At 63.3% G+C, this 393,264-nt stretch carries 361 protein-coding genes and 4 tRNA genes; 205 read left to right on the forward strand and 160 right to left on the reverse strand.

Translation table 11 applies throughout. The features are described 5' to 3' along the window. Nucleotides 1-73: 73 nt before the first annotated feature. Nucleotides 74-463 carry a hypothetical protein gene (locus tag C0456_RS00005; protein ID WP_291047176.1) on the forward strand — a complete coding sequence of 130 codons (390 nt, stop codon included), beginning with the start codon at nucleotides 74-76 and terminating at the stop codon, nucleotides 461-463. A gap of 308 nt (nucleotides 464-771) precedes the next feature. Further along, nucleotides 772-2,391: an AbgT family transporter gene (locus C0456_RS00010; protein ID WP_291047177.1), complete on the forward strand. Its 1,620-nt coding sequence runs from the start codon at nucleotides 772-774 to the stop codon at nucleotides 2,389-2,391. Between the two features lie 77 nt (nucleotides 2,392-2,468). Here the strand turns inward: C0456_RS00010 and C0456_RS00015 are convergent, their stop codons facing one another. After that, the gene (locus C0456_RS00015) at nucleotides 2,469-3,095 is read right to left on the reverse strand and encodes an ABC transporter substrate-binding protein (protein WP_291047179.1); all 627 of its coding nucleotides are present in this window, start codon (nucleotides 3,093-3,095) and stop codon (nucleotides 2,469-2,471) included. Between the two features lie 4 nt (nucleotides 3,096-3,099). Beyond that, nucleotides 3,100-3,912 (reverse strand): VacJ family lipoprotein, encoded by an 813-nt coding sequence (locus C0456_RS00020; RefSeq protein WP_291047180.1) that lies wholly within the window; start codon nucleotides 3,910-3,912, stop codon nucleotides 3,100-3,102. Nucleotides 3,913-4,225: 313 nt separating this feature from the next. Between C0456_RS00020 and C0456_RS00025 the strand changes: the two genes are divergently transcribed. Genes C0456_RS00025 through metH form a run of 5 tightly spaced genes read left to right on the forward strand, consistent with a single transcriptional unit; the run spans nucleotide 4,226 to nucleotide 10,240 of the window. Beyond that, the gene (locus C0456_RS00025; protein WP_291047181.1) at nucleotides 4,226-5,203 is read left to right on the forward strand and encodes a metalloregulator ArsR/SmtB family transcription factor; all 978 of its coding nucleotides are present in this window, start codon (nucleotides 4,226-4,228) and stop codon (nucleotides 5,201-5,203) included. After that, a complete protein-coding gene (gene metF / locus C0456_RS00030; RefSeq protein ID WP_291047183.1) occupies nucleotides 5,200-6,114 on the forward strand; it encodes a methylenetetrahydrofolate reductase [NAD(P)H] in 915 nt (304 codons plus the stop codon). Before C0456_RS00025 ends, metF begins: the two co-directional genes overlap by 4 nt. Nucleotides 6,115-6,117: 3 nt before the next feature. Continuing rightward, entirely contained in the window at nucleotides 6,118-7,176 is a 1,059-nt protein-coding gene (locus C0456_RS00035; RefSeq protein WP_291047184.1) for a homocysteine S-methyltransferase family protein, read from the forward strand. Beyond that, nucleotides 7,173-7,601, forward strand: coding sequence for a gamma-glutamylcyclotransferase (locus tag C0456_RS00040; protein WP_291047185.1), 429 nt, complete (start codon nucleotides 7,173-7,175; stop codon nucleotides 7,599-7,601). Before C0456_RS00035 ends, C0456_RS00040 begins: the two co-directional genes overlap by 4 nt. Beyond that, nucleotides 7,598-10,240, forward strand: coding sequence for a methionine synthase (gene metH, locus C0456_RS00045; RefSeq protein WP_291047186.1), 2,643 nt, complete (start codon nucleotides 7,598-7,600; stop codon nucleotides 10,238-10,240). The genes C0456_RS00040 and metH overlap by 4 nt, the downstream gene beginning before the upstream one ends. Here the strand turns inward: metH and C0456_RS00050 are convergent. Further along, nucleotides 10,237-11,973, reverse strand: coding sequence for an EAL domain-containing protein (locus tag C0456_RS00050; protein WP_291047187.1), 1,737 nt, complete (start codon nucleotides 11,971-11,973; stop codon nucleotides 10,237-10,239). The two genes, metH and C0456_RS00050, sit on opposite strands and share 4 nt — an antisense overlap. A 272-nt stretch (nucleotides 11,974-12,245) precedes the next feature. Here C0456_RS00050 and pyk point away from each other — a divergent pair, with 272 nt between their 5' ends. Continuing rightward, nucleotides 12,246-13,670: a pyruvate kinase gene (gene pyk / locus C0456_RS00055; protein ID WP_291047188.1), complete on the forward strand. Its 1,425-nt coding sequence runs from the start codon at nucleotides 12,246-12,248 to the stop codon at nucleotides 13,668-13,670. On the opposite strand, the gene C0456_RS00060 is transcribed toward pyk, so the two are convergent. Then, nucleotides 13,657-14,148, reverse strand: coding sequence for a TIGR02281 family clan AA aspartic protease (locus tag C0456_RS00060; protein WP_291047189.1), 492 nt, complete (start codon nucleotides 14,146-14,148; stop codon nucleotides 13,657-13,659). The two genes, pyk and C0456_RS00060, sit on opposite strands and share 14 nt — an antisense overlap. A 56-nt stretch (nucleotides 14,149-14,204) precedes the next feature. Further along, nucleotides 14,205-14,402, reverse strand: coding sequence for a DUF1289 domain-containing protein (locus C0456_RS00065; RefSeq protein WP_035602232.1), 198 nt, complete (start codon nucleotides 14,400-14,402; stop codon nucleotides 14,205-14,207). Between the two features lie 139 nt (nucleotides 14,403-14,541). On the opposite strand from C0456_RS00065, the gene C0456_RS00070 reads away from it, so the two are divergent. The 4 genes from C0456_RS00070 to C0456_RS00085 all read left to right on the forward strand — a co-directional run bounded on the left by C0456_RS00070 (nucleotide 14,542) and on the right by C0456_RS00085 (nucleotide 19,275). Then, on the forward strand, nucleotides 14,542-15,543 hold the full coding sequence (locus tag C0456_RS00070; RefSeq protein WP_291047190.1) for a nicotinate-nucleotide--dimethylbenzimidazole phosphoribosyltransferase: 1,002 nt from the start codon (nucleotides 14,542-14,544) through the stop codon (nucleotides 15,541-15,543). A gap of 122 nt (nucleotides 15,544-15,665) precedes the next feature. Next, nucleotides 15,666-16,859 (forward strand): acyl-CoA dehydrogenase family protein, encoded by a 1,194-nt coding sequence (locus C0456_RS00075; RefSeq protein WP_291047191.1) that lies wholly within the window; start codon nucleotides 15,666-15,668, stop codon nucleotides 16,857-16,859. Between the two features lie 29 nt (nucleotides 16,860-16,888). After that, a complete protein-coding gene (locus tag C0456_RS00080; protein ID WP_291047192.1) occupies nucleotides 16,889-18,043 on the forward strand; it encodes an acyl-CoA dehydrogenase family protein in 1,155 nt (384 codons plus the stop codon). A 227-nt stretch (nucleotides 18,044-18,270) separates the two neighbouring features. Continuing rightward, nucleotides 18,271-19,275: a glycosyltransferase family 2 protein gene (locus tag C0456_RS00085; protein ID WP_291047193.1), complete on the forward strand. Its 1,005-nt coding sequence runs from the start codon at nucleotides 18,271-18,273 to the stop codon at nucleotides 19,273-19,275. Between the two features lie 4 nt (nucleotides 19,276-19,279). Here C0456_RS00085 and rlmJ read toward each other — a convergent pair whose 3' ends face one another. Together rlmJ and C0456_RS00095 are read right to left on the reverse strand one after the other, a co-directional pair. Further along, the gene (gene rlmJ, locus C0456_RS00090; protein WP_291047194.1) at nucleotides 19,280-20,020 is read right to left on the reverse strand and encodes a 23S rRNA (adenine(2030)-N(6))-methyltransferase RlmJ; all 741 of its coding nucleotides are present in this window, start codon (nucleotides 20,018-20,020) and stop codon (nucleotides 19,280-19,282) included. Nucleotides 20,021-20,109: 89 nt separating this feature from the next. Beyond that, complete coding sequence (locus C0456_RS00095) at nucleotides 20,110-21,837, reverse strand: M28 family metallopeptidase (RefSeq protein WP_291047195.1); 1,728 nt, start codon at nucleotides 21,835-21,837, stop codon at nucleotides 20,110-20,112. A gap of 189 nt (nucleotides 21,838-22,026) precedes the next feature. On the opposite strand from C0456_RS00095, the gene C0456_RS00100 reads away from it, so the two are divergent. The 4 genes from C0456_RS00100 to clpX all read left to right on the forward strand — a co-directional run bounded on the left by C0456_RS00100 (nucleotide 22,027) and on the right by clpX (nucleotide 26,155). Beyond that, nucleotides 22,027-23,121, forward strand: a complete 1,095-nt coding sequence (locus C0456_RS00100) for an alpha/beta fold hydrolase (protein WP_291047196.1) — start codon at nucleotides 22,027-22,029, stop codon at nucleotides 23,119-23,121. Between the two features lie 9 nt (nucleotides 23,122-23,130). Continuing rightward, the gene (locus tag C0456_RS00105) at nucleotides 23,131-24,024 is read left to right on the forward strand and encodes an alpha/beta fold hydrolase (protein WP_291047197.1); all 894 of its coding nucleotides are present in this window, start codon (nucleotides 23,131-23,133) and stop codon (nucleotides 24,022-24,024) included. A gap of 118 nt (nucleotides 24,025-24,142) precedes the next feature. Next, nucleotides 24,143-24,766, forward strand: coding sequence for an ATP-dependent Clp protease proteolytic subunit (locus C0456_RS00110; protein ID WP_291047678.1), 624 nt, complete (start codon nucleotides 24,143-24,145; stop codon nucleotides 24,764-24,766). 126 nt (nucleotides 24,767-24,892) lie between these two features. Beyond that, nucleotides 24,893-26,155 carry an ATP-dependent Clp protease ATP-binding subunit ClpX gene (clpX, locus tag C0456_RS00115; RefSeq protein WP_291047198.1) on the forward strand — a complete coding sequence of 421 codons (1,263 nt, stop codon included), beginning with the start codon at nucleotides 24,893-24,895 and terminating at the stop codon, nucleotides 26,153-26,155. Nucleotides 26,156-26,222: 67 nt separating this feature from the next. On the opposite strand, the gene C0456_RS00120 is transcribed toward clpX, so the two are convergent. From C0456_RS00120 to C0456_RS00135, 4 genes are all read right to left on the reverse strand, one after another. Continuing rightward, a complete protein-coding gene (locus C0456_RS00120) occupies nucleotides 26,223-26,483 on the reverse strand; it encodes a hypothetical protein (protein ID WP_291047199.1) in 261 nt (86 codons plus the stop codon). Between the two features lie 56 nt (nucleotides 26,484-26,539). Then, nucleotides 26,540-27,487: a metallophosphoesterase gene (locus C0456_RS00125; RefSeq protein WP_291047201.1), complete on the reverse strand. Its 948-nt coding sequence runs from the start codon at nucleotides 27,485-27,487 to the stop codon at nucleotides 26,540-26,542. Nucleotides 27,488-27,576: 89 nt separating this feature from the next. Further along, nucleotides 27,577-28,980, reverse strand: a complete 1,404-nt coding sequence (gene glnA / locus C0456_RS00130; RefSeq protein ID WP_291047203.1) for a type I glutamate--ammonia ligase — start codon at nucleotides 28,978-28,980, stop codon at nucleotides 27,577-27,579. A gap of 82 nt (nucleotides 28,981-29,062) precedes the next feature. Continuing rightward, entirely contained in the window at nucleotides 29,063-29,401 is a 339-nt protein-coding gene (locus C0456_RS00135; protein WP_011647079.1) for a P-II family nitrogen regulator, read from the reverse strand. Between the two features lie 251 nt (nucleotides 29,402-29,652). Between C0456_RS00135 and C0456_RS00140 the strand changes: the two genes are divergently transcribed. From C0456_RS00140 to C0456_RS00150, 3 genes are read left to right on the forward strand one after another with little or no spacing between them, the layout of a single operon-like run. Continuing rightward, nucleotides 29,653-30,462 carry a Coq4 family protein gene (locus C0456_RS00140; RefSeq protein ID WP_291047206.1) on the forward strand — a complete coding sequence of 270 codons (810 nt, stop codon included), beginning with the start codon at nucleotides 29,653-29,655 and terminating at the stop codon, nucleotides 30,460-30,462. Next, entirely contained in the window at nucleotides 30,459-30,998 is a 540-nt protein-coding gene (locus C0456_RS00145; RefSeq protein ID WP_291047207.1) for a histidine phosphatase family protein, read from the forward strand. The genes C0456_RS00140 and C0456_RS00145 overlap by 4 nt, the downstream gene beginning before the upstream one ends. Next, nucleotides 30,995-32,449, forward strand: coding sequence for an NAD(P)H-hydrate dehydratase (locus C0456_RS00150; protein WP_291047208.1), 1,455 nt, complete (start codon nucleotides 30,995-30,997; stop codon nucleotides 32,447-32,449). The genes C0456_RS00145 and C0456_RS00150 overlap by 4 nt, the downstream gene beginning before the upstream one ends. A 7-nt stretch (nucleotides 32,450-32,456) precedes the next feature. Here C0456_RS00150 and C0456_RS00155 read toward each other — a convergent pair whose 3' ends face one another. From C0456_RS00155 to C0456_RS00165, 3 genes are all read right to left on the reverse strand, one after another. After that, a complete protein-coding gene (locus C0456_RS00155) occupies nucleotides 32,457-32,963 on the reverse strand; it encodes a GNAT family N-acetyltransferase (protein ID WP_291047209.1) in 507 nt (168 codons plus the stop codon). A gap of 97 nt (nucleotides 32,964-33,060) precedes the next feature. After that, a tRNA-Leu gene (locus C0456_RS00160) sits at nucleotides 33,061-33,145 on the reverse strand. 143 nt (nucleotides 33,146-33,288) lie between these two features. Next, nucleotides 33,289-35,019: a hypothetical protein gene (locus C0456_RS00165; RefSeq protein WP_291047210.1), complete on the reverse strand. Its 1,731-nt coding sequence runs from the start codon at nucleotides 35,017-35,019 to the stop codon at nucleotides 33,289-33,291. A 396-nt stretch (nucleotides 35,020-35,415) separates the two neighbouring features. On the opposite strand from C0456_RS00165, the gene C0456_RS00170 reads away from it, so the two are divergent. Both C0456_RS00170 and C0456_RS00175 read left to right on the forward strand, forming a co-directional pair. Then, nucleotides 35,416-36,804, forward strand: coding sequence for a glycosyltransferase family 87 protein (locus C0456_RS00170; protein ID WP_291047211.1), 1,389 nt, complete (start codon nucleotides 35,416-35,418; stop codon nucleotides 36,802-36,804). A 91-nt stretch (nucleotides 36,805-36,895) separates the two neighbouring features. Further along, on the forward strand, nucleotides 36,896-38,185 hold the full coding sequence (locus tag C0456_RS00175; protein WP_291047212.1) for a glycosyltransferase family 87 protein: 1,290 nt from the start codon (nucleotides 36,896-36,898) through the stop codon (nucleotides 38,183-38,185). Here the strand turns inward: C0456_RS00175 and C0456_RS00180 are convergent, their stop codons facing one another. From C0456_RS00180 to C0456_RS00210, 7 genes are all read right to left on the reverse strand, one after another. Next, entirely contained in the window at nucleotides 38,186-38,950 is a 765-nt protein-coding gene (locus C0456_RS00180; protein ID WP_291047213.1) for an SDR family NAD(P)-dependent oxidoreductase, read from the reverse strand. It abuts the gene before it with no gap. 4 nt (nucleotides 38,951-38,954) lie between these two features. Next, nucleotides 38,955-40,253, reverse strand: a complete 1,299-nt coding sequence (locus C0456_RS00185) for a class I adenylate-forming enzyme family protein (protein ID WP_291047215.1) — start codon at nucleotides 40,251-40,253, stop codon at nucleotides 38,955-38,957. Then, on the reverse strand, nucleotides 40,250-40,495 hold the full coding sequence (locus tag C0456_RS00190) for an acyl carrier protein (RefSeq protein ID WP_035599293.1): 246 nt from the start codon (nucleotides 40,493-40,495) through the stop codon (nucleotides 40,250-40,252). Before C0456_RS00190 ends, C0456_RS00185 begins: the two co-directional genes overlap by 4 nt. Further along, complete coding sequence (locus tag C0456_RS00195; protein ID WP_291047218.1) at nucleotides 40,492-41,580, reverse strand: hypothetical protein; 1,089 nt, start codon at nucleotides 41,578-41,580, stop codon at nucleotides 40,492-40,494. The genes C0456_RS00190 and C0456_RS00195 overlap by 4 nt, the downstream gene beginning before the upstream one ends. Nucleotide 41,581: 1 nt before the next feature. Beyond that, the gene (locus C0456_RS00200) at nucleotides 41,582-43,051 is read right to left on the reverse strand and encodes an MBOAT family O-acyltransferase (RefSeq protein ID WP_291047220.1); all 1,470 of its coding nucleotides are present in this window, start codon (nucleotides 43,049-43,051) and stop codon (nucleotides 41,582-41,584) included. Between the two features lie 150 nt (nucleotides 43,052-43,201). Next, a complete protein-coding gene (locus C0456_RS00205) occupies nucleotides 43,202-43,600 on the reverse strand; it encodes a GtrA family protein (protein ID WP_291047222.1) in 399 nt (132 codons plus the stop codon). Continuing rightward, nucleotides 43,597-45,072, reverse strand: coding sequence for a UbiA family prenyltransferase (locus C0456_RS00210; RefSeq protein WP_291047224.1), 1,476 nt, complete (start codon nucleotides 45,070-45,072; stop codon nucleotides 43,597-43,599). The genes C0456_RS00205 and C0456_RS00210 overlap by 4 nt, the downstream gene beginning before the upstream one ends. Nucleotides 45,073-45,598: 526 nt before the next feature. Here C0456_RS00210 and tig point away from each other — a divergent pair. Further along, nucleotides 45,599-46,936 (forward strand): trigger factor, encoded by a 1,338-nt coding sequence (tig, locus tag C0456_RS00215; RefSeq protein ID WP_291047225.1) that lies wholly within the window; start codon nucleotides 45,599-45,601, stop codon nucleotides 46,934-46,936. Between the two features lie 154 nt (nucleotides 46,937-47,090). Beyond that, a complete protein-coding gene (locus C0456_RS00220; RefSeq protein ID WP_291047226.1) occupies nucleotides 47,091-48,260 on the forward strand; it encodes a DUF2336 domain-containing protein in 1,170 nt (389 codons plus the stop codon). On the opposite strand, the gene C0456_RS00225 is transcribed toward C0456_RS00220, so the two are convergent. Beyond that, on the reverse strand, nucleotides 48,257-48,931 hold the full coding sequence (locus tag C0456_RS00225) for a hypothetical protein (RefSeq protein ID WP_291047228.1): 675 nt from the start codon (nucleotides 48,929-48,931) through the stop codon (nucleotides 48,257-48,259). The genes C0456_RS00220 and C0456_RS00225 overlap by 4 nt on opposite strands. 113 nt (nucleotides 48,932-49,044) lie before the next feature. Between C0456_RS00225 and C0456_RS00230 the strand changes: the two genes are divergently transcribed. Then, the gene (locus C0456_RS00230) at nucleotides 49,045-49,851 is read left to right on the forward strand and encodes an NUDIX hydrolase (protein ID WP_291047229.1); all 807 of its coding nucleotides are present in this window, start codon (nucleotides 49,045-49,047) and stop codon (nucleotides 49,849-49,851) included. A 3-nt stretch (nucleotides 49,852-49,854) separates the two neighbouring features. Here the strand turns inward: C0456_RS00230 and C0456_RS00235 are convergent, their stop codons facing one another. After that, a complete protein-coding gene (locus tag C0456_RS00235; RefSeq protein WP_291047231.1) occupies nucleotides 49,855-50,439 on the reverse strand; it encodes an Hpt domain-containing protein in 585 nt (194 codons plus the stop codon). A gap of 79 nt (nucleotides 50,440-50,518) precedes the next feature. Continuing rightward, entirely contained in the window at nucleotides 50,519-51,286 is a 768-nt protein-coding gene (locus tag C0456_RS00240) for an NAD kinase (RefSeq protein WP_291047233.1), read from the reverse strand. 200 nt (nucleotides 51,287-51,486) lie between these two features. Here C0456_RS00240 and C0456_RS00245 point away from each other — a divergent pair, with 200 nt between their 5' ends. Together C0456_RS00245 and hemA are read left to right on the forward strand one after the other, a co-directional pair. Further along, on the forward strand, nucleotides 51,487-52,278 hold the full coding sequence (locus tag C0456_RS00245) for a class II aldolase/adducin family protein (RefSeq protein ID WP_291047236.1): 792 nt from the start codon (nucleotides 51,487-51,489) through the stop codon (nucleotides 52,276-52,278). Between the two features lie 91 nt (nucleotides 52,279-52,369). Beyond that, entirely contained in the window at nucleotides 52,370-53,587 is a 1,218-nt protein-coding gene (hemA, locus tag C0456_RS00250; RefSeq protein ID WP_291047237.1) for a 5-aminolevulinate synthase, read from the forward strand. Between the two features lie 106 nt (nucleotides 53,588-53,693). Here hemA and C0456_RS00255 read toward each other — a convergent pair whose 3' ends face one another. Next, entirely contained in the window at nucleotides 53,694-54,092 is a 399-nt protein-coding gene (locus C0456_RS00255) for a MucR family transcriptional regulator (RefSeq protein ID WP_291047238.1), read from the reverse strand. Between the two features lie 221 nt (nucleotides 54,093-54,313). Here C0456_RS00255 and glyA point away from each other — a divergent pair, with 221 nt between their 5' ends. Genes glyA through nusB form a run of 7 tightly spaced genes read left to right on the forward strand, consistent with a single transcriptional unit; the run spans nucleotide 54,314 to nucleotide 59,422 of the window. Further along, nucleotides 54,314-55,621: a serine hydroxymethyltransferase gene (gene glyA, locus C0456_RS00260; RefSeq protein ID WP_291047239.1), complete on the forward strand. Its 1,308-nt coding sequence runs from the start codon at nucleotides 54,314-54,316 to the stop codon at nucleotides 55,619-55,621. A gap of 6 nt (nucleotides 55,622-55,627) precedes the next feature. Then, on the forward strand, nucleotides 55,628-56,110 hold the full coding sequence (gene nrdR, locus C0456_RS00265; protein ID WP_291047240.1) for a transcriptional regulator NrdR: 483 nt from the start codon (nucleotides 55,628-55,630) through the stop codon (nucleotides 56,108-56,110). Further along, nucleotides 56,107-56,760: a RibD family protein gene (locus tag C0456_RS00270; protein WP_291047241.1), complete on the forward strand. Its 654-nt coding sequence runs from the start codon at nucleotides 56,107-56,109 to the stop codon at nucleotides 56,758-56,760. Before nrdR ends, C0456_RS00270 begins: the two co-directional genes overlap by 4 nt. 18 nt (nucleotides 56,761-56,778) lie before the next feature. Continuing rightward, nucleotides 56,779-57,399: a riboflavin synthase gene (locus C0456_RS00275; RefSeq protein ID WP_291047242.1), complete on the forward strand. Its 621-nt coding sequence runs from the start codon at nucleotides 56,779-56,781 to the stop codon at nucleotides 57,397-57,399. A 3-nt stretch (nucleotides 57,400-57,402) separates the two neighbouring features. After that, the gene (gene ribB / locus C0456_RS00280; protein WP_291047244.1) at nucleotides 57,403-58,530 is read left to right on the forward strand and encodes a 3,4-dihydroxy-2-butanone-4-phosphate synthase; all 1,128 of its coding nucleotides are present in this window, start codon (nucleotides 57,403-57,405) and stop codon (nucleotides 58,528-58,530) included. After that, on the forward strand, nucleotides 58,530-58,958 hold the full coding sequence (gene ribH, locus C0456_RS00285; RefSeq protein WP_291047246.1) for a 6,7-dimethyl-8-ribityllumazine synthase: 429 nt from the start codon (nucleotides 58,530-58,532) through the stop codon (nucleotides 58,956-58,958). The genes ribB and ribH overlap by 1 nt, the downstream gene beginning before the upstream one ends. Continuing rightward, a complete protein-coding gene (gene nusB, locus C0456_RS00290) occupies nucleotides 58,958-59,422 on the forward strand; it encodes a transcription antitermination factor NusB (RefSeq protein WP_291047247.1) in 465 nt (154 codons plus the stop codon). The genes ribH and nusB overlap by 1 nt, the downstream gene beginning before the upstream one ends. 241 nt (nucleotides 59,423-59,663) lie before the next feature. Here nusB and C0456_RS00295 read toward each other — a convergent pair whose 3' ends face one another. Next, entirely contained in the window at nucleotides 59,664-60,833 is a 1,170-nt protein-coding gene (locus tag C0456_RS00295) for an epoxide hydrolase family protein (protein WP_291047249.1), read from the reverse strand. A gap of 340 nt (nucleotides 60,834-61,173) precedes the next feature. Beyond that, nucleotides 61,174-61,515, reverse strand: coding sequence for an iron-sulfur cluster insertion protein ErpA (erpA, locus tag C0456_RS00300; RefSeq protein WP_291047251.1), 342 nt, complete (start codon nucleotides 61,513-61,515; stop codon nucleotides 61,174-61,176). A 27-nt stretch (nucleotides 61,516-61,542) separates the two neighbouring features. On the opposite strand from erpA, the gene C0456_RS00305 reads away from it, so the two are divergent. From C0456_RS00305 to C0456_RS00330, 6 genes are all read left to right on the forward strand, one after another. Next, nucleotides 61,543-62,715, forward strand: coding sequence for a deoxyguanosinetriphosphate triphosphohydrolase (locus C0456_RS00305; RefSeq protein ID WP_291047253.1), 1,173 nt, complete (start codon nucleotides 61,543-61,545; stop codon nucleotides 62,713-62,715). A 115-nt stretch (nucleotides 62,716-62,830) separates the two neighbouring features. Then, complete coding sequence (locus C0456_RS00310; RefSeq protein ID WP_291047255.1) at nucleotides 62,831-63,649, forward strand: SPOR domain-containing protein; 819 nt, start codon at nucleotides 62,831-62,833, stop codon at nucleotides 63,647-63,649. 4 nt (nucleotides 63,650-63,653) lie between these two features. Next, the gene (gene nagZ, locus C0456_RS00315; protein ID WP_291047257.1) at nucleotides 63,654-64,688 is read left to right on the forward strand and encodes a beta-N-acetylhexosaminidase; all 1,035 of its coding nucleotides are present in this window, start codon (nucleotides 63,654-63,656) and stop codon (nucleotides 64,686-64,688) included. Then, nucleotides 64,685-65,518, forward strand: a complete 834-nt coding sequence (locus C0456_RS00320) for a ScpA family protein (protein ID WP_291047259.1) — start codon at nucleotides 64,685-64,687, stop codon at nucleotides 65,516-65,518. Before nagZ ends, C0456_RS00320 begins: the two co-directional genes overlap by 4 nt. Before the next feature lie 10 nt (nucleotides 65,519-65,528). After that, nucleotides 65,529-66,512 (forward strand): SMC-Scp complex subunit ScpB, encoded by a 984-nt coding sequence (gene scpB, locus C0456_RS00325; RefSeq protein WP_291047260.1) that lies wholly within the window; start codon nucleotides 65,529-65,531, stop codon nucleotides 66,510-66,512. 24 nt (nucleotides 66,513-66,536) lie between these two features. Then, nucleotides 66,537-67,241: a 4'-phosphopantetheinyl transferase superfamily protein gene (locus tag C0456_RS00330; protein ID WP_291047263.1), complete on the forward strand. Its 705-nt coding sequence runs from the start codon at nucleotides 66,537-66,539 to the stop codon at nucleotides 67,239-67,241. A 9-nt stretch (nucleotides 67,242-67,250) separates the two neighbouring features. Here C0456_RS00330 and C0456_RS00335 read toward each other — a convergent pair whose 3' ends face one another. From C0456_RS00335 to C0456_RS00350, 4 genes are all read right to left on the reverse strand, one after another. Beyond that, nucleotides 67,251-67,874, reverse strand: coding sequence for a DUF1287 domain-containing protein (locus C0456_RS00335; RefSeq protein ID WP_291047264.1), 624 nt, complete (start codon nucleotides 67,872-67,874; stop codon nucleotides 67,251-67,253). A gap of 49 nt (nucleotides 67,875-67,923) precedes the next feature. Beyond that, nucleotides 67,924-68,595, reverse strand: coding sequence for a nitroreductase (locus tag C0456_RS00340; protein WP_291047266.1), 672 nt, complete (start codon nucleotides 68,593-68,595; stop codon nucleotides 67,924-67,926). A gap of 63 nt (nucleotides 68,596-68,658) precedes the next feature. Next, nucleotides 68,659-69,990, reverse strand: a complete 1,332-nt coding sequence (locus tag C0456_RS00345) for a cytochrome P450 (RefSeq protein ID WP_291047267.1) — start codon at nucleotides 69,988-69,990, stop codon at nucleotides 68,659-68,661. Between the two features lie 111 nt (nucleotides 69,991-70,101). Next, nucleotides 70,102-70,590 carry a DUF2244 domain-containing protein gene (locus C0456_RS00350; protein WP_291047269.1) on the reverse strand — a complete coding sequence of 163 codons (489 nt, stop codon included), beginning with the start codon at nucleotides 70,588-70,590 and terminating at the stop codon, nucleotides 70,102-70,104. A gap of 57 nt (nucleotides 70,591-70,647) precedes the next feature. Between C0456_RS00350 and nth the strand changes: the two genes are divergently transcribed. The 3 genes from nth (at nucleotide 70,648) to C0456_RS00365 (ending at nucleotide 73,492) form a co-directional block, all read left to right on the forward strand. Further along, nucleotides 70,648-71,400 (forward strand): endonuclease III, encoded by a 753-nt coding sequence (gene nth / locus C0456_RS00355; RefSeq protein ID WP_291047270.1) that lies wholly within the window; start codon nucleotides 70,648-70,650, stop codon nucleotides 71,398-71,400. Between the two features lie 61 nt (nucleotides 71,401-71,461). Next, the gene (locus tag C0456_RS00360; RefSeq protein ID WP_291047272.1) at nucleotides 71,462-73,126 is read left to right on the forward strand and encodes a S41 family peptidase; all 1,665 of its coding nucleotides are present in this window, start codon (nucleotides 71,462-71,464) and stop codon (nucleotides 73,124-73,126) included. 12 nt (nucleotides 73,127-73,138) lie between these two features. Further along, nucleotides 73,139-73,492, forward strand: a complete 354-nt coding sequence (locus C0456_RS00365) for a hypothetical protein (RefSeq protein WP_291047274.1) — start codon at nucleotides 73,139-73,141, stop codon at nucleotides 73,490-73,492. Here the strand turns inward: C0456_RS00365 and C0456_RS00370 are convergent. Next, nucleotides 73,489-74,367: a hypothetical protein gene (locus C0456_RS00370; protein ID WP_291047276.1), complete on the reverse strand. Its 879-nt coding sequence runs from the start codon at nucleotides 74,365-74,367 to the stop codon at nucleotides 73,489-73,491. The genes C0456_RS00365 and C0456_RS00370 overlap by 4 nt on opposite strands. Nucleotides 74,368-74,513: 146 nt before the next feature. Here C0456_RS00370 and C0456_RS00375 point away from each other — a divergent pair, with 146 nt between their 5' ends. Next, a complete protein-coding gene (locus C0456_RS00375) occupies nucleotides 74,514-75,512 on the forward strand; it encodes an adenosine kinase (protein ID WP_291047277.1) in 999 nt (332 codons plus the stop codon). A 69-nt stretch (nucleotides 75,513-75,581) separates the two neighbouring features. Beyond that, a complete protein-coding gene (locus C0456_RS00380) occupies nucleotides 75,582-75,923 on the forward strand; it encodes a helix-turn-helix domain-containing protein (protein WP_291047278.1) in 342 nt (113 codons plus the stop codon). Nucleotides 75,924-75,941: 18 nt separating this feature from the next. Here the strand turns inward: C0456_RS00380 and C0456_RS00385 are convergent, their stop codons facing one another. The 3 genes from C0456_RS00385 to hslV all read right to left on the reverse strand — a co-directional run bounded on the left by C0456_RS00385 (nucleotide 75,942) and on the right by hslV (nucleotide 79,119). Continuing rightward, nucleotides 75,942-77,060: a hypothetical protein gene (locus tag C0456_RS00385; RefSeq protein WP_291047280.1), complete on the reverse strand. Its 1,119-nt coding sequence runs from the start codon at nucleotides 77,058-77,060 to the stop codon at nucleotides 75,942-75,944. An 85-nt stretch (nucleotides 77,061-77,145) separates the two neighbouring features. Beyond that, a complete protein-coding gene (gene hslU / locus C0456_RS00390) occupies nucleotides 77,146-78,450 on the reverse strand; it encodes an ATP-dependent protease ATPase subunit HslU (protein ID WP_291047281.1) in 1,305 nt (434 codons plus the stop codon). A gap of 111 nt (nucleotides 78,451-78,561) precedes the next feature. Then, complete coding sequence (hslV, locus tag C0456_RS00395; RefSeq protein WP_291047283.1) at nucleotides 78,562-79,119, reverse strand: ATP-dependent protease subunit HslV; 558 nt, start codon at nucleotides 79,117-79,119, stop codon at nucleotides 78,562-78,564. 132 nt (nucleotides 79,120-79,251) lie between these two features. On the opposite strand from hslV, the gene pstC reads away from it, so the two are divergent. Genes pstC through phoB form a run of 5 tightly spaced genes read left to right on the forward strand, consistent with a single transcriptional unit; the run spans nucleotide 79,252 to nucleotide 84,483 of the window. Continuing rightward, complete coding sequence (gene pstC / locus C0456_RS00400; RefSeq protein WP_291047285.1) at nucleotides 79,252-80,667, forward strand: phosphate ABC transporter permease subunit PstC; 1,416 nt, start codon at nucleotides 79,252-79,254, stop codon at nucleotides 80,665-80,667. Further along, nucleotides 80,660-82,237, forward strand: coding sequence for a phosphate ABC transporter permease PstA (gene pstA, locus C0456_RS00405; RefSeq protein ID WP_291047286.1), 1,578 nt, complete (start codon nucleotides 80,660-80,662; stop codon nucleotides 82,235-82,237). The genes pstC and pstA overlap by 8 nt, the downstream gene beginning before the upstream one ends. After that, a complete protein-coding gene (gene pstB / locus C0456_RS00410; protein WP_291047292.1) occupies nucleotides 82,237-83,064 on the forward strand; it encodes a phosphate ABC transporter ATP-binding protein PstB in 828 nt (275 codons plus the stop codon). Before pstA ends, pstB begins: the two co-directional genes overlap by 1 nt. A gap of 11 nt (nucleotides 83,065-83,075) precedes the next feature. Then, on the forward strand, nucleotides 83,076-83,762 hold the full coding sequence (phoU, locus tag C0456_RS00415; protein WP_291047294.1) for a phosphate signaling complex protein PhoU: 687 nt from the start codon (nucleotides 83,076-83,078) through the stop codon (nucleotides 83,760-83,762). 34 nt (nucleotides 83,763-83,796) lie between these two features. Continuing rightward, nucleotides 83,797-84,483, forward strand: a complete 687-nt coding sequence (gene phoB / locus C0456_RS00420) for a phosphate regulon transcriptional regulator PhoB (protein WP_162547682.1) — start codon at nucleotides 83,797-83,799, stop codon at nucleotides 84,481-84,483. 79 nt (nucleotides 84,484-84,562) lie between these two features. Here the strand turns inward: phoB and C0456_RS00425 are convergent, their stop codons facing one another. Beyond that, a complete protein-coding gene (locus C0456_RS00425) occupies nucleotides 84,563-86,791 on the reverse strand; it encodes a TonB-dependent receptor (protein ID WP_291047297.1) in 2,229 nt (742 codons plus the stop codon). Nucleotides 86,792-87,040: 249 nt separating this feature from the next. Between C0456_RS00425 and hisD the strand changes: the two genes are divergently transcribed. Both hisD and C0456_RS00435 read left to right on the forward strand, forming a co-directional pair. Next, the gene (gene hisD, locus C0456_RS00430) at nucleotides 87,041-88,339 is read left to right on the forward strand and encodes a histidinol dehydrogenase (protein ID WP_291047299.1); all 1,299 of its coding nucleotides are present in this window, start codon (nucleotides 87,041-87,043) and stop codon (nucleotides 88,337-88,339) included. A gap of 4 nt (nucleotides 88,340-88,343) precedes the next feature. Next, nucleotides 88,344-88,832, forward strand: a complete 489-nt coding sequence (locus tag C0456_RS00435) for a UPF0262 family protein (RefSeq protein WP_035599396.1) — start codon at nucleotides 88,344-88,346, stop codon at nucleotides 88,830-88,832. On the opposite strand, the gene C0456_RS00440 is transcribed toward C0456_RS00435, so the two are convergent. After that, entirely contained in the window at nucleotides 88,833-89,309 is a 477-nt protein-coding gene (locus tag C0456_RS00440; RefSeq protein WP_291047301.1) for a hypothetical protein, read from the reverse strand. 150 nt (nucleotides 89,310-89,459) lie between these two features. After that, complete coding sequence (locus C0456_RS00445; RefSeq protein ID WP_291047303.1) at nucleotides 89,460-90,452, reverse strand: NAD(P)H-binding protein; 993 nt, start codon at nucleotides 90,450-90,452, stop codon at nucleotides 89,460-89,462. 101 nt (nucleotides 90,453-90,553) lie between these two features. Between C0456_RS00445 and C0456_RS00450 the strand changes: the two genes are divergently transcribed. Continuing rightward, the gene (locus C0456_RS00450; protein WP_291047305.1) at nucleotides 90,554-91,456 is read left to right on the forward strand and encodes a LysR family transcriptional regulator; all 903 of its coding nucleotides are present in this window, start codon (nucleotides 90,554-90,556) and stop codon (nucleotides 91,454-91,456) included. 3 nt (nucleotides 91,457-91,459) lie between these two features. Here the strand turns inward: C0456_RS00450 and C0456_RS00455 are convergent, their stop codons facing one another. After that, nucleotides 91,460-92,350, reverse strand: a complete 891-nt coding sequence (locus C0456_RS00455; RefSeq protein WP_291047307.1) for a LytTR family DNA-binding domain-containing protein — start codon at nucleotides 92,348-92,350, stop codon at nucleotides 91,460-91,462. A gap of 111 nt (nucleotides 92,351-92,461) precedes the next feature. Here C0456_RS00455 and C0456_RS00460 point away from each other — a divergent pair, with 111 nt between their 5' ends. From C0456_RS00460 to C0456_RS00475, 4 genes are all read left to right on the forward strand, one after another. Next, nucleotides 92,462-93,634, forward strand: coding sequence for an acyltransferase (locus tag C0456_RS00460; protein ID WP_291047309.1), 1,173 nt, complete (start codon nucleotides 92,462-92,464; stop codon nucleotides 93,632-93,634). A 112-nt stretch (nucleotides 93,635-93,746) separates the two neighbouring features. Then, nucleotides 93,747-93,965, forward strand: a complete 219-nt coding sequence (infA, locus tag C0456_RS00465) for a translation initiation factor IF-1 (RefSeq protein ID WP_011646371.1) — start codon at nucleotides 93,747-93,749, stop codon at nucleotides 93,963-93,965. Between the two features lie 6 nt (nucleotides 93,966-93,971). Continuing rightward, nucleotides 93,972-94,547, forward strand: a complete 576-nt coding sequence (locus tag C0456_RS00470) for a nucleoside triphosphate pyrophosphatase (protein WP_291047311.1) — start codon at nucleotides 93,972-93,974, stop codon at nucleotides 94,545-94,547. 151 nt (nucleotides 94,548-94,698) lie between these two features. After that, the gene (locus C0456_RS00475) at nucleotides 94,699-95,376 is read left to right on the forward strand and encodes a hypothetical protein (RefSeq protein ID WP_291047313.1); all 678 of its coding nucleotides are present in this window, start codon (nucleotides 94,699-94,701) and stop codon (nucleotides 95,374-95,376) included. Between the two features lie 73 nt (nucleotides 95,377-95,449). Here C0456_RS00475 and C0456_RS00480 read toward each other — a convergent pair whose 3' ends face one another. Genes C0456_RS00480 through C0456_RS00490 form a run of 3 tightly spaced genes read right to left on the reverse strand, consistent with a single transcriptional unit; the run spans nucleotide 95,450 to nucleotide 96,759 of the window. Beyond that, on the reverse strand, nucleotides 95,450-95,797 hold the full coding sequence (locus C0456_RS00480; RefSeq protein ID WP_291047315.1) for a hypothetical protein: 348 nt from the start codon (nucleotides 95,795-95,797) through the stop codon (nucleotides 95,450-95,452). A 13-nt stretch (nucleotides 95,798-95,810) separates the two neighbouring features. Beyond that, entirely contained in the window at nucleotides 95,811-96,347 is a 537-nt protein-coding gene (locus C0456_RS00485) for an RNA polymerase sigma factor (RefSeq protein ID WP_291047317.1), read from the reverse strand. Nucleotides 96,348-96,378: 31 nt separating this feature from the next. Next, nucleotides 96,379-96,759 carry a DUF6249 domain-containing protein gene (locus C0456_RS00490; RefSeq protein ID WP_291047319.1) on the reverse strand — a complete coding sequence of 127 codons (381 nt, stop codon included), beginning with the start codon at nucleotides 96,757-96,759 and terminating at the stop codon, nucleotides 96,379-96,381. A gap of 318 nt (nucleotides 96,760-97,077) precedes the next feature. On the opposite strand from C0456_RS00490, the gene C0456_RS00495 reads away from it, so the two are divergent. From C0456_RS00495 to C0456_RS00525, 7 genes are all read left to right on the forward strand, one after another. Continuing rightward, on the forward strand, nucleotides 97,078-97,791 hold the full coding sequence (locus C0456_RS00495) for a protein tyrosine phosphatase (RefSeq protein ID WP_291047320.1): 714 nt from the start codon (nucleotides 97,078-97,080) through the stop codon (nucleotides 97,789-97,791). Nucleotides 97,792-97,855: 64 nt separating this feature from the next. Next, a complete protein-coding gene (locus tag C0456_RS00500) occupies nucleotides 97,856-98,173 on the forward strand; it encodes a hypothetical protein (RefSeq protein WP_291047321.1) in 318 nt (105 codons plus the stop codon). A 122-nt stretch (nucleotides 98,174-98,295) separates the two neighbouring features. Further along, nucleotides 98,296-98,571 (forward strand): hypothetical protein, encoded by a 276-nt coding sequence (locus tag C0456_RS00505; protein ID WP_291047325.1) that lies wholly within the window; start codon nucleotides 98,296-98,298, stop codon nucleotides 98,569-98,571. Nucleotides 98,572-98,678: 107 nt separating this feature from the next. Continuing rightward, nucleotides 98,679-99,065, forward strand: a complete 387-nt coding sequence (locus C0456_RS00510) for an MAPEG family protein (protein ID WP_291047327.1) — start codon at nucleotides 98,679-98,681, stop codon at nucleotides 99,063-99,065. A 117-nt stretch (nucleotides 99,066-99,182) separates the two neighbouring features. Then, the gene (locus C0456_RS00515; RefSeq protein ID WP_291047329.1) at nucleotides 99,183-100,529 is read left to right on the forward strand and encodes a TldD/PmbA family protein; all 1,347 of its coding nucleotides are present in this window, start codon (nucleotides 99,183-99,185) and stop codon (nucleotides 100,527-100,529) included. Beyond that, the gene (locus C0456_RS00520) at nucleotides 100,516-101,634 is read left to right on the forward strand and encodes an inositol monophosphatase family protein (protein ID WP_291047331.1); all 1,119 of its coding nucleotides are present in this window, start codon (nucleotides 100,516-100,518) and stop codon (nucleotides 101,632-101,634) included. The genes C0456_RS00515 and C0456_RS00520 overlap by 14 nt, the downstream gene beginning before the upstream one ends. Further along, nucleotides 101,615-103,411 carry an ABC transporter ATP-binding protein gene (locus C0456_RS00525; protein WP_291047332.1) on the forward strand — a complete coding sequence of 599 codons (1,797 nt, stop codon included), beginning with the start codon at nucleotides 101,615-101,617 and terminating at the stop codon, nucleotides 103,409-103,411. Before C0456_RS00520 ends, C0456_RS00525 begins: the two co-directional genes overlap by 20 nt. Here the strand turns inward: C0456_RS00525 and C0456_RS00530 are convergent. Genes C0456_RS00530 through ubiA form a run of 3 tightly spaced genes read right to left on the reverse strand, consistent with a single transcriptional unit; the run spans nucleotide 103,408 to nucleotide 106,064 of the window. After that, nucleotides 103,408-104,196: an enoyl-CoA hydratase/isomerase family protein gene (locus C0456_RS00530; RefSeq protein WP_291047334.1), complete on the reverse strand. Its 789-nt coding sequence runs from the start codon at nucleotides 104,194-104,196 to the stop codon at nucleotides 103,408-103,410. The two genes, C0456_RS00525 and C0456_RS00530, sit on opposite strands and share 4 nt — an antisense overlap. 6 nt (nucleotides 104,197-104,202) lie before the next feature. Beyond that, complete coding sequence (locus C0456_RS00535; RefSeq protein ID WP_291047336.1) at nucleotides 104,203-104,868, reverse strand: DsbA family oxidoreductase; 666 nt, start codon at nucleotides 104,866-104,868, stop codon at nucleotides 104,203-104,205. A 56-nt stretch (nucleotides 104,869-104,924) separates the two neighbouring features. Next, nucleotides 104,925-106,064: a 4-hydroxybenzoate octaprenyltransferase gene (gene ubiA, locus C0456_RS00540; RefSeq protein ID WP_291047338.1), complete on the reverse strand. Its 1,140-nt coding sequence runs from the start codon at nucleotides 106,062-106,064 to the stop codon at nucleotides 104,925-104,927. A 117-nt stretch (nucleotides 106,065-106,181) separates the two neighbouring features. Here ubiA and C0456_RS00545 point away from each other — a divergent pair, with 117 nt between their 5' ends. The 4 genes from C0456_RS00545 to C0456_RS00560 all read left to right on the forward strand — a co-directional run bounded on the left by C0456_RS00545 (nucleotide 106,182) and on the right by C0456_RS00560 (nucleotide 111,157). Next, complete coding sequence (locus tag C0456_RS00545; RefSeq protein ID WP_291047340.1) at nucleotides 106,182-106,961, forward strand: 16S rRNA (uracil(1498)-N(3))-methyltransferase; 780 nt, start codon at nucleotides 106,182-106,184, stop codon at nucleotides 106,959-106,961. Nucleotides 106,962-107,058: 97 nt separating this feature from the next. Further along, on the forward strand, nucleotides 107,059-108,435 hold the full coding sequence (locus tag C0456_RS00550) for a glutamate--cysteine ligase (protein ID WP_291047341.1): 1,377 nt from the start codon (nucleotides 107,059-107,061) through the stop codon (nucleotides 108,433-108,435). A gap of 39 nt (nucleotides 108,436-108,474) precedes the next feature. Further along, a complete protein-coding gene (locus C0456_RS00555; protein WP_291047343.1) occupies nucleotides 108,475-109,149 on the forward strand; it encodes an SOS response-associated peptidase in 675 nt (224 codons plus the stop codon). A 133-nt stretch (nucleotides 109,150-109,282) separates the two neighbouring features. Then, nucleotides 109,283-111,157 carry a peptide MFS transporter gene (locus tag C0456_RS00560; protein ID WP_291047345.1) on the forward strand — a complete coding sequence of 625 codons (1,875 nt, stop codon included), beginning with the start codon at nucleotides 109,283-109,285 and terminating at the stop codon, nucleotides 111,155-111,157. A 59-nt stretch (nucleotides 111,158-111,216) separates the two neighbouring features. Here C0456_RS00560 and C0456_RS00565 read toward each other — a convergent pair whose 3' ends face one another. Both C0456_RS00565 and C0456_RS00570 read right to left on the reverse strand, forming a co-directional pair. Next, entirely contained in the window at nucleotides 111,217-112,500 is a 1,284-nt protein-coding gene (locus tag C0456_RS00565) for a mechanosensitive ion channel family protein (protein WP_291047346.1), read from the reverse strand. A 102-nt stretch (nucleotides 112,501-112,602) separates the two neighbouring features. Further along, nucleotides 112,603-113,139 carry an rRNA large subunit pseudouridine synthase E gene (locus C0456_RS00570; protein ID WP_291047348.1) on the reverse strand — a complete coding sequence of 179 codons (537 nt, stop codon included), beginning with the start codon at nucleotides 113,137-113,139 and terminating at the stop codon, nucleotides 112,603-112,605. 199 nt (nucleotides 113,140-113,338) lie between these two features. On the opposite strand from C0456_RS00570, the gene panD reads away from it, so the two are divergent. Continuing rightward, nucleotides 113,339-113,695, forward strand: a complete 357-nt coding sequence (gene panD / locus C0456_RS00575; protein WP_291047350.1) for an aspartate 1-decarboxylase — start codon at nucleotides 113,339-113,341, stop codon at nucleotides 113,693-113,695. On the opposite strand, the gene C0456_RS00580 is transcribed toward panD, so the two are convergent. From C0456_RS00580 to lgt, 4 genes are all read right to left on the reverse strand, one after another. Then, a complete protein-coding gene (locus C0456_RS00580; RefSeq protein WP_291047352.1) occupies nucleotides 113,689-114,693 on the reverse strand; it encodes an LLM class flavin-dependent oxidoreductase in 1,005 nt (334 codons plus the stop codon). The two genes, panD and C0456_RS00580, sit on opposite strands and share 7 nt — an antisense overlap. 69 nt (nucleotides 114,694-114,762) lie before the next feature. Next, nucleotides 114,763-115,809, reverse strand: a complete 1,047-nt coding sequence (locus C0456_RS00585) for an SAM-dependent methyltransferase (protein ID WP_291047354.1) — start codon at nucleotides 115,807-115,809, stop codon at nucleotides 114,763-114,765. A gap of 25 nt (nucleotides 115,810-115,834) precedes the next feature. Continuing rightward, on the reverse strand, nucleotides 115,835-116,185 hold the full coding sequence (locus C0456_RS00590) for a DUF6713 family protein (RefSeq protein WP_291047356.1): 351 nt from the start codon (nucleotides 116,183-116,185) through the stop codon (nucleotides 115,835-115,837). A gap of 70 nt (nucleotides 116,186-116,255) precedes the next feature. Continuing rightward, a complete protein-coding gene (lgt, locus tag C0456_RS00595) occupies nucleotides 116,256-117,203 on the reverse strand; it encodes a prolipoprotein diacylglyceryl transferase (RefSeq protein WP_291047358.1) in 948 nt (315 codons plus the stop codon). Nucleotides 117,204-117,278: 75 nt separating this feature from the next. On the opposite strand from lgt, the gene C0456_RS00600 reads away from it, so the two are divergent. The 11 genes from C0456_RS00600 (at nucleotide 117,279) to phhA (ending at nucleotide 124,556) form a co-directional block, all read left to right on the forward strand. Then, nucleotides 117,279-117,533 (forward strand): accessory factor UbiK family protein, encoded by a 255-nt coding sequence (locus C0456_RS00600; protein ID WP_291047360.1) that lies wholly within the window; start codon nucleotides 117,279-117,281, stop codon nucleotides 117,531-117,533. 111 nt (nucleotides 117,534-117,644) lie between these two features. Further along, nucleotides 117,645-118,148: a YbjN domain-containing protein gene (locus C0456_RS00605; RefSeq protein ID WP_291047362.1), complete on the forward strand. Its 504-nt coding sequence runs from the start codon at nucleotides 117,645-117,647 to the stop codon at nucleotides 118,146-118,148. A 9-nt stretch (nucleotides 118,149-118,157) separates the two neighbouring features. Then, the gene (proC, locus tag C0456_RS00610) at nucleotides 118,158-118,964 is read left to right on the forward strand and encodes a pyrroline-5-carboxylate reductase (protein WP_291047364.1); all 807 of its coding nucleotides are present in this window, start codon (nucleotides 118,158-118,160) and stop codon (nucleotides 118,962-118,964) included. A gap of 20 nt (nucleotides 118,965-118,984) precedes the next feature. After that, complete coding sequence (locus C0456_RS00615; RefSeq protein WP_291047365.1) at nucleotides 118,985-119,608, forward strand: hypothetical protein; 624 nt, start codon at nucleotides 118,985-118,987, stop codon at nucleotides 119,606-119,608. Continuing rightward, complete coding sequence (locus C0456_RS00620; RefSeq protein WP_291047366.1) at nucleotides 119,605-120,696, forward strand: oxidoreductase family protein; 1,092 nt, start codon at nucleotides 119,605-119,607, stop codon at nucleotides 120,694-120,696. Before C0456_RS00615 ends, C0456_RS00620 begins: the two co-directional genes overlap by 4 nt. A gap of 269 nt (nucleotides 120,697-120,965) precedes the next feature. After that, entirely contained in the window at nucleotides 120,966-121,238 is a 273-nt protein-coding gene (locus C0456_RS00625; protein ID WP_035599569.1) for a DUF1153 domain-containing protein, read from the forward strand. Between the two features lie 96 nt (nucleotides 121,239-121,334). Beyond that, entirely contained in the window at nucleotides 121,335-122,003 is a 669-nt protein-coding gene (locus C0456_RS00630) for a hypothetical protein (RefSeq protein WP_291047367.1), read from the forward strand. Then, complete coding sequence (locus C0456_RS00635; protein WP_291047368.1) at nucleotides 122,000-122,956, forward strand: FliG C-terminal domain-containing protein; 957 nt, start codon at nucleotides 122,000-122,002, stop codon at nucleotides 122,954-122,956. The genes C0456_RS00630 and C0456_RS00635 overlap by 4 nt, the downstream gene beginning before the upstream one ends. Next, nucleotides 122,956-123,366: a hypothetical protein gene (locus C0456_RS00640; RefSeq protein WP_291047369.1), complete on the forward strand. Its 411-nt coding sequence runs from the start codon at nucleotides 122,956-122,958 to the stop codon at nucleotides 123,364-123,366. Before C0456_RS00635 ends, C0456_RS00640 begins: the two co-directional genes overlap by 1 nt. Beyond that, nucleotides 123,363-123,632, forward strand: coding sequence for a flagellar motor switch protein FliN (gene fliN, locus C0456_RS00645; RefSeq protein WP_291047370.1), 270 nt, complete (start codon nucleotides 123,363-123,365; stop codon nucleotides 123,630-123,632). The genes C0456_RS00640 and fliN overlap by 4 nt, the downstream gene beginning before the upstream one ends. 48 nt (nucleotides 123,633-123,680) lie before the next feature. After that, complete coding sequence (gene phhA, locus C0456_RS00650; protein ID WP_291047371.1) at nucleotides 123,681-124,556, forward strand: phenylalanine 4-monooxygenase; 876 nt, start codon at nucleotides 123,681-123,683, stop codon at nucleotides 124,554-124,556. Nucleotides 124,557-124,716: 160 nt separating this feature from the next. Here the strand turns inward: phhA and pth are convergent, their stop codons facing one another. The 3 genes from pth to C0456_RS00665 all read right to left on the reverse strand — a co-directional run bounded on the left by pth (nucleotide 124,717) and on the right by C0456_RS00665 (nucleotide 127,383). Further along, the gene (gene pth / locus C0456_RS00655; protein WP_291047372.1) at nucleotides 124,717-125,328 is read right to left on the reverse strand and encodes an aminoacyl-tRNA hydrolase; all 612 of its coding nucleotides are present in this window, start codon (nucleotides 125,326-125,328) and stop codon (nucleotides 124,717-124,719) included. Between the two features lie 83 nt (nucleotides 125,329-125,411). Further along, the gene (locus C0456_RS00660) at nucleotides 125,412-126,068 is read right to left on the reverse strand and encodes a 50S ribosomal protein L25/general stress protein Ctc (RefSeq protein ID WP_291047374.1); all 657 of its coding nucleotides are present in this window, start codon (nucleotides 126,066-126,068) and stop codon (nucleotides 125,412-125,414) included. 265 nt (nucleotides 126,069-126,333) lie between these two features. After that, the gene (locus tag C0456_RS00665) at nucleotides 126,334-127,383 is read right to left on the reverse strand and encodes a serine hydrolase (protein WP_291047375.1); all 1,050 of its coding nucleotides are present in this window, start codon (nucleotides 127,381-127,383) and stop codon (nucleotides 126,334-126,336) included. Nucleotides 127,384-127,580: 197 nt separating this feature from the next. Here C0456_RS00665 and C0456_RS00670 point away from each other — a divergent pair, with 197 nt between their 5' ends. The 3 genes from C0456_RS00670 to C0456_RS00680 all read left to right on the forward strand — a co-directional run bounded on the left by C0456_RS00670 (nucleotide 127,581) and on the right by C0456_RS00680 (nucleotide 133,261). Continuing rightward, nucleotides 127,581-127,874 (forward strand): DUF4212 domain-containing protein, encoded by a 294-nt coding sequence (locus tag C0456_RS00670; RefSeq protein WP_291047377.1) that lies wholly within the window; start codon nucleotides 127,581-127,583, stop codon nucleotides 127,872-127,874. 11 nt (nucleotides 127,875-127,885) lie between these two features. Then, nucleotides 127,886-129,667 carry a sodium:solute symporter family protein gene (locus C0456_RS00675; protein WP_291047379.1) on the forward strand — a complete coding sequence of 594 codons (1,782 nt, stop codon included), beginning with the start codon at nucleotides 127,886-127,888 and terminating at the stop codon, nucleotides 129,665-129,667. Between the two features lie 132 nt (nucleotides 129,668-129,799). Further along, nucleotides 129,800-133,261: a PAS domain-containing hybrid sensor histidine kinase/response regulator gene (locus tag C0456_RS00680; RefSeq protein WP_291047380.1), complete on the forward strand. Its 3,462-nt coding sequence runs from the start codon at nucleotides 129,800-129,802 to the stop codon at nucleotides 133,259-133,261. Here the strand turns inward: C0456_RS00680 and C0456_RS00685 are convergent. Further along, nucleotides 133,246-133,893, reverse strand: a complete 648-nt coding sequence (locus C0456_RS00685) for a response regulator transcription factor (RefSeq protein ID WP_291047381.1) — start codon at nucleotides 133,891-133,893, stop codon at nucleotides 133,246-133,248. The two genes, C0456_RS00680 and C0456_RS00685, sit on opposite strands and share 16 nt — an antisense overlap. A 216-nt stretch (nucleotides 133,894-134,109) precedes the next feature. Here C0456_RS00685 and C0456_RS00690 point away from each other — a divergent pair, with 216 nt between their 5' ends. From C0456_RS00690 to C0456_RS00700, 3 genes are all read left to right on the forward strand, one after another. Next, the gene (locus C0456_RS00690; RefSeq protein ID WP_291047382.1) at nucleotides 134,110-135,396 is read left to right on the forward strand and encodes a DcaP family trimeric outer membrane transporter; all 1,287 of its coding nucleotides are present in this window, start codon (nucleotides 134,110-134,112) and stop codon (nucleotides 135,394-135,396) included. Between the two features lie 38 nt (nucleotides 135,397-135,434). Further along, nucleotides 135,435-137,381, forward strand: coding sequence for an acetate--CoA ligase (acs, locus tag C0456_RS00695; protein WP_291047384.1), 1,947 nt, complete (start codon nucleotides 135,435-135,437; stop codon nucleotides 137,379-137,381). Between the two features lie 79 nt (nucleotides 137,382-137,460). Further along, nucleotides 137,461-138,438, forward strand: a complete 978-nt coding sequence (locus tag C0456_RS00700; protein ID WP_291047386.1) for a glycosyltransferase family 2 protein — start codon at nucleotides 137,461-137,463, stop codon at nucleotides 138,436-138,438. A gap of 4 nt (nucleotides 138,439-138,442) precedes the next feature. Here the strand turns inward: C0456_RS00700 and C0456_RS00705 are convergent, their stop codons facing one another. Together C0456_RS00705 and C0456_RS00710 are read right to left on the reverse strand one after the other, a co-directional pair. After that, nucleotides 138,443-140,074 (reverse strand): stimulus-sensing domain-containing protein, encoded by a 1,632-nt coding sequence (locus C0456_RS00705; protein ID WP_291047388.1) that lies wholly within the window; start codon nucleotides 140,072-140,074, stop codon nucleotides 138,443-138,445. After that, complete coding sequence (locus tag C0456_RS00710; protein WP_291047389.1) at nucleotides 140,074-140,538, reverse strand: peptidylprolyl isomerase; 465 nt, start codon at nucleotides 140,536-140,538, stop codon at nucleotides 140,074-140,076. The genes C0456_RS00705 and C0456_RS00710 overlap by 1 nt, the downstream gene beginning before the upstream one ends. 118 nt (nucleotides 140,539-140,656) lie before the next feature. Here C0456_RS00710 and C0456_RS00715 point away from each other — a divergent pair, with 118 nt between their 5' ends. Then, the gene (locus C0456_RS00715; protein ID WP_291047391.1) at nucleotides 140,657-141,133 is read left to right on the forward strand and encodes a DUF3995 domain-containing protein; all 477 of its coding nucleotides are present in this window, start codon (nucleotides 140,657-140,659) and stop codon (nucleotides 141,131-141,133) included. Here the strand turns inward: C0456_RS00715 and C0456_RS00720 are convergent. Both C0456_RS00720 and C0456_RS00725 read right to left on the reverse strand, forming a co-directional pair. Continuing rightward, a complete protein-coding gene (locus C0456_RS00720) occupies nucleotides 141,130-141,711 on the reverse strand; it encodes a hypothetical protein (RefSeq protein WP_291047392.1) in 582 nt (193 codons plus the stop codon). The genes C0456_RS00715 and C0456_RS00720 overlap by 4 nt on opposite strands. Next, nucleotides 141,683-142,375, reverse strand: coding sequence for a response regulator transcription factor (locus C0456_RS00725; protein ID WP_162545432.1), 693 nt, complete (start codon nucleotides 142,373-142,375; stop codon nucleotides 141,683-141,685). The genes C0456_RS00720 and C0456_RS00725 overlap by 29 nt, the downstream gene beginning before the upstream one ends. A gap of 453 nt (nucleotides 142,376-142,828) precedes the next feature. Here C0456_RS00725 and C0456_RS00730 point away from each other — a divergent pair, with 453 nt between their 5' ends. After that, nucleotides 142,829-143,227, forward strand: a complete 399-nt coding sequence (locus tag C0456_RS00730) for a hypothetical protein (RefSeq protein ID WP_291047394.1) — start codon at nucleotides 142,829-142,831, stop codon at nucleotides 143,225-143,227. 423 nt (nucleotides 143,228-143,650) lie between these two features. Here the strand turns inward: C0456_RS00730 and C0456_RS00735 are convergent, their stop codons facing one another. The 3 genes from C0456_RS00735 to C0456_RS00745 all read right to left on the reverse strand — a co-directional run bounded on the left by C0456_RS00735 (nucleotide 143,651) and on the right by C0456_RS00745 (nucleotide 146,570). Beyond that, nucleotides 143,651-144,142: a CinA family protein gene (locus C0456_RS00735; RefSeq protein WP_291047396.1), complete on the reverse strand. Its 492-nt coding sequence runs from the start codon at nucleotides 144,140-144,142 to the stop codon at nucleotides 143,651-143,653. Between the two features lie 21 nt (nucleotides 144,143-144,163). Then, nucleotides 144,164-144,949, reverse strand: a complete 786-nt coding sequence (locus tag C0456_RS00740; protein ID WP_291047398.1) for an enoyl-CoA hydratase-related protein — start codon at nucleotides 144,947-144,949, stop codon at nucleotides 144,164-144,166. Nucleotides 144,950-145,433: 484 nt separating this feature from the next. Continuing rightward, complete coding sequence (locus tag C0456_RS00745; protein ID WP_291047399.1) at nucleotides 145,434-146,570, reverse strand: bifunctional 2-C-methyl-D-erythritol 4-phosphate cytidylyltransferase/2-C-methyl-D-erythritol 2,4-cyclodiphosphate synthase; 1,137 nt, start codon at nucleotides 146,568-146,570, stop codon at nucleotides 145,434-145,436. A gap of 120 nt (nucleotides 146,571-146,690) precedes the next feature. Here C0456_RS00745 and C0456_RS00750 point away from each other — a divergent pair, with 120 nt between their 5' ends. The 9 genes from C0456_RS00750 to hflX all read left to right on the forward strand — a co-directional run bounded on the left by C0456_RS00750 (nucleotide 146,691) and on the right by hflX (nucleotide 158,375). Further along, a complete protein-coding gene (locus tag C0456_RS00750) occupies nucleotides 146,691-147,680 on the forward strand; it encodes a tRNA-dihydrouridine synthase family protein (protein ID WP_291047400.1) in 990 nt (329 codons plus the stop codon). Between the two features lie 2 nt (nucleotides 147,681-147,682). Continuing rightward, nucleotides 147,683-148,741 (forward strand): ATP-binding protein, encoded by a 1,059-nt coding sequence (locus tag C0456_RS00755; RefSeq protein ID WP_291047402.1) that lies wholly within the window; start codon nucleotides 147,683-147,685, stop codon nucleotides 148,739-148,741. A 6-nt stretch (nucleotides 148,742-148,747) separates the two neighbouring features. Then, nucleotides 148,748-150,121 carry a sigma-54 dependent transcriptional regulator gene (locus C0456_RS00760; protein WP_291047404.1) on the forward strand — a complete coding sequence of 458 codons (1,374 nt, stop codon included), beginning with the start codon at nucleotides 148,748-148,750 and terminating at the stop codon, nucleotides 150,119-150,121. A 106-nt stretch (nucleotides 150,122-150,227) separates the two neighbouring features. Next, entirely contained in the window at nucleotides 150,228-152,504 is a 2,277-nt protein-coding gene (locus tag C0456_RS00765; RefSeq protein WP_291047406.1) for an ATP-binding protein, read from the forward strand. 13 nt (nucleotides 152,505-152,517) lie between these two features. After that, nucleotides 152,518-153,903, forward strand: coding sequence for a sigma-54 dependent transcriptional regulator (locus C0456_RS00770; RefSeq protein WP_291047409.1), 1,386 nt, complete (start codon nucleotides 152,518-152,520; stop codon nucleotides 153,901-153,903). Between the two features lie 24 nt (nucleotides 153,904-153,927). Continuing rightward, entirely contained in the window at nucleotides 153,928-155,301 is a 1,374-nt protein-coding gene (gene trkA / locus C0456_RS00775; RefSeq protein ID WP_291047410.1) for a Trk system potassium transporter TrkA, read from the forward strand. Nucleotides 155,302-155,304: 3 nt separating this feature from the next. Continuing rightward, nucleotides 155,305-156,711, forward strand: coding sequence for a potassium transporter TrkG (locus C0456_RS00780; RefSeq protein ID WP_291047411.1), 1,407 nt, complete (start codon nucleotides 155,305-155,307; stop codon nucleotides 156,709-156,711). Nucleotides 156,712-156,791: 80 nt separating this feature from the next. Continuing rightward, nucleotides 156,792-157,040 (forward strand): RNA chaperone Hfq, encoded by a 249-nt coding sequence (gene hfq, locus C0456_RS00785; protein WP_035597036.1) that lies wholly within the window; start codon nucleotides 156,792-156,794, stop codon nucleotides 157,038-157,040. Between the two features lie 6 nt (nucleotides 157,041-157,046). Next, a complete protein-coding gene (hflX, locus tag C0456_RS00790; protein ID WP_291047412.1) occupies nucleotides 157,047-158,375 on the forward strand; it encodes a GTPase HflX in 1,329 nt (442 codons plus the stop codon). 200 nt (nucleotides 158,376-158,575) lie between these two features. On the opposite strand, the gene mazG is transcribed toward hflX, so the two are convergent. Then, nucleotides 158,576-159,403 carry a nucleoside triphosphate pyrophosphohydrolase gene (mazG, locus tag C0456_RS00795; RefSeq protein ID WP_291047414.1) on the reverse strand — a complete coding sequence of 276 codons (828 nt, stop codon included), beginning with the start codon at nucleotides 159,401-159,403 and terminating at the stop codon, nucleotides 158,576-158,578. Between the two features lie 155 nt (nucleotides 159,404-159,558). Between mazG and C0456_RS00800 the strand changes: the two genes are divergently transcribed. From C0456_RS00800 to maiA, 12 genes are all read left to right on the forward strand, one after another. Continuing rightward, complete coding sequence (locus tag C0456_RS00800; protein ID WP_291047416.1) at nucleotides 159,559-160,431, forward strand: 2-dehydro-3-deoxygalactonokinase; 873 nt, start codon at nucleotides 159,559-159,561, stop codon at nucleotides 160,429-160,431. A gap of 36 nt (nucleotides 160,432-160,467) precedes the next feature. After that, a complete protein-coding gene (locus C0456_RS00805; RefSeq protein ID WP_291047417.1) occupies nucleotides 160,468-161,346 on the forward strand; it encodes an SMP-30/gluconolactonase/LRE family protein in 879 nt (292 codons plus the stop codon). 142 nt (nucleotides 161,347-161,488) lie between these two features. Further along, nucleotides 161,489-161,707, forward strand: coding sequence for a preprotein translocase subunit SecE (gene secE / locus C0456_RS00810; protein ID WP_291047419.1), 219 nt, complete (start codon nucleotides 161,489-161,491; stop codon nucleotides 161,705-161,707). Nucleotides 161,708-161,751: 44 nt separating this feature from the next. Next, nucleotides 161,752-162,294, forward strand: coding sequence for a transcription termination/antitermination protein NusG (gene nusG, locus C0456_RS00815; RefSeq protein ID WP_291047420.1), 543 nt, complete (start codon nucleotides 161,752-161,754; stop codon nucleotides 162,292-162,294). A gap of 84 nt (nucleotides 162,295-162,378) precedes the next feature. Further along, a tRNA-His gene (locus C0456_RS00820) sits at nucleotides 162,379-162,455 on the forward strand. Between the two features lie 635 nt (nucleotides 162,456-163,090). Continuing rightward, on the forward strand, nucleotides 163,091-164,248 hold the full coding sequence (locus C0456_RS00825) for an outer membrane beta-barrel protein (RefSeq protein WP_291047421.1): 1,158 nt from the start codon (nucleotides 163,091-163,093) through the stop codon (nucleotides 164,246-164,248). A 112-nt stretch (nucleotides 164,249-164,360) separates the two neighbouring features. Beyond that, nucleotides 164,361-165,620 (forward strand): hydrolase, encoded by a 1,260-nt coding sequence (locus C0456_RS00830; protein ID WP_291047422.1) that lies wholly within the window; start codon nucleotides 164,361-164,363, stop codon nucleotides 165,618-165,620. Between the two features lie 2 nt (nucleotides 165,621-165,622). Continuing rightward, nucleotides 165,623-166,663 carry an arginine N-succinyltransferase gene (locus C0456_RS00835; RefSeq protein ID WP_291047423.1) on the forward strand — a complete coding sequence of 347 codons (1,041 nt, stop codon included), beginning with the start codon at nucleotides 165,623-165,625 and terminating at the stop codon, nucleotides 166,661-166,663. Further along, nucleotides 166,663-168,117: a succinylglutamate-semialdehyde dehydrogenase gene (gene astD, locus C0456_RS00840; RefSeq protein ID WP_291047425.1), complete on the forward strand. Its 1,455-nt coding sequence runs from the start codon at nucleotides 166,663-166,665 to the stop codon at nucleotides 168,115-168,117. The genes C0456_RS00835 and astD overlap by 1 nt, the downstream gene beginning before the upstream one ends. Before the next feature lie 15 nt (nucleotides 168,118-168,132). After that, nucleotides 168,133-168,966, forward strand: a complete 834-nt coding sequence (locus C0456_RS00845; RefSeq protein ID WP_291047427.1) for a class I SAM-dependent methyltransferase — start codon at nucleotides 168,133-168,135, stop codon at nucleotides 168,964-168,966. Beyond that, the gene (locus tag C0456_RS00850) at nucleotides 168,963-170,285 is read left to right on the forward strand and encodes an N-succinylarginine dihydrolase (RefSeq protein WP_291047428.1); all 1,323 of its coding nucleotides are present in this window, start codon (nucleotides 168,963-168,965) and stop codon (nucleotides 170,283-170,285) included. Before C0456_RS00845 ends, C0456_RS00850 begins: the two co-directional genes overlap by 4 nt. Beyond that, nucleotides 170,282-170,932, forward strand: a complete 651-nt coding sequence (gene maiA, locus C0456_RS00855; RefSeq protein WP_291047429.1) for a maleylacetoacetate isomerase — start codon at nucleotides 170,282-170,284, stop codon at nucleotides 170,930-170,932. Before C0456_RS00850 ends, maiA begins: the two co-directional genes overlap by 4 nt. A gap of 14 nt (nucleotides 170,933-170,946) precedes the next feature. Here maiA and C0456_RS00860 read toward each other — a convergent pair whose 3' ends face one another. Genes C0456_RS00860 through C0456_RS00870 form a run of 3 tightly spaced genes read right to left on the reverse strand, consistent with a single transcriptional unit; the run spans nucleotide 170,947 to nucleotide 173,064 of the window. Beyond that, nucleotides 170,947-171,675, reverse strand: coding sequence for a hypothetical protein (locus C0456_RS00860; protein WP_291047431.1), 729 nt, complete (start codon nucleotides 171,673-171,675; stop codon nucleotides 170,947-170,949). Between the two features lie 14 nt (nucleotides 171,676-171,689). Next, a complete protein-coding gene (locus tag C0456_RS00865; protein WP_291047432.1) occupies nucleotides 171,690-172,061 on the reverse strand; it encodes a DUF6285 domain-containing protein in 372 nt (123 codons plus the stop codon). Further along, nucleotides 172,054-173,064, reverse strand: coding sequence for a phosphotransferase family protein (locus C0456_RS00870; protein WP_291047680.1), 1,011 nt, complete (start codon nucleotides 173,062-173,064; stop codon nucleotides 172,054-172,056). The genes C0456_RS00865 and C0456_RS00870 overlap by 8 nt, the downstream gene beginning before the upstream one ends. 78 nt (nucleotides 173,065-173,142) lie before the next feature. Here C0456_RS00870 and C0456_RS00875 point away from each other — a divergent pair, with 78 nt between their 5' ends. Further along, a complete protein-coding gene (locus C0456_RS00875) occupies nucleotides 173,143-173,838 on the forward strand; it encodes a DUF502 domain-containing protein (RefSeq protein ID WP_291047433.1) in 696 nt (231 codons plus the stop codon). Between the two features lie 7 nt (nucleotides 173,839-173,845). On the opposite strand, the gene recG is transcribed toward C0456_RS00875, so the two are convergent. Further along, nucleotides 173,846-175,924 (reverse strand): ATP-dependent DNA helicase RecG, encoded by a 2,079-nt coding sequence (gene recG / locus C0456_RS00880; protein WP_291047435.1) that lies wholly within the window; start codon nucleotides 175,922-175,924, stop codon nucleotides 173,846-173,848. A 215-nt stretch (nucleotides 175,925-176,139) separates the two neighbouring features. Here recG and C0456_RS00885 point away from each other — a divergent pair, with 215 nt between their 5' ends. Both C0456_RS00885 and mfd read left to right on the forward strand, forming a co-directional pair. Next, nucleotides 176,140-176,403 (forward strand): succinate dehydrogenase assembly factor 2, encoded by a 264-nt coding sequence (locus tag C0456_RS00885; RefSeq protein ID WP_291047436.1) that lies wholly within the window; start codon nucleotides 176,140-176,142, stop codon nucleotides 176,401-176,403. A gap of 33 nt (nucleotides 176,404-176,436) precedes the next feature. Next, complete coding sequence (mfd, locus tag C0456_RS00890) at nucleotides 176,437-179,997, forward strand: transcription-repair coupling factor (RefSeq protein ID WP_291047438.1); 3,561 nt, start codon at nucleotides 176,437-176,439, stop codon at nucleotides 179,995-179,997. Nucleotides 179,998-180,118: 121 nt separating this feature from the next. Here mfd and C0456_RS00895 read toward each other — a convergent pair whose 3' ends face one another. Continuing rightward, nucleotides 180,119-181,384, reverse strand: a complete 1,266-nt coding sequence (locus C0456_RS00895; RefSeq protein ID WP_291047439.1) for a hypothetical protein — start codon at nucleotides 181,382-181,384, stop codon at nucleotides 180,119-180,121. A 140-nt stretch (nucleotides 181,385-181,524) separates the two neighbouring features. Between C0456_RS00895 and C0456_RS00900 the strand changes: the two genes are divergently transcribed. The 13 genes from C0456_RS00900 to lpdA all read left to right on the forward strand — a co-directional run bounded on the left by C0456_RS00900 (nucleotide 181,525) and on the right by lpdA (nucleotide 194,499). Further along, nucleotides 181,525-182,622, forward strand: coding sequence for a CaiB/BaiF CoA-transferase family protein (locus tag C0456_RS00900; RefSeq protein ID WP_291047440.1), 1,098 nt, complete (start codon nucleotides 181,525-181,527; stop codon nucleotides 182,620-182,622). Beyond that, entirely contained in the window at nucleotides 182,622-183,359 is a 738-nt protein-coding gene (locus C0456_RS00905) for a histidine phosphatase family protein (protein ID WP_291047442.1), read from the forward strand. The genes C0456_RS00900 and C0456_RS00905 overlap by 1 nt, the downstream gene beginning before the upstream one ends. A gap of 120 nt (nucleotides 183,360-183,479) precedes the next feature. Beyond that, nucleotides 183,480-184,097, forward strand: a complete 618-nt coding sequence (locus C0456_RS00910) for a DUF2272 domain-containing protein (RefSeq protein WP_291047444.1) — start codon at nucleotides 183,480-183,482, stop codon at nucleotides 184,095-184,097. A 348-nt stretch (nucleotides 184,098-184,445) separates the two neighbouring features. Continuing rightward, nucleotides 184,446-184,631 carry a 50S ribosomal protein L32 gene (rpmF, locus tag C0456_RS00915; protein WP_035595912.1) on the forward strand — a complete coding sequence of 62 codons (186 nt, stop codon included), beginning with the start codon at nucleotides 184,446-184,448 and terminating at the stop codon, nucleotides 184,629-184,631. A 111-nt stretch (nucleotides 184,632-184,742) separates the two neighbouring features. Beyond that, the gene (gene eno, locus C0456_RS00920) at nucleotides 184,743-186,023 is read left to right on the forward strand and encodes a phosphopyruvate hydratase (RefSeq protein ID WP_291047446.1); all 1,281 of its coding nucleotides are present in this window, start codon (nucleotides 184,743-184,745) and stop codon (nucleotides 186,021-186,023) included. A 124-nt stretch (nucleotides 186,024-186,147) separates the two neighbouring features. Next, nucleotides 186,148-188,019 carry a bifunctional diguanylate cyclase/phosphodiesterase gene (locus C0456_RS00925; RefSeq protein WP_291047448.1) on the forward strand — a complete coding sequence of 624 codons (1,872 nt, stop codon included), beginning with the start codon at nucleotides 186,148-186,150 and terminating at the stop codon, nucleotides 188,017-188,019. Between the two features lie 85 nt (nucleotides 188,020-188,104). Next, nucleotides 188,105-188,404 (forward strand): septum formation initiator family protein, encoded by a 300-nt coding sequence (locus C0456_RS00930; protein WP_291047450.1) that lies wholly within the window; start codon nucleotides 188,105-188,107, stop codon nucleotides 188,402-188,404. A gap of 66 nt (nucleotides 188,405-188,470) precedes the next feature. Then, complete coding sequence (gene pdhA / locus C0456_RS00935; RefSeq protein WP_291047452.1) at nucleotides 188,471-189,481, forward strand: pyruvate dehydrogenase (acetyl-transferring) E1 component subunit alpha; 1,011 nt, start codon at nucleotides 188,471-188,473, stop codon at nucleotides 189,479-189,481. Continuing rightward, entirely contained in the window at nucleotides 189,481-189,885 is a 405-nt protein-coding gene (locus tag C0456_RS00940; protein ID WP_291047453.1) for an MAPEG family protein, read from the forward strand. Before pdhA ends, C0456_RS00940 begins: the two co-directional genes overlap by 1 nt. Then, entirely contained in the window at nucleotides 189,885-191,297 is a 1,413-nt protein-coding gene (locus C0456_RS00945; protein ID WP_291047455.1) for a pyruvate dehydrogenase complex E1 component subunit beta, read from the forward strand. The genes C0456_RS00940 and C0456_RS00945 overlap by 1 nt, the downstream gene beginning before the upstream one ends. Continuing rightward, nucleotides 191,297-192,640, forward strand: coding sequence for a pyruvate dehydrogenase complex dihydrolipoamide acetyltransferase (locus tag C0456_RS00950; RefSeq protein ID WP_291047457.1), 1,344 nt, complete (start codon nucleotides 191,297-191,299; stop codon nucleotides 192,638-192,640). The genes C0456_RS00945 and C0456_RS00950 overlap by 1 nt, the downstream gene beginning before the upstream one ends. A gap of 40 nt (nucleotides 192,641-192,680) precedes the next feature. Further along, nucleotides 192,681-193,079 carry a hypothetical protein gene (locus tag C0456_RS00955; protein WP_291047458.1) on the forward strand — a complete coding sequence of 133 codons (399 nt, stop codon included), beginning with the start codon at nucleotides 192,681-192,683 and terminating at the stop codon, nucleotides 193,077-193,079. Between the two features lie 4 nt (nucleotides 193,080-193,083). Further along, a complete protein-coding gene (gene lpdA, locus C0456_RS00960) occupies nucleotides 193,084-194,499 on the forward strand; it encodes a dihydrolipoyl dehydrogenase (RefSeq protein ID WP_291047459.1) in 1,416 nt (471 codons plus the stop codon). Between the two features lie 193 nt (nucleotides 194,500-194,692). On the opposite strand, the gene C0456_RS00965 is transcribed toward lpdA, so the two are convergent. From C0456_RS00965 to purB, 4 genes are all read right to left on the reverse strand, one after another. After that, a complete protein-coding gene (locus C0456_RS00965; protein ID WP_291047460.1) occupies nucleotides 194,693-196,825 on the reverse strand; it encodes a TonB-dependent receptor in 2,133 nt (710 codons plus the stop codon). Nucleotides 196,826-197,032: 207 nt separating this feature from the next. Further along, entirely contained in the window at nucleotides 197,033-197,776 is a 744-nt protein-coding gene (locus C0456_RS00970) for a glucose 1-dehydrogenase (protein WP_035595934.1), read from the reverse strand. A 145-nt stretch (nucleotides 197,777-197,921) separates the two neighbouring features. Beyond that, on the reverse strand, nucleotides 197,922-199,193 hold the full coding sequence (locus C0456_RS00975; protein WP_291047461.1) for a dipeptidase: 1,272 nt from the start codon (nucleotides 199,191-199,193) through the stop codon (nucleotides 197,922-197,924). A 138-nt stretch (nucleotides 199,194-199,331) separates the two neighbouring features. Further along, nucleotides 199,332-200,630 carry an adenylosuccinate lyase gene (gene purB / locus C0456_RS00980; RefSeq protein ID WP_291047462.1) on the reverse strand — a complete coding sequence of 433 codons (1,299 nt, stop codon included), beginning with the start codon at nucleotides 200,628-200,630 and terminating at the stop codon, nucleotides 199,332-199,334. A 150-nt stretch (nucleotides 200,631-200,780) separates the two neighbouring features. On the opposite strand from purB, the gene recJ reads away from it, so the two are divergent. From recJ to C0456_RS01005, 5 genes are all read left to right on the forward strand, one after another. Further along, nucleotides 200,781-202,574: a single-stranded-DNA-specific exonuclease RecJ gene (gene recJ, locus C0456_RS00985; RefSeq protein ID WP_291047464.1), complete on the forward strand. Its 1,794-nt coding sequence runs from the start codon at nucleotides 200,781-200,783 to the stop codon at nucleotides 202,572-202,574. A gap of 78 nt (nucleotides 202,575-202,652) precedes the next feature. Further along, nucleotides 202,653-202,727: transfer RNA gene (locus tag C0456_RS00990), tRNA-Glu, on the forward strand. Between the two features lie 125 nt (nucleotides 202,728-202,852). Then, nucleotides 202,853-203,380: a cold shock protein gene (locus C0456_RS00995; protein WP_291047465.1), complete on the forward strand. Its 528-nt coding sequence runs from the start codon at nucleotides 202,853-202,855 to the stop codon at nucleotides 203,378-203,380. A 53-nt stretch (nucleotides 203,381-203,433) separates the two neighbouring features. Continuing rightward, nucleotides 203,434-203,886, forward strand: a complete 453-nt coding sequence (locus C0456_RS01000) for a DUF192 domain-containing protein (protein WP_367179186.1) — start codon at nucleotides 203,434-203,436, stop codon at nucleotides 203,884-203,886. Further along, nucleotides 203,879-204,313 (forward strand): PaaI family thioesterase, encoded by a 435-nt coding sequence (locus tag C0456_RS01005; RefSeq protein ID WP_291047467.1) that lies wholly within the window; start codon nucleotides 203,879-203,881, stop codon nucleotides 204,311-204,313. The genes C0456_RS01000 and C0456_RS01005 overlap by 8 nt, the downstream gene beginning before the upstream one ends. 16 nt (nucleotides 204,314-204,329) lie before the next feature. Here the strand turns inward: C0456_RS01005 and C0456_RS01010 are convergent, their stop codons facing one another. The 3 genes from C0456_RS01010 to groES all read right to left on the reverse strand — a co-directional run bounded on the left by C0456_RS01010 (nucleotide 204,330) and on the right by groES (nucleotide 208,068). Further along, complete coding sequence (locus tag C0456_RS01010) at nucleotides 204,330-205,940, reverse strand: acyl-CoA synthetase (protein WP_291047468.1); 1,611 nt, start codon at nucleotides 205,938-205,940, stop codon at nucleotides 204,330-204,332. 139 nt (nucleotides 205,941-206,079) lie between these two features. After that, nucleotides 206,080-207,720 carry a chaperonin GroEL gene (gene groL / locus C0456_RS01015; RefSeq protein WP_291047470.1) on the reverse strand — a complete coding sequence of 547 codons (1,641 nt, stop codon included), beginning with the start codon at nucleotides 207,718-207,720 and terminating at the stop codon, nucleotides 206,080-206,082. 57 nt (nucleotides 207,721-207,777) lie between these two features. Then, nucleotides 207,778-208,068, reverse strand: coding sequence for a co-chaperone GroES (gene groES / locus C0456_RS01020; protein ID WP_291047472.1), 291 nt, complete (start codon nucleotides 208,066-208,068; stop codon nucleotides 207,778-207,780). Between the two features lie 372 nt (nucleotides 208,069-208,440). On the opposite strand from groES, the gene C0456_RS01025 reads away from it, so the two are divergent. From C0456_RS01025 to C0456_RS01035, 3 genes are all read left to right on the forward strand, one after another. Further along, nucleotides 208,441-209,313 (forward strand): GGDEF domain-containing protein, encoded by an 873-nt coding sequence (locus tag C0456_RS01025; protein WP_291047473.1) that lies wholly within the window; start codon nucleotides 208,441-208,443, stop codon nucleotides 209,311-209,313. Nucleotides 209,314-209,384: 71 nt separating this feature from the next. Further along, nucleotides 209,385-210,587: a CaiB/BaiF CoA-transferase family protein gene (locus tag C0456_RS01030; RefSeq protein ID WP_291047475.1), complete on the forward strand. Its 1,203-nt coding sequence runs from the start codon at nucleotides 209,385-209,387 to the stop codon at nucleotides 210,585-210,587. Nucleotides 210,588-210,604: 17 nt separating this feature from the next. Continuing rightward, entirely contained in the window at nucleotides 210,605-211,072 is a 468-nt protein-coding gene (locus tag C0456_RS01035; protein WP_291047477.1) for a cupin domain-containing protein, read from the forward strand. Here the strand turns inward: C0456_RS01035 and C0456_RS01040 are convergent. Then, complete coding sequence (locus C0456_RS01040) at nucleotides 211,069-211,887, reverse strand: SDR family oxidoreductase (RefSeq protein WP_291047479.1); 819 nt, start codon at nucleotides 211,885-211,887, stop codon at nucleotides 211,069-211,071. The two genes, C0456_RS01035 and C0456_RS01040, sit on opposite strands and share 4 nt — an antisense overlap. A 196-nt stretch (nucleotides 211,888-212,083) precedes the next feature. Between C0456_RS01040 and rpsD the strand changes: the two genes are divergently transcribed. Both rpsD and C0456_RS01050 read left to right on the forward strand, forming a co-directional pair. Continuing rightward, entirely contained in the window at nucleotides 212,084-212,701 is a 618-nt protein-coding gene (gene rpsD, locus C0456_RS01045) for a 30S ribosomal protein S4 (protein ID WP_035595958.1), read from the forward strand. A 75-nt stretch (nucleotides 212,702-212,776) separates the two neighbouring features. Next, nucleotides 212,777-213,601: a polyphosphate kinase 2 family protein gene (locus tag C0456_RS01050; protein WP_291047482.1), complete on the forward strand. Its 825-nt coding sequence runs from the start codon at nucleotides 212,777-212,779 to the stop codon at nucleotides 213,599-213,601. Between the two features lie 14 nt (nucleotides 213,602-213,615). Here C0456_RS01050 and C0456_RS01055 read toward each other — a convergent pair whose 3' ends face one another. Beyond that, nucleotides 213,616-214,545: a DUF2807 domain-containing protein gene (locus C0456_RS01055; RefSeq protein ID WP_291047484.1), complete on the reverse strand. Its 930-nt coding sequence runs from the start codon at nucleotides 214,543-214,545 to the stop codon at nucleotides 213,616-213,618. A gap of 96 nt (nucleotides 214,546-214,641) precedes the next feature. Next, a complete protein-coding gene (locus C0456_RS01060; protein ID WP_291047486.1) occupies nucleotides 214,642-215,610 on the reverse strand; it encodes a GlxA family transcriptional regulator in 969 nt (322 codons plus the stop codon). 67 nt (nucleotides 215,611-215,677) lie between these two features. Between C0456_RS01060 and C0456_RS01065 the strand changes: the two genes are divergently transcribed. After that, nucleotides 215,678-216,382, forward strand: coding sequence for a DJ-1/PfpI family protein (locus C0456_RS01065; protein ID WP_291047489.1), 705 nt, complete (start codon nucleotides 215,678-215,680; stop codon nucleotides 216,380-216,382). Here C0456_RS01065 and rimO read toward each other — a convergent pair. The 4 genes from rimO to C0456_RS01085 all read right to left on the reverse strand — a co-directional run bounded on the left by rimO (nucleotide 216,379) and on the right by C0456_RS01085 (nucleotide 221,112). Then, a complete protein-coding gene (gene rimO, locus C0456_RS01070) occupies nucleotides 216,379-217,734 on the reverse strand; it encodes a 30S ribosomal protein S12 methylthiotransferase RimO (RefSeq protein ID WP_291047490.1) in 1,356 nt (451 codons plus the stop codon). The genes C0456_RS01065 and rimO overlap by 4 nt on opposite strands. 49 nt (nucleotides 217,735-217,783) lie before the next feature. Further along, on the reverse strand, nucleotides 217,784-218,119 hold the full coding sequence (grxD, locus tag C0456_RS01075) for a Grx4 family monothiol glutaredoxin (RefSeq protein WP_291047491.1): 336 nt from the start codon (nucleotides 218,117-218,119) through the stop codon (nucleotides 217,784-217,786). Between the two features lie 835 nt (nucleotides 218,120-218,954). Further along, on the reverse strand, nucleotides 218,955-220,802 hold the full coding sequence (locus tag C0456_RS01080) for a M2 family metallopeptidase (RefSeq protein ID WP_291047492.1): 1,848 nt from the start codon (nucleotides 220,800-220,802) through the stop codon (nucleotides 218,955-218,957). Nucleotides 220,803-220,881: 79 nt separating this feature from the next. Beyond that, on the reverse strand, nucleotides 220,882-221,112 hold the full coding sequence (locus tag C0456_RS01085) for a BolA family transcriptional regulator (protein ID WP_291047494.1): 231 nt from the start codon (nucleotides 221,110-221,112) through the stop codon (nucleotides 220,882-220,884). Nucleotides 221,113-221,177: 65 nt separating this feature from the next. Here C0456_RS01085 and C0456_RS01090 point away from each other — a divergent pair, with 65 nt between their 5' ends. The 3 genes from C0456_RS01090 to C0456_RS01100 all read left to right on the forward strand — a co-directional run bounded on the left by C0456_RS01090 (nucleotide 221,178) and on the right by C0456_RS01100 (nucleotide 223,617). Then, nucleotides 221,178-222,245 carry a M28 family peptidase gene (locus C0456_RS01090; RefSeq protein ID WP_291047495.1) on the forward strand — a complete coding sequence of 356 codons (1,068 nt, stop codon included), beginning with the start codon at nucleotides 221,178-221,180 and terminating at the stop codon, nucleotides 222,243-222,245. Further along, the gene (locus tag C0456_RS01095) at nucleotides 222,242-222,754 is read left to right on the forward strand and encodes a DUF1993 family protein (protein WP_291047496.1); all 513 of its coding nucleotides are present in this window, start codon (nucleotides 222,242-222,244) and stop codon (nucleotides 222,752-222,754) included. The genes C0456_RS01090 and C0456_RS01095 overlap by 4 nt, the downstream gene beginning before the upstream one ends. 257 nt (nucleotides 222,755-223,011) lie before the next feature. Beyond that, the gene (locus C0456_RS01100) at nucleotides 223,012-223,617 is read left to right on the forward strand and encodes a porin family protein (protein WP_291047497.1); all 606 of its coding nucleotides are present in this window, start codon (nucleotides 223,012-223,014) and stop codon (nucleotides 223,615-223,617) included. A 70-nt stretch (nucleotides 223,618-223,687) separates the two neighbouring features. On the opposite strand, the gene C0456_RS01105 is transcribed toward C0456_RS01100, so the two are convergent. Next, nucleotides 223,688-224,515: an aldo/keto reductase gene (locus tag C0456_RS01105; protein WP_291047499.1), complete on the reverse strand. Its 828-nt coding sequence runs from the start codon at nucleotides 224,513-224,515 to the stop codon at nucleotides 223,688-223,690. Nucleotides 224,516-224,529: 14 nt separating this feature from the next. Beyond that, nucleotides 224,530-226,791 carry a phosphoribosylformylglycinamidine synthase subunit PurL gene (gene purL / locus C0456_RS01110; RefSeq protein ID WP_291047501.1) on the reverse strand — a complete coding sequence of 754 codons (2,262 nt, stop codon included), beginning with the start codon at nucleotides 226,789-226,791 and terminating at the stop codon, nucleotides 224,530-224,532. 175 nt (nucleotides 226,792-226,966) lie between these two features. Here purL and C0456_RS01115 point away from each other — a divergent pair, with 175 nt between their 5' ends. Next, on the forward strand, nucleotides 226,967-228,097 hold the full coding sequence (locus tag C0456_RS01115) for an aromatic ring-hydroxylating dioxygenase subunit alpha (RefSeq protein WP_291047503.1): 1,131 nt from the start codon (nucleotides 226,967-226,969) through the stop codon (nucleotides 228,095-228,097). Between the two features lie 68 nt (nucleotides 228,098-228,165). Beyond that, the gene (locus tag C0456_RS01120; protein ID WP_291047505.1) at nucleotides 228,166-229,299 is read left to right on the forward strand and encodes an FAD-dependent oxidoreductase; all 1,134 of its coding nucleotides are present in this window, start codon (nucleotides 228,166-228,168) and stop codon (nucleotides 229,297-229,299) included. Nucleotides 229,300-229,302: 3 nt separating this feature from the next. On the opposite strand, the gene C0456_RS01125 is transcribed toward C0456_RS01120, so the two are convergent. Continuing rightward, on the reverse strand, nucleotides 229,303-230,145 hold the full coding sequence (locus C0456_RS01125) for a DUF3658 domain-containing protein (protein WP_291047507.1): 843 nt from the start codon (nucleotides 230,143-230,145) through the stop codon (nucleotides 229,303-229,305). Between the two features lie 163 nt (nucleotides 230,146-230,308). Between C0456_RS01125 and C0456_RS01130 the strand changes: the two genes are divergently transcribed. After that, a complete protein-coding gene (locus C0456_RS01130; RefSeq protein WP_291047509.1) occupies nucleotides 230,309-230,950 on the forward strand; it encodes a hypothetical protein in 642 nt (213 codons plus the stop codon). A gap of 34 nt (nucleotides 230,951-230,984) precedes the next feature. Here the strand turns inward: C0456_RS01130 and C0456_RS01135 are convergent, their stop codons facing one another. Next, nucleotides 230,985-231,986 carry an adenosine deaminase gene (locus tag C0456_RS01135; RefSeq protein ID WP_291047511.1) on the reverse strand — a complete coding sequence of 334 codons (1,002 nt, stop codon included), beginning with the start codon at nucleotides 231,984-231,986 and terminating at the stop codon, nucleotides 230,985-230,987. A 103-nt stretch (nucleotides 231,987-232,089) separates the two neighbouring features. Further along, a complete protein-coding gene (gene purQ, locus C0456_RS01140; RefSeq protein WP_291047512.1) occupies nucleotides 232,090-232,758 on the reverse strand; it encodes a phosphoribosylformylglycinamidine synthase subunit PurQ in 669 nt (222 codons plus the stop codon). Between the two features lie 161 nt (nucleotides 232,759-232,919). Between purQ and C0456_RS01145 the strand changes: the two genes are divergently transcribed. Continuing rightward, entirely contained in the window at nucleotides 232,920-233,072 is a 153-nt protein-coding gene (locus tag C0456_RS01145) for an entericidin A/B family lipoprotein (RefSeq protein ID WP_291047514.1), read from the forward strand. 41 nt (nucleotides 233,073-233,113) lie between these two features. On the opposite strand, the gene C0456_RS01150 is transcribed toward C0456_RS01145, so the two are convergent. After that, a complete protein-coding gene (locus C0456_RS01150) occupies nucleotides 233,114-233,455 on the reverse strand; it encodes a DMT family protein (protein ID WP_291047516.1) in 342 nt (113 codons plus the stop codon). Nucleotides 233,456-233,481: 26 nt separating this feature from the next. After that, a complete protein-coding gene (locus C0456_RS01155; protein ID WP_291047517.1) occupies nucleotides 233,482-234,258 on the reverse strand; it encodes an exodeoxyribonuclease III in 777 nt (258 codons plus the stop codon). Nucleotides 234,259-234,341: 83 nt separating this feature from the next. Between C0456_RS01155 and tatA the strand changes: the two genes are divergently transcribed. The 10 genes from tatA (at nucleotide 234,342) to secF (ending at nucleotide 243,176) form a co-directional block, all read left to right on the forward strand. Then, entirely contained in the window at nucleotides 234,342-234,554 is a 213-nt protein-coding gene (gene tatA, locus C0456_RS01160; protein WP_291047518.1) for a twin-arginine translocase TatA/TatE family subunit, read from the forward strand. Nucleotides 234,555-234,579: 25 nt separating this feature from the next. After that, the gene (tatB, locus tag C0456_RS01165) at nucleotides 234,580-234,960 is read left to right on the forward strand and encodes a Sec-independent protein translocase protein TatB (RefSeq protein WP_291047519.1); all 381 of its coding nucleotides are present in this window, start codon (nucleotides 234,580-234,582) and stop codon (nucleotides 234,958-234,960) included. Beyond that, complete coding sequence (gene tatC / locus C0456_RS01170; RefSeq protein ID WP_291047520.1) at nucleotides 234,957-235,787, forward strand: twin-arginine translocase subunit TatC; 831 nt, start codon at nucleotides 234,957-234,959, stop codon at nucleotides 235,785-235,787. The genes tatB and tatC overlap by 4 nt, the downstream gene beginning before the upstream one ends. A 99-nt stretch (nucleotides 235,788-235,886) precedes the next feature. Then, nucleotides 235,887-237,011 (forward strand): NYN domain-containing protein, encoded by a 1,125-nt coding sequence (locus tag C0456_RS01175; protein WP_291047521.1) that lies wholly within the window; start codon nucleotides 235,887-235,889, stop codon nucleotides 237,009-237,011. Between the two features lie 68 nt (nucleotides 237,012-237,079). Then, a complete protein-coding gene (serS, locus tag C0456_RS01180; protein WP_291047522.1) occupies nucleotides 237,080-238,504 on the forward strand; it encodes a serine--tRNA ligase in 1,425 nt (474 codons plus the stop codon). A gap of 126 nt (nucleotides 238,505-238,630) precedes the next feature. Then, the gene (gene surE / locus C0456_RS01185) at nucleotides 238,631-239,392 is read left to right on the forward strand and encodes a 5'/3'-nucleotidase SurE (RefSeq protein WP_291047523.1); all 762 of its coding nucleotides are present in this window, start codon (nucleotides 238,631-238,633) and stop codon (nucleotides 239,390-239,392) included. Further along, nucleotides 239,380-240,039, forward strand: coding sequence for a methyltransferase domain-containing protein (locus C0456_RS01190; protein WP_291047524.1), 660 nt, complete (start codon nucleotides 239,380-239,382; stop codon nucleotides 240,037-240,039). Before surE ends, C0456_RS01190 begins: the two co-directional genes overlap by 13 nt. Nucleotides 240,040-240,154: 115 nt before the next feature. Then, nucleotides 240,155-240,526: a preprotein translocase subunit YajC gene (gene yajC, locus C0456_RS01195; RefSeq protein ID WP_291047525.1), complete on the forward strand. Its 372-nt coding sequence runs from the start codon at nucleotides 240,155-240,157 to the stop codon at nucleotides 240,524-240,526. A gap of 36 nt (nucleotides 240,527-240,562) precedes the next feature. Then, complete coding sequence (gene secD, locus C0456_RS01200) at nucleotides 240,563-242,170, forward strand: protein translocase subunit SecD (protein WP_291047526.1); 1,608 nt, start codon at nucleotides 240,563-240,565, stop codon at nucleotides 242,168-242,170. Nucleotides 242,171-242,189: 19 nt separating this feature from the next. Then, a complete protein-coding gene (gene secF / locus C0456_RS01205; RefSeq protein ID WP_291047528.1) occupies nucleotides 242,190-243,176 on the forward strand; it encodes a protein translocase subunit SecF in 987 nt (328 codons plus the stop codon). 78 nt (nucleotides 243,177-243,254) lie between these two features. Here the strand turns inward: secF and ychF are convergent, their stop codons facing one another. Continuing rightward, the gene (gene ychF, locus C0456_RS01210) at nucleotides 243,255-244,352 is read right to left on the reverse strand and encodes a redox-regulated ATPase YchF (protein WP_291047530.1); all 1,098 of its coding nucleotides are present in this window, start codon (nucleotides 244,350-244,352) and stop codon (nucleotides 243,255-243,257) included. A gap of 150 nt (nucleotides 244,353-244,502) precedes the next feature. Between ychF and C0456_RS01215 the strand changes: the two genes are divergently transcribed. After that, nucleotides 244,503-245,438, forward strand: coding sequence for a hypothetical protein (locus C0456_RS01215; protein ID WP_291047531.1), 936 nt, complete (start codon nucleotides 244,503-244,505; stop codon nucleotides 245,436-245,438). A gap of 120 nt (nucleotides 245,439-245,558) precedes the next feature. On the opposite strand, the gene C0456_RS01220 is transcribed toward C0456_RS01215, so the two are convergent. The 8 genes from C0456_RS01220 to C0456_RS01255 form a co-directional block, all read right to left on the reverse strand. Continuing rightward, entirely contained in the window at nucleotides 245,559-246,128 is a 570-nt protein-coding gene (locus tag C0456_RS01220) for a hypothetical protein (protein WP_291047532.1), read from the reverse strand. Beyond that, entirely contained in the window at nucleotides 246,128-246,667 is a 540-nt protein-coding gene (locus C0456_RS01225; RefSeq protein ID WP_291047533.1) for a hypothetical protein, read from the reverse strand. Before C0456_RS01225 ends, C0456_RS01220 begins: the two co-directional genes overlap by 1 nt. Before the next feature lie 48 nt (nucleotides 246,668-246,715). Beyond that, nucleotides 246,716-246,952 (reverse strand): F0F1 ATP synthase subunit C, encoded by a 237-nt coding sequence (locus C0456_RS01230; protein WP_011646921.1) that lies wholly within the window; start codon nucleotides 246,950-246,952, stop codon nucleotides 246,716-246,718. A gap of 118 nt (nucleotides 246,953-247,070) precedes the next feature. Beyond that, a complete protein-coding gene (locus C0456_RS01235) occupies nucleotides 247,071-247,832 on the reverse strand; it encodes a F0F1 ATP synthase subunit A (protein WP_367179187.1) in 762 nt (253 codons plus the stop codon). A gap of 5 nt (nucleotides 247,833-247,837) precedes the next feature. Beyond that, a complete protein-coding gene (locus tag C0456_RS01240) occupies nucleotides 247,838-248,200 on the reverse strand; it encodes an AtpZ/AtpI family protein (RefSeq protein ID WP_291047535.1) in 363 nt (120 codons plus the stop codon). Nucleotides 248,201-248,349: 149 nt separating this feature from the next. Further along, nucleotides 248,350-251,811 carry a chromosome segregation protein SMC gene (gene smc, locus C0456_RS01245; RefSeq protein WP_291047536.1) on the reverse strand — a complete coding sequence of 1,154 codons (3,462 nt, stop codon included), beginning with the start codon at nucleotides 251,809-251,811 and terminating at the stop codon, nucleotides 248,350-248,352. A gap of 15 nt (nucleotides 251,812-251,826) precedes the next feature. Further along, a complete protein-coding gene (locus C0456_RS01250; RefSeq protein WP_291047539.1) occupies nucleotides 251,827-252,498 on the reverse strand; it encodes a thioredoxin domain-containing protein in 672 nt (223 codons plus the stop codon). A 71-nt stretch (nucleotides 252,499-252,569) separates the two neighbouring features. Next, nucleotides 252,570-253,106, reverse strand: a complete 537-nt coding sequence (locus C0456_RS01255) for a DUF721 domain-containing protein (RefSeq protein WP_291047540.1) — start codon at nucleotides 253,104-253,106, stop codon at nucleotides 252,570-252,572. A gap of 45 nt (nucleotides 253,107-253,151) precedes the next feature. On the opposite strand from C0456_RS01255, the gene mutY reads away from it, so the two are divergent. After that, entirely contained in the window at nucleotides 253,152-254,195 is a 1,044-nt protein-coding gene (mutY, locus tag C0456_RS01260; protein WP_291047541.1) for an A/G-specific adenine glycosylase, read from the forward strand. Here mutY and C0456_RS01265 read toward each other — a convergent pair. From C0456_RS01265 to C0456_RS01285, 5 genes are all read right to left on the reverse strand, one after another. Next, nucleotides 254,182-254,817, reverse strand: a complete 636-nt coding sequence (locus C0456_RS01265) for a DUF1294 domain-containing protein (RefSeq protein WP_291047542.1) — start codon at nucleotides 254,815-254,817, stop codon at nucleotides 254,182-254,184. The genes mutY and C0456_RS01265 overlap by 14 nt on opposite strands. After that, nucleotides 254,814-255,921 (reverse strand): peptide chain release factor 2 gene (prfB, locus tag C0456_RS01270; RefSeq protein ID WP_291047543.1). Its coding sequence is split into 2 segments (ribosomal slippage): nucleotides 254,814-255,851 and nucleotides 255,853-255,921, totalling 1,107 coding nucleotides; the frame shifts between segments, so codons are not numbered across the junction. The genes C0456_RS01265 and prfB overlap by 4 nt, the downstream gene beginning before the upstream one ends. Nucleotides 255,922-256,014: 93 nt before the next feature. Beyond that, nucleotides 256,015-258,615: a penicillin-binding protein 1A gene (locus C0456_RS01275; protein ID WP_291047544.1), complete on the reverse strand. Its 2,601-nt coding sequence runs from the start codon at nucleotides 258,613-258,615 to the stop codon at nucleotides 256,015-256,017. 118 nt (nucleotides 258,616-258,733) lie between these two features. Next, nucleotides 258,734-260,656: a tetratricopeptide repeat protein gene (locus C0456_RS01280; RefSeq protein ID WP_291047545.1), complete on the reverse strand. Its 1,923-nt coding sequence runs from the start codon at nucleotides 260,654-260,656 to the stop codon at nucleotides 258,734-258,736. A 135-nt stretch (nucleotides 260,657-260,791) separates the two neighbouring features. Next, a complete protein-coding gene (locus tag C0456_RS01285) occupies nucleotides 260,792-262,474 on the reverse strand; it encodes an electron transfer flavoprotein-ubiquinone oxidoreductase (RefSeq protein WP_291047546.1) in 1,683 nt (560 codons plus the stop codon). A 145-nt stretch (nucleotides 262,475-262,619) separates the two neighbouring features. Between C0456_RS01285 and C0456_RS01290 the strand changes: the two genes are divergently transcribed. Continuing rightward, complete coding sequence (locus C0456_RS01290) at nucleotides 262,620-263,363, forward strand: uracil-DNA glycosylase (RefSeq protein ID WP_291047548.1); 744 nt, start codon at nucleotides 262,620-262,622, stop codon at nucleotides 263,361-263,363. Here C0456_RS01290 and C0456_RS01295 read toward each other — a convergent pair. Then, nucleotides 263,360-263,836, reverse strand: coding sequence for a hemerythrin domain-containing protein (locus C0456_RS01295; protein WP_291047549.1), 477 nt, complete (start codon nucleotides 263,834-263,836; stop codon nucleotides 263,360-263,362). The genes C0456_RS01290 and C0456_RS01295 overlap by 4 nt on opposite strands. 86 nt (nucleotides 263,837-263,922) lie before the next feature. On the opposite strand from C0456_RS01295, the gene C0456_RS01300 reads away from it, so the two are divergent. Together C0456_RS01300 and C0456_RS01305 are read left to right on the forward strand one after the other, a co-directional pair. Beyond that, entirely contained in the window at nucleotides 263,923-264,555 is a 633-nt protein-coding gene (locus tag C0456_RS01300) for a glycosyltransferase (RefSeq protein ID WP_291047550.1), read from the forward strand. Next, on the forward strand, nucleotides 264,555-264,857 hold the full coding sequence (locus tag C0456_RS01305; RefSeq protein ID WP_291047551.1) for a hypothetical protein: 303 nt from the start codon (nucleotides 264,555-264,557) through the stop codon (nucleotides 264,855-264,857). The genes C0456_RS01300 and C0456_RS01305 overlap by 1 nt, the downstream gene beginning before the upstream one ends. On the opposite strand, the gene C0456_RS01310 is transcribed toward C0456_RS01305, so the two are convergent. Further along, complete coding sequence (locus C0456_RS01310) at nucleotides 264,854-265,399, reverse strand: hypothetical protein (protein WP_291047552.1); 546 nt, start codon at nucleotides 265,397-265,399, stop codon at nucleotides 264,854-264,856. The genes C0456_RS01305 and C0456_RS01310 overlap by 4 nt on opposite strands. Nucleotides 265,400-265,565: 166 nt before the next feature. Here C0456_RS01310 and C0456_RS01315 point away from each other — a divergent pair, with 166 nt between their 5' ends. Further along, nucleotides 265,566-266,699 (forward strand): PA0069 family radical SAM protein, encoded by a 1,134-nt coding sequence (locus C0456_RS01315; RefSeq protein WP_291047554.1) that lies wholly within the window; start codon nucleotides 265,566-265,568, stop codon nucleotides 266,697-266,699. Here C0456_RS01315 and C0456_RS01320 read toward each other — a convergent pair. Continuing rightward, nucleotides 266,696-268,330, reverse strand: a complete 1,635-nt coding sequence (locus tag C0456_RS01320; protein ID WP_291047556.1) for a Na/Pi symporter — start codon at nucleotides 268,328-268,330, stop codon at nucleotides 266,696-266,698. The genes C0456_RS01315 and C0456_RS01320 overlap by 4 nt on opposite strands. A 207-nt stretch (nucleotides 268,331-268,537) precedes the next feature. Here C0456_RS01320 and C0456_RS01325 point away from each other — a divergent pair, with 207 nt between their 5' ends. Next, nucleotides 268,538-269,620 (forward strand): site-specific DNA-methyltransferase, encoded by a 1,083-nt coding sequence (locus C0456_RS01325; protein WP_291047558.1) that lies wholly within the window; start codon nucleotides 268,538-268,540, stop codon nucleotides 269,618-269,620. A gap of 10 nt (nucleotides 269,621-269,630) precedes the next feature. On the opposite strand, the gene C0456_RS01330 is transcribed toward C0456_RS01325, so the two are convergent. The 3 genes from C0456_RS01330 to C0456_RS01340 form a co-directional block, all read right to left on the reverse strand. After that, a complete protein-coding gene (locus tag C0456_RS01330) occupies nucleotides 269,631-270,995 on the reverse strand; it encodes a VWA domain-containing protein (RefSeq protein WP_291047560.1) in 1,365 nt (454 codons plus the stop codon). Nucleotides 270,996-271,007: 12 nt separating this feature from the next. Further along, nucleotides 271,008-271,988, reverse strand: a complete 981-nt coding sequence (locus tag C0456_RS01335; RefSeq protein WP_367179188.1) for an AAA family ATPase — start codon at nucleotides 271,986-271,988, stop codon at nucleotides 271,008-271,010. A gap of 76 nt (nucleotides 271,989-272,064) precedes the next feature. Then, entirely contained in the window at nucleotides 272,065-272,856 is a 792-nt protein-coding gene (locus C0456_RS01340) for a TSUP family transporter (protein ID WP_291047564.1), read from the reverse strand. Between the two features lie 104 nt (nucleotides 272,857-272,960). Between C0456_RS01340 and C0456_RS01345 the strand changes: the two genes are divergently transcribed. The 6 genes from C0456_RS01345 (at nucleotide 272,961) to C0456_RS01370 (ending at nucleotide 280,263) form a co-directional block, all read left to right on the forward strand. Next, nucleotides 272,961-275,159 carry a primosomal protein N' gene (locus C0456_RS01345; protein ID WP_291047566.1) on the forward strand — a complete coding sequence of 733 codons (2,199 nt, stop codon included), beginning with the start codon at nucleotides 272,961-272,963 and terminating at the stop codon, nucleotides 275,157-275,159. A 208-nt stretch (nucleotides 275,160-275,367) separates the two neighbouring features. Beyond that, nucleotides 275,368-275,913: an ATP synthase F1 subunit delta gene (atpH, locus tag C0456_RS01350; RefSeq protein WP_291047568.1), complete on the forward strand. Its 546-nt coding sequence runs from the start codon at nucleotides 275,368-275,370 to the stop codon at nucleotides 275,911-275,913. Between the two features lie 8 nt (nucleotides 275,914-275,921). After that, a complete protein-coding gene (gene atpA, locus C0456_RS01355; protein WP_291047569.1) occupies nucleotides 275,922-277,457 on the forward strand; it encodes a F0F1 ATP synthase subunit alpha in 1,536 nt (511 codons plus the stop codon). Between the two features lie 35 nt (nucleotides 277,458-277,492). Further along, nucleotides 277,493-278,371 (forward strand): F0F1 ATP synthase subunit gamma, encoded by an 879-nt coding sequence (locus tag C0456_RS01360; RefSeq protein ID WP_291047570.1) that lies wholly within the window; start codon nucleotides 277,493-277,495, stop codon nucleotides 278,369-278,371. Nucleotides 278,372-278,416: 45 nt separating this feature from the next. Further along, entirely contained in the window at nucleotides 278,417-279,844 is a 1,428-nt protein-coding gene (gene atpD, locus C0456_RS01365; RefSeq protein ID WP_291047572.1) for a F0F1 ATP synthase subunit beta, read from the forward strand. Between the two features lie 11 nt (nucleotides 279,845-279,855). Then, nucleotides 279,856-280,263, forward strand: coding sequence for a F0F1 ATP synthase subunit epsilon (locus tag C0456_RS01370; RefSeq protein ID WP_291047574.1), 408 nt, complete (start codon nucleotides 279,856-279,858; stop codon nucleotides 280,261-280,263). A 69-nt stretch (nucleotides 280,264-280,332) separates the two neighbouring features. Here C0456_RS01370 and C0456_RS01375 read toward each other — a convergent pair whose 3' ends face one another. The 3 genes from C0456_RS01375 to C0456_RS01385 all read right to left on the reverse strand — a co-directional run bounded on the left by C0456_RS01375 (nucleotide 280,333) and on the right by C0456_RS01385 (nucleotide 282,834). Further along, nucleotides 280,333-281,118: a thioesterase family protein gene (locus tag C0456_RS01375; RefSeq protein WP_291047575.1), complete on the reverse strand. Its 786-nt coding sequence runs from the start codon at nucleotides 281,116-281,118 to the stop codon at nucleotides 280,333-280,335. 133 nt (nucleotides 281,119-281,251) lie between these two features. Continuing rightward, nucleotides 281,252-281,572 carry a 2Fe-2S iron-sulfur cluster-binding protein gene (locus C0456_RS01380; RefSeq protein ID WP_291047576.1) on the reverse strand — a complete coding sequence of 107 codons (321 nt, stop codon included), beginning with the start codon at nucleotides 281,570-281,572 and terminating at the stop codon, nucleotides 281,252-281,254. 17 nt (nucleotides 281,573-281,589) lie between these two features. Continuing rightward, entirely contained in the window at nucleotides 281,590-282,834 is a 1,245-nt protein-coding gene (locus C0456_RS01385) for an FAD-dependent oxidoreductase (protein ID WP_291047577.1), read from the reverse strand. Between the two features lie 155 nt (nucleotides 282,835-282,989). Between C0456_RS01385 and tsaE the strand changes: the two genes are divergently transcribed. The 6 genes from tsaE to trxA all read left to right on the forward strand — a co-directional run bounded on the left by tsaE (nucleotide 282,990) and on the right by trxA (nucleotide 292,179). Continuing rightward, nucleotides 282,990-283,445, forward strand: a complete 456-nt coding sequence (gene tsaE / locus C0456_RS01390) for a tRNA (adenosine(37)-N6)-threonylcarbamoyltransferase complex ATPase subunit type 1 TsaE (protein WP_291047579.1) — start codon at nucleotides 282,990-282,992, stop codon at nucleotides 283,443-283,445. Continuing rightward, the gene (locus tag C0456_RS01395; protein ID WP_291047581.1) at nucleotides 283,429-284,529 is read left to right on the forward strand and encodes a phosphotransferase; all 1,101 of its coding nucleotides are present in this window, start codon (nucleotides 283,429-283,431) and stop codon (nucleotides 284,527-284,529) included. Before tsaE ends, C0456_RS01395 begins: the two co-directional genes overlap by 17 nt. After that, nucleotides 284,526-285,251: a nucleotidyltransferase family protein gene (locus tag C0456_RS01400; protein ID WP_291047582.1), complete on the forward strand. Its 726-nt coding sequence runs from the start codon at nucleotides 284,526-284,528 to the stop codon at nucleotides 285,249-285,251. The genes C0456_RS01395 and C0456_RS01400 overlap by 4 nt, the downstream gene beginning before the upstream one ends. Beyond that, nucleotides 285,241-288,294, forward strand: coding sequence for a double-strand break repair protein AddB (addB, locus tag C0456_RS01405; protein WP_291047583.1), 3,054 nt, complete (start codon nucleotides 285,241-285,243; stop codon nucleotides 288,292-288,294). Before C0456_RS01400 ends, addB begins: the two co-directional genes overlap by 11 nt. Then, a complete protein-coding gene (addA, locus tag C0456_RS01410) occupies nucleotides 288,287-291,793 on the forward strand; it encodes a double-strand break repair helicase AddA (RefSeq protein WP_291047584.1) in 3,507 nt (1,168 codons plus the stop codon). Before addB ends, addA begins: the two co-directional genes overlap by 8 nt. A gap of 65 nt (nucleotides 291,794-291,858) precedes the next feature. Further along, nucleotides 291,859-292,179: a thioredoxin gene (gene trxA / locus C0456_RS01415; RefSeq protein WP_291047585.1), complete on the forward strand. Its 321-nt coding sequence runs from the start codon at nucleotides 291,859-291,861 to the stop codon at nucleotides 292,177-292,179. A gap of 24 nt (nucleotides 292,180-292,203) precedes the next feature. On the opposite strand, the gene C0456_RS01420 is transcribed toward trxA, so the two are convergent. After that, nucleotides 292,204-293,145, reverse strand: coding sequence for an ABC transporter ATP-binding protein (locus C0456_RS01420; RefSeq protein ID WP_291047586.1), 942 nt, complete (start codon nucleotides 293,143-293,145; stop codon nucleotides 292,204-292,206). Between the two features lie 118 nt (nucleotides 293,146-293,263). On the opposite strand from C0456_RS01420, the gene C0456_RS01425 reads away from it, so the two are divergent. From C0456_RS01425 to C0456_RS01440, 4 genes are all read left to right on the forward strand, one after another. After that, nucleotides 293,264-293,467 (forward strand): zinc-finger domain-containing protein, encoded by a 204-nt coding sequence (locus C0456_RS01425; protein ID WP_035596084.1) that lies wholly within the window; start codon nucleotides 293,264-293,266, stop codon nucleotides 293,465-293,467. Nucleotides 293,468-293,500: 33 nt separating this feature from the next. Further along, nucleotides 293,501-294,706: an FAD-dependent monooxygenase gene (locus tag C0456_RS01430; protein ID WP_291047589.1), complete on the forward strand. Its 1,206-nt coding sequence runs from the start codon at nucleotides 293,501-293,503 to the stop codon at nucleotides 294,704-294,706. A 72-nt stretch (nucleotides 294,707-294,778) separates the two neighbouring features. Further along, complete coding sequence (locus C0456_RS01435; RefSeq protein ID WP_291047591.1) at nucleotides 294,779-296,155, forward strand: L-serine ammonia-lyase; 1,377 nt, start codon at nucleotides 294,779-294,781, stop codon at nucleotides 296,153-296,155. An 87-nt stretch (nucleotides 296,156-296,242) separates the two neighbouring features. Further along, complete coding sequence (locus C0456_RS01440; RefSeq protein ID WP_291047593.1) at nucleotides 296,243-296,593, forward strand: helix-turn-helix transcriptional regulator; 351 nt, start codon at nucleotides 296,243-296,245, stop codon at nucleotides 296,591-296,593. 15 nt (nucleotides 296,594-296,608) lie between these two features. Here the strand turns inward: C0456_RS01440 and C0456_RS01445 are convergent, their stop codons facing one another. From C0456_RS01445 to C0456_RS01520, 16 genes are all read right to left on the reverse strand, one after another. Further along, complete coding sequence (locus C0456_RS01445; protein WP_291047594.1) at nucleotides 296,609-297,097, reverse strand: hypothetical protein; 489 nt, start codon at nucleotides 297,095-297,097, stop codon at nucleotides 296,609-296,611. Next, nucleotides 297,094-297,849 (reverse strand): type II secretion system protein N, encoded by a 756-nt coding sequence (gene gspN / locus C0456_RS01450; protein WP_291047595.1) that lies wholly within the window; start codon nucleotides 297,847-297,849, stop codon nucleotides 297,094-297,096. The genes C0456_RS01445 and gspN overlap by 4 nt, the downstream gene beginning before the upstream one ends. Next, nucleotides 297,849-298,337 (reverse strand): type II secretion system protein GspM, encoded by a 489-nt coding sequence (gspM, locus tag C0456_RS01455; protein ID WP_291047596.1) that lies wholly within the window; start codon nucleotides 298,335-298,337, stop codon nucleotides 297,849-297,851. The genes gspN and gspM overlap by 1 nt, the downstream gene beginning before the upstream one ends. Beyond that, nucleotides 298,334-299,437, reverse strand: a complete 1,104-nt coding sequence (gspL, locus tag C0456_RS01460; RefSeq protein WP_291047598.1) for a type II secretion system protein GspL — start codon at nucleotides 299,435-299,437, stop codon at nucleotides 298,334-298,336. The genes gspM and gspL overlap by 4 nt, the downstream gene beginning before the upstream one ends. Further along, on the reverse strand, nucleotides 299,437-300,408 hold the full coding sequence (gspK, locus tag C0456_RS01465; protein WP_291047599.1) for a type II secretion system minor pseudopilin GspK: 972 nt from the start codon (nucleotides 300,406-300,408) through the stop codon (nucleotides 299,437-299,439). Before gspK ends, gspL begins: the two co-directional genes overlap by 1 nt. Then, complete coding sequence (gene gspJ / locus C0456_RS01470) at nucleotides 300,405-301,025, reverse strand: type II secretion system minor pseudopilin GspJ (protein WP_291047601.1); 621 nt, start codon at nucleotides 301,023-301,025, stop codon at nucleotides 300,405-300,407. The genes gspK and gspJ overlap by 4 nt, the downstream gene beginning before the upstream one ends. Continuing rightward, nucleotides 301,022-301,393: a type II secretion system minor pseudopilin GspI gene (gene gspI / locus C0456_RS01475; RefSeq protein WP_291047602.1), complete on the reverse strand. Its 372-nt coding sequence runs from the start codon at nucleotides 301,391-301,393 to the stop codon at nucleotides 301,022-301,024. Before gspI ends, gspJ begins: the two co-directional genes overlap by 4 nt. Then, complete coding sequence (locus C0456_RS01480) at nucleotides 301,393-301,983, reverse strand: GspH/FimT family pseudopilin (RefSeq protein ID WP_291047603.1); 591 nt, start codon at nucleotides 301,981-301,983, stop codon at nucleotides 301,393-301,395. The genes gspI and C0456_RS01480 overlap by 1 nt, the downstream gene beginning before the upstream one ends. Beyond that, complete coding sequence (gene gspG, locus C0456_RS01485) at nucleotides 301,910-302,368, reverse strand: type II secretion system major pseudopilin GspG (protein WP_291047604.1); 459 nt, start codon at nucleotides 302,366-302,368, stop codon at nucleotides 301,910-301,912. Before gspG ends, C0456_RS01480 begins: the two co-directional genes overlap by 74 nt. Before the next feature lie 12 nt (nucleotides 302,369-302,380). After that, on the reverse strand, nucleotides 302,381-303,592 hold the full coding sequence (locus C0456_RS01490) for a type II secretion system F family protein (protein WP_291047605.1): 1,212 nt from the start codon (nucleotides 303,590-303,592) through the stop codon (nucleotides 302,381-302,383). After that, complete coding sequence (locus tag C0456_RS01495) at nucleotides 303,579-305,069, reverse strand: ATPase, T2SS/T4P/T4SS family (protein ID WP_291047606.1); 1,491 nt, start codon at nucleotides 305,067-305,069, stop codon at nucleotides 303,579-303,581. Before C0456_RS01495 ends, C0456_RS01490 begins: the two co-directional genes overlap by 14 nt. Before the next feature lie 7 nt (nucleotides 305,070-305,076). Further along, nucleotides 305,077-307,038 carry a type II secretion system secretin GspD gene (gene gspD / locus C0456_RS01500; protein ID WP_291047608.1) on the reverse strand — a complete coding sequence of 654 codons (1,962 nt, stop codon included), beginning with the start codon at nucleotides 307,036-307,038 and terminating at the stop codon, nucleotides 305,077-305,079. Then, nucleotides 307,035-307,916 carry a type II secretion system protein N gene (locus tag C0456_RS01505; RefSeq protein WP_291047610.1) on the reverse strand — a complete coding sequence of 294 codons (882 nt, stop codon included), beginning with the start codon at nucleotides 307,914-307,916 and terminating at the stop codon, nucleotides 307,035-307,037. The genes gspD and C0456_RS01505 overlap by 4 nt, the downstream gene beginning before the upstream one ends. Nucleotides 307,917-308,153: 237 nt before the next feature. Then, entirely contained in the window at nucleotides 308,154-310,805 is a 2,652-nt protein-coding gene (locus tag C0456_RS01510; RefSeq protein WP_291047611.1) for a TonB-dependent receptor, read from the reverse strand. Nucleotides 310,806-310,884: 79 nt separating this feature from the next. Continuing rightward, nucleotides 310,885-312,456, reverse strand: a complete 1,572-nt coding sequence (locus C0456_RS01515) for a hypothetical protein (RefSeq protein WP_291047612.1) — start codon at nucleotides 312,454-312,456, stop codon at nucleotides 310,885-310,887. Between the two features lie 185 nt (nucleotides 312,457-312,641). After that, nucleotides 312,642-313,490 carry a 2OG-Fe(II) oxygenase gene (locus C0456_RS01520; protein WP_291047613.1) on the reverse strand — a complete coding sequence of 283 codons (849 nt, stop codon included), beginning with the start codon at nucleotides 313,488-313,490 and terminating at the stop codon, nucleotides 312,642-312,644. Between the two features lie 178 nt (nucleotides 313,491-313,668). On the opposite strand from C0456_RS01520, the gene C0456_RS01525 reads away from it, so the two are divergent. After that, nucleotides 313,669-314,424, forward strand: a complete 756-nt coding sequence (locus C0456_RS01525; protein WP_291047614.1) for a CAP domain-containing protein — start codon at nucleotides 313,669-313,671, stop codon at nucleotides 314,422-314,424. 83 nt (nucleotides 314,425-314,507) lie between these two features. On the opposite strand, the gene C0456_RS01530 is transcribed toward C0456_RS01525, so the two are convergent. From C0456_RS01530 to C0456_RS01540, 3 genes are all read right to left on the reverse strand, one after another. Beyond that, a complete protein-coding gene (locus C0456_RS01530) occupies nucleotides 314,508-314,891 on the reverse strand; it encodes a helix-turn-helix transcriptional regulator (protein WP_051612387.1) in 384 nt (127 codons plus the stop codon). Between the two features lie 179 nt (nucleotides 314,892-315,070). Further along, nucleotides 315,071-319,183, reverse strand: a complete 4,113-nt coding sequence (locus C0456_RS01535) for a translocation/assembly module TamB domain-containing protein (RefSeq protein ID WP_291047618.1) — start codon at nucleotides 319,181-319,183, stop codon at nucleotides 315,071-315,073. Continuing rightward, on the reverse strand, nucleotides 319,183-321,003 hold the full coding sequence (locus C0456_RS01540) for an autotransporter assembly complex family protein (protein ID WP_291047620.1): 1,821 nt from the start codon (nucleotides 321,001-321,003) through the stop codon (nucleotides 319,183-319,185). Before C0456_RS01540 ends, C0456_RS01535 begins: the two co-directional genes overlap by 1 nt. Before the next feature lie 176 nt (nucleotides 321,004-321,179). Here C0456_RS01540 and C0456_RS01545 point away from each other — a divergent pair, with 176 nt between their 5' ends. Both C0456_RS01545 and queF read left to right on the forward strand, forming a co-directional pair. Then, nucleotides 321,180-322,196 carry a calcium/sodium antiporter gene (locus tag C0456_RS01545; protein ID WP_291047622.1) on the forward strand — a complete coding sequence of 339 codons (1,017 nt, stop codon included), beginning with the start codon at nucleotides 321,180-321,182 and terminating at the stop codon, nucleotides 322,194-322,196. After that, a complete protein-coding gene (queF, locus tag C0456_RS01550) occupies nucleotides 322,189-322,656 on the forward strand; it encodes a preQ(1) synthase (protein WP_291047624.1) in 468 nt (155 codons plus the stop codon). Before C0456_RS01545 ends, queF begins: the two co-directional genes overlap by 8 nt. Before the next feature lie 56 nt (nucleotides 322,657-322,712). Here queF and C0456_RS01555 read toward each other — a convergent pair whose 3' ends face one another. After that, nucleotides 322,713-323,351: a nitroreductase gene (locus tag C0456_RS01555; protein WP_291047626.1), complete on the reverse strand. Its 639-nt coding sequence runs from the start codon at nucleotides 323,349-323,351 to the stop codon at nucleotides 322,713-322,715. A 138-nt stretch (nucleotides 323,352-323,489) separates the two neighbouring features. On the opposite strand from C0456_RS01555, the gene C0456_RS01560 reads away from it, so the two are divergent. The 5 genes from C0456_RS01560 (at nucleotide 323,490) to C0456_RS01580 (ending at nucleotide 329,704) form a co-directional block, all read left to right on the forward strand. Next, nucleotides 323,490-324,191, forward strand: a complete 702-nt coding sequence (locus tag C0456_RS01560) for a TetR/AcrR family transcriptional regulator (RefSeq protein ID WP_291047628.1) — start codon at nucleotides 323,490-323,492, stop codon at nucleotides 324,189-324,191. After that, nucleotides 324,188-325,369: an efflux RND transporter periplasmic adaptor subunit gene (locus tag C0456_RS01565; RefSeq protein ID WP_291047630.1), complete on the forward strand. Its 1,182-nt coding sequence runs from the start codon at nucleotides 324,188-324,190 to the stop codon at nucleotides 325,367-325,369. Before C0456_RS01560 ends, C0456_RS01565 begins: the two co-directional genes overlap by 4 nt. Nucleotides 325,370-325,388: 19 nt before the next feature. Then, on the forward strand, nucleotides 325,389-328,517 hold the full coding sequence (locus C0456_RS01570; RefSeq protein WP_291047631.1) for an efflux RND transporter permease subunit: 3,129 nt from the start codon (nucleotides 325,389-325,391) through the stop codon (nucleotides 328,515-328,517). 71 nt (nucleotides 328,518-328,588) lie between these two features. Further along, on the forward strand, nucleotides 328,589-329,389 hold the full coding sequence (gene cysE, locus C0456_RS01575) for a serine O-acetyltransferase (protein ID WP_291047633.1): 801 nt from the start codon (nucleotides 328,589-328,591) through the stop codon (nucleotides 329,387-329,389). Nucleotides 329,390-329,491: 102 nt separating this feature from the next. Then, a complete protein-coding gene (locus tag C0456_RS01580) occupies nucleotides 329,492-329,704 on the forward strand; it encodes a DUF3126 family protein (RefSeq protein ID WP_291047634.1) in 213 nt (70 codons plus the stop codon). Between the two features lie 12 nt (nucleotides 329,705-329,716). On the opposite strand, the gene C0456_RS01585 is transcribed toward C0456_RS01580, so the two are convergent. The 3 genes from C0456_RS01585 to C0456_RS01595 form a co-directional block, all read right to left on the reverse strand. Further along, nucleotides 329,717-330,658, reverse strand: coding sequence for an L-threonylcarbamoyladenylate synthase (locus C0456_RS01585; RefSeq protein WP_291047635.1), 942 nt, complete (start codon nucleotides 330,656-330,658; stop codon nucleotides 329,717-329,719). Nucleotides 330,659-330,720: 62 nt separating this feature from the next. Further along, nucleotides 330,721-331,926, reverse strand: a complete 1,206-nt coding sequence (locus tag C0456_RS01590) for a cytochrome b/b6 domain-containing protein (RefSeq protein WP_291047636.1) — start codon at nucleotides 331,924-331,926, stop codon at nucleotides 330,721-330,723. A 6-nt stretch (nucleotides 331,927-331,932) separates the two neighbouring features. Beyond that, the gene (locus tag C0456_RS01595; RefSeq protein WP_291047638.1) at nucleotides 331,933-332,655 is read right to left on the reverse strand and encodes a YceI family protein; all 723 of its coding nucleotides are present in this window, start codon (nucleotides 332,653-332,655) and stop codon (nucleotides 331,933-331,935) included. 121 nt (nucleotides 332,656-332,776) lie between these two features. On the opposite strand from C0456_RS01595, the gene C0456_RS01600 reads away from it, so the two are divergent. From C0456_RS01600 to C0456_RS01660, 13 genes are all read left to right on the forward strand, one after another. Further along, complete coding sequence (locus tag C0456_RS01600; RefSeq protein WP_291047640.1) at nucleotides 332,777-334,546, forward strand: acyl-CoA dehydrogenase; 1,770 nt, start codon at nucleotides 332,777-332,779, stop codon at nucleotides 334,544-334,546. Between the two features lie 91 nt (nucleotides 334,547-334,637). After that, nucleotides 334,638-335,858 (forward strand): pseudouridine synthase, encoded by a 1,221-nt coding sequence (locus C0456_RS01605; protein ID WP_291047642.1) that lies wholly within the window; start codon nucleotides 334,638-334,640, stop codon nucleotides 335,856-335,858. A gap of 54 nt (nucleotides 335,859-335,912) precedes the next feature. Continuing rightward, complete coding sequence (locus C0456_RS01610) at nucleotides 335,913-336,977, forward strand: MBL fold metallo-hydrolase (protein WP_291047644.1); 1,065 nt, start codon at nucleotides 335,913-335,915, stop codon at nucleotides 336,975-336,977. 121 nt (nucleotides 336,978-337,098) lie between these two features. Continuing rightward, a complete protein-coding gene (gene lepB, locus C0456_RS01615; protein ID WP_291047646.1) occupies nucleotides 337,099-337,950 on the forward strand; it encodes a signal peptidase I in 852 nt (283 codons plus the stop codon). Between the two features lie 95 nt (nucleotides 337,951-338,045). Beyond that, the gene (locus C0456_RS01620; protein WP_291047647.1) at nucleotides 338,046-338,648 is read left to right on the forward strand and encodes a histidine phosphatase family protein; all 603 of its coding nucleotides are present in this window, start codon (nucleotides 338,046-338,048) and stop codon (nucleotides 338,646-338,648) included. A 71-nt stretch (nucleotides 338,649-338,719) separates the two neighbouring features. Beyond that, nucleotides 338,720-338,965 carry an exodeoxyribonuclease VII small subunit gene (locus C0456_RS01625; protein ID WP_035596185.1) on the forward strand — a complete coding sequence of 82 codons (246 nt, stop codon included), beginning with the start codon at nucleotides 338,720-338,722 and terminating at the stop codon, nucleotides 338,963-338,965. Between the two features lie 31 nt (nucleotides 338,966-338,996). Next, nucleotides 338,997-339,884: a polyprenyl synthetase family protein gene (locus tag C0456_RS01630; RefSeq protein ID WP_291047648.1), complete on the forward strand. Its 888-nt coding sequence runs from the start codon at nucleotides 338,997-338,999 to the stop codon at nucleotides 339,882-339,884. A 35-nt stretch (nucleotides 339,885-339,919) separates the two neighbouring features. Further along, nucleotides 339,920-341,842, forward strand: coding sequence for a 1-deoxy-D-xylulose-5-phosphate synthase (gene dxs / locus C0456_RS01635; protein WP_291047649.1), 1,923 nt, complete (start codon nucleotides 339,920-339,922; stop codon nucleotides 341,840-341,842). A 106-nt stretch (nucleotides 341,843-341,948) separates the two neighbouring features. Beyond that, nucleotides 341,949-342,593, forward strand: coding sequence for a hypothetical protein (locus C0456_RS01640; RefSeq protein WP_291047650.1), 645 nt, complete (start codon nucleotides 341,949-341,951; stop codon nucleotides 342,591-342,593). A 34-nt stretch (nucleotides 342,594-342,627) separates the two neighbouring features. Beyond that, nucleotides 342,628-343,209 carry a hypothetical protein gene (locus tag C0456_RS01645; RefSeq protein WP_291047651.1) on the forward strand — a complete coding sequence of 194 codons (582 nt, stop codon included), beginning with the start codon at nucleotides 342,628-342,630 and terminating at the stop codon, nucleotides 343,207-343,209. 216 nt (nucleotides 343,210-343,425) lie between these two features. Then, entirely contained in the window at nucleotides 343,426-345,141 is a 1,716-nt protein-coding gene (locus C0456_RS01650; RefSeq protein WP_291047652.1) for a class I adenylate-forming enzyme family protein, read from the forward strand. Nucleotides 345,142-345,145: 4 nt separating this feature from the next. Continuing rightward, complete coding sequence (locus tag C0456_RS01655) at nucleotides 345,146-346,168, forward strand: aldo/keto reductase (RefSeq protein WP_291047653.1); 1,023 nt, start codon at nucleotides 345,146-345,148, stop codon at nucleotides 346,166-346,168. Further along, nucleotides 346,158-346,814 carry a DUF938 domain-containing protein gene (locus C0456_RS01660; RefSeq protein ID WP_291047654.1) on the forward strand — a complete coding sequence of 219 codons (657 nt, stop codon included), beginning with the start codon at nucleotides 346,158-346,160 and terminating at the stop codon, nucleotides 346,812-346,814. The genes C0456_RS01655 and C0456_RS01660 overlap by 11 nt, the downstream gene beginning before the upstream one ends. Nucleotides 346,815-346,854: 40 nt before the next feature. Here C0456_RS01660 and metG read toward each other — a convergent pair whose 3' ends face one another. Together metG and C0456_RS01670 are read right to left on the reverse strand one after the other, a co-directional pair. Beyond that, nucleotides 346,855-348,594 carry a methionine--tRNA ligase gene (metG, locus tag C0456_RS01665; RefSeq protein ID WP_291047655.1) on the reverse strand — a complete coding sequence of 580 codons (1,740 nt, stop codon included), beginning with the start codon at nucleotides 348,592-348,594 and terminating at the stop codon, nucleotides 346,855-346,857. Between the two features lie 67 nt (nucleotides 348,595-348,661). Continuing rightward, complete coding sequence (locus C0456_RS01670; RefSeq protein ID WP_291047656.1) at nucleotides 348,662-349,807, reverse strand: DUF418 domain-containing protein; 1,146 nt, start codon at nucleotides 349,805-349,807, stop codon at nucleotides 348,662-348,664. A gap of 176 nt (nucleotides 349,808-349,983) precedes the next feature. Between C0456_RS01670 and C0456_RS01675 the strand changes: the two genes are divergently transcribed. From C0456_RS01675 to C0456_RS01705, 7 genes are all read left to right on the forward strand, one after another. Next, a tRNA-Thr gene (locus tag C0456_RS01675) sits at nucleotides 349,984-350,059 on the forward strand. A 53-nt stretch (nucleotides 350,060-350,112) separates the two neighbouring features. Continuing rightward, the gene (locus C0456_RS01680) at nucleotides 350,113-350,916 is read left to right on the forward strand and encodes a universal stress protein (protein ID WP_291047657.1); all 804 of its coding nucleotides are present in this window, start codon (nucleotides 350,113-350,115) and stop codon (nucleotides 350,914-350,916) included. A 201-nt stretch (nucleotides 350,917-351,117) separates the two neighbouring features. Then, a complete protein-coding gene (locus tag C0456_RS01685) occupies nucleotides 351,118-352,614 on the forward strand; it encodes a CoA-acylating methylmalonate-semialdehyde dehydrogenase (protein WP_291047659.1) in 1,497 nt (498 codons plus the stop codon). Between the two features lie 4 nt (nucleotides 352,615-352,618). After that, on the forward strand, nucleotides 352,619-353,395 hold the full coding sequence (locus tag C0456_RS01690; protein WP_291047660.1) for an enoyl-CoA hydratase-related protein: 777 nt from the start codon (nucleotides 352,619-352,621) through the stop codon (nucleotides 353,393-353,395). A 27-nt stretch (nucleotides 353,396-353,422) separates the two neighbouring features. Continuing rightward, the gene (gene mmsB / locus C0456_RS01695; protein ID WP_291047662.1) at nucleotides 353,423-354,313 is read left to right on the forward strand and encodes a 3-hydroxyisobutyrate dehydrogenase; all 891 of its coding nucleotides are present in this window, start codon (nucleotides 353,423-353,425) and stop codon (nucleotides 354,311-354,313) included. A 3-nt stretch (nucleotides 354,314-354,316) separates the two neighbouring features. Further along, complete coding sequence (locus C0456_RS01700) at nucleotides 354,317-355,117, forward strand: TIGR03084 family metal-binding protein (protein WP_291047664.1); 801 nt, start codon at nucleotides 354,317-354,319, stop codon at nucleotides 355,115-355,117. 26 nt (nucleotides 355,118-355,143) lie between these two features. Continuing rightward, nucleotides 355,144-355,941 carry a crotonase/enoyl-CoA hydratase family protein gene (locus C0456_RS01705; protein ID WP_291047665.1) on the forward strand — a complete coding sequence of 266 codons (798 nt, stop codon included), beginning with the start codon at nucleotides 355,144-355,146 and terminating at the stop codon, nucleotides 355,939-355,941. Between the two features lie 54 nt (nucleotides 355,942-355,995). Here C0456_RS01705 and C0456_RS01710 read toward each other — a convergent pair whose 3' ends face one another. From C0456_RS01710 to C0456_RS01790, 17 genes are all read right to left on the reverse strand, one after another. Continuing rightward, nucleotides 355,996-357,195 carry a CaiB/BaiF CoA-transferase family protein gene (locus C0456_RS01710; protein WP_291047666.1) on the reverse strand — a complete coding sequence of 400 codons (1,200 nt, stop codon included), beginning with the start codon at nucleotides 357,193-357,195 and terminating at the stop codon, nucleotides 355,996-355,998. 93 nt (nucleotides 357,196-357,288) lie between these two features. Beyond that, nucleotides 357,289-358,998 (reverse strand): hypothetical protein, encoded by a 1,710-nt coding sequence (locus C0456_RS01715; RefSeq protein ID WP_291047667.1) that lies wholly within the window; start codon nucleotides 358,996-358,998, stop codon nucleotides 357,289-357,291. Nucleotides 358,999-359,041: 43 nt separating this feature from the next. Continuing rightward, nucleotides 359,042-360,214: an OmpA family protein gene (locus tag C0456_RS01720; RefSeq protein WP_291047669.1), complete on the reverse strand. Its 1,173-nt coding sequence runs from the start codon at nucleotides 360,212-360,214 to the stop codon at nucleotides 359,042-359,044. Between the two features lie 716 nt (nucleotides 360,215-360,930). Next, a complete protein-coding gene (locus C0456_RS01725; protein ID WP_291047670.1) occupies nucleotides 360,931-366,999 on the reverse strand; it encodes a beta-ketoacyl synthase N-terminal-like domain-containing protein in 6,069 nt (2,022 codons plus the stop codon). After that, on the reverse strand, nucleotides 366,996-368,339 hold the full coding sequence (locus tag C0456_RS01730; RefSeq protein ID WP_291047671.1) for an SDR family NAD(P)-dependent oxidoreductase: 1,344 nt from the start codon (nucleotides 368,337-368,339) through the stop codon (nucleotides 366,996-366,998). The genes C0456_RS01725 and C0456_RS01730 overlap by 4 nt, the downstream gene beginning before the upstream one ends. A gap of 74 nt (nucleotides 368,340-368,413) precedes the next feature. After that, entirely contained in the window at nucleotides 368,414-372,340 is a 3,927-nt protein-coding gene (locus C0456_RS01735) for a beta-ketoacyl synthase N-terminal-like domain-containing protein (protein ID WP_291047672.1), read from the reverse strand. A 4-nt stretch (nucleotides 372,341-372,344) separates the two neighbouring features. Continuing rightward, nucleotides 372,345-373,883 (reverse strand): PfaD family polyunsaturated fatty acid/polyketide biosynthesis protein, encoded by a 1,539-nt coding sequence (locus tag C0456_RS01740; protein ID WP_291047673.1) that lies wholly within the window; start codon nucleotides 373,881-373,883, stop codon nucleotides 372,345-372,347. Between the two features lie 219 nt (nucleotides 373,884-374,102). Further along, a complete protein-coding gene (locus tag C0456_RS01745) occupies nucleotides 374,103-374,711 on the reverse strand; it encodes a histidine phosphatase family protein (RefSeq protein WP_291047674.1) in 609 nt (202 codons plus the stop codon). An 864-nt stretch (nucleotides 374,712-375,575) separates the two neighbouring features. Then, nucleotides 375,576-375,686, reverse strand: coding sequence for an IS66 family transposase (locus C0456_RS01750; RefSeq protein ID WP_009802130.1), 111 nt, complete (start codon nucleotides 375,684-375,686; stop codon nucleotides 375,576-375,578). An 18-nt stretch (nucleotides 375,687-375,704) separates the two neighbouring features. Continuing rightward, entirely contained in the window at nucleotides 375,705-375,842 is a 138-nt protein-coding gene (locus C0456_RS20845) for a transposase (protein WP_206740499.1), read from the reverse strand. A gap of 11 nt (nucleotides 375,843-375,853) precedes the next feature. Then, nucleotides 375,854-376,078, reverse strand: a complete 225-nt coding sequence (locus C0456_RS01755; protein ID WP_009802131.1) for an IS66 family transposase — start codon at nucleotides 376,076-376,078, stop codon at nucleotides 375,854-375,856. Between the two features lie 740 nt (nucleotides 376,079-376,818). Next, the gene (locus C0456_RS01760) at nucleotides 376,819-377,505 is read right to left on the reverse strand and encodes an OmpW family outer membrane protein (RefSeq protein ID WP_009802132.1); all 687 of its coding nucleotides are present in this window, start codon (nucleotides 377,503-377,505) and stop codon (nucleotides 376,819-376,821) included. A gap of 94 nt (nucleotides 377,506-377,599) precedes the next feature. After that, complete coding sequence (locus C0456_RS01765) at nucleotides 377,600-379,222, reverse strand: long-chain fatty acid--CoA ligase (protein ID WP_170175496.1); 1,623 nt, start codon at nucleotides 379,220-379,222, stop codon at nucleotides 377,600-377,602. Nucleotides 379,223-379,348: 126 nt separating this feature from the next. Further along, nucleotides 379,349-380,977 carry a choline dehydrogenase gene (locus C0456_RS01770; RefSeq protein WP_009802135.1) on the reverse strand — a complete coding sequence of 543 codons (1,629 nt, stop codon included), beginning with the start codon at nucleotides 380,975-380,977 and terminating at the stop codon, nucleotides 379,349-379,351. Between the two features lie 31 nt (nucleotides 380,978-381,008). Further along, nucleotides 381,009-382,454, reverse strand: coding sequence for an aldehyde dehydrogenase family protein (locus C0456_RS01775; RefSeq protein ID WP_040612565.1), 1,446 nt, complete (start codon nucleotides 382,452-382,454; stop codon nucleotides 381,009-381,011). 10 nt (nucleotides 382,455-382,464) lie between these two features. After that, entirely contained in the window at nucleotides 382,465-382,938 is a 474-nt protein-coding gene (locus C0456_RS20850) for a rubredoxin (RefSeq protein ID WP_040612567.1), read from the reverse strand. Between the two features lie 174 nt (nucleotides 382,939-383,112). Beyond that, a complete protein-coding gene (locus C0456_RS01790) occupies nucleotides 383,113-384,324 on the reverse strand; it encodes an alkane 1-monooxygenase (protein ID WP_009802138.1) in 1,212 nt (403 codons plus the stop codon). Between the two features lie 210 nt (nucleotides 384,325-384,534). On the opposite strand from C0456_RS01790, the gene C0456_RS01795 reads away from it, so the two are divergent. Beyond that, a complete protein-coding gene (locus C0456_RS01795; protein ID WP_009802139.1) occupies nucleotides 384,535-387,150 on the forward strand; it encodes a LuxR C-terminal-related transcriptional regulator in 2,616 nt (871 codons plus the stop codon). Nucleotides 387,151-387,180: 30 nt separating this feature from the next. Beyond that, nucleotides 387,181-388,362 (forward strand): FAD-dependent oxidoreductase, encoded by a 1,182-nt coding sequence (locus C0456_RS01800; RefSeq protein WP_009802140.1) that lies wholly within the window; start codon nucleotides 387,181-387,183, stop codon nucleotides 388,360-388,362. Nucleotides 388,363-388,879: 517 nt separating this feature from the next. Here C0456_RS01800 and C0456_RS01805 read toward each other — a convergent pair. The 5 genes from C0456_RS01805 to trbL all read right to left on the reverse strand — a co-directional run. Further along, a complete protein-coding gene (locus tag C0456_RS01805; protein ID WP_009802141.1) occupies nucleotides 388,880-389,140 on the reverse strand; it encodes a DUF2274 domain-containing protein in 261 nt (86 codons plus the stop codon). Nucleotides 389,141-389,143: 3 nt separating this feature from the next. Beyond that, complete coding sequence (locus tag C0456_RS01810) at nucleotides 389,144-390,322, reverse strand: TrbI/VirB10 family protein (RefSeq protein ID WP_112062329.1); 1,179 nt, start codon at nucleotides 390,320-390,322, stop codon at nucleotides 389,144-389,146. After that, nucleotides 390,319-391,356 carry a P-type conjugative transfer protein TrbG gene (trbG, locus tag C0456_RS01815; protein ID WP_112062328.1) on the reverse strand — a complete coding sequence of 346 codons (1,038 nt, stop codon included), beginning with the start codon at nucleotides 391,354-391,356 and terminating at the stop codon, nucleotides 390,319-390,321. Before trbG ends, C0456_RS01810 begins: the two co-directional genes overlap by 4 nt. Next, a complete protein-coding gene (gene trbF, locus C0456_RS01820) occupies nucleotides 391,353-392,036 on the reverse strand; it encodes a conjugal transfer protein TrbF (protein ID WP_112062327.1) in 684 nt (227 codons plus the stop codon). The genes trbG and trbF overlap by 4 nt, the downstream gene beginning before the upstream one ends. After that, a partial coding sequence (gene trbL / locus C0456_RS01825; protein WP_291047677.1) for a P-type conjugative transfer protein TrbL occupies nucleotides 392,036-393,264 on the reverse strand: 1,229 nt, incomplete at its 5' end. The genes trbF and trbL, both read right to left, overlap by 1 nt.

Genomic DNA, 393,264 nt, shown 5'->3' on the forward strand with positions numbered 1-393,264 from the left:
CAAACCTGCAGCACTTAGGCGATTTCCAGGAATTTCATCCACCCCCTCCGGGAACGGAGGTATACTCCTTCCCATGTCGCCCCAGATCGCCGCCCGCCTCTATGCCCATGTGCTGCCAGTCTTCTGGCCGTACCTCTGGCTGCAGCTGCGCTGGATCTTCAAACGTCAGGACAAGGAACTCAGGACCCTCCTGATCTCGGTTTCCAAATGGGGCCATGTCCATATCGTCCAGGTCGGCGACTACTGGCGGGCTTACAAGAAACCCAAGGCGGTCAAACCGAGCTGGGACGATCCCGTCTGGGAAAGTCACATCTCTCCAAACCTCGCTAGCATTTTCTCGGAAGACGCCAAAACTCCTCCAACGGACGAAACCTACCCGCCGCACGCTGTTCTCCTCCCCCGCCTGCGGGGGAGGTGCCCCGCAGGGGCGGAGGGGGGAGCCCCACACCCTGACACCTCCTAGCCTCACCGAGCCCCACCCCAACCCTCCCCGCAAGCGGGGAGGGGGCAAGTCGCGCCCAGGGGAAAAGTCGCCCTCCGCCGAAACTCAACCTCTCCCCCCACGCAACAGGTCCCCTCCCCATTCATGGGGAGGGATAGGGTGGGGCCCCTCTCCGCAAAAACGCTACACCGGCCGCGCCCCCGCGCGTTCCGGCCCTCCGCGCTGCCTCTCCCGAAATTTGGCCCGTTCCGCTGCAATTATGGCACAAAAACCCTTGCCTTCGGGCGCCTGATCCGCACAGTTCGCCCTGGGAAACTGGGAGAGTTCGAATGAGTGAGAGCAATACGGCGCCTGCGCAGAAAGGTTTTCTCGGATTTGTCGAGAGAACAGGCAACAAACTGCCAGACCCGGTTTTCCTCTTTTTCTATCTGATCGGCGGCCTGGTTCTTCTTTCGGTTGTTTGCGCCGCCATCGGCGTTTCGGCCCCGCACCCGACCCAGCTCAACCCGGATGGCTCCGAAGTCGTCGTGCGCGCCGACAGCCTCCTGTCGGCGGCGAATATCCAGCGGCTCTGGGTCGATATGCCCAAGACCTTCACCCACTTTCACCCCCTGGGCTATGTGCTGATCGTGATGCTGGGGGCTGGCGTGGCCGAGCGGTCCGGCCTCTTCGCCAGCGGGATGCGGGCGGCTGTCCGCGGCGCGCCGGCCTTCCTGCTGACGCCGGTGGTCGCGCTGATTGCCATGATCTCGAACCACGCTTCGGATGCGGGCTATGTCGTGCTGATCCCGCTCGCCGGCATTCTCTATGCTGCGGCCGGGCGCCATCCGATTGCCGGGATTGCGGCGGCCTTTGCGGGCGTTTCGGGCGGCTTTTCCGCCAATATCACCCCCGGCCAGCTCGACGCGCTCCTCTTCGGCATCACCCAGCAGGCTGTGGATAACTCCGGCCTCGTCGACAGCCTTCACGTCAACATCGCCGGCAACTGGTTCTTCATCGCGGTCCTGATGGTGATCTATCTGCCGCTGATCTGGTTCGTCACCGACAGGATCGTCGAGCCGCGCCTTGGCAAATGGGTGCCAACGGCCCAGCAGGCGAAGGATTTCGGCGATGAGGACAAACCGCTGGAGCCTGGCCAGAAGAAGGGCATCCTCTATGCCGGCCTGGCCAGCCTCGCGGTCATTCTGCTCTGGGTCTTCATGACCTTCGGCCCCGGCACGCCGCTGATCAATGAAGAGGCCTGCGCGCCTGGCACGATCGAAACGGGCGATTGCTCCGTCCACGCCACGCTGGCGCCGCTTTACCAGTCGCTGGTGGCGGCCTTCTTCCTGCTGTTCCTGTTTGCGGGCTGGGCCTATGGCGCGGCGGCCGGAACGGTGAAAAATCACCGCGATCTCGTCGCCATGATGGCCGAAGCGATGAAGGATATGGGCTACTATCTCGTCCTTGCCTTTGCGGCAGCGCATTTCGTCGCCATGTTCGGCTGGTCGAACCTTGGCTTCATCACCGCCGTTCACGGCGCCAACGCGATCGAATCGAGCGGCCTGCCGCTGCCGGTCGTGCTGGGTCTGATGGTGATCTTCACCGGCCTTTTGAACCTCTTCGTCGGCTCGGCCTCGGCCAAATGGGCGCTGATGGCGCCGGTTCTGGTGCCGATGCTGATGCTGCTGGGCGTCTCGCCGGAAGGCGCAACCGCCGCCTACCGCGTCGGGGATGGGGCCACCAACATCATCACCCCGCTGATGGTCTATTTCCCGCTGATCCTGATCTTCGCCCAGCGCTGGCAGAAGGATTTCGGCCTCGGCAGCCTCACGGCACTGATGCTGCCCTATTCGGTCTGGCTGCTCCTCACGGGCGTCATTCTCACGGTCGGCTGGTTCTATCTCGGCATCGACCTTGGCCCCGGCGCCCCGATCAATTTCACCATGCCGCCCGCCCCGGCGCCCTGAGGTCTGACGGTCTGCCCAAACAAGAAACGCCCTGACCGATGGTCAGGGCGTTTTGCGTTGGCCAGCGGCTGAAACGATCAGCTGCGCTTGCGTGTCTTGATGTCGGCGGTCATCGCGTTGATCTTGTTGATCAACACATCGGCCGAACCATTGTTCTGGTCGAGCAGGGCAATGAACTGGGCGCGCTGCTCAATGGCGAGCCAGATCAGGTTGCCGTCAAGGTTGAGGGCAACGTCGACAACCTGGTAATTGCCTTCCTTGCCCTGAACGCGCCAGCGCACGTCCATGTCCTTGCCATCCTGGCGCTTGATCACCGTGTTGACGATCGAATCGGTCGGCGAGCGGTCGACAGAATTGCGCACGGTCACAGCTTCGCCGCGATATGCGTCGAGTTCGTTCTCATACACCGCCATGGCGTAGGCGCGGAACGCCTTGCGATAGCGGGTGAGGTCAGCCTCGCTGAAGCGGCGGCTGTATTTGCCGATCACGAAGTTCGAGATCGCATCAAAATCGGCGAACTGGTCCATATACTCGCTGAACTTCTCCGTCCGTTCCTTGGCGGAAAGGGCGGGGTTGTTGAGCGTGGACAGAACTTCGTTGGCGTTCTTCTTGACGTAAGCCTCCGTCTTCGCGTCCGCGAAGGCGGGAAGGGCGCTTACCGACAGGGTTGCGGCCATAAGGACCGGAAGGATGAAACGCTTCACTGTGTTACTCCTCTTCAGGGGCGGCCCCGACATTTTCATCTCCGAACAGTTCGTCGTCGTAATCGTCGAATGCGTCGAAATCAGGGAGGTCATCATAGGCGGTGGCTTCGTTCACCCTCCCATTAAGAATCTCTGCCTGACGCGAAGATGAATAAATCCGTCTAAGGGCAATATAGGGTTCGGGTTGAGCATTCAGCGTGTTGATCTGGTCTTCCAGCCTCACGCGGGTATTGAGGGCGCCGACGATGCCGAGGCCGGCGCGGATGGCGAGGTCTGTGTCATCGTCATTGTCGAGCTGTACCCAGGTCAACGGGTCGATGGCGCGGTCCACACCAAAGCCGGTCAGGTCGCGCGGTGTGGTGGGGCCCAGCACCGGCAGAACGAGGTAAGGGCCGCTTTCCACCCCCCAGACGGCGAGCGTCTGGCCGAAATCCTCGTTGTGACGGTCGAGCCCCATATGTGTGGCGGCGTCCCACAGGCCGAGGAGGCCGATGGTGGTGTTGATTCCAAAGCGGGCGAAGGTCGTTCCGGCACGGTCTGGCTCGCCCTGAAGCACGTCATTGGCGAAGATGACCGGGCCGCGCAGGTTGCGCAGGAAGTCGGTCACCCGGTCGCGGGCAAATTCGGGGGTTACCGTCTTGTAGGCGGTTGCGGCCGGGTCCAGCGCGTATTTGTCGAGCCCGTTATTGAAGGCGAACATCTTGCGGTTAAAGCCCTCATACGGGTCCGCAATGTCATTGGCGCCGGCAGCGGGTGTCGAAGCGCAGGCGGCAAGTGCAACCGCAAGCAGTGCGGCACCGGGGAGGGCGGGTTTCATGCAGTCAATATTCCTGAAGTGACGACATACGGCGGACGGTGGCAGGCAATTGTGGCTTCTGGGAGGAGTAAGTCATCAGCTGTTGACCTGCCTATGCTGCGAAGTTCGGAATAAGTCAACAGGTGATGACTAAGATAGTGAATGAGCGTGGCAGAGAGATGGCATGTGGTTTTCCTGCTTCAACCTGACGCCCCGAAAAATGGCTGGGAACGTGTCTTTCATGCCATATTCATTACCAACTCTAACGAACCGGTTTAGATCAGGTTCCGAACATGGATTGCAAATCATATAAAAGTTCGTTTATATGATTTGCATGAGCGATGCTTTTGACGGACTTCTTGAGCGGCTGCGGGCTGCGGGCGAGCCAACGCGGCTGCGCCTGCTTGCCTTGCTGCGGTATCAGGATCTCTCGGTGGGGGAGCTTGTCCAGGTGCTGGAACAGAGCCAGCCCCGCCTGTCACACCATCTCAAGGCGCTGTCTGAAGCCGGCCTGGCCGAGCGCCTGCCGGAAGGGGCATTCGTGTTCTATCGCGCCGCGCGCAGTGGCCCTGGCAAGGAATTGCTGGACGCCCTGTTCAATGCTCTCGGCCCGGATGTTCCGGAGATCGAGGCAGACCTTGAGCGGCTGCGCATGGTTATGGCAGGCCGTGCAGCCTCGGCCGAGGCGTATTTCTCCAGCATTGCAGAGACCTGGGACGCGGTGCGCGGACTGCATTATCCCAATGAAGCCATCGAAACTGCCCTCCTGAACCTGGCCGGAGCCGGGCCCTTCAACCGGATGATCGATTTTGGAACCGGCACCGGCCGTATGCTGGCGCTGTTTGCGCCGCGGGCGGCAGAGGCCGAAGGCATCGATTTCAGCCACCGTATGCTGACGGTTGCGCGGGCCAATCTGGAAAGCGCCAATGCGCGCAATGCCCGTGTCCGTTTCGGCAATGTGACGGCTGTTCCGTTTGCCGATTCCAGCGCTGATCTGGTGATCATTCATCAGGTGCTGCATTTCCTCGACACGCCAGCCGATGCGATTGCCGAGGCGGGCAGGGTGCTTGTGCCCGGCGGCCGGCTGCTGGTGATCGATTTTGCCCCGCATGATCTTGAGTTTCTGCGTACTGAACATGGGCATCACCGCCTGGGCGTGCGCCATGATGCGCTGGCCAGCTGGGCCAGCAAAGCCGGCCTCAGCCTTGAGGCACCGCAAAGCTTTGCGCCGCCGGAAAACGGCACGCCGGGCCTTACTGTCAATATCTGGCGGGCAACCAAGCCTGCCTCAGTCCGGGAGAAAGCCGCGTGACCCGTCCGGCCATCCAATCACCAACCGCCGAAAATTCCGTACGCGTATCGTTCGAGTTTTTCCCCCCGAAAACAGAGGCGATGAATGCGCGTCTTTGGGAAACCATCAAGCGGCTGGAACCGATGGCGCCAGCCTTCGTTTCGGTGACCTATGGCGCGGGCGGATCAACCCGCGAACGCACGCATGACACGGTGCGCCGCATTGTTGCAGAGACGGCGCTGCGCCCGGCTGCGCACCTCACCTGCGTTTCGGCGACGAAAGAGGAAGTGCTCGCCGTTGCCGAGGAATACTGGCAGGCGGGCGTGAGGCATATCGTGGCCCTGCGCGGCGACCCCCCTGCAGGTATGGGCGCCAAATTCGAGGCGCATCCGGGCGGCTTTGCAGACTCGGTCGATCTTATCCGTGGGCTGAGGGAGCATCGCCCCGAGCTGGGCAAATGTTTCGAGATTTCGGTGTCCTGCTATCCGGAGCTTCATCCCGAAAGCCGGGGCTGGGACGCGGAAATCGCCTTCCTCAAGGCCAAGCAGGACGCGGGCGCAGACCGGGCGATCACGCAGTTCTTCTTCGAGCCGGAAGTCTATCTCGCTTTCCTGGAGAAGGCGCGGGCGGGCGGGGTGACCATGCCCATCGTGCCTGGCATCATGCTGCAGCCGAACTTCAATGGCCTCAAGCGCATTGCCGGCCTCTGCGGCGCGTCGATCCCCGCCTGGCTGCACACGCTCTATGAAGGGCTGGACGAGGACGAGGAAACCCGCGATCTCGTCACTGCGAATGTGGCCGCCGATCTCTGCCGCAAGCTGCAGGCGCAGGGCGTGGAGGACTTTCACTTCTACACGCTAAACCGCGCGGGGCTTGCCCTGTCGACCTGCCGCCTGCTCGGCCTCAATCCCCAATCTGCAAAGGCAGCCTGAGCCATGAACAGCAAAGACCGTTTCAAGGCGCTCGAGAAACTCGCCAATGAGCGCATCCTCGTGCTCGATGGCGCAATGGGCACGCAGATCCAGAACTTCAAGCTGACGGAAGAAGACTTCCGCGGCAGCCGGTTTATTGATTGGGCCATCCCGCTGAAAGGCAACAACGATCTGCTGAACCTCACGCGCCCGGATGTCATAGGCGAAATCCACCGCCGGTATATTGATGCGGGGGCGGACTTTGTGGAAACCAACACCTTCTCTGCCACCACCATCGCCATGGCGGACTACAAGATGGAGGCACTTGCCCCGGAGATCGCCCGTGAAGGCGCGCGGATTGCCAGGGAAGTTGCCGACAAGGCAGAGGCGGAGCTTGGCCGCCCTGTGGGCGTGATGGGCGCCATCGGGCCGACGAACAAGACCCTGTCGCTCAGCCCGAATGTCAACGATCCCGGCTACCGGGACGTGACGTTTGATGATGTGCGCGCCGCCTATTACGAGCAGGCCGAAGCGATGGCGCCATTCATCGATGTGTTCCTGATCGAGACGGTGTTTGACACCCTCAATGCCAAGGCGGCGATCAAGGCGCTGCTGGACCTGCGCCAGGACAAGGGCATCGACCTGCCGATCATCATTTCCGGCACGATCACGGATGCCTCTGGACGTACCCTCAGTGGGCAGACGGCTGAGGCCTTCTGGAACTCCGTGCGCCATGCCAGGCCCTGGGCCGTGGGCCTCAACTGCGCGCTGGGGGCAGACTTGATGCGCCAGCATATCGCCTCCATCTCCCGCGTCGCCGATACGCGCGTCATTGCCTATCCCAATGCCGGCCTGCCGAACGCCTTTGGGGAGTATGACGAGACGCCGGATCAGACAGCCGCGCATCTCAAGGAATGGGCAAACAGCGGCCTGGTAAACGTTTTGGGCGGGTGCTGCGGCACCTCGCCGGGGCATATCGCAGCGATTGCCAAAGCGGTGAAATCGTCTGCGCCGCGCCATGTGCCGGAATTGCCGCGCGCCATGCGCTTGTCAGGGCTTGAGCCGTTTACGGTGGCGTCGTGACGAAAGCGGATGTCAAGGCCGGAGACCTTTTCATCTTCTACGGCCTCCTGAAACAGGGCGCAGCGGGCGCGCCAAACCAGCTGGGACTGGATGTGGCCGGGGAGTTTCTCGGGCCATGCCGGTTTCGTGGCGCGATGCTCGATCTGGGCGGTTTTCCGGGCGTGGTGGCGGGCGAAACGCTTTGCCATGGCGTGCGCTGGCGCGTGAAGGATGCAGGCATCATTCCGGCCATGGACGAATTTGAAGATGTGACGGATGACCCCGCCACATCGCTTTACCTGCGCCGGCAGGTGCCTGTTCTCGACGAGGCAGGCGCGGAGACGGGCGAGCAGGCCTGGGTATACATCTATAATCAGAAGACGGACGGTTTCGCCACGCTCGCCGATGGCAACTGGCCGCTGGATCGCGGAAGGTCGCGCAAATGACACAGGCAAGAGCCACTTTCATCAACGTCGGGGAACGCACCAACGTGACCGGATCAGCCGTTTTCCGGAAGATGATCACCGAAGGGCGGTATGCCGATGCGGTCGAGGTTGCCCGCCAGCAGGTGGAGAGCGGCGCGCAGGTGATCGATGTGAACATGGACGAAGGCATGCTCGACGGTGTGCAGGCCATGACGACCTATCTGAACCTGATCGCGGCCGAGCCCGACATTGCCCGCGTGCCAGTGATGATCGACTCCTCCAAATGGGAGGTGATCGAGGCAGGCCTGAAATGCGTGCAGGGCAAGCCGATCGTCAACTCCATCTCGATGAAGGAAGGTGAAGAGAAATTCCGCGAGCAGGCGCGCGCCTGTCTTTCCTATGGCGCGGCTGTTGTGGTGATGGCGTTTGACGAGCAGGGGCAGGCCGATACGGCAGCCCGCAAGATAGAGATCTGCCAGCGGGCCTTCCGTATCCTGACCGAAGAAGTGGGGTTCCCGCCGGAAGACATCATCTTCGATCCCAACGTCTTCGCGGTGGCCACCGGTATCGAGGAGCACAACACATACGCGCTGGACTTCATTGAAGCCGCGCGCGTGATCCGCGAGACCTGCCCTGGCTGCCACATCTCCGGCGGCCTCTCCAACGTCTCCTTCTCCTTCCGGGGAAATGAGCCGGTGCGCCGGGCAATGCATTCGGTGTTTCTCTATTATGCCATCCCGGCGGGCATGGACATGGGCATCGTCAATGCCGGCCAGCTTGACATCTATGACGATATCGAGCCGGAGCTGCGCGAGGCTGTGGAGGATGTGATCCTCAACCGCCGCAGCGACGCGACCGACCGGCTGGTGGAACTCGCCGAGCGCTTCAAGGGCCAGAAGGGCAAGGTTCAGGTCAAGGATCTTGCCTGGCGTGAACTGCCGGTTGCCAAGCGTCTGGAGCATGCGCTGGTGCATGGCATCACCGAGTTTATTGATGTGGATACGGAAGAAGCCCGCCTCAGCGTGGCGCGTCCGTTGCATGTCATCGAAGGCCCGCTGATGGCAGGCATGAATGTGGTGGGGGATCTCTTCGGGTCCGGCAAGATGTTCCTGCCGCAGGTGGTGAAATCAGCTCGCGTGATGAAACAGGCGGTGGCCTGGCTTGAGCCCTTCATGGAAGCGGAAAAGCGAGAGCTGGGCCTGGAGCGCAAGTCCAACGGCAAGGTGATCCTGGCGACGGTGAAGGGCGATGTGCACGACATCGGCAAGAACATTGTCGGCGTGGTGCTAGCCTGCAACGGCTATGAGATCGTTGATCTGGGCGTGATGGTCCCCGCCGAGAAGATTCTCGATACCGCTGTGAAGGAAAAAGCCGACATTATCGGTCTCTCCGGCCTGATTACGCCGAGCCTTGACGAGATGGTCTATGTTGCGGCCGAGATGCAGCGCCGGGGCATGGTGCAGCCGCTGCTGATTGGCGGGGCCACCACCAGCGCGGCACATACGGCAGTGAAGATCGAGCCGGCGATCCGGTCTGCACCGGTCGTGCACGTCATTGATGCCAGCCGCGCCGTGGGCGTCGTCAGTACGCTGCTCAGCGACGATGACCGGCCGGTATTCCTGAGCGAAGTGCGTGCCCGGTATGAGCGGATGCGCGAGACCCGCAAGGATGGCCCGCCCAAGCCGCGTTTGCCGATTGCGGAGGCGCGCGCCGCGAGGCTTCAGTTCGACTGGGCAGGCTATACGCCGCCCAAACCCTCCTATGAGGGTGTACGGACTTTCGAAGACATCGATCTGGGCACGCTGGCGCGCTATATCGACTGGACACCGTATTTCTCGGCCTGGGATCTGGCGGGCCGCTATCCCGCAATCCTTGAAGACAAGATCGTTGGCGAGGCCGCGTCAAGCCTGTGGCGGGACACGCAGGCGATGATGCAACAGCTGGTCGGCGAAGGCTGGCTGAAGCCCAAAGCCGTGGTCGGCTTCTGGAAGGCCAATTCTTCCGGGGACGACGTGAAACTCGCCAGCGGCGAAACCTTCCTGACGCTCCGCCAGCAGATGATGAAGGACAATGGCCAGCCAAACTTTGCGCTGGCGGACTTTGTCGCCCCGCAGGGGGATGACTGGATCGGCGGCTTCTGTGTGACAGCAGGCCCGGAGGCTGAAGAGATCGCCAAGAAGTTCGCTGCGAAGGGGGACGACTATTCCTCCATCATGGTGAAGGCGCTGGCTGACCGGTTTGCCGAAGCGATGGCCGAATACATGCATGAGAAGGTCCGCAAGGAGCTTTGGGGCTATGCGCCGGATGAGGCGCTGTCGACCGACGAACTGATCGCCGAAAAATATCAGGGCATCCGCCCGGCGGCCGGCTATCCCTGCCAGCCCGACCATACCGAGAAGGGCACCCTGTTTAGCCTGCTTGAAGCCGGCAAGCGCATCGGCGTGGAGTTGACCTCCAGCTATGCGATGATGCCCGCTTCGAGCGTATCAGGACTTTATCTTTCGCATCCGAAGAGCGTGTATTTCGCCGTCGGACGGATCGACCGGGACCAGGTGGCGGACTACGCCGCCCGCAAGGGATGGGAAATGCGGATGGCCGAACGCTGGCTTGCGCCGATCCTCTCCTATGATCCGTTTGTGGTTGCTGAAGCGGTGGCCTAGCCCGCTGCGCTGAGGGCCTGGCTGCGGATTCCAAACAAGTCCGCCGCCGGCCTGCCGAACAGGAAGCCCTGGGCGAGATCGCAGTTCATGCCCCGGAGGCGTTCGAGTGTGGCGGCGTCTTCAACGCCTTCTGCGCAACACAGGATGTCCAGGGCCTGGCTGAGGCCGATGGCGGCCGATACGATCTTGTCAGAGCTTGACGAGTTCTGGGCCGACTGGATGAAGGATTTGTCGATCTTGAGTTTGGTGAGCGGCAATTCCTTCACCAGTGTCAGGGAGGAATAGCCGGTCCCGAAATCGTCAAGCGCGATGGACATACCCATATCGCTCAGATCACGGAGCACCGACACCGTGTGTGTCATGTCGCGGAACATGGCCGTTTCAGTGATCTCGATTTCCAACTGGCTGCACTGAACACCGATGCGGGACGCCAGCGCCGCCAGCCGGGCCGGGAAAAGGCGGTTGGCAAACTGGATCGGGGAGACATTGAGTGCGATCTTCAGGTGGGAAGGCATGTTCCTGCAGGCAAGCAGGGCCTGTTCGGCGACGCCCCAGAACATGTCGTCGATCAGGCCGAGGCGCTCAAGCAGCGGAATGAATTCACCAGGGCCGGGTATGAAGCCGATATCAGGCCCATGCCAGCGGGCCAGGACTTCAAATCCGGCCAACTGCCCGTTTGCGACCGAATAGAAAGGCTGAAATACCGGACATATCTGGTTTTCCGAAACGGCGGCCTGAAGGGACTCCGTGAGGCGGGCCTGTTTGGCCTCGGCAATATCGATGGTGGGATCAAACAGGCGCACGCCGCCATGATCGGCCTTGGCGCGCTGCATGGCTTTGTCGGCTGCGTGGAGCCATTCGGACCGTGTCGCTGCGTCACCAGGAAATTCGGCCGCGCCGATGGAGGCGCCGACACTGACAGCGCCGGGCTTGGACGGGAAGGGCACGCAGAGCGAGGCGTGCAGCCGGGTCAGAGCCTCTTCGGGGCTGCCTTCGAGGCGTGCCGCATCTATCAGTATGCCGAATTCGTCGCCGCCGAGCCTGGCTGCCAGTGCGCCGGGATGCCATTCCTGTATGCGACGCGCGGTGACCTTCAAAGCGTCGTCGCCGACTGCATGGCCGTATCTGTCGTTGAGATATTTGAACCGGTCGAGATCCACATAGACGAGCCAGCCGGGGGTGCGATCCTCAACGAAACGGTCTGCCCCTTCAATAAACAGTCTGCGGTTGTTCAATCCGGTCAAAGTATCCGTATCAGCGAGGCGCCGGGCTTCCTTTTCGGTTTCACAGCGGACGGCGACTTCGGAATTGAGTTCATCCACCAGCTGCATGTTCAGCTTGAGGAGTGCGCGGAGCACGGACAGTCCGTCCACGATACCTGCATAGCGGCCACGATGATCCACAAGGATGTAGCCGTCAGGCGCATTGGTCAGGTCGGTCGCTGCGAGCTGCTTGGCGATGTCGGCGACTTTCTGGTCTGTGCCGACGACAAAGCGGGGCGGTTCCATGAACTCCGCCAGCGGGCGCGCATCATAGAGCGCTCTGCCAAACTGGCTGGCGGCTTTGGAGACGATTTTCGAGCGCGTGAGCGCCCCGGCCGGGCGTCCGGTAGCATCGACAGCGGCGATCAGCCTGAGTTTCGGGTTGGCAACAAAGAAGTCTATTGCGTCGCGGCATAGTCCATCCGCGCGAAGCGCGGGAACATGCTGAACATCTAGCTCACCAAATTGCATGCCATATCCTCTGTTCTGTAGTGCGCGCTGCAGCGCGCCTTGGGGTGTGCATAGCGGGGAAAGGTAAATTTCCCGGTTTGCTAAGTGGCTGAAATGATGGGATTTTTCGTTCTAAAACCTGTCGTAATCTCTCCAGGAAAATGGCAACAAGTTGTAAGCCCCGCATCCTGTTGCAGGCGGGATGAGGTGCTTCGCCCGAGAAGGGTTTCGCGGATGCCGAGAGTCGTTGTAGCCAAACTGCTTGACGCGCCCGCAAACAAAGGAATTACCCGATGACGAAAACCCAGCTGCAGGGCGAGAACGCCAAGATCATCGCCACGCTGGGGCCGGGCAGCCGCTCGCTCAAGGAAGTGCGCGCGCTGGCGCAGGCAGGCGTCGATGTTTTCCGGCTGAACTTCAGCCACGGCGAACATGCTGCCCATCAGGAAGCGCTGAACGCCGTGCGTGCGGCCGAGGCCGCTGTCGGCTGGCCGCTGGCGACGCTGGCAGATTTGCAGGGGCCTAAAGTGCGCGTTGGCAAATTCGAAGGCGGCGCGCTGAAGCTCGGCTTCCGCAAGGAGTATCGTATCGTTGTGGGCGAAAGTGCAGCGGATGAGGAAACCATCCCCGTGCCCCATGCCGAGATTGTCGCCATCCTGGAGGAGGGCGACACGATCCTCGCCGATGATGGCAAGCTGATCTTCACGGTTGTGCAGGGCGGCAGCGAGCCCCGCGTGCGCGCCGAAGTACCCGGCAAGCTGGGCGACAAGAAGGGCTTCACCGTGCGCGGCAAGGCGCTGCCCGTACGTGCGCTGACGGAGAAGGACCGCGCGGACCTTCTATTCGCGCTGGAAATCGGGGTGGACATTGTTGCGCTCTCCTTCGTCCAGACGGTTGAAGACGTGCAGGAGGTGAAGGACATCATCGCGGGTCGCGCGCCGCTGGTGGCCAAGCTGGAGAAGCCCGCTGCCATCACCAATCTCGACGCCATCGTTGAGGCCGCAGACGCCGTCATGGTTGCGCGCGGTGACCTTGGGGTCGAGTTTGCCCCCGAGGAGGTGCCCGTCATCCAGCGGCGGATAGTGCGTGCCGCCCGTTCCAAGGGGCGCCCGGTCATCGTGGCCACCCAGATGCTCGAATCGATGATCGAGAATTCGGCGCCTACCCGCGCGGAGGCTTCCGATGTGGCCACCGCCATCTATCAGGGCGCAGATGCCGTGATGCTGTCAGCGGAGACCGCTGTCGGCCGGCATCCGGCTACGGCGGTGGCGATCATGTCCCGCATCATCCGCGCGACGGAAGAGGCAGAGGACTACCGCCGCTCGCTGGGCGAGTTCTGCGGAGACGCCCCGGTGCCCAACGCCATCGATGTCGTGGCCCAGACGGCGCTGGCCATGGGCGAGGCCGAAGGGGCCGCCGCCCTGGCCCTGCGCACGGGGGCATTCGAGCGGCTTGCCCGGTTTGCGCGGGTGCGCGGCAGCGTGCCGATCCTCTACGGGTCGCTGGACGATCAGCGCCTGCGGCAGGCCTGCCTGCTCTGGGGCGTCCATCCGCAGCGGCTGAACGCTGGCACTGAGAACTGGTACAGGGATCTGATGAAGGCTGTGGGGCTGGAAGGCCGCGTGGCCTATGCGCGCTGGGCAGGCGACGAGCAGCGCTTTGCCTGGGAGATCGGTATTGGCCGCGGCGCAGACGGCAAGCCGATTACTGGCGTATGATCAGCTGGCCCTTGCGGAACTCGTAGGAGTTGAGCTCGCTGAGGAAGGTCATGCCCAGCAGGGACTGTTCCAGTTCGCTGCGCAGGATCACGGCGTTGACGCGCGCCACTTCCACGCGGCCAATGCGGATACTGTCGAGGGTAACCGGCGCGCCATAGGTGACGCCGCCGGCTGTGCGGATTTCCGAATCATAGGTCAGCGTTTCCGGGTTCAACCCGAGGCGCTGAGCATCGCGGAAGGTGAGAGCAACGATGCTCGCGCCCGTATCCACCATGAATTTCACTTCGGTGCCCTGAACGTCGGCGCGGGTCCAATAATGGCCATCAGCCTCCCGTTCGATGAAGGCGGCGCGGGTGTGGATGGATGAGGTGGGCTCGGAAGCGGCGGCGACGACATTCCGGGCCTCGCGCTGGCGTTCCAGCGCCGCCTGATATTCGGCTTCGCGCAGCTTGGGCGCAAGATACAGACTGATGACCATTGCGATCGCAACCGCAGTGGCTATCAGGGCCAAGATCTTGCCTGCACTCATACCCGTCACCGTTTCCCGAGGGCTTTCAACCGTTCAATCCGTTCCGGCAGCTGGGCGATCACTGTGTCACGCTGTTCATTGCTGAAACGTGTCCAGGCGCCAATCTCCGGCAGGGTCCGTCCGCAGCCGAGGCAAAGCCCGGTCTGGCCATCTACAGCACAAACCTTGATGCACGGGCTCTTTATCGGCTCAATCTGTATCATTATACGAGTAACCCATACTGGCGGCGGGCTGCAGTGCAAGTTCTACAGAAGAGGATGAAATAATTCCTTGCCGGACGGCGTGTAGCTTATCTGCCATAATTAAGATTGCCGGGCATTCCGGTAACAGGAGATCTTTCCCTTGAGCGAGCCCACCCGGAGCAAGTCACCCCTGGACGATGTCCGCGACCTGATCCTGAAACCGGTCGAAACGGATCCTGACGCCGGCCGGAAGGTCCATCAGGCGCTTCTCGGCATGGGCCGCGAAGGGGATTTCGGCCGCCTGGGCGAAGCCGCCGAATGGCTGGCCACCTGGCAGCGCCGCTTTCCGCCGCGTATCGAGAAGCCGACACTGGCGATCTTTGCCGGGTCTCACGGCCTGGTCGACTCTGGCGTCTCGCTCTCGTCCAACGACGACACACGCGCCCATATCGAGGCGCTCAAGTCTGGCCGCGCGCCCCTTTCGGCCATTGCCGCGCAGGTTGGCGCCAATGTCCGCGTGTTTGAACTCGCCTTGGACAAGCCGACCCCCAGCATCGCCGAAACCGCCGCGATGACCGAGCGGGAATGCGCCGCCACGATCGCATTCGGCTTTGAAGCGGTTGAAGATAATCCCGACCTTTTGGCCATCGCCGTCTCCGGCGCCGGGGTTGGCACCGTGGCTGCGGCTGTGGCCTGCGCGCTTTATGGCGGATCGCCTGAATACTGGGTGCGCCCCAGCGCCCAGACCCCGCCGGGCCTGTCAAAGAAGAGAGTGGACCTCGTGAGCACCGCCCTGAAAGTGCATCGCGGCCACCTGTCAGACCCTCTCGAATCCCTGCGCTGCCTTGGTGGGCGGGAGATTGCCGCCTGCGTGGGCGCCATCATCGCAGCGCGCCATCAGGGCATTCCGGTGCTGCTGGACGGTTTTGCCACAACCATAGCCGCCGGCATCGTCCATGCCGTCTCCCCCCAGGCCGTCAGCCATTGTCTGGCCTCTCATATCACCCAGCGCCCCGCGCATGAGGCCGCGCTGGAGCGCATTGGTCTCAAACCGCTTGTGCAGCTCGAATTCCAGACCGGCAGCGGGCTCGGCTCGGCCACGGCCGTTGGGCTTCTCAAAACCGCTTGTGCGCCCTTCATTGCCAAGCCGGCGGAAGGGTGACGCAGGGAAAGCTGCGGCATTCTTTACGTTTACGTGCGCGTCACCTTGTCAGCGAATAGGAATGGCTGACATACAGAAATGAAGTGCCGGGACCAAACAGGCAGATCCAGGAGCGAACGTCCATGAACCTCGAATTTTCCCCCGAAGAGATCGCCTTCCGCGACGAAGTGCGGGCCTTCATCCGTGACAATTACCCCAAGGAGCTCGTCGGGCTCGGCAACCGGGAAGATCTGACGCGCGAACAATTCCTCGCCTGGCACAAGATCCTCGGCAAGAAGGGCTGGTCTGCGCCTGCCTGGCCGAAGAAGTATGGCGGCACCGGCTGGACCTCCACCCAGCGCTATATCTGGTCGGAAGAGAATGCCCGCGTTGATGCGCTGATGCCGCTTCCGTTTGGTATCTCGATGGTCGGCCCGGTGATCTACACCTTCGGCAATGAAGAGCAGAAAGCCAAACACCTTCCGGGCATTCTCGCCGGCGATGTCTGGTGGGCGCAGGGCTATTCCGAGCCGGGCGCAGGCTCTGACCTTGCGAGCCTCAAGACCACCGCCGTTCGTGATGGCGACCATTACGTGATCAACGGCCAGAAAACCTGGACAACGCTTGCTCAGCACGCGGACTGGGGCTTCTTCCTCTGCCGCACCGACCCGTCGGCCAAAGCCCAGGAGGGTATTTCCTTCATCCTCGTCGACATGAAAACGCCGGGCATCGAAGTGCGCCCGATCAAGCTGATCGACGGCACGCATGAAGTGAACGAAACCTGGCTCACGGATGTCCGCGTGCCGGTGGAAAACCTCGTCGGCAAGGAAAACGAAGGCTGGACCTACGCCAAGTTCCTGCTGGCGCATGAGCGGTCCGGTATCGCCGGCGTGGCCCGCTCCAAGCGCGGCGTCGAGCGCCTCCGCTCCATCGCCTCGCAGGAAACGCTCGATGGCACGCCGCTGATCAAGACGGACGAATTCGCCCGCAAGATCAGCCAGCTCGAAATCGACCTGACGGCGCTTGAATTCACCGAACTGCGCACGCTGGCGTCTGAAGCTGCCGGCAAGGGCCCTGGCCCGGAAAGCTCGATCCTCAAGATCAAGGGCACCGAAATCCAGCAGCGCCTGACCGAGCTGACGCTTGAAGCCGTTGGCAATTACGGCGCGCCCTATGCCCGTGGCATGGACCATTTCGGCTCGAACGAAATCGGTGTGGGCCCGGACTATTCCAACTTCAGCGCCGATGCCTACTTCAACATGCGCAAGACCTCGATCTATGGCGGATCGAACGAAATTCAGCGCAACATTATCAGCAAGATGATCCTCGGCCTCTAAGGCACCGGGGCAGGGAGGAGATTACATCAATGGATTTCAATTTCACCGAAGAACAGACCATGATCCGCGACAGCCTCGCCCGGCTGATCAAGGACCAGTATGATTTCGACACCCGCCGCAAGGTCGTCGCCTCGAAAGAGGGCTGGCGTCCGGAAATGTGGGCCCAGTTCGCTGAACTCGGCCTGCTGGCCGCGCCCTTCTCCGAAGAAGATGGCGGCCTCGGCGGCGGCCCGATCGACGCTATGGTCGTGATGGAAGAGTTCGGCAAAGGTCTCGTGGTCGAGCCGTTCCTGCAGACCGTCGTTCTGGCTGGCGGCTTCCTCAAGGCAGGCACTTCTGCTCAGAAGGAAGATCACCTTGCGGCGCTGATTTCCGGCGAGCGCGTGTTCGCTTTCGCCTATGCCGAGCCCAAGGGCCGCTACAACCTCGCAGACCTGGAAACCACCGCCACGAAAGACGGCAGCGGCTGGAAGATTTCGGGCCACAAGGCGGTCGTGATCGGCGCGCCCTGGGCGTCTCACCTGATCGTCACGGCACGGACTTCCGGTGGCCGCCGCGATGCCAAGGGTGTGGGCGTGTTCATCGTTGCGAAAGATGCCAAGGGCGTCACCACGCGCGACTATCCCACCGTTGATGGCCGCCGCGCCTCGGAAGTCTACTTCGAAAACGTCACCGTCGGCGCTGATGCCGTTATCGGCGACCCCTCCGACAGCCTCGGCCTGGTCGAGAAGGTGACCGATGAAGCCATCGCCGCGCTCTGCGCCGAGGCTTGCGGCGCCATGAAGGTCGCCAACGCCCAGACGGTGGAATATTCCAAAACCCGGAAACAGTTCGGCACGCCGATCGGCAAGTTCCAGGTTCTCCAGCACCGCATGGCCGACATGTTCATCGAGCATGAGCAGTCGGTGTCCATGACCTATATGGCCACGCTGAAGCTGGGCGAAGACGATGTGACCCGCAAGAAAGCCGCTTCGGCTGCCAAGGTTCGCATCGGCCAGGGCGGCCGCTTCATCGGCCAGCAGTCGATCCAGATCCATGGCGGCATGGGCATGACCGACGAGCTTGCCATCGGCCACTATTTCAAGCGTCTCACGATGATCGATTCCGAGTTCGGCAATGTCGATCACCATCTGAAACGCTATACGGAGCTGTCGGCAGCGGAAGTTGCTGTAGCGGCCGAATAAGTTTTCCGGGCCTTCGGGCTGGATCAGACACAGGCGGGGTGGTCCATTATGGGCCACCCCGCTTTGCATTCAGCGCGCCGGGCAGACGGCCCGAAAGTTGCATCCTCAGCATTCAACTCTGGCCGTATACCTTCGATCTGGCTGTTTTTGCGTCGATGTCTCTAACGGGATCGTGGTAAACACAGTCACTGCAAGGTCTTGTCCGGCCCAGCCAATGGAGAGCAGAATTGACCCTTCGCAGCCCGTCCGAACGCAGGAAAATCCTGGTCGCGATCCCGACCTACCGGCGGAACGAGATGCTGGAGCGCCTGCTCGACAGCCTTAACAAGCTTGTCCCGCCCGAGAATGCAGATGTCAGCGTGGCCGTCATCGACAATGACAAGTCCGGCGGCGCCCGCCCGGTGGTCGAGAAGTGGAAGGCCCTGTTCTCCATGCCGCTGCTCTACGAGATGGAGACGGCGCCAGGCGTGACCCATGTCCGCAATCACGCGCTCAAGATGGCCGCTGATTTCGATCTGCTGGCCTTCATTGATGACGATGAATTTGCCGCCCCGGAATGGCTGGCGGCCTTGGTTGCGCGGTATGACGAGACGAAGGCCGGCGCTGTCTTCGGGCCTGTCTGGTCGATCTATCCGGAGTCCGCGCCGCAATGGATGCGGGAATGGAATGTCCACGCCATCGAGATCACCGAGACGCGCGACCGGCCAGACCCCGGCGGCAGCGGCAACAGCCTGATGGACATGCATGTCGTGCGCAAGCTTGGGCTCTCCTTTGATGCGCGCCTTTCAAAGATGGGCGGCGAAGATACGCTGTTCTTCTACCAGATGCAGGATGAGGGCTATCGCCTCACCCAGACAAAAGATGCCTCCGTCTACGAACATGTTCCGGAAGACCGGGCGCGTGTCGGCTGGCTGTTCCGGCGCTGGTACCGTTATGGCATCACGGATGCGCTGATCACGTCTCGCCACAGCTCCATGCGGGTGGCGCGCCTCAAGGCGGCCTTGAACGGTGCGGCGCGTATCGCCGTGGGGGCGCTGTTGGTCATGGGCGCGGCGGTGGCAACGCTGGGCCGCAACAAGCGGGCGATCTACAGCCAGTTCTTCACCCTCTGCCGCGGGTTCGGCATGGTCACCTTTGCCTTGGGCGGCAGCTATGAGGAATATGGGAGCGCGCTTACCCGCCCCCAGCTCGACGCTGACATCGGCGCTGTGACAAGCGGCGCCCGCAGCTGAAGGCTCACCCCTGAGCCCAGTAATGCTCGAGGCTTGACGCAATCGCCTCGCATTTGGCGCGCGCTTCGGCGGGGGCCCCATAGGCAACCATGGCGGAGCCTTCGATGGAGCTTTCCGTGCCGGTCGCAACCGGCCAGCGGGCGCCAACGATCATCGCATCGCCCAGCGTCGCCAGATATTCGCCAAACTCCGCTTCGCGGCCATCCCGGAAAAGGGGCAGCCAGAGGATCAGCAGCGCGTCCGGCCACCGCTTCAGCGCCTTGGGCGTCCACAGCGCGAGGGCTTCAATATCGCGATGGGTTTCATAGCTGGGGTCGACCAGAACCACCATCCGCTCGCCCGCGCGCGGCGCCAGCCGCAGTGCGCCGGAATAGCCATCAGCCTTCTGTATACGGATGCGGTCATCGCCCTTCATCGCCTCGTTCAGGGCGGCGTTTTCCTGCGGGTGCAACTCGAACAGCACCATCCGCGCAGATTTCGGCAGCAGCGTCTGCGCCAGCGAGGGGGATCCCGGATAGTCCTTCACCCCGCGTGCATTGACCAGCTCCATCCACCCCGACAGCGGCTTGGGCGCCTTGCCCTTCATCAGCGCGATGACGCCGTCATCGGACTCGCCCCGCTTGCGCGCCTGCGCATTCGTGAGGTCATACCGTCCGCGTCCGGAATGGGTTTCTACATAGAAAATCGGGCGGGGCCCCGCTGCGGCGGCGCGCAGCAGGGTGTCGAGCACGGCGTGCTTGAACACGTCCGCACGATTTCCAGCGTGAAAGCCATGCTGATAGGAAAGCATCTCGCCGCTCTGTTCCTGAGTGTGTGGGGGCAGGGCCCGCCGGCTTATTCGCCGGCGAGACTTGCTTTGCGGACTGCTTCGAACTCATTGCCCGGATACCAGGTCGGCCAGGTGTCAGAGTTCGCGATACGCAGGCCAACTTCGTAAAGCGCCTGAACATCCTCCTGGAAGCCGGAAAGATCCCAGCTGTCGGAATACTCGTCCATCGGCTTGTGATAGCGCTCGGCGGTATAGGCCGCTGCTGCAGCCCGGCCAGCGGCCAGCCCGCCCTCGCGCTTGTCTTCGCCGCCATCGGCATACAGCATCGGCACGCCTTTCTTGGCGAGCGAGATGTGGTCGGAGCGATAGAAATAGCCCGCTTCCGGCCGGCCATCCGGCGTGATGATCCGGTCCTGCGCGACGAGCACATCCTTCAGGATGTCTTCAAGCTCGGATGCGCCAAAACCGATCACGGTCATGTCTTTCGTGCGGCCCATCGGCAGCGCGCCGTCAATGTTCACGCCGGCCACGACCTTGTTGAACGGCACCGTCGGGTTGTTGGCGAAATATTCTGATCCAAGCAGGCCCGACTCTTCCAGCGTCCAGAAGAGGAACATCGTGGAACGTTCCGGCGGCGCAGCCTTCATCGCTTCGGCGATCTCGAGAATGGCGGCGGTGCCCGTCGCATTGTCCACAGCGCCGTTATAGATCTGGTCGGCGTAGAAGTCCTCGCCCGGCGCGCCTTGTTTCATCCCAAGGTGATCCCAGTGCGCTGTATACAGAACATATTCGTCGGGCGTCTTGGTGCCCGGCAGTACGCCGATCACGTTGCGGCTGGTCAGCTTGTCGATCGACTGATGGATCTCGCCGCGCGCCTTCACGCCTTCCAGCGGCACCGGCTGGAAACCGCGTGTCTTGGCCGCCGTTTTCATGGCTTCAAAATCGAGGCCCGCCTTGGCGAACATCTCCACGGCCACATCCCGCTGGATCCAGCCTTCCATCATGGCGCGGTTTGCCCCGCCATCCGGGCGCACCAGATCGGACTGCGCGCCGCTCCAGGAATTGGCGACGACATCCCAGCCATAGGCGGCCGGTTCGGTTTCATGCACGACCAGGGCGGCGGTCGCCCCCTGCCGCGCGGCTTCCTCGAACTTGTAGGTCCAGCGGCCATAATAGGTCATGGCCTTGCCATTGAAGAGGTTCACGTCTCCCGTGGCAAAGCCAGGATCATTGACGAGGATCACAACCGTCTTGCCGGTATAATCCTGACCCGCATAGTCATCCCAGCCATATTCGGGAGCCACGGCGCCATAGCCGACGAACACTACATCGCTCGGCTCGAAGGAAATGTGGTCGGCATTCTGGCGCTTCGTCCAGACAACCGCCTGGTCCTTCAGGGCGAGAGACAGCTCATCCTGATCCGGCCAGGTCAGCACAAGGCTGGAACTGGCTGGGTCAATTGCCTGATTGACCATGTCGACCTGCTGGAACCAGCTGCCATTGTCGCCGCCCGGCTCAAGGCCGATGCGGGCGAGTTCGGCGGCGATCCAGGCGGCAGAGGCTTCGCCGGCCGGCGTGCCCGGCCCGCGGCCTTCGAACACGTCATCGGCCAGCGTCTTGACGCGCACGGCAATGTCTGCGGCGGTAATTTCCGGCACAGTGCCTTCCGGCAGGGGCAGGAGCAGCTCTTCGGCCGGCGGCTGGGGGCCTTCCGGTGCATTCGCCGGGGCAGAGGGCGAGCAGGCAGCCAGCGCCAGGGCCGCTGCCGTGAAGCTGAGATATTTCATTTTCATATGAACGGTTCCCCGTCAGGATTCTTGGATGCTCCGGTCTCGCATGCTGGGCGCCGCCGGGCAAGCAACACGGCGGACGCCCCGGCGCTGTTGTCCTGCCGGTGCTGCGTCCGCAAAAATGCCCTATATCCGTCAGGCGCTGTTCATCCGCCGCTGCGATGATGGCGCCGGTCTTGTTTGGAATAGATAATGACGATTGATGTTATGCCTTCTGTCTTTCGCCCCCTGGCGCGCGGTGTTTTCCGGCTCGCCGCGCTGCTGATCGCCTCGCTGTCTGTGGCCGTCGCGGCCTGCGCGACGCCGGTTACGCAGGGCGCGCTCAGCCCTTCAGGGCAGGTCATGCCTGCCTTCATTCCGGAAAGAAACCAGTTCATCACCCAGGACGGCGCCCGCCTCGGGCTCACCGTCTGGCCCGCCGAAGGCACCGATAATCCCGAATATGTCGTCGTCGGCGTTCACGGCATGAACGATTATGCCAACGCCTTCCACATGGCCGCGCCCTATTGGGCAAAGCATGGCGTCACCACCTATGCCTACGACCAGCGCGGCTTCGGCCGTTCGCCCAACAAGGGCATCTGGCCGGAGGAGGAGTTGCTGCGCGAAGACCTGCGTACGGCGGTCGATGTTGCCCGCGCCCGCCATCCCGGCGCCGTCATCACGGTCGTTGGCATCTCCATGGGCGGCTCCGTCACGCTGACCGCTTTCGGGTCGGACCGCCCGCCGAAAGCTGACCGTCTCATCGTGTCGGGCCCCGGCCTGCGCGGCTGGGGTGCTATCAACCCGCTCTACCGCGTCAGCCTGTGGGCATCGGCCCATGCCAATCCGGACTGGCTCGTCGTGCCGCCGGTGGGGCTCGTAAAGATCGAGCCCTCAGACAACAACGCCATGCTCCGCCGCACCTGGTCTGATCCGCACATGACCTACCGGACGCGTATCGATCAAGTCTACGGCCTCGTTGCCCTGATGGAAAACGCCAACAATGCCGTCGCCCGGCTGAAGCCGAACGTGCCGACGCTGATCTCCTATGGCGCGAAGGATATCGTCATTCCCGAGAACGGCGTGCGCCGCGCGGCGGCGATCCTGCCGTCCTTCGTGCGGACGGTCTATTATCCCAACGGATACCACATGCTGCTGCGCGATCTGCAGGCAGAGCGGGTGCATGCCGATTATCTGGCCTTCATGAAAGACCCTGCGGCTGGGCTGCCAAGCGGGGAGGGAGAGTGGCCTTTCCGCGAAGGCTGCAAGCACTGGGCGTCTGCCGATCGGCCCCCGGTGGCGTGCTGACGGGGATTGATGGCTGCCTTTCTTGACGATGAAGAGGCCATGATCGCGCAGGACGGCGCGCGGCTTGGCCTGTCTGTCTGGAAGGCTGAGGGCGCCGCCGCGCCCGCTCATGTGATCGTCGGCGTCCATGGCATGAACAATTACGCGGGTGAGTTTCGCCTGGCCGCGCCCGCCTGGGCCGCACAGGGCAGGGCGGTCTACGCGTATGACCAGCGCGGTTTTGGCCGGTCCGCAGGCCGGGGCCACTGGGCAGATGAGGAGCTGATGCGGGAAGACCTGCGCACGGCCGCCAGCCTCGCAAGGGCCCGCCATCCGGGTGTGCCGCTCACGGTCATCGGCATCTCCATGGGCGCCGCTGTTGCGATCACCGCCTTTGCATCAGATCGCCCGCCTGAGGCAGACCGGCTGATCCTCTCCGGCCCCGGCCTGCGCGGCTGGGGCGCTCTGGACGCGGCCTCTGCGGGCGCACTGAGGCTGCTGACGGCCCTCAGCCCCGGCCTGATCGTCAGCCCACCGGCCTTCGTGAAGCCGAAAATGTCTGACAATGCCGATTTCATCCGTCTCCAGAACGCCGATCCGCTGCACGCCCGTATCAACAGGGTCGACCAGATCGCCGGCGCCGTCACGGTAATGGAGCATGCCCATGAAGCCGCCAGCCTGTTGCCGGAGAGCTTGCCGGTGCTCGCTTCCTATGGCGCGCATGACCGCGTGGTGCCCCCTGCCGGCCTGCGCCGGACCCTGAAACGTTTCCCCCCGAACGTCCGAACAGTTTACTATCCCGACGGTTACCATGTCCTTCTGAGCGACCATCAGCGGGACAAGGTGATCGCTGACTATGCGTCATTCATGGACAATCCGGGCGCTGATTTGCCCAGTGGTTGCGGTGGCTGGCCGTTCCGTTAGGGATTCGGAGCTATTCCACAGCAGGCGCGGCCTTGCGGTCGCCGGTGAATGGACAAATATACAGGCATCTGCCAATCCTGCAGGTGGCGATTCAGCCCTGACCCACAAGGCCAATTTTATGTCGACATCTTATGAGACCGCTCTCAACCTCGTTCCAATGGTCGTCGAGCAGACGAGCCGGGGTGAGCGTGCGTTCGACATCTTCTCCCGTCTCCTCAAGGAGCGCATCATTTTCGTTACCGGCGGGATTGATGACGGTGTGGCATCCCTGATCACGGCGCAGCTCCTGTTCCTCGAATCCGAGAACCCGAAGCGCGAAATCGCCATGTATATCAACAGCCCCGGCGGTTACGTCTCCTCGGGTCTGGCGATTTACGACACCATGCAGTACGTCCGCTGCCCGATCTCCACCGTCTGCATTGGGCAGGCCGCCTCGATGGGCTCGCTCCTGCTTGCCGCCGGGGAAAAGGGCCTGCGGATCGCCCTGCCGAACGCCCGCGTGATGCTGCATCAGCCCTCGGGCGGCTATTCTGGTGTTGCCACCGATATTGAACGCCACGCTGAAGAAATAATCGAACTCAAGCGCCGCTTGAACGAGATTTACGTCCGCCATACCGGCCAGAACTACGAAACTGTTGAAAGAAAGCTCGATCGCGACACCTTCCTGACAGCTCAGGAAGCCATGGAATTCGGGATCGTTGATAAGGTTTATGAGCGCCGTACCGCTGACGAAGAAAAATAATAGCGTTTCTTTCAAGGTGCGGCCCGGCCCTTGCAGGGCAGGCGAACAGCTCTATTGTCTAAAGAAAGACCATGCTTGGTTGGGCTTTAAAGCCCACGTTAAGCCTTGTGTGGCAGTGAGGACCGCATGACCAAACCAAACGGCTCCGGCGATTCGAAGAACACGCTGTACTGTTCCTTCTGCGGCAAGAGCCAGCATGAGGTTAAGAAACTCATTGCCGGACCGACCGTGTTCATCTGCGATGAGTGCGTCGAACTCTGCATGGACATCATCCGCGAGGAAAATAAGACCTCCGCGATCAAGTCCCGCGATGGCGTGCCGACCCCGCAGGAGATCTGCGATGTTCTCGACGATTACGTGATCGGGCAGCGCTATGCCAAGCGCATCCTGTCCGTGGCCGTGCATAACCATTACAAGCGCCTGTCCCATTCCGGCAAAGCCGATGGGGTGGAGCTGTCGAAATCCAACATCCTGCTGATCGGTCCCACCGGTTGCGGCAAGACGCTGCTCGCGCAGACGCTCGCCCGCATCCTGGACGTGCCCTTCACCATGGCCGACGCCACCACGCTCACAGAGGCAGGCTATGTCGGCGAAGATGTGGAAAACATCGTTCTGAAGCTGCTTCAGGCGGCGGACTATAACGTTGAGCGCGCCCAGCGCGGCATCGTCTATATCGACGAGATCGACAAGATTTCCCGCAAGTCGGACAATCCCTCGATCACCCGCGACGTGTCGGGCGAGGGTGTCCAGCAGGCTCTGCTGAAGATCATGGAAGGCACTGTGGCGGCCGTTCCGCCTCAGGGGGGGCGGAAACATCCGCAACAGGAATTCCTGCAGGTTGATACAACCAACATCCTCTTCATCTGCGGCGGCGCTTTCGCCGGCCTCGAGAAGATCATCGCTGCGCGCGGTGAGAACGCCTCGATCGGCTTCGGCGCTACCATCAAGAGCGGTGAAGAACGCGGCGTCGGCGCAACGCTGCGCGAAGTGGAGCCGGAAGACCTCCAGAAGTTCGGCCTCATCCCGGAATTCATCGGCCGTCTGCCCGTCCTGGCAACGCTGGAAGATCTCGACGAGAAAGCTCTCATCCAGATCCTGACCCAGCCGAAGAACGCCCTGCTCAAGCAGTATCAGCGCCTCTTCGACATGGAGAGCGTCCAGCTCACCTTCACGCCGGAAGCGCTGGTCGCCGTTGCCCGCCGCGCCATCACCCGGAAAACCGGCGCCCGCGGCCTGCGCTCGATCATGGAATCCATCCTGCTGGACACGATGTTCGAACTGCCCAACCTGCGCGGCGTGGAAGAAGTCGTGATCAATGCTGAAGTGGTCGATGGCAATGCCGAGCCGCTCTACGTCCACGCTTCCAAGAGCCAGACCGAAGCAGGCTGACCCTTGGGCTGAACCTAATTACACAAGCGCCCGCCCGGTTTCTCCCGCGGCGGGCGTTTTCTTTGGCTCACCGCTCATGCGCGCCCGTCCGGTGCAGGATGCGCGCAAAGGCGGGCGGCATGAATTTTTCTGATTTTTCCATCCACCGGTCGAGGCGGGGATGACGCCGGCGGCGCTGGTGAAGCCATTTCCGGGCGGTCCCCGAGTTTGCCACGAGCAGGGCGAGGCCCATCAGGATGAGCACTGCCCCAACCGGCACCGGCGTCCAGAAGAGGGGCAAGCCCGCAACAATCAGCAGCACGCCCAGAAGCTTGTAAAAAAGCGTCATGGCTGTCTCCGTATTTCGGACTCTCTGCCAGTTGAACGATCAAGAAGCGGATCGGTTCAATTCTGTGCGGGCGTTTTATCAGTCTCCGGCAGATGCACGGTCAGGATGTCGATTCTGGGCGGCATCAGGAGGCGCATCGGTACGCCAACCATGCCGGTGCCGGTGGTGACGTAGACGAGGCGTTCTCCGGCCGCGCTCTGGAAGTGGTGCAGTTCCCGGTCAAACGGGCCGCGCACAGGAATGAAGCGCTTGTAGAGCCCCGGAATCCGCACCTGTCCGCCATGCGTGTGCCCCGCTAGCATCAGATCATACCCGAACGTCTCCGGCACGGAGAGCGCCGTGTCCGGATTGTGCGTCAGCAGAATGACCGGAACGCCCTCCGGCAGGCTGGCCTGAAAGCTGAAATCCTGCCGCCGTTCCCAGAGGTCTGACGCCCCCGCAACGATTATCCGGTGCCCGCCGATCTCCGTATCGAGCGCGCGGTTGTGCGGAACCTGCGCGCCTGCCGCCTGCAGCGCTTGCATCAGAGGCCCGCTGAGATTGGTTCCCGGAAATCCGACATCATGATTGCCCAGCACGGCAAAAAGCGGCGCCTCCAGCCTGCCCAGCGCGGCGAAGTGCTCGGGAATATCTTCCGTCTTCGGATGATAGGTCAGGTCGCCCGCCAGGAAAACAGTGTCCACGCCTTCCGCATTGATCCGGTCAACAATCCGCCCGATGGGCATGGCATGGGGGAAGAGGCCGATATGCGGATCCCCGAAGAGGGCGATGCGGATGGCCGGGGATGTCTCGCTGGCGCCCGGCAGGAGGATTGTTGCCTCATGTACGGTCAGAAGGCGGGGCTCGACAAAGCGCCCCCAGGCGAGCGGCAGGGACAGGACAAGGACAAGGCCGGCCGCAATCCGCAGCGCGCCGCGCCCGCGGAAAATCCCCCACAGGCAGAGCAGGGCAAGGGGCCAGAACAGGTGAGCGCCGTGCAGCAGCGCAAGTTTCAGGGAGGTCATGGGACAAGGCGTGCCATGCCATTGCGGCAAGGAAAAGGCCGGCACCCGAAGATGCCGGCCTTCTGCCCCATGAACCAGAACCCCGCGTTCTAGTTCTTGTAGTACATGTCGAACTCGACCGGGTGCGGATGGAGTTCGTAACGCATGTTCTCTTCCATCTTCAGTTCGATATAGGCATCGATCTGATCGTCGTCGAACACGCCGCCTTTCTTGAGGAAGGCGCGGTCAGCATCGAGCGCGGCCAGGGCTTCACGCAGCGAGCCACAGACCTGCGGGATCGACTTGGCTTCTGCCGGCGGCAGGTCGTAAAGGTCCTTGTCCATGGCGTCGCCCGGATGGATCTTGTTCTCGATGCCGTCGAGGCCGGCCATCAGCAGCGCTGCGAAGGCGAGGTAGGGGTTCGCCATCGGGTCGGGGAAGCGCGTTTCAATACGCTTTGCCTTCGGGTTGGAGCCGAACGGAATGCGGATCGACGCAGACCGGTTGCGCGACGAATAGGCCAGCATGACCGGTGCTTCATAACCCGGAACCAGACGCTTGTAGGAGTTGGTCGACGGGTTGGTGATCGCGTTCAGCGCCTTGGCGTGCTTGATGATGCCGCCGATATAGTAAAGGCACATGTCGGAGAGATCGGCATACTTGTCGCCGGCGAACAGCGGCTTGCCGCCTTTCCAGATCGACTGGTGAACGTGCATGCCCGAGCCGTTGTCCTTGAACATCGGTTTCGGCATGAAGGTCGCCGTCTTGCCGTAGGATGCCGCCACCTGGTGGATCACGTATTTGTAGAGCTGCATGCGGTCAGCCATGACCGTCAGTGTCGAGAATTTCAGGCCAAGCTCGTGCTGGGCCGGGGCCACTTCATGGTGGTGCTTCTCGGGCTGGAGGCCGATTTCACCCATGATCGACAGCATTTCGCCGCGCATGTCCTGCTCGGAGTCGATCGGCGGAACCGGGAAGTAGCCGCCCTTCGGGCCGGGGCGATGGCCCATATTGCCCATCGGGTATTCACGGCCGGTATTGGCCGGCAGTTCCGTGGAGTCGAAGCTGTAGCCGGTCTTGTGCGGGTCGGTGGACCAGCGCACGTCATCGAAGATGAAGAATTCGGCTTCCGGGCCAAAGAAGGCGGTGTCGCCCACGCCGGAGGCGGCAAGATAGGCTTCCGCCTTCTTGGCCGTGGTGCGCGGATCGCGGTTGTAAGCCTGGCCCGAGACGGGGTCGAGAACGTCGCAGAAAACCACGAGCGTGGTCTGCTGGAAGAACGGGTCGATGAACGCGCCGGTCGCGTCCGGTTTCAGAAGCATGTCGGACTCGTTGATGGCTTTCCAGCCAGCAATCGAGGAGCCGTCAAACATCTGGCCGTCTTCGAAGAAGCTGTCGTCCACCATGTCCTTGTGGAAGGTCACGTGCTGCAGCTTGCCGCGCGGGTCGGTGAAGCGCAGGTCCACATACTGGACGTCTTGGTCCTTCATAATCTTGAGGAGATCATCTGCCATTTTTTTTGCCTTCTAATGAGCGTTTCTTCGGTGCAGGTTTTGCGGGGCCGGAGTGTACCTGCCGGCCCTGCTGGGTCGATAATCAGAGCGCCGAGTCGCCTGTTTCGCCGGTCCGGATGCGCACGGCATCGATCACGTCGGAGACGAAGATCTTGCCATCGCCAATCTTGTCAGTGTGGGCAGCCTTCTTGATGGCTTCCACCGCGCCTTCGACCGCGCTGTCAGGCAGCACGACTTCGATTTTCAGCTTCGGAAGGAAGTCCACGACATATTCGGCGCCGCGATAGAGTTCGGTGTGGCCGCGTTGGCGGCCGAAGCCTTTCGCTTCGATGACGGTCATGCCCTGCAGGCCGATTTCCTGCAGCGCTTCTTTCACATCGTCGAGTTTGAACGGTTTGATGATCGCTTCGATTTTTTTCATTGCGTGGTTTCTCCCCAGCCGTCGGGTTTAGAGTCCATCCGTGCGTATGAGGTGTTCCCGCCTTAAGCGATAGGGGGGTGCCCGCATTTTGGTTACCTTCGATCCTGCGATTAAGTTTTGTGCATCGTTGATTAATGATTGGGCGGCCCAGTTTTCGCGGAAAAGCAGGAAAATGACGCTTGCGTCACTTTCTTGCGGCGTCAGATTGTGCTAACTCACCTCCAGCTTTGACATCATGAGGAATGCTCAACATGGTTGCCCAGGACCTTGAGATCGTTGTCCACCCTGACCGGAAACGCTCGAAGTTCCGTCCGCTCAAGGCATGGCGCCACATGCAGAAGCTGATCCAGAACAAGGAAGATACCGAGCAGGTCTTCCACATCATCGAAGCGCTGAATGGCCGCTCGTTCGAAAAGAACTTTGCCGCTTTTGTTGCCAGTCCGGAAGGCCGCCGCCTGCTGAAGGAGCGCACCTACCTGCCGCCGATTCTTGATGATCATTCCTGGATCAGGAAGCTCCCCGAAGGCACCGTTGGCCGCGCCTATGTCGAATTCATGGAGCGCGAGGGGCTGACGGCTCAGGGCCTCGTCGAGGAAAGCGCGAAACACCGCGCCGGTGTGCCGGACTATGACGACGACTATCTCTGGTTCGGCAATCGCCTGCGCGACACGCACGACCTGTTCCATGTTCTCAGCGGCTACAACCGCGACGCGCTGGGCGAAGCCTCGCTGCTGGCCTTCACCTACAGCCAGAACCCCGGCAATGGCGTTCTGTTCATCGCCTTCATGGGCTGCCGGACGATTGCGAAAAACGCCCCCAAGGCAGCCCGAATCATGGATTGCTTCTGGGAGGGCAAGCGCAATGGCGCGGCTGCTCAGAAGATCATGCGTCAGGATATCGTGGCCCTCATGAAGGAACCGCTCGAGGAAGCCCGTGCCCGCCTGGGCATCAAGCCGCCTGTGGCCTACCGGCATGCGCTCCAAGTGCTGACGGCCCATGGTTATACCGCCACCACCCAGCTTGAAGATGCCGGCAAGATCCGCGAGCAGGCTGCCGCGTGATCTTCCTGATCCGTCACGGTGAAGCCGCGGCCAGTTGGGGCGACCATCCCGATCCGGGCCTTAGCGATCTTGGCAAGGGGCAGGCCGAAGCGGCCGCCGAAATCCTGACGCGGCTTGGCGCCACCAGCGCGATTTCCAGTCCCATGCAGCGCTGCCGGGAAACAGCGCGCCCCTTCGAGGCGCTTGCCGGGCTGACGGCGAAAATCGTTCCGGAAGTCTCCGAAATCTCGACCCCGGCCGGCATTGAAGACCGCGTGGCCTGGCTGCGCGGCCTGATGGCGGGCACATGGACCGAGGCTGGCGCCGATCTGTCCGGCTGGCGGTCGAGAATGTCCGAAACTGTCACCAATCTGCCCGACGGTGTCGCGGTGTTTTCCCACTTTGTCGCCATCAATGCGCTGGTGGGCGCCCTTGAGGGCGATGACCGCGTCACTGTTTTCCGCCCCGGCCATTGTTCGGTCACCCGGCTGGAACGCCGCGGCGGCGTCCTGCGTGTTGCAGAATACGGGAGCGAATCCGCAACCCGCGTGCTATGAGCCCTCCCATGGGAAGGCCAATACTTACACCGCAGGAGATGCTTGCCGCCGAGCAAGCCGTGATCAACGCCGGAACCGGACGGTTCACCCTGATGCAGAGGGCCGGCGAGGCGGTTGCCGAGTTCGTCCATGCCCATTGGCCCGATGGCCATATTCAGGTGCTGTGCGGGCCCGGCGGCAATGGCGGCGACGGGTTCATCGCGGCGGCGAAACTCGCCAAATTCTGGCGCAAGGTGGATGTCTACTGCACCCATCCGGTGGGCGAGCTGACCGGAGATGCCGCCAAGGCTGCCAGCCAGTGGGAAGGCCCCGTCCACACCCTCGAAGACGCCCTCAGCGCAGAGCCCGACCTGATCGTGGACGCGCTCTATGGCGCGGGCCTGAAGCGCCCTCTCGAAGGCCCCGCTGCCATGCTCGCCTTGCGCGGCGGGCGGGTCATCTCGGTCGACGTTCCTTCCGGCGTCGACGGCTATACCGGCAAGCCACTCGGCCCAGCCTTCCAGGCTGAAGCGACCCTCACCTTCGCCGCCCTGCGCCCGGCGCATGTGCTGCTGCCCGGCTCTGCCCTCTCTGGCGTCGTCATGGTCGCGGATATCGGCGTGCCGGTGCAGACCAATCTTGCAGAAAACAGCCCCGTACTCTGGCACAGCCAGATGCCGCAGCCCGGCTTTGGCGTGCACAAATTCCAGCGCGGCCATCTCAAAGTGGTCAGCGGCGGCCCCTGGAACACCGGCGCGGCGCGCCTCACCGCCAGGGCTGGCCTGCGCGCCGGGGCAGGGCTGGTCACAATGCTCTCCCCGCCGGAAGCTGCGGGCGTTCATGCGGCACATCTCACCGCGATCATGCTCGCCCCGTTCCAGACCGCAGATGACCTCGCCGCCTATGCGGCGCGCGCCAGCGCCATGGTCATCGGCCCGGCCGCCGGGATCAACGAGGCTACCCGCGCCAATGTCGAAGCCTTGCTGAAGACCCCGGCGCGTCTCCTGCTGGACGCGGACGCCCTCACCGTGTTCGGTGAAGACCCAGATGCGCTGTTCAGGCAATTGCGGCCCACAGACATCCTCACCCCGCATGAGGGCGAGTTCTCGCGCCTGTTCGGAGATCTGCTCGCCACCAGCGACAACAAGGTGCAGGCCACCCGCGCCGCTGCCGCCAAAGCCGGCTGCGTGATCCTGCTGAAGGGGGCCGATACGGTCATCGCGCAGCCCGACGGGAACGCCCTCGTCAACACCCACGCCACCCGCTGGCTCGCGACGGCAGGCTCAGGCGACGTGCTGGCCGGCATCATCGCCGGGTTCATGGCGCAGGGGGTAGACACCTTCGTTGCCGCCGCCATTGGCAGCTGGCTTCACGGCGAGGCTGGCCGCCGCGTTGGCGCGGGCCTGATTGCAGAAGATATCGAAAAGCAGCTGCCCATCATCCTCAGCGCGCTGCACGGGGAATTCGGCTGAGCGCGGGTCAGATCGGCCGCGCCATCAGGCGTGCCCCCGGCCCGTATATAGCGAGAATGTAAGCCCGCTTGGCCTCGGTGACGCGCGCAAAGGGCACAAATCCAACCCTGTCCCAATAGGTGCCGGACTGGCCGACGGCCACCAGGCTTGCCGCATCAAAGCCCAGCGCGTGCGCCGTTTGATAGGCGTCCTCCAGCAAGGCTCTGGCAATCCCGCCGCCGCGCGCGTCCGGCAGAAGGGCGATATCATGGATGAAGAAACAGTCCGGCTCGGGCAGGTCTTCGGGAAATTTCTGATTGTTTACAGGCGCGTCGCCAAACTTCCATGGGAAAGCGACCACATAGCCCACCATACGCCCGTTCTGATAGGCGACCCGGAAAAACTCCCCAAAACGCGCGATGCGGTTGGCAAACACCTCCGGCGTTTCCCGCAAGTCCGGCGTGAAGGCCTCGGCCTGGATCTGCACGACCTCATCGATATGGGCCGCAGTCATGGGGACGATCTGGAGGGTCATTTGAAACGGGCAGGCTGAAGTCTGGGAGGGAAGAGGTCCATATGGCGTATCGGGCCAAAGGTGCCAGAGGGGCTCAGCAGTCAGCCCGGCTCAACAATGGTGCGGATGAAAGGACTCGAACCTTCACACCTTGCGGCGCTGGAACCTAAATCCAGTGCGTCTACCAATTCCGCCACATCCGCGTCCGAGCGCTTCCTACGCTACAGCGGCAAAGGCTGCAACCGGCCTTCTGAACTGCCGCAGCGGCGGGGAATGCCTGGCTATGGCGCCCGCGCGAGGCTCCGCCTTGCCATACCGTCAGGACAAGGAGGAAGCTTCCCCGCCATCACTCCTGACAGGCACAGATCGCGCCGCCAAACCGGTCCGGGCCATAGCCGGCGATCTCCTGCGGCTCGGCGCAGGTGATTGCTTCGGCGGGCTGATACCGGATGTCCAGACCCGCTTCCCGCATCAGGTAAATCCGCGACTGCACCATGTCCGGATAGACGCAGTAGGCTTCCCCGGCAGCCGTCATGGCAGTTATCTGGGCATTGGCTTCGGCGCCGCGCTTGGCGGTCAGCCAGAAGCCGGCGGCGCCTACGATCATGGCGTTCAGCAGCATGGCCGCTGCGATAGTGCCGCCGAGGATCTGTGCCGCGCGGTGGTTCGCTGCCAGCGCTGCCGCCGCAATACCCGCCGGCACGAACCAGAATTGCGGCACATAACGCGCCCACCAGTTCTGCGGCATCACGATCACCGAGAACATCATCACGGCACTGATCAGCAGTAGCCAGAGCGTTGCACGGCTGCGCCAGCGCGGCCGGATGATCAGTGCAGCAGCGCCGGCAATCGCCAGCAGAAAAATGCCGGAGAAAAAAGGCCCAAATCCGGAAAGACGAACATCCACGCCGCCGGCTGCGCGCAGCTCCTGCGGGGAGATGGAGAAGGGAAATTTCAGCTGCGGTATTGCCGCATAGCCCGAATGTGTTTCCGAGAAGAGAGAGTAGAAGAAACGTTCGGCTGCGGACATTCCTTCCAGAACTTCCGGCGTATTGTTGAGCGCAGGCACATCCCCGCTCATGATATCGACCGCGTTCTGCCCCATGATCGGGTGGAAGATGTGCCCGTGATCAAGGAAGTTCTGCATGTAGGGTGACCAGCCGAGCAGGACGACGGCTACAAAGGCAGGGGCAAACAGCGTTGCCGCAAGGCCAGCGGCGGGACGCAGGCCGCGCTGGAAGAAGATGCCCGCGCAGGCAAAAGCGCAGAAGATCACGAACACCGGAATGGCGGAGAATTTCAGGTTCAGGGCAAGCACCAGTGTGGCGAGCCCTGTGACCAGCGCCAGCTTGTCATCATACCGCGCCCACATCACCATCGACGCGGTGAAGATCAGGATGCAGAGGCCCAGAAGGCCGTCATTCATCGCGGTAAAAAGCTGTGAGAGGACGATGGGGTTGAGCGCGGCCACACCGGTGAGCAGGACGGCGAACAGCCAGGAGAACCCCGCCCGGAAAAGCGCGCCAGCCATCAGCGCGGCGCCCGCAAAGAGGACAAGCAGGTTGAGAACCTTGCCCATCGCCAGCGGCAGGCCCGCCGCCATCAGCAGCGCGGCGAAATCCCATCCCCCGCGCGGATAGTGGACGGCCCACAGGGTAATCGGATCACCGATCACAGGCGGCTCGGCATTGCCATGCACAGGGTTCCAGCCCTCTGCGAGGGCATAGATCGCCTGGAAATGATAATGTTGGCCATCAATCGACGTGTCGTGAACCAGCCCGGTAACGATCAGCGCCGCGATGATGAGGCCCAGCGTGGCAAGCGGCGCAAAGCGCCAGCGGCCGGAAAGGAAAAGCCGGGGCAGGAAGAGCCCTCCGGCAAGCGATGCGCCCAGAATGACCCAGGCTGCCGGCGCAGAGAGTGTGCCGCCTACGGTAAACCACAGGGTCGTCAGGATGAAAGCCAGCACCGGGAAGAACACCAGCGGCGTTCCGATTTCCCACAGAACGACCGATTGCGCCGCTCTTGGGTCGTCACTCGCATGATCAAACGGGCTGTGGAGTAAACGTGCGATCATGGCAGGGGCACACTGAATTGTTGAACCGGTGGGGGCTGCAGGCAGGAATGCAATTTGCGTGCAAGATCAGCGGGGTTTCCGCTGAAAAATTCCCGCCGCCGCGAATGATCAGCGAATGATATGGTTATCAAATCCGGCGTCTCCCCAGCTGGAGACTTGGCACGCGGGAGGAAGCGCCGTCAATCAGCCTGCCCCCTCAGGCGCGGCGCGTATCATCCTGTCCGCAAATGAGGCCTCTGATACGGCGCCGCCGCCGCAGATTTGTGCCGGATTTGCTTGGGATTCCTGCGTATGCGCGCGCAACCGCCGGGGGCCAGAAAATATCGCCGGAAGGGCATGTTCTTCTGGCATTCTGCTTGCTTTGCGATATTGGGATCAGACTGGACGGGGACACAAATGTCGAATTTGCGCTCAAAGGCTGTGGCAGGCCGTCTGTCTGCATTCGTGGCCGGTTCGCCGAGAACCAGCGTCGCGCTGGTGATGTACGCCCTTCTGGCTTGTGTGCTGCTGATCAGTATTGTGCTTGCCCTGACGGGCCAACAGTCTGCCGCATGGATTTTGCGCGGTATGGTGTCAGGTGAAATTCTGGACGCTGCGGACTCCTGGAATGTGATGATCGTGGCGCTCGAATGGCTGGACGCGCATCCGGCTGCGGACGGCAATCTCTATCGCGAAGTATTCTTCGAGCAGCAGAACAAGTTCCAGTATGCGCCCACCAGCCTGGTGCCACTCGATGCGCTGCGGATGATGGGGGTTAAGCTCACTCCGGTGCTGCTGAACGATTTGAACCGCGTGATCCTGATTGCCGGCGCTCTGGGCGTTGGCGTGCTGGGCTGGCTGGTGCCAGCGCGTCTGCTCAATGGCCCGCTTGATGCCGACACGCGCCGCGCGCGGCTGCTTCTCTCGGTTGCTGCGGCGGGCGCGGCGCTGCTCTTTTTCCCGTTCATCTATGGCTATCATATCGGCCAGCTGCAGGTCTGGATAAACGCCCTGTTCGTTGCGGCGTGTATCGCCTGGTTGAGTGGCCACCGCGCCACCACCGGCGTGCTGATCGGGCTCGTCTGCATGCTGAAGCCGCAGTTTGGCCTGTTCCTCATCTGGGGGGCGCTGCGGCGCGAGTGGCGCTTCACCGCAGCGCTGCTGGCCACCGGCACGCTCGGCCTCGCCCTGTCGGTCATGCTCTACGGTTTCGGCAACCATCTCGCTTATCTGGAAGTGCTCTCCTTCCTCTCCAGGCATGGCGAATCCTACTGGGCAAACCAGTCTGCCAACGGCCTGATGCAGCGCATCTTCGAAAATGGCGAAATTCATAATTTCGGCGTCGATGCATTTCCCCCATTCCATCCGGTCATTTACGCTGGCTCCATGCTCGTGACCGTTGCGTTCCTGGCTGGCATTTTCCGGCTGCGGCGTGGGGAAGGGGAGGTTGTAGCCTTCTACGACTTCATGCTCGCGGCGCTGGTGTTCACCGCCGCCTCGCCCATCGCCTGGGAACACCATTACGGTATTCTGGCGCCGATATTCGTCGTCATTGCCTCGGTGTGGGTGCTGGCGGCGCCGCGCAGCGGTCCTGTCTGGCTCGGCGTGGGGCTATGTCTGGCTTTCTTCATTGCGGCTCTTCCCCTCTGGGGCCTGCAATATGCGCCCGGCATACTGCATGTGTTGATGTCGCATCTCTATCTGGCGGCGCTGTTCGTGCTGGCCGCTCTCTGGGGGCTGGTGACAGGCCGCTGGGGCCGCCTGCCGCCGGGCGTCCCTTCGCGCGCAGCTGGGGAAGCGGCGTGATGCTTCTCTCCTTGCGCGCGTCCCGTGCAGCTTTTGGCGCCCAACCGGGCTACTGCCTTGCTGAACTGATGACCTTCCGGGTGGGGCACATATGCAATCGCTGATCGTAAACGGGCTGCATCTTGCCGGGGCGATCGCCGGCTTTCTGGTGATCTACCGGCTTGCCGGCTCGGCCCAGCTGTCGCGCTTTCTCTGGCCATTCACGCTCCTGGCGGGCGGCGCTATGGCAGCCTTCATCTTCCTGGTCACCCAGCCGACCCTGGAGTTCATCTTCTGGGACTTCCGCTACTGCTACTGGCTGGCTGGCAATCTCATCTGGCAGGGCCCGCCAGCGCTGATGAGCTCCTATGACGATGTGCTGTTCGTCAATATTCCCATCGTCGCCTATCTCTTCGCGCCGTTTGGGCTGCTCTCTCCCATGGCGGCGTCCGTTGTCTTCACGGTGCTCGGCCTCGCCGCTGCCTGGGCGATCTGGCGGTTGCTGGTGCAGATGTTCGCGCTCGATCAGCGGGAAAGCGCGCTGCTCTGCTTTGCCCTCTGTGTCTATGGCCCGCTCATCTATGTGCTGAAGGTCGGCAACACATCGCATTTCATGCTGCTGCTGTTGCTGGGCGGCCTGATGATGGCGCGTTCGGGAAAGGATGTTTCCGCTGGCCTCCTATTCGGAATTGCTGCGGTCATCAAGCCATCCCTGCTGCTGATCGGCGTGCTTTACTTCCTGCGGGGGCGTTGGCTGGTCGTCGCGGGCGGGGCGGCCGTTGTCACCGGTTCTGTGGTCTTGTCATTGCTGATCTTCGGCTGGGACATGCACGTCTACTGGTATGAAAAGACCATCCAGCCATTTACCTCCAACCCCGTGCTCGCCAGCGCCAACCAGGCGGTGAGCGGCATGGTCGCGCGGTTTCAGTCCGGCGGCACGGACTGGCAGGATTTCAGCCCCTACCTCCTGTCGCCCGTCAGCAGGCTGATCGTCCAGGCCCTGACCCTGACACTCCTTGCCGGCATGGTCTACGCCGTCTGGCGCTCAGGCCGGATGTTCCGCCTGTCCAATCAGGATGTGGAGCTGGAAGTCCTGATGATCCTTGCGCTTGGCCTGTCGGTATCGGCGCTGTCCTGGGCCCACTATCATATCTGGGCGCTGCCGGCGCTTGTGCTTCTGTGGGTGCGGTCGCGGCCCGGAGAGCCGCTCGCGCGCCTGCGCTGGCCTTTGATCGCAACCTATGCCCTGCTGGCCGGTACAGTCTTCGTCAGCCATTCGATGACGCTGGGCCGGTTCGGCTTTGCTTCCAACTTCATCGTCTCGCACTGGCTATGGGGCGCGCTCGCCACGCTGATCTTGCTCGGGATCGTCAGGGCCCAGCGTACGCTGCCCACCGGCTGATCAGCAGGAAACGCCGCCGTCCACCAGGATTGTCTGCCCGGTGATCATGCGCGCGCCATCCGACAGCAGGAAGCGCACCAGATTGGTCACGTCCTCGTCCTCGGCCAGCATGCCCAGCGGTGTGCGGTTGACGATCTGGTTCAGCTGAACCGGTGTGAGCACGGACGACATTTCCGTCAGCACATAGCCCGGCGCCACCGAGTTCACGGTAATCTTGCGGCGGCCCAGCTCCCGCGCCAGCGCGCGGGTAAGGCCATCCATGCCGGCTTTGGAGGCCGAATAGGCGCTCATGCCGTTATAGCCCCGGCTGCCGATGATGGAGGAGATGTTGATGATGCGCCCGCCCTTGTTGGCGCGCAGCATATATTCCGACGCTGCGCGAGCCGCCTGAATGGCGCCGAACAGGTTCACCTTGAGGATCTTTTCCGTCTCGCGGTTCGGGAAGGAGGCGAGAATACCCGTCTGCGCAACGCCGGCATTGTTCACGAGGCCCCACAGATTGTCCTTGCCCGCCCATTCGACGGCGGCATTGACGAACGCGTCCACCTGATCGGCCTCACCCACTTCGCAGCGGCTCCAGAAGAAGCGTGATCCGTATTCCGGATGCGCTGCCAGCGCTTCGATATTGGCAGACTTTGAACGCGAGCAGGTGGAGATGCGATACCCGTCGGCCAGCAGGCTTTCGATCATCGCCGCGCCGAGGCCCCGGCTGCCGCCGGTCACGATCACATGGCGTGAATTAATGGAGGGCGCGGAGCCAGTCATGTTTTTAGCCTTTCTTGCCGGATTCGCGCACGGCGATGGCATCCACCACCTTGAAGGCGCGCGGCACCTGATATTGAGCGAGGTTCTCGCGGCAGGCTGCCAGGATGGCGCTGCGCGTTGTGGCCGGATCAAGTCCCGGCTCGATCACCACATCGGCCGCCACCAGCTGGCCGCTGATCGGATTGGACACGCCATAGACATGCGCTTCCACCACGCCGGGCTGCTTCAGCAGAAACTGCTCCACCATCAGCGGATAGACCTTGGAGCCTGCCACATTGATCGTGCTGTCGTCCCGGCCCACGATGAAGGCGCGGTCACCGCGTATCTCCACGCGGTCGGCCGTCGCCAGCCAGCCATCGTCGAGGCGGGGCTGGGCCGTGTCGGAAACATAGCCGCCCATGGCGTTGGGCGTGCGGATATGCAGGAAGCCGTCGCGCACGCGCATCGTCACGCCCTGCGTTTCGGTGTCCAGCCATTCGGCAGGGAAACCTTCGCGCCCATCGTGTACGGAGAATACGACACCCGCCTCGGTCGAGGCATAGATATGCGTTACCCGCGCGTCAGGGAACGCCTTGCGGATCCGGTCGAGCGTCGACTGGTCCGCCGCCTCGCCGCCCAGGGTAATCTGGCGCAGGCTCAGATCGCCGGGGCGCACCACCATGAGGAAGGCGCGCCAGAAGGTCGGCGTGGCTGAAATCTGGGTAACGCCATTGGCCTTCGCCGCTTCAAGAAAGCCCGCGGGCGTGCGCTCGTCGGGCGCCACAACCACGCCGCGCCCAACCACGGCGGTCAGCTGCACCTGAACGCCGGCAAAGCCGGTTGGCTGATAGGTGAGAAGCCATTTGGCGCCGCGATTGCCCGGGTGCATGGCCGCTTTGGCGCGGCTCATCAGGGCGCTGAGGCTGTGGGAAGCGATCTTCGGCGCGCCGGTCGTGCCCGAGGTCATCATGAAGATGCGCGCCGTGGCGGCCTCGGCCGGCGTCTCACCGGTCAGTCTGTCTTCGGCCGACACGATCATCTGCACACCGAATTTCTTCACCACGGCATCGATATGTGCCTCGGGAAGGTTGGTGTGGGCGATGAAAAGGTCCGCGCCCGTGCGGCTGGCCGCATCGATGGCGCGGAGAATGTGGAACGGGTCGTCAGACCGCACCATCAAACGCGAAACGTCCGCTTCGCTCATCGCGGCCACCAGGGTCTCCGCCGCGCGGGCGAGATCCCCGCGGCTCAGCATGCCGCGAGCATTTGCGATCAGCGGGGCGGTGTCACTCGTGTCGAGTCCGAAGGCGCCGGCAGCAATCATTTTGCGTAGAGCTTTGCAAGTTCGCCGACGGTGCGGAATTCGATGAAGCCTTCTGCGAAGGGATCATGGCCGACCACATCTTCCAGCTCGCGCACCAGCATGGCGAGGTCGAGCGAGTCGATGCTGATCGCGCCGCCCAGCAGTTCTGTCTCGGGCTCGATGGTTGCGGCCTTCACGCCTTTGTCTTCCAGCATGCGCTGAACGATCGAGGTGATGTGTTCGAGAACCTGTGCTTCGGTCATGGGTGTGTCTCCTTGGAAGATTGTGAGGGTTGGCTGTCGCACATCGCGTCTTCGCCAAATTGGGTGAGAATGTCATCCGCCAGCATCTTGGAACGGATCGGGCGGCCGTTTTCGTTGAGGTGATAAACGGTGTCAAAGTGCAGCTTCTTGTCGAACCGGAAGCCGCTGGCCGGGCGCGGGATCAGAAATTCCGGCACGGCAGCCATCTCCGCATTCAGCCGGTCGATCTCCTTGCTGTGGCGGTCATAGAAATCGTCCAGCAGGGGTGTCCAGGAAATCATCACGCGCACGCCGCGTGCATTCATGTCGCGAACGAATTGCTGCATCATCGGAATGACTTCCTGATCCATCGGGATGTTGGAAATGTCCATCGCATCAATCGGCTCATGCGGCCAGTTAACGCCCAGATGGCCGGCGAGGTCGCCATTGCGTGTGAAGTTGCGCGCGCTCTCGATATCGAGAATATCAACCTCAGTCCACGGCGTATCTGGTTCAGCGCCCAGCATGTAGGTAAAGTTGTCATACGTCTCACCCATTATGCGCAGCACCTTTTGCTGGGCAATGAAGGGAAACCGGCTGACCGCCGAGAGCTTCTGATAGGGCGTCAGGAATTTGAATACGCGCGGATTTGCCTTGGAAACCGTCAGCAGGTCGGTATTCGTTCCGTTCACAGACTTGTAGTAGCTGTCATACTCCCAGGCGATGACAACGAGATCGCCCGGCTTGAGATAGGGTTTCACCTCCTCCAGCATGAAGCGCACGCCGAAATAGCCGTTCATGCCCATATTGATCACCGGGCAGTGGGTGGCCTCTTCGATGATCGTGCTGTCGGTGCCGTAGGAAACGTTGGAGCCGCCCACCAGCACGATCTTCTTGGGAACATCCACCTCCAGCAGATCGTGCTTCAGATTGGATGCCTGGGCATAGTCGCCATCATCGGGCACCAGAACCGCAATCGCCACAGTCGTTGCGAACGCGGCCGCGAGCAGGAGAACGACCGGCAGGAAAAATCCGATCACGCCGAAGCGGCTTGGCTTTGCCTCGCCGGCTTCCGTCTGCTGAGGGGAGGGGGGGGCGGTATCCATATCAGAACCTGAAGTAGATGAAGGCAATTTGGGAACCATAGAAGGCGCCGAGCAGAACCACGGCAAGCGTGCCCACATAGTAGAGGCTCCAGCGCATCCAGACCGGGCGGCTGTCTATGGCCTCGCGCATGTTGATCCGCCCCTGCAGCACTTCGGCGCCCATCACCACGGCAATGCCGATCAGCACCAGGAAGAACTCGTTGCGGTTTGCGCCGACAACCGACAGCATATTGTCCTTGAACTGGCCCCAGCCGGTGCCGAGGCTGCCCACCATGTGCAGGGCGTCCTCCATCGTGGCGGCCCGGAAGAAGATGTAGGCAAAGCACACCAGCGAGAAGGTCACGGTAATCTTCAGTGCCCGGTAGAGGTTTGGCCGGTCATTCAGCTTCACGGCGCGGGCAAAATTGTTCCAGCGCTTCTGAAGCAGCAGGGACACCACAATATATCCGCCATGCAGCGCGCCCCAGACCACATAGGTCCATGCCGCGCCATGCCACAGCCCGCTCACCACGAAGGTGATGAACATGCCGTAGAGCATCAAGGTGAAGAACTTGATCTTGAACGTCTTCTGGCGGGTGATTGGCGTAAAGATATAGTCCGTCAGCCATGAGGTCAGCGAGATGTGCCAGCGCTTCCAGAAGTCCTGGATGGAAGTGGCAAAATAGGGCCGGTTGAAGTTCTGCGTCAGCTTGTAGCCAAAGATCAGGGCAATGCCGAGGGCGATGTCGGTATAGCCGGAGAAGTCGCAGTAAAGCTGGAAGGCATAAAGCCAGGTCGCAAAGGCGATCTGCACGCCATTGGCCGCGTCGGGATTGTCATAGATGGCGTTGACGAAGGGCGCGATCCGGTCGGCCACGAACACCTTCTTGAATACGCCCCACAGGATCAGCTGCAGGCCCAGCATGGCCTGCGTCCGGTCAAAGGCCGGATGCGCATGGATCTGTGGCAGCAGGTTCTTTGCCCGCTCGATCGGGCCGGCCACCAGCTTGGGGAAGAAGGTCACATACAGCGCAAAGGCGCCGAACTCGCGCTCGGCCTTCTGCTGGCCGCGGAAGATGTCGACCAGGTAGGAGATGAGCTGGAAGGTATAGAAGGAGATACCGATCGGCAGCAGCCATTGCAGCTCGGGAACGGGATACTCGACATTCGCCAGGCCGAGGATCGAGCGCAGCGTCTCGTTCAGGAAGGGCGTATATTTGAAAACAACCAGGTTCGCCGTCAGCAGCACGACGCCCAGCGCCATGATCTTCTGCTTGGCTTTCTTGTCGGGCGCCGCCTCAATCCGTTGGCCAAGCCAGAAGGAAAGGCCCGTCGCCGCCAGGATCTGCACCAGGAAAATGGGCTCGGCGAGGCCGTAGAAGAAAAGGCTGGCCGCCAGCAGCCAGATCCATCGCGCCCGCACGGGCAGCAGGAAGTGAACAACCGTCACCGCCACCAGGAAAATCACAAACTGCGTCGAAATGAACGCCACAGCGGCCCACCCTTATTCTACAATCTTACGAGGGTAGCGCCGATGAGACGCCCCCAAGGTCCCTTGCAAGTCCAGTGCCGCAAAAGCGGGGTACTGACAATCATAATCCCGAGCCGGCCGCCGATGCGTTCGCGTCTGCCCAATTCCGTCTCAGCGGAAGGTGAACAGCTTGTGGCCGAAGAAGTTGACCACGGCGCCGATGCCGATGCCTGCCAGGTGCGACGCGCCGGGCGCATAATGCCGGTAGGCTTCCGGCCACCATGGCCCGCTGCTCAGGAAGAGCGCCGCCAGCACGGTCACCACGCCGGCAACAATGTTGACGCCGATAAAGTCGCGGATCTGCAGCCAGAGCGGCCGGGTCGATCCTTGAAACACCAGGCTGCGGTAAAGAATGAAGCCTGCCACCATGCCGATCACGGTCGCTGCCGTAACGGCGGCTGCGTAGCTCATGAACATCGACAGTGGAAACCGGACGATCCAGTTCAGCAGCGCGGCTGAGCCACCCGCCAGCAGAAACCGCACCCGTTCATCCCGCAGCAGTCCGATCAAAGCGGCACCCCGAACCAGGCCAGGAGGAAGCAGATGCCGGCCAGCGCCGCATAGGCAAGGCACACCCTGTCCTTGACCACGAACACCACCGGATCGTCATCGAGGTCGCCGCGCTGGCACACCACCCAGATACGGCTGGAGATGAGGAAGATCAGCGGCGGCAACGCCCACAGCCATTCGCCCACCTTGATGAAGCTTTGCTGGTGCGCGTCCTCGATGATGTAGAGGACCATGATGACCACGGCCGCCACAGAATTGGCAATGCCGGCCGCCAGCACCAGCGGCAGGTCGGACGCGCGATAGCCCCGCCCGTTTACCCAGTCGCCGCCCTTTTCGATAACGCGGGCAATCTCGGTGTGGCGCTTTGCAAAGGCCAGCGAGGTAAAGAAGAACATCGCGAAGACAAACAGCCAGGGCGAGGGCTCTGCGCCCACCGCAACCATGCCGACCACAAGCCGCAGGGTGAAGAGGCTGGCGAGGGTGAAGGCGTCATGGATCACCTTGCGCTTCAGCCACAAAGAATAGGTGAGGGTGACGACCACATAGATCAGCACCCATTGCAGCACCGCCAGCCCCGCCAACAGCGCGAGCCCAAGCCCGGCCACAAAGCAGATCAGCGCGCCGAAGATGCCGGCGGGCAGCGACAGGGCGCCGCTGGCAAACGGCCGGCGCCGTTTGGACCAGTGCTGCCGGTCGTCCTGCAGATCCCAGATGTCATTGAACACATAGGTCGCCGATGCGGTGAACGAGAGCGCGAAGAAGGCCAGAATCAGGGGAAGGATGGACGACGGCTCGATGATCTTGCCCGAAAGCACGGCTGGCACGATCACCAGGACGTTCTTTGCCCACTGGTGCGGGCGCAGGCATTTTATGAAAGCCTTCAGCACGGTGGGGCGCGGAAGCACCTGAACCACATTGGCGCTCTTGCGCGCCTTGCTGACGGTGCTGCGGGAGGCGCCCACCAGAATGGCGTTGCGCGCGCGTTTCCAGACTTCCAGATCCGCCCGGCTGTCGCCGGCATAATCGAAGCCTTCCGGAAAACGCTTCACCAGCGCTTCGGCCTTTGTCTTGCCCTTGAGGTTCACATTGGCTTCGGTTGCCAGAACTTCAGAGATGAACGGAAACCTTTCCAGGAAGAGTTTTGCCGTCTCGGCATGGGCGGCGGTTGCCAGAACAACCTTCCGGCCCTTGTCCGCCTCCTGCTGCGCCAGCGCTACCACCTCTTCATTGATGGGCAGGAGTTCCGGATTCAGCGGCACAGCAGCGGCAAGCCGCTCTTTCAGCGTCACCCGGCCTGCCATCACCCAGCCAACCAGCCTGAAGATCGCAAAGGGATTGCGGCGCACGAAGGCCAGTGCCTGCTCGATCAGGGAATCGGTGCGGATCAGCGTGCCATCCAGATCGAGAACCAGCGGAACGGGATCTGCCCTGTCCAGGGCGGCGGTGGTCACGGAGGTGCCGTTATCGATCATGGCTCTGCTATCTTCCTGAGCGTGTAGGTACTGGCGCCGCAACGGGGTGTGCCAGTGCCGGACGGCTGACCCCCAAGGTTGCATCAAACGCATAAAACAAGGTGAAGGCGGTCAGTTGCTTCAGGCAGCCGGCCGCGGCGGCCCAAGTGCCGGCCAATCTCCCGGCCGGGCGCGCAAGGCTGAATGGCCCATCTGAATGCATCGTCCACCCTCTCGGTATTCGCCCGCTGCCTCTTGGTCCCCGAAGGCAACGGTAATCCGCGACTGTTACAGCAATTAATGTGCCAGCCGGAGCAGGGGATTAAGCATTCGCCGCAGAAATCCGGTTCACCTGCTCCCGAATGCGGCAGCATCGGCCTTCGGGGCGCCTTCCCCGGCGTCATAATCAGGCACTGCATATCCGGTGAAGCTGGCGTGGACAGGGCCTTGTGCCTGTGACATAAGCCGCCGCTTCAGGCAGGATCAGCAGGCTCCGGGCGCGCATTCTGGCGTGCGCCGCGCCGCCCAATAGACGGAAGAATGTCCCATGGAAGTGACACAGACCAAGGCAGAAGGTCTTAGCCGCACCTTTGCGGTCAAGGTGCCGGTCAGCGAGCTGCAGGCGAAACTCGATGCCCGCATCGAGGAAGTGCGCCCGCAAATGCGCCTCAAGGGCTTCCGCCCTGGCAAGGTGCCCGCATCCCATGTGCGCCAGATGTATGGCCGCGACCTCATGGGCGAAGTGATCGACAAGCTGGTCAACGAAACCAACCAGAAGGCCCTCGAGGAAAATTCGCTGCGCCCCGCTGGCCAGCCGAATGTCGAGATGGAAGCTGACATCGAGAAAGTTGTCACCGGCCAGGCCGACCTGTCCTACAACATGCACGTTGACGTGATGCCGGAATTCACCCCGGTGGACGTCTCCACCCTCACCATCGAGCGGCCGGTTGCCGAGATCGCTGACGAGCAGATTGACGAAGCGCTCAAGCGCATCGCCGAGCAGAACACCAAGTTCGAAGCCCGCCCGGAAGGTGAAGTCTCCCAGGACGGCGACGCCGTGATCGTGGATTTCGTCGGCAAGATCGACGGCGTGGCCTTTGATGGCGGCACCGCTGAGCAGCAGGCCGTTGTTCTCGGCTCCAACCGCTTCATCCCCGGCTTCGAAGAGCAACTCTTCGGCGTCAAGGCCGGCGACGAGAAGGAGCTGAACGTCTCCTTCCCGGAAGACTACCCGTCCGCAGACCTCGCCGGCAAAGCGGCCGTGTTTGAAACCAAGGTCCACGAAGTCCGCGCCCCGCAGACTCCGGAAATCGACGACGAGTTCGCTAAAGGCCTCGGCCTTGAAAGCCTCGAACAGCTGCGCGGCCTGGTCAAAGACCAGCTGCAGAACGAGCACAACGCCGCCTCGCGCTCGAAGGCCAAGCGCAACCTGCTCGACAAGCTCGACGCCGCCCATGATTTCGACCTGCCGCCCGGCATGGTGAACATGGAATTCGACCAGATCTGGCAACAGCTGCAGCGTGAAATGGATGCTGGCCGCGTCTCCGACGAGGAGAAGGCGAAGCCGGAAGACGAGCTCAAGGCCGAATACCGCAAGATCGCCGAGCGCCGCGTGCGCCTTGGCCTCGTGCTGGCAGAAGTCGGCCGTCTGGCAGACGTGCGCATCTCCGAGGCGGAAGTGAACCAGGCCCTCATCCGCGAAGCCCGCCAGTATCCTGGCCAGGAGCGGGAAGTGGTCCAGTTCTTCCAGAAGAATCCCGGCGCCATGGCCCAGCTGCGCGCCCCGATCTATGAGGATAAGGTCGTCGACCACATTCTCGAGACGGCAAAAGTTGAGGATAAGACAGTCACCCGCGAGGAACTGTTCAAGGAAGACGAAGAGTAATCCTTTTCCTTACAAGGCATTCCAAGCCGGCCGGTCGAAAGACCGGCCGGTTTTGTTTTACGCGGGGTTCTTTCAGTCCGGTCATTTTGGTAAACGGCTGTTAACCGGCTTCGGAGAGGTTGCCGGTATATTTTGACCGGGATTCCATTAACCTATGAGCGTCCAGAGCCTCCGCCCTCAACTCACCCAGCAGGACATCCACCGGCTGATGAAAGGCGAGTCGCCCGAGCAGCGTGCCTCGGTCGCCCATCGGCTGTGCCGCCGCATTGGCCTGGACGTGCTCAGCGATACCGAGAAGCAGTACGCTCAGGAAATCATCAAGATCCTGGCCGCCGATGCCGCAGACCTTGTCCGCCGCACGCTGGCCATCACCCTGCGGTCCTCGCCGATCCTGCCGCGTGAGATCGCGCTGAAACTGGCGCGGGACATCGAAGCGGTCGCCATCCCGATCCTCGAAGAGTCGCCCGTCTTCACCGAGGAAGACCTCGTCGAACTCGTCCTGTCGGTCACCGCGGCCAAGCAGGCTGCCATTGCCGGGCGTGACGGGCTGTCGATCACGGTCTCCGAAGTCATCTCCGAACACGGCGCGGTCGAAGCGGTGCGTGCCCTCGCCGAAAACCAGACCGCCGAATGGAGCGACAAGGCCTATACCGACGCGCTGGCGCGCTTCGGGTCTGACGAAATCATTCAGGCGGGCCTGATCCGCCGCGACTTCATCCCCGTCCACATCGCCGAGAAGATGGTCTCGCTGGTCTCCGGCAGCCTGTTCGACATGCTGGTCAACCGCCACGAACTTCCCGCCCAGCTGGCCATCGATCTGGCTGCCAGCGCCCGCGAGCGTGCGACGATCGATCTGGTAGAGCAGGCGGGCCGCTCGCATGACCTGCCACGCTTCGTCTCGCAGCTGAACCTCAACGGCCGGCTCACCCATTCGCTGATCATGCGCGCCCTCTGCTGCGGCCAGATGCCGTTTGTGGAACATGCCCTGTCAGAGCTGTCGGGCGTCGCCCACCAGCGCGTCTGGCTGATGATCCATGATGCCGGCCCGCTTGGCCTTCAGGCCGTGTTCGATCATGCGGGGCTCCCGCGCAAGATGCTCGCGGCGTTCAAGGCGGCGGTCAATGTCTATCACGAAACGGAACATGACGGCGGCCCGAACGACCGCGCAAGGTTCCGTGCCCGGATGATCGAGCGCGTGCTCACTCAGTTCCAGGCAATCCCGAAGGATGACCTCGACTATCTGCTCGACAAGCTCGATTTCTATTCGGAAATGGCCGCGCGCGAAGAGGCTGGCGGCACAGGCACAGGCACAGACGGGGCTTAAGCGTCCGTCCTCGGAGCAATCGCCCCGGCAACCCCGGTCTCTTCCAGGAAGTCGCCATCCCGCCAGCTCGCATTGTCGGCCACCACCAGGATGCCGCATTCGCGCGCGATCATCACGATCTCCTGCAGGTCTTCGGAGGTTTCCAGCGCATCTGCGTCTACACGGATCGTATCGATCAGCAGGCGCAAGCCCTCGCTGAGCGCGCAATGCCAGGAGCGGCGCATGTCGATGCCGACGCGGAAGCCCGCCTTGCGCAGGCGCGCCACGCGGCTCGTGCTGTCGGCAGCGTCCGCCGCAAAGGTCGCATCTGAAAACATCAGGCAGAATTCCTGCTGGCACATCGTCGTGCGCCGCACCGCCGCGTCACAGGCGACCGCCGTATTTACATTCGCCAGCGCCGCCATCGGGGCAGGCACCAGGATCGGCCGCGCCATCGCGCCATCGGCGCAGGCGGCAGACGCCACACGCACCAGCCGGTCGGCCAGCCATTTGGCCGGGTCGGTTTCGGCCGCCACGGTGGCCGGTCCAAAGCTGACGCGTTCCTCAAACTCCACGGTCTCTTCGGCCGCCATGCCCAGGCTGTCGCCCGCCAGCAGATGCACGACCGGCAGGAAGCGGACGCGGTTCTGCTCAAGGCGGGGTGAGGCGGCATGGATATTGAGGGAAGTCACGCGGGCGTCTCCGAAACAGTTTATGGCTATTGCCTTCCCTAACGGAGCAAGCTGAACATCACGCGGAAGAGACCCGGCAAATTTGCCGGAAATTGGACACAAAGAGACACCAGATGACCGCCCAGACCCCGCCGGACGCCCGCCTGTCAGCGACAATTCTTCTTTTGCGAGAAGGTATTAGCACGCCAGAAGTGCTGATGGTGAAGCGCCATTACGAGATCGACTTTGCCGCCGGCGCGCTGGTCTTTCCGGGCGGAAAAGCTGCCGCCAGCGACACCGATCCAGGCTGGGACGCGTATACGGACGGCGATTACGGCCCGGTCCAGCAGGACGCCCGCATCGCCGCCATCCGCGAGGCCTATGAGGAATCCGGCATCCTTCTGGCGCGCCACCGCAAGGCGCGCGGGCCAGGGGCGCCGCTGGTGGGCGCTGACATCGCCGACACCCTCGCGCCCCACCGCGCCGCCGTAGACCGCGGCGAAATCCCGTTCCTCGATCTCGTGCGCGAACACGATCTCACCCTGGCGCTCGACCGGCTCATCCATTTCGGCCACTGGATCACGCCGGTGATGATGCCCAAACGCTTCGACACACATTTCTATGTCGCCCCGGCGCCCAGCGGCCAGATCGCCGCCCATGATGGCCGCGAGACAACCGATGCCGTCTGGCTGTCGGCGAGCGAGGCGCTGGAGCAGGAAAAGGCCGGGCAGGCGACCATCATCTTCCCCACACGGATGAACCTGGTGAAGCTCTCGCGCGCCGCGTCGCTGGAAGATGCCCGTCAGCGGTTTGCAGCAGAGCCCGTGATCACGGTGCTGCCGCGCCCCGGCAAGACGGAAACGGGCGCTCCCTGCCTCTTCATTCCCGAGGAGGCCGGCTACGGCCAGACCGTCGAGCTGCTCTCGAATGTGAAGGTTTAGGCTCTAGCCTGCATTGCCGGTCTTGAGGGCCACGCGGCGCTCAAGGGCTTCGCACACGGCATCGGCCACCGATTCTGAGCCCTCGCCCTGCGGGCCGGCGGCCACGGCGGCGCGGCACGCCTCGATGTGCAGGTTGATCAGCGCGCTGTTCTCGCCGGGGCGCGTGCCGCTCAGCAGTTCACACAGCGATCCGCACAGGCGCGAGACGGCGGGGTAGCCATAAGAGGTCGCCGCGCCGCGAATATTGTGGGCGCAGGTATACAGCGTGCGGTAGTCGTCGGCATCGGCTTCGGGCTTCTGGGCCACGCGCCAGGCATCGCGCATCTTTTCCAGATCGTTGCGCATCCAGCCTTCAAATTCTTCGGTCAGGGCGTCGAGGGCCTCTTCCGCCTGGCTCACCATCTCCTGCGGATCGGCCACGAATACCGGCTCCGGCGGGGCGATGTCTGCGGCGTGGGGCGCTTCGGGGGCCGGCGCCGGGGCAGAGGCCGGGCGGATCACGCGGGAAATGTCGGGCGCGGCAACGGCCTGCGCCGGTTTGCGGTTAAACTTGGCGGTATCCAGTTTCTTGAGGAACTTGCCCAGCATCACTCAACCCTCGTTTCTGAAGGACCGTGATTAACCAACAAAATTTAACATTAGCCTGACGCAAGGCGTTGAAATTGCCTCAGAAAGCAAACTGTTCCCGCAAAATGCGCTCGTCCAGCGCATGGCCGGGGTCAAACAGCACTTTCAGCGTCCTTGCCGGATCGGTTTCCACCGTCACCCTGGCAATATTGCGCACCTCCTCATTGTCGGCGGAGGCAGAGACCGGGCGGCGGTCCGGATGGATCACTTCGATGTCCACCTTGGCTTCGGCCTTCAGGAGTGCCCCGCGCCAGCGCCGGGGCCGGAAGGCGCTCACCGGCGTCAGCGCCAGCAGCTTTGCCCCGATCGGCAGGATCGGCCCATGCGCGGAAAGGTTATAGGCGGTCGATCCGGCCGGCGTCGCCACCATCAGCCCGTCACAGACGAGTTCTTCCATCCGCACCCGCCCGTCGACGACGATCTTCAACCGCGCCGATTGCGCCGTCTGGCGCAGCAGCGACACTTCATTGATCGCCATCGCCCGGTGGATCTTTCCGTCAAGATCAGTGGCCGCCATCCGCAGCGGGGAGAGCGTCGCCCGCTCGGCCGCCTCGATCCGCTCGATCAGGCCGTCCGCGCGGTAGTCATTCATCAGGAAGCCAACCGTGCCCAGATGCATCCCATAGACGGCCTTGCCATCATTGAAGCGCCGCCGCAGCGTATCCAGCATTGCGCCATCCCCGCCGAGGGCGACGATCACTTCGGCCTCTTCCTCGGAATAATGGCCGTATTTCTCGCGCAGAAGCGGCAGCACCTGCTGCGCCTCCGGCCGTTTTGAAGCATAAAAAGCGATACGCAGCGATGTCATGCGGCGGCATGTGGGAATGTTTTGCCCCACCCGTCAAGGCGGGCTGGCTATGTCCTGCGCAGGGCTTCCCTTGCGGCAAAACGTGACGCCGGCGTCATCTGAATCTGGCGCTGATGCCCAAACTCGTTTACTTTCGGCTCCGGAAACGCACACAATCGTCTATAAGCACGCAAAGACACGCATCCAGGGAGAAGACCACGATGGCCGATGGCGCAGGCAAGATTGATATCCGCAACTCCGTCAGTGAAGCCGAATGGAAGGCGCGCGTAGACCTCGCCGCGCTTTACCGTCTCACCGCGCTTTACGGCTGGGACGACATGATCTTCACCCACATTTCCCATCGCGTCCCCGGCCCGGAACACCATTTCCTGATCAATCCCTACGGCTATTTCTTCGAGGAAATCACGGCTTCCTCGCTGGTGAAGGTCGATCTGGACGGCAACATCGTTCAGGAAACCGACGCGATGATCAATCCGGCCGGCTTCACCATCCACTCGGCCATCCATGCCGCCCGTGAAGACGCGCATGTCGTCATGCACGTCCACACCGATCAGGGCGTCGCCGTGTCGGCTCAGAAGGAAGGTCTCCTCCCGCTCAGCCAGACCGCCATGGTGGTGCGCGAAGATGTCGCTTATCATGACTATGAAGGCATCGCCCTCGACCTGGACGAGCGCGAGCGCCTGGTGCGCGACCTTGGGCCGAAGAAGCATTCGATGATCCTGCGCAATCACGGCACGCTGACCTGCGGCGCCACCGCGGCCATCACCTTCACCCGCATGTTCTTCCTGGAACGCGCCTGCAACATGCAGATCATGGCGCTTTCGGCTGGCCGCAACGGCGTTCTGGAATGCGATGGCGGCCTCCAGCAGAAGGTCGCCGGGCAGGGCGGCATGACCGAGCACAGCACCGGCATGTCCACCCTTACGGAGAAACTCGTCTGGCCAGCCCTGCTGCGCAAGCTGGACCGGGATCTGCCCGGTTATGCCGCATAGGTATTTTCCCTGATTAGACTACATGGGTTGCCGGATTAAGCGTCCGGTTACGCAAGTTAAGCATGGTAAGTCGTAGAGAGTTCAGAGCGCCATGAAGCACCTCAAAGCCTTTGAAGACGCCCTTGGCGCCATCCACAGTGAAGGACGCTACCGGGTCTTCATCGACCTGCACCGTCACAAGGGCCGGTTCCCCAAGGCCACCGCGCGGTTCGAGGCGGGCGAGCGTGAGGTCACCATCTGGTGCTCGAACGACTATCTCGGCATGGGCCAGGATGACGATGTCATCAATTCGATGCACGAAGCCATCGACAGCTTCGGCGCCGGCTCGGGCGGCACGCGCAACATCTCCGGCACCACCCGCTTCCACGTCGATCTGGAGCGTGAGCTGGCAGACCTGCACGGCAAGGAAGCCGCGTTGCTGTTCACTTCGGGCTATGTCTCGAATGACGCGACCCTGTCGACGCTCGGCAAGATCCTGCCCAACCTGATCATCTATTCCGATCAGCTGAACCACGCCTCGATGATCGAGGGCATCCGCCGCTCGGGCGCCGAATACCGCGTGTTCCGCCACAATGATGTGGACCATCTGCGCGCCCTGCTCGAGAATGACGACGCCGGCCGTCCCAAGCTCATCGCCTTCGAGAGCGTCTATTCGATGGATGGGGATTTCGGCCGGATGCAGGAGATCTGCGACCTCGCCGAGGAATTCAACGCCCTGACCTATCTGGACGAAGTCCACGCCGTTGGCCTCTATGGCCAGCAGGGCGCCGGTGTCGCCGAAATGCTCGGCCTTGGCGACCGGATCGACATCATCGAAGGCACGCTGGCCAAGGGCTATGGCGTGATGGGCGGCTATATCGCCAGCCACGCCACCGTGATCGATGCCATTCGCTCGATGGCCTCCGGCTTCATCTTCAGCACCTCTACCTGCCCGGTGATGGCGGCCGGCGCCCTGGCCAGCATCCGCAAGCTGCGCACCGATGAGGGCCGCCGCCTGCGCGCCGTGCACCAGGCCAAGGCACTCGAACTGAAGCAGAAGTTCCGCGATGCGGGGCTGCCGGTCATGGACTCGCCCTCCCACATCGTCCCGCTGCTGGTCGGTGACCCGGAGCGCTGCAAGGCCCTCTCCGACACGCTGCTGTTCGACTTCGGCATCTACGTGCAGCCGATCAACTACCCCACCGTGCCGCGCGGCACCGAGCGCCTGCGCTTCACGCCGAGCCCGGTGCATGACGAAGTGATGATGGACGAGCTGGTCGCGGCTATCCTCGCCGTGTGGAAACAGCTGGGGCTCGACAAGGCCGCTTGAGTCCGCCGGCTGTCCGGATGTGTCCGAAACTGTCCGGATTTGTCCACGCACTGACCGGCAAATGTATCAGGATGGCCCGGTTCTGCCGGGCCATTTGCTTGTCAGGTCAGCGTTTTTTGCCGAGCCCAATCTGCTTGGCATGCTTCGACCGAAGCTTGGCATAATTGGGCGCCACCATCGGATAATCGACCGGCAGGCCCCATTTGGCGCGGTATTCTTCCGGGGTCATGTCATAGCGCGTGCGCAGATAGCGCTTCAGCATCTTCAGCTTCGCGCCGTCTTCCAGGCACACCAGATACTCGGCCGTCACCGACTTGTTGACCGGCACCGCCGGCTCCAGCTGTTCGGCCGGGGCAGGGGCGGGAGACGAAAGACTGGTAATCGTGGCGTGAATACTTCTGATCAGCTCGGGAAGCTGTGACGACTGCAGAGAATTATTCGCCACATACGATGAGACAATCTCAACCGTCATTTCCAAAGCGTCTATCTCTTCCGGATCCGTCATTCGCCCACCCCATCCATCCTGTAATCGTTGCAGCGATTCTCGCAATTCTTAGCTTGTCTAAGTATAATCGCGATAGTCCGTAAAGTATCGGGCTAAATTTTTCATCGCAGCGATGAGAATTCTTCTATTCCAGTGGAAACTCTTGAGAACTTCGAGTCGCAGTTGCCCCGGTCGGCTGCACGGCGTAAACAGCGCCCAGACCGTCATATAGGAGGCTCCCCATGGCAGATTCGGCGCATGTTCCTGAAACGCTGACCGGCGGGTTCTTCTCGGCCGGTCTGGCCGAGCGCGACCCCGAGCTGGCCGCCGCCATCAGCAAGGAAGCCACCCGCCAGCAGCACCAGATCGAGCTGATCGCCTCGGAGAACATCGTCTCCCGCGCCGTCCTCGAAGCCCAGGGCTCGATCCTCACCAACAAATATGCCGAGGGCTATCCCGGCAAGCGCTACTATGGCGGCTGCGAATTCGTCGACATCGCCGAGGAACTGGCGATCGAGCGCGCCAAGAAGCTGTTCAATTGCGGCTTTGCCAACGTCCAGCCCAATTCCGGCAGCCAGGCCAATCAGGGCGTCTTCCAGGCGGTCCTGAAGCCCGGCGACACCATCCTCGGCATGAGCCTCGCCGCTGGCGGCCACCTCACCCACGGCGCCAAGCCCAACCAGTCGGGCAAATGGTTCAACGCGGTCCAGTATGGCGTGCGCCCGGATGACCACCTGATCGACTTTGAAGAGGTCGAGCGCCTCGCCCGCGCGCACCGCCCGCAGATGATCATCGCCGGCGGCTCTGCCTATCCCCGCCAGATCGATTTCCAGCGCTTCCGTGAGATCGCCGATGATGTCGGCGCCATCTTCCTGGTCGACATGGCCCACTTCGCGGGCCTCGTCGCTGGCGGGGCCCACCCCAATCCGCTCGACCATTGCCACATTGCCACCACCACCACGCACAAGACCCTGCGTGGCCCGCGCGGCGGCATGATCCTGACGAATGACGAGGCGTTGGCGAAGAAGATCAACTCGGCCATCTTCCCCGGCATCCAGGGCGGCCCGCTGATGCACGTCATCGCTGGCAAGGCGGTCGCCTTCGGCGAGGCGCTGATGCCGGAATTCCAGGCCTATGCTGAACAGGTCGTCTCCAATGCCCGCGCCATGGCGGCTGCCTGCCGCACCGCTGGCCTCGATGTCGTCTCCGGCGGCACCGACACCCACCTCGCCCTGATCGACCTGCGCCCGAAAGGCGTCACCGGCAAGGATGCCGAAGCCGCCCTCGAGCGCGCCTTCATCACCTGCAACAAGAACGGCATCCCGTTCGATCCCGCCCCGCCGACCGTTACCTCCGGCATCCGGGTCGGCTCTCCGGCCGGCACCACGCGCGGCTTCCGCGAGGCCGAGTTCATCCAGATCGGCACCTGGATCGGCGAGATCGTCGAAGCCCTCGGAAATGGCAACAGCGAAGCTGTCGAAGCCCGGGTCCGTGAAGAGGTGAAGGCGCTGACCGCGCGCTTCCCCATCTATGAAGGTCTGGGGGGCTGAGCGGCTTTGCGGTGTCCATTCTGCGGTTCTGACAATACGTCCGTAAAAGACAGCCGCGCTGCTGAAGACGATACCGCTGTGCGCCGCCGCCGTGTCTGCGAAAGCTGCGGCGCCCGCTTCACCACCTTCGAACGCGTGCAGCTGCGCGAGATCATGGTGGTCAAGCGGGATGGCAAGCGCGTGCCGTTTGACCGGGAGCGGCTGGCCCGCTCCATCACCATCGCCCTGCGCAAACGCCCGGTGGACCGGGAGCAGATCGACCAGATGGTTTCCGGCATCCTGCGCAAGCTGGAGAGCACCGGCGAGCAGGAAGTCACCTCCAACGATGTCGGCGAACTGGCCATGGAAGCGCTCAAGCGCGTTGATCCGGTCGGCTATGTCCGCTTCGCCTCGGTTTACCGCGACTTCAAAGACCCCAGCGACTTCGCCCAGTTCATCGACAAGGCCGCCCTCGACGATGAAGACGAAGACGGCGCGCCCGGAAAATGAAATCCCTCCGCATCACCCTGAAGATTGCGTCCTCGCTGGATGGGCGCATCGCGCTGGCTGATGGCACCAGCCAGTGGATCACCTCCAGCGCCTCCCGCGCGCGCGGCCACCAGATGCGCGCCGAAAATGATGCCATCATGGTCGGCATCGGCACCGTCCTGGCCGACGATCCGCTGCTGACAGCGCGCACTGTGCCTCTGCCGGCGCGCCAGCCGGTGCGTATCGTGGCGGATTCCCGCGGCCGCCTGCCGGCCGCCTCGCGCCTCGCCCAATCGCTCGATCTTGGCCGCGTCGTCGCCGTCACCTCCGGTCAGGCCGCAGATGCCGTCCTTCCCCCCGGCATCGACATCTGGCGCTGCGGCAAGGGCGTGCGGATGGACGCGGTGGAATTTGTCCGCCGTGCCGAGGCTGAAGGCCTGCGCACCCTCCTCATCGAAGGGGGCAGCACGCTGGCGGCCACCTTCATCCGCGCCGGGCTGGTCGATGAGATCGCCTGGTTCCGCGCCCCCATCCTCATCGGCGGGGAAGGCCTTCCCGCCCTTGGCGCTCTCGGGCTCACCGATCTCAAATCTGCGACCCGCTGGCGCCCTGTCGCAACGGAACGGATTGGGGATGACGTTCTCGACACTTATGTTCGCTCTGAGCAATAGGCCCCAGGATAAGAAATCATGTTTACTGGCCTCGTCACCGATGTCGGCACTGTCCGCAAGGCAGAGCACCGTAACGGCCTCACCCGGTTTGAAGTCGAAAGCGGCTATCCGCTGGCTGAGATCGCCATGGGCGCCTCCATCCTGCATTCCGGCGTCTGCCTGACGGTGGTGGACAAGGGGCAGGGCGCGCGCGGCGCCTGGTTTGCGGTTGAGGCGGTGCCCGAAACCCTGTCGAAAACCATCCTCGGCGGCTGGCAGGAAGGCACCCGCGTCAATCTCGAACAGAGCCTCAAGCTCGGCGAGGAACTCGGCGGCCATTTCGTGTTCGGCCATGTGGACGGCGTCGGCGAGATCGTCTCGGTCGAGCCGGAAGGTCAGTCTTTCCGTGTCACCATCCGCCCGCCGGCCAGCATTGCGCGCTATTTCGCCACCAAGGGTTCTGCCGCCATCGATGGCGTGTCGCTCACCGTGGCCGCCGCCCTTCCGAATGGAGACTTTCAGGTCGCCATCATCCCGCACACCTGGGACGTCACCACCCTCAGCGCCCTCAAGCCCGGCACGAAGGTAAATCTCGAAATTGATATGCTTGCGCGCTATGTGGCCCGCATGATCGGCGCAGATGCGCCCCAAGGGAGCTGAATAATGAGCAGCGAGTTCACCGCCGCCATCTCCTCGATTGAGGAAATCATCGAAGACGCCCGCAATGGGCGCATGTTCATCCTGGTGGATGCCGAAGACCGCGAGAATGAGGGCGACCTCATCATTCCGGCCACCTTCGCCACGCCGGAGGCGGTCAACTTCATGGCCAAGCATGGCCGGGGCCTCATCTGTCTCGCCATGACGCAGGAGCGCGCCCACACGCTCAGCCTCGACATGATGACCCGCAACAACCGCGAAAGCATGGGCACGGCCTTCACCGTCTCCATCGAGGCGAAAGAGGGCGTCACCACCGGCATCTCCGCACATGACCGTGCCCGGACGATTGCCGTTGCCATTGATCCGACCAAGGATCATGACGACATCGTCACCCCCGGCCACATCTTCCCGCTGATCGCCAAGGAAGGCGGCACGCTCGTCCGCGCCGGCCACACGGAAGCCGCTGTCGACATCTCCCGCATGGCCGGCCTCTTTCCCGCCGGCGTCATCTGCGAGATCATGAATGATGACGGCACCATGGCCCGCCTGCCGGAGCTGATCGCCTTCGCCCAGCTGCACAATCTCAAGATCGGCACCATCGCCGACCTGATCGCCTGGCGCCGCCAGAACGACCGTTTCCTGGAGCGCCGCATCGAGGCCCCGCTGGAATCCGATTATGGCAGCGGCTTCCGCACGGTCTGTTTCCGCAACACGCTGGACAATTCCGAGCATATCGCCATCGTCCATGGCGACATCAAGCCGGATGCCACCACCCTCGTCCGCGTCCACCGCACGGACATCCTGGCCGACATTCTCGGCGAGAAGGGCCCCCGTTCGGGCCTTGTCTCCCGCGCCATGCGCCTGATCGCGAGCGATCCCAATCCGGGCGTCGTCGTCTTCGTCAACACAATGCAGCCGGGCTCGCTTGCAGAGCGTCTCGGCCTGAAATCCGCCGCCCCGCGTGATCCGTCCGCACCTCTCAGAGAGTACGGCATCGGGGCCCAGATCCTGCGCGAACTCGGCGTCCGGCGCATGGTTTACCTGTCCGATACGCAGCCCACCCGCCTAGCAGGGCTTGACGGATACGGTCTGACAATAGAGGGCTGGCGCCGCCTGAACGAGGAGAACACCTGATGGCCGACCGCGTCCTCATCGCGATTTCGCGCTATTACAAGCATATCAGTGACGAGCTGGAAGCCGGCGCGATGGAAGTGCTGGAAGCTGCCGGCGCGAAAGTCACCGTCATGGAAGTGCCTGGCGCTTTTGAAATCCCCGGCCTGATCGCCATGTCGGCCGATTCCGGCCGGTTTGACGGCGCCGTGGCGCTCGGCTGCGTCATTCGCGGCGAAACCAGCCATTATGACTATGTCTGCGGCGAGAGCGCGCGCGGCCTGATGGACCTCATCGTCCAGCGCCGCCAGGCCATCGGCTATGGCATCCTCACGGTCGAAAACGAAGCCCAGGCGCTCGCCCGGGCAGATCGCAAGCGCAAGAACAAGGGCGCGGAAGCGGCCAATGCCTGCCTTGCCATGATCAAGTTCCGCAAAGAGCTGATCGGCTGATGACCCAGAAATTGCCCTTCGATGTCACTCGCGCGCGCCGGGCCGGCGCGCGTCTTGCGGCGGTTCAGGCACTTTACGAAATGGAGCAGACGGAGAAATCCGCCCGCGCCACGATCCGCGACTTCATGGAAGACCGTCTGGGCATCGGCCCGGACGGCCTGCCCGTCGAAGAGGCAGACCCCGACCTTTTCAAATCCATCGTCAACGCCGTGGTCGAACATCAGGCGAAGATCGACACCGCCATTCTCGCGCGCCTTGCCGAGGGCTGGAAACTCACCCGCCTCGACGCCACCATGCGCGCACTGCTGCGCGCCGGCGCGGCCGAATTCATCGCCCACCCGGAACTCTCCGACGCAGTGATCCTCGACGAATACGTCTCCCTCGCCCACGACTTCTTCGAGGAGGGCGACGCGAAATTCGCCAACGCCGTCCTCCAGAACATGGGCCGGGATCTGCGCGCCTAAACCCCTCTCCCACTTGCGGGAGAGGAGGGGCCCATTGCAAAGCAATGGGAGGTGAGGGCCTCTACACCCCTCAGATAATCACCCAAAACCCTCCGCACACGTCACCCTCGACGGGCGCAGCCCGTCTGAGGGCCCATCGCCAGCCCCCTCCGCAGGTCCAATCGGTAAAGTCAGAAGCTGGGCGCTCAGATGGCCTTCGGCCATCGAGCGTGACGAAGGAAAGGTATGCGAGAGCACAAGTTCACCCCACATCCCGCGCCCACGCCCGCACATCCTCCACATACACCTCCGGCGCTTCCATCGCCGCGAAATGCCCGCCGTGCGGCATGTCCGTCCACCGAACAATATTATACGCCCGCTCGGCCCAGCTTCTCGGCGGGGCCACGATATAGCGCTCCCCCGGATAGCTCGCAAAGGCCGTCGGCGTTTCGCAGCGCTCGCCCTCGGGCAGGCCATTGCCGCCTTCCTGGAAGAGGGCATTGTAATACCATACGCTCGTCGCAATCGCGTCGTTCACAAGGTAAATCATCACATTCGTCAGCAGCTGGTCGCGCGTGTAAACCTCAAAGAGGCCGCGCTGGCTGAGGTCGCTCCAGCCGTGAAACTTCTCCAGAATCCACGCCGCCGTGCCCATCGGCGAATCCATCAGCGCCATCGCCAGCGTCTGCGGCTTGGTCGCCTGCTGCATCAGGTAGGCGCCCTCCATCTGCATCATCATCTGTGAATGCTGTAGCCACTGGGTTTCCTCCGCCGTCTGAGGAACCGCCGGGGTCGGCCGGAAGCCCATCATGTTGAGATGGATCGCCTTCGCGCCGCCCTTGCCATCCTGCGCGCCATGGTTCTTGCCAATCCAGGACGTGACCATCGAACCCCAATCCCCGCCCTGCGCGAGGTAGGTGGGATAGCCCAGCACCTCCCGCATCAGCTTGTCCCACATCGCCGCCGTCGCCCGCTGGCCGATTGGCGAGGCAGGCTTGCCGGAAAAGCCATAGCCGGGCAGGGACGGGATGATCAGGTCAAACGCGTCCTCCGCCTTCCCTCCGTGCTCGGAAGGGTAGGCGAGCGGCCCGATCGCCTGCCAGAACTCATAGATGCTGCCCGGCCAGCCATGGGTAATCAGCAGCGGGCGCTTGCCCTTCGCCTCGCCCACCACATGCACGAAATGGATCGGCAGCCCGTCCACCTCGGCGATGAATTGCGGCCACCGGTTCAGCTCCGCTTCGGCCGCCCGCCAGTCATACTGGTCCAGCCAGTAGCGCTGGATGTCCTGCATCACCGGCGTCGACATGCCATAGGCAAAGCCCTGCTCATTGGCCGGGGCAGGGAACCATTTATACCGCGCCACCCCCGCCCGTATCTCGGCGAGCTTTGCATCTGGAATATGGACTTTGAATGGTGTCGGCGCGGACATGGTGTTTCCCCTCATTTGGTTGGGGCGAGCCTAGCGCAGTCACTCACCGGGACTAAGCCATCCCCCAGCGGCAAGACCCTCACCTCCCACGCTCTTTGAGCGCGGGCCCCTCCTCTCCCACTTCGCGGGAGAGGGGGGGGGGCCCATTGCGAAGCAATGGGAGGTGAGGGCCGGGCCACGTCCAGGTTTGTCCGCAAGCTGACCCGATATGTCCGAAACTGTCCGGATTTGTCCAAAAACTGTCCAGCTTCTGACCGCGCCTGACACAGAAAAAACTCCAACCGCGTTGGAGTTTTTGCCCCCGCCGTTGGAGGTTCCGTTGGAGTTTTTTAGAGCTTTTTCAGACCGAAAAACTGGTCCCGCAGCCACAGGCGGCGGTCGCGTTCGGGTTCCTGATCTTGAACGCTGCGCCGATCAGCTCTGTGGAAAAGTCGATCTCCGAGCCCCGCAGGAATTCCAGGCTCATCTCGTCGATCAGCACCCTTGCCCCGTCGCGTTCGATCACCAGATCGTCAGTATTTGCAGCAGGCGCGAAGTCAAACTTGTAGGAGAAGCCGGAACATCCGCCCCCTTCCACAGACACGCGCAGGAAGGCCGCGCCGTCCTGTTTGGCGAGAATCGCGTTAATCCGCTTCGCAGCAGACGCAGTCAGTGTCACATCCGGGGCAACGGTCTCGGTCATGAGCCTAACATAAGGACGAATTCCTTGATGGAAAAGAGAGCCCCTTACGCAACACGTCACGAAGACAGCCGGGGCCGCTTCTTCGAGGAGGCGCCTTCCGCCACCCGCACCCCGTTCCAGCGGGACAGGGACCGGATTATCCACTCCACGGCCTTCCGCCGGCTGAAGCAGAAGACCCAGGTTTTCGTCGCCCATGAGGGCGATCATTTCCGCACGCGCCTGACCCACTCCCTTGAAGTGGCTCAGATTTCCCGGACAATCGCGCGTACGCTGGGGCTCGATGAAGACCTCGCCGAAACCCTCGCTCTCAGCCATGATCTCGGCCATCCGCCCTTCGGCCATGCGGGAGAAGACCAGCTCGACGCCTGCATGGAGCCCTATGAAGGCTTCGATCACAATGCCCAGTCCCTGCGCATCGTGACGCGTCTGGAGCGCCGCTATCCCCTGTTTAGTGGGCTCAATTTGACCTGGGAAACCCTCGAAGGCCTCGTCAAGCATAACGGTCCGCTGACAGGCCCGGACACCCCGGTCACGGCGCTTCCCATCGCCTTCCGCGACTTCGCCCCCCTCGAAGAGCTTGAACTCGACCAGTTTGCCGGCCCCGAAGCCCAGGTCGCCGCCCTGTCAGACGACATCGCCTACAATAACCACGACATCGACGACGGCATCGCTGCGGGTCTCTTCACTGTCGATGATCTCCTGCAACTCCCTGTAGTTGGAGACGTTTTTCGCGGTGTCCGCATGGAATACCGCGATCTGGACGACCGGATGGTGACCTATGAAGCCGTCCGCCGGCTCATCGGCCTGTGGATCAACGATCTTGTGGGCGAGACCCGCGCCCGCGTGAAACGGCTGAAGCCCCAGTCTGCTGCCGAAGTGCGGGCCCTGGGCGAGCCGCTGATCGGCTTCTCCGAGGCGCTCGAAGGCCCCCAGCGGGCCCTGCGGACGTTCCTCTATTCCCGCATGTACAAGCATTACCGTGTCAACCGGATGCGCTCGAAGGCCAAACGCGTGCTGGCGGACCTGTTCGAGGTGTTCCGGAACGAGCCGCAAACCCTGCCGCCGCCCTGGAATGGCCTTGCCATCAAGGAAGAAGGCGCCCGCCGCGCGCGCATCGTGTGTGACTACATGGCCGGAATGACCGACACCTACGCCCTGGAGGAGTATCGCCGCCTGTTTGATACGAGCGCGCTTACCTAGCGGGTTTGGGCAGCCGGAAAGGGCATTTCCACCGGGTTAGGGGGCTCTCTTCAACGCTCGTTAAGGAAGCTCCCTTAAAAATTAACCTACGCGAATGATTCCAAGGAGTTCTCCCATGAGCCGATCGGACATGGCAGGCCGTGAAAACCCGTTTGAAGACGACTATCGCGGCTTTGACGTGCGCGAGGACGAAGCCGCGCGTGGGCCCCTGATTCTGACGCTCGCAATCGGCGTGCTGCTGATCTTCGGCGGCGTGGTCTGGAACACCTACCGTCAGGGCGTGCGCCCCGCCACCGATGGCCTGCCCAGCGTGATTGCCGAGGCCCAGCCCTTCAAGCAGCTGCCCGCAGACCCCGGCGGCAAGCCTGTGAAGTACACCGACAAGCAGTTCTACGACGCCATGGACGCATCCCAGCGCTCCGAAGCCGATATGAAACTCGCCTCTGCCACCACGCCTGCGGCTGGCGCCCTTGCGGGCGGCCCACCGGCAGATCTGCGTCCGGTGCCTGCAGACACCCTGACAGAAGAGACTGTCACCACCGCGCCCGCCCCCCAGCCTCTGCCGGTCACGGATCTGCCTTTGCCCGGATCTGAGGCCAAGCAACCGATTTCCGCCGTTTCGATCAAGCCGCCAGAGCCCATCGCGCCGCTCTCCTCGCAGGCGCGCTTCACCTTCACCGAATCGGGCGCTTTCCTGGTTCAGATCGCCGCCCTGCGCTCGGAAGAAGCAGCCGAAACTGCATGGCGGCGCGTGACCTCCTCGGCGCCTGAGCTGTATCATGGTGCTTCAAAGCGCATTCAGCGGGCAGACCTCGGCTCTGAAGGCGTTTTCTACCGCCTCCGCGTTGGCGCCTTCGCCGAACGCTCGGAAGCGGTCGCCTTCTGCGAGGCGATCAAGGAAACCGGGGCGAACTGCATCGTGGTGACGGGATAAATCGGTGAAAGCCTGCATTCTCAGCGTATCGGGTCCGGAGCTGACCCCCGGCGAAGCTGCGCTCTTTGCGGCTGAGAACCCCTGGGGCGTGATCCTGATGGGCCGCTCCTGCGTGTCGCGAATGCAGGTGCGCAGGCTGGTGGCCGATATCTGGAATTCCACAGGCCGCGAAACGCTGATCTTCATCGACCAGGAAGGCGGCCGCGTTGCCCGCCTGAAGGCGCCCGAATGGCCGTTCTTTCCGCGCGGGGCCGATTATGCGGCGCTGTATCAGCAGGACCAGGCCCTCGGCCGCGAAGCCACCTGGCTCGGCCACCGGCTGATCGCTTCGGAACTGGCGGCCCTGTCGATCCATGCCGATTGCTCCCCGGTCGTCGACCTGCCGGTTCCCGGCGCGCATGATGTGATCGGCGACCGCGCCTTCGGCACTGAGCCTGAACAGGCCGCAGATCTCGCCCGCGCCGCCCTTGATGGCCTCACGGCTGGCGGCGTTGCCGGCGTCATCAAGCACATTCCCGGCCATGGCCGGTCCGTCGCCGACAGCCATCTGGAACTCCCCCGCGTCGCCGCCGGCCAGAACGAACTCGCCAAGGATTTCGACGCTTTCGCCCGCGTCGCCGATGCGCCAATGGCGATGACGGCGCATATCGCCTATGAAGCCTACGATCCCGGCAAGGCCGCTACCGTCTCGAAGATCATGATTCAGGACATCATCCGCGGCCGAATCGGCTTTGATGGCCTCCTGATGACGGATGATCTGGGGATGAAGGCATTGGGCGGGACCCTGACCGAGCGCGCAGACGCCTCCATCGCAGCGGGCTGCGATGTGCTGCTGCATTGTTCCGGCTTCCTGAAGGAGGCTGACGCCATACTCGCCGAGATGACCGAAGTGGCCAAAGCGGCGCCGCATCTTTCCGGTAAGGCCGCTATCCGCGCCGCAGCTGCGGACGCCATCGCCAGCAAGGCCCAGCCTTTCGAGCCCGCGCCTGCCTGGAAGCGGTTCCATGAGCTGATCCCCCCGCCGGGAGCCATGGCATGAGCAGCGACACGATCTCCATTGATGCCCTGTCTGCCGGGGCCGAAGACGCCGAAGGCGTCAACATCTTCAATGTCGAGATCGGCGGCTATGAAGGCCCGCTCCACCTGCTGCTGGAACTCGCCCGCCGCCAGAAGGTGAACCTGCTGCAGATTTCCATGCTGCGCCTCGCCGAGCAGTATCTCGCTTTTGTCGAGGATGCGCGCACCAAGCGGATCGACATTGCGGCAGACTATCTGCTGATGGCCTCCTGGCTTGCCTTCATGAAGTCGCGCCTGCTGCTGCCAAAGCCTGAAGCGCTCGAAGAAGACGAACCCACCGGCGAGGAAATGGCCGCGCGCCTTGCCTTCCGTCTGAAACGCCTCGACGCGATGCGTCAGGCTGTGCGCGAGCTTGAGGCTGGCCCGGTGCTCGACCGCGTCGTGTTCCTGCGTGGCGAAACCGAGCAGCCCAAGGTTGTGAAGCACACCGAATACACCGCCTCGCTCTATGATCTCTCCACGGCGCTCGGCACCATCCGGGACCGCCGCGAGAAGGAACGCCCCCACCGGATCGAGCAACAGCTGGTTCTGCCCCTGGAACAGGCGCGCACCACGCTGCGCGGCCTGCGCGAACAGCTCGACCAGTGGGCAAGCCTCGCCGACATCCGCACCGCGATGACCGACATCAACCCCGAAGTGCCCGAACGCTCCGTGACTGCCAGCGTCTTCTCTGCTGCGCTGGAGCTGACGCGCGACGGGGAAGTGGACCTGCGCCAGGACACCCATTTCGCGCCGATCTATATGCGCCGCGTCGCTGCCCGCCCGCCGGAGCTGGCCAAGGCGACAGCGTGAGGTGGCCGCGATGACCGATGACATCGTGCATAATCAAGGTATGGATGATCCGCAGGCAGAGTTTCCTGGCCTGACGACGCCTGCCTTTGAAGGCACCCGCGAAGAACGCCTCGCCGAAGGCGTGCGCCGGGCGGAAGCCGTGCTGTTTGCCGCTGGCCAGCCGCTCTCGGCAGAGCAGGTGGCGCAGGTGCTGCCGCAGGGCATTGAGGCCGGCGAGGTGCTGATGACGCTGCGCGGCATGTATGCCAAGCGCGGCGTGAACCTGGTCGAGGTGGCTGGCAAATGGCGCTTCCAGACGGCGCAGGATCTTTCCTGGCTGTTCGTGGAGGAACGCCAGGTTCAGAAAAAGCTCGGCCAGGCGGCGATGGAAACCCTTGCCATCATCGCCTATGGCCAGCCGGTCACCCGTGCTGAAATTGAAGCGGTCCGCGGTGTGGCCGTTGCCAAGACCGTGATCGACACGCTGCTGGAAACCGGCTGGGTACGCACGCGCGGGCGCCGCAAAACGCCTGGCCTGCCGATCTGCTATGGCACGACCGACAAGTTCCTTGAGCATTTCGGCCTTGAAAGCCTCGACACGCTGCCCGGCAAGGCAGACCTTGAAGCCGAAGGCCTGCTCTCGGACGTCATCCCCTCCGGCTTCCAGATGCCGGACGAAGAAGCGCTGACCGAAGATGATGTGCTCATCAATGATCTGGGTGAACTGGCAGACACCGAATCCTTCGTCACGGACTATGTGACGGAAGAGGATGAAGCGGACAGCAATGCTCCGCCAGCGGAGGGTGTTTCTTCCTCTGTGCCTGAGGCTTCCGAAGAAGACGAGTTTGAAGAAGATGGCGCCGTCAGCGTGTTCGCCTATACGCGCGCGCCAGAGCGCACGCAGGCAGAGGTCGATGAGTTCGACGGCGCAGACATCAAGGCGGCCGTGATGCGCCTGCGCAAGGAAACGCGCGTGCCGCAGCAGCCCATGGATACCTGGCGCGACGACGAGTAGCGCAGGCCTGAAAGGAACCTTTCTGTGACGGCCTGCGGTGACCTGCCTGTCGATGTGTGGACCTGGAATCTCGATATTGATGAGGCTTTGGCGGTCAGGCTTTCTGCCTGGCTGACCGAAGAGGAGCGCAAGCGCGCCAGCGCCTTTATTACGCCGCAGCTCCAGCGCCGCTGGATTGCCGCGCGGGCAGGCATGCGGGGCATTCTTGCGTCGGTGCTGGGCGTCTCGCCGCAGGCACCCGTCTTTGTGCTTGGTCCTCATGGCCGGCCTGAACTGGCGGGCGCAGATAGTCCGTTCTCGTTCAATCTCAGCCATAGCGACTCTCTCGCGGCCTTTGCTGTCAGCGAAGCCGTTGTCGGTGTCGATGTTGAGGAGATCAAGGCGCTGCCCGAGGGGGTCGCCGGCATGGTGTTCTCAAAGCCTGAAATCGCGGCGCTGGAGGCAGAGACAGGAGGCGCTCGCGCGCGGGCTTTCTATCGCTACTGGACGGCTAAGGAGGCGGTCCTCAAGGCGCTCGGCACCGGGCTTTCCGTCTCCGGACGAAGCTTCACCATCGACATCTCCCGGCCAGAAGTGCCGCGCCTGGTTTCGGCTGACTGGAAAGATGAGGACACCCAGGCCTGGCAACTTTCCGCCTTTCATCCGGCAGACGGGTTTGCAGGCGCGGTTGCCGTCAGAACGCAAAGGTCCCTGCGCCTTAACTTTAAGACCTGGACTTTCGGGGAATAGCGCTCCGGTTCAGGCGTCAGGGGGCGGAAACCGAAACCGCATCGGGCTGTCATAATCCGTGCGGATTTCTTCCTCGCGTGTGCCGCCGCCAATATTGTGAATATAGAGGGCGCGCTCCGTCAGCGGATCATACCCTGAGAAGATCGCGATATGGGGCAGGCGCCCGCCAAGGCGCATCGTCACCAGATCACCGGCCTGCCAGTCTTCCCGCCGCCCCGGCGCCTCGCGTTTCAGGCCCTGCCGCGTAAAATAGCGCTCAAGATTGGGCACGCGGCGATGGTCGATGTTCCGGTCGGCGCGGGAAAGGCCCCATGTCTTGGGATAGCTGGAAAAGTTCGCTTTCATGTCCAGATGGACCAGCTGCTGCAGGTCCATATCGAACGCGTCGCGATAGGCGCGGATGACAACATCCGTACACACGCCGGTCTCGCGGGACACGTCTCCGCCGGGATAATCCAGCGTCACATAGGCAGGGTCATATCCGGTCGTCACGCCGATCTGGGTGCGGGCGGCGCGCAGCAGTCTCGCCGTCCATTCGGGCGCCGTCCGGGGCGGCGCCGGTGTGGCAAAGCCCATCGAAGGCAGGAAGGGTAGGGCAAGGCCCGTGGCCAGAAGGGCGCGGCGCGTGATCATGATACGGATCAAACCGCGCCCTTGCGGCAGGATTTGGGCAGCCTTGAGGCTAGAAGCCGCGGAACTCGGCGATTTCCTCCAGCGGCGCGCGCTCGGCGCGCAGCGTGTTGGCCTTTTCGTTCGGGTCCGGCTTGCCGACGGCAACCCCGCACCAGACCATCTCCGTCGGGCCAAGACCGAAATGTTCCTTCAGCGTGGGCCGCAGGATGCCCCAGCATTCCTGGAAACAGGTGCCCCAGCCGCGTTCCTCGGCCAGCAGGGCGAGGGTCTGCAGATACATCCCCGCATGTCCCCACTGGCCATGGCCCATCCGCTCGTCGATGACGAGAAACACAGCCACCGGCGCGCCGAAGAAGCGGAAATTATTGGCAAACCAGCGCAGGCGCCCGGCCTTGTCCTCGCGCGGGATTTCAAGCGCTTCATACAGCATCTCGCCCACGCGGCGGCGGCGGGCTTCATGCGGCTCCCACAGGCCCTTGGGATAGATCGGCCGGTCGGTCGGCTCGCCCGCCGGATTGGCGGCGAGCTTCGCCTGCGCAATCTCGATCACCTTGTCCTTCTCCGCGCCGGTCACCACGATAACGCGCCAGGGCTGGGTATTGCCGCCCGAAGGCGCGCGCTGGCCGGTCGTCAGCCAGGCTTTGACTTCTTCCAGCGGCAGGGGATCGGGCAGAAACCCGCGCGTTGAAATCCGCTGCTCGACGGCTTGGGTAACGTCCATGAAAAAAACCTCCTGTCAGATCTGACAGGAGGTCTAATCAGGTGCCGTGGCGGTCGCCAAGCCTTACTTCGGGTGAAGCACGACCGGCATCCAGGTATAGCCCTTCACAAAGGCGTTCTGGTTGAGCGAGGGTTCGGCCAGCACTTCAACATGCTCGAACCGCTCCATGATCTCTTCCCAGAGGATGCGCAGCTGGAGTTCGGCCAGGCGGTTGCCGACGCAGCGATGGATGCCGAAGCCGAAGGAGATGTGGCGGCGGGCTTCGGGGCGATCCGCGATAAACTCGTTCGGCTTGTCCCAGAAACGCTCATCCCGGTTGGCCGAGGCATACCACATGGCAACCTGGTCGCCCTTCTTGATGGTCTTGCCGTGCATCTCGACGTCTTCCAGCGCGGTGCGGCGCATGTAGGCGAGCGGCGTCTGCCAGCGGATCGTCTCCGAAACCATGTTCGGAATGATCGACGGATCGGCCTTCAGCTTCTCATACTCTTTCGGGAACTTGTTGAGCGCATAGACCGACGCCGTCATCGAGTTGCGGGTCGTGTCGTTGCCGCCCACGATCAGCAGGATGACGTTGCCGAGCAGTTCCATCGGCGTCATGTCCTTGGTCTTCTCGCCATGGGCGAGCAGGCTCATCAGGTCGGCTTTCTGCGGCTGTTGCTGGCGCTCCTGGAAAATGCCCATGAACGTCATCAGACAGTTCATCATGGTCGCCTTCCACTCCTCCTCACCGCCGGGGCAGATGTCGGGATTGTGCATGCCGGTGGCCACATCCGACCAATGGGTCAGGTCACGGCGGCGCTCGAACGGATAGTCGAACAGCGTGGCCAGCATCATCGTCGTCAGCTCGACCGAAACCTTGTCCACCCAGTCGAAGGGCTCGTTGACGGGCAGGCTGTCGAGCAGGCCCTGCGTGCGCGAGCGGATCAGGGGTTCGTAGACTTTCAGCATGTCCGGCGCGACAGCCGGCTGCACGGTCTTGCGCTGTTCGGAATGGCGCGGCTCGTCCATGGCGATGAACATCGGCATTTCGAAATCGCTGATCGGCTCGCCCAGCGTGATGCCGCCATATTCCCAGCTGGAGGAGAAGCGTTTGTGATCGGTGTCGATCGCCATCACGTCTTCATAGCGGGTGATCGACCAGAACGGGCCGGGGAAGCTGTCCGGGCAGTAATGCACCGGGTCTTCATTGCGCAGGCGCTCAAACCGGTCCCAGTATTTGCCCTGGCGCCACAGCTCGCCATCGATCAGATCGAGGGTCGCCAGATCAATCTCCGAAGCAGGCGGGATCTCGGCGCCAAAGCGGTAATTGTGCGGGTGGAGCGGTTCGCGCTCCGTCACCTTCGGGCGCTGAAGCGCCGGGTGATTGACGAAAGAAACGGTGTCGGCGGCCATATTCAATCCTCCAGGAAACCCACCCTCTTGGCGGGGCGTATCGCGTCGCTGGGGAAGTTTTAACACAGGCTTTTTGAAAAAACCATGACGCTTGCGTCATTTTTTTGAGTTTCACGCAGTATGGCGCTCGGCGCGGGCGGCCAGCAGGGCCTGGCGGAGGGCTTTTGCGAAGGAACTCCGCTCTGGCGGGGTCAGGAAGCGGCCGATGATCCAGGCGGTTTTGCCATGCTCGATTCGCAGCCAGCTCGTTGGCCCGGCGGGTTCGTCCAGCTCCACCCTGGCAAAGGCGGAGGGCAGTTCGGCGTGCTTTTCCCGGCCTTTGGCGTCCTTGTGGTGCAGGTGGATGGCGCGCGCGGTGACCGTTACGCGGGTTTCTTCCCGCTGGCGCTTGTAGGAAATGTGGAAGGCCAGCCAGATCGCGGCAATGTCCAGCCCCATGAAGCCCAGGATTGGCCCGGCCCCTATCGACCAGAACATCAACCCGGTCATGAAAAAGGTGAAGGCGATGGCGGACATGGCAATGATAAAGCCCTGCCGGCTGAGCGACCGGTTGGGCGTCAGCACCGCGTCCATGTAAACCGTTTCTTCTGCGGGAAGCATAGGCGGAAGAGATAACACGCCCTTGCGCCGGGAAAAGGGCGCTCTATGCCTCACATCATGCCAGACGCTGCCAAACCCGCCAAAAAGACCGCCCGCGCGCGCCCGCGCTCGAAATTCACGCGTGCCCGGGCGGCCGAACTCTTCGCCGCCCTCGCCGCAAACCGGCCCGACCCGCGCACCGAGCTGGAATTCGTCAACCCGTTCACCCTGCTGGTCGCCGTCGCCCTCTCGGCGCAGGCGACCGATGTTGGCGTCAACAAGGCGACGCGCAAGCTGTTTGCCGTCGCCGATACCCCGGAGAAGATGCTCGCCCTGGGGGAGGAGGGCGTCGCCGGATACATCAAGACCATCGGCCTCTGGCGCAACAAGGCGAAAAACGTCATCGCGCTCAGCCGGAAAATCCTGGGCGAGTTCGGCGGCGAAGTGCCCCGCACACGCGAAGAACTGACGACGCTGCCCGGCGTTGGCCGCAAGACGGCGAATGTCGTGATGAATGAAGCCTTCGGCGAGCCCACCATCGCCGTCGACACGCACATATTCCGCGTTTCCAACAGGACTGGCCTCGCGCCGGGCAAGACCCCCGATCATGTCGAAGCGGGGCTGGAGCGGATCACGCCGCCCGAATTCAAGAAGGGCGCCCATCACTGGCTGATCCTGCACGGGCGCTATGTGTGCAAGGCGCGCACGCCTGAATGCTGGCAGTGCGTGATCGCCGATCTCTGTGCCTTCCAGCCCAAGACGCCCGACCCTGCCGCCCGCGCCGCCCTTGGGCCGAAAAAACCCCGAAAACCACCTTCGGGCGCAAATTGAATTGACCTTGGCGCCTGCCTCGGCAAACCTTTTCCTGAGGGAAACGAGAGGGAAGAATATCATGCGCAACACGCTCACCAGGGCCGGTTCCGTCAGGACCATTGCATTCGCCTTGCTGACGCTTGCCATGCCCGTCTGGCTGTCGGCTTGCGGCGGGGGCGGTGGCGGCACGGCCGGCGCGGTTTCTCCACCCCCACCGCCCCCTCCGGCATCCGGGCCCACCTGGACACAGGGCGTCTACCCGGCAGCCAGCACCTTCAAGAACCGCTGCGAGGTCCGCCGCATCGGCCAGGACATCGAAGGCAGAACCTTCCCGGATGTGCAGGGCACTGCGCTGGAGGAGCGTTTCTGGCTACGCTCCTGGACCAACGAGACCTATCTCTGGAACACGGAAGTCATCGACCGTAACCCGGCAAACTATTCCAACCGCCGGGATTATTTCGCCGTCCTGCGCACCTTCGCCACCACGCCGTCAGGCAAGGAGAAGGACGACTTCCACTTCAGTGAGCCTACGGAGGAATATCTCGCAGCCCGCAATGCCGCGCCAACGGCGACCTATGGCGCCAGCTATATTGCGTTCTCGACAACGCCTCCGCGCGATTTCCGCATCCGCTATACGGAACCCAACTCGCCTGCTTCCGCAGAGGTGGGCGGCCAGCCGAATTTCGAGCGCGGCTCGCGCATCCTGCAGATCAATGGCATTGATCTGGTAAACACGAATTCGCAGTCTGACATCAACCAGCTCAACGCCGCCCTGTTTCCCTCCACGCCGGGGCTCACAAACAGCTTCACGGTACAGGACCCGGACGGCGCAACACGCACCGTGTCGCTGACATCAGTGAACCTCTCGTCCAAACCCGTAAACCGTACCCGGATCATCAACACGCCCACCGGCGATGTTGGATACATCCTGTTCAATACGTTCAGCCCCTGGGCCAGTGAGCGCGAAATCTACGATGCCATGACGGCCATGGAGGCGGCCGGCGTCAGCGATCTGGTGCTGGACCTGCGCTATAATGGAGGCGGCCTCCTCGCCGTGGCGTCCCAGCTCAGCTACATGATCGCCGGCGATACGCGCACGCGCAATCAGGTGTTCGAGCAGCTCCGCTTCAACGCCGCTGCCGGAAACCGCAATCCCGTAACCGGAGCGGTCAACAATCCGATCCCGTTCTATTCCACAGGTGTCGGTTTCACCGTGCCCGAAGGCACCCCGCTGCCATCGCTCAACCTGCCGCGGGTTTTTGTCCTCTCCACAAGGTCCACCTGCAGCGCCAGCGAAGCCGTCGTGAACGGCCTGCGCGGCATTGGCGTCGAGGTCATTCTCATCGGCAACACCACCTGCGGAAAGCCTTTCGGCTTCTATCCCACCGACAATTGCGGCGAGACCTATTACACGATCCAGTTCCAAGGTGTGAACGGGCAGGGCTTCGGAGATTATGCCGACGGCTTCATCCCGAACAATTCGACCGCTTCCTTTGGCGTGCGCCTTCCGGGCTGCCAGGTCAGCGATGATTTCACGCGCGAACTGGGGGACGAAAACGAGCGCCTGCTGGCAGCCGCGCTGAGCTATCGCGGATCGCTGGCCTGCCCGACAGTTTCAGCTCAGGCGACCACGGCTGTGGCCAGCGCGAATGGCAGCCTCGGCTCCGGCGGCATCCCTCTGCGCCCGCCCGGCCCTTCAACGCTTGAGACCAATCGCGACATGACCATGCCCCCCGGCCGATAGGAGATCCGTGTCATGAAATACCGTATCCTGAGTGTTTCTTTCCTGGCCGGGATCGCGGCTTGCCAATCCTCGCCCGAGCCCGCGACGCTGACCGATGCATCCCCGGAAACCATGGCTGCGCTGACCGGCGTTCTCGCCGCCGCTGTCGACCGCGCCCAGATCCAGATCGGCCCCGGAGACCTGACCAGGGAGTCGGTGATTTCCGTCCTGCCGCCAAAACCGGGCCCTCTTGAAGGCAACAGCCCCGCCATGCCGACGATCTTCGACATCGTACTGATGGACGGGGATTGCTATGTCAGGGAACGCCAGAGCGGGGAAATGTTCCCGCTGACGGGCATTGCCTGCACGCCGGTAGAAGCGAACTAGGCCGCGCCAATCCGTCGGGCCACGGCCGCTGCCATCCGCTCGCCCAGTTCCGGCCCTTCCTTGGGATAGAGGTAGGGCTCGATCACTTCGAGTTCCATCAGCAGCAGTCCGCCATCCTCGCCGCGCAGCATGTCCACCCGGCCATAGAGCGGCGCCTCGTCCAGCGCGCCCAGAATGGCGCGCGCGGCGGCAAGGTCTTCTGCTGACGGATGGAGCACTTCCTCCCGCCCGCCATAGCTCGACTGGATGCGATAATCGCCCGGCTGCGCCCGTTTGATCAGGGCATGGCAGAATTCCCCGTCAATGAAGATGAAGGAGAGTTCGCCCTCTTTCTGGATCATCGGCAGGAAAGGCTGCGCCATCATCGGATGGGGCATGTCGGGAATGGCCTCGCCCCGGCTCAGCTTGTGCTGATCCTTGGCGCCCGCGCCCACCTGCCGCTTGAACACAACCGTATCGGCGCCCAGCGTCTCGAATGCCGCCTCCGCCTCGGCCGCGCCGCAGGTGCCGAGCCACAGGGTCGGGATCAGCCTGGCGCCCTTGGCTTCCAGATCGCGCAGATAGGTCTTGCGGGCGTTCCAGCGCACGACGTCTGCCGGATTATAGAGCCGCGTCTGCTTGCCGATAGCATCCAGCGTGGCAAGGAATTCCTCCAGCCGGTCCCAATAGTCCCAGGTCGTGCCAATCAGGGCAGCTTCGAACTGGCGCCAGTCCACCTTCGGATCGTCCCAGCACACATCCACCACTTCCAGGCCCCGCGCCCGGAAAGGAGGCCTCAGAGCGTCCATCATGAAATCATGCTCGAAAGCATCCGTGCGGCGGATCATTGAGCCCGGAATGGTGACGCGGCTGGCGAGATAGGCGACTTTTTTCATGGGGAGAGACAGTTCGTTGCGCTGGAGAAAGGGGCAGGCCCCGGCCTGCGCTGCGCTCTAGCGGCCTGCGGGTCTTGTGTCCACGCGCGGTGTCTGGCAAGGCGCGGAACGCCTGAGTTTTAATGAATTTCGAGGAGCCGCCCCCAGTGACCGCAGCAAAATTCGATGTCGTCGGCCTCGGTAATGCCATCGTGGATGTTCTCGCCCGCGCAGACGACGCCTTCCTCGCCCGCCATGGCATCCACAAGGATGTGATGCAGCTGATCGAGGAGCCGCGCGCCGAAGAGCTGACGGCGCTGGCGAAAGACGCGGTCATCACCTCTGGCGGCTCGGGCGCCAACACGATCGCCGGCCTCTCCAGCTTTGGTGGCAAGGCGGCCTATATCGGCAAGATCTCGAATGATGAACTCGGCCACCAGTTCATGCGCGAGATGATGAAGGCCGGCGTGCCCTTCCACACGCGCCCGCTGGAAGAAGGCCCCGCCACCGCCCGCTCGATCATCTTCGTCACCGAGGATGGCCACCGCTCGATGAACACCTTCCTCGGCGCTTCGGTCCTCTTCTCGAAGGAAGATGTCGATGCAGACCTCGTGCGCAGCGGGCAGATCCTTTACCTCGAAGGCTATCTGTTCGACCGCGACGAAGCCAAGGAAGCCTTCGTCTATGCCGCCGAGATCGCCAAGGCGGCCGGCCGCAAGGTTGCCGTCACCATGTCCGACCAGTTTTGCGTGGACCGTCACCGCGCCAGCTTCCGCCATCTGGTGAAGGGCTTCGCCGACATCGTCTTCGCCAACGAAGCTGAGCTTCTCTCACTTTACGAAACCGATGATTTCGATGCCGCCCTGAAGGCGCTGCACGCCGATTGCGCGGTTGCTGCCGTTACGCGCAGCGAGAAAGGCTCCATCGTGTTCGGCGATGGCGACCCGATCGTGATACCGGCCGAGCCGGTGGACGCTGTGGTCGACACGACCGGCGCGGGCGATCAGTACGCCGCCGGTTTCCTCTTCGGTCTGGCCCGCGGCCTGCCGCTCGCCACCTGCGCCCGCCTTGGCCATATCGCTGCGGCCGAAGTGATCGGCCATATCGGCCCGCGTCCGGCCGTCTCCTACAGCGATCTGGCCGAGGCCGCCGGAATTCGGGTTTAGGGTAGGGATTATTCCTGAACCCTCGCGTTTCTTTCTGGAACTTTCGTTTATGTGCGGTACAGTTACCGCATGAAATGGTCAGAACTGAACGATAACTGGTGCCCGGTCGCGCGGACCCTGTCCGTCGTCGGAGACCGTTGGACGCTGCTGATCCTGCGGGATTGCTTCCTTGGCAAGACGAAGTTCGAGGAGTTTGCCGCCTCCGGCGGCATGACCCGCCACATTCTGGCAGACCGGCTCAAACGCCTCGTTGAAGTCGGCATCCTGGAACGCCGGGCCTATTCTGTCTCGCCAAAGCGGTATGACTATGTGCTGACCGCCAAGGGCGAGGAGCTGCGCCCCGCCCTGACGATCATGAAGGAATGGGGCAAGAAACACCTGCCCATCCGCCGCGCCGCCCTGGAAGGCTGACGCGGCTTCAGCCCGTGCTCAAACCGGATAGCGCAGGATGGCGCCCACTGAGCGCCCGCCGGGCACTTCTCCGGCGCGCACCGCAAACACCTTCCCGCCATTGACGATCACCCGGCGCGCCACCTCGTCCACCAGCCGGTAATTGTCGGCCGTGTCTGCCTCGGCAAAGCTCACCTGGCCCTTGTCGTCGATCAGGCCGGGGCGGGTGTCGTTCATGTCCGCAAACAGCGTATCGACGGCACCATAGGTCGCCGCGCGAGCCACATCGGTCAGGTCGGTGGCCGTCCGCCCGCTTGAGGAATGCTGCTCGAACACCTGCGCCGCCCTGGAGAGGTCTTCAGCATACACACTATCCAGAACCGGAATGGAGAGCCTTGCCAGCTCGTTGTCCTTCACCGCGTCAGGGCTGACGCGGATCTGCTCGCTGGCCATCCGGTGATAGGTGTTCACATGCGGGTAGAGATGCGCAAGCGGGTCGACTGCGGCGACGATCAGCGGTGTCTCCCGCCCGGCCAGAATGGGCCGCAGCGCCGCATCGATCGCCCGCAGGTATGAGAGGTGACGGATACGCTGGCCTTCCTCGCCATGAATGCGGGTGAAGGCAGACTTGTCGTTGATCGTCGTCTTGCCCGCATGGCTCGCCGCATCCTTCGGCAAACCCGGCACCTTCACCTTCTTCGCCGGCATGTCGGAGAACACCTGCACCAGCCGCACGCCATTCTCCGAAAGCGCCAGAACAAAGGCTTCATGCGGAAACGTCACCGCGCGCATCAGCGGCAGCAGGTGAAACCGGTCGGCCACCTCCGTCGAGGCTTCCAGCTTGTTGGCCAGCCGGAAGCTGGTCACGCCGGACGGCGTCGCGAACACGGCCAGGCTGTTGGCCTGCACGCGCCAGAAATTATCGTCGTCGGCAAGGTCCAGCAGGCCGATCTCGGCGAGGCCTACTTCCCGCTTGTCGTGCCCGGCCGCCTTGGCCTGACCGGCCGCTTCACTGATCAGATGGCGGAATTTCAGCCGCGCCTCGCCGATCTTCTGCGTCAACGGTGTCGTCGGCACATAGATCGAGATGCAGATACCTTCGCGCGCGGCATTCAGCCGGGCAATATCCTGAGGGGTAGGGGTATCCACATACAGCATGACAGAGTCTCCAGTTGACCAAATTCAACATGATAGCAGTTCATGATCAAACTGGCGCCCCTCAATAAGGGAAAGTACGGAGCCCCTAGAGGATGAACTTGGAAAGGTCCGCATTACCGGCCAGGCCGCTGACCTTTTCGTCCACATAGCTTGCCGTGATCACAAAGGTCTCGCCGGATTTGTCCGGGGCCTCGAAGCTGATCTCGTCCAAGAGGCGCTCCAGGATCGTCTGGAGGCGGCGGGCACCGATATTCTCGATGGTCTTGTTCACCACTTCGGCAAGGTCGGCGATCCGGTCGATGGCGGCGTCCTCGAAGGTCAGCGTCACGTTTTCGGCGGCCATCAGCGCCTCATACTGGCGGATCAGGCTCGCCTGCGGCTCCACCAGGATGCGGCGCAGATCGTCCCGCGTCAGCGGCTCCAGTTCCACGCGGATCGGCAGGCGCCCCTGCAGTTCCGGCAGCAGGTCTGACGGTTTGGAAACATGAAACGCGCCCGAGGCGATGAATAGGATATGATCGGTCTTCACCGCGCCGCGCTTGGTCGAAACCGTCGTGCCCTCGATCAGGGGCAAGAGGTCGCGCTGCACGCCTTCGCGGCTGACATCGGCGCCGCCCCGGTCCTTGCGCGCGGCAATCTTGTCGATCTCGTCCAGGAACACGATCCCGTCTTCCTCGACGGCTGAAATCGCCTCGCGCACGATCTGGTCCTCGTCCACCAGCTTGTCGGCTTCCTCGGTCACCAGCGGCTTTGCCGCCTCGCGCACGGTTGTCCGTACACGTTTGGTGCGCCCGCCCATGGCCTTGCCCAGCATGTCGCCGAGATTGATCATGCTCATCGATCCGCCCTGGCCGGGCAGGTCCAGCATTTGCATCGGATTGTGGGTGTCGGCAAAGTCGATGTCGACTTCCTTGTCATCCAGTTCGCCCCCGCGCAGCTTGCGGCGGAACACTTCGCGGGTGGAGGCCTGCGCCTCGGCGCCGACGAGGGCGTCCAGCAGGCGCTCCTCGGCCTTGTCGCGCGCGGCCTGTTCCACACCGGCCCGTTTCTGCTCGCGGATCATCGAGACAGCCGCCTCGACCAGATCCCGCACGATCTGCTCCACATCCCGGCCAACATAGCCCACCTCGGTGAACTTGGTCGCCTCCACCTTCAGGAAGGGCGCATTGGCGAGGCGCGCCAGGCGACGGGAAACTTCCGTTTTCCCCACGCCCGTCGGCCCGATCATCAGGATGTTCTTCGGCGTTATCTCGCCGCGCAGGTTTTCCGGGGCCTGCTTGCGCCGCCACCGGTTGCGCAGGGCGATCGCCACGGCGCGCTTGGCGGCATTCTGGCCAACGATGTGGCGGTCAAGTTCGGCAACGATTTCGCGGGGCGTCAGGTGTTTCATGAAGTCCGTTTCGTCTGTCTCTGCCCGGCGCCTCCTGGGGGCGGCGCTGAGGAAGTTTCATTGGAGGAAAAACCGGTCTCGTTGGAGGAACCGTTGGAGTTTTCTGGCCGCCTAGACGTCCAGGGTCTCCACGCTGAAATGGCTGTTGGTGTAGACGCAGATGTCGGCGGCGATCTGCATGGCCTTGCGGCCGATCACTTCGGCCTCGTCTTCATAGTCATAGAGGCCGCGCGCCGCTGCCAGCGCATAGTTGCCGCCTGAGCCAATGGCCACGACATTGTGTTCCGGCTCCAGCACATCGCCCGCCCCGGTAATCACCAGCGTGCTGTGCCTGTCGGCCACGATCAGCAAGGCTTCCAGTTTCTGGAGGTACTTCTCCGTCCGCCAGTCCTTGGCCAGCTCCACAGCGGCCCGCTGCAACTGGTCGGGGAAGCGTTCCAGCTTCGCCTCCAGCCGCTCGAACAGGGTAAAAGCGTCGGCGGTTGCCCCGGCAAAACCGGCAAGAATCGCTCCGCCGGCAATCCGGCGCACCTTGCGCGCATTGCCCTTCATTATGGTCTGGCCCATCGACACCTGGCCGTCGCTGAGCATCACGAGTTTGCCATTCTTGCGCACGGCCAGCACTGTGGTGCCGTGCCAGATGGCCTTTGAATCCTGAGGGTTAGTCATCCAGAACACATGGCGTCTTTGAGGGGCGGGCGCAATAGAGGCTGACTGCGGCAGGAAATACAGAAGATTGTCACATAACTGTCGCGGCCTTCTTCTATTTGGGGCACCGGATCACCCCCCGGAAGGAAGTTCATGCTTCAGCAGCTCGGTCACTTGCCCATGGGCTGGCTACTGATCGCTCTGATTGCGGTCTTTGCGTCCGTAGCGTTTTTTGTTGGCCGTATCGGCGCCGAGCGCATTCTGCTGTCCGGCGCCCCGGCGCTGCATTCGCGGCCCAACTATCATGGTTATTTCGTGGCCATGTGGGCCATCATTCCGGCGGTGCTGGTGGCGCTGGTCTATGCCATCGGCGCAGAGCCCTTCGCCCGCGGCCAGCTGACGAGCGAGTTGCCGCCCGCCTTTGACCTGCTCTCCGCGCCGGAACTGCAAACCTATCTCGACTCGGTCTCCCTGGCCGCCCGGTCTTCCGACTATGCCGGAACCGATCTTGTCTTCACGGCGGTCACCAACCGGTATCTGGAGATCATCGGCGGCCTCAACATTGGCGCGCTGGCGCTGATGGGCGTGGGCGCCGTGCTGGGGCTTCTCTTCGCCCGCCGCCGCCTTGCCGCCAGTTTCCGGGCGCGTTCCCTGGTCGAGCGGGGCATGGAAGGCGTGCTGTTCCTCTGCGCCGTCGTCGCCATCGCCACCACGGCCGGCATTGTCATCTCGCTCCTTTATGAGAGCATCCAGTTCTTCAGCGTCATCCCGATCTGGGAGTTCCTCTTCGGTACACGCTGGAACGCGCAGACCGAAGCGGAGTTCGGCGCCCTGCCGCTGTTCTTCGGCACCTTCATGATCGCCCTGATCGCGATGTTCGTGGCCGCGCCCATCGGCCTCTTCTCCGCGATCTATCTCTCCGAATATGCCGGCCCCAAAGCCCGCGCCTGGATCAAGCCGATCCTCGAAATCCTCGCCGGCATCCCGACTGTGGTGTACGGCTTCTTCGCGCTGCTGGTTGTCGCCCCGGCCGTGCGATCCCTCGCGCTCTGGATCAACGAGACGCTGATCAATATCGGCCTCGCCAGCGAGCCGCTGCTGGCCGCCCAGCCCACCAGCGCGCTCGCCGCAGGCCTCGTCATGGGCATCATGGTCATCCCGTTCGTGTCCTCGCTGTCGGATGACGTGATCAACGCCGTGCCGCAAACCCTGCGCGACGGCGCCTATGCCCTGGGCGCCACCAAGTCCGAAACGGTCCGCAATGTGGTCGTCCCCGCCGCACTTCCGGGTATCATCGCCGCGCTGCTGCTGGCGGTCTCCCGCGCCATTGGCGAAACGATGATCGTCGTGATGGCTGCCGGCAAGAGCGCCCGCATCTCAATGGACCCGACCTCTGACCTCACCACCATCACCGTCCAGATCGTCTCCCTGATGACCGGCGAGACCGGCTTTGATGATCCCAAGACGCTGTCCGCCTTTGCGCTCGGCCTCGTCCTGTTCGCCGTCACGCTGCTCTTCAACGTGATCGCCCTGCGCGTCGTCCAGAAATACCGGGAAAAGTATGACTGATCCGGCCGCCTCCTCTTTCTCCACCCCTGAAGCGCTCAAGCGCCTCAAGCGCCGCCGGGCCGCCGATGTGCGCTTCCGCTATTACGGGCTCGGCGCCATCTTCCTGGCCCTGAGCGCGCTGGTGCTGCTGGTCCTGTCCATCGGCTCGCAGGCCGTCTCTGCGGCGACTTACCATGTCGTGCGCTATGACATCACGCTGGACCCGGCCGTCATCACGCCGCCGGGCGAAACCACACCGGAAGACATCGCCCGCAATGTGGACGGCTTCTGGGAGCTGGCCCGCGACAACCTCCTGGAAACCTTCCCCGAAGCAAACCGCGACCGCGCGAGCCGCATCGAAGTCTCCGAATTCATCACGCGCCTGGCTGTCCTGCCGACGGCCCGGAAGGTCGCGGCCCGGCCCGAGATGGTGGGCAACCCCATCACGCTGACCGCCCCGCTGAATGATGACCTCGACCTTTACCTGAAAGGCCAGGCCCTCCCGGAACGCCGCCTTCGCACGGGAACCATCACGGCTGTAACCGCACAGGAAGACGGCTTCGCCCTGCTCGAAGGGCAGGGGGCCTTCACCCCGATCCTCACGGCGCTGACAACGCTTCAGGCCGAGGGCGTCAGCATGGACGAGGGCTCGATCCTCATCACGGCTGGCGGCGCCACCGGCCGCCTGCACGGCATTCAGGCCGGCACCGCGCGCCTTGAACTCCTCACCGGCACGCTCGACGCTTTCCGCAACAGCACGGCCGCCGCCCGCCTCATCGCTCTGCCCGAAGCCCAGCGCGTCGTGTCTGACCAGCAGATCGCCTGGACGTTCGCCCTGAAAGAGATGGGCCGCATCTCCCGCGTGCCGCGCTGGACCCTGCTGACGAATTCGGACTCCACCTATCCAGAACTCGCCGGCGGCCTTGCCGCCCTGGTCGGGTCGCTGTTCACGATGCTGGTCACCGCCCTCGTCGCCATCCCGATCGGCATCCTGGCGGCTGTCTATCTGGAAGAGTTCGCCCCGAAAAACCGGCTGACCGATTTCATCGAGGTCAACATCAACAATCTGGCCGCCGTGCCGTCCATCGTGTTCGGCCTGCTCGGGGCGGCGGTGTATATCAACTTCCTCGGCATGCCGCGATCGGCCCCGCTGGTCGGCGGTCTTGTGCTGGCACTGATGACGTTTCCGGTGGTGATCATTGCTTCGCGCGCGGCGCTGAAGGCGGTGCCGCCTTCGGTGCGCTCGGGCGCCCTGGCGATTGGCGCCTCGCAGATGCAGACAGTGTTCCACCATGTCGTGCCGCTGGCCGCGCCCGGCATCCTCACTGGCGCCATCCTCGGGATGGCCCGCGCGCTGGGCGAAACCGCCCCGCTGCTGCTGATCGGCATGGTTGCCTTCGTCGGGGATGTGCCCACCAGCCCCACCGACGAATCCACCGTCATGCCGGTGCTGATCTTCACCTGGGCGAACAATGCCGAACGCGCCTGGGAGCCGATGACCTCGGCAATGATTGTTGTCCTCCTGGCCGTTCTTTTGCTCATGAACGGGTTGGTGGTATTCTTGAGACGAAAGTACGAGCGGAGATGGTAATGGATTCCGATCACACACCGCAGGCCGCCGGTTCCGTGCTGGCCCCCGCTGCCGATGCGCCTCCGGCCGCCGCGCCGCGCATCGATTGCCGCGACATCAAGGTATTCTACGGCGCCACCCAGGCCATCCATGGCGTGTCCATGTCCTTTCCGGACCGGGCCGTCACCGCGCTCATCGGCCCCTCGGGCTGCGGCAAGTCCACCTTCCTGCGCTGCCTCAACCGCATGAACGACACCATCGAGAACTGCCGCGTCGAAGGGCAGATCCTGATGGACGGGCAGGATATCAACGATCACTCCATCGATCCCGTGCTGCTGCGCTCGCGCGTCGGCATGGTGTTCCAGAAGCCCAACCCCTTCCCGAAGTCGATCTACGACAACATCGCCTACGGCCCCCGCATCCACGGCATCGCCACCAGCCGGGAAGACCTCGACGCCATCGTCGAGAAATCCCTCCGCCGCGCCGGCCTCTGGGAAGAGGTGAAGGACCGCCTCCAGGCGCCCGGCACCAGCCTGTCAGGCGGCCAGCAGCAGCGTCTCTGCATCGCGCGCGCAATTGCCGTGCGCCCCGAAGTCATCCTGATGGACGAGCCCTGCTCGGCGCTGGATCCTGTGGCCACCGCCCGCATCGAGGAACTGATCGACGAGCTGCGCAAGCGCTACTGCATCGTCATCGTCACCCACTCCATGCAGCAGGCCGCCCGCGTCAGCCAGCGCACCGCCTTCTTCCATCTCGGCAATCTGGTGGAAATGGGCGAGACAGAACAGATCTTCACAAATCCGCGCGAAAAGCGCACCGAAGACTACATCACCGGCCGCTTCGGCTGAGGGAGGAACATATGTCGGATCATATCGTCTCTGCCTATTCTGATGAGCTGGACAAGCTTTCGTCCGACATCATGCGGATGGGCGGCATCGTGGAAACGATGATCACCGACTCCTGCCGCGCGCTCAGCGCCAATGATTCCGTACTCGCCAAGGAAGTGATCGCCCGCGATCCCCAGGTCGATGCCATCGAGTCGGACGTGGAAAAGCAGATCGTCAGCCTCATCGCCCGGCGCCAGCCGATGGGCCATGACCTGCGGATGATCCTCTCTGCCCTGAAGATTTCCAACGAGCTGGAGCGGATCGGCGATCTCTCCAAGAACATCGCCAAGCGCGCCCTGCGCCTCGACGATCATGTCAGCATGGAGATGCGCAACGCCATCCTGCGCATGTCGCGCCCGGTCGCCCGCCAGCTCAACGAAGTGCTCGATGCCTATGCCTCCGGCAACGCCGTCCTGGCCAAGAATGTCTGGTCCAGCGATGACGATATCGACCAGCACTATAATGCGGTGTTCCGTGAAATGATCACCTACCTCATCGAAGACCCGCGCCGGATCACCGCCGGGGCACACATGCTCTTTATAGCGAAGAACCTGGAACGGATCGGCGATCACTGCACCAACGTGGCCGAATTCGTATACTACCAGGCCGTGGGGGAATACCTGTCAGTCATGGACCGGCCGAAGCTGGACCAGGTTTGACGAATTTCGCTCAAACAGAATACGGAGCCCAAAGATGAAACCCTACGTGCTTGTCGCAGAAGACGAAAGCGCAGTCTCTGAGCTTCTGCTCTACAATCTCCGGCGTGAAGATTATGAGGTCGCCATCGCGGCCGATGGCGAAGAAGCGCTGATGATGATCGATGAGCGGGCGCCAGACCTGCTCTTGCTGGACTGGATGCTGCCCAAGGTCAGCGGTATCGAAATCTGCCGCCGCGTCCGTGCCACCGGCGTCAATCCGAACCTGCCGATCATCATGCTCACCGCGCGCGGCGAGGAGAGCGACCGCATCCGCGGGCTTGATACGGGGGCAGATGATTACGTCACCAAGCCCTTCTCGACCACCGAGCTGATGGCCCGCGTCCGCGCCGTGCTGCGCCGCATCCGTCCCGGCCTCAAGGAAGACCGCATCACCGTCGGCGATATCGAGATCGACCGCGTCGCCCACCGCGTCTCCCGCAATGGCGAAGACATCCATCTCGGCCCCACGGAATTCCGCCTGCTGGACTATTTCATGCAGCATCCAGGCCGCGTCTTCTCGCGCGAGCAGCTGCTCGATACCGTCTGGGGCTCGGATGTCTATGTCGAGGCGCGCACGGTTGACGTGCATGTCGGCCGCCTGCGCAAGGCGCTGCGCCAGGGCGGGGGAGACGACCCCATCCGCACCGTCCGCTCCGCCGGCTACGCCCTGCGCGCAGACTGACGCCGCAAATCCGGCGCCAAAAAAACAAGCGGGGCGTTTCCGCCCCGCTTTTTCATTTTTGCCCGTGTGATCTGAAGCCTCAGAAGTTCAGGCGGATGCCCACAGCCATATAGCGGCCCGGATTGCCACGGGCGCCGTCTGCGCCCCGGTGCATGATGGCGCGCTCGTCGAACACATTCTCCACCTTGGTGTAGACCTCGACCACATCGCTGATGTCGTAGGAGGCCGACAGGTCCACCGTGAACAGACTTTCCGTGCGCAGATAGGTATCGTCGATGCCGATCCGGTTGCAGGTCGTCGTTGTGCAGGTCTCGTCGGTATAGTTCAGCGCCGCATAGATATCCCAGCCGCCCTGATGTTCCAGGCCGAATTGCAGCACGCCGGTATGCGGGGGCGTATAGTCCAGCGTATCGCCTGCCAGAACCCCGCCCGCCGCGTCGGCGGCGCGCGTGTATTCGCCATCGGTGTAGGTATAGGAAAGCCGCGCCGGAACCGAGAAGGTTTCCCCCTCGAACAGCGTGGCAAACGCGCCCAGCTCAAGGCCGTAGACTTCCTTCGCCCCGCTCTGCAGCGTCGAGCCGTCCACGATCCCGCCGGGGCAGGGGTTGGCCACCAGGCAGAGGCGCAGGGCGTTGTCATAGTCGCTGAGGAAGGCAATCGCATCGACGCCAACCGTGCCATTGCGATAGCGAACGCCCGCTTCCCAGTTGACGCTCTCTTCCCCTTTGGAGCCTTCCGTCGCGCTCGATCCGGGCGGGGCAAAGCCCTCATAGACGCCCGCCAGAACGGTCCAGTTCGCATCCACCGCATAGTTCACGCCGAGGCCAACGGAGGTCTTCGTCAGGCTGTTGCGCGGGGTAGGGTTGAGCACATTGCCCACCGTCTTGATGTCTTCATGCCGGACCACCGGCAGGAAGCTCCAATTGCCATACGAGATCCGGTCGCCCAGCCACACAGACCAGGCTTCCGCCTCGCCCTTGTTCCGGTTGGGCCCGGTCACGCCCTGAAACACCAGCGCGCCATTCACCTGCTGGTAAATCTCGTTGCCGGCATCGGCCACGTTGCGGGTCTCGTCCTCATGGCGGCGCACGCCAAAGATCAGGTTGTGGCTGAAGGCGCCGGTCTGGAACTCGCCCTCAAGCTGGGTCTGGATGCCCTGCGAGGTGAACTCCTGGAAGTTGTTGCCATAGCGCACGCCATTGGGATGGGTCGTGTTGGCGGTGCCATCGAGGATACCCTGCAGCAGCGCGGCATTCGCCCCGCCATTGTTGATCGTTTCGGTCACGCTGCCGATGTTCACGCCGTTGATCTGGTTGAGGCGGCGATAGTGGCGCTCGGTGTCGGTCCAGTAGGCGGTGGATTTCAGCGCCCATGCGTCGGTAAGGTCAAACTCGTGATGCAGGCTGAAGCCGGTGCGGCCCCGGTTCATCTGCTCCAGCTCGGAGAGACCGTAGCGGCGGTCGGGATTGGCTTTGAAGTCGGCGTCCGTCAGGCCCAGATACGACACGTCATGCGTCTCGTCGGCATACTGGCCCTTGAATTCCAGCCGCTGGCGCTCGCCTTCCCATTGCAGGCGCAGGATATATTCCTCGATCTCGTTCCCGGCCGAGCGGGCAGAGCGGTCGATCTTCTGGAAGCCGTCTGTCGTGCTCTGGAAGGTCTCCACCAGAAAGCCGACCTGGCCCACCTGATCGCCATACCAGGCATGGACGCGCCCGGTATTGTTCTCGCCAAACTCTGCGCGCACATAGCCCGACCGTTCCTCGGGAATGGCCGTCGCCAGCAGGTTCACCACGCCGGTCACCGTCTGCGGCCCATAGAGCAGCGTTTCGGGCCCCTTCAGCACTTCCACGCTGCGCATGCGCGAGATGTTGGGGAAGAAATAGGCAGAGGTGTTGGCATAAGGCGCCATCGCGGCAGGCACGCCATCTTCCAGCACCAGGATCCGGTCGCTGCGGCCCGAAGCGGACGCGCGGATGCCAATGCGCGGGAACGCGCCCAGCCCATCCTCATCGCGCACATACACGCCCGGAACCGCGCGCAGCACGGAGTTGACGTTGCTTGATTCGAACTTCTGCAGCTCCCGCTCGGTCAGCGTGTAGGCAGAACCATAGGTCGATTGCGGGTCTTCGATATTGCCGATCACGGTCACGGTATCGAGCACCTTCACCGCGCGGTCGGCCTCGCTGTCTTCCAGGGCTTCAGCCGCGGCCGGCAGGGCCAGCGCCATCAGCGCAGCGCCTGTCAGCAGGCCCGCGCGGCGGAGCTTGTGGGTCGTCGTCAGTCGGTTCTCGTCGGCAATGTGCACAGGCGGTGTCCCTTTGATTATAATCTTGCCCGCTCCTAAACGCGAATGATTGTGCAAATCAATCGCAATTGTGTCGCGGTGTCACACTTTGCCGCCGCACTGATGCAAGGACGCATCGCTCCCGCATACGGGCTCAGCCTCGGCGCGCACGGGCCTCCCTGCTGCATGCAGGCACCTTTCGCCGTCTTGCCAGCGGGAACCGCACGGTCCATGTAGCGGGGCTGTAAAAAACGCCGTGGAACCCCCGATATGGCCCGCCGACTGAACGCATCTGACCCCGGTTTCGAGGAGGCCCTGCGCCGTTTCCTCGACGAAGACCGTGGGCAGGGCGAAGACGTCGCCAGCGTCGTTGCCGCCATCATCAAGGATGTGCGCCAGCGGGGCGGGGCGGCTGTGGCTGACTACACCGCCAGGTTCGACCGGCTGCAGCTTGATCCCTCGACGCTCCAGTCAGACAACGTCAATCTCGACCTGATCGCCGCCGGATGCCCGGCAGACCTGCGCGAAGCCATCGATTTCGCGCATGACCGCATCGCCGCCTACCACACCGCCCAGCGTCCTGCAGACCATCGCTTCACCGACAGCGCCGGCGTCGAGCTCGGCTGGCGCTGGACTGCGCTGGAATCGGTCGGCGTCTACGTTCCCGGCGGCCGGGCGAGCTATCCCTCATCCGTGCTGATGAACATCGTGCCCGCGCGCATTGCGGGCGTGGAGCGCATCGTCATGGTCGCCCCTGCGCCGGATGGCGAACTTGCCCCGGCCGTCGCCTATGCCGCCCGCAAGGCCGGCGCGACCGAATTCTACCCCATCGGCGGGGCCCAGGCGGTTGCCGCGCTCGCCTATGGCGCCGGGCCCATCGCGCCTGTGGACAAGATCGTCGGCCCCGGCAATGCCTTCGTCGCCGAGGCCAAGCGCCAGGTGTTCGGCAAGGTCGGCATCGACACCATCGCCGGCCCCTCCGAAATCCTCGTGATCGCAGACGCCACCGCCAATCCGGACTGGGTCGCTGCGGATCTGCTCAGCCAGGCCGAGCATGATCCCTCCAGCCAGTCGATCCTCATCACGCTGGACGCCGCCCTCGGCGCGGCTGTTGAGAAGGCTGTGGAAAACCAGTTGAATTCCCTCTCCACGGGCGAGCGGGCCCGCGAGTCCTGGCTCGCCCATGGCGCCATCATCAACGCGCCGGACGCGGCCACTGCCGCCTTTGCGGCCAACATCATCGCCGCCGAACATGTCGAGCTCTGCATCGAAGACCCTGACGCCATGCTGCCGATGATCCGCCATGCGGGCGCGGTCTTCCTCGGCCACCACACGCCCGAGGCGCTGGGCGATTATGTGACCGGCTCCAACCATGTCCTGCCGACCAGCCGCGCCGCGCGCTTTTCTTCCGGCCTCGGCCTCTATGACTTTGTGAAGCGGATGAGCATCCAGCGCGCCGGCCCCAAGGGGCTAGCCGCGCTCGCCCCCGCCGCCCTGCGTCTGGCCGAGGCAGAGCGTCTGCCAGCGCATGGCCGGTCGGTCTCCATACGAACAAATCAGGGCGGCTGATCTCATGGGCGCCAACCGGCTCGTCGCCGTCCATATTGACGAAGACACCCTCGGCGCTTCGGGGCCGGACGCCGAGCATGAGCGCCGCGTCGCCATCTTCGACCTGATCGAGGAAAACACCTTCGGCGTGATCGGCGAGGATCGCGGCCCCTACGTCCTTGCCCTCAGCCAGCATGAGCGCCGCCTCGTCTTCGCCATCAAGACCGAGCCCGGCGAAGAGGTCCACACCTTCATCCTCTCCCTCTCGCCGTTTCGCGGCGTGATCCGGGACTATTTCACCATCTGCGACAGCTATTACGAAGCCATCCGCACCTCCACGCCCCACCAGATCGAAGCCATCGACATGGCCCGCCGCGGCATCCACAATGAAGGCTCCGAGCTTCTGAAGGAGCGCCTGGAAGGCAAGATCGACATCGACTTCCAGACCGCCCGCCGCCTCTTCACCCTCATCTGCGCCCTTCACGCCGGCCAGGGCCGCGCGCCTGGGGCCTGATCAAGGTTTCCAGGTAAAGAGCCTGAAGTCATTGGCTTCTTTTTTCAGGCTATTTACGTCACCAACAAAGGAGGGGTCCGCACTGAACAAGCACCTCTCCTGTTGAGGGCGGCAGTCAACTGTGCGCTGAAGCATTTCAGCATGTGTGGTCTTCAAGATTTGCACCGAGACTTCCCATTGCCTTCTGAGTGTCGAAAATATCGTAATCATCAGTGCGCAATATAAGGCGCAAATAAAGATCATTACACAGAACATAGACACATCACGATCCATCTTCAAAGTGAATGCCACTTTATTTGCCATTGGCAAAACAAATGAACCGAAGAATGAAATCGCGGTCAAAATGAAAAGCCATCGCCTGAGTGTGGTGTTTGACTTTTCCTTGACCAATAGACCTATGGCGTTCAGCCGCTTTCTGGCGGAACAGCTTGCCGCATTACAATAAGCGTAAAAAGCCGCCGTCCCACTTTTCGTCATCTCCGATCCCCACCCGTAGCGCACCCTTCTTCTTAAAATCCGTCACTGGGTAAATTCCGTCAAGCATAAGTGGATTCTTCTTCCTGGATGATAACTTCCTCCGGTGGGGAGTCTGTCCATCCGGTCCCCATTTAAGCTCATCTGCGCCCTTCACGCCGGCCAGGGCCGCGCGCCGGGGGCGTGATCTGCCGCTTCCGGAAAACACCCCATCGCGGCCAGCGTCCAGGTCAGTGCATCTTTGATGTCCGTATGCGGCTCATGTCCGAGAAAGGAAACCAGCCGCGTATTGTCCAGTTCCGCCGTCTCGTCCCACAGATACCGCATCTCCGCGAGTTCCCGGAAGATGCGCACAAAAGGCGACAGCAGGATGAGGGCAGGCCAGGGCATGCTGACGATCTTCCCATTCCCGCCATTGGCTGCGCGCACAGCTTCGGCAAAGGCTGCCCCGCGCGAGAAATAGTGCCCCCGGAAATGAAACCGGGCGAAAGGGGCGAGCTCTGCTTCCCGGTCCAGCAGCGCGGCGGCGGTCTCGCCATAGTCGGGCAGGTAGGCCCAGGCATGGCCCGCCTCACGGCGTCCCGGATAGGTGATCTTCGTCACCGGCCTGCCCGGCGTCACCATACCTTGCGAAAACCAGGAATTGCCGGCCGATGGCCCGAAGAAATCTCCCGCCCTCAGGATCAGGGACCGCGCGCCTTCCTGGGCGGCTGCCTCCAGACGCCGTTCCATCTGCACACGGATACGCCCCTTGCGGGTGTGGGGCTGCTGGGGCGCGTCCTCCGTCAGAAAGGGAAGGGCGCTGAGCCCGTAATTATAGATCGTGCCCGGAAGAAAGATGCGCGCGCCGGAAATCACCGCGGCAGCAATCGTGCTCTCCAGCATGGGTAGCACCAGTTTTGCCCAATCCTTGTAGCCTGGCGGGTTTACGCCATGCACGATCACACTGGCGCCCTGCGCAGCAGCGGCCACATCCCCGGCATTCATGGCGTCGCCAGCTATCCATTCTGCCTGCGGCAGGCGGGCCGGGTCGGGTTGCCGCGCCAGCGCCCGCACTTGCCAACCCCGGCGGATCAGCGCCCGCGCGATCTCGTATCCCGCCCCGCCCGTGACGCCCAGTACCAGCGCCTGCTTTGTGTCGATCATGGTCCCATCTCCTTCGCTCTTGGGTGAGGGAAGGATGGCGCGCGGCAGCGATAAACAAAATTGCGATAATCTGTGGATCAGATATAGAAAAACATATGAACATGCAGGCTGCCTCCTGGGATCATATCCGCTCTTTCCTGGCCGTGCTGGACCAGGGCAGCCTGTCGCGTGCCGCGCGCAGCCTCTCGCTCACCCAGCCTACGCTCTCCCGTCATATTGACCTGCTTGAGGAAGCGCTGGGCGGCCTGTTATTCACCCGCTCGCCGCGCGGTCTCCTCCCCACGGACAAGGCGCGGATGATTGAGCCCTATGCGCGAACGATTGGCGCTTCCGCCGCCGCCATGGTCCGGGCGGCGTCCGGGCCCACCGGGGATATGAGCGGCGCGGTGCGTATCTCCGCCAGCGAGGTGGTCGGCATAGAGTTGCTGCCGGGCATGCTGATGCCCCTGCGCGAAGCCCATCCCGGTCTCAGCTTTGAAATTCTGCCCACCAACCAGTCGAGCGATCTGCTGCGGCGGGATGCAGACATTGCCATCCGGATGGTCCGGCCCCAGCAGGGCGCGCTGCTGGCAAGAAAGCTCGGCGATGTCCAACTCGGCTTCTACGCGCGTCAGGACTACCTTGCCCGCCATGGCACCCCCAAGAGCCTCCGCGATCTGGCGGGGCAGGCCCTCATCGGCTTCGATCATGAAACGATCAGCGTGCAGGCCCTGCGCGGTATGGGGCTGACGCTGGATCGCACAGACTTCGCCTGGCGGACAGACAGTGATCTGGCGCAGACGAAGCTGGTGCTGGCAGGCGCGGGCATTGGCGTCTGTCAGGTGGGGCTCGCGCGGCGCGCCGGCAGTTTGGTGCGGCTCCTGCCCGATGAGTTCTCGTTTGCCCTGGAAACCTGGGTCACGATGCATGAGGAACTCAAAGGCGTAGCCCGCATGAAGGCCGCCTTCGACCATCTCGCCGAGGCAATGGGCGCGTATATCCAGGATCAGGAAAGCCCGGCCTGAAACTCAGCCCAGCCCGCTTCGGAATCTCCGGCTGCCGGTCAGCACGGCGCCGTTGGAGAGGGTCAGCTCGAAGTCTCCCGAACTGGTCGTGCGGGTTTCGCGGATGTGCTGCCGGTTGACGATGCGGGACCGGTGGATGCGCACGAAGTCCGGTTTTGTGTCCGGGCCTGTCCAGATCTGTCCGGAAGTGTCCGGATTTGTCCATGGGCTGTCACCGGCTGACAGGCGGCGTTCCCACTCTGCCAGCGTCGCGCGCAGCATGTGGCTCGCCCCCGCCGTGTGCAGCGTCACATAGTTTCCCGCCGCTTCCAGCCACAGGATCTCCCCCGGCAGCAGGAACAGCGTCCGCCCGCCCGCCTTCACCTCGATCCGCTCCGGGCCGCGGAAGGGCTCGGGCGAGGGGGCGGCCTCGCGCGCTGCCCACCAGGCATAGCCGCTATAGACGGCCGCAAAAATTCCATAAGTTATAAGGTCTTTGCGCCACTCATAGAGCAGCGTCAGCCACAGCCCGCTGCCGAAAAACTCATACGGCCAGCCCAGCAGGGCATACGCGCCCTCCCGCACCGGCACCATCATGCCGACATGCGCCAGCGAGAAAGGCACGCTCAGCCCCGCATGGATCAGCAGCGCCAGCGGCAGGCCCGGCCCGATCAGCGGCCAGCGCCGCACCGCCCACCCCACCAGCGGCGCCAGCAGCACCAGAATCCCGGCGCTGGAAACCTCCCAGATGAACGGCTCCACCGTGCGAACCGGCAGGCCAGAGCGCTGCATCTCGATCAGGTCGGAGGTGGCGTTCACCAGCACCACGGGTAGCGTCAGCAGGGCGATCGCCGCCCACGGCCCCAGCCGGAATCCGGCTTTGCCACTCGTCCCGGATTGCCCGCCAGTTGTCACAGATGCCTCTCCGCTCGTCCCACCGGGGCGCCTTTCACGGCATTTGCGTAGCGCTAGGGCAGGGCTGGCGCAAGAAGGCGCTCAGTTCACATCCCTCACGGAGCCTCCGGCATGATCCAGCGCCGATACGACCTCGACTGGCTGCGCATCGCGGCTTTCGCCATCCTGATCCTCTACCATTGCGGCATGTTCTATGTGAGCTGGGACTGGCATGTGAAATCCAGCCATGCCGGGCCCCTGATCGAGCCGCTGATGCAGCTGGCCAATCCCTGGCGGCTGACACTCCTCTTCCTCATCTCCGGCGCCGCCACCCGCTTCATGGCTGACAAGATGGCCGCCGGCAGCTTCCTGAGGGCGCGGATGGGCCGCCTCTGGCCACCGCTGATCCTGGCCGTGCTCGTCATCGTGCCCCCGCAAACTTACTATGAAGTGCTTGAACATGTTCAGGAAAACGGCCTGCCGAAGGATGTCTGGCTCAGCGATTTCTATCGCCGCTACATCACCGCCTCAGGCAACTGGTGCGACGCAGAAGGCTGCCTCTTCACGCCCACCTATAATCACATGTGGTTTGTGGCCTATCTCATCCTCTACACGCTGGCGCTGATCCCCCTCCTGCCGCTGCTGCGCCGCATTCCGGCAGGCGCCGTACGCTGGCTGATCACCGGGCCGGGTATCTTCCTCGCGCCCTGGGCCTTCCTCTTCGCCACCCGCGTCTTCCTCTTTCCGCTGTTCGGCGAAAGCCATGATTTCCGGGAGGACTGGTATCTCCACACCGTCTATTTCGGCGTCTTCCTGCTCGGCTTCGGCATTGCCAAGCATCAGCCCTTCTTTGACGCCGCCGCGGGTCTGCGCTGGCCGATGCTGGCCCTCGCCCTGGCGGCCTGGGCGGCCCTGCAGATCTATTACCGCCACTACGCCGCCAGTGACGCCCCGCCGCCCGAAGCGGTACGCGTCCTCGCCCGCGGCATGAGGGAGGCGCAGGCCTGGGCTGCCATTCTCAGCGTCACCGGCTTCTTCCACCACTACTTCCGCACGCTCGACACGCCCCTGCGCCGCACCCTCTCCCAGGCGATCTTCCCGTTTTACCTTATCCACCAGACGGTCACCGTTGTGACCGGCCATTATCTCGATCAGCTCGGCCTGCCGGTCTTTGTTGAGGCCCCCCTGCTGATCGGCGCCACCGCCCTTGGCTGCTGGCTGTTTTACGACCTTGGCCGGCGCATTCCGCCGCTGCGCATCTGGATCGGCCTGCCCAGCGGAAAAGGTACGTCCGGAGCGGCCTGAGACCCCCATGCCCTCTGGCGCTTGCTGGAATCTGCTGAAAGCTGTATGGCGCGCGGCTAGTGATGCGTGGAAAAAGCGGCGCCATCGCCGCAGCCTCAGATCTGGATAGAGAATGTCAAAAGAAGAACTGATTGAATTTGAAGGCACGGTCGTCGAACTGCTGCCCAACGCCACGTTCCGGGTGAAGCTCGAGAACGACCACGAAATCATCGCCCACACCGCCGGCAAGATGCGCAAGAACCGCATCCGCGTGCTCACCGGGGACAAGGTGATGGTGGAAATGACCCCCTACGACCTGACCAAGGGCCGTATCACCTACCGCTTCAAGTAAACCGCCATGCCGGGCCGTGCGCCGCTCATTCTCGCCAGCGCGAGCCCCCGGCGTCTCCAGCTCCTGGCCCAGATCGGCATTGTGCCGGATCGGGTCGCGCCAACCGACATCGACGAGACGCGCCGCAAGGACGAATCGCCCCGCGAGCTGGCCCTGCGGCTGGCGCGGGAGAAAGCGGCTGCGTGTGAGGCAGACGGGGCGTATGTCCTCGCCGCCGATACGGTCGTCGCCCTCGGCCAGCGCAACCTTGAGAAAGCCGCCGACGAGGCAGAGGCCGCCGCCTTCCTGCGCCTCCTCTCCGGCCGTGCGCATCAGTGCATCACTGGTGTCGCGGTGCGCGCGCCCGATGGCCAGGTCGCTTCGCGCGCCGTGCTGGCCCGGGTAAAGATGAAACGCCTCACCGAAGCAGAGATCGCCGCTTACGTGGCCGGCGGCGACTGGAAGGGCAAGGCGGGCGGTTATGGCATCCAGGGCCCCGCCGGCGCCTTCGTCACAGCCATCAATGGCAGCTACACCGCCATCGTCGGCCTGCCGCTTTATGAAACAAAATCCCTGCTCCAAGGCCTCGGCTACCGCGCCTGATCCTGCAGCCGCCGCGCCGCAGGCCGCCCTTTGCCCTGTTTTCGCCACAAGCCTGACAGCGGATTAATCCGCTTCTCCGGGAACCATTTCCGCCAAACGGGCTTTCTTTTTCATCTGATGAGCAATCCCGCTCTTGTCGATGGAGCCCGTGATGAAAACACTTCTCGCCAGCTGCGCCGCCGTTGCCCTGATGGCTTCGCCGGCTTTCGCCCAGTCCACCATTGATCCGCAGGTTCCGGATTCCATTCCGGCTGACCCCACGATGCCGGAAGCCTCCGACCCGATGTCCGAGTTCCAGCCGCAGACGGAAGCTCTGCCGCAGGAATTGCCCGCTGAGCCGGACATGGCTGAGCAGGAGCCGCCCATGATGCCGGACGCTGAGCCGACGATGCAGGCGGATGTTCCGCAGGAAGACGAAACCTATGCCGAGTTTGACAGCGAGCCGGTGGTTACCGCTCAGATGGGCGACGCTGATGTTTCGCTCGAGGCTTCGGTGAACGAGGCTGAGCTGCCGGAAGAATATTCGACCGACGATCTCAACGCCGTGATGCTCGCCAAGGTCAATGAAGTGGGCACGGAAATCGAGGCGCTCGACGCTGAAGCCGATGTCTGGGTGACCGCCGATGGCTCGGCTGTCGATCCCACCTACGCCCAGGAAGGCCAGGGCGACATGGATTTCACCGCTGAAGAAGACAGCTTTGTCACTCCGGAAGCCGATGTGTCGATGGAAACGGAAACCTACGAGTCCGAAACCTTCATGACCCCGGAAAACGATGTGACGATGGACGACGAAACTTCCATGGAAGATCCGGCCTCTACCGACTACTGATCGTCCCTGATGTTGGATTGAAGAAGGCCGGCTCGTCAGAGCCGGCCTTTTTTGTTCGCGGCCTCTTGAAGGCTCAGGTCCGCTCGGTCATCGACACCGCCGCCATCGACAGCGCCGCGCCCAGGATGATCGCCAGCCACATCGGGTTGCTGGCGGCGGCCTGGCTGATCTCCGTCCGCGCAAGGGCCAGGGCAGAGGTCACCGTATGGTCCACCCCCACAAAGGCAGAGAGCAACTCGGGCAGTTGCAGCAGGGCAATCACGGCGCCCGCAAATCCGAAGGCGCCAACGGTCAGCCGGCGGATCATTGCCTGGCGGCGGATGCCCTTCATGACGCCGGCAGTAAACGGCGCGGCTTCCAGCGCTGCGTCCTCGGCGGCAAACAGGCGGGTCAGATCGCCATAGTTTTCTTCGTCACGCATCGTCATCACTCCATTATGCCACATCGGCACTGGCAAGGCACGTCCGCAATTGGGCAACGCCTCGCAATACATGGGACTTAACTGTGCCAAGCGGCCAACCGGTGGCTTCGGCCGCTTCGCGGTGAGACAGCCCAGCGGCCACGCACAGAACCACGCACACCCTCTGGGCTTCGGTCAGACTGTCGAGGGCCCTGGCAAGATCCATCCGGTTTTCCGCTTCATTGGCCGACCGGTCGAACGGCCGGTCAAACGGAATGATCTCGGCGGTCTCGTCAAACTCGATCTCGATCTTCTGGCGGCGGCGCCATTGCAGGAACTCCCGCCAGCAGATGGTGCAGATCCAGGCGCTGAACGTGCCGCCGGCATAGCTGCCGATTTTCTGCCAGGCCGCCAGGAAGGTCATCTGGGCAATGTCGTCGCCCTGCGCCTCCGATCCTGTCAGGCGGCGGGCCATGCCGCGCACCCTTGCCTGATGGCGGCGGACAAGTTCGGCGAAAGCCGCTTCGCTGCCCTTGGCCGCCGCATGGGCGAGATCGGGGTCTGATCGCATATCCCGTCCTCCGGACGCCACCAGCCTGAGATTACTCAGCTGGTGTCTTGTCACGGCCAAATGCCCAGAGACCAATGTAAGCGATACCGATGAAGATGGGGAAGCAGGCAACACCCAGCATCGGGGTAAGGGCATCGGCTTCTTCAGAGCCAATCAGGCCGGCGAGCACCGCAAAAGCGGCTCCAAAGGCCAGGAACAGAACGCCCCGGCGAAGGTCAGCGCGCACCGGGTCGGTGAGGAGGGACATCTTCTCCATCATTTCCGGCGAGAGGACTTGGCCCTTGTCGATGGCCAGGCGCAGCGTCTCGTGAACGGTGTTGCGCTTGCGGGCGTTGAAATAGCTCACGATCCACACGATCAACGCGGGCGAGAGAAAGATGACTGAGGGGACGACAATGCTTTCCAGATCCATGGGAGGCTCCTGAGGGGCTTGGGTGCTATGGCGCCAGCGTGCTTGCCAGCGTTTCTGCCCGTAAGATGCCGTGCCTGCAGGGTTTGGATGCGGGCCGGTGAAAAAAAACTTCAGGCAGGGAAGAATGCCCCCCTCTCTTGCCCCACTGAGCGGCGCCCTTTAGATCGCGCGACAGGCGGACGGCTCATCCTGAGTGAAGTCGAAGGACGAGCCGGGGCTGGCGGCAGTGCGGCTTGGCCCCTCCTTCGACTTCGCTCAGGATGAGCGGCGGTTTTTTTTGGCAGGCGAACTGCCGGATGCCCTAAGCGCGGAACAGAGATGGTCAAGATTACCCCCAAAAGCCTGCGCAAGCCGCATGTCGCGCCAGACCTCGCCACCCGCGAGGGCCGTGCCCGTGCGGGGCGGGAGCTGTATCTGGGCGATCACGGCTTCCTGAGGCTCTGGTTCTCAAACCTTCACCAGATCTCGCCGGAGATGTGGCGGGCCAACCAGCCTTCGCCCAAACAGGTGCTCGCCCATGCGAAGGAGCGGGGCATCAAGACGATCCTCAACCTGCGCGGCCCCACCACCAAGGGCTTCTACCTCCTCGAAAGGGAAGCCTGCGAGGCGGCGGGGATCGACCTCATCGACTTCCAGATGTTCTCGCGCGAGCCGCCCACGGTGGAGAAGGTCTTCGCCGCGCGCGACCTCTTCGAGCGTATCCGCTATCCGGCCCTGATGCATTGCAAGTCCGGGGCAGACCGGGCCGGCATCATGGCGGTGCTGTACAAACTGCTGCGCGAGAAGGTGGCGTTCGAGGAGGCGATGGAACAGCTTTCCGGGCGCTATCTGCACATCCGCCACGGCAAGACCGGCGTGCTGGACGCCTTCTTCGAGGCGTATGCCGCCTTCAATGCCGGCCGGCCGCGCGAAGACTGGAAACCCTTCCTCGACTGGGTGGCAGAGGACTATGACCGGGCCGCGGTCAAGGCAGAATTCCTTCAGAAACTGGGCAAGGGCCCCAAGCTCGACGAGATCCTCCGCCGGGAATAGCGCTTTCCAGCGCCCCGGATTCATGCCAGCACATCGCATCAAGGGATCGAGGGAGACTTCCGACATGAAAGCGGGAATCGTTGCCGCCATTGCAGCGCTGGCGCTTACCGGCTGCGGCCTTGCCGGGCCAAGCGATCACAAGGTTCTGGTGGATGCCTGTGTGGCCGACGGGGAGTCCGAGGAGACCTGCGGCTGCATTACCACCGCGATGGAAAAGAATCTGTCGCCAGAACTGTTTAAGAAGACGGCTCAGGCCGTTGGCCGGGACAAGAAGGACATGATGACCTTCGTGGGCGAGCTGACCGTTCAGGAACAGCTGTCCTTCTCGGCGGTACTCGGCGACATGTTTGCCTGTTCCCTGACCGGGGAGCCGGCTCAATAAGGGCATTGCTGCGTGTCCGGCTTGCGTCCCTTGGCGGAGCAGCGGAGTGTGGCAGGCGCTGGTTAAGGTGACGCGACGGCGCGTTCAGCCTAGAATGGGACTGATACAGGAAGGGGATGTCCATGAAGTTCATCATTATCAACAGCTTCCGAACGATGGTGTATGTCGCATACATCTCCATCATCGTCGGCGGTATTGCCCTGGGCATTTACCAGAAGGGCGAATTTACCAACGAATTGCTGGGCCTGACGGGCGGTCTCGCCCAGCTGGCAGACTTTGCCGTCTTCGCCTTCGGCGGCTGGGTTGCCGCCAGCCTCATCTGCGGCCTGATCGTCACGCTGCTGGACATTCGCGACGACATCAACGACCGCCTGCCGGACGCCCGCCGCGATATGTAACGGCAGGGCTGGTCACACCCGGCCAGACTCGGATCATATGCCGTCAGGTGTCGCCACCTGGCGGCATTTTCGTAGAAGATACACCACAACCGGGAGGAATACGGGTCATGACCCCCATTGCTGCGGCTGCCGTCTATGCCGGCGTCAACATTCTCATTCTCTTGTTCCTGTCCTTCCGAGTGGTGGGCCGCCGCCGGGCGGCCCAGGTCTCCCTCGGCACGGGCGGGGACGCGGATCTGGAAGTCCGCGTGCGGGCCCATGGCAATGCGTCCGAATACATCCCGGCCACCATGCTGGGCCTGTTCATCGCCGCCAGCCTCGGCGCGCCGCTCTGGGCTGTTCATGCCATTGGCGGGGTGTTTACCGCCGGGCGGGTGCTTCACGGCATTGGCCTGTCGGGCAACATCATGGCGCCGCGGGCGCTCGGCATGGTGCTCACCTGGCTCGGCATGCTGGCGTCTGGCGTGGCCGCTATCTGGCTCGCCCTGTCCTGATTTTGTCCGGAAGTGTCCGGAACTGTCCGGATTTGTCCAGGAAGTGTCCGGCGCTGACCGCGTCCTGGCAGCATCGGGCCTGTTGCGCGCAGGCCCGGTGCGGTCCATTTACCGGAGATGGCTGATTCCGAAATTTCCCCCGAAAAAACCCTCTCCGACCTGCTCGACCAGTGCCGCAAGGCCGGGGCTGACGCGGCCGATGCCCGCCTCGGAATCGCCGATGGCGTCAGCGTTTCCGTCCGCGATGGCAAGCTCGAAAGCATCGAACGGGAAGAGAGCGCCAGCATCGCCCTGCGCTGCTTCTTCGGCAAGCGCCAGGCCAGCGTTTCCAGCGCCGATCTCAGCCGTGACGGCCTCAAAGCCCTCGCCGAACGCTGCGTCGCCATGGCCAGAGCTGTCCCCGAAGATAAATTCTGCGGCCTTGCCACCCCCGAAGAATTGATCCGCAGCGCCCCGGATCTTGACCTTTCGGGCGAGCCTGAAATCTCCGCCGAAACCCTTGAACGTGAAGCAATTACTGCAGAAGCCGCCGCCCTCGCCGTTCCCGGTGTGAAGACGGTGGCCGGTTGCGGCGCGTCCTGGAACCGGTCCTCCCGCTGGGTGGCGGCCACCAACGGCTTCCGCGCCTGGAAGACCGGCACCTCCACCAGCCTCGGCCTTTCCGCCGTCGCCGAAAAGAACGGCCAGATGGAGCGGGACTATGACAGCTGGTCCGTCCGCTTCGCCAAGGATCGCCCCTCCGCCGAGGAAGTCGGCCGCACCGCCGGCGAGCGCACCATCGCCCGCCTCGGCGCCCGCAAGATCGAAACCCAGAAAGCTGCCGTCATCTTCGATCGGCGCGTCTCCGACAGCCTGATCGGCGCCCTGCTGGGCGCCATTTCCGGCCCCTCCATCGCCCGCGGAGTGAGTTTCCTGAAAAACCGCCTCGGTGATCAGGTATTTGCCAAGGGCATCTACATCACCGACGATCCCTTCCGTCCCCTCGGCATGGGCAGCCGGGTGCATGACGGCGAGGGGCTTCCCGTGGCCGAAACCCATCTCATCGAGGATGGCAAGCTGACCACCTGGCTGCTGAACCTGCCGTCCGCGCGCCAGCTGGGCCTGAAATCCAACGGTTTTGCCTCGCTCGGCTTCGGTGATCCGCCCGGCGTGGCCACCTCCAACGTGTACCTGCGCCCCGGCAAGGACAGCCCCGGCGCCCTGGCCAAGCAGATCGGCAAGGGCCTCTTGGTGACCGATATGTTCGGCCCTTCGATCAACCCGAATACCGGTGACTATTCGGTCGGCGTGGCCGGTTTCTGGATCGAGGGCGGCGAGATCGCCTGGCCGGTCTCCGAGGTGACGGTGGCAGGCGACCTGCCGTCGATGTTTGCCCGGATGATCCCGGCGAATGACCTTGAGCTGCGCTCGACGCGTGACGCCCCGTCGATCCTCATTGAGGACATGAACCTTGCAGGCAGCTGAGCGGACCCTCACGCAGGATCTCGAACTGATGCTGGCGCTGGCCAAGGAGGCGGGCGACCTGGCGCTTTCCTACACGCTGAAAGGCGGCGCCGAGGCCTGGAACAAGACCGGCGGCAAGGGGCCGGTGACCGAGGCAGACCTCGCCGTGAACCGGCTCTGCCTGAAGCAATTGCAGACGGCCCGGCCCGAATATGGCTGGCTTTCGGAAGAAACCCTGGACGATCCGGCGGCGCGCGCAAAGTCCCGCGTCTGGGTGGTCGACCCCATTGACGGCACACGCGCCTATATCAGCGGCGACCCGCACTGGTGCATAGCGCTGGCCATTGTGGAGGAGGGCGAAGCGGTGGCGAGCGTTCTCTACGCGCCGGCGCTGGGCCAGATGTATTCGGCCCGCAAGGGCGCCGGGGCGTTTCGCAACGGCCGCGCCCTGCATACCTCGCAGCGCAGGCAGGAAGAGGGCCTGCGCCTGATCGCCAATGACGGCGTGGTGACCCATCCCTCATGGCCTGAGCCCTGGCCCACTGTGGAACTGGCCCGGCCCAAGCCGAACGCCACCCTGCTGCGCATGGCCTTTGTGGCCGCCGGGGACTGGGACGCAACCCTCGTCCTGGGGGAGAAGGCAGACTGGGACGTGGCCGCCGGCGCCGTGCTCGTCACTGAGGCAGGCGGGCGGGCAACCACCCATCTGGGTGAACCTCTGGTGTTCAATCAGGCCGTACCGGCGCAGCGCAGTGTCGTGGCCTCTGGAAACGCGCTGCATCCTTTGTTAGTGCGCCGCGCAGAAGTGGTGAAAATTCCAGACCCTCAGGCGCGAGCGCCTCAACCCATGCCTGTCTCAACGGAGCCAAAACGGATGAATAGCGCGAAAACCGGCAAGCAACTGCTGCATATCGTCTTCGGCGGTGAGCTGAAGGATGTCACTGGCGTTGAGTTTGAAGACCTCTCGCAGCTCGATTTCATTGGCGCCTTTCCGAACTATCAGGAAGCCTACGACGCCTGGAAGGCAGCGGCGCAGCGGACGGTAGACCAGGCCGAGATGCGCTATTTCATCCTGCACGCTCACAAGCTGCTGGATCCCGCAACCGGTGACCATCATAACGTCTGATACGCCTCCTGCGCCAAAGACTGGTCCGCAACGTTCGCTAACGCGGCTGTTCACGGCGCATTTCTGGCCGCAGCGCGGCTGGTTCATTGCAGGCACGCTGCTCGCCGTGATCTCGGCGGTCTGCAGCATCGGCTATGTGGCCGTGCTGGATTATGTCGGCAACGGCCTGCAGGCGGGCATCGAGCGGCAGGCCGCCGGGCAGGCCGCGCCGCTGGCATGGATATGGATGGGCATCTTCGCCATCATCCTGCTGACGATCGCGCGGGCCCTGTCGATGTATGGCATGACGCTGCTCAACAATACCGGCGTGCAACGCGGGCTGGTGGGTGTACAGAGCATCCAGTATGACGCGCTGACCGACGGAGACTTTGCCCGCGTGTCGGGCGATGCCTCGGGCGGTTTCGTTTCGCGCTTCATCAATGATGTGGTGGCCATCCGCGAAGCGGCCCTGCGCTTTGCCAACAACTTCGCCAAAAGCCTGACAACGGTGATCGGCGTGCTCGTCTGGCTGTTCTGGAAGGACTGGCAGCTCGCCCTGATCATTGCTGTGGTTTACCCGCTGGCGCTGGGGCCGGTTGTATCGCTCGGAAACTCCGTGCGCAAACGGTCCAAGCGGGCGCAGGAGCAGACCGGGGAGATTACCTCGCTGCTTACCGAAGGCCTGCAGTCTGCCCGCGTCGTGAAGGCCTACGGGCTTGAAGACTGGCAGAAGGCGCGCGCCAATACAGGGTTTGTGGAGCGCTCCCGCCTCTTCCTGAAAGTGCTGTCAAAGCGGGCGGGCGTCGACCCCGTGCTGGAAGTGTTTGGCGGCTTCGCGCTTGCTGCGCTCCTAGGATTTGTTGCCTGGCGGATTTCCCAGGGGCAAAGTACGCTGGGCGACCTGCTGGGCTTCATCGGCGCGATTGCGATCGCCGCGCCTGAAGTGCGCGCGCTCGGCAGCATCAGCGCGGTGGCCCAGGAAGGCGCCGCTGCCGCAGACCGCGTGTTCGAGATTGTCGATGAAGCGCCGAAGGTAGCCGATCGCGCAGGCGCAAAAACGCTGGACGGCGTGCGCGGGGAAATAGCGTTCCGGGACGTGCGCTTTGCCTATCCGGATGGAACCGTCGCCCTGAAGGGTTTGAGCTTTGCTGCGCAGCCGGGAGAAACGGTGGCGATTGTCGGCGCGTCCGGCGCGGGCAAGTCCACGGTCTTCAACCTGCTCATGCGGCTCTATGATGTTTCGTCCGGATGCGTTGCAATCGACGGCGTGGATGTGCGTGAGGTGACGGGCGCCAGCCTACGGGCGCAGATGGGACTTGTAGCGCAGGACTCCGCCCTGTTCGACGATAGCATCGCCAACAATATCGCCCTCGGCCGCATCGGTGCCACGCGGGCAGAGATTGAGGCCGCCGCCAGAGCTGCCAACGCGCATGATTTCATCAGTACGCTGCCGGGCGGATATGATGCCCCCGCCGGCGAGATGGGGCGCAACCTCTCCGGCGGCCAGCGTCAGCGTGTGGCGCTCGCCCGCGCCATCCTGCGCGGCGCGCCCATCCTGTTGCTGGACGAAGCCACCTCGGCGCTGGACGCGGAAAGCGAAGCGAAAGTGCAGGCTGCGCTGGCGGAATTCGGCAGGGGACGCACAGTACTGATCATTGCCCACCGCCTTTCCACCGTGCGCGCGGCGGACCGGATCGTGGTGATGGAAGATGGCCGCGCCGTGGAAGAAGGCACGCATGACGCGCTGATGGCAGCAGGCGGCGCCTATCGCCGGCTCGTGGAGCTGCAGCTCAGCTAGTCGCCGGTGAAATCGGGATCGCGTTTCTCGAAGAAGGCCTTGACCCCTTCGCGGAAATCATCCGTCTGCTGCATGAGGGCAAAGGCTTCCAGATCGCGATGTGCGGTGGCCTGTGCCAGGGCGAGGGCGGCGATGTTCACGTCCTGCTTCACCATCTTGAGGGCTGTTGGCGGCAGTTTCGCCGCAGAGGCAGCAATCTCCAGTGCCTTGGCAAGCGCCTCGCCGGGCGCGGCAAGATGATCATAGAGGCCCCAGGCGAGCGCTGTCTCAGCGCCGACTTTCTCGCACAGCCCGGCGATCCGCTTCGTCCGTGCCGGGCCAACCAGCGCGACGAAGCGCGGGATGGAGCCCCAGCTCATATTCATGCCGCGCTCTACCTCGGGCACATAGAAGGTGGCTTCCGAAGAGGCGACACGCAGATCACAGAACGCGCTGAGCGCCGCGCCGCCGCCCACGCACCAGCCTTCGATGGCGCAGATGGTAAGCGCGTCCACCTGTTCCCAGGCAGCGCACATATCCGGGCCGCTCCGCAGGCGGATGCGCCGCTCCGAATAGCCGAGCTTGCGGACATCCACACCTTCGGGATCTTTCAGATCGGCGCCCAGGGTGAAGTTGTCGGCGCGGCCGGTGAGGATGACAGCAGAAATGGCCGAGTCGCCGTGGAAACGCCGCGCCGCTTCCGTCAGCTCACGCATCAGTTTCTGGCTGAGGGCATTGGCTTTCGATCCGGTGTCGAACGACACGGTGGCGACGCGGCCTTCAGTCTCTATGCGTACAAGGTCCATGGTTCTTCAGCCTGCCGGCCGTTCCTGCGGCAACTGGCTGGCGGCATGCCGGATGAACTTTTCCAGTTTTTCGGCGCTCTCAGCGCCCTGAACGGCCACGCGCCGGTTGGCGATATAGGTCGGGACGCCCGAGATGCCCATTTCGCGGAAAATATTGGCTTCCTGACGAGTCGCCTCGACATCGGCGCCAGTTTTGAGGAGGTCTGCGACAATATCCGGGTCCAGATCAATCGAGCGGGCGACGTCTACGAGCACATCATGGCTGCCAATGTCCCGGGCCTCGTTGAAATAGGCGCGGAATAGGGCTTCCTTGGCGGAGGCGCCCTTGCCCTGGCCCTGTGCCCAGCGGACGAGGCGGTGCGCGTCGAAGCTGTTGGGGCGGTGCGTAATGGCATCGAACCGGTAGGGGATGTCCTCGGCATTGCCATAGTCGATGAGCGCCTGGCGCATCATCGCCATGCGTTCCTTCCCCTCAGGCGAGGAAACGCGGCTGCCCATATATTCCTTGTAGTTTACGCCCTCTGCCGGAATGGTCGGGTCAAGTTCATAGGGGCGGAACAGCAGCTGGACTTTGACATCCGGCGTGCGCGCGATGGCCGCCTCGATGCGGCGCAAGCCCAGCCAGCACCAGGGGCAGACAAGGTCTGATACCATTTCGATGGCGACAGTCATGGGCGGGCTCCTTCTGGCGGCGGGCTGGAAGGACTATAGCGCAGGATCTGGCCGCGTCACTGCTGGGGTGCGGGCGGGGTGGTGTCACCGCGTTTCTCCGCCTCTGCGGCGAGGGCGCGTTCAAGGTCACTGGCCAGCCAGGTATAGGGATGGCGGGGTACAGAGGCCTGCCGGGGCTTGAGGCCGAACGGCATGTCGATTCCTGGAGGCACGGTCTCATGATCGGCATAGATCCGGCTGCCGGAGCCCTGAGGGACCATGGCGGCGATCAGGAAGCCGATGGCGACGATGCTGCCTGCCTGCACATTGGCCTTGAACATGGCGAGAGCCTTCTCTTCGCCCTTGGTCTTCAGCGTCATGGCCTGCCAGGCGCCATGGGCGAGGAAGGCGAGCGCCGTGACCGCGCCAAGGCGGCCGGCGCCCTGCGCATAGGCGGCCAGCGCGATCAGGGCTGCGGCGCCCAGATGAAAGCCGAAGGAGATCAGAACGGCCTGCCGGCCAAAGAGGCGCGCGGTGGAGCGCACGCCGATCAGGGCGTCGTCCTCCCGGTCCTGCAGGGCGTAGATGGTGTCATACGCGATCGTCCACAGGACGAGGCCGAAATAGAGGAGGTAGGTGGGCCCGGTAATGACGCTGGCGGTGGCCGCGCCGACGAGGACGCCCCAGTTGAATGTGAGGCCCAGCCAGGCCTGCGGCCACCAGGTGACGCGCTTGGTATAGGGGTAGATCGCCACCAGCGGCAGGGCCAGCAGGGCGGTGATCTTCGCGTCCCAGGGCAAAGCGAGCCAGACCAGAAAGCCGATGCCGAGCTGCGCCAGCAGGAAGAGGTAAGCCTGCTTCATCGAAACCGCGCCGGACGGGATGGGCCGGGCGGCCGTGCGGGCGACCTTGGCGTCGAAATCCTTGTCGGTGATGTCGTTCCAGGTACAGCCCGCGCCGCGCATGACCACCGCGCCGATCAGGAAGAGGAGGATCCAGAGGAGATCGATCGAATAAAGTCCGGTCGTCAGGCGGGCGAAGCCGAGCCCCATCACGCAGGGCAGGAAGAGCAGCCAGACGCCCACCGGCCGGTCGAGCCGGGCGAGCATGGCGTAGGGCTGCCAGGCACGGGGTAGGCGCGCGAGCCAGCCGGGCAGGGCGGAATCGGCAGGGACGGCGAAATTCCCGGGGTTTTCAGGTGTTTGAGGCGTGGTCATCAGGAAGGGATATAATCGATCCGGAGAGCCCTCGCACGGGTTGTGATTTCAAAACCACAGGAAGTTGCGCAAAGGCCACACCTTAACAGGGGCCATCGAGCAGCCTATAGCGCGGGGATGGCTACGATTCCCCGCCTTTATGTGGATGCGCCGCTGGTGGAAGCTGGCGCAGTTGCACTGGATGACGAACAGTCGAACTACCTGCTGCGGGTTCTGCGGCTGGAGGACGGCGCGCGGGTGCGCCTCTTCAACGGGCGTGACGGGGAGTGGCAGTGCGCGGTCAAAAAGGTGTCCGCCAAGCGCGCGGAAGTGACACCTTTGGGACAAATCCGGACACAACCGGACACATCGGGACAAATCCGGACACTTCTGACCCTCCTGTTCGCGCCGGTGAAGAAGGACCAGACCGACCTCCTCCTTGAGAAGGCGACCGAGCTCGGCGCGGCCAAGATCCGCCCCGTGTTGACCGAGCGGACCCAGACGCGGACCGTGCGCGCTGACCGGTTCCGCAAGATCGCGCTGGAAGCGGCCGAGCAGACGGAGCGGCTGGACCTGCCGGAGATCCTCGACCTGGCGAGCCTCGACGCGGCGCTGGACGCGCTGGAGCCGGGCACGGCGGTGATCTTCTGCGATGAGGCGGGCGATGAGGCCGAGGCCCCCTGGGGCGGGCAGGCGGGCCGGGCGCGGCCGATGCTGGAGGTGCTGGCGGGGCTGAAAGGCCGGCCTGCGGCGATCCTGACGGGGCCGGAGGGCGGCTTCACCCCGGCCGAGCGGGCCTTCCTGCGCGGCCGGGCGGAGACGTATCCGGTGAGCCTCGGGCCACGCATCCTGCGGGCGGAAACGGCGGCGATTTCGGCGATGACGCTGTGGCAGGCGGTGTGCGGGGATTGGGAATAATGACGCCGCCGTTCAAGAATTTGCATTGCCCCGTTGGCGTTGCCCCATTTCGGCCTTATCTCCCCAGCCGGACAAACTGTTTCAGGAGAGCGCCGCGATGACCACGCCAACGAGCGACATCGACGAAGCCTCGCCGCGTATCTCCGGCAAGCACGAACTGGTCGAATATCTGGAAGGCGGCTCCAAGCCTCGCAGCGACTGGGCCATCGGCACCGAACACGAGAAGTTCGGCTTCATCTGGGACGGCCTGAAACCGCTGCCCTATGAGGGGCCGGCGTCCATTCTGGCGATGCTGGAAGGGCTGCGCGACCGGTTTGGCTGGGAGCCGATCCTGGAGGGCGGATACCTGATCGGCCTGAAGAAGGACGGCGCCAGCGTCAGCCTGGAGCCGGGCGGGCAGTTTGAGCTGTCCGGCGCGCCGCTGAAATCGATCCATGAGACATGTGTGGAGGTGGGCCGCCACCTGAAGGAAGTGCGCGACATTGCCGAGCCGCTGGGCATCGGCTTCATCGGCCTTGGCGCAAGCCCGATCTGGAGCCTGGCGGAGACGCCTGTGATGCCCAAGGGTCGCTACAAGATCATGACCGCCTATATGGACAAGGTGGGGCGCCTTGGCCGGCAGATGATGTTCCGCACCTCGACCGTGCAGGCCAATCTCGATTTCGGCTCGGAAGCCGACATGGCGCAGAAGTTCCGCGTGTCGCTGGCGCTGCAGCCGCTGGGCACGGCGCTGTTTGCCAACTCGCCCTTCCTGGAGGGGCGGCCGAACGGCTTCCTCTCCTATCGCTCGCATATCTGGACCGACCTTGATCCGGACCGGACGGGCATGCTGCCCTTCGTGTTCGAGGACGGCTTCGGCTTTGAGCGCTATGTGGATTATGCGCTGGATGTGCCGATGTATTTCGTGCGCCGGGGGGGCAAGTATCTGGATGCCTCGGGGCTCAGCTTCCGCGACTTTCTTGAGGGCAAGCTGCCGATCCTGCCGGGCGAAAAGCCGGCGATGGACGATTTTGCCGACCACCTTTCCACGATCTTCCCCGAAGTGCGCCTGAAGCGTTTTCTGGAGATGCGCGGTTCTGATTCCGGGCCGTGGGACCGGCTGTGCGCGTTCTCGGCTTTCTGGACGGGGCTGTTCTATTCGCAATCCTCGCTGGATGCGGCCTGGGATCTGGTCAAGGGCTGGAGCATGGCGGAGCGCGAGGCGATGCGCCAGTCGGTCCGCACGCTGGGCCTGAAGACGCCGATCCCCGGCGGGCGGACGATGCAGGACCTTGCCAAGGACGTTCTGGAGATCAGCCGGGCGGGCCTCAAAGGGCGCGTGCTGTCAGCCGCAGGCGATGATGAGACGGGCTTCCTGGGCGGGCTCGACGAGATTGCCGCGTCCGGTATCACCCCCGCCGAGCGCCTGCTGCAACGCTATTACGGGCCGTGGAACCGCGACGTGCGCAAGGTGTTTGCCGAAGAGGCGTATTGAGGCTGGCGCGCGCCGGGGGCGACCGCTAGCCTCTGGCGCATGTGTGGCCGATTTTTCCGTGAAGGGGTGAGCTGGGGCGAGTATTACGCCTGGCTGAGCATCATGCCGGTGGAAGGCGTGGAGCCTCCCGAGGCGAACTGGAACATCGCGCCGACGACGATCCAGCCGATTGTGCGCCTGACCCATGACAGGTCTGCCCGGGAGATGGCGCCGATGCGCTGGGGGCTGGTGCCGAGCTGGTGGAACAAGCCGTTGAAAGAGTGGCGCGCGATCAGCATCAATGCGCGGGCCGAAGAGGTGGCGGAGAAGCCGACATTCCGGGGTGCCTACCGGCACAAGCGCTGCCTCGTTCCGGTGTCGGGCTATTATGAATGGTCGGTGCAGGGGAAGACGAAGACGCCCTTTGCCTTCCGCCTGCGCAACCGGCGCAATTTCTGCCTGGCGGGGCTGTGGGATGCCGCGCTGATCGACGGCTCCGAGATCCAGAGCTTCACGATCCTGACGACCAGGCCGAACGACTTCACAGCCGGTATCCATGACCGGATGCCGGTGATCCTGCGGCCGGAGGATTATGACCGCTGGCTCGACCCGGCTTCGGGGGACCCTTCCGGCCTGTTCGAGCCCTTTCCCAACGAGGATATGGATGCCTGGCCCATCGGCCCGGCGGTGGGCAAGGTGAGCAATAATTACCCCGGATTGCTGGACGAGGTGTAAGCGGCGACCGCATCTCTTTGTCCTAACGGCAGAAACTGCCTTGAGCGGCGGGGCGGGGCATGGTCAAACCTTCGACACATTTCGGCCCGCGACCGCGCGCCGGCAAAAGTTCAGCGCGCTGGGGAGCCCTTACATGCTGATTATTGTCCTCGGGATCGTGATTACGCTCGCGACCTGCTTTCCTGTGTTCAACCAGATGCGCAAACACCCCAAAGGGTTGCACATCCTGTTCTTCGCAGAGATGTGGGAGCGCTTTTCCTATTACGGGATGCGGGCGCTGCTGATCTTCTATCTGACGCAGCACTTCCTGTTCGATGATCGCACGGCGCAGGCCCAGTATGGCTCCTACACGGCGCTGGTCTATCTGTTGCCGCTGCTGGGCGGGTTCCTGGCGGACAAGTATCTGGGCAACCGCAAGGCCATTGCCTTTGGCGCGCTGCTGCTGGTGGCGGGCCACCTGACGATGGGTCTGCACGGGCCGGAAGCCAGGCAGCATATCGATCTGGATGGCGCGCGCTATGAGCTGGTGGTCGAAGGCCGGGGCGGCGGGCGTCAGGTGTTCGTCGACACCGGCACGCAGCGCTGCCTGTTTGGCGCCGCGCCGGCAGACGGTGCGTGTACGGCCAATGTGACGCCGGAGGGCGGCCTTGCCTTCAGCGGTCTTGAGGCGGGCTCGCCCCTGCCGCAGGTGATCCCGGACATCACCTCGAAGCTCTCCGAACCGGAGCGCAGCAGCCTCTTCACCAACATCCTCTTCCTGGCGCTCTCGCTGATCGTGATGGGCGTGGGCTATCTCAAGGCGTCGATCTCCTCGATCGTCGGCCAGCTATATGAAGAGAATGATGTGCGCCGCGATGCGGGGTTCACACTCTACTATTACGGTATCAACCTCGGTGGTTTCTGGGCCGCGATCCTGTGCGGCTATCTTGGCCAGACGGTTGGCTGGTGGGCGGGCTTTGGCCTGGCGGCCATCGGCATGGCACTTGGCTGGCTGGTGTTTGCGCGCCGCCGCCTCCTGTTCTGGACGCCGGGCGAGCCGCAGCTGCCGGACGCTGCCGGCGCGCCGCCGGAACCTGAGAAGCTGAAGAAGAAGGTGCTGGGTCCGATCAATCTGGAATGGGCGCTCTATCTGATCGCCATTCCGGGCGTGGCAGTCATCTGGTACCTGATCCAGAGCCCGCAATATACCTTCTGGACACTGATGGTCGGGCTTCTGCTGTTCGGTGGCTACATAACCTATTACATGGTGCGCAACTGCACCTGGAAGGAAAGCCAGCAGCTGATCCTGGCCCTGTTCCTGATCTTCATGTCGGTGGTCTTCTGGTCGCTGTTCGAACAGGCCGGGTCTTCGCTGAACCAGTTTGCCGAGCGCAACACGCAGCTGCCCCATGATGGCTTCATGACCGTGACCGCGGCGCAGACGCAGAGCTTCAACTCCGGCTTCATCCTGCTGTTTGCGCCGGCCTTTGCTGCCCTCTGGGCGTGGCTGGGCGCGCGGCAGCTGGACCCCAACACGCCGCTCAAATTTGCGCTCGCGCTGGTGCAGGTCGGGCTTGGCTTCTGGGTGCTGGTCTGGGGCGTGAACTTCGCCGATGACAGCTACCGCGTGCCGCTGATCTTCCTGACGCTGGCCTATCTGCTGCACACCACGGGCGAGCTTTGCCTCTCGCCGGTGGGGCTGTCGATGGTGACCAAGCTGTCGCCCGGCGCGATCGTCAGCTTCATGATGGCGGGCTGGTTCCTGTCTTCGGCCTTCTCGCAATATGTGGCGGGCGTGATTGCCCAGTTCACGGCGAGCGATACGGTAGCCGGGCAGGTGCTCGATCCGGCGCGGGCGCTGGCAACGTACAAGGACGTGTTCTGGAGCCTCGGCGTTGTGGCGATCATCCTGGGCGTGCTGCTTGGCGCGGTCAGCTTCTTCCTGAAGTATCTGGGCCATGGCAAGGCAGGACGCCTCGGCGCACGCGAAATGATCGACGCCGAAGCGGCCCGGAAGATGACGGAATAATCCGCAGGCTTACCAACAAAAGAAACGGGGCGCTCCGGTGGGGCGCCCCGTTTTGCGTTTCAGCTGTTGTCGCCCAATTCGCTGTCGGATGAGGCTTCGGCGCTGGTGGAACCCTGCCCGCCGGATTGGCGGCTGGCCGGTGGGGGCAGGCGCGGGGCGGGCCCCCGGCCTTCGGGCGGCGCCATGATTTCCGGCGGGTCGGGCTGGTTGAGATAGACCGTCTGGCTCGGGAAGGCGAAGGCGGCGCCATTGCGCTCGATGATGTCCATCACGGCATAGGCGAAATCTTCCTTCACCTTCAGCCACTCGCCCCAATTGGTGGTTTTGGTGAAGGTGTAGATCAGGAAGTCGATGGAGCTGGCGTTAAACTTGTCGACGCGCACGAAGAGGGCGACTTCCGGCGGCTTGGCGATGCGGTCGTCATTCATCAGCCAGTCTTCGATTTCCTGGCGGATGGCTCTGAGCTGGTCCACCGTGGTGGAGTATTCCACGCCCACGGCCCAGGTGATGCGGCGGTGTGTCATGCGCGTGAAGTTGGTGACGGCGGCGTCGGCGAGCTTTGAGTTGGGCACATAGACCGGGCTCTGATCAAACCGGCGGACCAGCGTGGAGCGGAAATTGATCTGTACGACCGTGCCTTCGACCACACCGTCCACCAGAATCCATTCGCCGGGCACGAAGCGCTTCTCGCCGATGATAAGCAGGCCGGAAATCAGATTGCGGAAGAGATCCTGCGCGCCCAGGCCAACGGCAATGCCGAACACGCCGAGACCGGCCAGCAGAGGGGCGACCGCAATGCCCCATTGCTGGGCCACCGCGCCAAGGCCAAGCGCCACGAGGATGAATTGCAGCGCCTTGATCATCCAGTCCACAGCCGGGCCGGAGAGGGATCGTTTTACATCCCCCAGCACATATTCTAGCACCCGTGAGGCACGCGAGAGAGACCAGAAGATCGTCAGTGTAACGATGGATTGGATAATGCGGCTGGCATAGAGTTCGACGGTGGGATCGACATCCAGAACCTGGATCGAGGCATAGATGCCGGCCACCACCGGGATGATTTTCAACGGCGTGGCGACGGCCACAACCAGCGCGTCATCAATCTTGTTGGCCGAGCCGGCAGCCCAATTGGTGATCCAGACGACCAAAGTGCGGGCAAAAAGGCCGCGCACGATGATCACAAAGCCCATGATGAGGAACACGGTGATGATCTGGCCGAAGGTCAGCCCATAGGCGCCTTCATTCCAGATGCTGCCGATATAGGTGGTCGCGTCGGCAGCCCAGCCAGGAGCATTGCGGCTCCACCAGCTGCCCAGTTCGTCCATCACGGGTGGAGCTGCCATTGTCCGTCCTCTTGCCTGGTTCGGTTTGCTGATCTGGCACCTAGGCCCCGAAGGTGACAATGTTAACCGCCGGGGCTGTATTTTTTCACTTTTTCCGGAAGTTCAGGCGCGCCGCCACTCGCCAGGCGCGAGAGGGCCAAGTTCCCACTCTCCGATCCGTGTGCGGATGAGGCGCAGGGTGGGGTGGCCAGCCGCCGCCGTCATGCGGCGCACCTGACGGTTGCGCCCTTCGGTGATGGTCAGTTCGATCCATGTATCGGGCACCGACTTGCGCACGCGGATGGGCGGATCGCGCGGCCAGAGGTTGTCCGGCTGCGGGACGATCTTCACGCGGGCAGGGCGGGTGCGGCCGTCTTTCAGGTCTATGCCCCGGCGGAGCGCTTCGAGGGCCTCTTCATCGGGGACACCTTCGACCTGCGCCAGATAGGTTTTCGGCATCTTGTGTCTGGGATCGGCAATCCGGGCCTGCTCGCGCCCGTCATCGGTGAGGATCAGGAGGCCCTCGCTGTCAAAGTCCAGCCGGCCGGCGGGGTAGACGCCGGGCAGGGGAATAAACGCTTTCAGCGTCGGCTTGCCGCTGCCCTCATCGGTGAACTGGCTGAGAACGCCATAGGGCTTGTTGAACAGGATCAGGGTCATGGCGCCCCTTTGCCCCGGGATGCGCCGTTCCGTAAAGCCCCGCGCCAGGGCCAGCCTGCCGGAAAGGTAATGTCTGCGTTTACATACCGCGCCTTTACGGCCCCTATATTGCAATGCAATAAGCCCTTGCCCCGAGATGGGGCGACCCCATATTCTCGTTGTGAGCAAAAGCGTTCACGATGTTCTGGAGGCCCGGATCTTGATCCTCAGCATGCTCAAAGCAAAGCTTCACGGCGCAACCGTTACCCAGTGTGACCTGCACTATGAGGGCTCGGTGTCCATCGACCAGGATCTGCTCGATGCGTCCGGCATCCTGCCGCATGAGAAGGTGGATATCTGGAACGTGACCAATGGCGCACGCATCCAGACCTATGCTCTGGAAGCCCCCCGCGGCTCGCGCACCATCGGCGTCAATGGTGCGGCGGCCCGTCACTTCGCTGTGGGCGATACGGTGATCATCGCGGCTTTCTGCGGCGTCGAAGCGGAGAAAGCCCGCCAGCACGCGCCGACCGTGGTGCTGCTGGGCGAAGCTAACGAGATCAAGCGCGCTCAATAAGCGGGCGCGCTGGCCTTCTTCCCCATCACCTCAGCAATGATCTCGACCGAGCGGCGGCGCTTTTCGGGGTCGTACATGTCTGACACGATCATCAGCTCGTCAGCCTGCGTGCGGTCCAGCAGGGCGTCGATGCCTTTGCGGACGGTGTCGCGGGCGCCGATGATGCTGAAATTCAGCATGGCGGAGGCCTGGGCGCGCTCCTGCGGGGTCCAGTAGGTGTCGATGTCGTCGATGGGCGGCTGGGTCAGTTTGCGGTGGCCACGCACGAGATTGGCAAACGACATCTGCTGCGAGGTGGCGAGGTAGCGGGCCTCTTCATCGGTCTCTGCGGCGATGATGTTCACCCCGATCAGCGCATAGGGCTTGGCCATCTTCTCGTTCGGCTTGAAGCGGGAACGGTAGGTGGCGAGGGCCTGATCGAGGGCCTGCGGGGCAAAGTGGGAGGCAAAGCCATAGGGCAGGCCAAGCTCGGCGGCGAGCTGGGCACCGAAGAGGCTTGAGCCGAGAATCCAGAGCGGAATGTTGGCGTTGGAGCCAGGCACCGCCTCGATGCGCTGGCCTTCCTGCACGGGGCCGAGCCACATCTGCAGCTCCACCACATCCTGCGGGAAACGCTCTGCCTCTTCCGGGTGCACGCGCAGGGCGCGCAGGGTGAGCTGGTCCGTGCCGGGCGCGCGGCCAAGGCCAAGATCAATGCGGCCGGGATAGAGCGCGTCGAGCGTGCCGAACTGTTCGGCGATGATATAGGGCGCGTGGTTGGGCAGCATGATGCCGCCGGCGCCGACGCGGATGGTCTTCGTGCCGGCCGCGATATGGCTGATGACCAGCGATGTCGCCGCCGTGGTGACGGTGGGCATGTTGTGATGCTCGGCGACCCAGAAGCGCTTGTAGCCGAGGGCTTCAGCATGCTGGGCCAGGCGGCGGGCTTCGTTCAGCGCGTCGGCGCGGGTGAAGCCTTCGCGCACGCGGCCAAGTTCGAGGAGGGAGATTTCAGCCAAGGCGGGCTCCTTCAGGATAGCCCCGACTAGATAGGCATTCGGGCGCCGATACCAAAGGCTGTCGCGGCGTCAGAAAGCGGCGGGCTTTGGCAGGCCTGCAGAGGAAAGGCAGATCGCCTTGAACCGTTCGCCCATCTCCTTGGGGTCAATCAGCCGCTGGGCGGCGGTGTAGATCGCTTCGGCTTCGTCGGGATTGGCCTTGATCAGCTGGTTGAGACGCGCCTGGGCACCAAGGCCCAGCAGGAACATGCCCTGCGGGGTGGGGCCGCTGACATCAAGATTGGCGGCGGCTGCCAGTCGGGCAAAGCGGCCAAAGTCCACATCCGCCGTCAGATCGCAGAGGCCGGGGCTTTCAAGCGGGGAGACCTGGCGTCCGTCTCGATAGGCGCGCAGCGTATCGGCGGGCGCACGTTCAGCCGGGCCGTAATCGATGAAGAGGGCGCGGAAGGGGGCTGCGCGGGGGGCAAGATCGGCAATGATCAGGTCGAGGCCGGACTGCACCTCCACGACATTGCCAGTCAACGCCGTGCCCATCGGCGGGCGGGGTTCGTCTGCGGCCAGGCCCATCACGAGGCTGCGCTCGGCTGAAAGTCCGACCACGCATTCCCGCCAGCGGTCGCCATCCCTGTGGAACTGGCGCACCGGCAGGCAATCGAGATATTCGTTGGCCACCAGCAGCATCGGCCCGGCGGGCACGCTCGAAAGCTGGCTGACAAAGTGCGGGGCAAAGCGCTGCAGGCGCTCGGCCTGGACGAGGCGCAGGGCCGGGCTGGGCTCGATCAGGGTCAGCTGCAGGGCGTCCAGGAAAGCCTGCCCGCCGGCCAGCGCCGCCATCTTCAGCGCGTCATGCATCAGCAGCGCGCGGCCGGGGCCGATCTCGACCAGATGGAAGGGCGAGGGCTCCCCCATGGCGCGCCATTCATGCACGATCCACAGGCCGATCAGCTCGCCGAAGATCTGGCTGGTTTCCGGCGCGGTGGTGAAGTCGCGGCCAAGGCCGGGGCGGACGGTGTAGTATCCATCCTTGGGGTCGTGCAGGGCGATCTGCATATAGGCCGATAGCGGGATCGGGCCGTCGGTTTCGATCAGGCGGATCAGCCTTTCTTCAAGCGTCATGGCATTCCTGAAGCGTCTGCAGCGCCTAGCGCGCCTTCTGCGGCACCAGATAGGCCGCTCCGAACAGGCCCGCCAGCAGGATCAGCACCCAGGAGATGACGGAGGCAGCCGGGTAGACCGGATCGTGACGGCAAAGCCAGTGCAGGCCCACATGCAGCACCGCAAAGACGCACAGCCCCATGCGGATCAGCGCGTTGCGGGTCACCTCGGCCACAATGAACATGCCCAGCACGATGGCGAGATGCGCGCACAGCATCGCCTGGCCCACTGGCGTGGCGAAGCCCTGGAAAACATTCCCCTCCCGAAGGAGCAGGAGTTCCAGCTCATGCGCGATCAGGCATGCTGCCGTGAGCCTGTAGAGGCTTTGAGTGCCCATAGTGCCAACCCTCCCGAACTGCTCAGGAGCCCTGGAGGCATCTATGTCGGCCTATTAACTCTTTGTAAACTCAGATTTTTCGTGGGCGCAGCGCATTCCAGACCAGCCATGCGCCCCCCAGCCACATCGGGGTGGAGAGGATCATGCCCATGGTCAGCCATTCGGGCAGGCCGTGAACGAAGGAATCCGGCTCGCGGAAATGTTCGGCAATCGAGCGGCCAAAGCCGTAAAACAGCAGGAACAGGCCCGCGACGAGGCCAGGGCGTTTCAGGGCCCCGAATTTCCAGATCAGGATCGACAGGACGAGCAGCGGCAGCCAGCCTTCCAGCACGGATTCGTAAAGCTGGCTGGGATGGCGGGCGAGTTCATCGCCGCGATAGATCCAGTCGCCGGTGTCCCAGTTGTAAGCGGGCGGGGTGGAGCCGGGCACATATCCTTCGGGGAAAACCATGCCGATGGAAGCATCGGTCGGGCGGCCATAAAGCTCGGCATTGGTGAAGTTGGCGATGCGCACGAGGCCGATGCCGATGGGGGCGGTCACGCCGGCAATGTCGCCCACGGAGAGAAGGTTCACGCCCCGCTTCATGGCAAACCAGGCAAGGACCACCACAACCCCGGCGATGCCGCCATGGAAGGCCATGCCGCCGTCCCAGATGCGCAGGATCGCCATCGGATCGGCGGTCAGCACGTCCATCTGGTAGGGCACCATGTAGAACAGGATGTAGCCCAGCCGCCCGCCCAGGATGATGCCGATGATGATCCAGAACATCAGGTCATCAAGGCCGTCCTTGGTGAGCGGCGCGGTGCCGCCGAACAGCTCGGGCCGTTTCAGCAGCTGGGTGCCGTACCACCAGGCAAGGCCGATGCCGGCGATATAGCCGAGCGCGTACCAGCGCAGGTGGAACGTGCCGAGGCCCACAAAATCGAAATCGATGGAAAAGAGCGCCGGGCTCCATTCGGGGAACTTCAGGGCGGCCTCGCCCATGAAAATCGTCAGTGCGGCGAGCAGTTCGGTCATGCGGCGTCTTTTCCCTGTCTGGCCGGCACCTTATCTGATAGGCCACCAGCACACCCGGCGCGAAGGAGTAGCCGCATGGCCAGCACAAATCCACTGCTTGATGACATTGCAGGCCTGATGACCGGCGCCCTCGGCGCGGCGCGTGCCGCCGGCGAGGAAGCCAAGACTGCGGCGCAGGCCCGCGTGCGTGCCCTGATCGCGGATATGGACCTTGCGGGCCGCGATGAGGTGGAGGCGCTGAAGGCCATTGCCACGGCGGCGCTGGCGCGTGTGGAGGCCCTTGAAGCGCGGATTGCGGCGCTTGAAGCGGGAAAATCCACTGAAAGCTGACCATTAACTGCTTATGAACTTTGACATCGCCGGCGTGCCCGGCGTTGAGTGCTGTTGGAATTCGGGAGCGAATCCGGCAGCGTGTATAAATCTCAACGCGGAGGCCCCTAGATGAGCCTGGAACTTAACCGCAGCGATCTGTTGGCGATCGATCCACTGGACGTTGTTGAGGACGTGCTTGAAGGGGCCGGTTGGCCTGCAGAGCGCGACGATGAAGGCACCCTTCAGGTTGTGGCCGAGACACGCTGGGGCGACATGGGCGCTCTGTTCGCGTACCGGCCGGAGCCGGCTGCCGTGCACTTCTCCATGACGCTCGACGTCAAGCCTCAGGACAGCAAGCGCGGCGCCATCAATGAGCTGGTGATGCTGGCAAATGAGCGGCTGTGGATCGGCCATTTCGATTTCTGGGCGGATGATGGCGTGATCGTCTTCCGCTACACTTTCCCGATGGAGGGCCGCGACGAGCTTTCCGAAGGTGAAGTGCGCGCTGTGCTGGCCGCTTCGGTCAGCGCGGCAGACCGGTTCATCCCGGCCTTCAATTTCCTTGTCTGGGCTGGCAAGTCTCCGCGCGACGCAATCGATGCGGTGATGTTTGAAACCCACGGCGAAGCCTGAGCCGAAGCCGTGAGCGAGCCAGCGTCTCTGACCCTTATGGGCGCAGGCCGTATGGGCTCGGCGCTGCTGCATGGCTGGCTGAAAGGCCCGGCGCGGGAGATTACCGTGGTCGAGCCTTCGCCGCAGGACGACATAAAGGCACTCGCCGCTGAGGGGCGTATCCGTCTCAACCCCGCGCCGTCTGAAAGCAGCATCATCGTTCTGGCCGTGAAGCCGCAGCAGTTTGCTTCCGTCGCGGAACAGGCAAAGGCGTTTGTCGGGCCCGGCTCCCTCGCCATCTCCATCATGGCGGGCGTGCGCCTGGCGCAGCTGTCCCGGCGGCTGGGCACGCAGCGGGTAATCCGCGCGATGCCGAATACGCCGGGCGCCATCGGGCGCGGCGTGACGGTGTTCACCGCGCCGGAAGCGGCAAAGCCGGCTGACCTGACGGCCGCGCGCGAGCTGCTGGCCCCGCTCGGCGAAGTTCACGGGCCGGTGGCGGAAGACATGATGTCTGCCGTCACGGCGCTGTCGGGTTCTGGCCCGGCTTACATCTTCCTGCTGGCTGAAGTGATGGCGCAGGCGGGCGTGGCAGAGGGGCTGCCGGCAGATCTTGCCATGAGCCTTGCCCGGCGAACGGTGGAAGGCGCTGCCGCCCTGATGGCGGAAAGCGGCGACACCCCCGAAGCGCTTCGCAAAGCCGTGACCTCACCCGGCGGAACCACCCAGGCGGCTCTTGACATCCTTATGGACACGGGTGGGATGCCCGCCTTGTTCAAGGACGCCCTGAACGCAGCCGCCAATCGCGACCGGCAGCTGTCACAAGAGGCGGACTGACCTCAACAGGAGGAGTTCCGTTGCCCGCCGCAAATTCAGTCATCGAGGCCGGACTGCTGGCAGCTCTGGTGCTTGCCGCAGAGAAACCGTGGTCGCAGATCACGCTGGCAGAGATTGCCGCGAAAGCGGGCCTGACCCTGCAGGATTTCCACGGCGCCGGTGGCCGCGAGGAAATCGTCGAGGCGATGGATGGCTATTTTGACCGCGCCATGTCTGCCGACGGCGTGCCGGACGACAGCTCCGGCCGCGAGCGCCTGTTTGACGTGATCATGAAACGCTTCGAGGCGATGGAGCCCTACCGGCCCGGCCTCCGTGAGCTGATGAAATTCCGCGAAGCGTCTTTCAGCCATGTCGTGCGTCTGCCGGTCCATCGCCATGCCAGTGCCGCCTGGGCGCTGGCCTCGGCGGGGCTCGATGATGACAGCGGCGCGCCCGCCAGCCTGAAGCGCATCGTGATCGCCTTCGTGATCGCCAGCACCGAACGCGCCTGGCGCCGGGAAAAGAGTGCGGATTTTGCCCTCACCATGGCCGCGTTGGACAAAGGCCTGCGCCATGCCGAGGACCGCCTCGGCCAGCTGCGCCGGTTCGCCGGAAAATCAGAAAACACAGAAACAACCGAAAAACCTGACAAGGGGGAAGAATGAGCCGTCCCGGACTGGACACGAATCCGCTGGAGCTTGGACCTGAATGGTTCAACACGCTGTTTGCGGAGATCGGCATTGATGCCGAAGTGAAGTCGCTGACCTCCAAATCGATCGGCACAGGCCAGATCGGCGAGAATGTGCGCTTCGTCTTCGAATATGCCAAAGCCGGGCCGGGCGCGCCCAAAACGCTCGTCGGCAAGTTCCCCTCCGCCAGCGAAGCCAGCCTCGCCACCGCGAAGGTGCTCAACCACTACAAGCGCGAAGTGTTCTTCTACCGCACCTTCCCGAAAGTGGCTGGGCGCATCACGCCCAAAGCGCTGTATACGGACTATGACGAGGCCACCAACCGCTTCGCTCTGATCATGGAAGACATGTCGCCCTCGGTGCAGGGTGATCAGCTGGCAGGTTGCGGCGTGGCTGAGGCAAAGCTCGCCCTGTCTGCTGCGGCCGTCCTGCACGCCGCGCATTGGGAAGACCCGACGCTGGACAGTTACGACTGGCTGCAGGGAACGGCCTCAGCACCGCCACCGGCGATCAGCCCAGAGCAGGTTGCCGGACTGTGGGGGGCCTTCAAAGAGCGTTACGCGGCCCATCTCAATGCCGATCAGATTGAAGTGGGCGATGCCTATGCCGCCAGCCTACCCAAATGGGGCGACAGTTATACGGGTCCCTTCGTGCTGACCCATTCTGATTTCCGGCTGGACAACATGCTGTTTGGCCCACCCGGCGCGGCCAAGCCTTTGGCCGTGGTTGACTGGCAGACGGTCGGCAAAGGCGCGCCCGCCAACGACGTGGCCTATTTCATCGGCGCTGGCCTGACGCGCGAAGACCGCCCGAAGCATGAGATGGAGCTGCTGCGCTATTATCATGACTGCCTGAAAGCCGAAGGCGTTGGCAATTACAGCTTTGAGGATCTCCATCAGCATTATCGCTGGTTTGCGTTCTACGGAATCTCGGTGGCTTTTGGTGCTGCGATGCTGGTGAAGCAGACCGAGCGGGGCGACGAGATGTTCCTCACCATGCTGCGCCGCCACTGCGCCCAGGTGCGCGACAATAATTCCCTGGAGCTGCTCAAAACGCTGATCTGATCCGAAGCGTGCATTTCCCTGTTCGCGCCGTTAACACCGCCCCCTTGTGGGGCGGTTTTTCTTTCCGGGATGTCATCTTCAAGGCAGCAAAAAGGCGGGAATCCCCCCTTCGTCCCGCGCTGGAACAGCTTTGCAAACACTGTCCTAACAGAGCCTGCCAAACTGACTTTCAAGGTTAGGGCTAGGCTTAAGCTCCCCCGTGTAGGGTGCCTCTTACGGACACCCGGAGAAGCCGGGCGTCGTGTCATCGCCAGGAATAGGTAATGCACATGGACATGCAGAACGCTCGCCCCATCAGCGTTAAGGGGCCGGACGGCCAGAAGATGACTCTGGCCGATCTGCCTTCGCCGAACATCTCCCGCTGGGTGACCCGCCGCAAGGCCGAGGTCGTCGCTGCCGTGACTGGCGGTCTGCTCACTCGGGAAGCTGCCTGCGAACGCTACAACCTGACCGACGAGGAATACGAGGCGTGGGAACGCCTGTATGCCCGTCACGGCGCCAAAGGTCTGCGGACCACGCGCCTTCAGCAATACCGGCGTTAATCTGGTATTAGCCACGTTAACCCGGCCTTAGTGCCGGGATTCTAGCCTCTCCGGATGTGCCGTGGCCTTTGAGTCCGTGGCCGTTCGGAGGGGCTGATGGCGTTCAGGCAGGCAGGCAGCGGGTTGGAGGCGGGGCGTATCGTCCGGCTTGCAGCGCTTGCGGCCCTGTTTCTGGCGCTTTCCCTCTGCGTCTGGCGGGCTTCCAGCCTGCTGACCCGGGCTGGAACTGAGCCGCGCAGCCCGGCCGAAGCCTCCCTTGCCAGCCTGATTGACCCCATCGCCGGCCCCGGCAATTCCCGAATCTCCATTGCTTTCAATGCAGACGGCGGCCGCACCGTATTCGTGCTGCTGGACGCGCCTGCCGCCCCGATGGCCGGTGATCTGCAGCGCATCCTGCCCGAGGCGGCGGGGCTGGATTTCAAGCGCGGCGACAAGCTGATCATTGAACAGGCCACCTTCGCCCGGGGCCTGCCGGGGCGCCCGGACGCGGCCGCCTGGCTGGAACTCGGCGCGCTCAGCCTCATTTCCCTGATTTCTGCCGGCATTGCGCTGGCCACGCTCCGCCTGGGCCCGGCACCTGCCATGGCAAGCCCGGCCCGTGAGCCCGAGCGCCTGCCTGCCGAGGGCCGCCTTGAAACGCTCCGCCCCCTTCGGCCCGCTGCGCCAGCTGGCACCGCAGAGGCCAGCGATGTGGCCCGGCGTGATCCTGCGCGGGCCGCTGCCGTGCTGCGCGGCTGGATGAATGACCGTGAGGAGGCGTCTTGACCCTTCCGGCGCCGCTCTCTCCCGCGATCGATTCCGGAACGCTCCGCGCCGCCCGCCTGATGCGGGCGCTGGGGCCGGAAGCAGCCGGCATCTGGGCCGAGCTTTCCCCCGCCGAGACGCGGGCGCTGACCGCCGCCATGGACAGCCTCGCCGATGATCCGGCCGCCGAGGCCGATGTGGCCCGCCTCTTTGCTGACGCGACCCGCCGTTTCGGTCAGGCAGAACAGTTCCCCGCCAGCAGCCTGCACCGGCACAAGGATGTCTGGTCGGCGCTCTCCGCCCTCCCGGTCGATACGCTGGTCGCCCTTGTGCGGCCGGAGCGGGCCGCGAATGTGGCCCTGATCCTTTCCCGCCTCTCCAGCGAGACCTCCGCCCGCATCCTGCGGGCCCTGCCGCCCTCGCTGGCGGTGGAGACAATGCAGCGCCTGCTGCACCTCGGCGCGCCGAGCCCTGCGGCTGTGAAAAGCCTCGAAGACTATCTCACGCGGCGCCTGCCAACGCTCGCCTGCGAAGGCGCGCGCGGCGGCCATGAACGCGTCGCCCGCATCTTCGACCAGATGGATACGCGGGCAGAATCTGTCTTCCTCGCCGCGCTGGAAAGCGCCGAACCGGGCGCGGGCAAGAAGGTCCGTGCCCTGATGTTCACGTTCGATGACCTGGCCGCGCTCGATGCCGGTGGCATGCAGACGCTGCTGTCGGCCGCAGACCGGGGCGCGCTGATCGTGGCGCTGAAAGGCGCGCGCGAAGCCACCGCCGCAGCCTTCTTCGCCAACATGACCCAGCGCGCCGGCGAGTTGCTGCGTGAGGAAATCGCCAACCTCGGCCCCCTCCGCCGCAGCGAGATCGACGCCGCCCGCCATGAGATCGTCACGCTTGCCCGCCAGCTGATCCAGCGCGGCGATATACGGGGCAGCGCCGCTAAAGGCGCCATCGAGGACGAGCTTGTCGAGTGATGCCAGATGCCGCGCGCACCCTGTCCGCCTTTGATTTCCGCAGCGATTTCACCGCGCCGCCTGCTGAGGCCGGCGACGTGCGCCTGTCGGCCGATGAGGTCGTGGCGCTGATTGCCAAAGTGCGCGCAGACACCCTTGCCGAAATTTCCCGCCAGGAAGTCCAGGAAACGCTCGACCGGCTGGACCGGGTATCTGCCACCATGCGGGAAGTGCTCTCGGATCTGTTGAAGGTGATGCAGCTCCTGGATTCTGCCGCCTTTGATGAGGCCACCAGCGCGCCCCTGCGCAGCACGGTCACCAGCCTTGCCCAGAGGTTGCTCGACGGGCAGGGTGATCTCTTCGGCCTCACAAGAGACCTCAGCGAAACGCTGGACAATGCCCCCAAAGCCGGGCGAAGGATGGGGCAATGACCGAGCCGAAGAATCCCGCGCTTGAGAAGATGCTTCTGGATGTGCCCGTCCGTGTGGATGTTGTGCTCGGGGAGGCGCGTATCCCGATGGAGGAGCTGCTCGCCCTGTCGCCCGGCGAAATCGTCGCTCTGGAGCGCCACACCAACGAGCCTGTGGATATCTATGTCTCTGGCCGCCTCGTCGCGCGGGGCAAGCTGATCGTCTCTGACGGGCAATTGGGCGTCACCCTCTCGGAAATCATCGATTCCCGGCCCGAGGCAGCCTGAAATTAGTTACATCTGGAACTAATTTTCGTTCGGGCGTATAGTTCGCCCATGGACACTGCTTTTGCAAAGAATCGCTATCACGGCGCCCCCCGCGCGGCTGACTTCACGATTGACCAGGCGTGGGAGACCTATTCGCCGGCCGAGCATGACCGCTGGGACCGTCTCTTCCGCCGCCAGAAAGAGATCACCAAAGGCCGCGCCTCACAGGCGGCGCTGGACGCGATGCACCAGCTGGAACTCTCCCCCTCGGGCATTCCGCATATGGGCCGCCTGTCCGACCGGCTGGAAGCGCTGACCGGCTGGCGCGTCGTGCCGGTGGCCGAACTGGTGCCAGACGAGATTTTCTTCGACCATCTTGCCAACCGCCGCTTTCCGGCGGGCGCCTTCATCCGGCCGGAGGAAGAGTTCGACTATCTTCAGGAGCCGGACATTTTCCACGACATCTTCGGCCATGTGCCGATGCTGGCCAATCCGGTGTTCGCCGACTTTATGGAAGCCTATGGCAAGGGCGGCCAGCGCGCGATGCGCCTTGGCCAGCTCCACAACCTTGCGCGGCTCTACTGGTATACGGTGGAGTTCGGCCTCATCCGCGAAGAAGGAGCGCTGCGCATCTATGGCGCGGGCATCCTCTCCAGCCCGCAGGAAACCGTCTTTGCCCTGGAAGACGACAGCCCCAACCGCGTCGGCTTCGATCTGAAGCGCCTTATGCGGACGAAATACATCATCGACGATTTCCAGCAGACCTATTTCGTCATCCCCAGTTTCGAAGCCCTGCTCGAAACCTGCTACAAGGATTTCGGAGACGTCTACGCCGAGGTGAAGGGTCTGCCAGACTATGAAGCGCATGAGCTGGCGCCCAGCGATGACGTGATCACCCGCGGCACGCTAAAATACTTCAGGGACGGTGGACGCAAGGGGCGCTAGCTCCACACGCTACCGGTTCTTTCGTCACACTCGATGCGCGAAGCGCATCTGAGTGCCCATCTCCTGACTTTTCCTTGAGCGCTTGCGGAGGAGGCGGGAGATAGGCTCTCAGATGGCCTGCGGCCATCGAGAGTGACGAAAATAGAAAGAGCAGGGAAACCTAGCCCTCACCCTTCTTCGCCGTCTGCTTCGGATCATGCTTCGGCGCGGGCGCCAGGCGCATCACTTCGGTCTGGAAGCGTTCATCCTCCCCGGCCAGCAGGAAGGGCAGGGCCTTGCAGATGGCGTCCGTCATCGGATTGAACCATTCCAGGTCCACCTTGTGGAAGTCCGACAGCACGTGCGGCATCACCATCGCCTTGTCGCCCGGATGGCCAACGCCAATCCGTATGCGGCGGAAATTTTCCCCGATATGCGCCATCATCGAGCGCGCGCCATTATTGCCCGAATGCCCCCCGCCGCGCTTCACGCGCAGCCGGCCCGGCGCCAGATCAATCTCGTCATGGAACACGGTCACGTCTTCCGGCTGCAGCTTGTAGAAGGTCAGCGCTTTCGACGCAGCACGTCCGGTTTCGTTGTAGAAGGTCTGCGGCTTCATCAGCAGCACCTTCTTCCCATCAATGGTGCCCTCGGAAATCTCGGACTCAAACTTCGCGCGCCACGGACCGAAGCCATACGTGTCGTGGATACGGTCAATCACCATAAAACCGGCATTGTGCCGGTTCCTGGCGTATTTGGCACCGGGATTTCCCTGGCCGGAGAGGATCAGCATGGCGGGTCGCTCCTGTCAGGCAGGCTCAGAATCAAAGAGGCCGCCAGCTTGTGACTGGCGGCCCCTGAATTGTCCAGAAAGGATCAATCTTTCTTGGGTGCGGCCACCTTGGTGGCAGGCACTTCTGCAGCACCCGCAGCGTCCTCTGCCGCATCTTCGGCCTGGGCCTTGCCGCCGCGGCCAGCGATGGTCGCGATGGTGAAGTCGCGGTCGGTGATCGCCGGCTCGGCGCCTTCCGGCAGGGTGATGGAGGAGATTTTGACGTTGTCGCCGATTTCCAGGGCCGACACGTCGGCTTCCAGGGCTTCGGGGATATTGCCAGCCGGAACGTTGAGTTCGACCGAGTGGCGCACGACGTTGAGCGTGCCGCCCTTCTTGAGGCCCGGCGAAACTTCGAGGCCCTTGAAGTGAACCGGAACCTCGACCTTGATGATCTGGTCAAGTTTCACGCGGCGCAGGTCGACGTGCATCGGCTGGTCGGAAACCGGGTGCATCTGGATGCCCTGCGGGATCACCAGCTGGCGCTCGCCCTTGTGAACCAGGGTCGCGGTGGAGTTCAGGAACTGTCCCGTCTCGATCGCCTTGATCACTTCGTTTTTCTTGAGGCTGATTGCCACCGGGGCGATGTCGCCGCCATAGAGGACGCCGGGAACGAGGCCGTTCTTGCGGGCTTCACGGGCGCCGCCGGTGCCAACGCGCGCGCGCACTTCGACATTGAATACGATCTGAGTTTTGGACATTTGTTTTCCTTTCGCCCTGGACCGTGCCTTCCGTAAGGTAAGGTCGGAACCTGACAGGTACGGCCTGGCGCCGCCCTTTCTGAACGGCGGCCTATACGCGGGGACAGCAGAAATGGCAAGCGGAGGCGGCAGGGGAGGGTAAAGCCCCTTCTCCCTTGGGGAGAGGGGTTGGGGTTGAGGGGGAGCGGCGTCACCGCGAGTCCCGCATTTTGAGGAAATGTTGCGCCCCCTCACCCCCAACCCCTCTCCCCGAGGGAGAGGGGAGTCAAAGCCGGAAACACCCCGCCACCGCGCCCATCCAGTCCATCACCAGATCTTTCTTCTCATTGGGCGATTTGCCATTGCGCACCAGGATCAGGTCGAGATCGGGCACCAGCACAGTATATTGCCCCTCATAGCCATTGGCCGAGAAGCTGCCCGGCCCCGCCATGCCCAGCCACCAATGCGCGCCATAGCCGAGCCGCTCGGTCGCTGGCACGGGCGTCGGCGTGCGGGCATAGTCGGCCCAGCCCTCGGGAAGGAGACGCTGCCCATCCCACACGCCATTGCGCAGGTAGAGCAGGCCAAACCGGGCAAAGTCCCGCGCGGTGCAATAGCAGAAGGACGAGCCGATGAAGGTGCCCGCCTTGTCGAATTTCGGCTGGGCTGAGCCCATGCCGAGCGGCTTGAACAGCTCGCGGGTCATGAATTCGCCGAACGCCTCGCCCGAGGCGCCATAGGCGCGCGCCGCCGCGCGGGCGACGAGATTGCTGGTGCCGCTCGAATAGCTCCACACGGTGCCCGGCGGATGGATCAGCGGCGACTTCGCCGCATAGGCGGCCACATCTTCCTTGCCTGCGCCAAACAGCATCTCGATCACATCGGAGACCCCGGCATCGACATAGTCTTCGGCAAATTTCAGCCCGCTCGACATGCGCATCAGCTGGTCCAGCGTGATCGCGCGGCGTGGATCATCTGCGCCCTGCCATTCGGGCACATCGGCGGGGGCGTGGATGTCGATCTTCCCCTCGCGCACGAGGATGCCGACCAGAGCCTGGGTGATACTCTTGGCCTGAGACCAGGAATGATGCGTGCTCTCCCGGTCAAAGCCCGTCCAGTAGCGCTCGGCCACGACCTGTCCCCCCTGCACGGCGAGGAAGGCATGGGTTTCGCCCATTTCTGCCGGCGCGGGATCGCTGAAGGCCTGGTCGAGGAGGGGCTGGAGTCTTTCGGCAACGCCCGGGTCCAGCGGGGCCTGGGGCCAGTCTTCCGTCGGCCAGGGTGTGCCGGGCGGCTGGGCAGGCAGGGGCGGAAGCGGCGTTGTCTTGTGGATCAAATCGAAGTCCTCCCCGGTGGGTGGGGCCGTCTTTGCCCTCTTTCCGGATTTCACGCCGAACCTGCGGCGATGGCAACAGCCTTCGGGCTTTCCCCTGCGGCGTTAGACCAAGGTCCACCTGTACGAACGGCCCGGCCTGTCGCAGCGTGCCATCAGCGGAATACCGCATGAGGCACATGGCCAGGGAGGAATGCGACATGTCACACAACCAGTCTGAAACTACGCCTGAAGTTGGCAGGCCCGAGATCGACGGGAAAGCCTATTGGAAGGAGGTCATCCGGCTGACGCTGGCGCTCCTGGCGATCTGGTTCCTGGTGTCATTCGGGGCAGGCATCCTGTTCCGTGAGGTTCTGGACGGGGTGAAGCTCGGCGGCGCGCCGCTCGGCTTCTGGTTTGCCCAGAACGGCTCGATCTACGTCTTCGTGGCGCTGATCTTCTACTATTGCATCGCCATGAACCGCATTGAGCGGAAATACCGGATCGAAGGCTAAAGGGGGCGGACATGGATTGGACAATCTTCTGGGTCGGCGCAACCTTTGCCACCTATATCGGCATCGCCGTCTGGGCACGCGCCGGGTCGACCAACGACTTCTACGTGGCCGGCCACGGGGTTCACCCCGTCATCAACGGCATGGCCACCGCTGCAGACTGGATGAGCGCGGCCTCCTTCCTCTCGATGGCGGGCCTGATTGCCATCCTGGGGTATGGCGGCTCGGTTTACCTGATGGGCTGGACGGGGGGCTATGTGCTGCTCGCCCTGCTGCTCGCCCCGTTCCTGCGCGAGTTCGGCAAGTTTACAGTGCCCGACTTTGTGGGAGACCGGTATTACAGCGATACAGCCCGCCTTGTGGCCGTCATCTGCGCGCTGTTTGTTTCCTTCACCTATATCGCCGGTCAGATGTCGGGCGTCGGCATTGCCTTCTCGCGCTTCCTGGGCGTGGATTTCAACACCGGCATTTTCATCGGTATGGGGATCGTTTTCGTCTATGCCGTGCTCGGCGGCATGAAGGGCGTCACCTACACCCAGGTCGCCCAATATGTGGTGCTGATCTTCGCCTATACGGTTCCGGCGATCTTCATCTCGCTGATGCTGACCGGCAATCCGATCCCCCAGCTTGGATTCATCTCCAATGTGAAGGGTGAAGACGTATCCATGATCCAGAAGCTCAGCGACACGCTCACCAGCCTTGGCTTTGCCGAATATACGACCACGAACAAAACCACGTTCGACGTTTTCTGCATCACCGCGGCGCTGATGTTTGGCACGGCAGGCCTGCCGCACGTCATCATCCGTTTCTTCACCGTGCCGCGCCCCAGCGATGCACGCCTGTCGGCCGGCTGGGCGCTGGTCTTCATCGCGCTGCTGTATACCGTGGCTCCGGCCGTCGGCGCCTTCTCGCGTCTCAATGTCATCAACACCGTCAACGAAACCACCTATGTGGCACCGGGTGAGGATTATGCGGCCCAGGCTGCGGCCCTTGAAGCAGAAGGCGTGACGCCGTCCCCGGCCTGGTTCACCCGCTGGGAAATCACCAAGCTTGTCGGATTTGAAGACAAGAATGGCGACGGCATCATGCAGATCCGCGGGCCCAATGCCCCCGATGGTCTGGCCAATGAAGTCACCATCAACAACGACATCGCCGTCCTCGCGAGCCCCGAGATCGCGCAGCTGCCCGATTGGGTAGTAGGCCTGATGGTGGCGGGCGGACTTGCCGCGGCCCTGTCAACAGCGGCCGGTCTCCTGATGGTGATCTCCTCGGCGGTCAGCCACGATCTTTGCCGGCGCACCTTCTTCAAGGGCATGTCGGACAAGAGCGAGCTGCGGGTGGCGCGTCTGGCGGCAGCGGGCGCCGTGATGGGGGCCGGCTTCATGGGCATCTATTCAGCCCAGCTTGCCTTCGTGGCACAGGTCGTGGCCTTTGCCTTCGGCCTGGCGGCGGCGTCCCTGTTCCCGGTGATCCTGCTCGGCATCTTCTGGAAACGGATGAACCGGGAAGGGGCCATCGCCTCGATGCTCACCGGCCTTGTCCCGACCTTCATCTACATCTGGCACTTCAAGCTGGGCGCAGGGAAGGATGCCGGGCCGGAGGAATGGTTCCTCGGGGTTTCGCCGGAAGGCATCGGCTTCGTGGTCATGATCCTCTCGATCATTGTCGGGGTTGTCGTGGCGCTCGCCACCAAAGCTCCGCCGAAGGATATTCAGGATCTCGTGGAAGACATCCGCGTGCCCGGCCAGCGCAGGCCCCATGGCATCGCCGATGCAGGCATGGCTCCGGCCGAATAGGCGTGCCCTCCTGCGCCTGTCCGGTGGCGGGCGGTCTCCAGCAGGGGGCCGCCCGTTCCCGTTATCAGCCGGGCGCCTTGCGCGGAGGTCTCTGTCCGAGCAAAGCTCCCGATTGGAGGTTCCTGATCTGAAATGCCCGCCTGGCTGATCCTGATTGCAACGGTCATCTATATGGCCGGCCTGTTTGCCATCGCGGCGCGTGGCGACCGGGATGAGGAGCGCCCGGGCTTCAGGCCAAACCGTTTCATCTTTCCCCTGGCGCTGGCCGTCTACTGTACCTCCTGGACCTATTTCGGCGCGGTCGGCACGGCGGCGGAAAGCGGGTGGGACTATCTGCCGATCTATCTTGGCCCGGCGCTTGTCTTTCTGCTGATGCCCGGCCTCCTCCGGCGCATCGGCGAGGTCGTCAAGCGCGAGAGCGTGTCATCCCTGTCGGATTTTCTCTCGGCCCGCTATGGCAAGAGCCGGGCGGTGGGCGCCTTCGCGACCTTGGCGGCGGTCATGGGCGGGCTGCCCTATATTGCGCTTCAGCTGAAATCCATCGGCATGAGTTTCGAGGCCTTTGCCGGGGCGGCCGGGCCGGGCTTTGCGCCGGGGGATGAGACGGTGCTCGTCACCGCGCTGGCGCTCGCGGCCTTTTCGGTACTCTACGGAACGCGCTTTCCCGATGCCACCCGCTCCAATACCGGGCTGATGCGTGTCCTGGCCATCGAGGCGCTGGTGAAACTTGGCGCGCTGGCCGGAGTTGCCATCCTGTCGCTGATCCTGCTCAGCTCGGGCAGCATTCCCGACGCGCCGCCCCTGGCCAGCGTCTTCCCGGTCGAGGCGCCCTCGGGCCGCTTCATTGCGATCATCTTTCTGTCGATGGCCGCGATTGTCTGCCTGCCGCATGAATTCCATGTTGCGATGATCGAGCGGCGCCATGAGGGAGAGATGACGCTCGCCCGCTGGCTCTTCCCGCTCTATCTCTTCCTCACCACCATCGTCGTCGTGCCGATCACGCTGGCCGGGCTTGGCCTGTTCGCCGGCGCCTATCCGGCAGACCTGTTCGTGCTGCAGCTGCCGCTCGCGCGGGGCAGCGACCTGCTCGCCACCCTGGTGTTTCTCGGCGGCTTTTCGGCGGCCACAGGCATGGTGATCGTGTCCACCATCGCGCTCTCGAACATGGTGACGAACGATCTGATCGTGCCCGCCCTGATGCGCTCGGGCAGCCTCTCCAGCTTCAGCGCCAATGCCGGCGCGCGCCTCGTCACCACACGCCGCATCGTCATCGTGATGCTGCTCCTGCTGGCTTATTGCTATTATCTCGTCGCCGGGCCGGGCGACGCGCTTGCGCAGATTGGCCTCCTCGCCTTCGTGGCGGCGGCGCAGTTTGCCCCGGCAATCGTGGCGGCAGTCTACTGGCGCGGGGCGCGGCGTGCGGGCGTGCTGGCGGGCATGATCGCCGGGATGGTGATCTGGCTTTACACGCTCTTCCTGCCCTCGATCCTTGGCTGGGATACCGTCAGTTCACAGATGCCCGGCTGGCTTGACCCCCACGCCCTGTTCGGGCTCAGCTTCGGCGACCCGCTCACCCATGGCGCGGTCTGGAGCATTGGTCTCAACCTTGCCCTGATGATCCTCATCTCCCTTCAGGCGCGCGAGCGCCTGCGGGACCGGATACAGGCAGCCGCCTTTGTCGGAGCCAGCGAGGGCAGCCGGAATGAAGAAGGCTATGCCACCGCCCTGCGCGGGGCATCCCCCAATGGCCTCAAGACGCTGGCCGCACGGTTTCTGTCTGCCGAAGCCGTCGATCATGCCTTTGAGGAATTTGCACGCGCGACGGGGATTGTGGCAACCGGCGACGAACCGGCCGACTGGCGGCTTGTTCAGCGCACGGAGCGCCTTCTGGCCAGCGCACTGGGCGCGTCCTCGGCGCGCATCGTGCTGGCATCAGCCCTCGGCGGGAAGAACATTGCCCTGCCGGACGTGCTGTCGATGCTCGATTCCCGCACCCAGGCAGAGCGTTTCGAGCGGCATATGCTGCAGTCGATGCTGGAAAATATTGCGCAGGGCATCAGCGTGGTGGACGCGGATCAGAAACTCGTCGCGTGGAACTCGGCCTATGTCGACCTCTTCCAGTATCCGCCTGAACTCTGCCGGGTCGGCACGCCGGTTGAGAGGCTGATCGCACACAACATCGCCGGCGGGTGGATCGGCGGCACTGCAGAACAGGAGATCGGCCGCCGCATCCATCACATGAAAGCGGGCGGTCCGCATACGCGCGAGCGCCAGATCCCCGATGGCCGCTGGCTGCGCATTACCGGCGCGCCGATGCCCGGCGGGGGCTATGTCACCACCTTCACCGACATCACGGCTGACAAGCTGCGCGAGCGGGCCCTGATCGAGGCGAACGAAACCCTCGAAGAACGCGTGCGCGAGCGGACGCGCGATCTGGAACGTCTCACGGCAGACCTGCTCGCCGCGCGGCAGGCGGCCGAAGGCGCCAATGCCTCCAAGACGCGGTTTCTGGCCGCTGCCAGTCATGATCTGCTCCAGCCGCTGAACGCGGCGCGGCTGTTGCTCGGCGCGGCGAGTGCCGGGCGCAGCATGCCGGAAGCCATAGAGAAGGCAGACCGCGCCATCCAGTCGGCCGATGAGCTGTTGCGGGGGCTTCTGGATGTCTCCCGTCTGGATCATGCGATGGTCGATCCTGCGCCCGTCGTCCTGCCCGTTGGGCCTTTGCTGGAAGACCTTGTCGATGAAAACATTCCGATGGCAGAGGAAGTCGGCATCAGGATACGCCTCGTTCCCACGCGCCTGGCGGTGGAGGCTGATCCGGATTTCCTGAAAAGCATCCTGCGGAATTTCATCTCCAATGCCCGGCGCTACACCCGTTCGGGGGCTGTGCTGGTCGGCGCCCGCCGCCGGGGCGATCAGGTGCAGATCGAGGTCTGGGATACCGGTCCGGGCATCGCAGAAGACCTGCTGCCACATGTGTTTGAAGAGTTCCGCCGGTTTTCGGATGTGGACAATACCGGCAAACGCGGCGCCGGGCTCGGCCTGGCAATCGCCCGCCGGCTGGCGGCCATCATGAAGTGCGGTATCGGGGTACGCAGCTGGGTGGGAAAAGGCAGCGTGTTCTGGGTGTCGGTTCCGGCCGCGCAGCTTGCGCCGGTCAAGCGGGCACGCCCCGCCGACGCCGCCCCCACGCCGGAAAAGGAGATTGCCGGGCTCAAAGTTCTGTTCGTGGATGACGAGACCTCGATCACCGAGGCGATGCGCCTGCTGCTGGAGGGCTGGGGCTGCCATATTCGCGTCTGCCGGACGCCGGGGGAGGCCCTGTCGCTTTTCGCCAGCGCGCCGCCGGATGTGATGATTGCCGATTATGATCTGCGGGCCGATCTTACGGGCTTTGATGTGATTTCCGCCGCGCAGGCCTCCCTTTCGGAGCCGCGCAACGCGCTCCTCATCACGGCCGCTGCGGATGACGTTCTGGCCGACCTGGCCACCGCCTCCGGCATCACCCTGATGCGCAAGCCTGCAAGCCCGGCCGGCCTCAAGCGTTTCCTGGGAGAGTGCGCCCGGCGCCTGCAGGTTCAGGCAGCCGGGTGATCGCCTGCCGAAACGGCTTCCTGATAGATCAGCAGCGCCTGCGTGCGGTTGAGAACACCCAGCTTGCGGAAGATCGCCGTCATATGGGCTTTCACGGTGGCCACCGAGATGCCCATTTCATGCGCGATCTGTTTGTTGAGAAGGCCCTCGGCAAGGCCCGAGAGCACGCGGCGCTGGGCAGGCGTCAGGCTTGCCATCCGGCTGGCGGCTGAAGCGTCGGCAACGGACGCGCCCGGCATTTCAGGAAACCATTCGCCGCCATCCAGCGTTGTCGCCAGCGCGGCCGACAGATCTTCCAGCGACAGGCTCTTGGGCAGGTATCCGGCGGCACCGAGCGTGCGGGCCGTCTGGAAGGCCTGCGGCGCCTCGGTTGCGGAGACAACCACCACCGGCAGGGAGGGATGCTTCGTCTTGATGCGCGTCAGCCCTTCAAAATCATGGGTGTCGCCCAGATTGAGATCCAGCAGCACAAGATCGCAGGGGCCAGCCTCAAGCTGGCGCAGCGCGTCTGCCAGAGAGCCGGCAAACATCGCCTCCGCGCCAGACGGATAGGCCCCGCGCAAGGCAACCGCCAGCGCGTCCCTGAACAGGGGATGATCGTCCACGATGAGGACGCTTGGTCCCTCGTTCATCCTGTCCTCCCTGTGCGCGTGATCGGCTTTGCGTTTTTCTACCTGCGCGGCACGAGGCCAAACCTGACGCAATGCAGGGCGCAAGTCGAGTCCCGGCTTCTACCTTGGTCGTAGAACTTTGGTCTTAGCACCTATTGCTAATAGCGCGCCTGCCTCCGGCTGACGATAGTTGCCTCAAAGACAAAAGAAATTCCCGGAGGAAACGCCATGAATTGCATGAAGAAACTGCTCTTCCTGTCAGCGGCTGGCCTGGCGTTGACGGGAACGGCGAGCGCCCAGGCCGCGCTGGAAGACCGCCTGGCCGCGCTGGAGGAAATGGTCGCCGAACTCAAGGCCGAGCTGGCTTCTGAGCGCGCGAAGGGCGACGCCGATATCGTCCGTATAGAAACCCAGATGGCGGCAACGTCTGCTCCTGCCGCGCCGCCGACCAAGACCGATGGCTTCCGGGTGGGCGACGCGACCGTGAAAATCGGCGGTCTTATCGATCTGGACGCACACGTGACCCATCTTGATGGCGGCGTGATTGCCTCCAACAGCATCGCCCGGGATTTCTACATTCCCGGCTCAACCCCCATCGGCGGCGAGAGCACCACCTTCACCGACTTCACGGCCGAATCCACGCGCTTCTTCATCAGCGCCTCCCAGCCGGCCGGGGAGGGCAGCGTCACCGGCTATCTGGAAATGGATTTCCTCGGCTCCGCGCAGGGCAATGAGCTGGTGACAAACTCCTATTCGCCGCGCATGCGCCGGGCCTTCGTCACCTATGGCAACTGGCTGGCCGGCCAGGAATGGTCGACCTTCCAGAACACCTCCGCCATTCCTGAAAGCGCGAGCTTTCTGATCCTCTCCGATGGCATGGTCTTCGTGCGCCAGCCACAGATCCGCTACACCCATGGCAACTGGCAGTTCGCCATCGAAAACCCCAACACCCCCACGATCACCTCCGGCAATCAGGACGCCAACACGCTGCCCGATGCTGTGGTGCGCTATAACTGGAAGGGAGACTACGGCAACGTGTCTCTGGCTGGTCTGGCGCGGCAGCTGCGCATCGAGGAAGCCGGCATTGCGGAAGAAACCTTCGGCTATGGCCTCTCCGTTTCGGGCCTCCTGAAGGTGGGCGCGCGGGATGACATCCGCTTCAACCTGGTGGGCGGCGAGGGCGTTGGCCGCTATGTGGGCCTTGCTGCCGGGCGGGAGGCTGTGCTCAGCCCCGCCGGCGAGCTGGAAGCCATCCCGGCCTATGGCGGCCTGATCGCCTGGCGCCACCCGTTTGGCGAGACTGCCCGCCTCAATATCGGCTATTCCGGCCTCTTCCTCGACAACCCGTCCTATGTGCCTGCGGCGACAACCGCCTCGGTCCAGTCGGCTTACGCCGCGATACTCTGGGATGTGGCGCCGAAAGTCACCCTCGGGGTTGAAGCCATGCACGGCATCCGCGAGGAAGAGAGCGGCGCAGATGGGTCGATTAGCCGTTTCACCTTCTCGACAAAGTATGCATTCTGATAGAAAGGCTCGTAAAAATGGCGGAGGGAATGTCGGCAATGAGCGACCATTCAAAGACGTATCCAGTTCCTGAGGCGTTTGCGAAACAGGCAAACCTCACCCCGGAAAAGTATCGGGAGATGTATGCCGCCTCAATCGCAGACCCGGCCGCCTTCTGGGGCGAGCAGGGCAAGCGCCTGGACTGGATCAAGCCCTATACCATCGTGAAGGATGTCTCCTGGGAAACCGGAGACCTACATGTCCGCTGGTATTCTGATGGCGTGCTCAACGTCACCGCCAACTGTATCGACCGCCACCTTGAAAAGCGCGGCGACAAGGCCGCCTTCATCTGGGAGGGCGACGCCCCCGGCGAAAGCCACACGGTCACCTATCGCGAGCTGTACACCGCCGTCAGCAAATTCGCCAACGTCCTGAAGGAACTCGGCGTCAAGAAGGGCGACCGGGTCACCATCTACATGCCGATGATCCTTGAGGCCGCTTACGCCATGCTCGCCTGCGCGCGCATCGGCGCGGTCCATTCGGTCGTCTTCGGCGGCTTCTCTCCGGAAGCGCTGTCCGGGCGCATTGCCGACTGCGGCTCCGAAGTGGTGATCACCGCAGATGAGGGCCTGCGCGGCGGCAAGACCGTTCCGCTGAAGGCGAATGCCGACAAGGCCGCCGCCATTTCTGGCGGCGTGGTGAAGAAAATCTTGGTCGTCCGCCGCACCGGCGCCAATGTCGCGATGACCGAAGGCCGCGATGTCTGGCTGCACGAGATCGGCGCCACTGTGTCTACCGATTGCCCGCCTGAGCCGATGAACGCCGAAGACCCGCTGTTCATTCTGTACACGTCCGGTTCCACCGGAAAGCCCAAGGGCGTGCTGCACACCACCGGCGGCTATCTCCTCTGGGCGTCGATGACGCATGAATATGTGTTTGACCTGAAGGAAAACGACATCTTCTGGTGCTCGGCCGATGTCGGCTGGGTCACCGGCCACACCTATATCGTCTACGGCCCGCTCGCCAATGGCGCCACCAGCGTCATGTTTGAAGGCGTGCCGACCTACCCCGACGCCAGCCGCTTCTGGCAGGTCTGCGACAAGCATCAGGTCACCATTTTCTACACCGCGCCCACCGCCATCCGCGCCCTGATGCGCGAAGGCGAAGGCCCGGTGAACAAGACTTCCCGCAAATCCATCCGCCTCCTCGGCACGGTGGGCGAGCCGATCAATCCGGAAGCCTGGGAATGGTATTTCCATGTGGTCGGCGAAGCCCGCTGCCCCATCGTCGATACCTGGTGGCAGACTGAAACCGGCGGTACACTGATTGTCCCGCTGCCCGGCACGACCGACATGAAACCCGGCGCCGGCTCGCACCCCTTCTTTGGCGTGCAGCCGATCCTCGTCGATGGAGAAGGCAAGGAACTCCACGGCGCCGCCGATGGCAACCTGCTGATCACCGACAGCTGGCCCGGCCAGATGCGCACCGTATACGGAGATCACCAGCGCTTCGTGGAAACCTATTTCACCGCCTATCCCGGCATGTATTTCACCGGCGATGGCTGCCGCCGCGATGAGGATGGCTTCTACTGGATCACCGGCCGCGTCGATGACGTGATCAACGTCTCCGGCCACCGGATGGGCACGGCGGAAGTCGAAAGCGCGCTCGTCAGCCACGACGCCGTCGCCGAGGCGGCCGTGGTCGGCTATCCGCACGACATCAAGGGGCAGGGCATCTACGCCTATGTCACCCTGCGCGCGGGCTGTGAGGCCGATGACGCGCTGCGGAAAAACCTCGTCCAGCATGTGCGCGGCGAAATCGGCCCGATTGCCTCGCCCGATCTCATCCAGTTCGCGCCCGGCCTGCCGAAAACGCGCTCGGGCAAGATCATGCGCCGCATCCTTCGCAAGATCGCCGAGAACGAGTTCTCCAATCTGGGCGACACCTCCACGCTGGCAGAGCCTGAAGTGGTGAACGACCTGATCGAGAACCGCCAGAACCGCTAGAATTCGCGCGCGGCCATAAAAGCTTTATTATCCCTGTTGAGGGCATAAGCTCGGCATATCCGTTTGCTGAGGGGAGCCAATGGCCGCGCCGAAAGTCTCCGTCGTGATGCCCGCCTACAAGGCGGCCGCCTTCATTGGCCTCGCCATTGCCAGCGTGCGCGCGCAGACCCTGCAGGATTGGGAACTCATCATCGTGGACGATTGCTCGCCCGATGACACCGCGGCCGTTGCCATGGCCGCAGCAGGGGGAGACCCGCGCATCAAACTCGTCCGGGCAGAGCAGAATGGCGGCGTCGCCCGCGCCCGCAATCTCGGCAACAGCGAGGTGGCGGGAGACTGGATCGCCGTCCTCGATTCAGACGACGGCTACGAACCCACCCGCCTGGAAACCCTGGTCGCCGCCGCAGAGACAGCCGGGCTCGATCTGATCGCGGACGATATGCTTCTGGTGCCGTTCGAGGCGCTGATGGGGGAGGGGAAACCCTATCTCGGCCAGCCGGAAGGCCAACTCAAACCGGTGGATCTGCGCGCCTGGTTGGAAGGCAACCGCGCCGGCATCAGGACGCCCATGCTCGGCTATCTCAAACCCATGGTGCGGCGCGACTTTCTCCAGCGCCATGACGTATCTTACGTGCCCGAGCTGCGCGTCGCCGAAGACTGCTGGTTCGTGGCGGACCTTCTGGCGTCCGGCGCCCGCTTCGCCATCCATCCCGCGCCGCTCTACCGTTACGCCGTGCGCCCCGCCTCCCTCTCGCGCACGCGGGGCGGCAATGTCTACACGCTGCAAAGATCTGTCTACGCCCCATTCCTGAAGCGTCATGCGGGGAAACTGTCGGAAGAAGGTCTGCGTGCCGTGCGCCGGCACGAAGCCGCCCTGAAAACCGCCGAAGCCTTCGAGGGCTTTGCCATGGCGATGCGCGCGAAAGACATTCCAAAAGCCATGGGCTGGCTCGCCTCCCGGCCACAGGCGGCGGCCTATCTCACGCGGCCAGTCGCCGCGCGGCTGGAGCGTCTCGCCGGGCGGCTGGGCTATCGCCCCCGCCTGCGCGTCGGCTGACGCGTCAAATCGCCGGAAGGTCCACGGTAAACCGCGCGCCGCCGCCCGTCCGGTTGCTGGCCCACACTTCGCCGCGATGGGTCTCTACAATCTGTTTCACAATGGAAAGGCCCAGCCCGGAATTATTGCCGAAGGCGGTGCCTTTCGGGCGGTCCGTATAGAAACGGTTGAAGATCGTTTCCAGCTTGTCTTCGGGAATGCCGGGGCCGGAATCCTCCACCAGGATGCGGGCCACCGTGCGCGGCCCGTAATTGGTCTGCTCGAGGCGCACTTCCACTTTTGATCCGGGCGGGGAGAAAGAGCGCGCATTGTCGATCAGGTTGCGCAGCACCTGTCCCAGCGGCCCCTCGCGCCCCCGCACCAGCAGCCGCGCGCCCAGCGTCGCATCGGTAAACGCCACATGCACGGCCTCTGAGTTGTCGGAAAGCCCTTCATAGGTATGCACCACATCGCGCACGAAGCGGGCAATATCGATGGTTTCGCTCGGCAGGCGGGTCATCTCCGCTTCCAGGCGGGAGGCGTTGGAAATATCCGTAATCAGACGGTCCAGCCGCTTCACATCCGAGGCGATCACGGCGCGAAGCCGCGCGGCCGCATCCGGGTCCTGCACCCGCTCCAGCGTCTCCACGGCAGAGCGAATGGAAGTCAGCGGGTTTTTCAGCTCATGCGCCACATCGGCGGCAAACTGTTCGTTGGCTTCAATCCGCTCGATCAGCGCCTCGGTCATCGCCTGCAGCGAGGTGGCGAGGTCTCCGATCTCGTCGGTCCGCCGGGTCAGCTGCGGAATGTCCATCCGCGCCGAGGAGCCCGCGCGGATACGGTCTGCCGCAATCGCCAGCCGCCGCATCGGCCGGGCAATCCCGATGGTCAGCAGGATAGACGTCACAAACGCCATCAGCACCGCCACGCCCACAAACGGCACCAGCGCCACGCGCTCGGCCCGGATGATCTCGTCAATGTCGCTGCCTTCCACCACCAGCACGCCGACCACCGCAGACACCCGCTGGATCGGCATTGAGACGGAAATCACCCGCTGCCCCCGGTCGGAAAAGCGCTGGCTGGCGGCCTGTTCGCCCAGCGCGGCAGCGCGGAACTCTTCCTCGAAGGTTTGTGTACGGAGCGCTTCTGAGCTGCGGCGCGGAGAGAAGACGCCGAACACTTCCCCCGCCCATTCGGAAAGATCCCGCCCCGTCCGCGCAATCCATCCGGGTTCCCGCAGCGGCGGCAGCGCGGCCACGTCCACCATGTCGGAGAGGAAATAGCTGTCGGCCACCATCTCGCCCGTCGGCGTATAGATACGCGCCCGGATGCGCTCGGGCAGGTTGAGCCGCGCGATGGCGAGGCGTGCCGCTTCCGGGTTCAGCGCCGGTTCCGGCGTCGTCGCATCATCCGACAGAAGCCCGGAGAACACCTGCGCCTGCGCGACGAGGTCCTGCTTCTTGGAAACCACGAAGCCCGCCCGCATCTCGTTCAGCACCATGGCGCCGACAATGAGAATGGCGAGCCCCGCCAGGTTTGACGCAAAGATCAGCCGCGCAATGCGCGAGCCGAGGAGGGTGGGGCCACGCCTCTGGTTCTTGCGGCGGGGGGTAGCTTTCTCCCCCGCCTTCTTCCCGTGGCGTCCCCCGTCCGACATCAGGCGTCGGCGGCGACCCGCATCTTGACGATACGGTCCGGGTTACGGGGCGGCTCGCCCTTGGCCAGCTGGTCGATGATGTCCATGCCCTCGGTCACCTTGCCCCAGACGGTATACTGCCGGTCCAGGAAGCGGGCATCGTCAAAGCAGATGAAGAACTGGCTGTTGGCCGAATGCGGCGCCGAGGTGCGCGCCATCGAGCAGGTGCCGCGCACATGCGGCTCGGCATTGAACTCGGCTTTCAGGTCCGGCTTCTTGGAGCCGCCCGTGCCATTGCCCTTCGGGCAGCCGACCTGCGCCATGAAGCCGGCGATCACGCGGTGGAAGACGATACCGTCATAAAACCCCTCACGGGCGAGTTCCTTGATCCGCGCCACATGGCCCGGTGCCAGATCGGGGCGCAGCTCAATCGTGACATTGCCCTTGGAGGTTTCGAGAAGGAGGGTGTTTTCGGGATCGGACATCTTTTTCTTTCCTGGCTGGGCCGTAGCTGGCAATCTGGCTATTCAATCGCAGCACTGGCGGCAAGCGCTACCTGCATGTATCATTAAGGCCATTCTGGGTGAGCTGACGAGGATAAACGTGGCGGCGTTGCTAGGCACCCTGTTGGCGGTTGTGCTCGGCTGTCTTGGCCTGCTCCATCTGATATGGGCCGCAGGCCTGCCATTTCCATTCCCCAACGAGCAGTCGCTGGCCCGCTCGGTCGTCGGGCGCAGGGGAATAACCCGCCTGCCATCACGCGCCTCGGTTGCGCTTCTGGGCGTCCTGCTGCTCTGCGGCGCCGGAGCGGCCATCATCATGGGGCATTACGCGGCCACCTTCACGGTTCTCAAATTCCTGCTCGTGCCGGTCGGGCTGCTTCTGTCGGCGTTGTTCCTGCTGCGCGGCCTGGTCGGCATCCTCCCGGCCTTCGAGCGCGCCGCGCCGGAACAGCCTTATCTCAGCCTTAACCGCCGCCTGTATTCGCCCCTCTGCGCCCTTATCGGCATCGGCTTCCTGGTGCTTACCTTCTCGCTGCCCAACTGGGCCTGGCATTTCTCCCGCCTCCTCGGCAGCTAGGCCGTCCCCAGGCTCGCCAGCCAGTCCTCGGCCGAGCGCCCATCAGGCCCCTTCGCCGCCATCATCCCGGCAAAGTTCCAATGGTTGAGCCGCGTCGCGATCCTGTGGTCGGCCTCCCGCCAGGCGCGGTGAACCCCGCCGCCGGTCAGATACCCCACCGTCTTCACCCGGTCAGACCGGTCAGGCGCCTCGGCCACGGCATCCACATGCACCAGGATGCGCGCCGCTTCCGGCCGCCCCTGCCACAGCGCCAGCGGCAGGGCAGGCTTGGCCACCGGGTCGGCGCCGATCAGCAGCACCTCGCCCTCCAGCCGCCGCGCCACCCGCAGCGCGCCATCCGCGCCCCAGCTATGCCCGATCAGCCCCAGCGGCCGGCCTTCGCCCGCCATGGCGCGCGCAAAGTCCAGCGCCTCGGGAATGCGGTAATGCGGGAAATAGCGGACCTGCCAGCCCTTCGGCTCCAGGAGCCGGCGGCGCGCCTGGCTATAGCCCAGCACAAGGCGCGAGGCCTCGTCCGCCGCGCCGCCGATATAAAGCTCCGCAGGCGGCCTATTCAGTGTAGCGGTAGCCGACGCCATAGAGCGTTTCGATCGCATCGAATTCGTCGGTCACTTCGCGGAACTTCTTGCGAAGGCGCTTGATGTGGCTGTCGATGGTGCGGTCGTCCACATAGATCTGGTCGTCATAGGCCGCGTCCATCAGCTGGTCGCGGCTTTTCACATAGCCCGGCCGGGCGGCCAGCGCCTGCAGGATCAGGAACTCGGTCACCGTCAGGCGCACCGGTTTGCCGTCCCAGGTGCAGGCATGGCGGTTGGGGTCGAGCACCAGCTTGCCGCGCACGATGGCTTTCACATCGCCTTCCTCGGGCACCGCCGAGGCCCCGCGCGCCCGGCGCAGAACCGCCTTCACACGCTCGGCCAAGAGGCGGTTGGAACAGGGCTTGCGCACGAAATCATCGGCGCCGATGTTGAAGCCGATCACCTCGTCAATCTCTTCATCCTTGGAGGTGAGGAAGATCACCGGCAGCTCGGAAGTCTGGCGCAGGCGGCGCAGCAGCTCCATCCCGTCCATCTTCGGCATCTTGATGTCGAGGATGGCAATGTCGGGCGGGGAGTCGGTCAGCGCGGGCAGGGCAGACTCACCATCATGATAGGCGCGCACCTGATAGCCTTCGGCTTCGAAGAACATCTTCAGCGAGGCCACAATGTTCTCGTCGTCATCTACCAGCGCCAGTGTCGTCATCGCCTTATCCTTTTCCATGAGCCGGGAAGCATGTTGGGGCTCGGCCCGTGCCGTTACAGGTTCAAACACAGCTCGCGTCATAGAAAAAGCCCTCCTTGTTGCTGAGACCAAGGAAAACAAAGGACTGCGGCGCCCGATTGCCAACATTACGGCAGTTTCACGATTCATTGCGGCCAGAAACGCCGCATTCGTGAACGCGGGCACCTCAACCCTCCCCGCGGGGCGGGGAGGGGGCAAATCCCGCTCGTGAAGAGCTTCCCCTCCCCGAACGCAACACATCCCCTCCCCACCATGGTGGGGAGGGCTAGGGTGGGGCCGCTCTCCACTCAATCCCCCGCCTATCCAACAAATTCTCCCCCAAGCTCAACCAAAATCCCCAATCCCCTCAACCCCTTACAAAAAATCCCCCCAAACCTTGTCCACCCCCTCCGCCACCCATCGTATCCTTCCCGCATGTTCAGCCTCGCCCGCCTCAGAAAGGAACCCGCGCTCGCGCAATATTTTGCGTTCGTGCATCCCTTCTTCTGGCCGGTGCTGATCTGGCAGCTCGGCCGCGCCGTGGCGCAAGTCCGCGCCGCCGGGCGCTGCGGGGCCATGATCCGCGTCATGTGGTGGGGCGGCGTCCGCATCGAATATCTCGGCGACGCCGCGCCGAGCCCCTCCGCCTACAGACCAGTAGAGCCGGCGCGCAAACCGTGGAGCGATCCAAGCTGGTCAAGCGCCGTTCCGGATTTTCTCAGCAGCGAGGCAAGCGCTGTTATCTTCCCCTGCGCCAGCGGGGGAAGTGGCAGTCCGCGCAGCGGACTGACGAAGGGGGCCTGCGCCCTCCCGGCCACCACCGACACTTCCTAGCCATTCCCAAAAACCGAATTCAGCCTATCCCCCGGCCAGCGCCCGCTGCGTCCGGCCAAACCTGCTGCGTGAAACGCTTTCCCTCCGTCCCCCCCCTTCGTCACCCTCGATGGCCGCAGGCCATCTGAGGGCCCAGCTCCCGCCCCAACCCCTGGCACGCGCCTGACGGTCCGGAGATGGGCCCTCAGATGCGCTCACGCGCATCGAGGGTGACGCATCGTCTGAAACCCCGGAAAGCCCGAAAGCCGCCCCACCCCATCCCTCCCCATAGCCATGGGGAGGGGGCAGGTTTCGCCATCGGAGAACTTTCCTCTCCCCACAGAGCAACAGGTCCCCTCCCCACGGAGGTGGGGAGGGATAGGGTGGGGCAGCTCTCCGTCGAAGAAAAACACCGACAAGCCAAAGCCGCTGCGCGCAACAGCCCTACCGCGTCTGCGCCTGGATCAAATTCAGTGCCGCCTCGACAGACGCCATCCGGATCGCGTCCCGGCCGATATCGCCCAGTTGCAGCATCTCGTGCAGCACCGCCCGGTTCTCCCGAGCACACGCAATATGCACGGTGCCCACCGGTTTCATCCGTGTACCCCCGCCTGGCCCCGCCACCCCGGTAATCGCCACGGCAATGTTCGCCCGGCTGCCCGCCATCGCCCCTTCCGCCATCATCCGCGCCACCGGCTCGGACACCGCGCCAAAGTCAGCCAGCACATCGCCGGGCACGCCGAGCATCTCTTCCTTGGCCTTGTTGGAATAGGTCACAAAGCCCCGCTCGAACACCGCCGACGACCCGGCAATATCGGTCAGCAGCGCGGCGACAAGGCCGCCGGTACAGCTCTCTGCGGTGGCGATCTTCAGGCGGGCCCGCTCGGCATCATCGAGCACCAGCATGGCGAGATTTCGTAGGCGTTCTGGAAACATGGTGACCTGTCTAGCGCCCGATCAGTTGCCCGTGAAGACCGGCGTGCGCTTTTCAATGAAGGCGGCGGCGCTTTCCTTCGCGTCGGCGGTCTGCATCAGGCGGCGGATTTCGGTGATTGCCCATTTGCCGGTATCGCGCCAGTCGGGGTCGAGTGTCCGCCGCAGGCCCGCCTTCAGCGACCGGACCGCCTGGGGCGGGTTCGCCGCGATCTTCTCCGCCAGCGCCAGCGCCGTGGGCATCAACTCCTCCGGCGGCACCACCCGGCTCACCAGCCCAATCGCCTTGGCCTCGACCGCGTCGATCACATCGCCGGTGAAGAGAAGCTCACTCGCCTTCTCCCGGCCGACCAGCTGCGCCAGCCGCCCCAGCCCCGGCGCATCGCAGCAGAGTCCTCGCGTCACGAATATCTCGCCGAACTTTGCCGTCTCCGACATCACCCGCATATCCGCCATGATCGCCAGCTCCGCGCCCCAGCCGAGCGCAAAGCCATTGATCGCCGCAATCACCGGAATATCCGTATGCAGAAGGGCATCTGCCGCCGGGGTCAGCCCGCCGGTGTCCTTCGCCTTCGCCGCCCGCTCCGGCGTCACCGGCGCGCCCTTGGAGAGGATCTTCTTCACATCATCCCCGGCGCAGAAGGCGCGCGTGCCCGATCCCGTAATCACAATTGCCCGCGCCTCAGAAGTGCGCACCGCGTTTTCCAGCGCGTCATAAAGCTCATAATCGAGCGAATTCATTGCCTCAGGCCGGTTCAGCGTCAGCACGGTCACATGCCCCCGCTTCTCGGTGATCAGAATATCGTCCATGCCTTCCTCCCGGTCGTGTTTTGCCGGGGAAACTCTCATGAAGGCGGGGCCTTGAAAATAATGCCGCGAGGTAAGGGCAGGGGCTCTTGGGGGTCATCTCAACCCATCCGTCTTCGTCACCCTCGATGCGCGCCAGCGCATCTGAGGGCCCATCTCCGGAACTCTCCGTCAGATCAGGCGGCAATGGCAGGAGCTGGGCTCCCAGATGGCCTGCGGCCATCGGGAGTGACGAGGGACTCTATTGGCGTGATAGGTCGAGCCGATTCACAGCGAGAGGATAAAAATACATAGGTAATAAATAGCCATGCTGAGAAGGGCGTAGATGAATATGTTCTTCAGTATCTTCAGCATCCAGCTTGGTTTCTTTTGCATTTGTGCTCGATACCTCCCCCGCCGAATACTCGAAGATCAAGATCGGCAAATACTTCGTTGTGCGTGAGGCGTAAGGTCTGTGCTGGTATATTTCTCTGTCCGGAGCATATGCTCACCGCCTCGGCACCAGCAGCGCCACAGCCTCCGCCGCAATCCCCTCGCGCCGCCCGGTGAAGCCCAGCCCCTCGGTCGTCGTCGCCTTCACGCTCACGGCATCAAGGGGAAGCCCGAGCAGCTCTGCCGTCCGTTCCCGCATCGCCTCCCGGTGCGGCTTCACCTTGGGCGCCTCGCAGATCACCGTGATGTCGCAATTGGCGATGACATAGCCCTTCGCCTCGGCCAGCCTCTGGGCCGCCTTCAGGAAGAGGCCGCTGTCAGCGCCCTTCCACTGCGGATCGGACGGCGGGAAATGATCCCCAATATCCCCCAGCGCCACCGCGCCGAGGATCGCATCGGTCAGCGCATGCCAGGCCGCGTCGGCGTCCGAATGGCCCTTGAGTTTGGCGATATGCGGAATGGCCACCCCGCACAGGGTCACATGGGTCCCCGCCTCGAACTCATGCACATCATAGCCCTTGCCGATGCGCGGGGTTCCAGCGGGGGCGAGGAGGCGGGCCAGCATGTCGAAATCCTCCGGATAGGTGATCTTGGAAAGGCGGGCCGAGCCGGGCACCATGTCGATGGTCCCACCGGCGGCCTCGATGGCCGAGAGGTCGTCCACAAGGTCGGGCCCGGCAGCGGCGAGCGCCGCGCGGATCTCGCCGAGGCGGAAGGCTTGCGGTGTCTGGACCCGGAAGAGGCCGGTTCTGTCCACATTTGTCCAGTTTTGTCCGCGTTGTGTCTTCAAGGCGTCCGCCACGGGCAGCGCCGGGGCGGCGCCTGACACGCCCGGGTCCTGCAGCCGCGCCAGCAGTTTGGAGATCGTCGCCGCGTCAATGCCGGGCCGCGCCGCGTCATGGATCAGCACGGTGGCGTCCTCGCCCACCGTCGCCGCCGCCAGCCCGCTGAGCACCGATTGCGTGCGCGTATCGCCCGGTTTTGCCTGAAGAATTTTGCTGCTCGCGGGCAATTCCCCCAGCTCCGGCCCGGCGACCACCACCACCTGCGAAATCTGAGGGTGGCCGGCGAAGGCCTCGATCGACCAGTCGATCACCCGCTTTCCCAGCAGGTCCTGCCACTGTTTCGGGCGCCCGGCCCCTGCGCGCTGGCCGGTGCCCCCGGCCACGATGATTGCTACAGCCTCAGTCATGATCCGGCTTGTAAGCGACCCGCGCGCGGCTGGCTACTCCACGGAATGTCCCGAAAAGGGGAATTATTTGCCCATGATTTGTGCGCTTGCGAAAAAATGAAAACTGGGAAAGAAAAGGATATGACCAATTTTAAGGCACCTCGGGTCTGGCTGGCGCCAATGTCCGGCGCAACCGACGCCCCCATGCGGCGGCAGGCGGTGCATTTCGGCGCCCCGGCAGTCGTGTCGGAGATGGTCGCCGGGGAAACCCTCGCCCAGGCCCGCCCGGATGTGGTCCGCCGCACCTGCCGGCATGAGGGGGAAGGCCCTTGGATCGTCCAGCTTGCCGCCCGCCGCCCTGAGGATATGCTCGCCGGCGCCGTACTGATGGCCGAAGCCGGCGTCGATGTGATCGACATCAATATGGGCTGCCCCTCCAAGCAGGTAACTGGCGGTCAGTCTGGCTCCGCCCTGATGCGGGATCTGCCGCTGGCAGGGGAGATCATCGACGCCGCCCTGCAGGGTGCCGGTGCCCGCCCGGTGACGCTGAAGATGCGCCTTGGCTGGGACGACAATAATCACAATGCGCCAGAACTGGCCCGCATGGCCGAGGAGAAGGGCGTGCAGATGCTCACCGTCCATGGCCGCACGCGCTGCCAGTTCTACGCAGGCGCGGCCAACTGGGCCGCTGTCCGCCCCGCCGTCGAGGCCGTGAGCCTGCCCGTCATCGTCAATGGCGACATCTGCGATGTTGCCTCGGCCCGCGAAGCGCTGGCTCAAAGCGGCGCGCATGGTGTCATGCTGGGGCGCGCGGCGATGGGGCGGCCCTGGCTGATTGGCGAGGTGGCGGCTGCCCTTGAGGGACGCGCCTGGCGCAGGCCGGGCCTCAGCGAGCAGCTCGCCAGCCTGTGCGAGCAGATCTCTGATTCCCTTGATCTTTATGGGGTCAGCCTTGGCCTCAAGATGGTGCGCAAGCATGTCTCTGCCGCCATCGACGATCTCGAAACCGACCTGCCGGCCGCCGAGCGCCGGCAGTTACGCGCCGATCTCTGCCGTATTGGGGACGCCGGAGAGCTGATCGCTGCGCTGCGGAAAGTCTATCTCGGCCAGATGCTGGAAAAGGCAGTATAGTCATGAGTACGTTGACAGGTGAGCGGCCCTCAGGTCTCGCCGATCTATCCCCCATCGCGCTGCTGCACATTGACCAGCGCCGCCGCGTCGCGAATGTGAACCCCGCTGCCGAGGACCTGTTCAAGCTGTCGCGCCGCGCCCTTGTGGGGCGCCCGCTCAGCGAGGTGGTGTTCCACGATTCCATCCTGTTCGAGCTGATCGACCGGGCGGAGCGTGATCCCGCCGAAATCACCGCGCCCTCGACGCCCGTTTCCGGCCCGTCGATGCAGGTGCGCACCATCTGTGACGTCCGCATCCGCACGGTCGACGGCGGCAACTTCATCCTGGCGCTTTCCGAGGCGCCCTCGCGCGATTCCGGGGAAGGCGTTGCCGGGGCCGCCGGTTTCGGGCGCATCCTCGGCCATGAGGTGAAAAACCCGCTGGCCGGCATCATCGGCGCGGCCCAGCTGCTGGAGCGTCAGGCCCATGCCGGCCAGGCCGAACTGCTCGACATCATCAAGGACGAAGCCCGCCGTATCGAGCGTCTGGTCAACCGTCTCTCCGCATTTGAGCTGTTCTCCGCCCCCCGGATGCAGCCCTGCAATGTCCATGCGCTGCTGGACAAGGTGATCGCTTCGGAGCGCGCCGCCATGGGCGCGCGGGTGGAATACCGCCGCGACTTTGACCCCTCGCTGCCAGACATGATGTGCGATCCCGACCATCTGCAGCAGGCCTTCCAGAACATCGTCCGCAATGCTGCCGAAGCTGCCTCCGAAGGGGGCCGCAAGGGCGAGGTGGTTCTGCGCACGGCCTATGCCGCCGGCCTTGCCATGCGCCAGGCGCGGCTCGGCTCGGGCCTGCGCCGCGCCATGCTGATCTCCATCGAGGACAATGGCCAGGGCATCCCGCGCGAACACCAGGCCACGATCTTCGACGTGTTCCAGTCCACCAAGTCCGGCGGGCGGGGCCTCGGCCTCTCCATCGTCAGCGAGGTCATCAATGCCCATGGCGGGCAGATCCGCGTCGACAGCCAGCCCGGCGCTACCCGTTTCACCATCCTGTTGCCGCTTTCGGAGGCTTAAAATCTCATGGCCGACAAGACCGTACTCCTCGCAGAAGACGACGCCAGTATCCGGCTCGTCGTGAACCAGACCCTGGTGTCCGCCGGGTATGAGGTGCGCGCCACCAGCTCTCCCGACGCGCTGCAGCGCTGGGTGCGCAATGGGGAAGGGGATGTCGTCGTCACTGACGTCTATCTCGGCGACACGTCGATCTTCGACCTTCTGCCCTCGATGAAGCTCGCCCGGCCGGACCTGCCCTTCATCGTCATGAGCGGCCAGAACACCATCCTCACCGCCGCGTCTGCTGCCGAGCATGGCGCGTTCGACTATCTGCCAAAGCCCTTCGACATCGACGTCCTCTCCAGCCTGGTTCGCCGCGCGCTGAAGGCGGCGCCCGCGCCGGAGCGGGCGATCCATCCCGATGCCCAGAAGGCGGTGGCTGATGCCGGCCTGCCGCTGATCGGCCGGTCGGACGCGATGCAGGAAGTCTACCGCCTGATCGCCAAGGTGATGAATACCGACCTGACCGTGCTGATCGAGGGCGAAAGCGGCACCGGCAAGGAACTCGCCGCCCGCGCCATCCACCAGCTTGGCCAGTCCAAGCGCGGCCAGTTCGTGGCGCTCGACCTCGCCGCCATGCCGCCCGCCGAAATCAACCGCGAACTCTTCGGCACCGATGGCAATGGCGGCGCCGTCCACATGAAGGGTGGCACGCTCTATCTCGATGAAATCGGGGATCTTCCTGCCGAAGCCCAGGCCCAGCTCGTGAAGCTGCTGCGCGAGCCCGGCGGCGCGCGCCTCATCGCCTCCACCCGGCGCAACCTTGGCCGCCTCGTGGAAGACGGCAAGTTCCGGGAAGACCTTTATTACCGCCTCAACGTGATGCGCCTCTCCATTCCGCCGCTGCGCCAGCGCAAGGAGGATATTCCCGAACTTGCCCGCGCGTTCCTGATCCGCGCCCAGCGCCAGGGCCTCGCCGCCCGCACCTTCGACAAGTCGGCGCTGGACCTGATGGCCGCCTATGACTGGCCCGGCAACGTCCGCGAGTTGGAAAACCTCGTCCTGCGCCTGGCGGTGCTGAGCTCGGATTCGGTCATCACGGTGATGGATGTCGAGCGCGAGATGCGGATGGGCGTGGCCGAGCAGACCGGCGCCAGCCTCGGCTTCGAGGCGGAGATCGAGGGGCTGCTGCACCGCTATGTGATGGGCGATCTCGTCTCCGGCGGTGAAGGAGAGGGTTCGAATGTTCACGAATCGGTTGTTAACCGTGTGGAGCGCCCGCTGATCCGCCTCGCCTTGTCGGTCACCTCCGGCAACAAGGTCCGCGCGGCGCAGCTACTTGGCATGAACCGCAACACATTGCGGGCCAAGATCAACGCCCTCGGCATTGCAGAAGACTGATTGACGACACACCGATCTGTGGCTTTAGTGCACCACTGTTGCGGGCGGGACACTGGTATTGTGTCCCGTTTGCAACGGGGCGGGGCCCCAACAGAACCGGAACTGAGTGTCGACTACAGCTAACTCACAAGCCAACAAGGCAAGCTGGGCCCTGTTTGAAGGGCTTTTCATCATCGCGGCCCTGGTCGCGGTGTTTGCGACCTTCATTGCCATTTCCGGCGTCGTTCCGGACGATCCGACCGCCGGCGCCACTCCCTGGCTGCTGGGCCTGAACTTCATTCTCCTGACGGTCCTCGCGATCATCGTGACGCGGGAATACCTGCAGATCCGCGTCGGCAAGGAAGATGGCAGCGGCAAGCTCGCCCGCCGCTTCGTGCTGCTGTTCGGTTTCTCGGCGCTGATCCCGGCGATGGTCGTCGCCGTCTTCATGGGCACCTTCATCACCCGCGGCCTCGACCGCTGGCTGGGCGAGCGGGTGGACCATCTGATGGAGCAGAATGCGGAAATCTTCCGCACCTATGTGGAAAACTTCCAGGCCACCTTCGATTCCGACATGCGCCTGGCGGCGATGGATGTGGAGAGCTTTGCCCGGCAGGTGGACAAGAGCCTTGAAATTGCCCCGCCCACGGAAGATGGCGACGGGGCGATCTATGATTATGCCTCCGCCACCTTCTTTGACGGCCTGCGCTCGGAACTCGCCAGCCGGGAATTCCTGACCATCGCCATTCTCGGCGCCGACGGGGTGGACCTTGTCGCCGAAGCAAGCGTGCAGGAGCCGATCCTGCTGCTGCCGCCCAAATCCGCCTATGTCGAAGCCGACCAGGGCTCGGTGGCGACCACCCTTTACGAAGCGCGCGGCATCGCCACCGCGCTGATCCGCATTTCCGCGCCCACCGACGGATACATCTACGCGGTGAAGGTGTTTGACCGGAACGCCGCGCGTTCGCTGCGCGAAGCCGAAGCGGCGCTGGAAGAATACTACGCCGCCAAGCGCAGCGGCGGGCGCCTGCAGCTGATCTTCGTGATCGGCTATGCCCAGATTGCCGGCCTTGTGCTGCTTCTGGCGGGGCGTCTCGGTCTTGAGGCAGCCGGCCGTGTCACCGGCCCCATCGGGCGCCTGGCCTCGGCGGCCCATACCGTGCGGGACGGCGATCTCAGCGTGCGCGTGCCGGTCACCGGGCCGGTCGATGAACTGCACGCCCTCGGCCACTCCTTCAACGCGATGACGGAACAACTCGCCACCCAGCGCGAAGCGCTCATCCGTGCCCGGAACGATGAGGAAGACCGCCGCCGCTTCGTTGAAACCCTCCTGGCAGAGCTGGGCGCCGGCGTCATGCGCGTGGGCCCTGACGGCCTCATCAGCCTCGCCAACCGGTCGGCGGCGGAACTGCTGGGCCTCACGGGCCAGATGGAAGGCGCGCCGCTGTCGGAAGTGGCCCCGCAATTCGAGCGTTATGTGCGCGACACGATCGAGCGGGACGCGCCGGTGGACGCGACGCTGGACATCACCGTGGGCGGCGAAACCCGCAACATCCGCCTCAAGACGGCCATGGGGCCGGAGGGCGGCTGCGTGATCACCTTCGACGACACCACCCGCCTCGTGAACGCCCAGCGCCAGCTGGCCTGGCGCGATGTGGCCCGCCGCATTGCCCATGAAATCCGCAATCCGCTGACGCCGATCATGCTGTCCACGGAGCGTCTGAAGCGCCGCTATGGGCCGAAGATCGATGATCCCGATGGCGTGTTCGACCGCTGTATCGAGACGATCCTGCGCAAGGTCGACGACATTGCCCATATGGTGGAGGAGTTCTCCTCCTTCGCCCGGATGCCCAAGCCGAGCGTGGCGCCGTTCGACATGCGCCCGCTGCTGCAGGGCGCGATCTTCTCGCAGACGGTCGTATCGCCCGACATCGAAATCGAGATGGAAACAGACCTCGACGCCGCGCCTTTCCTGGGGGATGAACGCCTGCTCGGCCAGGCTTTCGGGAACCTGCTGAAGAACGCCGCCGAGGCCATTGAAGGCCAGTCCGAAGGCCATGATGTGTCCGGTCATATCCGCATCCTCCTGCAGAAGGATGCGCGCGGCCTGGAGATCATCATCGAGGATAACGGCCCCGGCTTCCCCGCCGAGGTGCGCAATCGCCTGCTGGAGCCCTATGTGACGACACGCGAGAAGGGTACCGGCCTTGGCCTTGCCATCGTGAACCGCATCATCGTCGATCATGGCGGCTCGATCTCGCTGCAGAACCGCCCGGATGGCCTGCGCGGCGCCCGCGTGCGCGTGCTGCTGCCGGAGAATGGCGCGCTGGCGATGCAGTTTGAAGACATGTCCACAGAAGAGGCAGGCGCCGAAGGCCGCGTGCCTTACCCGTTGAGTTTGTAGAGGAGAGACGTGCATGGCACTCGATATCCTGGTTGTTGATGACGAGCCCGATATCCGTGAACTGATGGCCGGTGTTCTCGGCGACGAGGGCTATGCCGTTCGAACCGCTGACACGGCGGAACGCGCGCTGGAGGAAGTGCGCTCGCGCACGCCCCGGCTCGTGATCCTGGATGTCTGGCTTCAGGGCAGCGGCATGGATGGCCTCTCCGTGCTGAAATATCTCAAATCGATTGATCCGATCCTGCCGGTCATTGTCATCAGCGGTCATGGCAATATCGAAACGGCCATCGCCGCCATCCGGCGCGGCGCGTTCGATTTCATCGAGAAGCCGATCAAGGCGGACCGGCTGATGCTGGTGGTGGAGCGCGCCATCGAGGCCGCCGCCCTGCGGTATGAGAACGCCGCGCTGCGCAACCGCACGGGCGACGAGGAACGCTGGATCGGCAACAGCCAGGCGGCCGCGGCCCTGCGCGCCTCGCTGGACAAGGTCGCGCCGACCAATTCCCGTGTGCTGATTTCCGGTCCGGCCGGGGTCGGCAAGGAACTCGCCGCGCGCCTCATCCACAAGAACTCTGCCCGCGCCGATGGCCCGTTCGTGGTGGTGAACGCGGCAACGATCGCGCCCGACCAGATGGAGATCGCCCTCTTCGGCGAAGAGGATCAGACCGGCCGCACCGTCCGTGTCGGCCTGTTTGAACGCGCCCATACCGGCACATTGCTGCTGGATGAAGTGGCCGACATGCCGATCGGCACGCAGAACAAGATCCTTCGTGTGCTGACCGAGCAGCGCTTCCAGCGCGTCGGCGGGCGGTCTGACGTGACGGTCGATGTGCGCGTGATGGCGGCTACGACGAAAGACCTGAAAGCCGAGATCGATGCGGGCAATTTCCGCGAAGACCTGTTCTACCGGCTCAGCGTCGTGCCGCTGCGGGTGCCGTCCCTGTCGGAGCGGCGGGACGATATCGTGGAACTGGCCAACTATTTCTGCGAGCGCATCGCCGAAACCTCCGGCCTCACCTATCGCAGCTTTACCCAGGAAGCGCTCGCCGTGCTCCAGTCGATGGAATGGCCGGGCAATATCCGCCAGCTGCGCAACCTTGTGGAGCGTATCCTGATCCTGTCGCCGGCCGATTCCAACCGGCCGATCAGCGTGGACGAGTTGCCGCGCGATCAGGGCCGGGGGCCGTCTCCGGCGGCAAAGGCGGGCTCGGCAGAGCTGGTTGGCCTCTCCCTGCGCGACGCGCGCGAGCAGTTCGAGCGGGAATATCTTACCCTCCAGATCACCCGCTTTAACGGAAATATCTCGCGGACGGCCGAGTTCATCGGTATGGAGCGCTCTGCACTGCACAGAAAATTAAAGGCTTTGGGCATATCCACGGGCGTTCGTCAGGATACCTGAGCCAGTCGCTGAAGGCTTGAAGACATGCACGTTCTGATCTGCGGCGCCGGGCGGGTAGGGCAGGGCATCGCCCGCCGCCTTGCCCGGGAAAAGCACGAGATCACCATTATCGACGAAAGCGCGGACCTGGTGGACCAGGTGTCCATCGAGCTGGATGTGCGCGGCATTGTCGGTCATGCGGCGCACCCCGACGTGCTCAAGCGTGCCCGCGCGGCCGACTGCGAGATGATCATCGCCGTCACCCATTTCGACGAGATCAACATGGTGATCTGCCAGATCGCCCACACGCTGTTTTCGGTGCCGTTCAAGATCGCCCGCGTGCGCGACCGGTCCTATCTGGAACCGGCCTGGAAGAACATCTTCTCCCGCGAAGGCCTGCCCATTGACATGGTGATCTCGCCGGAAGCAGAAGTGGGCGACGCCATCCTCCAGCGTTTCCGCACGCCCGGCACGATCATGAGCGCGAATTTCGCCGGCGGGCAGGTCAAGCTGCTCGGCTTCGAACTGCGCGCCGACAATCCGCTGATCGATGTGGCTGTTGACCAGTTCAAAGGTCTGTTCCCGGATCTTTCCGCCCGCATCATCGGCATCGGCCGGGGAGATGCCATTCACGCCCCGCGCGGCAAGGATGTGCTCAAGCCCGGCGACCGCGCCTACATCGCCGTATTCGATGCCCATGCCAGCCGCCTCACTTCCATCTTCAACACCGAGCAGAGCCGTCTCGATCACGTCGTCATCGTTGGTGGCGGGAATGTCGGCCTGCATGTGGCCAAGATGCTGGAGAAGGAAAGCCATATCCGTGTCCGCCTGATCGAGCGCGACAGCGAGCGTGCCAACAAGGCAGTCGCAGACGTCAAGCGCTCCATCGTCATCCAGGGCGATGGTCTGAACCCGGACATCCTCGCCGAGGGCGGTGTGGACCGGGCAGATTTCGTCATCGCCATCACCGATGATGACAAGGCAAACCTGCTGATCTCAAACCTCGCCAAGCGCGCCGGTGCCAAGCGGGCGCTCGCCCTGATCAACTCGCCCGAGCTGGCCGGCCTTGCCTCCGACATGCGCGTCGACACCGTGCTCGATCCGCGCGCGCTGACCGTCTCGCAGATCCTGATGCGCATGCGCCGGGGCCGCATCCTCAACCTGCAATCGCTGGAAGACGGCATGGCGGAAGTGGCCGAAGGCATCACGCTGGAGACCTCCTCGCTGATCGGCAAGCCGCTCGGCTATGACGACCTCCCCGAAGGCATGACGGCCGCCGCCGTGGTGCGCGGCAATCAGGTCATCATGGCCGATGAAGATGTCATCGTGCGCCCGGAAGACCATCTGATTGTCTTCTATGAGGCCGAGATGGTGCGCACGGTCGAGAAGTTCTTCCGGGTGAACCCGGATTATTTCTGATCCATGAATTATTCGTCGGTCGTCCGTGTTCTTGGCCTGCTGATGCTCATCCTGGCGGGCTGCGCGGCATCGGCTGCCTTGCTCGCCTGGGCGATGGGGGAAACGCAGCAGATCATCTCCTTCGGCGCCACCGCCCTTGGCATTTCGGTCTTTGCCTCCAGCGTTCTGCTGCTCGCGCCAAAGCCTTCCCGCCGCGCGCGCCCGTCTGATGCCCTCGCTGTCGTGCTGCTCTGGTGGTTCCTTTCCCCGGTGGCGGCCGCCATGCCCTTCGTGTTCGGCGTGGCGAACAATTCCATTCCAGCCGCCCTGTTCGAGGCGGCCTCCTGCCTCACCACGACCGGCCATTCCATTCTGGGCTTTCCTGAATCCTCCTGGCCCATCAGCCTGCTTTACTGGCGCGGCATTCTGCACCTCCTGGGCACCTATGCCGCCGTCGTGATGGCGGCCGGCGTATTTGCGGCGATCAATCTCGGCGGCCCCGGCGTTCACCGCACGGTGCTGTTCACCGTGCCTGACGCCAGCTATTTCGACGCCATGCCCCGTATCTGCACCGGCGTCGGCCTGATGCTGGGCATCTCGGTCAGTTTCATTCTGCTGCTGTTGCTGGTGGCGGGCGTGCCGCCGGTGCGGGCGCTGGCCGATGCGGTCAGCGTGATCTCCACCGGCCTCGTCCTGCCGGACGCCGAAACCTTCCTGCCGCCCAATCCGGTGGCAGGTTTCATCCTGGCGCTCGGCCTCGCCATCGGCGCGCTGGGCCTGGCGGTCTGGCTGCCCCTGCGCATCGGCGCGGTGAGGGCGGCCATCACGGATCCCGAAACGGTGGTCTTCTTCCTGCTGATGCTGATCTTCGCCGCCGCCCTGATCCCGCTTGGCATCTCGATTGGGGATAGTTTCGGCTGGTCGCTCTCCAGCCTGTCCACGTCCGGCATTCCGCTGTCGCAGGGCGCCCGCGATGCGCAGGTGCCGCTGACGCTGGCCGTGCTGCCCGCGCTGATCGGCGGCTCGGCCCTCTCGGCGGCGGGCGGCATCAAGATTGCCCGCTTCATCGTGCTGGGCCAGCGGGCGGGGCAGGAGTTCCGCCAGCTTGGCTATCGCCGCTCTATCCTCAGTTTCCGCTTCCGCGACCGGGAACTGGACGAACGCAGCGTCATCGGCGTCTGGGTGTATTTCATCGTCTATGCCGGGGCGGTCTTCTCGGTGATCGCCGTGCTGGCCTTCCTCAATGTGCCTTTTGAGGAGTCGATTCGGCTCTCGATCGGGTCGCTGACGAGTTCCGGCGGCCTGATTGGGCCGGCCACAGACAATCTGGGCCCGGCCGGCCAGCTATTGCTCAGTATTGCCATGGTTTTGGGCAGGGTGGAAATTCTGACCGTGTTACCGGCCCTTTCCCTGAGCTTCTGGCGGGGGTAAAGGGGGAACACCCTTGCGCAGGGTAAACAATGACATTAGCTGCGCAGGGATAAGACAACAAAAACAAGAAAGAAAAACTGATGTCCGCCGATAAGAAGCAAAACCTCCAGGACACTTTCCTCAACGCCGTCCGCAAATCGCGCACCCCGCTCACCGTCTTCCTCGTCAACGGTGTGAAGCTCCAGGGTGTTGTCACTTGGTTTGACAATTTCTGCATCCTCCTCCGGGGTGACGGACGCCCGCCGCAGCTGGTCTACAAGCACGCCATCTCGACCATCGCGCCCAGCGCGCCAGTCCAGCTCTTTGATGAGGAAATGGACGGAGACTGATCCGGTTTGACCGAAAAACTGATTGACCGCCTCCCGGCGCCGGAAATTGCCGGCGTCGTGATCCCGTGGTTCACACCGAGAGACCGGCCGGGTCCGGACCGTTTGTCCGAAACCGCCGGTCTCGTCGAAGCCCTTGGCTGTGAGCTGGGCTTCATCCGCCCCGATCATGTCCGGGAAGTGAATTCGTCCTTCCTGCTGTCGGGCGGCCTGCTTGACCGTATGGCAAATGACATTGCCGAAACGGGCGCCACCCTCGCCGTCATCGACGCCTCGCTGACGCCGGTCCAGCAGCGCAACCTTGAAAAACGCCTCGGCGTGAAGGTGATCGACCGGACGGGTCTGATCCTCGAAATCTTTGGCCTGCGCGCGCGCACCAAAGAGGGCCGCCTGCAGGTGGAACTCGCGCGCCTCCTCTATGAGCGCTCGCGCCTCGTGCGCACCTGGACCCACCTTGAACGCCAGCGCGGCGGCGGCGGCTTCCTCTCCGGCCCTGGCGAAAGCCAGCTGGAGGCAGACCGCCGGATGCTGGACGACAGGATTGTCCGCCTGCGGCGCGATCTGGATGATGTGAAGCGCACGCGCGAAGTGCAGAGGGCAGGCCGCCGGCGCTCCGGCAAGCCCGTCATTGCGCTCGTCGGCTACACCAACTCCGGCAAGTCCACCCTGTTCAACCGGCTCACCGGATCAGACGTGTTCGCCAAGGATATGCCCTTTGCCACGCTCGACCCCACCATCCGCCGGCTCGACTTGCCAACGCTGGGCGAAGCGGCGCTTATCGATACCGTCGGCTTCATCACCGACCTGCCAACCCATTTGATCGACAGCTTCCAGGCAACGCTGGAAGAGTCGCTGCAGGCGGACCTGCTGGTCCATGTCCGCGACCGCGCCAGCGCCTCGGATATGGAGCAGGCGGAAGATGTTGCGCTGGTATTGGAACGGCTGGAAACAGAATCCGGCCTGCCCCTGCCGCCGATGATCGAAGCCTGGAACAAGATGGACGCCCTCTCGCCGGAGCGGGCAGAGTCCCTGCGCGCGCTGGCAGCGATGACGGACGAGCCGCCGGCCGCGGCTGTTTCGGCGCTGACGGGCGAAGGCATCGACACGCTGCTGGCCCTGATCGAAAAATCACTCCTCCGGGGGCGGACAGAAATCCGCCTCACCCTCAGCCCCGCCGACGGCAAGGCCCGCGCCTGGCTGCACCAGCATGGCGAAGTGATCTCCGAAACCCAGCTCGACGATGGCGGCACGGAAGTTTCTGTCCGTGTTTCCTCTGAACGCCTCGGCCAGTTCCGCGCAGAATTTCCGGAACTAGCGGCGGGTGTGGTGCTGGGGTGATCCTAGCTCCGCTCATCCCCGCGAAGGCGGGGATCTCGTGAGGCCCATCTCTTTCATTTCGTCACACTCGACGGGCGCAGGCCCGTCAGAGTGCCCATCTCCAAACATCACGGGATACGCTTCGGGGAGGCGGCGGGAGCTGGGCGCTCAGATGGCCTGCGGCCATCGAGCGTGACGAGTAAAACAGGTGGCGAACTTGCTCACCCCCGCTCGGCCTTCTTCACGCCCTGCCAGTAAGCCTCCTGCTCATCGAGGCTCAGCGACGCAAAGTCCACGCGCGCCTCTGCGGCGGCTGCCTCCATGGCGCGGAAGCGGCGCTCGAACTTGGCGTTCGCCCGGCGCAGGGCCTGTTCGGGGTCAACGGACAGCCGCCGCGCCAGGTTGGCCGCCACAAACAAGAGGTCGCCGATCTCGTCCTCGATGGCATCTGCGTCGCCGCTGGCCATCGCGTCTTTCACTTCGGCCGTCTCTTCCTCCAGCTTGTCGAAGATGTGCGCCGCTTCGGTCCAGTCAAAGCCTGTCCGCGCGGCCCGCTTCTGCAGCTTCTCGGCGCGCAGCAGCGCGGGCAGGGACAGGGCGACGCCCGCCAGCGCGCTGGTGTCTTCCGCCTTCTTGCCTTTCGCGGCCCGTTCGGCAGCCTTCACCTCTTCCCAGGCCACCGTCTGGCCTTCCGCGTCCCGCCCATCGGCGGCGACGAAGACATGCGGGTGGCGGCGAATCATCTTGTCATTGATGGCGGCGATCACATCGGCGAGCGCGAAGGCGCCGGCCTCCTCGGCCATCCGGCTGTGGAAGATCACCTGAAACAGCAGGTCGCCCAGCTCCTCCCGCAGGTCGCTCATATCGCCGCGCTCGATGGCATCGGCCACCTCATAGGCTTCCTCGATCGTATAGGGCGCAATGGTGGCGAAGGTCTGTTCCAGATCCCAGGGGCAGCCGGTTTCCGGCGTGCGCAGCCGGGCCATGATGTCCACCAGCTTCAGAAGGGCCTCTGCCGCGCCGGCGGGTCTGGACTCGTTTGACGACATGGGCGCTGCTCCGCAGGGGTTGGTTCCCCCCGTGTTTAGGCCGCTGCCGCGCGCCAGCAAGTGCAATAGGGCATCTTGCGGCTTGCGCCGAAGCATTCGCTGGCCCACACCGGAGGGGAAATGTCAGATGCGTCGGTCATCGGAAAGCAGTTGAGATGAAAGACAGCCTCGCGCTGATTGGCCTGGACTGGACAGGCTCCCGGCTCTCTGCCTGGGCGTATGATGCCGGAGGGGAGATCCTCTCCTCGGCGGTGATGCATGAGCCCGAGCGAATCGCCCCGTCCGAATATCTCGCCCGCATCCGCTTCCATGTCAGCGAGTGGCTGGGGGCATGGCCGGAGGTGCCGGTCATCGTGTCCGGGGATGTGGGTATCCTGTCCCAATCTGTCACCAACCTGTCCATTCCTGTCCCGTTGATGTCCATGCCGGGCCATCTGATGGCGCGCGATGGCATCTGGATTGTGCCGTGGATACGCCAGCTCTCGCCGCCCGACATCTCCTGCGGCTCCGAGACGATTCTTGCCGGTCTGGGGGAAGATCACGCCGCCGTCTGCATCGTCGGGCGCCACACCCGCCATTATGATCTGGAACATGGCCGCATCCTCGGCCTCTCCACCGAAATCACCTCCGAGCTGCGAGACCTGCTGCTCACGGCCGGCGCCCTGGCTCTGAAGGATGGCCCGGCCCAGATCTTCGATCCCCGCGTGTTCCGCGAATGGGTCGAGCGGGCCCTCGATACCGACGACGCGCCGCCGGTCTTCTCCGTCGAGGCGGCCATCTTCACCGGCCAGCTGGATCCCGCCTGCAAGGCCGCCGCGATCGCCGGCCTGCTGATCGGCGCTGATGTGGCCGCCCATTACGATCCCGGCGATGAAGTGCTGCTGGTGGCCGATGGGCCCCTGCGCGAAGCCTACGGCCTCGCCCTCGATGCCCTGGGCGCTGATGTTGATGAAATTTCCGCCAGTGAGGCGCTGCGGGAGGGCTTGTTTGAACTCGCCGATCTTGCGGGCCTTCTCGGCGAGGATTAATTCGCCCTTTCCATCCATTGCGACGGTCTCTCCGCCATGATCCTCTCCCCCGAATGCGTTGCGCCAACCGGCTGTATGCAGGGCGAGGCGCCGCTGTGGAGCCCTTCTGAGGGCTTCCTCTGGTGGGTCGATATCCGCCGGGCAAAACTCCACCGCTACAATCCCAAGACCGGCAATACCCGGCGGTATGATCTGCCGGTGAAGGCCAGCAGCCTGGCGCTGTATGGCGGCCATCTGCTGATGGCAGCAGACCGGGAGATCGGGTTTTTCGATCCCGCCAATGAAGCCTATGAGCGCCTCTGCGCCCTGCCGGAGGAGCCCCCGACCAATCGCACGAGCGATGGCGGCGTCGCGCCCGACGGCTCCTTCTGGTTCGGCACCATGGACGAGGCCGAGCGCGACCCGAGCGGGGTCTATTACCGCTATGGTCCCGACAAGACGGTGACGCCGCTGCGCCTGCCCTCGGTACTGGTCACCAAGACGATGCAGTTCTCGCCCGATGGGCGCACCTTCTACACCTGCGACAGCGCCGAGGCGGAAATCCTCGCCTTCGATGTGAACCCTGAAACGGGCGTGCTTTCCGGGCGGCGGACCTTTGCGTTTACGCATGAGCTGGGCGGTCTGCCCTACGGGTCGACCGTCGACAGCGAGGGTGGCCTTTGGGTCTGCCTGCACGGCGCCTCCCGCGTTGTCCGGTTCGCGCCGGATGGGGCCCTGGACAAGGTCATCATCCTTGCCGCGCCGCTGCCCACCGGCTGCGCCATCGGGGGGCAGGACATGCGTACCCTTTTCATCACCACCGCCCGAACCGGGCTCAGCTTCCCGCAGCTTGACGCCCGCCCGCTCTCCGGCAGCCTGTTTGCCGTGGAAGTGGATGTACCCGGCCTGCCGCCACGGGCTTTCGGCAAGCTTTAGGGCAGGGCGGGGCTTGTTTCGGAGGCCAACTCAACGCACATCTGCAGCGGGTTGGCACTCCTGAAGCGGAGTTCCATGCATATTTGCCGTGGACGCGGGCGCCCAAAAGGGCTAATCGCCCGCCTTTCAAGTGAGTGGTGACATGGCCGTTAAGGACCAGAAGGAAAAGAAGAAGCGGGTTGGACCGATTACATTCCTGCGCCAGGTGCGTGCGGAAGGTAACAAGGTGACATGGACCTCGCGCCAGGAGACCATCCAGGCGACGATTTTCGTGCTGATCATGTCGATCCTGATCGCGATATTCCTTTTCCTGACCGATACAGTCATAACCCTGTTCGTGAATTTCGTACGCGGCGCCTGACGGCTGCCGTGACGCTAACAGACCTTCCGGAGCGCGTTCGCCCCATGCCTGATGCCAAGTGGTACATTGTCCACGCCTATTCCAACTTCGAAAAGAAGGTGGCCGCCACGATTCGCGAACAGGCGGAGCGCAAGGGCCTTCTGCACCTGATCGAAGAGATCGAAGTGCCGACCGAAGAGGTCGTCGAGGTCGCGCGCGGCAAGAAGAAGACGGTCGAGAAGCGTTTCTTCCCCGGCTATGTGCTGATGAAGGCGCAGCTGACCGACGATATCTACCACCTCGTCAAGGACACGCCGAAAGTTTCCGGCTTCCTCGGCGCCGAAGGGGGCAAGAAGCCGCTGCCGGTCCGCCAGAAGGAAGTTGACCGCATTCTCGGCAAGTCGACCGATACGGCGGCCGAGCGTCCGCGTCCGAAGGTCAGCTTCGAGATCGGTGAGCAGGTTCAGGTCAATGACGGGCCGTTCCAGGGCTTCGAAGGCGCTGTCGAGGAAATCGACGAGGCGCATGGCCGCCTGAAAGTCACCGTTTCGATCTTCGGCCGGGGCACCCCGGTTGATCTTGAGTTCGACCAGGTTGTGAAGATTTGATCATTTTTCGGCAGAGCAGGGGCTTCGGCACGCTGCTCGCCGCTTGAAACCCTTTTCCGGTAGCTGTATGTCGCCGGAACAGATGCCGCCTTAGCTCAGTTGGTTAGAGCGCTGGTTTGTGGAACCAGAGGTCCTCCGTTCAAGCCGGAGAGGCGGTACCATTTCCCCCTCATCACCGTTGAACCCATTTACCCCTTCGCGGCAGCCAGATGCTCTGGCTGGCGCCGTGCTGCAGGTAACTGGCTGAGAAAGCCGGATTTCTCCCTATGGTTGCGGGAATGGGTTGGGGTTCCAGGCGGCGATGCGCGGTCCCCCCTCGACCCTGTTTCTGGCCAGGGCGCGCGCTGACCCTCCAGCGTGCAGGATGGCCGTGTGGTCCCTGAAAGAGCCGCTGCCATTCGGGGAACTGAAGGTCGAACTCAGCCGTTAAGCAACTGCCATGCTGATTCGGCGGAGAATCTGCTTTGGGCATCGAATCCGGCCTCTTTGCAACGAGGCTGTGGAATTCGGCCGGAAAATCAAAAAAAGTGTCTCCGGGCTGGAACCAAAGCCCGGATCGCTGCGTTTGTGAATTGTCGTTCAGCGCACGTTAATAATGCGTCGTTTGACGGCTATGGGGACCTGTTGCAAAAGGGTCTCGGTAGGCGATAATTTCCACCGCATTCGGGGGTATTGGGACTAAAAATGCTCGCGGACGGCGGAAAAAACGTTTAACACCAAAGCATGCGGTTGATACCCGCTATGAACCTGCGGCCGAGGACAATCCCGTCATTCGGCACACAAAAGGGGATTGAGTATGAAGAAAACTCTGTTGTGCGCGACTGCCGCGGCCGCTTTCGCGACTGCTGGCGCCACGGCGCACGCCGAAGACGGCTGGTATTCGCGCGCGGATATCCAGTATTCCTTCGACGGCACCGTTGATCACGATCCGACGGCAGCCTTTAACGGTTCGATTGTCGATAATTCGTCGGTTTCCGAAAATCTCGGCCTGAGCCTCGGTCTCGGCTATGGCTTCGCCAATGGTCTGCGCCTTGAGGGCGTGCTCGGCCAACGTGGTGGCGATCTTGATGTCCCGAACGGCATCAATGGCACGCTTCCTGGCTCGTCGACCGCGCCTGCCGGCTATGCCAGCGTCACGGACCTGATGGTCAATGGCCTTTACGACTTCAACAAAGGTGGCACGGTCCAGCCTTACATCGGTCTCGGTGTTGGTGGTGCTCGCTTGAACGCAAAAGCGTCCAACCGCACGCTTCCGGCTGGCGCCGCTGCAAACGGCTTCTCCGACAAAGCTTCCGGCATTGCCTATCAGGGCCTTCTGGGCGTCGGCTTCAAGCTGTCTGAGCGTCTCACCATGGACGTCGGCTACAAGTATTTCACGGTTGAAGACCTCAACTTTGATGGCAAAGCAGGCACCGCCGGTTCCTATGACGTAGACTACCAGGATCACACTGCGACCCTGGGCGTGCGTTATTCGTTCGCTGCGCCGCCGGCACCGCCTCCGCCGCCGCCCCCGCCTCCGCCGCCTCCTCCGCCGCCGCCCCCGCCGCCTCCTCCGCCGCCTCCGCCGGAAGAGACCGCCCCGCCGATGGCCCAGCAGTGCTCTGCACTCAGCCAGGAGTTCGTGGTGTACTTCGAGTGGGATCGTTCGGATCTGACGAGCCAGGCTTCGGCAGTTATCGATCAGGCTGTGGCCAACATTCGTTCGGTTGAAGGCTGCTCCGCTGGTTCGGTGACCATCATTGGTCACACCGACACTTCGGGCGCTGCTGACTACAACCAGCGTCTGTCGGTTCGCCGCGCTGACGTGGTTGCCTCCGCTCTGACCCAGCGCGGCATTGCCAGCACGCTGATCTCGAAAGACGGTAAAGGTGAAACCGCGCTCGCCAAAGCAACGCTTGACGGTGTTCGCGAGCCGCTGAACCGCCGCTCGGAAGTCACGATCATCGTTCAGTAACGGCGATTGATTTCTCTAAGGAAACGGCCCGGCGAAAGCTGGGCCGTTTTTTTGTTTTCGCGGGGGAAGGGCAGAGGCTTGCCGCGTGCCTTCAGCTGTGAAACCAAGGGCCATGACCCAACTCAGCTCTCTTTCCCGCGAAGATGAGGCCGCGCGTGAGCGCCTCGCTGCGGCCGCCCCGGACATGATTGCGCGGACCCGCGCCTGGTCCTCGATAAACACGGGCAGTTACAATATTGCCGGCCTGAAGATGCTGGCGCCCAAGCTTGCAGATGCCTTCTCGGCGCTTGAGGCCGATGTGCGCCTGGTGGAGGGGCCGGGCTTTGACACGGTCGGCGCCGACGGACGGGTGGTGCAGATGCATACCGGGCCTATCGTCAAGGTAAGCTCGCGGCCCGCCGCCCCGATCCAGGTCGTCCTGTCCGGCCATTATGATACGGTCTTCCCGCCGGGGACGTTCGAGACGATTCGAGACCTGGACAATGGCCGGATCAATGGCCCCGGCATGGCAGACATGAAAGGCGGGCTGAGCCTCATGCTCGAAGCCCTCAGGACCTTCGAAAGTGGTCCGCTCAAGGATCGTCTCGGCTATCAGATCGTGATCACGCCGGATGAGGAGATCGGAAACTTTGCCTCGTCAGCCGCGCTGACGGAGGCTGCCCGTTCCGGCGCGCATATCGGTATGACATATGAGCCGGCCATGGAAACAGGCGCTATGTCCGGGGGCCGCAAGGGGTCTGCTGTATTTGACATCGTGCTGCATGGCCGGGCGGCGCATGCCGGCCGCGCCAAGGAAGAGGGGCGCAGCGCCATTGAAGCGGCGGCGGAACTGGTTCTCGGCCTTGAAGCGCTGAATGGCCAGCGCGACGGGGTGACTTTCAATGTCGGCGCCATCGAGGGCGGCAGCCCGGTCAATATCGTGCCGGATCTTGCCGTTGTCCGCTTTGGCGCCCGCGCGCCCGATGCTGAGGCGTCGGCCTGGGCCACCCGGGAGGTTGAGCGCCTGTTTGCGCGTGCCTCGGCGCGCGATGGTATTCACGGCCATCTGCATGGCGGTTTCTATCGCCCGCCCAAGCCGCGCAACGCCGCGCAGCAGGCCCTGTTCGACGCCGTCCATGCCACCGGCCAGGCAATCGGTCTCGAGCTTGAGTTTGTTGACACGGGCGGTGTCTGCGAAGGCAACAACATCTTTGCGGCGGGTGTTCCCAACGTTGATACGCTGGGTGTGCGCGGGGGGCGGATTCACTCCGATGAGGAATTCGTCATTGTCGAGAGCTTTGCCGAGCGGGCAACGCTCTCGGCGCTTATCCTGAACAGGCTGGCAGATGGGCGGATGGACGCAAAGCGCATCAAGGAATTGATGGGGCGCTGAGCATGAGCATTGAATATGTGATGCGGCCCTCGCGGCTCGACGATCTCGGGGCTTTGATGGAGCTGGCTGAATTGTCCGGCCCCGGATTTACAAGCCTTCCGGTGGATGAGCCGATCCTGATGGAGCGGCTCGAGAAATCCGAGCAGGCATTTCATAGCCGCCAGAAAAATATTCAGTACGGAAAGTATCTGATGATGATGGAGCATCTGCCGACCGGGAAGGTCGTCGGGTGCTCTGCGGTGAAGGCCGGAACGGGCATTGATCAGCCCTTTTTCAATTATCGCATCATCACGCTGGCGCAGGCGAGCCATGCCGCAGGCAACCTCCGCTTCGATATGGACGCGCTGGTGCTGACGAACGAATATGTCGGCTATACCGAGGTTGGCACACTGTTCCTGAAGCCGGACCATCGGGGCGGCGGCGCCGGGCGCCTTGCGGCGCAATCGCGGTATCTTCTGATGGCGGCCGCGCCGGAGCGTTTCAGCGACAGGGTGCTGGCAGAGCTGCGCGGCGTTGTGGACGACACGGGCGAGTCGCCTTTCTGGGAATGTCTCGGGCGGCATTTCTTCCGCATGGATTTTGCCGAGGCAGACCGGCTTTCGGCGACTACGGACAATCAGTTCATTGTCGATCTGATGCCGCGCTATCCGGTGTATGTGGACCTCCTTCCGCCGGAGGCACGCGAAGTCATCGGGCGTTGCCATTCGGAAGGGGTCGGCGCCTACAAGCTTCTCCAATGGGAAGGCTTCGAGTTTGACCGGACTGTGGACATCTTCGATGGCGGCCCATTGGTGGCCGCGCAGCGGCGCCATATCCGCACAATTCAGGAAAGCCGCGTGGTTACAGTGGAAGCCGGCGAAGTCGAGGGTGATCCGGATGCGCGCCAGGGGCTGCTCTGCAGCAACAGGCTGCCCGATTTCCGCGTTTCGCTCGGCAAGTTCATTCGCCGGGGCGAAAACAATCTGGTTGTTTCATCAGACATTCTGGAAGCGTTGCATCTGAAACCCGGTATGCCCGCGCGCTTCTGGGTACGGAGCAAGTAATGAAAGACGGCGTATATATCGACGGCAAGTGGCGCCCCGGAAACGGCGCCGCATTCGCCAAGCATTGCCCGGCGACCGGCGAATTCAGCTGGGAGGGGCACTCGGCCGATGCCGGTGAAGTGGCCGCCGCCGTCGCCTCCGCCCGGGCGGCCTTTTCCGGCTGGGCCAGGACGCCTGTTCAGGATCGTATCGCCATCATGGAGCGGTATGCCGAAGAGATCGGCAAGCGTGCCGCCGGCATCGCCGAAGCGATCAGCCGCGATATGGGCAAGGCTCTCTGGGATTCTCAGGCCGAAGCGGCCACCATGAAAGCCAAGATCGGGGTTTCCGTGGCGGCTCTGAAAGAGCGCGCAGGCGACCGGGATGAACCTGCGGCTTTTGGTCAATCCCGCCTGACGCATCGTCCTCATGGCGTAATGGCCGTATTCGGACCATTCAATTTTCCCGGACATCTGCCCAACGGGCATATCGTGCCGGCGCTGCTGGCGGGCAACACCTGCGTTTTCAAGCCATCTGAACTGGCGCCTTCGGTGGCAGAGATCATGGCAGATGCCTTTGCCGCCGCCGGGCTGCCGGACGGCTGCATAAACATCGTCCACGGAGGACGCGACACCGGCGCGGCCCTGATCAACCAGCCGATCAATGGTCTGCTGTTCACCGGATCAGCGGCAACGGGCGTCTTCTTCCACAAGCATTTTGCCGGCCGGCCGGATGTGATCCTGGCGCTGGAAATGGGCGGCAACAATCCCCTGATCATATGGGAGCCTGCAGATGTTGACGCGGCCGCAGACATTGCTGCGCAGTCTGCCTATCTCACGACCGGGCAGCGCTGTTCCTGCGCGCGCCGCCTGGTCCTCCCGGAAGGCGCCTTTGGCGATGCCGTGATCGATGCCATCGCCGCCCGCGCCAGGGGCATCCGCATCGGCGCATGGAATGAGCCGGGCATATTCATGGGCCCGCTGGTGTCTCCCAAAGCTGCGGGGCAGGCGGCGGAATTCTATCAGATGCTCCTGTCGAAAGGCGGCAAGCCCATACTGCCGCTGGAGGCGGGCCCGCAGGGAACGGGTTTCGTTTCTCCGGGCATTGTGGATGTGACGGATGCTGAAGGTATTCCGGATGAGGAGCTTTTCGGGCCGTTGATCCAGATAAGCCGCGTGGCGAATTTCGATGACGCCATTCTGCGCGCCAATGCAACCAAATATGGCCTTTCCGGCGGCCTGGTCAGCGATGACGATACTCTGTGGCAGCGGGCCTATGGCGAGATGCGCGCGGGCGTCCTCAACAGAAACCGGCCGACGGCTGGGGCGAGCGGCGCCATGCCGTTCGGCGGGCCAGGACTGTCGGGAAATTTCCGTCCGGGGGCGTATTATGCCGCCGACTATTGCGCCTGGCCACAGGCCAGCCAACTTGCCCCAAAAGCGGCCCGGATGACGGCGCCAGGCTTTCCCTCCTGAGAGGAGACAGGAACAATGGATAACACCTCGCAGATTGAATACTGGAATGGCCCCGCGGGCCGGAAATGGGTGCGCGACGCAGACAGAATGGATGTGATGCTGTCGCCCTTCGTTGAGGCAATTCTTTCGCCGGTTCTTCCCGGGCCTGGGCAGGCCGTCATCGATGTGGGCTGCGGCGCCGGGGCGCTTTCGCTGAATGTGGCGGCCAGCGCCGTAAATGTTTCGGTGACCGGCGTTGATGTTTCCGCGCCGCTCATCGAGCTGGCAAAGCAGAGGTCGGCCGCTGTGGGGGCGGGGATCGAGTTTGTGGTGGCCGATGCCTCTGTGTGGCGCCCGGCGCAGCCTGTCGATCTGGTCATCTCGCGTTTCGGGGTGATGTTCTTTGCCGATCCGGTGGCCGCGTTTGCCAATATCCGCGCTGGCATGAAGCCCAAGGGACGCCTGCGGTTTGCCTGCTGGCGGCCCCTGCCGGAAAACACCTGGGCTCTGGCGCCCCTGCAGGCCGCGATGCCCCTTCTCAAGACGCCCCCCGCGCCGCCCCAGCCGGGAACCCCCGGCCCGTTCGCTTTTGGGGATGCTGATTATGTAAGCCGTATACTGAGAGACAGCGGCTGGGCAGATATCTCAATCACGCCCTGGGATGGGGATCTGATGCTGCCCGGCGCCTCGGCCGAGGATACGGCAGAATTCATGCTCGACATGGGGCCGCTCTCGCGGGCCATTGCCGAGCAGGGCATTGATCCGGATGTTGTGAAGGGCGCCGTCGTGGCCCGGCTCAAGGAGCTTGCCGGAGAGGATGGCCGTACACGGCTGAAAGCTGCGGCCTGGATTGTCGAGGCTGAGGCATGACCCTCGCGGCAGAAGTCAACTTCGACGGCCTGATCGGGCCGAGCCATAATTATGGCGGCCTGTCGGACGGAAACCTCGCCAGTTCCCGCAATGCAGGGGATGTTTCAAACCCGCGCGAAGCTGCCATTCAGGGGCTTGAAAAGATGCGCTACCTTGTTCGGGCTGGTCTCGTGCAAGGCGTTCTGCCGCCCTTGCCGCGCCCGAATTTTGATCTTCTGGTCTCGGCGGGGTTCTCCGGTTCGGATGCCGATATCATCGAAGCGGCAGGAAAGATGGCGCCGCGCCTTCTGAAGGCCGCCTATTCGGCAAGCAGCATGTGGACAGCGAATGCCGCGACCGTGTCGCCCTCGGCAGACACCGCAGATGGCCTGCTGCATTTCACGCCCGCAAACCTCTCCACCATGCTCCACCGCAGCCTCGAACATCCCGACACGACGACGACGTTGATCTCGATCTTTTCCGGGGATCGCAGATTTGCCGTTCATGGCGCTCTGCCGTCCCATTCGGATTTCTCCGATGAAGGGGCAGCAAACCATGTCCGTCTGTGTGCAGAGCATGGCGCGCCTGGTGTGGGGCTCTTCGTTTATGGGCGAGAAGCTGGCGAGATGGTTGCCGGCTTCCCGGCTCGTCAGACGCTGTTGGCCGCTCAGTCCATCGCGCGGTCGCATGGGCTGGGGGAGGGGCGAACTGTGTTCGCGCGGCAGGCAAAACGCGCGATTGAGGCAGGCGCCTTCCACAATGACGTCGTCTGCGTCGGCGCGCTCGACACCCTGTTTTTCCATGAGGCGGCGTTCGAAGATGCGCGCGGTACACTTGAGGCGCTCCGCCGCGCGGGCGATGGCCTGTTCGAGTTGAAGCCCGTCATGGTTCCGGAGGCGGACGTTCCGCTGGAAGACGCGATCCGGTCTTACCTCTTCAATTCCCAGCTGCTGCAGTTCCCCGGTGAAGACCGGCTCGTGCTTGTTGCGCCGCTGGAAGCGCAGGAGACGGCATCCACCCGCCGCTTCTGCGAGCAGATGGTGGCTGGCAACGGCCCGATTGGCAGGGTCGAGTTTGTTGATGTACGCCAGTCGATGCGCAATGGGGGCGGCCCCGCCTGCCTGCGCCTGCGTGTCGTGATGACGGAGGACGAACTCGCCGAATGCCATTCGGGCGTGCTTCTCGATGATGAGTTGATTGACGAGCTTCAGGGCGTCATCCGCAAGACTTACCGGGATCGTCTCTCCCCCGCCGATCTCGCTGATCCGGCCTTCGCGGATGAATGCCGGATTGCCCGGGAGGAATTGCTCCGCGTGCTGGAACTGGAGGACATTGCGTGATCCGTCTTTATGATTACTGGCGCTCCTCGGCCGCTTACCGTGTGCGCATTGCGCTCAATCTGAAGGGCGCAGCCTATGATCTTGTGCCGATCAACATTCTCGGCGGCGTGGATCAGCAGCTTACGGATGAATATCGCAGCGTGAACCCGCAGATGCGGGTGCCGTCCCTCGAGGTGGATGGCCGGGTGGCCGGGCAATCGATGGCGATCATCGAATGGATTGACGAGGCGCTGGAAGGCCCGGCGCTTCTGCCGAAAGATCCGTGGACGCGGCTGCAGGCGCGGGCTTTTGCCGATGTCATCGCCTGCGACATCCACCCGCTCAACAATCTCAGCCCGCTGGCCTATCTGCGCAAGGAATTCGGCGCCGATGAGGCGGCCATTGCGCGCTGGTATGGCGAATGGATCGTCCGGGGGTTCAAGGCGCTGGAAGAAATGGCGCAGGCGTCTGAAGGCAGGGACTTCCTCTTCGGCGACGCGCCGGGCATCGCCGAGATCGCGCTGATCCCGCAGATGGCCAATGCCCGCCGGTTCAAGGTGGCGCTGGACGCGTTCCCTCGGCTGCTGGCGGTTGATGCGGCCTGCCGGGGGCTGGAGCCGTTCGTGCTGGCCGCGCCGGAAAACCAGCCTGCGGCCAAGCCTGCCTGAATAATCTGGCCTGCCTAGTCTGTCTGGCCGGGGCGGCGGATGTCGATGATTTCGACTTCCTCCAGATCGCCCAGCGGCTCGGCCAGTTTCGGCGCGCTTCCGTCCAGCCAGTCGGCAAAGCCGTCGATCACAGGGCCGCCGATCGGGCCTTCCCCCGCGACGGCCCACTCGCCATCGGTCCGCTTGATCTCCACGGGGGCGGCGCACACTTCGCCTGCGCCAAACCGGTCTGAACAGACGCTGGCGGGGTTCACGCCGGGCGCAAACGCGGTTTCCTGGCCATCCAGCAGCAGCACGCCGCCAAAGCGCGCGCGCACCATCGGATCAGCATTGATGACCGGCACCGTGCTGGCGGGCAGGGGCTGGTTGCTGGCAATCACAAAGGCGCGGCCGTTATTGTTTATCTCGAGGTATTCCTGAAGCGCGGCAGCCGCGTCCTCGGCAAAGTTCGGCCCGCGCAGCTTCGGCGCGTAGACCGGGCCGATGATGTCCAGCGCCTCGGCGATGTCCTCCGGAGCGCGGCGGGTATGGGTTGTCAGCTGGATCACATCTATCGCCCAGCCTGTTTCCCAGACAGCGGGCGGCTGTTCGGCGGGTTTCACGTCCCAGCTTTCCGCCTGTGAATAGTCGTAAGGGTCAAGGTGAACCGGTTCCGGCTCCGGGGCCGACAGCAGCATCCACGCCGCCACGCCGCCTGCCGCGAGCAAGAGCGCGCCACCACCGATCAGAACAAACTTATTCATCGCAACCTCGCAGTTTAGCGGGCTGCGGTACGAAGTCCCGAATAGCCCGGCTGGTCCACAGACAATTGGTCAATTGTGGTCGATTTTAGGTGGGTCAACAGGCCCGGCGTGCCGAGGTCAACCCGCTTCGTGCGGATTTCCTCACAGAGCTTGCGGTTCAGCTTGCCGACATCTGCCTCATCCGACTTCAAAAGCGCTTGCAGGCGATCCCGCTCGCGCGCTTCGGCGGCCGGCCGTTGCTCCATTTCGCGCAGCACGGTGGCGAGCGCATTGGAGGCCACCCGCGCATGGAAAGCGGCATGTCCCTGCAGCTGGACCATGGCGGTCTTGTCCAGAAAGGATTTGACCGCCTCGATCAGTTCCTTGGCGGAGGGGGCGTCATGCATGGCGTCCAAGGCCCTCGAACAGGTTGATGAGATCAATTTCGTTTTCAGACACGCGCCTGCCGATGGCTGCGCGCTCGACGCTGGGGTCCGCGCCGGTCTTGAAGGCGCCGTACATGGTCATGCACATGACGCCCCATTTGAGGCTGCCCATGATTTCCCACCAGTCGATGTCGGCGGGGCGATAGCGGGCGCCGCCGGCGGCGGCATAGGCATCGAGCAGCTCATCCAGCTGGCCAAAGCCGCCGACGCGGTTTTCGGTCTGGCCAAAGCGCCAGGAATTGACGCAGAGCCAGGCGATGTCTTCGCGCGGGTCGCCGATATGGGCGAGTTCCCAGTCAAGCACGGCGGCGAGGCCGTTTTCATCCACGATGAGGTTCCCGAGGCGGAAATCCCCATGCACCAGAACCGGATCAGCCGGTTCGGGCTCATTATCCTTCAGCCAGGCGAAGGCGAGCTCAAATACAGGCCGGGGCAGGTCAAACTCGCGATAGACGGCCTCATACTTGTCGATCTGGTTTCGCCCGAGGCTCGTTGGCAAGTTGGGAAGGCCGCTCAGCGGCACCGAATGGATGCGCGCCAGCGCTTCGCCGCATTGCTGGGTCAGCCGCGTGCGCGCTGTTTCAAACTCTGCATCCCGCAGGATCTTCCGGCCCAGCGTTTCGCCCGCCACGCGCTTCATCACGAAGGCTTCGCCGAGGACAGAGCCGGGCGGCGATACATGCCGCACGCCGGGCACGCGGACACCGGCCTTGTCTGTGGCGTCCAGCAGCGCGGCTTCGATGGCCAGCGTAATGGCCTCAGAGCTGCGGGCGGCTGCCGTGCCGCCCGGCGCGCGGCGCAGAATCAGCGGCTCGCTTTTCTCGCCAGCTTCCACTTCAAAGGCCCAGGTTTCCTGGCTGGCGCCTCCCGATAGCCGGCGCAGGCCGGCAATCGCAGCGGCTGCGCCATAATGCGCTACGGCCCAATCACTCAGGCCCTTTTCTATGTCGGTCACGGTTCCCATCTTCGCCACAATTACGCGGAAGAAGGGGCGCGCCAAGCGGTAACCCTGAGGAAAGCCGCAGCGTCACAGGGGCAGAAGATGTCAGAGAATGAGAAGCGCGAGTTCGGCATCGTGGTGGTGAACGTGCCGCCCAAGCCTGGCCCACTGGCCTGGCTGCGTGCCCGCTTCGTGGCCGGGATGCTGATTGCCCTGCCGATGGTGGCCACCTTCGCCATTCTCGATTTCTTCATCAGGATGATCGACAGCTGGGTCGTTCCGATCCTGCCGGCAGGTCTGCGGCCCGAAACCTATCTCAATTACGCCGTGCCAGGGTTCGGCCTGATCATCCTGCTGATCTTCCTGACGCTTCTGGGCGCAATCGCCACAAACTTCCTGGGCAAATACGTGGTCGATACCACCGACAGGGTAATGGCGCGCGTGCCCTTCGTGCGGTCCATCTATTCGGTGTTCAAGCAGATCCGGGATGTGTTCCAGACGAATGCCAGCGGCCAGTTCCGCGAAGTGGTGATGATCGAATATCCCAAGGAAGGCGCCTGGTGCATCGGCTTTGTGGCAGGGAAAGTCCGGGGTGAACTGGAGGCGAAGCTGGGGTCCGAGTATATCGGCGTCTTCGTGCCCACCACGCCAAACCCGACGGGCGGGTTCCTGATCTATCTGCCGGAATCGAAAGTCATCCGGCTGGATATGACGCTGGAAGAAGGGGCCAAGGCGATCATCTCGAATGGCCTGGTCTTGCCCGACTGGCCGGCGCCCGGCACGAGCCCGGCGAAGTAAGCCCGCTTCACGAGCCGCTTTCCGGCCCCTGCGCCACTTTCGGCGTCAGCAATTCCCGCGCGATGCGCAGGGCTTGCCAGCGCTCGCCCTTCCGGCCTGGATCACCCGCCAGCACCGCCTCTGCATCCTTGCGGGCAATCTCCAGAAGGTCGCTGTGCCGGGCGAGGTCGATCACGCGGTAATCGGTAGCGCCTGCCTGCCGCACGCCGAGAATGTCTCCGGCGCCGCGCAGGCGGAAATCGGCTTCGGCAATCTCAAACCCGTCTTCCGTGCGCCGCAGCGTGTCGAGGCGTTCACGCGCCGTCTCCCCCAGCGGCGGGCGGTAGAGCAGGATGCAGAAGGCGGGCTTGTCACCCCGGCCGACACGTCCACGCAGCTGGTGGAGCTGAGCAAGGCCGAAGCCCTCGGCGCGCTCAATCACCATGATCGTCGCCTCGGGCACATCCACGCCCACCTCGATCACGGTCGTGGCCACCAGAATGCGGGTTTTGCCGGTGCGGAAATCTTCCAGTGCGGCGTCCTTTTCGGCGGGTTTCATCCGGCCATGGACGAGGCCCGCCTGGACCTTCAGCTCATCTTCCAGCGCCGCATGCCGCGCCACGGCTGAGGAATCATCGTCGTCCACATCCACGCGCGGGCAGACCCAGAAGGCGCGCTCGCCCCGCTTCAGCGCCCGGCCGATGGCCTCGATCACGTCTTCCAGGCGCGTATCGGGCACCGCGCGGGTTTCCACGGGTTTGCGGCCCGGTGGCTTCTCGTCGAGGATCGACACATCGAGATCGCCATGGACGGCCTGTGCCAGCGTGCGCGGGATGGGCGTGGCGCTCATCACCAGCATGTGCGGGCTTTCAGCCTTGCCGGCGAGTTTCATCCGGTCCGACACGCCGAAGCGGTGCTGCTCGTCCACGATGATGAGGCCGAGATTGCGGAAGCTGACTGCTTCCTGAAACAGCGCATGGGTGCCTGCCGCGATCTGGATCGAGCCGTCGGCGAGGCCCATCAGGGTCGCTTCGCGCGCGGCGCCCCGGTCCCGGCCTGACAGGGCGGCGACCGTGTAGCCGAGCGGTGAGAGCAGGGTGTCGAGCGTGTCAAATTGCTGGCGCGCCAGCACTTCGGTCGGCGCCATGAACACCGATTGGAAGCCTGCGGCGGCGGCCTCTACAGCGGCAAAGGCGGCCACCAGCGTCTTGCCGGAGCCCACATCGCCCTGCAGCAGGCGGCGCATGGGATAGCCGCGGGCCATGTCGGAGCTGATGTCGGCGGCCGCGCGCATCTGGGCGCCGGTGGGCCGGTAGGGCAGCGCGTCGATCAGGCGGTTCACGGCGCTGGGCGGGGCCTTGATGATCGGGGCAGGCCGCAGGCGGCGGGCGGCCTGGGCCAGGGCGAAAGCGGATTCGCGCGCCAGGGCCTCATCATAGGCGAGCCGTTCCCGCGCCAGGGCGAAGCGGTCTTCATCATAGGCAGGCGGATCATGCAGCCAGACGAGGGCTTCGCGGAAGGCGGGCCAGCCCTTCTGGGCCACCAGATGCTTGTCTGCCCACTCCGGCAGGTCTGCCGGAACGTGTTGCAGCGCCTGCAGGATCAGCGTGTGAACGCGGCGATTGGTGAGGCCGGCGGTGAGCGGGTAGATCGGCTCGACGACGGGCGGGGTCTCGCCCTTGGCCGGGTCTATCACAAAGTCCGGATGGGTGATCTGGCGCTCGCCGCGATACTCCTCGACCTTGCCGGAAACGATGCGCATGGCGCCGGCGGGGAACTGGGATTTGATCCAGCGCGGATCGGCGCGAAAGAAGGCGAGGGTCAAAAAGCCACTGGAATCAACCAGTTGAACGCGGTGCGGGGAGCGGTCATTGAAGGGCTGATGGTAAGCGTGGACCTCGCCCTGGACGGTGGCGATTTCGCCCGCCACGGTATCAGCAAAGCTCTCCCGAACGCGCCGGTCCAGCCAGCGGTCGGGCAGGTGGAGCAGGAGATCCCAAACGGTCGTCCCGCCCACCAGCTTCTGCAGCAGGGGCGTCAGTTTGGGCCCGACGCCGGTAAGCGTCTCAAGACCGGCAAACAGCGGAAAGAGTCGCTCGTCTCGCATCGCCGCAGAGCTTACGCGGCGCCGGGCCAGCGAACAATCTGCCGCGCTTCAATTGCCTTTCGGGGGCAGCGAAACTAGGTGGATAGCCACGCGCCTCTCCCGTGGATAAGGGCGCCAAAAAACTCCAACCGTCCTCCAACGGGCGGCCAGAAAACTCCAGGAAAACTCCAACGGCGTTGGAGTTTTTCCGGGCTTGCAGAAGGACCAGAGGCTTCATGGACGACACCCGCCGCAGCAAGCTGAAATTCCGTGCCTGGAGACGCGGCTTCCGGGAGCTGGACCTGCTGATGGGCAGCTTTGCCGACGAAGCCCTGGGCGAGATGGACCAGGAGGGGCTGGATGAGTTCGAGCGCCTGCTGGACGTTCCGGACTGGGAGATCTTTGCCTGGCTGGTGGGGCAGGAGCCGGTGCCTGAGAAACACAAAGGTCCGGTGCTGGACCAGCTGATCGGCTTCCGCTACGCCCCCAGAGGTGGCTGACCCCTTCAGGCGGCCACCTAAAACGAGATCGCCATGACCCCCGCTGATGTCCTTTCATCCTCGAGCGGCCCGACCGCTTTTGCTGGCGCGCCTTTCGGCGCTGACCTGATCACGTTCTGTGAGGCATTGCAGAAGCGCGGCGGGATCGGCGTCTATGTGGCGCGCGATGACCGCCTCGCGCAGGCGGCGCGGCGGATGGCGCTGTTTGCGGCGCCAAGGCTCGAGCAGGTGGACCTGCCGGGCTGGGACGTGCTGCCCTATGACCGGATCAGCCCGACACCAGCGGTGGCGGCGCGGCGCTGCGCGGGGCTGGCGCGGATATCCCGCTATGAGAAGGCGCAGGGGCCTCTGCTGGTGATCACCACGGCAGGGTCGCTGGTGCAGCGGGCCGCGCCGGTGGAGACGCTGCGCAAGGCCTCCCTCTCGATCCGAGCGGGCGAGACGGTGAAAGCCAATGAGCTGACCGAATATCTCGCCTTCAATGGCTATATCCGCGCCGGCACGGTGCGCGAGCAGGGCGAGTATGCCGTGCGCGGCGGGATCATCGACATCTTCCCGCCGACGGCGGGGGAGCCCTTCCGGCTCGATTTCTTCGGCGATGTGCTGGAGACGATCCGCACCTTCGACACCGAGACCCAGCGCTCCACCGGCAAGGCGGAAGCTGTGACCTTCGCGCCGGTGAGCGAGATCCTCTTCAATGACAATGTGCTGGCCGCCTTCCGCGACCGGTTCCTGGAGACGTTCGGCCCGCCCTCGGGCGACCAGATGTATGAGGCGGCGCGCGCCTCGATCCGCCGGCAGGGCGTGGAATCCTGGCTGGCGCTGTTCCATCCGCGCCTTGATACGCTGTTTGACTATGTGGGCGAGGGCGCTCTCTTCGCGCTGGGCCATCTTTCCAGCGAGGCGGCGCATGAACGCCTGACGCAGGCGGCCGACTATCACGCTGCGCGCCTGGAAGCGGGCGGGGGCGATATCCGCAAGGCGCGCGTTCTGCCGCCGGGCCGGCTCTATCTGGAGGCTGATGAACTCGATGATCTGCTGGCGACCCGCGCCGTGGTGCGCTTCTCACCAGCAGAACCTTCGCCCAATACCTTCGACATGGGCGGGCGCCGGGGGCGCGACTTTGCGCCTGAACGTCTGAGGACGGACGAGAACATCTTCGAGACCGTGATTGCCCATGCCCGCGCGCTCTATGCCAGTGGCAAGCCGGTGGTGTTTGCGGCCTGGTCGACCGGCTCTGCTGACCGGCTGATCAATGTGCTGACCGATCATGGCCTGACGGGGCTGGCGCAGGTTCACACGCTGGAGGCAGCGAAGAAGACTGACTTTACGGTCGCTGAAGTGCCCATCGAGGAGGGGTTCAACCTTCCGGATCTGGCGATGATTTCCGAGGCCGATGTTCTGGGCGACCGCCTGGCCGCGCCGCGCCGCAAGCGCAAATCGGCGAGCTTCATTACGGACGCCACCTCGCTCACGCCGGGCGATCTGGTGGTTCACGTCGATCATGGCGTGGGCAGATATGTGGGCCTGAAAACGCTGGAAGTGACCGGCGCGCCGCATGACTGTCTGCAGCTGGAATATTCCGGCGGCGACATGATTTTCATCCCGGTAGAGAATATCGATCTGATCAGCCGCTATGGCTCCGAGGATGCTGAAGGCCAGCTCGACAAGCTGGGCGGGGTTGGCTGGCAGACGCGCAAGGCAAAGGCCAAGAAGCGCATTCTGGAAATGGCCGCCGAACTCATGGCCATCGCAGCGGCCCGCGAACTCAAGCGCGCCGACGCCGTGCAGGGCGGGCAGGGCCTCTATGAGGAATTTGCCGCGCGCTTCCCCTATGAGGAAACCGACGACCAGCTTTCGGCCATCGAGGACGTGCTGGCAGACCTTTCCTCCGGCAAGCCGATGGACCGGCTGGTCTGCGGCGATGTCGGCTTTGGCAAGACCGAAGTGGCGCTGCGCGCGGCCTTCGTGGCGGCGATGAATGGCAAACAGGTGGCCGTGATCGCGCCCACCACGCTGCTCGCCCGCCAGCATTTCAAGACCTTCCAGGAACGCTTTGCCGGCTGGCCGCTGAATGTCCGCCCGCTGTCGCGTTTTGTTGGCGTGCGCGAAGCCGCCGAGACGCGCGATGGCCTGGCTGAAGGTACGGTGGATGTGGTGGTGGGCACCCATGCCGTGCTGAGCAAGGACATGAAGTTCAAGCGCCTCGGCCTGATGATCGTGGACGAGGAACAGCGTTTCGGCGTGAAGCACAAGGAACGCCTGAAGGAGCTGAAATCGGACGTACACGTCCTGACGCTGTCGGCGACGCCTATTCCGCGTACGTTGCAGATGGCACTGACGGGCATCCGCGATCTCTCCATCATTGCCACCCCACCGGTGGACCGGCTCTCGGTGCGCACCTACATCACCGAGGAAGACACCGTCACGCTGCGCGAAGCGCTGCTGCGCGAGAAATATCGCGGCGGGCAGGCCTTCTATGTGGCACCGCGCATCCAGGATCTCGACAAGCTGGAGAATTTCCTGCGCACGCATGTGCCGGAAGTTTCCTTCATCGTGGCCCATGGCCAGATGGCAGCGGGCGAATTGGAAGACATCATGACCGCCTTCTATGAGGGCAAATATGATGTACTGCTGTCGACCACGATTGTCGAAAGCGGCCTCGATATTCCGCGCGCCAACACGCTGCTGATCCACCGGGCCGACATGTTCGGCCTCGCCCAGCTTTACCAGCTGCGCGGGCGCGTGGGCCGCTCCAAACTCCGTGCGTATGCGTACTTTACTACACCGAAGGACAAGGTGATCACCGAAAGCGCGGAGAAGCGCCTGAAAGTGCTGCAATCGCTGGATTCGCTGGGCGCAGGCTTCCAGCTGGCGAGCCATGACCTTGACATGCGCGGGGCGGGCAACCTGCTCGGCGATCAGCAGTCCGGCCAGGTCAAAGAGGTGGGCGTCGAGCTTTACCAGTCGATGCTGGAAGACGCGGTAAAGGCGCTGCGCGCCGGGGCGACGGACGAGGCGGATGTGGCAGACGACTGGTCGCCGCAGATCAATCTGGGCGTCGCTGTTCTGATCCCGGAAGATTATGTGGACGACCTCAATGTGCGCCTGTCGCTCTATCGGCGCCTCTCGGACATCGTGACGGCGCAGGACCGCGAAGCCTTTGCCGCTGAACTGATCGACCGGTTCGGACCGCTGCCCAATGAGACGCGCCAGCTGCTGGACGTGACGGCGATCAAGGTGTCGTGCAAGGCGCTCGGCATTTCCAAGCTGGATGCCGGGGAGAAGGGCGCCGTGTTTGCTTTCCGCCCTGACACCGTGATGGACCCGCAGAAGCTGATGCAGATTGTCCGTACACGGCCCGCGCAGATGAAGCTGCGCCCGGATTCCAAACTCGTCCATTCCGGCCTTGGCGGCACGCCGGAGCGGCGGCTTTCGGGCGCCAAGGCGTTCCTGCGCGAACTGGAAGCGGCCTGCGGCATCGTTTCGCCCGCGTCCACAGATGCGGTTGCGGCGATGCCCTCACGCCAGGCCGCCGCGCCGGAAGATAAGTGGAAGAAGCCGATGAAAAGCGGGCTGCTGAGCGAAGACTGAGCCATGGCAGGCACGGCGAACGGCTCATCCTGAGCGAAGTCGAAGGACGAGCCGGGGCTCGCACTGCATCTGGCCATCCTTCGACTTCGCTCAGGATGAGAGGCGCACTGTTTGGCTGGAGCTACGCAGCAATCCGCGTACGCACGAAGGGGCCGATGAGGGCCGTGGAGATCAGCGTCTGCGGTGTATGATAGCTGCGCCGTTCGGTGACACGCCAGCTGAGGTCTGCCGGGCTTCCGGAGCGGTCCATGGCTTCGCCGATACGTTCGGCCAAGCGCACGCCGCCGCGATAGGGGGTGGCGGGCAGGGAGATGACAAACATGCCGGGCTCTGCCAGGGCGCCGCAATCGGTGTCGCGGATCTGGCGGGCTATTACGTCTCCGGCGATCTTCTGCGCCGGAATGGATTTGGCGATTTCAGGCGGCAGCCGGAGGGTGAGAACCGACAGCGCCTCGGCCTGTTCCTGCGCGATCTGCATCTGGCGGGGCAGGTGGGCCTCGAAGAAGCCGCGCGTGAAGAGGCCAGTGGCGAGATCGGTGACCGTCAGCGCGGAAAGACCCGGCAGGGGCATCATCGGCGCGCTGGCATGCAGGCGGCGGCACAGCGCCTCCACGGTGTTGACGATTGTATCATCATCCGTTGCCGGATCAATGAGATCGGTCGCGTGGCTGAGCAGGGCGAGTTCGCGTTCGGTAAACTCAGCCTGCGGACGGCTGATGACGATCAGGGGCAGGCCGGCAAGGCCGTCTTCCTCGGAAATCCAGCGGCCCATGCCGCTGGCCTCTTCATGCGCCATGCTGAGATCGATCAGCGCGGCGGCAAAGCGTTTGCTGGTCATGTGCTGGCGCGCCGTTGGCCGGGAGAGGGCGGCGGTAATCTCCACGCCGCGTTGGCGCAGGGCGCCCTGCAGCGACAGGAAGAAAGGCGACCCATCGCCGAGATAAAGGAGCGCTGGCACCGCGTTGATATCGACCGGGGGAAGCTTTGCGCCCAGCCCTTCGGCGGTGGCGCGGCGGATGGCGGCTTCGCGCAGGCGGCTGGCGCGGCGGGCGAGCGCGGCGAGGCGGCTGCGCAGGGTGGAGATGTCCTTGTCGAGCCGCAGATGCAGGGCGCCCTCAAGCCGGGGCGCGTTCTGGCCGGACGTATTCAGCAGCACGATCTGGCGCGGGACGCTGCCGATCATTGCGGCGCGGCGCAGGCGTGCGAGCGTTTCCGGCGCGGCGCTGGCCATATCGACCAGCAGCGGATCGGCGGCGGAGAAATCTATATCGGCCGGGGCCGTGTAGGGGCGCAGGCCAGCGGCCTTCAGGCGCGATACGATCATTTCGAGGCGCGGACTGTTCGCGGCCACCTCGATGGGAGGATCGTAGAAGGAAAAATCCAGCATGCGGATACGCGCCTGAATACTTGCTGAAAACTCGCAGAGAATGGCCGGGAGCGACGCTGCGGCACCCCTTCCTTTTGCGCCTCACCCCCTTAAAGTTCCGCTAACTCGACCATTACAAACAGGACATCAGGAGGCCTCTCATGGCTCAAGGACCACTCGCGGGCGTCAAGATTGTGGAATTTGCGGGCATTGGGCCTGGGCCGTTTTGCGGCATGCTGCTGTCGGACATGGGCGCGGATGTGATCCGCATCGACCGTCCGGGCAATGGCAAGCCGGGCCGGGCTGAAGATGTCGTCGGCCGTGGCCGCCGCTCAATCGGGCTGAACCTGAAAGATCCGGCCGATGTGGAAGTTGCCCTGAAGCTGATCGCGCAGGCCGACGCGCTGATCGAGGGCTTCCGTCCTGGCGTGATGGAGCGCAACGGGCTTGGCCCGGATGTGGCGCTCGCGCGCAATCCGAAGCTCGTCTATGGCCGCATGACCGGCTGGGGCCAAACCGGCGCGCTCTCCCATTCGGCAGGCCATGACCTCAACTATATCGCCATCACCGGCGCCCTGCATGCGATGGGTGACGGCGATGGCCGTCCGCGCCCGCCGCTGAACCTGGTGGGCGATTATGGTGGCGGGGCGCTGTACCTGGCGATGGGCGTGCTGGCGGCGATCATCAATGTGAAGAATGGCGGCAAGGGCCAGGTGATCGACGTGGCGATGTCCGACGGCGCAGCCTCGCTGACGGCGATGTTCTGGGGTATGCGCGCCATGGGCGTGTGGACCGATGACCGCGAAGCGAACATGCTCGATGGCGGCGCGCACTTCTACGACACCTACGAGACCAAGGACGGCAAATGGGTGTCCATCGGCTCCATCGAGCCGCAATTCTACGCCATCCTGCGCGAGAAGGCTGGCCTGACGGACGCCGCTTTTGATGCCCAGATGGACAAGTCCAAATGGCCGGAGCTGAAGAAGAAGGTCATGGCCGTGATCAAGACCAAGACCCAGGCCGAGTGGAACGCCATCATGGAAGGCACCGACATCTGCTACGCGCCGGTGCTCTCCATGGCCGATGCGCCGAGCTACAAGCATAACGTGGATCGCGGCACCTTCGTCGAGATCGAGGGCGTGGTTCAGCCCGCCCCGGCGCCGCGCTTCTCCGAGACACCGGGCGCCATCCAGGGCCGCCCGCCGGGCCTGGGTGAGCATACCGAGCAGATCCTGAAAGACTGGGGCGTTTCGCGTTGATGAGCGCGCTGCCCGGCACCACCGGGCGGCGGCGCATCTATCTGATGCGGCACGGCTTTGTGGACTATACGTCTGCAGCCGTGCGCGCCGCGCGCGATCCCAAGGTGGCCACGCTGACCGAGCGGGGCGTCGAGGAAGCGCGCGCCGCCGGGATTGCCCTGTCAGAAGTGCATTTCGACCTCGCCCTCTGCTCCGGTCTCGCGCGGACGCGGCAGACGGCGGAGATCGTGCTGGCCGAGCATCCCAATGCCCCTTCGCTGGAGGAAGATCCGCGCTTCGGCGAGCTGCGGTCGGGCAGCTATATGGACTTCCATTCGGCCGAGCATTTGGCGGCGGTGATGACGTTCACCTTCGAACAGGCGGGCGAGCCGGATGCCGCCTTCCTGCCGGGCGGGGAGCGATTCGCCGACGCGCTGATTCGCATCCGCGAGGGGCTGGCGGCGCTTCTGATGCGGCCGGGCTGGGCGTCTGCGCTGGTGGTGGCGCACGAAGTCGTGAACCGGATGCTGCTGGCAGACGTGATCGGCGCGCCGCTCGGGGCGAGCGCCGGCTTCGAGCAGGATACCGGCTGTATCAACATCCTCGATTTTGACCTGGTGCCAGCCGAGAGCGGGCGGGGCACGAAGGTGGAGCGCGGCGTGATCAAGGCGGTGAACCTCACGCCGGCGAACTATCTGAAGAACGGCATGAACCTGCGCAGCCTGGAAGCGATCTTCACGCGGCCCGAGGAAGAGTGACAGGCGCGCGATTTGATCCGCCTGAGACCCCGCCCGCTGGCTGGGGAACCCATGATTGCGTGGTGTCCGCGCTGAAAATGTGTTAAAAGTTGCAAATGGGACGATCTATGGGGGATTTTCATGTTTGCAGATGCATTGGCGGCTGCGTGCCTGGCCGAGTATGACCGGTGGGACAAAGGCGCGGGGCGCGAGACCTGGGGCACACCCGAGCACGCGAAAGACTATTACCTGTTTGTAAGAGACTATTGGAAGTCGATCTCGAAGCCCTTTGATGGGCGCACGCTGGTGGAGGGAATCCGCCCGGCCTGGTCATCGGCTTTCGTATCCTATTGCGTCCGCAAGGCCGGGGCCGGGAAACAGTTCAAGTATAGCGAAGCACACTGCCACTACATCTACCCCGCCATGCAGCGGGCCGATGGGCAGAATGAGGGCTATGGCTATATCGCGCGCCCGCCTGAGACGTATGCGCCGAAGGTAGGGGATATCGTGTGCGCCGGGCGCCTCTATGCGAAAAACTACACCTACGATCAGGCGAAGCTGCGCTACCAGGCCGATAGCTTCTACCCCTCGCACGGGGATATCGTTACCGAAGTCGGCAAAAACTATGTCCGCGCGGTGGGCGGGAATATCCGCGACAATGTGGACATGAAGAAGCTTGAGACCGACGCGAACGGCTTCCTGAAGCTGCGTGAGGGAAAGTATCCGTGGATATGCGTGCTGGAATGCGTGATCCCCTGATGGGCTGGCCATTTGGGGGAGGGGCGCTTTCCCCTCACAGGCGAGTGATCGCCAATCTGAACCCCAAATAACAACACCGCTGCGCCCATATTCAGACTCAATCCCTTATTAACTGAAGCTGTCAGCGCAGAGCCAATCCGGCAGATTGCCAGGGCAAAGGGCTGACGTCCTTCTTGCATACCTTGGCCGGCCCTATGGGCCGGCCATTTTGTAGTTGCGGGGGATAAGCCAGCGGGCACTGAAATTGATGCCGTTTCGCGCTTGCCATCCCCGTTTGCCTGCGTTAACAGGCGCGCTTTCCCGCCGTCCTAACTGGGCGCGGCCCCACCAGATTCCGGAAGCAGTGCCATGGCAGTCCCCAAGAGTAAGAAATCGAAATCGCGCACCCGCATGCGCCGCTCGCATGACCGTCTGGCGATGAACACCTACATCGAAGACGCGAACTCGGGTGAACTTCGCCGTCCGCACCACATCGACCTGAAAACCGGCATGTATCGCGGCAAGCAGATCCTCGAGCCGAGCGACGAAATCTAGTTCGCCCCGGTTGCGCTCATAAGCGCACCAGCCTAAGGGTTCCGGCGCCTCCTGCACCTCGCAGGGGGCGCTTTTCATTTGCACGTAAACGCCGGTAAGGGGACTTCCTCCATGAGCGAAATCATCGACATTCACGCCCGCGAAATTCTCGACAGCCGCGGCAATCCGACGGTCGAAGTCGATGTCACGCTGGACGACGGCTCCACGGGCCGCGCAGCCGTGCCTTCGGGCGCCTCGACGGGCGCTTATGAGGCGCATGAGCAGCGCGACGGCGACAAGAGCCGCTATAACGGCAAGGGCGTGCTGAAGGCCGTTGAAGCGGTCAATGGCGAGATCTGTAACGAGCTGGCCGGCATGGACGCCACCGAGCAGCGCCTGATCGACACGCTGATGATTGATCTGGACGGTACGGACAACAAGTCCCGCCTCGGCGCCAATGCCATCCTTGGCGTGTCTCTGGCCGTGGCCAAGGCGGCGGCCGAATCGTCTGCCCTGCCGCTCTACCGCTATCTTGGCGGCGCCAATGCCCGCATCCTGCCGACGCCGATGATGAACATCATCAATGGCGGGGCCCATGCCGACAACCCGATCGACATCCAGGAATTCATGATCATGCCGGTCAGCGCCGAGAGCATCTCGGACGCCGTCCGGATGGGCGCCGAAGTGTTCCACGCGCTGAAGAAGACGCTGAAGGATGCCGGCCACAATACGAATGTCGGCGATGAAGGCGGCTTTGCCCCCAACCTCGCTTCCACCGACGAAGCCATCGGCTTCATCATGAAATCCATCGAGAAGGCCGGCTACCGCCCCGGCGAAGACATCGCGCTCGCCCTCGATGCGGCCTCCACCGAGTTCTACAAGAACGGCAAGTATGAGCTGGCCGGTGAGGGCAAGTCGCTCTCTTCCGATGAGTTCGCAAAATACCTGGCAGACCTTTGCGGCCGCTATCCGATTCTCTCCATCGAAGATGGTATGGCCGAAGACGACTGGGATGGCTGGATCGCGCTGACCGAAATGCTCGGCGACCGGGTTCAGCTCGTCGGCGACGACCTGTTCGTGACCAATCCGGACCGTCTGGCCATCGGCCTTCAGAAGGGCGCGGCCAACTCGATCCTCGTCAAGGTCAACCAGATCGGCACGCTGTCGGAAACGCTGGACGCGGTGGAACTGGCCCACCTGCACGGCTACACCGCCGTCATGTCCCATCGCTCCGGCGAAACCGAGGATTCGACGATTGCCGACCTCGCCGTGGCCACCAATTGCGGCCAGATCAAAACCGGCTCGCTCAGCCGGTCTGACCGGATCGCCAAGTACAACCAGCTGATCCGGATCGAGGAAGAACTCGGCCCCATCGCCATGTATGCCGGCCTTGCCCGCATCAATGCGGGCTAGCCTGCGCTGCCGGCCGGCCTGGTTGCCAAAGAGCTAACGCTCTGAAGAAATCTGCGGCGGCCCGTTAGGCGGGCCGTCAGCAAGATCTGTTAAGACCACTCTCGTGAAATTGGGGGGGTGGCCAATGTGGCGGCGGATTCTGGGCGCAGATTGGACTCTCGAGGAAGAGTTAACGATCGGCCTTGACCTTGTGCGCAGACTGAAGGTCGACATGGTCGGCCGCCTCATCGCGTGCCTGACGGTTGCCGCGCTGGTTGCCTATTCTGCCTCGATCCAGCTCGCCGCGCTGTGGATTGTGCTGGTCTTCCTGAACGAGTTCACAGAGTTGAAACTGAACCGGCGCATGCGCGATGAGCGTCTGCCGCCTCGCGCGCGCCTGGTGCCGTATCTTGTTCATATCAGTCTCGGATCGGCCCTATGGACGTGCATGTGTCTTGTCCTGTGGGGGCAGGGCGATTTCGTCGACAAGCTGACGGCCGGGGCCATCCTGGTCGGCATCCTGATCCATTGCTCGCTGTTCTATAGTGATAGCCGCCTGCAATCGCTTGTGACCGGTGTCCCGGCGCTGCTTGGGGCGGCGGTGATGATCGCCTCGGCGAGCACCGACCCGTTTCTGACGGATCGGGAGCGGACCGTCGCCTGCGTGGCCCTGTTCACCCTGAGCGCCTATCTCGCTTTCGGCGTCTATATGGGGGTTCGCACGCGTGAGCGGCTCCGCAGTTTTGCCGCCAAGACGGCGCGCCTGGCGGCGCAAGACCCGCTGACAGGCTTGCACAACCGCCGGTCATTTTTCGAAGCGGTCGAGGCGCATGCAAACTCCCGGGCGAAGTTCATCGTCGCATTTCTGGATCTGGACCGGTTCAAGCCGCTCAATGACGAGTTTGGCCACGCGTTCGGAGATCAGGTGCTGACGGAGGTTGCCCGGCGCCTGGAGCAAAGCCCCGGCGTGCTGGCAGCCGCGCGCATGGGCGGGGATGAGTTTGCGGTATTGTGTGCAGCGCCCTCAAATCAGGAGGCGGCCACCCGGTTTATGTCGAGCCTGCATGACTGTGTCGCCGCGCTGATCCGGTGTGATGCCGGGGTTGTTTCGGTTGGGGCCTCGATGGGATGGGTCAGGGCTGAGGCGGTTACCGGGCCGGTTTCCGAGATCATTCACTCGGCGGACGTGGCCATGCGGCGCGCCAAGACCGAGCGCGTGAATGTGGCCGAGTTTGACCCGGTCATCGATTCCACCTCGATCACCTCTTCGGCCCTCGAAATCGCCTTCAGCCAGGCGCTCGCGACCGGGCGCATCCGGGCAGCACTGCAGCCCATCGTTTCGGCCACCTGCAAGAGCGTTGTCTCCATGGAACTTCTGGTCCGCTGGCCGGAGAGCGGTTTCGCGCGGGATCCGGCCCCTCTGGAGTTCATCCCAGTCGCCGAACGCCTGGGCTTGCTGAACGAGATGTTGTGGACCACCCTGCGCCAGGCGCTCCCCTCGCTGGTGGGCACCAGCTGGTCGCTCGCCATCAATGTGTCGCCGTCGCAGCTGACCTCCAGCTATTTCCTGCCGAAGCTGTGCGCATTGCTCGAGCAGCATGGCGTTTCGCCAGGCCGGATCGAGCTTGAAGTGACCGAGCAGGTGACGCTCCGCAATGTGGCCGAGAACTGCGCCGTGCTGAGCGAGGCGCGGGCGCTCGGATTTCGTATCGTTCTGGATGATTTCGGCACCGGCTACTCCTCCCTGGCGATGCTGGACCGGCTCCCCCTCGACAAGATCAAGCTCGACCAGGCATTTGTCGAAGAACTGAAAGACCGCGCGGAAACCCAGAAGATCCTCAAGGCAACGGTCTCGCTCGCCCATGAGTTGGGGATGAAGTGTTCGGTCGAGGGAATCGAATCAGCGGAAACCGCAGAAATCGTCACGGCCTTCGGATGCGATCAGCTGCAGGGATATTGGGTCGGCCGGCCCGAGATCCTCCTGCAAGCCCCGGTTTTCCTTAAACTTGCAAGCTGAAGCCGGGCCTGCGCCGGGGCACTGGGCGGCGCGGCAGATCCGGCAGGTAAGAAATTGGTTACTACGAGACTGTAGGTGTGGAGCCATGGTTTCACGGCTTCAGGCCCTCGGGCTCAGTCTGCTTGTGCTCTACTTTGCCTTCCACGCCTTCGCGGGGGAGAAGGGGCTCGGCCGTTGGACAGATGCCCAGATCGAACTCGAAAGCCGGAAGAGCCAACTGGCTGAAATTCAACAGGATATTGAGCGTCTGCGCGTCGATATCCGGCGGCTGACGCCCGGCTCGGTGGACCCTGATTATGTCGAGGCACTGGCCCGTGATAAGCTTGCTTTCGTATACCCCGGAGAGATCGTTCTCCTCACACCCGAGCGCACCTCTGCAAATTGACAACGATGCTCTGACTTGTCGTTGCAATATTGCGGCGACATAAAGGCCTCTGGGAGGCACATCGTTATGGCAACAAAACCGAAGAGTGCAAAAAAGGCACCCATAAAGGCGACCAAGGCAGAAATGCTTGCCTTCTACCGCGAGATGCTGCTGATCCGGCGTTTCGAGGAGAAGGCTGGCCAGCTTTACGGCATGGGCAAGATCGCAGGCTTCTGCCACCTCTATATCGGGCAGGAAGCGGTCGTGACCGGCATGCAGGCCTGCCTCAAGGAAGGCGACCAGGTCATCACAGGTTACCGCGACCACGGCCACATGCTGGCCTGTGGCATGGACCCCAATGGCGTGATGGCGGAGCTGACCGGGCGCATCGGCGGCCTGTCGCGCGGCAAGGGCGGCTCCATGCACATGTTCTCGAAAGAGAAGAATTTCTATGGCGGCCACGGCATCGTTGGCGCGCAGGTGCCGCTGGGTACGGGCCTCGCCTTCGCAAACAAGTATCGCGGCAATGACAATGTCAGCCTCGCTTACTTCGGCGATGGCGCTGCCAATCAGGGCCAGGTCTATGAAGCGTTCAACATGGCCTCGCTGTGGAAGCTCCCGGTCGTCTATGTGATCGAGAACAACATGTATGCCATGGGCACGAGCGTTGAGCGCCATGCCTCCGAGACCGAGCTTTACAAGCGCGGCATCTCCTTCGAGATCGAAGGCGAGGAAGTGGACGGCATGGACGTGCTCGCCGTGCGGGAGGCCGGCGAGAAGGCCGTCAAGCATGCGCGCAGCGGCAAGGGCCCCTACATCCTCGAGATGAAGACCTATCGCTATCGCGGCCACTCGATGTCCGACCCCGCAAAATATCGCAAGCGCGAGGAAGTCGACGACATCCGCTCCCATCACGATCCCATCGATGGCCTGAAAGGCCAGATCCTCGAACTTGGCCACGCCACCGAGGACGACCTCAAGAAGATCGACAACGAGATCAAGGCCATCGTGAAAGAGGCGGCCGATTTCTCCTTGGAGAGCCCCGAGCCTGATCCCAGCGAGCTCTGGACGGATGTTCTGATCGAAGAGGCGGTGTGATGAGCGCTGAGCTTTCCTGGCTTTCGGCCACGGTCGCGCTCTTCCTCGTCTACATTCTCGGCGAAGTCGTAACCGGAAACCGTCAGTACGCGCTCAAGGACCTGCTCGGTCCGCGAGATGCGCTGGCGCCGGCAGGCCCTGCATTTGGCAGGGCAAAGCGCGCCACCGCCAACATGATCGAAGCGATGTGCCTCTTCGTGCCGCTCGTCCTGATCGTGGAGGCGGCCGGCCGCGCCAATGAATGGACGGCGCTCGGCTGCGCCCTCTTCTTTTTCGCTCGTCTCATCTTTGCGCCGCTCTACTGGTTTGGCGTGCCTGTCCTGCGCTCGCTGGCCTTTGGCGTTGGCGCGGCGGGCCTCGTGATGATTTTCCTTCAGGTTCTTCCGTTTTCCGGAGTTAATTAATGTCCGTAGACATCCTAATGCCTGCGCTGTCGCCAACCATGGAGGAGGGCACGCTCTCCAAATGGCTGAAGAAAGAGGGCGATGCCATCAAGTCGGGCGATGTGATCGCCGAAATCGAAACCGACAAGGCGACGATGGAAGTCGAAGCCGTCGATGAAGGCGTCTTGGCCAGGATCGTCGTGCCCGAGGGCACCGAGGGCGTAAAGGTCAACGCCGTCATCGCCGTGCTCGCCGCCGATGGAGAAGACGTGTCGAAAGCCGCGCCCTCCAAGCCGAAAGAAGACAAGGCAGAGGCCAAGTCTGAAGAAGGCGAAGTGAAAGAAGCCAAGAAGGCTGTTCCCCAAGAGGAAGACCCGAGGCCCAAGGCGCCGGAACAGCCGCGCGCGGCTATCGTGAAAGACACCTCGCTGCCCGAAGGCACCACCTTCACTGACACAACTGTGCGCGACGCGCTGCGCGATGCAATGGCCGAAGAGATGCGCAAGGATGAGCGTGTTTTCGTCATGGGCGAGGAAGTCGCCCAGTATCAGGGTGCCTACAAGGTGACCCGCGAACTGCTGCAGGAGTTTGGCGAGCGCCGCGTGGTCGATACGCCGATCACGGAGCATGGCTTTGCCGGCCTCGGTGTCGGCGCCGCCTTTGCCGGTCTGCGCCCCATTGTCGAGTTCATGACCTTCAACTTCGCCATGCAGGCAATTGACCAGATCATCAACTCCGCTGCCAAGACGCTCTACATGTCCGGCGGCCAGATGGGTTGCCCCATCGTGTTCCGCGGGCCCAATGGCGCGGCCAGCCGCGTCGGCGCCCAGCACAGCCAGGACTATTCGGCCTGGTACGCGCAGATCCCCGGCCTGAAAGTCATCGCGCCCTATGACGCCGCCGATGCAAAGGGCCTCCTGAAAGCCGCCATCCGCGATCCCAATCCGGTCGTTTTCCTTGAGCATGAACTGCTCTATGGCCAATCCTTCCCGGTGCCGGATGTGGAGGATTACATCGTCCCCATCGGCAAGGCGGCGGTGAAACGCGAGGGTACGGACGTGACCCTTGTGGCCCACTCCCGCATGGTCGGCTTTGCCCTGCAGGCGGCCGAACGCCTCGCCGAAGAAGGCATCAGCGCCGAAGTGATCGACCTGCGCACCCTGCGTCCGCTCGACACCGATACCGTTGTCGAAAGCGTGAAGAAGACGAACCGCCTCGTCTGCTGCGAAGAAGGCTGGCGCTTCATGGGCGTCGGCGCGGAGATCGCCGCTACGGTGGTCGCCGAAGCCTTCGACTATCTCGACGCCCCGCCCGTCCGCGTCCACCAGAAAGACGTCCCGCTGCCCTACGCCGCAAACCTCGAAGCGCTCAGCCTTCCGAATGCGGACGATATTGTCGCGGCGGCCCGCAAAGTCTGTGAAGGAGCGTTCTGATGTCCATTAACATCACCATGCCCGCGCTCTCGCCCACGATGGAAGAGGGCACGCTGGCCAAATGGCTTGTCAAGGAAGGCGATAGCGTCAAGTCCGGCGACATCATCGCCGAGATCGAGACCGACAAGGCAACGATGGAAGTCGAAGCCGTCGATGAAGGCAAGGTCGCCAGGATCGTCGTGCCCGAAGGCACCGAGGGCGTAAAGGTCAACGCCGTCATCGCTGTCCTGGCCGAAGACGGCGAGGATGCATCCTCCGTAAAGGCGCCATCTGCGGACGCTGCCCCGAAGAAGGCAGACGCTCCGAAGGCTGAAGAAAAGAAAGCCGAAGAGAAGAAGCCCGAGCCTGCTCCCAAACCGGCTGCCCCCGCGCAGCCGGGGGCCTCGGAAGGGAAGAGCGCCTCTGCCTCGCCAGATTCCCGCCTGCGCGGGAATGAGCGGGTCATGGCCTCCCCGCTCGCCAAGCGCATCGCGGCCAACAAGGGCATTGATCTGAAAGCCCTCAAGGGCTCCGGCCCGCATGGCCGCATCCTCAAGCGCGATGTGGAAGCCGCCAAGCCCGGCGCGCAAGCCGCGTCTGCCGGTGGCGCTGCGCCTGCATCGCCTGATGGCCTCATCCTGCCGCAGATCCTCGACGACCGCGTCTATGCGCCCGATACCTATGAGCTCAAACCCCTCGACGGCATGCGCAAGACGGTTGCGAGGCGCCTGACGCAGAGCTTCATGCAGGTGCCGCACTTCCCGCTGAACGTCGACATCACGCTGGACAACCTGCTGAGCAGCCGCGCCGCCATCAACAACGCCGCCCGCGAAGGCGTGAAGGTTTCGGTCAACGACCTGCTGATCAAGGCCGCCGCGCTCGCCCTGATCGACGAGCCCGACTGTAATGCATCGTTCACGGACAAAGGCATTGCCTATCACAAGCACGCCAACATCTCGGTCGCTGTCGCGGTCGAGGGCGGCCTCATCACGCCGGTGATCTTCAAGGCCGAGCAGAAGGGCTTGGCTGAAATCTCAGAAGAGATGAAAGACCTCGCCACCCGCGCCCGCGAACGCAAGCTCAAGCCCCAGGAATATATGGGCGGCACCTTCTCGATCTCCAACCTCGGCATGTTCGGCATCAAATCCTTCGCCTCGATCATCAACCCGCCCGAAGGCATGATCCTCTCGGTCGGCGCGGGCGAAAAGCGCGCCGTAGTCGACGAGAAGGGCAATGTCGTCGTGCGGACGGTCATGAGCGTCACCCTCACCTGCGACCACCGCGTCATCGGCGGCGCCGAGGGCGCCAAATGGCTTGCCGCGTTCAAGCGCTATGTGGAAACGCCAGAGGCGATGCTGCTTTAGCTGGTGAAGTAGCACGAGAGATCTGGGGTTAGTGTGCCTTATGATACGACTTGGTGTTCTGATGATCTTCGGCTCGGCGTTTGTCTGGGCGTTGTATGCTCAATCTGAGCCAGTCCCATATTTCGGAAACTGGCATCTGATGCAACCAGAACCCATTGTTCGTGGGCTGATGGCCTATTATGAAGTTTGGGATGCCCAATCGATGGAATGTCATCCCGAACTGACCGGAAATATGGATCGACTAGCGAGCAAAGCACGCGAGGCTAACTTTCCAGAGCGGTGGCTATCGCAAATCGATCAGGATAATGAACGATTACTGCTTTTAAAGAGTGCGGACCTTTGTGTTGATGAAACATTCGGACTTTTCCTCGCCGACTATGTGGAGGCGCGAGAAGTAGAAAGCCGCATATTTGAATTGGCCGAGTCAGAAGGTAACTGAATCCATGTCCACCCAATACGATCTCATCGTCATCGGCTCCGGTCCTGGCGGCTATGTCGCGGCGATCCGCGCGAGCCAGCTCGGCATGAAGACGGCGATTGTCGAGCGCGAGAGCCTCGGCGGTATCTGTCTCAACTGGGGCTGCATCCCCACCAAGGCGCTGCTGCGCTCGGCCGAAGTGCTGCATCTGGCCAAACACGCCAAATCCTTCGGCCTGAAAATCGAGAACCCGACTTTTGATCTGGAAGCAGTTGTGAAGCGCTCGCGCGGCGTCGCCGCGCAGCTTTCGGGCGGCGTCAAGTTCCTGATGAAGAAGAACAAGATCGACGTGATCGAGGGCACAGCCCGCCTTGAGAAAGGCACGCCTGCGCCGAAGGTCATCGTCAAGGGCGAGGATGGCAAGGATACGCCGTATACGGCCAAACATGTGATGCTGGCGACCGGCGCCCGCGCCCGGGATATTCCGCAGGCGGGCCTGAAGGCAGATGGCAAGCTCGTCTGGACCTATCGCGAGGCCATGACGCCGGATGTGATGCCGAAGCGCCTGCTCGTCATCGGCTCAGGCGCCATCGGCATCGAGTTTGCGAGTTTCTATAACGAGCTTGGCAGTGAGGTGACCGTTGCCGAAGTGATGGAGCGTATCCTCCCCGTCGAAGACGCGGAAATCTCGGCCTTCGCCGAGAAGGATTTCAAGAAGCAGGGCATGAACATTCTCACCGGCGCAAAGGTGGAAAACCTCAAACCCGGAAAAGATACGCTCACCGCAGATATCACCACCAAGGACGGCAAGAAGGAAACCAAGGAATTCGACCGGGCCATCCTGGCCGTCGGCATCGTCGGCAATGTGGAAAATCTCGGCCTCGAAGCGCTCGGCGTGAAGATCGAGAAAACCCATGTCGTGGTCGATGGCTTTGGCCGCACGGGCGTGCCCGGCCTCTATGCCATCGGCGATCTCACCGGCCCGCCCTGGCTGGCGCACAAGGCGAGCCATGAAGGCATCGTCTGCGTAGAGGGCATCCATGGGAAAAACCATGCCGAGCCGTTTGATGCGTCGAATATTCCGGGCTGCACCTATTCCCATCCACAGGTCGCCAGCGTCGGCCTGACAGAGGCTGCCGCCAAGGCCAAGGGATACGACATCAAGGTTGGCCGCTTCCCCTTCATCGGCAATGGCAAGGCGATTGCTCTGGGGGCGGAGAATGGGATGGTGAAAACCATCTTCGACAAGAAAACCGGCGAACTGCTCGGCGCCCATATGATCGGCGCGGAAGTCACCGAGCTGATCCAGGGCTATGTCATCGCCCGCCAAGGAGAGTTGACGGAAGCCGATCTCATCCACACGATCTTCCCGCATCCGACGCTGTCGGAAACGATGCATGAGGCCGTTCTGGATGCCGAAGGGCGCGTGATCCACGTCTAGCCCTGTCATTCCGCCCACGCTTGGCGGCCCTCACCTCCCACGCGCTTTGCGCGCGGGCCCCCCCTCTCCCACTTCGCGGGAGAGGGGTCAGGCGTTGCGCTTGAGGTGAAGTCCCAACCCCTCTCCCTCTGGGAGAGGAGGGGCCCGCCGCCACAGGCGGTGGGAGGTGAGGGGCGCCCGAAGGGCGTCCGCCTCAGAACGTATACCGCAGCCCCGCGCGCACATTGCGGCCCGGCAGAGGCACCGTATCGCGCAGAACAGACGTGGCGAGCCGCGCCTCTTCATCCGCGATATTGCGCACTTCCACGAACAGCTGCGTGCCCTCCCGGCCAATTCCGTATTCGGAGAGTTTCAGCGCGGTCTTGAGGTTGATCAGCGTATAGTCTCCGGTGCCAAGCTGGCCGTCGCCCACGCGGCGCTGATTGTCCGCCCATTCCACGCTCGCGCCCACCATCACGCGCTGCCAGTCGGCGTCCGCGCCGGCCGTCACGCGCAGGGGCGGTACGAAGGGCAGGTTGCCGCCGCTGTCGAGTTCGCCGCGCACATAATCAATCCCGGAGCGGAGCTTCCAGTTGGCGCCCAGCGGGCCCTGATCGATATAATATTCGCCATAGATTTCGCCGCCATAAAGCGTGGCATCATCCTGCACGAAGGCGAAGACCGGCAGGCCGTCTTCCTCGGTCACGAGTTCGCCGTCTTCCTCAATCGCGCCGGGGGCGAGATAGATGAAGTCGCTGAAGCTCGTATGGAAGAGGTTCACGCCGAAGCTCGCCCGGTCGCCGCGCCAGCGCAGCGTGCCTTCAAGGTTAAGGCCTTTCTCCTTGCCGAGGGAGGCGTCGCCCACTTCGAACTGCTCGGTGGCAAGGTGCGGGCCGAAGGCGAAGAGTTCGCTCTCATTCGGGCCGCGCTCGGTATAGGCGACCTGCGCGCCGGCAAACCAGCCATCGCCGAAATGCTGGTGAACGCCGGCCGAGGCGCTGTAGAGGTCGAATTCTACCTTTCCGGCTACGGAGTTGTCATGCTCCAGCTGCTCAACGCGCAGGCCGCCCTCAATGCCGAAGCCATTGTCCCAGTCGCGGGTCTCGTAAAGGAAGAGGGCCCAGGATTTGGTGTCGGTCGGCGTCAGGAAGGCTTCGCCGCCAGTGGCGTCGAGGGATTTGTCGAGGAACTGAACGCCCACCGCGCCTTCAAATCCGGCAAGGGCGTGGTCAAGTTCGATCCGGCCTTCAATGCCGTCTGTCTTGAAGACAGAGCTGGCTTCATCGCCCTCGATTTCGCTATGTTCGTAGTCGGAGTAAGACAGCGTTCCGGTGATGGCTTTCAGGATTGGACCATCCAGATTGATCCCGGCACGGAAGTCATAGCGCGTCTGCTTGAAGTCGATATAGGGCGAGGCTTCCTCGCTGTGATCGTGATCTTCGTCGTCATGATCTTCTTCATGCGCGTGGGCGTGTCCCGGCAGGCCGTATTTCGAGGTCTGCTGGCGCACGGCGAAGCCTGCAAAGGCCCGCTCGCCCACCCAGCTGACGCCGCCGCCCAGCGTTTCGGTATCGAGGAAGGAGTTGGGAAGGCGGCCGGAAATGGCCGCTTCTTCCTCGTGATCGTGATCGTGATCATCGTCATCATCATCGTGGTCATGGCCCTCATGCTCCAGTTCCTCGCGGTGGCGAAGCTGGCGGGACTCGGCGAGGCCGGGGATCTTGTAGTCGCCAAAGTCGCGCTGGGAGGCGGAGAGGGAGAAGACGAGCGGGCCGGCGACGAAGGCGGCGCGCCCGCCTGCTTCGGTGCCCCGGTTGACGCCGTTCCACGCGCCATAGGCTTCCCCGCTCACGGCGCGGTCCGGCAGGGTGTCCACGATCAGCCCGTCGATCACGTTCACCACGCCGCCAATCGCCTGACCGCCATAGGCCAGCGCCGCCGGGCCGCGCAGGATCTCGATCTTGTCGGCGTCGATGCCATCGGCCGAGACCTGGTGGTCGGGGCTCGCGGCGGACACGTCGATCACGCCAATGCCATTGGTCAGCACCTGAACGCGCTCGGCGCCGAGCCCGCGCAGAACCGGCCGGCTCGCGCCCTGGCCGAAGAAGGTGGAAGAGACGCCCGGCTCGCCCGACAGCGTGTCGCCCAGCGTGCCGGAGAGGCGGCCGACGATGTCAGCCCGGTCAAGCGCGGTGGCGTTGCCGATCAGCTCGTCGCTGGAGCGCGCGGGGCCGGGCGCGGTGACGATGATGGGCGCTTCGATGCGCGGCGTATCGGTTTCCTGGGCAATGGCGAGGCCGGCGAGGAGGTGACCGGAGATGGCGGTCAGCAGGAGCGTGCGTTTCATCTGGGAGGCTCACGGTTAAGTAATGTAATAATATTGCATTATCGGGACGCACCCGTCCATGCAAGGGGCCTCTCTGTCCTGGCCTGTCCAATTACTGTCCGGATTTGTCCAAGATTGTCCGGAAATGTCCGGCAAATGTCCGCGCCTGTCCGAAAAAGGCCCGCCATTGGCGCGCCTTTGCGGGTTTCTGACGCTGCTCTGCCGGGCTCAGGCCGCGCTGCCATCCACGCGCAGCAGCGACCCGGTGGTGAAGCTCGACGCCGGGCTCGCAAGATAGAGCGCCGCCGTCACGATTTCCTCAGGGTAACCGGGCCGGCCCAGCGCATTGTCGGCAGACTGGCGCATTTCCTCCGGCCAGGCCTTGGCAATGTCGGTCAGGAAGGGGCCGGGGCAGATCGTGTTCACCCGCACTTTCGGGGCATATTCATGCGCCAGAGACAGGCTCATCGCATTGATCGCCGCCTTGGCTGAGCCATAGGGTACCACATGCGGTAGCGGCACGAGACTGCCGGAAGACGAGATGTTGATGATCGAGCCGCCCTCGCCATCGGCCATCCGCTTGGCCACCTGGCTTGCCAGGCGGAAGGGGCCCTTGAAGTTCAGGTTCAGCACGGAATCGAAAAGGTTTTCTGTCACCTCATGACTGGCCATGCGCGGCCCGGAACCGGCATTGTTCACAAGCACGTCAACGCGCCCGAAATGGGCATAGGACGCCTCGATCAGGGCATCGATGTCGTCCCAGCGGCCACAATGGGCGGCAAAGGCGAAGGCCTTGCGGCCCATCTTGCGCACTTCCTCGGCGGCGGCCTCGCAGGCGTCCAGCTTGCGGCTGGCGATGATCACATCGGCCCCATTCTCCGCGAAGGCCTTGACCATCTGATAGCCAAGGCCGCGGCTGCCGCCGGTGACGAGTGCCACCTTGCCGGTCAGGTCAAACAGATTGCGCGCCATCCAGGTTCCTCCAGTTTCTGATTCCGGACGACCATCAGACAGCCTGCTGGGCCCATCAACCGGGAATCCGGAGGCCTGCCGCGAGGTGATGGCACAAACCATCCCTCACGGCTTTTCGGCAAACCGGCGGCCCTGATGGCTGGGATCAGTTCAGAACTTGCGGCGAGGAGAGGCCGGAGCTGCGGGCCGCCTCGACTTCCGACATCAGGCGCAGCACGTTGCCGCCCCAGATTTTCGCAATGTCTTCCTCGGAGTAGCCGGCCTCGACGAGGCGCGCGGTCACCTTCGGCAGGTCCACGATGTCCTTCATGCCGTCGACACCGCCGCCACCATCCCAGTCCGCACCGACGCCGACATGATCGGGGCCAACCAGCTCCAGCGTGTAGAGCAGATGCTCCATGAACTTCTCGAAGGTGGAGCGCGGCGGCGGGAAGGCCTTGTTCAGCTCCTGAAAGGCGGCCCGGTAGGCGTCGCGGGTGGCGTCATCCATCGTGGAGGTGTCGCGGCCATACTGCGCTTCCAGTTCGGCGAGCGCGGCGAGGCGTTCGGGGCTTGCAGGAAGCGCTTCCAGATAGGCGCCATAGGCGTTGATCTGGATGACACCGCCATCTTCGGCGATGGCGATCAGCAGGTCGTCCGGCACGTTGCGCGGGTGATCGTAAACGGCCTTGGGGCCGGAGTGGGACAGGATGATCGGCGTGGTCGACAGCTCCAGCATGTCGCGCACGGTGTCATCGGAGGCGTGCGAGCCGTCCAGGATCAGGCCCAGCTCGTTGGCGCGCCGCACCAGCGCTTCACCCAGCGGGCTCAGGCCGCCATAGGCGGGGCTCACATCGGTGGCGCTGTCGGCAAACTGGCTGTTGCGGAAGTGGACCGGCGCAATCATGCGAAGGCCGCCGATGTAGAAGGTGTCCAGCATCGAAATGTCGGTGCCCAGCGGATAGGCGTTTTCCATGCTCTGGAAGACGATCTTCTTGCCGGCCGCTGCGATCCGCTCGGCATCTGCCGTGGAGAAGGCCAGTTCAACATCATTGTGATACTTTGCGGCCAGTTCCCGGATCGACATCTGGCGCATAACGGCCATGTTGCGCGCAGCCAGATAGGAGGCCTCGTCCAGCGGGCCCTGCGGCGTGAAGATCACCCAGAAGCCGCCATCCAGCCCGCCCTCATTCATGCGCGGCAGGTCGACATGCGTGCCATCCACATCAAAGTCGCCCCGCTTGGAGAAGGTGTAGTCGGGGGTGTGGAAATAGGCCGGTGTATCGAGGTGGGTATCCAGCAAGAGCGAGCGGAAATGGATTTCATCGCTTGCAGACCGCGCGGGAGCCGGGGCCGCGGTGTCCTCCGTCTGCGGCGCCTCCGGCGCGCAAGCTGTCAGGAGGGCGCCCAGCGCCACGCTCAGGAGTAGTTTCTTCATGCGATCAAGCCCCGCAAATGTGAGTCCAAGGATTGCGGGATGTTCACCCGCCAGCGCTGTGGGTCAACCGCATGACCTGCAAAGAAAAGGGCAGGCCCGCAGGCCCGCCCTGATTTAAGCCGATCTGTTGTGCCTGCTTCAGGCTTTGCCGAAAACCCGGGCGAAAATCGTGTCGACATGCTTGAAATGGTATTCAAGGTCGAACAGGGCGTCGATCTCGGCGGCGGAGAGGCGTGCGGTGACGTCGGCGTCGCCCTTCAGCAGCTCGTTGAGCGGGCCTTCCTTCTTCCAGGTGCGCATGGCGTTGCGCTGGACGAGGCGATAGGCATCCTCGCGGCTGACGCCTTTCTCCACAAGCGCCAGCAGGATGCGTTGGGAGTTGTGCAGGCCGCCCATCGAATTGATCGTGGCGAGCATGTTCTCCGGATAGACGACCAGGTTTTCCACCACGCCGGCAAGCCGGTGGAGTGCGAAGTCCAGATGGATCGTCGCATCCGGGCCGATGCCGCGCTCGACGGAGGAGTGGGAGATGTCCCGCTCATGCCAGAGGGCGACGTTTTCAAGCGCCGGGGTAACAGCTGAGCGAACGAGACGGGCAAGGCCGGTCAGATTTTCCGTCAGCACCGGATTGCGCTTGTGCGGCATCGCGGAGGAGCCCTTCTGCCCGGCGGAGAAAAACTCTTCGGCTTCCAGAACTTCGGTACGCTGCAGATGGCGCACTTCGGTGGCCAGGCGCTCAACCGATGAGGCAATCACGCCCAGCACGGCGAAATACATCGCGTGACGGTCGCGCGGGATGACCTGCGTGGAAACGGGCTCAATCGTCAGGCCCAGCTTGGCCGCGACATGTTCCTCAACCTTGGGGTCGATATTGGCAAAGGTGCCGACGGCGCCGGAGATGGCGCAGGTGGCGACTTCTTCCTTAGCAATCACCAGGCGCTGGCGCGCCCGCTGGAACTCGGCATGGAAGGTGGCAAGCTTGATGCCGAAAGTGGTCGGCTCGGCATGGATGCCGTGGCTGCGGCCGATGGTGGGGGTGAACTTGTGCTCCCGGGCGCGTTTTTCGAGGGCGGCAAGAACGCGGTCGATCCCGGTCAGCAGCAGGTCAGCCGCGCGGACAAGCTGCACATTGAGGCAGGTATCCAGCACGTCCGAAGAGGTCATGCCCATGTGCAGGAAGCGTGCCTCATCGCCGACATGTTCGGCCACGTTGGTGAGGAAGGCGATCACGTCATGCTTCACTTCGCGCTCGATCTCGTCGATGCGCTCGGGCTCGAACTTCGCGCGTTCGCGCACGGCCGCGGTCGTGCCCTTCGGGATCTGCCCCATCCCTTCCATGGCTTCGGCAGCCAGCGTTTCGATGTCGAGCCAGATCTGGAAGCGGGATTCCGGGGTCCAGATGGCGGCCATTTCCGGGCGGGTATAACGGGGGATCATGGGGCGCTCTCGTTCGTGGTATTTGGGGGTAGTGCTCTGACGTGCCGTCTAGGCCGGTTGGCCGCGTTTCGCCAGCCCTGTGCAGCGATGGATTTCACCCAGAGGCCGGTTCGGTTTACTCTGGGCGCTGATTCTCCGGAAAGCCCTCCCATGTCCCAACCCGCCACTGTCCAAGGATCGCCGTTTCTGGGCGTGGAACGCTCCGCCGGCGGGCGCCGCTGGCGGCTGGCGGAAGTGGACGAGGCGCTGGTGCGGCGGCTGATGCCGGTGGCGGCGGGCTCTGACCTTGTGGCGCGTCTGCTGGCCGGGCGGGGCGTAACGCCTGAGACTGCGCAGAGCTATCTGGCGCCGACACTGCGCGAGCTGTTCCCTGATCCCAGCCGCTTTGCCGACATGGACAAGGCGGCCGGCATCATCCTTGACGCGATCCTCGACGGAAAGCGCGTCTGCGTGTTCGCAGATTATGATGTCGATGGCGGCACATCCTCGGCCATACTCGCACGCTATTTCCGCGCCTGGGGCAGGGAACTCGGTCTCTACGTGCCCGACCGTCTGGAAGAGGGCTATGGCCCCTCTCCGGAGGCGTTCCGTTTTCTCAAGGCGCAGGGCTATGACCTTGTGATCACCGTGGATTGCGGGGCGGCAGCCGTGCGCGCCCTGGACGAGGCGCGGGCGATTGATCTGCCGGTGGTGGTGATCGACCATCACCTCATGTCAGGCCATCTGCCGGAGGCCGCCGCGCTGGTGAACCCGAACCGGCCCGATTGCCCTTCCGCCCATGGCCATCTGGCGGCGGCCGGCGTGGTGTTCGTCTTCGCCGCAGCAATGAACCGGCTGGCGCGCCAGCGCAATGTTGCCCCGAAAGGCGGGTTGCCGGACATTCTGCCCTATCTTGACCTCTGTGCCCTGGGCACGCTGTGCGACATGTCTCCGCTCACCGGTGTGAACCGCGCTTTCGTGCGACAGGGGCTCAGCATCATGTCGCGCGGCGAGAATATCGGCCTGCGGGCGCTCGCCGATGTCAGCGGGATCGGCCAGATCGACAGCGTCTATCACGCGACCTTCCTGCTTGGGCCCCGCCTCAATGCGGGCGGGCGTGTGGGCGATCCCTGGCTCGCGGCCAAGCTGCTGGCGACGGATGATCGGGGGGAGGCCATTGCGCTCGCCGAGCGGCTGCATGCGCTCAACGATGAACGGCGCGCTGTGGAGGCGGCGATCCAGGACGAGGCCACAGCGCAGGCCGAACGCGCGCTGGCGGCCAATCCCGATCGCGGCATCATCATCGCGGCGGGCGAGGGCTGGCACCCCGGCGTGATCGGCATCGTGGCGGGCCGCCTGAAGGACAGGTTCCACCTGCCCACCATCATCATCGGCTGGGGCGAGGGGCTTGGACCGGTGGCGAAAGGGTCTGGCCGCTCGGTTACCGGCGTGAACCTGGGCGACGCTATCTCCGCGGCTGCGCGTGAGGGCGTGATCCTGTCCGGTGGCGGCCACGCCATGGCCGGCGGCCTCAGCCTGGAGCCGCACCAGATCCCCGCCTTCGACGAATGGATGGTCGCCCATATGGCCGAGTTCAAGGCGGAGCGGGATGCGGCGCTGGACCTTCACATCGACGCGGTTCTTTCGCCGGGCAGTGCCACCACGGCGCTCTATGATCAGGTTGCCGCGCTGGGGCCATTCGGCACCGGCGCGCCTGAGCCTGTGTTTGCCTTGACGGACGTGACGCCCACCGGCGTGCGCCGCATCGGCGCCAATCATCTGCGCTTCACCGCCGAGAACAATACCGGCCGCATCGAGTGCATAGCCTGGCGCGTTGCCGACGAGCCGATTGGCGACCTCCTTCGCACCGGGCAGCGCCTCGGTCTCGCCGGACGCCTCAAGTCCGACCAGTGGAATGGCCGGCGCAGGGTGCAACTTGAAATCATTGATGCCTCAATGCTGTGAATCTTCTGCAGAACAGCGATGGAAACGGGTTGCAGGGTGAGAAATCACCCGCTATATGCCCGGTTCTCAAGCCGGTGCGGTCCCTTCGTCTATCGGTTAGGACGTCAGGTTTTCAACCTGAAAAGAGGGGTTCGATTCCCCTAGGGACTGCCACCAGACTTCCCCCGCACTGCTCGCTTTCTAGACGGCCATATGGCGTCCAACCCGCATTATGGGTTAAGATCGCGTGACAAGCGCTTCCTCACGCTCTAGGTTTCCCTGCTGGGGAATTTGGGTTGATGACTAAGACTGCAGCCAAAACCGAATCAGAGGCAACTGCCAGCGAGCCTGCCGCGCGCGTGATCGGCCATATCAAATGGTTCGACAGCGCTAAGGGCTATGGCTTCATCGTGGCCGAATCCAGCTCCGAGCCCGATATGACGGGTGATGTGATGGTGCACATCTCCTGCCTGCGCGAGTATGGCGAAAACTATGCCGATGAAGGCGCAAAGATCGTGTGCGACGCGGTGCGCAAGGAGCGCGGCTGGCAGACGGTTCATATCATCGAGATGGAGCGCCCCCGCGCCGTGCTGGCTCAGGAGAAAGGCCTTCGGCCGGACTTTGAAACCGTGACCCTGAAATGGTTCAACCGCGCGCGGGGCTATGGCTTCGTGCTGCGGGATGGCGATGATACGGACGTGTTCGTCCATGCCGTGGCGCTGCGGAAGGCCGGCTATGAAGAGATCGAGCCGGGCACGCGCATCGAGGTGGTGATCGAGGCCGGCGCGAAGGGCGAGCATGTCTCCGCCGTGAGGCAGCGCCGATAGAACCGCGCTAGGCGCTTGCCGCCTGCAGAACGCCCCGGTAAACCAGCGCCATGATGCGCTTCATCCTCACCTTCGTATTCGCTGCGGCCATGTTCGTTCAGGCCGCTTTCGCCCAGCTGGAAACCGCTCCTCTCAGCATAAAGTCGGGCGATGAAACGCACGCCTTTACCGTGGAGATGGCGGTCACGCCGGAAGAGATCCAGCAGGGCCTGATGTTCCGCAAGGAACTCGCGCCGGATGCCGGCATGCTGTTTGATTTCGGGATGACCCGTCAGGCCAGCATGTGGATGAAGAATACGCTCATCCCGCTCGACATGCTGTTCATCCTTGAGGATGGCCGCGTCATCGCGATTGCGCGCAATGCTCAGCCCGGTTCGCTGCGGTCGATTGGTCCGGGCGTGCCGGTTCGCGCGGTGCTGGAGATCCCTGGCGGGCGCGCCAAGGAGCTGGGCATAGAGCCGGGCGATACGGTCGTTCATCCCCTCTTCGGCAATACCGGTGGCTGACAGCCAGTCAGCAGAGCTCTCGCCGCGGGACGGCTTTGCGCTCACGCCCTCGCGCGGGAAGTTCACCATTCATAATGGGCCGAGCTACCGGGCAACGGCGCCGGGTGATATGCGCACCGGGCTCTGGGTGCTGGACCGGCACTGCAACGGCATGGGTTTCCTGCATGGCGGGATGATGTCGGCTTTCGCAGACAGCGCGCTGGCCTGGGCCGTGTGGAGCGCGACCGGCAAGATGTCAGTGACGATCCGGCTGACGCTGGAATTCATGGAAATTGCCCGTGAGGGCGAGTGGATCGAAGCCCATCCGGAGGTCTCCTCCGTGGATGGGGATTTCATTCATGTCAGCGCAAACATCGTGAAGGAAGATGGTGGCCTGGCGGCGCGCGCCACCGCCGTATTCCGTACAGTGCGCCGCAAGGCCGATTGATCGGGGCAGGCCGTCCTCAGCCCGGCATGCCCAGTTCCTGCAGCGCAAACGCCTTGATCGACTTGTAGTCTGCCTTGCCGTTGGGCGCGCGGCCCAGATTGTCCTTGAACAGAATACGTTTGGGCGCCTTGTAACGGGCAATCCGTGACTGCACGAAGGCGCGCAGCTCGTCTTCGGTAGCGGCGCCGTTCAGCGAGACCACGGCTGTCACGGCCTGTCCCCATTTGTCATCCGGAATGCCGACGACCAGCGCGTCGGTGACCGCCGCATGGGATTTCAGCGCTTCCTCGACCTCTTCGGGATAGACCTTTTCGCCGGCGGTATTGATGCAGTTGGAGCCGCGGCCGAGCAGGGTAATCGTGCCGTCCTCTTCGACGGTGCACCAGTCGCCGGGGATGGCGTAGCGCATGCCGTTGATGGTCTTGTAGGTGCGGGCGGTCTTCTCTGGATCTTTATAGTAACCCAGTGGCACGGCGCCGCCGCGCGCGATGAAACCGGGCTCGCCGCTGCCGGGAACGACTTCCCGGTCGTCCTCGGTGAAGACCTTGCAGCTGGGGCCGATTTCGAACTTGGAGGTCTGCGTGCCGCCATCGGCGGTGGTGACGGAGCTGCCGAAGCCGACCGCTTCGGAGGCGCCGAAGCTGTCGTTCAGCGCCGCCTGCGGCATGTGTTTCAGAAGGCCCTGCTTCACCTCCGCGCTCCACATCACGCCGGATGAGACGATGGCCAGTACGCTGGACAGGTTCCACCGGCCGGGATTTTCCTCGAGCGTCTTCAGCATCGGCTTTGCGAAGGCGTCACCCACAATGGCCATGGAGGTGACGCCATTGGCGTGGACCGTATCCCAGAGGTTTTCCGGGCTGAACCTGGTCTTTTCCGACAGCGTCACCACGGCGCCGCCATTCAGCATGGCGCCCATCGCGGTGAACCAGCCGGTGCCGTGCATCAGCGGGCAGGCCGGCAGCTGGCGCGAGAAGCGGCCGACAGTCAGCGCGTTCTGGACATGCTCGTCCATCGTTTCGGGAACCGGGCCGCCCAGCTTGCGCACGCCTTCCATGCCCGCTTCGCGCCAGATGTTGTGGGTCCACATGACGCCCTTGGGCAGGCCGGTGGTGCCGCCGGTATAGAGCAGGAACATCTCGTCGCCGGAGCGTTCGCCTTTCAGAGGGGAAGGATCGCCCTCAGTGGTCATCGCCTCGTATCCGTGCGCGAACGGGGCGACCGTGTCGCCGCCGATCTGCACCCAGGCGATCACGCGGGGCAGGCGTGCGCGCACCCGCTCGACTTCGGCGAGAAACTCGGCGTCGAAGAACACGACGGTCGAGTCGGAATTGTCGATGATGTAGACGAGTTCATCGTCCAGATAGCGGTAGTTGACGTTGACCGGGGAAAGGCTGGCTTTGAAGCAGGCCGCCATGGCTTCCATGTATTCGGGCTGGTTGCGCATGTAGAAGCCCGCCTTGTCGCCGCGCACGGCGCCGAGGCCGAGCAGGGCGCGGGCAAGCCGGTTGGTGCGGGCGGTGAAGTCCGGCCAGTAGATGCGGCGATCACCATGAGCGAGGGCGAGGTCATCGGGCCCGAGCGCCGCGCCCACGGCATCAAGCATGTCACCGAAATTCCAGTCCATCCGTTTCCTCCGCAGCATTCTTTTTTTGCGATGCTAAGGAGGTGGCGGCGCGCCTGCAATCATGACCCAAAGTAAACAGCCCCCCGGATTGCTCCGGAGGGCTGCTTGGTATCTTCGCTGGGGTGCGAAGGGGGCGGACTTAGAAGTCCATACCGCCCATGCCACCCATGCCGCCCGGCATGCCGCCGCCAGCAGACTCTTTCTTCGGAGCTTCGGTGATCCCGGCTTCCGTCGTGATCAGCAGGCCAGCCACCGAGGCAGCGTTCTGCAGAGCCGAGCGGACAACCTTCACCGGGTCGATGACGCCCATCTGGACGAGGTCACCATACTCTTCGGTCTGGGCGTTGAAGCCGTAGGAGCGCGACTTGTTGTTGACGATCGTGTTGACGACGACCGAACCTTCAACGCCTGCGTTCTCGGCGATCTGGCGAGCCGGAGCTTCCAGGGCCTTGCGGACGATGTCGATACCAGCTTTTTCGTCGTCATTGGCGCCGACAACATCGATGTGACGCGAAGCGCGGAGAAGGGCCGTGCCGCCACCGGGGACGATGCCTTCTTCAACAGCAGCGCGGGTTGCGTTCAGGGCGTCGTCGACGCGGTCCTTACGCTCTTTCACTTCGACTTCGGTTGCGCCGCCAACCTTGATCACGGCAACACCGCCAGCGAGTTTCGCCAGACGCTCTTGCAGTTTCTCACGGTCATAGTCGGAAGAAGTATCTTCGATCTGCTTGCGGATCTGCGAAACGCGTGCTTCGATCTCTTTCTTCTTGCCGGCGCCGTCGACGATGGTCGTATTGTCCTTGTCGATCGACACGCGCTTGGCTTTGCCGAGCATTTCCATGCCGACGTTCTCAAGCTTGATGCCGAGGTCTTCGGAGATGACCTGGCCACCGGTGAGAACGGCAATGTCCTGCAGCATGGCCTTGCGGCGATCGCCGAAGCCAGGAGCTTTGACAGCCGCGATTTTCAGGCCGCCGCGCAGCTTGTTGACCACGAGGGTGGCCAGGGCTTCGCCATCAACATCTTCAGCGATGATCAGCAGCGGCTTCTGCGACTGGACAACCGATTCAAGGATCGGGAGCAGCGGCTGAAGGCTCGACAGCTTGGCTTCGTGAAGCAGGATCAGGACGTCGTCGAGTTCGACGATCATCTTGTCCGGGTTGGTGATGAAGTAGGGGCTGATATAGCCGCGGTCGAACTGCATGCCCTCGACAACGTCGAGTTCGGTTTCGAGCGCCTTGGCTTCTTCAACCGTGATGACGCCTTCATTGCCGACTTTCGCCATGGCTTCAGCGATCATCTGGCCGATTTCGGTCTCGCCATTGGCGGAAATGGTGCCGACCTGGGCGATCTCTTCGTTCGTCTTCACCTTCTTGGAGTGGTGAGCGAGGTCGGAGATGACTTCGGCGACGGCTTTGTCGATGCCGCGCTTCAGGTCCATCGGGTTCATGCCAGCAGCAACGCGCTTCATGCCTTCGCGAACGATGGCCTGGGCGAGAACCGTAGCGGTCGTGGTGCCGTCACCTGCGGTGTCGTTGGCTTTGGATGCCACTTCCCGCAGCATCTGGGCGCCCATATTCTCGAGTCTGTCTTCCAGCTCGATTTCTTTCGCAACCGTGACGCCGTCTTTCGTGGTGCGCGGAGCGCCGAAAGACTTTTCGATGACCACGTTACGGCCTTTCGGGCCGAGCGTGACTTTCACAGCGTTTGCGAGGATGTCGACGCCGCGGAGCATTTTCTCGCGGGCATCGGCGCCGAAAACAACGTGTTTTGCAGCCATGTGAATTACCTCTTGTGTTTATATCTTGGTTTTAAGAGAGCGGGCCGGGGCCGGACTTTACTTGTCCAGAACGCCCATGATGTCGCTTTCCTTCATGATCAGCAGGTCTTCCCCGTCGATCTTCACTTCGGTGCCGGACCATTTGCCGAACAGGACGCGGTCGCCTTTCTTGACGTCGAGCGGAATGCGCTCATTGTCGTCGCCGATGGCGCCGTTGCCGACAGCAACCACGATGCCTTCCTGCGGCTTTTCCTTGGCGTTATCGGGGATGATGATCCCGCCTTTGGTTTTTTCTTCTTCTTTCACGCGGCGCACGACAACGCGGTCGTGGAGGGGACGAAGTTTCATTGCAGTGCCTCTTCGATCAAAGCTTCCTCGGGTGAATAATGTGACGGATCTCCGCCGGCGCAGCCTTGAAGCGCGCATCGTTAGCACTCGCCCGAGCCGACTGCTAACGATGCGCCGGAGATAGGGAATCCCGCTGCTGCCGTCAACAGCCACGAAGTGAACCTTTTCTGACGACGCGCGTACTGAGGGGGTGGGCTTCAATCGCCCGGCCAGTATTTTGCCCGCCCTGCAGTCTCGACTGTGGGGGGGCGGCGCTATGGTATTGGTAAATTTAGGCTTTCGCGGCTTTGCGTAACTGACGGCCTGATGAAAGCGGGAATTCAAAACTCCTGCGTTAGATTTCTGCCGGTAAGCCCCAGGAGCCGGTAATCCATGACATTTTCCCGCCGTGACGTCTGGAGCGCCGTGAATTTCTTCGTGCTTGTGGCAGCCACGGCCCTGTCCCTGTCGTTCACCGTATCGCTGATCTTCTACAAGCTGGGCCTGCCGGCTGATATTGGGGCCTATATCCGTCTGAACCTGTTTGTCTCCGGCTGTGTCGCGCTGCCAACGGCGATCATCGCGTCACTGCACGATTTCCATATGCGCGCCTATCAGCGCCGGCTTGAGGAGATGGCCTGGACGGATGCGCTCACGGGGCTCCTGAACCGTCGCTTCTTTGTCCATGCTGCCGAGGAAGAACGCTCGCGGATGCGCCGGACCAAGGAAAGCGCTGCGATTGTTCTGATCGATCTCGATTATTTCAAGGAAGTGAACGATCTCCACGGCCATGCCGGGGGAGACCTGGTGCTGAAGGAAATTGCTGCCATTGCCCATTCCGAGCTGCGCGGGCCTTTTGACCGGCTGGGCCGCTGGGGCGGGGAAGAATTCGTCGTATTGCTCAGCCGTGTCAGCAAGGAGCAGGCGATGGTGGTATGCGAACGCCTGCGCCGCCGCATCGAAGAGACGGTTGTTGAGATTTCGGGCAAGGAAGTGTCGGTTACCGCCAGCTTCGGTCTCTGCATGATGGCGCCGGAAACACCCCTGAACGCCGCCATCGAATGCGCTGACGGTGCGCTATACGAGGTCAAGCGCCTCGGCAGGAACAAGGTGCTCTGCCGCGACGTGCCGGAAGGCGAATTTGCGCCCATCGTAACGACGCTGCCCATTCGCCGCCGTTTCGGCTCGCGCGGACCGAGGGAAGGCGTCGTGCTGCCGCTGACCAATGACAATGCGAGCGGGCCCAGCCGGCAGTTGGGCACCTGATACTCTGACTTCGGCTTGCCGCGTGGCTGATTTCCTGATTGGAAACAGGCCGCCGCATCCGGAGGAATGTCATGTCATCATCGCCGCCCCGCACGGGTCCGCTCACGGACCTGCGGGTCATCGAACTTGGCCAGCTGATTGCCGGACCATTCTGTGGGCAGATTTTTGCCGATATGGGCGCCGATGTGATCAAGGTGGAGCCGCCTGGCCAGGGTGATCCGCTGCGCGACTGGGGCCGGGAAGGCTTTCCGCTCTGGTGGGCGGTGGTGGCGCGCGGCAAGCGCTGCATCACCGCCAATCTCCGCGAAAAGGAAGGTCAGGACATCGTCCGCCAGCTGGTGGCGCAGGCAGACTTCCTGCTGGAGAATTTCCGCCCGGGCACGCTGGAGAAGTGGGGGCTCGGCTATGATGAGCTCCGGCAGATCAATCCGCGCCTGATCATGATCCGCGTCTCCGGCTATGGCCAGACCGGGCCGTATGCGTCCCGCGCCGGATATGCCTCGGTGGGCGAGGCGATGGGCGGCCTGCGCTACGTGATGGGTGAGGCGGACCGGCGCCCCTCGCGCGCAGGCATCTCGCTGGGGGACAGCCTTGCGGGCCTCTACGCGGCGCTTGGGGCGCTGGCGGCCCTGCACCACCGCGAGAAGACGGGGGAAGGGCAGATGATCGACGCGACGATCTACGAGACTGTGCTCTCGGTCATGGAGGCGCTCGTCCCGGAGTATCAGTTCGAAGGCTATACGCGCGAGCGGTCCGGCTCGATCCTGCCGAACATTGCGCCCTCGAATATCTATGAGGGTAGCGATGGCATGGTGATCGTGGCGGCCAATCAGGACACGGTGTTCGCCCGCCTCTGCGCCGCCATCGGCCAACCGGAGCTGAAGGACCATCCCGATTACAAGACGCATGTGGCGCGCGGCCGCAATCAGCAGCAGCTTGATGATCTGATCCAGGCCTGGGCCTCTTCGCGCCCCATTGACGAGATTGAGCGGGTCATGATCGAGAATGGCGTGCCGGTCGGCAAGGTCTACCGCGCGGCAGACATGCTGAATGACCCCCATTATGCGGCGCGCGAGTCGCTTACCGAAGTGCCAAGCCAGCGCTGGCCGGGCATTCGCCAGCAGAATGTGTTCCCGAAACTGTCTGTCACACCGGGCCGTATCCGCTGGGCTGGCCCGGAAGCCATCGGTCAGCACACGGAAGAGGTTCTGACCGAGCTGCTGGATCTGTCGCCAGAGCAGGTCGCCAAGCTGCGTGCCAGCGGCATCGTTTGAGGAAAGGGAGGCCCGTCATGCCCAAGATCGACATCTCCACCGCGCCGGAAGGCCAGGGAACGCGGTATCCTTCTCCGCATGGAGAGCCCTGCGCGCAGCGCCGCTGGCGGGCGCTGGGCAATGCGGCCGGGCTCACCCAGTTCGGCGTGAACCTCCTGACGCTCGATCCCGGGGTCTGGTCATCCCAGCGCCACTGGCACACCCATGAAGACGAGTTCGTTTGGGTGCTGGAGGGCGAAGTGGTGATGATCACCGATGCTGGGCGCGAAGTGATGCGCGCCGGTGATTGCGCAGGCTTTGCGGCAGGGTCTGGCGACGGGCACCATTTCATCAATGAAAGCGATCAGCCGGCGAAGCTGCTCATCGCCGGTTCCCGCGACAACCGCGATGAATGCAGCTATCCCGACATCGACATGCATCTCCACGCTGGCCGCTATGACGATGCCCCGCCGCGTTATACCCGCAAGGATGGCACGCCTTACTAGCGCGCCGTCAGGCCCCCATCGACGACATGCTCCTGGCCGGTGATGTAGCTGGAGGCGTCCGACGCCAGGAACAGGATCAGCTCGGCCACTTCATCGGGCGTACCGGGGCGCCCCATCGGCGTACTGCCGGCGGCGATGACCGTGGGGTCCAGCCCATTGCCACCGAAGGCGGCGGTCACGGCGGCGGATTGTTCCTTTTGCATCGTCTCGGTCATGCGGGTGAGGGATTTCTGCCAGATCGGCGTGTCTATGATGCCGGGATGAACCGAATTGACCCGGATCTTGAGGCCCAGCTGGGCGCATTCCATGGCGGCGGCCTTGGTGAAAAGGCGCACGGCGCCCTTGGAGGCGCAATAGGCGCTGGCGCCAGACGCGCCGCGCAGGCCGGCTACCGAAGAGATGTTGACGATCGAGCCACCGGTATCCTTCATCGTGCGCATGGCGGCGCGAGTGCCGAGGAACACGCTGTCGGTGTTGACCTCCATCTGCTTGCGCCAGTCTGCCAGGGAATAGTCCATGATGGCCCCGCCAATGGCGATCCCGGCATTATTGACGAGGATGGACGGGGTGCCGAGCAGGCTTTTGGTATCGGCAAACACACTGTCCCAGACGGCCTCATCCACGACATCCTGCTGACAGGAAGCGGCCTTGCCGCCGGCCTTGTTGATCTCGTCGGCCACGGCTTTTGCGCCCGGGCCATCCAGATCGGTAACCATGACGGCCGCGCCTTCACGTGCCAGAACCAGCGCTGCCGACCGGCCTATGCCGCTCGCTCCGCCGGTGACGATTGCGACCTTACCCTTTACGGATGCCATTGAGTCCTCCCTCTTTTGGCCGTTTGTGGCCAGCTTTTGGGGCAAATACCAGCAGCCAGCGCGCTTGACGCGAGGGTATTATTGGTGTTTTACCCGCCGCTTCATGACGGGGTGATGCGGTGCCGCCGTTGTAATCGTGGGCTCTTTCCTTGAGCAACAGCCCACCGGCCCGCGTCGAATAGTGAAGGACATTGATATGTCTCGTCGCCATAGTGCGAAATACAAGATCGACCGCCGGGTCGGTGAAAACATCTGGGGCCGCCCCAAGTCTCCCTTCAACAAGCGGAACTACAAGCCGGGCCAGCACGGCCAGAACCGCCGTAACAAAGTCTCTGACTTTGGTATGCAGCTCATGGCGAAGCAGAAGCTGAAGGCTTACTACGGCGATATCACCGAGAAACAGTTCGCGAAGACCTATGTCGAAGCGGCCCGCATGAAGGGCAACTCGGCAGAGAACCTGATCGGTCTGCTGGAATCGCGTCTCGACGCGGTTGTCTACCGCGCCAAGTTCGTTCCGACCGTCTTTGCCGCCCGCCAGTTCATCAACCACGGTCACGTGATGGTGAATGGCCGCCGCTGCAATATCGGTTCGGCCCGCCTGAAGCCGGGCGATGTGGTTCAGGTCCGCGAGAAGTCGCGCAACCTCGCTCTGGTGCTCGAAGCCCTCGGCAGCCCCGAGCGCGACATTCCGGAATATGTGGAAGTCGACCCCAAGGCGATGACCGCCACCTACAAGCGTGTTCCGGCCCTGGCCGACGTGCCGTATCCGGTGAAAATGGAACCGGCCCAGGTGGTCGAGTTCTACTCGTCGTAAGATACCTGTTTTTCTTGAACTTTCGGGAAGGCCGCGCCAGACTGGTGCGGCCTTTTCATTTTCCGGGAGATCCTCTTGGCCATTCCTTCGATTGCCGCTGTCCGCAAGTCCCTGATCGCGCGCCCGGGCAAGCCGTTCGCACTGAAGGAGCGGCCGACAGCTGACAGGGAGCTGTTTCCGAACAAGGAGGAGGCTGAAACCAGCCTCAAGAAGGACGCCGCCTGCATCAACGAGATGAAGGACATGCTGTATGCCGAGGGCCGCCGGGCATTGCTGGTGGTGCTGCAGGGCATGGATACGGCTGGCAAATCCGGCACCATCAAATCCGTGTTCGCGGACACGACCCCGCTGGGGATGGAGGTCAAAGCCTTCAAGGCGCCGAGCGGCGAGGAGCTGGCCCGCGACTATCTCTGGCGCGTCCATAACGCCGTGCCGCGCCGGGGGCATGTCGGCATTTTTGACCGGTCTCACTATGAAGACGTGCTGGTTGCCAAGGTGCGCGGCTTTGCGCCGCCAGACGCCATCGAGCAGCGGTATGACCAGATCAACGCCTTCGAGAAGCATCTCTCCGAGAACGGTTACACCATCGTCAAATGCATGCTGAATATCGGCTATGAGGAGCAGGGCGTGCGCCTCAAGGAACGGCTGATGGAGCCCCACAAGCTGTGGAAGTTCAATCCTGGCGATCTGGATGACCGCTCCCTCTGGCCGCAATTCATGGACGCGTATGAAACTGCTGTCGGCCGGTGCTCCACCCGGCATGCGCCCTGGTATGTCATTCCGGCGGACAGCCGTACACGGCGCAATGCGATGATTGCCCGGCTGGTGCGTGGGGCGCTGGAAGACATGGACCTCAAATGGAAAGACCCCGGACATGATCCGGGGTCCTATGAAATCTGACGGGCGCGTTGCCGTTATTTGAAGGTCACGTCACCGCCGCTGGATTTGCTCACGTCCTGCTGGGCAGGGCGGCCCTCAAACGAGATGTCGGCGCCGCTGGAAGCGCTGCCGCTGGCAGAGACCGAGGCAAAGGCGTCGACATCTGCCCCGCTCGACGCGCTGACCGTTGCCGTTTCGCATTTCAGCTTGGACGCATCGACATCGGCGCCCGAGGAGGCCTTGATGCTGACGCTGGCGCAGGCGCCGGCCACTTCCACTTCGCTGCCGCTGGAGGCGCTGATGTCAAACTGCGCCGCCTGAAGCGAGCGAAGCTTGATTTCGCCGGAAGAGGAGGCCGACACCTTTGTCGGGCCCGTCCCCGTCACGAGGGCCTTCACGTCGCCCGAGGAGGAAGCGCTGATGTCCAGCGTGCCGGCTTCAAATGCGCCTGCTTCAATGTCGCCCGAAGAGGAGACGTCGATCTTGGCGCTGGCGGCGCGGCCGGACAGGGTGAGGTTGCCGGAAGAAGACGTGCGGGCCTCGAATGCGGCGGCGTCAATGCCGCTGGCGTCGGCGGTTGCGGATTGTGCGACCTTGATGCCTTCCAGGTTCGGGCTGGTGATGCGAACGGTGTAGTAGGGAACTTTCTTGCCATTCACCCGCACGGTTTTTCCGCCATCGGACACACGGATATTTCCGCTGCCGCCGAAGAAACCGCGCTTGTCGACGCTGACGCGCGTGATGACGAGGGTATCTCCGTCTACGGATACTTTTGCGTCGGAGAAGTCACTCCCGTCGGTTTCGATCACCACGGACCGGCTGGGCCCGGCGGTGTAGATGACATTCATCGCGCCTTTGGCTTCGATCTGGCCGAAGGCGCCGACATTGACGGTCTGGGTGTCAGCGAAGGCGAGAGGGGAAGCGAGCAGGGCAATGATTGCCGTCGCGGTCATGGGTTTCAGCATGGGGGGCCTCCTTGCGGGCTAGATGCGTGTTGAAACCCATATGGATTATCGAAATACGATAAGTCAATCGTTGTTTTTCGATAATTGTGGGATTTCTCACACAGCCTGACGCTGCCGCCTCAGGACCATTGGGGGCTGGCCGTAAGCTTTTACGAAGGCGACACGCATTCTTTCCGGATCGGAAAAGCCGGTCTTTTCCGCGACCTGCAGGATAGAGAGCGCCGTTGTTTCCACATATTGGCGGGCAGCTTCCAGGCGCAGTTTCTCCACGAACCTTGCCGGTGTGGTACCCGTTTCGGCGCGGAAGACGCGGGCGAAGTTGCGGGCGCTCATCCCGGCCTTTTCGGCCATGATCTCAACATTCATGTCTTCTGCCAGGTTCGTCCGTATCCAGCCGATCAGCGCGTCGAACTTTCCGGAGGCCAGTTTGAGATCCTGCATTACGGAAAACTGCGATTGTCCGCCATGGCGGCGGTGGTGGACCACCAGTTCCCGTGCGGCCGCATGGGCGACGTCATCGCCAAGATCATCCGCGACGAGGGCGAGGGACAGATCAATGCCTGCCGTGATGCCGGCAGATGTCCAGAATTTGCCATCGCGGACATAGATGCGGTCGGCGTCGAGCTTGATGGCCGGAAACAGCCGCTGGAAACCTTCCGAGCGGCGCCAGTGGGTGGTGGCCCGGCGGCCATCCAGCAGGCCGGCGGCGGCGAGCAGGAAGGAGCCGGAACAGACCGAGCATGTCCGCCGCGTGCGGTCTGAAAGATCACGAAGGACCGCCAGCATCTCCGCGTCGGCCATGGCAGCGCGCGTGCCTTCTCCGCCGGAGACGATCAGCGTATCCAGGGTGAGGCCCTTGGGAAGTTTCTCCGAATGCATCTGCACGCCTGAGGACGCGCGCACGGGGCCGCCTGTCAGGGAATAGACCGTCAGCGCGTAGGGCGCCGGCGAAAGACTGCGCGCTGGCATTTCGAACACGGTGATCGGGCCGGCGGCGTCCAAGAGCTGGAAGCCATCGAAAATCAGCATGCCGAGGGCGCGCGGCGATGGTGTGGCGGAAAACATGGGAACATTGTCCTTTCTGCCGAAGCCGCTTTACGCCACAAAATACGCATCAGCAAGGAAGAAGCCGATGAGCCAACGACCCTTCACCACCGTTTTCGCGATTTACCCCGATCTTACCCACCTGGATTTCACCGGGCCGCATCAGGTGCTGTGCCGGGTGCCGGGGGCTGAGACCATTATCGCCAGCCGCGAGGGCGGGGAGATAGTGGCTGAGGGCGGGCTTGTCATCGGGCGCACACGGAAATTATCCGAAATTGAGCGGTGTGATCTGATCTGCGTTCCGGGGGGCGCGACCGCCACCACGGTTGCGCTGGACGAGGCGTTTGTCTCCGAAGTGCGGCGGCTGGCGCTGGGCGCGAAATATATCACCTCTGTCTGTACCGGGTCGCTGATCCTGGGGGCGGCCGGATTGCTGCAGGGCAAGCGCGCAGCCTGCCACTGGGCATGGCGGGGCCTGCTACGGGAATTCGGGGCGATCCCGGACGAGGGCCGCGTGGTGCGCGATGGCCATATATTTACCGGCGGGGGCGTGACGGCGGGGATCGACTTTGCCTTCACCATGCTGGCCGAGATTGCGGGCGAGGCCTATGCCAAGGCGCTGACGCTGGGCCTTGAATATGCGCCGGCGCCGCCTTTCACGGGCGGGCGCCCGGAACTTGCAGATGGCGAGACGCTGGCCAGGGTCGCCGGGACCATGGATGGCGCGATGGCGCGGCGGGTGGCCGAGGCGCAGGAGGCGGGCGCCCGGATGCGGGCTCGGGTCACCGCCTAGGCGGGCGTGCCGTAGAGGTCGTAATCGTCGGCGCCGGTGATCTCTGCCCGGATGATGTCGCCTGCTTTGAGATGGCTGGCGTTTTCCAGATAGACCACGGCGTCGACTTCCGGGGCATCGGCCTCAGTCCGGGCGATCATCTCGCCGGCTTCTTCGCCGGGGCCGTCGATGATGACGTTCAGCGTGCGGCCAACCTGGGCTTCGGCGCGGGCGGCGGAGACTTCCGCCTGGGCCGCCATGAAGCGGTGCCAGCGGTCTTCTTTCACCGCTTCGGGCACATGGCCCTCCAGCTTGCCGCTTTCGGCATGGGCGACGTTTTCGTATTTGAAACAGCCGGCCCGGTCGATCTTCGCTTCGCGGATGAAGTCCAGCAGGATCTGGAAGTCTTCTTCGGTTTCGCCGGGGAAGCCGACGATGAAGGTGGAGCGGATGGCGAGGTCCGGAACCTGCTCGCGCCATTTCTGGATCCGGCTCAGCACCTTGTCCTGATTGCCGGGGCGTTTCATGGCCTTGAGCACATTGGCCGAGGCATGCTGGAACGGGATGTCGAGATAGGGCGTGATCAGGCCCTCGGCCATCAGCGGGATGACGTTATCGACATGGGGGTAGGGGTAGACATAGTGCATCCGCGTCCACACGCCGAGGCTGCCGAGGCCTTTGGCGAGATCGAGGAAGCGGGTCTGGTATTCGCTGCCGCGCCAGGTTTCGGGCTTGTATTTGATGTCCAGTCCGTAGGCGGAGGTATCCTGGCTGATGACGAGGAGTTCCTTCACCCCGGCGGCCACCAGCTTTTCGGCCTCCATCAGCACGTGATGGATGGGCCGGGAGACAAGATCGCCGCGCAGTTTCGGAATGATGCAGAAGCTGCAGCGATTGTTGCAGCCCTCGGAGATTTTCAGATAAGCGTAGTGCCGGGGCGTGAGGCGCAGGCCGCTTTCGGGCACGAGATCCAAGTGTGGATTGTGCGGCGGGGTGAGGTGGGTGTGGACCGCCTCCATCACCGCTTCATACTGGTGAGGGCCGGTGACGGCGAGCACCTTGGGGTGGGCCTTCTCGATCACGTCGGGCTCAGCACCGAGGCAGCCGGTGACGATGACGCGGCCATTGGCTTCGATGGCTTCGCCGATGGCGGCGAGGCTTTCATCGCGGGCAGAGTCGAGGAAGCCGCAGGTGTTGACCAGCACGAGGTCAGCGCCGGCATAATCGGGCGCGATCTGATAGCCTTCGGCGCGCAGGCGGGTGATGATCCGTTCGGAATCGACCAGGGCCTTGGGGCAGCCAAGAGAGACGATGCCGACCTTCGGCGTCTTTCCGGGGCGGATCGGGGCAGGGGCGGTCAAAGTGGTCGTCATGCGCGCCCCGATATAATGAAACGGGCGCGGCGCAAAGCAGGACTTGCGGTCAGTCGGCCAGTTCGATGCCTTTCTCAGACATCAGGTCGCGCAATTCGCCGTTCTCGAACATCTCCTTGACGATGTCGCAGCCGCCGACGAATTCGCCTTTTACATAGAGCTGCGGGATGGTCGGCCAGTTGGTGTAGGCCTTGATGCCATCGCGGACGGCCTGATCTTCCAGCACATTGGTGGAGACATATTCGACGCCCAGATAGTCCAGGATCTGCACCACGACCGAGGAGAAACCGCATTGCGGGAAGGTCGGCGTGCCCTTCATGAAGAGGACAACGTCATTGGTTTTGACGGCCTTGTCGATGGCGTCGAGGGTTGCCTGATCGGTCATGAGAGTGTCTCCGCATTTCCTGTTCATGTGAGGCGGCGGGGCGGCGGGGTCAAGAGGGGGTTCCATATGGGTTTGGCCGGACTGGCAGGGCCATCCGGGTTTGGGGCAGTTCGGGTGGCTCACTTGAAGTGGAGCCTGCGCGGCGGGCGCCGCGGCGCCCGAGGAAAAAATGTGTTGCGGTGTGGGCGCTTCGCCCGCCGCGCTGCCACCGGAGTTTCGGGCAGTTTTCGGGATGACTTCGGCGCTGCCAGGCCTTGACCACTTACCCTCACTCTCGTGACCTTGGATAAACACCAAGGCGGGCCAGTCGGGATTCTCCACCGGCTTTTTGGTCCGGCTTGCCTGGATCAACGTCCCTAGAGAAGCTGCGGGCCGTTACTCCCGCCGCCTCCCATCCTCCGGGGCGACCTCCCCCCAAACCGAACGGTACCGGCGCGGCTCCTGTGGGGAGGATGCGTGTGAGTTTGCGCGAGGGAGGGACCCGGGCGGATAAGGTGCCCTCATTTTTCCGCTCATCCCCGCGCAGGCGGGGATCTCGCAAGGCGGCGCACACCCTCCCGAGACCCCCGCCTGCGCGGGGGTGAGCGGGGGTTGGAGGGGCTGGGCTGGATCCCGACTTTCGCCGGAATGACATGGGGGGCGGGGCGGGGCGTGTTGGATAGGGCGCGCGCTTGTCCAACGTTGCAGGCCCTCACCTCCCGTTGCTGCGCAACGGGCCCCTCCTCTCCCCGAGGGAGAGGGGTAAGAGGCGTGGCACTCCCTTAAACCCCTCTCCCATGAAATGGGAGAGGAGGGGCCCGCGTCCGCAGGGCGTGGGAGGTGAGGGACTTCTAACTTACCAGCCGCAGCTCTGCCCGGCATTCTGTTCTTTCAGATACACCATCAGCGGGTCGAAATATTCGATGATGGCGCTGCCGTCCATTTCGCGGGTGCCGGTGAATTTTTCGAGCGTGTCGGGCCAGGGCTGGGACATGCCGGCTTCCATCATTTCCTCGAAGCGGCGGCCGACTTCCTTGTTCCCGTAGATCGAGCACCGATGCAGCGGGCCTTCCCAGCCGGCCTGCTCGCAGGCGGCCTTGTGGAACTGGAACTGCATGATGAAGCTGAGGAAATAACGCAGATAGGGCGTGTTGCCCGGAATGTGATACTTCGCGCCCGGATCAAAGGCATCGGCCGGGCGGGGCGCGGGCGGGATGATGCCCTGGTTCTTCAGGCGAATGTCCGTCCACGACTGGTTATACTGCTCCGGTGGGGTTTGGCCCGAGAGGACGCCCCAGCGCCAGCTGTCCACCGAAAGGGCGAAGGGCAGGAAGGCGATCTTGTCGAGCGCGGTTTGCAGCAGCAGGGCTGTGTCAGCGTCCGCGCCGGGCTTTTCGGCGGCGGAGATCAGGCCCAGCTGTTCGAGATATTCCGGGGTGATCGACAGGGCGATGAAATCCCCGATCGCCTCATGGAAGCCGTCATGGGCGCCGTTCTTGTAGAGGTGATCCTGGTTGCGATAGGCGAGCTGGTAATAGTTGTGGCCAAGCTCGTGGTGGACGGTCTGGAAGTCTTCCGCATTCACCTGCGTACACATCTTGATGCGGACATCTTCATAATCGTCGAGATCCCAGGCCGAAGCGTGGCAAACGACTTCACGGCCTTCCGGCTTGGTGATCATCGAGCGTTCCCAGAAGGTTTGCGGGAGCGATTGCAGGCCAAGCGAGGTGAAGAAGGCTTCGCCGGTCTGCACCATTTTCAGGGGCGTGTAGCCCTGCTCGTTGAGGCGGGTGGTGAGGTCATAGGCGGGGCTCGGCGTGTCGGTTTTCAGGATGTCATAGACGCCGGACCATTGCTGGGCCCACATATTGCCGAGCAGGTCTGCGCGGATGGGCCCGGTGGCGGGCTGGACGGCGTCGCCATAATAGGTGTTGAGGCGCCCGCGCGCATAGCAGTGAAGCTCCTTGTAGAGGGGCTCCACCTGCGTCCACAGGCGCTGGACTTCGGCCTCCATCTGAGCGGGTTTCATGTCGTAATTGGAGAGCCACATCTGGTCGAGGCTGGGATAGCCCAGCTCCCGCGCGCCTTCATTGGCGATGGTGACCATGCGGGCATAGTCCGGCGCCATGGGGGCGGCGATGGAATGCCAGCCCTCCCAGACGGCCTGAAGCTCGGCCGGGTTGCGGGATTTCTCGATGATGCGGGAGGCTTCCAGAAGGTCGATCTCGCGGCCCTGGAACAGGAACTTGCCGGTGGAATAGGTCGCATCGAGCCGGGTGGTGATGCCGGCCAGTTCCTCGGCAGCGCCGTCGCGGGAAGGCGCCGGCAGGGTGATGCCGCTGCGCAGGATCTGGATCTTGCGGGCTTCTTCCGGGGGCAGCGCCTTCACGTCGAACCGTTTGGAGGCGTTGGCGAGGCTGACGGCCAGCTTGGTCATCTCGGCGCCCTGCTGGGCGGCGGCGGCGTTGGTTTCCGGGGTGATGTTGGTGGCCTGCTCCCAATAGGCCTGGGCGGCCAGATGGCTTTTGGCGGCGAGCTGGCTTTCGGCATCCTTGAGGAAGGCGCGGGCCTCGATGGCGCGCTCTTCCATCGCGATGGCGGCCGGATCGATCCGGGTTTTTGACGGGCCGCAGGCGGCCAGCGCCGCGGCAAGGGCCAGCAGGCTGGCGGATATGGCAGCGGGTTTGAGGAATTGACGCATCATTGACGAAGCCCTCCCAGGCAATGCTGGAGGCAGGAGACCGCGAACCGGCCCTTACGTCAATTGGCTCTGTTTTGCAGGCTCAGGGCGCGCGCGTCTTCAGGGCCAGGGCATGGAGCACGCCGCCCATCTCGCCCTTCAGCGCGTCATAGACCATCTGGTGCTGGCGGACGCGGGGGACGCCGGCAAAGGCCGCGCTGACGATCTCGGCCTGCCAGTGATTGTCGTCACCGGCCAGATCGGTGAGCGTGATTTCGGCGTCGGGAAACGCTTCGGTCAGGTATTTCATCAGCGTGTCGCGGCTCATGCCCATGGCAGGGGTCTCCGGGTCATTCAGGTGACTAGGCACATGCGGCGGCACACCTTATGGGTCAAGGCATGAGCGACACGAAACCCTCTGAACCGCGCGGGCCATCCGCCCGCAAGAATTGGCTGATCGGCGCTGTCCTGATGATCGCCGTCCTGCTGGGCGTCTGGCTGCTATGGCCGAAAGGCGGGGATGATCTGCCCGGCGTGACCTACCGGCCGGTTTATGTGGATGCCGGCGAGATGCTGCATCTGGCGCAGGTGCTTTCCTCCGACGCGCTGGAGGGGCGGGCGAGCGGCACGGCCGGGAATGAGGCCGCGCGCGGCTTCATCCACAAGCGGTTCGAGGAGATCGGCCTGCTGCCGCTGCCGGGATTTACGGCCTATACCCATACCTTCCCGATTGTGCCGCGCGAGGCAGACGCCGCGCCGATCGTGGGGGCAAATCTTGTTGGCTATATTCCGGGCAAGACGCCGGGGACGGGGCCAGTGCTGCTGGTGACGGCGCATTATGATCATCTCGGCGTGCGCGAGGGGGAGATCTATAACGGGGCGGATGACAATGCCTCGGGCGCCTCGGCGCTGGTGGCGGTGGCGGAGTATTTCGCGCAGCACCGGCCCCAGCATGACATGGTGATCGCGGCGCTGGACGCCGAGGAGATCGGCCTGCTGGGCGCGCGGGCGCTGGCGCGAATGGACGGGTTTGACCTTTCGCGCGTGGCGCTGAACCTCAATTTCGACATGGTGGGCCGCTCGGAAGCGGGCGAGCTTTATGTGGCGGGCACCTATCATACGCCGGAGCTGGCCGGGATCATTGCCGAGGTTGCCGCTGCGGCGCCGGTGACCCTGCTGATGGGGCATGACCGGCCTGAAGATGGCCCGAATGACTGGACGCTGCAATCAGACCACGGCGTGTTCCACAGGGCGGGGATTCCGATCCTCTATTTCGGGGTGGAGGATCATCCGGGTTACCACAATCCGTCGGATGATTTTGAAAACCTGACGCTAGATTTTTTTGTGCGCGCGGCGGACACGCTGGTGATGGCGGCGCGGTCAGTGGATGCAAAACTGGAAGAGATCATCACGCTGCGCCGGGAGCCGGCCGGCGAAACGCTTCAAATGGAAGGAAACGCGCAATGACCACCACGACGGTCTCCCATATTCTCAAGGCATCGACCCACCAGACCATCGGCGCCCTGAAGGGCATTCTGATCAAGGCCGAAGCCTATGCCCGCCAGCTGAATGTGGAGGACAGCGTGCTGCTCACCCATCGTCTCTATCCGGACATGTTTGACTTGACGCGGCAGGTGCAGATTGCCTGTGATACCGTGGCGCGCGGCGCCGCGCGGCTCGCAGGGCTGGAGATGCCGGCATTCCCGGATACGGAGCAGACATTCGGGGAGCTGATGGCGCGCTGCGACAAGGTGATTGCCTATGTGAACGGCGTGGACAATGCCAAGATTGACGCCAGTGCCAATGTCACCCTGCAGATCCCGATGGGCGCCAACACCATGCCGATGGAGGGCAAGGCCTATCTTTCGGGCTTCATCCTGACCAACCTGCATTTCCATGCGGCGATTGCTTACGCCCTGCTGCGGTCGCAGGGGCTGAACATCGGCAAGCGCGACTATCTTGTGCCGGTTGAGTGACATCTGCGTCATTAATCAGGTTACGGAACATACAGATTGTGTCGCGGCGGGCTGAAAGGCCCGCCGTTTTCCTTTCCAAAACAAGGCATGGCCGCCGGATTTCATGGCGGCTGCAGTTTCGCGGGAACCGTGGCGCTGTTGCAACAACTGCAGATTTCGAAACATTCACTGGAACTTCCTGCCTGGGGGCGCCGTTGTTTGCGTGCTTCGCCCGAATGGCGTGCATCAACCCAAGTAGCGTTCTTGAAGGAGCATACATGTTCAGATCCCTGCTTATCGCGACGGCTGCAACCGGCCTTGCTGCCGCGGCCCACGCACAGGATTCCGGCCTCTATCTGGAAGGCGGATACCAGTATTTCGACATCAAGCCCGACGGCGCAGAAAGCGGCGTTGACACCAATGGTATCGCGGCACGCGCCGGATATCGTTTCAACAATATCTTCAGCCTTGAAACCGAACTTGCCACCGGTATCGATGATGGCAACTTTGACTTCAATGTCGATGAGGACGAGTTCAATTTCGACGACAACAATGACGGCGATCTCAGCGATGTGATTGCCGCTTCGGGCGATGTTGGCCTCAACTATCTGGTTGGCATATATGGCAAGGCAAACCTTCCGCTGACGGAGCGTCTGAATGCTTATGCCCGCGCAGGCTATGCCTATGTCGATCTGGACGCATCGCTGGTGACGCCCGGCGGCAATGTCATCAATGTGGAAGATTCCGCAGATGGCCCTGCTTTCGGTGCCGGCATGAGCTATGACCTCACCGACAATCTCTACCTCAAGGGTGACTACACCTATTACTCGTTCGACAGCACGGATACGAGCGGTGTGATGCTGGGTGTTGGCTACAAGTTCTGATCAGAGCGGTAGTCTGACATTCCAGGCGAGCGCGCCCTTTCCCACTTCCCTGGGAAAGGGCGTTGCCCGTTCAGGAGGGGCGAAACCGGCGGTGGCGCAGGGCGGTGATGTTTGCCGCCAGGTGGGCCGGGGAGGTGGTGGTCATCAGCACAATGTCGGCGGACGCCTCGTCATAGACCCAGTTCATGGCTTCCTCCGGCGTCGCCGCGCTGGAGATTTGCGGAGCGCCGCCACGGGTGACCATGCGCTTTGCCGCGCGCCATAGCTGCCCGCGCGTCATCTTTGGGCTGGGGCGCAGGCCGCGCAGGACTTCTATGGCGAAGACGGCGCGGCCGGCAGCCTTTGCGCGCTGCGCCCATTCCGGGCCAATATTGCCCGGCACCTTATTCAGCGGCAGCATGACCGCCTCAAAGATCGGATCATCAAGCGCCGCGAGCACATCCTCCGTGCGCCCCGCAATGCCGAAATGCTCCACTGTTCCGGCTGCACGCAGGTCTGTCAGGAGGCGGATGACTTCCGGAGTCACTTCGGGGCGGGCGGGGCCGTGCAGCCAAAGCAGGTCAATGCGGGGCCGCCCGAGACGCTGAAGCGAAGCTTCAATGGAGGCGCGCAGGCCCGGGACGGAGAAATCGCGCGCGCGTTTCTTCAGGCCGCTGGAAAGGAGGCCGGCCTTGGACATGACAAAGGCGTCAGCATTTCGCGCCAGCGCCCGGCCGAGCCGGATTTCACCCAGACCGCCGCCATAGGACGGGCCGGTATCGAAGATGGCGCCGCCGCCTTCCAGCATCTGGTAAATGAGCGCTTCGCACGCCCGGTCAGACACCAGGGGCGTGGCAAGCGGGCCGCTGACGCCGAAGCCGAAAGCAGGAAGACGGGACAGCCGATCTGCCAGGGTCATCCGGCGGCGCCTGTTCAGTCTACGGCGTTCATATAGCCGGGAAGCCAGCCCTCATGCGCCTCGCGCAGCGTCTTCAGGGGCAGGACGGTTTTCTCGCTCTTGCGGACATCATGCAGCAGGGTGATCGCGCCGGTATTGTCGACACTGCCGACATAGAGCGCGGGCACATCGCCGATCAGGTCGAACACGGCGTCTTCACTCTTTGCGGCGACCAGATAGCGGCCCTGGCTTTCGCTGAAGAGGGCGGCCAGCGCGCCGATGCGGGCGAGGCGGTCTCCAAGGTCGAGCGTGATGCCGACATTGCCGGCGAGCGCCATCTCGGCGGCGGCAGCGGCGAGGCCGCCATCGCTGACATCATGCACGGCATGGACGGCGCCGCTGGCAATGAGCTGGCGCACGGCGGCGGCGTTGGCGATCTCGGCTTCAAGGTCCACCGGGGGCGGCGGGCCAAGGTCGTCGCCCTTGAGGCCGAGCCATTTGCGGGCATAGAGGGATGCGCCGAAATCTGCTTCCGTCTCGCCGATCAGCACGAGCGCGTCGCCCGGCTGGGCGCCCTTGAGGGTGGCGATCTTCGAGAGGTCGTCTATCAGGCCGACGCCGCCGACGACGGGGGTAGGCGGAATGGCTTTGCCGTCGGTTTCGTTATAGAGCGAGACGTTGCCGGAAACGACGGGGAAGTTCAGCACACGGCAGGCCTCGGCCATGCCTTCGATGGCTTTCACGATATAGCCCATGGTGGCGGGCTTTTCGGGGTTGCCGAAATTGAGGTTGTCCGTGATGGCGATGGGCGTGGCGCCGACCGAGGAGAGGTTGCGGTAGGCTTCGGCCACGGCCTGCTTGCCGCCTTCATAGGGGTCGGCGGACACATAGTGCGGGTTGCAGTCCGAACAGATGGCGAGGGCCTTGTTGGTGCCGTGGACGCGGACGATGGCGGCGTCTCCGCCCGATTGGGAGCTGTCGATCGTGTCGTTCATCACATGGCGGTCATACTGTTCCCAGACCCAGCGCTTGGAAGCCATGTCGGGCGTCGACATCAGCTTTGTGAGCACTTCGGCATAGTTGCCGGGAGCGGGATGCTTTGTGATGTCGAGGGCCGGGCGTTTCGGCGGCTCCGTCCACGGACGGTCATAAAGGGGGGCGTCCTCGCCGAGCGGGGCGACGGGGATGTCGCACACGACTTCGCCGAACTGCTTGAGCACGAGGCGGCCGGTTTCGGTCGTCACGCCGATGACTTCGGCGTCGAGATCCCATTTGTCGAAGATTGCCTTGGCCACAGCTTCCTTGCCAGGCTTCAGGATCATCAGCATCCGCTCCTGGCTTTCCGACAGCATGATTTCATAAGCCGTCATGCCCGTTTCGCGTTGGGGCACCTTGTCGAGGTCCATCTCGATGCCGACGCCGCCTTTGTCGGCCATCTCGACCGAGGAGGAGGTAAGGCCGGCCGCGCCCATGTCCTGGATGGACTGGATCGCATCGGTAGCCATCAGCTCAAGGCAGGCTTCGATCAGCAGCTTTTCTGTGAAGGGGTCGCCGACCTGAACGGTCGGGCGGTTGTCTTCCTCGCCTTCGGTGAATTCGGCTGAGGCCATGGTGGCGCCGTGGATGCCATCGCGGCCTGTCTTGGAGCCGACATAGAGGATTGGCAGGCCGGGCAGGGCGCCGCGCGCATAGAAGATCTTGTCCTGGTCAGCGAGGCCGACGGCCATCGCGTTGACGAGGATGTTGCCGTTATAGCCTTCGTCGAACTGGGTTTCACCCGCAACGGTGGGCACGCCGACGCAGTTGCCATAGCCGCCGATACCCGCCACGACGCCCGCGACGAGCTGGCGGGTCTTGGGGTGGCTGGGGTCGCCAAAGCGCAGGGCGTTGACGAGCGCGATGGGCCGCGCGCCCATGGTGAACACGTCGCGCAGGATGCCGCCCACGCCGGTGGCGGCGCCCTGATAGGGCTCGATATAGGAGGGGTGGTTGTGGCTCTCCATCTTGAAGATGGCGGCCTGGCCATCGCCGATGTCGATGACGCCGGCATTCTCGCCGGGCCCTTGAATGACGCGGGGGCCTTTGGTCGGGAATTTCGACAGGTGGCGGCGGGAGGATTTGTAGGAGCAGTGCTCCGACCACATCACCGAATAGATGCCGAGTTCCACAAGGTTGGGATTGCGGCCAAGGCGGCTGACGAGCCGCTCCCATTCATCGGCCTTGATACCGTGCCCGGCGCCGGAGGCGGCGTCCTGCTCGGCCTTGAGATGGGAGAGAATGGTTGCGGTGTCGGTCATCGGTTTGGCCCGTGAGGTAAGATCTGGCGCAGCGCTATTCGGGTTTGCGGCTGGGTTCAACCCGCGCGCTTTAACCCGCGGCGGGGCGCTCGGCCAGTCTTGTTGTGTCATCGGCGCGGGGCAGGGTGGACAAAACGTGACGCATGCGTCACGTTTGGGGTGGGAGGAAATGAAATTGACCGATATTCTGCCAGAACTGACCGCTGAAATGCGTGCGCGGGTCCGGGCGCCGTTGGCGCAGGCGTGGACCTTGCCGCCGGCGGCGTACACTTCGGCGGAGATTTATGCCCGCGAGGAGGCGCGGATTTTCCGGCGGGGCTGGTGGCCGCTGGCGCGGCTCGATCAGGTGGGCCAGCCGGGGGATTTCCTCTCTCTTGATCTGGCCGGGCAGCCGGTGATGGTGGTGCACGGGCATGACGGAAAGGTGCGGGTTTTGTCACGCGTCTGTCGCCACCGCGCGGCGCTGGTGGCCGAAGGGGCAGGGAACCGGAAACTCTTCACCTGCCCCTATCACTCCTGGAGTTATGATACGGGCGGGGCGCTGGTGCGGGCCCCCTTGATGGAGGGCGCGGAGGGATTTGACCCGGCCGCCTGCAACCTGCCTGAAATCCGCAGCGAGGTTTGGGAAGGGTTCATTCTGGCAAACCTTGACGCCGAAGCGCGCTCCTTTGCGCCGCAGGTGGAGACCTACACGCGCTATTTCGAGAATTTCCGCCTGTCTGACCTGATCGTGGCGCGGACGCTGGAGTTCGAGCATGGCTGGAACTGGAAGGTGCTGGTGGAGAATTTCATGGAGGCCTACCACCATATCGGGGTGCATCCGGAAACGTTTGAGCCGGCCTTCCACGCCCGCGATTCCCGTGTGCCGGAGAGCGACGGCCCCTGGTCTATCCTGCATATGCCGTCAGCCCATCCCGATGAGCCCTCCATTCTGCCGCCGCCGCCGGGGCTGGAGGATTGGCAGGCGAAGGATCTGTTCGCCTCGGTTGTGTTTCCGCATTTCCTGCTCGGCATCCAGGGGGCATCGGTGCTCTGGTATCAGCTCTTTCCCAAGGGCCCGGACAGGCTGAGCCTCAAGATCCATATCTGCCTGCCCTTCTGGCTGAAGGAGGCAGAAGGGTTTGAAGACATCGTCGAGGGCACGGCGCAGTTTGCCACCGCCATCCATATGGAAGACATCGCCGCCAATGACAGCGTGTGGGCCGGGCTGACCGCGCCGATGACAGGGCAGGGGCGGCTTTCCCCGCTGGAGAAATCCATCTGGCAGATGAACCAGTGGTGGCTGGATCAGATGACGGGAGTGTAATTCTCCGGCGGCTTGGCGAAGGGCCCGGCGCGCCGCTAGAGAGGGCAGGCAAAAAACGGAGTGCCCCGATGCCAGAACTTGCCCGCAGAACTGTTCTTCTTGGCCTGGGGGCGACGGCGCTGGCCGCCTGTGTCAGCCCGCCCGCAGCGATGCCGCTTGCGCCCGTGGAGCGGACCTTCCCGAAAGTATTGTCGCAGCGGGACCGGATTACCCGGACGGTTGTGGGCCTGCGGCCCTTCCGGCCTCAGGGGTTCCGGCTGGAGGCCGAGCGCTTCGGCGAGAAGACCGTGATCCATAATTACGGCCATGGCGGCTGCGGCGTGACGCTCTCCTGGGGCACATGCCAGCGGGCCGCCGTGATGGCGGGGGAGGCCGGGCGGCTGGATGTGGCGATCCTGGGCGGCGGGGTGATGGGGCTGACGAGCGCGCTGATCCTGGCGCGGCGGGGCCACGCCGTGACGGTGTATGCGGAGCTTATGCACCCGAACACGACCTCCAATATTGCCGGCGCGCTGTGGCTGCCCTCCAGCCTCTATGACCGGGATGTGGCGAGCGAGGAATTCCTGCGGCTCAACTGGCAGGTGACGCGCGAGGCGCATCGGGGATTTCTGCCCTATGTGAACCGGCCGGGCTATGGTGTCAGCTGGGTGCAGCATTCGGAAGTGTCAAACCGGGTGCGCGATCCGCGCTGGGCGCTGCCGGGCGGGGATGATCTGTATCCTGATCTTGACGTGCGCACAGCCGAGACGCGGTTCGGCTTTCCCTATGAGGAACGCTATCATGCGATGATGATCGACCCGGATTATTATCTCGACATGCTGATGAAGGATGCCCAGCTTGCTGGGGCCAAGTTCATTGCGCGGCGGTTTGAGGCGCTGGAAGAAGTGCTCGCCCTGCCGCAGCCCGTGATCGTGAACTGCACGGGGCTGGGGGCTGCGAAACTGTTTGGCGATGAAACGCTGATGCCGATCCGCGGGCAGCTGTCGCATCTGCTGCCGCAGCCGGAGATCGATTATTCCTATACCGCGCCGGGCAATGGCGGCGCGCTTTACATGTTCCCGCGCAAGACCGGCCTCGTCCTCGGCGGCAGTCATGGGCGCGGGGATTTCTCGATGGATGTGAGCGAGGAAGAACTGACACGCATGATCGATGGCCACGCCGCGCTGGCCGAGCGGGCGGCGTTTTCTACATTCTCTGCTTGAGTCTCATGTCGATAAACGGGCATCGCCTAGAAATGGATCGTCCCTGAACTGAGGGTCAAAGGCTCCGCCGCGCCGCTCAATCCGGCCTGTGTTACACAGTTCATTTACCCGCCAAAGCAGCCATGTATAGTCTAGGTCTCGGAAGCCGTCGATGCCAAAGGCACCAGGAATGCTCGCCATGATTCGTCTTAAGGGTGCCCATTCAGGGGAAAAGCTAGTCAGGATTCGTGCATCCGCTGTTTCAATAGTCGCTTCGCAAAGAATGTCGCCTGACAATAAGCGAAGCACTTTTGGCTGACTCGCAAAACTTGCGTAACTCTCGTTCAGCGAGAGTTTGAGGGACGTTCGTAGTCTTTGTGCTTGTGGAATCCGTAACAGCAGGTTTTCAGGAGAGAGTTCGCCAGGCGATGTAACGGCAGTTTGTCCTTCTCTTGGATGGCCAACATCTACGAGAAATATTGGCCGGGTTTCTCCTATCCGTCTGTGAAGTGATAGAAGCAGGGAGCGATCCTGTGCACTTAGGCTGCTGAACCAATAGAGAATAGGGCCATTCCACGCGTCAATCTGTGCCCAGAATGATTGCCAGAAGCCGATGAGTGCCTCCGGTCCCTCTTCCGAGTAGCCCATATAAATATGAAGATCTAAGCCAACATCGATGAACCAATCGAAGCGTTCTCGCGGCTGGCCGAGAAGAGCAATCGGACCGACATTTTCCATCATCCCAGACCACAGCACCGGCGGGCGGGCAGCGTGAATTTTTTCCAGGAACATCCATTTGATGGCACCAGCTGCGGAGTCTGTGGTGCAGACGTGCAGGTATTCGTTGAGTTTGGGTGTTTCGTCCATTTGGGTTCGATCAGAAGAGGATTAAAACTCAACTTTAGTTGAACATTGATGGCGTGAAAGCAATGCCAAACTAGGCCATTTCTGGGCAATTCTGGGGCGCGCGAAACCTGCGGCTTTCTGATGCGTTGGCACTAACAAGTGACGCACCAGAGGAGTCCAGATCATGCGGAACCCATTGATTGCCCTTATTCCCGCCGCGCTGATTGCGGGCGCTGCCTACGCTCAGGCCGATCAGCAGACGGCTGATCCGCAGCCGGCTGAAGCGGCTCAGGCAGAGGCTGACGCACAGGCCGAGGAAGAAGAGGAAGCTCCGCCCCCGCCGGAAGCGGTGATTGTCGAAGCAGAGGGAAGCTGGGAACGCTCCACCACGGCCGGGCGCGATACGGTGACCTACATGTCTACGGAGGGTGAAGAACTCTTCTCGGCAACATGCATGAGGGCCGACACCGAAACGGGCGACCGGATTCTGCAGATCAAGGCCGTGTCTGCCGAGGATACGGTGGGCGCCATCGACATGTTCACGTCTGCCGGCAATGCCCGCCTGCCTGCCACACCCGGAATTACGCCCAACACTGCGGAAGGTATGACTGACCCGCTGGATCGTCCGGCTTATGTGCTGGCGTCGGGCGCGGGCGAAATCAAGATTACCTCGGGCGAGCGCGGCATCGTTTTCGAGACAGACCCGATGCTGAAAAGCCTGATCCGCGGCTGTTACCCGGACTTTGCGGCGGGGGCGGCCGCTGCTCCGGCGGCGGAGGAAGAGGCAGGCGAAGCGCCGGCTGAAGAGGCTGAGCCCAACAGCTAAATCATCGAGAACAAGAGAGTGCGGCCGTCTGGGATCAGGCGGCCGTTTCTATTGCGGAAAGATGCCGCTGTTTGTCCGCCTCCGGAAGGAAGCTGGCGGTGAAGCTGTTGCGAGCAAGCTGGATGAGTTGCTGATCCGAGAGGCCAAGCGCGGCGGCGGTCTGCTCATAGTTGCGCCCGATATAGCCGCCGAAATAGGCGGGGTCATCGGAATTGACCGTGACCAGAAGGCCTGCTTCGAGCTGAGCTTTCACCGGGCTCTGCTTCAGATCGTCGATGACGCAGAGCGACAGGTTTGACAGCGGGCAATTGGTCAGCGGGATCTGCATTTCACGGATCATGCTGACGAGTTCCGGGTCTTCCATGCAGCGATTGCCATGGTCGATCCGGTCAACGCCAATGTCGAGCAGGGCTTCGCGGATATAGGAGGGCGGGCCTTCTTCGCCGGCATGCATGCAGAGCTTGAAGCCCATTTCGCGGCAGCGCTGGTAGAGGCGTTCGAACTTCAACGGCGGGTGGCCCATCTCGGAGGAATCGAGGCCAACGCCGATGAATTTGTCGTGCCAGGGTTCGGACTCCACCAAGAGGTCAAAGCCGTCTTCTTCGGAGAGGTGACGCAGGAAGCTCATGATCAGGTAGGCGCTGATGCCGAGCTCCTGCTCGCCCTTTTTGATGGCGGCGAGGATGCCGTCTGTCACCACGCCGAACGGCACGCCGCGCTCGGTATGGGCTTGGGGATCGTAGAACATCTCGACATGGCGGACATTGTCGGCCTTTGCCCGCTGAAGGTAGGCCCAGGTCAGGTCGAAGAAGTCCTCCTCGGTGCGCAGCACCTGCATGCCCTGATAATAGAGGTCGAGGAATTCCTGCAGGTTTGAGAAGTTGTAGGCAGCCTTTGCGTCCTCAAGTGTCTTGAACGGCAGGTCGATCTTGTTGCGCTCGGCCAGCGCCAGCATCAGCTCAGGCTCGAAGCTGCCTTCGATGTGGAGGTGAAGCTCTGCCTTGGGCAGGCGGCGGATAAGGTCTGTCTGGGTCATGTTTGCCTCCGGGGCAGCCTGAGAAGCAGATTCCACACGTCAGCCCGGTTCGGCAACCGGGCGGTGTGTATCAGCCAAGATGTCTTGCGATATTGGCCGGAAATCAGGCCGCCGCCATCAGGCTCTTGAACAGGCCAATGCCGTCGCTGCCGCCTTCATGGTCGCCGATGGCGCGTTCGGGGTGGGGCATCATGCCGAGGATGCGGCCGTTTTCCGAGAGGATGCCGGCGATGTCGCGCGCGGCGCCGTTGGGGTTTTCGCCAGCGGCATAGCGGAAGGCGACGCGGCCTTCGCCTTCCAGGCGGTCGAGCGTCGCGGCATCAGCGAAGAAGTTGCCTTCGGCATGGGCGATCGGGATCATGACTTCGCTGCCACCGGTATAGGCGCTGGTGAAGGCGGTGTTGCTGCTCTCGACTTTCAGCTTCTGCGGGCGGCAGACGAAGTGGAGCGAGGCGTTGCGCACCAGCGCGCCGGGCAGGAGGCCGGTTTCGGTGAGGATCTGGAAGCCGTTGCAGACGCCGAGGATATATCCGCCGCGCTCGGCATGGGCTTTCAGCTGCGAGATGATGGGCGAGTTGCCCGCCATGGCGCCGCAGCGCAGGTAATCGCCGTAAGAAAAGCCGCCGGGCACCATTACAAGGTCTGTTCCGGCGGGGATTTCCCCGTCCTTGTGCCAGACCATGGCCGGGGCCTTGCCGGTCAGCTTGGCCAGCGCATCATGCGCGTCACGATCACAATTGGAGCCGGGGAAGACGATAACAGCGGATTTCATGGGCGCTCTTTAGCAAAGAGTCGGAGCGTTTGGAAACGGGAATGACGCGGGCCCGCGCAGTGAGGTAATTAAGCCACATAAGGCGTTGAAAGGATTGGAAGAGGCTTGCCCGAATGCGGGCGGCGGGCCATCTTCAACTCACCACACACAGGAGAAATCAGATGAAAAAAGTGATGATGGCTCTGATCGCGGTTGTCGCCCTGCCGACGCTGGCAGCCTGCAACACCATTGAGGGCATGGGCAAAGACGTGAAGGCCGGTGGCCAGGCCGTTGAAGAGACTGCCAAGGAAGTCAAAGAAGAAATCACGAAGTAAGATTTCTGCAGGCGGCGGGGTCAGGTGCCTTGCCGCCTGCCTTACTTGCCCTGGAAGATGAACCAGGCGCCGAGCGCGATCAGGCCGAACCCAATGGCGTGGTTCCAGCCGAGCGGCTCCTTAAGCACCCAGACCGAAAATCCGGCGAACACGATCAGGGTGATCACCTCCTGGATCGTCTTGAGTTCGGCGGCTGAATAGACCGAATGGCCCCAGCGGTTGGCCGGTACGGCGAAGATGTATTCGATCAGGGCGATGCCCCAGCTGGCGAAGATGACCAGCACCAGCGGCGCGGCCTTGAATTTGAGGTGGCCATACCAGGCCATGGTCATGAAGAGGTTGGAGATCGACAGAAGGACGATCGGCAGGACATGCGGCGGCATGAAGGGCTCCGGAAAGCGGGCGAGGGTCAGTCTTCAAAGGTGGCAATGACGGGCACGTGGTCCGATGGTTTGTCCATCGCGCGGGCTTTCCGGTAGATTTCGATGGCCGTCAGACGGTCAGTCATGCGCGGGCAGGCGAGGATGTGGTCGATGCGGATGCCGTGATCCTTCTGGAAGGCGCCGCCCTGATAGTCCCAGAAGGTATATTGGTGGGCGCGGCCATCGCAGGCCTCGAAGGCATCGGTGAGGCCAAGATGCTTCAGCTGGCGCCAAGCGGCGCGGGTTTCGGGCAGGCCGAGGGCATCGGTGTTCCAGACCGTATCGTCCCAGCAATCTTCCGGGGCGGGAATAGCGTTATAGTCCCCGCAGAGGACGAAAGGCTCCTCCGCCTTCAGGAGGCTGCGGGCATGATCTTCCAGCGCGGCGACCCATTCGAGCTTGTAGTCATATTTCTCGCCAGGCGCCGGATTGCCATTGGGCAGGTAGAGCCCGCCGACGCGCACGGGCCGGTCTGCCAGCACCGTGGCCTCGATATAGCGGGCCTGGTCGTCCTTCAGGGTGGACATCTCGCGGGTGACATCCTGCAGGGGGAATTTCGAGAGGATGGCCACGCCATTATAGCTTTTCTGGCCGTGAACAGCGCAGTTCCAGCCCATTTCCTCGATTTCGAGATAGGGGAAGGCGTCGGTCTCGCACTTCAGTTCCTGCAGGCAGACCACGTCTGCACTGATATCGGTCAGCACCTGCAGAACAGTCGGCAGGCGGGCCTTCATCGAATTGACATTCCAGGTCGCTATACGCATGCGGTAACCTCTTAAGCAGCTTCGCGCCATTGTTCCAGCAGCGGCGGGGCTCTATACTCGCACAAACCTCAGGAGTCGCGTTCATGGCGCCAAGCTGGATTCAAATTCTGATCGTGGTCGTCATCGCCCTGCTGCTGTTCGGCGGCCGGGGACGCATTTCTTCCATCATGGGCGACATGGCTAAAGGTATCGGTGCCTTCCGCAAGGGCCTCAAGGAAGAAGAGACCAAGCCGGTGACAAAGGACGAGATGGTCGACATCACGCCCAAGAAGGACGAAACGAAGACGTCGTCCTGATGACGCAAGCGGAGGGCGCATAGCCATGCTGCCCGGCATCGGGTTTTCCGAATTATTGCTGATCGGCCTTGCGGCGCTCATCATCATTGGTCCCAAGGACCTGCCGATGATGATGCGCAAGCTTGGCCAGATCATGGGCAAGGGCCGGCGCATGGCGCGCGAGTTCCAGGCGGCGTTTGACGACATCGCCCGCCAGAGCGAGCTGGATGAACTCAAGAAGGAAATCCAGGAGCTGCGCAAATCCAACACGCTGGCCTCTGCGCAGGACGATCTGGCCGCATATGAGGCGGATGTGAACTCGGCCATCATGCGCGAGCATCCGGCATCGCCCCCTGCGCCTTCCGTGGAGGCGCCTGAGCCTGACGACCAGCCCGGCCCGGCCGCTGCCAAGGGCGGCCCTGCATGAACCACGCCCCGCCCAAGGACGAGCAGCCCGAAATCCTCGATGATGAGGTGGAATCCAGCCGCGCGCCGCTGCTGGACCATCTGATCGAGCTGCGGGGGCGGCTGATCAAGGTGTTGCTGGCGCTGGCCGTCGCGACGATCGGGGCCTTCTTCTTTGCAGACCAGATCTACAATCTGCTGGTGGCGCCGTTCGCTTCCGTCGCCGAAGATGTGCGCGGCTCGAAGCTGGAGTTCATCTTCACCGCGCCGATGGAATTCTTCTTCGCCAAGCTGAAGCTGGCGCTGTTTGCCGGCGTGTTTCTGGCGTTCCCCGTGATTGCCTGGCAGATTTATGCCTTCGTCGCGCCGGGGCTCTACAAATCCGAGCGCGGCGCGTTCTGGCCCTATCTCGTCTTCGCGCCGATCCTCTTCTCTCTGGGCGCGGCGTTTGTTTATTACATCATGCTGCCCATGCTGGCGCGCTTTACCGTGTCGATGGAGCAGGTGGACGCCGCGCAGACCACCATCAAGATGATGCCGCGGGTGGGAGACTATCTCTCCCTCGTGATGGCGCTGATGCTGGCCTTTGGCATTTCGTTCCAGCTGCCGGTGATCCTGACGCTGCTTGGCAAGATTGGCCTCGTCACATCATCGGGCCTCGGCAAGGGGCGCAAATATGCGATCGTCGGCATCCTTGCCTTTGCCGCCCTGTTCACGCCGCCGGACGCGATTTCACAACTTCTTCTGGCAGGGCCGGTCTACCTTCTCTACGAGATTTCCATCTTCTGCGTGCGCATGATCGAGCGGAAGGCGGAAAAGGCCGATGCGGCGGCAGCGGCGGCCGAATGATTTTCCCTGCAGCGGCGGCGTTGCATTTTATGGTCAGGTGTTGAACCTAGGCGCCGGATAGAAACCAACCGTCTCCCGAGAAACGAGGAGCCTGCCCGAGTGTCGCGCGTTAAAAGCGTCCTGCTGGTCGATTTCGACAATATCTACGGCGCGACCAGTGAAGAGGTTGTCAGCGGGCTGTCCAATTGGCTGCTCTGGCTGGAGGATGGCGCCTTCTCGCCGAAGAGCCGCCGCCGCCGTTTCATCGACAAGCGCGTCTACTGGAACCTGCAATTCGACAAGTATCGTCCGGAGTTCGAGCGGGCGGGGTTCTCCGCCTATAACTGCCGGGCGCTGGCCAAGCGCAAGATCAGCGCGGGCAAAAGCTCTGCCGACATCGTGCTGACGATGGACGCCATCGAGATTGCGCTGGTGAATGAGGAGGTCGAGGAGTTCGTCATCCTGACCACCGACTCAGACTTTGTGCCGGTAGTGAACCGGGTGCAGGCGGGCGAGCTGCGGGTGGTGGCCTGCGGCAAGGAAACCGACCCGACCTATGAGTTGTTCAGCCAGTATGCCGATGCGGCGATCCATATCGGGGCGCTGAAGGCGGCGTTCAGCTACCAGCGCGCCAAGCGCAAATGGTATGCCTTGCGCTCGCCGCCGCCCGAGATTGCGCCGCTGACGCTGGTGAGGGAGCGCCGCTCGCCGCTGATGGGGCGGGTGCGGGCCGCGCTGGACACGAGCGAGGCGCCCAAGGATGGGCCACCGCCAGAGCTGCTGCGCGCGGTCGCGATCATCAAGGAGCTGGGCGAGCGGATGCCCGACCAGCCGCTGTCCAAGACGCGCGTCGTGCGGGCGCTGAGCCTCATTCAGGAGTTCACCCCCACCTATCAGGCGGGCCTGCGCCCCTGGTTTGGCCACAAGAACTTCGCCGCCATGATGCGCCGCCTGTCGCAGATCCAGCCGGCGATTGAAGTGACCACGCTGGGCAAGAACAAGGTGGAGACGGTGTGGCGCGAGCCGGCCGAGGCGCCGCCGCCAAGGCCCAAGGCGCCCCCGCCGGTGGATGACGAGCCCGAGGCCCGTCTGCTGCCGCGCGAGCGCACGCCGCTCGCCCTGCTGGCCGACGCAGCCAAGGACGCAGACCTGCCCGATCCTGTAGAGGATACGGCAGAAGAGGCCGCCGGAGAGGCAGACGAGACCGAAGAGGCCGGCACCGAGGTGGTTACCACTCGGGTCTGACCGGTGGACAGGAGGGGGCGGCGCGGATTAGAGCCTTCCCATTACCCACCAGAGCCTGAGGCTTCCCAATGTTCGATATCCGCGCCATCCGCGACAATCCTGATGTTTTCCGCAATGCATGGAACCGCCGGAAGTCTGGATTGGGCTCTGTGGTCGATGAAATCCTGAAACTGGATGCGCAGTGGCGCGAGGCGACCACCGCCAAGCAGGACGCCGAAAGCGCGCGCAATGCAAACTCCAAGCTGATCGGCCAGGCGAAAGCCAAGAAGGACGACGCCGAGGCCGAGCGCCTGATGGCGCTGGTGGCCGAGGCGAAGACCACCATCGAGCAGGCGAGCGCGGATGAAGACGCCGCCCGCAAGGCGCTGGACGATGTGCTGATGGGCCTGCCGAACCTGCCGCTGGACGAAGTGCCGGACGGGGCGGACGAGCATGCCAACCGCGAAATCCACAAATGGGGCACGCCGAAAGGCATCAACGCGCCCAAGGACCACGCCGATCTCGGCGAAGCCCTGAAAGGGCAGGGCGGGTTCCCGCTGATGGACTTTGAAGCCGCTGCCCGGATGAGCGGCGCGCGCTTTGTGGCCTTGCGCGGCAAGCTGACCCGGCTGGAACGGGCGCTGGCAAACTTCATGCTCGACCTTCAGACGACGGAGCATGGGTATGAGGAGGTTAGTCCTCCGCTGCTGGTGCGCGATCAGGCGCTGTTGGGGACGGGGCAGTTGCCGAAGTTTGAAGAAGATCTTTTCCAAACAAATGACCTGCGGCCAAATGACATCCTTGAGGGAGTTTCTCAATATATTGTGCACCGGAACGAAGTTCAGGGGCATTCTATTGATGAGGTGATCCTAGCTAGCGAATATGTTTCTAAAGAGATCTTCGAAAGCCGATTCTTCCTCATCCCCACCTCTGAAGTCCCACTTACCAATCTCGTCCGTGAACAGATCCTGGAGGCGGCGCAACTCCCCCTCCGCTTCACCGCCCACACGCCCTGCTTCCGCTCTGAAGCGGGCAGTGCGGGGCGCGATACCAAGGGCATGATCCGCCAGCACCAGTTCAACAAGGTGGAGCTGGTCTCCATCGTGGCGAATGAGGAAGAGGGGCTGAAGGAACTCGAGCGGATGACGGGCTGCGCCGAGGAAGTGCTCAAACGTCTGGAGCTGCCCTTCCGCCGCGTGCTGCTCTGCACCGGGGACATGGGCGCGGGCGCGCGCAAGACCTATGACCTTGAAGTGTGGCTGCCCTCGCAGAACACCTATCGCGAGATTTCCTCCTGCTCTTACTGCGGCGACTTCCAGGCCCGCCGCATGGACGCGCGCTACCGCCCCGAGCCGAAAGCAAAGCCCGAATATGTCCACACGCTGAACGGCTCGGGCCTCGCGGTCGGCCGCACGCTGGTGGCGGTGCTGGAGAATTATCAGAATGCGGACGGGTCTATCACGGTGCCCAAGGCGCTGGTGCCGTATATGGGCGGGGTTGAGGTGATCAATTAAGCCCTTTCTCACTCTGTGGAGAATGGGTTGGGGATGAGGGGGTGAGGTCAGGAAATGCGGCTGACGCTGCAGCCCTCACCCCCAGCCCCTCTCCCGCAAGCGGGCGAGGGGAGTTAGAAGGGTGACATGAGAATTCTCCTGACCAATGATGACGGCATCAACGCGCCCGGTCTCTCCGTGCTGGAGGAGATTGCCAAGGAGCTGTCTGACGACATCTGGATTGCGGCGCCTGAGGAGGAACAGTCCGGCAAGGGGCGGGCGATTTCGCTGACGCAGCCCGTGCGGGTGCGCAAGGTGGGGGCGAAGGCCTGGGCGGTTGCGGGGTCTCCGTCGGACGCGGTGCTGCTGGCGCTGCGCGACCTGATGCCGGAAATGCCGGAGCTTGTGCTGTCGGGCGTCAATCGCGGGCAGAACATTGCCGAGGATACGAGCTTTTCCGGCACCATCGCGGCGGCGATGTTCGGGATGCAGCTTGGCGTGCCGTCGATTGCGCTGAGCCAGGCGCAGAATTTCCGCGAGCGCGGTTCGCTCTCCTGGGAAACGGCGAAGGCCTGGGGCGCCAAGGCCATCCGGCCGCTGCTGGAGATGGGCTGGCCGAATGATGTGGTGATGAATGTGAACTTCCCGGATGTGGAGCCCGGCGATGTACGCGGAATACAGATCACAAGACAGGGCTTCCGCGACGAGGCGATCATCCACACCGACCGCCGCGAGGACCTGCGCGGCAATGATTATTACTGGATCGGCTATCGCGGGAAGCTGTCCAAGCCCGACGAAGGGACTGACATCCGTGCGATCTATGACGGCTATGTCTCGATCTCACCGCTGCATGTGGACTTGACGCACGAGCCGTTCCTGAAAACGCTGAAGGAGTCATGGCAGAGCTGATCGCCGATCCCTTCCGCGCTGCGCGGCTTCTTCTGCATCTGAGGCAGGAGGGGGTGACCGATCCTCTGGTGCTGGCCGCGATGGAGACTATCGGCCGGGCGGCCTTTGTGGACACGCCGGGCCTGGAGGCGCTGGCATTTGAGGATGCGATGCTGCCGATCCTGTGCGGGCAGGTGATGCTGCGCCCCTCGGCGACGGGGCATCTGATCCAGGCGATGGGTCTGAAGCGGGGCCGGGAGGGGCGCGTGCTGCTGGTCGGACTGGGCTCTGGCTATATGGCGGCGCTGCTGGCCCAGCTGGCCGGGCATGTCTGCGCGGTGGAGCGGTTCCGGCGCCTCACCGAGGAGGGGCGCGCGCGGATGGCGCGGCTGGGCATTGCGAACGTGTCGATCGCGCATGGGGACGGCCTCCATGGCTGGGCGGAGCAGGGGCCGTTCGATGCCATCGTGCTGGCAGGGGCGGTCGAGACCGTTCCGGAGGGCTTGCCTGCGCAGCTCACCCGGCATGGCCGGCTGGTGGTGCCGGTGGCTGCAGGGCCCGCCCAGACCAGCCTTGTCAGCCTCAATGCCGCCGGCGAGGTGACCGGGCGCCAGCCCCTCTTCCAATGGATGCCCCGGCTTGCCGAAGGACGCGCGCAAGTGCTTTGAATACAGTTTGAATACAGGGGGAATCGCCTGCAGGGGTAGTTTGCCAAGCTGGGGTTGCCCAGCTATACGCCACTGTTCCCCGGCTCCGCCGCAGAATATTCTGGAGAATGTCGATATGTCCGCCCGTTTTCTGACACTTGGTCTCATTTCGGCGGCGCTGGCCCTGCCGGCCATCGCCCAGGGCGCGCCTGCCTCGCCGGGCGGCGGCCTGATGATGCAGCTGGTGATGTTCCTGCCGCTCATCCTGATCTTCTACTTCCTGCTGATCCGCCCGCAGCAGCAGCGCGCGAAAAAGCACACCGAGATGGTGAGCAATATCAAGCGCGGCGACACCGTGGTCACCTCCGGCGGCCTGATCGGCAAGGTGAACAAGGTCAGCGATACCGAAATTTCCCTTGATCTGGCAGAGAATGTCCGCGTTCGCGTCATCAAGTCGATGGTGATTGAAGTGCGCAACAAGGCCGAGCCGGTTCCGGCAAACGACTGATCGGCCAGTCTCCTCTCCAAGCAATAGGATTGCGCAATGCTTCAATTTCCGGCGTGGAAAGTTCTGCTGGTATTCGGGGTGCTGATCTGGGGCGTGATCATGGCGCTTCCGAATGCCGTGAACATGTCGAATGCGCCGGGCTTTCTGCCCAAGAAAGCGGTGAACCTCGGCCTCGATCTTCGCGGCGGCGTGTATCTCGAGATGGAGATCCCGGCGACAGAGGTGATCAGCAGCCGGCTTGAGGTGTTTGCGCGCGATGTGCGCTCGGCCTTTGCCCGCACCTCTGACCGCGATCCGATCTTCTTCCAGCCGGAACTTCGCGGGCGCACCATGCTGATCAAGCTCAGCCGGCCCGACGCAGACGGCAACTTCCCGGTGGAGGATGCCCTGCGGCGCCTCGACCGGATCAACAGCCCGATTGAAGGCGGCCTCGGCGGCGGGAAGACGTTCGACATCTCCCGCGCCGGACCCGACAGCCTTCTCGTCAGCGTCTCGTCTGCGTCTGAAACGGCGATGCTGCAGGACGCGCTGAACAAGACCATGACCATCGTGCGCCGCCGGGTCGACCCGGACGGCGTGGCCGAAATCTCGCTGACGCCCTCGGGCACCAACCGCATCGTGCTGGAAGCGCCGGGCGAGCCGGACCCGGAACGCCTGAAGGATCTTCTCAGCCGCGATGGCCGGATGACGTTCAACCTCGTCGAATCCAGCCCGGCAGAGATTGCTTCGGCCCAGGCCGGCGTCATCAAGCCGGGCTTCCGCCTGCTGGAAGGGCCGGAGACCGGGCCGCTGCTGGTGCGCGAAATTCCCGAAGTGGTCGGCTCTGACATTGCCACGGCCAGCCAGGGCAATGACGATGCCAACCGCCCGCAGATCAACTTCCGCCTCAACGCCAATGGCGCGCGCAAATTCTACGAAACGACCCGGAACAATTCGGGCAAGCTGTTTGCCATCGTTCTGGACGATGTGATCATGTCGGCCCCGCGCATCAATGAGCCGATCCCCGGCGGGAATGTGCGGATCACGGGCTCCTTCACCATCGAGCAGGCACAGGATCTCGCCGCGATCATCGCGGCCGGTGAGATGCCGGCCAAGGTGCAGTTCCTGGATCAACGGGTTGTCTCTTCCACGCTGGGGGAAGACTCCATCGAGTCCGGCTTCCGGGCGGCCATCGTCGGCCTGGCGCTGGTGGCCGTGTTCATGGTGCTGGCCTATGGCCTGCAGGGCATGTTTGCGGTGTTTTCACTGATGGCGAACGTGATCCTCATCTTTGCGGCGCTGTCGCTGGTGGGCGCCACGCTGACGCTGCCAGGGATCGCCGGCATCATTCTGACCATCGGTATGGCGGTGGACGCCAACGTGCTGGTGTTCGAGCGGATACGGGAAGAACAGAACAATGGCCGGTCGCTCTGGACCGCCGTGCAGGCGGGTTATGAGCGCGCTCTGGTGACCATTCTGGACGCCAACGTCACGACGCTGTTTGCAGCAATTATCCTCTACACGCTGGGGTCCGGCCCGGTGAAGGGCTTTGCCGTCACGCTGGCCTTCGGCATCGTCACCTCCGTGTTCACCGCGTTCGTGTTCACGCGGATGCTGACGATCTTCTGGATGAAGGCGTTCAAGACCAAGAGCTTCGCGGTTTAGGCGGTTAGGAACAGAAAAGATGCTGATCAAATACTGGCCTAAAGAGACCAAAATACCCTTCATGCGCTATCGCTATGTCGGCGTGGTGCTGTCGGTGGTGATGATGATTGCCTCGGTCTATCTGGTGATGACCCGTGGGCTCAATCTCGGCGTCGACTTTGCCGGCGGCTCGGTGATCGAGCTGCGCCAGACAGAGCAGGTGACCGTTCCGGAAGTGCGCAGCCGCATTCAGGGCAGCCTGACCGTAAACTCCGCCACCAATGCCAATGGAGAACTGGTGGTCATCCGCTTCGGCGATCTCGACCAGTCTCTGCTGGGCCCCGAGTTCCAGGCCCTGTCGGACGAGGACAAGGCAGAGCGGGCGTCTGCCGCGTCCAATACCTATGTCGTCAACGCGCTCAAGCGGGAGTTCAACCTCGCCGACGCTGACATCCTGCGGAACGATTCGGTCGGGCCGAAGGTTTCCAGTGAGCTGTTCCGCGAAGGCATGATTGCGCTCGGCGTCGCGACGATCATGATGTTCCTCTACATCGCCTTCCGGTACACATGGTCCTATGCCGTTGGCGGCATTGCGGCGCTGGTGCACGATGCCATCGGCACGATTGGCCTCTTCTCGCTGCTGCAGCTGGAGTTCGACCTGACGACCATCGCGGCGCTGCTGACGATCATCGGCTATTCGGTCAACGACTCAGTGGTGGTGTTCGACCGGATCCGGGAGATCCGGCGGAAGTACAAGCAGATGCCGGCCACCGAGGTGATCGACATCGCCACCAACCAGACGCTTTCGCGCACATTCCTGACAGGCGGCACGACGATCATCGCTGTGCTCGCCATCGCGATCTTTGGCGGCCCGGTGTTGCAGGGGATGAGTGTCGCGATGATCTGGGGCATCATCATCGGCACCTATTCGTCGATCTACTTTGCGGCCGCGATTGTCCTGATGCTGGGTGTCGACATCAACCGCAAGCCGGTGGAAGACACGCCGGGCTTTGAGGCGATGCCGTAACCGGCGGGTTTCCAGAACAAGAAAAAGGCCGGACCCTTCGCAAGGTCCGGCCTTTTTCTTTGGGGGCCTGGCAGGGCGTCAGACGTTGAAGCGGAACAGCATCACATCGCCGTCCTGCACGACATATTCCTTGCCTTCAGAGCGCATCTTGCCCGCTTCCTTGGCGCCAACCTCACCGCCGCAGGCGACATAGTCGTCGAAGGCGATGGTCTCGGCGCGGATGAAGCCCTTTTCAAAGTCGCCATGGATCACACCAGCCGCCTTGGGGGCGGTCCAGCCCTTGTGGATGGTCCAGGCGCGGGCCTCCTTGGGGCCGGCGGTGAAATAGGTCTGCAGGCCCAGGAGCTCGTAGCCGGCGCGGATGAGGCGGGTGAGGCCGGGTTCTTCCAGGCCCAGGGTTTCGAGGAATTCCTTGCTCTCGGCTTCGTCCAGCATGGCAAGCTCGGATTCGATCTGGGCGGAGATGACGACGGCGATGGCGCCCTCCTGCTGGGCGCGCTCCTCGACCTTCTTGGAAAAGGCATTGCCGGTGGCAGCGCTTGCCTCGTCCACATTGGCCACAAACAGGATGGGCTTGGCGGTCAGCAGCTGGAGCATGTTCCAGGCCTTGAGATCGTCCGCAGGCACCTTCGCCTTGCGGGCCGGGCGGCCCTCTTTCAGCTCGTTCAGCGCCAGATCCATCAGCGCGACCTGCGCCTTGGCATCCTTGTCGCCGGAATTGGCCTTCTTGATGAGGTTCGCCTTGCGCTTTTCGAGGCTGTCCAGGTCGGCGAGCATCAGCTCGGTCTCGACCACTTCAAAGTCGGCAATCGGGTCCACCTTGCCGCGAACATGGGTGATGTCGTCATTCTCGAAGCAGCGCAGCACGTAGATGACGGCGTCCGTCTCGCGGATATTGGCGAGGAACTTGTTGCCGAGGCCTTCGCCCTGGCTTGCGCCTTCAACGAGGCCGGCAATATCCACGAAGTTCATGCGGGCCGGAATGATCTCCTTGGAGCCCGCCACCTGCGCCAGCTTGGTCAGGCGCGGCTCCGGCACGGCGACTTCGCCCACATTCGGCTCGATGGTGCAGAACGGGTAGTTGGCGGCCTGGGCGGCTGCCGTCTGGGTCAGAGCATTGAAAAGGGTGGACTTGCCGACATTCGGCAGGCCAACGATACCGCATTTGAAGCCCATGGGGCGAATACCTCTAAAATTCCTGAAAGGGCGCCTTAGCCCCTTTCGCTCCTGAAAAACAGGCACAAAAATCGCTAGGATGCAGCAGGGCTGGTGTTCAGGTGTTCTGCAGCTATCCTTAAGATCAGGCCTTATGCGAGGTAGAGTGCGATGAGTTATGACGTCTTTCTGGTGTCTGCTGTAGCAGACCGGGACATTGCCAAGCTGGTAGTGCGCCGGCTCCGGTCTCTGAAGTTCCGTGTGGCGTTCAATCAGAACCAGGTGGACGAGACGTTTGACCCCAAGGATGCCCGGGACGCGACCAATTCGCAGTCTGTGCTGGTGCTGTGGTCTGAAAATGCCGTGAAGAGCGACTGGGTGAGGGCGGCCGCTTCGGTGGGCAATTCCCGTCCCGGCACACTCATTCAGGCCGCGATTGACAAGACGATCCCCTACGAACCGTTCCGGCAGGAGAAGCGCTATCCCATCGAGGGCATGACGTCCCGCAAGACACCGGAAGGATTTTTCCAGTTAATTGAAGAACTTGGCCGCCGCGATGGCCGGACAGACCTGCGCCAGTGGCTGAGCTTTGGCGCCAAGGATGATGACAAGCGCGCGGACTGGATTGCCGCCCATCCGGCCGACCCGATTGCAGAGGACGCCCGCAAGAAGCGGGAGAAGGATCTGGGCATCAAGCCGGCGCCGGCGCGCGACGCAATCGGCGCAGCGGCCCTGGCGGCAGCTTCCCTCAAGACCAATGGCACCAAGGCGCCTCCCATGCCGATTGTGACGGCGCCTGTGGCCAGCGCGCTGCCCAATCCGCTGCAGGAGCTGGGGGCAGGCTGGGGCGCTGTGGCGTCCGTCTCTGCAGCGATTGTGGGGATGCTGGTGATGGCCTGGGTGTTCCGCTCGGAAAGCGCGCCAGAGCTGGCAGCGGCCTCCCATGCGATTGCCAATTCCCGGATGGCAACCGTGACCTGCCCGGCCGGAACAGTGCCGCGCTCCTTGCTTTCCGTGCTGGAAACCGGGCCGATCATTGATGATACGCAGCCGCAGATCATCGACGACACAACCGCGCCAGAAGCGGGCACAGACAGGCCCGAATAGGGACACGCGCGGACAGGGCGTGGACAAATCCGGACACTTTCGGACAATTCCGGACACTTCCAGACACAAAAAAGCCGCCCCCAGGGGCGGCTTTCTTTTGGCGCCAAGGCGCGGATGAGATCAGCTCAGAGCGCGTTCGATTTCGCGGGCAGCGGCCTCGAACTGGTCGACCGATTTCTCCTCGGCGAGGATGCGGCGGGCGGCAGCGGTGGCGGCGTCAGCGGCGGCGCGGCGAACCTCGCTGGCAGCTTCGGTCTCTGCGCGGGAGATGCGCGCAGCGGCCTGAGCTTCGCGGCGGGAGATCTTCTCGGCGAGGTCACGGCGGGCCTCCTCGAGCATCTCCTTGGCGTCGCGCTTGGCCTGTTCGATGATGGCTTCGGCTTCCTTGTCAGCGTCCTGAGCGCGGCGCTCGGCGAGCGCCAGGGCTTCAGCGGCCTGTTCGCGCAGGTTGGCCGCCTGTTCGAGTTCGGCGCGGATGGCCGCCGCGCGGTTATCCAGCCCGCCCAGAACGGCCTTGAAAGCACCCATGCGGGCGGCGATCAGCAGGAAGGTGACCATGCAGAGGAAGGCAACGAAGGTTACCGGGTCCTTTGCGGCATATGCCAGGCCGCCGACGAAACCGCCTTCGGAAGCGTGCGCCAGCGGCGCAGCGGCGAGGGCAGCGATCAGGAAAGAAGCTGTCTTCTTCATCATGCCTGTTCCAGAGCCGCCGAGACGGCCTTCTTGAGGTCTGCCGGGGAAGCCTTGACGCCAAGACGTGTGATCATGGCGTCAGCAGTTTCCACAGCAATCTGCTCGACATTCGTCATGGCATCGGCGCGCAGCTTGGAGATGCGGGCGTCAGCGGTTTCGAGCTTCTTGGCGAGGTCGGCGTCGACCCGTGCGGTTTCCGAAGCCAGTTCGGCTTCAGTCTTCTCACGGGCCTTTTCAGCCGTTTCGCGTGCCTTGGCGCGGGCCTGCGCCAGGCGCAGTTCCAGAGCCTTCTGGGCTTCAACGGCCTGATTGTTCAGGCGCGCTGCTTCGTCGAGATCGGAAGCGACGCGGTTGGCGCGCTTTTCGATCGTGTCCGACATCTTCGGCAGGATGAACCGGGACAGGGCGAGATAGAGCGCCGAGAACAGCACCGCGAGCCAGAACAGCTGGGACGGCATGTGCCAGGTTTCGAAGGGCGGGAAAGCCGCCGCTTCGCCGCCGTGGCCGGCAGTCTCAGCAAGGAAAGCGATCATCATGGCGTATATCTCCGTCGCGGGTCAGTACCTGCCGAATCCGGCGGATGATTAGGCGACGAACAGGATCAGGATGGCGATCAGCACCGAGAAGATACCCAGAGCTTCTGCGAGCGCCATACCGATGAAGAGGTTACCGGTCTGCTGCGGGGCAGCCGACGGGTTGCGCATGGCTGCGTCGAGGAAGCTGGCGAAGATGTTGCCCACGCCGAGGGCCGAACCGATCATGCCGAGCGTAGCAAGGCCAGCGCCGACATATTTCAGGCCGTCTGTGATGTTACCTTCCATCAGGTATCTCCTTTGAGGGAAAAGGGTTTAGGGGTATTTTGACGCCCGTGAAGCGTGTTCGCTAAGCGCCGTCAAGCAGTTTGATGCGGGGTATCGTGACGCACTCCCGCGGGGCCTCCTAGTGGGCGTCCGCGTGAAGTGCATCATTGAGATACACGCAGGTGAGAATGGCGAAGACATAGGCCTGAAGGCCGGCGACCAGGAATTCCAGCGCGTTGAGCGCCACGCCCATCGCAAAGGCCAGAGCCGCAACCGGAACATACACCGCGCCGGCGCCGATCAGCAGGACGGTGAAACCGGCAAACAGCTTCAGCATGATGTGGCCGGCCAGCATGTTTGCGAAGAGACGCAGGCCAAGGGTCAGCGGGCGGGCCAGGAAGGAGATGATCTCGATCGGCGTCAGGATCAGGTAGATCGGCAGCGGAGCGCCCGAGGGGGCGAACAGCTTGAAGAAGCCAAGGCCATTCTTCATCAGGCCCACCACGACAACCATCAGGATCACGAACAGGGCGAGGGCGCCGGTGACGATGATGTGGCTGGTGGTGGTGAACGCGTACGGCACCATGCCGATCATGTTCGCGAAGAAGATGAAGAAGAACAGGGTGAAGACGAAGGGGAAGAATTTCAGGCCTTCCTCACCGGCGGCGCTGCGCACCATGTCTGCGATGAAGCCATAGCCCATCTCGGCGACCGACTGGAGGCGCGAGGGCACCAGCTCTCCCTTGCGGGACGCCATGCCGAAGAAGGCGATGATCAGCACGACGCCGAGGAGCATGAAGCCCGAAGCGTTCGTGAACGAGATGTCGATATTCCCCAGGCGCAGATCGAGCCATTTGGTGACTTCGAACTGGTGGATCGGGTCAAGCGCGATGGCCGGCATCAGGTTCATGCGTCTTTCGTTCCGTCGTCGGGGGCCTTGTCCGGCCCCGGTGAAATCTTTTGAGCCCGAGCATTCAGCTCATGATAGGCCCGGATGACGGCGCGGATGCCGGCTGCGAGACCAAACATGCCCATCACCAGGAGACCCCAGGGATGGGTGCCGGCGAACTTGTCGATCCAGAAGCCCAGAAAGCCCCCGACAAAGACACTCGCGACAAATTCGATCCCGAAACGCAGCGCATACGCTCCGGCCGAGATGCTCACATCATCAGATGCCTGTTTCCGCCGTTTCGCAGCAGCCTTTGCCTCACGTTCTTCCAGCGCCTTCGCGATACGCTCGCTCAGATCATCTGGTTGTTCGCTCGACATGGGCCTTAGCGCTCCGTGTACGCGAATCCGCACCGATGGGGAGCCCCCCGGATTGCGGCGCAAACTATGGGCGCCCCCTTGGCAAGTCAACGGGGAATGGCAAAAGATATTGCTTTGATTTTATTTGGAAAAATAGTGCACATGGTGCGCTACTCCGCCGCAACGAGTTCTTCGGCTGCAGCAAGGTCCACCGAGACGAGCTTTGAGACGCCCTTTTCCCGCATCGTGACGCCGAAAAGCCGGTCCATCCGGCTCATGGTGACGGGGTTGTGGGTAATCACCACAAAACGGGTGTCGGTGCGCTGGCGCATTTCGTTGAGCATATTACAGAAACGGTCGACATTGGCGTCGTCCAGCGGGGCGTCCACCTCGTCCAGCACGCAGATCGGGGCCGGGCGGGAGAGGAACACGGCAAAGATCAGCGCCGAGGCCGTCAGCGCCTGCTCACCGCCGGACATGAGATTGAGCGTGCCGAGCTTCTTGCCGGGCGGCTGGGCGAAGATTTCGAGGCCGGCATTCAGCGGATCATCGGCATCGATCAGGCGGAGTTCGGCATTGCCGCCGCCAAAGAGCGCGGTGAACAGGGCCTTGAAATGCTCGTTGACGGCTTCAAACGCTTTCACCAGGCGCTCGCGGCCTTCGGCGTTGAGGGCTTCGACGCCCTGGCGCAGCTTGGCGATGGCGCCGGTGAGGTCGTCCCGCTCGGCAATCTGGACGCCGAGGCGCGCTTCCAGGTCTTCAGCTTCTTCCTCGGCATTCATGTTGACGCCGCCAAGCTGGTCGCGCTCACGGCGCAGCGTATCGAGGCGTGATTCGGCGTCGCGGGGGGTGAAGGCGCCCAGCGTGTCGGGGTCGAGGCCCGCCTCGGCGATAGCGAGCAGGCCTTCGGGGGTGCGTTGGAAGTTGTGGCGGGCGATTTCGACCGCTTCGGCGAGGCGCGCTTCGGCGTTTTCGAGCTTCACCTTCCAGCCGGCGAGTTCTTCCCGCGCCTGAGAGGCCGCAGCCGAGGCACGGCGGGCGGCGGCGTCAGCCTCGCGGATGGCCGCTTCCTTTACCGCGAGGGCGTCAGCGGCGGCTTTACGCGCAGTCTCGAAGGTTTCGAGTTCTCGGGAGAGGCCGGCGATTTCTTCGGTGAGGGCAGCGGGGCGTTCACGGGCGGTGAGGGCGGCGGCGGCGACATCGGCGCGGCGTTCCGTCAGGCGGGCGAGGCGCTCATCGGCGGCGGCAAGCCGCGTGGTCCAGCTGTCGAGATCACGCTGCAGGGCGGCGCGGCGGGCCGCGGCCTGCTCGCGGCCACGGGTGAGGTCGGTCAGGCGGCCGCGCGATTCGGTTTCGGCGGCGCGGGCACCGGTCAGCTCATTGCGGGCGGCGCTGAGGGCAGCTTCAAGGCTGGCTTCCTCATTGGCGGCCAGCGGTGTGGCAAAGGACATGGCCTCGGCAATGGCGGCCAGTTCGTTCTGGGCGCGGGTGAGGGCGTCGTTGCCGGTGTCCCGGCGCAGGCTGGCGCGTTCGGCGGCCTGGACTTCCTCGGCAGCGAAGGCGCGGGCGTCGCTGAGGGCTTTCTGGGCGGGGCCGACCAGCTGGCGGACATGGCGGAGGGTTTCCTCGGCCTGCTGGCGGGCCTTGCGGGCGACTTCCAGGGCTTGCGTGCGGCGGGTGAGCTCTGCCTGCTGAGGCGCGAGATCGGCGCGGGCGGCTTCGAGACGGGCCTGCTGTTCCAGCCGGGCCGCCGCGCTGACGGGAGCCTGGGGCGTGCGGGTGAAGCCATCCCAGCGCCAGAGGTGACCCTCGCGGGAGACAAGCCGCTGGCCGGGCTGGAGCTGCGCCATGAGACGGGCGCCGTCGGCTGGGCTGACGAGGCCGCATTGGGCAAGGCGGGCGGCAAGTTCGCCGGGGGCATCGACATAGGCCGAAAGCGCTTCGGCGCCGGCTGGCAGGTTGAGCGCGGCGACCGTGGCGCCGCCCCAATAGAGCGCGGCGGCCTTGTCGGTTGAAGCGGAGATGTCGTCGCCAAGGGCGGCGGCGACGGCCTTCTCATAGCCATCGCGGGTGCGGATACGTTCGACCACCGGCGGGGCGCTGGTGGCGGCATCGGCGCGGCGGAGCAGTTTCTCAAGGCCGGCGATCTCTGCTTCCAGGGCGCGGACATTGTGGCTGGCCTGTTCCTGGGGCGGCTGGGCAGCGGCTTCGGCGTCGCGGGCCCGCAGGATCTCGGCTTCGGCGAGTTCCACGGTGCGTTCAGCGTCGTTCAGCGCGGCTTCGGCCTCGGCCTCGGCATTCTTGGCCTGGCGGACGCGCAGGACGTGGATGGCGGCGTCTTCCAGGCCGGTCATCTCATTCCTGAGACGTTCGACTTCGGCGGTGAGCTGGGTCTTGCGGCGGGCCTGCTGGGCGGCAGTTTCCTCAGCCGCGCGGCGGCGGGCGCGCACTTCGGAGAGGCGGGCCTGGGCGTCATCTGCAGCTGATTCGGCCGCCGAGAGCCGCGCGCGGGCGGCGGCGAGGGCCTGCTGGGCCTCGGCTTCCAGCGCCTGATTGGTGGCGTCATCCTCGACCGGGAGGGCGCCCAGTTCGCTGCGGGCATGGGCAAGGGCGGCGTCTGCCTCGGCGCGGGCGGCGGTTTCGCGATCGAGGTCTTCGGTGAGGCGGGCGGCTTCAGCGTTGAGGCGCTGCTCGGCTTCGGCGGCGACGCGGTGTTCGGTCTCGAGTTTGGCGAGCGTGATGCGGGTTTGCGACAGGCGCCCGGCGGCGGCCATCTCGGCTTCCCGCAAGGGGGCGACGCCTTCGCCGGCCTCGATGCGGGCGCGCTCACACAGGGCATCCTCGCGGGAGAGATCCTCGACCTGACGCTTGCAGACTTCCAGCTGGGCGCGGGCGATTTCGGCGGTCTGGCGCGCATCGGCCCAGCGCAGATGCGCGAGCAGGGCTTCCAGGCCATGGATTTCTTCCGACAGGCGGCGATAGCGGCGTGCCTTGCCGGCCTGACGCTTGAGGCTGATGAGCTGGCGCTCCACCTCGGCGGAGACTTCGGCGAGGCGCTGGAGGTTGGCTTCGGCGGCGTCGAGCTTCAGTTCAGCCTCGTGGCGGCGCGTGTTGAGGCCCGCGATGCCGGCGGCTTCCTCAAGGATGCGGCGGCGGTTCTGGGGCTTGGAGCCGATCAGCTCGGAAATCTGGCCCTGGCGAACGAGCGCGGGGGAGTTGGCCCCGGTGGAGGCGTCGGCGAAGAGGAGCTGGATATCCTTGCCGCGCACGGTGCGGCCATTGATGCGGTAGCTGGAGCCGGCGCCGCGTTTCAGCTTGCGCTCGATCTCCAGCAGGTCTGCGCCGTTGAATTCGGGCGGGGCGGTGCGTTTGGAATTGTCGAGCACGAGGGTGACTTCAGCGGTCTCGCGCGCAGGGCGCGTAGAGGAGCCGGAGAAGATGAGATCGTCCATTTCGCCGCCGCGCATGGCCTTGGCGGAGTTTGCCCCCATGGCCCAGCGCAATGCTTCGAGCAGATTGGACTTGCCGCAGCCATTGGGGCCGACAATGCCTGTCAGCCCCGGCTCGATCGGGACAGTCTGCGGGTCAACGAACGACTTGAAGCCGGCGATGCGGAGTTCAGTTATCTGCATGCCGGGCCCTCATGGCTATTGCGCGCCTTTAGCGGCGAGCTTTGCCTCGATCTGTTTCACGAAGCCTTCAGCCGTCGTGTAGTCGCCCTGGAAATTCTGCTTCACGCCATCGATGATGAAGGTCGGCGTGCCCTCGACGCCCCATTTTTCGGACGTGGCGTAGACATCGGCGAGCTGTTTGCGGATGTCGCTGTTGGAGAGGCAGGCGTCGAACGCGGCCTTGTCGGCGATGCCATGGCGCTGGCCAATGGCGCCGAGCGTGGTTTTCACCACGCCGTTCTGGGCGGCGTAGCGGACGCCATCCTGATTGGCGAAGAGATCGTCGAGCACGTCGAAGAACTTGTCCTCGCCGGCGCAGCGGGCCATCGCATAGGCGGCCACGTCGATCTCGTTCAGCGGGTATTCGCGGAAGACGAACTTCACCTTGCCGGTGGAGATGAACTTCTCTTCGAGGGCCGGCTTCACATTGTCATGGAAGTATTTGCAGGCCGGGCAGGTGGGCGAGGCGTATTCGATAATCGTCAGCGGGGCGTCCACATTGCCCTTCACATGGCCGAGTTCGCCATCTGCATTGACGGCGGCGCCAGCCTTTTCGGCGGAGGATGTGCCCCCGCCCGCCGCGCCACAGGCAACAAGTGCCAGGGCGGAGAACGCCACTGCTGCGAAACGCCGGGAATTGGTGAGCATGATCATAAGCCTCGCGTTAAGGAATGAGTCGCGCCGGTTTCAAAACGGTTAACCAGCCGGGGCGATCCTGTTTACTCTGTGGCGGATAGCACAGCCTCGCCCAGCGCAACAATTGCCGCGCGCAGACGCGGATTGCCGATGGGCTCTGCATGGGCGGCGACTTCGGCCTTCTCGGCCTGGGTAAGGGCGCGCGACCGGCGCCGGAATTCACTCGGACCGGTGCGGCGGACCTGGCCCTGGACGATGCGGATGGAGGTGATGTCTCCGCCGGCTGCCACCGAGACGCGCTGGCGGATGATCTCCGACTGGTGCTGGATCATCGGGGCAGCCTGGGGCACCACCATCAGCGTGAGGATGCGGCCCTCTTTCGACGCGGTGATCTTCTCCGGCTGGCACCAGCGCCAGATCTGCTCGCCGACAATCTGGCGCCAGTTGATCTGGATCTGCTTCAGCGGCGGCAGCTTGGCCGTGCCCGCCTTGCGGCCCACGCGCTCTGCCATCAGCCCCAGCGGCTTCATCGGCGCGCGAACGGGCCGGGCGCGCGAATAACGCAGCTTCACCTGCGCGCGCGCTTCTGCAATGGGATCAAGGCTCGTAAACTGGACCATGAGCGGCACATTGCCCGGCTTCGGGCATCAGGGGAAGTTACACGCGTGACCCGGAGATCAGATTTCCGTGAACTGCCGGCCCGGCTGCTCGCCTGGTTTGACCGGCATGCCCGCATGCTGCCCTGGCGGGCGCCGATGGGCATGGCGCGCGATCCCTACCGGGTGTGGCTGGCCGAGATCATGCTGCAGCAGACAACCGTGCCCCATGCCGCGCCGTATTTCGAGGCCTTCACCCGGCGCTGGCCGCGTGTGGAAGACCTGGCGGCGGCGCCCGAGGATGAGGTGATGCGTGCCTGGGCGGGGCTTGGCTATTATGCGCGGGCGCGCAACCTGCTGAAATGCGCGCGCGAAGTGGCCGCGCGAGGCGGCTTTCCGGAAACCTCTGAGGGGTTGCGCGAGCTGCCGGGGATCGGTCCTTATACCGCTGGCGCCATCGCCGCGATTGCCTTTGGCGAGCGCTCTGCGGCCGTGGACGGCAATGTGGACCGGGTGTTTGCCCGGCTGATGGCCCTCAAAGGAGAGTGGGCCGAAGAGAAGAAAAAGATCGCAGCCGAGGTAGCGCGGCTGGTTCCCAAGGAGCGGCCGGGAGACTTTGCCGAGGCGCTGATGGATCTTGGCGCGACAGTCTGCACGCCCACCGCGCCCAACTGCATGATCTGCCCCCTGACGGATATGTGTGCGGGGCGGGCCGAAGGGGCGCCGGAGCGGTATCCGGTGAAGCCTGCCAAGGTGGCCAAGCCCGTGCGCTATGGCCATGCCTGGGTATATCGCCGGCGCGGCAAGGTGTGGCTGGTGCGCCGCCCGCCGGAGGGGCTGCTGGGGGGGATGCTGGCCTTGCCGTCTGCCAGCTGGCAGGAGGGGGCGCCGCCCGCAGCAGACCCGCCTTCGCCCGCCGATTGGGAAGCATTGGGCGAAGTGCGCCATGTGTTCACGCATTTCACGCTGCGCCTCAGCGTGTGGCAGGCAGAAACCGCGCGCAATCCGGCAGGCGAGGGGATGTGGGCCGATCCGGAGGAAGAGACGGGGCTGCCGACCGTGTTTGCCAAGGCGCTGGCGCTGGCAACGGGCGGAAAGGTCAGGCGCCGGTGAAGGCGGCGATCTGGACGAAGGCGGCCATGTTGATGGCTACGCTCATCCAGAACAGTGTACGGAAGGCCAGCTTCTTCGTCTTGTGACGGAAGATCTCCTGGGCGAGGATGGCGCCGGGCCATCCGCCCGCCAGGCCGATCATCAGCAGGATGGTTTCGGAGACCCGCCACTGATTGTTTTCGGCTGCCCGTTTATCCAAGGCGTAGCCGATGAAGGTGACCGCGCTGGCAATGCCGTAAACGGCAAACCAGAGCGGGGATATCTGCGTAGTGAGGGCGACAGCCGTGGCAATAAAAAGGAATGCCGGAATGACCATCAGGCGCGGGCCGCGACCAGCTATCTTTTTCCAGAGGGGAACCTTCGGCGGAGCGGGGCGCACCGGGCGAATGTCGCTCGCCCGCACGCGGCCCTTCTCGTCCGTTGTTGCCGTATAGGTATAGAGGTGGCCCTCTTCGATGTGACGATCATCCTTCGCAAAAGCGTGAACGTGCGCGAAGGCGTCAGGACCACCCGCTACAGGGATGAGGAATCCGAATCCGCGGTCTCCGTTCCAGCGAATAAGCCGGCCCTCCAGGCGGATGGGCTGGCTGTCTCTGGAAGGAGGCTCCGCACCCTTGGTCACGCATCCTGATCCTTGTTGACCGATGCGGCGAGCGCGGCAGACAGGAACCGGTCGATATCGCCATCGAGCACGCCGGAGGTGTCGGAAGTTTCGACTTCCGTGCGCAAATCCTTGACCATCTGGTAGGGCTGGAGAACGTAAGAGCGGATCTGGTGGCCGAAGCCGATGGCGCTCTTGTCTGCATACTGAGCGTCGGCCACAGCCTTGCGTTTCTGTAGTTCCAGCTCATACAGCTTGGAGCGCAGCATCCGCCAGGCTTCATCGCGGTTCTGGTGCTGGGAGCGGCCGCTCTGGCACTGGACCACGGTGTTGGTGGGGATGTGCGTCAGGCGGACGGCCGAGTCTGTCCGGTTGACGTGCTGGCCACCGGCGCCGGACGCGCGGTATGTATCTGTACGAACGTCTGACGGGTTGATCTCGACATCGATCTTGTCATCGATGACGGGCGATACCGCGACCGAGGAGAAGGAGGTGTGCCGGCGGGCAGAAGAGTCGAACGGGGAGATTCGCACCAGACGGTGGACGCCCTGTTCGGATTTCAGCCAGCCATAGGCATTCTCGCCCTTGATCTGCAGGGTGGCGGACTTGATGCCCGCCTCTTCCCCTTCGCGCTCGTCCAGAAGTTCGACCGTGTAGCCGCGCTTTTCGGCCCAGCGGACATACATGCGGCGCAGGATGGAGGCCCAGTCCTGGCTTTCGGTGCCGCCTTCGCCGGCATTGATCTGCAGGTAGCAGTCATTGCCGTCTGCCTCTCCCGAGAGGAGGGCGGCGAGTTCGGCTTCGGCCGCGCGCGCGGCGGAGCGGCGCAGGGTGGATTCCAGATCGGCCAGCATCCCGGTATCGCCCTCGGCGAGTTCCATCAGCTCGGGCGCGTCGGCGATGTCTTTTTCCAGCGTCTGCACCAGGGCGATGCCGTCAGCGAGCTTCTGGCGCTCGCGCATCATGGCCTGGGCTTCCTGCGGATCGTCCCAGAAATCCGGGCGCTCGGAAAGGGCGGTCAGCTCATCAAGGCGTTTGGTGGCTGTATCCCAGTCAAAGACGCCTCCGTAGCAAGGTGGCGGACTGGCGGATCTGATCGATCAGCGAACGAATTTCTGCGGACATGATGAACCTCGTGTAATCTTGGATAGAAAGAAGCAAGCGTTTGCAGCCCCTATAACCGGGCTGCCGCATGGGGTCAAAGTTGCTACTGTTACGTTAGAAAACGTCGCCCAGATCAGCGTCTGCCGTGTCGTCTTCGTGGGGAGAGACCGGATCGCGCGACGGGCCGCAGGAACCGGAGATCGACAGGCAGTCATCGGCGCCGTTGAAGGCCGTCAGGCCCGGCTCGGTGCCGGGGCGGAAGGCTTCATCGATGACCACTGCCGTGCCGGGCGTTGCCAGGGCGCCGGTGCGCGCATCGATCTTCACGAGACGGACGCCGGGCGGGATACGGAACGGCGTGGGCGGTTCCTTCTCCAGCGCTTTCTCCATGAAATCGGTGAAGATCGGCACGGCCACCGAACCGCCGGCCTCGCCTTCGCCGAGCGAGCGGTTGTCGTCGAAGCCGATACGGATGCCGACCACGAGATCGGGCGAGAAGCCGACGAAGATGGCGTCGCGGTAGTCGTCCGTCGTACCCGTCTTGCCGGCGAGCGGCTTGCCGACGCGCAGCGCCCGGCGGGCAGTGCCGCGCTCCACCACGCCTTCGAGCATATGGGTGACCTGATAGGCGACGATGGGATCGAGCACCTGCTGGCGCGTGTCGGGCAGGGCCGGCGGCTCGCCGCCATTCCAGTCGTCGACATTGCAGCCTTCGCAGGCGCGTGTGTCATGCTTGTAGAGGGTGCGGCCATAGCGGTCCTGCACGCGGTCCAGCAGCGTCGGCGTGACGAGGCGGCCGCCATTGACGAAGGCGGCGTAGCCCCGTGTGAGGTCGAGCATTGTCGTGTCGCCGGCGCCGAGCGACATGGCGGCATAGGGCGGCAGTTTCTGGTAGACGCCGAGACGTTCGGAAAGGTCTGACACCGCCGGCATGCCGATATCCTGCGCGACGCGGGCGGTGACCATGTTGAGCGATTTTTCCAGCGCCACACGCATGGTGACCATGCCGGAAGACTGGCCGGCGGTGTAGTTTTTCGGGGTCCAGTATTTCTGGGTCGACACGTCGTACGAGACGAAGGGCGCGTCCAGCATGCGGCTGGCGGGGGTGTAGCCCTTTTCCAGCGCGGCGGCATAGACGAAGGGCTTGAAGCTGGAGCCCGGCTGGCGCTTTGCCTGGGTGACGCGGTTGAAGCTGGACTTGAAGAAGGAATAGCCCCCCTGCATCGCCAGAATGCGGCCCGTATGCGGGTCGAGCGCGATCAGCGAGCCATCCACTTCGGGCACCTGGCGGAGCGTGGCATTGCCGACGGGCACCATGACAGGCTGAAGCGGCGCGGCTTCTTCGGCGGCTTCGCCGCCTTCGCCTTCAGTGGTTTCGGCTGCTGCGGTGGTTGCGCCGTCCTTGGAGGGCTCCCGCCTGAATTCGGCGAGGATGACATAGCCCGCCTGAAGGCCGGGCTTGCCTTCGGCCGGCTTGTAGGTGGCGGCCCATTTCACTTCTTCGGCGGGCATCTTGATGCTGGCGCCATCGGTCAGCAGCAGCTCGGCGCCATTGGCCGAAACCGAGGTGACCAGCGCGGCTTCCCAGGTGCCGTAACCGCCGGGCAGTTCAACTTCCTTGAGGGCGGCGGCAGCGTTCTCGTCCACCGGCAGCGTGGCCAGGGGGCCGCGCCAGCCATGGCGGCGGTCATAGGCGACGAGGCCGTTCTGAAGGGCCTGCTGGGCGGCAAGCTGCAGGCGGGTATCGATGGTGGAGCGGATCGAGAGGCCGCCCTGTTCCAGCGTGTCCTCACCATAGGTCTTGATCAGTTCACGGCGCAGTTCCTGCACGAAATAGGTGGCGGCGGCATATTCCGGCCCGCGCAGGCGGCGCGTGGTGGTCAGCGGGCGTTCGCGCGCTTCGGCGGCTTCTTCCCGCGTGATGTAGCCATCCTCGACCATGCGGCCGAGCACATAGTTGCGGCGCTCCAGCAGGCGGTCCGGGTTGGTGTAGGGGTTTACCGCAGACGGCGCCTTGGCCAGCGAGGCCAGGATGGCGGCTTCCGACAGGTCGAGCTCCGGCAGGGACTTGTTGAAATAGTTCAGCGCGGCAGAGGCGACGCCATAGGACTGGCCGCCCAGATAGATTTCGTTGAGGTAGAGTTCGAGGATCTGCTCCTTCGTGAACTCCTTCTCCATGCGCTGAGCAACGATGGCTTCCTTGGCCTTGCGCTCAATGTTCTGGTCGCGCGTCAGCAGCATGTTCTTGGCAACCTGCTGGGTGATGGTCGAGCCACCCTGCATGCCGCCGGAACCGGTGATCTTGTTCTTGGCCGTGTTGATGCCGCCGCGGGCGATGCCGGCATAGTCGAGGCCGTCATGGGTGAAGAAGTTCTTGTCTTCGGCCGCCACGAAAGCCTGGATCACATGTTCGGGCATCGATTCGTAGGGCACGAACACGCGGTGCTGGCTGGCAAATTCAGCGATCAGAGCGCCATCGCCGCCGTGAACCCGCGAGGTGATCGGCGGTTCATACTGCTTCAGCTTGGCAATCGAGGGTACATCCCGGCCGAGCGCCGCGAAATAGACCCAGACCACAATGATGCCGATGACCCCGAGCACCAGGCCAAGCACGGCCAGGCGGCGCAGCCATTTCCACAGGCCGGCATACTTGCCGGGTTCCCGGTAGGGATCAGGCTTCCGCGAGGGTTGGAAGGTCGGGGGGGCATCTGTCATCTGCAAACCTTGCGGCGAATCGTGGACCTGCGGCCACAGTCTACTCTACGTGCGAGCGAGGTCGCACGCATTTCCGGCTATACTAAGGCGCGCCGGTGGCGGGCAAAAGGGGCCGCTGTCAGATGTCGCGGCGGTTGATCTCGCCGTCATCGATCCGGATTTCCGGCAACGGCTTCTTCTGCGGGGCCGGCGTGGTGAGGCCCTCGGCCAGCTTTTGGGCGATGGCGTTGCGCTCCATCTGGGGCGGATGATTGTCGAGCGCGGTCTGCCAGGCCGTGCGCGCCTCGTCCTCTTTGCCCTGATGCCAGTAGATGTCGCCCAGATGGTCCTCGATTTCCCAGTGCCGGTGGGGCAGCAAATCTTGCCGCGAGCCTTCGATCAGGCGCTGCGCCCGGTCGAGATCGCCATACTGGTAAAGCGCCCAGCCGAAGGAATCGGCGATATAGGGATCGCTCTCGGCCAGCAGCATGGCGCGGGCCAGGACCTTATAGCCCTCATCGACACGATCAGTCCGCGTGACGAGGAAATAGCCGAGGGAATTCAACGTGTAAGGATCATTCGGACGCGCCAGCCGCTCGCTGCGCAGGATCACGAGCGCGTCATTTACCCGGCCTTCGCGGCCGAGCAGGTCTGCCAGCGTCATCCGGCGCTCATGCGTATCGTCCAGCCGGCGGGCCTCTTCGGCATGGCTCACGGCCTGCCGGATTTCCCCGAAATGATTGTAGAGGGAGCTCGCCAGCGCATTGGCGGCGGCCTGTTCGGCCGGATTGCCGGCCAGCTGCATCAGCTCCGGCAGCAGCTTCATGGCTTTCTCGCGGTCGTTCAGCAGGGCGCTGAGCTGCAGCGCGCCATAAAGGGTCTGCAGCTTCTGATCGTCGCTGGAAAGGCTCAGCGCCCTGGAAATGGCGGCGCGGGCTTCTGCTTCATGGTCCGACATGATCAGCGCCTGAGCGGCAGATATCTGCAGGGCAGGCGTGGTTTCCGGCGCGGCCAGGGCGACATGCGCGGCGCCTTCATACAGGGCCTGCTCGTAGAGGGCATCGACCACGCCGCTGCGCACCGCTTCATTGGAGGGATCAATCACCAGGGTGACAAGATCGAAGCTGGCCCGTTCCGTGTCGAGCCCGCCCAGATCGCGGCCGGAGAGCGCGGCGGTGATATAGCGCTGCTGCTGCAGCGCGGTGGCGACATCCGACAGGGATTGCGAAAAGCCGGTGATGAAGGTGAGGGGCTTGTTGTCGAGGTTCTTGCCGGTTTCGAGGCTTTCGATGGCGGCGGCGTAGCTGGTGGCCCGTTCAGGCTCGGCGGCGGCAAGCTGTTCGTAGACGGCCTTGGCCTCGTCGATACGGCCCAGCCGCTGCAACAGCAGCGCATGGCGCACGACCACCGTGCTGACATGCTGGAACACGAGGCTGCGCGGGTCGAACTCGTGTTCGGGGGCCTCAATCCGGGAAGGCGTCAGCGCTTCATAGACGGCGAGGGCTTCGTCCGTGCGGCCGGCGGCTTCCAGCAGGGCGGCCAGCGACAGGTCTGCCGTGATGCCGGGCATGCTGCCGGCCACATCGCGGTGGCGCTCGATGGCGGCGTCGCCCCTGCCTTCCAGAGCCATTAGCCAGGCATCGAGCCAGAGATAAAAGCCCGGCAGATCCGCCTCGATTTCCGGGTCACCTGTAAGGCCGAGATAGCTGCGGGCGCCGGCAAAGTCGCCATCTGCGGCGCGGTCCAGCGCGAGATAGGCATTGGCGAAATTATCAGCGTCCCGCTCATCCTGGGGCAGGGCCGCCAGCAAGATCAGCAGGCCAGCGGTGTCGCCCGCGCCGATGGCGTCTTCGGCGCTCGCATAGGTTGCGGGTGTGCCGGTTGCGTCTCTCACGGCGGTCGCCTGCGCAGCGGCGGAAAGCCGGGTGGGCGCGCTGGGGGTAACGGCTGCGGCCCCATCCTGCTGCGGCGGCGCCAGATGCGGGATGTTGGCGCAGGCGGCCGGGGACAAGGCCAGCAGAACGGCAAGAATACCAGCCGGGACGCGGGAGGTGTCGAGCATGGGGATTCGCTCACTCCTGAATGGGAACGCTCAGTCAAGCAGTCCCTTGGGGCAAGAGCAAGGCGGGCGCAACTCTAATGACGGTAAGGTGACTGCGCCGCCCTGAATGAGGGCGGCGCAGCGGAATTTCTCAGATCAGGTGTTGGAATAGGCGGGACCGCCGCCGCCTTCCGGAACCGTCCAGTTGATGTTCTGGTTGGGATCCTTGATGTCGCAGGTCTTGCAGTGGATGCAGTTCTGCGAGTTGATCTGGAAGCGCATCGCGCCGCCATCTTCCTTCACCCATTCGTAAACCCCGGCCGGGCAGTAGCGCGCCGAGGGGCCCGCATACACGTCGTATTCGGACGATTTCTGCAGGGCGAGGTCCGCCACCTTCAGGTGAACCGGTTGGTCTTCCTCGTGATAGGTGTTGGTGAAGGACACGTTGGTCAGCTTGTCGAAGCTCAGCACGCCGTCCGGGCGGGGATAGTCGATCGGCTTGAAGTCCTTGGCCGGTTTCAGCGCCGCCGCATCGGTCTTGCCATGGCTGAGCGTGCCGAAGAAGGAGAAGCCGCCGAGCAGGCTGGTGACCCACATGTCCATGCCGCCAATCGGAATGCCGAGCGCGGTGCCGAGTTTCGACCAGAGCGGTTTCATGTTCCGGACGGTTTTCAGCTCCTTATAGACCGAGGAGCCCTGATAGGCTTCTTCATAGCCCTCTAGCGTATCGCCCGCACGGCCCGCACGGATGGCCTCGATGGCCGCTTCTGCGCCCATCATGCCGGTGAGGATGGCGTTGTGGCTGCCCTTGATGCGGGGCACGTTGACGAAGCCTGCGCCGCACCCGATCAGCGCGCCGCCCGGGAAGGCGAGCTTGGGCACGGACTGGAAACCGCCCTCAGTGATTGCGCGGGCGCCATAGGCCACCCGCTTGCCGCCCTTCAGGAAGGGGGCGACCGAGTCATGGTGCTTGAAGCGCTGGAACTCGTCATAGGGCGAGATGTAGGGGTTGGCGTAGTTCAGGTGGACCACGAAGCCGACGGTGATGAAGGGCTCGCCATTGTCGCGGAAGTGGTAGAGGAAGCTGCCACCGCCGGTCTTGTTGTCGAGCGGCCAGCCCATCGTATGCTGGACATAGCCTTCCTTGAAATTCTCTTCCGGAACCGACCAGACCTCTTTGAGGCCGATGCCGTATTTCTGCGGGTCGCGGCCTTCATCGAGGTTGAACTTCTTGATCAGCTGTTTGGTCAGCGAGCCACGCGCGCCTTCGGCGAAGAGCACGTATTTGCCGAGCAGTTCCATGCCGGGCTGGTAGTCGTCCTTGGGCTGGCCATCGGCGCCGATACCCATGACACCGGCGACGATGCCTTTGACCGCGCCCTTGTCGTCATAGACCAGTTCCGAGGCGGCAAAGCCGGGGAACACTTCCACGCCGAGCTTTTCCGCTTCCGCGCCGAGCCAGCGGGTGACGTTGGCCAGCGAGCCGGTAAAGTTGCCATGGTTCTTCATGAAGGGCGGCATCGGCAGCCAGGAGATATCAGCCGCGCCGCTGGGGCCGAGGAAGATGAACTTGTCATCCGTCACTTCGGTTTTCAGCGGCCGGTCATCGCGCGTCCGCCAGTCGGGAATCAGCTGATCGAGGCCGACGGGGTCCATAACCACACCGGACAGGATATGCGCGCCGATTTCGCCGCCTTTTTCGATGACAACGACCGAAAGGTCTTCACCGGCTTCATTTGCGAGCTGTTTGAACCGGATCGCAGCGGACAGGCCTGCGGGGCCGCCACCAACGATAACCAGGTCGAACTCCATCGACTCGCGCTCAGGGGTCTCCGCCATAAGCTGCTCCTTGTTTGCGCTTTGCGCTTTATGTCTGTATCCCGGGTAGCACTTACAGCCTGTTTCCCGAAGGTCCAGCCTGTCCGCAATGTCATCCCCTGCGTCAAGAGCGCCAATTACTGCACTCACCGAATGGTGGGGCGCAATGGGCGTGTCTGTTGACGAGCCTCTGGTGGAGGCTTTGCTGGCTGCGGCGCCTGCCGTTGCGGAAACCCCTGCGGCTGCTCAGCAAGCCGAAGTCCCGGTGGTTCGCCGCCGCGGCGCCCGCAGCGTTACGGACTGGATTCGCGAGGCTGAACGGGTCGCGGGCGAGTGCGCCACGATGGGCGATCTGGCCCGTGTCCTCGCCGATTTTGGCGGCAGCCCGCTCAAGGCTAGCTGCGAGAATACCGTGGTGTATGATGGCATTCCCGGCGCCAGCCTGATGGTGATCGGCGAGGGGCCGGGCGCCGAAGAGGACCGTCAGGGCAAGCCATTCGTCGGCAAGGCAGGCCAGCTGCTGGACAAGATGCTGGGCGCCATTGGCCGCCACCGCACGGAAAATGCGCTGATTTCCAACGTCAATTACTGGCGCCCGCCGGGCAACCGGAACCCGGAACTCGACGAACTGGCCGTCTGCCGGCCCTTTGTCGACCGGATGATCGAAATTAATCGCCCGAAGCTGATCGTTGCCGCAGGTGGTGTTCCTTCGGTCTCTCTGCTGAACAGCCGGGACGGGATCATGAAGCTGCGGGGCAATGAATACACCTACCGCACGCCCGGCGAATACACCGTGCCGCTGATACCGATGCTCCACCCGGCCTATCTGCTGCGCCGCCCGCAGGACAAGAGCCGCGCCTGGCGCGACCTGCTGCTGATCGAAAAGCGGCTTGGGGAGCTGGAAGCCTAGTCCTCCAGCGCTTCTTCGGCCTTCTTGTCGACCAGCTTGCGCTCCTGCTTCTTCTTCTGCGCGAATTCTGCCCCGATCTCACCGTTCTTGTCAGGGCCGATCACGTCCTTGGCGACGGGGAAGATGTCTTCTTCCTCTTCGTCGATATGGTGTTCGTAGCGGTCCTTGAGCGTCTTGAAGCGTGTCAGCCAGCCGGGGGAACTCATATCCATGTCGTTGAGTTCCTGGAGGATCTCGTCGAGCTCATGATGCTCGGCCACCGAATGGCGCCCCTCGGGCTGGCCATCGGATTTGGCAATCAGGCCGCTGTAGAAAGTCACCTCCTCGGCCGCCGCATGGGCACCGACATCATAATAGAATACCTGCCAAAGCGTCCGCCGCTCCTCCGAATCGCCGCTGGTTTCCTCCAGCTGCGCCAGCAGTTTGCGGTGTTTGTCATGATCAGACTTCAGTTCTTCATAGATTGTCGCCATCTGCGGACTCCTTGACTAGATTGCCGAATGAACGCCTCAGCTGGGCTTAACGTTCCGCGTTCTGCGAACTCTCACCGGGAACCCCCATGCCTGCGCCGCTCTCCATCATCATTCCGGCTCTGAACGCGGCGGCAGACCTGCCGCTTTGCCTGGAAAGCCTGATGCCCGGCCTCGAAGCAGCGCTGATCCGGGAAGTGATCGTGGCCGATCAGGGCTCAACCGACGCAACGGTAAAGATTGCCGAAGCCACCGGCGCGCGCGTGATTGCCGCGAAGGTTCAGCCTGTTCAGGCCGGGGTCAGTGAAGCGCGGGGCGACTGGCTGCTGATCCTGCCGGCGGCCACCGCCCTGTCGCGGGAATGGGCCGAGCGCGCCGGCGACCATATCGACACCCGCCCCGGCAAGGCGGCCTTCTTCGAGCTGCGCTACCGCTCAGACGACCGCCGCGCCCGCGCCCTGGAAAAAGATGCGGCGCGCTACTCCGAAAAGTTGGGCCAGCCTCTGCCGGAGCAGGGGCTGTTGCTCTCGCGGCGCCTTTACGGGCAAGTGTCGGGCGGCAGCGGCAGCCTTGTCCGCGCGCTGGGCAAGGATCGCCTCTTCCAGCTGAACGCGCAGGCGCGGGCCTCGGCGGCGGATCTGGAACATTCCGGCTGGAAGCGGCCCCGGCCCTCGGGCGGCGGATATTGGCGCACCCTGTTTGCGGCGAAAGGAAAAGCCTGATGAGCGACCCGGAAAAATCCATCGAGCTGTTTCGTCAGGATGGGGAGGAATTCCGCTCCGTGCGCGCTTCGCTCCGGAACGGCGAATTCGTCATCGATACGCAGGACATGGGCAAGAGCGTCGAGGAATTCTGGGGCGACAGCGATTACGAATTCTGGACCATCGTGCCGAAGGAAGCCTGGGGGCAGCTGCTGATGGCGCTGTCCATCGAATTCCTCGCCAATGATCCTTCGGCCACCGACCGGCTGCGCGACATCTGCCTCACCCACGGCGTGCCCCACAGATGGGACCGCTGGGTCTAGCGGGCCTGCGCCCACCAGGCATTACTGGCAAAATCTTCGGCATGGCGCGTGCGCAGATATTCGGCGAAGGCGTCAATATCCGTCACAAGGCAGCCATAGGGACCATCCTTTTCAAGGCCATACCGGATGAGCTGTGAAGCGCTCGCCTGGCTGCAATCGGGCACGGCGACTTCATATTCCCGCACGCCAAGGTCGGTATCCTTGAGCTTGCGCGCCACCACATAGCCCCAGGCCTGTTTATCGTCCTCACCGGAAAGATCGGCCTCGCCGAGCCAGATCGTTTCCCCGCCGGCTTTCATCAGGGGGCGAAAGCGCACGGCAATGGGCTTTTCGTCCGCGCCATCTTCAGGGTTGGGCAGGATCAGATAAACATCCTCCTGAAGGGTTGTCTGGTGACAGGGCTCATCCGCATCCAGACAGAAGGTCAGTGGGCCGTCATGGATGTAGACCCCTTCGCCGATCAGCGGTTTGTCTGAAAGGAAACATCCGCTGAGCAGCAAGGCGGCACAGCCGGCCACAAAAACCCTGAATATGCTGAACATGAAAAGCGCGTCCCTGTTTGAAGGTTCAGTGTCGGCTTTTATTCCGGCAAAACAAAGGCCCTTCCTGACGCCGGGGTGGAGCGTGTCCATCCCCGAAGACAAATCCCACAGGAAGTGATTTCAAAAGTTCTTGATTTGTTCTTTTTTCTCTGGCTTTGTGGCGGGCATGCGTACGGGACAGAAACTGAAGAAATCAGGACGGGTCACGCTTCTCGACACAACGGGCGTGGCGGAGCGTTTCGAGCATAGGGGGCGTGGCGCCATCTCGAATCAGACCGGACGGTATGAACGGGAAACGCGCCACGCCTTTGACGATGGCTGGGACACGATAGAGGACGGGGCAGAGCGGCTCGACACGCAGGTGTTTGATGAGGTCGCCCGCACGATCATCACCTTTAACAAGTCGCCGGATATTTCGTTTGACCGGACGGTGAACCCCTATCGCGGCTGCGAGCATGGCTGCATCTATTGCTTTGCCCGGCCCACCCATGCCTGGTCTGGCCTTTCGGCGGGGCTGGACTTTGAAAGCAAGCTGTTCCGGAAGACCAATGCGGTGGAGCTGCTGGTGCGCGAGCTGGCACGCCCCGGATATGTCGTCCGCCCGATTGCGCTGGGCATGAATACCGATGCCTACCAGCCGATCGAGCGCGAGCAGCGCCTCACCCGCCAGCTTCTGGAAGTTCTCTCGGCACACAACCATCCCGTCAGCCTGCTGACGAAATCAGCCCTGATCCAGCGCGACATCGATATTCTGGCACCCATGGCGGAGAAGGGGCTGACACGGGTGGGCGTGTCGATCACCACGATGGACCGCAAGCTCGCCCGCAAGATGGAGCCGCGCGCGGCCACACCGGAACGCCGGCTGGAAACGGTGAAGGCCCTCTCCGAAGCGGGTATTCCCGTCGCTGTGATGACAGCGCCGGTCATCCCCGGCCTCAACGATCACGAGATCGAAACCCTGATCCAGGCCGCTGCCGATCATGGCGCGCGGGGCGTGGGCTATGTCGTGCTGAGGCTGCCTTTCGAGATCAAGGATCTCTTCCATGAATGGCTGGCAGAGCATGCGCCAGACCGCGCCGCGCGCGTCATCAACACGCTGCGGGAGATGCGCGGCGGCAAGGATTATGACGCCAAATGGTTCGAGCGCGGCTCGGGGCGTGGGCCGGTGGCGGAGCTGATCCGTCACCGCTTTGTCCGCGCGGCGGCCCGGCTGGGGCTCAACCAGCCAAGGCCGCCCCTGCGGACCGATCTTTTCCGCCCGCCCGGCCCCGGCGGCAGGCAGCTGAGCCTTGATTTCTAGGCGTCCTCAGGCGGCGCGGTGTCCACCCGGCCCGAAGCAATCGGTGCCCAGGTGCACAGGCGCCGCTCTGCCTTGAGGGCGGCCTCTGCCACGCGCCGCATCCGCCGTGCCCGCAGCAGCGCGGCTTCCATCGCGTCGACATTGATACGCCCGGCCGCGGCGCTGGCCAGCAGATCTTTCTTGATCTGTTCATACGCCTCATCAACCTCATCCATTTCTGAATCGAATTCGGTCTTGAAGGCGTCGGGGTCGCCGGAATTTGTCTCGAGCGCGGCCAGGATACCCGCCCGCAGCCGGTCCCAGGCCGGGCCGGTGATGAGGCTTCCCGGCGGCTGGGGGCCTTGTGAAATGGCGGCGGCCTCGGCCACCGTCTCCTCCACATGATGGATGGAGCGGATCAGGTCCGGCAGGGCGTTGACCACATCGGAAGGCAGGGGCTGGCGGCTGAGGTCGGCGATGAAGTCCCGGATGGACTGGCCAAGCGCCAGGATGCCGGCATCGCCATTCTCGTTGAAGGGTCTTCTCGCTGCAGGCGCCAGGCGGGCTTCGGTGCGCGCGAAGGCGAGCGTCATCATCCGCTGGATTTCCAGAACCAGGCCGCGCAGGGCCAGTGCAGGCACCGCCGCCAGCGTCGGGTCCAGATGCGCCGGGCGCCCGATGCTTTCCTCCGGGGCGACATAGCGCTGCTGCAGCCAGTCAACCAGACGGTTGGCGAAGGGCCAGATCAGCAGCACGCCCAGCACGTTCAGCAGGGTGTTGAAGATCGCCAGCGTCAGCGGCTCATCCTTGCTGTCCGCCAGAAGGATATCGGCAAGCCAGTGGCTGGCCGCGACCAGGGGGTAGAGGAGCAGGAAGGCGGCAACGCCGGAATAGATGTTGAACACGATATGGGAGAGGGCCACGCGCTTGGCTGCCGGCGTGGCGCCGGCCGAGGCGAAAACGGCCGTTGTGGTCGTGCCGATATTGGCGCCGATGATGCCGGCGGCGGCCAGTTCCAGCGGCAGCCCGCCCCCGGCTGTGGCGGTCAGGATGATGGCGATGGCGGCGCTTGAGGATTGCGCCAGTGCGGCCAGCACCATCCCGAAGACGAGAAACGCGAAGGGCGCAAAAAATCCTGCCCGTGAAAGATCCAGCGTCTCGAACCAGGGTAGCAGCGTATCAAACGCGCCCTTCAGAATGCTGATGCCGAGGAAGAAAAGGCCAAACCCGGCGAGCGCCTGGCCAGATCCTGAAACGCGGGGGCGCTTCGTGCCCAGCATCTGCGCCAGAACCCCGACGCCGATGATCGGCAGGGCAAAGGCGCCGATGTCGAGTTTCAGGCCAACCAGTGCCACCAGCCAGGCCGTCATCGTGGTGCCGATATTGCCGCCGAAAATCACCCATACGGCGTGGCGAAGCGTCAGCAGCCCGGCATTCACGAAGCCGATGGTGGCAACGGTTACGGCGCTGGATGACTGGACGAGGCCCGTCAGCAGCGCCCCGGAGATGAGCCCGCGCGCCGGTGTGCGCGTCCAGTTCCGCAGGATGGCGCGCAGGCCGTCCCCGGCGGCCAGCTTCAGCCCTTCTGTCAGCATCGACATGCCCAGCAGGAAGAGGCCAATCCCGCCCAGCAGTTCCAGCGCCAGCATCATCGCAAATCCACTCCTCGCGCGTCGCCGGTGACACGCTTTTGTAACCGCTGACCCTAAGGACGAATATGCCAGCGGGGCAAGAGACCCGGCATTAACCCACAAAAGACAGCTGGTAACCTTTCGGCAGGGTTTCCTTCACGCCGTCTTTACCGGCGCGATTCAGGGTCGCCTGTAACAGTCACAGTAGAGTCGCGGGGCGAACGATCCATGACCATCCAGCGTAACACGATCATCCAGGGCGATTGTATCGAGGTCCTGTCCCGTATTCCGGACAAGTCCGTCGATCTCGTCTTTGCTGATCCGCCCTATAACCTCCAGCTCGGCGGCGGGCTCACACGCCCGGACCAGTCCATTGTCGACGGTGTCGATGACGAATGGGACAAGTTCGCCAGCTTTGATGATTATGATCTGTTTACGCACCAATGGCTGGAAGAGTGCCGCCGTGTCCTGAAGGATGATGGCGCCATCTGGGTGATCGGCTCCTATCACAATATTTTCCGTGTCGGGACGGTGCTGCAGGATCAGGGCTTCTGGATCCAGAATGACGTGATCTGGCTGAAATCCAATCCGATGCCGAACTTCAAGGGCACCCGCTTCCAGAACGCGCATGAAACGCTGATCTGGGCCGGAAAGTCCAAGGACAGCCGCGTCACCTTCAATTATGATGCGCTCAAAACCTTCAATGAAGACAAGCAGATGCGCTCTGACTGGACCATCCCCCTCTGCACAGGCGGCGAGCGCCTGAAGGATGAAGCCGGCCGCAAGGCGCACCCGACACAGAAGCCGGAATCCCTTCTTCACCGCGTGCTGCTGGCCACCTCCCATCCCGGCGATCTGATCCTCGATCCCTTCTCCGGAACGGGCACGACGGCGGCAGCCGCCAAGCGCCTCGGCCGGGATTTCATCGGCATCGAGCGCGAGGAGGGCTATGCGCGCCTGTCGCGTGCCCGCGTAAAGGCGATCACGCCGCTGGAAGGCGAAGTGCTGGAAACCGAGCGCAGCAAGAAATCGCTCGCCCGCGTGCCTTTCGGCGCGCTGATCGAGACTGGCTGGCTGAAACCCGGCGACCGTCTCTTCTCGCCCCAGCGCCGCCACCAGGCCCGCATCCGTGTTGACGGCTCGCTGACCACCGGTGCCATCACCGGCTCCATCCACCGCCTTGGCGCGCAGGTGCAGCAGGCCCCCGCCTGCAATGGCTGGACCTACTGGCACTATGAAACCGACAAGCGCGACCTGGCGCCGATCGACCTTCTGCGCCGCCGTTACCGCGAAGAGATGGGCCTCGCCTGAGACCGTCCGTTCACGAATAGCTTGTCAGGATTTCGTCCAGGGCGCGCTCAAGATCCTTGAGCGTCGCCACATGGCTCATCTGCTTGCAATAGGGCGCATAGCGCGGGATGACGCTGTCGCCCGTGCCCCAGAGGCCGGGCCCTTCGGGGTTCAGCCAGATCGTCTGCTTCGCCCGGCCGGCAAAGCCGCTGAAGAGGTCGAGCCGCGGATCGCCATAGTTTGAGCGCCCGTCGCCCAGGACCAGAATGGTCGTGCGGCGGTCGATCACGGTTTCGTGGTCTGTCTTGAAGTCAGACCAGGCCTGGCCATAGCTCGTCGAGCCGAGGCCAAATTCGCGCAGGATCTTCTTCATCGCGCCATCGAATTCGTTCTCTTCCAGGATGCCGCTGACATCCCCCAGCCGGTAGGAGAAGGCGTAGGCATGAAGGTCGGGGATCACTTCCTTCAGCGAATAGAGCAGCAACAGCAGGAAACGCACATAGGCCGCGACTGATCCGGATACGTCGCAAATGGCAACGATCTTTGGGCGGTCCTTTTTCTTCTGCCGCCAGATCACATTGAACGGCACGCCGTCATAGCCCGCATTGGCGCGCATCGTGCGGCGCACATCCAGAATGCCGCGCGAGGTCTTCTTCCGCCGCCGCGAATGCTTCACGGCAAGGCGCTTGGCGATCTTCGCGATCAGCAGCTTCATGCGCGCCATGTCATGGGCTTCCAGCGCGGTCAGGCGCTTGGTGGCGGCCACCTCATCGCGGAATTTCTCGGTCTCGCCCGCGCCGAACACTTCAAACGCCCGCTCGGCCCGCTCGCGCGCCGCCATCGTCAGGGCCCGGCGGGCATCGATCATGCGTTGGGCGTCGGCATCCGCCTCTGCGCCCGAACGCTGCAACGCCTCCAGGAGCCGCGCCTGCAACGCCTCGCCGCCCATCGCGCGCACCATCTGCTGGGCGTAATAGGCCGTCTGCGTTGAAAAGCGGATGTCGTTGAGGCCGGCGGCCTCGGCCGCCCGCTCCACGGCGGTGGCCAGCGCCTGTTCATTTCCGGGCTGAGTCAGCGCGATCATCTGTTCGGCGGCGTCGGCTGCGTCTTGCCCGCCGCTTTCGCCGTCCTCGGAGCTATCCTCGCGCTCGCCGGCTTCGCTCTGCGCGCTGCTGCGCTGGTTGCTGGCCGCAAAATAAAGATCGAACAGCTTGTCGTGAACGTCCTTTTCCGCTTCGGATTTTGCCAGCACGCAGGCGAGCGAATCCTTCAGCAGTGCCCGGTCGCCATAGCCGATCATCGCCACGGTGCGCGCGGCATCCAATGCTTCGCCGGTCGAGACCTTCACATCGGCAGACCTCAGTGCCCGGATGAAGTTGGAGATCTGGCGCTCCATGCGCGCGCCGCCTTATCCGAGGTCCGGATAGCCGGAAGCCGTCCGCCCGCCCGAATCCGTGCCAATCGCCTCGCGCACCATCCTGGGGATATGCGGAGAGATCGCCGCAATGTCGCTCTCATGCTTGAGCAGCACATTCAGCGTATCGCGCACGAACTGTTCGTCGAGGCTGCTGGAATGGAGCAATAGCAGCGTGCGGGCCCAGTCCACCGTCTCGGCAATCGAAGGGCGCTTCTTGATATCGGCCTCACGGACGGACTGAACAAAGCGGACCAGCTGGTTGAGCAGCGTATCGGAAATCCCGTCCACACGCGCGCGAACAATCCTCTGTTCACGCACATGATCGGGAAAGCCGATATGCAGGTGCAGGCAGCGCCGCTTCAGCGCGTCGCCCAGCTCGCGGACATTGTTGGAGGTGAGGATCACGATCGGCGGCACCTTCGCCCGGATCGTGCCAATCTCGGGCACCGAGACCTGATAGTCCGACAGCACTTCCAGCAGGAACGCCTCGAATGCCTCGTCGGACTTATCGATCTCGTCGATCAGCAGGATCGAGCCCTTGTCCTGCTGCATGGCGTTCAGCAGCGGGCGCGCTTCCAGGAATTGCGGCGAGAAGAACAGGTCTTCAAAGTCGGCGAGCTTGCCGAGCGATTTGGAGAGATTGTCCGCCTCGCCGATCAGCTCGTTCAGCTTCTCTTTCAGGATCTGCGTGTAGAGGAGCTGCTTGCCATATTTCCACTCATACAGCGCCTTGCCTTCATCGAGGCCCTCATAACACTGCAGGCGGATGATCGGCAGGTCGAGCCAGCGGCCGAGCGAGGCGGCCAGGTCTGTCTTGCCCACGCCCGCAGGGCCTTCGATCAGGATCGGCTTGCGCAGGCCATGGGCGAGGTAAACGGCGGTGGAAATCTGCGCCGTGGAAATATAGCCCACCTCGGCGAGCCCTGCGGTAATCGCCTCGATCGAGGTCAGCGGCTCGTAGCCGGAAGTCATGTCTTTTGCCATGCCAAAGGGGTAGGGGGCAGGGCGGAGACTGGCAAGCACTCACGCTAGGGTAAGGCCTCGCCGCTCAGCCCAGCACCGAAGACGCCCATATCCGCAGCGGGTTTTCCGGATCCGACAGCAGCCGCGCCACCATGGCAAAGCATATGATCACCAGCAGCGGCCGGATCAGGCGCGGGCCAAACCGCATCGCGGCTTTCGAGCCAAGCCAGCCGCCCAGCACCTGGCCGGTCGCCATCGTCAGGCCGAGCGCCCAGAGTACCTGCCCTCCCAGCGCAAACACCGCGACCGAGACGACATTGCTGGCAAGGTTCAGCGCCTTGGTGTGCGCCGTGGCCCGCGTCAGGCCCATCCCCAGCAGCGTCACCAGGCTGAGGGCAAAGAACGAGCCGGTGCCGGGCCCAAAGAAGCCGTCATAGAAGCCGATCCCGCCAGCGACGCTGCTATAGGCCAGGGGCGTCATCCGGGCGTGCGCGTCCTCATCGCTCGCCTTCGGGCCGAACAGGAAATAGAGCGCAATCGCCACCAGGAGGCCCGGCAGCACCACCATCAGCCAGCTGCTGTCGACTACCAGCACGGCGGCGGTGCCGAGCCCGGCGCCAATGAACGTCGCGATCAGGGGCCACAGGATCAGGGCAAAGTTGATCCGGCCCGCTTTCCAATAGCTCCAGGTGGCCATGGCCGTGCCGAAACTGCTCTGCACCTTGTTGGTCGCCAGCGCCGAGAACGGGTTGATGCCTGCGGCCAGTAGCGCGGGAAGGGTAATCAGCCCGCCGCCCCCGGCAATGGCGTCGATGAAGCCGGCCGCAACGGCGGCCACTACGAGAAAAGCAATCAGTTCAGGCGCAAGCTCGATCATCCGGGCGCCTTAGACGGAGTGCCGGTTCTGATCCAGTGCAAGTTGGCGCGCCCCGGTGCGCAGACGGGATGACGCCTTCCGGCCAAAGCGATAAGCCACGCTTCATGGCCGTCGCCCGAATCCTCTTCACCCTGCCGCTGCCCGAGCCGTTCGACTATACGGTGCCCGAAGGCATGGTGCTGGAGCCCGGCGCCTATGTCGCCGCGCCGGTCGGCCCCTATGACCGGCTCGGCATCGTGGTCGAGCTGCTCGGCGATGAGGTGGCCACCGGCCGGAAGCTCAAACCCGTCACGGCGGTCTATGACGCGCCGCCCATGGGCGCGACGATGCGCGAATTCCTGGCCTGGGTCGCGCGCTACACCGTCACCCATCCGGGGCAGGTGCTGGCGATGGCACTGCGCGCGCGGGACGGGCTTCTGCCGTCGCCCGTGGAGACCCGCTACCGGCTGACCGGCACCCTGCCAGAACGGATGACGCCGGCGCGCCAGAAGGTGCTGGATGTGTTTCAGAGTGTCCGGAATTGTCCGGATTTGTCCGGAAATGACCATTTGTTGTCCGCCGCTGACCTCGCTGCGGCGGCAAATGTCTCGTCCGGTGTCGTCAAAGGCATGGCCGAGGCCGGCGCGCTGGAGCCTGTGGAAATCGACACCGACCCGCCCTTTGCCATCCCCGATCCTGACCTTCCGGGCGCCGAGCTGACCGAAGAACAGGCCGCTGCGGCGGGGGAATTGCGCGCCTCTGTCCAACAGGGCGGCTTCTCCGCCTTCCTGCTCGACGGGGTAACCGGCTCGGGCAAGACGGAAGTGTATTTCGAGGCGATTGCGGAGACTCTGAGATCAGACCCGGAAGCCCAGATCCTTGTTTTGTTGCCGGAAATTGCGTTGACGCAGGCGATCCTCGCCCGTTTCCAGGCGCGTTTTGGCGCCGCGCCTGCGCCCTGGCATTCCGGCATGAACCCGAAAGACCGCCGCCGCACCTGGCGGGAGGTGGTCCATGGCCGCGCCCGCATCGTGATCGGCGCGCGCTCAGCCCTCTTCCTGCCTTACCGCAAGCTGCGCCTCATCATCGTCGACGAGGAACACGACACCTCCTTCAAACAGGAAGATGGCGTCACCTATCATGCCCGCGATCTGGCGGTGATGCGGGCCAAGACCGAAGGCGGGCAGGTGATCCTTGCTTCGGCCACGCCTGCCCTGGAAACTGCAGTAAATGCTGAGGCTGGCCGCTATGTGCGCCTGCGCCTGTCGGCCCGCCCAGGCGCCTCCCGCCTGCCGGATATCGAGTTGGTGGACCTGCGCAAGGCGCCCCCGGAGAAGGGCAAATGGCTGTCGCCGGTGCTGGAGCGCGCACTGATCCAGACCCTGGCCAATGGCGAGCAGTCCCTGCTGTTCCTCAACCGGCGCGGATATGCGCCGCTCGTCATCTGCAAGGCCTGCGGGGAAAGGCTGAAGACCCCCGGCACGGAGAACTGGCTGACCGAGCATCGCTATTCCGGCCGGCTGGTCTGCCATGTCACCGGCTATTCCATCCCCAAGCCCGCCAAATGCCCCCATTGCGGCGCCGCTGATTCGCTGATGGGCGTCGGCCCCGGTGTGGAACGGGTGGCCGAAGAGGTGCGGGTTCTGCTGCCCAACGCCCGAATCGAAATTTTCTCTTCAGATACAGCGCAGGGCGGCGACGCTGTCCGCAGCCTGATCGAGCGGATGGAGCAGGGCGAGATCGATGTCATGATCGGCACTCAGATCGTCGCCAAGGGCCACAACTTCCCGAATCTGACGCTGGTAGGCGTGGTCGACGCCGATAGCGGCCTCAAGGGCGGGGATTTGCGCGCAGGCGAACGCACCTATCAGTTGCTCAGCCAGGTGGCCGGCCGGGCAGGGCGGGCGGAGCGTCCGGGGCGGGCCCTGGTGCAGACTTATGCGCCGGATAACCCCGCCATGGAGGCCCTCGCCGCCAATGATCGCGACGGGTTCCTGCAGATCGAACGGGATGTCCGCACCGAACTCGTCCTGCCGCCGTTCGGCCGCCTGGCTGCAATGATCCTTTCGGCGCCTTCCGCAGAACTTGTGGATAAAACCGCCCTCGAAATCGCCGCCGCTGCGCCCAATGGTGAGGGGATTGAGGTGTTCGGCCCGGCGCCGGCCCCCATCACCGTGTTGCGCGGGCGCCACCGGCGGCGGTTCCTGATAAAAAGCCCCAGAATCGTGGATCTCTCGGCCTATATGACCGCCTGGACCGCGCGCCTGAAACTCCCGGCACAGGTGCGGATTTCGATCGATATCGACCCTTATTCATTTCTGTGACCCGCCTTTCCCTGCGAGAGCTCGCGTTTGCGGCCATTTCGCCGCATGACGGGTCGGCGGCGGGGCTGTTGTCAGCGCTAATTTCTAATGATAAGCGCCGCACAACCTTGGGGGGGTGCCTGTTTCGCGAGCGCCGCCCGCCTGACTTTTATTAGGGCATTTCCGCCCCCTAACTGAGACGGATTTCAAGACCTTGCCTGCCTCGAACGTGATCCAGACAAGCGAAACGGCCAAGCGCTACGCTCGCGCGCTCTTTGACCTGGCGCAGGAGAAGGGCGAACTGGCCGCCGTCCATAAGGATTTTCGGGCTTTCGCCGGGCTTATCAAATCGTCGGCGGACCTGCGCAAGCTGCTCGATTCCCCGGCTTTTGGCCGCAATGTGAAAGTGTCGGCGCTGGCAGAGATTGCCAAGAAAGCTGGCTACTCGGCCCTGTTCGGCAAGTTCCTCGGCACGATGGCCACCAATGGCCGCGCCCGCGACATCCTCGGCGCCGAGTTCGCCTTTGACCAATTCTATGCGAAACAGCGCGGCGTTCAGCGCGCTATTGTTCGCACCGCACACGAAATGACCGGCGCTGAAAAGTCCCGGATCGAATCGCTGCTTGCCAAAGTGGTTGGCGGCGAAGTTGAACTCACCAGCGAAGTGGACGCTTCGCTGATTGGTGGCATCCAGCTCCGCCTGGGCTCAAAGCTCGTGGACGCCAGCGTCGCCAAGAAACTTGAACGCATGAACACCGTGATGAAGGGAGCATAAGAAGCTCGATGGACATTTCACCTGCAGAAATTTCGGGCATCCTGAAGTCTCAGATCGAGAATTTCGGCGTCGAAGCTGAAGTCTCGGACGTTGGCCAGGTGCTTTCCGTCGGTGACGGTATCGCCCGTATTTATGGTCTCGACAGCGTGCAGGCCGGCGAACTCGTCGAGTTCGATGGCGGCATCAAGGGCATGGCCCTGAACCTCGAGAAAGATAACGTCGGCGTCGTGATCTTCGGCGAAGACCGCAACATCAAAGAGGGCGACACCGTCAAGCGGACGTCCGAGATCGTTGCTGCTCCTGTTGGTAAAGGCCTCCTTGGCCGCGTCGTGAACGCGCTGGGTGAGCCGATCGACGGCAAAGGCCCGCTGAAAGACGTTGCCAGCCGCGCCCGCGTGGACGTGAAGGCGCCGGGCATCATTCCGCGTAAATCGGTGCATGAGCCGATGATGACGGGCATCAAGGCGATCGACGGCATGATCCCGGTTGGCCGTGGCCAGCGCGAGCTGATCATCGGTGACCGTCAGACCGGCAAGACCGCCATCTGCATCGACACCATCCTGAACCAGAAGCCGACCAATGATGCGGCCAAGTCCGACAAGGACAAGCTGTTCTGCGTCTATGTCGCGATCGGTCAGAAGCGTTCGACGGTTGCTCAGGTCGTGAAGGCGCTCGAAGAGCGCGGCGCGCTGGACTACACGATCGTTGTTTCGGCCACGGCATCTGAAGCCGCTCCGCTGCAATACCTCGCGCCGTTCACCGGCTGCGCCATGGGTGAGTGGTTCCGCGACAACGGCATGCACGCCCTGATCATCTATGATGACCTGTCCAAGCAGGCTGTCGCGTATCGTCAGATGTCACTGCTGCTGCGCCGCCCGCCGGGCCGCGAAGCCTATCCGGGCGACGTGTTCTACCTCCACTCGCGCCTGCTTGAGCGCGCTGCGAAGCTGAACGACGACAATGGCAATGGTTCGCTCACCGCGCTGCCGGTCATCGAAACCCAGGCCAACGACGTGTCGGCCTACATCCCGACCAACGTGATCTCGATCACCGACGGCCAGATCTTCCTCGAAACCGACCTCTTCAACTCGGGTATCCGCCCGGCCGTGAACGTCGGTCTGTCGGTTTCCCGCGTGGGCTCCGCCGCTCAGACCAAGGCGATGAAGAAAGTTGCCGGCTCGATGAAGGGTGAACTCGCCCAGTACCGCGAGATGGCCGCCTTCGCGAAGTTCGGCTCCGACCTTGATGCTGCGACCCAGCGCCTGCTGAACCGCGGCGCGCGTCTGACCGAACTCCTGAAACAGCCGCAATACTCGCCGCTGCTGATGGAAGAGCAGGTCGTCATCATCTACGCCGGTACGCGCGGCTATCTCGACAAGGTCGATCTGAAAGATGTGACCCGCTACGAGAAAGAACTGCTCGTCCACATGCGCGGCGCGAAGAAAGAGCTTCTCGCCAAGCTTCGCGACAAGAAAGAACTCACCAGCGAGATTGAAGACGAGATCAAGAAAGCGCTGGACGATTTCACTTCGAAATTCGCCTGATCTGTTGAGTGGACCAAGGACGGTAAAGGCCTGACATGCCCAGCTTGAAGGACCTTAAGAACCGGATCGGAAGCGTGAAATCCACGCAGAAGATCACGAAGGCGATGCAGCTCGTGGCTGCTGCCAAGCTGAAGCGCGCGCAGGACGCCGCAACGGCTGCGCGGCCCTATGCTGAGCGTCTGGCCGCGGTTCTCGCAAACCTCGCCGCAACGACTGGCCAGGGCGGCCCGAAGCTGCTGACCGGCAATGGAAGCGACCAGACCCATCTGATCGTGGTCATGACGGCTGAACGGGGCCTCGCCGGCGGTTTCAACGCCTATGTGGCCAAGCTGGCCCGGCAGAAGATCCAGCAGCTTCAATCCGAAGGGAAGACCGTCAAGGTTCTCACCATCGGCAAGAAGGGCCGCGAAGTTCTGGCGCGCGAGTACAGCGCTCAGTTTGCCGGACACATCAGCCTGGCGGACGTGAAGAGCAACAACTTTACCGATGCAGCGCTGTCGGTCGGCCAGATGCTCACCAAGGGCTTCGAGAATGGCGAGTTTGACGTTGCGACGTTGATCTATTCGCAGTTCAAGAACGTCCTGTCGCAGGTTCCGACAGCTCAGCAGCTGATCCCGGCAACTGCGCCTGCGGGCGCGCCGGCGATTGATCTGGGCGGGGCGCAGTACATCTACGAGCCGTCCGAGGAAGCCATCCTCGAAACGCTTCTGCCGCGCTATATCAATACGCAGATCCTGTCCGCCATGCTGGAAAGCTCGGCGGGTGAGCAGGCGAGCCGCATGACCGCAATGGACAACGCGACCCGCAACGCCAAAGACCTGATCAAGGCGCTGAACCTGAAATACAACCGGGCACGCCAGGCACAGATTACCAAGGAGCTGATCGAGATCATCTCCGGGGCCGAAGCCCTCTAGACGCTAACCAGACCAGAATACTTCATCTCCCGAGGAGACGATCAGATGAGCACCCCCGCAAACGCCAAAGGCCGTGTATCACAGGTCATCGGCGCCGTCGTTGACGTAGAATTTGATGGCGAACTGCCGTCGATCCTGAACGCACTCGAGACTGACAACAACGGCAACCACCTGGTTCTGGAAGTTGCGCAGCACCTCGGCGAGAACACGGTCCGCACCATCGCCATGGACTCGACCGAAGGTCTCGTCCGCGGCCAGCCGGTGTCTGACACTGGCAAGTCGATCATGGTTCCGGTTGGCCCTGCCACCCTCGGCCGCATCATGAACGTCATCGGCCAGCCGATTGACGAGCGCGGCCCGGTGACCACCGACCTGCTTCGTCCGATCCACGCCCCGGCGCCTGAATTCGTCGACCAGTCGACGGAAGCCGAAGTGCTCGTGACCGGCATCAAGGTTATCGACTTGCTCTGCCCCTACGCAAAAGGCGGCAAGATCGGCCTGTTCGGCGGCGCCGGCGTGGGCAAGACGGTTCTGATCATGGAACTGGTGAACAACATCGCCAAACTGTTCGGCGGTTATTCGGTGTTCGCCGGCGTGGGTGAGCGGACCCGCGAAGGCAACGACCTCTATCACGAGATGATCGAGTCGAACGTTATCAACCTGGAAGGCGAAAGCCGGATGTCGCTGGTCTATGGCCAGATGAACGAGCCGCCGGGCGCCCGTGCCCGCGTCGCGCTGACCGGTCTGACGCAAGCCGAATACTTCCGCGATGTGGAAGGCAAGGACGTTCTGTTCTTCGTCGACAACATCTTCCGCTTCACGCAGGCAGGTTCGGAAGTGTCCGCTCTGCTCGGCCGTATTCCTTCGGCTGTGGGTTACCAGCCGACGCTGGCCACCGACATGGGCGCCCTTCAGGAGCGCATTACCTCGACCAACAAGGGGTCGATCACCTCGGTTCAGGCCGTCTACGTTCCGGCTGACGACCTTACCGACCCGGCGCCGGCAACCTCGTTCGCTCACCTTGACGCAACGACGGTTCTCTCGCGCTCGATCGCCGAAAAGGGTATCTACCCGGCTGTGGACCCGCTCGACTCCACCTCGCGTATCCTCGATCCGATGGTTGTCGGTGAAGAGCATTATGAAGTGGCCCGCGGCGTTCAGCAGATCCTGCAGAAATACAAGGAACTTCAGGACATCATCGCCATCCTCGGCATGGACGAACTGTCGGAAGACGACAAGATCACCGTTGCCCGCGCCCGTAAGGTCGAGCGTTTCCTGTCGCAACCGTTCGACGTTGCCCAGGTCTTCACCGGTTCGCCGGGTGTGCAGGTGAAACTCGAAGACACGATCAAGGGCTTCAAGGGCCTGATCAGCGGCGAGTTCGACCACCTGCCGGAGCCGGCCTTCTACATGGTTGGCAATATCGAGGAAGCGAAAGCCAAAGCCGCGAAGCTGATGGCGGAAGCTGCCTGAGGAATTAGTTGATGGCTGACAAGCTGCACTTCTCTCTCGTATCGCCTGCCCGGGAGCTGTTCTCGGGTGAGGTCGATCACGTGATCGCTCCGGGTACGGAAGGCGAGTTCGGCGTGCTGGTGAACCACGCGCCGTTCATGACGACGCTGAAGAACGGCGTTGTGCGCGTTCTGGAAGGCGATGTCGTGCGGTATCGCTTTTATGTGCGCGGCGGCTTTGCGGACGTGACGCCCGCAGGCCTGACGATCCTTGCTGAAGAAGCTCGCAATCTTTCCGACGCAAATGCGCAGGAAATCGATGTCGAGATAGAAGCGGCCCGGATCAAGCTTCTGGAACTCGACGCTGGCGACACCAAGCGCGCCGTCCTTGAACATCAGATTTCCTATCTTGAGGGCCTGCGCACCGCGCTCGCCAACTGATCGGGATACAGATCAAATAAAAGCCCCGGTCATTTGACCGGGGCTTTTTTGTTTTCAGTGCCTCTTGGCCTATACAAAGACGGCGATGGTCTGGCGGCCAATCATGATCGGCTGGCGCTGCTTGTTCCAGAGCAGCATTTCCTGGCTTGAATAGCCATTGCGCGCCGTCTGGGCCACATGCCGCGCGAGAAACCAGCGGTCCTGTGTCTCGATGTCCTCTGTGAGGAATTCCGCCATCCAGGTCATCGAACTGATACGGCCCGGCTCGCGGAACATGGCCATGGCGGCGGGCGGCGGCGCATCGGCCAGCGCGAGCAGGGACACGGCGTCCAGGGGCGTGGCGGTATCCTTATGGCGCATCCAGATAGAAACATCTGCCTTGTCCGCGCCGGACATGGGCGGGGTGCCCCCGGCAATCAGCATGTCGAAATTCTGGGCAAAGGCTGGCCCCTGGTGATTGCGGAAATAGGGGGGAACATTTTCCGGGTCCGGTAGCGCCGGCGCGGGCAGGTCAACCAGATCAATCGAGGACTGGCGGGGCGCGCCGAAGGTCATGATGGCTTCGGCCAGCACGCCCTCTGCGCCCGTCATGCGGACTGAGACGAATACCGTGTTCTTTCCTTGCCGCAGCACTTCGGCTTTGCACGTCACCTCGCCATTCACGGGGCCGACAAAGGCAACCTGGGCGGCGCGGGCGGGCAGGCCGGGGGCAAGCGCTCTGGCCGCTTCCAGGCAGAGCGCAGCGGTGAGCCCGCCATAGGCGGTGCGGCCCTGCATCCATGTGTCCGGGATGGAGATTTGGTGTGTGCCTTCGGCTGTCCTGGAGATCGAGGACAGCAACTCGGTGTAATTCATCGGTCAGCTCCTGGGAGGATAGGCGACTGGAACGGCAGCATGGTTCTGAAAAAGAACCAACCTATCACGTTGCGTCACATGCAAACGCCCCGGCTGGCGGGCCGGGGCGTCAAGGTAATTCCGGAATGTGGGCTTAGTGCTGGCTTTCCGGGGTGGAGACGCGGAGACCGTCGAGGGCGTCGGTCACCTTGATCTGGCAGGAGAGGCGCGAGTTCGGCTTCACATTCTCTGCGAAGTCCAGCATCGACTTTTCCATCTCTTCCTGAACCCCGGTTTTATCCAGGAAGGCCTCGTCCACATAGACATGGCAGGTGGCGCAGGCGCAGGCCCCGCCGCAATCAGCGTCAATTCCGGGAATGGAATTCTTGATCGCCGCTTCCATTACAGATTCGCCGTTCTTCGCTTCCACCGTGCGTTCGGTGCCGTCATGCGAAATATAGGTGATCTTTGCCATGTGGGTTTCCGTCTCCTTCAGGCCGCGGCTGATGCGGCGATGTCTTTCATTGGGATGGTGGTGTCGCTGAGCATTTCAGGGGCAATCTTTGCGCCTGTCATGATGAGTTTCTTGGATGCCAGGAACTCCGGCGGGCTGTTGACCGCATCCACGGCAATGAGCGTTCCATTGCGCAGATAGAAGGCGGCAAACTTGCGGGTCCCCGGATCGCCGCGCAGGACGATCTGGTCATAGTCCGTGCTGAGGCCGGCGATCTGGAGCTTGAGGTCATACTGATCCGACCAGAACCAGGGGCAGTCTTCGGCCGGCCGGGGCAAGCCAAGGATGGCGGCAGCCACCAGCTTGCCCTGTTCGATGGCATTGTGGACGCTTTCGAGGCGGCCCGTGCGGCCATAGTGAACCAGCGGGCGGCTGGCGCAGTCGCCGGCGGCGAAGACGTGCGGATCGGAGGTGCGGCCATCGCGGTCTGTCAGGATGCCATTGGCGCAGGCGATGCCGGCCTCTTTAGCCAGCTCTTCATTCGGCAGGATGCCGATGCCCACGAGGACGATATCTGCCGGCAGCTGCGTGCCATCGGCCAGCACGGCGGCGCTGACATGGCCATCGGCGCCGTCGAGATGGGACAGGGCCGTATTGGTAAGGATCTTCACGCCTTTGGCGGTGTGCTCCTGGGCGTAGAATTCGCTCATCACCGGGCTGGTGACGCGGGCGAGCACGCGCGGCGCCATCTCCAGAACGGTCACATCGAGCCCCATGGTGCAGGCAACGGCGGCGGCTTCCAGCCCGATATAGCCTGCACCGATGATCACCATGCGGCGGCCGGATACCATCTGCGGGCGAATACGCTCGACATCCGACAGGGTGCGCAGGTCGTGGACACCCGCGAGGTCTGCGCCCTGGCAGGGCAGTTTGCGCGGGCGCGAGCCCGTGGCGAGGATCAGCGCGTCATAATCCAGCACGCCGCCATGCTCGATATGCAGCTGGCGGGCGGCGCGGTCGATCCGGGTGGCGTGCGCGCTGAGGATCACCTCGATATTGTTGTCCTGATACCAGGCGGCGGGTTTGAAATAGAGCCGCTCCTCATCCATCTCGCCTTTCATATAGGCCTTGGAGAGGGGCGGGCGCTGATAGGGCAGCGCGGTTTCTTCGCCGACAATCGTGAGCGTGCCTTTATAGCCACCCTGGCGCAGGGACTGGACAGCCTGCGCAGCCGCCTGACCGGCGCCGGCTATCACGATCTTACTTGCGCCCGAAAGGTCCACAACGCCCCCTGTTTCCTATAATGACGCTAGCGTCAACTTTTGCCCGGTTGTAAGCACTTGTAACGCAGCGTGCAAGCACTGCAAGCAGGGTCACTCCGTCACATAATCAGGTTAAACCGAGGTTGCGTAGCGGCAGGGCAAGACTAAGAGAAGCCATGACGACAACTTTCGATCTTGCTGATGAGGCCGCAACGCTTTCACTGGGTCGCGCGCTGGCAAGGATCCTGCGCGCGGGCGATTTTGTGGCCCTGCATGGCGACCTCGGCGCGGGCAAGACGACCCTTACGCGCGGGCTGATCCAGGCCCTGCTGGGCGAGGGGGAAGACGTGCCCAGCCCCACCTACACGCTGGTGCAAATTTATGAGGGGCCGGACTTTCCGCTTTGGCATTTCGATCTCTACCGGCTCGATGATCCCGATGGCGTCGAGGAGCTGGGCTGGGACGATACTGTCGAAGGGGCGGCGCTTGTGGAATGGCCGGAGCGCGCCGGGCGCCACCTGCCAAGGCAGCGGCTGGATGTGTTGCTCGAAATTCACGGCAATCAGCGCCGGGTGAGGCTGGAACCGAAGGGCGAAGGCTGGCAGGAACGGCTGCATGGATTCAGCCTCTGACTCGCGCGCCCATGAGATCGACCGGTTCCTCGCCAGCGTGGGCGATGGATGGGACCGGGCCATCCGCAAACCCCTCGGCCAGGATGCCTCAACCCGCCGCTATATCAGGCTCTTGAGGGAAGATGGCGCAAGCGCGCTGCTGATGGATGCGCCGAGGGTGGAGGATGATCCCTGCCCGCCGCAGGCTGACCGGGCGCAGCGCGAGAAGATGGGCTGGAATGCGATGACGCGGCTGGCGGCTTCGCGGGTGGAAGCGTTCGCGCTGATATCCGGGCATCTGCGCAGCCTGGGGCTGGCGGCGCCGGAAGTGTATGCCTTCGATCCGGCGCAAGGCTTTGCCCTGATTGAGGATTTTGGCGAGGGTCGCGAATTTGCCCGGATCATCGAGCGGGGCGAAGCGGACGAGCGGACGCTTTACCGCGCGGCGGCGGAGACGCTGGCGCTTCTCCACGCCGCGCCGGTGCCGCAGCGCCTTGAAAAGGATGGGATTGACTGGCCGATCCTGGACTTCGACGCGGTCGCGCTGGGCGCAAATGCCGACCTTTATGCCGACTGGTTGCCGCTGGAAGCGGGCGGAACGAAGCTGACGGGCGCGGCGCGGGCGCGCTGGGAAGCGGTGCGGGACGCGCTGATCGAAAAAGCCATGTCTTTTCCGAGGGTTTTCACGCTGCGGGACTATCATGCAGAGAACCTCCTTTGGCTGCCCGGCGGCCGGGTCGGCCTTCTCGACTTTCAGGACGCGGTGCGCGGCTGGGACGCCTGGGACATGGCAATGCTGACCCAGGACGCGCGCCGGGCGGTCTCCGAGGGGGCAGCGGAGGACACAATCCGGACATTTCTGGACAAATCCGGACAATCCCGGACAGATTTTGACGAACGGCTGGCAGTAATCGGCGCGCTCAATGCCCTCCGGATTGCCGGGGTCTTCTCCCGCCTGCAGCACCGGGACAAGAAGCCCCGCTATGGCCAGTTCCAGCCCCGGCAACTCTCCCTCCTCGCCCGCAACCTGGCCCACCCGGCGCTGGCGGACATGCGGGCCTTCGTTATGGAGCAGACCCCCTTCGTGTTCGAGGCAACAGCATGAGCGTTCCGGTTCCGCATACGGCGATGGTGCTGGCCGCAGGGCTGGGCACGCGGATGCGGCCTCTGACCAATGACTGCCCCAAGCCGCTGATCGAGGTGCGCGGGCGCAAGTTGATCGACCGGGTGATCGGGCCGCTGAAGGCGGCGGGGGTGAAGCGGCTGGTGGTGAATGTGCATTACCTGCCGGAGCAGATTGAAGCTTATCTGGCGACGCTGACGGATTTCGAGGTGATCGTGTCCGATGAGCGTGGCGAGGTGCTGGAGACGGGTGGCGGGCTGGCCAAGGCGCGGCCCCTGCTGGGGGAGGAGCCGGTGTTCGTGCTGAACACCGATGCCTTCTGGTTTCCCGAGGCGGCGGACCCGCTGCTGGCGCTGGCGGATGCCTTTGACCCGGCGCAGGAAGACGAACGCCTGCTGGTGGCCGATACCGGACGGGCGCTTGGCTTTGATGGGCCGGGGGACTTCTTCATGGACGCCGAAGGCCGCCTGACCCGGCGGGGCGAAGCGGCCACAGCGCCCTGGGCCTATGCGGGCGTGCGGATATTGAAGCCGCAGGTGTATGACGGGCAGCCGGTGGAGCGCTTTTCGGCGCTGCGCATCTGGGACGCGCTGATCCCGCAGGGGCGCCTGCGGGGGCTCCCGCTCGATTCCTTCTGGCTGCATGTGGGCGACCCGCAGGCGCTGAAGGATGCGGAGATGTGGGTGGCCTGTCATGGCGGGTGACGCGCTGTTCGGGCCGGATGCCCCGCGCATCCGGACGATTGCGCCGGGCACGGCCTTTGTGAAGGAACTTGCGCGCGCACTCGCCGAGGAGACTTCGCTCTCCACCCGGCCGGACGCGCTGGCGGATGCCATCATCTATGTGCCCAACCGCCGGTCTGCCCGCGCCTTGTCGCTGGCGCTGTATGATGCGGCCGGGGAGCAGACGATCCTGCCGCCGGATATCCGGGCGCTGGGCGACCTGGACAGCGGGGAGCCGCCGCCGATTGCCGAGCAAGCCCTTTCCGGCGCGGTGCCGCCGCTTTCGGGGGCGCGGCAGCTGGGCGTGCTGGCGACGCTGGTGCGCCATTACTATCGCAGCGCCATGGAGATTGACCTGCCGCCGGCCTCGGCGCTGTCGGCTGCGCGCGAGCTGGGCCGCCTGCTGGAACAGGCCGCGATGAGCGAGGACGCGGACTGGAGCCGGCTGGAAGCGCTGAGCCTGGGAGACCTGGCGGCGCACTGGTCCCGCTCGGCGGACTTTCTGAAGATCGTCACCCAGCTCTGGCCGGAATGGCTGGCGGAGAACCGGGCGTCTGATCCTTACAAGGAGCGCTTGCGGGCCGCGCGGGCACTGGCCGATCACTGGCAGAAAACGCCGCCCGCTGGTCCGGTGATCATTGCCGGATCGACCGGCGCAACGCCGCCGGGGCGTATCCTGATGCGCGCTGTTCTGGAATTGCCCAAGGGCCTGATCGTGATGCCGGGGCTGGATACGGCGCTGAGCGAGAAGCAATGGGACGCCGTGATCAAGGCGCCGGGCCACCCACAGAACACATTGATACGTACCCTGAAGGCATTGGGGCGGACGCCGGACAGTGTGGCCGCCTGGCCGGGCATTTCTGCCGATGCGCCCGCCCGCGCGCGCGTGCGCCTGATCCATGAAGCGCTGGCGCCCGCAGAAGAGACCGCCGACTGGCGCGCGACGCTGGAGGAACTGGCCAGGGCCGGCGGCCAGCCGATTGACGAATTTGTGCACGACGGACTGACCGGCCTCAGCGTGGCGGAGACGCCGAATGAAGCAGCGGAAGCTGAAGCGGCCGCGCTGCTGATGCGGGAAACGCTGGAGCGGTCCGGCGAGACGGCCGCTCTGGTGACGCCGGATGCGGGGCTGGCGCGGCGTGTTTCCGCGCTGCTCGGCCGGTGGGGTATTCATGTGCCGCCTTCGGCGCCAGTGCCGCTTGGGCGCACGCTCGCGGGAAGCCTGATCGGGCTTTGCGCGCGCTGGGCGGCAGACCCTGGCGAGCCGGCGGTTCTGGCCGCTGTGCTGAAGCATCCATTTGTTCGCGGGAAGATGGATTCGGGCAAGCTGGACCTCTATTTCCTGCGTGGGCCGCGCCGCTGGAAGGGGCTTCATGATCTGGCCCACAGCATCGACATTCGCGACAAGCTGGAGCCACATTCGCCGTTCCAGCGGGAAGGCCAGGATGAGGCGATCCTGCTGGTGCGCCGCCTTGCTGAGATCATGGAGGAGACCGGTTCGGATTTCTCCAGTCTCGAAACGGTGACGGCGGAGGAGGCGGCAAAGCGGGTGGCCGATCTGGCGGGCGCGATCAGCGAGACGCCGATGCCCTGGGCCGGGGAAGACGGCGCGGGCGCGTCAAACCTGTTGCAGCGGCTGGCCGAGCTTGGGACCTTCCTAGGGGAGATGCGCCCGGAAGCCTTTGCCGATCTTGTCGACGCTGAATCCTCCACACTGCCGGTGCAGACTGGCGCGCCGGAGCATCCGAGGCTGTCAATCTGGGGGCCGCTGGAGGCGCGTCTTCAGTCTGCGGACCGATTGATTCTGGCGGGCCTCAATGAAGATGTGTGGCCGGAGAAGCCGCCGGCGGACGCCTTCCTTCCGCGCCGGTTCCGCGCGCCGCTAGGGCTGAATGACCCTGAAGAGCGGATGGGCCTTTCGGCGCATGACTTTGCGCAGCTGGCGGCGGCGCCGCATGTGGTGATGCTGTATGCGGCGCGGCGGGATGACAGCCCGGCGGTCGCGTCGCGCTGGGTGTGGCGCCTGCGGACGCTTGCCGAAGGCGCGTTTGGCGAGCGGACGGCAGAGCTGCTGAAGGGGGAAACCGGGCAGCTGATGGACTGGGTGGGCGCGCTTCAGACGCGGGGGATGGGCAGCCTGCCGGCGGATTTCAGCGCGGAGCCAAGGCCGAAGAAGCGCACACCGGAAGACTGGCCCCGCCGGCTTTCGGTCACGCGGGTGGACCGGTTGCAGCGCGATCCCTATTCGATCTGGGCTGAGTCCGTTCTGGGGCTGAAACAGGTGGACGTGCTGGGCGCGCCGCTCGCGAGCAATCTGCGCGGGACGGCAATCCATGCGGCGCTGGACGCATTTGAGGCAGAGGGCGTGGCGAAGGATGCCGAGACGCTGCTGGGCCTTATCCGGGACGAGCTTGCGCAGACGGGGGAACCGGAATCCTCCTGGGCCGGACGGCTGGCGATCTGGCAGGATGTGGCTGCGTGGTATCTGGACTGGCGCCGCGAGCGGGATGTTTCGGGCGGCATCCTGCGTGAAGTGAGGGGCGAGTATCGCAGCGATATATCCGGGCACCCGTTTGAGCTTTCGGCAACGGCCGACCGGATCGAACGGACGGCAACGGGATCTCTGGTGATCGTGGACTTCAAGACAGGTCTGCCGCCTACGGACAAGGCGATTGATGCGGGCTATGACCAGCAGATGCCGTTGCAGGCGATCATTGCGTCAAAGGGCGGGTTTCAGAATGTCAGGGCTGCGCCAGTGGACGCGCTGGAATATGTGGCGATCCGGGGGCGGCCTGAGGCGCGCCGGATTGGCGAGAGCAAGAGCAGCCCGAAATCCCTGGCAGAGCTGATCGCGGCGGCAAAGGACGGATATGTGCGTCTGATTGCGGCCTATCGCGATCCCGAGGCGGTCTATGTGTCTGCGCCGCGGGTGCAGTTCGTGAAGTATGACTACGGATATAACCTGCTCGCCCGGCGGGCGGAGTGGAACCGGGATACGCCGGGAGGGGATGGCGGCGATGAGTGAACGCGCCCAGCATCAGGTAGCATTTGAGGCCGCGACCAAGGCGCAGGCCGATGCGGCCAATCCGAACGTTTCTGCTTATGCCACGGCGAATGCGGGGAGCGGCAAGACCAAGGTTCTGATCGACCGGGTGGCGCGCCTTCTGTTACGGCGGGAGGATGGCCGGCCGGGGGCGGACCCGGATTCCATCCTGTGCATCACCTACACGCGCGCGGCGGCCAACGAGATGCTGACCCGTCTCTTCCGTACACTGGGTGACTGGGCGGTGAAGGAGGATGACAGCCTCCGCGAGGCGCTGGCCAAGCTGGAGGGGCGGGCGGCGGAGAGCTATTCGCGGGACGATCTGCGCGATGCCCGGCGCCTGTTTGCGCGGGCGCTGGAGACGCCGGGCGGGCTGCGGATCGAGACGATCCATGCGTTTTGCGCGCGCATTCTGCGGCGGTTTCCGCTGGAGGCGGGCGTGGTGCCGGGCTTCATGGAGATGGAGGACCGGGACGCCCGCGCGCTGTGGCAGGCGGCCAAGGAGCGGGCAATTCTGGACGCGGCGGAGGCTGCGCCAGACCATCTGGCGCTGATTACGCGGGAGGCGATGAATGAGGGCGCTTCCAGCGCGCTGGACGCGCTGAAGGGGTCTGGCGCGGCGGTGATGCGGTTTGCCGAGCGGCATGATTTCGTCATTGAGCGGATGATGGAGGCGCTGCGGGCCGATCTGGGCGCGCCGCGTGAGACGCCCGAGGACATCCTGGCGGCGGCGATGGGAGAGGCCCTGCCACGCGGCGCGATCCGGGAGGCGCTGGGGGCGCTGCTTTCGGGGACGGCGACCGATCAGAAGCGGGCCGAAGCGCTGGAGCGGACGCTTGCGGCGCAGACGCCCGAGGCGATCTGGGCGGCGTATGCGCCCTTCTTCCTGACGGAGAAGGGCGAGTTCCGGGCGCAGAACCCCTACACCAAGAAGACGGGGGAGCTTTGCCCGCTGCTACCAGAATATTTCCAGATCAAGGATGGCGAGGGCCGGGAGACGGCGCGGGTGCGCGGGCTGGTGGAGACGTTGCAGCGGGCGCGGGCGTTTGCGCGGACGGCGGCGCTGATCCGGATCGGCCTGCCGGCGCTGGAGGCCTACCGGGACGAGAAGGCAAGGCGCGGGGCGCTGGATTTTGACGACCTGATCCAGAAGACGCGCGAACTGCTTGAAGCCGAGGGGATGGCGAGCTGGGTGCTCTACAAGCTGGATGGCAGCATCTCGCATGTGCTGCTGGACGAGGCGCAGGATACAAGCCCCGAGCAGTGGGATCTGATCCGTGCGCTGACGAACGAGTTTGGCGCTGGCGAGGGGCGCGATTATTCGCAGGACCCGCGCACGATGTTCATCGTGGGGGACGAGAAACAGTCAATCTATTCTTTCCAGGGGGCCGAGCCGGAACGATTGCTTCAGGAAACGCGGCGTTTGACCGAACGGATGCCGGGAGCAACGGGCGTCGAGATGCTGATGTCGTTCCGCTCGGCGCCCGAAGTGCTGACCTTTGTGGACACGGTCTGGAACCGGTCGCCGCCGATTGATGTGGGGATTACGAACGCGCCGCCGCAGACCGCAAACGATATTCGGCACACGGCGCGGCGCTGGGATCAGCATGGCGCGGTGGAAATCTGGCCGATCGAACCCAAAGTGCCGGACGATGAGACGGATGCGTGGGAACGGCCTGTGGATGTGGTGCGGGCGACCTCGCCCAAGGCGAAGCTTGCCGCCGGTGTGGCGCGGGCTGTGCGGCAGATGATCGACCGGGGAGAGACGGTCTGGGAAGGACAGGCCGAGCGGGCGATGCGGCCGGAAGACGTGCTGATCCTCGTCAGCAAGCGGCAGGGGGGGCTGTTTGACGCGCTAATTACGGCGCTGAAGGCGGAAGGGTTGCCGGTGGCCGGGGCAGACCGGCTGATCCTGACGGACTTCATCGGTGTGCAGGACTGCCTGAACCTGATGCGGTTTGTGACGCTGGACCTGAGGGATCTGACGCTGGCGGAGATTCTGCGCGGACCATTCTGCGGCTTGGTGGATGACGACCGTTACCTTTTCCCGCTGGCATCGCGCCGGGCCAAGGGGGAAACGCTCTGGTCGCGCGTCAAGGCGAGCGATGACGTGGATGTTCAGCGGGCGGCGCGCTTCCTTCAGGGACTGTTCGACCGGGCGCATCTGCCGCCTTACGAGTTCCTGAGCCATGTGCTCGACCGCGTGGGGGAAGGCGGGCTGACGGGGTGGGAAATGCTGAACGCGCGTCTCGGCACACCGGCGCGTGACCCAATAGAGGCCCTGCTGTCGCGGGCGCTGAGCCATGACAGTGCGGCGCCGTCATCGCTGCAGTCTTTCGTGGCGGCGATGGAAGCTGAGGCAGTCGAGATCAAGCGCGACCTGGCCGAAGCCGGGCGCGAAGTGCGGGTAATGACGGTGCATGGCGCCAAGGGGCTTCAGGCGCCGGTGGTGATCCTGCCCGATACGACCTCAAAGCCGAAGACCAGCGCGCCGGCCGTGCTGGCGAGCGCGAACGCCGTAGTCTGGTCGCCGCGCAAGGAGACCGATGCCGAAGCGTCGAAACGCGCGCGCGCGATTGCGGAGGCCAAGGCGCGCGAGGAGCATCGCCGCCTGCTCTATGTGGCGCTGACGCGGGCGCAGGACCGGCTGATCATTGCCGGGCACTGGCAGGGGCAGGCAGGCGAAGGGAAAACCGGATATGATAAGGATTCCTGGTATGCCCTCTGCGATATGGCGATGGCCGCGCTGGAGCCGGAAGAGTTTGAGTTGGGGCTGCGCTTCGGGAAGGTATCTCTCGCCGGATCGGGGGCAGCATTGGGAGCGGCGAGGGAGGGCAATCTTCCGGGCTGGGCGCTGACGCCGCCAAAGGCTGATCCGGTGGCGCGCAAGCTGTCTGCGCCGACAAGTCTCCTTGGGCCTAAAACGCGCATCGTCGCGCCGTTCGATGCGGCGCGCGAGGAACGTCTGAAGCGTGGCCGCGCCATCCATGCCCTGCTGCAATACCTGCCGGAACTGCCCGAAGAGACACGCGAAGCGGCGGCAGATGCCTACCTTTCCCGCGATGGCGAGCTGACGGCGGCGCAGCGGGCGGAGATGAAGGCAGCGGCCCTGGGCGTGATGCGGGACCCGGCGCTTGGCGCGATCTTTCAGCCGGGCGGCCGGGCCGAGGCGGCGATTATCGGGCGCGCGCCGGAGCTGCCCGAAGGCACGGTGATCAATGGCCGGGTGGACCGGCTGGTGGTGACACCGGCGCAGGTGCTGGTGATCGATTTCAAGACCGATCAGCCCGCGCCGGAAAAGGCAGAAGACGTGGCAGAGACTTATGTGGCGCAGATGGCGGCGTATTGGGCTGTCTTGAAGACGGCGTTTCCGCAGCGGGAGGTGGTCGCCGCGCTCTGCTGGACGGATGGGCCGCGGCTGATGCGCCTGCCGGAAGCTCAGCTTTTAGAAGTTCTCACAAGTGCGCGCGCCATGGTTTGACTTGGCCCGAGAGTCCCTATGTATCACACTCCAGAATTAGAATGCCGGCAGAAGGAGCCGCAACCATGGCAGCGATCAATGTAAATGAAGACGAATTCGACGGTGTGGTCACCGGGTCGGATACGCCTGTTGTCGTCGATTTCTGGGCCGAATGGTGTGGCCCCTGCAAGCAGATGTCTCCCCATCTGGAAGCCGTTGCCGAGGAAATGAGCGGCAAGGTGAAGATCGTCAAATTGAACGTGGACGATTATCCGCTGGTTGGCGCCCGGTATGGCGTGCGCGGCCTGCCGACGCTTCTGATGTTCAAGGGCGGCAAGGTGACGGCGACGCGCAATGGCGCAATGAACCGTCAGGCGCTGACCGACTGGATCAAGCAGAGCCTTTAAGGCTCTGCTGTTTCCGGCCCGTCTTCAGGCGTTTTCGCTCGTCAGCGAAATGAAGACGTCTTCAAGGTCGGGCGCTTCGGTTGACAGGTCGGCGATGCCGATGCCGGCCACGCGCACGCGCTCCAGCAAGCGGCCAATTCCTGTTTCACTGGTCCGGAAGGTGATGGCGAGGCCGCCATCCATCCGGATCTTTGCGTCGAGGCCCGCCAGATCACCCGGAACGGCGCTGAGCGGTTCCTTCGGGTAGATCACCAGTGTCTTGTAATCGAGACGGGAGAGAAGCTGGTGGGTCGGCTCGCACGCAACGATCTCGCCATGATTGACGATGGCGATGGTGTCGCAAAGCTCCTCGGCTTCTTCCAGATAATGGGTCGTAAGGATGATCGTCGTGCCCTTGGCGTGCAGTTCGCGCACATAGTCCCAGAGGAGGCGGCGCAGCTCGACATCGACGCCGGCGGTCGGCTCGTCGAGGATCAGCACCGGCGGGTTGTGGACAAGGGCTTTTGCCACCATGAGGCGGCGTTTCATGCCGCCCGAGAGCTGGCGGACATAGGCATCCTTCTTGTCGGCAAGGCCGAGCGCGGTGAGGATTTCCACAGTCCGGCGTTCGGACTTGGGCACGCCATAGAAGCCGGCCATCAGTTCCAGCATCTCGAACGGCGTGAAGAAGGGGTCTGCGACCACTTCCTGATTCACGACGCCGATGGCAGCGCGGCTCTGGCGCGGGTCCTGGTCGATATCGAGGCCCCAGATTCGCGCTGTGCCCGATGTTTTTTTGACCAGGCCGGCGAGAATGTTGATGAAGGTGGATTTGCCTGCGCCGTTTGGTCCGAGGAGGCCAAAGATCGAACCGGTGGGAATGGTGAGATTGATGCCGTTTAGCGCTTGTTTTTCCGGCATTTTTCCGGATGCAGCATAGGTTTTCCGCAGGTCGCGGACCTCAATCGCATAGGTGGGGTCAGGCATGGTAAGTATTTTCCCGTTGGCAGGGCGCCTTGCGCGGTCCATGCCCAGTCTTTAGTTAGGATGCCGCTGGCTGGGTCGCAAGCAATCGCGTCACCGCCAATTCAGGAGAACCCAAGGCATGCCCGCCAAACGCGATGTTTTTACGCCGCCAGAGATTTCCATGGTCTCGAGCCACAAGGTTTCCTGCAATGGCGGAGGCGGCGCGCTCGGCCATCCCAAGGTTTGGTATGAGATGGGCGACGATGATTTCGTCGAGTGCAAGTATTGCGACCGCCGCTTCGTGCTGATCGGTGGCAAGCAAGACCCCAACCGCGCACGCTAGGGAGGCGGCCCAAACAGGACCGGCGGCAAGCCCATGCAGATCCTGATTGCAGGCGGCGGTATCGGCGGACTGACAGCGGCGCTGGCTTTCCTCAAGGCAGGGCATTCGGTGACGGTGCTGGAAAAGGCACCGGAGATTGCCGAAGTGGGCGCGGGACTGCAGATCAGCCCCAATGGCATGAAGGTGCTCGATGCGCTGGGCGCATCGGCGCGTGTGGCGCGGGATGCGTTCCGTCCGCGTGCGCAGGAACTGCGTCTTGGGCGCAGCGGAGCACGGATATTCAGTGTGCCGCTTCGCGAAGCGTCGCAGGCGCGGTGGCGGGGAGAGTATCTCCATATCCACCGGGCGGACCTTGTTGAGGCCCTGAAAGCCTGCGTGACCGACCGCGCCCCGGATGCCGTGCGCCTGGGCGCGACGGTGACAGGATACGAGAATACCCCTGGCGGCATTGTTGCCCTCCTCAGCACGGGCGAGCGCGTGGCGGGCGACCTCCTGGTGGGCGCCGATGGCATTCATTCAGCGGTGCGAACGCAGATGCTGGGGCCGGACAAGCCGCGCTTTACCGGCAATGTTGCATGGCGGGCTGTGGTGCCGGTTTCCAAGCTGGGAGATTATCCGCCCCCGGAGACTGCCTGTGTGTGGGCCGGAAAACGCCGCCATGCGGTGACCTATCGCCTGCGGCGGGGGAGCCTTGCGAATTTTGTCGGCGTGGTCGAGTGCGCTGAGCCCGGAGACGAGTCCTGGACCTCCGTGGGCGCGCGGGAGCAGGCACTGAAGGACTTCAAGGGCTGGAACCCCGTGATCCAGCGGATCATTGATGAGGCGCCGCTGCTGCTCCGCTGGTCGCTCTATGATCGCCCGGAGATGCCGAAATGGCAGGATGGCCGGGCCGTGCTGCTGGGGGATGCGTGTCACCCGATGTTGCCGTTCATGGCGCAGGGCGCGGTGATGGCGATCGAGGACGCCTATGTGCTGGCGCGGGAAGTGGGCCGGACGCTGGCGAAGGGCGACGGGGCAGGCATTGAAGACGGGCTCAAGGCTTATGAAGCGATCCGCAAGCCGCGGGCAACGCGCGTGCAGAATGTGGCGCGGGAGAATGCAGCGCTGTTTCACCGGTCCAACCCGCTGTATCAGCTTGGCACCTATGGGCCGATGTGGGTGGCGGGAAAGTATCTGCCGTCAATCGTGCATGGGCGGCATGACTGGCTTTACGGCCATGATGTGACCGGGCCCGGCTGAGCCGGGGTTGCGGCCAGCGGCCAATTCGGCCACCAATCGGCAAAACTTACGCAAAGGAAACGGGCGCAGAACATGCTGTCTGTACTGGATATTTTTCGGGTCGGGATCGGCCCTTCAAGTTCGCACACCGTTGGGCCGATCCGCATCGGGAACCGGTTCATGGCGCATCTCGCCCAGAGCGGGAAATTGGCGCGGACGGCGCGGATCGAGGCGGAGCTGCAGGGTTCTCTTGCGCTGACGGGTGTGGGCCATGCGACGCCCAAGGCGGTGGTGCTCGGACTGCTCAATCTGGAACCGGAGACACTGGACCCGGAAGAGGCGGACCGGCTGGTTGCGCAGGCCTATGAGCAGAAGGTGCTGGCGCTGGCGGATGGACGGTCAATTAAATTTAATCCGGAGACGGATATTCGGTTTGCGTATGACATCATGCCGGACCTTCACCCGAACGGGCTGCGCATCCGGGCGTTTGACGAGGCTGGTGCCATTCTTGCCGATGAAACCTGGTATTCCACAGGCGGCGGTTTCATTGCCACGCGGAAGCAGCTCGAAAAACCGGTGGAGGACGATATCCTTCCCGTGGGCGACCCGGTGCCGTATGAATTTACTTCAGCAGCGCGGCTGCTGGAAATCTGCCGTGCTGGCGGTCTCAGTATTGATGAGGTGATTCTGGCGAACGAGGACGCCAAGCGGCCCCGCGCTGACACCGAAGCGGCGCTGGACCGGATTGCGGGTGTGATGATGGCGTGTATCGACCGCGGGCTCGTGCGGCGCGGCGAGTTGCCGGGCGGCCTGAAGGTGCGCCGCCGCGCGCCGGAAATCTGGCAGAAGCTGCAGGAGGGGCCTCCGTCGAACGAGCGGGAACAGTTGTTTGACTGGCTGAACGTCTACGCCATGGCGGTGAACGAGGAGAATGCGGCGGGGGGGCAGGTGGTGACCGCGCCGACAAATGGCGCGGCGGGGATCATTCCGGCGGTGATCCGGCATTATTGTGCAGAGACGGAAGATGCGACTGTCCGCCTGCGCAGGTTTCTTCTGACCGCCGGCGGCATCGGCCTGCTCTACAAGCAGAGGGCATCCATTTCCGGCGCGGAGATGGGGTGTCAGGGCGAGGTTGGCGTGGCGTGTTCGATGGCGGCAGGCGGTCTTGCCGCCGTGTGGGGTGGCACACCGCAGCAGGTGGCCAATGCGGCCGAGATCGGGATGGAACACAATCTGGGCCTGACCTGCGATCCTGTCGGCGGCCTGGTGCAGATCCCGTGCATTGAGCGCAATGCGATCGGCGCGGTGAAGGCGGCAAATGCAGCCCGGCTCGCCCTGCATTCTCTGGAACAGACGAAGGTTTCTCTCGATCAGGTGATCGAGACGATGCGGCAGACGGGGCTGGACATGTCATCCAAGTATAAGGAGACGAGCCAGGGCGGTCTGGCGGTAAATGTCATCGAATGCTAGGAAATTGACACAAAACATTATCAGACCCGACACCGAAATGTAGCGGAACCGCATTAGCGCTGCATCCTGTATGACAGGGGCTGCGGCATGATGCACGATCCGAAACTCGTCTATTCTCTTGAGGTTCGCGTTATGGACCTGGAGCAGAAAGTGGCTGATCTGGAGCACAGTCTCCGGGAAATTACGGCCGGCCGGGTGAAGAACGCCGATCCGAATGTGGTGCCGCTTCCGCCGGCGCTGCTCAAGCGGATCAGCGACGGGGAACATCCGGTGCGGGTTATCCGCCAGTTCCGCCTGATGACGCAGAAAGAGCTGGGCGAACTTTGCGGCATCCGGCCCAACCACATCTCAGCCATTGAGCGGGGCATGTCTTACGGTCTGAAGACCGCCAAGCGTCTCGCGGATGCGCTGGCTGTGCCCGTTGACCTGCTGACCTGACGGGCGGGTTCCGGGTCAGCCGGGAATGCAGGCGCGTACGCCGGTCACCGGAAGAACGGTTTCCCATCCATCGGCGCCGGTCGTGACCAGGCGCCCGGATTCGACGCGCTGACCACCTTCGAGCATCTCGCCAGGCTTCAGGCTGAGATTGACCGACCATGTACCGTCAGCGGAGAGATACTGGGTTTCGGTGAAGAACTGCCCGAAGACTTCGCCGTCCGTGTCCGTAACGATAAGTCTCTGCGCGGCGCCGTTATGCAGGACGAGCGCCTCGCCGCTGGAGGCCTCGGTGAAGAAGGTGAAGCGGCGCGGCGCGGCCATACCCCAAAGGAACAGGCCACATTCTCCGGCGGCCAGCTTTTGAGGAGGCAGCCCTTCTGCGGGCACCTCTGCCACTGGCGATTCCATGGCCGCGACCGCTGAGGCAGTCTGCTTGGCGGCAGGCCCCGACGCGCAACCCGCCAGGCAGCCGGCGATGAGAGAAATGCTCAGAAGACGGATCATTGTGGCGCCTGTGTAAAAGTTGCAGGATAACGATAAACATAGGTGCCGCCCTCTGGGGCGAAGCCGGCAAGGGGAAGGCCATACTGGAACTGTTGCGGGATGACCCCCGATACACGCGCCTCGATGCTGCCGCCGCCCCCCAGGCGGAACCGGCCGGCGGCGTCCAGCTTGGTGCCGAGCGGACTTGCTGACTGGAGAGGGATGAGCAGCGTATCGCCCTCACAGGAGAGGTTGCCGGCAAGGTCCGGCCAACCCGGCCCAAGGAGAGCGGCATTCTTTCCCAATGCATCGCTCCAGGATTGGCCGGATGCCTTGGCGCAGGCGCCGTTTTTGAAGCGGATGATATCTCCGGTAAGGCGCGCCTTACCGCCCGACTGGCGGATCCAGGCCGCGACACCATCAAGGGTGGCAAAGTCCAGTTCGATGTTGAAGTCGCGCAGTTCGGTAGCGCCTGAAGCGAAGGCGGCCGCTTTGCCGGTACCTTTGCCGGAAGGGCCGGTCCAGTCGAAATCGTATTCAACACCAAGGCCGAGGAGGGAGACGGGATTCAGTTTGAGGCTGGCATCGCCAAGAATATCCTGCCCGGCCTTGAGGCCGGTGATCTTTCCGCCCACGAGCGTGCCTTCCGCCGAAGTCCAGCTGAGACCGCGCTCTTCGGCGCCGGCAGTCTTCAGAATGAAACTGAGAGGGGCGAAGGCGACGAGACCCACCAGAAAGCCGACGATCAGGACAAGGAGGAGAATGAAACGCATCATGGTCTTTTACCAAGGCTGAATTCCGCGCTGGCGTCCATGCTGCCATCTGCATTCTGTTTGAGAGTGGCGGCGCTGACCGTCACGCCGAGGCCTGTTTCAACCTGTTCTACCCATTGAAAGAAGACCGGGCTGGTTGTGCCCGTGAGCTTCACCTGGAATGACGACTGGCTGGCTGGGGGTGTTTCCACGGAAAGCCCGGCCTGGCGGGCCATCTGGGCTGCTTGTGTCTGCAGCGCGGCCGCGTCCTGGGTCGCCGGAGCTGCAATCGCGGGATGTAGGGTCTGACCCTGCTGGATCAGCGCTTCTATCCGGTCGAGGCGCGCAAGGGTCTGCGTGCCCTTTTCGTGATTGAGTTTTGCGCGGTCCAGCGTGTGGATTGCGGGCTGCAACACGAGTTGCCAGATGGCCGCAACAGCAAGCAGCAGGCCGGCAATCCCGAGCAGGGCCTTCTCGCGGGGGCTGCGCGTGTTCCACCAGGCGTTCATGGCATCAGCTCCAGAGTAATCCGAATTGAAGCGGCGCCGGAACTTTGTTCCAGAGCATTGGACGAGACCTGGAAGCCACGTCTTTGCAGGAAAGTTGCCACGCCGTCGACCGTCTCCGGGGATGGCGCCTGAACGTCAACCACAAGGCGGCCGGCGCTACCGTCGAATGTCAGTGCAGAAATGTGTGTATCCGGATTAAGCGCGATTGCCTCATAGAGGGCAGCAACGGATGTGCGGAAGTCCAGCTTGCCGGGTAGTGCGGCGACGGCCAGCATGTCACGGGTCGCCCTGTCGATATCTGCCGGAATGGCGGCGGCTGGGAAGAGGGCCGCATAGCGCTCCGCCGCGCGTCTGCTGAGTTGTTCGGCCGCGTAATTATAGTTCCGGGCTTCGAGGATCTGGGTGCCTGTCCAGACCGACACGGCAGCGATGCCGATCCCGGCGGCCTTGCGCCAGGCGCTGACGCCCTGTTTCTTCTCTCTTGGCGGGGCAAACGGCCCGGTGCGCAGGTTCACGCCTGGATGCGTGGCGCTGCGCTCCGCCAGCCGGATGATCTGGATGCCGTCCTGAAGGCTTGGGACTGTGGCCGCGCCAGCCAGGGCTTCTCGGGCCTGATCTGGAAGTCCGGCATCAATTCCGATGATACGGTTTCCTTCCCGCTGGAGGATGTGGCCCCCCAGATCTACCGGGTGCATAATATCGGTATACAGACTTTGCTCGGGCAGGAGCTTGACCGGGGATAGCCCTGCCTTTGACAGAAGCTCCAGCCAGGACTTCATCAGCGTGCGATCAACAACATAAATGTCGCGCTCCACGGACTCCTTGAGCCTTGGCCCCAGGACAAGATGAACATCTTCCACCGGTTGGGCGAGTTCGTCTTCGATGGCATAGAGCGCGGCGCGCGCCGCTTCGGCTTCGTTGCGGGCGGGGACAGGGGCGCGGAAATGGCCCACGGCCGTGGCGGGTGCAAAGGCAAGGCAATCGGCGGCGCCGAAGGGGCCGCGGTGATTGACAATTTCAAGGCGGCCGCCCCGCTCCTGCGCAATCTGCAGGGCGCCATCAGGCTGTGGGGGAAGCGCGATGTAAATAATGGTTTTCATCATTCTTCTCCCATCCGGCGCCATATGGTTTGGGGCGCGGCGCCACTTTTGGCCGAAATGATGAAGGAGAATGGCCAGCTGCCGCCGTCAAGGGTTGTTTGCCCTTCGGCGAGATAGGTTGTGCTGAGTGTTGACAGGGCTTCGGTCCGTTTCTGGCCTTCGGGAATGGTGCGGATGTCGGGCAGCGCCTCAAACTCATCAACGCTCGACCAGCCTGTATCCGGGCGATTGAGAAGGAGTCTCTCGGCCGCAGCCAGAGTAAGGGCTTCGGAATATGTGGCGCGCAGGAGGGCGGCCTGATCCGGGCGCAGCGTGTTGATATTGAGGCGGGTCATCTGAGGCTCCGGCCGTGCGCAGATCAGGGGCGCGAGGGCCTTCCGAAGGGGCGGTGTATAGCCCATCACAGAAGCCAGTTCGCTGGGGCTGTCCATGGGCTGGTTGGCAGCGCGGTAGCCGGGGCTGAGCGTGAGGTAGTAGCCATCTTCCGCGCCACCCTGCCGGGTGTTGCTGTCCGCGTCCAGCCAGTCTGCCAGCGCATTGGCAAGGTTGCTGGCATCCGTTGCGGGTATGTCGAGGTCGCGCAGAAGGGTGGCCCATGACAGGCGGGCATAGGTGGCGGCGCCTTCGTCCGGATTGGCGAGCGCATTGATGTTGAAGCAATTGGACGCATCGCTGACCTGGAGCGAGACAACGCCCCCCCTTAGGGGCAGAACAACCGGCTGAGAGAGGCCTACGGTCAGCGGTGTCAGCTGGCCGCTGGTAAGGTTGGACATCTCTGCCACGGCGCTGAGCGCCAGCGCTTCTGCAGAATAGGCGGCCCAGCCCGCATCGGCGCGGCGGGAGGCTGCCTTCGCCATCGTCGTTTGCTGGGTGATGGCCATCGTCGCCATGAGCGCGGCAACAGCAAGCGCCGCCACGATGAAGAGGATCGACAGCAGGGCTGCGCCGCGTTGGGGATCGGGCCGGATCATTCGCGCAGCCCAATGCGGAACTTTGCCGTCAGTGTGTCGTCTTCGCCGAAGGTGAAAACCATCTCGATCTTGTCCGGGAAGGGGGCGCCTGCCGGACTCGCCGGGACGATCCACTCAGGCTTCCAGCTCTGCTCGCGGCCATACTGGACGGAGATGTTTTCAAGCCCGGAAAGAAGGAGCTGCTCTGCGACGGCGGTGCTGGGGCCTGCGTCAGGCGAACTCCAGGACCTGCGGATAAGGACGCCGTTGTCGAAACGGTATTCCACTCGTTGGAGATCGCCGCGGGGCTGGTCTGCGGGGTTTGACCAGCCATTGCGGACGAAGGTCACGATGCGTCCGTCAAACCGGATCGGCTGGCCTTCAAAACGGGCAGGCAGATCCGAACTTGCGTCGGCGCGGCTGGGGCGGTCCACGAAGGCCGCAAAATCATCCCGCAGAACGGCAAGGGCTGTCTGCAGTTCGCGGGCATGATCGCCGCGATCCTCAATCAGCCGCGTCCCGCGCAGGGATTGGGTCAGCATTACGCCGCCGGCCGTCGCCAGAAGGGCAACGACGAACAGGGCGATCAACGTTTCCATTAGCGAGATGCCCGATTGGGCGCTGGCGGGGGCCTTCATGTGTCCCCCTTGATGCGGTGGAGAAGCGTTACCTCGCTGAGCACGGCCTCTTCGCCGGCGGCGCGGACACGGATGGTGACTTCCACAAGATCGTCGCGGGGGGCGGGGGTGATGTCCCGCTCCCAGGCAAAGCTGCGGCGGCGCTGTCTCTCTTCACCAATTGATCGGCCGATGACCTGCAATTGCGGATTTGTGACCGTCTCCACGGCGACATTCTCGGCCACCTGGCGGGCAAGGGCGCGGTCTCCCATCTGGGCGCTGATACGGATGCTGTTGGTGTTGAGCGAGATGAGCCCCATTGCCGCAGTCGCAAACACCGCGACGGCAACGAGCGCTTCCATCAGCGTGAAGCCCTGCTGGTTGCTCATCACCGCATCTCCGTCTGAACGCTGCCGTCCGGTAGCAGGGTGAGGCTTGTGAGGACGCCGTTGCGCGAGAGTTCCAGGGCGACCGGCAGGGTATGGCCCAGGGGATCAAAGATGACGGCCGGGGCCGGGTCTTCGCCCTTCTCAAGCACTGCTGGGGGTTTGCCGTTTATGCGGATGGCGATGTCCTTGGGGAGTGGATGGCTTTCCATCAGGCGCCAGGTGCCGTTCTGCCAGATGGCGGGGGCGTAGCTGTGGCCTTCGACAACAAGCCCCACGGGCTGGCCGGTGACCATTGCGCGATTGGCAGCCTGCTCAAGCGTTTCGCGGAGCCGGTCGGATTCCTGCTTGTAGGCATGCCGGGTCGGAATGGTGAGCAGGATCAGCGTGGTGGCGACAGCGATGATGGAGAGGGTGACCATGATCTCCACCAGCGACAATCCCGCCTGAGGGGCGCCCGCAGGCGTCCTCAGGGGCTGAGTGGCCGAAGGAGAAGCTTCACGGCACACGGGCGCAGCGTCAGTCCCAGTTGCCGATGTCAGCGTCGTTGCCTTCTCCACCGGGTTTGCCGTCAGCACCGAAGGAGTAGACATCAAACCGGCCACCGGAACGCACACCAGGGAATGCGTACTGATAGGGATTGCCCCAGGGATCGTTCTGGACGCGGCGGATATAGCCGCCGGGGCGGTAGAGCGTGGTGTCGATGCCGGGGGGCGGGCTGGAAAGGGCGGCCAGGCCCTGATCGGTGGAGGGATAGGTGTAGAGGTCGAGGCTGTACTGCTCGAGGGCGTTCTCGAGGTTTGAGATGTCAGCCTTGGCTTTGGTGACGCGCGTGCGGTCTCCGACCGGGGCGACGTTGACGATGATCAGCGTTGCCAGAAGGCCCATGATGAAAACCACGACCATGAGTTCGACCAGCGAAAAGCCCGCCTGACGGCGGCGCTTTTCTGCTGTGTTTGCTTCAGTTTCAGGCGTCATGAGGGCGCTCCTTTATCCGAGGGCGAGAGTGTTGAGCTGCATGATGGGCAGCATGATCGAGAGGACGATGGTGCCGACAACGCCGCCCAGGAAGATGATAATCAGCGGTTCGAGCAGGCCGAGGGCAACATTGGTGGCGGTTTCAAATTCGTCTTCCAGAAAATCGGCAGCGCGGTTCATCATGGCGGGGACGTTGCGGGCTGCTTCGCCGCTGGCGACCATGTGGACCATCATCTGGGGGAAGACCCCGCTGGATTTCATGGCCGAAGAAAGGGCGCCGCCGCGCTGGACGGTTTCGAGGATCTGATCGGCTGCATCCCGAAACACCATATTTCCCATGGCGTTACGCGCGCCTGACAGGCTTTCGAGGACGGTGGCGCCGGCGCCGGACATGGTGGCGTGGATGCGGGCAAAGCGGGCCGAGGCGACCTTGCGGTTCATGTCGCCGAAAAAGGGGATGCGCAGGGCGAAGGCGTCCCAGCGGCGTTTCCAGGCCGGAATCTTCAGGACTCGCAGGGCCAGGAACACGCCAGCAACGGCCACAACCAGGACAACCAGACCCCAATCGCGGACAAATCCGGACAAACCGATGACAAATCTGGTCAGCGGCGGCAATTCCGAGGCCCCGAGCATGGCAAACTGCTCAACGAGCTTGGGCACCACCCAGACCATGAGGGCCGTCACCATGGCGGTCGCCATGATGCCGAGGATGATCGGATAGATCAGCGCCGAGCGAACGAGGGTGCGCAGCCGGTAGCTGCGCTCCAGATGGTGGGCGAGCTGATCGAGGACGAGGCCAAGGCGGCCGGAGCTTTCGCCGGACGAGACTACCGCCCGGAAGAGCGGCGGGAAAGCGCGCGGGGCGCCCCGCATGGCTTCGGCCAGGGTGGCGCCTTCCATGACCTGGGAGCGTACACCGAGGAGCAGGCCCCGCTGGGGCGAGGCGTCGCTGTCACCCGCCGCAGCGGTCAGCGCCTGTTCGACCGTCATGCCGGAGGACACCAGCACGGCGAGCTGCCGGGTGAGGAGGGTGCGTTCCTTGTCGCTGAGGCGGCCGGTGCCGCCGAAGCCAAGGGCCTTTTCTCCACGCGCTTCGGTGAGGGAGACGGGTGTCAGCTGGCGGTCGCGCAGCTCGCGGCGGGCTGCGCGGGCGGTATCGGCCGAGATGACGCCGCTGGTGCGCCGCCCGTCGGCTGTCAGAGCCTTGTATTCAAACGCTGCCACCGAACCAGGCCTCCCGGCGGCAGACGTGGAGCAGTTCCTCGGCGCTCGAGTCGCCGCTCAGCACATGCCGCAAACCGTTCTGGAACAGCATATCAGATTTCGCGAAAGCTGTGCGCTCAATCTCTTCTTCGGTGGCGCCGTCATGGATCATGCGGCGGATGGGCCCGTCGATCAGCAGCAGCTCGTAGACGCCCAGCCGGCCTTCATAGCCAGTTTGGCCGCAGGCGGCGCAGCCGGTGGGCCGGTAGAGGGTGAGATCGGTTCTGCCAGCAAGGCCAAGGCGCTCCAGCAGGGCAGGCGGCGGCGAATAGGCTTCCTTGCAATGGACGCAGAGTTTCCGGATCAGACGCTGGGCCAGAACGGCGCGCAGCGTGGAGGCGAGCAGGAAGCTCTCCACACCCATATCCCGAAGGCGGGTGATGGCACCGGCAGAGCTGTTGGTGTGGATGGTGGAGAGGGCGAGGCGGCCTGTGAGCGCAAATTCCAGTGCGACTTCGGCCGTTTCCACATCCCGGATCTCGCCGACCATGACGATATTCGGATCGTTCCGGAGGATCGAGCGCAGGGTGGCGGCAAAGGTGAGGCCAACCTTGTGGTCCATCGGCGTCTGGCTGATGCCGTCGAGACCATATTCCACCGGGTCTTCCAGCGTCATGATGTTGACGCGGCCGGTGTTGAGCTGGGCGAGGGCAGAATAGAGCGTGGTGGTCTTGCCCGAGCCCGTCGGGCCGGTGACGAGGATCACGCCATTGGGCTCGCTGAGGGCGGCGCGGAAGCGGCGCTCTGTGTCTTCGTCCATGCCGAGGGTTTCAAGGCCCATGAGCGCCTGACGCGTATCCAGCAGGCGCAGGGCCACGCGTTCGCCGTAGCGGGTGGGCAGTGTGGCCACGCGAACATCCAGCGCGCGCCCGCCGAGCGTCAGCGAGATGCGCCCATCCTGGGGCATGCGCTTTTCGGCAATGTCGAGCCGGCTCATGACCTTGATACGCGAGACGAGGGGGGCTGACACGCGGCGGGACGCCGTGAAGACTTCCTGCAGCTCGCCATCGATCCGGTAGCGGACCGAGAGCTTGTCCTCGAAAGGATCGATGTGGATGTCGGACGCGCGGCGGCGGATGGCATCCTGCAGCAGCCCGTTGATCAGGCTGATGATCGGGGCATCAGTGTCACCCGCGAGCAGGTCTTCCGTTTGCGGAAGGCCATCGAACAGGCTTTCAAGATCACCGCCGGTGCCGGCAGCGGCCTCGGCGGCGCTGCCGTCGAGGCGCGACTGGCCGAAGCTTTCCGAGAGCTGGCGCTCATACTGGCTGGCATTCATCGCTTCCAGATGCACCGGCAGGCCGGCAACGCGGCGGGCTTCAACCAGGGCGACGGGATCAGCGCCTTCGCGGACCGCGAACGTCAATTCTGCGCGGCCGGGAACGACGACAATCCCCTTGTCGCGGGCAAATGCATAAGTGACCTGGGCGCGCGTCATGAGACAATTATCGCGGAGGCTGGACCGCTTGGGAAGCCGGGCCGCCTGTTCCGAGAACCTCGCGGACAAACTGGTCGACCGTACCGCCGGGTGTCTTGTCCCGCATCAGTTCCTCTGCCTGAACGTAGAGGTATTTCTGCTGGGTGACCGCCTGGGCGTCGGCCTTGCTGCGGACGATGGTGGGGCGGATGAAGACCATGAGATTGCGGCGCGTGGCGGCCTTGCCTTCGGACCGGAAGAGACGGCCGACGCCGGGAATGTCTCCCAGCACGGGGACCTTGGTGTCGCGCAGCGTGTCTGTCTGTTCGACGAGACCGCCCAGGACAATGATCTCGCCGTCATCTGCCAGGACGCTGGCGCGGATTTCGCGTTTGTCGAGGATCAGGTCGGGCGTCACCGTGCCGACGCTGCCGAACACGCTGGAGACTTCCTGGCGGATGTCGAGGCGGACGGTGTCGTTCTCGCCGATACGGGGGGTGACTTCGAGCTGGATACCGATGTCCTTGCGCTCGACTGTGCGGAAGGGGTTGGAATTTGCGTCCCCCAGAACCTGGCCTGTGGTGACCGGAATTTCCTGGCCAACGATGAGCGCGGAGGTCGCGTTGTTCAGCGTCATGCCGAAGGGGGTCGACAGGATGCGCGAAGATGTATCGTCCTGAACGGCATTGAGGATGACGCCGAAGAGATTGTCGCCGGATGTGCCGCCGAAACCGAGGGTGAGGCCTGAGGAACCCGTCAGTGAGCTGATGGCCGCATCCCGGAAGGGGTTGGTGGCCGCAGGATCGGAGAAGGCGTCCGTGACGAGCGCGCCCGTCAGGGCAAGGAGATTTGGCGCCGCGCGCGAGAAGTTGGTCGAGGCAAAGGGAACTTCGCCGCCCGTGCCGGAAAGCAGGAATTGCAGGCCAAGCTCGCGCGCCGCATCATCCGACATCTCCACGATGATGGCCTCGACCATCACCTGCGGCCGACGGACATCTAGCGCCGTGACCACGCGCTCCATGGCGAGGATGGTTTCAGGATTTGCGCTGATGACGATGGAGTTGGTGGGCCCGTGATGGGCGATCGTCTGGGAGACGGGCGCGGTCTCTGCCGGCGATCGCTGCATGGCCATGCTGTTGGCCACGCGCTCGAGGATCGGAACGACTTCTGCGGCGTCGGCATAGTTCAGCGTGATGACACGGACATGATCGCGCTGGGGGTTGGTGGCGTCGAGTTCGAGCGCGACGCGTTTGGCGCGGTCAACTGAGGTGGCGTCGCCCCGCAGGATAATGGAGTTGCTGGTGAGGGAGGCAACGGCAGAGAGGCGATTGATGGTCTGGCCGCCCTGGCCGCCGGCGTCACCCTGAAGCCGTGTAAGGACGGTTTCTATTTCTGCGGCCGGAACGTTCGCCAACGGAATTGTTTCCGTCACGGTCTGATCGCGGTCCACGGTTTCAATGATGCGGCGGACGCGCTCGAGATTGGACGCATAGTCGACAACGACCAGCGTGTTGGTGGCCGCATTGGCGACAACCTGACCCTGCGAGTCGAGCAGGGGCTTGATCATCTGCGCGGTTTCCATCGCATTCGCGCGGTTAAGCTTGATGACTTCGGTGATGAACGCGTTGGCACCGGGGCCCGACATCGGCGCTTCGGTGGACGCGATGGCGCGGGGCACGATGCGGTAAGTGTCCTTGCCGGCGGGAACGGCAGCGAAGCCCTGAATGCGCAGCGTCGTCAGGAATACCTGGAAGAGTTCCTGGGTCGACATCGGCGTTTGCGAGACGACCGATACGCGCGCCTTGCGGACATCCGGGTGCGTGACGAATGTGTATCCCGTCAGCATGGAGATGTCTTCGATCAGCGTGTTCAACTCGACATCTTCAAGGTTCAGGACGTGCTTGTCCTGAGACGGCGCAGGCGCCTGGGCGGCCGCGAACTGTGTGGCGGTGAGCGCAGCCGCAGCCGCGAGCAATATACGTTTGGTCATTGAGAGAGGCCGGAATCGGGGGAAAGCCGTAGGCGGACGATGGCGCCGTCGCGGACAACATCAAGCGCGATCGATTGAGAACTCATTACTGCAGACTGGATCGCCTCGGGGCCCATGCCCTCGATGCTGGCGCCATTGACGCGCAGGACCATATCGCCCGCCTCAAGGCCGGCTGACTGGAAGTGTCCCTGGCCGCGGGGGGAGAGGCGGTAGCCGGCCACGGCGCCGTTGCGCAGTTCCGGTTGCATATCCACATCTGTCAGCAGCAGCGCAGGGGTGACCGGCGCGGCGCTTGAGCCAGCGGGAGGCGCAGAGGATGTTGGCGGCGCCGGTTGAGCCGGCTGGATGCTGACAGACGCGGCGCTGGACGATGAAGACGAGCCGGCAAACAGCGGCTTGTTCGGATCGTTCAGGAGAAGTTCCTGAAGCTGGCCGTTGAAGCGCAGGAACACACGGTCTGCCGCGACGGTTTCCAGGACGGCGCCCGAAACGATCTGTTCACCGATGGAAAAGCGCTTCTGGGTGTTATCCGGCAGGATCAGGACCGCGCTGCTGGAGCCGGCGGCCCCGTCCGACCAGCGCAGGCCGGCGATCTTCAGATTGAGAGAGGTGGGAACGGCGATCTGGCTGGGCTCGGCAGCGCTGGCGCGGAAGGGGTCTGTCTGGGTCAGCAGTGCCAGCGAGGTCTGTGCACCGGCCGCGCCGGTGACAGCGGGGATCTGGTGAAGGGCGCTGGCGCCGTCACCCGGCGCGGCAATGAGCCAGGCGAAACGGGCCAGCAGCAGGCCTGTGGTGAGGGCGAGGGCAGCTTCGATCGCGGTACGGCCGATCGAACCATACGCCAGCCGAGTGCCGCCTTCCGGTCCGAACAGTTTCATCAGCCTTAGACTCCTGCGAGATACAGAGCTTCTTAATCACACTCTTGCGACAGTTCTGAGACGAACACTGGCCTGAGTGAACAGGTTATCAGCAGATCGAGCGTAGAAATGTATCCGGTTTTCCGTAGCTCGAAAGGCTTCAGACTTCACTAAAAATATGAGGCGCAGCAGGTGATTATATCCTGCTGCGCCTCGAATCTCATCCGGCTTCTCTGGTGGCGGGAAAATTAACCAGAGTTAGAATGCCGCGCTGAGGCCAACGGACAGGGTTGTGCCGACTTCGTACTGGTTTACCCGCACATAGCCGTCATTGCCGGTCTGATATTCCTCGAAATCCTCCTGGAGGAGGTTTTTCGCCTTGATATCGAGCGTGAAGGCTTTGCCGCGAAGGTCGAAGCCCTTCTTGTAGACGAGATCAAGGTTGATGCCCGGATCCTGCAGGAAGTCAGGCTGGCCGGCCGGCGCGCGGGCGGTGACCCGCTCGCTGGCATAGTTGGCAAGAAGGGTCAGCTGCGAACGGGCAGCCTCGTCTTCCCAGCCGATCTGCAGGTTGGCGATATGCTCCGACTGCCCCTGAAGGCGCGTGCCATCGATGATGAAGTCCGTAGCGGGACGGGGCTGGCCGCCCGCCTGCAGCGGAAACACCACGTCTCCGGAGCCGGCCTTCACCTCAGATGTGGTGTAGGTGTAGTTGGCCTGCACCAGGAATTCCTTCGAGTCGAAGAAGGCTCCCTTGATCGGGCTGTCGAAAACACGTTTGAAGTCGATCTCGGCGCCGTAGAGGATGGCTTCAGGCGCGTTGAGGTAGGTCTGGAAAACCGAGGCGCTCTGCTGAACCACGACAGATTCCACCGGACGGTCGAGCTGCTTGAAGAAAACGCCCGCGGTCACGGCCTGGCCGCGATCAAAGTACATTTCGTACCGGGCGTCGAGGTTCAGGATTTCCGTATCGGTCAGGTAGGGGTTACCGATGAAGGTCCGGCCGCTGTCCGTGTCGTAATACTGCTGGGGCGCAAGTTCGCGGAACTGCGGGCGGCCGATGCTCTTGGAAGCCCCCAGACGAAGCTGCTGATCTTCGGCGAAGTTCCAGGTCAGGGTAAGGGCCGGCAGCAGGTACTGGTTTTCCAGTTCCGGCGGCGCTTCCGGCGCAGTTTCTGAGGAGATCAGTGAGAGGGGCGTTACCGACTGGGTAGCGTCTTCGAAACGCAGGCCGACAGCGGTGCGCACCAGAGGAATGATTTCCGCATCAACCTTCGCATAGGCGCCGAAGACCTTCAGGTCTGCGTCATAAGCGGCCGCACCGGATGAGCCAGTGGTTTCGCGCAGGACAAAGAGATCAGGATTGATGTTGTAGTTTGCGAACAGGAAGTCCGGGCGCTGTTGCGACACGAGGAAATCCAGTGGCGGATTGCCCACAATGAAGCTGAAGATGCGCGCCTGGGCGCTGCGTTCGTTCTGATAGGCTTCCACCCCCGCCGAGTATTCGATGTCGCGGGCGGAGGAGAGCGCCTGAACATATTTCAGATCGGCGCCACCGCTTACAACCTTATCGTCGAGGAAGGAGAACGTCGTGCTGTTCGACGAGCCCGAACCCGAAGGATCGTAGATATAGCTGTTGGTGAGGTCGCTGAATATGAAGCGCGTGGCCCGCTCATACGGAGCATCGCGCTTGGTCTGGGAAAGCGCGGCTCTCCAGTCGAGAGTCCACGGGCCGCGATAGTGGTCGCCGTTGATCTGGGTGCTGTAGAGTTCGCGGGCATACCAACCCGTGCGGTCATCCCGCACATCGCGCGACGCCAGATCGTCGTATCCTTCGCGGATGCTCGTCTGTTTCGTGGTGCGGCGGACGTAGAGATTGGTCCAGTTGAACTTGTCATCGCCAAAATCAAGACCGACGCCGAAGAGGCCGTCCCAGCCGATGTTTTGCTCCGTAGTCAGATAATCATAGGTAGAGGTGGCGCTGAGAATGCCGCCGTTGATCTCGCCGACTTCCTGCCGGCCATCCCGCGTACGCCATTCATTGCTGTAGCCAAGGACACCGATGATGCCGAGTTCTGCGCCGCCGAGATCAAAGGACGTCCCGCCAGAAGCTTCATAGCTGCCGTTCATCGGGATGCTGTCATTCGACTGGATCAGGTTGATGGGCGCATTGGTGAATGCCTGGCCCATAGCCTGCAGTTCGGCGTTGGTGAAGTTGTTGTTCTGGATCCGATTGCCGGTAGCCATAGCCTGGCGCACCAGGCCGGGGATCTTGCGTGTGCCATCGTCAAAGCCGAGTACATCGCTGTCGGCGCCGTAATGCGTGATGCCGTCCTTACCGGTCGTTTCGGTATTGTAGCTGCCCGAGACGCTGAGTTCGAGGAAGCGTTCCTTGGGGATGTTCAGCGTGCGAAGATCGATGATGCCACCACCGAATTCGCCCGGATACTCAACCGAGTAGGTCTTCTGGACAAGGACGTTTTCGAGAATGTTCGTAGGGAAGAGATCGAGCGGAACGACGCGCTGGAGCGGTTCCGGGCTCGGAAGGGGGGAACCGTTAAGGCGGGCAGCAGAATAGCGCTCACCCAGGCCGCGCACATAGACGAAGCGGCCTTCGGCAATCGTGATGCCGGTTACGCGTGCCAAAGCGGAGGCGGCGTCGGAGTCGCCCTGACGCGCAAGGTCTTCCGGCGCGAGGAACGCGGCAACCTCAGAGGTGCTGCGCAGCACTTCCGGGATATAACGCCCAAGAACCACAACCTCCTGAAGTTTAAGATCCTGAGCTTCGGGTGCTGCCGCCTCAGGGGAGGTTTCGGTGGAATTTTCGGATTGAGCCGATGCGAAAGCCGGCACGAGGATCGCTGTCGAAGCGATCAGCAGGGTCCGGAGGGACAGCGAGCTGAATTTCATGAGATAAGATCCTGAATGGATGCTTGAGATGAGAAGAAACGGAGGCCCCGGTTGAGAGGCCTCCGTCATGGTCATGGCATTAATGGCAGGTCGGCTGGCCGGGCAGGCTGCAGGTCCAACCCGCATACCAGGTGTCGTTCGCATTGCGGACGGCGCCGATATAGTCGACCGGCGTGAGGAAGCCCGTGATGAACGTGTTGCTCGTGCCCAGACCGACCCCTGCGTTCAGCGCGGTGGGGAAGGCAGATGCGGTAACAGCGTTCTCGTTCGCGCCGTTGATGAACCCGCCCGTCAGGGTGGAGGTTCCGTTCAGCACGTTGGTGGGGTGGGTCAGCAGCGCTTCGACGGTGGCATCCGGGATGTCGGTTGCCGGCGTGGTGCCAGCCGCGCCGCCATCACCATTGCCGCCGGCGCAGGAGAAGAACACCGAGCGATAGAGCGGACCGTTGCCGTCAACGCCGTTCGGATTGTTCAGCGTCGAGTTGGTGGCGATGTTCACGCACTGATGGTTGCCCGGATGGCGGATAACCGTGTTGTAAACGCGCGCCGTGTGGCCGGTATTGTGGACGATGGCGTCCCGCGTGCTGTTTTCACGCATGACGACTGTCCAGTTGGCGTAGGTCGGACGGGTGAAGAAGTCAGCCGTGTTGGTGCCGCGCGAGCTGGTTTCCCAGCCAAAGTCCCCGCCACCCGAGCGTTGATAAACGATGCCGAACTGAGCCGCGCCGCGCCAGCCGGAGTCGGTGTCGAAGCCATCATCATCGATACCAGTCAGCACGATGTATTTGAGGTTCACGTTGCCGCCGAAGATCTCGATGCCGTCATCCGAGCTGTTGTGAACCTGGACGTACTCAAACGTGGTTCCGTTGCCGACGCCGGCCAGGGTGATGCCGTTGAGTTCGTTGTTCGGCGCAATTTCAAAGCCGGAGTAGGAGAGGCGGAGGTAGCGGATACGGCCGCTGTTGTCGGTCGGTGTGTTGCCGCCGTAGAATGCGTCTGCGCCTTCCACCTGTGCCTCACAGGCGATGTTCGGAGGGGTTACAGCGCCGCAGCCATCCGTCGTCGGAGCACGGCCCAGGATCACAAGACCGCCCCATTGGCCAATCGAGTTCTCGGTGGTGTTTCCTTCGATGTCTGTGCGGCTCGTCATAATGATCGGGTCGTTGGCTGCGCCTTCAGCGAAGATCTGCGAACCACGGTTCACGAGAAGGTAGTCGCCACCCGAGTTGCCGAACAGCGTGACGCCCGGCTCGATCGTCAGGATGCCCGACTGGCGGCCCGCAATTGGGGCGTTCGGGTCACGGCCGAGATCTGTACCCACCTGGGTGCGGCCAGCGATTGAGTAGAGCGTGCCGGCCCGCTTGGGAACCACGAGGTTGCCAGTGATGGTGCTGGGCAGCTGGCAGATGCGGTTGTCAGCAAGAACGCCGATATTTGCAAAACCGGCCGGGCAATCAGCAGCCGGACCGCCGGTCGGGGTGGTTGGGGTGGTCGGAGTGGTTGGGGTGGTCGGGGTGGTGGGCGCCGACGGCGGCGGTACGAACGCGCCAACGCCAGGCGAGGCGACGCCGTCGGCGCCGCTGCAAGCGCCAAGCAGCGCGACTGCAGCGCAGCCGAGAAGCACCGCGCGGAAGTTATTCTTGGTCAACATCAATGTCTCCGTCATGAACCCTGAGCGGGCGCGCTGACGGTTTCCCCCGCCGCGCTCGCCAGACGTTAACTGCCGTCTGCCCGCAGCGCGGAGCCTTAAGATTTGATTGCAACACTTACGGGAAGTTTAGATGACACTTACATGAAGCTGTCGCGCAGCGCGACTTGTGTGACACCTTGGCAACATTACAGATTTGTGGAGTATTCGGCGGGAAACATCTCCCCCCAACCCCGTTCCCGGAACCATTTGGTAATGACGTATTTCACGCCCGAGCGTACCTTCATCCCGTGATGGATCGTGTACGGATTTACGGTTCCGTCCGGATTCAGATTGTTCCAGATCACGGCTTTGCCCTTTTCGGGCATGATGGTTTTCTCAAGCCTGCGAAACCGGGTGCCGCCACCTTCTTCCACATCATTGAGATAGATCATGAAGGTCCAGGTGCGCTGGCCGGTGAACTGGCAGTGAACCTGATAATCCCTGGTTCCCGGCATGAAATAATCATAGTGCGCCTTGTATTCCTGATCGACATCATAGCGCTGCGTTTGCGTGGCGTCGGAATAGGACCAGTGAACGCCGAGGGCTTCGGCGATGAGTTCGTCCAGCTGCATCACCAGGTTGTGGCCAAGCGAGCCGATATCGGAGGAGCGTGACGTGCGGATCTTCGGGTCAGCGAAGACATCTGTAGTGGTGGAAGCACGCAGGCGCTCATCTGTAAGGGCGATCAGCTGGTCGCAGATCTCAGGAACAAGGAAATTAGGCCAGACATAGAGCTGTGCCTTGGACACAGGAACCCGCCGCAGCAGGGGATGGTTCAGAGCCCGCCGGGTGAGGGGGGCATTGGCGAGTGCGGCATGGTCCACATCTGAGACCGGCCGGCGGCCGTCATAGGCAGCGCGCATGAGTGCGCGTACCGCCGCGTCGTCAAACCCGTTCTTGATGAGCAGGCGTTTGACCTCATGCGGCTCCACCCCTGATCTCAGGCGCACCCATGTGAAGGTCAGCCACTCATCGCTGATAGTCGTGTTTGTCATCGCAGCACCATTCCTGTGGCGTGAATAGTGCAGGGATGTGACGATCAGATGACACCAAAAAACAACGTAGGCTGATTAAAAATCGATCTACACGGAATATACCATATTATGTATCTCATTGACGCAAATATGTAAAATATGTACTGTGACAGTTATGTTACAGTGGAAATACAGAGCTTTGTCACTCCTCGCTCTGGCGATTGCGGCGCCAGGGGTGGCCCTTTCGGAAGCCGGTTCGCCGGCGCGTTTCTCACCCGGAGAATCGAACGGCATGATTGCTGCGGCAGACCGTTCGAACGTCAGTAGAGATCTTCTTACTGCAATGGATGGTGTCCGGCAGGATGCCGGCCTGGCGGAATTGGCGGAGCATCAGAAACTGTCCCTCGTTGCCCAGGAGCATGCAAGGGACATGGCGCGCCGGCACTATGCGGCGGACGTCTCCCCCGAGGGCCGAACGTTGCTTGATCATGTCCGGCAGGCTGACCGGCAGACGCTTTACAGCGCGTTCGGGACGGCAATTGCCATCGTGGATGCTGGCACCAGCGCAGAAACCGTGCTGGCGGCACTGATGTCTGATCCGGCCAACAAGGCGAACCTGCTGCGGTCAGGCTTCGATCATGTCGGGATCGGCGCAGTCGAGCAGGATGGCCGGCTTTATGTCGTGCAATTGCTGGCGCGTGTTGAGGGGCAGCTGCAACGGCCGCTGCCGGTCAATTCGAGCGGCGCAGAGAGCCTGCGTGTGGACCTTGCTGCCCGCGGCATGACCCCGGTGAGCTGGTCGCTCAGCGATGGCGCGGGGGCAACCCTGCTTCGCGGTACCGGTGAGCGTATTCGCGATCCGCGCGGCACAGGCGCTGAAGGATACCTCAACCTCGACGTTGCCATGGGGCCGGACGTCTACACGCTGCGTGGGCCGTATGTCCGCGTGAACTGAGCGGGGGATCTGTCCCTGGCTGGCAGCCAAGAAAAAAGCCGGAGCATCACTGCTCCGGCTTTTTGCTTTCCGAGGGAGCCAACTCAATCGGCGGAGAGCGCGCGAAGAACCTTCGCCATCGTCTCAAGTTTGGCAACGGAGCTCGTGCGGTCGATCAGAGCATGACAGCGGGCGCGTGATTCGCTCACCGGGTCTCTTGATTCCTGCGAAGCGGCGTCGGAGGTCTGAAACAGTTCGGCAATCGGCACGCGGAGGGCGCGGGCGACGCTGGAAAGCATACCTGCGCTGAGCCGGTTCGTGCCGGTCTCGTACTTCTGGAGTTGCTGATGGCTAATGCCCAGTTCCTGGCCAAGCTCGGACAGGGTGAAGTTCTGAGCAATGCGGAGTTCCCTGATTTTTTCGCCGACCTGCTGGTCAACCTTTGTGGGAGAGCGGGAACCAGCGGCCCGGATTTCTTCTTGCATCATTTTCCACCTTTAGGTTTTAATCTGTCTCCTAAGTGACAGGCGTTCTAGCAAGTTTTGTGGTGCATAAATTTCTGAAACGCTTGCCAAATATTTGAAACGCCGAGGGGCGTGGGCTTAACGTTCATGTCGGAGGCGTGGAGGTATCTTGCAATCCCAATTCCAGACAATCGCCTTAAATACTAGTAATCTCGCTTCCAGCGGACAGAAATCCTTGATTCACCAGTAGATCGGGCTTCGGACGTAACAGAAATCTGAGGGCGGGGTTGCCATTCAACTTCTACAGAATTCCCGGCCGCGCCAGCCGTCGTCACCTCCAGATAGACATCCGGCGCCAGATACTGTCCCACCCCCAGTTCTGTAGTACCTTCATCACTCAAGCCCAGACGCAGGCGGTCGAGACCGAGGCCTGCCTGGATCTGGCCAAGGGGATCAAGTCCGCCGCCCTGGCCACTGAGGCGGGCAATCGAATTGGCCAGTTCGGCCGCTTCCAGCGCTGACAGGTCCATGACCGAGCGCCCGAACAGCATTCTGGCCAGAATTTCGTCGGCCGGGAGGTCCGGCGTGCTGGTGAGTTCGATCCTCGGGCTTGTCGGGGAGCCGGTGACATCGATCCTGGCGGAGAAACCGTCGACCACGCGTGCCGCGCTGATCGCAACTCTGGCCGAATCGATCGGTCCGTCGAAGGTGACCGTGCCTGCGTCAAAGACGAAGGGGCGGCGCGCAAGCTCCAGTTCCCCACGAACCAGGGTGGCGCGGCCATTGAGAAGCGGAGCGGCGGGAGAGCCGGTGACGCTGACATTGACGCCCCATTCGGAGTCCAGACCGCGCCCATCGATGAAAATCCGGCGATCCGACTGGATGCGGAAATTGAACTTGATGGGTTTTTCCAGAACCGGATCGGCCGGCTCGTCCGACAGGTCTTCCCGCCAACGTACATCCAGCCGCCTGACGCCCGCGGTGGGCAGATTGTCGAGCGAATAGCGCGCTTCATCTACAGTGAGACTGCCGGAAATGACCCGGTCTGTGGCCGATTCGGTAAGGGCCGCCGTGCCAGACAGCCGCATGCTGTCCGAATTGCGATCATAGACGAGTAGCCGCCTGAGCTCGATGTCGACCTTGCCTTCGCCGCCCTGATCGAGCCGGCCTGTGGCTTTAAGGTTGCCGCCGTCCGGCCCCTGTCCGGTGGCATTGACGCTAATTGCGCCGTTCTCCAGGGCGGCATTGAGATCGAATCGCGCGATCCGGAAACCCATGGCGCCGTATTCATACAGGCCGTCGGCAATATCGACGCGGGCATCGATCTGCGGTGTCTCAAGCGTGCCTGCGAGGCGGAGGGATGAGTTGAGCTTTCCGCCAATGTCGTGGCCATAGGCCAGAGCAATCTGGCGGATGGCTTCAAGATCGCCGCTAAACTTTGCATTCCCCAGCAGGGGGGCTTGATGATTGAGGCGCGCCATCTGCCCTTCCTGGGCAATGACCGGAAGCGCGAAAGCGAAATCCCCGCCCAGGGTAGGGCCATACTTGGCGCTGCCATCAATGGAGAGGCGGCGCGCATCCAGCTTGCCGCTGATGTCGAGGTCAATGGCGCCGTCCAGACCGGTCACCGGGCTGTTGTTGCGGATGTCAAAGCTTCCGGAGGGGGTCAGCCCGTAAGGACGGAACGAGCCCGTGCCATCAATCCGCGCGGATGAGACGAGCGCGCCAAACGAAGACAGGACCGGGCTGACATCCACATTATCAAGGGCAAATTTGAACTCCGGCGCTGTGCCAACCATGTCCAGGGACACTTGGGCGACGCCGCCGAAAATGCCGAGTTCAGCGTCCACTTCGGGCGTGTCCCCCAGCCGCCAGCGGGCGTCCCGCCGGGTCGAAACCGTCTGTCCAAAGATCATTCCGCGCAGCGACAGCGTGCCTTCGGGAGCGCCCCCCGAAAAAGACGCGGTTCCCGACACCCGCATGTCCGTCTGGCGGTTGCGGGCCGGATCCTCAAGCTTTGCGGAAAATTGATAGCCACGCTCGGTGGTCGTGATGCCAGCGTTGATGCGCTCGAAGCGCACGTCGTCTGAAACGATTGTGTTGCGGGCATCCGCGTTCAAGACAATGGAGAGCGGCTCTCCGGAGGATTGGCGGACCGAGGCATCCAGAGCGATCCGCCCGAACTCGACGCCGCTGAAGACGAAATCATTGCCGGACACGCGTGCGGCCGCATCGAGCGCGCCGCCATCAGAGAATTCGGCATGTCCGCCAATCTGCAGCTGACCGAGAAAGCCTGCAATGTCGTCAATCCGTGTAGAGCGCTGGCGGCGTTGCAGGATTGCGGAGAGCGCGATGTTTTCATCACCATACCGGCCGGCAACCCTCACCGGGCCATCAATGTTTGAGCCGGACTGTTCAAGCGATGTGGTTACCGCAAGGCGATCAATCCTGTGAGCGCCATTCTGCACGTAGCCGTCAGCGCTCTCGGCTGTGATGAGGATGGTATCGCCGGGGCGGGAAATCGCCCCGTCAATCGCGCCGAGATTCAAGGTTGTGCCGCTGGTTGAGAGGTCGGCCGTCTGCTGCGCGGTAAAATCAAGGCGGAGGCCACCCGCGCCAGAGAGCGTTCCCGACATGTCGGCGCTGAGGCCGGGCAGGCGGGCGCGGATCATCCGGGCGGTGACATCCCCGCCGGCTATGCGCAAGGACGCCGCCGCGTTGCCGTTTCCGTTCACGAGCGCGCCGGCCGCCTCTGGCCCGGAAAGATTCCGGAGGGCAAGATTTGTCGAAACATCGAGGGATGAAAACGGTCCTTCGATGCTGACGATACCATCGGCTGAGCCTGAGAACCCCGCTACGAAAGGCTCAATTTTCTGATCAAGGCGCCCTGCCAGAGAGAGGCGGTTTTCCCTGGTTTCCACGGTGCCTGCCAGGTTGAAGGATCCCGTCTGGTGGCGGACGTCGCTGTCCTCGAGCGTCAGCGTTCCCGATGCCCGGTCAAAGCGTCCGGTCAGGGTGACGGTGGGCGTGTCGCCGGCCGCAGCTCTGGCAAGATCGCCGATCGGGAAGGGCCCCTGCAGTTCCAGATTGCCTGCAAATGGAATAGTTCCATCGGCAAAACCCACCGAGACACGTCCCGTGGCGGCCTCGAAAGGAAGAACGGACTCTTCTTCTGCCACGAGGCGGATGTCACCGGTATAGCCGGCAGTGCCGCCAGCATAGGTCAGCTCCCCATTCAGCCACACGCCGGCGCCGTTCTTCCAGAAGGGCCGCAGCGAGGCGAGATCGGCGCTGAGATGGGCGGGGCCGATCAGTTCGCGCTTGTCGAGATCGGCGAGCCCGGCGAGATGAACTTCGCCTTCCGCGATCAGCCCGTCCAGTTCGAAATGAGCTTCATTTCCATCGAGACGGGCGGAGAGGGATGCCTCGGCTGATTTTCCGAGCAGGGAAATGACATCATCCGGCAACGGAAGGGCTGTGGAGTCGATCTTGGCCGAAGCGCTGAGCCGGCCATTCTCCATCTTGCCCGAAAGATAGGCCTTGTCTTCCCGGTCGATGGAGAAGCGCGCTTCCGCCACGCCGTTCTTCAGATCGCCGCCGCCATTGGCTTCAAGGCGCGCGGCTGAGCCCGGTTCCAGTTCGAGCATGTGTGCAAACATGCCGTCTGCGGGCGCGTCTGCGATCACGGTGATGTCAAACCGTTTCGAAGCGGTCATGACGATCAGCAGGTCCACGCGGTCGCCGCGACCCTCCAGCGGCCGCAGGCGAAGGGCGGCATCCAGCGCGCCACTGGACTGCTGCACGAAGCGTGCGCTGATCTCCGAGGCTGATTGCGGGCCGGCAACGCCGTCGGCCAGCACCAGCCGGTCCAGCACGAGCGAATTGAGATTGACGCGCCAACGCCCGCCATCTTCAGACGGCGGACGAGGCTCTCTTTCGGGCCGCGCAAAAATCGATACGGTGTCGATATCGAGTTCGGATATGTCTACAGTTCGCGAAAGCAGCGACAGGGGCGACCAGCGAAGACGCAAATTCTGAGCTTCGGCCCAGACCCCACCTTCATTGATGACCTGTATCTTGCCGACGCGAAGATCAGAGAGAGGGTCTCCGCGCAATCCTTCAACGTGCAGCCGGCCATATCCGGCGACATCCATACCGTCGATCTGCGAGACAATGAAATTCCGTCCACTGTCAGTCGTGATCCACACTCTTCCGGCGCCGACCACGGCGACGCTGCCGGCTGCCGCAAGGAGGGCGCCGGCGAGCCAGGGGTGGCGTTGCCGCCAGTCCTGCAGGGGAAGTGCAGGCATCTTCATCAGAAGGCTTGTCCGATGGAGACGTATATCTGCAGCGGCGCGTCGCCATCGCGCTTGCTCAGGGGCGCGGCGATGTCAAACCGGATAGGGCCGAACCCGGGATAGTAGCGGATGCCAAGGCCTACGGATGCCTTGGCGTCGCTGAAAACCGTGCCCGGATCATCGCTGGCTGCGCCGACATCCACAAAGGCTGCATAGCCAAACCGCTCCGACCGCCGCCAGCGCAGTTCTGCCGATGCCGAAAAGAGGCTGCGTCCGCCGAAATACTCGCCGAACTCGTCGGTGGGGGAAAGGGACTGGTATTCGTACCCCCGCACCGTGCCGCCGCCTCCGGCGAAGAACAGCCTGTCGGTTGGCACGGCATTGGAGCCGGCAAAGGCGCCATATTCGGCGCGGACGGCCGCCACGAGATCGCTGGCAATTTTCCGGTAAGTGGCGCCAGAAATCTGCATGCGGGTGTAGCCCGGTGTGCTGTTGCCCACGGATATGCCGGACTCGACGGAGGCAAAGCCGCGGATGCCTTCCTGCGGGTCCAGCGGATCACCAACATCCGTATACGCCGCTGTTACCGGGATGGAGAAGGTAACCTGTTCGCGCTCGCCGAGATAAATCCGGGTACGCTGATCGGTAATGCGCGTGGCGTCTATGGCGGCGCCGATGGAAAGCGTGAGCTGGCGCGTGAAGGGTTGGGAGAGCGTTGCGGCGATCTTCGCCCCATCCAGATCATAGGCCTGGGTTTCTTCCTGGCGAATGCCGGTTTCCGTCGTGAGCGTGCGGCCGAACCGGCCAATGTTTGGCCGCTCATAAGCGGCGGTGAGGCTTCTGGCGAGTGTGGCGGCTTCGGCGCTGACGGTGACCTTGTCCGCGCGTCCGGTGATGTTGCGTTTTTCCCAGCGCGCGTCAGCGCCGACGCCTTCGGTTGTGGAGGCGCTGACACCGAAGCTGACCGAGCGCGGTTTGGCTTCAGTCAGGGTGAGGGCGACGGTGTGATACCCGTCTGCGTCCGGCTCTCTGGAAACGACAACGCCGATGCCCTCATAGAGGCCGCTGGAGCGCAGGCGGCTGCGCAGCCGGTCGATCGTGCGCGGGTTGTAGGTGGCGCCCTCCCGCCAGGGCTTCAGAACCTGAATGGCTTTCTGGGAGCGCGGATCGGTTTCATCACTTTGCAGTTCGCCGAGGCGCACAAGGGGGCCGGGATCAACGGTGTACGTGATCTCGACATTGGCATCTTCGCGTGAGGCAAGAGCGTCGATGCCGGGGCTTGTGGCAAACGCATAGCCCCGCATCTGCAGGGAGGTGACGAGTTCGGCCTCAACCCGCTCCACTTCCAGAGCCTTTACGACACTGCCGGATGGCAGCTTGGCAAGGTGGCCGTCAATGATCCTGCGTGTTTCCGGATCGACCGTCTCGGCGCCATTCAGGCCGACAGAAAGAATGGTGAAGCGCGGGCCGGAATCGACCGTGAGGGCGGCGCTGGCCTCCATCGTGGTGAAGTCTTCCGGGCGCACTTCGGCGGCGAGGTATCCCTCAGATGCCAGAAGGTCTTCTATGGACCGCGCCAGCGTCTGCGCGCGGTTTCGCTTTTCCAGAACGCTGCGCGGTGCCGGCTGGTCGGTATTGAGCAGGGCGTTCGCCCGGGCGGCGAGCGCCGGGGGCACCCCGACCAGATGAAAGTGACCCTGGGCAACAGAGCCGTTGGCCCCGCCATTTCCATTCTGCGTTCCATTGATGGACGCGCAGGCGGCGACGGCGCCCAGCAGGCAGGCGCCAGCAATCGGCCGGAGCCGATTAAATCCAGAGTTCGGAACGCCGCGTATCATGGTTACCAATATTCAGCTTTCTGCCGATCTATTTCCCTGCAAGAACTGGCCCAATCATCCTGAAGGAAACGTGAAGCTCGGATTGCAGCCCTCCACAGGCGAGTTTTTCCGGCCCATGTAACTCTGATGCAGGGGACAGTATAAGGTCCGGATTTCAGTGGGATTAATGATAAATGATGTATCTGATGATCTTGGCGGGGCTTGTTCTGCTGTTCGTTGGCGGGGAAGCGCTCGTGCGCGGCTCGGTCAGCGTGGCCCGCAGGCTCAACATCTCTGAGCTTGTCATCGGTCTGACACTGGTGGGATTCGGCACATCGGTGCCGGAACTTGTCACCAGCCTGCAGGCGGTGGGCCGGGGCGCTGTGGGCATTTCCGTCGGCAATGTGGTCGGCTCGAACGTCGCCAATGTGTTGCTGGTGCTGGCGATTGCGGTGATCCTGTCGCCCATCATCGTACACCCAAAGGCAATCATGCGCGACGGGCTGGTGATGGTGGCGGCGACGGCGATTCTGTGTGGTCTGCTGTGGTTTGACCAGTTCAACCGCATTTCGGGCTTCATACTGCTGGTGATTCTGATCAGCTATCTCGTGATCTCCCTCGTCCTCGACCAGCGGCGCCAGGACGATACGGCTGTGATGCACCGGGAAGAGGGCGAAGTGGTGGATGCCCAGTATGGTTTGATGCTGGGGATCATCATTGCGGTGGCGGGCCTTATCGGCGTGGTGGCAGGGGCCAACCTGCTTGTGGAGGGCTCTGTGACCCTCGCCCGGTCGATCGGCATCAGCGAGACGGTGATCGGCCTGACGATCGTGGCGATCGGCACCAGCCTGCCGGAGCTGGCGACGTCTGTAGTGGCGGCTTTCCGGAAGAAGGCGGACGTGGCCCTGGGGAACGTGATTGGATCTAACATATTCAATATATTGGGTATTTTGGGTGTTACCGCGCTGGTTAAACCCTTCAGCGTGCGCGGCGATGCCAATGCCGCGGCCCTCGCGGGCACAGAGCCGGTCAGCATCATGAGTTCCATCGATATCGGCGCGCTGGTCCTGTCTGTCGCGCTCTTGTTCCTGTTTGCGCTGACCGGCCGGAAGCTGGCGCGCTGGGAGGGGGCGGTGTTGCTCCTGGGATATGTCCTCTATATGGGCCTGACCTTCGATCTCATTCCTGTACCGGCGATCCTTTCCAATGGCTGACAACCCGATCTATCAGAAACTTGGCCAGCTCGGCCAGCAGACGGCGCAACCTCAGAGCCCTGAAGAGGCGCAGCTGGAGCGGGTGGAAAACCCTCATTCTGATACGCTTTATCTGACACGGTTTGTGGCGCCGGAATTTACGTCGCTGTGTCCGGTGACGGGGCAGCCGGACTTTGCGCATCTGGTGATCGATTATGCGCCGGGGCCGTGGCTGGTCGAATCCAAGAGCCTGAAACTGTATCTGACCAGCTTCCGGAACCATGGGGCATTCCATGAGGAGTGCACTGTTTCCATTGGGAAAAAAGTCTTCGAGTTCACCGAGGCCAAATGGCTGCGGATCTCCGGATACTGGTATCCGAGGGGTGGGATTCCCATCGACGTATTCTGGCAGTCAGGCGACGTTCCGAAGGGTCTCTACGTGCCCGAAACGGGGGTCGCGTCCTATCGCGGGCGTGGCTGAGCCGGTCAGATCGCGGACAAATCCGGACAGTTCTGGACAAATCCGGACACTTCCGGTCACCCGGCGGACTTGGCCGGCCAGGCTGTGACCAGTCCCGGCAGGTCCGGACGGATACGCTCCTGAGGCTGGGCGGTGGCCGTGCCGATATAGATGAACCCGGCGAGGCGCTCTGTTTCGCGCAGGCCGAGCAGGGCGTCGACCTCCGGGCTGAAGGTGATCCATTCCGACAGCCAGACGCCGCCCCAGCCGCAGGCATTGGCCGCCAGCAGCAGGTTGTAGCAGAGGGCGCCGGCCGAGAGTTCCTGTTCCCAGACGGGGGTTCTGCCATCGTCGGTGGGGGAGGAGACGACCGCCACCACCGTTGGGGCGCGCAGCGGCAGGCCGGCGGCTTCCAGAATGTCGCGTTGTTCAGCGCCGGGCTTGCGGCCGGCAATGTGGGCGAGTTCCTTGCCGAAATGCGCGCGGGCGTCGCCCTGGAAGGTGATGAACCGCCAGGGGGCCATCTTGCGGTGATCGGGCACGCGCACGGCAATGGTCAGCAGTTCCTGCAATTCGTCCGGGGTGGGCCCCGGCTCGCTGAGGAAGAGCTTGTTGGCGGATTTGCGCAGGGCCAGGAAGCTGCGGACGGCATTCGCGGGCCTTGCGGCGAGAAGCGGAATGCCTGCGGGCGGGGGATCTGGGAAGAGCTTGGTCACACAGATCGCCTTAGCCCTTTGCGAGGCGTTCGCAAAGCCTGATTCGGGCCAATGATTTGCTTGCCACGGAATTGGAGGCGGCGTATCACTTCAATGTGAACAGTGTTCACTAAATGAACAATCATTGAGGCGCCGACTTTGGACTCCGATACCCTTCCGGAAGAAAGCCCTGCAGAGCGCCGCCGCCAGCGGGTACGCACGGCGATTCTCGACGCGGCCGAGCGCGTCTTCTCCAAGGAGGGCGAGGCGGGCCTCTCCATCCGGAGGCTGGCCGAGGAAATCGATTACTCGCCCGCAGCGATCTATAAGTATTTCGGCTCCAAGGAGGAGCTGCTCGACGAGTTGAAGGAATCCTTCTTCGAGCGGCTGATGTCGACCGTAGACCGGGCGGCCCTTACGACCCTGCCTTTCGAGGCCCGCGTGCGGCAGTGCTTTGCCAAATATGTCGAGACCGCCATTGCGCGTCCTTATCACTATGCCGCCGCCTTTGCCTCGGCCGCAGACCCGAGTGCCGGCATGAATGGCACGGACTGCTGGGAGGATTTCGAGAAGACCCATAAGGGCCAGGCGTTCATGATCGTTGTGGGGCTTGTCCGGGAAGGGCAGGAGATTGGCGTCTTCGACACATCTTTTGACCCCTACGTCGCCGCAAAGTCTCTCTGGGCGTCCATGCATGGCGTAGCGCTTCTGCTGATCCACCTGCCGGACTTTCCCGGCCTTCTGCCGCTTCCGGATCGCAGGATCGATACCGCCAACTTCCTCCAGTTTCACGCCGGGCTGCTGTTCCGCAGCCTGTGTGCTTCCCCAGTACCGCCAGTTTGTTCCGGGCACGACGAATGACCTCTGAGACCGCTTACGAGCCCGCCCCCAGCCGGCGCCGCCCGACCCTTCTGAAGGCCGTGATATTCATTGTGCTGATGGCCGCGATCATGGCAGGCCTGCTGGCAGCGGCGAGCCTGCTGCGCAGCAAGGAAGGGCCGAAGATAGCCACGGTCGAGCCTCAGCCTCTGGCCGTCAGCGTGTCGCCGGTGGAATATCTTACCGAGCTGGATATCGAGGAGCTGTTCACCGGCATTGCCGAGGCGCGGCGAACCAGCCGGCTGGGATTTCAGACCGGCGGGCGCATCGAGCGGATTGATGTGCGCGTGGGCGACACGGTAAAGGCAGGGCAGACGATTGCCCGGCTGGATACGCGCGGCCTCAGCGCGCAGCTGGCTTCGGCCCGCGCAGTGGTGGAAGAGGCCCGCACTTCCCACCAGCTGGCCCTGGATACGGCCGATCGGCAGCGCCAGTTGCAGGCGCAGGGGCATGTGTCTGCGCAGCGCGTCGAAGAGTTCGTGGCGCAGGCCACCACGGCGATGGCACGTGTGGAAGCGGCCAGGGCGCAGGCAGATACGCTCCGTGTACAAATAGATCTGGCAAGCATCACCGCGCCTTATGATGGCATGATCGTTGCCCGCTTTGCCGATGAGGGCGCGATTGCCGGGCCAGGGCAGGCCATTCTGGAACTCGTGGAAGCCGGAGACCTGGAGGCACGCATTGGCGTTGCGGCGCGGATTGTTCCGCAGCTGGTGCCGGGCGACACTTACACGCTGGAAGCGGAAACCGGCCCGGTGGACGCGGTACTGAGAAGTGTGACGGGGGTTGTGGATGCTTCCCAGCGGACGGTGGCGGCGGTGTTTGAGGTTCCGGCGAGCAGCGGGGTTCCCGCAGGTTCGCTCGTGCGCCTCAAGATGCAACGCAAGCTGGAGGAGAAGGGCTTCTGGGTGCCGCTGAAGGCGCTGTCGAGCGCCAATCGGGGCATGTGGACGGTCTACGCGGTTGTGGGCGAGGGCGATGACTGGCGCGCGCAGCCAAGGCTGGTCGAGATGGTCTATCCCGCCGGAGAGCGCGCTTTTGTGCGCGGTCCTGTGGAACCCGGCGAGCGGATCATCGTCGACGGGCTTCAGCGGGTAACGCCGGGGGCGAAGGTATTGCCCCGTGAGGTGCAACACGCCGAAACGGCGAATGGCGGCTGACGGCGCGGAGGGGGCTGGGGTGAGTACGCTTTTCTTCCGCAATGCGCGGCTGACGATCCTGACAATTCTGGTCATCCTGATGGGCGGCCTTGGCGCGCTGTTCTCGCTGGCGCGGCAGGAAGACCCCACCCTGGTGGAGCGCTTCGGATCGATTGTCGTGTTCCTGCCGGGGGCGGACGCGGAGCGGATGGAAGCCCTGGTGGCCCAGCCGCTGGAAGCGGCGCTGATGGAGCTGCCCGAGGTCAAGCAGGTGGACACCATATCGCGCAGCGGGGTGGTGCAGCTCAGTCTGGATATTCAGGAAGACCTTACTGAAACGGAGGTCGACAATGCCTGGTCGCTGATCCGGCAGAAGGCGGAGCAGGCCCGCAGATCGTTCCCACCCGGAGCATCCGAGCCGGAAGTGACGCGGCAATATGTGGGCGCCGCCACCATGATCGTCTCGCTGACATGGAATGGGGAGGGCGAGGCGCCCCTGCCGATCATGCGGCGGCTGGCGCTGGACCTTCAGGACCGGTTTCAGAGGCTGAACGCGACCGAACTGACCCAGACCTACGGGATGCCGGTTGAGGAAGTGCGTGTCGTGATGGACGCGCAGGCGCTTTCGGCGGCGGGATTGTCGTTCAGCCAGGCGGCCAGCGCCGTGCTGGCGGCGGACTCAAAGAACCCGGCAGGGCGCCTGCGCACCGGGGGCGGCACGATTGGCGTTGAGGTGCAGGGCGAGTTCACGAACATTTCCCGGATCGGTGAGGTGCCCGTGCTGCAGCGGCAGGATGGCAGTTCCCTTCGGCTGGCCGATGTGGCGCGCATCGAGAAGGGGCTGCAGCAGCCTTCCACGCGGGCAGCCTATGAGAACGGGCGCCGGTCGGTTCTGGTGGCGGCCTATATCTCGCCGGAACAGCGCGTTGATATCTGGTCTGAGAGCGCGCGCCGGGCCGTTTCGGATTTTTCGGTGAACATGCCGCCGGGCCTTTCGGCAGAAATCGTGTTCGATCAGAGCGTCTATACGCATGACCGGCTGAGCGGGCTGGCGCAGAACCTGCTGATGTCGGCGCTGATTGTCTTTGCCGTATTGTTCTTCCTGATGGGGTGGCGATCGGCGATTGTGGTTGGCTTTGCCATGCCGCTCACGGTCGGGCTGGTGCTGATCCTGTTCAATGTGTTCGGGCATCCGTTGCATCAGATGTCGGTGACCGGCCTCGTCATTTCGCTCGGTCTGCTGATCGATAATGCCATCGTGATGGCGGATGATGTCGATCAGTGGCGGGCCAAGGGATATGGCCGGATGGAAGCGGTGCAGCGCAGCCTGAAACAGTTATTTGCGCCGCTGGCAGCGTCCACGCTGACGACGGTTCTGGCCTTTGCCCCGATTGCCATGCTGCCGGGGGCGGCGGGCGAGTTCATCGGCATGGTGGGGCTGTCGGTGATCTATGCGATCACGGCCTCCTTCTTCGTGTCGGTGACGATTGTTCCGGCCATGGCGGGCTGGTTTGACCGGACGCGGGGCTGGGAGAAGGGCGAGGCGCGCCGGCCGAGACGCTGGTGGCGCGACGGGGTGACCTTCGATTTCCTGTCTGACGGATATCGCGGCACAATCGAGGCCGCGCTCCGCTTTCCGCCGCTGGGGATATTCATCGGAGTGGCGCCAGCGGTGCTGGGGCTGGTGCTGACCAGCACATTGCCGCAGCAATTCTTTCCGCCTACGGAGCGGGACCAGTTTCAGGTGGTGCTGAACCTGCCGTATGAGGCCGATATTGCCGACGCTGAAGCAATCACCCGCCGGGCGACGGAATTCATCCTGGCGCGCGAGGGCGTCAAATCCGTGACCTGGGTTCTGGGGGAACCGTCGCCGCGGGTTTACTACAATGCCATCAACAACACGCAGGGTGTGGAGGGATTTGCCTCCGGCTGGGTGCAACTCGACAGCGCGGCGCGCACGCATGAGATCATCAACGAGATCCAGCAGCAGGTGCGGCAGGAGTTTCCATCGGCACGCTTTCTGACGCTGCCGTTCGAGCAGGGGCCACCGGCGGATGCGCCGATCGAGCTGATCCTGCGCGGGCCCGATATCGAAACGCTGAACCGGCTGGGCAATGAGCTGCGCACCCTTCTGGGCGAGACGCCGGGGGTGACCTATACGGTCGGGTCGCTGCAGCTGGGGGCGCCGACGCTGCGGCTGAATGCCGATGAAGCGGCGGCCGCGATGGCGGGCTCACGGCTGGTGGATCTGGCAACCAGTCTGAATACGGAGCTTGAGGGTATCCGGGCCGGGTCCATCCTGGAGGGGACAGAGGAACTGCCCGTCCGCATCATCGGATCGGACAGCCGGCGGCAGTCGCTTTCCGATCTTCAGTCCAAGACCATCGGCGCGATGCCGGGCATGACGGGGACGCCGATTTCGGCGCTGGGCGCGATGGAGCTGACGCCGAAAACCGGCACGATCTCGCGGCGCGACGGGCTGCGGATCAACCAGGTTCTGGCTTATCTTGAGCCGTACACGCTGCCGGCGCCGACGATGGCGGAGTTCCAGAAACGGCTGGCGGCGAGCGGATTTGTCCTGCCGCCGGAATACGACATGCTGATCGGGGGAGAAGCGGAAAATTCCGGGGAGGCCATTGGCAATCTGGCGAGCGTGGGCATTCCGCTGATGCTGGTGATGGCCGGGGCGATCACGCTGGTGTTCAACTCGTTCCGGATGATGCTGCTGATCGTGACGGCCGGGATATTGTCGGTCTTCTATGCCTTCTTCGGGGTGTGGCTGTTCAATCTGCCGTTCGGATTCAATGCCATTGTCGGCAGCCTTGGACTGTTCGGGATTGCGATCAACAGCTCGATTGTGGTGCTCTCCTTGCTGCAGGCGAATGAGGACGCGCTGGCCGATGATGTGATCGCGCAGCGGGAGGTGGTGGTGGACGCCACCCGGCATATCATTGCCACCACGCTGACCACGATGGCGGGATTTGTGCCGATCCTGATGACGGGCGATACTTTCTGGCTGCCACTGGCAGCCGGGATTGCCGGCGGGGTCGGCGGATCGGCGCTGATCGGGCTTTATTTCACCCCGGCCGTGTTCCGCATCATGACCATGAAACCTGTCCGGCGGATGCTGGGCTACCGGCCGCCGCCGCGCCAGCAGCCGGCCGAATAGGCAAAAGGAATTGAAACATCGCTTTTGCGATGCCATCTCAACCCCCAACAGATCACAGAGAGGCAGCCAGAATGGAAAATCCGGATATCGGCGCGCCGCCCCCCGCCTGGAAAAGGTTGAGATTTGAGGCCCAGGCTGCGGCGGCAGAGGAGCCGACGCTGGCGAGCTATCTGAATGCCGCCATCCTGTCACACGACACGCTGGGGCAAGCGCTTTCTTTCCATCTGGCCGAAAAGCTCTCCGGGCCGGGCATGGGGCCGCAGCAGGTGCGGCATATCCTTTCGGCGGTTTATGACAGCGCGCCATCTCTGATCGATTACGCCGAAGCGGACATGCAGGCGGTGATCGAGCGCGACCCTGCAGCGCGCGGGATGCTGCAGCCTTTCCTGTTCTTCAAGGGCTTCCTGGCGCTGCAGACCCACCGGATTGCACATGAGCTGTGGCGGCAGGGGCGGGAAACGCTGGCCTTTCATTTCCAGAGCCGCGCTTCGGAGCTGTTCGGTGTGGATATTCACCCCGCCGCCCGCATCGGCCGCGCTGTCATGCTCGACCATGCCTCAGGCATCACCATTGGCGAGACGGCGATTGTGGGCGAAGGATGCTCGCTGCTGCATGGCGTCACCCTGGGCGGCACGGGCAAGGAAGTGGGCGACCGGCACCCGAAGATCGGGCGCGGTGTGCTCTTGTCTGTCGGCGCGAAGATCCTGGGCAACATCACCATTGGGGACGAGGCGAAGGTTGCCGCCGGCAGTGTCGTGCTGAAGGATGTTCCGGCGCGCTGCACCGTGGCGGGCGTTCCGGCCAAGATCGTTTCCGGGCCCACCTGCTGCCAGCCGGCGCAGAGCATGGATCAGGCGATCCCCGAGACTTAGGCAGACTAGGCTTCACAGGGCGTTGCAGCCCGTGCATTGCACTGGAAGCGAAACTGGCTAGGTTCCGCGCCAGCAAGTTCAGATAATACAAGGAGTGCCGCCATGGAGCGCGAAGAAACATTGCGTCTTGAGGCATATCTCAAGGAAAAGCTTCATCCCGGCCTGCGCCTGCTGGCGCGGGACAAGGCCAATGACTCGGTTGAGGTTTACCTTGGCGCAGAGTTCATTGCGGTCGTCTACAAGGACGAAGACGAGGGCGAGACCTCCTACCAGTTCATGATGACGGTCCTCAAAGAGGATATCATGGGCGGTTGAGGCCGCCCGGCATCAGCTATCCCGGTGCGCGGCGCGCGCCAGCCTGTCATTGATGGCTTCGCCGAGCCCTTCCTGCGGAATGGGCGCCACGGCGATGCGGTCAAACCGGGCGTCCAGCGCGCGCAGCATGGCAAACAGCTTGGTGGCGGCTTCGGCGAGGTCTCCCTCCGGGGAGAGGTTGAGACCCTCGCGAACGCCCGGCCCGAAACCCAGATAGCCTTCGCCAGACTCGGGCGCTTCCGCGTTCAGGCGCAGGCGTGCCTTTGGGGCATAATGGGATTTGAGCATGCCGGGCGCGGAAATGCCGCCGCCGCTGGGGCGCGCTAGCGGCTTGCCGATGAAGGCTTCCAGCCTGTCTGCCGGGACAGCGCCAGACCGCAGCAGGGTGACGGCATCCCCCTCCACGGCAATGATGGTCGACTCGATGCCGACATCGCACGGGCCGCCATCGAGGATGAGGTCAATCCGGTCTGCCAGGTCAGCGGCAACGTGATCGGCGCGCGTGGGGCTGACATGGCCCGACCGGTTTGCCGAGGGCGCGACCACCGGGCGGTCAAATTCCTTGATCAAGGCATTCGCGGCCATGTGGGACGGGCAGCGCAGGCCGACCGTCTGCAGGCCGGAGCGGGCGAGATCGCAGACCGTTCCACCCGGAATGACGGGCAACACCAGCGTCAGCGGGCCGGGCCAGAATTCCTGGGCGAGGCTTGCCGCAAGGGGCGAGAAAACCGCCTCCCGCATGGCCATCGGCAGCCCGGATACATGCGCGATCAGGGGGTTGAAACGCGGGCGGCCCTTCGCCTCGTAAAGGCGCACGACGGCTTCGGGGTTGGAGGCGTCCGCCGCCAGGCCGTAAACGGTCTCGGTCGGCATGGCGACAAGGCCGCCCTCATTCAGGATTTCCACCGCCAAAGCGAGGGTTTCGGGCAGGACGGGAACGATGGGCGCGGACATGCCGTCTCGCTTAGCACTGCGCCCGGCGGGGTCAATGAGGCGAGGCGGCTGGCTGGCCCAGCCTAGTTGGTGCGGGTTGCCTGGCCGGTGACCGTGACGGTGATTTCATCAGAGACCCAGCTGCCGCTGGCATCTGACACCTGGCCAAGATCGAGCGCCTTGCGGGAGAAGACGGCCTTTCCCTCGAGGGTGGCCTGGTCGCCATTGATCCTCAGCTGGAAATCCAGCGGGACGCTGGTTTCCCTGCCTTTGAGTGTCATTGTGGCGGTGGCGCTGTAGGTGTCTTCGCCTCTGGCCTGAAAGCCGGAAAGGGCAACGGTTGCCTGCGGGAAGGCGCCGGTGTTGAACCATTCAGCTTCACGCAGCGTGGAATCGTAGAGCTTGGTGCCGGTGGTGACGCTGCCAGTCTCGACCATGACAGTGACGGCTGAAGCCGCAAGTTCCTCAGGATAGAAGCCGACATCGGCGGACCAGTTCTGGAATTTGCCGCCAAACGGTTTGCCATCATAGACGCCGGAGAAGCCGATTTCCGAGACGGCATAGTCCACGGCCCAGTTGCCTGTTGCTTTCGTGCCCGAGGCGGTTTGTGCCGGGTTGGTGCCCGAGCCGTTGGCGCCGATGAGCGGCACTGCCGCGATCAGCGCGAAGAGAACGAGGCTGCTGCCGAAGGCGATTACCGCGCCGCGGGCTGGCGGGGAGGGCGGCGATGTCTTGCCGAAGAGGCCGGGGACCATCCGCTTGAGGACGCCTTCTTCGCCGCCAAATTCGTGCTTCACGGCGCCGGCGATGTGCAGACCCAGCAGCACAATGATGACCCAGGCGCCCTTGGAGTGAACATTCTCCACGATGCCATGAAGCAGCTCGTTGCCCTGGCGCAGGCCGGAAGTGAAGGGCAGGTGGGGCCAGTCCACCGCCCCGAAGAGAACGGTTGAAATCTGGAAGGGGGAGATGGACACGAGCAGCCAGCCGGCCAGCGGAATGATGACCATCAGGGCGTAGAAAGCGATGTGCACCGCGCTCGACAGCTTCTGTTCCCATGATTTCAGCGTGCTAGGTTCAGGAGGTGGGGGGTTGAGCAGCCGCCAGGCGATCCTGGCGACTGTCAGAAAGAGAAGCGTGATCCCCACCGACTTGTGCAGCTGATACCGGACCTCGTTCTCGTCCATGTTCCAGCCCAGCCAGATCATGAAGAGGATGAGGAGCGCCATGGCCCAGTGAAGGGCAATGGCAACCGACGTATAGCGCGCAGCCGGTGAGGAGGATGTCATCTTGGCCTACTCTGCAGGGGCCGGTTCAGCCGGCGCAACAACCTGCTGGAACTCGGTTTCAATAATGACTTCAACTTCATCACCGATGTTCGGGGCATACGTAGCATTACCGAAATCCGACCGTTTCAGGACCGTTCTGGCGGAGAAACCGATCTTGTCGGCGTCCGGGGCCCAGGGGAAGTTTGCCTTGCCGTTATAGGTCACATCCAGGGTAACCGGCCGGGTCACGCCGAGGAAGGTGAGATCGCCGGTCACCTTGCCGGTGCTGGCGGTTTCCTGGGTGATCGAGGTGCTGGTGAAGGTGATTTGCGGGAAAGCGTCACCATTCAGCCAGTTGGAGTTACGGCCAAGATCTTCGTTCCAGGTCGCGTAGGGGCTGTCGGCATGGCTGGCTTTGTAGTCTGCCGGATAGTCGGTTTCGACCGAGAGGGGGTCGATGGTGACGGTGATGCTGTTGGCGGCTGGGTCTTCCGGGTTGAACTGCAGCGTGGCATCCACGGTCTTGAAGCGGCCGGTGTACTGGGAGAGGCCAAAATGATCGACGCGCCAGGTGACGGAGGTGTGCGTCGGGTCGATGGCGTAGGTGCCGGCCGCGCCGTATTCGACGTTCTCGTCAGCCGCCGGTGCAGCCGCTTCCGGGGCCGGGGCTGCGGGGGCAGAAGCTGCCGGGGTGGTTTCAGAGCAGGCCGCCAGCATAAGCGCGCTGGCGGAGATGAGCAGAAGTCGCATGGAATCAGTCCCTCCAATTGCCGTATGGGAACACACTAACTAATGCACACACCTACAGTGTGAACCTCAACTTTAACATCCGCGCGACATATCATTTATTCAGAAACACGAAGGGATCGACATGGCTTACGACGCTCCGGTCAGCGATATTGAGTTTGCCTTGAACGCTTTTGCGCGGATTGAGCGGCTGCAGGGGCTGCCGGGCCATGAGGCGTATGATCCCGATCTGGTGCGCCCGATCCTTGAGGAGGCCGCCAAGCTGGCGCGCGATGTGCTGGCGCCGCTGAACCCGGTGGGGGATGCGCATGGGGCCCTCCTCACGGGGGAGGGTGTGATTGCGCCGCCAGGATTTGGCGACGCGTACAAGGCCTTCGTGGAAGGCGGCTGGATGGGGCTGGCAGCGCCCGAAGAATGGGGCGGGCAGGGCCTGCCCAAGGCGCTGGCGCTGGCCGTGATGGAAATGTTCCATGGCGCCAATATGGCGTTCGGCCTTTGCCCGATGCTGAGCTTCGGGGCGATTGAGGCGCTGCTGGCGCATGGCACCGATGCGCAGCGCGCGGCCTATCTGCCAAGGCTCGTCTCGGGCGAGTGGACAGGCACGATGAACCTGACTGAGCCGCAGGCAGGCAGTGATGTCGGCGCCCTCAAGACCAAAGCCGAGCCCAATGAGGATGGCAGCTATTCGATCACGGGTCAGAAAATCTACATCACCTGGGGCGATCATGACATGGCTGAGAATATCATCCATCTCGTGCTGGCGCGCCTGCCGGATGCGCCGGCGGGGTCGAAGGGTATTTCGCTGTTCATTGTTCCGAAATTCCTTCTGGATGCGGATGGAAATCCCGGCGCGCGCAACAGTCTGCGCTGCATCGGCCTTGAGAAGAAAATGGGCATCCATGGCAGCCCGACCTGTGTGATGGAGTATGCGGGAGCCAAGGGCTGGCTGATCGGGGAGGCCAATCGCGGGCTGGCCTGCATGTTCACGATGATGAACTCGGCACGCCTGAATGTCGGCCTGGAAGGCGTGGCAGTGGGCGAGGCGGCGTTCCAGACGGCCTTTGCCTATGCGCAGGAACGCAAGCAGGGCGCCGCCGCAGGCGTCACCGGCCCGGCGCCGATCCTGCATCATGCCGATGTACGCCGTACACTGACGACCATGCGGGCGAAAGTCGCTGCGGCCCGGGCGATCTGTTATGCCTGCGGTGTGGCGGCGGACCTTGCCCACAGCGCCCCCGATCCGGATGTGCGGGCGGCGGCGAAGATGCGGGAAGACCTGCTGACCCCCATCGCCAAGGCCTGGAGCACGGATGTGGGCGTGGAGGTGGCGAGCCTCGGCGTGCAGGTGCATGGCGGCATGGGCTTCATGAACGAGACGCTTGCTGCGCAGCTTTACCGGGATGCCCGGATTGCGCCGATCTATGAGGGCACTAATGGCATTCAGGCGATCGACCTTGTTGGCCGCAAACTCTCGGGCACCAAGGGCGCGTCGATGCAGGCAATGATCGGGGAGATCGAAGAAACCGTGCGTCAGGCCCGCGCCACGAATGATCCGCAGCTGGTGCAGATTGCCGACCGGTTGAAAGCCGCGTCCGCTGCGTTGTCCGAGGCGAGCGACTGGATGGTGAAGACGCTGGCCGACGAGCCGGAGAAGGGCCTTGCAGGCGCAACGGAGTATCTGGCGCTGGCGGGTGATGTGATCGGTGGGCATTTCCTGGCGCTGGGCGCGATTGCGGCGCGCGGCGGGCAGGACATGGACCAGCGGGCGCGGCAGCTGGCGCTGGCGGGCTTCTTTGCGGAGACGGCATTGGCCTCGGCACCGGGGCGCGTGCCGGCCATCACGGAAGGGGGGGCGCGTTTCCTGGAGGGCAGCAAGGCGCTGTTTGGGATCTAGCGCCCAACGCCCTGTGCCTGCGGGGCTGTTGTTGATGGTTTGAGCAGAGCCCCGTAAGAGGGGCGCTGACCCCGAGGGAGCAAACCGGCGCATGGCCTGGACGAAGACCTATACCGGCGAAGAGCCGGTACGCATCAACAAATGGCTGGCCCAGGAAGGCGTGTGTTCGCGCCGGGAAGCCGATGCGTTGATCGAAAAAGGCCTTATACAACTGGATGGTAAGCCCGTGACGGTGGCGGGTGAGCGCGTCACCAAGGGGCAGACGTTGAGCCTGACGGACGCCGCTTCCCGGCGGCTGGACAATCAGCTGTCGGTAATCCTGAACAAGCCGGTGGGGTATGTTTCCGGGACTCCGGAGCCGGGAGAAATTCCGGCGATACGGCTGGTTACCGAGGAAAACCTGTCTGGCAGCGCGCATGCTATCCCGCAGCGTTCGAACAAGATGGCGCCGCTGGGACGGCTCGACAAGGATTCGCACGGACTGCTGATTCTGTCGGAGGATGGCGTGCTGGCGAAGGCGATCATCGGCCCCCTGAGCGACATGGACAAGGAATACCTTGTGCGGGTGAGAGGCGACATCACGCCTGCCAAGGTGGCGCTGCTGCGGCATGGGCTGGAACTGGACGGGCGGCAGCTGCGCCCAGCGGAGGTTCAGCAGGAGCGGAACAACACGCTGCGCTTCATCCTGAAGGAAGGACGCAACCGCCAGATCCGGCGGATGTGCGACCTGGTTGAGCTTAGAGTCCTGGATTTGCAGCGGATTCGGGTGGGCCCGATCCTGCTGGCGGGGCTGCCGGAGGGCAAATGGCGGCCACTGGGCGCCAAGGAACGGGCCGCCTTGCTGGCAGCCGGCGCCGGGGAAGAGGTGCGCGCGCGCCCACCCCTCCGCGAGGACCGCCCGCGTGCCAGCGACGGGCCAAAACGCGACAGATCCGGGACAGGCCAGGACAGTTCGCGGACAAATCCGGACAGAAATGGACAATTCGGGACAAAGCCCGGACAGGGCCGGACGGATAAGCCCCGCTCCGGACCTGGAGCCGGCCGGGACGGGGCCAGACCCGAACGCAAAGGCCCGAGACCCGACCGGGATGGCCCCAGACCAGAGCGTGCCGGCCCCAGACCTGATCGCGCGGGTCCGAAACCAGACCGTGCAGGGGCAAAGCCGCCGCGCCCCGGTGGCAAGCCTGCCCGGGCGGGCACCAAGCCGGTGGCGGCCGCGCCCAAGGCGGATGGCAACCGGCCCTCCGCGCTGAAAGGTGACAAGTTCAAGCGCACGAAGCTTGCCCCCAGGGATCGCAAGCCGATCAAGTGATCTTTCCCCCGCGTGACGGCTCGACGGGGGAACCTGCCGCCGTATCGTGGACGCATGGATGGATTTCTCTCAGAACCGACCCAGTACAAGGGTCTGACATTTCCGCATGGCACGCGCGCGCCGGAGCCTGGCGAAACGATCGAGGTGGCGCCCGGCGTCGAGTGGACGCGGATGCCGCTGCCTTTCTCGCTGAAGTTCATCAATGTGTGGATCATTGATGATGGCGATGGCTGGACGATTGTGGACACCGGGATGCCGCTGCCGGACACCAAGGATGCCTGGCGGAAGCTCCTGGGCGAGCGGGTGACGGCGGACAAGCCGCTGAAGCGGGTGATCATCACCCACATGCACCCCGACCATATCGGGGCGGCGGGCTGGCTCTGCTACAAGTATGACGCCGAGCTGTGGATCAGCCGCTTGGAGTATACGACCTGCCGGATGCTGGTGGCCGATACGGGCCGCGACGCGCCGAAGGCGGGAATCGATTTCTATGTCCGCGCCGGCTGGCCGCAGAAGGCCATCGACAATTACGTCTCCCGATTTGGCGGGTTCGGGCGGGGCGTCAGCCAGATGCCCGACGCCTTCCGCCGGCTGGAGGAGGGCGACACCGTGCGCCTGGCCGGGCAGGACTGGCGGGTGATCACCGGCAACGGCCATTCGCCCGAGCATGTGTGCCTGTTCAGCCCCGCGCTAAATGTGGCGATCACGGGCGACCAGCTGTTGCCGCGGATTTCGTCGAACGTTTCGGTGCATCCGACCGAACCGGCGGCCAATCCGCTGGATGACTGGATCAGGAGCTGCGAGAAGCTGCTGCGGGAGCTGCCCGAGGATTGCTTCATCCTGCCGGCGCACAATGAGCCGTTCACCGGCGCGCATATCCGGCTGCGCAACCTGATTGCGGGCCATGAAACCTCGCTGACGCGCCTGCGGCAGAAGCTGGAGAAGGGGCCTGCAAAGGTGCCGGAGACCTTCGTGACGCTGTTTGGCCGGGCGATCAAAGACGATGAAATGGGCAGTGCAACGGGCGAGGCGCTGGCGCACCTCAATTACCTGATCCATCGCGGAGAGGTGAAAACCCGGCCCGATACGGATGGCGCGCTGCTTTACAGCCTCGCCTGAAGCGCTGTTTCGTCTCACATTGAATAGCAGTGGCGCGGGGCATTTCGCCTTCGCAAGGGGGCAGCTTATCGTTTAAGACTTCCCCGCCTGCCTTAAGAGCGGCGCCTGCTATGGGGTTTGAATGACTGAGGATAACAGCGTGGCCGCCGAGGCGCCGGCAGCAGAGACAGGCCTCTGGGCGAAGATCAAGCAGGAGCTGCGCGAATGGGGCGCGACGCTGGCGATTGTGGCGCCGGCGTTCCTTCTGTTCACCGGCCTGCTTTACGAACAGCGCGTTATCCCCTCCGAGAGCATGGTGCCGACCCTGGAAGTGGGCGACCGGGTGGCGGTGGCCAAGTTTGCTTTCGGCTATGGGCGCTATTCGCTGCCCCTGAGCATCGGGCGCTATCTGCCGCTGGGCGAGGGGCGGTTCTTCCCCGGCACGCCGGAGCGCGGCGATGTGGTGGTTTTCGAGCATACCCATTCTGACCGGGTGATGATCAAGCGCGTGGTGGGCCTGCCGGGCGATACGGTGCAGATGATCAATGAGGCGCTGGTGATCAATGGCCAGCCGGTGCAGGCGGAATTCGTGCGCACGGTGCGCTATATTCCCGACCGGACGAATATTATCGACACAGCGCATGAATGGCGCGAGACGATTGGCGACAAGACCTGGCTGACCCATCGCGGCCTGCGCGGGCATGCCGTGGATGACACGGTGCTGTTCATCGTGCCCGAAGGGCACATGTTCCTGGTGGGGGACAACCGCAACAATTCCTATGACAGCCGCGAGCTTTCCGGCCATTGCCCGCCGGTCAACGGTGTGGTGGACCGGGCAGGCTGCCCCCTGCGCGTGGCGGCAGATGATGCCTCCATCGGCTTTGTGCCGCTGGACCATCTGATCGGGCGCGCCGACACCGTGTTGATGACGTTCCACCGGTGCAAACTGCAGGATGATGAGCCCTGCCGCAAACGCGTCTGGAAGGGTCTCTGACCCCGGAAATCCGTATCTTGCCCGCTGCGGCTAACCCCGCTAGTCCGGATTTGAACGGGGGCGCGGGGCCCCTGCGGCAGTACGGATAACTGGCGATGCCCAACACGACATCGACAAAGCAGCGCCGTGGGCCGATCATCATATCGCGCCATGGCCGCCCGGCGCTTGACCGGAATCTGGGGCCGCGCCTGCACTGGCAGGACTATATCGACTGGTGGGCCAATTATGAAAAAGGCCCCCTGGCGGAAGGGCAGGAAGCGCCCAGGGAATTGAGGGACATGGTGGCCGATGCGGACATCGTGTTTGCCTCCGCCCGCCTGCGCGCGCAGCAGACGGCCGACAGCGCCGCCCCGCACCTGACGGCGACCTATGATCCGGTGTTCAATGAAGCGCCGCTTCCCCCGCCAAAACTGCATGGCTTCCGCGCCCTGCCCAAGACCTGGAATGTGCTGGCCCGGACGGTCTGGTTAACCGGCCATTCACTGGACGGCGAATCGGTGGGCGAGGCGCGGGTGCGCGCCAAGGCGGCGGCGCTGAAGCTGCACGAGGCGGCGGCCGATGCGAAGGTGTATCTCGCCGCACACGGATGGTTCAACCGGATGCTGAGACCGGAGCTGCGCCAGCTTGGCTGGGTGTGCACGCGGGATGGCGGGGACAGCTATTGGAGCTACCGCGTCTACGAATACCGGGGCCGGTGACACGATTACGGTTGTCGGGCCCGGCAGCGGGCTCTAGACAGGCTGGAACGAATTTTCAGGACAGGCGCGCCATGTCGGATGTCAAATCCAAACCCGTGGACAAGATGAGCTTCGAAGAGGCCCTGGCTGAGCTGGAGGGCATTGTCCGCCAGCTGGAGGCCGGTGAAGTCGAGCTGGAAAAGTCGATCGCGATCTATGAGCGCGGCGCCGCCCTGAAAGCGCATTGCGAGGCGCGGCTGAAATCGGCCGAGCTGAAGGTGGAGCAGATTGTACAGGGCGCCGGCGGTCCGACGACCGAACCGGCCGCCTTTGATTAGGTTCGCCGTCATGGGGCCGGACCGGGGCGAAGTGACAGACTTTGAACAGCGCCTGACGGAAGTTGCCGACAAGGTGACGGTGGCGCTGGATCAGCTGATCCCGCCGGCCAGCGGCCCGGAAGCCAATCTGATGCGCGCCATGCGCCATGCGGCGCTGGCCAATGGCAAGCGGATGCGGCCTTTCCTTGTGCTGGAAACGGGCGCCATGTTCGGGGCGTCGGAGAAGAGCCTGCTGCGGACGGCGGCGGCGCTGGAATGCGTGCACTGCTATTCGCTGGTGCATGATGATCTGCCCTGCATGGATGATGATGACTTCCGGAGGGGGCAGCCGACCGTTCACAAGGCCTTTGACGAGGCAACGGCCGTGCTGGCCGGGGACGCGCTGCTGACGCTGGCGTTCAAGATCCTGGCCTCTGCCGAGACCCATGATGACCCGGCGGTGCGCGTTCTGCTGATCGAGCGGCTGGCCGATGCGGCCGGAGCGCGGGGCATGGTGGGCGGCCAGATGATCGACATGCTGGAAGAGGCGAGCCCGCGCGATCTCAACACCATCACCCGTATGCAGCGGCTGAAGACCGGGGCGCTGATTTCCTATGCGCTGGAAGCCGGGGCGATCATCGGCCATGCCCGCGAGGCCGAACGCAATGCCCTGGCAGGTTTCGCCAATGATCTGGGGCTGGCCTATCAGATTGCCGACGACATCCTTGATGCAGAGGGGGATGAAAGCATCGTGGGCAAGGCAGTTTCCAAGGACAAGGACGCCGGAAAGGCGAATTTCGTGACCCTTCTGGGGGTGGAGGGGGCCCGGCAGAGGGTGCGGCTGCTCGCCGCGCAGGCCAAGGAACATTTGGCAATTTTCCGTGACAAAGCCCACATCCTGCTGCATTCCGTTGATTATGTGCTGAACAGACCCCGCTAAAACCGGGCACGCGACGACAAGAAAAGCACGCAGATATGACCGAGACACGCCCGAACCGCCTCCTGGACGCCATAGATTCGCCGTCCGACCTCAAAGGCCGCAGCCGCGCCGATCTGAAACAGATCGCCGTGGAAGTGCGCGATGAGGTGATTGATGTCGTCTCGGTCACCGGGGGGCATCTCGGCTCCGGGCTGGGCGTGGTGGAGCTGACCGTGGCGATCCATGCGGTGTTCGATGCACCGGCCGACAAGCTGATCTGGGACGTGGGCCACCAGTGCTATCCCCACAAGATCCTGACCGAGCGCAAGGACCGGATGCGGACCCTGCGCCAGGGCGGGGGGCTTTCAGGCTTCACCAAGCGTTCGGAGAGCAAATACGATCCGTTCGGGGCCGCGCATGCCTCGACCTCGATCTCGGCAGGCCTCGGCTTTGCCAAGGCGCGTGACCTGCAGGGCAAGGACAATCATGTCATCTGCGTGATCGGCGATGGGTCGATGTCGGCCGGCATGGCGTATGAAGCCATGAACAATGCCGGTGCCGACCGTTCCCGGATGATCGTTATCCTCAACGATAACGACATGTCGATTGCGCCCCCGGTTGGCGCGATGAGCCATTATTTCTCGCGGCTGGTTTCCTCGCGGCCTTACCGGGGCCTGCGCCGGATTGCCAAGAAGGTGGTTCAGCCGATGGGGCTGGAATCTCCGGCGCGGCGCGCAGAGGAATATCTGCGCGGCTTTGCGATGGGCGGCACGCTGTTTGAGGAGATGGGGTTCTATTATATCGGCCCGGTCGACGGGCACGACCTCGACACGCTGCTGGACCTTCTGGAAAACATCAAGGCGATGCAGGACGGTCCGATCCTGCTGCATGTGGTGACGCAGAAGGGCAAGGGCTATGCCCCTGCCGAGAACTCTGCCGACAAGTATCACGGGGTTTCGAAATTCTCCGTGGTCACCGGCGAGCAGGCCAAGGGCGCCGCTGGAGCCCCAGCCTATCAGAAGGTGTTTGGCCAGACGCTGGCGAAACTGGGCGAAACGGACGACAGGATCTGTGCCATCACGGCGGCCATGCCATCTGGTACGAGTACGGACATTTTCGGGAAGAAGTTCCCCGAGCGGCATTTCGATGTCGGCATTGCCGAGCAGCATGCGGTGACGTTTGCTGCCGGCCTTGCGGCGGATGGCATGAAGCCGTTCTGCGCGATCTATTCGACCTTCCTTCAGCGCGGCTATGACCAGGTTGTGCATGATGTTGCGATCCAGCAGCTGCCGGTTCGCTTTGCTATCGACCGGGCAGGGCTTGTCGGCGCCGATGGGGCGACCCATGCGGGAAGTTTCGATGTCGGCTATCTTGGCGCGCTGCCGGGATTTGTGTGCATGGCGCCGTCTGATGAAGCGGAGCTGGCGCGCATGGTGCTGACCTCGCTTCAGATCGATGACCGGCCCAGCGCTTTCCGCTATCCGCGCGGCGAAGGGATCGGTGTTGAAATTCCCGAGCTTCTCAAGCCGCTGGAAATCGGCAAGGGCAGGGTGGTGCGCGAGGGGACGGCGATTGCGATCCTTTCCTATGGCACCCGGCTGCAGGAAGCGCTGAAAGCCGCCGAAATGCTGGCCGCGCAGGGCCTGAGCGCCACCGTAGCCGATGCCCGCTTTGCCAAACCGCTCGACCATGATCTGGTCGAGCGCCTGGCGAAGGAACATGAAGTGCTGGTGACGATTGAAGAGGGCGCTCGTGGCGGCTTTGGAAGTTTCGTTCTTGAGCATCTTGCCAATTGCGGCGGGCTGGACAGGGGCCTGAAGGTGCGAGTTATGACGCTACCTGATATCTTCCAGGATCAGGACACGCCGGCAGCCATGTATGATCAGGCCGGGCTCACGGCGCGCCATATTGCATCGCGTGCAATTGAGGCACTGGGTCGGGGCGACCTGTCTGCCATTGAACGGCTGGCATCTGCCTGAGGCTTTGCCACACTAACATCACACTTCTGCCCTGTGCCGCTTCCTTCCGGCAGGCTATGGAGAAGGCGCGAAACTCATGATTCCGCCTGCAAGAAGGAAGTTTGATATGACCCGTTTCAGCCTTGCCGCCATGGCCTCAGCGCTTGTTCTCGCCGCGTGCGCGACGCAGGCGCCCCCGAGCGATGAACCGGCGGCCGTTGTTGTTGTGGTACCCTCCCAATATGAGCTGGGCATGAGCACGGCAGCCGAATTGCAGGCCGCCGGGAATGTGCCCACTGCCATTCAGCGCCTGATGCAGCTGGCCGGCGATACCGGAATCACCCCGGCGCAGAAGGCGGACGTTCTCTATGAACTCGGCGTGCTGAGCATGAGCCCGACGGGATATGACCTTCCGGGCGCGGTCGGTTATTTCGACGAAGTGATTGCCAATCATCCGAATACGGATGCGGCCCGCCGCGCCAGGACCAAGCTGCCGGAAGCCCGCGCGCAGGTGGACGCGCTGAACGCTGTGCTGGCCTCGGTCGATGCGACCCATACGGAGCGCTTCAACGCGCTGATGAAGCTGGGCCGGCATCTCGATGCGATCGACCTGATGGCGCAGTATGACATCCAGCCTGACAATGAAGTGAAGCTGGCGATGTATCAGATCGGCTATCTGTGCGACGAAAGCGGCCTGACCGGGCAGACCTACACGGTGGCCGACCGTGACGGCACGACCCGCAGACTGCGCTTTTGTGACTACGGCAAATAAGGCATAGACTGTCTCCCGAACCTGGGGGGACAGGATGGAAAACACGGAATTCCGCCAGAGAATTTCCGCCTTCGAGAAGGGCGAGATTCTCTGGCGCGCCTTTCCAGGCCGGCTGGAAAAGCACGGGGCGGACGGATCGCTTCAGCTGACAATTCCCTATGACCGTGTGCGGCGGGTGCGGATTGCCTGGGCGCCGAGCCGGGGGCAGCCGGGGCGCATGCTGCTGGAGCTGACGGGCGACCAGTCCCGCGTGACCATCTCCAACATGCATTATGCGGGCTTTGCCGATTTCGAGGACCGGGCGGAGAGCTTCTATCCGATGGTGTGGCTGGTGGCGCTGGGCGTGCGGCGGGCCAATCCGGCGGCTGAGTTCCGGGCAGGCGAGCGGGCGGAGATTTACTGGCCGCTGCTGTGCTTTGCGTCCGGCGCCCTGGCGATGCTGGCGGGCGTTCTCTTCGCGCTGCCGATCGGTGCCGGGGATGGGACCACCTCTGCCTTCATCAAGGCCGGCTTCATCCTGATTGCGTTGCCGCTGCTGCTGGGTTGGGCATGGAAGTCGCGGCCCAGGAAGTTTAACCCCGATACCGATCTGGACGAAATGGTTGCCATCCGCTGATGGGGCAGAACTCACCTGAAGCTGAGGGTTCTGGCGCCCGCCAGGAAAAAACATGCTGTCAAAGGCCGGATTTGGGCGCCGGTTCACACAAAAATGACGCCGTGTCGCATGTGAGCCCCTTCATTATCCGGCCCGCGCGTGGTTGTCTGGCGCCAGCACAGAAACAACCCGAGGAAACCCATGCCGACAGACCTTCTCCCCCCGAACTGGCCCGCCATGTCGATCGCCCAGGCCAATGCCGCGCTGGCCGGGCCGGGATCGCCGCTGGAGCTTGAAGAGGCCGAGATTCGCGGCGTCCGCATGAAGGTCTACAAGAACGCGCCGCCGAACATTCCCGTGATCCTGGAACTGGCGGCACAGCAATTTCCGGAGCGCACCTATCTCGTCTACCAGAATGAGCGGGTGACATTTGGCGCGCTGAACCTGGCTGTGCGCAAGCTGGCCGCCGAGATGCGCGACGTCTACGGCATTCAGAAAGGCGACCGGGTGGCCATCGTCATGCGGAACTATCCGCAATGGCCGCTGGCCTTCTATGCTGCGCTGAGCCTGGGGGCGATCGCCACGCCGATGAATTCCTGGTGGACCGCTGAAGAGCTGGAATACGGCCTTTCCTTTGCCGGGGTGAAGCTGGCGGTGATGGACCTGCAGATTTATGAGCGCATCCGCGATCATCTGCACAAGCTGCCGGACCTGCAGCATATTCTGGTTGCGCGGGATTCGGCCGAGGAGATTGCCGATCCGCGCGTCTCTTCGCTTGATGCCATCGTGGGCCATCCCAATGACTGGGGGAAGCTGCCCGATGCCGGGCCGACGGGGGTTCAGATTGCGCCCGATGACGACGCAACGATCATGTATACCTCGGGCACGACCGGAAAACCCAAGGGCGCGCTGGCCACCCACCGCGCGGTGATCACCAACATGTTCAACTCCAGCGCCTGCCAGGCGCGGATGTTCCTGCGCAAGGGCGAGCCTGTGCCCGCGCCCGATCCCGAAGCGATGCGCGCGACGCTGATCTCCATTCCGTTTTTCCATGCGACGGGGTCGTTTGCGATCCTGATCCCTTCGGCGCTGCGCGGGGACAAGGTTGTGTCGATGTACAAATGGGACGCGGGCGAGGCGCTGCCGATCATCGAGGGTGAGAAGATCACCGCGGTGGGCGGCGTGCCGGCGATTGCCTGGCAAATCCTGGAACATCCGGACAGGGACAAATATGACCTCTCCTCCATCCAGGCGATTTCCTATGGCGGCGCGCCGTCTGCGCCCGAACTGGTTTCGACCATCAAGAAGCGTTTTCCCGAAGCGGCGCCCGGCAATGGCTGGGGCATGACCGAAACCTGCGCCACGGCGACGCTGAATATCGGCGAAGACTATGTGAACCGCCCCTCCAGCGCTGGCGCGCCGCCAGCAGCGGTGGAACTGAAGATCTGCGATCCCGAGGGCAATGAGGTGCCGGCCGGGGAGGTGGGCGAACTCTGGTGCAAGAGCGCGGCGAATTGCCGGCTCTACTGGAACCGGCCCGACGCGACGGCCGAAACCTTCCGCAATGGCTGGGTGGTGACCGGTGACCTTGCGCGCATCGACGAGGAGGGGTTCCTCTATCTCGTCGACCGGGCGAAGGACATGCTGATCCGGGGCGGCGAGAACGTCTACTGTATCGAGGTGGAAAGCGCGCTCTACGATCATCCGGCGGTGATGGATGCCGCCGTGGTGGGGATTGCGCACAAGGTGCTGGGCGAGGAAGTGGGCGCTGTGGTGCAGCTGAAGCCGGGAAAGACGGCGACGGAAGCGGACCTGCGCGCGCATGTGGCCGGGCAGCTGGCAGCGTTCAAGGTGCCGGTGGAAATCCAGTTCCAGGATGAGCCCTTGCCGCGCAATGCCAATGGCAAGATCCTGAAGGCGGACCTGCGCCAGCGTTTCAAGCCGAGGGGGTAGGCCGATGACCGTGGAGCGGCGGCGCATTGGAGACCGGCAGGTGCATCCTGTGGGCCTTGGCTGCATGAACATCATGCATTCTTATGGTCCGCCTGCAGATGAAGGCGAGGCGAAAGCCCTGCTCTTGCGGGCGCTGGATATCGGCTGTGATTTTCTCGATACGGCGACGATCTATGGCCTTGGCCGGAGCGAGGAGCTGATCGGAGAGACGCTGGGCAAGCGGCGGCAGGAATATTTCCTGGCGAGCAAGTGTGTGCTGGGCTTCAAGGAAAAGCAGCGCACGCTGGATGGGCGGCCCGAAGCGATCAAGGCGGCGTGCGAGGCGAGCCTGAAACGGCTGCGCACCGATGTGATTGATCTCTACTATCTTCACCGGCCTGACCCGAAAGTTCCGGTTGAGGAGTCCGCTGGCGCGATGGCTGATCTCATCCGTGAGGGGAAGACCCGCTTCTATGGCCTGTCGGAAATGGGGGAAGATCAGCTGCGCCGGGCGCATAAGGTGCATCCCGTGGCGGCGCTGCAGTCTGAATATTCGCTGTGGGTGCGCAATCCGGAGATTGCCGTGCTGGACGCGTGCCGGGAGCTTGGCGTGGCCTTTGTGGCTTTCTCGCCGGTCGGGCGCGGGTTCCTCGCCGATCCGCCGGCGGACCCGGCGAGCTTCCACGAAGCCGATATGCGCAACGTGCTGTTCCCGCGTTTTGCTGACGAGAATTATCCCGCAAACCTGCCCTTGCTTGAAACGGCGCGGGTGGTGGCCGGGGAAGCAGGATGCAGCGTGGCGCAGATGGCGATCGCCTGGACCATGGCCAAGGGCGGCCATGTTCTGCCCATTCCGGGCACACGGAGCATCCCGCATCTGGAAGAGAACCACAACGCCGCGAAGGTTCGTCTGACGGCGGAGCAGGTGGCGCGGCTGGACGCAGCCTTCGCGCCGGAGCGGGCTGTCGGGCCGCGCTACACGCCTGCCGGGCAGGCAAGCGTGACGACCGAGATGTTCGACTTCGAGAAAGCCCGGCATGGCGGATAAGCCGCCCGTTGCGCTGGAGGATCGCGGCGAGAGCGGGGATGGGCGGCGCTTTTCCCCCTCCACCGCGCGCAACCGTGAGCCGATACGCGACGTGCTGAAGGCGCATCTGGCGCTGCCCGCGCACGTTCTGGAGATAGCGTCCGGAACTGGGGAGCATGGCGCATTCCTGGTTGCGGAACTGCCCGGCCTGTATTGGACCTATTCCGACATCGACCCGCCAAGCCTTGAGAGCCAGCGCGCCTGGCGGGCCGCCGCGCAATTAGACCGCTTACAAGGGCCGCTGATTATCAACGCCGCTGACAAAGACTGGGGCGCAGCGGAGCAGGCGGGCACGTGGGACGCTGTATTCAGCGCCAACATGGTTCACATCGCGCCGTTTGAGGCGGCAGAAGGACTGATAGCGGGGGCGGGGCGGTTGCTGAAGCCCGGCGGCGCCCTGGTGCTTTACGGGCCGTTTGCGCGCAGCGGCGTGATCGCGCCTTCAAATGCTGCCTTTGATGAGAACCTCAAGAGCAGAGATGCCCGGTGGGGCGTGCGGGATCTTGATTTGGATCTCGCGCCGCTGGCGCAGGCGGCGGGGTTGCGGCTCGATGCTGTCATCGAGATGCCCGCGAACAATCTGATGGCGGTCTTCCGGAAGGCTTAAACCATCCGTATGCGGCGGGACCAAATGGCCCCGCCACTGTTTACTCCTTGCCGCCGCCGAAACGCTCGGTCCATTCGGCGACATGCGTGTCCTCGATCTTCTGGAAGAGGACGTCTGGCGGGGTGATGGCATGGCCACGCGGAAGCGCATCGAGCAGGGCCGCAAAGTCCTCCGCTTTTGAGCCGCTGGGCATCTTGCGGTTTTCTTCCGGAATGCCGAGGGCATCGAGGATTTTCTTGGCCGCGTCCGGTATGATCGGCTGAGCGATGATGCCGAAGAGGGCAGCAAGATTGATGCCCGCGCGCACGCCGACAGCGGCGGCGTCCACATCATTCTTGTACTTCACCCAGGGCTCCGCCTTGGTGAGGTATTCATTACCGGCCGCCCAGATGGCACGCGTTTCGGCAGCCGCCTTGCGGAACTCCATGGCTTCGTAGAACTCGACAAGGCGCGGCAGGCGCTCGGCCAGCTCGTTTGCCATCCAGGCTTCGGCCTCACCGGAAACGCCAGCCTCAGGAACCTTGCCGTCGAATTTCGAGGCGCAGTATTTGGTGATCCGGTTGATGAAGTTGCCGAGCACGTTGGCAAGATCGGAGTTCACCGCCGCCTGAAAGCCTTCCCAGGTGAAGGCGGCGTCGGAGCCTTCCGGCGCGTTGGAGATGAGATACCAGCGCCAATAGTCAGACGGCAGAAGGCTGAGGGCCTGATCCATGAACACGCCGCGCTTCTGGCTGGTGGAGAACTTGCCGCCATACCAGGTGACCCAGTTGAAGGCCTTGAGCTTGTCGACGGTTTTCCAGGGCTCGCCGGAGCCGAGCAGGGTGACCGGGAAACTGACCGTGTGGAAGGCCACGTTGTCCTTGCCCATGAACTGGACATATTCGGTCTGGTCTGCGCCCTTGTCGGTGAGCCAGAGTTTCTCCCAGTCATTGCCGGTGGCTTCGGCCCATTCCTGCGTCGCGGAGATGTAACCGATCGGCGCGTCGAACCAGACATAGAAGACCTTGTTCTCGAAGCCTGGGCGCGGATTGCCGTCCACGTCGGTGACCTTTACGCCCCAGCTGAGATCGCGGGTGATCGAGCGGGCGATCAGGCCTTCATCGAGCCATTTATTGGCGATGGAAACTGCCAGAGAGGGCCAGTTCTTCCCCTTCTCGTTGACCCATTCGCGGATGCGGCCCTGCATGCCAGTCTGGAGCAGGTAGAGGTGGTCAGTATCCCGGATCTCGATATTCCGGCTGCCCGTAACCGCCGAGTAGGGATTGATCAGATCAACGGGATCGAGGAGGCGGCCGCAGCTGTCGCACTGGTCGCCGCGCGCTTTTTCATAGCCGCAATGCGGGCAGGTGCCTTCCACGTAACGGTCCGGCAGGAAACGGCCGTCATCGACGGCGTAGACCTGTTTGGAGGTACGCACTTCAATCAGGCCATTCTTCTCCAGCTGCTGGGCGAGATGCTGGGTGATCTTGTGGTTTGCCGGGCGCGAGGTGCGGCCGAACCAGTCGAAGGAGAGGTTGAAGCCTTCACCGGCCTTGCGCTGGATTTCGTATTGCTCGTCGCAATAGGCCTGCACGGTCTGACCAGCAGCCTGTGCGGCGAGTTCGGCCGGGGTACCGTGTTCATCGGTGGCGCAGATATAGGTCACCTCATGGCCCATCAGTCGCATCACGCGGGCGTACACGTCTGCCGGAAGCATCGAGCCGGCAAGGTTGCCGAGATGCTTCACGCCGTTGATGTAGGGCAGGGCCGAGGTGATGAGGATGCGCCGTTGCTGGGTCATGGGGCCTTTTCAGAGCCTTTCTGTTGGAGAACGCGCCTTTTAACGCTCTCGCCGGTAAAGGAAAGCTCTAGGCGCGGCCCCAATAGGTAACCCGCCTCAAGAGGACTTCCAAAGGCCCCCGCGCTGCAAAGCTGCGCCAGAGCCCTGTAAGGAGCAGGGAGGCAAGCCCTACGCCGAGCGCTGTCAGGATAGCCTCAGCCGCGCTCATGCGCCCGAACTGGCCCAGGCCATAGCCAGCAAAAATGAAAGAAAGAACGAGGGATTGCACCAGGTATGCCGTCAGGGAGGCAGACCCTGCGCGTGCCAGGAAGCGGCGGATAGGGCCGGGGCGGCCTTGAGAGGCCAGCGCCATGAGGCCCGCATACCCCAAGGCTGAGAAAGTTGAGAAGGTCATGAGGATCGCCGCAGCCAGCATGTACTGGCTGGAAACGATTGTTCCGGCGCGGGTCATCAGAATGGCGGCCCAGAGGCTGCCGAGCAGGCCGATGGGCAGGAACACCCAGCGCGAGAGCCTCCAGATGCGCGCCTGTGGCTGGTCAATCACGCCGGCTTTGGCGGCGGCAAGCCCGAGGCAGAAGAACCCGAAGACAGCGATGCCCTGCTGGATCAGCACGCTGGGCAGGACGAGCGGAAGCTGCGACAGGCGCCAGGCCGCTGCGTCCAGGAAGCTGCCCTCCGTGAAGGCGCGGATCTGCGCGGCATCGGCTGCAGGATCGCGCGCCTTGGCCATTTCTTCAGGCGCATAGGCGTCACCCGCGCCGATCAGTGCTGCGAGGAGGAAGAGGATCAGCGTGTTGAGGGCAATCAGGCCGAGTCCCAGGCGAACCAGCGAGGCCGCCGAGGCGTCGCGCAGGGTGAAAAGCAGACCGCCCAGCAGGCCGTAGGTGATCAGGATGTCGCCATGCCAGAAGAAGATGAAATGCAAGGCGCCCAGGAAAATGAGCCCCGCCATCCGCCGGAAATAGCGCGCGCCGGCATCTGCGCCTGCGCGGTCCGCCGCCTCCAGCTGCCAGGCGAGACCTGCGCCGAACATCATCGCAAACAGCGGATAGGACTTCATCAGGAACAGGCCTGACATGGCCGTATAGGCCGCGCGGTCTGCGGGGGTCTCCAGCCCCGCGCCATAGAAGCCGTCCGTGGCCGGCGCAGCGAAGCCGGATACGTTCACCACCGCAATGCCGATCAGGGCAAAGGCGCGCAGCAGGTCTGGCATCAGGGCGCGAGGTGGGGCGGGCGGCAATGCGGCAGGGCTTTCGAGACGTTTGCGGGCAGCAAAACAGCTCCGCCGGCCCATAGCAAGCATCGCCGGAGCAGGGCGGCGCAAGCGGGAACGCCAGTCAGAAAGCTGACTTGACCGCCCCCTCCAACCCCTGTAGCCACCGCCTAAGTGCCGGCTTAGCTCAGCTGGTAGAGCATCTGATTTGTAATCAGAGGGTCACGGGTTCGAGTCCTGTAGCCGGCACCATCGACCCGCCTTCACTGCCGGTTTAAAGGGTGTGGACGCTGTAGGGGGTACTCTTGCGCAAGATACTGGCCGCAACCCGGTTTTCTGAAAACTGCGCCCGCGCCCAGGCGCGCGCCATGCGTATCGCCGCCAACACAAAGGCTGAGCTGTTGCTTGTCCATGCGGGCGACGCTGCGGCGCGGGACCAGCTGAACGAGGCGGCGCGGGCGGCGGGCGCGGTAGCGCAGCTCCAAGAGGGCGATCCGGCCAAGGTTATCCTCGAGACGGCCCGCGGCGGCGAGGCGGAGTTGATTGTGGTCGGCGCGCCAGGGCGCCGCGGTTTGCGGGAAGTGCTCACCGGCACGAATGTCGAGCAGGTAATCCGGCAGAGCAACGTGCCCGTGCTTATGGCGGTCAATGCTGAGGATGTCCCCTATCGCCGCGTATTGCTGGCAACCGATTTCTCGGAGGCGTCTGTGCTGGCGGCCACCAGCTTTTTCCGGAGCGGAATAGCCGCCGGGGCGCAGGTGTCTCTCTGCAATGTTTTCGATACCCCGGCCATCCGCTTGATGACCAAGGCCGGAACCACCACGGCCAGCATTCAGCACTATATCGCCGAGCAGAGGAAAGCTTCCGCCGACACTCTGAAAACCATTGCGGATCAGATCGGGCTTGCCCACACCGGGGTCATGCCCCGCATGCAGCAGGGAACGGCGGCGCAGACATTATGTGCTGCGGCGCAGGAGATTGGCGCAGACCTCATTGTTGTGGGAACGCAGGGCCATAGCGGCATCCGGCGCTTCTTTCTCGGCAGCGTGGCCGAGGAGGTCTTGCGCCGGTCGCCGGTGGATGTGCTGGCGGTTCCCGCGCTGGCGTAAGCCGCTGGCAATCGCGCTACCGGGATAAGCAATATTCTCGCCGGAAGCCGCGCAGGACGCCGCGTCAAGGGCGCCTTACGGCCAGGTGGCTTCCTTGCAAGACACCGGAAAATGCGGCAAGCCCGCTCCATCATAAACGCCGTGACGGCGCGCAGAGTGTGCTGCGGCTGCCGCATAGGCCCATAGGCAGGAGGAGCGCGCGTGCGCGAAGTTCATCATTTTGTGAACGGCAGGATGGTTGCCGGAACGTCTGGCCGGTTTGGCGATATTTACGATCCCAATACAGGCGCTATCCAGGCGCGCGTGGCGCTGGCAACGAAGGCGGAGCTCGGCGCGGCGGTGGACGCGGCAACGGCGGCGTTTCCCGGCTGGGCGAACACGAACCCGCAGCGCCGGGCGCGCGTGATGTTCGAGTTCAAGCGCCTCGTGGAAGCTAATATGGACGAGCTGGCGCACATGCTGTCTTCCGAGCATGGCAAGGTGATCGCCGATTCCAAAGGCGACATTCAGCGCGGGCTGGATGTGGTGGAGTTCGCCTGTGGTATTCCCCACCTTCTGAAGGGCGAATATACCGAAGGCGCAGGCCCCGGCATTGACGTCTATTCCATGCGCCAGCCGCTCGGCGTGTGCGCGGGCATCACGCCGTTCAACTTTCCGGCCATGATCCCGTGCTGGATGGCGGCCGTGGCGATTGCCTGCGGCAATACCTTCATCCTGAAGCCCTCGGAGAAAGACCCGTCCGTGCCGATGCGCCTGGCCGAACTGATGATGGAGGCCGGCCTGCCGAAGGGCGTGCTCAACGTCATCAATGGCGACAAGGAAGCGGTTGACGCGATCCTGACCCATCCGGACATCAAGGCGGTGAGCTTTGTCGGATCGTCCGACATCGCACAGTATGTCTATTCGACCGGCACGGCGAACGGCAAGCGCGTTCAGGCGATGGGCGGGGCCAAGAACCATGGCATCATCCTGCCGGACGCCAACCTTGAGCAGGCGGTGAAGGATATTGTCGGCGCCGCTTATGGCTCGGCCGGTGAGCGTTGCATGGCGCTGCCGGTGGCCGTTACGGTTGGCAAGAAGACGGGTGACGAGTTTGTCGAGCGGATGCTTGAGGCGGCCCGCGGCCTGAAGGTTGGCGTCTCGACCGACACGGATGCGCATTATGGACCGGTGGTTTCTGCTGCGCACAAGGCGAAGGTCGAAAGCTATATCCAGATGGGCGTGGATGAAGGCGCCAGCCTGCTGCTGGACGGCCGGGGGCTCAAGCTGCAGGGCAATGAGGGGGGGTACTTCATTGGCCCGAACCTCTTCGACAATGTGAAACCGTCGATGAGATCCTATCAGGAAGAAATCTTCGGGCCGGTATTGCAGGTGATGCGGGTCGAGACGCTGGAAGAGGCCGCTGCGCTGCCCTCAAACCATCAGTATGGGAATGGCTGCGCCATCTTCACCTCCAATGGCCGCGCCGCGCGCGAATTTGCGGCGCAGGTGAATGTCGGCATGGTGGGCGTGAACGTGCCGATCCCGGTGCCGGTGGCGTATCACACCTTTGGCGGCTGGAAACGCTCTGCCTTCGGTGACACGAACCAGCATGGCCCCGAGGGCGTGCGCTTCTACACCAAGATCAAGACCGTGACCCAGCGCTGGCCGGAAGGCGATATCGGCGACCAGGCATTTGTCATTCCAACAATGGGATAATCCGATGACCGAGTACAAGACGATCCAGTTCGAACAGAAGGGCCGTGTGGCTGTGGTGACGCTCAACCGTCCCGACAGCCTCAACGCCCTTAATGCAGAGATCATGCGCGAGGTTGTCGATTGCTTCATGGCGATTGACCGCAACAAGGAGATTGCCGTCAGCGTGCTGACGGGCGCAGGCCGCGCCTTTGCGGCGGGCGCCGACATCAAGGAAATGCAGCCGCAGTCTTTCTCCGACATGTATGTCGAGGACTATTTCGCCGGTTGGGACCGTTTCGCTGCCTGCCGCAAGCCGGTGATCGCTGCGGTAAACGGCTTTGCGCTCGGTGGCGGGTGTGAGCTGGCGATGATGTGTGACGTAATCATTGCCTCCGACAAGGCCAAGTTCGGCCAGCCTGAAATCAAGCTCGGCGTGACGCCCGGCATGGGCGGCTCGATCCGGCTGACCAAAGCTGTCGGCAAGGCAAAGGCAATGGATCTGGTGCTGACCGGGCGCATGATCGATGGCGCGGAGGCAGACCGGATTGGCCTTGTCTCCCGCGTGGTGCCGCATGATACGCTGATGGACGTTGCGCTGGAAGCAGCCAATGAGATTGCCGGCTTCTCCATTCCTTCGATCATGGCGGCCAAGGAAATGGTGGCGCGGTCTCTGGAACTTCCGACCACGGAAGGCGTGAAATTCGAACGCCGCCTGTTCCAGGGCCTGTTTGGCACTGCTGATCAGAAAGAGGGCATGGCCGCGTTCAGCGAGAAGCGCGCAGCGAAGTTTGAAGACAAATAAGCAGCCCGCGCTGCAGGAGGAAACATCATGGCGAAGATCGCTTTCATCGGGCTTGGCAATATGGGCGCCGGCATGTGCGCCAACCTGGTCAAGGCGCACCATGAGGTGGCCGCATTTGACCTGAATGCGGAGGCTGTCTCGGCTGCGGCCGAGCGGGGCGCGCGCGCCGCAACATCGATTGCGGATGCGGTGAACGGCGTGGATGTTGTGGTCACCATGCTGCCGGCGGGCAAGCATGTTCTGGGTGTATATTTCGGCGCAGACGGCGTTGCCGAACACGCGCAGCAAGGCATTCTGTTGATCGACTGTTCTACCATCGCCGTTACCGATGCGCGCGAGGCACATGAGAAGGCTTCCAATGCCGGCTTCATGATGGTCGATGCCCCTGTCTCGGGCGGCACTGCGGCGGCAGATGCTGGTACACTGACTTTCATGGCCGGCGGCACGAAGATCGCCTACGAACTGGCCGAGCCAATTCTCAAAGGAATGGGCAAGAACATCTTTCATGCCGGCGGGGCGGGGAACGGGCAGGCGGCAAAGATCGCCAACAACATGCTGCTCGGCATTTCCATGATCGGCACCTGCGAGGCGTTCAACCTGGCTGAAAAGCTGGGCCTCGACGCGCAGACCTTTTTCAACATCTCGTCTGTTTCCTCCGGCCAGTGCTGGAGCATGACCAGCTATTGCCCGGCGCCGGGCCCTGTCCCCACTTCACCCGCCAACCGCGACTACAAGCCGGGCTTCGCGGTTGCCATGATGCTGAAAGACCTGCATCTGGCCGCCGACGCCGCCAAGGCGGCTGGGGCAGACATTCGCCTCGGAGAACTTGCCGAAAGCATCTACCAGAACCTCTCCGAGCGCGGCTTTGACGGCCTGGATTTTTCCGGCGTGCTGAAAGACCTGAAAGGGGATCTCTGATCCATGCAGCAGGCTGAAGATTTCCGGGCGGAAAGCCGGGCGTTGCATGCGCTGATTTCCGCGACGGCGCCGGTCCGATATACCGAGCCGACCCAGTTCAAGGGCTGGGGCATTCATGATGTGCTTCAGCATCTGCACTTCTGGAACCGGATGGCCTATCTTCAGCTGGCGGACGAGGCCGAGCTGGTTCACCATCTGAAGACGATGGCCAGTTCCGGCAAATCCATGCGGGCATATGAGAGTGAAGTACTGGCAGGGCTTGAGGGCTATGCTCTGGTCGCCGAATGGGAAAAGCAGTTCGAGGAAACGGCCGGCCGTTTCGCGAGCGCTGACCCCAGGGCGCGCCTGAAATGGGCGGGGCCGGATATGAGCGCGCGCTCTTCGATCACCGCTCGCCTGATGGAAACATGGGCACACGGACAGGAAGTCTACGACCATCTGGGCGTCGTGCGCCAGAATGAGGACCGGATCGGCAATATCGTGACGCTGGGCATCAATACCTTTGGGTGGACTTACGCGACGCGCCGGGAAAAGCCGCCGGGGGAGATGCCCTATGTCTTGCTCACGGCGCCTTCGGGCGCGGTCTGGACGCATGGAACCCCCAGTGACGCCGAGAGGATCGAAGGCCGGGCGGAGGAATTCTGTCAGGTCGTCACGCAGACGCGCAACATTGCCGACACATCCCTGGAGGTGACCGGCGCGGTGGCGGCCGACTGGATGTCCAAGGCGCAGTGCTTCGCCGGGCCGCCCGCAACGCCGCCCGCGCCGGGCACTCGCCAAACGTCCCCGTCTGAAACTCACTGAACACGCTAACGTCAAAGGAAACGCCCATGTCCATTCTGCTGCTGGAGAAACGCGGCCCCATCGCCGTGATGACGCTGAACCGTCCCGAAATGATGAACGCGCTCGGGCAGGAAGGGGATGGGCCCGCTGTGGCGGCGGTGTGCGCCGAGATTGCAGCCGATCCGCAGATCCGCTGCGCGATCCTCACCGGCGCTGGCCGCGCCTTCTCTGCGGGCGGTGATGTGAAGGCGATGAAGGAGAAGACCGGCGCATTCGGCGGAAGCCCGGCGGACATCCGCGAAGGCTATCGCCGCAACATCCACATGATCGTCCGCTCGCTGTATAATATGGAAACTCCGCTGATTTCCGCCATCAATGGCCCCGCCATCGGTCTTGGATGTGATGTGGCCTGCATGGCGGACATCCGCATTGCTTCGGAAACGGCAAAACTAGGCGTGACGTTCCTGAAACTGGGCCTCATTCCTGGGGATGGCGGCGCCTGGTTGCTGCCGCGCCTCATTGGATCGTCTCGCGCAGCCGAATTGCTGTTCACGGGCGACGTGATCGACGCGAAGACCGCAGCAGAATGGGGCCTCGTCTCCCGCGTCGTGCCGACGGACAAACTGATGGATGAAGCCATGGCGATGGCCGAGAAGATTGCGGGCCAGCCGCCCCAGGCGCTGCGCCTTGCCAAGACGCTGATGCGCCATGGGACCAACGCTTCCTATGATACGATCATGGAGCTGTCGGCCGCCTCGCAGGCGCTGATGCATGAAACCGATGATCACATCGAAGGCGTCAACGCGATCCTTGAGAAGCGCACACCGGTGTTCAAGGGAAAATAAATTCCGTCTACTGCTTAAGTTAAGAGGGCGCGAGATAATCTCGCGCCCTTTTTGTCAGAAGACGATGCCGGATTTGTAGAGGGTCTCTATGTCTGCCTCGCTCCGCCCAAGAGAGCCGAGCACGGCTTTCGTGTGTTCGCCGGGTGCCGGGGAGGGGCCTTTCGGGCCGTCGTCCGCGCCGGGGAAACGAACCGGTGATGCAGGTGAGGCATAGGTCGTGCCGTCGCCCTTGGAGCTGGGCGTCTGGACGATGGCGCCCGCCGCGAATGCCTGCGGATCGCTGGCAACTTCCGCCAGCGTCTGAACCGGGGCCCAGGCAATCGATTCTGCGTCAAGGCGCGCGGCCAGTTCCTTCATCTCATAGGCGCCGAAGCCCGCATCGAGAATGTTGACGACTTCTGCATTGTTGGCGCGTCGGCCCTTGGCATTGTTGAAGCGCGGATCGGTGGCGAGTTCGGGCCGGTTGATCACCCGGCAGAGCGGCGCCCAATCCGTCTCGCCCTGGCGGGCAACGATGCAGAACCATTTTTCGTCCTTGCTCTGATAGAAGTTCGAAATCGGAACATTCTGCTCGTGCCGACCCTTGGTAGAGGCGACGCGGCCAAAGAAAAGCTGGATCGCGAGATCGGAGCCCATAGTGTAGAGGCCGGTTCGGAAGAGGGATGCCTCGACGAGACGGCCATTTCCGGTGCGCTGGGCTTCCACCAGCGCCGCGCAGATGCCGGCGGCCGCCGCAATGGAGGTTGTGTGATCCCCAAAAGCCGTCCGTAGAGGGAAGGGCTCGCCGCCCTTGGGGATGGTGAGGTTGGCAACGCCCGTGCGGCTCCAGAAGCTGGCGATGTCAAAGCCCGGACGATCCGCATCCGGACCTTCAAGGCCGTAACCCGAAAGGGAGCAGTAGACGAGTTTCGGGTTCAGCTCCTTCAGGGACGCGTAGTCCAGCCCCGAGCGGGCAAGGCCGCCGGGGCGGACATTGGTCAGGAACACGTCGGCGTCTTTCACCAGTTCACGGATGAGCGCCTGGCCCTCTGCCTTGCTGGTGTCGATGATGATCGACTGTTTGCCACGATTGTCGAAATCGAAGACGGGATTGTCGGGATAGTCTGTGCCGATCGTGCGGAAGAAGAGGCGGATGGGATCACCGCCGGGCGGCTCGATCTTGACGACATCGGCGCCCCAGTCACGAAGGATACAGCCGGCGCCGGGGGCGGCCATGTAGGTAGCGTATTCGATGACGCGGATGCCTTCGAGCATAATGGGTCTCCCTTATGGGCAGCGAAGCCGCCTGTTCTGACGGCAGATTAGGCGGCGGGGGCTTGCCTCGCCAACCCGTTCCGCAAGGTCAGTTCAGCCCGCTTCGGGGCGCGGGGCGGCGCCGGGCATTCCGGCGAGCGCCTTTGCCTGGCCAACCCAGTCGTCCCGCTCGATCCGGCCTTTGAAATGCAGGAGCTTTTCATCGACATAGGCGACGTCTTCATCCGTCCATTCGGCAATCTGCCAGAAGTAGAACACACCCACTTCGTGGAGCAGCTCAGTGAGGATGGGGCCGACGCCGATGATCTGGGCGAGGTCGTCGCCTTCGCCAAAGGCGGCGTGGGTGAGGAGGTTTGCCTGATCGCCGGGTTTGCGGGCCTTGGCGATGGCTTCGGCGCGGCGGTGGATCTCCGCAGCCGGCAGAGGACGGGTGGTGCGGGTGCTGGGGCGCGCTTCCAGCGCGGTTGTTTCCGCGCGGGCGCGCGGGGTTTCAGGCTCTGCCCGGCTGTCGCCGCGGCCGCGAAGCATGTGGTGGAGCGCCGTGATGCCGTATTCGATGGAGGTGAGCCGGTCTTCGAGGGCGGTGAAGTCCTCGCGTGAGACCTCGCCGGGCGGAGGATTGTGGACGGCCTCCTGAATGGCCATGAGGCGCCGCTCAAGCGATTCCAGGCGGTTTTGGCCGCGCAGTTCGTTGCGGATTGTTCCTACCGATGCGTCCAGAGAGGCGAGTTGAACGAACAGCGGTTCGAGATCGGGGCCGCGCCGGGAGGCGACGACTTCGAGATCTGACTCGATGGCGGCGAGTGTGCCGATCAGCGCGTCGTTGAGCGGTGTATTCGCGGCGATCCGTTCCTGCACGAGGGCGAAGCGGTCGGAGAGGGAGGCGTCAATCTCGGCAAGCCGGCTGTGGAGCGGGTCGAGGTCTGGCATGTCGGGCAGTTCGATGCGGGCGATGGCCTGGCCGACCGAGCCGACTTCCCCCGACACTTTGGCGACATCGGCGGCCACGTTTGCCACTTCGCCGGAGACGGCGGAGAGTTCGGCGGCCAGAACGGCGACATCACCGGCAAGGCTGGCGAAATTGTCTTTGGTATCAAGGGCGTCCAGAAGCTCTTCCAGCTTGGACAGGCGGGTCTCGATGGGCCGCAGGTCGACTTCGGGCGGCTGAAGCTCCGACAGGCTGAGATCGAGCCGCGCAAGGCCACTATGGACCGGGCCAAGATCGACCTCGGGGATACGGAAGTTGGTGATCGCGGCTTCGAGCGCGCCGAGGCGGTCCTGCAGGGGCGTCAGGTCTGGCCGGCTGGCGGCGACTGTCTCGGAAAGGGCGGCGACGCGCAGGTTGACGCTGTCGACATCGGGCATCTGAATGCCGTCCACACGCTGGGCAACGTCCCGGATGCCCTGGGAGAGGGCATCGAGGTGAATGCTGCGCAGGGAGGCGATGGAGGCGGAGATGGTGGAGACGGCCTGCTCGATCATGCCGATGCGGTCTTTCATCGCGCCGAGATCGGGATCGGGCGCGGCAAGCTGTTGTTCCAGCAGCAGGAGGCGGCTCTGGAGCGGCTCAAAGTCCGGCTGTGGCGGCTGGTAGGCGGCGAGGGCGGCTGTCAGGCTGGCGTCTATGTCTTCGCGCTTGAGGGCGCGGCCGTCGGCGATGGCTGTCTCCACCTGCCGGGTGAGTTCGGCATGGGTTTCCGTCACATCAATGAAGCGCCGGCGCAGCCACCACCAGGCGAGGGCTGCCCCCAGCGCTGCAGAGACGCACATGAAGAAGAATATCTGGATAAGCAGGAACCACATGGTCAATCTCCGCCGGTGGGCGCGTTAGGGGGGATCAGCCGGCTCATTCGTCTGGCCTGACAATTCGGATTTCTATCCGGCGATTACGGGCGCGCCCTTCTTCTGTGGCGTTGTCTCCAACGGGCTGGTTCTGGCCCAGTCCGGCGGCGAGCAGTCTTTCGGGAGGTACGCCCCGCGCGATCATGGCGGCGCGGACGGCTTCGGCCCGGCGCAGGCTGAGCTGGTCGTTGAAGGCCGGGGTGCCGGTATTGTCCGTGTGCCCCTCAACCCGCAGGGTGCCGGGGCAGTCGGCAGCGGCGCGGGCGGCCAGATCCAGCACGGGACCACTGGCGACATTCAGCACGGTGCTGCCGGGGGCAAACTCGATGCGGGCAGCTTGCAGGAGGCGGGAGAGTTCTTCTTCGCAGCTGACAACTGCTTGAATCGGAAGGATTTCTACGGTTCCGAAGGCGCCGAGGGGAAGACCGGCATTGGCGGCCGCGCGGATGCTTTCGACCTTGGCGTCGTCAGCCTGGCAGCGGAAGCTGAAGGTCAATTCCGAGAAGCTGGCGGTGCCGGTTTCACACTGGGCGAGCGTGTCGATGGCGCGCTCGGCAACCGCCTCAAAGCCCGCCGGCGAGGGGCCGTTGGTGACCGTCATCCGGTTGATCACATCCTGCAGATGGCCGGGTGATCTGAGGCTTTCAGCGCGGGCTGCGAGGGCGGTTCTGAGGGCTTCTGTCGGAACGCGGCCATTGAGGGTGAGCGCGCCGGCGGTGAGGCGGAAGAGGAATTCGGGATCAGTGGCCGCAGCGGGGGAGGCGGTGATCGAGTTGGCCCGGGCAGGCGTACTGGTCGCGTAATTGGCAGTGACCCGTGTGACGGGGCGGGCCTTGCCGAGCCAGGTGGGCATGGTGGCCTGGCGCACGGCATTGATGGCACGCTGACCAGCCTCGGGGCTGGGCGGGTTGCCTTCGAGGGTGACCCACTGGCCAGAGGCGCGGACTTTGGCCCAGCTTTCGCCGGTCTCGGCGAGGGCGCGTTCGGCAGCGGCGCGGGCCGTGCCCTGGACTGCCGTGACCGCGAGCACCATCCAGCCAAACAGCAGCAGGGCAGCGAGGCCGAGGACGGGGACGAGGCCATAGGGGAAAAACGGCAGCGCAGCGCCTTCAGCGCGGCGGTAGCGCCGTGCAGAGGGTACGCTTTTGAGACCCGACTGGCTGGAGTCGACCGACATTCTTCCGCCTCTGGTGACCTGACCCGGACATAGGGATCATGCCTCACCGTCCCCTGACACTACAGGAAGTAAAGCCACAATACTGCATGAGCGGCAATACGAGGCATTAATATTCGGGAAACCGTCAGGCCGGGAATTGGCCGATATCAGAGCTCTGTTTTACTTCGATAATTCTTCCTTCTGAGCAAGGGGGTGGGGGATGGCCGCGAGGTCTTCGGTGAGGAGAGAGGAAACAGGGGCAAGTCGAGCCGGTGATTCCTTCGCCTGTGGAGAGAATATCTGAAGGCTTATTCGTGGCGGGAGAGTATTGGCCTCAGAAATTCTTGGAGATCGGCGGAGGGCGGCGGCCCTTTCATTCGTTTGTCCGGGGACTCTTTGCTGGTTTGATCCGAAAAAAGCGGGGGTGAGGAGGATGCAAGTATAGCTCGGCCTGGGGCCCCGCCGGATAAGGCGCGGGCGCGATGGGGGACAAGGATGGGCGGGCGTGCCCAGGGCGCAGCAGGAGGGGCAGGGCGGCGCCGTGGACAGGCCGCGCGAAGATATGCCGTATCCGGACCAAACTATCCTGCAGCCGGGCGTGACAATGGCCGGCAAAACCGTGACATTCCGGGGCCATTTCCGGTCAGGCGCGGACACCGAAGGGACAAATCCGGACAGATTTGGACAATTCCGGACACATCCGGACAGGTTATCCACAGGCTGGCGAGGCGCGCGGATCAGCCCCCGGCGGTGAAGGCGATCGAGATCGGATTGGCCTCATAGATGCGCAGGCCATCGCACCAGAGGGAGCCGCGCCCGGTGACGATGCGGCGGCGGGCGTCGCCGGAGATCTCAGTGATCTCCATGACGGTGGTGACCTCTTTCTTCTCCGGCGTGACCTGGCCGCGATAGGACCATTTCACGGGCATGTCTGCCGCGAGGGTTTCGATATGGGCGCTCTGCAACGCGATGCCCTTGAGGAGGCTGGCGCGGGTCAGGAGCTGGACCATGGCATCAAGGCCGAGAGAGCCGGGCTGGACGGGATCGCCGAAGAAGTGGGCTTTGAAATACCAGGCATAGGGGTCGATAACCTGTCTGGCGCGGGCGAGGCCAAGGCCGGCCTTGCCGCCGGCAGGGTCAAAATAATCCACGCGGTCGAGCATGCGGAGCTGGCCGGATGCGAGGCGAGGATCGCGGGGTGTGAGATCCTGCGCGCTGGCGGGGAGGGCGAGATAGGACTTGTCCACTTGACCGGCGCCGAGACCTGCCTGACGCACGAGGGCCTGAGCCGGGAAGAAGCCGAAACGGGTCGAGAGATCCATCACCGGCTCGCCGGTTTTCAGGCGGGCTTTGAGATCGAAGGCCACGATGGTCATCGGGCCGACCTTGGAGAAGGAGGAGAGAGTGGTGTCGACGCAGATGGTGCCGTCGCGTGGCCCGAGCGTGCGATGGACGCGGCCATCGCCTTCAAGGTTCCGGAAGCGGTCTCCGCCATCAAGGGCGAAGCCGCAATGGCTGGCGAGCCAGCCGCAGGGTTGGAGCACGATTTCGGAGAGGACCGAGAAGGGCATTTCGCCGTTGCGATTGTCTGCGAAATACCAGGCGTCAGGCGGGATGTCGTATTCGGCCGAGATGGTGGCGCCGGGGCGGCGCACGCCGGGACGGTCTGTGGCGGCCACCACGCGGGACATCATGTGATAGGGCGGCTGGGGCAGGCGGGGGACTTTGCCTTCGGTGTCGAAGCGGCGGTACATTTCTCCGAAGGCGGAGGAAGGCGCGCCATTGGCGCAGTCCAGCAGGGCGGCATAGTCGCCCCGGCTTTCCTGTTGCGGGCCTGTGCGGATGGGGGACGGCGAGACACGCGGCGCGGGCCATTGGCGGCGCAGCTGGACGCCGAAACGGGGGCAGTAGAAGACCTTCTTCCCGTCACTGCGCGCCAGAAGCGCGGCGAAGACCTTGGGCGTTTCGCCGTCGATCACTTCGTCGATGAAGACTTCATAGGTGATCTCGTGATCGCCATCCGGGATGACCTGGCCCCGGCAGATGAACTTGGCCGTTTCGCCGGGGACAGGCTCGAACACATAGCCGTCGCGTTCCTGGGTGAGGCCGAGGGCGGCGGCGTAGAACTCCAGCGCCTGGACCGCGGCTTCGGCCATCAGCGTGCCGGGCATGCATGGATCGTTGTGGAAGTGACCTTCATAGAACCACGCATCTTTCGGCGTGCTGGCGCGGGCTTTCAGATAGCCGCGTTTCCAGGGGCCGCCTGCGGGGTCAAATTCCGGCACGTCGTCAAAGAAGGAGAGGTTCCCGTTTGGCAGATGCGGCGGGAAGGAATGGGCAGCGCACAGCTCAAAGCCCGGCCCGAAACAGGCGAAGGCGTCGCCCCGGCGGAAGGCGGAGACGTCATCGGCGGAGAAGGCGCGCCTGGCGCTGGCGCGCGCGGTGTCGATGGGCGCGGGGCTGGCGGTGGGCGGGGGCTCGCTGGCGGCGTCCCAGACGACACCTTTGCCGGAGGCGAGTTCGCCGTCTGTGAAGAAACCCGCCTGGCCCTGGCGGACGGAGAAGGCGCGGCGGCCGGCGGCCTCGCAATCATACTGGAAGAAGAACATGCGCACGCCCGCGAAGGTGGCGTGCTGGGTGATCTCGATCTGGAATTTCAGCGTGTCGCCGGCTTGTGGGAGGCCGCCTTCATGGAAGGTGATCTCGCAGCCGAGGAGACGGTAGACCCGGTCGTTCCGGTTGCGCAGGTCTGCGCCCATCCAGCCGATCAGGGTGAGGTCTGCCTGGCCGCATTCGATCAGCGGGCCGGGGCGGATGCGGCCATTCTGCATCATCCAGTGATCGGCGGTGAGGTCTGTCTCCGTCCAGATGACGCCCTTGCCATCGACCAGCGGGGCGGCATCGATGCCGGTGATGCGATCCACCAGCAGCAGTGGCGGGGCGGGCAGGCGGACATTGCGGGCATACTGGTCCTGCTCGGTAAAGGCGTCGCCGAAGAAAGCAGACATCGGGCCGCGCGAGGCCGCTTCAATGGCGGGCCTATCCCAGGCCTTGCCGGTGGGGGCGCGTTTGGCGAGGGGCTGGCGGCCGGAGACGATGCTGGTGGGCGGGGGCAGGGCGGGTTGCGCCAGTTTGGGGCTGCAGGGTTGTTGCGTTCCGGGCGGACGCGGGAAGGGGACGGGGCCGGTCGGGGCAGGCGCAGGCGTTGTGCGCGTGTAGACGGGCGGGGGAAGCGTGGGGGCGGCGGGCATGGTGGCGCCGCGCGGCGCAGTCGATTTTGTGCGCGTGGGCAGTTTGGGCGTTTCGTAATTTGCCGGGCGGGTGACGGTGGCGGGTTTGGGCGCGGTCCAGGGGTGTGCGCGGGCGGCGTTGAGGCGGGCGGCGACCGTGTCTATACGGATGGGATGGCCTGCGGCGAAGAGTGTGGCCGCGAGGCGGGCGATCTGGGCGAGGTCTCCGCTCTCGATCTCGTCCGTCGCGATGGCGAGGTGGGGTTTGTCCTTCAGGGTCAGGCGGATGGACTGGGTGAGGGAATCGCGGGGGCCGAGTTCGATGAAGGTCCGCACACCGTCTTCCCAGGCCTGGCGGACAGTGGCGGGGAAATTGACCGTGGTGACGGCCTGCCGGGTGAGCATGTCAGCAACCGTGGCCTTGGTGGGCTTGTAGGCAGCGTTGATGGCATTGGCATAGAGGCGGGGGCCATTTTCGATGCGGGAGACGGGGCGGGTGTGCAGCTGGCGCCATTTCTCTGCGAAGGGGGTCATGGCGCTGGCATGGACGATCAGGTGCTGGTGCATCAGCGCGCCGGCGCCTTTGCCGAGAGAGTTTGCTACCGCGCGGCAGGCCTCGGCGGGGCCGCCGATCATGGCGTCGATATCCGAATAGATGATGGTGATTTCGACATTGGGATGGGCGGCCACGGCCTTGCGGACGTCTGCGATGGGCGCGCGCAGGCGCCAGTTGGACCAGTCTGTGGGGACGTTTGGGCCCCAGGCTTCTTTTGCCGTTTCAAAGTCTCCGCCGAGATGGCGCTCATACATGGCGGCGCCCGAAATATCGTCCAGCAGGGCGCCCATATCTTTCCAATAGCCGAAGGCGAAGAGGGCGTTGCTTTCACCGAGCGACAGGCCGAGGGCGGCGGTGGGGACGAGGCCGAGGACATCTCGCAGGAGGAGGGCGTGGGCCTGGGTCAGCAGGCTGACGGCGCAGAGCTGTTCAAATTCGGTGAGGCTTGATTTGGCGAGCAGGGGCGTCATGGCCTGGGCGGCGGGGATGGCGCTGAGCGCTGCGGCGACTTCCGGGAAGGCGGCGAGGAGGCCCCGCCCCATGCGGGGATAGGAGGCGGCGGAACCCGTGAAGGCGAAGGCGAGTTCGCCGTCGGGAGTGCAGGAGCCATGGAAGATGCCGTCGCCTTCGGGGGCAGCGTCTGCGGCGAGGGCCGTGGTGGCAGCCTCTGTCAGTTGGCGGAGCTTTTCTGCATCGGCGGCAAGGAGGGCGATGCGGTGGTTTCCCTTGCCGCCGGGTTTGCCGGTGGCGAGTTTCCTGGCGAGTGCGGCGCGGCTGGCGGCGGCGGCCCAGAAGAGGTGGGGCGTGGGGCGGAGCATGTCCGGAGACGGACGGACGGGGGCGGGGGTGAGGATGGCAGAGACTGAGCCGGCACTGGCGGTGAAGGGCGGGAGGGGATCGGCGAGGCAAGGGGCGGCGATGGATTCGCCCGTGGCAGGGGCGAGGCCGCGCGCGGCGAGGGCGAGGCGGGCGGCAAGATCGAAGAGGGCCTCGGAGACCGGCGCGTGGCCATAGGCGGCCTGGATGAGGGTGGACGCGGGGGCGGGGGACGCGGCGGCCCAGCCTATGGCGCTGACCGTTCCGAGGATCGGGTCGCCGGCGGCTTCAGCGTCCTTGCGGCGTTTCAGGACGAGGGCGGCGGCCATGTCGGCGGGCGGAGCGGCGGTATGGGTGGCGGTGACGGTTTCGGTGGCGAAGTCGGCGGCAGCGACGACGGCGAGGTCGAGCGCGCCCTGGCGGAGGGCGTCCATGGCGGCGTCGAGGGCGGCGAGGCCGGAGGCTTCTTCGGCGGCGATGGCGAAACCCCGGCCGCGGAAGTCTTCCGAGACGGTGAGGCGGTTGGCCGTCATGTTCGCCATGGCGCCGAGGACATCTGCCGCGACGAGGGGCGGAGCAATGGCGGCGAGGGCTTCGGGCGAGGCGGTGCCTTCGGAGGCGATCCGCTCGCGCAGCAGCCAGCGGGCGCTGTCATTGGCGCAGGCGGTGCCGGTGAAGACGCCGCAGGCTTCGGGGGCGGGCCGGGCGATGCCTTCCAGGGCCATGGCGGCGACGTCGAAGATGGCGAGCTGCTGGGGCTCTGCGCGCAGCAGATCGGCGGGCGGCGTGCGGGCGCGGATGGGGTCGGCGGCGACTTCCGGCGTGGCAGGGGCGGCCTGGAGGGGCGCATTCATCAGACGGCGGAGGACGGCGCGCTCGCCCCGGTCCGGCCCGGCGAGGAGGCCTATGCCGCAGATGACGATGTCATCTGCTTCCGGAGCGGGCGGCAGCGCGGCGCCCTTGACGGCGCGGGTGCGGGGTTCGTGCTGTTCGAGGATGAGGTGGGAGTTGTTGCCGCCGAAGCCGAAATTGCTGATGGCGGCGCGGCGGGGAGTGGCCGCGCGTGTCCACGGCTCAGGATCGGCAAGGGGCGTGAGGCTGCCGCCGCCGAGGGCGGGGATAAGCTTGCCATCCAGCGGCATGGCGGGGAGCGTTTCGCGGCGCAGGGCGGCGGTGAGCTTCAGCACGCTGGCGAGGCCCGCAACGGTGATGAGGTGGCCGGTATTGGCCTTCAGCGAGCCAGCGGGGAGGCGGCGTGAGCCGAAAATGCTGGCGGAAGAGGCGACCTCCACGCCGTCTCCGACCGGTGTGCCGGTGGCGTGGCATTCGAGGAACTGGACCGTGCCAGGATCAATCCCGCCATCGGCATAGGCGCGGCGCATGGCTTCGGCCTGGCCGGTGGCGTCTGGCGCGAGGAGGCCCTTGCGGCGGCCATCATTGGAGAGGCCAATGCCGCGGATTACGCCGTGGACCGTTTCGCCCTTCTGGACATCGGCGAGGCGTTTGAGGATTACGGCGGCGGCACCCTCGGACGGGACGAGGCCGTCTGCGCCGTCGATGAAGGGGCGGGAGCGGCCTGTGGGGCTGAGCGCCTTAAGCGCGCTGAATCCGATATGCAGGATGAGATTGTCGGCGGCGTTGACCCCGGCGACGGCGGCAATGTCGATCTGGCGGGCGGCGAGCTTGCGGCAGGCGATCTCCAGCGCGTAGAGCGAGGAGGCGCAGGCTGCGTCCAGCGCAAGGACAGGACCGGTCGCGCCAATGGCCTCTGCGATGAGGCGGGCGGGATAGCCGGAGTTCAGACTATCCGTAAGGGGACGATCTGTGCGCCCATCGCGCCAAACGTCGGCGGCATAGGCGGCCTTGGCGCGGCTGGGATAGAGAAGGTTTGCCAGGATGACGGCGCGGCGCGCGGGCGCGATGTGATCTGTGGCGGCGCCGCGCCAGGCATCGCGGACGGCCTTCAGCGGCCAGCGGCAAACAGGGTCGAGCGCCTGATCTTCTGTGCCGGGCACCTCGTCCACCAGGCCGGAAACCCAGGTGGGATTGCCAGCGCCGCGATCGGCGAGGCCGAGGCGGGCAGGCGAAACACGCTGGGTGACGACGCGTTTCTGCGCGACGATATCCCACAGCGCATCGGGAGACGCCGCGCCAGGCAGCACGCAGCCTTCACCGACGATGGCGATGGGTTCAAACCGGCTCATGTGTCGCTCCAGACTGTGCCGACAACGAGTTCGACATCGGCGGTGTCTCCGGCAAGGAGTTCGTGGGCAAAGATGCGGGCGCCTTCGCCGAGCGGAATAAGTGGGACGCCCTGCTGCCTGAAATGGCTGGCGAGGGTGGCGTCAACCATGCCGCCTTCCCAGGGGCCCCAATCGAACACCTTGACCTGCGCGGCGGGCAGCTCTGCCCGTAGCGCGCGCCCGGCATTGGCGAGGATGGCGTTCGCCATGGCGTAATCGGACTGGCCCCGGTTTCCGAAGAAGGCCGAGGCCGAAGAGAAGAGGCCGACATGGCGAAGGGCGGCGCGGTCTATCCGGGCAAGGATGTGGAAGAGGCCTTCGGCCTTGGTGGCGAGGACGCGGCGGAGTTCAGCCTCGGTTTTCTCTTCCACCAGACGGTCTGCAATGATGCCGGCGCCATGGATGAGGCCGGTGATCTGGCCGAAGCGCTGGCCGATGGTGGAGAGCGCTGCGTCTACCGAAGCGGCGTCTGAGGTGTCCATCTGGAGATAGTGCGCCCCGGCGCCTGCCGCGCGGATTTCGGCGAGAGTGGCGCGGATTTCAAGGCCGGCGAGGGCGGCGCGGGCGGCCTTGTCGATGGCGGCGGGCGAAGGCTTTTCACCGCGCTTGACGGCGGCGGATGCCATCAGGCCCCGGAGGGATTTCAGATCAGAGGTTTCGGGCACATCTGCGGGCCAGGGCGTTTCGGCCGAGCGGCCTGCCAGGAGGAACGTGCCGCCGCTTTGCCGGGCGATTTCGATGGCGCAGGTGGCGGTGACGCCGCGCGCGCCGCCGGTGACCAGCCAGAGGCCTTGTTCGGCAGGCGGGAGCGGGCGGGGCGCCGCCAGCGGGCCGAGCGCGGCGCGGCGGGCGGTGCCATCCGGCGAAATCCAGAGGTCTTCGGAGGCCGAAGCCAGCCAGCCGGCGATCACCTCCCCCGAGACATTTTCCAGCAGCGTCCAGCAGGCGGCGGAGACTTCCGGCCATTCGCGGCGCAGCGTGCGCGTTAGGCCCTCAAGACCGGTATCGGCAGAGAGACGCTGCAGGAAGATGAGCTTTGCGCCCGGCTGGCGCGCAGGGCGCGCGGCGGCGAGGGCGGCCCAGTGGCGGGCCGTCATGGGGGCGGGCGCGAGGCCTTCCGTGAACAGAACGGTTCGGGCGCTGCCGCCGGGGGCCTGAACGAGGGTGGCGGGGATGCCGGCCGCCGCGAGGGACGCCTGCAGCGCCTCTGCCGCAGCGGGCTCTGCCAGCGTGATCTCTACCGGCGTGGCGAGGGGCAGCCCGGCGGGGGGCGCGACCGCTTCCCAACGGGCGGGGCGCACCTCGCAGGTGTAGGCCGGCAGGGCTGGTTCAGGCGGCGCGGGACGGGGGGCGGCAGGGGCCGGCCCGCCATCCCTCAGGCAAAAAAATCGGCGATCTTCCGGATGGTGCGCAGCTCGGCAATGTCTTCCGGATCGACTTCCGGCAGCGAGGGATACCGGTCGCGCAGGGCGGAGAGGATTTCCACCTGCTTGATGGAGTCGACGCCCAGTTCGCCTTCCAGATCCATGTCTTCTTCGAGCATGTCATCGGGATAGCCGGTCTTTTCGGCGATCAGGGAACGGACGACCGCGACCGTGACGCCGTTGCTGGCAGATGCGGCCGGGGCTGGGGCGGGCGCCTGGGGAGCGGGGGCCGCAGACACGGCGGATGGGGCGCTGCCAAGCATGGCGGCGATGGCGGCGATGGTGCGCAGCTCGACAAGCTTTTCCGGGTCAATCTCCGGGAGTTCCGGAACGCGGTCGCGCAGGGTGGAGAGGATTTCGACCTGCTTGATGGAATCGACGCCGAGTTCGCCTTCAAGGTCCATGTCGATTTCGAGCATGTCTTCAGGATAGCCGGTCTTTTCGGAGATGATTGCGCGGACGAGGGCGATGGGGTCCGGGCCGGAGGCGGCCTTTGCGGGCGCGGGGGCGGGCTGTGATTTCGGGGCTGGTGCCTGCGGCGTGGCTGCCCCGTTCGTGTACGGTTTGGCGGCGGCAGGGGCGGGTGCGATGTTGATTTCAGCGGGGCGGGCTGGCGCCGGGCTTGGCGCAGGCGCAGCTTGAGGCGCTGGCGCAGCAGGCGGCGGCAGGGCGGGTGTGGGCGCGGGGAGCGCGGCCTGCGGGATATGCGCGCCGCCGAGCAGCGCGGCGGCAGCGTTCAGGTAGGCAGTGTGGGCGGCAGCGGTGGTCTGGAGGTAATCCTGATGCCGCTGGGAAACTTCGTGCCAGATGCGCTCTATGGCGCTGGCGGGCGCGGCGAAGGGTTGAGATGTGGGTGCCGGAAGCAGGGAAGGATCGGTCGGGCGGGGCAGATCAGGCATGGACGTCGAGATCCTTTCTGGAGAAGCGGCGGCAACTGGCTGGGAGGAGGGGGACGGGGAAGGGATTTGTGGGGGCGGCTGCGGGGCAGGGCTGGGCTGCACCCGTGGCGGGTTGGGTGGGGCGCGGCCTGCGGCGCCGTCTTTGGGCGGGTAGGGGCGATCATGATTGGCGCCGGTGAGCATCACCGCATGGCGCGATGGCGGCGGCTTTGGAACCGGCGGCGGCGTTTGGCTGAGTAGGGCGGCAAAATCGAGCGGGATGCCCGCGACGCTGAGCGCGCCGAGGGCTGACAGAAATTGCATGACGCCATTGACGCGCTTGTTGTCGAGCGAGACGGCGAGATGGTCGCGGCTGCCGAGCGTGTCGGCGACGAGACCGCTGACGACATTGCCGGGGCCGATCTCGACGAAGAGGCGCGCGCCAGCGGCGTACATCGCGTCGATTTCCTCCCGGAAACGAACGGGCGTTGCGACCTGGGAGGCGATTTCGGCAGCCATGTCGGAGGCCTTTGCCTTGTAGGGCGCGGCGGTGGCATTGGCATAGACCGGCAGGCGCGGCTTCTTGATCTTCTGGCCGGAGAGAACCTCCCGGAACGGATCAACGGCCGCGCTGACGACGCTGGAATGGAAGGCGGTGGCAACCGGCAGGCGGCGCGCCTTGACGCCGCGCTCTGCGATCAGCGCTTCGGCCTTCTGGATGGCGGCGACGGGTCCGGAGAGGACGACCTGGCTTGGGCCATTGTCATTGGCGATGACGAGACCGCCGCCGATCTGGGTGACGAGATCGCGCACCGCGCCGGCTTCGCACTGGACAGCAAGCATCGCGCCTTCATTTGAGGCGGCGGCATCCGCCATGGCGCGGCCACGGGCGGCGGCGATGGTGAGGGCGGCATCCATATCAAAGGCGCCAGCATGATGCAGGGCCATGATCTCGCCGAAGGAATGGCCGCCGGTCATGTCCGCTTCGAGGCCGAGGGCCTGGATGAGGGCGAGATGGGAGAGGGCGACCGCCGCGATGGCCGGCTGGGCATGCTCCATCGCGGTGAGGCGTTTGGTCTGGTTGCCGAACTCCACCTGGTCGAAGGCCGTGGGCGGAAAAGCAAGGCGGTGGAGCTTCAGCGCGCCGGTGACGGGGTGGCTCGCGGCGGCGTCCCAGACGGCGCGGGCGGCGGGGAAGGCCATGACGAGATCTGCGCCCATGCCCGTATACTGACTGCCCTGGCCGGAGAAGAGGAAGGCGATCTTGCCCGGCGCGGCGGGCGCGAGCGACAGGCTGCAGCCCTGAGGCAGGGGCGCGCGGCCGGCAGAACCGTCGGCGATCTGAGCGGCGAGGCGGCCTGCCTTGGCGGCAAGGTCTTCCGGGCTGGTGGCGGTGATGGCGGCGCGGACGGGGGCGCTGGCGCTGAAGTGTTTGAGGGTGGCCTCGGCAGTGGCGGCGAAGGCATCTTCCGGCAGGCTTGTCTGGACGGCGGCCGTCAGCTGGTCGGCCAGGGCGGCGCTGTCATCGGCGCTGTAGAGGAAGAGTTCGGCGGGGAAGACGCGGGCGGGCCTGGCGGCGTTCGGGCCAGTGTATTCTTCCAGGGCGACATGGAAGTTGCTGCCGCCGAAGCCGAAGGAGCTGACCGAGGCGCGGCGGGGACGCGCAGGGGCGCTGATCCAGGGGCGCGCTTCGGTATTGACGTAGAAGCAGGCGCTGTCACGGATGACGTCAGCGGGTTCCTCGATCTTGATCGTGGGCGGAAGGACTTTCCGGTGCAGAGACTGGATCGCCTTGATGAGGCTGGCTGACCCGGCAGCGCCCTTGGCGTGGCCGATCTGGGATTTGACCGAACCGATGGCGCACCAGGGCTCATTGCCGCTGGCGCTTTCGCCAAAGACCTGGTGGAGGCCTTCCAGCTCTGCCTTGTCGCCTGCCTTGGTGCCGGTGCCGTGGGCTTCGACGAGATCGACGGTAGCCGGGCCGTAGCCTGCCTGCTCGTAGGCGCGGCGCAGGGCGCGGGCCTGGCCGGAGGGAAGGGGTGTATAGATGGCGGTGCCCTTGCCGTCCGAGCCGCCGCCGATGCCGCGGATCAGTGCGTAGATGCGGTTGCCATCGCGCTCGGCATCCTCAAGGCGGCGCAGGGCGATCATGCCGATGCCTTCGCTGAGCATTGTGCCGTCGGCATTGTTGGAGAAGGGCCGGCAATCACCCGTGGGAGAAAGGGCGGGCGTCTTCGAGAAGCACATGAACATCAGGATGTCGTTCAGCGCGTCGACGCCGCCGGTGAGGACCATATCGGAATCGCCCGCGCGCAGTTCGTGCATGGCGATCTGGAGCGCAGAGAGGCTGGAGGCGCAGGCGGCATCGGTGACATAGTTGCTGCCGCCGAGATCGAGGCGGTTGGCGATGCGACCGGCGACGACGTTTCCGAGGAGGCCGGGGAAGGTGCTTTCCTTCCACTCTGTATAATGGCTCTCGATGCGGCGGGCGATGTCCTGCACTTCGTCTTCGGGCAGGCCCGCCTGGCGCATGGCATTGACCCAGGCGGGACGCTGGAGGCGGCCTGCCATATGGGCCGTGAGTTCGGTGGCGGAGGCAACGCCGAGGATGACGCTAGTGCGTGTACGGTCAAACTTGCCGCCGCTGTCGCGTTCGGCATCATCGAGCGTCATCTTGGCGGCAACGAGGGCGAGGAGCTGGGCCGTGTCAGTGGTTTGCAGAGCGGCGGGCGGAATGCCGAAAGCGAGCGGATCGAAGGCGACCGGCGAGAGGAAGCCGCCGCGCCGGCCATAGGTGCGGTCCGGCGTCAGCGGATTGGCATCATAATAGTCGTCCACCAGCCAATGGGTGGGCGGAGTATCCGTGAGGAGGTCGCGGCCTTCGAAGATGTCGCGCCAGAAGCCGGTGGTATCGCCCCGGCCTGGGAAAATCGCGCCGATGCCGACCACCGCAATGGGCGCTGCCGGATCGTAAAGGGAAGACGTGCGTGTCTCTGTCATGATCTTACTCGAAGGCAACAGGCCGGAAGGAAAAGAGCTCGGCAGGAACAGTGAGGCCGATGGCGCGCAGCTGGCCAGCGCGGGTGATGCGGGCCGCGCCTTCCATCAGATTGAGCGCGATCTGGCGGACCGTGCGGGCTTCGACAGGCTCCAGGAAGCTGCCCGCGACCCATTCATTGAAGGCGCCCATCGCCGGGCCGCACCATATCTGATAGTCGGCCGTGCGACCGGCCTGCCCTTCGCGCGCCCATTGGGCACCCATGAACAGATACCGGCGCGCCACCAGCGCCAGGCGTTTGTTGCCATCAGTCTCCGCGCGGGCCGCTTCGCCCGGATTGACCTTCCGGATATAGCTGCGTGTTGCCTGCCAGGCGGCCTCGAAGGGCTCGCCCAGGACATCCTCAATCCATTTGCGGTCTTCGGGAGGCAGCGTCTCATAAGACGCGCCGCTGCGATAGAAAGCGTGGAACTTCTTGCCGCGCATGGCGAAGAGCGTGCCGCGCTTGAGCACCTGAACCTGCACGCCCTGTTCGAACATGTCAGCGGCCGGCGTCATCGCCACATCGGCCGGGCCCGCCTTGGCGAGCAGCTTGCGGCCGGGCAGGGCGAGGCCGGATTCCACGGCGCTCTGATTGATGGAACCGGTGAGCACATAGGCGGCGCCCATCTGGAAGGCGGCGGCGACAGATTGCGGCGTGGCGATACCGCCGGCGAGGCCGATGCGGATGCTGCTTTCAGCCAGATCGTAGCGGGCCGCGACCCTGGCGCGGGCCGCGCAGAGCGAGCTGAACAGCGGCGCGGCGGGGCGATTGTCTGTGTGGCCGCCAGAATCTGACTCGGCGGTGATATCAGCGGCGACAGGGACGCGCGCGGCAAGGTCTGCCTGTTCCGGGGTGATGGCGCCGGCTGCAACGAGCTGCTGCAGCATCTTTTCCGGCGCGGGCGCCATGAAGGCTTCGGCAACTTCGGCGCGGGAGACCTTGGCGAAGACATGGTTGGCGCGCTGGACGGTGCCATCCGCAGCGCGGGAGAGGCCGAGGGCCGTGTAGCGGACGACATCTGCCGTCAGGCGCATGAAGGCGGAGGCGGATACGCGGGTGACGCCTTCTGCCAGGAAGAGGTCGATCACCGCTTTTTCCTGGCCGGGTTCCTGCGGGGAATGGATGAGGTTTGCGCCCCAGTTTCTGGCCTCGGGCCCAAGGGCGGATTTGATTTCCGCGACGGCTGACTTGATCTCGGCCACCGGCAGACCGGCGCTGCCATAGAAGCCGACACAGCCGGCGCGCGCCGCTTCGACAACCATTCTGGGGGTTGCGATTCCGCGCGCCATTTCACCGGCAACATAGTTGAAACGCGCGCCGTGAGCGGCAGCGAAGGCGCGGTCGCCCAACCACTCTGGATAGACGGGCGGAAGTGCGGCAGCGGACGCCTCGCCCGCCGGAGCGGCGCCTACCGAAACGAGCGTTGGAATGCCGGAATCGCTCAAGGAAACCCATGCGCTGGCGCGCGGCGCCTCAACGGCTTTCCGTAGCAATTCTGTCACGATTTCCCGCCCTTCTGGCCGAAATGCAGCAGCATGGATGTCCGCCCGCGCATAGTCTTAGAGGGCATTCGCAGACGGACTCAACCTCAAACTAAGGTTACCGGACGAGTTTCTTGTATCAGCATGGTGAATTCTACCATGATGGGAATTTCCGCAGGCAACTCGCGCCGCTTCTGCCTGATTTGAAGGCGAGGCAGGGGTGGCTAATCTGCCGGGCGTCTATACGGGCGCGATCTGTGTCCAGCCCGTTGCCGGTTTCAGGGCGGGAAAATCCGCGCGCCAGAAATTGCCCTGAAATGGCTGATCATGGCGGCGGCTGATGGGCACTCCCGTCAGCGCGCAGTAAAGCAGCGTGCCGACGGCGCCATGAGAGATGATCGCGACATCTCCAGCAGGGGGGTGCCGGGTGATGTTGGCGAATGCCTTCAATATACGCGCCTGCGCGTCCACGGCGCACTCCCAGCCGCGCACGCTTCCTTCTGGATTGGCGAAGAAGGCATCGGCGACCTGTTCGAACTCGGCCGGGGGCAGGAAGCCGGTCGCCTGGCGGTTATTCTCCCCCAGCGCCTCATCGACCTGAACTGACAGGCCAAGCTGGCGGGCAAGTATTTCGGCAGCTTCCAACGCTTTCGTTTCACCGCTCGACCAGATGGCCGTGACGCCCGCCATCATGTCTGAGGCGGCAAAGGCTTGCATTCGCGCCGCACCCCTGGGGCTGAGACGCCAGCGCTCGACGGGAACGGCTGGATCCACGACGACTTCCGGATGGGTGATGAAGAACAGCGACGGCATGGCAGACTTAACTTCGACCAGAGGGGCAGCCTGCATTATGCCTTAAACGGGCTGTCTGGGGAGGTGCTGCTGGCGGGCCGTGCGGGATGAAGGTGGGCACTATTGCTACGCGATAGCACTATGATGACATTAACATTTTCGGTTGTTGGCTGGAATGGAAGCCATTTGATACGGAGGTCGCAGGGTGTCCACACATGATCCAGGAGGAGCCGCGCAGAGGCGGGAAAAATTCTTCGGAAGGACGGTTTCAAGGTCCGGCAGGTGTCGTCCAAGTCACCCGGCGTTAGCCGGGAACAAGGGGCGAGGCACTTCATTTGGAAATGGAAAGAACTTCTACTGGCCGGCTGCGGCTTCATCGCGTATCACCATTACTGATGAATTGACCTGATGCAGGACGCTTGACGGGGGTGCCCAATGGAATCGAGGCTGGCCACAAGCTTTGAGGACTTAAAAAGGTGTATTGCAGGGGAAAGGTGACACCCGACGTCTGGTCACCTCTCGGCGCCAAAAGCGTCTCGACGATGAAAAGTGCTGGTGCGCCGATCGGTTTTTAGTCAAGAAAGCGGGACGTGCTTGCGTACTCCTCGCTCGGGCCGGAGCAGTTTGAGGTTGCCTGGAAAGCTGGCATCGATTTTTGGACGACAGTTCCGAAAGAATCCGCGTGGGTGTTCGTTGTAAAGACCGGATTAAAGTCAGATGAACTCGACCTTGTGTGCGGCAAGATTGACTATCCGAAGACGATCCGGGTCGACCAAGGCTCTGAGTTCATCTCCCGTGAACTTCGACCTATAGGCACATCCAAACAATGTGACGCTGGACGCCTCACGGCCCGGAAAACCGACAGACAGTAAGCGCCTCGCCGATCGCCTACGGATTTAGGCATGACATTTTCCGGAATCGTCAGGGCATGAGTTCCTCGATCTGGCTCTGCGGATGGCCGTTGATGATGGCGTCGAAGGTATCTGCGCGGTAGGCAATGGGATTAACGTCGTTGAGCTTGCAGGTGGCCACGACGGATGAGAGCAGCGCTCAGTTTTCGGCCGCGATCTCGTGTCCAGAAAACAGGGCATTTTTTCTGATTAGGCATATCGGCCGGATGGCGTTTTCGACCGGGTTGGTATCGAACTCGAGCCGGCCATCGCCAGGAAGCGGGTGAGCCCTTCCCAATGGGCAAGACCTTAGAGAATGTCTTCGGCCAGCTTAGAGCCGGAGGAGACCCTTGACAATTGCTTTTCAAACCAGGGCTTCAAGGCGGCTATGATCGGGGAGGAGTGCCGTTGTCGCGCGGCGATCCGAGTTTGTGGCGTCATTCCTCGCACCGTCGCCTCAATGGCGTATAGCTTAGTGAACTGGCGCACGGCGGCCTCGGCGATCGGGGACTTGGTGTTGCGCGCCAGCTTCACGAACCTTCGGCGCAGATGGACCCAGCATTGGACGAGCTTCCACGGTCCTTGCGGTCATTCCAGGCGCGTCAGCCGTTCGCTGACGTCCTGGCCAATCCTGGCCATCTCGCCGCAGCCGCACGGGCACAACGCGCGCTCGGGCTAGATGACCTGCTGCACCCGCGGCCTCACGCCGACAGGCGCGCGCCGAGCGCCTGAGCTTTGGGATGGCTCCGGGCTCGGCGCGCTCGCCAACCAACACGCTTTGAGCTATTCAACCAACGGACTCTCCCAATAATCTCGGAACCCATTGGGGGCGCCTCAGGACGTCCATTTTGCCGTCTGCTCCCAATTGGACCGTCCGACTCTAACGATCGGCGGACTCTTGCCACATTCACCTCATGCGCCGCACGAGGGGAGCAGTGTGGCGCTTACGACAGACAATGACTTTTCATCGAGTCATTCAATGGCCGGCTCAGGGCAAAATGCCTGAACCAGCACTGATGGATCGCCTCGTTAGAGCCAGCCCGTAGAGGTAAGGAAGCGCCAAATACTCCAGCCCTGAATGAGGGCACTTTTAGGGGCGGCCAAAAAATAAGGTGAGACTCCCAGAATAAACTCTGCCGCGTGGAGCTCAGGTCAGTCACGCAATACGTGTCCGCTTCGTTCTGAGGTCGGGCCCGTTTCCTCACATCTCCAAGAGCTTGCTTTTCGAGTTTTTGTTACTCACTTTCCTTGCCAGCTCTTCTAGCAATAATAGCTTAAAACCGGTAGGCAATACCGATATTGAGAATTGTTGGGTCCACCGAAATCTTGCCTCTGACTGGCGCCCCGCCGAGTGTCCCAGAGATATCTGTTTCGAATGGCGTGTAACGTATATCGGCATTGGCAAACCAATTATCGCTCATTTGATAGCGCATTCCAACTTGGACAGCGGGCGCCCAGGCGTCTTTCAAGTCGAAGTCCGCGAGTGCATCCCCTTGTTCTTCCAGAAACAAGATTCGAGCGATACCGGCACCAACATAAGGGCTAACGGATGAATTAGTCGAAAAGTGATATTGAAGCGACAAAACAGCAGGGCCATATTCCGTCTCTCCAACAGGCAGTCCTGCCAAACTGCCGCTCCCTGCAAGATTAGCGCTGGCAGGCAAACCACCAAAGAAGTTCAACGCTACAGATGAATTCAAAAAATAGGAAACGTCGAAACTCAGCGTGGTGTCATCGGTGATATTGACACCAGCCCCGGGTATTGGCGCACCGCCCGCGCTGATTGAATCCAACGTTTCGTTCGTGAATACTTTCGCCGCATTCAGGCCAAAAAGCCAGTCGCCCTTGGAGTAAAGCGGTTCCGCATTTGCGACGCTGAACGACGAAAAGCCACCGATCATCGTGATTAACACAAACTTCGAGGCAAAAGGCCCCTTGGATTTTACATTAGATTGTTTCATTTATTCCTCCCTTTTGGTCGTTTTTTTCGCGCCCTATGCGCGGTCGCAAACAGGCGGAACATGCGATCCGCAAACCCGCTTGCCTGATTTCAGGCTATGCCAGAAGCACGTCCCCATAGGCTTCCCGCAGCTTGTTCTTCAGCACCTTACCGGTTGCGTTTCGTGGAAGTTCATCCACAAAAACGACCGTATCCGGGATCTGCCATTTGGCGACTTTGTCAGAAAAGAAGGCAATCAAATCCTTCTCTGACACTTTTGCTCCTGGTGCCTTGACCGCGACAAGGACCGGCCGTTCGTCCCATTTTTCATGTTTTGCCGCGATTGCGGCGGCATACACGATACCGGGATGACCGACCGCGATGCCCTCAAGTTCGACGGTGGAAATCCATTCGCCGCCAGATTTTATGATGTCCTTGGAGCGATCCCGGATCGTCATGAACCCATCGGCATCAATCGAGGCCACATCGCCGGTTTCAAACCATCCATCGGATGCCAAAGTCGTGCCTGGCTCCGCACCAAAATAGCTGTCTACGACCCAATGGCCGCGAATGCGAAGATTGCCTTGCGCCGCCCCATCCTCGGGAAGTGTGCTGCCTTCATCGTCAACGATCTTGAGTTCCACGCCATAGGGCGGGCGGCCCTGGCTTTCTCGCACTTTCGCCTGCTCTTCCTCGGTCATGCCTGCATGGCGTTCCAGCAAGGCATTCGCGGTCCCGAGAGGCGAGGTTTCGGTCATGCCCCAGGCGTGCACGACTTCGGTGCCATATTTGTCGCGGAATTCGGCGATCATCGACGGGGGACAAGCCGACCCACCGACCACTGTCCGTGTGAGGGTTTCGGCTTTGGAGCCGAGTTTGTCGAGCGATGCGAGAAGCCCCTGCCAGATTGTAGGAACACCAAGCGCGACCGTCACGCCTTCGTCGTCGATGAGCCGTGTAAGGCTGTCACCATCAAGTCCCGGACCAGGCAGGACCAGCTTTGCGCCGACCATCGCAGCAGCATATGGGATGCCCCAGGCATTGACGTGGAACATCGGAACCACGGGCATCATCACTTCGCGTGCTGAAATGTTCAGCGTATCGGGAAGGGCCGCGCCCAACGAATGTAACACCGTAGAGCGGTGCGAATACAGAACGCCCTTGGGGTTTCCTGTAGTCCCGGAAGTATAGCAAAGGCTGGATGCATCATTCTCATCGACATCCACCCAATCGGCGTTTTCGTCGCCCGAGGCCAGGAAGTCCTCGTAGAACACAAGTCCGGGGATTTTTCTTGCTGCTTTTTCATCACGCACGGACATAAGAACGAAGGTATCGACAGTCGTCAGCTTCTCCTTGATCCCCTCAATGATCGGCAGGAACGTCTTGTCAAAAAAGATGACCCGATCTTTCGCGTGGTTGATGATATAGACAAGCTGTTCCGGGAAAAGGCGCGGATTGATCGTGTGACATACCATTCCACAGCAGGAAATGCCAAAGTAGCATTCTAGATGCCGCGCATTGTTCCACGCGATCGTCGCCACGCGATCCCCTTTGAAGAGCCCCATCTTTGTCAGCGCCGAGCCGAGCTGCCGGGATCTGTCAGAAATACCTTTCCAGTTCGTCTTAGTCTTTGTGCCATCTGTTTCCACCGACACAATCTCGGTGTCGCCGTGGTAGCGAGCTCCGTGGTCGATCAGTGAATGAATGGTCAGTGGCATAGCCATCATCTGTCCGCGCATTTGGCTTCCTCTTCAGAACTTGAATTTTGGGTTGGAATCGTGCCGTTCTGAAACTGCTCGAAGCTTCTTACAATAAACCCCATCGCCCCCTGACACCGGACTGTTTTTCGCTTTTCATCATAAAGTTCAGGCAACTGAACGACTCCTGTCAAAAATACGCACCTGCCCCAGAATGATCTCGGCCGCATTCTCAGCGATGACCATGGTCGGGGCGTTTGTGTTGCCGGCGACAAGGCTTGGCATGATGGATGCGTCCACCACTCGCAGCCCAGATACACCGCGAACTTTTAGTTCCGGATCTACAACTGAAGCCTCGTCCGCACCCATTCGGCATGTGCCAACCGGGTGATAGATTGTTTCTGCGCTTTCCCGAATGAATGCCGCAATCTCATCGTCGGTCTGTACGGATTTGCCGGGGTGCACTTCGTATTTGCTGTGCGCAGACATTGCCGGAGCTTCGAGGATCCTGCGCCCGGCTTTAAAGGCCGCAATCATCGTTTTCATATCTTCCGGATCCCCAAGATAATTCGGCTGAATCAGAGGATCGTCCATCGGATCCGGGCTTTTGAGGCCAATATAGCCGCGGCTCTTTGGCAAAAGATCGCAGATGTGAAGCGTATAGCCATAACCAAAAGCGATCTTGCGGCCATGATCTTTCAGATATGTGGGCAGGAAGTGAAACTGAACATTCGGCCTATCGCGGTCAGGGGACGACTTAATGAACCCACCGCTTTCCGCAACATTTGACGTGAGAAACCCTTTACGTCTGAAGATGTAGGAAAACAAACCACCAATGCCACGCGGCAGAAAGCTGGGCGCGACACCGATCGGGCGCCGTGAGCTAGCAGCATGCATAATCGTTACATCGAGGTGGTCGGCCATGTTCTTGCCCACCTCGGGAAGGTCGTGAACGACGGCTAGACCATGCCGTTTAATTTCTTGGGCATCCCCGATACCTGACAGAAGGAGAAGTTGAGGCGAATTCACGGCCCCGCCAGACAGGATCACCTCGCCGCCGGCATTGAGACGCAGTTGGCGATATTCGCCGCCCTGCCGCAAGGTGACACCCGTTGCGGACTTTTCTTCCATGACGACGCGGGTCACACGGGCGTCGGTGATGACTTCAAGATTGGAACGGGACTCAGCCCCCCGCAGAAAGGCTTGCGCCGAACTCCAGCGCCTTCCGTCCTTTTGCGTGACCTGGTACATGCCCAGCCCCTCTTGCGAACCGCTATTAAAATCGCCGTTGTGAGGAATCTGCAATTCACGCCCAGCCTGTACGAAATCGCGGCTCAAAGGGTTCACGGTTTTCAGCTCGCTCACGGAAAGCTCGCCGCCCTTACCATGACTATCGGATGCTCCGAACCGATGGTTGTCTTCGATCCGCTTGAACAGGTCTGTCATGCGGTCCCAGCCCCAGACATCCGTGCCTGCCTCGGACGCCCAGTAGTCGTAATCGGCCTTGTGCCCGCGGATATAGACCATGGCGTTGATGGACGACGACCCGCCCAGTGTTTTGCCACGAGGCCAGAACAGTCTACGGCCATTCAAATGTTCTTGTGGTTCGGTATCGAATGCCCAGTTCAGCTTTTTGCTATTGGCCAACAATGCGATCCCCACTGGCATGTGAATCAGGGGGTTCTTATCCTTTGGGCCCGCTTCGATAAGCGCGACGCGTTTTGCCGGGTTTGCAGACAACCGGTTGGCCAGAACGCAACCGGCGGATCCGGCGCCGACGATGATATAGTCGTACATTTCTTATCTCCCTATTGGTTCCGGGCGGCTGTTATCCAAGCACCCGGACCACGATGTTTATGAGGCGGCGTACAAAGCCCGTGTAAGGCGGGAAAAGCATGTGCGTAATCGAATGCTTTTCCTCCAGCACAGCTTTTTCATGCGAAAATGCCTTGAAGCCATATTCCCCATGGGCCGCCCCGATGCCGGAGTTGTTGACGCCGCCAAATGGCAGGTTCGGGTGCAGGAAATGCACAACAGTAAGGTTTACGCCCACCGCGCCCGAAGAGGTGCGCGTGATAATCTGGTCAGCGAAGTCCTTGCTTTTGTCGAAGATATAAAGAGCAAGGGGCTTGGGGTTTGCGTTGATCTTGTCGATAACTTTGTCCAGATCAACATATTCGATGATCGGCAAAATTGGCCCGAACAGCTCTTCCTGAGTGATTTCCATATCATCCGAAACCTCGGAAATCAGCGTCGGGGCAACGAAGTTCTGGCCCGCATCGGTCTGACCGCCCTGAAGGATACTTGCGCCTTTGGCACGGGCATCCTCGATCAGGTTGCGCAGCCGGTCAAAATGCCTATCGTTCACGATCCGGCAATAGTCGGGCGTTGCTTTTTGTGCCTCGGGCGTTTTCCCATAGACCCGACCGATCTCGGCCTGAAGCGCGGTCTTGAACGCGGCCGATACATCGCGGTGCACATACACATGATCGGGGGCGATACAGGTCTGACCGTTGTTTGAGAACTTGCCCCAGACGATGTTTCGCGCGGCCTTTTTGATATTGGCGTTGGGCCCGACGATAGTGGGCGACTTGCCACCAAGTTCCAGAGTGACCGATGTCAGGCTTTTTGCCGCCGCCTCCATCACGACCTTGCCGATCGCCGGGCTGCCCGTGAAGAATATGTGGTCGAAGGGCAGTGACAGAAGCTCCTGGGAAACCAAGGCATCGCCTTCGATGACCTTGACCAGATCCGGTGTGAACGCCTCTTCCACGATGTCGGTGATGACCTGGGCCGCATTCGGTGTCATTTCGGACGGCTTGATAATGGCGCTGTTGCCGGCCGCGATTGCCGAAACCAGCGGCCCGAGCGAAAGATTCACCGGATAATTCCAGGGCGCGATGATCAGGCATACACCCTTGGCCTCGGGGCGAACCCGTGCCTTGGTGCCAAACACCCCCAAAGTGGCGCGCGCCCGTTTGGGGCGCATCCACGACTTCAGATGGTGTTTGGTGTGCCGGATTTCCTGAAGCACAGGAAAGATCTCGGTCAGTTTCACTTCTTCGGCGGGTTTGCGAAAATCAGCCGCGCAAGCCGCGATGATTTTGTCCTCGTTCCGTTTGACGGCCTCTGCCAGGCGGTCCAGCTGTGCGATACGTGCCTTGCGGTCAAAGACCGCCCGCCGGGCAAGTTGTGCTCGAATCTGGGTGTCAAACGCCGCTCGGATGTCATCGGCACCGGCTGTTTTGGCGGGAAATGAGGCAACCTGATTCATGTTCACGCTCTTATTTTTCTTCGTAGAGGACATAGTCCTCTTTCGTGGCACCACAGTCCGGGCAGCACCAATCATCGGGGATCTGGCTGAACAAAGTTCCCGGCGGAAAACCTTCGTGTTCGTCGCCAAGGGCTTCGTCGTAGATATGACCGCATGTGATGCAAAGCCATTTCCGGTAGGCGGTTCCGGCGGCGGGGGCCGCCTGTGCCACCGGAGCAGGCGGCGGTGCGGCGGCAGGAGCGGCAACCGCCACGGGTGCGGGTGCCGGGGCCGGAGCGGATGTCGGTGCCGGTGCCGGGGTTGGTGTAGGCGCTGCGGCTTCTCCGATCAGCAAAAAGTCCTCTTTGTCGCGGACCGCGCAATCGGGGCACGCAAAGTCTTCGGGCACTTGCGACCACGGCGTTCCCGGCGGGAAACCTTCATGCGGGTGGCCCTGGATTTCATCGTAGGTGTATCCGCAATCCGGGCATTGATATTTGGCCATTGTTCATTCCTCCCTTACACACATGAGTTGACAGGCAAGCACATGCGTCGTCCCAGATTTTCTGTCGGTTGTGTCTGCGGCCCCGTCTTCGAGTGCGAGCAAGGGGCTGTTTGTCAGGTCAGGGTTGGCCCCATCGGGGCCAACGCCTTTGTCTGAGATGCCAAGCCTTGGGTTTTATTCGGCGGGCATTGCGGCAGGCTGCGCAGGTGCGACCGACCCGAATTTGCGGTCATAGTAGTCGCGCATACCGGGTTCGATCTGGATCTTGTTCAGATCGCCTTTGGCCCAGTCCAGGACACGATGATCCATGATCGACCGGAACCAGGAGGGGATCAGCGCGGCAAAGAACATCCCGGGATAGCCCGAAGGAAGCGCAGGCAGATCCTTGAAGTCCCGCAGGGATTGATAGGACCGCGTCGGGTGCGCGTGGTGGTCCGAGTGCCGCTGCAGGTGGAACAGGATCAGGTTGGACATGATATGGTTCGAGTTCCACGAATGGTGCGGCTTCTGATGCTCATACTTGCCGTTGGGCAGTTTTTCGCGCAGCAAGCCATAATGCTCGATATAGTTGGCCGAAGTCAGCTGCCACCATCCGTACGCCATCTGAATGGGCAGGAACACAAGCATGATGGGCCCGAAGAATGCCAGCAGCCCGGCGTAAAGAACGACGGTAATGATCAGCGGCTGAAGAATTTCGTTATCCAGGCTCCAGACGCTCTTACCACTCCGCTCAAGGCGCACCTCTTCTAGCTCCCAAGCGCGTTTGAAAGCCCCGGGGATTTCGCGGGTTGCGAAAGAATAGATGTTTTCGCCCATACGCGAGGTTGCCGGGTCTTTCGGGGTGGCCACGTCACGGTGGTGCCCTTTGTTATGTTCGATGAAGAAGTGGCCATAGCCCACCACTGCCAGCACCAGTTTTGCCATCCAGCGATCAAAAGCTTCCTTCTTGTGACCGAGTTCATGGCCGGTGTTCAGCGCCAAACCGTTGACGACCCCCAGCGACAGTGCCAGCGCGACGAATTCGAGCGCATTCAGAGAATGGGTTGCGACCCACCAGCAAGACCCGATCAAAGCCGCATAATGCATGGGCACCGTCAGATAAGTAAGCACGCGATAATATCGGTCTCTTTCAAGATCAGGTACGGCCGATTCGGGGGGATTGGAAAAATCCTCGCCAAACATAGCGTCCAGCATCGGAACCGCCAGATACCATAAAATCAGCACAGTCCCGTACCAGATGCTCCAGCCGGTTACCGAGACCAGATACAGTCCGATTAGCGGCGTTGCCGGCCAGAATACGGACAAAATCCAAAAATACCGTTTCTTATCAACGTATACTTCATCGGCGCCAGCTTGCGCCGTGGACGCTTGGCTTAGATCGCTCATAGTCTACTCCTCCCAAGGAAAAGGCTGTTGTAAGTTTCTGTATTGGCCAGAAGAGCATCTCCTTTTCGTACTTGCTGCTTCTTGCCGCTTGGAATTAAGCTGCCTCTCAATCAGGTCACCCCACAACTACACGTTCGTGTAGTTTAGAGTTTTTGTGCGCTAGGTAAGATGTCGGCACGCCTACGATACATCACTTTCAGGGAGGGAGGGATGATTAAGACCTCCAGCGCAATCCCGAACGACATCTACGATTTTCTGGAACGCATGAATGTCCGTCAAAAGAAATTGACTCAGGGCTGCCTGAGACGTGACAGACTGGATATTGCGGGACACCCCGGCGCGAAATGCCTCCTTTATCAGGCACCTCGCGGCTTCGGCAAATCAGTGCAGATCGCCTTGTGCGCCCAATCGGCTGCCGACCGAGGAGACGATTGTATCTATCTGGACCTGTCGTCGTTCTGGCCAGAGAGCGTCTCTGAAGCGGACCTTATTGCAACCGCGATTGTCGCAATGCTTTCGCCACCGGACCTTCCCGTCACGTCCGGTGATCGCGGCCCAGAGATCATCGCACTGCGCCTTCTTTTCGATTGGAAAAGACCCGTCATGATTTGCTTGGACGGCGTTTCTGACTCTGCCGCCACACAGAGATTTCTGAAAACGATCACCCTGGAAACGCCAGAAGCCGTTCGACTGGTAGTAAGCGGGCACCAACCGGGCACGTTGGTCACCCTGTCGGTAGTTTCGCATGTGGTTACGATCGGTCCAAGAGAGTTAAGCTTCACTCTTGACGAGACATGTTCAATTCTACCGTTGGAAGCCGACCGGGCGACGAAGATATACAACAAGACGGCTGGTTGGCCGCTTCTATGCGCACTGGCTGGCAAATCGAAAGCATCAGGCGACGCGATCGCTGACCTTTCAGAGGTTCAGGCATACTTCGAAACCGACGTACTGGCACAGATTACGCGGCCGCTCCTCGATCACCTGATTAACGCCAGTTGGCTGGAGGAAATCACGGCAGACTGCAGCGATTATGTGTTCAAGATTAACGATTCCAGTTGCAAATTGGCAGAACTAGCATCGCGCCACGGGCTTTTGATATCCAGCGTTGAAAAACCAAAATGCTATGAAATGAACCGGGCCCTGAAAGAGTACCTGCGCAATCGTTTCATCGAAGCAAATGGATCGCGTCGGTCGTATTTCCTAAAACGTATCGCATTCTGGCATTGGCGAAAAAAAGAGTACCGTTTGGTCGTGGATGTTGCTCTTCGCGCACACGATCACAACTGGGCCAAACGGCTAACTGATCAAGCTCTGTTCGATCTAGCCCTGAGACAAGGAGAGATTGAGGCCTTGACGATCTGGTTCACGGGCATTCCCAGAGCCAAACTGCTTCAGATGCCATCCTTGGCTATCGGATATGCTTGGGTGCTGTACTTCAGTCAACGCGCACAGGAAGCACAGGATGTGCTTTCCAGGCTGAACGACCAGAGGGTTTCCGCACCTTCGGAGGAGGAAGATTCGAATGGCTGGGGGAAACTGGTGCATGCCATCGGTCTTGCCACCCACGATGAATTGAAAGAAAGCGATGAAAGATGCGCGGCCTGGGTTGATACCTATGGGTCGGCCAATCCTGTCGGCCATGCCGCGGCACAGACGTGCAGAGCATTCATCGCCGCTTCCGGCAGGCAGTTTGCTGCCCTTTCAGATCAAATAGCCTCCGCCACGGTCGTGAGCGGCGCGGTCCGTCACCGTTATGCGTTTGGCTGGCTTGCTGCTGCTGGGATTCTGGCTAAGCTGCTCAATGGCGACATCTATGGCGCGCGCAGCGAGATTCGTCGCGCACAGAAAAACGAAAACGTCGCCCATGAGCGCACACCCTTTATCAAAGGAATGCTCGCGGCCTTCGAGCTTCAGGTCCAAACAGAAGAAGAGTCGATCACACCCGATGAGCGTCTTGTGCAAGAGGCTCTGGATTTTGCGCTGGAATTCGGGGTGACGGATGTGGTGTGGAACACCGTCCGAAGCGCGGCCGAGATCTATATTCGCCAGGGTGACACATTGCAGGCGTTCTTGTTGCTTGAACGTTGCCGCCTGATGGCAAAGGATCGCGGTCTGAAGCGGCTGGGCATTCTGGTGCGATTGGGCTCCGAAGTCTTTGCTATGGGAACCCGAACCAGCACTCCGCTCTCGACCGAGCCGCTTCCGTCCGACGAAGACCTGCTGTTTCTGCCAAACCAGAATCGCGCCATCCAGGCGGAAATCGCCTTGCTAGAAGCCTCAAGATTTCTGCGAGACGGCAAACTGGGCCTGGCCGAGATGCACGCTCGAAAAGCCCTTTCCAACTTTTCCGCCGTCCGAGACCAACGCGGAGAAATCAGGGCGCAATATACGCTTGCGACTGCAATTTATCTGATGGGCGAAAAAAAGCAGGCGCTGAAAAGAATCGCCGATGCCGATCTGAAGGCACAACAACTGGGCGCTTTCAGGTCCTTGATAAACAGGCGGCATTTTCTGCGTGTCATCAGTCCAGCGGCGAAAGCGTTCTTGGATCAACGGACAACTCAGGTCGCCAGGACCAAAGTACCTGCGCATGATGTGCAGATTACTGAACGCCCCTTTGCATATAGATCGGCCCCCATAAGTCAGAAGCAGGTAATCGTCCTGCAACATGCCGCACTTGGGCTGAGCAACAAGGAAATTGCAGTGCGCATGCATGTCACGGAAGACACCGTGAAGTGGCATTTCAGAAAAATTTTGCGTGGTCTAAACGTCGCCAATCGCACCGAGGCAGTAATGGCTGCGCGCTCGCTTAGCCTCATCTAAACAATCGGTAAACCCGGGGAGGAAAGAAACATGAACACAACTGTGATTATCGGCAATGGAGCGGCCGGAACAAATGCTGCCGCAACCTTGCGCATGAATGGCTACGAAGGTGCGATAAAACTTATTGGCGATGAGGTGTCGCTGCCTTATCAGCGCCCGCCTCTGTCCAAGGCGTGGCTGCAGGGACCGGATAGACCGCAGCCAACTCTGATACGTCCTCTTTCATTCTACGAAGACAATCGCATCGACCTGATGCGGGCGCGCAAGGTCGTCAAGATTGATAGGAATAAGCGTAGAATCCACTTTGCGGACGGGAAGACGATGAAATTCAATACCTTGATCCTTGCCACAGGGGCATCGCCGCGTCGTCTTAATGCGAAGGGCGCGAACCTGAAAGGGATCCACTATCTGAGAGACCTGGGCGATTCGGCAAGGCTTCGCCAAGCCTTGAGCGATCCTGGCTGTCGCGACGTTGCAATCATTGGCGCCGGTGTTATCGGGCTCGAAGTGGCCTCTGCCGCGGTCAATCTTGGGAGAACCGTCACTGTTGTCGAGGCCGCCGCTCGCGCCATGGCCCGCGTTGCCTCACCCGCAACAACCAATTTCGTTACTCAGAAGCTGAAAGATGCCGGTGTTCAGTTTCTCTTCAATCAGAAGATTGAGAGGTTCGGCGCCGCTGATCGCCGCGTTTCCTCGATCCATCTTGGCGATGGATCCCAAATAAAGACCGATCTCGTGTTGGCGGGGATTGGTGCAACACCCAATATTGCGCTTGCCGAAGCCGCGGGCCTGGAATGTGACAATGGTATCTGCGTCGATCAGGACATGCGGACATCTGACTCCGAAATATTTGCAATCGGAGATTGTGCCCGCGGTGAAAACGAATTCGCATCCGGAAAACTGCGTATCGAAACCATTCACAATGCAACCACGCAGGCCCAGATTGCGGCAGCGGCCATTTGCAACAAAGAACGTCCTACCCCAGTTCCCCCACGGTTCTGGTCCGATCTCAAAGACATGAAGGTTCAGGCGGTCGGAATATCGTCCGGTTACGATCTGGTTCGCAGCGATGCTTCTCAGCATCCACCAACTTTGGAAACGCATCTGAAATGCGGCGAACGTCTTATCGCAGCCGAGATCGTAAACCTTCCCAATCGTCAGAGCGCCCTTGCGAGAGCGATTTCTCCGCGCATTCCAGTTGACACTCAATAATCCACAATCAGGTCTGATTTTGGGGCGAGTTCGGCCACTTTTTCTGCTTCGAAGCCGCATCCAGAGTATTGGACAGATTCCACACCTCGTTCTTTGCGCCTGGATTTGAATTTTCAATAGGTTGTCCATTGGGCGATGCCGAAGGAGACTGATGTTCCGACACGTCAACTTCGCCGGAGGAACACCACATGGACATGCATCAGAATGCGCGCACTGACCCGATCCTTTTGGACGCGGCCACGAACAAAGAATCACCTGGCTGCATTCATGGAGGTAAAGCGATTTCGGCCTGAAGAAATCATATCGAAATTGCGCAAGGCGGAGGCAACTGTGCGCATCGCGACGACTGCCACCCTGCTTTCTTCCCACAAAGACAGCTATACTCAACAGGACATTGACAGCTGGCGATCCAGCCCTCCCGCCAGGTTCCTCACAGGCGGTAGCCACCGGAAGGCGAAGCTTTTTTGGTGATTGAACGCTCGATGCCTGGATGGCCGTGATGATGAAGCTTCGGACATCAGGTGATTTGTGGTTCCGACGTTGACCGGGGGGAGTAAGGCGACCGGCCACTTTTTCGAGATTTCGAGAAACCACGATCTGTCGCCATGAACCGCGCCAACATAGGTGCGATAAGCTTTGCGGCTTCGTTCTTCTGTCCGGTCTCACGGGCCAGCACGTCAGCATAGGCAACAAGATCGCGATGCACATCGGCGGGAAGTTCAATACTCAATTTGACAGGTTTATCGTCTGGGATGGCGCCGAGTTTCAATTTGGTCATGGGTCAATTCCGATAGGGTTCGAGGATGAGGTCGCGCGTGACCATCACGCGCACTGGGAATCCGGGGCGAATGGTCAAGGTCGGCGGGATGGAAAGCTGACGACGAACAACCTCCTCACCGGCGCGGCCGATCGTGTCCTGCGTTCCTTCGCGAATGGCGCGGGCGATGTCGTCGTCATCATCGGCGCCAAGCTCCACACCGATATTCAGGACAGTGGCGAGCCCGGCCGCCATGAACAGCCGTCCCCAGTGGTTGTTGACGCCGTCTTCGAGGCCGGCATAGCCGGCCTCGTCGGCGCCGGGCTGGCGTTCGAGAACGATAGAGCGCCCATTGGGCAGAATCAGCCGTGTCCAGGCCAGCAGCACGCGGCTTTGGCCGAAAGCGACGCGGCTATCGTATTCACCGATGAGGCGCGCGCCTTGCGGGATCAGCAGGAAGCGACCGGTCGGGCTGTCATAGACATTGGATGTCACCTGCGCGGTGATCTGACCGGGAAGGTCCGAGCGCAGACCCGTGACCAGCGCCGCCGGAATGACCGCACCGGCCTGGACCACATAGGGGCTTGGCGGATCGGTGAGCCGGTCGTTGCTTGTCGTGCGTCGATCAATGGGTTCGTCAAGGAAGGCTTCCCGTCTGTCCGTGGCATCTGGTGCTGCGCTTGTTACGCTCGCGGGAAAGAAGGATCCGGCGCCGGATTGTAAAGGACCGACCGCCGACGAAGTTTGAGGCTGGTCATCGATGGTGGTCGTGGCTTCAGCGAAAAGTCGGCTGAGCCGGGCTGCCTCCAACTCCTGCGACCGGCGCTGTTCGTCAGGATCGACGGCAGGCGCAGCGACGACCGCCGGCACGGGCTGACCGCGTTGTTGAGCTGACAGGATCGGCCGCCCGAGCTCCCCGGGCAGTGGCGGCCCAAGTTGGGGTATGTTTGTGTAGTCGGTCGGAAGGCGCGACAGACCTTCGGCTGCCTGGATTCGCTCGGTCGAATAGAGTTCCGGCGGTCCATCGGCCGGTTTGCGATCTTGCAGAGCCACAATCAGGATGGCACCGAGACCGAGGCCTCCGACCGCGCCAAGCACCGTCAGCGTGCGGCGCGAGAGACGCATGACCGTTGGCGGATCGGCGCGCAGCCGCAAAGAGGCGGCAATCTCTTTGTCCTCACGGGATTCTCTATCGTCGCTCATTTGCGTGGCCCCACGGCGCCGGGGCGTGACGCGGTAGGGGCGTTGCGGCTCACCCCGTCGGTGCGGACGATCCGCACGCGTTTCTGCCTGTCGCCGAGACGCAGTTCGGCGGCGGCGAAGAGCCGATCGACGATCATGTAGTTGCGGGCGATGCGATAGTTGACGAGCTGGCCTTCGCCTTCCGGACCGATAACGAAGAGCGGCGGCATTTCCCCCTGTCCGATCCCGCGCGGGAACTCGATGAAGACCTGCCGCCCATCATCGAAAGCGCGAAGCGGCCGCCAGGGCGCGCGGTCGCCCTCGATCCGATAGCGGAAGCGCAAGGAGTCGAGGACCACGTCACGTCCGATCGGCAAGGCTGCTTCCGCCTCGGCGTTGCGCCGCCTGAGCGCGATCAAGGCATCCTCGGCATAGGTCCACGAGACGGACGCCATGTAGGCGGACGGGTTCGCTCTCAGTTCGAGATGATAAGTCCGCCGATCCGTATTGATGACGAGGTTGGTCTGAAGATCAGGCCGCGTCGGTTTGACCAGAATATGGATGCGCTGATCATCCCCTGAACCGCTCTGGGTGTTGCCGATGATCCAGCGCGCCGTGTCGCCGGCCGCGATCGGTCCGGAGCCAACAAGGCTCTCTCCGGGCTGCAGGGCGATATCGGTGATCTGCCCCGGCGATGCGTAGACCTGATAGAGCGCGCCCTCGGTGTAGGGATAGAGTTGTACGGCGTTGATGAAGCCGTCTCGTACCGGCTCCATCCGGGCGGCGGCGTTCGCCTCGTTCACCCGCTCAGCGGGACCGGCAGATTCCGGCGCTCGGTCTCCCCCATTGATCGGCTTGAGTTGACCAGGCAGCGGCAGTGGGCTGGTGCGCTCGACGATCCGCACCGGACTCTCCGGTTCCGGAAGAAGCTTCGCTTCGATCGGAGGGGTGTCGTAAGCGATCTCCGGCGGTTTGAAGGTCGCGCATCCCGAGAGAGTGGTCGCGGCGAGGAGGACCGTCATGGAGGCTTTGTTCAGGCGAAGTGTCTTTATCATTGGGCGGACTCCCGGGACCAGTTGATGGCGTTGACAAAGATGCCGAGCGGGTTTTTGCGCAGGCGCTCGGCATCGCGCGGCTGTTGCAGAACGATGGTGAGAATGGCGGTCCAACGTTCCGTTGCGGCGAGTTGTCCGTTGGCGTAGCGGCGCTCGATCCAGGCGATGCGGAAGCTGCTCTCGGAGGCGCGGATAACGCTGGAGACTTCGACCGAGATCTGCGTGTCGCCGACCTTGGCGAAGGGATCGTTCACCCGGGCGTAGTCGTTGAGCGCCAGCGCGCCCTTGTCGGTCGTGAAGTCGTAAGCGTGCAGCCAGTTCTGGCGCAGCACGATCGGATCGGCCGGGATTTGGCGCACATTCTCGATGAAGCGCGAGAGGTGGTAAGCGATCTGCGGATCGGTCGGTCGGAAGTCGGCGGTGGCAGGCGTCACGGCTTGCGCCGCGCCAAGCCTGTCCACCTCGACAACATAGGGCGTGATCGTCCCTTGTGTGGACTGCCAGACAAGCGCGGCGCTGAGCCCGCCTGAGAGCAGCAAAGAGCCGAACGCCATCAGTCGCCAGTTCCTGGCTTGCACGCGGGCGGACCCGATGCGTTCGTCCCAGACCTGTGCGGCTTTCTGATAGGGCGTGACGGGCTCTGGGGTCTTGGAATAGCGAACGCTTGGACGACGGAACATCATGATTTCTCCGAAAGGCTGACGGCGGTCCCGCCGCCACCATGGTCGCCAGAGCGAACGGCATGAGCTGCGACGGCGGCGCCGTGGTGAAGGGTTTGCTGTTGTTTCATGCGCCGCGCCCAGGCTGGCGGTACGCCACTGGCTGAGGGCGAGACGTCGGGGCTGTTACTGAACTTGCCGCCGGTCGCTTCGAAGGCTGCGCGCGAACCTGAGCGGTAGCTTTCGCTCATGGAACGGCGAAGCGGGTTCGTTGCGGCGCTGACGCCCGCTTTTCCAACGCTAGAGAGACCGGCGGCGACACCGGAGGCGCCGCCGCCAGCGGCAGCGTTTCCCATGCTGTAGGCGGTCGAGGCGCCACCAGCGACTGCCGCCGCGCCGCGCGCTCCGGCGCCGACTGTTCCGACGGCCATCCGGGCGCCAGCGACCCCGCCGACAGCAAGCCCGCCGGCGGCGAGACCTGCGCCAACCGCAGCGCCTGCGCCGAGTTGCGGGCCGCCCGAAACGATGCCGTTGGCGATGCCCGGACCGAAGATGCCGAGCGCGAGCATGGAAAGCGCGGCGAGAACGATTGCCATGGCGTCTTCAATGGTCGGCTCACCCGTGAACCCCGCGGTGAACTCGCCAAAGATGGTCGAGCCGATGCCGACGATCACGGCGAGCACCAGGACCTTGACCCCGGACGAGATCACCAGCCCCAACACGCGTTCAGCCATGAAGGCGGTTTTGTTGAACAGGCCGAAGGGTACGAGGATGAAGCCGGCCAGCGTGGCGAGCTTGAACTCGATCAGCGTGACGAAGAGCTGGATCGCCAGAATGAAGAAGGACAGGAGAACGACCAGCCAGGCGAAAAGCAGGATGATGATCTGGAGGAAATTCTCGAAGAAGGAGACAAAGCCCATCAGATCGGAAATCGACGCGAGAATCGGACGGCCCGCATCAAGGCCGATCTCTGCGATGCGGCCGGGCTGAAGCAGCTCGCCGGGGCTAAGGCTGCCGCCCGAAGCGATGAGGCCAAGCCCGGCGAAGCTTTCGAAAACGATGCGGGCGAGCGCGTTCCAGTTGCCGATGATGTAGGCGAAGACGCCGACGAAGAGCGTTTTCTTGATGAGCCGGGCGAGGATGTCGTCGTCGGCGCCCCAGGCCCAGAAGAGCGCAGCGAGCGTCACGTCGATGACGATCAGGGTCGTTGCCAGGAAGGCGACGTCGCCGCCGAGCAGGCCGAAGCCGC

The organism is Hyphomonas sp. (assembly GCF_013823385.1).
GTDB lineage: Bacteria > Pseudomonadota > Alphaproteobacteria > Caulobacterales > Hyphomonadaceae > Hyphomonas.

Excerpts from the sequence above, each read along its gene's own strand:
- C0456_RS00005 (WP_291047176.1), top strand. The coding sequence starts at position 74 with ATGTCGCCCCAGATCGCCGCCCGCCTCTATGCCCATGTGCTGCCAGTC.
- C0456_RS00010 (WP_291047177.1), top strand. The coding sequence starts at position 772 with ATGAGTGAGAGCAATACGGCGCCTGCGCAGAAAGGTTTTCTCGGATTT.
- C0456_RS00020 (WP_291047180.1), bottom strand. The coding sequence starts at position 3,912 with ATGAAACCCGCCCTCCCCGGTGCCGCACTGCTTGCGGTTGCACTTGCC.
- C0456_RS00025 (WP_291047181.1), top strand. The coding sequence starts at position 4,226 with ATGAGCGATGCTTTTGACGGACTTCTTGAGCGGCTGCGGGCTGCGGGC.
- C0456_RS00035 (WP_291047184.1), top strand. The coding sequence starts at position 6,118 with ATGAACAGCAAAGACCGTTTCAAGGCGCTCGAGAAACTCGCCAATGAG.
- metH (WP_291047186.1), top strand. The coding sequence starts at position 7,598 with ATGACACAGGCAAGAGCCACTTTCATCAACGTCGGGGAACGCACCAAC.
- C0456_RS00050 (WP_291047187.1), bottom strand. The coding sequence starts at position 11,973 with ATGCAATTTGGTGAGCTAGATGTTCAGCATGTTCCCGCGCTTCGCGCG.
- pyk (WP_291047188.1), top strand. The coding sequence starts at position 12,246 with ATGACGAAAACCCAGCTGCAGGGCGAGAACGCCAAGATCATCGCCACG.
- C0456_RS00060 (WP_291047189.1), bottom strand. The coding sequence starts at position 14,148 with ATGGTCATCAGTCTGTATCTTGCGCCCAAGCTGCGCGAAGCCGAATAT.
- C0456_RS00065 (WP_035602232.1), bottom strand. The coding sequence starts at position 14,402 with ATGATACAGATTGAGCCGATAAAGAGCCCGTGCATCAAGGTTTGTGCT.
- C0456_RS00075 (WP_291047191.1), top strand. The coding sequence starts at position 15,666 with ATGAACCTCGAATTTTCCCCCGAAGAGATCGCCTTCCGCGACGAAGTG.
- C0456_RS00080 (WP_291047192.1), top strand. The coding sequence starts at position 16,889 with ATGGATTTCAATTTCACCGAAGAACAGACCATGATCCGCGACAGCCTC.
- C0456_RS00095 (WP_291047195.1), bottom strand. The coding sequence starts at position 21,837 with ATGAAAATGAAATATCTCAGCTTCACGGCAGCGGCCCTGGCGCTGGCT.
- C0456_RS00100 (WP_291047196.1), top strand. The coding sequence starts at position 22,027 with ATGACGATTGATGTTATGCCTTCTGTCTTTCGCCCCCTGGCGCGCGGT.
- C0456_RS00105 (WP_291047197.1), top strand. The coding sequence starts at position 23,131 with ATGGCTGCCTTTCTTGACGATGAAGAGGCCATGATCGCGCAGGACGGC.
- C0456_RS00110 (WP_291047678.1), top strand. The coding sequence starts at position 24,143 with ATGTCGACATCTTATGAGACCGCTCTCAACCTCGTTCCAATGGTCGTC.
- clpX (WP_291047198.1), top strand. The coding sequence starts at position 24,893 with ATGACCAAACCAAACGGCTCCGGCGATTCGAAGAACACGCTGTACTGT.
- C0456_RS00120 (WP_291047199.1), bottom strand. The coding sequence starts at position 26,483 with ATGACGCTTTTTTACAAGCTTCTGGGCGTGCTGCTGATTGTTGCGGGC.
- C0456_RS00125 (WP_291047201.1), bottom strand. The coding sequence starts at position 27,487 with ATGACCTCCCTGAAACTTGCGCTGCTGCACGGCGCTCACCTGTTCTGG.
- glnA (WP_291047203.1), bottom strand. The coding sequence starts at position 28,980 with ATGGCAGATGATCTCCTCAAGATTATGAAGGACCAAGACGTCCAGTAT.
- C0456_RS00135 (WP_011647079.1), bottom strand. The coding sequence starts at position 29,401 with ATGAAAAAAATCGAAGCGATCATCAAACCGTTCAAACTCGACGATGTG.
- C0456_RS00140 (WP_291047206.1), top strand. The coding sequence starts at position 29,653 with ATGGTTGCCCAGGACCTTGAGATCGTTGTCCACCCTGACCGGAAACGC.
- C0456_RS00150 (WP_291047208.1), top strand. The coding sequence starts at position 30,995 with ATGAGCCCTCCCATGGGAAGGCCAATACTTACACCGCAGGAGATGCTT.
- C0456_RS00155 (WP_291047209.1), bottom strand. The coding sequence starts at position 32,963 with ATGACCCTCCAGATCGTCCCCATGACTGCGGCCCATATCGATGAGGTC.
- C0456_RS00165 (WP_291047210.1), bottom strand. The coding sequence starts at position 35,019 with ATGATCGCACGTTTACTCCACAGCCCGTTTGATCATGCGAGTGACGAC.
- C0456_RS00170 (WP_291047211.1), top strand. The coding sequence starts at position 35,416 with ATGTCGAATTTGCGCTCAAAGGCTGTGGCAGGCCGTCTGTCTGCATTC.
- C0456_RS00175 (WP_291047212.1), top strand. The coding sequence starts at position 36,896 with ATGCAATCGCTGATCGTAAACGGGCTGCATCTTGCCGGGGCGATCGCC.
- C0456_RS00180 (WP_291047213.1), bottom strand. The coding sequence starts at position 38,950 with ATGACTGGCTCCGCGCCCTCCATTAATTCACGCCATGTGATCGTGACC.
- C0456_RS00185 (WP_291047215.1), bottom strand. The coding sequence starts at position 40,253 with ATGATTGCTGCCGGCGCCTTCGGACTCGACACGAGTGACACCGCCCCG.
- C0456_RS00190 (WP_035599293.1), bottom strand. The coding sequence starts at position 40,495 with ATGACCGAAGCACAGGTTCTCGAACACATCACCTCGATCGTTCAGCGC.
- C0456_RS00195 (WP_291047218.1), bottom strand. The coding sequence starts at position 41,580 with ATGGATACCGCCCCCCCCTCCCCTCAGCAGACGGAAGCCGGCGAGGCA.
- C0456_RS00210 (WP_291047224.1), bottom strand. The coding sequence starts at position 45,072 with ATGATCGATAACGGCACCTCCGTGACCACCGCCGCCCTGGACAGGGCA.
- tig (WP_291047225.1), top strand. The coding sequence starts at position 45,599 with ATGGAAGTGACACAGACCAAGGCAGAAGGTCTTAGCCGCACCTTTGCG.
- C0456_RS00220 (WP_291047226.1), top strand. The coding sequence starts at position 47,091 with ATGAGCGTCCAGAGCCTCCGCCCTCAACTCACCCAGCAGGACATCCAC.
- C0456_RS00230 (WP_291047229.1), top strand. The coding sequence starts at position 49,045 with ATGACCGCCCAGACCCCGCCGGACGCCCGCCTGTCAGCGACAATTCTT.
- C0456_RS00235 (WP_291047231.1), bottom strand. The coding sequence starts at position 50,439 with ATGCTGGGCAAGTTCCTCAAGAAACTGGATACCGCCAAGTTTAACCGC.
- C0456_RS00240 (WP_291047233.1), bottom strand. The coding sequence starts at position 51,286 with ATGACATCGCTGCGTATCGCTTTTTATGCTTCAAAACGGCCGGAGGCG.
- C0456_RS00245 (WP_291047236.1), top strand. The coding sequence starts at position 51,487 with ATGGCCGATGGCGCAGGCAAGATTGATATCCGCAACTCCGTCAGTGAA.
- hemA (WP_291047237.1), top strand. The coding sequence starts at position 52,370 with ATGAAGCACCTCAAAGCCTTTGAAGACGCCCTTGGCGCCATCCACAGT.
- C0456_RS00255 (WP_291047238.1), bottom strand. The coding sequence starts at position 54,092 with ATGACGGATCCGGAAGAGATAGACGCTTTGGAAATGACGGTTGAGATT.
- glyA (WP_291047239.1), top strand. The coding sequence starts at position 54,314 with ATGGCAGATTCGGCGCATGTTCCTGAAACGCTGACCGGCGGGTTCTTC.
- C0456_RS00270 (WP_291047241.1), top strand. The coding sequence starts at position 56,107 with ATGAAATCCCTCCGCATCACCCTGAAGATTGCGTCCTCGCTGGATGGG.
- C0456_RS00275 (WP_291047242.1), top strand. The coding sequence starts at position 56,779 with ATGTTTACTGGCCTCGTCACCGATGTCGGCACTGTCCGCAAGGCAGAG.
- ribB (WP_291047244.1), top strand. The coding sequence starts at position 57,403 with ATGAGCAGCGAGTTCACCGCCGCCATCTCCTCGATTGAGGAAATCATC.
- ribH (WP_291047246.1), top strand. The coding sequence starts at position 58,530 with ATGGCCGACCGCGTCCTCATCGCGATTTCGCGCTATTACAAGCATATC.
- nusB (WP_291047247.1), top strand. The coding sequence starts at position 58,958 with ATGACCCAGAAATTGCCCTTCGATGTCACTCGCGCGCGCCGGGCCGGC.
- C0456_RS00295 (WP_291047249.1), bottom strand. The coding sequence starts at position 60,833 with ATGTCCGCGCCGACACCATTCAAAGTCCATATTCCAGATGCAAAGCTC.
- erpA (WP_291047251.1), bottom strand. The coding sequence starts at position 61,515 with ATGACCGAGACCGTTGCCCCGGATGTGACACTGACTGCGTCTGCTGCG.
- C0456_RS00305 (WP_291047253.1), top strand. The coding sequence starts at position 61,543 with ATGGAAAAGAGAGCCCCTTACGCAACACGTCACGAAGACAGCCGGGGC.
- C0456_RS00310 (WP_291047255.1), top strand. The coding sequence starts at position 62,831 with ATGAGCCGATCGGACATGGCAGGCCGTGAAAACCCGTTTGAAGACGAC.
- C0456_RS00320 (WP_291047259.1), top strand. The coding sequence starts at position 64,685 with ATGAGCAGCGACACGATCTCCATTGATGCCCTGTCTGCCGGGGCCGAA.
- scpB (WP_291047260.1), top strand. The coding sequence starts at position 65,529 with ATGACCGATGACATCGTGCATAATCAAGGTATGGATGATCCGCAGGCA.
- C0456_RS00335 (WP_291047264.1), bottom strand. The coding sequence starts at position 67,874 with ATGATCACGCGCCGCGCCCTTCTGGCCACGGGCCTTGCCCTACCCTTC.
- C0456_RS00340 (WP_291047266.1), bottom strand. The coding sequence starts at position 68,595 with ATGGACGTTACCCAAGCCGTCGAGCAGCGGATTTCAACGCGCGGGTTT.
- C0456_RS00345 (WP_291047267.1), bottom strand. The coding sequence starts at position 69,990 with ATGGCCGCCGACACCGTTTCTTTCGTCAATCACCCGGCGCTTCAGCGC.
- C0456_RS00350 (WP_291047269.1), bottom strand. The coding sequence starts at position 70,590 with ATGCTTCCCGCAGAAGAAACGGTTTACATGGACGCGGTGCTGACGCCC.
- nth (WP_291047270.1), top strand. The coding sequence starts at position 70,648 with ATGCCAGACGCTGCCAAACCCGCCAAAAAGACCGCCCGCGCGCGCCCG.
- C0456_RS00360 (WP_291047272.1), top strand. The coding sequence starts at position 71,462 with ATGCGCAACACGCTCACCAGGGCCGGTTCCGTCAGGACCATTGCATTC.
- C0456_RS00365 (WP_291047274.1), top strand. The coding sequence starts at position 73,139 with ATGAAATACCGTATCCTGAGTGTTTCTTTCCTGGCCGGGATCGCGGCT.
- C0456_RS00370 (WP_291047276.1), bottom strand. The coding sequence starts at position 74,367 with ATGAAAAAAGTCGCCTATCTCGCCAGCCGCGTCACCATTCCGGGCTCA.
- C0456_RS00380 (WP_291047278.1), top strand. The coding sequence starts at position 75,582 with ATGAAATGGTCAGAACTGAACGATAACTGGTGCCCGGTCGCGCGGACC.
- C0456_RS00385 (WP_291047280.1), bottom strand. The coding sequence starts at position 77,060 with ATGCTGTATGTGGATACCCCTACCCCTCAGGATATTGCCCGGCTGAAT.
- hslU (WP_291047281.1), bottom strand. The coding sequence starts at position 78,450 with ATGAAACACCTGACGCCCCGCGAAATCGTTGCCGAACTTGACCGCCAC.
- hslV (WP_291047283.1), bottom strand. The coding sequence starts at position 79,119 with ATGACTAACCCTCAGGATTCAAAGGCCATCTGGCACGGCACCACAGTG.
- pstC (WP_291047285.1), top strand. The coding sequence starts at position 79,252 with ATGCTTCAGCAGCTCGGTCACTTGCCCATGGGCTGGCTACTGATCGCT.
- pstA (WP_291047286.1), top strand. The coding sequence starts at position 80,660 with ATGACTGATCCGGCCGCCTCCTCTTTCTCCACCCCTGAAGCGCTCAAG.
- pstB (WP_291047292.1), top strand. The coding sequence starts at position 82,237 with ATGGATTCCGATCACACACCGCAGGCCGCCGGTTCCGTGCTGGCCCCC.
- phoU (WP_291047294.1), top strand. The coding sequence starts at position 83,076 with ATGTCGGATCATATCGTCTCTGCCTATTCTGATGAGCTGGACAAGCTT.
- phoB (WP_162547682.1), top strand. The coding sequence starts at position 83,797 with ATGAAACCCTACGTGCTTGTCGCAGAAGACGAAAGCGCAGTCTCTGAG.
- hisD (WP_291047299.1), top strand. The coding sequence starts at position 87,041 with ATGGCCCGCCGACTGAACGCATCTGACCCCGGTTTCGAGGAGGCCCTG.
- C0456_RS00435 (WP_035599396.1), top strand. The coding sequence starts at position 88,344 with ATGGGCGCCAACCGGCTCGTCGCCGTCCATATTGACGAAGACACCCTC.
- C0456_RS00440 (WP_291047301.1), bottom strand. The coding sequence starts at position 89,309 with ATGACGAAAAGTGGGACGGCGGCTTTTTACGCTTATTGTAATGCGGCA.
- C0456_RS00445 (WP_291047303.1), bottom strand. The coding sequence starts at position 90,452 with ATGATCGACACAAAGCAGGCGCTGGTACTGGGCGTCACGGGCGGGGCG.
- C0456_RS00450 (WP_291047305.1), top strand. The coding sequence starts at position 90,554 with ATGCAGGCTGCCTCCTGGGATCATATCCGCTCTTTCCTGGCCGTGCTG.
- C0456_RS00460 (WP_291047309.1), top strand. The coding sequence starts at position 92,462 with ATGATCCAGCGCCGATACGACCTCGACTGGCTGCGCATCGCGGCTTTC.
- infA (WP_011646371.1), top strand. The coding sequence starts at position 93,747 with ATGTCAAAAGAAGAACTGATTGAATTTGAAGGCACGGTCGTCGAACTG.
- C0456_RS00470 (WP_291047311.1), top strand. The coding sequence starts at position 93,972 with ATGCCGGGCCGTGCGCCGCTCATTCTCGCCAGCGCGAGCCCCCGGCGT.
- C0456_RS00475 (WP_291047313.1), top strand. The coding sequence starts at position 94,699 with ATGAAAACACTTCTCGCCAGCTGCGCCGCCGTTGCCCTGATGGCTTCG.
- C0456_RS00480 (WP_291047315.1), bottom strand. The coding sequence starts at position 95,797 with ATGCGTGACGAAGAAAACTATGGCGATCTGACCCGCCTGTTTGCCGCC.
- C0456_RS00485 (WP_291047317.1), bottom strand. The coding sequence starts at position 96,347 with ATGCGATCAGACCCCGATCTCGCCCATGCGGCGGCCAAGGGCAGCGAA.
- C0456_RS00490 (WP_291047319.1), bottom strand. The coding sequence starts at position 96,759 with ATGGATCTGGAAAGCATTGTCGTCCCCTCAGTCATCTTTCTCTCGCCC.
- C0456_RS00495 (WP_291047320.1), top strand. The coding sequence starts at position 97,078 with ATGGTCAAGATTACCCCCAAAAGCCTGCGCAAGCCGCATGTCGCGCCA.
- C0456_RS00500 (WP_291047321.1), top strand. The coding sequence starts at position 97,856 with ATGAAAGCGGGAATCGTTGCCGCCATTGCAGCGCTGGCGCTTACCGGC.
- C0456_RS00505 (WP_291047325.1), top strand. The coding sequence starts at position 98,296 with ATGAAGTTCATCATTATCAACAGCTTCCGAACGATGGTGTATGTCGCA.
- C0456_RS00510 (WP_291047327.1), top strand. The coding sequence starts at position 98,679 with ATGACCCCCATTGCTGCGGCTGCCGTCTATGCCGGCGTCAACATTCTC.
- C0456_RS00515 (WP_291047329.1), top strand. The coding sequence starts at position 99,183 with ATGGCTGATTCCGAAATTTCCCCCGAAAAAACCCTCTCCGACCTGCTC.
- C0456_RS00530 (WP_291047334.1), bottom strand. The coding sequence starts at position 104,196 with ATGGACCTTGTACGCATAGAGACTGAAGGCCGCGTCGCCACCGTGTCG.
- C0456_RS00535 (WP_291047336.1), bottom strand. The coding sequence starts at position 104,868 with ATGACTGTCGCCATCGAAATGGTATCAGACCTTGTCTGCCCCTGGTGC.
- ubiA (WP_291047338.1), bottom strand. The coding sequence starts at position 106,064 with ATGACCACGCCTCAAACACCTGAAAACCCCGGGAATTTCGCCGTCCCT.
- C0456_RS00545 (WP_291047340.1), top strand. The coding sequence starts at position 106,182 with ATGGCTACGATTCCCCGCCTTTATGTGGATGCGCCGCTGGTGGAAGCT.
- C0456_RS00550 (WP_291047341.1), top strand. The coding sequence starts at position 107,059 with ATGACCACGCCAACGAGCGACATCGACGAAGCCTCGCCGCGTATCTCC.
- C0456_RS00555 (WP_291047343.1), top strand. The coding sequence starts at position 108,475 with ATGTGTGGCCGATTTTTCCGTGAAGGGGTGAGCTGGGGCGAGTATTAC.
- C0456_RS00560 (WP_291047345.1), top strand. The coding sequence starts at position 109,283 with ATGCTGATTATTGTCCTCGGGATCGTGATTACGCTCGCGACCTGCTTT.
- C0456_RS00565 (WP_291047346.1), bottom strand. The coding sequence starts at position 112,500 with ATGGCAGCTCCACCCGTGATGGACGAACTGGGCAGCTGGTGGAGCCGC.
- C0456_RS00570 (WP_291047348.1), bottom strand. The coding sequence starts at position 113,139 with ATGACCCTGATCCTGTTCAACAAGCCCTATGGCGTTCTCAGCCAGTTC.
- C0456_RS00585 (WP_291047354.1), bottom strand. The coding sequence starts at position 115,809 with ATGACGCTTGAAGAAAGGCTGATCCGCCTGATCGAAACCGACGGCCCG.
- C0456_RS00590 (WP_291047356.1), bottom strand. The coding sequence starts at position 116,185 with ATGGGCACTCAAAGCCTCTACAGGCTCACGGCAGCATGCCTGATCGCG.
- lgt (WP_291047358.1), bottom strand. The coding sequence starts at position 117,203 with ATGACCGAACTGCTCGCCGCACTGACGATTTTCATGGGCGAGGCCGCC.
- C0456_RS00600 (WP_291047360.1), top strand. The coding sequence starts at position 117,279 with ATGGCCAGCACAAATCCACTGCTTGATGACATTGCAGGCCTGATGACC.
- C0456_RS00605 (WP_291047362.1), top strand. The coding sequence starts at position 117,645 with ATGAGCCTGGAACTTAACCGCAGCGATCTGTTGGCGATCGATCCACTG.
- C0456_RS00620 (WP_291047366.1), top strand. The coding sequence starts at position 119,605 with ATGAGCCGTCCCGGACTGGACACGAATCCGCTGGAGCTTGGACCTGAA.
- C0456_RS00625 (WP_035599569.1), top strand. The coding sequence starts at position 120,966 with ATGGACATGCAGAACGCTCGCCCCATCAGCGTTAAGGGGCCGGACGGC.
- C0456_RS00630 (WP_291047367.1), top strand. The coding sequence starts at position 121,335 with ATGGCGTTCAGGCAGGCAGGCAGCGGGTTGGAGGCGGGGCGTATCGTC.
- C0456_RS00640 (WP_291047369.1), top strand. The coding sequence starts at position 122,956 with ATGCCAGATGCCGCGCGCACCCTGTCCGCCTTTGATTTCCGCAGCGAT.
- fliN (WP_291047370.1), top strand. The coding sequence starts at position 123,363 with ATGACCGAGCCGAAGAATCCCGCGCTTGAGAAGATGCTTCTGGATGTG.
- phhA (WP_291047371.1), top strand. The coding sequence starts at position 123,681 with ATGGACACTGCTTTTGCAAAGAATCGCTATCACGGCGCCCCCCGCGCG.
- pth (WP_291047372.1), bottom strand. The coding sequence starts at position 125,328 with ATGCTGATCCTCTCCGGCCAGGGAAATCCCGGTGCCAAATACGCCAGG.
- C0456_RS00660 (WP_291047374.1), bottom strand. The coding sequence starts at position 126,068 with ATGTCCAAAACTCAGATCGTATTCAATGTCGAAGTGCGCGCGCGCGTT.
- C0456_RS00670 (WP_291047377.1), top strand. The coding sequence starts at position 127,581 with ATGTCACACAACCAGTCTGAAACTACGCCTGAAGTTGGCAGGCCCGAG.
- C0456_RS00675 (WP_291047379.1), top strand. The coding sequence starts at position 127,886 with ATGGATTGGACAATCTTCTGGGTCGGCGCAACCTTTGCCACCTATATC.
- C0456_RS00680 (WP_291047380.1), top strand. The coding sequence starts at position 129,800 with ATGCCCGCCTGGCTGATCCTGATTGCAACGGTCATCTATATGGCCGGC.
- C0456_RS00685 (WP_291047381.1), bottom strand. The coding sequence starts at position 133,893 with ATGAACGAGGGACCAAGCGTCCTCATCGTGGACGATCATCCCCTGTTC.
- C0456_RS00690 (WP_291047382.1), top strand. The coding sequence starts at position 134,110 with ATGAAGAAACTGCTCTTCCTGTCAGCGGCTGGCCTGGCGTTGACGGGA.
- acs (WP_291047384.1), top strand. The coding sequence starts at position 135,435 with ATGAGCGACCATTCAAAGACGTATCCAGTTCCTGAGGCGTTTGCGAAA.
- C0456_RS00700 (WP_291047386.1), top strand. The coding sequence starts at position 137,461 with ATGGCCGCGCCGAAAGTCTCCGTCGTGATGCCCGCCTACAAGGCGGCC.
- C0456_RS00705 (WP_291047388.1), bottom strand. The coding sequence starts at position 140,074 with ATGTCGGACGGGGGACGCCACGGGAAGAAGGCGGGGGAGAAAGCTACC.
- C0456_RS00710 (WP_291047389.1), bottom strand. The coding sequence starts at position 140,538 with ATGTCCGATCCCGAAAACACCCTCCTTCTCGAAACCTCCAAGGGCAAT.
- C0456_RS00720 (WP_291047392.1), bottom strand. The coding sequence starts at position 141,711 with ATGGCGTCGGCTACCGCTACACTGAATAGGCCGCCTGCGGAGCTTTAT.
- C0456_RS00725 (WP_162545432.1), bottom strand. The coding sequence starts at position 142,375 with ATGACGACACTGGCGCTGGTAGATGACGACGAGAACATTGTGGCCTCG.
- C0456_RS00730 (WP_291047394.1), top strand. The coding sequence starts at position 142,829 with ATGTTCAGCCTCGCCCGCCTCAGAAAGGAACCCGCGCTCGCGCAATAT.
- C0456_RS00735 (WP_291047396.1), bottom strand. The coding sequence starts at position 144,142 with ATGTTTCCAGAACGCCTACGAAATCTCGCCATGCTGGTGCTCGATGAT.
- C0456_RS00740 (WP_291047398.1), bottom strand. The coding sequence starts at position 144,949 with ATGGACGATATTCTGATCACCGAGAAGCGGGGGCATGTGACCGTGCTG.
- C0456_RS00745 (WP_291047399.1), bottom strand. The coding sequence starts at position 146,570 with ATGACTGAGGCTGTAGCAATCATCGTGGCCGGGGGCACCGGCCAGCGC.
- C0456_RS00750 (WP_291047400.1), top strand. The coding sequence starts at position 146,691 with ATGACCAATTTTAAGGCACCTCGGGTCTGGCTGGCGCCAATGTCCGGC.
- C0456_RS00755 (WP_291047402.1), top strand. The coding sequence starts at position 147,683 with ATGAGTACGTTGACAGGTGAGCGGCCCTCAGGTCTCGCCGATCTATCC.
- C0456_RS00760 (WP_291047404.1), top strand. The coding sequence starts at position 148,748 with ATGGCCGACAAGACCGTACTCCTCGCAGAAGACGACGCCAGTATCCGG.
- C0456_RS00770 (WP_291047409.1), top strand. The coding sequence starts at position 152,518 with ATGGCACTCGATATCCTGGTTGTTGATGACGAGCCCGATATCCGTGAA.
- trkA (WP_291047410.1), top strand. The coding sequence starts at position 153,928 with ATGCACGTTCTGATCTGCGGCGCCGGGCGGGTAGGGCAGGGCATCGCC.
- C0456_RS00780 (WP_291047411.1), top strand. The coding sequence starts at position 155,305 with ATGAATTATTCGTCGGTCGTCCGTGTTCTTGGCCTGCTGATGCTCATC.
- hfq (WP_035597036.1), top strand. The coding sequence starts at position 156,792 with ATGTCCGCCGATAAGAAGCAAAACCTCCAGGACACTTTCCTCAACGCC.
- mazG (WP_291047414.1), bottom strand. The coding sequence starts at position 159,403 with ATGTCGTCAAACGAGTCCAGACCCGCCGGCGCGGCAGAGGCCCTTCTG.
- C0456_RS00800 (WP_291047416.1), top strand. The coding sequence starts at position 159,559 with ATGAAAGACAGCCTCGCGCTGATTGGCCTGGACTGGACAGGCTCCCGG.
- C0456_RS00805 (WP_291047417.1), top strand. The coding sequence starts at position 160,468 with ATGATCCTCTCCCCCGAATGCGTTGCGCCAACCGGCTGTATGCAGGGC.
- secE (WP_291047419.1), top strand. The coding sequence starts at position 161,489 with ATGGCCGTTAAGGACCAGAAGGAAAAGAAGAAGCGGGTTGGACCGATT.
- nusG (WP_291047420.1), top strand. The coding sequence starts at position 161,752 with ATGCCTGATGCCAAGTGGTACATTGTCCACGCCTATTCCAACTTCGAA.
- C0456_RS00825 (WP_291047421.1), top strand. The coding sequence starts at position 163,091 with ATGAAGAAAACTCTGTTGTGCGCGACTGCCGCGGCCGCTTTCGCGACT.
- C0456_RS00830 (WP_291047422.1), top strand. The coding sequence starts at position 164,361 with ATGACCCAACTCAGCTCTCTTTCCCGCGAAGATGAGGCCGCGCGTGAG.
- C0456_RS00835 (WP_291047423.1), top strand. The coding sequence starts at position 165,623 with ATGAGCATTGAATATGTGATGCGGCCCTCGCGGCTCGACGATCTCGGG.
- astD (WP_291047425.1), top strand. The coding sequence starts at position 166,663 with ATGAAAGACGGCGTATATATCGACGGCAAGTGGCGCCCCGGAAACGGC.
- C0456_RS00845 (WP_291047427.1), top strand. The coding sequence starts at position 168,133 with ATGGATAACACCTCGCAGATTGAATACTGGAATGGCCCCGCGGGCCGG.
- C0456_RS00850 (WP_291047428.1), top strand. The coding sequence starts at position 168,963 with ATGACCCTCGCGGCAGAAGTCAACTTCGACGGCCTGATCGGGCCGAGC.
- C0456_RS00860 (WP_291047431.1), bottom strand. The coding sequence starts at position 171,675 with ATGAATAAGTTTGTTCTGATCGGTGGTGGCGCGCTCTTGCTCGCGGCA.
- C0456_RS00865 (WP_291047432.1), bottom strand. The coding sequence starts at position 172,061 with ATGCATGACGCCCCCTCCGCCAAGGAACTGATCGAGGCGGTCAAATCC.
- C0456_RS00870 (WP_291047680.1), bottom strand. The coding sequence starts at position 173,064 with ATGGGAACCGTGACCGACATAGAAAAGGGCCTGAGTGATTGGGCCGTA.
- C0456_RS00875 (WP_291047433.1), top strand. The coding sequence starts at position 173,143 with ATGTCAGAGAATGAGAAGCGCGAGTTCGGCATCGTGGTGGTGAACGTG.
- recG (WP_291047435.1), bottom strand. The coding sequence starts at position 175,924 with ATGCGAGACGAGCGACTCTTTCCGCTGTTTGCCGGTCTTGAGACGCTT.
- C0456_RS00885 (WP_291047436.1), top strand. The coding sequence starts at position 176,140 with ATGGACGACACCCGCCGCAGCAAGCTGAAATTCCGTGCCTGGAGACGC.
- mfd (WP_291047438.1), top strand. The coding sequence starts at position 176,437 with ATGACCCCCGCTGATGTCCTTTCATCCTCGAGCGGCCCGACCGCTTTT.
- C0456_RS00895 (WP_291047439.1), bottom strand. The coding sequence starts at position 181,384 with ATGCTGGATTTTTCCTTCTACGATCCTCCCATCGAGGTGGCCGCGAAC.
- C0456_RS00900 (WP_291047440.1), top strand. The coding sequence starts at position 181,525 with ATGGCTCAAGGACCACTCGCGGGCGTCAAGATTGTGGAATTTGCGGGC.
- C0456_RS00905 (WP_291047442.1), top strand. The coding sequence starts at position 182,622 with ATGAGCGCGCTGCCCGGCACCACCGGGCGGCGGCGCATCTATCTGATG.
- C0456_RS00910 (WP_291047444.1), top strand. The coding sequence starts at position 183,480 with ATGTTTGCAGATGCATTGGCGGCTGCGTGCCTGGCCGAGTATGACCGG.
- rpmF (WP_035595912.1), top strand. The coding sequence starts at position 184,446 with ATGGCAGTCCCCAAGAGTAAGAAATCGAAATCGCGCACCCGCATGCGC.
- eno (WP_291047446.1), top strand. The coding sequence starts at position 184,743 with ATGAGCGAAATCATCGACATTCACGCCCGCGAAATTCTCGACAGCCGC.
- C0456_RS00925 (WP_291047448.1), top strand. The coding sequence starts at position 186,148 with ATGTGGCGGCGGATTCTGGGCGCAGATTGGACTCTCGAGGAAGAGTTA.
- C0456_RS00930 (WP_291047450.1), top strand. The coding sequence starts at position 188,105 with ATGGTTTCACGGCTTCAGGCCCTCGGGCTCAGTCTGCTTGTGCTCTAC.
- pdhA (WP_291047452.1), top strand. The coding sequence starts at position 188,471 with ATGGCAACAAAACCGAAGAGTGCAAAAAAGGCACCCATAAAGGCGACC.
- C0456_RS00940 (WP_291047453.1), top strand. The coding sequence starts at position 189,481 with ATGAGCGCTGAGCTTTCCTGGCTTTCGGCCACGGTCGCGCTCTTCCTC.
- C0456_RS00945 (WP_291047455.1), top strand. The coding sequence starts at position 189,885 with ATGTCCGTAGACATCCTAATGCCTGCGCTGTCGCCAACCATGGAGGAG.
- C0456_RS00950 (WP_291047457.1), top strand. The coding sequence starts at position 191,297 with ATGTCCATTAACATCACCATGCCCGCGCTCTCGCCCACGATGGAAGAG.
- C0456_RS00955 (WP_291047458.1), top strand. The coding sequence starts at position 192,681 with ATGATACGACTTGGTGTTCTGATGATCTTCGGCTCGGCGTTTGTCTGG.
- lpdA (WP_291047459.1), top strand. The coding sequence starts at position 193,084 with ATGTCCACCCAATACGATCTCATCGTCATCGGCTCCGGTCCTGGCGGC.
- C0456_RS00965 (WP_291047460.1), bottom strand. The coding sequence starts at position 196,825 with ATGAAACGCACGCTCCTGCTGACCGCCATCTCCGGTCACCTCCTCGCC.
- C0456_RS00970 (WP_035595934.1), bottom strand. The coding sequence starts at position 197,776 with ATGGCGCGCAATCTGTTTGACCTGACCGGCAAGGTGGCACTCGTCACC.
- C0456_RS00975 (WP_291047461.1), bottom strand. The coding sequence starts at position 199,193 with ATGAAGAAACTACTCCTGAGCGTGGCGCTGGGCGCCCTCCTGACAGCT.
- purB (WP_291047462.1), bottom strand. The coding sequence starts at position 200,630 with ATGATCCCCCGTTATACCCGCCCGGAAATGGCCGCCATCTGGACCCCG.
- recJ (WP_291047464.1), top strand. The coding sequence starts at position 200,781 with ATGTCCCAACCCGCCACTGTCCAAGGATCGCCGTTTCTGGGCGTGGAA.
- C0456_RS00995 (WP_291047465.1), top strand. The coding sequence starts at position 202,853 with ATGACTAAGACTGCAGCCAAAACCGAATCAGAGGCAACTGCCAGCGAG.
- C0456_RS01000 (WP_367179186.1), top strand. The coding sequence starts at position 203,434 with ATGCGCTTCATCCTCACCTTCGTATTCGCTGCGGCCATGTTCGTTCAG.
- C0456_RS01010 (WP_291047468.1), bottom strand. The coding sequence starts at position 205,940 with ATGGACTGGAATTTCGGTGACATGCTTGATGCCGTGGGCGCGGCGCTC.
- groL (WP_291047470.1), bottom strand. The coding sequence starts at position 207,720 with ATGGCTGCAAAACACGTTGTTTTCGGCGCCGATGCCCGCGAGAAAATG.
- groES (WP_291047472.1), bottom strand. The coding sequence starts at position 208,068 with ATGAAACTTCGTCCCCTCCACGACCGCGTTGTCGTGCGCCGCGTGAAA.
- C0456_RS01025 (WP_291047473.1), top strand. The coding sequence starts at position 208,441 with ATGACATTTTCCCGCCGTGACGTCTGGAGCGCCGTGAATTTCTTCGTG.
- C0456_RS01030 (WP_291047475.1), top strand. The coding sequence starts at position 209,385 with ATGTCATCATCGCCGCCCCGCACGGGTCCGCTCACGGACCTGCGGGTC.
- C0456_RS01035 (WP_291047477.1), top strand. The coding sequence starts at position 210,605 with ATGCCCAAGATCGACATCTCCACCGCGCCGGAAGGCCAGGGAACGCGG.
- C0456_RS01040 (WP_291047479.1), bottom strand. The coding sequence starts at position 211,887 with ATGGCATCCGTAAAGGGTAAGGTCGCAATCGTCACCGGCGGAGCGAGC.
- rpsD (WP_035595958.1), top strand. The coding sequence starts at position 212,084 with ATGTCTCGTCGCCATAGTGCGAAATACAAGATCGACCGCCGGGTCGGT.
- C0456_RS01055 (WP_291047484.1), bottom strand. The coding sequence starts at position 214,545 with ATGCTGAAACCCATGACCGCGACGGCAATCATTGCCCTGCTCGCTTCC.
- C0456_RS01060 (WP_291047486.1), bottom strand. The coding sequence starts at position 215,610 with ATGTTTTCCGCCACACCATCGCCGCGCGCCCTCGGCATGCTGATTTTC.
- C0456_RS01065 (WP_291047489.1), top strand. The coding sequence starts at position 215,678 with ATGAGCCAACGACCCTTCACCACCGTTTTCGCGATTTACCCCGATCTT.
- rimO (WP_291047490.1), bottom strand. The coding sequence starts at position 217,734 with ATGACGACCACTTTGACCGCCCCTGCCCCGATCCGCCCCGGAAAGACG.
- grxD (WP_291047491.1), bottom strand. The coding sequence starts at position 218,119 with ATGACCGATCAGGCAACCCTCGACGCCATCGACAAGGCCGTCAAAACC.
- C0456_RS01080 (WP_291047492.1), bottom strand. The coding sequence starts at position 220,802 with ATGATGCGTCAATTCCTCAAACCCGCTGCCATATCCGCCAGCCTGCTG.
- C0456_RS01085 (WP_291047494.1), bottom strand. The coding sequence starts at position 221,112 with ATGGGCATGAGCCGCGACACGCTGATGAAATACCTGACCGAAGCGTTT.
- C0456_RS01090 (WP_291047495.1), top strand. The coding sequence starts at position 221,178 with ATGAGCGACACGAAACCCTCTGAACCGCGCGGGCCATCCGCCCGCAAG.
- C0456_RS01095 (WP_291047496.1), top strand. The coding sequence starts at position 222,242 with ATGACCACCACGACGGTCTCCCATATTCTCAAGGCATCGACCCACCAG.
- C0456_RS01100 (WP_291047497.1), top strand. The coding sequence starts at position 223,012 with ATGTTCAGATCCCTGCTTATCGCGACGGCTGCAACCGGCCTTGCTGCC.
- C0456_RS01105 (WP_291047499.1), bottom strand. The coding sequence starts at position 224,515 with ATGACCCTGGCAGATCGGCTGTCCCGTCTTCCTGCTTTCGGCTTCGGC.
- purL (WP_291047501.1), bottom strand. The coding sequence starts at position 226,791 with ATGACCGACACCGCAACCATTCTCTCCCATCTCAAGGCCGAGCAGGAC.
- C0456_RS01120 (WP_291047505.1), top strand. The coding sequence starts at position 228,166 with ATGCCAGAACTTGCCCGCAGAACTGTTCTTCTTGGCCTGGGGGCGACG.
- C0456_RS01125 (WP_291047507.1), bottom strand. The coding sequence starts at position 230,145 with ATGGACGAAACACCCAAACTCAACGAATACCTGCACGTCTGCACCACA.
- C0456_RS01130 (WP_291047509.1), top strand. The coding sequence starts at position 230,309 with ATGCGGAACCCATTGATTGCCCTTATTCCCGCCGCGCTGATTGCGGGC.
- C0456_RS01135 (WP_291047511.1), bottom strand. The coding sequence starts at position 231,986 with ATGACCCAGACAGACCTTATCCGCCGCCTGCCCAAGGCAGAGCTTCAC.
- purQ (WP_291047512.1), bottom strand. The coding sequence starts at position 232,758 with ATGAAATCCGCTGTTATCGTCTTCCCCGGCTCCAATTGTGATCGTGAC.
- C0456_RS01145 (WP_291047514.1), top strand. The coding sequence starts at position 232,920 with ATGAAAAAAGTGATGATGGCTCTGATCGCGGTTGTCGCCCTGCCGACG.
- C0456_RS01150 (WP_291047516.1), bottom strand. The coding sequence starts at position 233,455 with ATGCCGCCGCATGTCCTGCCGATCGTCCTTCTGTCGATCTCCAACCTC.
- C0456_RS01155 (WP_291047517.1), bottom strand. The coding sequence starts at position 234,258 with ATGCGTATAGCGACCTGGAATGTCAATTCGATGAAGGCCCGCCTGCCG.
- tatA (WP_291047518.1), top strand. The coding sequence starts at position 234,342 with ATGGCGCCAAGCTGGATTCAAATTCTGATCGTGGTCGTCATCGCCCTG.
- tatB (WP_291047519.1), top strand. The coding sequence starts at position 234,580 with ATGCTGCCCGGCATCGGGTTTTCCGAATTATTGCTGATCGGCCTTGCG.
- tatC (WP_291047520.1), top strand. The coding sequence starts at position 234,957 with ATGAACCACGCCCCGCCCAAGGACGAGCAGCCCGAAATCCTCGATGAT.
- serS (WP_291047522.1), top strand. The coding sequence starts at position 237,080 with ATGTTCGATATCCGCGCCATCCGCGACAATCCTGATGTTTTCCGCAAT.
- surE (WP_291047523.1), top strand. The coding sequence starts at position 238,631 with ATGAGAATTCTCCTGACCAATGATGACGGCATCAACGCGCCCGGTCTC.
- C0456_RS01190 (WP_291047524.1), top strand. The coding sequence starts at position 239,380 with ATGGCAGAGCTGATCGCCGATCCCTTCCGCGCTGCGCGGCTTCTTCTG.
- yajC (WP_291047525.1), top strand. The coding sequence starts at position 240,155 with ATGTCCGCCCGTTTTCTGACACTTGGTCTCATTTCGGCGGCGCTGGCC.
- secD (WP_291047526.1), top strand. The coding sequence starts at position 240,563 with ATGCTTCAATTTCCGGCGTGGAAAGTTCTGCTGGTATTCGGGGTGCTG.
- secF (WP_291047528.1), top strand. The coding sequence starts at position 242,190 with ATGCTGATCAAATACTGGCCTAAAGAGACCAAAATACCCTTCATGCGC.
- ychF (WP_291047530.1), bottom strand. The coding sequence starts at position 244,352 with ATGGGCTTCAAATGCGGTATCGTTGGCCTGCCGAATGTCGGCAAGTCC.
- C0456_RS01215 (WP_291047531.1), top strand. The coding sequence starts at position 244,503 with ATGAGTTATGACGTCTTTCTGGTGTCTGCTGTAGCAGACCGGGACATT.
- C0456_RS01220 (WP_291047532.1), bottom strand. The coding sequence starts at position 246,128 with ATGAAGAAGACAGCTTCTTTCCTGATCGCTGCCCTCGCCGCTGCGCCG.
- C0456_RS01225 (WP_291047533.1), bottom strand. The coding sequence starts at position 246,667 with ATGATGATCGCTTTCCTTGCTGAGACTGCCGGCCACGGCGGCGAAGCG.
- C0456_RS01230 (WP_011646921.1), bottom strand. The coding sequence starts at position 246,952 with ATGGAAGGTAACATCACAGACGGCCTGAAATATGTCGGCGCTGGCCTT.
- C0456_RS01235 (WP_367179187.1), bottom strand. The coding sequence starts at position 247,832 with ATGCCGGCCATCGCGCTTGACCCGATCCACCAGTTCGAAGTCACCAAA.
- C0456_RS01240 (WP_291047535.1), bottom strand. The coding sequence starts at position 248,200 with ATGTCGAGCGAACAACCAGATGATCTGAGCGAGCGTATCGCGAAGGCG.
- smc (WP_291047536.1), bottom strand. The coding sequence starts at position 251,811 with ATGCAGATAACTGAACTCCGCATCGCCGGCTTCAAGTCGTTCGTTGAC.
- C0456_RS01250 (WP_291047539.1), bottom strand. The coding sequence starts at position 252,498 with ATGCTCACCAATTCCCGGCGTTTCGCAGCAGTGGCGTTCTCCGCCCTG.
- C0456_RS01255 (WP_291047540.1), bottom strand. The coding sequence starts at position 253,106 with ATGGTCCAGTTTACGAGCCTTGATCCCATTGCAGAAGCGCGCGCGCAG.
- C0456_RS01275 (WP_291047544.1), bottom strand. The coding sequence starts at position 258,615 with ATGACAGATGCCCCCCCGACCTTCCAACCCTCGCGGAAGCCTGATCCC.
- C0456_RS01280 (WP_291047545.1), bottom strand. The coding sequence starts at position 260,656 with ATGCTCGACACCTCCCGCGTCCCGGCTGGTATTCTTGCCGTTCTGCTG.
- C0456_RS01285 (WP_291047546.1), bottom strand. The coding sequence starts at position 262,474 with ATGGCGGAGACCCCTGAGCGCGAGTCGATGGAGTTCGACCTGGTTATC.
- C0456_RS01290 (WP_291047548.1), top strand. The coding sequence starts at position 262,620 with ATGGGCGTGTCTGTTGACGAGCCTCTGGTGGAGGCTTTGCTGGCTGCG.
- C0456_RS01295 (WP_291047549.1), bottom strand. The coding sequence starts at position 263,836 with ATGGCGACAATCTATGAAGAACTGAAGTCTGATCATGACAAACACCGC.
- C0456_RS01300 (WP_291047550.1), top strand. The coding sequence starts at position 263,923 with ATGCCTGCGCCGCTCTCCATCATCATTCCGGCTCTGAACGCGGCGGCA.
- C0456_RS01305 (WP_291047551.1), top strand. The coding sequence starts at position 264,555 with ATGAGCGACCCGGAAAAATCCATCGAGCTGTTTCGTCAGGATGGGGAG.
- C0456_RS01310 (WP_291047552.1), bottom strand. The coding sequence starts at position 265,399 with ATGTTCAGCATATTCAGGGTTTTTGTGGCCGGCTGTGCCGCCTTGCTG.
- C0456_RS01315 (WP_291047554.1), top strand. The coding sequence starts at position 265,566 with ATGCGTACGGGACAGAAACTGAAGAAATCAGGACGGGTCACGCTTCTC.
- C0456_RS01320 (WP_291047556.1), bottom strand. The coding sequence starts at position 268,330 with ATGATGCTGGCGCTGGAACTGCTGGGCGGGATTGGCCTCTTCCTGCTG.
- C0456_RS01325 (WP_291047558.1), top strand. The coding sequence starts at position 268,538 with ATGACCATCCAGCGTAACACGATCATCCAGGGCGATTGTATCGAGGTC.
- C0456_RS01330 (WP_291047560.1), bottom strand. The coding sequence starts at position 270,995 with ATGGAGCGCCAGATCTCCAACTTCATCCGGGCACTGAGGTCTGCCGAT.
- C0456_RS01335 (WP_367179188.1), bottom strand. The coding sequence starts at position 271,988 with ATGACTTCCGGCTACGAGCCGCTGACCTCGATCGAGGCGATTACCGCA.
- C0456_RS01340 (WP_291047564.1), bottom strand. The coding sequence starts at position 272,856 with ATGATCGAGCTTGCGCCTGAACTGATTGCTTTTCTCGTAGTGGCCGCC.
- C0456_RS01345 (WP_291047566.1), top strand. The coding sequence starts at position 272,961 with ATGGCCGTCGCCCGAATCCTCTTCACCCTGCCGCTGCCCGAGCCGTTC.
- atpA (WP_291047569.1), top strand. The coding sequence starts at position 275,922 with ATGGACATTTCACCTGCAGAAATTTCGGGCATCCTGAAGTCTCAGATC.
- C0456_RS01360 (WP_291047570.1), top strand. The coding sequence starts at position 277,493 with ATGCCCAGCTTGAAGGACCTTAAGAACCGGATCGGAAGCGTGAAATCC.
- atpD (WP_291047572.1), top strand. The coding sequence starts at position 278,417 with ATGAGCACCCCCGCAAACGCCAAAGGCCGTGTATCACAGGTCATCGGC.
- C0456_RS01370 (WP_291047574.1), top strand. The coding sequence starts at position 279,856 with ATGGCTGACAAGCTGCACTTCTCTCTCGTATCGCCTGCCCGGGAGCTG.
- C0456_RS01375 (WP_291047575.1), bottom strand. The coding sequence starts at position 281,118 with ATGAATTACACCGAGTTGCTGTCCTCGATCTCCAGGACAGCCGAAGGC.
- C0456_RS01380 (WP_291047576.1), bottom strand. The coding sequence starts at position 281,572 with ATGGCAAAGATCACCTATATTTCGCATGACGGCACCGAACGCACGGTG.
- tsaE (WP_291047579.1), top strand. The coding sequence starts at position 282,990 with ATGACGACAACTTTCGATCTTGCTGATGAGGCCGCAACGCTTTCACTG.
- C0456_RS01395 (WP_291047581.1), top strand. The coding sequence starts at position 283,429 with ATGGATTCAGCCTCTGACTCGCGCGCCCATGAGATCGACCGGTTCCTC.
- C0456_RS01400 (WP_291047582.1), top strand. The coding sequence starts at position 284,526 with ATGAGCGTTCCGGTTCCGCATACGGCGATGGTGCTGGCCGCAGGGCTG.
- addB (WP_291047583.1), top strand. The coding sequence starts at position 285,241 with ATGGCGGGTGACGCGCTGTTCGGGCCGGATGCCCCGCGCATCCGGACG.
- addA (WP_291047584.1), top strand. The coding sequence starts at position 288,287 with ATGAGTGAACGCGCCCAGCATCAGGTAGCATTTGAGGCCGCGACCAAG.
- trxA (WP_291047585.1), top strand. The coding sequence starts at position 291,859 with ATGGCAGCGATCAATGTAAATGAAGACGAATTCGACGGTGTGGTCACC.
- C0456_RS01420 (WP_291047586.1), bottom strand. The coding sequence starts at position 293,145 with ATGCCTGACCCCACCTATGCGATTGAGGTCCGCGACCTGCGGAAAACC.
- C0456_RS01425 (WP_035596084.1), top strand. The coding sequence starts at position 293,264 with ATGCCCGCCAAACGCGATGTTTTTACGCCGCCAGAGATTTCCATGGTC.
- C0456_RS01430 (WP_291047589.1), top strand. The coding sequence starts at position 293,501 with ATGCAGATCCTGATTGCAGGCGGCGGTATCGGCGGACTGACAGCGGCG.
- C0456_RS01435 (WP_291047591.1), top strand. The coding sequence starts at position 294,779 with ATGCTGTCTGTACTGGATATTTTTCGGGTCGGGATCGGCCCTTCAAGT.
- C0456_RS01440 (WP_291047593.1), top strand. The coding sequence starts at position 296,243 with ATGATGCACGATCCGAAACTCGTCTATTCTCTTGAGGTTCGCGTTATG.
- C0456_RS01445 (WP_291047594.1), bottom strand. The coding sequence starts at position 297,097 with ATGATCCGTCTTCTGAGCATTTCTCTCATCGCCGGCTGCCTGGCGGGT.
- gspN (WP_291047595.1), bottom strand. The coding sequence starts at position 297,849 with ATGCGTTTCATTCTCCTCCTTGTCCTGATCGTCGGCTTTCTGGTGGGT.
- gspM (WP_291047596.1), bottom strand. The coding sequence starts at position 298,337 with ATGAACGCCTGGTGGAACACGCGCAGCCCCCGCGAGAAGGCCCTGCTC.
- gspL (WP_291047598.1), bottom strand. The coding sequence starts at position 299,437 with ATGAAAACCATTATTTACATCGCGCTTCCCCCACAGCCTGATGGCGCC.
- gspK (WP_291047599.1), bottom strand. The coding sequence starts at position 300,408 with ATGATCCGGCCCGATCCCCAACGCGGCGCAGCCCTGCTGTCGATCCTC.
- gspJ (WP_291047601.1), bottom strand. The coding sequence starts at position 301,025 with ATGAAGGCCCCCGCCAGCGCCCAATCGGGCATCTCGCTAATGGAAACG.
- gspI (WP_291047602.1), bottom strand. The coding sequence starts at position 301,393 with ATGAGCAACCAGCAGGGCTTCACGCTGATGGAAGCGCTCGTTGCCGTC.
- C0456_RS01480 (WP_291047603.1), bottom strand. The coding sequence starts at position 301,983 with ATGTCTACTCCTTCGGTGCTGACGGCAAACCCGGTGGAGAAGGCAACG.
- gspG (WP_291047604.1), bottom strand. The coding sequence starts at position 302,368 with ATGACGCCTGAAACTGAAGCAAACACAGCAGAAAAGCGCCGCCGTCAG.
- C0456_RS01495 (WP_291047606.1), bottom strand. The coding sequence starts at position 305,069 with ATGACGCGCGCCCAGGTCACTTATGCATTTGCCCGCGACAAGGGGATT.
- gspD (WP_291047608.1), bottom strand. The coding sequence starts at position 307,038 with ATGACCAAACGTATATTGCTCGCGGCTGCGGCTGCGCTCACCGCCACA.
- C0456_RS01505 (WP_291047610.1), bottom strand. The coding sequence starts at position 307,916 with ATGAAACTGTTCGGACCGGAAGGCGGCACTCGGCTGGCGTATGGTTCG.
- C0456_RS01510 (WP_291047611.1), bottom strand. The coding sequence starts at position 310,805 with ATGAAATTCAGCTCGCTGTCCCTCCGGACCCTGCTGATCGCTTCGACA.
- C0456_RS01515 (WP_291047612.1), bottom strand. The coding sequence starts at position 312,456 with ATGTTGACCAAGAATAACTTCCGCGCGGTGCTTCTCGGCTGCGCTGCA.
- C0456_RS01520 (WP_291047613.1), bottom strand. The coding sequence starts at position 313,490 with ATGACAAACACGACTATCAGCGATGAGTGGCTGACCTTCACATGGGTG.
- C0456_RS01530 (WP_051612387.1), bottom strand. The coding sequence starts at position 314,891 with ATGATGCAAGAAGAAATCCGGGCCGCTGGTTCCCGCTCTCCCACAAAG.
- C0456_RS01535 (WP_291047618.1), bottom strand. The coding sequence starts at position 319,183 with ATGAAGATGCCTGCACTTCCCCTGCAGGACTGGCGGCAACGCCACCCC.
- C0456_RS01540 (WP_291047620.1), bottom strand. The coding sequence starts at position 321,003 with ATGATACGCGGCGTTCCGAACTCTGGATTTAATCGGCTCCGGCCGATT.
- C0456_RS01545 (WP_291047622.1), top strand. The coding sequence starts at position 321,180 with ATGTATCTGATGATCTTGGCGGGGCTTGTTCTGCTGTTCGTTGGCGGG.
- queF (WP_291047624.1), top strand. The coding sequence starts at position 322,189 with ATGGCTGACAACCCGATCTATCAGAAACTTGGCCAGCTCGGCCAGCAG.
- C0456_RS01565 (WP_291047630.1), top strand. The coding sequence starts at position 324,188 with ATGACCTCTGAGACCGCTTACGAGCCCGCCCCCAGCCGGCGCCGCCCG.
- cysE (WP_291047633.1), top strand. The coding sequence starts at position 328,589 with ATGGAAAATCCGGATATCGGCGCGCCGCCCCCCGCCTGGAAAAGGTTG.
- C0456_RS01580 (WP_291047634.1), top strand. The coding sequence starts at position 329,492 with ATGGAGCGCGAAGAAACATTGCGTCTTGAGGCATATCTCAAGGAAAAG.
- C0456_RS01585 (WP_291047635.1), bottom strand. The coding sequence starts at position 330,658 with ATGTCCGCGCCCATCGTTCCCGTCCTGCCCGAAACCCTCGCTTTGGCG.
- C0456_RS01590 (WP_291047636.1), bottom strand. The coding sequence starts at position 331,926 with ATGACATCCTCCTCACCGGCTGCGCGCTATACGTCGGTTGCCATTGCC.
- C0456_RS01595 (WP_291047638.1), bottom strand. The coding sequence starts at position 332,655 with ATGCGACTTCTGCTCATCTCCGCCAGCGCGCTTATGCTGGCGGCCTGC.
- C0456_RS01600 (WP_291047640.1), top strand. The coding sequence starts at position 332,777 with ATGGCTTACGACGCTCCGGTCAGCGATATTGAGTTTGCCTTGAACGCT.
- C0456_RS01605 (WP_291047642.1), top strand. The coding sequence starts at position 334,638 with ATGGCCTGGACGAAGACCTATACCGGCGAAGAGCCGGTACGCATCAAC.
- C0456_RS01610 (WP_291047644.1), top strand. The coding sequence starts at position 335,913 with ATGGATGGATTTCTCTCAGAACCGACCCAGTACAAGGGTCTGACATTT.
- lepB (WP_291047646.1), top strand. The coding sequence starts at position 337,099 with ATGACTGAGGATAACAGCGTGGCCGCCGAGGCGCCGGCAGCAGAGACA.
- C0456_RS01620 (WP_291047647.1), top strand. The coding sequence starts at position 338,046 with ATGCCCAACACGACATCGACAAAGCAGCGCCGTGGGCCGATCATCATA.
- C0456_RS01625 (WP_035596185.1), top strand. The coding sequence starts at position 338,720 with ATGTCGGATGTCAAATCCAAACCCGTGGACAAGATGAGCTTCGAAGAG.
- dxs (WP_291047649.1), top strand. The coding sequence starts at position 339,920 with ATGACCGAGACACGCCCGAACCGCCTCCTGGACGCCATAGATTCGCCG.
- C0456_RS01640 (WP_291047650.1), top strand. The coding sequence starts at position 341,949 with ATGACCCGTTTCAGCCTTGCCGCCATGGCCTCAGCGCTTGTTCTCGCC.
- C0456_RS01645 (WP_291047651.1), top strand. The coding sequence starts at position 342,628 with ATGGAAAACACGGAATTCCGCCAGAGAATTTCCGCCTTCGAGAAGGGC.
- C0456_RS01650 (WP_291047652.1), top strand. The coding sequence starts at position 343,426 with ATGTCGATCGCCCAGGCCAATGCCGCGCTGGCCGGGCCGGGATCGCCG.
- C0456_RS01655 (WP_291047653.1), top strand. The coding sequence starts at position 345,146 with ATGACCGTGGAGCGGCGGCGCATTGGAGACCGGCAGGTGCATCCTGTG.
- C0456_RS01660 (WP_291047654.1), top strand. The coding sequence starts at position 346,158 with ATGGCGGATAAGCCGCCCGTTGCGCTGGAGGATCGCGGCGAGAGCGGG.
- metG (WP_291047655.1), bottom strand. The coding sequence starts at position 348,594 with ATGACCCAGCAACGGCGCATCCTCATCACCTCGGCCCTGCCCTACATC.
- C0456_RS01670 (WP_291047656.1), bottom strand. The coding sequence starts at position 349,807 with ATGCCAGACCTGCTGCGCGCCTTTGCCCTGATCGGCATTGCGGTGGTG.
- C0456_RS01690 (WP_291047660.1), top strand. The coding sequence starts at position 352,619 with ATGACCGAGTACAAGACGATCCAGTTCGAACAGAAGGGCCGTGTGGCT.
- mmsB (WP_291047662.1), top strand. The coding sequence starts at position 353,423 with ATGGCGAAGATCGCTTTCATCGGGCTTGGCAATATGGGCGCCGGCATG.
- C0456_RS01700 (WP_291047664.1), top strand. The coding sequence starts at position 354,317 with ATGCAGCAGGCTGAAGATTTCCGGGCGGAAAGCCGGGCGTTGCATGCG.
- C0456_RS01705 (WP_291047665.1), top strand. The coding sequence starts at position 355,144 with ATGTCCATTCTGCTGCTGGAGAAACGCGGCCCCATCGCCGTGATGACG.
- C0456_RS01710 (WP_291047666.1), bottom strand. The coding sequence starts at position 357,195 with ATGCTCGAAGGCATCCGCGTCATCGAATACGCTACCTACATGGCCGCC.
- C0456_RS01715 (WP_291047667.1), bottom strand. The coding sequence starts at position 358,998 with ATGTGGTTCCTGCTTATCCAGATATTCTTCTTCATGTGCGTCTCTGCA.
- C0456_RS01720 (WP_291047669.1), bottom strand. The coding sequence starts at position 360,214 with ATGTCGGTCGACTCCAGCCAGTCGGGTCTCAAAAGCGTACCCTCTGCA.
- C0456_RS01725 (WP_291047670.1), bottom strand. The coding sequence starts at position 366,999 with ATGAGCCGGTTTGAACCCATCGCCATCGTCGGTGAAGGCTGCGTGCTG.
- C0456_RS01735 (WP_291047672.1), bottom strand. The coding sequence starts at position 372,340 with ATGACAGAGACACGCACGTCTTCCCTTTACGATCCGGCAGCGCCCATT.
- C0456_RS01745 (WP_291047674.1), bottom strand. The coding sequence starts at position 374,711 with ATGCAGGCTGCCCCTCTGGTCGAAGTTAAGTCTGCCATGCCGTCGCTG.
- C0456_RS01760 (WP_009802132.1), bottom strand. The coding sequence starts at position 377,505 with ATGAAACAATCTAATGTAAAATCCAAGGGGCCTTTTGCCTCGAAGTTT.
- C0456_RS01765 (WP_170175496.1), bottom strand. The coding sequence starts at position 379,222 with ATGCGCGGACAGATGATGGCTATGCCACTGACCATTCATTCACTGATC.
- C0456_RS01770 (WP_009802135.1), bottom strand. The coding sequence starts at position 380,977 with ATGTACGACTATATCATCGTCGGCGCCGGATCCGCCGGTTGCGTTCTG.
- C0456_RS01775 (WP_040612565.1), bottom strand. The coding sequence starts at position 382,454 with ATGAATCAGGTTGCCTCATTTCCCGCCAAAACAGCCGGTGCCGATGAC.
- C0456_RS20850 (WP_040612567.1), bottom strand. The coding sequence starts at position 382,938 with ATGGCCAAATATCAATGCCCGGATTGCGGATACACCTACGATGAAATC.
- C0456_RS01790 (WP_009802138.1), bottom strand. The coding sequence starts at position 384,324 with ATGAGCGATCTAAGCCAAGCGTCCACGGCGCAAGCTGGCGCCGATGAA.
- C0456_RS01795 (WP_009802139.1), top strand. The coding sequence starts at position 384,535 with ATGATTAAGACCTCCAGCGCAATCCCGAACGACATCTACGATTTTCTG.
- C0456_RS01800 (WP_009802140.1), top strand. The coding sequence starts at position 387,181 with ATGAACACAACTGTGATTATCGGCAATGGAGCGGCCGGAACAAATGCT.
- C0456_RS01805 (WP_009802141.1), bottom strand. The coding sequence starts at position 389,140 with ATGACCAAATTGAAACTCGGCGCCATCCCAGACGATAAACCTGTCAAA.
- C0456_RS01810 (WP_112062329.1), bottom strand. The coding sequence starts at position 390,322 with ATGAGCGACGATAGAGAATCCCGTGAGGACAAAGAGATTGCCGCCTCT.
- trbG (WP_112062328.1), bottom strand. The coding sequence starts at position 391,356 with ATGATAAAGACACTTCGCCTGAACAAAGCCTCCATGACGGTCCTCCTC.
- trbF (WP_112062327.1), bottom strand. The coding sequence starts at position 392,036 with ATGTTCCGTCGTCCAAGCGTTCGCTATTCCAAGACCCCAGAGCCCGTC.